Origin of the sequence: Streptomyces sp. NBC_01142 (assembly GCF_026341125.1) — a bacterium.
GTDB lineage: Bacteria > Actinomycetota > Actinomycetes > Streptomycetales > Streptomycetaceae > Streptomyces.
Genome location: NZ_JAPEOR010000001.1, coordinates 167,392 through 620,765 on the forward strand (window position 1 = coordinate 167,392; position 453,374 = coordinate 620,765).

The window sequence follows — 453,374 nt, forward strand, 5'->3', positions numbered from 1 at the left end:
GGACATGAGTCTCGGCCATCCGGCTGCTCTCAGTTCTCGGTCGTGGTGGGCGGTTCCGGGGCGACTGCCTCGCCCTCGCCGACCGCTCTGCTGAATTCGTTGCGTACCCAGTACTGCTGGGCGAACTTCCCGCCCGACCAGCGGTATGTGGTCACTTCCTCGCCGGACGGCTCGGCGATCGAGTTGCCCTTGGCGAACACCTGCTTGGTCACCACCAAGTCGCCCCGGTCGATGGCGGAGTACACCGTCGGCTCCTCGGCCGCGAACACATTCTCGTACTTCTTGTCGATCTCCCGGTACACGTACGTGCCCATGCCGACCGCGTCGCCGCACGTCATCACGTTGAGAACGACGTCGGGCGAGGCGCCGCCGGTGAGGTTTCCGTACGACGTGTCCACGGGGTACGCATCGCGGCCGCACGGCTTCAGATCGGCCTTCACCCGGTCGCTGACCTTCGGGTCGTTCATGAGCAGCTTCATCGCGTCGACCGGGACGGCGTACTTCCCCGTGCCGCGGGAGGGCGGCACGGCCGACGGGGTGGCCTTGACCGCGGAGTCGGCACGAGCCGCGCCCTCGTCCTGCGCGCCCGCGCCACCGGTGGAGCAGCCGACGGCGAACAGGCCGACGGCGGCGAGCCCGGCCAGTGCCGTGCCGCTCACCGCCAGCGACTTCGTGCTGCCTCTGCCTGCTAGGCCGCGCACCGCTCCCGCCCCCGTTCGTCCCGCTCACGCTCACGTCGTACGTCGGCACGCTCCAAGGCGCGGGCGTCCAGATCCCGGCTCTCCAGCTCCTGGCGGAGCCGGGCGAGCGCCCGGTGCAGCGTGCTCTTCACCGTACCGGCCGACATACCGAGCGCGGCGGCGGTCTCCTCAGTGCTCATCTGCTCCCAGTGTCGCAGCACGACGACGCTGCGCTGCTTGGGTGCCAGCACCTTGAGGACATCCATCAGCAGGGCGCGGTCCGCACGCTGCTCGGCGCCGTCCTCGACACTCGCGTCGGGCAGCTGCTCGGTGGGGACCTCGTCGAGCTTGCGGGCGCGCCACCACTCGGTACGCGTATTGATCATCACGCGGCGGAGGTACGCGTCGGCGAGCGACTTGTCCGCTATTCCGTCCCAGCGGCCGTACGTCCGGACCAGAGCGGTCTGCAGTAGATCCTGCGCGTCGATCGGGTCGGGGACGAGACGCCGGGCGCTCCGCAGCAGAGCCTCCTGCCGAGTGCGTACGTACTCTTCGAATTCGAGCACCTCGCCGTGCGCCATTCCAACCGCCTCCGCCCCGTGACAAACACCTTCGTTGCCTTACGAGCCAAGAAGCTACGGAGGTGTTGTCACGGGCCTGTGCGGAGCAGCCGTCGGCGGGCGCACAGCCATCCATCGGTTGTGTAACGGCGGAGGTTTGCGGAGGTTTAAAGGGCCGGTTCAGGTGAGAGGGAGGCGGAACTCGCCGTTACCCAGGGGCTCGACGAGGCCGTCGGCGACCAGTCCGTCCAGCGCCCGCGCCCGCTGCACCGGCTCGTGCCAGACCGCGTCGAGCGCCGACTGCGGCACCGGAGCGAGAGCCTCCCGCAGTACGGCGAGGAGTTTGCCGCGCACCTGACGGTCCGTCCCGGCGTACGTCTGGCCCCGGCGCTGCGGCCCGTCGTAGGCGGGCTTCCCGGCCAGCCGCCAGGCGCAGCGCGCGGAGATCGGGCAGCGCGCGCAGTCCTCGTTCTTCGCGGTGCACACCAGTGCGCCGAGCTCCATGGAGGCCGCCGCCCAGCGGGCCGCGGTCGGCTCGTCCTCGGGAAGCAGCGCGCGGGCGAGCTTGCGTTCGGCGGCGGTCGTCGCGTTCGGCGGGTACTGGATGCCGGTCGCCGCGCGGGCGAAGACCCGGCGGACATTGGTGTCGAGGACCGCATGCCGCTGCCCGTACGCGAAGGAGGCCACCGCCGCCGCCGTGTACTCGCCGATGCCGGGCAGCGAGAGCAACTGCCCATGGTTGCTCGGTACGTCGCCGCCGTGCCGCTCCGTTATCGCCTGGGCAGCCCCGTGCAGCCGCAGCGCGCGTCGCGGATAGCCCAGCCGGCCCCAGGCGCGGACCGCCTCGCCGGGGGCCTCGGCCGCGAGATCGGCCGGGCGCGGCCAGCGGGCCAGCCACTGCTCGTACACCGGCAGCACGCGGCTGACCGGGGTCTGCTGCAGCATGAACTCGCTGACCATCACCCCCCAGGCGCCGGCCTCGGGACGACGCCAGGGCAGATCGCGGGCGTGCTGGTCGAACCATGCGATGACGGGTGTGTGGAGGGACGCCGGATCGGCGGGTACGGCCACCGGGTCGGACGTCGCGGTGATCTCAGCGGTGGTCTCAGTCATGTTGTCAGTCATGGCCCTCCGATCCTGACATGTCCGGGCGGGCGGACGGCGCACCCCGGCCCGCAAGGCCCTGCCCGACGTGTCAGCCGCAGGCTCAGCCGCGGCCCTGCCCCGCGAACCAGACCACCAGGCCCGTACGGCTCGTACGCATCGTGGCGACGAGCGCCCGCGCCGGGCGGACCAGCGCCATGACGAAGAGGACGGTGACCGTGGCGCCCAGCACCAGCCCCGCCATCACGTCGTGCGGGTAGTGGACCCCGACGAAGACCCGGGAGAAGGCCATCAGCACCGCCAGCGGCACGGTCAGCAGTGCGACGCGCGGCCAGGCCAGGGCAAGCGCGACCGCCGCCGCTCCGGCGATCGCCGAGTGGTTGCTGGGGAAGGACCAGTCGCCGGTCGGCGGGCAGGGCACCAGCGATGCGGCGGCGCCCGCCACCGAACGGCACGGACGCTCCTCGTCGACCACCGACTTGAGCAACTCGCTCACGACATAGCCCGCGGCGGTTGCGAGCGGAGCGAGTACGGCGAGGGCTATCGCGCGTGGGTCGCCGCTGCGGGCCCGCCACCACGCGATGACGAAGAGCGCCGCGAAGAGCAGTAGCCCTGCCTCGGTGAAGAGTTCGGCGAGATGGTGAACCCACGCGGGCGTGGTGTGGGCGAAGTCGGTGATGTCGCGGTAGAGACCGCGGGTGATGCTGCTGTCCATGGTCACGGACCGTACCTTTTGCGCGCGGGCGGTCACCCATGGCGATCGATCAGAGGTTCCCCCGACGAAAGTCGGGGGTGCGGGCCGCGCAGTCCGTGATGATGATCGGCAGAACTTGGAAGTCGGGCGGCGGGTGGGACGGGAGTTGCGCCGGATCTCTCGTAGAGTTTGGGCCGTGGGATCTCTGCGCAATCCGATCGGGCCGCTCCCCTCCTCCATCTACTGGCGACGGAGGGCAGTCGCGGCGTCATTGGCCGCGCTGCTCGCGCTGTTGGTCGTATGGGCCGTCAGTTCCGGTGACGGGAACGGCAAGGGAGGCAGCGACGACGGCGCCAACGGCTCGACGCCGGCGCCCTCCATCACCCCCGGCCCTGCGGAGTCGGGGCCCGCGATCAGTGAACAGCCGGGCGGGCGAGACGAGTCGGGCGGATCCGGCGAGAGCGACGGCAGCGGTGGGACCGGCGGATCCGGCAGTACGAACGCCGGCTCCGGCGGCGAGCCGGGCGAGAACGGCGGCAACGGAGCGGGCGGCGCGTCCGGCGGAGGCGCCGGCGGCCAGCAGCTCCCGGCCGGCTCCAGCCTCCCCGACTGTGCTCCGACCGCACTGAAGTTGACCCTGCGGAGCCTCAAAGTCTCGTACGAGCAGGGAGAGAAGCCCACCTTCCAGCTCGTCGTCTCCAACTCGTCGGCGAAGGCCTGCAAGGCGGACTTCGGGCCCAAGGCGGCGGTGCTGACGGTCACCGACGACGAGGACGAGGGGGTCTGGTCCTCCAAGGACTGCCCGCGCAAGCCGGGAAGCCTGCTGCTGAAGGTCCCGGCGGACACGAGCATCACGCACACCGTGGAGTGGGACCGCAAGCGGAGCGCGTCGCAGTGCGCCACTCCGCCCGCGGGGGCCGTCGGGCCCGGCACGTACCTGGTGGAGGCCACGTTCCCGGGGGCGAAGGTGCTTCCGGCCTCGTTCCGCCTCGAGAAGGACTAGCAGCTTCCGTTCGTGCCTGCCCGGTCGGCCGGCCCGGTCAGGAGCGTCTGGCTCGGGAGGTTCTGGAGGCGGAGCCGGTGGAGGTCGACCACTGGCGTGTCAGCGGAGCTACGGTCACGTCGCCACGTCCGCACTGCAGGCGGACGGCAGAGGCAGCGGACCGGGACGACGGGTTGAACGGCTTCCGACGCCGCGTACGGCGCGGGACAGGCGTTTCGGCAGTGATCAGTTTTGCGCACAAGGTTCCGGATCTGCGAACTTCCGTACGAGGCAACCGGTCTGCGCCGCATCTCTTGGGGGTGACCTCGATCACAAGTGCCAGTCAAGGTGAGGCTCCGGACCGGGATTGTTCACAGATGACAGAACGGCGGGGGCGAACCAGGCAAAGGCCTTATTCCGCTTACGGCCGGAGAAAGATGTAGGCCCCCCGTTGGAGCGGGGGGCCTGCCAAGGTGCACTCAGGCCATGAGATGACTCCTTGGTACGGGTCGACTTGGAGCCGATCCGCGGTCCCCATGGTGGCGTGCCACGAGGCGCCTGTGGAGCGATTCGGCGGCCTACGTGCATGTCGTCACGCAAGGCTGAAGAATCGCATCAACCAAACAATACCGCTGAGCTGGCGTTATGCCATCTCTGCGACGGTTCCGCTGGTCAATTCAACCCAGTTGCCTGTCACTCGATCGCGTCCGTAAAGCATGCCAAAACAGACTTTCAGGGTGAACGATCGGACTCACTCGCCGCTGGGACGCAATACCAGATCTCGGTTCTTCATGACGTACCCGCCTGTGCGTGTGTCGCCGATCCGGCCGTTGTTCAGGAGGGTCGTGGCGCCCGTGGCTGTGCTCCGTGAGTGTCGCGTCGATACCCCCGTGGGGCAGACTGGTTACCGCGCGCGTACGCCTTGAGAGACCCCGGTCCCTCATCCGCTACGAGGAGTTGGAGCTCCTCGGCGCTGAGCTGCAGGCCCGCGCGTACACAACTCAATAAGCACTCAGGCCAGTCACACCCTCGTCCCTCTCGGGGACGAGGCGCTGAAGCGAGGGCGTGCCCCGGCGGGCGCCCTCGCTTCAGCATCCACACCCAAAGAGGGCGCACGCCAAGGGCGCCCTCTCCTTAGGAGTTGAGATGGACTCAGGTCGTAAGAGGCGCTGGCGCATTGGCTTCGCTGCTGCCACGGCCAACGCCGCAGGTGCCGGTGCCGGTCTGCTTGCCGCCGCCCTCGGAACGGACCCCGAAGCCTCTGCCTTCATCGGCACGTTCGTCGGTGGCACGGTGGGCGACGGTCTGCTCCAGGCCATCGGAATCCAGAACGACGCCGGTGACGGCCACGACGACGGGCGCGGCGGCGGTGACGGCCACGACGGCGGTGACCGCTACGACGATGGGCGCGGCGCCGGTGACGGTCACGATGACGGCCACGAAGCCAGTGACCGTCGCGACCACGGACGCGGCGCCGGTGACCGTCGTGACCACGGACACGCTGGACGAGGCGCAAGCGCGTACGCACGCTGCAACCGCGGACGTACGGGTGGAGCCCGTCCGGTCGGCAGGCAGCCGGTGCCGCCGTCACCGGTGACGTCCTCGGCACCTCGTCACACCCGGCACCGGCATCTCCACCGAGGTGCTCAGCGTTTCGTCCAGCGGATGCACCGGCGACAGTCCGGTCCGCAGGCCACGGAGGGCCGCTGTGGCGCGTCCTGAGAAGGAGATTCCTGCCAAGACGCCGATGGAGGTGGCGGAGCTCGCCCGCGAACTACGGGCGATCCGTCGCGGCAGCAACTTGACGTACAAGCAGCTGTCCGAGCGCTGCCACTACTCCGCCGCGGCCTTGTCCACGGCGGCCTCCGGGAACGCCGTACCGAAGTGGGACATCGTCGAGGCGTTCGTGCGAGGTTGCGGGTACACCGGCAGCCTCGACACGTGGTCGCGGCTCCACAAGAACGCGTTGGTCCGGGCGGCCGGCGAGGAGTCCCACAAGGCCGCTGCGGCCCGGATCTCCGAAGACGAGCAGGCTGCGGATGCCGAGGATCGAAGCGAGACCACGGGATCCATACGGCTTCCCCGCCCCCGGCGAAGGATCGTGCCCGATCCTGAGGGGGCAATACCGGGCCAGCCGGACGGTTTGCTCGCGCTCGTCCAGCAGTTCATGGAGCACCACCAGCCGGACGAGCTCGAACGGGTCACCAGCCCCACGGTGGACCACATGCACACCGCCCTCGCCTTGTGCACGACACCGGAAGATGTCCTGTCGCTGATGCGTGAGCTCGTCGCGGACAAAGGCCTGACGATAAGCGATCTCGAGAAGCGCAGCGCGACGTTCTACCGGATCTCCGCGGCGACCTTCTCCCATGTCCTCACGGGCAAGGAGCTGCCCACCACCGAGTGGCTGCACATCTTCCTCACCGCGTGCGGACTCGAGGCGGAGCGGACACTGATCTGGCACCACACAGCAACGCGTATCAAGATCGCCAATCTGCGTCACCGCAACACCCCTCCGCCACTGAACCAGCCGGTGAAGGAGAGCCGGTCCCCGTTCTCGGAGCGATGGGAGCGCATGGCTCGGATGTTCCTGGGTGCCGCCGCCATCGCCGCGGTGACCTATTCACTGCTCTCCCGCTGAGCGGAGTCGGCGGCCGGCGCTCAGCCGGAAATGTATGGAGGCCCGGGGCGACAACCCCGGGCCTCCCACCTGTTGGACGCGCCTGTTGGACCTGTTGACGTGCTCGATCTGCCGGTGGAGGACTCGGCCGACGTCGAGGGAGTCGGTGAGGAAGCCGTGCCGCAGCACATGCGGCTTGATGGACGCAGCCTGCGGCAGGCCGGCCTTCGCGGCGCAGCAGCTTCCACACCTCCGGCTCGCGCAGCCGGGCCCGTCCAAGGCGTCCAGGGCGAACCGCACGACCGACCTTCGCCGGATCTCGCCGCCCTTGAGACGCAGCGGGAGGGTGTGGTGGCTTCCCCGGTGATCGAGGCGCTAGACGTACCGCTCGAGTATCGAGGACTCGGCGAGCCGCGAGAGGCCCTCGCGCACGCTGCGGGCCCGCGCCTCGCCCACGCCGTCGACCGTCTGCAGATCGTCGACGCTGGCCGCGAGCAGCTTCTGCAGTCCGCCGAAGTGCTCGACGAGCCGCTCGATGATCGCGCCGGGCAGCCGCGGCACCTTGGCCAGCAGCCGGTATCCGCGCGGCGAGACCGCGGAGTCGAGCGTCTCGGGAGAGCCGCTGTAACCCAACGCCCTTGCCACCGTGGGCAGTTCGAGAAGCTCCGCGTGGGTGAGGTCGTTCAGCTCGGTGAGCGCCTCGTCCACCGTGCGGGAACGCTTCGCCGTCGGCTCGGGGACATAGTCGCGGACGACCAGTTCGCGCTCCGGCTCCACGCCCGCGATCAACTCGTCCAGCTGGAGCGAGAGGAGGCGGCCGTCGGTGCCCAACTCCACCACGTACTCGGCGATTTCGGTGGCGATCCGGCGCACCATCTCCAGGCGCTGCGCCACAGCCGTGACGTCCCGGACCGTGACCAGGTCCTCGATCTCCAGGGCGGAGAGCGTGCCCGCGACCTCGTCGAGGCGGAGCTTGTACCGCTCCAGGGTCGCCAGCGCCTGGTTGGCGCGGGAGAGGATCGCGGCCGACTCCTCCAGGACCCGGCGCTCCCCGTCCACGTACAGCGCGATCAGACGCATCGACTGCGAGACGGAGACGACCGGGAAGCCGCACTGCCGGGAGACCCGGTCCGCGGTGCGGTGGCGGGTGCCGGTCTCCTCGGTCGGGATGGACGCGTCAGGGACCAGCTGCACACCGGCCCGGAGGATCTTGGTGATGTCCTTGTCGAGGATGAGCGCGCCGTCCAGCTTGCACAGCTCGCGCAGCCGGGTGGCGGTGAACTCCACATTCAGTACAAACCCGCCGGTACACATCGATTCGACTGTTCTGTCCATGCCGAGGACGATCAGGCCACCGGTGTTTCCGCGGAGGATCCGTTCCAGGCCGTCGCGCAGGGCCTGGCCGGGCGCGACCGCGCTCAGGGCGGCGCGGATCAGTGCTTCGTTGCCGGAGCCTGCGCCGGACTTTCCGGGTGCTGCTGCCCGGTCGTTGGCTGCCACTGCACTCCTCCGGCTCGTACGGATGGGCGAGACCAGGGCAAAGTCTACCGGCGAGTGTCACCGTCCCGTGGGGCCTGTGCCCGCTCTTTGCCCGAGGGGGCGTCCGAAGCCCTCTGCCGACCGCGCGGAAGCACTCTCAGCGCGTCCCCCATGTCGGCCACTTCCGTGACCTTCATGCCGGGCGGGACCTTCCCGGGATCGGACGGAACGAGGGCGTGCGTGAAGCCCAGCCGGTGCGCCTCGGCCAGTCGGCGCTGGACGCCCGTGACCCGTCTGACCTCGCCTGCGAGACCCACTTCGCCGATCGCGACCAGGTTCTTGGGGAGCGGGGTGTCGCTGGCGGCCGAGGCCAGCGCGAGCGCGATCGCCAGGTCCGCGGCAGGCTCGGAGAGCTTCACGCCGCCGACGGTCGCGCTGTAGATGTCGCGCTTGCCGAGCGCGGTGATCCGGCCGCGCTGCTCGAGGACGGCGAGCATCATCGAGACCCGGGAGGTCTCCAGGCCGGAGGTGGTGCGCCGGGGCGAGGGGATCTGTGAGTCGACGGTCAGCGCCTGTACCTCGGCCACGAGCGGGCGGCGGCCTTCGAGAGTGACCGTCAGACAGGTGCCGGGGACGGCCTCGGCACGGCGGGTGAGGAAGAGGCCCGACGGGTCGGCGAGCCCGGTGATGCCCTCGTCGTGCAGCTCGAAGCAGCCGACCTCGTCCGTCGCGCCGTAGCGGTTCTTCACGCCCCGAACGAGACGCAGGCGCGCATGCCGGTCGCCCTCGAAGGACAGCACGACGTCCACCAGATGCTCGAGCAGACGTGGTCCCGCGATCGCGCCGTCCTTGGTGACATGGCCGACCAGGAGTGTGGACATGCCGCGCTCCTTGGAGGCACGGATCAGCGCGCCCGCGACCTCGCGGACCTGGGCCATGCCACCGGGTGCGCCGTCGATCTCGGGGGAGGCCACGGTCTGTACGGAGTCGAGGATCAGCAGAGACGGCTTGACCGCGTCCAAGTGGCCGAGGACGGCGGACAAATCGGTCTCGGCGGCGAGATAGAGGTGGTCGTGCAGGGCGTTGATGCGGTCGGCTCGCAGCCGGACCTGGCTCGCGGACTCCTCGCCCGTGACGTACAGGGTGCGGTGCTCGTCGCTCGCGGCCTTCGCGGCGACGTCGAGCAGCAGCGTCGACTTGCCGACGCCGGGCTCGCCCGCGAGCAGCACGACGGCGCCGGGCACAAGTCCGCCGCCCAGGACCCGGTCGAGCTCGTCCACCCCGGTGGAGCGGGCGGTCGCCTGCCGGACGTCGACCTGGCCGATGGGGACGGCGGCGGTGGAGACGCGGCCGGCGGCGGTCGTGCGGACAGCGGGCGCGCCGTACTCCTCGACCGTCCCCCAGGCCTGGCATTCGGGGCAGCGGCCGAGCCACTTGGCGGTCGTCCAGCCGCATTCGGTGCAACGGTAGGACGGCCGGTCCTTCGCGGATTTCGTACGGGCAGCAGCCATGCGGAAACCGTAGCCGTAGCCACTGACAACGCGGTCGGCGCACCGTGCTCACCGTGGTCAAGGCCGGTTGACTGCCCGAAGCCGTTGATCGTATCGGGATCCGGTGGACCACTAGGGATGGAATTAACGATTCCTGTCCCCCTTCGGGGGATCTGTTCACCCGTAAGGATTAAAAGCGTTCAAGGGGTACGAACAGGGTGTGCTTCTCCGCCTACGGTCGCGGCGTGACGAGCAGCAGGCTGGAACCACCCACACACACCACCGGCGCACACCGAGCGCACCGGCGCCCGACCCGTACGTCGGAGCAGCGGCCGCCCTCGCGTTATGAGCCGTACCTCGACGGCCTGTTCACCTACTGCCTCTCCGTGCTCTGCGACCACGACTCGGCGACCGAGCTCCTCGGCGAGGTGCTCGCCATCTCCGAGCGCCAGTACGGGCGTTGCCCGTCGGGCGAGGCCGAGCGGAAGGCCTGGCTGTACGCGCTGGCGCGGTGGGCCTGCCTGCGCCGGCTGACCGAGCAGCGGCGCAAGCGGCAGGGGGCGCACACCGGGCGCCCCGCGCAGCCCGCCGTCTCCGAGGAGGCCGCGCCGAGGGTCTCGGAGGAGACCGCCGAGCGCCGTCGCCGCGAACTGGCCCTGCTCGCCTGGCCGGAGGCGGCCGGCACGACCCCCGAACAGCGCGAGGCGCTCGAACTGGCCGTACGGCACGGGCTCGGCGCGTGCGAAGTCGCCGCGGTCCTCGGCACGGAGGCCCTGGCGGCGCGCGAACTGCTGGCCGCCGCGGCCTGCGAGGTGGAGCGCACGCGTGCGGCCCTCGCCGTCGTCGAGACCAGCAACTGCCCGGCCGTCGCCCGGCTCACCGGCGACCACCGGGTGCTGCTGTCCGCCGCGCTTCGCCGGGAGCTCGTCCGGCACGTCGACGACTGCCCGCGCTGCCGCCGCGCCGCCGAGCGCGCCGGGGCGGGCGGGCCGTGGCCGGGGTCGGCCGTCACCCCGGCCGCGCTGCCGCTCGTCGAGGCGCCGCGGGCCGCCGCGTACGTCGCGATGCTGCACGTCCCGCGGGCCCGCGCGGGCGCACCGCGCTTCGGGCCCGGCGGCTTCCCCGTGGACCCGAAGGACCACGCTGCCCGGCGGGACCGGCTGCGGGCCCGTGCGGTGACGACCACGGTCGTGGCCGCGGTCGTCGCGGCTCCGGTGCTCGCGCTGTGGGCGGCGTACCGGGGCGCGCCGCTGACGGGGGAGGGGCGCAAAGGGGCTTCGGTCACCGCAAGCGAGGCGGACACTCCGGCGGGGCTCGAAAGGGAGCCGTACGACCACTACGCGAACGCGGGCAACGCGCGTGCGGAACCGGACCCGAGGTTCGCGGCGGGCAGCCGCTCGGCGGACGTCTCGGTCGAGGTGATCAGCGAGGGCACCTCCGCGCCGCCGCCCCGCCCGGGGCAGCCCGGTCCCGGCCGCCTCACGGTCGAGGCGCAGCCGTGGGGCGACACGACGCGGATCACGCTCTCGGCGTCCGGAGGCTCCCCGGTGACCTGGTCGGCCTGGACGGACGCCCCCTGGCTGTACGTGAGCCACTCGTCGGGCACGCTGAGCCCCGGTGAGTCGGTCACGATCTACGTCTCCGTGGACCATGGCCGGGAGCCGGCGGGGGCGTGGAGCGCGCGGGTGGGGGTGGGCCCGTCGGGAGCGGTGGTGGAAATCGACGGCTTCGGCGCGACGACGCCTCCGCCGACCCCCTCGGACCCGACGTCTACGCCTACACCGACCCCTCCGGACCCGACGCCGACCCCCTCGGACCCGACCCCCTCGGACCCGACGCCGACGCCCTCGGACGCGTCCACACCACCGCCCTCGGCGAGCTGAGGCGCCGGGGAACATCCAGCTTCGCGTCGCCGGGTCCGCCGCTCGGCGAGACCTTCGAGGTGCGAGGCTGCCCCCTCACCCCACGGGCTGGCCCGCCCGGTGTGGCGTTCCGCTGAGGGAGGGGCCGTGCAGGGTCGTCCCCGCAGGGGATTGGCGGCAGGACCTGGCCCACCTCAACGGGGCCCTGTATGCCGCCGACCCCGAGGAGTCGAGCCCGGAGGGGCCCCGGAACCCGCACCACGCAGGACCCCGCGCCACGGGCTGGTCCGCCCCTGTGTGGCGTTCCGCTGGGGAGGGGCCGTGCAGGGTCGTCCCCGCAGGGGATTGGCGGCAAGACCCGGCCCACCTCAACGGGACCCTGTATGCCGCCGACCCCGAGGAGTCGAGCCCGGAGGGGCCCCGGAACCCGCACCAAACAGGACCCCGCACCACAGGCCCGAGCCGCCCGCGCCCGCACCGGACAGGACCCCGCGCCACAGGCCCGAGCCACGCCCGCCCGCCGGAACGTGGAGGGCTCAGGCGCGTGGGGGGTCCGCCGGGTGGGGGGCCACCAGGGGGAGCTGGGACGACAGACGCGCCTCACACAGCTCCACCAGCACGTCGTACGCCTCCTTGCCCATCAGCTCCGTCAGCTCCGGCCCGTACGTCACGTAGACCGGCTCCCCCGCCCCGTGCGCCGACGTCGCCGACGTGCACCACCAGTGCAGGTCGTGGCCTCCGGCACCCCACCCCCGCCGGTCGTACTCGCCGATCGAGATCTGGAGCACCTTCGTGTCGTCGGGCCGCTCGATCCAGTCGTACGTACGCCTCACCGGCAGCTGCCAGCACACGTCCGGCTTCGTCTCCAGCGGCTCCTTGCCTTCCCGCAGCGCCAGAATGTGCAGCGAGCAGCCCGCCCCGCCCTCGAACCCCGGCCGGTTCTGGAAGATGCAGGAGCCGTTCCAGCGGCGCGTCTGGCGTTCGCCGTCGTCGTTGGTCTGCGTCCAGCCCGACTCCGCGCCCACGTCGTGGAACTGCCACAGCTCAGGGGTGAGGCGGGCCACATGTGACGCCACCCGCTTCTCGTCGTCCTTGTCCGAGAAGTGCGCGCCCAGCGTGCAGCAGCCGTCGTCCGCGCGGCCCGCCTCGATGCCCTGGCAGCCGCTTCCGAAGATGCAGTTCCAGCGCGAGGTCAGCCACGTCAGATCGCAGCGGAAGACCTGTTCGTCGTCGGCGGGGTCCGGGAACTCGACCCACGCTCGGGCGAAGTCCAGACCCTTCTCGTCGTGCTTGATCTTCTTGAGGGGCTTGGCTTTGCCCGGCTTCGCCTTTTTCGTCTTTGGCACGAGTCCAGCGTATGCGCGCCGCCGCAGTAGCGTTCCGTCCATGAGACTCGGAGTCCTCGATGTCGGTTCGAACACGGTTCATCTGCTGGTGGTGGATGCCCACCCCGGCGCGCGACCGCTGCCTGCCCATTCCCACAAGGCGGAGCTGCGCCTCGCCGAGTTGCTCGACGGGGGCGGGGCGATCGGCCCCGAGGGCGTCGACCGGCTCATCGCCGTCATCGACGGCGCCCTGCAGGCCGCCGAGGACAAGGGCTGCGAGGAGGTCCTGCCGTTCGCGACCTCCGCGGTACGGGAGGCCAGCAACGCAGACCAGGTCCTGGCCCGGGTCAAGAGCGAGACCGGCATCGATCTGGCTGTACTGACCGGTGCGGAAGAGGCCCGGCTCACCTTCCTGGCCGCCCGCCGCTGGTTCGGCTGGTCCGCCGGGAAGCTGCTGGGCCTGGACATCGGCGGCGGATCTCTGGAGATCGCGTACGGGATCGACGAGGAGCCGGATGCCGCGGTGTCGCTGCCGCTCGGCGCGGGCCGGCTGACCGCGGCCCTGCTCCCCGGCGACCCGCCGGACCCGCAGCACGTGAAGGCGCTGCGCCGCCATGTGCGGGCAGAAATCGCTCGCACGGTGCATGAGTTCAGCCGGTTCGGAAAGCCGGACCACATCGTGGCGACGTCCAAGACCTTCAAGCAGCTGGCTCGGATCGCGGGCGCCGCACGCTCCACCGAGGGGCTGTACGTGCAGCGGGAGCTGAGTCGTAAATCACTGTCGGAGTGGGTGCCCAAACTCGCCGGCATGACGGCCGAGCAGCGCTGCAGCCTCCCCGGGGTCTCCGAGGGACGGGCGCGCCAACTGCTGGCAGGAGCCCTGGTCGCGGAGGCGGCGATGGATCTGTTCGGGGTGGACGAGCTGGAGATCTGCCCCTGGGCGCTGCGCGAGGGCGTCATCCTGCGACGCCTGGACCACCTCCCGGCAGCCCAGGACCCCGCTCCCGCCCGCCTTCCCCATCTCCCCAGCGCCTAGAAGTCCGTCCCCGTCCCCGTCCCTGCCGCCGCCGTCGGTAGCTCGTACCCCGGTGCCGTACCCGGTGCCGCCGTCGGTAGCTCGTACCCCGGTGCCGTACCCAGTGCCGCACCCCGGTGCCGACGCTCCTCGGCGCCGGAGCCGGGGGCGGGCCGGGAGGGGCTCGTCACTTTCGGCACCGGCGGCCTCTTGGGTTCGTGCGGGTGCCCGTACCCTGTCTCCCGTGGCAGAACCAGTGGTGCGCATCCCGGATGCGAAGGTTGTCCTGTCGACGGCATCCGTCTATCCGGAGTCCACGGCGACGGCCTTCGAGATTGCCGCGCGCCTTGGCTACGACGGTGTCGAGGTCATGGTCTGGACCGACCCCGTCAGCCAGGACATCGAGGCCCTGCGCCGTCTCTCCGACTACCACCAGGTGGCGATCCACGCCGTCCACGCGCCCTGTCTGCTGATCACGCAGCGGGTCTGGTCCACCGACCCGTGGGCCAAGCTCCAGCGCGCGCAGGCGGCGGCCGAGAAGCTGGGCGCGTCGACCGTCGTCGTACACCCGCCCTTCCGCTGGCAGCGGCAGTACGCCCGCGACTTCGTCAACGGGATCTGGCGGATGGCGCACGAGACGGACGTCCGGTTCGCTGTCGAGAACATGTACCCGTGGCGCTACCGGGACCGCGAAATGCTCGCGTACGCCCCCGACTGGGACGTCACCAAAGAGGACTACCGGCACTTCACGATCGACCTCTCGCACACCGCGACATCCCGCACCGACACCATGGCCATGGTCGACCGGATGGGCGATCGCCTCGGGCATGTCCATCTCGCCGACGGCAAGGGGTCCGCGAAGGACGAGCACCTGGTCCCGGGGCGCGGCAGCCAGCCCTGTGCCGAGCTCCTCGAGCGCCTCGCCCGTACCGGCTTCGACGGCCATGTCGTCATCGAGGTCAACACCCGGCGCGCGATGTCCGCCGCCGAACGAGAGGCCGACCTCGCCGAGGCGCTCGCCTTCACCCGGCTGCACCTCGCCTCCGCCGCGTCCGGGATCCGCCGATCATGACCGGTACGGCTCCGCGGCGGCGCGGCCGCCCGGCCCGTACGGACTCCGAGAGCGGGCCCGGCGCCCGGGAGCGGATCCTCCAGGCGGCGCGCACGGAGTTCGCGGAGCGCGGCTACGACAAGACGACCGTCCGCGGCATCGCCAGGGCGGCGGACGTCGACCCCGCCCTCGTACACCACTACTTCGGTACGAAGGACGAGGTCTTCGCGGCCGCCATCGAGGTCTCCTTCGAACCGGCCCTGGTCGTCCCCGCGATCCTGGGTCAGGGCACGGACGGCATCGGCGAGCGGCTCGCCCGCTTCTTCATCGGGGTGTGGGAGAACCCGGCGACGCGGGGCCCGCTGCTGGCGATCATCCGTTCCGCGCTCACCCACGAGGCGGCGGCGAAGGTGCTGCGCGGCTTCGTGCTGCGGCGGCTGCTCGAGCGGATCGCGGCGGAGCTGGATGTACCGGACCCGAAGTTCCGGGCGGAGCTGGCGGCCTCGCACATGATCGGCATCGCGATTCTGCGGTATGTGATCAAGGTCGAGCCGTTGGCCTCGGTGGATCCCGAGAAGATCATCGAGATGGTCGCCCCCACGCTCCAGCGGTACCTGACCGCTGCCGACCCGTCCGGCGACTGAGGCGGACCACCCCGGCCACTGTGCGGCGCGGCGCGCAACCGCCGCCCGGGGTCTGAGGCGGACGCCCGGTTTCGGGAGGGGCGGGGCAGAGGGAAGTCCCGCGCAGCGGCCCGCCACCCCGGGCCGCACTGCCCGAAGGGCGAGCATTTCGTCCCGCTATCCGGACAAGCTGTCCAGATCTTGGAGGCAGGCGTACGCTCGAATGCAGTCCTACCCCTATTGAGGAGCGAGCGACGATGCCCGAGCTGAGGTCCCGCACTGTCACCCACGGCCGCAATATGGCGGGCGCCCGCGCCCTTATGCGGGCGTCGGGCGTAGCGAGCGCGGACATCGGCAAGCCGATCATCGCGGTCGCCAACTCCTTCACCGAGTTCGTACCCGGGCACACCCACCTCGCCCCGGTCGGCCGGATCGTCTCCGACGCGATCCTGGCGGCCGGCGCGGTGCCGCGCGAGTTCAACACGATCGCCGTCGACGACGGCATCGCGATGGGCCACGCCGGAATGCTGTACTCGCTGCCCTCCCGCGATCTGATCGCCGACAGCGTCGAGTACATGGTCGAGGCGCACTGCGCGGACGCGCTGATCTGCATCTCGAACTGCGACAAGATCACGCCGGGCATGCTGATGGCCGCACTGCGCCTGAACATCCCGGTCGTCTTCGTCTCCGGCGGCCCGATGGAGGCCGGTCAGGCCACGCTCGTCGACGGCACGGTCCGCAAGCTCGACCTGATCAACGCCATCGTGGACGCGGTCAACGAGGACGTCTCGGACGAGGATGTCCTCCGCATCGAGGAGAACGCCTGCCCGACCTGCGGCTCCTGTTCCGGCATGTTCACCGCCAACTCCATGAACTGCCTGACCGAGGCCATGGGGCTCTCCCTGCCGGGCAACGGTTCCGTGCTCGCCACGCACACCGCCCGCAAGGCGCTGTACGAGGAGGCCGGCCGTACGGTCGTCGAGATCACCAAGCGTTACTACGCGCAGGGCGACGAGAGCGTGCTGCCGCGCAACGTCGCGTCCCGCGCGGCCTTCGACAACGCCATGGCCCTCGACATCGCCATGGGCGGCTCGACGAACACGATCCTGCACCTGCTCGCCGCCGCCCAGGAGGCCGGGCTCGACTACGACCTCAAGGACATCGACGCGGTCTCGCGCCGAGTTCCGTGCCTGGCCAAGGTCGCGCCGAACGTCGCCCCCGGCGGTACGTACTACATGGAGGACGTGCACCGGGCGGGCGGCATCCCGGCCATCCTCGGTGAGCTCTACCGTGCGGGTCTGCTGAACGAGGACGTGCACTCCGTGCATTCCCCGACCCTCGCCGACTGGCTCAAGACGTGGGACGTGCGCGGCGGTTCGCCGTCCGCCGAGGCCGTCGAGATGTGGCACGCGGCGCCGGGATGCGTGCGCTCCGCGACCGCGTTCTCGCAGTCCGAGCGCTGGGCATCCCTCGATGTGGACGCGGCCGGCGGCTGCATCCGCGACCTGGAGCACGCGTACTCCAAGGACGGCGGCCTCGCCGTGCTGAAGGGCAACCTCGCCGTGGACGGCTGTGTCGTGAAGACCGCCGGTGTCGACGAGTCGATCTGGACGTTCGAGGGACCGGCCGTCGTCTGCGAGTCGCAGGACGAGGCCGTGGACAAGATCCTCCGCAAGGAGATCAAGGAGGGCGACGTCGTCGTCATCCGTTACGAGGGCCCGCGCGGCGGCCCCGGCATGCAGGAGATGCTCTACCCGACGTCCTTCCTGAAGGGCCGTGGTCTCGGCAAGGCCTGCGCGCTGGTGACGGACGGCCGCTTCTCCGGCGGTACGTCGGGCCTGTCGATCGGCCACGCCTCACCGGAGGCGGCGTCGGGCGGGACCATTGCGCTCGTCGAGGACGGCGACCGCATCCGTATCGACATCCCGAACCGCTCGATCGAACTCCTCGTCCCCGAGGCCGAGCTGGCGACCCGTCGTGAGGCGCTGGGCGGGGCGTATGCCCCCAAGTCCCGTGAGCGCAAGGTCTCGGCGGCGCTGCGTGCGTACGCGGCGATGGCGACGAGCGCGGACAAGGGTGCGGTGCGGGACGTGTCCCGCCTGGGCTGACGCCCTTATCCGCTCCGGCCTCAATCCGCTCCGGCCTCAATCCGGCCTGACCGGATCCGGCTGACCTGACCACCGGACCGGACCGGACCGGGTCTGACCCGACATCGGTGAGGGAGCCCGTGCCGCCCTGGACGGCACGGGCTCGTCCGGACGACCGATGCTCACTCCCCGTATCCGTACGAATGCGCTACGATTCCCGATCGTCATCCTGTCATGGTCATGATTGGGGAGCGCATGCGTACATCTGTGCAACGGTTCACGGTGATCGCGACGGCGGTCGGGGCGCTCGCGGCACTCGGCGCCACCCCGGCGAACGCCGCCACCCCCGCGAGCCTCTGCGGCTCCGGCTACACCCAGATCGACTCACACGTCCTCCGCAAGAGCGCCACCGTCGAACTCGCCCGCGTCCATCTGCTCTACAACGCGTCCACGAGGTACAACTGCGTGGTCACCACGCATACTTCGGCCACCAGCGGCCAAACCCTCCCGACCGGCGCCTGGATCACCCCGAGCGGCGGCAGTCAGAAGAAGGATCAGGACGACTACTCCTCCTACGCGGGTCCGGTGAAGGTGCAGGCAGCCGGCCGCTGTGTGAAATGGGGCGGCATGATCGAGGCGGGCGTCGGCACCTACGCCTACACCAGCCCGTGGGAGCACTGCGGCTGACGCGGCACCCACTGGATCCCCACAGCCCCACCGCCCCGCCGCTCACCAGTGCGCCGGGTCCTTGGCGTCGAGCGCGAAGACGGAGCCGTCCGGGGCGGTGGCGAAGACCCGGCCGCCGACGGTGACGGGGGCGGGCAGTACGGACGCGAAGGTGTAACGCCCGTCGTCCATACGGGGCTTGGTCTGGCCGAGCAGCGCGCCGTGCACGGCGTCGACGGCCAGCAGCCGCCCGTCCCCGGCCGACACATAGACCGCGTGCCCGTCGGCGGCCGGACGCGAGAGATGGGTCACCGAGGTCTCAAGACGCCAGAGCTGAGCGGGCTTTGCGTCGGCGTCGGCGTCGGCGCCCGTGTCCGGGTCGGTGTCGAGCGCGAGGAGAGAGCCCCCGGAGCCGCTCAGATAGACGGTGCCGCCGACCACCGTCGCCTGGGCCTGGTCGACCGGGGCGGACAGCGGGATACGGCGGGCGGTACCGGCGGCGTTCACCGTGCCGTCGAGCGGGATGCCGAGCCCGATGCCGAGCCGCACGACGGCGTCCGTATAGCCGTCGGCAGTGGCGGAGAGCAGATACAGGGCACCGTCCCCGAAGTGCACCGGACTCAGCGACCCCTTGAGGCGCTTCTCCCAGAGCAGGTCTCCGTTGCCCGGGTCGACCGCGCTGATCAGGGTGGACGTCCCGTCCATGGAGGGCGTGGCGGCGAGCGCGGGGCCGCTCTCCTCGGGGGACGAGACCCACTGGGTGCCGTGTCCGCCGCGCTTGTGGGTCCACCGCTCCTCGCCCGTCGCCGAGTCGACGGCCCGCACCAGCCCGTTGTCCTTCACCAGCAGCACCACACGTCCGGCGTGCCGGACCGTCGAGTACGGCGAGATGTCGAGCTCCCAGCGCACCTCGCCCGACTCCGGCTCGAGCGCCTCGAGCCGGTCCCCGCCGGGCGTCACCACATGCAACAGCCCGCCGGTGAGGACGGGCGCCATGCCCTCGTCGCTCTGGGCAGCACTGTCGGCAGCCTCCGCCGACCACTCGGTTCCTCCGGCAAGCGGGCTCAGGCTGGCGACCTTGATTCCGGGCGCGGTGCAGTAGAGCCCGGGGGCAGCGGCCGTGCAGACCGGGGTCCTGTTCTCGGCGTTCCCGCCGCGCAGGAGGACACTCCAGGGCCGGAAATCCTCTCCCGCGTGCGGGGAGGCGGGCGTGGAGCGGGTGGTGTCGCCGTCCGCCACGGTGCGTACGCCGACGATCCCTGCCGTGGCCAGCACCGCCGACGCTGCGACCGCGGCCGCCCACCGGAGCTTGCTGCTGCGCAGTCGGGTCAGGATCCGTCCCCCGGTCCGGATCCGCGGCTCGCGGGCAGGAGCGGAAGCGGGGGTGGGGGAAGGGGCAGAGGCAGGGGCGGAGTCGGGATGCGGGGCCGTGCTTTCCCCGGGGCCGGGCATCCGTTGTGCGGGTATGTCGGCCTGGGTGTCGTACGACGTCGAGGGCGAGGACGCCCGCAGCGCGATCATCAGCTCGTCCGGCGTCGGCCGGTCCGCCGGGTCCTTCGCGAGGCAGCGCTGGAACAGGGGCACGAGATCCGCCGGCACACCCGCCAAGTCCGGTTCGTTGTGCACCACTTGGTACGCCACGATGTACGGGCTGTCCGAGTCGAAGGGACCGCGTCCGGTCGCCGCGTGCACCAGCACCGCACCCAGCGCGAACACATCGGCGGCCGGCCCGACCTCGCGCGGACGCTGGAACTGCTCGGGCGCCATGAACGGCGGCGTACCGATCAGCTTGCCCGTCTCCGTGCGTAGATCGCTGTCCGAGGGGCGGGAGATGCCGAAGTCGATGACCTTGGGCCCGTCCGACGCCAGCAGCACATTGCTCGGCTTGAGGTCGCGGTGCACCACGCCGGCGCGATGGATGTCGCGCAACGCCTCGGCCAGACCGGCACCGGCCCTGCGCAGCTCTGCCGCGCTCAGCGGACCGTTCCGCTTCACCTTCTCGGCGAGCGTCGGGCCGTCGATGAACAGCGTGGCCATCCAAGGCCGTTCGGCCTCCGGGTCGGCGTCGACGACGGGTGCGGTGAAGGCACCGCTGACCCGGCGGGCGGCGGCGACCTCCTGCCGGAAGCGGGCTCTGAACTCCGGATCCGAGGCGTGCTCGCCATGGACGATCTTGACCGCGAGGCGCAACCCGGAGGCGGACGTGGCCAGATGGACCACGCCCATGCCGCCTGTTCCCAGGCTGGACTCGAGCCGGTACTGCCCGGCGTATTCCGGATGCTCCGCTTCCGGGGACGGCCCGGTGCTGCCCAGCGGTGGCATCGCCCACCCCCGTTGTTTCGTGCGCAAGCGCGACGCACGGAGCCTAGTCGATGATGCGTCCTATACCAGCAGGGCTTGCTAGCCTGCGCGGCGAACAGAACACACACCACAACGGGGGAGAGTTCGATGGCTGTTGACGAAGTACAGAGCGGACCGGACGAGGCGGCGGGCGCGTCCGCCGAGCTCGCCGAGTCTGCCGATTCACTGGGATCGAAGCGCTACTCGGTGGCGCCGGGCGTCCGGCTGAACGTCCGCAGCGGCCCCGGCAGCAACTACCGGCTCATCAAAGTGCTGCCGTACGGAGCCCGGGTGCCGATCAACTGCCAGAAGCCGGGGGAGCGGGTCAGCGGCCCGTACGGCACCTCCGACCTCTGGGACAACATCGCGAACGGCCAGTTCGTCGCCGACGCCTATGTGAACACGGGCAGCGATGGATATGTCACCATCCGCTGCTCCTGACCGGGAACCCTCGCCCCGGGGATAATCGACCCCGTGAGCGAGCAGAGCGAGAACACCCGTACTGAGAGCGCCGGCGGCGGCCCGCAGCCCGAACCCATCCGTTTCTTCGGCACGACCTGGGTCGGCCACGACGGGGGCTACGGGGTGCGCCGCGTCGGCGTCGCGGTCGGCTCGCTCGTAGCCGCCGTCGTCGGCTGCCTGGTCCTGCGCTTCGCCTACCAGGGCCTGGCGGTCGCCGCCGTCGGCGGCTTCGTCAACATGCTGGTCGTCGTCATGTTCGCGATCTGCAGCGCCATCGCCTTCCGTAAGACCTGGGAGAGCTTCACGCGCCGCCCCACGCGCTCCGCCACCGAGGACTCCCTGCGCAGCCTCAAGGCGATCGGCTTCATCGGCTCGCTCCTCGCGTACTTCTTCCGCTCCCTCGCCGAGGCCCCGGGCGAGAAACTGCGCCGGGAGGAGTACGAGACGGCCCGCGGCCAGTACGAGAAGCGCCGCAGCACCCGTACCGGCAACCCCGCCGCCCGCAAGGGAAAGGGCGGCAAGCCCAAGCGCCGGTAGTCGCGCGCGTATGGCCGTGCTCCGGTGCGGTCGCCGTGCGGCGCGGGTTCTTGTGCTGGTGCGGGGTCCTGCCCTGGTGCGGTCGCCGTGCGGCGCGGGTTCTTGTGCTGGTGCGGGGTCCTGCCCTGGTGCGGGTGCGGGTGGCTCGGGCCTGTGGTGCGGGGTCCTGCCTGGTGCGGGTTCCGGGGCCCCTCCGGGCTCGACTCCTCGGGGTCGGCGGCATACAGGGTCCTGTTGAGGTGGGCCGGGTTTTGCCGCCAATCCCCTGCGGGGACGACCCTGCACGGCCCCTCCCCAGCGGAACGGGAAATGGGTGTGGGCCCGCCCGTGGGGTGAGGGGGCAGCCCTCGCACCTCGAAAGTCCCCGCCGAGCCGGACGGCGACGCGAGGCTGCCGCACCCTGACTGGTCGGGGGCTCCGCGGCGAAGCCGCCGGGGTGGGGGGCGCTGGCCCCCGTCTACTCCTCCCCCCGGACTGCGCGAACTAGCTGCGGGAACTGCTGGAGCAGCTTTTGACCGTGACGTCTTCGATGACAGGGCCATAGGCCGTTGGCCCGGAAGTGCTGGCGAACGTCAGCTTCGTGGAAGTTCCGTTGGCCACGAACGTGAACTGCCGGGTTACGTACCCCCCTCGGGGTCCTTGTCGGGGGCTCTCAGGGCTCAGAGGCGACCCCGCGTCGCCGTCGCTCGGCCTTCGAGGTCTCACTGTTGTGGCTCATACGTCCGCCGCCCGCCCCGGGGGGATGCCCTGACGCACCCCCATCTCTTGACGCGGCATCGCCCCCGACGCATTATTCATCGCATGATGAATTCTTCTGGCGTTGCCGTCCTCGCTCGCGGCCTCACCGTCGTACGAGGAGAGCGAACCGTCCTGCGCGACCTCGGCTTCACCGTCTGGCCGGGCAGGATCACCGGCCTCCTGGGCCCGTCCGGCTGCGGCAAGTCGACCCTGATGCGTTCGGTCGTCGGCACCCAGGCCAAGGCCACCGGCACGCTCGACATCCTCGGGAGGCCCGCGGGGGACGCCTCGCTCCGTTCACGTATCGGCTACGTCACCCAGGCCCCGTCCGTCTACGACGACCTGACCGTCCGCCAGAACCTCGACTACTTCGCCTCGGTCCTGCTCCCCGGCCGCCGCCACCGCGACGCCCGCCGCGAATACGTCGCCCGCGCCATCGACGACGTCGACCTCACCTCCCACAGCGACTCCCTCGCCGGCCGGCTCTCCGGCGGCCAGCGCAGCCGTGTCTCACTGGCCGTCGCGCTGCTCGGCGCACCCGAACTGCTCGTCCTCGACGAACCCACCGTCGGCCTCGACCCTGTCCTGCGCCGCGACCTCTGGGATCTGTTCCACCGGCTCGCCGACGACCGTGGCGCGACGATCCTCGTCTCCTCCCACGTCATGGACGAGGCCGAACGCTGCCACCGCCTGCTCCTGATGCGGGACGGCGAGATCCTCGCCGAGGACACCCCCGACGACCTGCGCTCCCGCACCCGCTCCGAGACGGTCGAAGAGGCCTTCCTCCACCTGGTCGACGAGGCCAATGCCCTTCAGGAGAACGTCCGATGAGCACCGCCCGTACCCTCGCCACCGCCACCCGCGTGCTGCGACAACTGCGCCACGACCCGCGCTCCATCGCGCTGATGATCCTCGTGCCGTGCGTGATGCTCTTCCTGCTGCGCTACGTGTTCGACGGCAGCCCGCAGACCTTCGACTCCATCGGAGCCTCGCTGCTCGGCATCTTTCCGCTGATCACCATGTTCCTGGTCGCCTCCATCGCCACCCTGCGCGAACGCACCTCGGGCACCCTCGAGCGGCTGCTCGCCATGCCGCTGGGCAAGGCCGACCTGATCGCCGGCTACGCCCTGGCCTTCGGCCTCGTCGCCGTCGTCCAGTCCCTCCTTGCCACCGGCCTCGCGCTCTGGGTGCTGGGCCTGGATGTCTTCGGCTCGCCCTGGCTGCTCCTGCTCGTCGCACTCCTCGACGCCCTGCTCGGCACGGCACTCGGCCTCTTCGTCTCGGCCTTCGCCGCCTCCGAGTTCCAGGCGGTCCAGTTCATGCCGGCCGTGATCTTTCCGCAGCTGCTGCTCTGTGGTCTGTTCACCCCGCGCGACGAGATGCAGCCCGTCCTCGAAGCGATCTCGAACGTCCTGCCCATGTCCTACGCCGTCGACGCCATGACCGAGGTCCTGCACCACCCGGACGCCACCGGCGACTTCGTCCGCGACATCGTGATCGTCGCGGGATGCGCGATCGTGGTCCTGGCCCTGGGCGCGGCCACGCTGCGCCGCCGTACCGCCTAATTCACGGCGATGGTGTCCCCGATCTTGAGCTGCTTGTAGAGCCACTCGGCATCGTCGGCGGCCACCCCGATCACGCTGCGCGAACGGGGCGCCTCGGAAGCGGTCTCGAAGATGTACGTGGTGGAGCCGCCGGACCCGGAGAGCTCCACCACCCAGCTCCTGTTGACCATGTAGTCCTTCCCGAAACCGAACACCTCCCCCGGCAGCTCGCGCTTCGGGGACTTGGATACGACCGCCATCCGCCCTCCTGCGGTGCCGTCGACGACCACGGGAATCGAGCGGGTCTTCATGCCGTCCAGGCTGACGGTCAGCACTCGCTTGGCGACATCTACGGTGACCAGTGTCGGACTCGGCGTCTTGGCCGAAAGAGAGGGGCCCGGCGGAGACATGGCAGGCGGTCGGCGCACCTCGTCCGCCCCCAGTATCTGCGGCACGCCCACAGCGACGCCGGCGATCAGCGCGACAGCCGCTGCCGTCGCCCCCACCACCCGCCGTCGCCGCCCACGCGCCTCGCCGCGCCGCCGGACCTGCCCGCCGGACATCGACGGCTGCGCCTCACCCTCGGCAGCCAGGACGCGCAGCACAGAGTCGAGTTCATCCCTCGTGGGGTCGACGTCAGACATGGCTGCCCTCCCTCTCCTCGGCGGAGTCGCCGGACTCGGCGGACAACAGCCGGGCGAGCGCGGCCCGCCCCCGCGACAGCCGGGCCTTGACCGTCCCCGCCGGGGCCCCGGTCTCGGCCGCGATCTGCTCGATGGTCAGATCACACAGATGATGCAGGACCACCGCCTGCCGCTGCGCCTCCGGCAACTGCCGCAACGCCGCCACGAGCATCGTGTGTTCCGGCCCCGGACCCGGCGTACGGTCCGCCGGCGGATGGTGCCGCACCAGCTCCAGCCACCGCCGCGCCCGCCGCCAGCGGCTCACCGCGAGCCGCATCGCGACCGTACGGATCCACGCCTCGGGCGCCTCGTCGGCCAGAAACGAGGCACGACGGTCCCAGGCCCGTACGAAGGCCTCCTGCACCACGTCCTGCGCCTCGCCGTGATCGCCTGTCAACGCGTACAGCTGGCCCACCAACCGGGGGAAAGCCATCGCGTAGAAGGCGTCGAATTCCTCCTCCGTCACGAGCCGTAGGACAACGCCCGCGCCTCCGCGGTTCCCCGCGAGACTTTCCGTGTCCCAGGTGCAACCTGCCTCCTCTCCCAGGCGTACAGAAGCCGAACACACACAGCTGACCCATCAGCTGACCCAGGGGGAGGAACCCATGTCCCGACTGCCACGACACGTCAGTGCCGCCGTCCTCGGCCTGATCTGCGCGCTGTCGCTCACCGCCTGCTCGAACACGGGCGTCACACCGGACGCCGCCGCGGCGCCGAAGCGCCCGTCCGCCGACAGCTCCACCCCCACTCCTGCCTCCCCGCGGCCCACGGCCACCCCGCCGTCGGCCGCCACCCTGGCCCATCTGGCCGACGCCTCCGTCAACATCACCGACGGCCAGCAGGTCGGTGTCGGTCTGCCCATATCCGTGACCTTCAAGCGCCCGATACCGAAGGCCGAGCGCGCCGACGTGGAACGCCGGCTGAAGGTCACCGCAAACCCCGGCGTCACCGGAGCCTGGGCCTGGATCAAGGACCGCAACCTCCACGACGGACAACGCGTCGACTTCCGCCCCCAGACCTACTGGAAGCCGGGCACCCGGGTCAGCGTCAAGGCCGGCCCCTCGCTCTCCCGCTCCTTCACCATTGCCCGGTCCCTGGTCGCCACGGTCGACGTCCGCACCCACCGCATGACCGTCGTCAAGGACGGCGCCACCACCCAGACCATCCCGATCACCGCGGGCGCCCCCGGCATGGACACCTGGAACGGCACGATGGTCGTCTCCGACAAGCAACGCCGCGTACGGATGGACTCCCGCACCGTCGGCTATGCCGACGCCTACAACGACTACTACGGCTACGCCGTTCACCTCACCACCTCCGGCACCTATCTCCACGAAAACCCGAAGGCCAACATCCACGCCGGCCGCCGCAACGTCACCCACGGCTGCATCGGCCTTGCCTCCGACGGCACCGCCCGCCGCTTCTACGCGCAGGTCATCCCGGGTGACGTCATCCGGGTCACCAACTCCAAGGACCAGGTCGCCTCCGGCAATGGCTACGGCGACTGGAATCTCTCCTGGTCCGAATGGCGCTCCCGCAGCGCCCTTTAGCGCCGGCAAGGTCCAGGGTCCCGGCACGTCCAGGCAGGTCCCGGCCAAGCCCCGGCAGAACCCCTCGGGACCCGTCGGGACCCGTGCCGTCCGAGGGCGCGGTCGGGAGCCCGGCCCGTACCGCCCCTCGGACGCCCCGGCACAGCCACGCCCCTGGTGCGAGGATGTCCGCACATACCCCCACCGGCGAGGTGAACAGAGCCATGACCCAGACAGTCGCAGTCCTTGGCACGGGCAAGATCGGTGAAGCCCTGCTCAGCGGCATGATCCGCGCCGGCTGGCGCCCTTCCGACCTCCTGGTCACCACCCGCCGCACCGACCGCGCCGATGAGCTCCGCACCCGCTACGGCGTCGAGCCCGTCACCAACGCCGAAGCCGCCAAGCGCGCCGACACCCTCATCCTGGCCGTCAAGCCCCAGGACATGGGCAAGCTCCTCGACGAACTCACCTCGCACCTCACCGCGGACCGTCTCGTCATCAGCGCCGCGGCCGGCATCCCCACCTCCTTCATCGAGGAGCGCCTGGCCGCAGGCGCCCCCGTCGTCCGTGTCATGCCCAACACCCCCGTCCTCGTCGACGAGGGCATGTCCGTGATCTCGGCCGGCAGCCACGCCACCGCCGAACACCTCGCCCATGCCGAAGAGATCTTCGGCGGGGTCGGCAAGACCCTCCGTGTCCCCGAGTCCCAGCAGGACGCGGCCACCGCGCTTTCCGGCTCCGGCCCCGCGTACTTCTACTTCCTGGTCGAGGCGATGACCGATGCCGGCATCCTCCTCGGCCTCCCCCGCGCCCAGGCCCACGACCTGATCGTCCAGGCCGCCATCGGCGCCGCCGTGATGCTCCGCGACAGCGGCGAACACCCTGTCAAGCTCCGCGAAGCCGTCACCTCCCCCGCCGGCACCACCATCAGTGCCATCCGTGAACTCGAGAACCACGGTGTACGGGCCGCCCTCATCGCCGCCATCGAAGCGGCCCGCGACCGCAGCCGCGAACTCGCCTCCGGCAACGGCTGACGCCGGCTCCGCCGCCGTGACGCCCCGGCGGCGGAACACGCTGTCCCCTTCTATGCGGGTTCCTATGCGGGCAGCAGCCCGATGGCCCGATAGGCGGCATCGACCCGCGGCCGAGCCATCCCCCTGGCTCGCTCGGCTCCCTCCCTCAGCACCTCGTCGACGTATCCCGGATCCGCCGCCAGCACGGCGTGCCGTTCCCTGACCGGCCTGAGCAGCTCCACCACCGCCTCGGCCGTGTCCTTCTTCAACGCTCCGTACGACTCATATACACCGGCCAGCTCGTTCGGGTTCCCACCCGCGCAAGCCGCCAGCATTTCGAGCAGATTCGCAATGCCGGGCCTGCCCTCCCGGTCGTACTCGACATCGCGGCCGCTGTCCGTGACAGCCCGCATGATCTTCTTGCGCACGACGTCCGCGTCATCGAGCAGATAGACGATCCCGGCCCCGGACTCGTGGGACTTCCCCATCTTCGAGGCAGGGTCCTGCAGATCCATGACCCGCGCGGCCACCGGCGGATACGTCGCCTTCGGCACGGTGAACGTCTGCCCGTACCGCTGGTTGAAGCGCACGGCCAGGTCCCGGGTCAGTTCCACATGCTGTGTCTGGTCCTCGCCCACCGGCACCTCGTCGGTCCCGTACGCCAGGATGTCCGCCGCCATCAGGACCGGATAGGTCAGCAGCGACACCCGCACACTCTCCCCGGCGGCCCGCGCCTGCCCGCCCTTCTCCTTGTACTGGATCATGCGCCGAAGCTCGCCGTCCGTGGCCGTGCACTCCAGCAGATACGAAAGCCGCGCGTGCTCGTCCACGTGGCTCTGTACGAATAGGGTGCACCGCTGCGGGTCCAGCCCCGCCGCCAGCATCAGCGTCGCGGCCTGCCTACTGAGTCTGCGTACCCGCGCCGGATCGTGCTCCATAGTCAGGGCATGCAGATCGACCACGCTGAACAGCGCATCCGCCTGGTGCTGATCGACCTCGACCCACCGTCGGAGCGCCCCGAGGTAGTTGCCCAGTGTCAGATGCCCTGTCGGCTTGATCCCGCTGAAGATCCGCGTCATCCCGCTCTCCTTCTCCTGTTCGGAGCCGCCGCCTCCAGCGGCCGGACTCCCGGGGGAGAACGCGAACGGCCGCCGAAGCGGCGGCCGTTGAGTGCATGCGTAGGTGCCGGCCGCCGTCAGGCGGCCCACCACTGAAGGGTGCACGTACGCGATGTCATGCATCCGAGACTATGCGGTCGGGCCCCAGGTTGACAGCGGATACCGCCAACCGTAGTGTTCTCCGAGTTGTCCGACGTGAGCACCGACTTCGGCCGGTCCCCGGACAGCCATTCCGCAAGACCCACTAGAAGCGAGCGACATCCTGTGTCGAGCAGCTTTCCGTGCGCTTTTGCGAAATGAGGAATCCGCGTTCGAACGAGCGCAACCCCGATTAGCGTCGGGGGCGAGGATTCCGCTAAAGTCTCACTCGTCGGAACGGCCCAACAGCCGGAAAGACAACTCCCGCTGACTGGGAGTCAGGCCCGAAAGGATCTGATAGAGTCGGAACCGCCGGAAAGGGAAACGCGAAAGCGAAGAACTGGAAAGCGAAACCCCCTTCCGACGGGGAATCGGACACGAAAGAGTCTGATAGAGTCGGAAACGCAAGACCGAAGGGAAGCGCCCGGAGGAAAGCCCGAGAGGGTGAGTACAAAGGAAGCGTCCGTTCCTTGAGAACTCAACAGCGTGCCAAAAGTCAACGCCAGATATGTTGATACCCCGACCTGCTTCGGCAGGTTCGAGGTTCCTTTGAAAGTCCTGCACGCCCATGCGGCGGGCAGGCAATAACACAGCGAGGACGCTGTGAACGATCGGTCATATTCCGACCTGATCGTTCCGCTCTTGTGGTGTTGCCCCGCAGTCTTTAATCGGACGCAGTCGGGAAAGCATTCATGGAGAGTTTGATCCTGGCTCAGGACGAACGCTGGCGGCGTGCTTAACACATGCAAGTCGAACGATGAAGCCCTTCGGGGTGGATTAGTGGCGAACGGGTGAGTAACACGTGGGCAATCTGCCCTTCACTCTGGGACAAGCCCTGGAAACGGGGTCTAATACCGGATAACACCCACTCCTGCATAGGAGAGGGTTAAAAGCTCCGGCGGTGAAGGATGAGCCCGCGGCCTATCAGCTTGTTGGTGGGGTAATGGCCTACCAAGGCGACGACGGGTAGCCGGCCTGAGAGGGCGACCGGCCACACTGGGACTGAGACACGGCCCAGACTCCTACGGGAGGCAGCAGTGGGGAATATTGCACAATGGGCGAAAGCCTGATGCAGCGACGCCGCGTGAGGGATGACGGCCTTCGGGTTGTAAACCTCTTTCAGCAGGGAAGAAGCGAAAGTGACGGTACCTGCAGAAGAAGCGCCGGCTAACTACGTGCCAGCAGCCGCGGTAATACGTAGGGCGCAAGCGTTGTCCGGAATTATTGGGCGTAAAGAGCTCGTAGGCGGCTTGTCACGTCGGATGTGAAAGCCCGGGGCTTAACCCCGGGTCTGCATTCGATACGGGCTAGCTAGAGTGTGGTAGGGGAGATCGGAATTCCTGGTGTAGCGGTGAAATGCGCAGATATCAGGAGGAACACCGGTGGCGAAGGCGGATCTCTGGGCCATTACTGACGCTGAGGAGCGAAAGCGTGGGGAGCGAACAGGATTAGATACCCTGGTAGTCCACGCCGTAAACGTTGGGAACTAGGTGTTGGCGACATTCCACGTCGTCGGTGCCGCAGCTAACGCATTAAGTTCCCCGCCTGGGGAGTACGGCCGCAAGGCTAAAACTCAAAGGAATTGACGGGGGCCCGCACAAGCAGCGGAGCATGTGGCTTAATTCGACGCAACGCGAAGAACCTTACCAAGGCTTGACATATACCGGAAAGCATCAGAGATGGTGCCCCCCTTGTGGTCGGTATACAGGTGGTGCATGGCTGTCGTCAGCTCGTGTCGTGAGATGTTGGGTTAAGTCCCGCAACGAGCGCAACCCTTGTTCTGTGTTGCCAGCATGCCCTTCGGGGTGATGGGGACTCACAGGAGACTGCCGGGGTCAACTCGGAGGAAGGTGGGGACGACGTCAAGTCATCATGCCCCTTATGTCTTGGGCTGCACACGTGCTACAATGGCCGGTACAATGAGCTGCGATGCCGCGAGGCGGAGCGAATCTCAAAAAGCCGGTCTCAGTTCGGATTGGGGTCTGCAACTCGACCCCATGAAGTCGGAGTTGCTAGTAATCGCAGATCAGCATTGCTGCGGTGAATACGTTCCCGGGCCTTGTACACACCGCCCGTCACGTCACGAAAGTCGGTAACACCCGAAGCCGGTGGCCCAACCCCTTGTGGGAGGGAGCTGTCGAAGGTGGGACTGGCGATTGGGACGAAGTCGTAACAAGGTAGCCGTACCGGAAGGTGCGGCTGGATCACCTCCTTTCTAAGGAGCACTTCTAGGCCGGTTTTCCGGTCCAGAGGCCAGTACATCGGCGAATGTCCGGTGCTGGTTGCTCATGGGTGGAACGTTGACTATTCGGCACGATTGGTTCGGGACTGTTAGTACTGCTTCGGCGTGGAACACAGAATCTGGATCGAACGTGCCGGGCGCGCTGTTGGGTATCTGAGGGTACGGACTACGGTCTGGAACCTTCGCGATGCCGGCCCCAGTGAACTCGCCCGTGAGGGTGGGGTGGTGGGTGGCTGGTCGTTGCTTGAGAACTGCACAGTGGACGCGAGCATCTGTGGCCAAGTTTTTAAGGGCGCACGGTGGATGCCTTGGCACCAGGAACCGATGAAGGACGTGGGAGGCCACGATAGTCCCCGGGGAGCCGTCAACCAGGCTTTGATCCGGGGGTTTCCGAATGGGGAAACCCGGCAGTCGTCATGGGCTGTCACCCACTGCTGAACACATAGGCAGTGTGGAGGGAACGAGGGGAAGTGAAACATCTCAGTACCCTCAGGAAGAGAAAACAACCGTGATTCCGGGAGTAGTGGCGAGCGAAACCGGATGAGGCCAAACCGTATGCGTGTGATACCCGGCAGGGGTTGCGCATACGGGGTTGTGGGATCGCACTTCAACAGTCTGCCGGCTGTTGGGCGAGTCAGAAACCGTTGATGTAGGCGAAGGACATGCGAAAGGTCCGGCGTAGAGGGTAAGACCCCCGTAGCTGAAACATCAACGGCTTGCTTGTGCGACACCCAAGTAGCACGGGGCCCGAGAAATCCCGTGTGAATCTGGCGGGACCACCCGTTAAGCCTAAATATTCCCTGGTGACCGATAGCGGATAGTACCGTGAGGGAATGGTGAAAAGTACCGCGGGAGCGGAGTGAAATAGTACCTGAAACCGTGTGCCTACAAGCCGTGGGAGCGTCGCTGTATGTGCTTGCACATACAGTCGTGACTGCGTGCCTTTTGAAGAATGAGCCTGCGAGTTTGCGGTGTGTTGCGAGGTTAACCCGTGTGGGGAAGCCGTAGCGAAAGCGAGTCCGAACAGGGCGATTCAGTAGCGCGCTCAAGACCCGAAGCGGAGTGATCTAGCCATGGGCAGGTTGAAGCGGAGGTAAGACTTCGTGGAGGACCGAACCCACCAGGGTTGAAAACCTGGGGGATGACCTGTGGTTAGGGGTGAAAGGCCAATCAAACTCCGTGATAGCTGGTTCTCCCCGAAATGCATTTAGGTGCAGCGTCGTGTGTTTCTTGCCGGAGGTAGAGCACTGGATAGGCGATGGGCCCTACCGGGTTACTGACCTTAGCCAAACTCCGAATGCCGGTAAGTGAGAGCGCGGCAGTGAGACTGTGGGGGATAAGCTCCATGGTCGAGAGGGAAACAGCCCAGAGCATCGACTAAGGCCCCTAAGCGTACGCTAAGTGGGAAAGGATGTGGAGTCGCAGAGACAACCAGGAGGTTGGCTTAGAAGCAGCCACCCTTGAAAGAGTGCGTAATAGCTCACTGGTCAAGTGATTCCGCGCCGACAATGTAGCGGGGCTCAAGCGTACCGCCGAAGTCGTGTCATTCGTACATATATCCCCAACGGGAGTACGGATGGGTAGGGGAGCGTCGTGTGCCGGGTGAAGCAGCCGCGGAAGCGAGTTGTGGACGGTTCACGAGTGAGAATGCAGGCATGAGTAGCGATACACACGTGAGAAACGTGTGCGCCGATTGACTAAGGGTTCCTGGGTCAAGCTGATCTGCCCAGGGTAAGTCGGGACCTAAGGCGAGGCCGACAGGCGTAGTCGATGGACAACCGGTTGATATTCCGGTACCCGCTTTGAAACGCCCAATATCGAGCCCATTAATGCTAAGGCCGTGAAGCCGCCCTGGAGCCTTCGGGCAAAGGGGAGTGGTGGAGCCGCCGGTCCAAGGTGGTAGTAGGTAAGCGATGGGGTGACGCAGGAAGGTAGTCCAGCCCGGGCGGTGGTTGTCCCGGGGTAAGGGTGTAGGCCGTGTGATAGGCAAATCCGTCACACATTAAGGCTGAGACCTGATGCCGAGCCGATTGTGGTGAAGTGGATGATCCTATGCTGTCGAGAAAAGCCTCTAGCGAGTTTCATGGCGGCCCGTACCCTAAACCGACTCAGGTGGTCAGGTAGAGAATACCGAGGCGTTCGGGTGAACTATGGTTAAGGAACTCGGCAAAATGCCCCCGTAACTTCGGGAGAAGGGGGCCATCACTGGTGAGAGGACTTGCTCCTTGAGCTGGGGGTGGCCGCAGAGACCAGCGAGAAGCGACTGTTTACTAAAAACACAGGTCCGTGCGAAGCCGTAAGGCGATGTATACGGACTGACGCCTGCCCGGTGCTGGAACGTTAAGGGGACCGGTTAGTCACATTTCGGTGTGGCGAAGCTGAGAACTTAAGCGCCAGTAAACGGCGGTGGTAACTATAACCATCCTAAGGTAGCGAAATTCCTTGTCGGGTAAGTTCCGACCTGCACGAATGGCGTAACGACTTCTCGACTGTCTCAACCATAGGCCCGGTGAAATTGCACTACGAGTAAAGATGCTCGTTTCGCGCAGCAGGACGGAAAGACCCCGGGACCTTTACTACAGTTTGATATTGGTGTTCGGTTCGGCTTGTGTAGGATAGGTGGGAGACTGTGAACTCTGGACGCCAGTTCAGGGGGAGTCATCGTTGAAATACCACTCTGGTCGTGCTGGATGTCTAACCTGGGTCCGTGATCCGGATCAGGGACAGTGTCTGATGGGTAGTTTAACTGGGGCGGTTGCCTCCTAAAGAGTAACGGAGGCGCCCAAAGGTTCCCTCAGCCTGGTTGGCAATCAGGTGTTGAGTGTAAGTGCACAAGGGAGCTTGACTGTGAGACCGACGGGTCGAGCAGGGACGAAAGTCGGGACTAGTGATCCGGCGGTGGCTTGTGGAAGCGCCGTCGCTCAACGGATAAAAGGTACCCCGGGGATAACAGGCTGATCTTCCCCAAGAGTCCATATCGACGGGATGGTTTGGCACCTCGATGTCGGCTCGTCGCATCCTGGGGCTGGAGTCGGTCCCAAGGGTTGGGCTGTTCGCCCATTAAAGCGGTACGCGAGCTGGGTTTAGAACGTCGTGAGACAGTTCGGTCCCTATCCGCTGCGCGCGCAGGAGTCTTGAGAAGGGCTGTCCCTAGTACGAGAGGACCGGGACGGACGAACCTCTGGTGTGCCAGTTGTCCTGCCAAGGGCATGGCTGGTTGGCTACGTTCGGAAAGGATAACCGCTGAAAGCATCTAAGCGGGAAGCCTGCTTCGAGATGAGGACTCCCACCTCCTAGAGAGGGTAAGGCTCCCAGTAGACGACTGGGTTGATAGGCCAGATGTGGAAGCCGGGCAACCGGTGAAGCTGACTGGTACTAATAGGCCGAGGGCTTGTCCTCAGTTGCTCGCGTCCACTGTGTCAGTTCTGAAGTAACGACCGTATTTGTAGCTGTTGCTCCGGTCAGAATTTCATAGAGTTTCGGTGGTCATTGCGTTAGGGAAACGCCCGGTTACATTCCGAACCCGGAAGCTAAGCCTTTCAGCGCCGATGGTACTGCAGGGGGGACCCTGTGGGAGAGTAGGACGCCGCCGAACAATCATTGTGGGAAAGCCCCGCACCTTATGGTGCGGGGCTTTTCTGCGTTTAGGATCCAGTCATGCGATATGACCTCGTCATCTTTGACAACGATGGTGTGCTCGTTGACAGCGAGCCTCTCGCCAACACCATCCTGGCGAGCTACCTCACTGAGCTGGGGCACCCCACCTCCTACGAGGAATCCGTTCGTGACTACATGGGCGCCGCAGTGCACCGTGTGCACGATCTTGTGAGGGAGCGGACCGGGCAGGAGCTGCCCGCCGACTTCGACGACACGCTGCATGCTCGTGTCTTTGCCGCCTTTGAGCGGGAGTTGGTCGCCGTCGACGGGGTCACGGAGGTACTGGAGAAGCTGGGCACGGACGGGGTGCCGTACTGCGTCGCGTCGTCCGGGAGTCATGAGCGGATCCGGGTCGGGCACCGGAAGACCGGGCTGGACCGCTGGTTCGCGCACGGCGAGAACGGCGGAGAGGACGGCACGGTCTTCAGCGCGCAGGATGTGGGGCGGGGCAAGCCGGCGCCGGATCTGTTTCTGTACGCCGCGGAGCGGATGGGAGTGGCGCCGGAGCGGTGTGTCGTCGTGGAGGACAGCCCGCTGGGGGTACAGGCCGCCCTGGCCGCCGGGATGGATGTGTACGGGTTCACCGCCATGACGTCGGCCGAGAAGCTGGCAGGTGCCAAGGGGTACTTCGGGGCGATGGCGGAGTTGCCTGCATTGCTCGTGTGATCCGTCTACCCATGGGTAGACGAGCGCCCTACGCTGTCCGGCCATGACAGATGCGCGGATGCGGCACGGGCGGGCCTCCCTGGCGTTGAGCTTCTTCGCGCAAGGGGTGGCCTTCGCTCTGCTCGTGACGCGTATCCCCGCAATCCAGGACCGGTACGGGATATCCGACGGGCTGCTGCCCGTCTTCCTCGCCGCCGTTCCGATCCTTGCCGGTGTGGCGAGTGTGGTCACCGAACGGCTGGTCAGAAGCGTCGCGCCGAGCGTGGTGCTGCGGTGGGCGCAGCCCATGGTGCTGCTGGGGCTCCTCGGTGTCGGTGCCGGTAGTCAGGTATGGCATGTGGCCGTCGCGCTGGGGGTGTTCGGGCTGGCGGTGGGGGCGCTGGACGCGTCCATGAACATGCTCGGGGTCAGCCTTCAGCGGGCGTACGGGCGCAGCATCATGCTCGGCTTCCACGCGGCGTACAGCCTCGGTGGGATCGCCGGTGCGTCGCTCGCCTGGGCCGGGGCGCACTGGGACCTGTCGCTGCTGGTGTCGTACGGGCCGGTGGTGGTCGTGCTGCTGCCGGCGGCGCTCGTCGGGAGCCGGTGGTACGTCGACGGGGAGCGGGAGCGGGAGAGTGCGGGGGCAGCGGGGGCGCATTCGGGAGGGGGTGCGTTCACGGTGCTGCTGCCGCTCTGTCTGGTGATGACGTTCGCGTACATCGGGGATTCGACCGTCTCGAATTGGAGCGCGAAGTATCTCCAGGACGTGGTGGGGAGTTCGGAGGAGCTCGCGACCGTTCCGTACAACGCCTATATGGTCACGACGCTGTTGGGGCGAGCCGTCGGGGATCTCGGGGTGCGGCGCTTCGGGGCGGTGGCGGTCGTGCGGTGCGGGGCGGTGCTCGCGGCGGCCGGGTTCGCAGTGGTGGCCGTGGCGCCGGGGGCGTGGGTGGGAATCCTCGGGTTCACCGTGCTCGGGCTCGGGCTGTGTGTGATCGTGCCGCAGACGTTCGCCGCGGCGGGGAGGCTCAGCCCGGAGGCGAGTGACGCGGCGGTGGCGCGGCTGAACGTCTTCAACTACGTCGGGTTCTTGATCGGTTCCCCGCTGGTGGGGGCGCTCGGCGATGCGTGGAGCTATCGGGGAGCGATGCTTGTGCCGATGGTGTTGGTGCTGGTGACGTTCTGGTACGCCAGATCGTTCGGGCCGGATACCGACCGGTACGGTGGCGGGCATGAGCGGCCGCGAGTTGTTGATGTGGGACGAGGCGGTAACGAAGTATGACTTCGGGGCCGGGCATCCGATGGATCCGGTGCGGCTCGCGCTGACCATGGGGTTGGTGCGGGCCTACGGGCTGGATCGCGCGGTGGATGTGGTGGCCGCGAAGTCGGCCGGGGACTCGACGCTGCGGCTTGTGCACCGCGCGGACTATGTGGCGGCGGTGCGGGCGGCGTCGCGGGATCCCCGGGCGGCGGACCAGTCGTACGGGCTGGGGACGGTGGACGATCCGGCCTTCGCCGGGATGCATGAGGCGTCGGCGCTCATCGCCGGGCAGTCGGTGGGGGCGGCCGAGGCGGTGTGGCGCGGGGGCGCGGCGCATGCGGTGAACTTCGCGGGCGGGCTGCATCATGCGATGCCGGGGAGTGCCTCGGGGTTCTGTATCTACAACGACGCGTCGTTGGCCATTGCGCGACTGCTGGAGCTGGGGGCGGAGCGGGTCGCGTACGTGGATGTGGATGTGCACCACGGGGACGGGGTTCAGGCGGCGTTCTGGGAGGACCCGCGGGTGCTGACCGTGTCGTTGCACGAGCATCCGCGGACGCTGTTTCCTCAGACCGGCTGGCCGGAGGAGACGGGGGCGGCCGGGGCGGGTGAAGGCGGTGCGGTGAATGTCGCGCTGCCGGCGGGGACGGGGGACGAGGGGTGGCTGCGGGCGTTCCATGCGGTGGTGCCTGAGCTTTTGGCGGATTTCCGGCCGCAGGTGCTGGTGACGCAGCACGGGGCGGATACGCATTTCGAGGATCCGTTGGCGCATCTGGCGGTGTCGCTGGATGCGCAGCGGGCGGTGCAGGAGTCTTGTCACTCGTTGGCGCACGAGTACGTGGAGGATGCGCGGTGGGTTGCCCTGGGGGGCGGGGGATACGCGGTCGTCGATGTCGTACCGAGGTCCTGGACGCATCTGGTGGGGATCGCCGCGCATGCGCCGGTGGATCCGGAGTCGGTGATTCCGTCGTCGTGGCGGGATGAGGTGTATGCACGGACGCGGCAGGTGGCGCCGGGGCGGATGACGGATGGACGTACCCCGGGATGGCGGGGTTGGGAGGACGGGTACGACCCGGCGGACCGGCTGGACCAGGCGATTCTGGCTACGCGGAGGGCGGCGTTTCCCCTGCGGGGATTGTTGCCGTAGGGGGTCGCCGGCGCAGGGGGTACGGGGTACCCCGTACCCCGGCGGCCGGCAGCTTCGCGGGTGCTCGGTCCCGGATCTCCGCCCCTGACCCCGGGGCCGGACTGGGCGGCCCCGTCCGTAGTGGGCCCGGCCCGCGGGCATGTATTACGCCAACTGTGGGGGGTATTCAGGCTTTTGGCCCGGAGTCCGCAGCGGTGCGGAAGCATCGGCAGGGTGTTGAGCACCGGAGCGCTGCGTGCGCATCTGTTGGCCGCTCGGTTGGCCGGGCCCGTGGCCACCTCGCGGGAAGAGAGCCTGCGCAGCTATCGGCTCTTCGCCGCCCGGGATCCGCGGGTCACCCTCGGGCTCGATCCCGAGTGGGCCTGGGGGGAGCGGGATCTGATCGCGCTCATGGCCGACAAGTGCGGGGTCTCCGACGATCCCCGGCACGTCGCGGGGCCCGATGTCATCGATCCGGAGCGGACGCTGACGGCGCTTCACGCGTTCGCCGAGCGGCTCGGGGAGGCGGCCGGACGGCGGGCGCCCGTGCTGTTCGGGACCGGGCATCCGCATCGGCTGCTCGGGTTCTACGCGGACCTCGCAGACGCTTTGTCGGCGGCGGGGTGTCTCGTACTCACACCCGCGCAGGGGCGATGTATCGACATAACGACCCGGTTCGGCGTACGCACGCACAACCTCGAGTACGTACGAGGAGTCGCGCTGGTGCGGGAACCCGGCGCACGGGGTGGCGGGAGTGAGACCGGCGCACATACCCACTCGCCCCTGCCGGTTAGGACCGCTTTGGAGGGTCTCGTGGAGGGCGGCGGACCGCTGCCCGAGCTGGTCGTCGGGGACCATGGCTGGGTCTGCGGGGCAGGTCAGCTGGGGATTGAGGCCATCGGCCTGGCGGACACGGATGATCCCGCGCTGTTTGTCGGCGAGGCCGAGGGGCGTGTGTCCGTCGCCGTTCCGCTTGATGACGCGGTGCGGTCCGATTACTACCGACCGCTTACGCGCTATGTACTCAATCGAGCGTGTCTGTCACAGTAGGCGGCCGATCGCTGCTCCTCTTCCCCACTCGCATCACCCGCCCCTAGTCTGGGGAGTGAGCGCACAGCGACGAAGAGTCACCGGAGGGGAAGCCGGTGTGCGTCATGTGCGGAAGGTACAGGTGGGTCATGGCTGCTGGCAGCGAGAGGCCTCTCAACGAGGTCAAGTTTCTTACCGTGGCGGAAGTCGCCTCGGTCATGCGAGTGTCGAAGATGACCGTGTACCGCTTGGTGCACAGCGGTCATCTGCCGGCGATCCGGGTGGGCAGGTCCTTCCGGGTCCCGGAGCAAGCAGTTCACGAGTACCTCCGCGAATCCTTCGTGGGGGTGGAATCCGCGTAACCGGAGCAGGGCGGCTCCCCTCGGATTACGTCCCTCACTCGGCGGCAGGTAGGCTAGGCCGACGTAGGTCGTGTGGGCCCAGACGCCCCGCACCGAGTGAAGAGAAGTGAGCGAGGGTAGTCGTGGGCTCTGTTATCAAGAAGCGGCGTAAGCGGATGGCCAAGAAGAAGCACCGCAAGCTGCTCAAGCGCACCCGCGTTCAGCGTCGTAACAAGAAGTAAGCGACAGCTGTACGTGTCGCCGCGGCCCTCCCACCTGCATGGTGGGAGGGCCGCGGTGCGTTTTCGGGTGGCAATGGAGGGGCCGTGGCATTGACGTGGCAAAAGACCGCCGTGCGGTCATCACAGCGCAACGCCGAACCGCTACGGTGACGGCTAAGACGCAGAAGAGTGGACCTCGGCGGATCTGAAGAGTGGACCACCGGCGGATCTAGGGAAGGCGCTGATCTTGGGGAAGGTCGTGCTCGTCACCGGAGTGGCCCGGCAGCTCGGAGGCCGTCTCGTGCGGCGCATCCAGCGCGATCCCGAGGTGGACCGGGTGATCGGGGTCGATGCGGTGGGGCCCGATCACCATCTGGGCGGAGCGGATTTCGTGCGCGCGGACATCCGCCAGCCCGCCATCGCGCGGGTTCTCGCGGAGCACGCCGTCGACACCGTCGTCCACATGGACGTCACGGGTACGCCGCTGGGCGCCGGCGGCCGTACGACGGTCAAGGAAACCAATGTCATCGGCACCATGCAGCTGCTCGGCGCCTGCCAGAAGTCGCCGACGGTCAAACGGCTGGTGATCAAGTCCAGTACGAGTGTGTACGGCTCCGCGCCCCGCGACCCCGCGGTCTTCACCGAGACCACCCCGCCCAAGTCCCTGCCCAGCGGCGGCTTCGCCAAGGACGCGGTCGAGGTCGAGGGGTATGTGCGCGGATTCGCCCGGCGGCGCCCCGACGTGGCGGTCTGCGTCCTGCGCTTCGCGAACATCCTCGGGCCGTGCGCGGACTCCCCGCTCGCCGAGTTCTTCTCACTGCCCGTCATGCCGACCGTCTTCGGCTACGACCCACGACTGCAGTTCGTCCACGAGGACGACGTCATCGATGTGCTGCGGATCGCCCTGCACGAGCCGCGGCGCGGAACACTCAACAGCGGCACGTTCAATGTCGCGGGCGACGGCGTGCTGCTGCTGTCGCAGTGCTCGCGGCGGCTGGGGCGGCCGACGATGCCGGTGCTGCTGCCGGCGGTCACCTGGGTCGGCTCGGCGCTGCGTACGGTCGGTATCACCGACTTCTCGCCCGAGCAGATCCGGCTGCTCACCCATGGCCGGGTGGTGAGCACCGCGCAGATGCGCGAGACACTGGGCTTTGACCCGAAGTACACGACCGCGGAGGCCTTCGCGGACTTCGCGCGCAGCCGGGGGCCGGGGCTGCTGCCGCCGGAGACCCTGTCGCGGGCGGTGGACCGGGTCGCGGCAGCGTTGCCCTTCGCGGGCAGCGCCGCCACCGGGGGCAGAACGACGGGGCAGACGATGCAGACGACTCAGAGCGACGCCGAATAAGGAGCGCAGCCAACAATGGCGGACGCCAAGGTCATTCCGTTCGACGACGACCGTTCGCGCGGCAGCGCGCAGCGCTCGGTGCGGCGGCGCCCCGCGGGGGGCGGCCGGCGCAAGACCGAGCCCGTGGCGGTGCGCGAGATGCCGGTCAGCCCACTGCCGGGGCAGCAGGGGCAGCCGCAGGACGGGGATGTTCGAGGAGCGGTACGGAACGCCCGGGCGGGCTTCCAGGAGCAGGGGCAGGAGCCGGAGCCGGCGGGCACGGGCGCCTCCTGGGACCGGCGGATCGCGGGCGGGCTGGCGTTTCTGCGACGCCGGGTCACCGGTGACTACGAGGTCGACGAGTTCGGATACGACAAGGAGCTCACCGAACAGGTCCTGATGTCGATGGTCCGGCCGCTGTACGAGAAGTACTTCCGTGTCGAGGTGAAGGGCATCGAGAACATTCCGTCGGACGGCGGGGCGCTCGTGGTGGCCAACCACTCGGGCACGCTTCCGCTGGACGGGCTGATGCTCCAGGTCGCCGTCCACGACAATCACCCGGCCGACCGGCATCTGCGGCTGCTCGCCGCGGACCTGGTCTTCATGCTGCCGGTGGTCAATGAACTGGCCCGCAAGGCCGGGCACACCCTGGCGTGCGCGGAGGACGCGGAGCGGCTGCTGCAGCGCGGCGAGGTCGTCGGTGTGATGCCGGAGGGCTTCAAGGGCATCGGGAAGCCGTTCAGCGAGCGCTACAAGCTCCAGCGCTTCGGGCGTGGCGGCTTTGTGTCGACGGCGCTGCGGGCGGGGGCTCCGATCGTGCCGTGCTCGATCGTCGGGGCGGAGGAGATCTACCCGATGATCGGCAACGCGAAGACTCTCGCGCGGCTGCTCGGGTTCCCGTACTTCCCGATCACGCCGACGTTTCCGTGGCTGGGTCCGCTGGGAGCGGTGCCGCTGCCGACGAAGTGGACGATCCAGTTCGGTGAGCCGATCCCGACGGACGGCTATCCGCCGGAGGCGGCGGAGGACCCGATGCTGATGTTCAACCTGACGGACCAGGTCCGGGAACAGATCCAGCACACGCTGTACAAGTTGCTGGTGCAGCGCAGGTCCGTGTTCTTCTGACCTCCCGAGGTTCTTCTGACCTTCCGAGCTTCAGGCATCCGGTGGGGGCGGGCGTTCCTCTTCAGGAGCGCCCGCCCCCGCCCGTACTGACCTACTTGCCGCCCTCGCCGTCGATGCCCAGGCCCGGCAGGATGCCCGGCAGCAGTGGCGGGATCGTGACGTCCGGCTCCGGTGGTGTGGAGTGCTTGTCGGACGGGGACGGGGAGACGCCGTCCGCCGGAGGGTCGAACAGGCCGCCCGTGTCCCCGCCGAGCAGGCCGTCGTCCGCCGTCGTGCCGGACCCGGACGGGTGCGGCTTGCCGGCCTCGCCCGGGCGGCTGACGCCCGCCCCGGGTGAGGCCGGTGACGTACGGCCGGGGCTCGAAGTCCGGTTGGATTCCTGGGAGGAGCTGGGGCTCTGGGAGCCGCGGCCCTTCTCCGGGGGGCGTGGCAGCAGCGACTCCAGTGGGCCGACCTCTTCCTCTATGGCGGCGAAGACGGAGTTCACCTCGTCGCCGACGTCGGTCAGCTGGACCGGCAGCCGGTCGCGCAGCCCGTTCCACGCGTCGCGGTGCGACCGGGAGAACGAGTTGAGCGCCGCCATCGGGCCGAGGGAGCCGTCCCTCTCGTACGCCGCGCGCAGCAGGCGGTGACCCTCGCTGGCGTCGTGCCCCATGCCGTTGAGCGCGCGGCGGACCTCGCCGAGCGACTCGTGGTCCATGGTGCCTGCCCGGCCGCGCTCCATGAGGCGTCGCGCCTCGCTGAGGCGGGTCGAGGCCTGGCCGAGGTAGAGCTCGCCGCGGTCGGAGTCGTCGTCCGCCATGCCGAGCTTGAAATCCTCCATGCCACGCTTCAGGCCGTACAGCGAGTCACCGGGAAGGGCGTCGGAACTCGCGGCGGCCACTCCGCTGAAAGCTCCCGCGGCCACACCGACGGTGAGTCCGCCGGCCGCGATGCCCTTCGACCAGCGGGAACGTGGTCGCAATTTCCGGAGCGGTGAGGCCCGATGGGCACCGCGGCCGGACGTCCGCTGCTCGGGCACCGTAGGGCTCGCGGACGCACCTCCCTCGGCGAACATCGCTTCCATGGCGGCCACGAGCTGTGCTCGCTGCACCACTTTGACCTCGGGATCCATCTCCGGTTTCGGCAGTTCGCCGAGACCGTTCGCCAGAGCCAACAGCCGTCCGTGCCCGGTCGGTTCTACCGACTCTTCGGGCTGGTCGGCCGCCTGGTCTTCCAAGGCCTGGGCGAAGGCGTTCGCCCGCCGGTGCGCCGAAACGTTCGCGATCACTGGCGGCACCTCCTCTCGTCATGACGATCGACTCCCCTGGGTGTCTGGAGGGTTGCACGCCTTGAGCACATCCACACGATCGAGTGAGTGGCTGTGGGCATGGCGTGACCACAGGGAGCCTGCATCCCGCACAACGAGCGGCGCGGCACTTGGGTTACGCGCGAAAGATGATCGGACCAGTGCGTCATCGAGGCGTCACCGATTGTGAGTTGGGTCGGTCAGCGGGCGTCGTCGGGGAGGAGCCGGGCGAGCGTGCGTACGGCCCGGTACTGGAGGGTCTTGATCGCGCCCTCGTTCTTGCCCATCACCCTGGCCGTCTCGGCGACCGAGAGGCCCTGCAGGAAGCGCAGGGTCACGCACTCCTGCTGCTGGGGGTTGAGCTTGCGGACCGCTTCCAGCAGTGCGGCATTGGAGAGGGACTCCAGGACCGAATCCTCGGGGCTGCGCTCGACCTCGTTGGCGTCGAGCATTTCGCCGGTGGTCACTTCCAGCCGGAATCGACTGGATTTGAAGTGGTCGGCGACCAGGTTGCGGGCGATGGTGACCAGCCAGGCGCCGAAGTCGCGGCCCTGCCAGGTGAAGGTGGAGATGCGGCGCAGGGCGCGCAGGAAGGTCTCGCTGGTGAGGTCCTCCGCCGTCGCCTTTCCGCCCACGCGGTAGTAGATGTAGCGGTAGACAGTGTCGCTGTACTGGTCGTAGAGGCGGCCGAAGGCGTCGGCCTCGCCCGCCTGGGCGCGTTCGACCAGGTCCATCATGCGGGCACTGTCGCTGTCGGCGCTGGGCCGGCGGGCGGTGTTCGAGGCGCCGGAGGCGCCCCGGCTGCCCCGTCTGCCGACGGCCGCACGGCCGTCGGCCAGGGCGTAGCAGGGGGCGGCAGGGCCGCTTACGGCAAGGCGGGGCGTGGCGAATGCGGGGACGGCGTACGCGGTGGGGACGAAGCCGCGCAAGTGGTCGAGGACCGTTGCGCGCAGCGTAGCCAGGCCCGAGGCGTCAACCCCGACGTGTGGGTACACGGGACTCCCAGAGGCAGAGCTTCCATCACGTGCAGTACCGGACCGTTCACCCGTCGTGGGGACTGGCGGAGTCCGTCATGCGTCTGAGGAGAATAACGCTTCGTACAGGCAGTGCTACACCCAGTTGCTCAAATCGTCGTTTCCGTCGCTTCTGTTACACCTACGCGACGGATCAAGTCGCACATCGTGAGCACATGTTGATCGAATTTCGTCGTGATCTGTCTCATCGAGCGGTGCGTTGTGCCCGAGCGGCGGCAACAGGACTGGCCGCTGGTCCCGGCGGGTAAGACCCGGAGATTGCCTGCGGGCCCGGCGGCCGACAGGCGGCCGACGAGCGGCGGGCAGGGACGTGGGTACGGCGGTGAGCGCAGCCGTGGATATGGATGGCCGAGTGCCCGGCCGTGGCGTGGCTGCGCCACCCGCGACCCGAAGGCGGGCGTGGGCGGCGGGCGTGGCGGCCGGGCGCGGTTGCCGTCGGGTCAGCGGCGGCGGCGGTGCAGGGCGACCGCGGCCGCGGTGCCTCCCGCGAGCGCGCCGACACCGGCCGCGGCCGGGATGCCGACCTTGGCGGCCTTGCGGCCCGTGCGGTAGTCGCGCAGCCGCCACTCGAGCTTGCGCGCATGCTTGCGGAGTTTGGTGTCCGGGTTGATGGCGTACGGATGACCCACCAGCGAGAGCATCGGGATGTCGTTGTGCGAGTCGCTGTACGCCGCGCAGCGGGTCAGCTCCAGGCCCTCGGCGGAGGCGAGGGCGCGTACGGCCTCGGCCTTGGCGGGGCCGTGCAGCGGCTCGCCCACGAGCTTGCCGGTGTATACGCCGTCCACGGACTCCGCGACGGTGCCGAGCGCGCCGGTCAGTCCGAGGCGGCGGGCGATGATCGTCGCGGTCTCCACCGGGGCCGCGGTCACCAGCCAGACCTTCTGGCCGGCATCGAGGTGGGCCTGGGCGAGGGCGCGCGTACCGGGCCAGATGCGGTCGGCCATGTACTCGTCGTAGATCTCCTCGCCGATGCTCATGAGCTCGGAGACGCGGTGGCCCTTGACGATGGACAGGGCGCTGTCGCGGGCGTCCTGCATATGTTCCGGATCCTCGATGCCGGCCAGCCGGAACCATGCCTGCTGCCAGGCGAACCGGGCGAGCTCGCGGCGCTGGAAGAACTTCCGCTTGTACAGGCCGCGGCCGAAGTGGAAGATCGCGGCGCCCTGCATCACGGTGTTGTCGAGGTCGAAGAAGGCGGCGGCCCGGTCGTCCCCGGCGACGGGGAAGTCCGGTTCCGGAACCGGGGCAGCGTCGCTCAGCGTGTCGAGCGCCTCGAACTGCTGCGTCGACTTTCGCGCTGCCTCGGCTGCTGCCTCTCCTGCGAGCACGCTCCGTGCAGTGGCGGAGCGCCTACGGGGGGTGAGCCATCCCAGTGCGGCCATGTCGTGAGCATAGCCAGTCTGTTCGGTACTTCCTGACCCCCCGGGATGCGGTGGCGTGAACTCTCCGCGACCGATCTGTTAAACGGGCGATTGGGGACGTACGGGATGTGGGGCCGCCTTCTGCCTGCGCAGGCGGAGAATGGGCGTATGAGTCCTGTGCTGCGGCGTGCGAAGAAGAAGGCCGACGAGCGGGTGGTGACGCTGATCGGCAAGCCCGGGTGTCACCTCTGTGACGACGCGCGGGCCGTGATCGAGGAAGTGTGCACCGAGACCGGTGCGTCCTGGGAGGAGAGGGACATCACTCAGGACGAGGCGCTGCACCGTGCGTACTGGGAGCAGATCCCTGTCGTGCTGGTCGACGGGGAGCAGCACACCTTCTGGCGAGTGGATGCCGGGCGGCTCCGTCGCGCGCTGGGTGCGTGAGCGGAAGGCGGGGCCCTGGGAGTGAAGGGCGTGAACGGACGGACGGAAGGCCTGGCCGGAAGGCGTGGCCGGAAAAGGCCGATACGATTGTGGTCGTTTTGCTGGGCCTTTCCTGCGGCTCCCGCTCTATCAGGACGCGATGAGGACAGGGCACAGTAGGCGGACTCGGGGGCGTGTTCGTGGAGGAGTGTGTACGGTTTTGCCCCCTTTGGATCTTCAACGGACCGAGGCGGTCCCTAGTTCCAAGATCAGGCGATCGGATTGCGTGACCCCGGTCACTTTGCTCGGACAAACCGGACACCATCTTTGTGCACGCGTTCACAAAGACATAGCCTGCACTCGACGGGGCGGTCCTGGAACACACGGCCGCCTGCAGCCTCGCTCATCCCGCAGGAGCACCGTGGCAACTGGCCGAAATCACCGACCGGCGACCCGTAGCCGAGGAATCCCCGAGGCCACCGTCGCCCGACTCCCGTTGTACCTGCGCGCCCTGACCGCGCTGTCCGAGCGGTCCGTACCCACGGTCTCGTCCGAGGAACTGGCAGCCGCCGCCGGAGTCAACTCCGCGAAGCTGCGCAAGGACTTCTCCTACCTCGGCTCCTACGGGACGCGCGGGGTCGGCTACGACGTCGAGTACCTCGTCTACCAGATCTCCCGCGAGCTCGGTCTGACGCAGGACTGGCCCGTGGTCATCGTCGGTATCGGTAACCTCGGCGCCGCGCTCGCCAACTACGGCGGGTTCGCCTCCCGCGGCTTCCGGGTCGCCGCGCTGATCGACGCCGACCCGGCCATGGCCGGGAAGCCGGTCGCCGGCATGCCCGTGCAGCACACCGACGAGCTCGAGAAGATCATCAGCGACAACGGTGTGTCGATCGGTGTCATCTCGACGCCCGCCGGCGCCGCCCAGCAGGTGTGCGAGCGCCTGATCGCGGCCGGAGTCACCTCCATCCTCAACTTCGCCCCCACCGTCCTCTCCGTGCCCGACGGCGTGGATGTGCGCAAGGTCGACCTCTCGATCGAGCTGCAGATCCTCGCCTTCCACGAGCAGCGGAAGGCCGGCGAGGAGGCCGAGGCCGCGGCAGGCCGGAAGGGACCGGACGGGGACATGCCCGCCGTGATGCCGGCATGAGCCTTCTGGTCGTCGGGCTGAGCCACCGCAGCGCGCCCGTGAGCGTGCTGGAGCGGGCCTCGCTGTCCGCTGATACGCAGATCAAGCTGCTCCAGGACACCCTCGCCGCGGAGCCCGCGACCGAGGCCGCGGTGCTGGCCACCTGCAACCGCATCGAGCTGTACGCGGACGTGGACAAGTTCCACGCCGGTGTCGCCGAGCTGTCCACGCTGCTCGCGCAGCACAGCGGGGTGGGGCTCGAGGAGCTCACTCCGTATCTCTATGTGCACTACGAGGACCGCGCCGTCCATCACCTCTTCTCGGTGGCCTGCGGGCTGGACTCCATGGTCGTCGGCGAGGGGCAGATCCTCGGGCAGATCAAGGACGCGCTCGCGCTGGGGCAGGAGCTGCACACCGCGGGGCGGCTGATCAACGACCTCTTCCAGCAGGCGCTGAGGGTCGGCAAGCGCGCGCACAGCGAGACCGGGATCGACCGGGCCGGGCAGTCGCTCGTCACCTTCGGTCTCCAGCAGCTGGCCGACGGCGCGGACGTCGAGGGCTGGGCGGCGGACAAGCGGGTGCTGGTCATCGGCGCCGGCTCCATGTCCTCGCTCGCCGCGACGACGCTCGCGCGCCTGGGTGTACGTGAACTTGTCATCGCCAACCGAACGTTGGAGCGGGCGGAGCGACTGGCCGCGGTGCTCACGGAGCCGGGCGGAGTGACGGCGCGCGCCGTATCGATGGCCGGGGTCGCAGAAGAACTGACACGTGCCGATGTGGCGGTGTCGTGCACCGGGGCGACGGGGCTGGTGCTGACGGCGGAGTCCGTCGCGGCGGCGCTCGCGGAGCACGTGGTGCCGGAGACGTCGCAGTCTCCCGGTGAGAACCTCCGCGCGCCCGAGGGCAGCCTGGTGGCCCGCCTCGCGGCGACCGCGGCGCGCGACGGCCGGGTCACGGACACCCGGCTCGCGGACCCGGCCGGCGGCCGGACCGGTGACCCGTCCGGCACTGTCGACGGGGCGGCGCAGACCGGCGGTCCGTCCGGCTTCGCCGACACGCTCGAGCGACCCGGCGGCCCGTCGGCCGCCGACTCCGACAGGACCGCGGACCAGTCCGGCTTCGCGGGCCCGGCTTCCCGGGGCGCCCAGGCCGGTGAGCCGGCCGACGGGTGCCCCGTCGGGCTGGACGACGCGCCCGTCGCCGACCCGCTCGCGCTGCACGGCGCCTGGGTCGACAACGGCAGCCGGCCCGCCGTCGCCCGTACCGCGGCCGCCGCCGTGACGGTCCGCGATGCGCGTCCCGTGCGGCTCGCGCTGCTCGACCTGGCCATGCCCCGCGACATCGACGGCGGCGTTCACCGGCTCGCCGGCGTACGGCTCGTCGACATCGAGTCGCTCGCCGAGGCCTCCGCCGACGCCCCGATGGCCGCCGATGTGGACCAGGTACGCGGCATCGTCTCCGACGAGGTCGCCGCCTTCGGTGCCGCCCAGCGTGCCGCCCACATCACCCCCACCGTCGTCGCCCTGCGCACCATGGCCGCCGATGTGGTGGCCGGTGAGGTCGCGCGGCTCGAGGGACGCCTCCCCGACCTGGACGACAAGCAGCGCTCCGAGATCACCCAGACCGTGCGCCGCGTCGTCGACAAGCTCCTGCACGCGCCCACCGTGCGGGTCAAGCAGCTGGCCAGCGAGCCCGGTGGCGCCGGGTACGCGGACGCGCTGCGGACACTCTTCGACCTCGACCCGGAGACGGTCGCCTCCGTCAGCCGGGCCGACCTGAATGACGCCGATGTCAAGAACCGAGGGCGAGTATGACCGAGAGGGCACTGAGGCTCGGGACCAGGCGCAGCAAGCTGGCCATGGCCCAGTCCGGGCAAGTGGCTCAGGCGGTGCGCCAGTTGACCGGCCGTGCTGTCGAGCTCGTCGAGATCACCACGTACGGGGACACCTCCCGTGAGCATCTCGCGCAGATCGGCGGCACGGGGGTCTTTGTCACCGCGCTGCGTGACGCCCTGCTGCGGGGTGACATCGACTTCGCCGTTCACTCGCTGAAGGATCTGCCCACCACGCAGCCCGACGACCTGGCGCTGGCGGCCGTGCCGCTGCGCGAGGACCCGCGGGACGCGCTGGTGGCGCGGGACGGGCTGACCTTCGACCGGCTGCCGAACGGCGCCCGGATAGGTACCGGTTCGCCGCGCAGGATGGCGCAGCTGAACGCGTACGCACGCACGCACGGGCTCCAGATAGAGACCGTGCCGATCCGCGGGAACGTCGATACGCGGATCGGATATGTACGCAGCGGGGAGCTGGATGCCGTGGTGCTTGCCGCGGCCGGGCTCAACCGCCTCGGCAGGATCGACGAGGTGACCGACTTCCTGTCGGTGGACTTCGTTCTGCCCGCCCCCGGCCAGGGGGCACTGGCGATCGAGTGTGCCGCGGTCAACGCGGACCTTATCGCCGCACTCGCCGAGCTCGACGACCCGGACACCCGGATCGCCGTGACCGCCGAGCGTTCCCTGCTCGCCGCCCTGGAGGCCGGCTGCTCCGCACCTGTGGGTGCGCTGGCCGACCTGCTGGCCGACGGACAGGTTGTCACTGAGATGCGCCTGCGCGGCGTCGTCGGCACGACCGACGGCTCGACGCTGGTGCAGCTGTCCACCACCGGTCCCGTACCTACGTCGCACGGCGACGCCATCGCGCTCGGTCGCGAACTTGCGTCCGAGCTGCTTGCCAAGGGTGCGGCCGGTCTTATGGGGGAGCGAGCACTTTGAGCCCCACCGCCTCGAACCTTTCGGCCCTTCCGGCATACGGACACGGGCACGTCACCTTCCTCGGCGCCGGTCCCGGCGACCCCGGTCTGCTGACACTGCGCGCCGTCGAGGCGCTCGCGGGCGCCGACGTGCTGATCGCCGAGCCCGATGTGCTCGACGTCGTACGCGGCCATGCGCGAGCGAGCGTAAGCACGCCTGAACTGACGGTTGTTGACGACGCGTCAACGACCGCCGGGATCCCCGTCCTCAGGGATGCGGCCAATCTTGTCATGGAGGCCGCGCGGAGCGGCAAGCGGGTTGTCCGTGCGGTGACCGGTGATCCGGGCATGGACGGAAACGCAGGTCAGGAGATGCTCGCCTGCGCCGCCGAGGGGATTCCCTTCGAGGTCGTGCCGGGTGTCGCCACCGCGGTGGGCGTCCCGGCGTACGCCGGTGTGCCGCTGCGTGACGCGCAGGGCACCGACGTCCGCTTCATCGACGCCCGTACCGCGAGCGAACGGTGCTGGACCGAGGTCGGCACGAGCGACGGCACGGTCGTCGTCTCCGCGACCCTGGAGACCGTTTCCGCGGCGGCGGGCGAGCTGGTGGCCGCGGGCCGCAAGCCGGACACCCCGCTGACCGTCACCGTCGCCGGTACGACGACCCGGCAGCGGACGTGGTCCGCGACCCTGGGGACGATCGCGCAGATCCTGAAGCAGGCGAAGGTGCTGCCCTCTCCGGAGGGTCACCAACCCGTCATAGCCGTGGTCGGTGAGCGCAGCGCCGCCGCTCAGCGCGACCAGCTCGCGTGGTTCGAGTCCAAGCCGCTCTTCGGCTGGAAGGTGCTCGTGCCGCGGACCAAGGAGCAGGCGGCTTCGCTTTCCGACCAACTGCGTTCGTACGGCGCCGTGCCGCACGAGGTCCCGACGATCGCCGTCGAGCCGCCGCGTACGCCCCAGCAGATGGAGCGCGCGGTCAAGGGCCTGGTCACGGGCCGGTACGAGTGGATCGCCTTCACCTCGGTGAACGCGGTCAAGGCCGTGCGGGAGAAGTTCGAGGAGTACGGGCTCGACGCCCGTGCCTTCGCGGGAATCAAGGTCGCGGCGGTGGGCGAGCAGACGGCTGCGGCTCTCGTCGACTTCGGGGTCAAGCCGGACCTGGTGCCCAGTGGTGAGCAGTCCGCGGCGGGCCTCCTCGAGGACTGGCCGCCGTACGACCCGGTCTTCGACCCGATCGACCGTGTCTTCCTGCCGCGTGCGGACATTGCGACGGAGACGCTGGTGGCCGGGCTGATCGAGCTCGGGTGGGAGGTCGACGACGTGACCGCCTACCGGACGGTGCGCGCCTCGCCGCCGCCGGCCGACACCCGTGAGGCGATCAAGGGCGGCGGGTTCGACGCCGTGCTGTTCACCTCGTCGTCGACCGTGCGGAACCTGGTCGGCATCGCGGGCAAGCCGCACAACGTGACCGTGATCGCGTGTATCGGTCCGGCGACGGCGAAGACCGCGGAGGAGCACGGGCTGCGGGTGGATGTGCTGTCGCCCGAGCCGTCGGTGCACAAGCTGGCCGAGGCGCTGGCGGAGTTCGGCGCGCAGCGCCGCGCGGCGGCCGTGGAGGCCGGGGAGCATGTGACGCGGCCGAGCGAGCGTCGGCCTGGCGGGCGGCGTCGTCGCACGACGTAGGTTGCGGGGCGCGTGAGTGTCCTGGGGCGGGTGGGGGTCTTTTCCCTGCCCGCCCCTTCCCGTAACCGGGGGCGTAGTGGCAAGTCCCCAGATCTCGTACGGCCTTCGGTCGTGTCCTCGATCGCCGGACGGGCTGCTTGTGCCGACGCGGTCCGCAAGATGCGGTCTTCGCCGGCGTTTGAGGCGCAGGGTGCGGGTTCGGGTGGCTCGGGCCCGTGGCTCGGGGTCCTGCCTGGTGCGGGCGCGGGTGGCTCGGGCCTGTGGTGCGGGGTCCTGTTTGGTGCGGGTTCCGGGGCCCCTCCGGGCTCGACTCCTCGGGGTCGGCGGCATACAGGGTCCCGTTTTCGTGGGCCGGGTTTTGCCGCCAATCCCCTGCGGGGACGACCCTGCACGGCCCCTCCCCAGCGCAACGCGACACAGGGGCGGGCCCGCCCGTGAGGGGTGAGGCGGGTTCGGGTTCGGAGCACCCTCAGGCGGGCGTAGCGTGGAGCCATGACTGTGTACGGATCCTTTCCCGGCGCGCGGCCCCGGCGGCTGCGGACCACTCCCGCCATGCGGCGCATGGTTGCCGAGACGCGACTGCACCCCGCCGATCTGATCCTTCCCGCGTTCGTGCGCGAGGGAATCAGCGAACCCGTCGCCATCTCCGCGATGCCCGGTGTCGTGCAGCACACCCGCGACACCCTGCGTAAGGCGGCCGTCGAGGCCCGCGAGGCGGGCGTTGCCGGGATCATGCTGTTCGGGGTGCCGGAGGACGCGAAGAAGGATGCGGCCGGGACGGCGGGCACGGACCCCGACGGGATTCTTCAGGTCGCGATCCGCGATGTGAAGGCCGAGGTCGGGGACGAGCTCGTCATCATGTCCGACCTGTGTCTCGACGAGTACACCGACCACGGTCACTGTGGTGTGCTCGACGCGGACGGCCGGGTCGACAACGACGCCACCCTTGAGCGGTACGCGGAGATGGCGCAGGTCCAGGCCGACGCGGGCGTCCATGTGGTCGGCCCCAGCGGCATGATGGACGGCCAGGTCGGTGTCATCCGCGACGCGCTGGACACCATCGGCAAGGAGGACGTGTCGATCCTGGCGTACACGGCCAAGTACTCGTCGGCCTTCTACGGGCCGTTCCGCGAGGCTGTCGGCTCCTCGCTGCGCGGCGACCGCAAGACGTACCAGCAGGACCCGGCCAACCTCCGGGAGTCCCTGCGGGAGTTGGCGCTGGACCTCCAGGAGGGCGCCGACATGGTGATGGTCAAGCCCGCGGGTCCGTATCTGGACGTGCTGGCGAAGGTCGCGGACGCGGTGGATGTGCCGGTCGCGGCGTACCAGATCAGCGGTGAGTACGCGATGGTCGAGGCCGCCGCCGAGAAGGGCTGGATCGACCGGGACAAGGCGATCCTGGAGAGCCTGACCGGGATCAAGCGCGCGGGCGCGAGCATGATCCTGACGTACTGGGCGACCGAGGTCGCCCAGGGCTGCTAGGGGGTGTCGTTTGGTTCTTGCCGGGCTCGCGTGCCCTGGCACGGCACCTCGCTGTGTTGTCGTCAGTCGCCGACGCTCCGCGTGGACTCCCTCCTCCGCCTTGCGCTGCTCCCCCGTAGCCCTCGGGCACGGGAGGTGCCCCCATCACCAGACCCCGCTCACTGATCCAGCCTGATCCAAACGACACCCCCTGCTCTCGAGAAGCGATTCCCGGTTCGCGTCGGGGGCGGGACACGCGACGCGCCGGCCGACACCTGGGGTGTCGGCCGGCGCGATTCGAGCAAGGTGGTGTGGTGCGCGTTCACCCGGCCGTGAGCCGGGGGTGCCGGTTCACAGCCGGGTGAAGCTGCAGGCGGTTCCTACGACGCGTTGAGTACCGTGCCGGTCAGGACTGGGCCCTGCGGCTCGCCCTCGTCGTCGGTGGGCTGGAGGCCCACGTACTCCGTCGGCTCGGCCACCTGGTCACGGACCGTGGGCACGGTCACCTCGGCACTGGTCTTCCCGGCCGGTACCGTCGCCCAGAGGGCGACGGATCCCAGCTGGGACAGGGGGACTTCACCGTCGGGGACCTCCCCGGTCATGTCGAGCAGCCACTGCCGGTCGACATCCGCGGTGGACAGCTCGGGGCGGCCCGCGACGGGCACGACCTGCAGTGTCCTGGCGATCTCCACGTCGGCGGGCGCGGACAGGGACGCCCGCCAGGTCAGGGGCTTCCCCTCGGTCACCGTGCCGGCGACCGGTTTCACGGTGACCTTGGGCATCGGGTCGTCGTTCTCGGCGGTGACCCCGCCGGAGTGCGAGCCGACAACGGTCCCGCGGACCGCCTTCACGAACACGTCGTGGGACACGTCCCAGGCGTATCGCTTGTTGCCCTTCACCTTCACCGGTACGTCGATGGTGCTGCTGCCGGGCCGGACCGTCACCAGCCGGTCCTTGGCCTTGCCGGTGGCCGGGTCCATGACGTACAGCCGCACCGTGCCGCTGCCTTTGCCGGACACGCGGGCGGGCACCCGGTACGTGCGTTCGCCCGCGTTGCCCTCCTTGACCTTCAGGCGGCCGAGGTCGATGCGGGGCAGCGCTGCCTCCCGCACGGCGGGGGTGCCCGGACTCCAGGCCCAGGCGTCCATCAGCCATGCCTGCCCGGAGCGGTTGCGCGGGGTCAGCTCCAGGGAGGCGACCCGGCGCAGGTCGAGGCCGGCGCGGGTGGCGGCGGTGAGCGGTACGCGCACTTCGCGTGCCCAGTAGGAGGAGGTGCGGTCGCTGCCGGGCAGGCCGTCCACCCGGACGCGGCCGAGGTCCGCCCGCTTGCCGGAGGCGTCGGTGACTGCCACGTCGAGCTGTGTGCCGGTGGAGTTCGGCGGCACGAACACGCGCAGCGCGAGGCTCTTGGCACCCTTGACGGAGAGAGGCTTCTCCGGGCGCACCTTCACCGCCGAGCCCGGCGCGGACCAGCGCAGTGCCACGGCGCGGCGGCCGGTCTCGCGTTCCGGCGCCCACTGTGCGAAGTGGGGCGAGGAGCCCCCTGCCTCCCGGTCCAGACAGGCGGCGCGCGGGTCGGGATCGATCGCGGAGCACAGCCGTCCGCCGGTCACCTTCACGGAGCCGTCCGGCAGGAACCCGGCGCCGCGGTTCGCGCCGACCGCGTGGGTCAGTACCCGCGCGGGGTCGGCGGAGGGGGCGCGGCGGCCCGAGCCGTCGAGCAGCTCGCGCACCCGGTCGTCCCCGGCGACGAACAGCCGGGCCGCGGTGGCGATGTAGGTGGCGCCGGCCCGGTGCTGCTGGTCGGCGGTCAGCCGGGTCGCGGTGCCCGGCGAGCACACCGGGTCCGGCTGCTCGGAGTCGTGCCAGAAGTCGTCGTTGGCGGGTGCCTGGGCCTGGCCCGGCGTCCACTCGCTGTTGAAGTAGTTGTGGTTGGCGCCGACCATGTAGACCGCGCTGTGCAGGGCCTTGCCCCGGCTGACGCCGCGGGTGCCGTCGGCGTACACCTGGCCCTGGAGGTCGGAGACGTCGCCGTCGCAACCCGGCAGGATCGTCAGCGACGGCACGTCCGGCACCGGGTTCTGGCCGAAGATCGTCGGTCCGATGAGCACGGTCCCGCGGATGTGCCAGCGCACCTTGCCGCGGTAGCCGTCCTGGCCGGCCGGGGGCGGGGAGAGGCTGTCCATGGCGGCGCGGTTGACGCCCTCGCCACCGCGCGAGTGGCCGACGAGCAGGACGCGGGACAGGTCGGCCCTCGGCGCCTTGCGTACGGCCTCCGGTGCCTTGGCCGGCTTGGCGGCCCAGTCGGCCCACCGCCCCAGGTGTGCCCGCACCAGCGAGGAACGGGCCTGCGCTCCGGCGTCCTCGACGGCCCCGTCCTGGCCGTTGATGCCGTTGGCGGAGATCGACACGGTCACATAGCCCTGGGAGGCCAGCAGCTCCTGGTCGCGCAGATAGCCCCGGTGGCTCGGGATCGGCTTGGAGCCCTTCGTGCAGGGCCAGTTGATGTTCGCCTCTTCGTCGCCCGGGACGTAGCAGGTGGCGTGCCGGCCGTGCAGGAACAGGGCGATCGGACGCTTGCCGGTGGCGCCCTTCGGCGCGACGACGACGCCGCGCATCTCGACGGGCGCCGAGAAGCCGGGCAGGCGGACGGGGTCGAGCGTGTACTCGCCGGTGACCGTACGGTACGTGCCCGGCTTGCCCGGATCGACGGAGCCCGCCGGGAGCTGGGCGGGCGGCTTGGCGGCGGGTGGCACGGAACGCCGGTCGCGGGCGTCGGAGCCTTCCTGGTCCAGGCGCCGGCCGGCCGCCAGCACCTGAAGGTCTGCCAGATCCGCGGTGCGCGCGTTGTCGAGGGGCAGTCGGAAGGTCCGGCCGTCCTCGTCCGGCTCGGGCGCGCCGACCAGCTTGCCGTCGGCGTGGAACTCCACGCGCGCGTCACCCGCCGGCACCTGCCGCGGGGAACGCCACTCCAGCGCGTTCTCCCCGTCGGTGTTCGTGATGCGCCAGCCGGGCGGCAGGCCGTTCTCGTTGTTCGCCGCCGTGGCGGCCGGGACATCAGGTGGCTGCGGCCGGGCCTGCGCCACTGCCGGCGACACCCCCGCCACCGTGAGCGCCGCTATCGCGGTGGCCCATATCCTCCGGGCACGTATCAACGGTCCCCTCCTCAACCCCGCTTGCCGGGCGCCCGGTTCGCCCGGGTGCCCTCTCGATCTCGGAGGACGGGGAGAAGATCCCGCGGGTTGCCTGCGGGGCCGTACGGACATGGGGGAGCTGTGCGGACATGGAGAGGCCGTACGGACATGCGGGGCCGTGCGGACATGGGGAGCCGTGCGGACATGGAGAGGCCGCGGGGCCCGGCGCGTGTGTCCCGGGGCCCGCGGCCCGTTCATGAGCCCGTCAGGGCGATCAGCAGTAGAGGTTCCCGCCCGGGGCGACGCCCAGGATCTGGGTGAACTGCTCGTACTTGGTGACACGGCTCTGGACCTGGCCGGGGTTGCCGCCGTTGCACTCCAGGCTGCCGTTGATGCTGCGGATCGTCTCGCCGAAGCCGCGGCTGTTGACCATGGCGTTGTGCGGGGTCATCGTGCCCGGGCCGGTCTGGGTGTTCCAGTACCAGAGGCCCGTCTTCCAGGCGACCGCGGCGTCGTTCTGCACGAGCCAGGGGTTGTTGAGCAGGTCGATGCCGAGTGCGTCGCCCGCGGCCTTGTAGTTGAAGTTCCAGCTGAGCTGGATCGGGCCGCGGCCGTAGTACGCCGCCTGGCCGGCCGGGCAGCCGTACGGCCGGCTCCAGTCGCAGTAGTGCGGATAGTTGGCCTGATTCTGCTCCACGATGTGGACCAGACCGCCCGTCTCATGGCTCACGTTGGCCAGGAAGGCGGCGGCCTCCTGCTTCTTGATGGTGTCGCTGCCGGTGTTGGCGAACCCCGGGTAGGCGCTCAGCGCGGCCTTCAGGCCGCGGTACGTGTAGAAGGAGTTCCGGCTCGGGAACATCTGGTTGAACTGCGCCTCGCTGACGACGAAGCCGGAGGGGGAGGGGTTGCCGCCGCCGCTGCAGGTGTACGGGTCCCAGTACCAGGTACTGATGATCGGGTCGTACCCCGGGTTGTCGTGCTCGGCTATGTAGTACTTGCCGTCCGTGTATCTGACAACGTTGCCAGTCACGTACGACGTGCCCGCGGACCAGTTGGGGGCGGAGGTGCAGGCGTCCGCCGATGCGGCGGACGCGGAGGGCATGGAGACGGCCGCCACTCCACTTCCGACGAGGATCGCGATCAGCAACGCCATGATGCGCTGTCTCAGCACTCGCTCACTCCTTTGTGCGGCAACGACCTTGCCCGGACGGGGTGTTGCAGTCCGGGCAGGCCGCCGTGGGGGGGTTGTGCCGCACACTCAAGCGCGTTGACGTGATCGAGTCAAGGTATAGACCAATGTGACGTAAAATCAGTCGGGAACTTCCGGCCGGTGCTCAGTCCCACCAGAAGGACCACGACTGCCGGCCCAGCACGTCCCGCGCGGCGTACGCGCGCAGCGTGTCGTGATCGTTCTGGGTGATGCTGTCCGGACAGAACGCGAAGTGCTCGGCCGCGACAGCCTCCGCCTCGGTCATGGTGGTCGGCGGTGATGCCACCGAGAGGACGAGCTGGTCGAAGGAGAGAGCCACCACCCGTATGCCGAAACGGTCCTCCCAGGAGCGCAGTACGGCGCAGAGGCGCGCGACATCGTTCTCGTAGTTGAGCGGGCCGGTCCAGCCGATGGCCGCCGGTATGTCGGCGCTGCGGCGGGCCGGGACGAGAGCCATCCGCGCGCCTCGCATCCAGCTGTCCTCGTCGGCGAGATCCGCGGCCACCTCGGCCGCCCGGACGTCGGGATCGGCCTGCGGGGAGGGGGAGGCGGCCAGGCCGGGCCACTCCGGGCCGAACGGCTCGATCGCGGAGTCCTCGCCCAGTTCCTCCTCGGCGTACTCCTCCCAGAAGTCGGCGAGCACCTCCTCGGCGTCGTGATCACCGGCGTACGACGCCATGTCCGGGCTGAGCTCCCACTCCTCGGGCCAGTGGTCGCGGGAGCCGCCGTGGATCAGTACGGGATGGAGGCCCACGGCCTTCCGGGCAGACAGCAGGCCGGCCCACGCGTCGGGGGACGCGGGCTCGTCGGCGTACCAGAGCAGCGGCTCGTGCCACCGTCCGTCGTGGGTCGCGTCGACCAGTGTGCCGGGCGGGAGTGCGAGCCCGGCCGAGCGGCCCGTGGGATCAACGGTCAGAGCCGGCAGGGGATTCGGAAGCGTAGCCATGGCTTCGACTGTAGGTTCCGCCACTGACAGTGGCCGTACGGGAGCCGGGCCTGAGCAGGTGGATGGAGAGCGCCAGGATCCAGTACATGAGCAGGCTCGCCACGACCGCTGTGGTGCCCCAGCCGATCGCGCTGTAGAAGTCGGCCGGATCGGTTCCGAAGTAGAGGGAGGGCACGAAGGCGAGGTTGACCGCGGCGACGGCGTAGGCGGTGCGGCCCGCCCAGTCGGGGAGAAGCGGCGTGCGCAGGGCGACGAAGCCCGACGCCGTCAGGAAGAGCGTGGTCGTGATCCGGCCGATCGAGCCGTAGAGCAGCGTGTGTCCGGCGGCGAGCGGGCCGTCGGTGGTCGGGTCGACCGGCGTGCCGTGCGCGGCGAAGACCGCACCGGCCTCCATGGAGTTGGAGACCAGCGTGACGACGACGTAGACGAGCCCGGCGGTGAAGGCGAGGCCGGCCACCCAGTCGTGGTCCGGGGCCGCCCGGCGCAGCACGTGGCGGAAGCCGGAAAGGAAGACGAGGAGGAAGGCGCAGACGAAGAGGTTCAGCAGGATGCGGGTCAGCACGTTGGACGCGGGCGGGCTCCCGAGTACGTGAAGTAGAGCGGGATCTCGATCATCGTGAGGGCCGCGGCCAGCAGTCCGGCGAGACCGGTGACACGTTGTACGGACGCCTCGGGCATGGCTTGATTCATGCCCTCGAGGCTAGGAATCGGACACCACCCCGGGACAGCCGTCCAGGCCCCGTCGCGGGGTGTACCCAGCCCCCTGAAACAGTGTGGGGTCAGCCGGATGCCTCAGGCCTCAGCGGGGGGTGCCGACCGCGGCGAAGGCGGCGAAGGACGACCAGGTGGCGGGGGCGAGGGTGAGCATGGGGCCGTCGGGGTTCTTGGAGTCGCGGACGTGGACGGCGGCGGGGTGGGTGGCGACCTCGACGCAGGCGCCGCCCTCGTCGCTGCTGTACGTGGACTTACGCCAGGCGTAGGCGATCTCCAGGCAGGCGCCGCCTTCGCTGCCGCTGTAGCTGGACTTGAACCACTCAAGTGCGGTGCTCATTGCTCTCCTAGCAGCCGGTCCAACAGGCCCTTGGTTTCCTCGGGATTGAGGGCCTGCGTTCGCAGCATTGCATATTTCTGCGCCAGGATGCTGACCTCATTTGGGTCGATGATGAGCTGGCTGCCGCGCTGGGTCTCGGTATACGCGAGATGCTGATGGTCCGGGGTTTCCAGCAGGATGAATGGACCTGCGAGCGCAGCGTGAGTCTGGCGCCCGAGCGGCATGATCTGGAGGGTGATACCCGGGAGATCGGCGCGCGTGCGGAGGTGGCGCAGAGTTTCCGCGTGTACATCGTTGCCGCCGAGGCGGTCCCGCACGGTCGCCTCGGAGATGATGAAGCTGGCGTTCGGTGGGACATCGCGGTGCAGGATCTCCTGGCGGGCCAGGCGTGCGGCGACCTGGGCGTTGATTTCGTCCTCGCTGAGGACGCGGACATTGCTGCGGTAGACCGCACGGGCGTAACTCTCCGTCTGGAGCAGGCCCGGCAGCACTTGGTTCTCGAACCACGACAGCGCGATCGCCTCACGCTCCAGATCCATGTACTGCTCCGCCCACGCCGGGATCAGATCGATCTCCGGCATGTTCTCCACCGCCGTCTCCAGCGCCCCCTTCGTCTCCAGCACCCGGTCCAGTTGCTGCGCGAGATCCGGCTTGAGCGGCCGCCTGCCCTGCTCGATCGACGCGATCGTCTCCTCGTGCAGGCAGACCCGGTCCGCGAGTTCGCGCTGAGTGAGCCCCGCCGCCTCCCGGAACCGGCCCACCAGCGCGCCCACGAGCCTCATCGCCGACGCGTTCTTCCGCTGCCGCTTCCTGGGGTGCATGACTGTCCAACTCCCCACCCTCGTCCGCACGTCACGCGCACACGGCCCGTACGAAATTCTTGTACGGGTGCGCGCACTGCATCACCGTAGTCACACGCAGTGACGCTCGTCTCATGAACAGGACGATGCAACACCCCTTGCTGCGCGAGCGGTTCTACCGTCGGGAGCGCGCATCCGTACCCGCTGCCAGGGAGTTCGTACGCACGGTCGCCGGCGACTGGGAGCTCGGCACGTGTATCGACGACGTATTGCTCTGTGTGAGCGAGCTGGCCACCAACGCGCTCCTGCACGGCGTACCGCCCGGGCGCGGCTACCGGCTCCGGCTGTGGCTGCACGGGGAGGGGCTGCTCCGCGTCGAGGTCCACGACAGCGGCGACGGGCGGCCCTGCGTGCGCGAGCCGGACGGGGAGTCGGGGCGGGGGTTGTTGCTCGTGGCCGCGCTCGCGGACAAGTGGGGGGTCGGGGAGCGGGATCCGGGCAAGATCGTGTGGTGCGAGTTCGCCCTCAGCTCCGCACGGTGAGCAGGTCGGCGAGGCGGGAGAGGCCGTCGGCCGCGTGGCCCTGGTCGACCGCGCGGTCCAGGAGTGCCTGGATCGGCTCGAACAGTTCGCCGCTGATGCCCTGGTCGCGGAACGTGGTCAGGAAGTTGGGGAAGGCGGCCTGGTTCACGGCGAGACTGGAGACATCCGTCAGGTGCTGTCCGGAGTCGATCGCCTTGGCCAGCTCCGGCGCACCCGAGAGCATCGCGCTGATCCAGGGGACCAGGAGCTCGGAGAATTCGGTTGCCGGGATGTTCTCCGTACGCACCAGTGCGAAGGCCTGCAGGACGCCCGTGAACATCCCGTACATGCCGGCCAGCAGCGCCAGGTCCTGCAGGGCGGCCAGGCCCGGGTCGGTGCCGGTCCACCTGGTGGCGCCGAGGGCGGCGAGGGTGGGGCGGTGGGTCTCGTAGGCCTGCTCGTCGCCGCTGTAGAGGACGTACGCGTGCGGGCCCGCGATCATCTGCGGTACGGCCATGATGCCGCCGTCGATGTACTGGGCGCCGTGCTCGGCCGCCCAGGCGGCCAACTCCCGTGCCTGGGCAGGGGTTCCGTTGGTGAGGTTGACCAGCGTCCGGCCCGCGACATCCTCGGTGAGGGTGGCGAGGAGCTCCTCGAAGTTGTCGTTGGTGAGCAGGCAGACGACGACGAGCGGGCTCGCGGCCACGGCGTCGGCGGCGGTGTCGGCGGGGAGTGCTCCCTGGGCGATCAGGGGGCCGGTCTTGGCGGGGGACCTGTTCCAGACGGTGACGGGATGGCCCGCCCCGAGGAAGGCCGCGGCGAGGGCGGTGCCCATCATTCCGAGGCCGAGAACGGATACGGCGGACTGATTCGCGGGCTTGTTCGCGGGCATGACGGGGCTCCTACCGAAGACGGAAAGGGATGCGATGTGCGGGATCGCTTTCGATCCTTGCCGTGAGCGGAAAACGGAACAAGTACCGACTTGTAAGTCGGATACTCACCATTTGGTAAGTGCGGTGGTGATCTGGGCCCGGGCGGCGCACTCTGGAAGAGGTACCGCTGGAGGTGATCCGTCATGCAGACACTCGTCGGATGGCACATCGAGATGGAGTTCCGCGAGGAAGGCGACCGGACCAGGTCGGCCGCCATGGTGAGACTCAGCGACGGCACGGAAATACGCGGGCACGGCAACGCCCAGCGCCACCATTCCGATCCGGAACAGCTGAGAGTCGGCGAGGAGATCTCGGGCGCACGCGCGCTCATGGATATTGCCTCGCAACTGCTGCAGAAGGCTCACACGGAGATCGACGAGGCCTCGGGCAGAACGTCGCACGCGCTGATGTGAGCACCTGGGCACAGAGAGGCGATGCCCCCACCGGGTCCCGGCGGGGGCTCGTCGCACGTCGCAGCCGGGGGGTGTTGTCCGGATCTTGCCGGGCTCGCTGATCCCTCCCTGAGCCCACCTGATCCCCCTGAGCCCACCTGATCCGAACGACGCCCCGCTGGTCGCCGGGCGGATGCCGGATGCCGGATCACGGCCGGACCGGACGGAGATCAGCGGCCCGCGTCAGTCGGACACTGCCCGCAGCGCGCCGGGCAGGCGGCCGGTGAGGCGGTCGAGCGCGGCGGATGTGGCGCCGTCGGCGGGGAGGTGGACGATGAGGCGCTGGTCGTCATCGGCGGGCAGTTCGAGGGTTTCGTACGCCAGGCGCAGCTCGCCCACCTCGGGGTGGACCAGCCGCGCTACGCCGCTGGACGTCGGGAGGCCGGTCAGTGTGTCCACGCGCTCGGCGAAAGCGGGCCCGGCGGTGACGGTCAACTCGTCCGCGAGCACCGCGACATGCCGGTCCGCCCGGAACGGCCCTTGCTTGAGGGCGGCAACTTGTTCGTCCGCGATGCGGTCCCAGTCGGGGTAGGCAGTACGCGCCCGGTCGTCGGTGAACACGAAGCGGGCGAGGTTCGGCGGCCTGCCGTCCAGCAGACCGATGGGTCCCGCCAGCCGCTCGTACGCTGCGGTGCAGGCGAGGATCTCGCTCAGCCGGTTGAGCAGCACAGCGGGGGCGGGCTCAAGACGCTCGAGCAGTGCCCGCACGGTGGGGCGCACCGCGCGGGCCGGCGCCGCGCCGCCCATGCAAGTGAAGCCGCCTTCGGCCGCCTTGGTGAGGCGGTGCAGGTGGATGCGTTCGCCTGCGGTCAGCCGTAGCGCGTCGGCCAGCGCGGAGAGCACCTGCGCGGACGGCCGGCGGTCGCGGCCCTGCTCGAGCCGTGTCACGTACTCCACGCTGACTCCGGCGAGTGTGGACAGCTCGGCCCGGCGCAAGCCCGGCGTACGGCGGCGAGGCCCGGTGGGGAGTCCCACCTCGGCGGGTGTGACGGCTTCACGGCGGATACGCAGGAACATGCCCAGCTCGTTGTCGCTCACGTTGCGAACGTAACAGCCGCGGACGCCGGGATCGTGGCCCTGTCACTACCCGTCTCAGCCCGGCCTTCCTGGTCTCCGCCCCACCCGGCACCTTGAAAGGCGTGACCTCCATGGTCACCTCGTGATGTCGGAGAAGGAGCACAGCCATGCCCAGTGGGACCCTCAACCTCGCGGTGATCATCGGCAGCGTCAGGGAGGGCAGGTTCGGCCCGGTGGTCGCGAACTGGTTCGTCGAGCAGGCTGAACTGCACGGCCGGTTCACCGTGGACCTCATCGATCTTGCCGATACACCCCTGCCGCTCGAGCTGCCGCCCGTGCCGCCGGCGCTCGAGCCCGACATGGTCCGCCCCGCCGAGATGGCGGACCTCACCCGGCGGATCGCTGCGGCCGACGCGATCGTCGTGGTGACGCCGGAGTACAACCGCAGCTTCCCCGCCTCGCTGAAGGCCGCCATCGACTGGCACTACACCGAGTGGCAGACCAAACCGGTCGGTTTCGTCGGCTACAGCGGGGGGAGCGGCGGCATCCTGGCGATGGAGCAGCTGCGCCAGGTCTTCGGCGAGTTGCAGGCCCACACAGTCCGCGACTACGTCGCCTTCCCCCGGTACTACGAGCTCTTCGGCCCCGACGGCATCCTCAAGGATCCCGAAGGCCCCAACGGCGCCGCAGAGGTACTGCTCGACCAGCTCCTCTGGTGGGGCTCCGTCCTCCACGACGCCCGGCGCGACCGGCCGTACAGCACCGCGCGATAGCTAGTAGACGAGCGCGGCGTCCATGGTGCTCTGCCAGTAGCTGACGCCCGCGCTGTCGTCGGTGTACGTGTCGGCGGGGAGAGGGAGCCCGGCCGGTGCGCCGGTCGAGCCGGATCCGCTGCGCGGGGCGAAGTGGACGGTCAGATTCTTCGCCGTACGTCCGTTGCCGCCGCTGCCGTCGGCGCTTGACAGGAGGATGGAGGCGTACGCGGACTGGCCGGGGGCGAGCGTGACGACCGCCTGAGGCCGGCTCTCGTCCATGATCCGGGTGGCGGCCTGGGCGTCGTCGAAGCGGAGGAGCGGGGCGTGGTAGGCGTTGCACGCCTTGGAGCCGGTGTTGGTCACAGTGAGCAGCAGATGGTTGAGGGGGCGCTGCACCTTGCTGACGGTCACCTTGGAGTTCGCACCGGTGCAGGCGGCGGTCACGCTGCCGGGGTCGCCGGGGCCGTCGGTGTCCTTGGCGCCGCTCGCGCCGCCCGAGCCGGTGGACGGCTTGTTCGCGGCGGGTGTCGCGGGCTGCTTGCTCTTGCCGGCCGCGGGGGCCTTTGCACCGTCGGCCGCGGGTGACGGCTGCTGGTCGGCCGGTGCGCTCGTGGCAGGGGCCGACGCGCCCGACTTCTTTCCGTCGTCGTCGGACTGGCAGGCCGTCAGCGAGAGGGTGGCCAGCAGAGCGGTCGCGGCGACGGCGCTGGTGCGGATACGAGTGTGGCGCATGGTGTTCGGTTCTCCCCGTTGGACGTTCTGTGGATCGGATCAGAAGTGGCAGATGAGCGCCGTGACGATCGCGGTGGTGGTGACCAGCACAAGCACGGCCACGGCATCGACGAGCACGGTGCGAAGACGGGTTCGCATGGCTGCTTCCCGGTCGGCTGTGCGGTGTCGTCACAGGTTGCGCGGCGGCGGATTCCGGCCGCAACAGCCCGCGGCCCATTCGGGAAGCTGGAACGCCGACGCGTACTGTGACCTGGGGTGACTCCCCGTCCCTGGAACGGCATTCCGGGACGGGTGACGGCGAATGCGAGGGGGAACACCGAGGTGGCGACGTCGGAGGCCGAGGAGTTCGCGGCCCTGCTCAGGGATCTCAAGGACCGCTCGGGACGCAGCTACGGAGCACTGGCGGGCAAGCTGCATGTCAGTACGTCCACGCTCCACCGGTACTGCAACGGTGACGCCGTTCCTACCGAGTACGCCCCCGTGGAGCGGCTCGCGCGGCTGTGCGCGGCGACTCCGGAGGAGCTCATGGAGCTGCACCGGGGATGGATCCTGGCGGACGAGGCGCGCAGGCGGGGGCGCGCGGCCCCGAAGCCTGCCCCCGAGCCGGCCTCTGAGCCCGCTCCTGAGCCGGTGACCGAGCCCACCTCCGAGCCCACCTCCGAGACGGCCCCTGAGCCGGTGGCCGAGCCCACCTCCGAGCGCACCTCCGAGACGGCCCCCGAGCCGGTGGCCGAGCCCATCGCGGAGCCCGTGGCGGAGGGCGCGCCCGAGATCTTGGCGGCAGAGGGCCCCCGCACCGGCCGCCCCAAGCCGCTGCGCATCGCCCTCGCCGCAGGTGCTGTCGTCGCTCTCGCCGTGCCGGCCGCCTTCGTCGTGAGCCACGCCGCCACCAAGGACCCGGACGACAAGGGGGAGCAGGGTCCCGTCGCCGGGGCCAGTGCCCCACCCGGCACCGCGGCGCCCCGGTCCACGCCGCCGAGCACATCGCCGACCGCCTCGCCGAGCGCCTCCCCGAGCGTCTCGTCGAGCGCGAGCCCGCCGGGCAGGGGCGGGCAGAGCGGGAGCCCTTCGGCGTCACGCTCTCCGGGCCGCGCGGCCGGGCCTGGGGCGGCCGGGGGTGTACCGCTGAGCGTGGGCATCAGTTCGTACAACTGGGAGTCGCCCTGCGGCCAGTACTACCTCCTGGACCGGGAGCCGGGGGCGGCTCCGCCGCCGCCCGCGCCGCAGGACACCCGCGGCTGGGCCCGCGTGCTGGGCGGGGTGGACGGCGGTCATCTGCGGCTCCAGCTGACCGCGACCGGCAGGACCGCGGACTCCGTGGTCCTCAATGCCGTGCACGTACGCGTGGTGGGGCGCAACGCTCCCCTGGCCTGGAAGGTGTACTCGATGGGTGAGGGCTGCGGCAGCGGCCTCACCCCGCAGACCTTCGACATCGACCTGGACGCCGCGCAGCCGCGGGTGAAGCCGGTGGCGGGACAGAACGGCGACCTGGTCGTGCCCGCCAAGGACTTCCCGTACAAGGTCGCCTCGAACGATCCGCAGGTGCTCAACCTCGACGTCCACTCCGAGGGACACGACGTGAGCTGGTATCTGGAGCTGGACTGGAGCACCGGAGACCGGCGCGGGACGGTGCGGGTCGACGACGGAGGGAAGCCGTTCCGTACGAGTGCGATCGAGGGGCGGCCGACGTACAGCTACTGGCCGGACAAGGGCGAGTGGGTCACGGAATGAGCGGCGCAAGGAATGAGCGGCGCAAAGGAGGAACGAAGGCCCCGGCACGGTGATGGTGATGTGCCGGGGCCTTCGTGACGGGGTGTGTCTGACGGTGTGTCTGACGGGGTGTGTCAGAGACGCTCGGGCGTACGGATGCCGAGGAGCGCCATGCCCCGGTGGAGCGTGCGGCCGGTGAGGTCGCACAGGAACAGGCGGTTCTCGACGACCTCCGGGGAGTTGTCGTCGCTCAGTACGTGGCACTGGTCGTAGAACGTGGTCAGGTGCGAGGCCAGCTGGTAGAGGTACCCGGCCAGCTTGTGCGGCTCGTACGAGGTCGCGACCTCGTCCACCGTCTCGGCGAACTGGTCCAGGTGCAGGCCCAGTGCCCGCTCCGCCGGGGCGAGTTCGAGCTCCGGGTGGGCGGCCGGCTTGGCGTCGCCCGCCTTGCGCAGGATCGACTGGATACGTGCGTAGGCGTACTGGAGGTAGACGGACGTGTCGCCGTTGAGCGAGACCATCTGGTCCAGGTCGAACTTGTAGTCCCGCGAGACCGAGGTGGACAGGTCGGCGTACTTCACCGCGCCGATGCCCACCTGGACACCGTTCTCGGTGATCTCCTGCTCGGTCAGGCCGACCTTCTCGGCCTTCGAGCGCACGACGGCCGTCGCCCGCTCCACCGCCTCGTCCAGCAGGTCCACCAGCCGCACCGTCTCGCCCGCACGGGTCTTGAACGGCTTGCCGTCCTTGCCCAGCACCGTGCCGAAGCCGAGCTGGACCGCCTTGACGTCCTCGGTCAGCCAGCCGGCCCGGCGTGCGGTCTCGAAGACCATCTTGAAGTGCAGGGACTGGCGGATGTCGACGACGTACAGGAGGGTGTCGGCCTTCAGGTTCTGCACGCGGTCGCGGATCGCGGAGAGGTCCGTGGCCGCGTACCCGAAGCCGCCGTCGGACTTCTGGACGATCAGCGGGGACGGGTTGCCGTCGGGGCCCTTGACGTCGTCGAAGAAGACGCAGAGCGCGCCGTTGGAGCGCACCGCCACGCCGGACTCCTCCAGGAGGCGGCAGGTCTCCACCAGCATGTGGTTGTAGCCGGACTCGCCGACGATGTCCTCGTCGTGGATCTCGACGTCGAGCTTGTCGAAGACCGAGTAGAAGTAGATCTTCGACTCGTCGACGAACCGCTGCCACAGGGCGACCGTCTCCGGGTCTCCGGCCTGGAGGTCGACGACCCGGCGCCGGGCGCGGGTCTTGAACTCCTCGTCGGAGTCGAAGAGCACCCGGGACGCCTTGTAGACGCGGTTGAGGGAGGACATGGCCTCCTCGCCGGAGACCTCGGACCCGCCCTTGTGGTCCAGCTCGTGCGGGTGCTCGATCAAGTACTGGATGAGCATGCCGAACTGGGTGCCCCAGTCGCCGATGTGGTGGCGGCGAACGACCGTCTCGCCGGAGAACTCCAGGATCTGGACGACCGCGTCGCCGATCACCGAGTTCCGCAGATGGCCGACGTGCATCTCCTTGGCCACGTTCGGCTGGGCGTAGTCGATCACCGTGGTGCCCGGATTGTCCTTGTACGGGACGCCGAGACGGTCGTCGGCGGCGCGGGCCGCCAGCGTCTCGATGATCGACTTGTCGGTGATCGTGATGTTGAGGAAGCCGGGGCCCGAGACCTCGATCTCCTTCAGCACGTCGTTCGCCGGGATCGAGTCGACGACCTTGGCCGCGAGCTCGCGCGGGTTGCTCTTCAGCTTCTTGGCGAGGGCCAGGATGCCGTTGGCCTGGAAGTCGGCCCGGTCGCTTCGTCGCAGCAGCGGGTCGGCGGAGCCGGCCTCCGGCAGAGCTGCCGAGAGGGCGTCCGCGAGGCGCTGCTGCACGGTCGAAGCGAGGGAAGGGACCGAGGCCATGAGCTTCCGTTCCTGTCGAGGGGGGTGAAGGTGGCTGAAGGGCATCCGGAGAAGTGAATGAGTATCCGGATGGCTGTCAAGTATCCCATGGAGAGGCAAGCCGTTTCCCGGGACAATGGGCAACCCCGGGCGGGTCGCTTCCGTCTGGGAGAATGGCCGGTGCCAGCTCAGTGGCGCCAGCTCAGTGGAGAAAAAGGAAGAGGACGTGCCGATCGTGGCTCAGAGCAGCACCGAGACCGACTGGGTCTCCCGTTTCGCGGACGAGGTCATTGCCGAGTCGGAGCGACGTGCGCCTGGCAAACCGGTCGTCGTCGCGTCCGGCCTGTCGCCCTCCGGGCCCATCCACCTGGGCAATCTCCGTGAGGTGATGACCCCGCACCTGGTCGCGGACGAGGTCCGGCGCCGTGGGCACGAAGTCCGCCACGTCATCTCCTGGGACGACTACGACCGGTTCCGGAAGGTTCCGGCCGGGGTCCCGGGCGTGGACGAGTCCTGGGCCGAGCACATCGGCAAGCCGCTCACCTCGGTGCCGGCTCCGGCCGGATCGGCGTACGCGAACTGGGCCGAGCACTTCAAGGCCGCCATGACCGAGGCGCTGGCGGAGATGGGCGTCGAGTACGACGGCATCAGCCAGACCGAGCAGTACACCGCGGGTACGTACCGCGACCAGATCCTGCACGCGATGAAGTGCCGTGGCCAGATCGACGGAATCCTGGACCAGTACCGGACCAAGCAGAAGCCGGGCGGCAAGAAGTCGCAGAAGCCGGTCGACGAGGCCGAGCTGGAGGCCGCGGAGGGCTCCGGCGCGGCGGCCGAGGACGACGGCAGCAGCGGCACCGGGGGCTACTTCCCGTACAAGCCGTACTGCGGTCAGTGCGGGAAGGACCTCACCACCGTCGTCTCGTACGACGACGAGAGCACCGAGCTCGTCTACACCTGCACGGCATGCGGCTTCGGCGAGACCGTGCGGCTGAGCGAGTTCAACCGCGGCAAGCTGGTCTGGAAGGTCGACTGGCCGATGCGCTGGGCGTACGAGGGCGTGATCTTCGAGCCGAGCGGTGTCGACCACTCGTCGCCGGGATCGTCGTTCGTCGTGGGCGGGCAGATCGTGCGCGAGGTGTTCGACGGCGTACAGCCGATCGGCCCGATGTACGCCTTCGTCGGCATCAGCGGCATGGCCAAGATGTCGTCCTCGCGCGGTGGCGTGCCCACGCCGGCCGACGCGCTGAAGATCATGGAGGCGCCGCTGCTGCGCTGGCTGTACGCGCGGCGCCGGCCCAACCAGTCCTTCAAGATCGCCTTCGACCAGGAGATCCAGCGGCTGTACGACGAGTGGGACTCGCTGGAGAAGAAGGTCGCGGACGGGACCGTGCTGCCGGCGGACGCGGCGGCCCACTCGCGGGCGACGCGCACGGCGGCCCGTGAACTGCCGCGCACTCCGCGCCCGTTGGCGTACCGCACGCTCGCGTCGGTCGTCGACATCACGGCCGGGCACGACGAGCAGACGCTGCGGATCCTGAGCGATCTGGACCCGGCGAACCCGCTCACCTCGCTGGACGAGGCGCGCCCGCGGCTGGACCGCGCGGAGAACTGGATCACCACCCAGGTCCCTGCGGAACAGCGCACCCTGGTCCGTGAGGAGCCGGACAAGGAGCTGCTCGGCTCCCTGGACGACCAGGGCAGCGAGTCGCTGCGGCTGCTGCTGGAGGGCCTGGACACGCACTGGTCCCTGGACGGCCTGACGACGCTGGTCTACGGCGTGCCGAAGGTGATGGCGGGCCTGGAGCCGGACGCCAAGCCGACGCCGGAGCTGAAGGTCGCGCAGCGTTCGTTCTTCGCGCTGCTGTACCGCCTGCTGGTGAGCAGGGAGACGGGGCCGCGGCTGCCGACGCTGCTGCTCGCGGTCGGGGCGGACCGGGTGCGGAAGCTGCTGGGCGCGTAGCTGCGCGTACGCGCAGCCACCTTCGCCTGGCTGCCTGGCTGCGTTGCTGCGTTGCTGCGTGAAGGAAGTGGGAGGGCCCTCGTCCGGGATCGGGATCGGACGGGGGCCCTCCGGCGTTGCTGCATCTTTCGGCCTACGGGTGGTTCCGCCCAGGGCAGGACGATCGGGCGCCGGGAGCGGGAGACCGTGGACGTATGAAGGAAATCGTCGCAGTCATCGGCTCGATCGTCGGCATCCAGGGCGTCCTCGGCTTCGTCGGACGAACCTACTCCGACCAGGACTGGGGGCTGCTCCAGATCTGGTTCCACCCGCCCACGCCGCTGTACATCGCCCTCGCCGTCGTCGGCGGCGCGATGGCGCTGTGGGGCGAGGCGGCACGCAAACGGGCGTAGTCCTCGCTGATCCGCAGCGCCCTGTGGCCGGCACTGTTCAGGCAGCGGCCTGCGGCTGCGCCGGCTACGCGATGTGTTCCGCGTCCAGCTCGGTCTGGTAGCGGTAGCGGAAGTCCCGCAGGTAGCCCCTGAGTGAGCTCTCGCTCAGGGGGCCGCCCGTGCGGCCCGTGATGCCGTAGAGGTCCATCAGATAGAGGCCGAACTGGCGGGCGTTCGGGAAGTCGCCGTGCTCGCTCACGTACTTGCGGAAGGCGTTGAAGTACGCCTCCTCGCGGGAGAGATCGTCGGGCAGGCCCGTGGCCGGCAGTTCCTCGGCATCGGGGTCCAGGTGCTCCTCGGCAGGCAGCCCCGCGTCGGGCGCCTGCTCCGGGAACTGGGCCTCCGTGCGGGGGCCGGGGACAGTGCCGCCGAGCGGGCGGGTGCGGCCGGGGCCCGCGGGGACCCGTACCGCAGTGGGCTCCAGGCCCTCCACGTACGTCGGGTTGAAGGCGCTCTCGTAGGCTTCCTGCGGGACGTGCGGTGCCGCGAACCAGGGGCTCTCGTGGCTGCCCGGCCCCTCCTCGTACTGCTCGTACTCCTGGTACTCGTCGTGCTCCTGGGGCCAGTCCTGCGGACCGGGGGCCTGAGCCCGGGGCTCTGCCTGTTCCTGGCCCTGGTTCTGGCCCTGGTTCTGGCCCGGGTTCCCGTTCTGGTCCTGGCGCTCGTGCTGCGCTCGCGGCAGCTCGGGCTGTTGCTGCACCTGCTGCGGTACCTGCTGCTGCACCGGTGACGGCGGCAGCAGCGCCGGTTCGACACCCGCCGCCGCCAGTCCCGCGGGAGCCGTCTCGGCGAGCGGCACGCCGTACTTCGCCAGGCGCAGCGGCATCAGCGACTCCACCGGGGCCTTGCGTCTCCACGCCCGGCCGAAGCGGGCCTGCAGGCGCGCCTGGTAGATCAGCCGGTCCTGCTCCAGCTTGATGACCTGCTCATAGCTGCGCAGCTCCCACAGCTTCATCCGGCGCCACAGCCGGAACGTGGGTATGGGGGAGAGCAGCCAGCGGGTGAGCCGTACCCCCTCCATGTGCTTGTCCGCCGTGATGTCGGCGATCCGGCCCACCGCGTGCCGTGCCGCCTCGACCGAGACGACGAACAGCACGGGGATCACCGCGTGCATACCGACACCCAGCGGGTCCGGCCAGGACGCCGCGCCGTTGAAGGCGATGGTGGCCACGGTGAGCAGCCAGGCGGTCTGGCGCAGCAGCGGGAAGGGGATGCGCATCCACGTCAGGAGCAGGTCGAGCGCGAGCAGAACGCAGATGCCTGCGTCGATGCCGATCGGGAAGACGAGGGAGAACTCGCCGAAGCCCTTCTTCTCCGCGAGCTCGCGCACGGCGGCGTACGAGCCCGCGAAGCCGATCGCGGCGATGACCACCGCGCCTGCGACGACGACCCCGATGAGTATGCGGTGCGTGCGTGTGAGCTGCATCGCGGCCACCCGCGATCCCCTTCCCCGTTTTCGGATTCAGCGGGCACAGCCTGGCACATGTGTCCGGAGTCCGTCCCTCCGGGGAGGGACGGACTCTGTCGGGCTCCGCCAACAGGCCGGGGCCGGGACCTAGTTGTCCGCGGACTTCTCGGTGGACTTCTCGGTGGGCGACTCGGCGGTTTTGTCAGCAGCCTTGTTGGTCGTGGCGATCGAGGCCACCGCTTCCTTGGCGGCCTTCAGCGCGTCCTTCGTCAGGTCCCCGGCGGACGGGCTCTTCGCGCCCGCGTAGCCCGTGCCGTTGTAGGTGAGGGTGATGACGGCGTTCTCCGTACGCGTCACGACCGTCGCGTAGGTGAAGTCCTCGTCGGTCTTCTTCAGGTCGTAGTTGATGACCGTCGCCGACGCGCCGACGCCGGAGGCGGGCGAGGACTTCACGTTCTTGGCGCCGTCGGTGGCCTTCGCCTTGGCAATCTCCTGGGTGTAGCTCTTCTCGGCGCGCTGATCGCCGCTGAGGGCGAGGGTCGCCTCGGAGTCGTACCGGAGGAAGGAGACATCGAGCCAGCGGTACTGCGAGCCCTTCACGCCCTTGTCGTCCAGACCGTTCCAGGAGCAGCTGCCGCGGCTGGTGGAGTCCGTGGACTTGCCGGACGAGCCGGCCTTCGACTCCGGCACGAGGTCCTTGACCGTCTTCTCGGAGATCGACTTGCAGGGGTCGGGCAGGTCGGTGAACTTCGCGGGGGCGACGTTCGGCGACTTCTGCGCCTGGGGAGAGGCGGACGAGCCCGAGGCCTTCTTGCCGTCGGACGTGTTGTCGGAGTCCGACGAGCAGCCGGCGACGACGAGCATCACCGGGACGGCTGCACAGGCGAGAATGCGGGTGAGTCGCGAGGCTGAACGGTGCATGGTTCCTTCAGTCGGTTGTCGTCCGGTCCGGTGGGGTCGGGTCGGTTCGGGTCGGGTTCGGCGAGGCCACGGTACGCGGACACGCCGCGTCCGCGGGTGGGTCTGCGGATCCGTACGTGCGAGGCGCGGGAGCCTGCGAGCCTGCTCAGTCGTCGATCTGCTCGGCCAGTTTGCGGGCCAGACTCTGGGCCTTGTCCTGCAGTTCTTTGCTGTCCGGGACCTCGGTGATGCGGGCGGGCTGCTCGCCGTACTCGATGGTCACGACGACGTTCGATGTGCGGAACACCACGCTGACGGTGCGCTGCTGCGCGGTCGATCCGGACCGGCGGAGGATGTCGTCGAGGAACGCGGCGTCGCCGAGGTCGTCGAGCACGCGCGGTTCCAGGCCGTCGGGGGTCTCGGTGGCCGTGCCCCCCGTGTCCTCCGTGTCCTCGGTGGCCGGGGGCTTGGCGGTGGGGGCGGTGCCGGGGCCTGTGCCCGTGCCTGCGCCCGTGCCTGCGCCCGTGCCGGTCGCGGTCGGGGAGGAGGGGGGCGGGGACTGCTTGCCCCCGCCGCCCGGGGGCACGGTGGCGGCCGGCAGGGAGGAGGCGGCCTGCTTCTTCGTGAAGACCTCCTGCGCCCGGTCGTCGTCGCTCACGACTGTGTCGTACGAGACAACGCGCTCGAAGTCCACCCTGAGCTGGTGGGAGGCGTCCGGGGCGACGGCCTTCCAGCTGCAGCCGCCGCGGCGGTCGGTGTCGTAGGTGACGTCGGCGGTGCCGCGGTACACCTTCTGCTGCTGCTCCTCGGGCAGCTCGGCGGCGCCGGGCAGCAGATCCTTGAGGGTCGAGAGCTCGATGGAGCCGCAGGGCTCGGGGAGGTTGCGGTACTTGCCGGGGGGCGCGGCGGACGTCGTGGCTTGGCCGGGCTTGTCGACGGTGGCGGAGCCCTCGGTGCCGCTGCCGGCGGTGCAGCCGGTGACGAGCGCCGCGAGGAGCGCCGCCAGGCCGGGTACGTACGCCTTTCGTTGCACGGTCCCAGGCTCCCTTCGTGAGGAAAAGCGGTTGCCGCCCGAAGGCGGCCGGTGGACACAATGTGTATCGCACGCGCTGCCGTGGATGCCGGTCCGTTGAGTCTTTTACGGGTTTTGGCTCCGGCTTTTGCGCTATGAGACTCAGCGGGGGAATTGAGGGGTTATGTCGTATGTAGAGGTGCCGGGCGCGAAGGTCCCGATCCGGATGTGGACCGACCCTTCGTCGGTCGAGGATGTCGCCATGCGGCAGCTGCAGAACGTCGCCACCCTGCCGTGGATCAAGGGCCTCGCGGTGATGCCGGACGTCCACTACGGCAAGGGCGCGACGGTCGGCTCGGTGATCGCGATGCATGGTGCGGTCTGCCCGGCGGCGGTCGGGGTCGACATCGGCTGCGGAATGTCCGCCGTGAAGACCTCGCTGACCGCGAACGACCTTCCGGGTGATCTTTCCCGGCTCCGTTCGAAGATCGAGCAGGCGATCCCGGTCGGCCGGGGGATGCACGACGACCCGGTGGACCCGGGCGGGCTGCAGAGCTTCCCGACGGCGGGGTGGGGCGACTTCTGGAGCCGGTTCGACGGGGTGGCCGATGCGGTCAAATTCCGTCAGGAGCGGGCGACGAAGCAGATGGGGTCACTCGGAAGCGGAAACCACTTCATCGAGTTCTGCCTCGACGAGTCGGGCGCGGTCTGGCTGATGCTCCACTCCGGCTCCCGGAACATCGGCAAGGAGCTCGCCGAGCACCACATGGGCGTGGCGCAGAAGCTGTCGCACAACCAGGGACTGGTCGACCGGGATCTGGCTGTGTTCATTGCGGACACCCCGGAGATGACGGCGTACCGGAACGACCTCTTCTGGGCGCAGGAGTACGCGAAGTACAACCGCGCGATCATGATGGGGCTCTTCCAGGACGTGGTCCGCAAGGAGTTCAAGAAGGCCAGGGTCACCTTCGAGTCGGTCATCTCCTGCCACCACAACTACGTGTCGGAGGAGCGGTACGAAGGCATGGACCTGCTGGTCACCCGTAAGGGCGCGATCCGGGCCGGCAGCGGGGACTTCGGGATCATCCCGGGGTCGATGGGCACCGGCTCGTACATTGTGAAGGGGCTGGGGAACGAGAAGTCGTTCAACTCGGCGTCGCACGGCGCGGGCCGGAGGATGAGCCGTAACGCGGCGAAGCGGCGCTTCTCGACGCGGGACCTGGAGGAGCAGACGCGGGGTGTGGAGTGCCGTAAGGACTCCGGCGTCGTGGATGAGATCCCGGGGGCGTACAAGCCGATCGAGAAGGTCATCGACCAGCAGCGGGATCTGGTCGAGGTCGTAGCGAAGCTGAAGCAGGTCGTGTGCGTGAAGGGCTGAAGTCGCCCGCTGTCGAGGGGCCGTGGACCGCGCACAGTGTGCGTCGTCCGCGGCTTCTTTCTTGTGGAGTGGTTCACCGGCAGGGGGTCTTGGGATGGGTACGGACATCAATGGGTTCGTCGAGTTCAGGGCAGGGCGTGCCGACATGGGGGAGCGAGACGTGGTCTGGCGGGCCGCTGTCGACCTGGACCGCCTCAACGACACCCGGAACTATGACGCGTTCGGCTGTCTCTTCGGGGTGCGCAACTTCGCCAACTTCCGGCCGCTGGCCGCCGAGCGTGGCAGGCCCGTCGATGCGTCGGAGGAGGTCCGGGCCGAACTGGACCGGCTCGCCCTGTGGCCGGACCAGTTGTACGGCACCACGTGGATCACCTGGGCGGAGCTGAAGGCGGTCGACTGGGATGAGCCGGCCGAGCGGCCGGACAGCCGCATCCATCAGTACCGGCAGACCCCCGACGGGCGCAGATTTGTCGGGAAAGCCGGCTGGGACGCCCGATTCGCGCAGGCGCTCAACCTGTCACAGCGTCCGTCCGACCCGCGGCCGACCTGGCCCGAGGGGACGGAATGGCTCATCGGCGACACTCTCTACAGGTCCGAGACACTCCGCCGTCGGGACGCGGTCGGGGAGGACGGCGAGTGGAAGCCGGTCTGGGACGCGATGGAAAAGCTCGCCTCGCAGCACGGCGACGATCATGTGCGACTGGTCGTCTGGTTCGACGACTGAATGGGCCCGGGGTTTTTGTTGTGAGCTTGGTGTCAGCCCCTGGTGGCAAAGGGGGCCATCAGTGCGGGCTCGGGGGAGTGGGGGCTCATCCCCGGTTCCATGGGTACGGAGTCGTACATCGTCCGCGGTCTGGGGAACGAGAAGTCGTTCAACTCGGCGTCGCACGGGGCCGACCGGAGGATGACGTGGTGAAACCGTCTTCGCGACACACACCCTCGATCACATCGATCACCCCCTGGCTCCGTTGCCTTGCGGCGCAGTGCCTGGGGCCGTCGTTACTGCTGGGTCCTGGTCCAGTAGTCCGCGAGCATTTCGCGCGGCCAGCTAGGCTCCCGCACCTCTCCTCGCGGTCCCAATTCCTCGAAGTACGGTGCCAGGTCATAGATCGGCGAGCCGTCGATGGCGTCGAGATCTGCGACGTGGAGGTCAAGGCCGTCGACCTTGAGCAAGCGGGGGAAAGACTCGGCCAGTTGGTTCGGTCGGCGGTGGTTGCGGTGCACGAAGGTGCCTGTGGCAGGCCACTTGGGGTTGTTGCGTGGGCTGCGGGCGTGCAGGGCGACGTCGTCGGGTGATGCTTTGTGGAAGTGCCAGACGACGAGGAGGTGTGAGAACTCCTCAAGGCCCTGCACCACTTCGACCGGGTACTCGGGGTTGAGGCGGATGATGGCCGTCTCGCCCCAGTGGTCGTCCGTTGGCTCTGTGTGCCCGCCCACCACGATGCCGATGGGCTTGATCTCCAGCGACTGCGTCATGAGCTTCCCCTCGTCCCGTGGCGTGACGCCGATCAATCTAGAGCAACCGCTACCAGCCTTGGCCTGACGCCGTTTCAAGACGCCCTGCTCGTGCGCCCCCGCCAGCAGGGAAGGGGGCTCAGACCCCCGTAGTAGTCCCGGCCGTCCGCTGCCCCCGCGGCGGATGGCCGGGGCTCTTCCGCGCCCGCGCGGCATACAGACAGCTGAGACCGGACTGCCTCTGCGCCTGGACAGCATGAGGGGGCGTACAAGCCGATCGGGAAGGGCATCGACCAGCAGAAGGACCTGGTGCAGGTGGTGGCGAAGCTCAAGCAGGCCATCTGCGCGAAGGGCTGACTTCCAGCACACCACGTGAACGAGGGGCCCCGGACTCACAGCAGTCCGGGGCCCCTCGTCACCGCATCGCTCATGGATGGGCCGCAGACGGTCAACAGGGCGGCGGTGCAGCGGCGGGGCCGGAGTCGACGACGTTGCGCACGTTGGTGGAGACGCTCACTTGGCGGTCTCTGCGTCGATCTCGGTGATGAGTCCCTCGACGAGCTCCTTGATCTCGTCGCGGATCGGGCGGACGGCTTCGATGCCCTGGCCGGCCGGGTCTTCCAGCGTCCAGTCGAGATAGCGCTTGCCGGGGAAGACGGGGCAGGTGTCGCCGCAGCCCATGGTGATGCAGACGTCCGAGGCCTTGACCGCATCGACGGTGAGAATCTTGGGGGTCTCGGCCGTGATGTCGATGCCGACCTCGCGCATCGCCGCGACGGCGGCGGGGTTGACCTGTTCGGCAGGGGCGGAGCCGGCGGAGCGGACCTCGATCCGGTCGCCAGCCAGGTGGCTGAGCCAGCCGGCGGCCATCTGGGAGCGGCCGGCGTTGTGGACACAAACGAACAGAACAGACGGCTTCTCGGACATCAGGAGGTCTCTCTTGGTCTCGCGACGAATCAGGCACACGTGACATCAGTACCCGGTGGTGTCAGTCACCACTGATGTGAAAGTATCAGTTCATGATGACGTCAGTCGACACTGACCTGATCCGGGTGCTGGCCGACCCGCTCAGGCTTCAGATCGTTACCCTGCTCGCCCGCGAGACGCTCTGCACCACGCACCTGGTCGAGGAGACCGGCGCGCGGCAGACGAACCTCTCCAACCACCTGCGCGTCCTGCGCGAGGCAGGGGTGGTGGACACCGAACCGTGCGGGCGCTTCACGTACTACAAACTCCGCCCGGACGTCATCGCCCACCTCGCAGGCCAGTTCACCGCCCTGGCTGAGTCCGCCCGCAGTGCTGCCGAGAACAAGAGGGCCTGTCCGTGACCCCCACTGAACCGACCACCGCCGCACCTCCGCAGAGCGGCGAGGAGGCCTCGGTCGTGGCCAAACTGTCCACCCTCGACCGGTTTCTCGCCGTGTGGATCGTCCTCGCGATGGGCCTCGGGCTCGGACTCGGTCGACTCGTGCCCGGTCTCAACGACGCTCTGGCGAAGGTGGAGATCGGCGGTATCTCGCTGCCCATCGCGGTCGGTTTGCTGGTCATGATGTATCCGGTTCTGGCGAAGGTCCGCTACGACAAGCTCGACGCCGTCACCGGCGACAAGAAGCTGATGGTGTCGTCGCTGGTCATCAACTGGGTGCTCGGCCCGGCCATCATGTTCGCGCTGGCGTGGATCTTCCTGGCGGATCTGCCCGAGTACCGCACCGGCCTGATCATCGTCGGCCTTGCCCGCTGCATCGCCATGGTCATCATCTGGAACGACCTGGCATGCGGCGACCGTGAAGCCGCTGCTCTGCTGGTTGCGCTCAACTCGGTGTTCCAGGTCATTGCGTTCGGTCTGCTGGGCTGGCTCTACCTCGATCTGCTGCCCGGCTGGCTCGGTCTCGGCGACGGTGAGAAGATCGACATCTCCATGTGGAAGATCGCGCTGAACGTCGTCATCTTCCTAGGCGTCCCGCTGCTGGCAGGCTTCCTGACCCGCCGTTTGGGCGAGAAGAAGATGGGGCGCGAGTCCTACGAGGCGAAGTTCCTGCCGAGGATCGGGCCTTGGGCGCTTTACGGCCTGCTGTTCACGATCGTCATCCTCTTCGCCCTGCAGGGGAAGACGATCACCTCGCAGCCACTGGATGTGGCCCGCATCGCGCTGCCGCTGCTCGTCTACTTCGCTCTCACATGGTTCGGCACCTTCGCCCTCGGCAAGGCCATCGGCCTGAACTACGACCGCACCGCCACACTCGCCTTCACAGCCGCGGGCAACAACTTCGAACTGGCCATCGCGGTCGCGATCGCCACCTTCGGCGTCACCTCGGGCCAAGCGCTTTCTGGTGTCGTCGGACCGTTGATCGAGGTCCCGGTTCTGGTCGCTCTCGTCTATGTCTCTCTGGCCTGGCGCAAGAAGTTCACGGCCCACAGTTGAGTCCATGAACCAATCGCATGCAGGCGGTGGTGCGACCAGGACAGAGCAGCAGCATGTCGCGGCCGGGTTCCGTAGGGCTTCGTGCGGACCGATCTCGCAGGTGCATAAATCTCGCAACCGTGTCGTATCCGGAAAAACGCCACGCGGTCGATGAGGATGTGGCGCTGGTCGTGAATTCCACATGAGTGTGGGCGGTCGACGGCCTCGATGGAAGGTGCGGTGGCTGAGGTGGCGAAAGCTTCGACGGGTGCACAGGACAGCGATACTTCCGTCGAGCTCGGGGGCTACCAGCAGGAGCTGAAACGGACGCTCGGCTCCTTCCAGGTGTTCGCGATCTCGTTCGCTTTCATCTCGGTGGCGGTCGGCATCTTCGCGACGTTCGACGAAGTGCTGCTGACCGCGGGGCCGGTCGGGATCTGGCTCTGGGTGATCGCGGCGGTGGGGCAGACCCTGGTGGCGTTGGTGGTGGCGCAGTTCGCGGCCCGCATCCCGCTGAGTGGCTCCTCCTACCAATGGGCCTCGCGGCTGGCCAACCCGAAGATCGGCTGGGGGTTCGGCTGGCTGGCCTTCTGCTACCTGGCTATCGGCGTGGTGGCGGTCGACAATGCGCTGGCGAGCCAGGCGTTCATGCCACTCTTCGACATCGCGCCGGACGAGGGCACTGCGCGTCTGATCACCCTTGTGGTGCTGTTCATCCAGACCGTGCTCGCCGTGGCGTCCACGCGCATCGTCAGCATGATCAACATGGCGGCGGTGGGGCTCGAACTGGCGCTCGTCGTGGTGGTGGCGATCGCGCTCATCATCGCTGTGGTGGTCACGGGCGACGGTGCAGCCGGCAACCTCACCTCGCGTGGTGTCACCGAGAACGCCCCCGACTACTTCGCTGTCGGCGGCGGGTTGATGCTCGCGATGATCATGGGTCTCGCCACCCTCGTCGGCTTCGACTCCGCGGCGAACCTGGCCGAGGAGGCCAAGGATCCCTTCCGCACCGTTCCGCGCGCGATCGTGGGATCGGTCGTGGCGGCCGGGCTCCTGGGAATGCTGTTTCTGATCACGCTCACCATCGCGATCGACGATGTCCCCCGGATCAGCGCCGACGGGTCACCGGTCGCGGCGATCATGCGTGTTCACCTCGGTTCGGTGATGGAGAGGGTGCTGCTGGTCGCGATCACGATCGCGTTCTTCGGCGCCGGGATCGTGGTGATGGTCGCGTGCGCGCGGCTTGTCTTCGCGATGTCGCGCGACTCGCGCTTCCCTGCCCACCAGCTGATGAGGCGGGTCAACCCGCGTACCCGGACACCGATCCCGGCGACGATCCTGATCTTCGTCCTGGGAGCCGTCCTGATGGTCGCGCTGCCGGGGGCCGCACTGCTGGAGCTGATCACGGCATCGACGATCCTCCCGGCGATCAGCTACGGCTCGACGATCGTCCTCTACCTGGCAGTGCGCGGACGGCTGGATCGCAAGAAGGGCGCGTTCGACCTCGGGCGCTTCGAACTGCCGGTCGCGATCTGCGCGCTGGTGTGGACGCTCATCGCGCTGTTTGTGCTGGTGACGCCCCGGGAGGCGCTCGTCTCCGTGGTGATCGTGGTCGGCTTGCTCCTCGCGGGCGGGCTGTTCTTCCTCGTCATGCTGAAATTCGACCGCCAGGCGCTGGAGACCGAGCCCGGAGACGCGACCCTTTGACCGAAAGGTGACCGACGAAGCCGCAGGGGCGGCGCCGTGGGTGAGTACGGCCATGCAACGCCGACCCGCTCACGACCCCGGCGGAACGCCGGCCGCCGGTGCGTGTTCGCCCTCCCCGCTGTCCGCGAGGAACTCCACCAGTGCCATCACCAGGAGCCAGACCAGTGCGATGCCGACGATGACCCAGGCTGTCGGGTAGCTCCACAGGATGAACGCCAATACGGCCAGGACGACCAGGACCCAGGTGATCCACTTGCGGTGGCGCCGGATGAACGGTCCGACCGGACCGGTGCGCATACCCGCGCGGTCGGCGGTGGAACGGACGGCGCCGATGCCGGAGTGCCACGACTGCCGTACGAACTTCGCCGGGCGGCCGGGACCGCTCAGCCAAGCCGCCAGGGCGATGACCACGCCGAGCGTCACCGTCATGCGGACCGTGGTGCGCAGGTAGCGCGTGAGCGTGTCGTAGACGGACTCGGCCGCGGGCTGCGACACGCTGTCGGGCAGCTCGTTCAGGTACACCACGCGGAAGACGGTCAGGCCCCCGCCGAGCAGCAGCATGGCGAAGGCGAAGGCGAGCGCGGCGACCACGAGAACGCGTCGGCGGTGCGCGGACAGCAGGACGCCGGCGGCGATGAGCACCACGGACAGCACGGGCAGCCAGAACCCGGCGATCTGCAGGATCCGGAAGTACGTCTTGACCTTGCCGATGTTGTCGGCGCGCAGCACCGTGAAGTCGGTGTGCACTTCGGGGATTTTTGCGGCCACCGTCATTCCGTCGTCGACAAGGCGCTGTTTGACCTGGTCGACGACCGGGCCGAGATCGACGGTCACCGAGTCGTTGTTGATCTTCACGGCGCCGCCGCCGCTGCCTGTCAGGGCCTTTTCGACGGCTGCGTGGATCCGGCGGTTGGCCTGGATCCAGATGTTGCTGAAGGTCTCGGAGGCGATGATCTCCTCCGACTTGTCGTGGACGAAGCTGCGGACGGCGTTCTCCAGCGAGTTGCCGAGTTTGCCGAGCACCTTCTCCAGGCGCGGGCGGTCCGCGGGTGCCACGTCCTCCAGCAGGGCCGACAGGTCGATGTGTTCCATCACCGCGTTGGTGACCCGGTTCGCGGCGGCGTTCTGGATGTCGGGGTCGGAGGCGAGCGGGGCGACCGTGTTGACGTAGCGGTCCGTGTTGCCCACCTCGTCCGCCGTCCAGGCGGCGACACCGGCCAGCGGGGCGAGGATGCAGCCGATGACGATGAGCAGCGCGGAGAAGAAGGCCCGCCACCGGTGATGGGGAGCCCGGGCCTTTTTGCCCGTCTCCAGCGCGGCGATGCGTGCCCGTAGCTGCTCCAGCTGGGGGCGTTCGCCGTCGGCGCTCGAAGCTTCGGAACGTTCCCCGCCGGGGCCCGCTGATCCGTCGTCCGGCATGGCGCGACCTCCCGTGTAGCTGTGGGTTCGATGCCAGCAGACCCCGGAGCGCGGCCGTGCGCGAGCGCTCGGCGACCGTAAGGGTGAACAGCAGTGTGGGCGTGTGGGCGCCCAGTGGGACGGCGGCGCGTCAGGGCGGTGCCCGCCGATGCCCTGCCGGACGGCCGTCAGTGCCGTGGCACGGCGGACCGGGTCGGCGAACTCCCGCCCGGCGGCTTCCGTCAGCTCCGCCGCCGCGCGGCGCCCACCACGGCAGGCCGGTCGCACCCGGCTACCAGGCACCGCTCCGCTTCAGCGGCTCGCTCCACAGCGTGACCGTCGACCTGTCGGGCGAACTCATCGTCGACGTGGACAGCGAGATGCGTTTTCGCATGGCCCGTCAGTGAACCTGCGCTTGGAGCTGCGGCGGATCAGGCGGCCTCGGCGGCGACCCGGCCGGTGCGTACGGCGTCGGTGAGGGCCTGGTGGTCGCGTTCGTTCTGGTCGGCGTAGCGTTCGGCGAAGACGGTGAGTGCGCGGTCGAAGGCATCGCCGCGGCCGAGGTAGGCGGCGATCTCGATGCGGTCTCCGGAGCGGGCGTGGGCGCGGGCGAGAGTGGAGCCGCAGAGTTCGCCGAAGACGCGCATGCCCCGGGGGTCCATGAGCTGGGGTTCGGCGATGCCTTTCCAGTCCCGCAACTGGCGGACGTAGAAGTCGCGTTGGCGTCCGTCGATACCGGTGACACGTTCCCAGCCGAGGAAGATGTCGCTTGCGGCCTGCATCAGGCGCTGCCCGGAGACGACCCGTTCCCCCTGGTTGTCGTAGGCGCTCTTCCCCACGTACTCGGCCAGCACCGACCGGTCGGCTTCCTTGGCTTGCAGCAGTAGCGGATCCTGGTCGTCCCTGCCGAGCAGCAGAATGATCCAGCAGCGTGTGCCGACGCTGCCCACTCCGACGACCTTGCGAGCCATGTCGACGATCCGGTACTGCCGGAGCAGGTGGCGGCGGTCGGACGGCAGGGTGCGGCCGTACCGCTCGATCAGCTCGCGGAGCTGTGCCTCCAGCGACTCGCGCTCGACGCCCGGCAGCAGGTCCTGGAGCGGCACGATCAGTGGCGGGTCGGGGGCGATCCTGCGCCGGCCGTCGACCACCCGCGTGAGTTTCTCGAAGGCCTGGAGGCCGTCGCGGGTGCGGGCCTTCGCCATGGCCCGCTGGGTGCGCTGACGGCCCCGCGCGCTCAGCTTCTGGTCCGCCAGGCTCTGCACCATGTCCCTGTCGGCCTGGGTGTACCAGACGGCGAGGTTGCCCAGGCCGGCGAAGCGGCGCATCTCTTCGCGGTACGACCGCACGGTGGCGCGTACGACGGAGGCCCGTTCGCCGTCCGTGTAGCCGTTCTCGCGTCCGGCGATGGCCAGGCTGGCGGCCAGCCTCTTGACGTCCCACTCCCACGGGCCGGGCAGGGTCTCGTCGAAGTCGTTGATGTCGAAGACCAGTTTCCGCTCGGGCGAGGCGAGCAGCCGGAAGTTCAGCAGATGCGCGTCCCCGCACAGCTGCGCGGTCATTCCTGTGCGGGGGGTGTCGGCCAGATCGCCGGCCATGATGGCAGCGGCGCCGCGGTAGAAGCGGAAGGGGGACTCCAGCATCCGGCCGTAGCGGATGGGCACCAGCTCCGGCAACCGGGCGGCCGACTGTGCCCCGATGATGTCCACGGGGTCCGGCCGCATCGCCGAGGGCTCGTACTCCGCGTGAGAGGAGCGCGGCGCACGAGCCCGCGCGGCCCGTCCCCGCGCGGCCCGTTCCTCCGGGGGGCTCCAACTGACCTGGTCGGGCATGACTCCACCTCCTGGACGGAGCGGCCCGCTGGGGCATCTGGCCCCCCTTCCGGGCACTGCTCCCAGCCCTTCCCACCGTTCCACACCCTGCCCCGGAGGGCATGTCGGTCGCCCGCACCCGGCACAGCCGGCTCTTCGATTCCGTCCGGCCGGACGAGATCGTCGTGGCGGCAGTCCGGAAAAGCGATTTTCCGGTGTTCGGGTGAGCTGGATCGACACGGCGGAACGCCCGGTCTTCTTGTCCGACTTCGGTATCCGCGGAGGGGTGCGCAGTTCGTCATACGAGCCGCCGATGGCATATTGAGTAAATCGCTCTTGCAGCGCAAAATACACCCGGTTGCCGCGCACCAGGGTTAATGTCGGAGTCGTTGTGGGGGAGTGACGAAAACACAGTCCCCACCCGCGGTTCCCGCATGGCGCATGGCCGGCACTCACGCGGCTTGGCTGGGAAATTGGGCCTTTTCCCCCGCCTCGGCGGAGTGCGCACAGGGGGGAAACGCGACGCTCCACTATAAGGACCAGCGAATCGAGCTGAAGTACTCCTCCTCGACGCTGGCGGATTTTCTGACGGTGATCAACCAGATCGAGGCCGAGTTCTACCGGCGGTCGAGCGCAGGGCACCCGTCGTACGCCACGCACGGTGACGAACGGACGGGGCAAAGCGTCCATGTATGACGAGTACGGCTCGTACGTTCCAGCGGCTGGACACCCCGACTTGACCGGCCGTGCCGCGTGGGGGGACCCGTATCTCTCCTCCCCCGAGGACTCGCTGGGTGGTTATCAGACGATCGCACCCCTGGCCCCGTCGGCCCTTGACGAGTCGTGGGATCCGGCACTGGAACTGCAGCAACTGCTGCAGACCGCTGAAGGACATGAATTCGGCACCGTCGCTGCCGACCCGGACGACGACACACTCGCACGGTCGAACCGAACCACCGCCCCTGTGGCACCGCCGCCCGTGTATCGCGGCCACCGGCGGCAGGCCCGCGCGCCGAAGGCCGGGGTCACTCTGATGCAGACGACGAGCATCTTTCTTGCCGCGCTGGGCGCTGTCATCGTCTCCATGGTCAGTGTGTTCGGAGGCATGGTTGCCCTGGACCCCCTCCGGCGCATCGCCGCACCGCATATCGCCCAAGGTCTGGTCAGTTGGTGGCCGCTTCTGGTCTACGGACCCTGGTTGGTTGCATCCCTCGCCATCCTGCGCGCTTCCCTCCATCAACGCCGTGTCGTGCACTCCTGGTTCGTCGTACTTGTTTTCTCCACCCTCACCACCCTGTTGTGTGTGGCTCAGGCTCCGCGGACGATCACCGGCACGGCAGCGGCTGCGCTCCCTTCCCTCGCGGCCCTTGCCTGCTTCCAGCAGCTGGTCCGCCAGATCACCTTGACCAGGCCGCCTCGCCAGGCTGCCGCGCGCCACCGCACCGCCTCACCCTCTTCCGCTCGGCGCTCGTCCCACGAGCAGGCAGAGAAGGGGGCGCGCACGCAGAGCTCACCGCTCTCGTCCCCCAGGGTCGTCCCTCAGGAACGAGCACCTCTGAGAAACGCGGGCCCACGCCAGTAGCCCGGCGTGACGCAGTGGCGTCTCTCCATGCGCCGCGCGGGAGCGGTGCCGGAAGATGAGGCGTATCGACGCGTCCGCCCCGGACCGGGAGTGGTCCGGGGCGTTCTGCCGTTCCGTCGTTCCGTCGTTCCGTCGTTCAGCGTTGTGTCGTTGTGTCGCTGTGTTGCGGGTCGGTGGGAGAGGCCGCCGGGGCCTATCGGGTGCGCTGCAGCAGCGCGACCGTCAGGCCGGTCAGGCGCTCGGTCCCGGTCGCCGTGTAGCGCGAGCGCAAGGCCTCGGCCTGGGCGGCGGGCAGCGCCTCCAGCGGATCCCCTTCACTGCCGCCCACCACCAGCCAGATCCGCTGCTCGTCCTTCACACAGGCGGCCGGGTCCTGGCACTCCGACGGCCACAGGTCGTGCCGGTCGGCGGCCGACTCGGCCAGGAAGACATCGCGCGGCTGGAGGTCGTCCGGAAGGTAGAAGCGGACACCTACGTCGAGCATGCGCCAGTAGTCGGGCCCGCGGTCGTAGACCACTGCGTCCCCGGGCCGGTGGAACTTCTGGATGGTCCGTGCCGCGCCCTGGTAGTCGAGGCCTTGCCAGAAGTGCCCGTACGGCTTCCGCAGCACCTGCTGCTCGGGCAGGGTGAGCAGCCCGAGAACCACCAGCGCCGCCGCCACCATCGCCCGGGATCGCACAGCGGTCAGACCGGCGCCGGCCAGTACTGCCCACGCGGGCAGGGTGAACAGCAGGTACCGGTAGAAGAAGTACGAGACGTCTCCGTGCGAGACCGTCCAGAGGGCCAATGGAGGCAGCACCGCCAGCGCAGTGGCGAACAGGGCGGCGTCGCGGCGCTCTCCCCACGCCAGCACGGCCAGCGTCGTCACCGCCCCGGCCACCAGGGCGGAGGCGTACAGCTGCGGCCAGAAGGTGAGCAGGCTCCACATCTCCGGCTGGGGGATCCAGGAGATCTGCCGGGCGGCCTGCTCCCTGCCCAGCAGGACCACCGGGGCAGCGCAGGCCACGCCGGTCAGGGCCGCGAGGCAGAAACGCCACGCGATCAGACGCTCGGACCGGGCCCGCAGGATCACCGCGACCAGATGCCCGGCCAGGGCGGTCAGCGCCACCAGGTGCAGCAGGCCGACGGCTCCCACGCACACGGCGTAGCCGGTCCAGCGCCACCAGCTGGTGGGGCGGTCCATGGCCCGGAGCAGCAACAGGGTGGACAGGGCGACCGCCAGGACCACCAGGGCGTAGGGGCGGGCCTCGTGGCCGTACCGGCTCACCACCGGAATGAGAGCGAAGAGCAGGCCGCCGGCCAGCCCGGCGCGGCGGCCGAACAACCGCTGCCCGATCAGCGCCACACAGGCGGCGGTGCCGGCCATCGCCAGTGCCGAAGGCATGCGTACGGCCGTGGCGGAATCCCCGAAGACCCCCATCCACGCGTGGAGGAACAGGTAGTACGTACCGAGCACCGCGTCCACCCGCTGCACCGCGGCCAACAGCTGGTCGGTACTGCGGGCAGCCATGTCCCAGCTGTTCAGCTCGTCCTCCCACAGCTGGGGACGGCCGATCTGGTACATCGTCAGCGCCAGGGTGGCCAGCGCCGGCCACAGCCATACGCTGCGCAGCACCCCCTTGAAGCCCTGCTGTGCGCCCGGCGCCTGCACCGTGTCGGCGCTCCCGGCGGGTGGCGTCCGGTCCTGGGCCGAAGAAGGGGAGAGAAGTGCCATGTCGAACGCCTAACCTTGTGGCGGCTGCCCGACGCTCAGCGTCTCGGCCGTCTGGGCTCCGGTGGTCGGCTCGGGAATCGCGGCAAGGCGCTGCGCGGCGAATTCACGGTTACTGAGTGTTTGCTTGCGATAGGCGTCGGGCACGTCGGGCATCGCCAGCAGCCGGTCGCACGCCTGGAGGGAGCCGGCGTGGTCGCCGACCCAGTAGGCAGTGATCGAGAACTCGAACAGCAGCCCCCAGCGGTACACCCACGGCTGGATGAACAGAATGTCGTCCGGCTGCTCCTGGTCGAGCCCGGCGCAGAGGATCGCGTGTGCGGAATGATGGCGGCCCATTCTGCGCAGCCGTGACGCCAGTTCGTAACAGGCTTCGAGCCGTCGCGGACGCGACTCCCAGGCGCGTGAGAAGGCGTCCATGGCGGCCGGCCAGTCGTCGTCGGAGCCGGCCTTGAGGATCCCGACCTGCAACAGCGCGTAGTACACCTCTTCGGGCCACCCGCCCATGCGCGCGCGGAGCTCGTAGTAGGTGATCGCCTCGCTCGTTCTGCCCATGTCGCGCATGGTCTGTGCCAGGTAGAAGACCGTGCGCGCATTGGCGGGGTCGCGCTTGTGCTCGGCGCTCAGCAGGCGCGCGTCCCGCTCGAACTTGTCGTGTCGTGAGCCGCCGTCGGCGAAGTCCTGGATGACGAGTGCGTCGAGATTCTCCTGGGCGTGGTGCCCGTCGGAGGTGAGGTACTCGTGGGTGACGCCCTCGTAGCGCCAGGCGATGTCACCCCGGACCAGGCGTTTGATGCGGTACTCGGTCGCGCCCTCGTGCCGCAGCATGTACGACTCGGCGGTCAGATCGGGCAGGGGGTCGTCCCGTCGGATCACATGGTCGGCGTCGAGAAGGAGCAGGTAGTCGGCCTTGCCGTGGGCGTAGCCGATGTTCAGGGAGCGGTTGTGGCCGAAGTTGACCCAGGGCTCTTCGCGAAGCTCGCCCGGGATGCCGTCGAGTGCCGTACGGATCAGCTGCTGAGTGCCGTCGGTCGAGCCGGTGTCGGAGATCACCCAGTAGTCCACCAGGTCACGAACGGACGCGAGACATCGTTCGATGACCTTCGCCTCGTTCTTGACGATCATGCATAGGCAGATTGACGGCTTCACGGCATCACCATTTCCGGTGGTTCGGTCCGGGCGACCTTATGCACCGGGCCCGGCCGCTCAATGACGGCACGCCGACGGCTGATTCAGAGTTCGCTGCTGCGCACGCACCCATTCGGGCATCGCTAGTAGGCCAATCTGTTGATACGTCATTCAGCCCCTCAAGGCGTTGCAGCCGCGATCCGATGTTCCCAAGAGAAGTTCGAACTCGTATCCGGAGCGTCACTCGATCCGGTTGAAGAAGAAGGAGCAGTGAATGAGTCCTGAACACAGGACCAGGTCATCTCTGGGCCCGCTTCCCAGACGACGTGCTTGGCTCACCGGCGGCGCCATAGCCTCGCTCGCTCTCGTGCTTACCGGGATAGCGAGTCCCGGTATTGGCGCGGCGCAGAGCATGCGGGGGCCCTCCGGCGTGAGCGTGGCAGTCCCGTCGGACGGGGATGAGTGCAGGGAGTCGGCGGATCAGGAGGAGGAAGGCCGGCCGCAGGAGGAGGAAGGCTCGTCCCGCGAGGATGGCCGGCCGCAGGAGGAGGAAGGCTCGTCCCGCGAGGAAGGTCGACCGCAGGAGGAGGAAAGCTCGTCCCGCGAGGAAGGTCGACCGCAGGAGGAGGAAAGCTCGTCCCGCGAGGATGGCCGACCGCAGCGCGAGGAAGGCCGGCGTCAGCGGCACGAGGATGGCCTGCTGCAGCGGCACGCGGAAGGTCAGTCGCCGCTCACACGGGCGGACGACGACAAGTGCAAGAAGGTGGGACCCACCGGTCCCACTGGTCCCACGGGTGACACCGGGCCTACGGGTCCCACGGGTGACACCGGTCCGCAGGGCGACACGGGCGATACCGGGCCCACGGGTGACACCGGTCCGCAGGGCGACACGGGCGATACCGGGCCCACGGGTGACACCGGTCCGCAGGGCGACACGGGCGATACCGGGCCTACGGGTGACACCGGTCCCGCGGGTGCTACCGGTGACACCGGGCCTACGGGTGACACCGGTCCGCAGGGCGACACCGGGCCTACGGGTGACACCGGTCCGGCGGGTGCCACGGGTGACACCGGGCCTACGGGTGACACCGGACCTACGGGTCCTACGGGTGACACCGGTCCCGCGGGTGCTACCGGCGACACCGGGCCTACGGGTGACACCGGTCCCACTGGTCCTACGGGTGACACCGGTCCGGCGGGTGCCACGGGTGACACCGGTCCGACCGGGGCCACAGGTGCCACCGGCGCTACGGGTGCCACTGGGCCGTGCATCGACATCGACTCGTACTCTCCCTCGACCTCGGATGAGTACAGCGCCGCACTCATCGGTGGGATTGCGTACGCCGGTGAGTCGACCCCAGGAGGTAACCCCACCTGGACGGACCTCAGCAACGGCGACAACCCGGGTTACCCCGAAAGTGTCTGTGCCGTCGCCATCTCGTCTCAAGGGGAAGACGCGTGGGTCAAGGTGGTGACCACGTTTGGGACCGTGCACCAGACGCACGGTGACCTGGACGGCGGTGGCTTCGTCTGGGATGAAGGCTGGACGGCGCTGTCAACACCGGTTCCGGGTTCCCTGCGAGCGAAGGGCTTCAAGGGCGATATGGCTGCCGGCGGTGTCCGGAACGTTCTCCCGAAGGGCTTGAAGCGCTCCTGACCCTGTCGGGATCGTGACGACGTGTGCTGTGCCCGTTCTTTGTTCTGGGCACAGCACACGTTCGTTTCAGAGCTCGCGGTGGACCTTGGAGTTGGAGGCCTGGGCGCGGGGGCGGACCACCAGCAGGTCGATGTTGACGTGGGGCGGGCGGGTGACCGCCCAGGTGATCGTGTCCGCCACGTCGTCGGCGGTGAGCGGCTCGGCCACGCCCGCGTAGACCTTGGCGGCCTTCTCCTCGTCGCCGCGGAAGCGGGTGGTGGCGAACTCGTCGGTCCTGACCATGCCGGGGGCGACCTCGATCACGCGGACCGGGGTGCCGACGATCTCCAGACGGAGGGTCTCGGCGAGGACGCGGGCGCCGTTCTTGGCGGCGACATAGCCGGCGCCGCCCTCGTAGGTGGCGTGGCCGGCGGTGGAGGAGAGGATCACGACCGTGCCGTCGCCGCTCGCGGTGAGGGCCGGGAGCAGGGCCTGGGTGGCGTGGAGGGTGCCGAGGACGTTGACCTCGTACATCTGGCGCCAGTCGGCGGGGTCACCGGTGGCGACGGGGTCCGCGCCGATTGCGCCGCCTGCGTTGTTCACGAGAACGTCGCAGCGGTCGAGGGACGCGGCGAAGGTGTCGACCGCAGGGCGGTCGGTGACATCGAGGGCGTACGCGGTGGCCCGGCGGCCCGCGGCGGTGAGCTCGGCGGCGAGCGCCTCGACGCGGTCCTTGCGGCGGGCGGTGAGGACGACGTGGTAGCCGGCGGCCGCGAGTTGCCGTGCGGTGGCCGCACCGATGCCGCTGCTGGCTCCGGTGATGACGGCGATGGGGGTGCCGGCGTCGGTCATGTCTCGTTACTCCTCGCGCGTGTGATCGATATGCGGCCAGGATAGGGCGCCGCCGCTGCGGCGAGCGGCGTCAGCGGGCGCGCGGGGCGTACATGATCAGGGCCATGCCCACCAGGCAGACCAGCGCGCCGATCACGTCCCAGCGGTCGGGGCGGTAGCCGTCGGCGACCATGCCCCAGGCGATCGAGCCCGCCACGAAGACTCCGCCGTACGCGGCGAGGATGCGGCCGAACTCGCCTTCCGGCTGGAGCGTGGCGACGAATCCGTACGCGCCGAGGGCGATGACGCCCGCGCCGATCCAGATCCAGCCGCGGTGTTCCCTGAGCCCCTGCCAGACGAGCCAGGCGCCGCCGATCTCGAAGAGCGCGGCGAGGAGAAAGAGGGCGGCGGAACGGGCGACGAGCATGAGGAACAGCGTGTCATGCAGGCAGCGGGGAACGCGCCGGAGCCGAGACGTGCCCGAGCCGAGACGTGCCCGAGCCGAGACGTGCCCGAGCCGAGACGTGCCCGAGCCGAGACGTGCCCGAGCCGAGACGTGCCCGAGCCGAGACGTGCCCGAGCCGAGACGCGCCGGAGCCGAGACGCGCCGGAACTGATGGACAATCAGTAACAATCGCGAAGTATCGGTATCTTCGGACTATGTGTCCGAAGCGTAAGGCGTTGTGGGCGGTGTCCGCCGCGGTGGTCATGGTGGTCGGCCTGGGAGCGAGTGCGGGTGCGGGCGACCGGGCGATCGCGCCGGAGGCGGATGTGGCGCATCACGGCCATGTCTCGCTGGCGAGTGGGCGGCTCGGGGTCCTGCTTGCGAGCGAGAGCCATGGTCCTGCCGATCTCTCGAACGCGACCGTACGGCTGGCGTTCTCGGTGCAGTTGGCCGGTGCTCAGGCGTTGCCGGCCGGGTGCCTGTGGGGCGGGGACCGGGAGGTGCTCTGCTCGACGGGTGTGCTGCGGGCGGGTGGGGCCGGGCGGCGGATCGCGCTCGACCTGAGGGCGGTGGGCCTGCCGGAGGAAGCGGTGGTGAAGATCGACACGCTGTGGAACGGCGGTGCGACCGACCGCAACCCGGAGAACAGCACGCACCGGGTGCTGGCGCCGGACACCGGGGACCCGTACGCCTTCTGAGTGGCTGCCGTTCAGGGGGAGGCCTGTGTCCGGGCGGCTGTCAGAGGGGTGGGCGACACTGGGTGGATGATTGTCGAACGTGCGTACGCCCATCTCTCCTCGTACGACGAGGGCGAGTGGCCCTGGTCGGTGCCGTGCGTCCGGCAGCTCCTCGACGAGGGGCTGCGCTTCACCGCGCCCGTGACCTTCCTCGTCGGAGAGAACGGCTCGGGGAAGTCGACCCTGGTCGAGGCCCTGGCGGAGGGGTTCGGGCTGGACTCGTACGGCGGCTCCCACGACTGGCGGTATGCCTCGCACCGCGGCAAGTCGGTCCTCGGCGAGCGTGTCCGCTTCGACGCGGCGCCCCGGGGGCGCCGGATGGTCACCAGCTGGTCGGCGCGCAAGGGCTTCTTCCTGCGGGCGGAGACTGCGTTGGACGCCCTGGACCGGGAGGGTTTCGCGCCGGATTCGGTCAGCCATGGCGAAGGCTTTCTCGCGGCGTTCCGGGGGAAGTTCATGCAGGCAGGCCTCTATGTGATGGACGAGCCCGAGGCTGCACTCTCCTTCTCCTCCTGCCTGGAACTGATCGGCCATATCGACCAGTTGGTGAAGAAGGGCGGACAGGTCATCTGCGCCACGCACTCCCCGCTGCTGACCGCGCTGCCCGGCGCGGACATCGTCGAGGTCGGTGAGCACGGCATGCGGCGGGTGGAGTGGGGGGAGCTGGGCGTCGTCGACCACTGGCGCCGGTATCTCGCCGATCCGCAGGCCTACCTGCGCCATATCGTCGACTAGCGCCTGCGCGCCTGCGCCGTACAATTTCTGCATGACGCAGAAGAGCACGTCGGGGCGGAACGGGCTGATGGACGAGCTGTCCACCGCGTCGCGCCGCTACATGGCCTCGTACGCCCTCTTCAACCAGGCACTCGCCGACCATCTGCATCTCCATCCCACCGATCTGCAGTGCCTCAACCTTCTGGGGCTGGAGCGAGGGCCCGTCACCACCGGGCGGATCGCCGAACTGACCGGGCTCACCACGGGGTCGGCGACGCGGCTCGTGGACCGGCTGGAGCGGGCGGGGTACATCACGCGCGAGCGCGACACCGAGGACCGGCGGCGGGTGCTGGTAACCCTTGTGCCCGAGCGGATGGCGGAGTTCGGCGCGCTGTGGCAGAAGCTGAACGGCGCGTGGTACGAGATGTTCGACGCGTACAACGACGACGAGATCGCGCTGCTCACGGCCCATATGCGGCGGACCGTGGAGCTCAGCGCCGCGCAGATCGAGCGGCTGCGCGGCGGCAGGCTCTGACACCCCGGCGCTGAAGGCTAGGCGGCGGCGCCGCCGAACTCGCGCAGCGCGTCCTCCACGATCGCCTCCAGGCGGGCGTGGTGCGCGCCCCGCCAGTACACGCGCTCGCACGCCGTGCACTGCGCGAAGACGTCGTACGAGCGCTGCGTGCCCTGCTCCAGATGGTCCTGGACCGAGTCCTTGTCGGCGTCCGACAGCCGGCCGTTGCATGCCGTGCACCGGGTCCATGGCGCGAGTGCCGGGGCGAACCGAGCGAGTACGTCCCGGAGTTGGTCGTCGGGCCGGTCGCTGTAGACGTACGCCCCCGCCCAGATCTCCCGCCGCCGCAGCAGCCCCCGGTCGCGGGAGAGCAGTACGCGCTGCTCCTTCGCCGAGAGCGTGGCCAGTGCCGGGTCGCCGATGTCCTCGTTCTCGTACGCCGCATCGACGCCCAGGAGCCGCAGCCGGCGCGCGAGCGTGCCGAGGTGGACGTCGAGCAGGAAGCGCAGCGGGGCGCCGGGGACCTGCTGCGGCCGCTGGATGCCGCAGACCTCGATGCTCTCGCCCGCGCGCGGGATGTGGGAGACGGTGACCTGGCGGCCGTCGACGAGCAGCCGGCCCGCCTCGGTGAGCGGGATGCCGAGGGACTCGACGACATGGCCGAGCGTCGATGAGCCGTCGGTGACCACGGCCGTACGCCCTTTGCGGCGCTCCGGCGAGACGAAGAGGCGCAGTTCAGGGGCGAGGCTGAAGGAGATTTCCGGTCCGTTCACGCCGCAAGCATGTCACCGGGCGGTGCGCGCCAGCCAGCGGCTTTCGCGGGTGGGTGGGGCGGGGCGGGGGCGAGGGTGGGCACGCGGACACCTGCGATACGGGCTGGGGCGGGGGTCATGCCCGGAAGGCGTCCGCGTTCTCCGCCGCCCATTCGGCGAAGGTGCGGGCCGGGTGGCCGGTCAGTTCCTCGACGGCACGGGTGAGGGGGGTGGGTGAACCGTCCGTGGAGGCCCAGTAGCTGAGCAGCCCGTCGGCGAAGGAGCCCGGTATGTACACGGACATGGACTCCTTCCAGGCTTCCGGGGTCACGGTGTTGAAGGGGATGGGGCGGCCCGCGGCGCGCTCGAGGAACGCGATCTGCTCGGTGAAGGTGAGCGACTCGGGGCCGGTCAGGTGGTAGGTCGCCCCGCGCAGCCGTGGCTGGGTGAGGACCGCGAGCGCGGCCTCCGCGATGTCCTGCTCATGGATCGGATCGCCGTAACTGCCCGGGTAGGGAAGGTCGATCGCGCCCAGGGACGCCTGCGCCCGCCACTGGAACGCGTTGCTCGCGAAGGCGCCCGGCTGCAGGACGGTCGACTCGACGGCGGAGCCCGCCAGCGCCCGCTCGACCGCGAGATGGGAGGCGGCGATCGGGTTGTCGGCGGCGTCGGGGTCCAGGACCGAACTGGAGGAGAGCAGCACGATGTGCTCGACGCCCGCGGCCTCGGCCTGCTCGAGGAAGGCACCGATCTGTGACGGCTCTGCGTAGAGGAAGACGGAAGTGACGGAGGCGAGGGCGGCCGGGAAGTCCGCGGCGTCGTCGAGGGCGCACCGCACGGTGGCCACGCCCGCGGGGAGGCTGAGCTTTTCGGGGGCGGCGGAGGCCGCCCGGACGTCAACTCCCTTCTCGTGCAGGAGCGTGATGAGGGTGGAGCCGACTTTGCCGCGGCTGCCGGTGACGAGGACGGTCATGTGAAAGTTTCCTTCGCTGTGCAGAATCTGTGTGGCGCAGATAAATATCCGCGAAAAGGGCCCGCTGGTCAAGCGGGCCCTTTCCTGCGGTGGTTGTGGCGGTGAGTGGTGGCGGTGAGTGGTGGCGGTGGAACGGCTGGGCGGGACGGGGGCGGGGGACGGTGGAGCGGCTGGGTGGTTACGGCACGACGCGGAAGTGCGTCGTGATCGGGCCGCCCCCCTCGCCCAGCACGTGGAACGCGACGCCCGGCGGGGCCACCTGGTCCGTCAGCGTCTCGCCGCTCTCCCACGGCAGCCGCAGCGTCGAGACCACTCCGGGCGCCACCAGCAGCGGCCGCCCGGCGAAGGTCGTGGCGGTGGGTGTGTGGGCGTGGCCGGTCAGGACGGCCGGGACGTTGGTGCGTCCTGCCAGCACTTCTGCCAGCCGCTCGGCGTTGGTCAGATTGATCGAGTCGAGGTAGGGGTGGTGGATCACCGTCGGCGGGTGGTGGAAGGCGGGCAGCGCCGGGGTGTCGCCGAGCTCGTCGAGCGTGCGCGCCAGCCACTCCAGTGTCTCGTCGTCGAACAGTCCCTCGTCCTTGCCGGGAATCGTCGAGTCGCAGAGCAGCAGGGCGTAACCGCCCGCGTGGTGGAGGCGGTTGATGGCCGGCGCGCTGTCGTCGGCCGGTCCGCCGCCTGCCTCTCCCGCCTCGCCCGACTCTCCTGCCTTGCTCGCCTCGCCCGCCTCTCCCAGGAGCGCCGTGCGGTACGCGGTGCGGTTGTCGTGGTTGCCGGGGCAGGTGAAGAAGGGGGCGTCGAGGCGGGCCAGCAGCTCGGCCGCCTCGGCGTACTCGGCCGGGGCGCCGTGGTCCGCGATGTCGCCGGTGACCAGAACGGCGTCGGGCCGCCGGCTCAGGGAGTTCAGATACGCCACCGTGCGTGCGGCCCGTTCGGTCGCCCGCTCGGTGCCGTCGAGATGCAGATCGCTGATATGGGCAAGCAGCATGGATTCCCCCTCCGTTGCGACTAATGGATAAGTCACTCTATTCCATTAGTCCGACGATGGGGGCTGCGCTACGGTGTCGGTATGAAGATCATCGACCTGGAGCCGGGCGACCCCCGCCTGGTGAACGACCTGCTGCCCGTCCTCATCGAGCTGCGGCCGCATCTGACCGAGGACCTGTTCCGCGAGGTGTACGAGAAGGGATACGGGCAGGGACTCCGCTTCTCCGCCGCCTACACCGCCGAGGGCACATGCGTGGGCGCGGCGGGATGGCGCATCATCGACAACACCAGCCAGATACGCAAGCTGTACGTCGATGACCTGGTGACCGCCGCGCACGCCCGCTCCACCGGCGTGGGGCACCACCTCCTCACGTACCTCGAAGGGATCGCCCGTGAGGCCGGCTGCCGGCATCTGAACCTGGACTCCGGCACCCATCGCACCGACGCCCACCGCTTCTACTTCCGCGAGCGGCTCGCGGTCTTCGCCTTCAACTTCGACAAGCCGCTCAGCTGAACCACCGGCTGGACACCACCGGCTGGACGCCGTCGGCCGGACATGAACCGCCGGGCGGACTGTCAGCCGGACTCTCCGTCGCGCAGGTCCAGTCGCCAGTCGTTGGACCGCACGAGGTTGCCGGGCGGGTACTCGAAGTCGCACTCGCCCCTCAGCTCGAAGCCCGCCTTCCTGCACACCGCGTTCGACGGGCCGTTCTCGGGGTCCGGGAAGGCGTGCAGGTAACGGTGTCTGCGCTCGGCGCGGGCCTGCTCGATGACGGCCCGGGTGCCCGCCGTCGCGACGCCACGCCCCTGGAAACGGGGCAGCACGCTCCACCCCGTCTCGTACACCTCCTCCCCGTTCCAGGTCTTCGCCCAGAAGCCGACGGTTCCGGCGGCTTCCCCGTCCGCAAGCAGGACGATGCGGAACATCCGGCCCCTGCCCGTACGGTCCGCGCTGAGATCGACGTACCGCTGATGCCGCTTGATCAGCTGCTCTTCCGTCTCAGGGCCTCCCAGGTGATCCATCAGCTCCGGTGCGTTCGAGGCGCGGAGCAGGTCGAAGTCGTCAGCGGACCATGGCTCGATCCGTACCGCCGATGCTTTGATCTCCATGTCGTGCACTGTAGAACGCGGATCTGACAACGGGAGTCCGGCAGATGAGCCTCACCGGTGTGTGGGCGATCGGTGCTGTCCCCGACGCCGAAGTCGCCGCGCTGCCCGGCCGGTTCGTCCATCTGGAGGGGGAGTGGACCACGCCCCCCGGCTACGCCGACGATCTGGCCTGGTGGCTGAGCGGCGGGGACCGTGAGCCCTACTTCACGCCCCAACCCACGCCCGCTGCCCTTCGTTTCGCCGCCTTCGCGCGCAGTGGAGGCCCGAGTGCCCCGGCCGTCACCGCAATGAAGGAGGCCGGGATGGACCTCCTTCGCGACGCCGACGGAAGCGGCAGCGAGGGAAGCGGCACCGAAGCAGGAAGTGCGGTCTTCGTCGCCGCGGCGCGCAAGGGCGACCCCGCCGCCGCCCTCTGCTACGGCCTCGGCGCGGAGGGCGCGGCCCGGCTCCCCGGCTGGTTCGGCGACTTCCTGCTGACGGCCGCCGAAGTACGGGCCGTCCTCCCGCACGCCGAGTCGGTGCTCGCCGTCACCGGGCCGCGCCGCAGCGAGATCCTCGCCCGCATGGACGCCTGGATGTCGGCGATGAGCGACGCCCCCGACTTCGACGTGCGCACCCTGCTGGACGGGCCCCTTCGGGTGCTGCGGTTCGCGGCGGCCCACGGCACCGGCGCGGTCGGCGTCACCGAAAACTACTGAGGGGCGGGGCGTGCGTACGCCGTCGGCGGGACGCCCACCGTCGCCGTGAAGTCCCGTACGAGATGGGCCTGATCGCTGTACCCCAACTCCGCGGCAAGCGCTGCCCAGTCCAGCCCGTCCTCCAGCCCGCCCTCCGGGCCTTCCGGCGACTCCGCGCCCCGACCGCCGCCCGACTCGGCGCGCTCCAGCGCCTCATGGATGCGGTAGCGCAGGATGACCCACTTGGGCCCGACCCCCACGTACGCGGCGAAGAGCCGCTGCAGCGAGCGCGCCGACACCCCTTCCGCGGCCGCCAGCTCGGCGACCCGCCGGATCGTACGGTCCCCACGCACCAGGTCGACCAGCTCCATCGCGCGCAACGCCTGGGGGTCCGCCGCCGGCTCCAGGCCCAGCAGGAAAGCGTCCAGCGCGGCGACCCGCGCGTCCTCCGCCTCCGGTCCGACGACCGAGAGGACGGTGTCCGAGTCCGCGCCCGGCAGTACGTCCCCGATCGGCAGCCGCTGCCCCGTCCAGTCGGACACCGGCCGGCCCGGTGCGAACGGCCGGAAGCCGCCGGGGCGGAACTGCACCCCGCACACCCGCCCCCACCCCTCCAGCTTCTGCGTGAAGAGGCTGAGGCCGATGCCCGCGACCTCGGCCCACCCCGGCTCGTCGCCGTACTGCTGGAAGACCACGTTGACCGACGGATGCGGCACCACATGGGAGGCGTACGGCTCCGTCAGGTCCCAGTCGATGAGCCAGTAGTGCTCGAGATACGGACGGAGCACCGGGGCCGGCTCGCGGCGGCGGAAACGCACGCGCGCGAAAAGGTCCTGGGCTTCGACGATGCCTCGGGTGTCACGCCTCGGACCTGCCATGCCCCGGATCCTATGTCGCGTTTGTTCAAGACGCAGGGCCCTTGCTGTGCATACGGTCGGACCATGACGAACACCATCAGTGAACTGCTCGACGCGGCGGCGGCGCGTGCCGTGCCGGTGGTGCGCGGTATCACCGACGAACGGCTGGACGACCCGACCCCCTGCGCCGAGTACGACGTACGAGGCCTGGCGAACCACCTCCTCCAGGTGGTGATCAACTTCCAGGCCATGGCGGCCAAGAAGGACGCCGACTTCTCCGCCGAGCCCGACTACCTCAGTGAGGGTGACTGGCGGGGCCGGTTCGCCGACGAGACCGATGTGCTGGTCAAGGCCTGGGCTGCACCCGGAGCCGAAGAGGGCACCACCGGGTCCATGGGCATGGCCGCCAGGACCCTGGGGGAGATGGTGCTGGGCGATCTCACTGTGCACGCCTGGGACCTGGCCCGCGCCACCGGCCAGGAGTTCACGCCGGACCCGGTCGTGGTCGGCGAGGTCACGGAGTCGTTCGCGGCGCTGGCGCCGATGGCCCGGAAGATGGGGGCGTTCGGCGAGGCCGTCACGCTGCCGGACGAGGAGACGGCCTCGGAGTTCGACCGGCTACTGGCTATGACGGGCCGGAACCCGCACTGGCAGCAGCCGTAGCCCTCCCCGGTCCCGCCGCGCCCGAGCCGCTCCCAGCGGATCCGGTCGATCCCGGCGGGCGCGGCCCTCCCGGTACGCGGTGTCGTCACCGCGCTGCCGCGAGCTCGGGCCGCGCCGTCCAACCCCGGCGGCTCGCCGTGGCCATCGACGCCGACCTGGCCGACCCTGACGCCGTCAAGACGATGACCGACCGGGTCCGTGCGGAGACCGGCCCGATCGACATCCTCGTGAACAACGCCGGAGCCTACCCACGCGTCCCGTGGCAGGACACCGACGAGGCTGCCTGGAACTATTCCCTCGACGTGAACCTCACCGCGCACTACCGCGCATGCCACGCGGTGACCCCCGGCATGGTCGAACGGTGCTGGGGTCGCATCGTGAACATCGGCAGCGTCAACGCCCGCGCCGGCCGGGCCAACCTCGTCGCGTACAGCACCGCGAAGGCCGGACTCCTGGGCCTCACCCGATCCCTCGCCCGCGAACTGGGCCCGTACGGAGTCTGCGTCAACACGGTCCTGCCCGGCGCCATCCAGGTCGAGGCCGAGACCGCGATCCCCGCCCGCCATCGCGCCCGCCCGGAGGACCAGATCAACCGCCAGTGCGTTCCCCGTCGGGGACGGCCCGAAGATGTGGCGGCACTCGTGGCGTTCCTCGTTGGGCCCGCCGCATCGTTCATCACTGGGCAATCCGTCCACGTCGATGGCGGCTGGCTGCTGCACTGAGACCGTCAACAAGCAAGGAGACAAATCCGAATGATCGAACGAGTCCGAGCCGTCCTCGTCACCGAGGACGACACGATGCTGGTCATCCGTCGCACCAAGCCCGGAGTCCCCGTGTACTGGGTGCTGCCCGGTGGCGGAGTTGAAGCCGACGACGAGTCCCGGGAGGCCGCCCTCCACCGGGAGATCTACGAGGAGATCGCAGGGAAGGCCGACATCGTCCGCATCCTGCACACGATGGAGTCCCACGACGAGCGTCAGCTCTTCTATCTCACCCGCATCGCGACCTGGTCCTTCGAAGACCGCACCGGGCCCGAGTTCAGCGCCGAGGGCCGGGGCGAATACGCACTGGAGGAGGTCCCGCTGACCGTGGAAGGGATCGACGGTATCGACCTCAAGCCTGAGGAGATCGCCCACGTTCTCCGAGGCGCCCTCGGTGACGGAACTCTCTCAGGTGTTGCTGCGGCCTGAGCGACGCAACGTGAGCATGGCACCGGGACCAGCGCTGGGTGCGCGGGCCCGGTGGCTTTGCGGTGTCAGGCCCGCGTGGTCAGGCGGGGTGGTGAGCGCGCGGGCGTGTGGGCTGAGGCCGTCGAGGATCTCCTGGGCGTAGGGGGTGTTCGGGTGGGCTTCGAGTTTCTGGAGGGCAGTCCAGTTCTCTGCGAGCTGTTCGAGGGCCTTCTGGGTGCGGTTGATGGTTTCCCCCCTCTGGGCGAGGAACTGCTCGGAGATCTGATGGGCCTGGTGCCAGGTCGCCGAGCAGGTTCGCATCGGCAAGCTCCACATCGACGCCGCCTACCGCACCGTCCGCGCCGGCGTGATCCCTCCCCGTGAGCGCGGGGCGAGGTACCTCCGGGCGGCTCCGGGCGACGGCATGCATGCCCTTCGGCACGCCTATGCGTCTGTGTTCCTGGACGCTGGGGAGAGGATCAAGGCGCTCTCGGAGTACCTGGGCCACTCGGACCCGGGCTTCACGCTGCGTACGTACACGCATCTGCTGCCGTCCAGCGAGAAGCGCACGCGCCCCGCGATCGACGACGCCTTCAGCGAAGCTGAGGCCGAAGTCGAGACCGACGGCGATGGTCGTGCGTCCGACACGCCGGGCACATCAGTGCCTCCGTCGAAACCCGTGTGCCCTCGATGTGCCCTGGCCGCCTGAAGGGCTCTCTCCGGCACTGGCATGGAGGGGGCCCGAAAATCCCATCCATCTGCCAAGAAATCCCAGGTCAGGGCCAGACCAGGCAGTACGGCTGGTGCCCCGCCGCGTGCAGCCGGACCGAGAAGTCCTGCCACTCGTGCAGCAGCTGGTAGACGTTGAACGCGTCCCGCGGACCGCCCCGGTCTGGCACCGTCGACCAGATGAAGGCCGCCGCGCCCACCGACTCCTCGCCGATGCCGCGCAGCGGATCGACCACCGTCATCGGAAGCTTGACCACCGCGTAGTCCGGGTGGAGCACCACCAGCTCCAGTGGCGGCACCTTGTTCAGCGGCATGCCCTGGATGCCGGTCAGCACCATGGCAGCTATGGTCTCCGGCTTGATCTTGGTGAACATTCCGCCCATGCCGAGCTCGTCGCCGCCCAGTTCCTCAGGGCGCATCGAAATCGGCACACGTGCGGCAGTGGCCCCGTCAGGTGCACCGAAGTACTTGTAGGTCACCCCCACCCGGCCGCTCCTGCTTCCCATGGGTACATTCGCAGCCGCCTCGTGCCGCCGGTGCTTCCCTCGCCGGGCAGGCTCAGGACCCAGGTCGTCGGTCCCCTCGCCCAGTCCGCCACCGCGATGCATATCTCCACCCGACCACTCGCAGCCCCCGCCGCGCAACCCGATCATCGTGACAGTGACCTCCCCCACGAACGTGCGGTGAAACACCAGTCCGCAAGAACGTCGGAGCCTCTGACACCATGGATTCCGTGAGCTTTCCCTATGACGCCCCAGTTTCGCAGACGCGAGGGCGCTGACTCCGTTTCGTAATACGAAGAGACAGCGCGCCCCGCTCACCGGTGGCCGAGATCTTCTGTCCCAGCAGCCCCGACCCCGATTCGCAGATCAGGACCAAAGTGTCGTACTCATACGAAGCCCCAGTTTCGCAGACGCTTTTCGACCGAGCGTCCCTCGTGACGCCCGGCGGCGTGAACTCTCCCGTCCGTGCCTTCCGTGCCGTGGGCGGTACGCCCCGGTTCATGGTGTCCGGTACCGGTCCGTACCTCACCGATGCCGACGGGCGCGAGTATGTCGACCTCGTCTGCTCGTGGGGGCCGATGATCCTCGGGCACTCCCACCCGGCCGTCATCGAGGCGGTCCAGGCGGTGGTCGCGCGTGGCACCTCCTTCGGGACGCCGGGCGAGGGCGAGGTCGCCCTCGCCGAGGAGATCGTGGCCCGGATCGAGCCGGTCGAGCAGGTCCGGCTCGTCTCCAGCGGTACGGAAGCGACGATGTCCGCGATCCGCCTGGCCCGCGGTTTCACCGGCCGCGCCAAGGTCGTGAAGTTCGCCGGCTGCTACCACGGGCATGTGGACGCCCTCCTCGCCGCGGCCGGCTCGGGTGTGGCGACCTTCGGGCTGCCGGACACCCCGGGAGTCACCGGCGCGCAGGCCGGCGACACCATCGTCCTGCCGTACAACGACATCGAGGCCGTACAAGCGGCCTTCCGTGCCCACCCCGGTGAGATCGCCTGTGTGATCACCGAGGCGTCGCCGGGCAACATGGGCGTGGTGCCGCCGCTGCCGGGCTTCAACGAGGGCCTCCGGGCGGCCTGCGCGCAGAACGGCGCGCTGTACATCTCCGACGAGGTCATGACCGGCTTCCGTACCTCGAAGTCCGGCTGGTACGGCGTCGACGGCGTCGCACCCGATCTGATGACCTTCGGCAAGGTCATGGGCGGCGGCTTCCCGGCCGCCGCGTTCGGCGGCCGCAGGGACGTCATGGCGCACCTCGCCCCGGCCGGCCCGGTCTACCAGGCGGGCACCCTCTCCGGTAACCCGGTGGCCACCGCCGCGGGCCTCGCGCAGCTGCGGCTGCTCGACGATGCGGCGTACGCGAAGGTCGACGCGGTGTCGCGGGAGATCCGGTCCCTTCTCACGGACGCCCTCGGCAAGGAGGGCGTCGCCCACCGGCTGCAGACGGCGAGCAACATGTTCTCCGTCTTCTTCACGGAGGGGGAGGTGAGGAACTACGAGGACGCGAAGAAGCAGGAGACCTTCCGCTTCAACGCCTTCTTCCACGCGATGCTCGCCCGTGGCGTCTATCTGCCGCCGTCCGCCTTCGAGTCCTGGTTCGTCTCCACGGCCCACGACGAGCGTGCGATCGAGCGGATCGCCGCCGCGCTGCCCGCCGCCGCCCGCGCCGCCGCCGAGGCGAAGGAGGTCTCGGCGTGAGCGAGATCACTGTCGTCCATGTGGTGCGGCACGGCGAGGTCGAGAACCCCGACGGCGTCCTCTACGGCCGCCGTTCCGGCTACCACCTCTCCGAGCTCGGCCGGCAGATGGCCGACCGCGTCGCCGAGCATCTCGCGGACCGGGACATCACCCATGTCGTCTCCTCCCCGCTGGAGCGTGCCCAGGAGACCGCCACACCCATCGCCAAGAACCACAGCCTCACCCTCGACACCGACGAGCGGCTGATCGAGGCGGGCAACGTCTTCGAGGGCAAGACCTTCGGGGTGGGCGACGGTGCGCTGCGCAAGCCGGCCAACTGGAAGCACCTGACCAATCCGTTCCGCCCGTCCTGGGGGGAGCCGTACGTCGATCAGGTCGTACGGATGATGGGTGCGCTGAGCTCCGCGCGGGACGCGGCCCGCGGACACGAGGCCGTCTGCGTCAGCCATCAGCTGCCGATCTGGATCGTGCGGAGCTTTGTGGAGCGGCGCCGCCTCTGGCACGATCCGCGCCGCCGGCAGTGCACGCTCGCGTCCCTGACCACGTTCACGTTCGAGGACGACCGCATCGTCTCCGTCGGCTACAGCGAACCTGCCCGTGATCTTGTTCCGGCCCATCTTCTCGCGGGCGCAAAACCCGTCAAGGGCAAGGCCAAAGCATTCGGGGCGTAGTCGCTCAGAAAATTGGCGCACGTTTTCGGAACCTCCGTCTTCCCATCGGCGTCTCTCTCATTGCCGGTTGAGATGGGCTCTCTGGACCAAGAGAGAGCGCGGATGGGGACGATATGCGCGACATCAGTCGAAGGGGTTTGCTCGGGGCGGGACTTGGGGCCGCGGCGGCGATCGGGATCGCCGGCTGCGGCTCGTCCGACACGGGCAGACCGGCTGGGTCCGGGCCCGGTAAGGCCGGTGAAACGGGCATGGGCGGCAGGGTCCGGCTGATCGGTGACGGTTCCACATCCGATACCGGAAAGCAGCCGCACCAGCCGCCGAAGCCCGTTCCTCTCGAACCGGGCCAGACGCCACCGCAATTCGTGGTCTTTTCCTGGGACGGGGCGGGAGAGGTCGGTAACGGCCTCTTCCCCCGCTTCCTCGAACTCGCGAAGAATCACAATGCGGCAATGACCTTCTTCCTCTCCGGGGTCTATCTGCTCCCCGAGTCCAAGAAGACGCTCTACCGCCCGCCGAACAATGGCATCGGCGCGTCCGACATCGGCTATCTCACCGACGGCCACATCAAGGACACGCTGAAGTACATACGCCAGGCATGGCTCGACGGGCATGAGATAGGCACGCACTTCAACGGTCATTTCTGTGCCGGTTCGGGATCGGTCGGCAACTGGTCGTCCGCGGACTGGCGCAACGAGATTGACCAAGCTGTGTCCTTCGTCACCGAGTGGCGTACGAACAGCGGCTGGAAGGACATCGATCCGCTGCCGTTCGACTACCGCAAGGAACTGGTCGGCGCCCGCACCCCCTGCCTGCTGGGCCAGGACAAGCTGCTGCCCACGGCGAAGAAGCTCGGCTGGCGCTACGACGCGAGCTCGCCCGGCGGCCGCCAGATGTGGCCGGACAAGCGGATGGACATGTGGGATCTGCCGCTCCAGCAGGTGCCGTTTCCGGGGCACTCTTTCGAGGTGCTCTCGATGGACTACAACATCCTCGCCAACCAGTCCCAGAATTCGACCAAGGGCATGCCTTCGCGCTATCCGGGCTGGAAGAAGCAGGCCACCGAGGCCTATCTCGCCGGGTTCAAGCGGGCCTACGACTCCAATCGGGCGCCGTTGTTCATAGGCAACCACTTCGAGCAGTGGAACGGCGGCATCTACATGGATGCCGTCGAGGAATCCCTCAAGGGCATGGCCGGCAAGAAGGACGTACGGCTGGTCTCCTTCCGGCAGTTCTGCGACTGGCTCGACGTCCAGGACCCGCAGGTGCTCGCCAAGCTCCGCACGCTCGAGGTCGGCCAGTCCCCGGCCGGTGGCTGGAACGCATTCCTCAAGGCCGCCTGACAACGGGCGTTACGGGCAGCCAGGGGGGCGCGGAAGATCTTCGGAACGGCCATGCGAAACTTTTCACATGAGCCTTAGCCGTGCCCCCCGCGCCGCCCTGCTGACCGCCGTGGCCGTCGCCGGAGCGCTTACCCTCTCGGCCTGCGGGGACAGTGGAAAGTCCGGTGGTGGCGGCGACACCAACTTCGTCACCGACACCGGCGGCATCTCCAGGGCGGCCAAGGGCGAGCGCACGGCCCCCAACAAGCTCGCCGGCAAGACCCTCGACGGCAAGCAGCTCGACGTCGCCGATCTCAAGGGCAAGGTCGTCGTGATGAACGTCTGGGGTTCGTGGTGCCCGCCCTGCCGTGCCGAGGCCCCGCATTTCGCCAAGGTCGCCGAGGAGACCAAGGCACAGGGTGTGGAGTTCGTCGGGATCAATACCCGCGACGCCAACAAGGGCCCGGCGATCGCCTTCGAGGAGGATTACGGCGTCGGGTATCCGAGCCTGTACGACCCGGCGGGCAAGCTGATCGTCAACGGCTTCCCCAGGGGCAGCCTCAATCCGCAGGCCATTCCCTCCACGATTGTGCTCGACCGTGAGGGGAAGATCGCGGCCCGCTCGCTGAAGGCGCTCGGCAAAAAGGAGCTCCACAAGATCATCGACCCGTTGATCGCGGAGAAGTGATCCTGTGTCCGCACTGCTGACCGGACTCCTCTCGCGAGGTGAGTCCCAGTGACCGAGACGGTTTCCGACGGGGCGCTGATCCTCGCGCTGCCCATCGCCGTACTGGGCGGTCTCGTCTCCTTCTTCTCGCCCTGTGTCCTCCCGCTCGTCCCCGGCTATCTCTCGTACGTCACCGGGGTCAGCGGCACCGACCTGGCCGACGCCCGGCGCGGCCGGATGGCCGTGGGAGCCTCGCTCTTCGTTCTCGGCTTCACGGTCGTCTTCGTCTCCGGCGGCGCGCTCTTCGGCTACTTCGGCTCGACCCTCGCGGGATACCGGGAGATCCTCTCCAAGGTCCTCGGCGTGCTGATGGTTCTGCTGGGCGTGTTCTTCATGGGGCTGATGCCGTGGCTCACCCAGCGTGAATTCCGCATCCACAAGCGGCCGGTGACCGGGCTGATGGGCGCGCCGCTGCTGGGTGCGCTCTTCGGGGTCGGCTGGGTGCCGTGCATCGGTCCGACGCTCTCGGCCGTCCAGCTGCTCGCCGCCGAACAGGCGAGCGCGGGGCGCGGGGTCATACTGACAGTCGCGTACTGCATCGGTCTCGGACTGCCCTTCGTCCTCGCGGCGGTGGCTTTCCGCAAGGCGCTCGGCGCCTTCGGCTGGGTCAAGCGCCACTACGCGTGGGTGATGCGGATCGGCGGCGGCATGATGATCGCGACCGGTCTGCTGCTGCTGACCGGCGTCTGGGACAGCCTGGTGCAGGAGATGCAGGTGTGGACCAACGGCTTCTCGGTGGGGATCTAGTTCGATGAGCAAGACAGAGACAGCGGCCGAGGAGCAGGCGGCCGGGCAGGACCTCGGCGCGGCCGGAGCCCAGCTCTCCACCGCGCCCAGGGAAGAGCTCATCGCCGGGCCCTCCCTCTCCGTGATCGGCTGGGCCCGCTGGTTCTGGCGGCAGCTGACCTCCATGCGGGTCGCGCTGATCCTGCTCTTCCTGCTCTCCCTCGGCGCGATCCCCGGCTCTCTCGTCCCGCAGAACAGCGTGGACGAGCTGAAGGTGCAGGCCTTCAAGGAGACACACAAGGGGCTCACGCCGCTCTACGAGAAGCTGCAGTTCTTCGACGTCTACAGCTCGGTGTGGTTCTCGGCGATCTACATCCTGCTGTTCGTCTCCCTCATCGGCTGCATCGTGCCGCGCTCCTGGCAGTTCGTGGGCCAGCTGCGCAGCCGGCCGCCGGGCGCCCCGGGGCGGCTGACGCGGCTGCCCGCGTACACCACCTGGCGCACCGAGACCGAGCCCGAGCAGGTGCGCGAGGCCGCGCTCGCGATGCTGCGGAAGCGCCGCTTCCGCGGCCACACCGTCGGTGACGCGGTCGCCGCCGAGAAGGGCTATCTGCGCGAGGCCGGCAATCTGTTCTTCCACATCGCGCTGATCGTGATGCTGGTGGCGTTCGCCGCGGGCCAGCTCTTCAAGTCCGAGGGCGGCAAGCTGATCGTCGAGGGCGACGGCTTCTCGAACACCCTCACCCAGTACGACGACTTCAAGTCCGGGTCGCTGTTCAGTACGGACGAGCTCGCACCGTTCACCTTCAACCTGGACGAGTTCACCGGTACGTATGAGAAGAGCGGGCCGCAGCGGGGCACGCCACGCACCTTCGAGGCCGGCGTCACCTGGTCCAAGGGCGGCGGACCCGACCACAAGGCCGTGATCGAGGTGAACAAGCCGCTCGTCATCGACGGCACCAAGATCTATCTGCTCTCGCACGGATACGCCCCCGTCGTCACCGTCCGGGACGGCAAGGGCAAGGTCGTCTTCAACGGCGGGGTGCCGCTGCTGCCGATCGACAACAACATCACCTCGACCGGCGCGCTCAAGGTGATGGACGGCTACCGGGACAAGAACGGCAAAAAGGACCAGCTGGGCTTCCAGGCGTTCTTCGTGCCGACCTTCGCGGGCGCGGGCAACGGCAATATGTTCTCGCAGTTCCCGGGTCTCGAGTTCCCGGTGCTGGCCCTCACCGGCTACCACGGCTCCCTGGGCGTCGACGCGGGTCTGCCGCAGAACGTGTACCAGCTCGACACCCGCAAGATGAAGCAGTTCAAGGACCCCAAGGGCGAGATCCTCAAGCAGCGGCTGCTGCCCGGCGAGAAGCTGACCCTGCCGGACGGCGCGGGCTCCATCACCTTCGAGAAGGAAGTGAAGGAGTGGGCCAGCTTCCAGGTCTCGCAGCAGCCGGGCAACGGCTGGGCACTGGCCGGCGCGATCGCCGCCATCGCCGGCCTGGTCGGCTCGCTGTTCATCCAGCGCCGCCGGATCTGGGTCCGGGCCGTACGCGGCGAGGACGGCATCACCGTCGTCGAGATGGCCGGTCTGGGCCGCAGTGAATCCGCCAAGCTCCCCGAGGAACTGGCCGACCTGGCCGTGACCCTCAATTCAGAGGCGCCGACCGCGCCTGAACCCCCAGAAGTTCCTGCCGAAGGGGCTGAGAAGTGACTCTCGCCGCCGCAACCAACGAAAACCTGGCGCACATCAGCAATGTGCTGATCTATTCGTCGATGGCCGTCTACACGCTGGCCTTCCTCGCCCATATCGCGGAATGGGTCTTCGGCAGCCGCAGCAAGGTGGGCCGTACCGCCGCCGCGCTGACCACCGGCGCCGCCGCGGCCTCCTCGGTGAAAGTCCAGGTGAAGCAGCAGGGCGGTGGCACCGCCGTACTGGACAGGCCCAAGGTGGTCACCCGCTCCGCGGCTGGCGCGCGGGATGTCCCGGACGGGCCCGGCGCGGCCGGCGGCACCGAGAAGGGTGATCTGTACGGACGGATCGCCGTCTCGCTGACCGTCCTCGGCTTCCTGGTCCAGGCGGGCGGCGTCGTCGCCCGCGCGATGTCGGTGCAGCGGGCCCCCTGGGCCAATATGTACGAGTTCTCCATCACTTTCTCCACCGTGGTGGTCGCCGCGTACCTCGGCTTCCTGGTCGCGGGGAAGAACGTCCGCTGGATGGGTCTGCCGCTCGTCGCGACAGTCCTCGCCGACCTGGGTATCGCCACCACCTGGCTGTACACCGAGAGCGACCAGCTCGTTCCGGCGCTGCACTCGTACTGGCTGTGGATCCACGTCTCCACCGCGATCTTCTGCGGCGCGGTCTTCTACCTCGGTGCGGTCGGCACGCTCCTGTATCTCTTCCGCGACAGTTACGAGAGCAAGGTCGCGGGCGGCGGCAAGCCCGGCGCCTTCGCGACCTCGGTCATGGAGCGGCTGCCCGCGGCCGCATCCCTCGACAAGTTCGCGTACCGCATCAACGCCGCGGTCTTCCCGCTGTGGACCTTCACGATCATCGCCGGCGCGATCTGGGCCGGCGATGCCTGGGGCCGCTACTGGGGCTGGGACGCCAAGGAAGTCTGGTCCTTCATCACCTGGGTCGCGTACGCCAGCTATCTGCACGCCCGCGCGACCGCAGGCTGGAAGGGCCGCAAGGCCGCGTATCTGGCACTCATCGCCTTCGGCTGCTTCCTCTTCAACTACTACGGCGTCAACATCTTCGTGAACAGCAAGCACTCCTACGCCGGCGTCTGAGGTAGCGCCCGGACCGCGGCGGAGTGACGCTGGTGCCATGGACGCGATCCCCCACGGCACCAGCGAGACCCGGGACGGCGGCCTCCACCTGCTGCGGTACGAGCTCCACCTGCCGCATCCGGTCGTACGGATCTGGGCCGCCGTCGCCACGCCGGAAGGGCTGCCGACCTGGCTCGCCGCCGCCGACGTCCTCGAACCGAGGGTCGGCGGGGCGGTCGCCCTGCGCTGGCTCAACACCAACGTCGAGGGGCAGCACACGATCACCCAGGGCACCGTCACCGCCTGGGACCCGGAGCGGGTCGCCGAGTACACGGTCGCCGTCCTGGGCCGGATCCGCTTCCATCTGGAGCCGTCGGGCGAGGACGCCACGACGGTCCGCTTCACCCATGAGTTCCGCGGCACGGACGAGCTGCGCCTGGACTGCCTGGCCGGCTGGCACCAGCACTTCGAGCTTCTCGCGGACGCGCTGGACGGGCGGCCGGTGACGGACTGGTCGACCTGGACGGCGGACCGCTGGCGGGAGCTGCGGGACGAGTACGTCAGCCGGCCGTGATCGCGTCGAGCTGCGCCCGCAGATAGGTGTGCGAGTCGATGCCCCGGACCGTGGTGCCCGGGTCGCACTCGTAGAAGTAGACGAGCGAGATCAGCTCCTCGGCCTGTGCGTCCGCCGGCGGCGGCAGCACCCGGTGGCGGCCCGAGCGCCAGCGGTCGCCCGTCCACCGGGCCATCAGATCACCGATGTTGATGGTGAAGGCCTCGGGGTCGTACGGCGCGTCCTGCCAGCCGTCCTCGTCCGTGAACACCTGGAGGCCGCCCCTGCCGGCCTGCCGGTCCAGCACGGTGACCGTGCCGAAGTCGGTGTGCGGGCCGATACGGAACTGGCCGGGCTGCGGCGCCCCGATCCGGTCCCTGCTGGGATACCAGTTCACATTGAAGCCCCAGGTCGGATGCCCGGTGTGCCGGGTGAAGAAGGTCTCCGGCTCGCCCAGGGCGACGGCGAGGAGCTCGAGGATCCGGTCCGACAGGTCCCGCATCCGCGCGAGATACGTCTCCACCGCCGGCCGCAGCGAAGGCACCTCGCCCGGCCAGGTGTTGGGCAGGAACCACTCCGCGTCGACCGCCGGATCGCCCGTCGGGTCCTGGGCCGCGAAGGACAGCGACTCCTTCAGGTCCGGCGGCGTCTCGGTGCCCTCCGCATATCCGTTGGCCTCCGCGCCGGGCCCCAGCCAGCCGCGCTGGCCGACCGGCACGGCGTACGGCTCCTTGGCGGCGGTCGGCAGCAGGAAGAACTCCCTGGCCGCGGAGCGGATGCGACGGCGCAGTTCCGGGTCCACGCCGTGCCCGGTGACCAGCAGGAATCCGGCCGACCGCAGTGCACGGTCGACGGTCTCGGCGATCTCCCTGCGCGTGTGCGGGTCCCCGGAGAACCAGGGCCGCAGATCGATGGTGGGAATCCTGGGCTCAGTCACCGATGTCCTCGTTCCACAGTTCGGGCCGGCGTGCGATGAAGTCACGCATCAGGGCGATGCACTCGGCGCTGTCCAGCACCACGATCTCCACACCGTGTCCGGCCAGCCAGTCGAGCCCGCCGTGGAAGGTCGCCGCCTCGCCGACCACCACCCGGGGGATCCCGAACTGCCGGACCAGACCGCTGCAGTACCAGCAGGGCGCCAGCGTCGTCACCATCGTCGTACCCCGGTACGAACGCTGCCGCCCGGCGGCACGGAACGCCGCGGTCTCCGCGTGCATCGACGGATCGCCGTCCTGGACGCGCCGGTTGTGCCCCCGCCCGAGGACCGTCCCGTCCGGCCCGTACAGCGCGGCCCCGATCGGGATTCCGCCCTCGGCCAGCCCGGCCCGCGCTTCCCCGACGGCTGTCGCCAGCCACCTCTCGTACTCCATGACGCGGAAAGTACCCGCCGCAGGCCGCTTCCGGTACGCGCCCGGCCGTATGTCATCGGTGCTGCCGATGGGCCCATCGGCAGGACGCCCCAGTGGCTCGTGGACCCGACCACCGGCCCGCTCGTAGCGTCGATGCCATGACCACCGACAAGGCCCTGGAAAACCGGGGCGCCCTCGAACTCACTCTCGCCATGGTGCTCTCCGGCACCCTCGGGATCTTCGTCGTCGAGTCCGGCGCGTCGCCCTTCAACGTGGTGTTCTTCCGCTGCCTCTTCGGGGCGACGGCCCTGGGCGCGTACGCCCTCGCACGCGGCTACTTCACCGACCACGGCTTCACTCCGAGGAAGCTCGCCCTCGCCGCGCTCGGCGGTGTGTTCATCGTCTTCAACTGGGCGTTTCTCTTCAAGGCGTACGAAGCCACCTCGATCTCGCTGGCCACCGTCGTCTACCACACACAGCCGTTCTACGTGGTGCTGCTCGGCGCGCTCCTCTTCCGGGAGCGGCTCACCGCATCCAAGCTCGGCTGGCTCGCGGTCGCCTTCGCCGGACTGCTCCTCGTGTCCGGGGTGAGCATCAGCAACCCCGGCTCGCTCGCCGGCCTGGGCTTCGCGCTGCTCGCCGCGCTCTTCTGGGCGATCTCCACCGTGATCACCAAGCGGGTGAGCGGGGTACGGCCCCATCTCGTCGCACTCGTCCAGGTGCTCATCGGCATTCCGCTGCTGCTGCCCTTCGCCGACTTCGCCGCCGCGAGCGGACTGGGCAGCGGCTGGGCCTGGCTGGCCGGGCTCGGCCTGATCCACACCGGTCTGATGTATGTCCTGCTGTACGCCTCGTACCAGAAGCTGCCCACCGCGAAGATCGCCGTGCTCGCCTTCACCTACCCGGCCGTCGCGATGGTCGCCGACTGGGCGGTGTACGGCCATCGGATCAGCCTTGTCCAGGCGCTCGGCGTTCCGCTGATCGTGCTGGCGAGTCTGAAGGTGAACCTCGCCAAGGCGCCCAGGACCGTGGCTCGTTCGGCCGGTTCTACGACTCCTGCTCCCGTACCAGCCGCACCGTCTCGTCGATGAACAGCCGCACATGGCGCGGCAGTCGCTTTCCCTGACGCCACGCCACCTGCGTGTGCAGCCGGAAAGGCGGCTCCCAGGGCAGCCCGACCAGCGCTCCCGACGCCAGCTCCTCGCGCACCGCCATCCGCGGCAGCAGGGCGACGCCGAGCCCGCCGGCCACGCCGCGCTTGGTCGCCTCGATCGTGCCGAACTCCATGAAGGGCGGGGGAGCGCCGTTGCGCTCGCGCAGCTCGCCCTCGAAAAGGTCGCGGTACGGACAGCCCGGCTCCGTACCCACCAGCTGTACGCCCGCCAGATCGACGGTAGCGAGCTTCGCCGCACCGGCCAGCGGGTGCGTCGGCGAGCAGACCAGCACCAGTGGCTCGGCGGTCAGCACCTCGGTCTCCAGGCCCGCGTGCACCGTCTTCTGTTCCATCAGAAAGCCGATGTCGTACAGGCCCTGGCGCAGTGCCTGCCGGGTCTCGTCGCCCAGCGTGGGGCGCAGTGACAGCTGCACCTGCGGATAGCGGTGGTGGAAGAGCTCGAGCAGCGCGGGCAGCCGGTAGGAGGTGAGCGACTCCATGGTGCCGATGTTGATCGTCCCGGCGGGCTCCTCGGTCCCGGTGACCGCGGCCTGCGCCTCGTCCGCGAGTTCGATGATCCGGCGGGCGTACGGCAGCAGCCGCTCGCCCGCCTCGGTCAGCCGGATGCGGCTGCCGAGCCGGTCGAAGAGCTCCGTGCCCAGGGACGACTCCAGGGAGCGGATCTGGCTGGTCACACTCGACTGGGCGTACTGGAGCCCGGCGGCGGCCTGCGTGAAACTGAGGACGGTGGCGACCTTCTCGAAGGTGACCAGCAGACGCAACTCCATCAAGGCTTCGGCGCCTCGGGGTCGTCTCCGTCGTTGTTCTTCCCGGGCTCGTCGTTGTTCTTCTTGGGCTCGTCGCGCAGCGACTTGAGGAACTCGGGGTTGTCGTCGGGCGCGACCCAGCCCCGCGAGCCCGCCGAACCCCGCATGCCCCCGCCGGACACGGCGCGGCGCTGCTTGCCCGCGAACAGCCAGACGATCGGTCCGACGATGGTGAAGAGGAGGATGATCAGCACCCAGACGACCTTGGGCAGGTGCTTGACCTCTTCCTCGGGGGTGTTGAGGCAGTCGATGAAGGCGTAGATCGTCAACGCAAGCATCAGGATGAACGGCAGATACCTGAGCATCGTGGAGCGGGTCCCCCTGGAAGCGGGCGGCGGGGCCGGATGCGGCCCCGGTGACGGGTCCAGGGTAGTGGGTGGCCGATACTGGGGAGCATGGCTTACGACGATCTTCGCTCCCTGCTCCGGGCGCTGGAGCGCGAGGGAGACCTCAAGCGCATCAAGGCCGAGGTCGACCCGTATCTGGAGGTCGGGGAGATCGTCGACCGCGTGAACAAGGCGGGCGGTCCCGCGCTCCTCTTCGAGAATGTCCGCGGTTCGGCGATGCCTCTCGCGATGAACGTCTTCGGTACGGACCGCCGGCTGCTCAAGGCACTCGGACTGAAGTCCTATGCGGAGATCAGCGACAAGATCGGCGGACTGCTCAAGCCGGAGCTGCCGCACGGCTTCGTGGGGGTGCGCGAGGCCTTCGGGAAGCTCGGCACGATGGTCCACGTCCCGCCGAAGAAGGTGAAGGACGCGCCGGTGCAGGAGGTCGTCCTGCACGGCGACGACGTCGATCTGGACCGGCTGCCCGCGCTCTTCACCTGGCCGGAGGACGGCGGCTCCTTCTTCAACCTGGGGCTCACGCACACCAAGCACCCGGAGACCGGCGTACGGAACCTGGGTCTGTACCGCCTCCAGCGCCACGACAAGCGCACCATCGGCATGCACTGGCAGATCCACAAGGACAGCCGCAACCACTACGCCGTGGCCGCCAAGAAGGGGGAGCGGCTGCCGGTCGCGATCGCCTTCGGCTGTCCGCCGGCCGTGACGTACGCCTCCACGGCGCCGCTGCCCGGTGACATCGACGAGTACCTGTTCGCCGGCTTCGTCCAGGGCAAGCGGATCGAGATGGTCGACTGCAAGACGGTCCCGCTCCAGGTGCCGGCCAACGCCGAGGTCGTCATCGAGGGATGGCTGGAGCCCGGCCAGATGCTGCCGGAGGGTCCCTTCGGCGACCACACCGGCTTCTACACCCCGCAGGAGCCCTTCCCTGCCCTGACCATCGACTGCGTCACGATGCGCAGGCGTCCGCTGCTCCAGTCGATCGTGGTGGGCCGCCCGCCGACGGAGGACGGTCCGCTGGGCCGTGCCACCGAGCGGTTCTTCCTCCCCCTGCTCAAGATCATCGTGCCGGACATCGTGGACTACCACCTGCCGGAGTCGGGCGGCTTCCACAACTGCGCGATCGTCTCGATCGACAAGAAGTACCCGAAGCACGCGCAGAAGGTCATGCACGCCATCTGGGGCGCGCACATGATGTCCCTGACGAAGCTGATCGTGGTCGTCGACTCCGACTGCGACGTCCACGATCTGCACGAGGTCTCGTGGCGCGCGCTCGGCAACACCGACTACGCCCGTGACCTCACCGTCGTCGAGGGCCCGGTCGACCACCTCGACCACGCGTCGTACCAGCAGTTCTGGGGCGGCAAGGCGGGCATCGACGCGACGAAGAAGCTCCCCGAGGAGGGGTACGTACGGGACGGCGGCTGGCCGAACATGGTCGAGTCCGACCCGGAGACGGCGGCGAAGGTCGACCGCCGTTGGAAGGAGTACGGCCTGTGAGCAGTGCCGCAGCCGCAGTCCCGCAGCCCGGCAGGACCAAGGCGTTCCTGCGGCTGGTGATGATCGAGCACTCGGTCTTCGCGCTGCCCTTCGCGTACATCGCCTCCCTCACCGCGATGTTCCAGCTGGACCGGAACATCCACTGGGGGCAGCTGTTCCTCGTCACCCTCGCCATGGTCGGGCTGCGTACGTTCGCGATGGCCTGCAACCGCATCATCGACCGCGAGATCGACGCCCGGAATCCGCGGACGGCGGGCCGGGAGCTGGTGACCGGCGCGGTCTCGGTGAAGTCCGCCTGGACCGGCGCCCTGTTCGCCGTCGTCGTCTTCCTGGGCGCGGCCGCCGCGCTGAACCCGCTGTGCCTCGCGCTCGCCCCCATCGCGGTGATCCCGATGGTGGTCTATCCGTACGGCAAGCGCTTCACCAACTTCCCGCACGCCATCCTCGGCCTCGCCCAGGCCATCGGCCCGGTCGGCGCGTGGATCGCGATCACCGGGACATGGTCCTGGGAGGCGGTGATCCTCGGCCTCGCGGTCGGCATCTGGATCGGCGGCTTCGACCTGATCTTCGCCTGCCAGGACGTCCGGGCGGACCGCGCCCATGGCGTGATGTCGGTGCCGGCCCGCTTCGGCATCCCGGCGGCGCTGTACGGGGCGCGCGCCTCCCATGCCCTGACCGCGGTCCTGCTGGTCTGGTACGCCCTGGCCACGGACGCGGGCGGCTTCTTCTGGACGGGACTGCTGATAGTGGTGGCGGCGTTCCTCTACGAGCACACGATCGTGCGGCCGGACGACCTGTCCCGCCTCAACCGCGCGTTCTTCACGGTCAACGGCTTCATCGGGATTGCCCTGTTCGGGTGTGCGCTGCTCGATCTCCTGGTGCGGGGCCTCACGGTGTGAGGGCCGCCCGGTCGGCCCTGCGACGGAACACGAACGCCGCCGCGATGCCCGCGACCAGGCCGAACAGATGGCCCTGCCAGCTGACCGAGGTGTTGGTGGGCGCTATGCCCAGCAGGATCGTGCTGCCCCAGAGCGCGCCGATGACCAGGCCGACGCCGATGTCGAAGGGCTTGCGGTCCACGAAGCCGCGGACCAGCAGGTAGCCGAAGAGCCCGAAGACGACGCCGGACGCGCCCGCGGTGTTGGTGTTCGACGGGGCGACCAGCCAGATGCCCAGTCCGTCCACCACGACGATCAGGGCGATCACGGCCAGGAAGCGGCGGATGCCGCCGAGCGCGGCGAGGAAGCCGAAGATCAGCAGCGGGACGCTGTTCGCCGCGACATGGGCGAAGCCGAAGTGGGAGAACGCCGCCGGCACGATGTCACTCAGCTCGGCGGGATCGCGCGCCACGATCCCGTACGCGTCCAGGGAGTGGCCACTGGCCGCGTCCACCGCTTCCAGCACCCAGAGCAGCGCCACCCAGCCCAGCATCAGCCCCGCTGCCGCCCTGGCGCGGTCCGTCCGGGTCCAAGCGAGATCGGTGTGTGTCATTGCGGCCCCCTGCGCCTGTGCTCCCACCCCCCGGGAACGTCCGGGGCACCTTACCCAGTTCCGGCCACCGGCCGCCGGATAAGGTCACTGTGTGGAGCCAGGAGAAGTGAAGAGCCGTCAGCCGTGGGTGGTGGGAGTGTCCGGCGCGTCCGGGACGCCGTACGCCGCCGCCGTGCTGCGCGGGCTGCTGGCCGCGGGCGAGAGCGTGGACCTGGTGGTCAGCCGTGCCTCGCGGCTGACGTTGCTGGACGAGACGGGCATCGCGTTCCGCGACGCGCACTGGCGCGAGGATCTGCGGGAGTGGCTGGCGCGCGGCGCGGACGGGAAGCCGGGCGTCTTCAGGGCCGATGTCGACGACGTACGGCACTGGGCGGCCGGGGATCTGGCCGCCGGGCCTTCGTCCGGTTCGTATCCGGTCAAGGGGATGCTGATCGTCCCGGCCTCCACGGCGTGTGTGGCCGGGGTGGCGCTGGGGCTCTCGAAGGATCTGCTGCAACGGGCGGCGAGCGTGACGCTCAAGGAGCGGCGCACCTTGGTGGTCGCGGTCCGCGAGACGCCGTTGAACGGGCAGACCCTCAGGCATCTGGTGGCCCTGGACGAGGCGGGCGCCGTGGTGCTGCCCGCTTCCCCGGCGTTCTACGCGGGGGCGACGCACATCCAGGATCTGGTGGACTTCGTCGCGGGACGGGTGCTGGACGCGGCAGGGGTGCCGCACCAGCTGTACCGCCGTTGGAAGGGAGAGCTCGGTGGCTCTCGTGATGACTAGCGTTTCCCGGCGCGAGGCGCGGCACGGGTTGTGTCGTTGATTGCGTGAAAGATTCACAGGGCGTTGAACCTGAGTACCTTAGATTTCACAAGTAAACTTGCGTGATTGCTGAACAATGGAAGGGTCCAAGGCATATGGACGCGGTGGACAGGCAGCTCATCCAGGCCCTCAGAGAGAACGGCAGGGCTTCGTACGCCGAGCTCGGCCGGCTCGTAGGGCTCTCCGGGCCCTCCGTCACCGACCGCATCAACCGCCTCGAGGCGGCAGGCGTCATCACCGGCTACCGCGCCACCGTCGATGCCGCCTCGCTCGGTCTCGGCGTCACGGCTCTGATCGGTATCTCGCTCTCCGACGCCGCTGACCACGAGGACGTGGCACGCCGGCTGAAGGACCTCGCCGAGATCGAGGACTGCTGGTTCATCGCCGGCGACGACTCGTACATGCTCAAGGTGCGGGCCAGCGATGTGGACGGGCTGGAGAAGACGATCCGCCGGCTCTCGGGCACCAGGGGTGTGTCGCGTACCCGAACCACGATCGTGCTCTCCACGAAGTGGGAGAACCGGGTCGGAGACCTGCCCGAAGAGGGCTGACGCGGAGCGTCATCGGGGGTCCCCCCGGCGGTGAAATGCGGGGGAGTACGGTGAGTGAAGTCTGTTTCGAGACATATAGGAGGCGGCCAGGTGACTGCATCTATTGAAGATGTGGGACTCAAGCGCGAGCTGGAGGAGAAGGTCCGGGCGGGGGAGCGCCTGACCCGCGAGGACGGCATCGCCCTCTACGCGTCGGACGACCTGGCGTGGCTCGGCGGCCTCGCGCACGAGGTGCGTACGCGCAAGAACGGCGACGTCGTCCACTTCAACGTCAACCGCCACCTCAACATGACCAATGTGTGCACCGCGTCGTGCGCGTACTGCTCGTTCCAGCGCAAGCCGGGCGAGAAGGACGCGTACACCATGCGCATCGAGGAGGCCGTCCGCCTCGCCAAGGCGATGGAGGGCGAGAACCTCACCGAGCTCCACATCGTCAACGGGCTCCACCCCAACCTGCCGTGGCGCTACTACCCGCGGTCGCTGAGCGAGCTCAAGAAGGCACTCCCGAACGTCTCCCTCAAGGCCTTCACCGCCACCGAGATCCACCACTTCGAGACGATCTCCGGGATGTCGGCCTCCGACATCCTCGACGAGCTGATCGAGGCCGGTCTCGAGTCGCTGACCGGCGGCGGCGCCGAGATCTTCGACTGGGAGGTCCGGCAGCACATCGTCGACCACCGCACCCACTGGGAGGACTGGTCGCGCATCCACCGCCTCGCGCACTCCAAGGGTCTCAAGACCCCGAGCACGATGCTGTACGGACACATCGAGGAGCCCCGCCACCGCGTCGACCACGTCCTGCGGCTGCGTGAACTGCAGGACGAGACCGGCGGCTTCCAGGTCTTCATCCCGCTGCGCTACCAGCACGACTTCGTGGACATGCAGGACGGCAAGGTCCGCAACCGTCTCCAGGCGCGTACGACCATGGCGACCGGCGCCGAGGCCCTGAAGACCTTCGCCGTATCGCGTCTGCTCTTCGACAACGTCCCGCACGTCAAGGTCTTCTGGGTGATGCACGGCGTGCAGACCGCCCAGCTCGCCCTCCAGCACGGCGCGGACGACATGGACGGCTCGGTCGTCGAGTACAAGATCACGCACGACGCGGACAACTACGGCACGCCGAACAAGCTGACCCGCGACGATCTGCTCGACCTGATCCGTGACGCCGGCTTCCGCCCGGTGGAGCGGAACACCCGCTACGAAATCATCCGCGAGTACCCGGGCCCGGACGCCGACCGCCGTGAGTCGCCGCAGCCCATGCGCGTCTGAGGCCGACTGTCTTGGCACTCACCTTCCAGCTGGACCCGCCCGGCGGGCCCGCCCTGCGCGACGGTGTCCTGGCGCTGTGGGCCGAGGTCTCCAACGCGGGCGGTGCCGTCGGGTTCGTACCGCCCGTGACGGCCGAGGACATCCGGCCGGAGTGGCGCCAGCACCTGAGGGCGATGGCCGAAGGCAGGATGCGGCTGTTGGCCGGGTACGACGAGGAGGGCGCGGTCGCGGCCACCGCCTTCCTCGCGTACAACACGCACCGGCTGATGAACCACTGGATCTGGCTCTACACGGTGATGGTGCACCCCAGGCACCAGGGCAAGGGATACGGACGCGAGCTGATGGCCGCGGCCGCCGACGCCGCCCGCGGCCTGGAGGGCATCGAGGCGGTCCGGCTCACCTGCCGCGGGGGCACCGGAGCCGACCGCTTCTACGCCGCCTGCGGCTACAAGGAGGTCGGGCGGGTGCCCGGCGCGATCCGGGTCGCCGACGGTGACGACCGCGACGACATCATGATGCTGCTGCCGCTGTCCGCCTGAACCCGTCCCCCTGTCCCCCTGAACCGGTCCCCTCGAGGGCGTGCTTCACTGGTCGGGCACGACCGTCGTGAGAAGAGAGAAGGCCTGCCGTGTCCGCTGCCAGGACGAGCGCCGCGATCCGGTACACCGCGATGCGCCTCGCCATCTTCGTCGGCTGTCTCGTCGTCGTGGCCGCCCTGGTCCACTTCGGCGTACTGCCCAAGGGACTTGGCGACTCCAACTTCGTCTGGGTCGTCCTGCTCGCTCTCGTCCTGTCCGCGCCGCTCAGCTTTGTGCTGCTGCGCAAGCAGCGTGACGCGATGTCCGAGCAGATCGCCCCCAGGATCGACAAGGCCAAGGCCCGCCTCGAGTCGAACCGCACGCAGGAGGACGGCGCCGTCCAGTAGGCGCCGCGTAACCTTCCTCACATCCCTCTCGTATCCCCGCCACGCCCCGGCAGGAGCAGTCGCTCCCGTGCCGGGGCGTCGGCGTTTCCGGCGTGTCGCGCAGCGTGCCGAGTGTCCGGAACCCAAAGGCGAGCTTTGAGGTTCTCAAAGTTCAAGTGTTAACGTGTTCGACGTGAAGACAGCAGTGCGCCCCCACGAAGCCGTGAGCATCCCGCTCGTGGCGCGCCTGCATGTCGATCTGTGCCGCTGTATGTCCGCGGTCTGTTGCCGCTCGGTCTGACCCGGCATCATGCAGCGGCGCTGCGCACCCGTGCGCAGGGCGCCGCACCCCCGTCCCCCGTATTTCCCCGATACGCCACAGCTGGAGTGTGTCCGTGTCCGCGACCACCGCGTCCGTCACGCCCGGGAAGCCGACAGGCCCCCGTTTCCGTATACCGAAGGTCCCCTTCTGGGCCCAGATCGTCGCCGGTCTGGCGCTCGGCGTCCTGCTCGGCTGGCTGGCCCGCAGCCAGGACATCTCCTGGCTGAAGGACACCCTCGACCAGGTCGGTTCGATCTTCGTCCAGCTGTTGAAGCTGGCCGTCGCGCCGCTCGTCTTCTTCGCGATCCTGGTGTCGATCACCAATCTGCGGAAGGTCAACAACGCCGCCCGGCTGGCCACCCGCACCCTGCTCTGGTTCATGATCACATCGCTGATCGCGGTCGCCATCGGCCTCGCGCTCGGTCTGCTCACCAACCCGGGCGCGGGCACGGGACTGACGCCCAAGGACGGCAAGGCCCCCGAGAACCGGGGTACCTGGATCGACTTCCTCACCGGCATCATCCCGACGGACATCATCACGCCGTTCGCCACGCTCGAGGTCCTCCAGATCGTCTTCATGGCCGTCGTCGCCGGTATCGCCGCACTGGCGCTCGGCGAGAAGGCCAAGCCGATCCTCACGCTCAGCGAGGCCGTGCTGGAGCTGCTGCAGAAGGCCCTGTGGTGGGTCATCCGCCTGGCTCCCCTCGGCACCGTCGGCCTCATCGGCTTCGCCATCGCCGACTACGGCTGGGACCTCATCGGCAAGTACGCGACGTTCACCGCGGATGTCTACATCGGTTGCGCGCTGGTGCTGTTCGGCGTCTACCCGCTGCTGCTGGCGACCGTCGCCAAGGTCAACCCGATCCAGTTCTTCAAGGGCGCCTGGCCGGCCATCCAGCTGGCGTTCGTCTCCCGCTCCTCGGTCGGCACGATGCCGGTCACCCAGAAGGTCACCGAGCGGCTCGGCGTGCCGAAGGACTACACGTCGTTCGCCGTTCCGTTCGGCGCGACGACCAAGATGGACGGCTGCGCCGCGATCTACCCCGCGCTCGCCGCGATCTTCATCGCGCAGATCTTCGACGTACAGCTCGGCATCCAGGACTACCTGCTGATCGCCTTCGTCTCGGTCGTCGGCTCGGCGGCCACCGCGGGCCTGACCGGCGCGACGGTCATGCTGACGCTGACCCTGTCCACGCTGGGCCTCCCGCTGGAGGGCGTGGGCCTGCTGATGGCGATCGACCCGATCCTGGACATGATCCGTACGGCCACGAACGTCGCCGGCCAGGCGCTGGTTCCGGTCATCGTCGCGGCCCGCGAGAAGATCCTCGACCTCGACGCGTACAACGCCGCCTCGGCATCGCCGGTGGACGAGTACGACGCGCGTGAGGCCGAGCAGAAGGTGACCGTCCCGGTCGCCGCGTAGCCGAACCCGCCCCCCGCGGCTCTGCCGCGCGAGCGCCCCCGATCCTGTTCCGGATCGGGGGCGCTCGGCGTTGCCCGCGGTGTACGCCGACTGTACGGGGGGCTCTATCTCGCGCCGGTAGCGTCCGGGCTCGTTGTTTGCAGCCGACCGAAGGAGAGAAACATGAGCAGTCTCGTCAAGAGGCTCGGTGACCAGATGCTCGAGCGTCTTGTCCCCAGCGCCGACGCCACGGCGGACACCAGCTTCTACGACTTCTGCCACTGCAGCTACAAGAAGAAGTACTACCGCCTGTGTCACGTCGTCGGGGGCATGAGCTCCTGCTCCAACTGCACCTATGTGCGGGGAACTTGCTGAGTTCTGCCGCTGCGGCCCCCTTCCCCGTGTCCCCGGGGGAGGGGGCTGTTCCACGCCACTGCCGCGTCCCTCCCGCTCTGCGGGGGGCCGTAGGCTTACCGCCGAATTGTGGTGTGGGGCGGGGAGGAAATCGGACATGGGTGCTGTGAAGGGCGTGAAGGCCAAGCGAATGCCGCGCGCCGTGCGCGAGCGGCAGATGATGGACGCCGCCGTGCAGACCTTCGGCCAGCGCGGTTACCGGGCGGCCTCGATGGATGAGATCGCGGAACTGGCCGGGGTCTCCAAGCCCTTGGTCTATCTGTATCTGAACTCCAAGGAAGAGCTTTTCACCGCGTGCATCCACCGTGAGGCGCAGGCACTGATCGCGGCCGTGCGGGCCGGGGCCGTGCCGGGGCTGCCGGCGGACCGGCAACTGTGGTCGGGCCTCACGGCGTTCTTCGCACACACCGCCGACAACCCGGACGGCTGGGCGGTGCTGCACCGCCAGGCGCGTACCCACGGGGAGCCGTTCGCCGCCGAGGTGGCGGCGATGCGGGAGGAGATAGTGGCGTTCGTGACCGGCCTGATCGGGGCCGCGGCGCGCGAGACCCACCAGGAGCACGAGCTCGCCGACCGGGATGTGGCCGGGCTCGCCCAGGCGCTGGTCGGCGCGGCGGAGTCGATCGCCGGGTGGGCGAACGAGTCTCCGGGCGTCTCGGCGAACGAGGCGGCGGGGACGCTGATGAACTTCGCCTGGACGGGGCTCGGGGACCTCCTGAAGGGTGAGCGCTGGTCTCCCCGCTGAGGTGGCCGCCGTCGCTGCTGCGGAGCGGGAGGGACGTGCGCCGCGATGTGTCCCCGGCGGCGTACGTCACTGAGCCGGGGAGCGGCGCAGGGGGTCTGAACTCCGCCTGGACGCAAGTAGGTTGCCCGGTATCGGCGCATGTGCGGGTACCTTCCTCGGCCGGGTCGCCCAAGCCCCGGCCGGTAACGGTGAGTTGGCCGCTGCCGGGTTCGGCGGCAGGGCGGCCGGTTCGCGGCGGGCGACCCGAGCGGCCCGACGCGGACGGCTGTCTCACCGTCCCCGGCCGCCCGTCCCGAGGGGCTTCCGATGAGCTGTTTCACCGGCAGGGCGTGCGCCGGAACGTGAACCGGGAGTGCCCAGAGCGTGCGCTTCACCACACACGGGTACCCGTCAGCGGGCCCGACTGCCGCACGGTGAGCGTCTGTGGCGCCGGTTCCGAGCAGGGACGATGCCGTTCGGGCCGCCCCGGGCGGTCCGAACGGGGCCGGTGGAGTGTGCGGCGTACAACAGGCGAGTTGGGTCAACGCCGGATAAACTCCTCGTTTGCCGTGCGCGGAATGGGGATTCGCAGCGCATTCGACACGACCTACGGAGAGTGAGAGATGCGTACGTACCTGGCTGGCATCCCATGCGCAAGACCTGTGACGGGTGAACCGCGGGACTCTGTATGACAGTGGCCCCAGAGTCCCCGGCCCTGCTGGAACCGCTGCTCGACGAGACGCTCATACCGGCGCTCTTCACCGCCGCGGGCGCCGCCCCCGAGCGGACCCTCCTCGACATCCTCGACGAGACCGCCCGCCGTCACCCGGATGCACCCGCCGTCCACGACGGCTCCGGGCCGCTCACCTACCACGCGCTCCTCGCCGAGATCGAGATGCTGCGCCTGGAACTCGCCGCCGCCGGGATCGGCGTCGGCGACCGTGTCGGCATCCGCGTCCCGTCCGGAACGGCCGACCTCTATGTGTCGATCCTCGCCGTGCTGGCGACCGGCGCGGCGTATGTGCCCGTCGATGCCGAGGACCCGGACGAGCGGGCCGATCTGGTCTTCACCGAAGCAGAGGTCAGCGCCGTGATCGGCGCCGAGCGGACGATCGTGCCGTGCGGCACCCCCGCGGGTGTCACGGGCCGCAGGCCGGGACCGGACGACGACGCGTGGATCATCTTCACCTCCGGTTCCACCGGCAAGCCCAAGGGCGTCGCCGTCTCCCACCGCAGCGCGGCGGCCTTCGTCGACGCCGAGGCCAGGATCTTCCTGGCGAAGGAACCGCTCGGCCCCGGTGACCGTGTTCTCGCCGGGCTCTCCGTCGCCTTCGACGCCTCCTGCGAGGAGATGTGGCTCGCCTGGCGGCACGGCGCGTGCCTCGTGCCCGCCCCCCGCTCCCTCGTACGCACCGGGCTGGACCTCGGCCCGTGGCTGGTCGAGCAGCGCATCACCGTCGTGTCGACGGTCCCCACCCTTGCCGCCCTGTGGCCCGCCGAGGCGCTGGACGACGTACGGCTGCTGATCTTCGGCGGCGAGGCCTGCCCGCCCGAGCTGGCCGAGCGGATGGCTGTCACGGGCCGTGAGGTCTGGAACACCTACGGCCCCACCGAGGCCACCGTTGTCGCCTGCGCGGCGCAGCTGACCGGCGAGGGGCCGGTACGGATCGGTCTTCCGCTGGACGGCTGGGAGCTCGCCGTCGTGGACGCCCGGGGCGACGTCGTACCCATGGGCGGAACCGGCGAGCTCGTCATCGGCGGCGTCGGCCTCGCCCGCTACCTGGACGCGGACAAGGACGCGGAGAAGTACGCGCCCCTGCCCGCGCTCGGCTGGTCCCGCGCCTACCGCAGCGGCGACCTGGTCTGCGCGGAGGAGGAGGGCCTGCTCTTCGTCGGCCGGGCGGACGAGCAGATCAAGCTCGGCGGCCGGCGCATCGAACTCGGCGAGATCGACGCGGCACTCCAGGCGCTTCCGGGCGTCGCTGGAGCGGCGGCCGCGGTCCGCACGACCGCCGGCGGCCATCAGCTGCTGGTCGGCTATGTGGTTCCGATCGATGCGGGCGCCGCGTCGGCGGGCGCCGGGGTGGCAGGCCGTACGGGCGACCCCTGCGTGGTCCCTGGTGACGTGGGCCCTGCTGCCCGCAGCCTCTCCGATGACACGGCCTCCGGCTCGGTGGCGGTCACCGGCGCCCCTGGCGCAGTCGTCGGCGGAGCGAGCGGGGCGAGCTGCGGGGCGGTGCCCAGTGGCCTGTCCGGTCCCGTGCCCGAGGCGGGCACAGAGGTCGCTTCCGGCGCGGACTCCGGCCCTGCGGCCGACGGTGACCCCGTCACCTCCGCCCCCGCGGACGGCACCGGTTCCGGCACCGGCACCGGTCCCGCCGATTTTGCCGAGCCCTTCCCCTTCCCCTTCGAGGAGCTGCCCTTCGACCAGGCCGACGCCCTCGCGCGGCTGCGCAAGGAACTGCCCGCCGCGCTCGTGCCGCTGCTCGCCGTCGTGGACACCCTGCCGACCCGCACGTCGGGCAAGGTCGACCGGGCCGCCCTGCCGTGGCCGCTGCCCACCCCGGCCGGCGCAGCCACCGGTCGGGCCGGGCTCACCGCCGCCGAGAGCTGGCTGGCCGAGCAGTGGACCGACCTCCTCGGCACGCCGGTGACCAGCCCCGCCGCCGACTTCTTCGGGAGCGGCGGCGGCAGTCTGGCCGCCGCTCAGCTGGTGTCGCGGATCCGGGAGCGGTACGCGACCGGATCGGTCGGCGACATCTACCAGAACCCCACGCTCGGCGCGCTCGCCCGGACGCTGGAGGCGTCCTCGGCGGGCGGGCCCGAGGCCGGGGACATGCGGCCGGTGCCGCGCAGGACCGGAATCGCGCAGATGCTGCTCATGGTACCGCTGTTCGGTGTCGCCGGGCTGCGCTGGGCCGTGGCGGCAGTCGCCGTCAACAACGTCATCGGGCTGCCCTGGGCGCCCGCCGTGTCCTGGTGGTGGGTGGCGCTCGGCTGGCTGATGGTCGTCAGCCCGCCCGGGCGGATCGTCATCGCGGCAGGCGGGGCGCGGCTGCTGCTGCGCGGACTGGAGCCCGGCACGTACTCCCGCGGCGGAGGCGTCCACCTCCGGCTGTGGACGGCGGAACGCCTCGCCGAGATGAGCGGCGCGACCGGGCTCGCCGGTGCCTGGCTCACGTACTACGCACGGGCGCTCGGTGTCCGCATCGGCGAGGACGTCGATCTGCACACGCTGCCACCTGTCACCGGGATGCTCCGGCTCGGCAAGGGCTGCGCGGTGGAGCCCGAGGTGGATGTGTCCGGGCACTGGCTCGACGGCGACCGGCTGCACATCGGTGCCGTACGGATCGGCGCGGGAGCCGTCGTCGGCGCCCGCAGCACGCTCTTTCCCGGCGCGCGGATCGGCAAGCGGGCCGAGATCGCCCCGGGAGCGGGTGTCACCGGAGCCGTACCCGCGGGCGAGCGCTGGGCGGGCGTGCCCGCGGTGCGCAAGGGGAAGGCCAACCGCCGCCTCCCCGAAGGACGCCCCCCGCGGCTGCGCCGCTGGACGGCGGTCTACTCGCTCACCTCGCTGGTTCTCGGGCTGCTGCCCGCACTCGCGGCGCTGCCCGGCCTGCTGGTGATGGGCCTGTTCCTGCGTGGCGGCATCGGCACCGGCTCCGCCCCTGCGGACAGCACCGGCACCGGCACTGGTATCGGCCTCGGCACCGGTGAGGCGCTGACGGCCGCCCTGCTCGCCGTACCGATCGCGACGGTCGTCGCCGTGGTCGCGTACGCGCTGCTGACCCTCGCCGGCGTACGCGCGCTCAGCATCGGCCTGCGCGAGGGCCACTACCCCGTCCACGGCCGGGTCGCCTGGCAGGCGTGGGCCACCGAGCGGCTGATGGACATGGCCCGGGTGTACCTGTTCCCGCTGTACGCGAGCCTGTTCACGCCCGTGTGGCTGCGGGCGCTCGGTATGAAGGTCGGCCGCGGCGTCGAGGCGTCGACCGTGCTGGCGCTGCCCGCGATGACGACGGTCGGCGACGGCGCCTTCCTGGCCGACGACACGATGGTCGCGTCGTACGAGCTCGGCGGCGGCCGGCTGCGGATCGCCGAGGCGCGCGTCGGCAAGTGGGCCTTCCTCGGCAACTCCGGGATGACCGCCGCAGGCCGCTCCGTGCCCAAGCGGGGCCTGGTCGGCGTGCTGTCGTCGACCCCGAAGCGGGCGAAGGCGGGCAGTTCCTGGCTCGGCATGCCGCCGATGAAGCTGCCCAGGGCGGCGGAGGAAGGCGACCGGAGCCGTACCTTCGATCCGCCGAGGCGGCTGAAGTGGGCGCGCGCGGTCGTCGAGGTCTGCCGGATCGTGCCGGTCATGTGCAGCGTGGCCCTGTCGGTGCTCGCGCTCGCGGCCTTCGGGCTGCTGGCCGACCGCCTCGGCATCGCCCTCGCGGTGCTGTGCGGCGGCGGTTTGCTGCTTGCGGGAGGAGTCACGGCCTGCGCCGTCGCGATCGCGGCGAAGTGGCTGCTGGTCGGCCGGTTCCGGGCCGTCGAGCACCCGCTGTGGTCCTCCTTCGTGTGGCGCAACGAGCTCGCGGACACCTTTGTGGAGGTACTCGCCGTGCCGTGGCTGGTCGGCGCTACCACCGGCACCCCGCTGACGAATCTGTGGCTGCGCGGTCTCGGCGCCCGGATCGGCCGCGGTGCCTGGTGCGAGACGTACTGGCTGCCCGAGGCCGACCTCGTCACCATTGGGGACGGCGCGAGCGTCAATCGCGGATGCGTGGTGCAGACCCACCTCTTCCACGACCGGATCATGCGCATGGACAATGTCGTCCTCGGCGCGGGCGCGACGCTCGGTCCGCACGGCATCGCGCTGCCCGGCGCGGTGATCGGCGACCGGGCCGCGGTCGGTCCGGCGTCGCTGGTGATGCGCGGGGAGAGCGTGCCTGCGGGCACCCGCTGGCTGGGCAACCCGATCGAGGCATGGAAGCCGTGAGGCACAAGCACATCAGCAAGGAACGCGAGGACCCACAAGGGTGACGGATTCGTACCTGCCGCAGCTCGGCGACAGCGGCTACCGGACCACGGAGTACGACCTGGAGCTGGACTACCGTCCGTACAGCGGGCGGCTCACCGCGCGCGCCAGGATCAGCGCGGTCGCCGAACGCGAGCTGACCGAGGTCGCCCTGGACCTCGGTCCGTTCCGTATCGGCCGCGTCCTGGTGGACGGCGTACGCCCGGCCCGCTACACACACCGCGCCGACAAACTGCGGGTACGGCCGGCGCGGCGGTTGAGGGCGGGCAGTTCCTTCACCGTCGAGGTGCGCTACACCGGCGTCCCCCGCCCCGTCCGCACCCGGGACTGGGGCGACCTCGGCTGGGAACAGCTGGAGGAGGGTGCCCTGGTGGCCTCCCAGCCGAGCGGTGCCCGGTCCTGGTTCCCGTGCAACGACCGGCCGGACGACAAGGCCGTCTACCGGATGGCGGTGACCACTCCCTCTCCGTACACGGTGGTCGCCAACGGCACTCTCACCTCCCGTACGATCAGCGCCTCCACCACCACCTGGGTGTACGAGCAGCCGGCGCCGATGGCCGCCTATCTCGCGACCGTCCAGATCGGTCTGTACGACCTGGTCGACGTGGAGCACCCCGGGCCGGTGCCCCAGCCGGCCGCCGTGCCCCGGCACCTGCTCACCCGCTTCGGGCGCGACTTCGCCCGGCAGCCGCAGATGATGACCGCCTTCACGGATCTCTTCGGCCCCTACCCCTTCGAGGACTACGGGGTCGTGGTGGTCGACGAGGAACTGGACGTGCCCGTCGAGGCGCAGGGCGTGTCGATCTTCGGTGCCAACCATGTCGACGGGCGGCGCGGCAGTGAGCGGCTCGTCGCGCACGAGCTGGCCCACCAGTGGTTCGGCAACAGCCTGACCGTTGCCGACTGGCGGCACATCTGGCTCAACGAGGGCTTCGCGAAGTACGCCGAGTGGCTGTGGTCCGAGGTGTCCGGCGGGCCGTCGGCGGCCGCTCTCGCGGCCAAGTCCCGGGACCGGCTGTCGGTGATGGCGCAGGACCTGCGGATCGGCGATCCCGGTCTGCGGCGGCTGTTCGACGACCGGGTCTACCAGCGCGGCGCGCTGACTCTGCACGCCCTGCGCACGGTGATCGGGCATGCCGCCTTCGTGGCGGTGCTTCGGGAATGGACGGCGACCTACCGGCATTCCACCGTGACCACCGAGGAGTTCATCGCTCTCGCCCAGCGGCATTCGGCACATCCGCTCGACGGGCTGTTCACGATGTGGCTGTACGACGAGAAGCTCCCCGCCCTGCCGCAGCAGCGCCTCTGAGAACAGGAGGCCCCGTCGCACCCGGGGGGAGGGTGCGACGGGGCCGCGCGTGCCCGGGGGGAGGGGCACGCGAGGGGATACCGTCCCGTGGGGGGATGTCCCTCTGCTGCCCCGGACACGGGAAGACATGCCTGTGGATTTCCGGCCAGTTCGTCAGGCCGGATCCGTACGTCCCTCCCGGCCCGACCGCCATTCGCGTACGACAGCCTCGATGTCGAAGGGCGTGATCCCCAGCAGCGGGCCCGGCGGAGGGCGGCGGATCGCCGCCTCGATCTTCTCGTTGACCTCGGTGAGAATGCGCCGCACCTGGGCCTGTGTCGCGGCCCGGTCGACCGCTTCCCGTGCGTCCTCCGCCTCTTTGCGCAGGGCCAGCGCGGGTGGCAGCACGGAGACGCCCTCGCGGTGCATCTTGCCCTTGATCCACCACAGTTCGTCGTACGGGGCGGTGTCGTCGGGCAGCGGCTTTCCGAAGCCCTCGAGCGAGGAGAAGTCGCCGCGTTCGGCCGCTTCCCGGATCTGCCTGTCCACCCACGACTCGAAACTGACACCAGGGGGCTTGCGTTCGGTCACGGTCTGATCCTCCCGTCTCCTCCTTCCATCGTAGAAGGAGGAGCCCCGGTCCCTTCGGGCTGCCGGCGGCGGAGGCAGGGCGTTCGACGGGGCGGCAGGGCGTTCGGCGGGGCGGCGGGGCGCAAAGGCAGGAGCCCCGTTCCGTACGCGAGGTACGGGACGGGGCTCCTTGGTACTGCTTCAGTCGTACGCGATCATCGACCCGGGCTGACTAGGCCGGGACGACGTTCTCCGCCTGGGGGCCCTTCGGACCCTGAGTGACGTCGAAGGTCACGACCTGGTTCTCCTCGAGGGAGCGGAAGCCGGTCGCGTTGATCGCGGAGTAGTGGACGAAGACATCCGGGCCGCCGCCGTCCTGGGCGATGAAGCCGAAGCCCTTTTCAGCGTTGAACCACTTGACGGTTCCGGTAGCCATAAGCCCTCCTTGGGCCAAAGGGTTGCCCTGCTCCAGAACCTGCAAGAAGTCTGAAAACTACAAAAGCCTGCGGGTTACATGCTCCGCAGGCTCTGTACTGCAAGGGAAACCAAACTGCAACTTGCGTCGAGCCTAGCACGCAGCGTGTGCGCAGCGGTAGAGGGAAAGATCACGTCACCCGGACGTTTGACGAAGCCCTGTTCTACTGACGAATCGCAGCTCGGAAGGGGCGCGGACGCCCCCGGCGGCGGCAGCCGCGCGCCGCAGGTCTAGCCTCGCGATGTGGACAGTCTTGGAGAAAGCACAGCAACCGACCACCGTCGCAGCCGGCCCCGTGTCGGCCACATCCAGTTCCTCAACTGTCTCCCTCTGTACTGGGGACTGGCGCGGACCGGAACTCTCCTCGATCTCGAGTTGACGAAGGACACCCCGGAGAAGCTCAGTGAGCAGTTGGTGCGCGGCGAACTCGACATCGCACCAATCACTCTCGTTGAATTCCTGCGCAATGCCGATCAGCTTGTTGCTTTCCCCGACCTTGCGGTGGGCTGCGACGGACCGGTGATGTCCTGCGTGATCGTCTCCCAGGTACCGCTGGAGCGGCTCGACGGGGCGCGGGTGGCGCTCGGATCCACTTCGCGTACGTCGGTGCGGCTGGCGCAGCTGCTGCTCCTGGAGCGGTACAAGGTGACGCCCGACTACTACACCTGCCCGCCCGACCTCGGCCTGATGATGCAGGAGGCGGACGCGGCGGTGCTCATCGGGGACGCTGCGCTGCGTGCCTCGCTCCACGACGCCCCCCAGCTCGGCCTCCACGTCCACGACCTGGGGCTGATGTGGAAGGAGTGGACCGGTCTGCCCTTCGTCTTCGCCGTATGGGCGGCGCGCAAGGACTATCTGGCGCGTGAGCCCGCCGTCGTACAGAAGGTGCACGAGGCCTTCCTGGCCTCGCGGGACCTCTCGCTGGAGGAGGTCACCAAGGTTGCCGAGCAGGCGGCGCGCTGGGAGACCTTCGACGCGGAGCTGCTCGAGCGCTACTTCACGACGCTCGACTTCCGGTTCGGGGCCGAGCAGCTCGCCGGTGTACGGGAATTCGCTCGGCTGACGGGACCGACGACCGGGTTCCCGGCGGATGTGACGGTCGAGCTGCTCGGCGCGAGCGTCGTCTGACGCCGGCCGCGGGGACCTGGCGGGGTCCTACTCGACGCGAATGGGCGCCTGCATGTGGTCGCTGATCCACTTGATGGTGCCTTCGCCCATGCCCCGGACGTAGCTCTTGGCGTTGTGCTGGCCGTTCTGGATGACCTGGAGACGGGTCTTGACCGGGCCTTTGCCGTACTTCTTCATGAACGACTTCACCTTGTTCAGCCCGGACTCCCTGGTGCCGATCTGGAAGCCCAGATAGATCTCGTTGTCCTTGGTGACCGGCTTGGTGGAGAGCGCCGCGGCCAGCTTCTCCGGGTTGTTGGCCTGCCTCTCCTTCTCGTGGCCGGCCCACAGCGGTGAGTCCGGCACGATGTCCGGGCCGGAGGCGATCACGGCCTTGAACTGGTCCGGGCGCTGGAGCACGGACTTCAGACCGACGAAACCGCCGGAGGAGGAGCCCATGAAGGCCCAGCCGTCACGAGACTTGAAGGTACGGAAATTGGCCTTCACGAAATCGGGGATGTCCTCGGTCATCCACGTGCCCATCCTCGGCCGGCCCGGGATGTCACTGCCGTCGTAGTAGTAGTCGGCGTCCGGGTTGAGTATCGGCATCACCACGACGAAGGGCAGACTCTTGCCCTCCTGCGACCACTTGGTGATGTTGCGCTGCAGCTTGAGGTCGGTGCCCATCCAGTAGTTCTTGGGGTAGCCGATGCCGCCGGGCAGGGCGATCAGTATGGGGAAACCGCTGTTCGCGTACGCCGGGTCGAAGTACTGCTTCGGAGCCCACACCCACACCTTGCCGGTGAAGCCGGACTTCTTGCCCTCCACCGTCGTGACGCCGATCTTGGTGCCGTCGTCGAGGCTGTTCGCGGTGAGGAACGAGGACTTCGGACCGGTCGGCATCACGGACTTCGCCGCCGCTTCGGCGGCCGCCTTCTGCGCAGCCGTGGCCGGTACGCCGTTGCCCACCTGCTGGGGGGCGGGAACCTTGGCGCTGGGACCGTCGAAGGAGACCGGCTCCCCCTCTTCCGAGCAGCCGGCGACGAGCGTGACAGAGCCGATGACGACGGCGGCTATCAGGGCCTTGGGCAGGCGTTTCATGGCGGACTCCGAGGTGTTCTGGAGAGGGGGTTTCGGGCAAGACGAGCGATTTACGCCCTTGGAGATGGTCGAACATCCCGTTCGGTTGGCTGCGGGGCGGCGGGAATCGTCGTGATGCCGCACACGGCGGGCCCTAGGCTGAAGCGCAGCAGATGCAACGCAACGCGGTGCACTGCGGCTCGGCGCAACGCAGGGCGGGGCAGGGCGAGTCGGGCGACGCGAGGCAGGCCGTGGCAATCGGGGGAGTGCAGATGCAGCCGCTGGATCCGGGCGAGCCGCAGACCATCGGGGCCTACCGGCTGCTCGGCAGGCTGGGAGCGGGCGGAATGGGCCGCGTCTATCTCGGGCGCAGCGCAGGCGGCCGTACGGTCGCGGTCAAGGTCGTCCATCCGCACTTCGCCCTCGACGAGGAGTTCCGGGCGCGCTTCCGGCGTGAGGTGCAGGCGGCGCGGCGGGTCGGCGGGGAGTGGACGGCGCCGGTGCTGGACGCCGACCCGGAGGCCCCGGTGCCCTGGGTGGCCACCGGCTATGTGGCCGGTCCCTCGCTGTCCCGGGCGGTCGCCGAGCACGGCCCGCTGCCCACCTCTGCGGTACGGGTGCTGGGCGCGGGACTCGCGGAGGCGCTGGCCGCGGTGCACGGCCTGGAACTGGTGCACCGGGATGTGAAGCCGTCCAACGTGCTGCTCACGCTGGACGGGCCGCGGCTGATCGACTTCGGGATCGCCCGGGCCTGGGGGTCCCCCCGGACGGAGTTTGGGGGAGGCACCGCCTCGCTCACCTCCACCGGTGTCTCGGTCGGCTCGCCCGGCTATATGTCACCCGAGCAGATCCTCGGCAGGAGCATCACGGGCGCGGCGGATGTCTTCTCGCTGGGTGCGGTCCTTGCCTACGCGGCGACGGGTGAGGCGCCGTTCCCGGGTGACTCCTCGGCCGCGCTGCTCTACAAGGTCGTGCACGAGGAGCCCGAGCTGGGCTCCTTGGAGGGCGACTTGCGGGAGCTGGTGGCCGCTTGTCTGGCCAAGAGCCCGGACGCCCGCCCTGCGCCCGGCGAGATCGCGGGCAGGCTGGCCCCGGGTGGGGCGGTCTCGCTGATCGGGACGGGGTGGCTGCCGGGCCCGCTGGTCGAGCAGGTCAGCCGGTCGGCGGTGAGTCTGCTGGACCTGGAGCCCGCGCACGCGGACCCGGCTGCCTCGGGTCCGGTGGCCTTCAGCAGCCCGGCGATCGGGACGTTCGGCCCGCCGGTGGAACCGGCGCTGCACGGCCCGCGTACGCCTGCGCCGGAGCCCGCGCCGTCGGGTGGCTTCTCCTTCTCGGCCGACACGGGCGGCAACGCCCGTCGCGGCAGACGGGTGAGCTGCACCGTGGCGCTGACCGTGGCAGGCGCGCTCGCGGCTGTGACGGTCGGCGGCGGTGTCCTCCTCGACCTGTGGCCGCGCGACGCCGACAGCCGCAAGAGCGGCGACGCCGCGGAGCCGCCCGCCGCGACGGCCTCGACCTCGGCGGAGCCGGTCACGTCGGTACCGAAGGGCTTCATCGGTACCTGGCAGGGCCGGATCACCCAGGACAGCGGTCTGGCCGGCGGCCGGTTCACCGCGGTCATCAGCGAGGGCGAGCGGGGCGATGACGTGGTCCGCACCTCCACGGTCCTCGGCCCGCTCACGTGCAACGGGGTGGGCAGGCTGGTGTCCGCCACCGGGGCCCGGCTGCGCATCGAGGAGCGTACGGACCCGGACCGTCCCTCGACGGCGGATCTGTGCACGAGCGGCACGGCTTCCGTGACGTACACACGCACCGCGGACGGCACACTGCGCTTCCAGTCGGCGGAGGAGGCTGCGGGCAACCCGTACGCGACCTTGAAGAAGGCGGGCAACTGACCGTGGATATACGCGAGTCCACACCGGCGGCCGTTGAGCAGACCGCTCCGCCCCCTCCGGCGAGGACCGGCTGGAACTCCTTGAAGTGGGCGGTCCTGGTGCCTGTGCTGCTCACCCTGGCAGGTGCGGTGGCCCAGTTTCCGTACGGGATCGTGGTGGCTGTCGTCCTCGGTCTGGGGACCGTCGCGGTGGCGGCCGTGCTGCTCGGCGGCATCTGGCACCGGGCCGGGGCGGCCGTGCTCGCGTCGGTGTGCGGCTTCGCGCTGATGCTCTTCGTGGGGCCCGGACTGTACGAGCTCTATATGAAGACGCTCGGCGAGCCCGTTCCCGCGATGGTCGCCAGGATCGAGGAGAAGGAAGACCTGCTGGAGTGCCGGGTCGTCGAGATCGAGGGCAACCACACGGTGCACGAGGTGTCGCAGCAGCAGAACTGCTTCGGCCACATCAGGGCGCTGCAGCCCATCGAACTCCGTAAGGACCCGCTGGGCCTGCTGGACCCGCGCCTGCCGGACGGCCCCGACCAGGAGGGCACCACCCGTCTCACGCTGACGATCAGCGCGGGGCTGTTCCTGGTCACGGGCGGGTCGGTCCTCTACGCGGGACGACGCAGGCGCCCCGCGCGCTGATTCCGGCGCGGCTGCGTGAGGGGCTGCCGGCTCACTCGAGGGGCTCTTTGGAGAGTTCGGGCAGTGTGAAGTCCAGCCAGTGGCGCAGGCGCTCGTGCCTGGCGGCGTAGACAAGCGATCCGAAGAAGGCCGGGAAGCTGAGGATCGCCATCACCCAGAAGGGAAGAATCCATCCCAGCTGCGCCAGGGTGAGGGAGATACCCAGCAACAGGCCCCCGAAGCGGGCAAGGCTCGCCGCGGAGCGGAGGGTGGCAGCGCGCCGGGCGGTGCCGTCGGGACCGAAGTGGAGCAGCGCGGCGAGCAGGACCGCGAGCGCGAGGCCCAGGAAGCCGCCCCAGACCAGGCCGGGGATGAACATCATCGCCGCACCGTCCCGGGGGAGGACGAGCCCGGCGCCGAGCAGCATGGCGGCGAAGCCCCCGATGAAGGCGAACATGATCATTAGTACGGTGGTGAGCTGGCCGCGTACCTGGTCGGACAGGGACGCGCCCCCCGCGCGGACCTTCAGGAACACTCCTCCGGAGCAGATCAGCGCTGTCGGCCAGCCGAGGGTCAGTGCGATCGCGGCTCCGAAGATCCCTCCGCTCTTGCCCCGGCCGCCGTGGGCCGGGAAGAAGCCCTGGATCTTCCAGGCGGCGAGCGCCAACAGGAGTACGACGAGCCAGTACGCGGCAATGAGCGCCCAGCCGGCCCCGACCCTTGCCCGCCGGTAGCGGGCCACCGGAGTCTGGAGAAGACCGGCGGCCGGGATCGTGACCAGCAGCCAGCCGAAGATGAACGCCTCGACACCCCGGTCCTGTTCGGCGATCGCCTCGAACAGCGGGGGCGACGAGGAGAGCCCGAACCATTCGGGCGAGGCGGCCGGCAGCGAGACGAGTACGGTGCCGATGACGCAGGCCGCGCCGCACGCGGTACGCCGGAAGAGCGTTCCGCGCAGGGTGGGTGGCCCGGCGGGCGTGCTGCGCGATACGCGCCGGGTGCGGCCCTCGGGCGGTGTCGCGCCGTACCGGTAGAGGCGCCCCCAGACGAGTGCCGAAATGCTGAGAGCGGCCAGTACGGCCGCGCCGAGGAGCCCCGCCAGTACGCCGGGCACAGTCTTCTCGGAGAAGAGGGGCGGCAGGGCGTCCTCTTCGGCAGGATCGTCGGCCGTGCCCGGCTCGGCGGGTGAACCTGCGGGCCCCGGCGGGGTCTTGGAGACGTACGAGACCAGCCGGTCGAGTCGCTTCGCCAGGGCGAGTTCCGTCGGGTCGTCCGACTCGGCGATCGATGCCGGGACGGCGGAGAGGTGTCCGTCGTCCAGGCGGGCACCGTAGTTGAACAGCTCGATATCGCCCCGGACGGCATCGGCGATCACATAGAGGCCGTCCCGGCCGAGTGAACGGTGCAGCGACTCGGCGAACAGGGCCTGGTCGCCGCCCGACTCGTCGGCGAAGGACATCGGTACGGCGACCACGTACAGCGGCGCGCGCAGCCCTTCGACGCGCCGGAGCAGCGCGGAATGCTCAGCCGCGGTGAGGGGCTCGGTCTCCGGGTCCGTGTAGAGAGGCGAGCGCGCGAGCCCCGCGGCGGAACGCTCGACGCGCGCGGACATGTCGCGTGCCGTCGGTGGTGTGCTGGAGGAACCCGAGGTCTCCCCGAACAGCCAGGACGCGCCCAGGACGATCAGCACGGCGGCAAGGGTGGCGGCGACCACAGCAACGACGACGGAGAGTGCCCTGCTCGGCGCCGGGACGGCGGTGGGGCGGGAGCGTGAGGGCCGGGAGCGGCGGGTGCTCAGTCGGGTACTCATCGGCGGGTCCTGGTGTCGCCGGCGGCAGGGAGCGTGCTGCGCCAGTGCCGTACGTAGGGGATGAGCACAAGAAGCAGCAGCGGTACGGCGCCCAGGACGATCCCGACGGTCAGCGTCTGGTTCTCCCGCTGCTCGTAGGTGGTGTTCATCGCCTCCGGCTCGACGTCGCTGTCGATGCCGTACGTGGCCTCGGCGGCTTCGTAGCGCTCCTTGGCCTTGCCGGAGGTGAGGATCTCGGTGAAGCGCAGGAAGGCGTCCTCGGCGCTCGCGTCGGACGGCAGCTCATAGCTGGTGGCGAACGCCGCGTCCCGCGCGTCCCGTGTCCGGACGTCGACGCCGTAGGCCTGCGCCTCGGACACCGTGTCGTCGTGGAGGAGGACATAGAGGCCGGGTCTGCCGAGGAGTTCGTGGACTGCCTGCAGGAGGGGAGCGTCGCGCTCGTAGTCGACCCGGGGCAGTGCGAGCACAAAGGTCGGCACGCCCGTGCGCTGCGCCGTCCTTGCTATGCCGGGTGCCGCTGAGCGCGGCAGTTCACGGGGCATCTGGTCGGAGACGTAGACGGGGTTCTCGCGCAGACGGTCGGCCAGGTAGCGGGCACCGGCGACGGTCTCCTTGCCGGCAGCGGTAGTTGCAGCGGCAGTGGTGCTGGTAGCGGTGGTGGGGTCGTGGGCGTACGCGGCGGGGGCGGCGGTCATGAGCAGGGCCACCCCGACGGAAACCAGGGCGCTGCGTATCCAACGCCCCACAGCGGACCGTGCGGTGAGGACCGGCGCCGCGAAGGCAGTGAATGCGGGAGCAACGGGCAGAAAGCGGCGGTTCACTGGGCGACTTCCGTTGCGACGAGGGCGGTCCCGAACGAACTGACCGTATCTGTGGGGCGTTTGGTTTCGCCAGGGCGAATCCCCATCCGGCAGGGGGAAGGAGAGGCGTCTCACCTCCGCTGCCGCCTTGGGCGTGCCGCCGCGGGCGACAGCGCGCCTCAGGCTCCCACCCAACCCGTTCGTCCTTCCTGCCGCACGAACATCTACTGTGGCGTGCACACAGCAAACACGCGAGCAAACACCGTATGGGGGAGACTTCGATGGAGCTGCTGGGGCCGGACGATCCGCAGGAGCTGGGGAGTTACCGACTTCTGAGGCTGCTCGGCGCCGGCGGAATGGGCCGGGTGTATCTGGCACGTTCGCCCGGCGGCCGCACGGTGGCGGTCAAGGTGGTCCGCCCCGATCTCGCGGCGGACGAGGGCTTTCGGCAGCGGTTCCGGCACGAGGTCGACATCGCCAGGGCCGTATCCGGCCGCTACACCGCGCCCGTGGTCGACTCCGCCCCCGACGCGGCGATTCCCTGGCTCGCCACCGCGTACGTCCTTGGCCCCGACCTGACCGATGTGGTGGCCTCCCACGGGGCGCTGCCGGAACGCACCGTGCGCGCGCTCGGCGCGGGCCTGGCCGCGGCGCTCCAGGAGATCCACGCGGCCGGGCTGATTCACCGCGACCTCAAGCCCTCCAATGTGCTGCTGGCGGCGGACGGCCCGCGCGTCATCGACTTCGGCATCGCGCGTGCGGTCGACGGAAACCGGATGACCCAGACGGGAGTCGTCGTCGGTTCGCCGGGCTACATGCCGCCCGAGCAGGCACTGGGCCGGGACGTCGGTACCGCGGGCGATGTCTTCTCGCTCGGCGCGGTACTGGCCTTCGCGGCCACCGGACGCAATGTCTTCGGCGAGGCCGCCCCGGCCGCGATGCTCTACCAGGTCGTGCACGAGGAGCCCGACCTCAACGGAACCCCGCGGGGGCTGACAGGCCTGATACGGGCCTGCCTCGCCAAGGACCCGGCCGCGCGGCCCACACCGGCGGAGGTCCTGCAGGCTCTGGCGCCCGCGGGCACCGGCCAACTCCTGTCCGACTGGCTGCCGTCCGCGGTCGCCTCGACGATCGCCACGCACGCGTCGAGCATCCTCGACCTGGAGACCCCGGCACACGGCAGCACCCCGATGCCCGCCCAGGGCTTCGGCCCACCCCCGACAGCCCTGGACACCCCGACGCCGGGCATGCCCCTGCCTGGCACGGCCCGGCTCGGCGCAGCCCCGGCGCCGTCCCGCCGCCGTTTCCTGGGTCTGGCGGCCGGCGGCGTGGCCGGCGTGGCCGTCGCGGGCACAGGAGCGGCCTGGATGCTCACCCGCGACGGAAAGAAGTCACCGAACAGCAAGGGAAAGCCGGGCAATTCGAGCCGAGGGGGCGCGGCCGGCACGGAAAGCTTCCCGACCCCGCCTCCCGGGACGGCGCCCCAGGTGCTGTGGCACAAGTCGGTGTCGGTCGACACCGTCAGCGTGGACCAACGCCTGCTGGTCCACAACAACATGCTGGTGATCAGCGGCGATCCACTGGTGGCGTACGACGTGAAGACAGGACGTCCGCGCTGGACCCGCAAGGGTGTCGCTCCAGCCGGTTCGCCGCTCCTGTTCGCCGCGGGCAAGCTCTTCCTCGTCAGCACGGAGCACGACGGCACCGTCATCGGCCTCGACGTGAAGACGGGGAAAGAGGCCTGGCGCAGTCGCCTGAGCGAAGACCTGACCGTCGAGAGGACCATCGCTGTCGACGACGCAAGGATTTACGTCGTCGCATCCGTCAATGACGGAAAGATCCGGGACAGGCTCACCGCCGTCGCGGCCATCGACCACCGTACGGGCAAGGTGGCATGGCAGGAGCAGCGCGACGCAGGCACCGACGACTACGACGTCGTGGGCACCGTGGCCGGGAATCGTTTCGTCTACACCGACTCGAACTTCAACCTCACGGTGCGCGACACCGCCAAGGGCAAGCAGCTCTGGAGTCAGAAGATCGGCGACGACCTGGCGTGGACCCCCGAGGTTCACGCCGGGCTCGTCCTCGTCCCCGGTGAGACGCTGCGCGCCGTGGACGTGGAAACCGGCAGGCCCAGTTGGACCCTCTCGCCCCGTGGCCGCCGTGGCTTCAAGGAACCCATGGTCGTCGACGGTGTCCTGTACGCAGCGGACTACGACCAGGGCGTCTGGGCCGTCGACCTCAAGCAGGGCAAGAAGATCTGGCTCTGCGAGGAGCCGGGCGCGCGAAGGGCCCCGACGGAGTTCGTACGCGTCGGCGACACCCTCTACGGAGCCTCGTACGACGACGCGGGCGGGGTCTTCGCCCTGGACCTCAGGACGGGCAAGTCCCGCTGGACGTTCAACGACAACACCGGGAACCTGGAGCAGTGGCACATCGCCGCCTCCGGGAAGCGGCTGCTGGCGACACACGGGGGCGAGATCTACTCCCTCCCGGCAGTCTGAGCGCCCTGCTGCCCGCGCCTCACGAGGCTTCGCGGAGCACCGGGGCCGAGGTCAGCAAGGCCCTGGCGTACGCTGGATCGGTCCGTCCACAACCCCGCCGAAAGGGACGCCCCGGTGACCGAGAAGACCGACCTCCAGTCTGTTCTCGACCGTGCTGCCGCAGGTGGGCGGATCACCCCCGAGGAGGCGCTCGACCTCTACCGTTCCGCGCCGCTGCACGCGCTGGGCGAGGCGGCCGACGCCGTACGCAAGCGTCGGTACGCCGGTACGGAGCACATCGCGACGTACATCATCGAGCGCAACATCAACTACACCAATGTGTGCGTCACCGCATGCAAGTTCTGCGCCTTCTACGCCGCGCCCAAGGACACCGCCAAGGGCTGGACGCGTGACCTGGACGACATCCTGCGGCGCTGCGCCGAGACCGTCGAGCTCGGTGGCACGCAGATCATGTTCCAGGGCGGGCACCACCCGGACTACGGCGTCGAGTACTACGAGAAGCACTTCTCCGCCATCAAGCAGGCCTACCCGCAGCTGGTGATCCACTCGCTGGGCGCGTCCGAGGTCGAGCACATGGCCCGGATCTCCAAGGTCTCCGTCGAGGAGGCGATCCAGCGCATTCACGCCGCCGGTCTCGACTCCTTCGCCGGTGCCGGTGCCGAGCTGCTGCCCGAGCGGCCCCGCAAGGCCATCGCGCCGCTCAAGGAGTCGGGTGAGCGCTGGCTGGAGATCATGGAGGCCGCGCACCGGCTGGGCGTCGAGTCGACCTCCACGATGCTCATGGGCACCGGCGAGACCAACGCCGAGCGCATCGAGCACCTGCGGATGATCCGCGACGTGCAGGACCGCACGGGCGGCTTCCGCGCCTTCATCCCGTACACCTACCAGCCCGAGAACAACCACCTCAAGGGCCGTACGCAGGCGACGATCTTCGAGTACCTGCGGATGATCGCGGTCGCCCGGCTCTTCATGGACAACATCGTGCACATCCAGGGCTCCTGGCTCACCGTGGGCAAGGAGGTCGGCCAGCTGTCGCTGCACTACGGCGCCGACGACCTCGGTTCGATCATGCTCGAGGAGAACGTCGTCTCCTCGGCCGGCGCGAAGCACCGCTCGAACCGTATGGAGATCATCGATCTGATCCGCAAGTCGGGCCGCGTCCCGGCGCAGCGGACGACGACGTACGAGCACATCCTCGTGCACGACGACCCGGCCGACGACCCGGTCGACGAGCGCGTCGTCTCGCACTTCTCCTCCACGGCCATCGAGGGCGGTACGGCCCACCCCGAGCTGAAGCTGCTCGCCTCCAACTAGCGCGGTTCGGGGTCGAGTTGCAGACCATTCACGTCGCGGATGACGCCTTCGTGGGCGGCAGTCCGAGGGTTCACGCCGTCGCCGTGGACGCCGGGCTGATCATCGCGATGGGTACGTACGAGGAGATGGCAGCCGCCCGCCCCCGGGCGCGCGTGCGGCGCTGGCCCGGGCTGCTGACCCCCGGACTGCGGCACCCGCAGGCCGCCGCGCTGCTGGAGACGGCATACCACCCGGACCCGCGCGAGGCGGACGAGCTCGGCACCGAGCCGCTCACCGGCGAGGCACTGGCGGTGCTGGAGCTGGACGACGCCCGGTGGGGCGCGAGCGCGCGGCGCGGGCTGCAGCGGATGCTGAGGCACGGCGTGACCGCGGTCTGCGGCCCGTTCACCCGGCCCGCGGTGCGGACCGCGGTCACCCGGTCGGGTCTGCACATACGGGAACCGAGAGGCGGCGCCGAGCGGGAGACGCTCTCGCTGGACCCGTTCACGGGTTTCCCGCTGAACGCCCTGCTCGACGGGCTCCTCACGGTCGGCGGGCCCGCCGACTTCGCGGTCTTCGACGTCCCGGTCGACGACGTCCCGGCGCGGACGCTGCGGCTGCACGGCGCGGGCAGCTGTGTGGCGACGGTGCTCGGCGGCCGGCTGGTGTACCGGCGCGCGTAGGACGCCCCGCCGGTGCGACGGGCGCCCTGTGCACCGCGGCCGGTCGGCACCGGACTCCCCTTCCCGCCCGGCCCGACCCGGCCGCCCTGCGCGAACCCCGACCGAGCCCGAACGAGCCCGACCGGCACAATGGGATCGTGACCCGAGCATCCCTGGACAAGCAGCCGCACGAAGTCGCCTCGATGTTCGACGACGTGGCGGCGAACTACGACCTCACCAACGACGTGCTCTCGCTCGGCCAGGACCGGCGATGGCGCAAGGAGGTCGCGAAGGCGGTGGACGCCCGCCCGGCCCAGAAGGTGCTCGACCTGGCCGCCGGCACCGGCACCTCCTCGGTGCCGTTCACCACCACCGGCGCGTACGTCGTCCCCTGCGACTTCTCGCTCGGCATGCTGCGCGAGGGCAAGAAGCACCGGCCGTGGCTGCCGCTCACCGCCGGCGACGCGACGAAGCTGCCGTTCCGCGACGATGTCTTCGACGCCGTGACGATCTCCTTCGGGCTGCGCAACGTCCAGGACACGAGCGCGGCGCTGCGCGAGCTGTACCGGGTGACCAAGCCGGGCGGGCGGGTCGTGATCTGCGAGTTCTCGCAGCCGACCTGGGCGCCGTTCCGGACCGTCTACACCGAGTACCTGATGCGCGCGCTGCCTCCCGTGGCGCGGGCGGTCTCCTCCAACCCCGACGCGTACGTCTATCTCGCCGAGTCGATCCGCTCCTGGCCCGACCAGCCGGCACTCGCCTCCCTGCTCCAGCAGGCGGGCTGGTCCAAGGTCGCCTGGCGCAACCTGTCCGGCGGAATCGTCGCGCTGCACCGCGGCACCAAGCCCCGGTAGGCCTCCATGGACTACCAGGCGGTCCTGGAACGGATCGCGGAGGACATCGCGCCGCGGATCGGCAACGGCCGCCCCGCCGAGTACATCCCGGCGCTCGCCTCCGTCGACCCGCACCTCTTCGGCATGGCCATCGCCGACCTCGACGGCAAGGTGTACGGAGTCGGGGACTGGCAGCGCCCCTTCTCCACCCAGTCGATCACCAAGGTCTTCACGCTCGCGCTGGCTCTCGCCCAGGGCGGCGACAGCCTCTGGGAGCACGTCGGCCGTGAGCCCTCCGGCAACCCCTTCAACTCGCTGGTGCAGCTGGAGTACGAGAACGGGATTCCGCGCAATCCCTTCATCAACGCGGGCGCGCTCGTCGTCACCGACCGTCTGCAGACCCTGACCGGCGACGCGAGCAGCGAACTCCTGGAATTCCTGCGGCAGGAGAGCGGAAACCCGGAGCTGGCCTTCGACCCCGAGGTCGCCGAGTCCGAGTCCGCCTACGGCAACCGCAACGCCGCCCTGGCCCACTTCATGGCCTCGTACGGCAATATCACCAACCCGGTCCCCACCCTCCTCGACCACTACTTCTGGCAGTGCGCGATCGAGATGAGCTGTGCCGACCTGGCGCTGGCGGCCCGCTTCCTGGCCCGCCACGGGCTGCGCGCCGACGACTCCCGGCTGCTGACCCGCAGCGAGGCCAAGCAGATCAATGCCGTGATGCTCACCTGCGGTACGTACGACGCGGCCGGCGACTTCGCCTACCGGGTCGGACTGCCGGGCAAGAGCGGTGTGGGCGGCGGGATCGTCGCGGTGGTGCCGGGGCGCTGCACGCTGTGCGTCTGGAGCCCGGGGCTGGACCAGCGCGGCAACTCGGTGGCGGGCGTCGCGGCGCTGGACCGTTTCACGACGCTGACCGGGCTCTCGGTGTTCTAGGGGGGGCCGTTCCCGAAGGGCCGGGCGGGGGCCGCGAGTTGACGGGAACCGGCGGGCGGGGAAGATGTGTCCGTTGTTACGGCAACCATCTCCCCGTCCCCGCCTTGTCACCTCGGAGTGCTCCCCATGCCGTCGTACTGCCCGCACTGCGGAAACCCATCCCCGGATGAGGCTCGCTTCTGCATGAAATGCGGGCGCGAGCAGGTCCCCGCGCCAACTGCGCCTCCGGCAGCGGCGGTTCCCGCGGTTCCCGCGGTTCCGGCGGTTCCCGCGGTTCCGGCGGTTCCGGCGGTTCCCGCAGGTGCCCCGCTCGCCTCGCCGCCTCCTCCGCCACCCCCTGGGTACGTCCCCGTGCCCGCTCAGCCCTCGGCCGTCGGGGTGTTTTTCGGCCGGGCGTTCCGTGGCGACTGGTTGACTTCGGCCAAGGCCGCCGTCTGGCCGGCCGGACTGCTGCTCGTCCTCGCGGCCGCGCTCGCCATCCCCTCGTACGGCCAGGACGACGAGGTCGTCGTCGGGTGGAGCGACCGGCTGCGGATCGCGCTCGCGATGCTGCTCCAGGGGTTCGGCGGCGGCTTCGAGGTGAAGGCGGCGGACGGTCCCGCGCAGTTCCCGTCCGACTCGGGTTCAGGTTCTGGTTCTGGTTCCGGATACGGCTCGGGCTCCTCGGGCGGGCTGTACGGCGACGGCAGCGGCAGCGGCTTCCCCGGCACTTCGGGGTCGGGTTCAGGCTCCGGTTCGGGCTCGGGCTACTCCGACTCGGGCACGGACGCGGTGGCGCAGGGTGCCGCCTCGCTCTCCCTCGTGCCGCTGACGGTGACGGTGCTGTTCGTCGTCGCGCTCTACCTGGGTGCGCGGATGCTGCGCACGCGGGGTGCGGGAGTGGACGCCGCCGTACGGATCTCGCTGCTCGTCACGGGCGTGGTGCTGGTCCTCGGCCTGTTCGCCCAGCCCGAGATCGAGGGCCTGGAGATCTCCTCGTCCCCGCTGCTCGCGGCGCTCGGCGCCCTGGCGATCTCGCTCGTGGTGACCGCCGGTGTGCTCCAGCGCGACGACCTCGCCGCCTGGCTGGCGCAGCGTCCGGCCGCCCGGTCGGCGGTGCGCGCCCTGGGAACGGCGGTGCGTGCGCTCGGTGTGGTGGTGGCGCTCTGCTCCGTGGTCGGCTTCATCGTGTTCGCCAACATGGACGACGTGGACGGAACGGGGCTGCTGATGGCCCTGCCGGTCCTGCCCAACATCGGGTTCGCGGTGCTCGGGCTGAGCTGGGGCGTGCCGGTGGAGTTCGCCGTCCAGGGCCGGATGAGCATGATCGGCTCCGGCGCGGAGCGCGGCAGTTTCGGGCTCGGCGAGATCAGCGACGAGTGGGGCGGTGGCGCGGTGGCCGCGGCGCTGGCCCTCGGTGTGGTCTGCGCGCTCACCCTCGGCGTCTGGGCGGCCCGCCGCTCTGCCGACCGCCGTGAACAACTGCTGGCCGCGGCCTTCGCGCTGGGTCTGATCCTGCTGCTCACGGCCGTCAGCGGGATCTCCGGCGAGTTCGCGGGCGGCGCCGAGGCCTGGGGCGGCCGCGGCACCTCGGAGCTCGCGCCGAGCGTCCCGGACGCGGTGCTGTTCGGACTGCTGTGGGTGGGGGCGGCGACGTTCCTGGGCCCGTACGTGCTGCGGATGTCCGGTCGGCAGGCGGCGGTCCCGGCACCGCCGGCGTACGGACCGGTGGGATCGGTGGGACCAGCGGGACCGGTGGGGTATGCAGCCCCGGCCGCGCCGTACGTGGCGGAGTCGGGTCCTGCCCCCGCACCGGCCGCCCCCGTCCCCGCCCCCGTCCCCGCGCCGTACGTCCCGCAGCCCCAAGTCCCCGCCGCTCACGACCCGTACGCGGTGCAGCTCGCCGCCGCACCGGCCGCCGCGGCCGACCCCGCTGCCGCCGACCGCAAGCGCAAGGTCGTCGTGTGGACGGCCACCCTCACCGCCGCGTTTGTGATCGGTGGCGGCGCCACGGCCGGGGTGCTGATGCTGCAGAAGGACAAGAAGACGTCCGACGAGTCGTCGAACAAACCGCCCGCCGCCGCGCAGTCCGACGTCCCCGAGCAGGCCCCCCAGGACTCGCAGGACCCGCAGCCGTCGCCGTCACCCTCCGGCGCGTCGTCCAGCCCCTCCTCGACCCCGTCCGCCGCCCCTTCCTCGACCCCGACGGGCGATGCCACGCTCCCCGCGGGCTTTGTGCTGAAGCAGGACCCCGCCGGGTTCAGTGTCGGCGTGATGGACGGCTGGAACCGCCGGCAGGCGGGCAGCCAGATCTTCTACGAGGCCCCGACCGGCGGCTCGTACCTCCAGATCGGCGTCATCAAGAGCACGCCGATGTCCTCGTACGACAACTTCGTCGGCCTGGAGAAGAAGCACCTGGCGAACACCGAGGCCGACTACCAGCGCCGGCAACTGGTCCAGAACACCTTCCAGGGACGGCCGGGCGCGCTCTGGGAGTTCACGCACATCCCCGAGCCCGACGAGGGCGGGCGGGTGCGGCACGTCATCGACCAGGCGTTCGTCGCCGCCGACGGCACGGAGTACGCGATCCTCGCCGCAGGCCGCGCCGACCTCTGGGACCCGGAGAAGGACGTGGTGTTCTCCACGGCCGTCAAGACCTTCAGGACCGGCTGAAGTCCAGGCGGAAGCAGTACCCCTCCTGCGTGGACTCCGGCGTCGTGAAGGTCTCGGTGAGCTCCATGCCCAGTCGCCGGGTCACGGCGATCGAGCGCTCGTTGCGGGCGTTCACCATCGCCACCACCCGCTCCACCCCCGCCGCCCGTACCCGCTCCAGCGTGGTGCGGGCGGCGGTGGTCGCGTACCCCTTGCCCCACGCGCCCCGCGCCAGCCGCCAGCCGATCTCGATCTCGCCGACCGGTCCGAAGCTCTCGTGCGGCCAGGGCTGCGCGCCGGTGAAGCCGATGACCTCGCCGTCCTCGTCGAGCATGGTCCACAGGCAGAAGCCGCGCTCGGCATCATGCATGCGCTGCCGGGCGGTCAGCTCCTCGTAGACCGAAAGCTCCGCCGATGCCCCGCCGTGGAATTCCATGACGTCCGGGTCGTCGAAGACCCGGTGCCAGGCGAACGCGTCCTCGTCCGTGGGTACGCGCAGCTGGATGACGGGGAGCGGCCTGCTCATGGGGGGAGCCCTTCAGTTTGTGGATCAGTACGCCCCCATAGACTGCACATGTCCTGTGCCCTTCGGTACGCAATATCGAGTCTTCGGGAGAACCCGCCGTGACCGAGCCCCTCTCCGAACACACCGCCGATGTGATCGTCGTCGGGGCAGGCCCGGCCGGCTCCACGACCGCGTACTACCTCGCCAAGGCCGGACTGGACGTCCTGCTCCTGGAGAAGACCGCCTTCCCGCGCGAGAAGGTGTGCGGCGACGGCCTCACGCCCCGCGCCACCAAGCAGCTGGTCGCGATGGGCATCGACATCTCCGAGGAAGCCGGCTGGCTGCGCAACAAGGGCCTGCGGATCATCGGCGGCGGGGTGCGGCTCCAGCTCGACTGGCCGGATCTCGCCTCGTACCCGGACTACGGACTGGTCCGCAAGCGTGACGACTTCGACGAGCAGCTGGCACGGCAGGCGCAGAAGGCGGGCGCGCGGCTGTACGAGCGGTGCAATGTCGGCGCTCCGATCATCGACGACCGTACGGGCCGTATCACCGGCGTCAACGCCAAGGTGGGCGAGGAGAAGACCCCGGTCACCTTCCACGCGCCGCTCGTTGTCGCCGCCGACGGCAACTCCAGCCGGATCTCCCTCGCCATGGGGCTGCACCGGCGCGAGGACCGTCCGATGGGTGTGGCCGTACGGACGTACTTCACCTCGCCCCGCCACGACGATGACTACCTGGAGTCCTGGCTGGAGCTGTGGGACCGCCGCGGCCCCGGCGAGGACCGCCTCCTGCCCGGCTACGGCTGGATCTTCGGCATGGGCGACGGCACCTCCAACGTCGGCCTCGGCGTACTGAACACCTCCGCCTCCTTCAAGGAGCTGGACTGGCGCGAGGTGCTGAAGGCCTGGTGCGCCTCGATGCCCGAGGACTGGGGCTACACCGAGGAGAACATGACGATGCCGATCCGCGGCGCCGCGCTCCCGATGGCCTTCAACCGTCAGCCGCACTACACCAAGGGCCTGCTGCTGGTCGGCGACGCGGGCGGGCTGGTCAACCCGTTCAACGGCGAGGGCATCGCGTACGCCATGGAGTCCGGCCAGATCGCCGCCGACGTGATCGTGCAGGCGAACGCCCGGCAGACACCGGCGCAGCGGGAGCTGGCGCTGCACCGCTACCCGAAGGTCCTCAAGGACACGTACGGCGGTTACTACACGCTCGGCCGCGCCTTTGTGAAGCTCATCGGCAACCCGAAGGTCATGAAGATCGCGACGCAGCGCGGTCTGACCCACCCGCTGCTGATGAAGTTCACGCTGAAGATGCTGGCCAACCTCACCGACCCGACGGGCGGCGACGCGATGGACCGCATCATCAACGGCCTCTCGAAGGTGGCCCCGCGTTCGTGATCATTCAACCGGGATCGCGGAACATCCGCTGAACTGCGGTGCTACAGCCTACGGCGCGAGTCCTTTCGCGCCGTAGGCATGACTCCGCCCGTCGGCTATGGGGCACCGACGGGCGGTGGCGGGCGGGGCTACGAGGCTCGCGTGCGCCAGTAGGTCACCCAGTCATGCGCGAGTCGGCCCATGTGCTTCTTCCAGTCCTGCGGGTCGTTCCGGGCGATCTCGTCCCAGGTGCGGGCGTTCGCCTCGTTGAACGCAGCGACGGATGCGTGCGGGGCTGCTGCCCATGACGGGAACTGTTCGCGTGCCCATGAGTCCGCAGCTTCCGCGGTGTGGCCGGCTTCCATGAGTCGCAGGATGAGCACGGCGGGGTCGATCCATGCCGCACCGCGGGTGGGCCATGCCCATGTGCACGGTGTCGCCCGGCCGCGCGTAGGCCAGCAGCTCGCCGAACTTCGGGCGCTGAAGCGGGTGGAGGCGGCTGGAGGTACCGGACTCCTCCTCGAACGGGATCGGGTCCTCGATCCCGGCCTCGTCCAGGACCAGGTTCTGCCGGGCGGTCGACTGCTGGTCGGTCGAGACCCGCTTGTAGATCAGGTTTGCCATCGGGGCCCTTCCGCGCGGAGAAGTGGACCCTATCTGTCGTCAAACCCTGTCATCAATCACCATCGGATCTGATTGGATTCGAACCGCCCCGGCACCCCGAAATGTCTGGGTTCATTGGACGCCCGCGGTGCCTGTCGTCATTCGATTGCTTGCTGACACCCGGACGTTGCCCGTGATGTGAGCCTGGGGGGATGCATCGGAACGAAAGGCCGGCGCTGACCCTCCGTAGGCCCTGGCGGACGGCTGACGGGGCGTCGGGCGCAAGCGTGGGGCGCGTGTGCACGCCACGGGGCAAGTCCCTGAACATGTGGGTGTGTTGGAATTGATCAGGAACCGAGATGCGCGGTTCGCGGAACCGCCTCTAACCTGCCCGCCATGGACATCACCATTCACACGAGTTCCCTCCCGCACGATGACCCGGATGCGTCGCTCGCCTTCTACCGCGACGTCCTCGGCTTCGAGGTCCGAAGCGATGTCGGGCAGGGCAAGATGCGGTGGATCACGGTCGGCCCGGCAGGTCAGCCTGACACGTCGATTCTTCTGGCACCGCCGGCTGCCGACCCGGGAGTCACCGAAGACGAGCGCCGCACCATCGCGGAGATGATGGCCAAGGGCACCTACGGCTGGATACTGCTGGCCACCCCGGACCTCGATGCAACTTTCGAGAAGGCGCAGGCCGGTGATACCGAGGTCGTCCAGGAGCCGACCGAGCAGCCGTACGGCATTCGCGACTGCGCGTTCCGCGATCCTGCGGGCAACCTGGTCCGCATCCAGGAGCTTTGCTGATCCTGACGAGTATCGGTGCGGCCGTCCGGGGCCGACTGCGTGACCACCTGCAGAAGACGCGGCGTCACATCCGTACAGAGGTTCCTGCTGCGCCAGCCGCCCACCAGGGCTGGTCATCATCACCGAGCGCCTGGGGTAACCGCCTCGGCGGGTACCCCAGGCGCTCGTCGACGTTGATGGAAGATGAGAAAAGGGGAGGGTTCTCATGTGTCAGCCCGAGTGGCGGCGTGCCCGTGTCCAGGCGCAGCGCCTGGCTGATCTTGCGCGGCTGCGCCGCGTCCGCGACCGGATCGACAGGGAGTACGCGCAACCGCTGAACGTGGAGGCGCTCGCCCGCGGTGTGAACATGTCCGCCGGGCACCTCAGCCGTCAATTCAGGGCCGCCTACAGTGAGTCGCCGTACGCGTACCTGATGACGCGTCGCATCGAGCGCGCGACGGCGCTGTTGCGGCGAGGCGACCTCAGCGTCACCGAGGTCTGCTTCGCGGTCGGCTGCGCGTCGCTCGGCACGTTCACCACCCGCTTCACGGAGCTCGTCGGAATGTCACCAGGGGTCTTCCGGCGCCAGGCTGCGGATGCGGCGGCCGACCGTGCCGATGCTGCAGGTACGGCCCGCGATGCGGGGTCGTCGGCGATCAGGGTGGAGGGAATGCCGGCGTGTGTGGCGAAGCAAGTGACAAGACCCGTCAGGAATCGAGAAGTCACGGCCACCGAGCAGCCCCTAGCGTGATGGCCATGGCAATCACCGCATCCAACACGTCCCTCGCATCCGTCACCCTGGAGGTGGCCGACCCCGAGGCCGCCCGCCGCTTCTACAGCGCCTTCGGAGTGGACACGTACATCCGCCTGCGGACGTCCGAGGCGCACTCGACCGGATTCCGTGGTTTCACCCTGGCGCTCACAGTGTCGCAGCCGGCCACCGTCGACAGCTTCGTCGGCGCCGCCCTGGACGCCGGCGCCACGGTGCTGAAGCCCGCCGCGAAGTCACTGTGGGGCTACGGCGGCGTCGTCCAGGCCCCGGACGGGACGATCTGGAAGATCGCCACCTCGGCGAAGAAGGACACCGGCCCGGCCACTCGTGAGATCGACGAGATCGTGCTCCTGCTAGGCGTCGAGGACGTGAAGGCCAGCAAGCAGTTCTACGTCGGCCGCGGCCTGACCGTGGCCAGGAGCTTCGGCGGCAAGTACGCCGAGTTCACCTCCGACGAGTCCGGCTCCATCAAGCTGGCGCTGTACAAGCGCGGCGGGCTGGCCAAGGACCTCGGCGTCCCTGCCGACGGCACCGGCTCGCACCGCGTCGTCCTCGGCAACACCGTCGGCCCCTTCGCCGATCTGGACGGATTCGTCTGGGAGGCTGCCGGGGTGCTCGCCCCGGCGCCGTCCACGCCGTCTCCCCTGTCCTGACCCATGCCCCGCACTCCCGCCCCGAACCGCCTCATCCCCGTACGAAGGAAACCTGCCATGCATGCAGTCGTCCGCCGGGAACTCCGACACGACCTCTGAGCAGTACAAGGGCTTTTCCGCTGAGGAGCGGACCGCGATGAAGGAGCACGCGCAGGAACAGAAGAAGGCGGCGGTGCGGCGCGGTTCGTCCCGGGCGGAGAAGGAGGCGGCAGCGGAGCGGGACGTGCTCGCGAAGATCGCCGAGATGCCGGAAGCGGACCGGGTCCTTGCCGAGCGGATTCACGACATCATCAAGACCGCCGCTCCGGACCTCACGTCGAAGTTCTGGTACGGGATGCCGCCGCCGGTCTCCGCACGCTCTCTCTGTCTCGGCAGGTGAAGAGTTCGCGGTGCGTCGAGGCCGTGCAGGACCTGCAACGGCGGATGCAGCCGTTCGGAGATCACCGACTCGTCGCTGATTTCAGCGAGCGGGCGCGCGATCTGGTCGCCGCTGCCTGACGCAATAGGGCGCCCCGTCGGCAGGGAGCCGGTGAGCGGAGCGCAGCCGTGTCCAGCCGGTCTTACCCAGGTGGCTCCGAAGGCTTGAACGCCTGCCGGTAGTGGGCGGGGGAGACCCCGAGCGTACGGGTGAAGTGGCGGCGCAGATTGGCCGCGCTGCCCAGCCCGCTGCGTTCCCCGATCTGTTCCACGGGCAGCTCGGTGGTCTCCAGCAGCGACTGCGCGCGTGCCAGACGCTGGTTCAGCAGCCACTGGAGCGGTGTGGTGCCGGTCGCGGCCTGCAGCCGGCGGAAGAAGGTGCGCGGGCTCATCCGGGCCCGGCGTGCCATGTCATCGACGGTCAGTGGCCGGTGCAGCTGCTCGGTCGCCCACTGGAGCACGGGCCCCAGGCTGTCGTCGTCGGCCGCGGGCACGGGCAGCTCGATGAACTGGGCCTGTCCGCCGGTGCGATGCGCGGGGACGACGAGCCTGCGGGCCAGCTGGTTGGCGACCTGGGCGCCGAGATCCTGGCGGACCAGATGCAGACAGAGGTCGAGGGCGGCGGTGGCGCCCGCGCTGGTCAGGACGTTCCCCTCGTCGGTGTAGAGCACGGAGTCGTCGACGATCACCTCGGGGTGGCGGGCCGCGAGTTCACGGGTGTGCCCCCAGTGGGCGGTGGCGCGGCGGCCGTCGAGGAGTCCGGCCGCGGCGAGCGCGAAGGCGCCGGTGCACAGGGAGACCATGCGGGCACCCGAGCAGGCGGCCGCGCGCAGGGCGTCGACGAGCTCGGCCGGCACGTCCTTGCCGCCCTCGACGCAGGCGTCCGGCACGGAGGGCACGATCACGGTGTCCGCGCCGACGAGGGCGTCGAGGCCATGATCCGTACGGAGTGAGAAGGCGGGGCCCGCCGAGGGGAGGCCGGTCCCGGACGAGGGCGCACCGGCGGCGGACGAGGGCGTGCCGGTGCCGCAGAGCCTCAGCTCGTACCAGGGGTCGGCGAGGTCCGGGTGCGGGATGCCGAACACCGTGCAGGCGATGGAGAGCTCGTACAGCTCCCACAGGGACAGGCCCGTGTCCTCGGTGACAACGGCCACGGCGACGGTTCCTGGACCCATGCGGAGGAGCGTACGGCAGGAATTTTGCGGAGGTGGGCAGTCCTGCCACTGTCGGCCGTTTCCCTCCCCTGCGAACGTGGATCTTGCACAAGGAACCGCTAAAAATGGGGAGTTAACACATATGAGCCGCGAAACGGTCACAGTCATCGGTCTGGGGCAGATGGGCTCGGCCCTCGCCGGCGCGTTCCTGGCCGCAGGGCACCCGACGACCGTCTGGAACCGCACGCCCGGCAAGGCGGACGCCCTGGCGGCGAAAGGCGCCACGCGCGCCCAGAGCGTCGCCGAGGCCGTCGAGGCCGGCGAGCTCGTGGTCGTCTGCGTCCTGGACTACGCCGCCGTACACGAGCTCCTCGACCCTGCTGCCGCCTCGCTCGACGGCAGGGTCCTGGTGAACCTCACCTCCGGTTCCCCGGAGCAGGCCCGCGAGACGGCCGCCTGGGCCGCCGGACAGGGCGCCCGCTACCTCGACGGCGGCATCATGTCGACGCCGCCCGGCGTCGGGAACCCGGCGAGCATGATTCTCTACAGCGGTTCGTCCGAGGCGCTGGCGACGCACCGGGAGGCTCTGACTGCGCTGGGTGACCCGGTCGACCTGGGCGAGGACGCAGGGCTGGCCTCGCTGTACGACACGGGGCTGCTCGGCCTGATGTGGTCGGTGTTCGGCGGCTGGCTGCACGCCACGGCGCTGGTCGGCGCGGACGGGGTGGCCGCGAGCACGTTCGCGCCGCTCGCGATCCGCTGGCTGACGGCCGTGGCCGGCTTCATGGACACCTACGCGGGGCAGATCGACGCCGGTCACTACCCGGGCGACGACGCCACCATCGACGTACAGCTGGTGGCGGTCGAGCATCTGCTGCACGCGGGCCGGGACCGCGGGATCGACGGCCGGCTGCCCGAGCTGCACCGGGAGTTGATGGCGCGCGCGGTCGCGGACGGTCATGGCGGGGACAGCTACGCCCGCCTGATCGAGGCCTTCCGCAAGGGCTGACCGCAAGGGCTGACCGCAGGGGCTGAGGCGCACACGGCACGTTGCGCGGAAGGGCCGTCGCTCCCGGGCGTGGGAGCGATGGCCCTTCCGTATGCGTCACGCGTCCGCGGGCCGGCGTGCGCCCGCAGGTCGATCAGAGAACGCGGACCGCACCGCTCGCCGGGTAGCCCGACAGGTCCTGGATGACGACGCCCTTGCCCGGGTTGGCGGCGTCGAGGTACTGACCGTCACCGATGTAGACACCGGTGTGGTACGCGGAACCGGCGCCGCCCCAGTAGAGGATGTCACCGACCTGGAGGTTGGAGGTGCCCACCTGGGTGCCGGCCAGCGACTGGTCCTGCGAGACGCGCGGGAGGTCGACGCCGACCGTGCGGAACGCGGCCTGGACGAGGCTGGAGCAGTCCCAGGAGTTGGGCCCGGTGGCGCCCATGACGTAGGCGTCGCCCAGCTGCGCCTTGAGGAAGGCGACGACGCTCGCGGCGGAGCCGGTCGCCGGGGCGGAGCTGGAGGAGTCGGCAGAGCTGTCGGAGCCCGCGCTGTAGCCGGAGAGCGTCGTGCGCTCGGTGTCGCGGGAGGCGCGCTCCTTGGCCTCAGCCTCGGCGCGCTCCTTGGCCTCGGCCTTCTCCTTGGCCTCGGCCTCGCGGACCGCCTCGGCCTTGGCCTTCTTGGCGACCTTCGCGGCCTTGGCGGCCGCGGCGTTCTCCTGGGCCTGCAGCTCGAGGTCGAGCGCGACCTGCTGGGTGGCCTCGGCGGACTGGGCGACGGTGGTGGAGAGACCGGACGTCAGGGTGGGCATCTCAATGGTCTCGGTCACCGGATCGGCTATCGCCGGCCCGGCGGCTCCGGCCACCGCGATGGTGCTGAGGACGCCACCGGCAACTCCGGCCCGCAGCGCGAGCTTCGAAGCGCTGCGGCGGGGCTTCCGGTGGCTGGGTATGTGAGCGGTGTGGGACATGAGGACAACCGCTATCAGGGCCTCACGGTTCCCTTCAAGAAACGTGGCTTGCGCCACAGTTGTGTGCGGAAGCTTTGAATCCGCCTTCTCTGCGCCCTTATTGACGCCGTAACGGGCAAAACGGGCAGCCTTGATCACGGCTGTGGTCACGGACTTTCCGTAAAAGGTCCGAATTGCCTGGCGCTTACCACCCCTTCACACCGATGGCCAAGCCCGCTTTCGCCGACACCGTGAGAGCGTGATGCAGGTCACAGAGTGATCAACGTTCGGCGGCTCGGCGGCTCGTGAATCCATGCACGCGTCCACGCGCATCCGCGCCGTCCCCCCGGCCGGGTGACGAGCGGTCCACTATCACCCGTTGCGGTCCATCGCCAATTTGCCCCTGCGTGCCACTACTTGGTAGGGCATCACGCCCCCGACCAGCGGTAACACCTCCAGATGTCACGTCTGGTGATCGCTCGTGCGCTTCGCGTACAAAGATCACTGCTCATCCGACTTCATGATCGTTCGCCTGGTGGTGGAGATCACAAAGCCGTTGTCGTACCCCGTGTCGCAGATCACAGACCGGCAGGCATAGGATGCGGAGCAGTCGGGCTTGTGAACTGCCTCACATATGCATGATCTTCGCGAGGCGGCGAGGCGCATGCCCGGTGCGGTCCAACGGTCAAGGACGACTGGAAGGAGCGAGGAGGGTGAATGCTTACGCGCCCATCCTTGTGCTCGGCGCCCTCGGGGCAGGGTTTGCGATCTTCTCCGTGGTCATGGCCACGCTTATCGGCCCCAAGCGGTACAACCGGGCAAAACTAGAGGCATACGAGTGCGGGATCGAACCCACTCCCACGCCGGCCGGAGGCGGCCGCTTTCCCATCAAGTACTACCTGACGGCGATGCTCTTCATCGTCTTCGACATCGAGATCGTCTTCCTCTACCCCTGGGCGGTCACCTTCGACGCCCTGGGGCTTTTCGGGCTCGTGGAGATGCTGCTCTTCGTGCTCACCGTCTTCGTCGCCTACGCGTATGTGTGGCGGCGCGGCGGCCTGGAATGGGACTGAGGGCTGAGGAGCACACCAATGGGAATCGAAGAGAAGCTGCCGAGCGGTTTTCTGCTGACCACCGTCGAACAGGCCTCGGGCTGGGTGCGCAAGTCATCCGTCTTCCCGGCCACGTTCGGTCTGGCCTGCTGCGCCATCGAGATGATGACGACCGGCGCCGGCCGTTACGACCTGGCGCGCTTCGGCATGGAGGTCTTCCGCGGCTCGCCGCGCCAGGCCGACCTGATGATCGTCGCCGGGCGGGTCAGCCAGAAGATGGCGCCGGTCCTGCGGCAGGTCTATGACCAGATGCCCAACCCCAAGTGGGTAATTTCCATGGGTGTTTGTGCGTCATCGGGTGGAATGTTCAACAATTATGCGATTGTGCAGGGCGTTGACCACATTGTTCCTGTTGACATCTATTTGCCAGGCTGCCCGCCGCGTCCCGAGATGCTGATGGACGCGATTCTCAAGCTCCACCAGAAGATCCAGACCTCCAAGCTCGGGGTCAATGCGGAGGAAGCGGCCCGCGAGGCGGAGGAGGCGGCCCTCAAGGCGCTCCCCACCATCGAGATGAAGGGGCTGCTCCGGTGAACGAGACCAATGAGCCGAACCCCGACAGGGAAGTGGGCGCGCAGAACCTGCCGGGGCAGCGCGGCGAGCACGGCGAGGAGGTCCGCGTCCAGCTCGGCATGTTCGGCGCCAGCAACGGCGGCGACACCTCGGGGTACGGCGGCCTCGTCCGCTCCGTACGTCTCCCGGGCCCGGCCACCCGCCCCTACGGCGGCTACTTCGACGAGATCGCCGACGAGCTCGAAGGCGCGCTGGAGGAACAGGGACTCGTCCCCGAGAACGCCATCGAGAAGACGGTCGTCGACCGCGGCGAACTCACCTTCCACATCGCGCGCGAGCACCTGCTGACCGTGGCGCAGACCCTGCGGGACGACCCCGCCCTGCGCTTCGAGCTCTGTACGGGCGTCAGCGGCGTCCACTTCCTCGAGGACAAGGGCCGCGAGCTGCACGCCGTCTACCACCTGCGCTCGCTCACCCACGGCCGGCTGCTCCGCCTCGAGGTCTCCGCCCCGGACAGTGACCCGCACGTCCCGTCCCTGGTCGCGGTCTACCCGACCAACGACTGGCACGAGCGCGAGACGTACGACTTCTTCGGGCTCGTCTTCGACGGCCACCCCGCCCTGACCCGGATCATGATGCCGGACGACTGGCAGGGCTTCCCGCAGCGCAAGGACTATCCCCTCGGCGGAATCGCCGTCGAGTACAAGGGCGCCCAGATCCCGGCTCCGGACCAGCGGAGGTCGTACTCGTGAGCACTTCACACTCCCGCCCGTCTCCCGGCCACCACCCCTCGACGAGTCCCTTCGGGACACCGGCCGACGCACGCGAGACCACCGAGGGGACTGTATATACAGTCACCGGCGGCGACTGGGACGAGGTCGTCCAGTCCGCGGCCAAGGCCGACGACGAGCGGATCGTCGTCAACATGGGCCCGCAGCACCCGTCCACGCACGGCGTGCTCCGGCTGATCCTGGAGATCGACGGCGAGACGGTCACCGAGGCCCGCTGCGGCATCGGCTATCTGCACACCGGCATCGAGAAGAACCTCGAGTACCGGACCTGGACGCAGGGCACCACCTTCGTCACGCGCATGGATTACCTCACCTCGTTCTACAACGAGACGGCGTACTGCCTGGGCGTGGAGAAACTGCTCGGTATCACCGACCAGGTCCCGGACCGGGCGTCGATCATCCGCGTGCTGCTGATGGAGCTCAACCGGCTCTCCTCCCATCTGGTGTGCATTGCCACCGGCGGTATGGAGCTCGGCGCCACCACGATCATGATCTACGGGTTCCGGGACCGCGAAATGATCCTGGATCTGTACGAGCTGATCACCGGCCTGCGGATGAACCACGCGTTCATCCGGCCCGGGGGACTCGCCCAGGACCTGCCGCCCGGCGCGGTCGACGCGATGCGCGAGTTCGTCAAGAAGATGAGCAAGAACCTGCCGGAGTACGACAAGCTCGCCACCGGCAATCCCATCTTCAAGGCCCGTATGCAGGACGTCGGCTATCTCGATCTGACCGGCTGCATGGCGCTGGGCGCGACGGGGCCGATCCTGCGCGCCGCGGGCCTCGCCCACGATCTGCGCAAGACCGACCCGTACTGCGGATACGAGAACTACGAGTTCGACGTACCGACCGCCGACAGCTGCGACGCGTACGGCCGCTTCCTGATCCGCCTGGAGGAGATGCGGCAGTCGCTGCGCATCGTCGAGCAGTGCCTGGACCGCCTTGAGCCGGGTCCGGTGATGGTCGCGGACAAGAAGATCGCCTGGCCCGCGCAGCTCGCGCTGGGTCCCGACGGTCTCGGCAACTCCCTCGACCACATCAAGAAGATCATGGGCACCTCCATGGAGGCCCTGATCCACCACTTCAAGCTGGTGACCGAGGGCTTCCGGGTTCCGCCCGGACAGGCGTACGCCGCAGTCGAGTCGCCCAAGGGCGAGCTCGGCGTGCACGTCGTCTCGGACGGGGGCACCCGTCCCTACCGGGTCCACTTCCGCGACCCGTCCTTCACCAATCTGCAGGCCATGGCGGCGATGTGCGAGGGCGGCCAGGTCGCCGACGTCATCGTTGCCGTCGCGTCCATCGACCCCGTGATGGGAGGCGTCGACCGGTGACAGACGTCAGCTTGGGGATGCCGCAGCTCCCCGCCCCCGACTATCCGGCGGACGTACGCGCCCGGCTCGAAGCGGACGCGAGGGAAGTGATCGCCCGCTACCCGGACTCGCGGTCCGCGCTACTGCCTCTGCTGCACCTGGTGCAGTCCGAGGAGGGGCACGTCACCCGTACCGGCATCCGCTTCTGTGCCGAGGTGCTGGGCCTGACGACCGCCGAGGTCACCGCGGTGTCCACCTTCTACTCGATGTACCGGCGCAAGCCGTCGGGCGACTACCAGGTCGGCGTGTGCACCAACACGCTGTGCGCGGTGATGGGCGGCGACGCCATCTTCGAGGAGCTCAAGGAGCACCTCGGCGTCGGCAACAACGAGACGACCGAGGACGGCAAGGTCACCCTCGAGCACATCGAGTGCAACGCGGCCTGCGACTTCGCGCCGGTGGTGATGGTCAACTGGGAGTTCTTCGACAACCAGACGCCCGAGACCGCCAAGCAGCTGGTGAACGACCTGCGGGCGGGCCGGGAAGTCTCGCCCACCCGCGGGGCGCCCCTGTGCACCTACAAGGAGTCCGCCCGCATCCTGGCCGGCTTCCCCGACGAGCGCCCCGGCGCGGTCGAGGCGACCGGCGGCGCGGGTCCCGCCTCGCTGGTGGGCCTGCTGCTCGCCAAGGGCGAGTTGTCGGCCGCCCGGGTGGTCTCCCCGCGCGGCGAGGCCCCGCACGACGCACCGCCCCAGCCCGGTTCCGAGCACGTCAGCTCGCATTCCCACCCGTCGCCCGACCACCACCCCTCAACGAGTCCCTCCGGGACGCCGAATACCACGCAGCAGACATCGGCCTCCGACCCTGCCCACCCGGCCGGACCCGCAGCCGAGGAGGGGGAGTGATGACCGTGTCCACCGAATATGGGGGCCCCTCCCGGCCGGAGGCCGGGGGAGAGATGAGCCCGGAGAAACTGCTCTCGCCGGTCCTGTCCGCCTTCTGGGACGAGTCCGAGTCCTGGACGCTGGAGACCTACCGGCAGCACGAGGGGTACGAGGGACTGCGCAAGGCGCTGGCCATGTCGCCGGACGACCTCATCGCGTACGTCAAGGACTCCGGACTGCGCGGCCGCGGAGGCGCCGGCTTCCCCACCGGAATGAAGTGGCAGTTCATTCCGCAGGGCGACGGCAAGCCGCACTATCTCGTGGTCAACGCCGACGAGTCGGAGCCCGGGACCTGCAAGGACATCCCGCTCCTCTTCGCCAATCCGCACTCCCTCATCGAGGGGATCGTGATCGCCTGTTACGCGATCCGCTCGAACCACGCCTTCATCTATCTGCGCGGTGAAGTCGTCCCCGTACTGCGACGGCTGCACGAAGCCGTACGCGAGGCGTACGCGGCGGGCTTCCTCGGACAGAACATTCTCGGCATCGGACTCGACCTCGAACTCACCGTGCACGCGGGCGCCGGCGCGTACATCTGTGGTGAGGAGACCGCGCTGCTGGACTCCCTGGAGGGCCGTCGCGGTCAGCCCCGGCTGCGTCCCCCCTTCCCCGCGGTCGCCGGTCTGTACGCGTGCCCCACTGTGGTGAACAACGTCGAGTCCATCGCGTCCGTTCCCGCGATCCTCAACAAGGGCAAGGACTGGTTCAGGTCGATGGGCAGCGAGAAGTCCCCGGGCTTCACGCTCTACTCGCTCAGCGGCCATGTCACCAGCCCCGGCCAGTACGAGGCCCCGCTCGGCATTACGCTCCGCCAGCTGCTCGACATGAGCGGCGGAATCCGGGCCGGACACCGCCTCAAGTTCTGGACGCCGGGCGGCTCCTCGACCCCGATGTTCACCGACGAGCACCTCGATGTCCCGCTGGACTACGAGGGTGTGGGCGCGGCCGGTTCGATGCTCGGCACCAAGGCGCTGCAGTGCTTCGACGAGACCACGTGTGTCGTACGGGCGGTGACGCGGTGGACCGAGTTCTACGCCCATGAGTCCTGCGGCAAGTGCACACCCTGCCGCGAAGGCACGTACTGGCTGGTGCAGTTGCTGCGCGACATCGAGGACGGCAAGGGCGTCATGTCCGACCTCGACAAGCTGGGCGACATCGCCGACAACATCAACGGCAAGTCGTTCTGCGCCCTCGGCGACGGTGCCGCCTCGCCGATCTTCTCCTCGCTCAAGTACTTCCGCGAGGAGTACGAGCAGCACATCACCGGCAAGGGCTGCCCCTTCGACCCCGCCAAGTCGACCGTCTGGGCCGACCGGCCCGACCGGCCCGCCACCACGGAGGTGAACGCATGACGGTGACCACTAATGCTCCCTCCGGGGGCGGCGCGGCGGCCGTACCACCGGAAGACCTCGTGTCGCTGACGATCGACGGCATCGAGATCTCCGTCCCCAAGGGGACGCTGGTCATCCGGGCCGCCGAGCTGCTCGGGATCGAGATCCCGCGCTTCTGCGACCACCCCCTCCTCGACCCGGCCGGCGCCTGCCGCCAGTGCATCGTCGAGGTCGAGGGCCAGCGCAAGCCGATGGCCTCCTGCACGATCACCTGCACCGACGGCATGGTCGTCAAGTCGCAGCTCACCTCGCCGGTCGCCGAGAAGGCCCAGCGCGGTGTGATGGAGCTGCTGCTGATCAACCACCCGCTGGACTGCCCGGTCTGCGACAAGGGCGGCGAGTGCCCGCTGCAGAACCAGGCCATGCAGGTCGGCGACCCGGACACCCGCTTCGAGGGCAGGAAGCGCACGTACGAGAAGCCCGTGCCGATCTCCACCCAGGTGCTCCTCGACCGTGAGCGGTGCGTGCTCTGCGCCCGCTGCACCCGCTTCTCCAACCAGGTCGCGGGCGACCCGATGATCGAGCTGATCGAGCGGGGCGCACTCCAGCAGGTCGGCACCGGAGAGGGCGACCCCTTCGAGTCGTACTTCTCCGGGAACACCATCCAGATCTGCCCGGTGGGCGCGCTGACCTCGGCGGCGTACCGCTTCCGCTCCCGCCCCTTCGACCTGGTCTCCTCGCCGAGCGTGTGCGAGCACTGCGCGGGCGGCTGCGCGACGCGTACGGATCATCGGCGCGGCAAGGTCATGCGGCGGCTCGCGGCCGACGACCCCGAGGTCAACGAGGAGTGGATGTGCGACAAGGGGCGCTTCGGCTTCCGTTACGCGCAGAAGCCGGACCGGCTCACGACTCCTCTCGTACGCAATGAGAGCGGCGACCTCGAACCGGCGAGCTGGCCCGAGGCGCTGGAGGCGGCCGCCCGCGGTCTGAGCGCCGCCCGCGGACGGGCCGGTGTCCTGGTGGGCGGCCGGCTCACCGTCGAGGACGCCTATGCGTACTCCAAGTTCGCCCGGATCGCCCTCGACACCAACGACGTCGACTTCCGCGCACGCGTGCACAGCAGCGAGGAGGCCGACTTCCTGGCCGCCCGCGTCGCCGGGCGGGGCCGGGACCTGGACGGCAGCGGGGTCACGTACACCTCACTGGAGAAGGCACCGGCGGTTCTGCTGGCCGGATTCGAGTCCGAGGAGGAGGCCCCCGGCGTCTTCCTGCGGCTGCGCAAGGCCCACCGCAAGCACGGTCAGCGCACCTTCGGGCTGGCCACGCACGCCACCCGCGGTCTGGAGAAGGCGGGCGGCACGCTGCTCCCCGCCGCCCCCGGCACCGAGACCGAATGGCTGGACGCTCTCGCGGCCGGCGTCGGACTGGAAGGGGACGGCGCCGAGGCGTCCGAGGCGCTGCGCGGCGAAGGCGCGGTGATCGTGGTCGGCGAGCGGCTCGCGGCCGTACCCGGCGGACTCACCGCCGCCGTACGCGCCGCCACCGCGACCGGCGCCCAGCTGGTGTGGATCCCGCGCAGGGCCGGTGAGCGCGGCGCCGTCGAGGCGGGCGCGATCCCCTCGCTGCTGCCCGGCGGCCGTCCGGCCACCGACCCGCGGGCCCGTGAGGAGACCGCGGCGGCCTGGCGCGTACGCGAACTCCCGCACCGCTACGGCCGCGACACCGGCCAGATCGTCGAGGCCGCGGCCACCGGCGAACTGGGCGCGCTGCTGGTGGCGGGCGTCGAGATCGCGGACCTGCCCGACCCGGCACGCGCGCGTGAAGCACTGGACGCGGTCGGGTTCCTGGTCAGCCTGGAGCTGCGGCCGAGCGCGGTCACCGAGCGGGCGGACGTGGTCTTCCCGGTCGCGGCCGTCGCGGAGAAGCCGGGCACGTTCCTCAACTGGGAGGGCAGGGCGAGGCTGTTCGAGGCCGCGCTCAAGCCCGAGCAGATGACACGCCGCCTGGCACCGGCCGACGCGCGCGTGCTGCACATGCTCGCGGACGCGATGGACGTCAGCTTCGGGCTGCCGGACCTCAAGTCCGTACGCAAGGAGCTGGACCGGCTCGGCGGCTGGGAAGGCCCACGGGCCACCGAGCCGCTCGAGTCCGCACAGCCTCTGCCCCGCCCGGGCGAGGGCGAGGCGGTCCTCGCCGGCCACCGGCTGCTGCTCGACCAGGGCCTGCTCCAGCAGGGCGACGAGGCGCTGGCGGGCACCCGGCACGCGGCGGTGGCCCGGCTCTCCGCGGCGACGGCGACCGAGACGGGAGTCAAGGACGGCGACGTCCTGGCGGTCACCGGACCGGCCGGCTCGGTCGAACTCCCGCTCCAGGTGAGCGAGATGCCCGACCGGGTGGTGTGGCTGCCGCTGAACTCCGTCGGCGGCGGCGTCACCGCGGACACCGGGGCGCACCCCGGACAGCTCGTCCGCATCGGCCCGGCAGCGGCCGCGACGGACGCACCGGAGGTGCGGTCATGACCGCCGTCTCCGTCCGCTCCGCGGCGGGTGCACGCGACCTGGCGGGCACAGGCCGCGGGCCGCGTTCCGCCGCAGCCGCGTCGCGCGTGCACCTGCGCGTGCCCCGGGCCCATGCCGCCCGGCCGGGCGAAGCTCCGGCCGCTGCCGCCCCTGTCGTTGTTCCGGCCGCGGCCGGAATCGTCGCCCCCGCATCGGAGGTGTGCGCATGATCGAGCTGGCTCATGTCGCCGAGGCCCAGGGGAGCGTCCTCGCGCTCGAGGATCTCTCGATGTTCGGACGCGACCCCTGGTGGCTCGTCGGCATCAAGGCCGTCTTCTGCTTCGCCTTCCTGATGATCACCGTGCTCTTCTCCATCGTGTGGGAGCGCAAGGTCGTCGCCTGGATGCAGCTGCGCATCGGCCCCAACCGGCACGGCCCCTGGGGCATGCTCCAGTCGCTCGCCGACGGCATCAAGCTGATGCTGAAGGAAGACGTGATCGTCAAGCGCGCGGACAAGGTCGTCTATGTCCTCGCGCCGATCATCGCCGCGGTCCCGGCCTTCATGGCGATCGCCGTGATCCCCTTCGGACCGCCCGGCAACGAGGTCTCGATCTTCGGTCAGCGCACCACGATGCAGCTCACCGACCTGCCGATCGCGATGCTGTACGTCCTCGCGATCGCCTCGGTCGGCATCTACGGCATCGTGCTCGCGGGCTGGTCGTCGGGATCGACGTATCCGCTGCTCGGCGGACTCCGCTCCTGCGCGCAGATGATCTCCTACGAGATCGCGATGGGCGCGGCCTTCGCCTCGGTCTTCCTCTACTCCGGGTCGATGTCGACCTCGGCGATCGTGGAGGCGCAGGCGGACCGCTGGTTCATCATCCTGCTGCCGGTCTCGTTCATCATCTACATCATCACGATGGTGGGCGAGACCAACCGCGCCCCCTTCGACATGCCCGAGTCCGAGGGCGACCTGGTCGGCGGCTTCAACACCGAGTACAGCTCGATCAAGTTCGCGATGTTCATGCTGGCCGAGTACGTCAACATGGTCACCGTCTCCGCCGTCTCGGTCACTCTGTTCCTGGGCGGCTGGCGGGCCCCGTACCCGATCTCCACGCTCTGGGAGGGCGCGAACCACGGCTGGTGGCCGATGCTCTGGTTCGTCATCAAGGTCCAGCTGCTGCTGTTCTTCTTCATCTGGCTGCGCGGCACGCTGCCCCGCGTGCGCTACGACCAGCTGATGAAGCTCGGCTGGAAGGTTCTGATCCCGGTATCGGTGGTCTGGCTGATGCTGGTGGCGACCGTACGGGCGCTGCGGAACGAGAACTACGACTTCCAGCAGATCGTGCTGTACGTCGGAGGCGCGATCATCGCGGTGCTGCTGCTCTCCTTCGTCGCCGACATCTTCCGCGGCAAGAAGGAGAAGGAGGCGGAGGCCGCCAAGGGCGCGCCCCCGGCCTTCGACCCGATGGCGGGCGGCTTCCCCGTCCCGCCGCTGCCGGGACAGACCCTGCCACCCGTGCCCCGCCGACGGCCGCGCCGCGAGCGCGAGTTGATTGTCAGTGGCGGCGCGGATACTCCAAGTGACGGAAAGGAGGCTGACGGTGTCTGAGGAATCCGAGAGCACGTTCCAGAACCCTGTCGCCGGCTTCGGCGTGACCTTCAAGGCCATGTTCAAGAAGCGGCTGACCGAGCAGTACCCGGAGCAGCAGAAGGTCACGGCGCCGCGCTTCCACGGCCGGCACCAGCTCAACCGTCATCCCGACGGGCTCGAGAAGTGCATCGGGTGCGAGCTGTGCGCCTGGGCCTGTCCGGCGGACGCGATCTATGTGGAGGGCGCGGAGAACACCGAGGAGGAGCGCTACTCCCCGGGTGAGCGGTACGGCCGCGTCTACCAGATCAACTACGCCCGCTGCATTCTGTGCGGACTGTGCATCGAGGCCTGCCCGACACGGGCGCTGACGATGACGAACGAGTTCGAACTGGCCGACAGCAGCCGGGAGAACCTCATCTACACCAAGGAGCAGCTGCTCGCCGGTCTGGAGGAGGGCATGGTCGAGTCCCCGCACTCGATCTTCCCCGGCACGGACGAGCAGGACTACTACCGGGGGCTGGTCACCGAGGCGGCCCCGGGCACGGTCCAGCAGGTCGCCGTCTCCAAGGGGGAGAAGGGCGAGGAGGTGGACGTATGAACACCCTCGCCGCCTCCACCACGTCCATGGGTGAGGCAGTCCAGTTCTGGGTGCTCGGCACGATCGCGGTCGTCGGGGCGCTCTGCACGATTCTGATGAGGCGGGCCGTGCACAGCGCGCTCTGCCTCGCCGCGACCATGATCATCCTGGCGGTCTTCTACCTCGCCAACGGGGCGTACTTCCTGGGCGTCGTCCAGATCGTCGTCTACACCGGCGCGATCATGATGCTGTTCCTCTTCGTCGTCATGCTGGTCGGCGTGACGGCCGCGGACTCCCTCAAGGAGACGCTGAAGGGGCAGCGCTGGTGGGCCGCGGCCTGCGGGCTCGGCTTCGGGGTGCTGCTCGTCGCCGGAATCGGCCATGCGTCGCTCACCACCTTCAACGGCCTCGGCCGGGCCAACTCCGCGCAGGGCGGCAACGTCGAGGGCCTCGCCCAACTCATCTTCACCAAGTACGTCTTCGCCTTCGAGATCACCGGCGCGCTGCTGATCACGGCGGCGGTCGGCGCGATGGTGCTCACCCACCGGGAGCGCACCGAGCGCGCCAAGACCCAGCGGGAGATGTCCGAGGAGCGCGTACGCGGGAAGCACCTGCCGCCGCTGCCCGCACCCGGTGTCTACGCCCGGCACAACGCAGTGGACATCGCCGGACTGCTGCCGGACGGCACACCGTCCGAGCTCACCGTCATGCACACGCTGCGGGAGCGCGGCCAGATCCGCGATGTGTCGGACGAGGCGATGGCCGACCTCAAGGCGCTCGAGCAGAGCTCCGAGGAGCGGCTCGGCCGTGACCACGAGTCGCACGAAGAGGAGGTCGCCAAGTGAACCCGGTCAACTATCTCTACCTGGCAGCGCTGTTGTTCACCATCGGCGCGGCCGGGGTGCTCATCCGGCGGAACGCGATCGTCGTCTTCATGTGCGTGGAGCTGATGCTCAACGCCTGCAACCTCGCGTTCGTCGCCTTCTCCCGGATGCACGGCAACCTCGACGGACAGGTCATCGCGTTCTTCACGATGGTCGTCGCCGCCGCGGAGGTCGTGGTCGGGCTCGCGATCATCGTGTCGCTGTTCCGTTCCCGCCACTCGGCCTCGGTCGACGACGCCAGCCTGATGAAGCTGTAAGGGGTCGCTGAATCGTGGAGAACCTGATTGCGCTGCTCATCGCGGCGCCTCTGCTCGGAGCGGCGGTCCTGCTGTGCGGCGGCCGACGCCTCGACCGCATCGGCCACTGGCTCGGCACGCTCTTCGCCGCCGCCTCGTTCGTGATCGGCGCGGTGCTCTTCAGCGCCATGCTGGGCTACGACACCGACGCGCGGTCCATGCACCAGTATCTGTTCAGCTGGATCCCCGTCGAGGGCTTCCAGGCGGATGTCGCCTTCCAGCTCGACCAGCTGTCGATGACGTTCGTCCTGCTGATCACCGGTGTGGGCACCCTGATCCACATCTACTCCATCGGGTACATGGAGCACGACGAGCGGCGCCGCCGCTTCTTCGGCTACCTGAACCTCTTCCTCGCGGCGATGCTGCTGCTGGTCCTCGCCGACAACTACCTCCTGCTGTACGTCGGCTGGGAGGGCGTCGGTCTCGCCTCGTACCTGCTCATCGGATTCTGGCAGCACAAGCCCAGCGCGGCGACGGCGGCGAAGAAGGCCTTCCTGGTCAACCGCGTCGGCGACATGGGTCTCTCGATCGCGATCATGCTGATGTTCACCACCTTCGGGACCTTCACCTTCGGTTCTGTGCTGGGCTCCACGGACGAGACGAGCGAGGGCATGCTGACGGCCATCGGCCTGCTGCTGCTGCTCGCCGCCTGCGGCAAGTCCGCACAGGTGCCGCTGCAGTCCTGGCTCGGTGACGCGATGGAGGGCCCGACCCCGGTCTCGGCCCTGATCCACGCGGCGACCATGGTGACCGCCGGCGTCTACCTCATCACCCGGTCCGGAGCGATCTTCAACGGCGCGCCCGACGCGCAGTTGGCGGTCGTGGTGGTCGGCGCGGTGACGCTCCTCTTCGGTGCGATCGTCGGTTGCGCGAAGGACGACATCAAGAAGGCGCTGGCCGGTTCGACGATGTCGCAGATCGGCTACATGATCCTGGCGGCCGGCCTCGGTCCGATCGGCTACGTCTTCGCGATCATGCACCTGGTGACGCACGGCTTCTTCAAGGCCGGGCTCTTCCTCGGCGCGGGCTCCGTGATGCACGGCATGAACGACGAGGTCGACATGCGCAAGTACGGCGGTCTGCGGAAGTACATGCCGGTGACGTTCGTGACCTTCGGGCTCGGCTATCTCGCCATCATCGGCTTCCCGGGTCTGTCCGGCTTCTTCTCCAAGGACAAGATCATCGAGGCCGCGTTCGCCAAGGGCGGCACGGAGGGCTGGATTCTCGGCGCCGTCACGCTGCTGGGCGCGGCCATCACCGCGTACTACATGACGCGCGTGATGATCCTGACGTTCTTCGGCGAGAAGCGCTGGCAGCCGGCCCCCGACCCGGGCACGGCACCGAGTGTGGAACCCGGCATCGAGGTCCACCCCGGCGAGATGCCGCACCCGCACGAGTCGCCGAAGTCGATGACCATTCCGATGGTGCTGCTCGCCTTCGGATCCGTCTTCGCCGGTGGCCTGTTCAGCCTCAACGACGCGTTCGTGAACTGGCTCAAGCCCGTCACGGAGTTCGAGCACGGCCACCCGCCGATCGGCGCGGCCGCCATCACGACCGCCACGGTCGCGGTGATGGTCATCGGCGTGGGCCTGGCCTACGCCCAGTACGGGCGGCGTCCCGTTCCCACGGTCGCCCCGCGAGGGAGTGTGCTCACCCGGGCCGCCCGCCGCGATCTCCTCCAGGACGACTTCAACCATGTGGTCCTGGTCCGCGGCGGCGAGCACCTCACCCGCTCCCTGGTGTACGTCGACCACACCCTGGTCGACGGCGTGGTCAATGGCACGGCCGCCTCGGTCGGCGGACTCTCCAGCCGGCTGCGCAAGCTGCAGAACGGCTACGCCCGCTCGTACGCGGTCTCGATGTTCGGAGGTACGGCGGTGCTGATCGCCGCGACCCTGCTGATGAGGGCGGTGTAACTGTCATGTCCTTCCCGCTCCTTACGGCGACTGCGGCCCTTCCGGCGGTCGGTGCGATCGTCACCGCCGCCGTACCTGCCGCGAGGCGCACCGCCGCCAAGTGGCTGGCGCTGCTCTTCTCGCTCGCCACGCTCGTGCTGGCCGCGGTCGTGCTGGTCCGCTTCGAGCCCGGCGGCGACCGCTACCAGCTCACCGAGTCCCACGCCTGGATCGCGGACTTCGGCGTCCGGTACGAACTGGGTGTGGACGGCATCGGGGTGGCGCTGATGGCGCTGACCGCCCTGCTGATCCCCTTTGTGATCCTCGCGGGCTGGCACGACGCCGACCCCCTGGAGACGAAGAGTTCCCGCTGGCGGCCGACCCAGGGCTTCTTCGCCCTGATCCTGATGGTCGAGGCGATGGTGATCCTCTCCTTCGAGGCCACCGACGTCTTCCTCTTCTACATCCTGTTCGAAGCCATGCTCATCCCGATGTACTTCCTCATCGGCGGCTTCGGGGACCGGGCGGCCCCCTCCCAGTTCGCCGCTACCGCGGCGGGCGGCGGCGACGAGGCGGCGGCGACCCAGCGGTCGTACGCGGCCGTGAAGTTCCTGCTCTACAACCTGGTCGGCGGACTGATCATGCTGGCCGCCGTCATCGGGCTCTATGTCGTCGCGGGGAGCTTCTCGCTCTCCGAGATCGCCGAGGCCCGGGCGAGCGGCCGGCTGGACATGGCGACCAACACCGAGCGGCTGCTCTTCCTCGGGTTCTTCTTCGCCTTCGCGGTGAAGGCGCCGCTGTGGCCGCTGCACACCTGGCTGCCCAACGCCATGGGCGAGGCGACCGCCCCGGTCGCCGTGCTGATCACCGCGGTCGTCGACAAGGTCGGCACGTTCGCGATGCTGCGCTTCTGCCTCCAGCTCTTCCCGGAGGCGAGCAAGTGGGCGACACCCGTGATCCTGGGGCTTGCGCTGATCAGCATTGTGTACGGAGCGCTGCTCGCGGTCGGCCAGCGCGACATCAAGCGGCTGATCGCGTACGCCTCGATCTCGCACTTCGGCTTCATCATCATGGGCATCTTCGCGATGACCAGCCAGGGCCAGTCGGGCGCGACGCTCTACATGATCAACCACGGGATCTCGACGGCCGCGCTGATGCTGGTGGCCGGGTTCCTGATCTCGCGGCGCGGCTCGCGGCTCATCGCGGACTACGGCGGGGTGCAGAAGGTCGCCCCGGTGCTCGCCGGAACCTTCCTGATCGGCGGCCTGGCCACGCTCTCACTGCCGGGTCTCGCGCCCTTTGTCAGCGAATTCCTGGTCCTGGTCGGCACGTTCGCGCGCTACCCGGTGGTCGGGATCATCGCGACCTTCGGCATTGTGCTCGCCGCGCTCTACACCCTCGTCCTCTATCAGCGGACGATGACCGGGCCGGTGAAGACCGAGGTGCGGGGGATGCCGGACCTCAAGCTCCGTGAGCTGGTGGTCATCACCCCGCTGATCGCACTGCTGCTCTTCCTCGGCGTCTACCCCAAGCCGCTGACGGAGATCGTCAACCCGGCCGTGGAGCACACGATGTCCGACGTACAGAAGAAGGACCCCAAGCCAGAGGTGGAGGCGGCCAAGTGAGCGCTACAGCTGTCCACAGCCTGTGGACAACCGCGGCCACGGCGGCATCGGCCGACCCGGTCAACAAGATCCCCGCCCCCCAGATCGAGTACGCCCAGCTGGCACCCGCGCTGATCGTCGTGGGCGCCGCCATCGTGGGTGTCCTGGTGGAGGCCTTCGTCCCGCGCAAGGCCCGCTACCACGTACAGGTGTTCCTGACCGTTGTCGCCCTCGTCGCTGCCTTCGCGGCGGTCGTCGCGCTCGCGGCCGGCGGATACGGCACCACCAAGGCGCATATCGCGGCGATGGGAGCGGTCGCGGTCGACGGTCCCGCGCTGTTCCTGCAGGGCACCATTCTGCTGGCCTCGCTGGTGGCCGTCTTCACCTTCGCCGAGCGCCGGCTCGACCCGGTGGCGCACGGCAACCACATCGACTCCTTCGCCGCGCAGGCCGCGTCCGTGCCCGGCAGTGACAGCGAAAAGGCCGCGGTCAAGGCCGGGTTCACCACTACCGAGGTCTTCCCGCTGGTGCTCTTCGCGATCACCGGCATGCTGGTCTTCCCGGCGGCCAACGATCTGCTGACGCTCTTCGTGGCGCTGGAAGTCTTCTCCCTCCCGCTCTACCTCCTGTGCGCCGTCGCCCGCCGCAAGCGGCTGATGTCGCAGGAGGCCGCGGTGAAGTACTTCCTGCTCGGCGCCTTCTCCTCGGCGTTCCTGCTGTTCGGGATTGCCCTGCTGTACGGGTACGCGGGCTCCATGTCGTACGCGAGGATCGCCGACGTCGTCGACGGCAGCGTCCGCACGATCGACCCGGCACTCGCCGACACCATGGGGAACGACGCGCTGCTGCTGATCGGCGGCGCGATGATCCTGACCGGCCTGCTCTTCAAGGTCGGCGCCGTGCCGTTCCACATGTGGACGCCGGACGTCTACCAGGGCGCGCCGACTCCGGTCACCGGCTTCATGGCCGCGGCCACCAAGGTCGCCGCCTTCGGCGCGCTGCTGCGGCTGCTGTACGTCGTACTGCCGGGGCTGACCTGGGACTGGCGGCCCGTCCTGTGGGGCATCGCCATCGTCACCATGCTGGGCGGTGCGATCGTCGCGATCACCCAGACCGACATCAAGCGGCTCCTCGCGTACTCCTCGATCGCGCACGCCGGTTTCATCCTCGCCGGTGTCATCGCGACGACGCCCGACGGCATCTCGTCCGTCCTCTTCTACCTGGGGGCGTACTCCTTCGTGACGATCGGCGCGTTCGCGGTGGTCACACTGGTGCGGGACGCGGGCGGCGAGGCGACGCACCTGTCCAAGTGGGCGGGGCTCGGGCGGCGTTCACCGTTGGTGGCCGCCGTGTTCGCGGTGTTCCTGCTGGCCTTCGCCGGCATTCCGCTGACCTCCGGCTTCACCGGGAAGTTCGCGGTGTTCAAGGCGGCGGCGGAGAGCGGCGCGGGAACGCTGGTCGTGATCGGTGTGATCTCGTCGGCGATCGCGGCTTTCTTCTACATCCGGGTCATCGTGCTGATGTTCTTCAGCGAGCCGAAGGCGGACGGACCCACGGTCGCCGTGCCGTCGCCGCTGACGATGACGACGATCGGGGTGGGTGTGGCGGTGACGCTGGTGCTCGGTCTGGCGCCGCAGTACTTCCTGGACCTGGCGGGTCAGGCAGGGGTGTTTGTGCGCTAGGGAGTGGCCCGCGTCCTGCGACGCGCACCGTACGCCAACTGCCCGGCACTCCCTCGGAATCCGGGGGAGTGCCGGGCAGTTGTCCGCGTCCCGTCAGCCGATGGGCAGCTTGCCGACGTCCGGGCCCTTGGTGAAGGTGTCCGTCTTCCCGGACGCCCAGGTCACCTTGAGGGTGCTGCCCTCCAGCGAGTCGACCGTCCCGGTGGCGAAGTCCTTGCTGCCGTCCTTGCACTTCAGGCTGAAGGTGACGGGCTCGGCGTCGGTCGCCGCCCTGCCCGTGCAGCTGGTCTTGCCCACGAGCACCACGTCCTGCTTGACGACGGTCAGGATCAGCAGACCCTGGTCGGCATGGAGGGCATCGGTGGTCCAGCCGCCGTCCAGGCTCCCGGGCTTGGTCTTGCCGCCGCCGCTCGGGGGCGGAGTGGTGTCGGCCGGGGCGCTTGTGCTCGGGGCGGGCGTGCTGCTGTCGCCGGCCTTTCCGTCACCGTCGCTGCTGCATCCGCTCGCCAGCAGTACGGCCGCCAGAGCTGCCGTGGTCCAGCTCGCATATCGCGCCGATGTGCGCACCTTCGCTCACTCCATCCACTCCGGGGTACGGGAACACGTCAAGCTAGCACCCGTCCTGGCCGGTGGACGGGTGGTCGGCGGGCAGTTGGGGGCAGTTGCGGGCAGTTGCGGGCAGTTGGGGGTGTGGGGGGTCAGGCGGCACGGGCGGCGTAGGCGCGGACGTCCGCGTCAGGGTCGGTGACCGCGGTGGCGAGCGCGGCGCGTGCGTCCGCAGCATGGCTGTTCGCGGCATGGCTGTTCGCGCCTGCGCCGCCGTCCCTGCCGCTCGCGCGGTTCTCGCCAACCGCTCCGTCCGCTTCGTCCGCTCCGTCCGATCCGTCCGTGTGACGGAGCAGGGCCAGCACGGCCTGCTTGCGGACATCGGCGTTGGCGTCGCCAAGGGTCTTGGCCAGTGCGGGCACAGCGAGTTCGGGGGGTGCCGCGCCCAGGGCCGTGGCCGCGCCCGCGCGGACCTGCCAGGCCGTGTCGGTCAGGGCGGCCAGCGCCCGGGCCGCCGAGGGGGCCGGGCAGCCCGTGGTGGCCAGCGCCGCGAAGGCGGCGGCCCGCACGAGCGGGTCGGGGTCGTGCAGCAGCCGGGTCAGGTGGTGCGGCGCCGCGGCCGTGGCGCCGAATCCCTTCGCCACCGCGACCCGGACCTCGCGCGAGGGGTCCTCGGCGGCCCGGGACAGGGCGTCGACGGCGTCGACGGAGACCAGGGCCCGTACCGCCTCGATCCGCACGCCGATGTCCGGATCCGCGAGCGCCGTGCCGAACAGCCCGGCGCTGCCGAGGCGCAGCGCCCGCAGCACGTCCAGGGCCGCGGCGCGGACCTGGGTGTCGTCGACCGACAGCGCCGCGGCCAGGGGTTCGTACAACTCCGTTTCCGCGGTGAGGACTTCGACAAGTTCCCGCAGGGAGGCGGCGGCGGCCGCCCGAACGACGGCGGCCGGATCCGTCAGGACGGCGGCGAGCGCCGGGCCCGCACCGGGCGGGGCGGTCTCGGTCACGGTGGCGACGGCGGCCGCCCGGACCGCCGGATCCTCGTCGCAGAGGTAGGGACGCAGCTCGGCGAGGGTCGGCTCCTCCTCCGCGAGGGCAAGGAGTTCGAGGATCCGGGGCGAGGGTGCGGAGGCAGCGGCGGCCTCTGTCCCGGCGTGCCTGGTGATACCGGAGCCGGAGGGCGCCAGGTCGCGCGGGCCCGCCGTGGCCACCTGCTCCGCGTGGACCTCGCCCAGGTGGCGGGAGGCGCCGCCGACCGGGGCGTACTCCTCAACGGGGACGAGGTACGGCTGAACGGGACGTGCCGTGAACTCCATGGCCCCCGCGGGGGATTTACGCAGGTCCAGGTGGTGCAGCCAGCCCTCGTCGTCGCGCTGCGGATGATCCGTACGCTCGTGGTAGAGACCCCAGCGGGACTCCGTACGGGCGAGCGAGGAGCGGGCCGCCATCTCCGCGCAGTCGCGGATGAAGCTCACCTCGGCGCAGCGCATCAGCTCGTGCGGTGTCTGTGCGCCCATCTCCGCGATCTCGCCGCGCATCCGCTCGAAGTGATCCACGGCGAGGGAGAGGCGGGCGCCGGACTTGGGCGGGGCAACGTAGTCGTTCACGAATCGGCGCAGCTTGTACTCGACCTGGGGCTGCGGCGGGCCCTCCGGGTTGCGCAGCGGGCGGTAGATCAGCTCGTGGGCGTCGGACAGCTGGGCGGCGGGCAGTTCCCCTTCGTACGCGCGGTACCGGGCCGCGTCCTCGCCGGCCAGATCGCCGAAGACGAACGCGCCGATCATGTAGTTGTGCGGGACGCAGGCCAGGTCGCCGGCGGCGTACAGACCGGGGACGGTGGTGCGGGCGTGGTCGTCGACGCGTACTCCCGAGGCCGAATGGCCGCCGCACAGCCCGATCTCCGAGATGTGCATCTCCACGTCGTGGGTGCGGTAGTCGTGACCGCGATTGGCGTGGAAGGTGCCGCGGGTGGGGCGCTCGGTGGTGTGCAGGATCGATTCGAGGGCGGCGACGGACTCCTCGGGGAGGTGGCTGAGCTTCAGATAGACCGGGCCGCGGTCGGAGGCGAGTTCACCGGCGAACTCGGCCATCATCTGGCCCGACCAGTAGTCGGAGTCGACGAAGCGCTCGCCGTGCCGGTTGACCTGGTAGCCGCCGAAGGGGTTGGCGACGTAGGCGCAGGCCGGGCCGTTGTAGTCCTTGATCAACGGGTTGATCTGGAAGCACTCGATACCGGTGAGCTCGGCGCCTGCGTGGTAGGCCATGGCGTAGCCGTCGCCGGCGTTGGTGGGGTTCTCGTAGGTGCCGTAGAGGTAGCCGGAGGCGGGCAGGCCGAGACGGCCGCAGGCGCCGGTGGCGAGGATGACGGCGCCTGCCCGTACAGAGACGAACTGTCCGGTACGGGTGTTGAAGCCGGCGGCTCCCACCGCGCGGCCCGGGGCACCCCCGTCCCGCCCTTCGGCCGTGAGCACCCGCACCGGCATGACCCGGTTCTCGATCCGGATGCGTTCGCGCATCTCGCGGCGGCGCAGCTGCCGGTAGAGGACCTTCTTGACGTCCTTGCCCTCGGGCATGGGCAGGACGTACGAACCGGAGCGGTGGACCTGGCGGACCGCGTACTCGCCGTGCTCGTCCTTCTCGAACTTCACGCCGTACGACTCGAGGCGCTGCACCATCGCGAAGCCGCGGGTGGCTGTCTGGCGGACGGTGGACTGGTCGACGATGCCGTCGTTGGCACGGGTGATCTCCGCGACGTAGTCGTCGGGTTCGGCGCGGCCGGGGATCACGGCGTTGTTGACGCCGTCCATGCCCATGGCGAGGGCGCCGGAGTGCCGTACGTGCGCCTTCTCCAGGAGGATGACGTTCGCGCCGTGCTCGGCGGCGGTGAGCGCGGCCATGGTGCCGGCGGTGCCGCCACCGATGACCAGGACGTCGCAGGAGAGCTGTTCGGCGTCCGCGAGTGCGGGAATTTCCATGGTGCGGGCCTCTCAGGTGCCGAGGGACGTCAGAACGGTGCGGCGCAGGGCGACGGTCGCGGGGTCGCTGTGCGCGGCGCGCACGCGCGGGTGCGGCACGTCGAGGACACGCCCGGTGCCCAGCAGCGCGAGCCGGTCGCCGAGGAACAGGGCCTCGTCCACGTCATGGGTGACAAAGACGACGGTGGCGCCGGTGCCGGCCAGCACCTCGACGAGCAGCTGCTGCATCCCGGACCGGGTCTGGGCGTCCAGCGCGCCGAACGGCTCGTCCATCAGCACGGCCCGCGGCTCGGCGGCGAGCGCGCGGGCGAGCTGTACGCGCTGCCGCTGCCCGCCGGAGATCCGGTGCGGAAGCTTGCCCCCGTGCCCGCCGAGCCCGACGCGCTCCAGCCACTCCTCGGCCCGGCTGCGGCGCTCGGCGCGCGGAACCCCCTTGATGGCAAGGGGCAGTTCGACATTGCCGCGGACGGTGCGCCAGGGCAGCAGCGCGTCGTCCTGGAAGACCAGCGCCCGCTCGGCCCGGGGCGCGGTGATGGCCTCCCCGTCCTGAGCGACCTCCCCCGCAAGGGCGGGCAGCAGCCCGGCGAGGGTGCGCAGGAGGGTCGACTTGCCGCAGCCGGAGGGCCCGACGACACTCAGGATCTCGCCGGGTACGACATCGAGATCGACCCCCTCGAGCACCACGGCCCCGGCCCGCCCCAGGGATGCGTCGCGCAGGGTGAGGCGTACACCCTTCACCTGCACGGTGGCCGGCGCGACTGCGGTGTCCGGTGGCGTGGTCATGACGTGACTCCTTTTCGTTCGAGCCGGGGTGCGGGGACCGCGCGGGTACGGGCAGGGACACCCGACTCCGTACGCGGGAGCCACCTCGTCAGACGGCGGCCCAGGAGCTCCACCGCCGTCGATGTCAGCCAGCCCAGGACGCCGATCGTCGCCATTCCGACGAAGACGCCCGGGTAGTCCACGACCGTGTAGTCCTGCCAGGTGCGGTAGCCGACCCCGTACTCGCCCGAGATCATCTCTGCCGAGATCACGCAGATCCACGACACGCCGATGCCCACCGAGAGACCGCCGAGGATGCCCGGCAGCGCGCCCGGCAGGACCACCGAGCCCAGGATCCGCCACCGTCCGCCGCCCATCGTGAGGACGGCCTCCTCCCAGACCGGTGTCAGGGCGCGCACCGCGTGGCGGGTGGAGACCATCACCGGGAAGAACGCGGCGGTGAAGGTGATGAAGACGATGCCCTGCTCATTGCTGGGGAAGAGCAGGATCGCCACCGGCACCAGGGCGATCGCCGGGATGGGGCGCAGCACTTCGAGGACCGGGCCCAGCAGATCCGCGGCCAGGCGCGAGCGGGCGATGGCCGTGCCGACCGCGACGCCCAGGACCGCCGCGAGCGCGAAGCCGGTGACGATACGGGCCAGGCTGTCCGTCAGGTCCTGCCAGTACGGGCCGCTGCCGACCCGTTCGCCGAACTCCCGGGCGACGTCCGTCACCGTCGGGAACTGCTCGAAACGCAGCCACAGGTTGATGTCGAGGGAGGTCAGCAGCTGCCAGGCAGCCAGCGCGCCGGCCAGCGAAAGGACCCGCAGGACGGTGCTCATGACGCCCGGGCAAGCGCGTCGGCGTACGAGACCGTACGGGACCCGGGATGCGCCGATACATACGCCGCGGCCGTCGCCCCGGTCACGAACGGCCGCAGTTCCTTGCCGTCCGCCACCCACACCGCCCTGTCGGCGAACCAGAGGGTGCCGGTGGTGGCGTCGGGGACGTACGCGGCACGCGCCTCGTCCCGGTGCGCGGCGAGGTGAGCCAGCAGCTCTGTCGGAGTGGCGAAGGACCGGGTGACGGACTTTCCCTTGACCCACACCTCGCTCGCCGCGGGCGGGGGCGCCGCGGTGAGCGCCTTCGCGTATCGGGCACCGTACGCACGCTTCACGTACCGGTCGTCGATGAAGGCGTCCACATCCACCTCGCCGACGAGCTTCGCCGAGCGCAGCACGGGCACGTCCTTCTTCAGCGCGGCCACCAGCGAGGGCTTGAGCGTGGGGTCGAAGGTGGCGATCCCGTGCGCGCCGTTGTAGAGGTAGACGACCTCGGGCGGCAGTCCGGTGGCCTTCCCCACCGACTCCGCCGCGGCGACCGGGTTCTTCCGCAGATACTCCGTGGCGCGGCCCTGGGCCCGCAGGAAGTCCTCCAGCACCGCGGGCCGCTTGTCCGCGAAGTCCTCGCGGGCGGTGACTCCGTGGAAGGTCGGCAGGTTCAGTTCCGCCCCGTCGTACAGCGCCTTCGCCCGGCCCTGGAAGGCGAGCAGCCCGGGCCATGCAACGAACTGCGAGAGCGCGTCCGCACTGCCCGCCTGGAGGGCAGAAGCACCCACCGCCGGCTGCTGGTTGAGCTTGCGGATGTCCTTCTCCGGGTCGATGTCCGCCTGCTGCAGGGCTCGTACGAGAGTGCCGTCGGCCGCGGAACCGACACTGGTGGAGACCTTCTTCCCGCGCAGACCGGCCAGCGAGTCCAGCTCGGAATCCGGCGCGGTGACGATGGTGTTGAGGCCGCCGCGCAGGTTGTAGCCGGTGACCGAGACCAGCTTGGTCGGCCGGTTCAGCTGCTTGCCGCGGGCCGCGTTGATCAGCAGCGGGAAGTCGCCCATCGAACCGATGTCGATCTTCCCGGCGGTCATCTGCGCGGTGATCGGCGCGCCCGTGGCGTAGTCCTGCCACTTCACCCGGTAGGTGACGCCGTCACGTTCGCCGCGCTTGCGCAGCTCCTGCTCGAAGTAGCCGAGCGAGCGCAGCAGCGTGCCGGCCGTGACGGTGTTGATGGTCTTGGACTGGTAGCCGATGGTCACCGTGACCGTGCCGGAGTCGCCCGCGCTCGCGTCGCCGCCGCAGCCCGCCGCGAGCGGGATCGTCAGCGCGGCGGCGAGGGCTGCGGCAAGTGCCTTGTTTTTCATGGGAGTTCGGGACCTTTCACCGGAGCAGGTAGGGCATGTTGACCGTGACCGCGTCGGTGGGACAGCGAGCCGCGCACGGGCCGCAGTACCAGCACTCGTCCACGTGCATGAACGCCTTGCCGCTGTCCGGGTTGATCGCGAGGGAGTCGAGCGGGCACATGTCGACGCACAGGGTGCAGCCGTCGATGCACTTCGACTCGTCGATGGTCACGGGCACGTCGGCACGCTGGGGGGCCAGAGGCATGGCTGTCTCCAGGAAAGGGGTGCGGGTGAGTTTCAGAGAGAGCGGTGGAGCAGTCCGCTCATGGAGATGCGGTCGCCGCGGAAGCGGATGAACTCCAGGTCCACGGGGCGTCCGTCGGACAGATGGGTGAGCCGTTCGAGCATGAGCACGGCGGCGCCGCGCGGGGCTTCGAGTACGGCGGCGGAGTGCGCGTCGGCATTGACGGCCTCGAGGGTGATCTCGGCCCTGCCCAGCGGCTGCCCTGTGAGGGTTTCGAGCAGCCGGAACACATCGGTGTGCTCCAGGTCGCAGCCGAGCAGACCGGTGCCGATGTCCATCGGGATGTAGGTGAGGTCGAGGGAGAGGGGCAGGCCGTTCAGCCGGCGCAGCCGCTCGATGTAGAGCACATCGGTGTGCTCCGCGAGGCCCAGGCGCCGGGCCACGGGTGCGGGCGCGGTGACGGGGCCGACCGTGCGGACTTCGTTGGTGACGTCGCCGTGTTCGCGCAGGGTCTCGGCGAGGCCCTGCAGCCGGTCGAGGCCGTGTGGGTACTTCTCGCAGACGACGACGGTGCCGACGCCGGGCTGCCGTTCGACGAGGCCTTCCGTACGGAGCAGATCCAGCGCCTGCCGGACGGTGTTGCGGGAGACGCGGTAGTCGTCGCCGATCGTGCCCTCCAGCGGCAGCACGCCGCGGGGGAAGCCGCCGGTACGCACCTGGTGGCGCAGCAGGTCGGCGAGCTGCCGCGCCTGGTCCGCGCGCAGCCGCCGCCGTCGGGCGGCGGCGACCGGCACGGTGTGCTCACGGATACGTTCGGCTGGCATGCGACGGACGATACCGACGCGGTGACGACGATGGTGTTGCCAGAGTGTTGCGCCACTCAAGGCGTGGCGCGCGCCGCTGTGACCTGCACGTTTGTGGAAGCGGTGGAAAGATCTGCCACCCCGGGGGCGTCAGTCGCCGCCACCGCCTCCGCCACCGTCTCCGCCACCTCCGTCGGCGCCTCCGCCGTCCCCGAAGCTGACGCTGGTGCTCGACTGCTTGTCCTGCTGTACGGCGCGGTGCACCGCGTACGGTGCCCACTCCTCCCGTACGAGAACGCCCAGCGCGCCCCGCTCCCGCCAGGACCCGAATCCCGGATGCAGCACCCCGGCGAGATTGATCGCCGAGGTGAAGGCGGCCAGCAGCCGGCTGCGGCGGTCGGGGAATCCGACCTGCACCGACTCGGCGTAACGCCCCAGCGCCCGCGCCGACCAGTCCTCGGCCGCCGCGGGGTACCGGTGGTACGGGAAGAGACCCAGGAAGCGGTGTTTCTCCACCCGCAGCGCACCGCGCCCCACCAGATGGTGCAGGCACAGCTCTTCGACTTCCCGCCCGGTGCGCCTGACCCAGGGCCGGGCACGTACACCGTCGCCGAACCGGCTCTCGCCCGGGGCCGGGAGGCTCGCCAGGATCTGCGCCGACAGCAGGTCCTGCGGCGGCAGTGGATTGACCACCGTCACCCGGCCGCGTGCCTCGACGACCCTGCCCTGGAGCTCCAGCTCGGCAAGGGCGGCACCGGCCAGCCCGTACTGGAGATGGCGCCCGGAGCAGCGCCGACGGCCCGTCACCGGGTCGAGGGCGAGCAGCAACAGTTCCTCGGGCAGGGTGAGTCCGGTCATTACACGGCGCTCGGTACGATCCGGCCCGTCACGTCGCCCAGGCCCACCCGGGTACCGTCCGGGCCCGGCGCCCACGCGGTCATCGTCACCACATCGCCGTCCTCGAGGAACGTCCGCTTGCCCTCCGGCAGTTCGAGGGCGTCCCGGCCGTTCCAGGTGAGCTCCAGCAGCGAGCCGCGTTGGTGGATCTCCGGGCCGCTGACCGTGCCCGAGCCGAACAGGTCGCCCGTGCGGAGCGAGGCGCCGTTGACCGTCATATGAGCCAGCTGCTGGGCGGCCGTCCAGTACATCGTGGCGAACGGCGGCTCGGCGACCACATGGCCGTTGACCGTCACGGTGATCCGTACGTCGAAGCCGCCCGGCTCCTCCTCGTCCGAGTCGTCGAGGTAGGGCAGCAGGTCGAAGTCCCGGGCGGGCGGGGTGGTCCTGGCCGCGTCCAGGGCCTCCAACGGGGTCACCCAGGCCGAGACGGACGTGGCGAAGGACTTGCCGAGGAACGGGCCGAGCGGGACGTACTCCCAGGCCTGGATGTCGCGTGCCGACCAGTCGTTGAGGAGCGACAGCCCGAAGACATGCTCGCGGAAGTCCGCGAGGGCCACCGGGCTGCCCTGCTCGGAGGGGGCACCGACGAGGAAGCCGACCTCCGCCTCGATGTCGAGCTTGACGGACGGGCCGAAGACGGGCGCGGCGTCGGCGGGGGCCTTGCGCTGGCCGGAGGGACGGACCACGTCTGTGCCGGAGACGACGACGGTTCCCGACCTGCCGTGGTAACCGATGGGCAGGTGCTTCCAGTTGGGGGTCAGTGCGTCCCCGTCCGGCCGGAACATCCTGCCGACGTTGGTGGCGTGGTGCTCGCTCGCGTAGAAGTCGACGTAGTCCGCGACGTCGTACGGCAGATGCAGTGCGACCGACTCGAGCGGGTGGAGGAGCGGCTCGATGTCCGGCCGGTGGGCGGGCACGGTGACCCAGGCGGTGAGCGCACGGCGTACGTCGCGCCAGGCGGTGCGGCCCGCCGACAGCAGCGGGTTGAGACTCGGCTGCGCCAGCAGGGCGGCGTAGGGGGAGCCGAGGGCGAGCGCCGCCGCTCCCGCGTCGAGCACATGGTCGCCGATGCGGACGCCGAGCCGACGACGGTCGGGCTCGTCGGCCGTGGTGAAGACGCCGTACGGGAGGTTGTGCGGGCCGAAGGGATCGCCCTCGGCCAGATCGAGCGGGCTCTGCTCGGGCATCGGTGCTTGCCTCGCTTTCCACGGGTGTGAGTGACACGTTACGTTGACGTTGCCCCGCCGCGGCACCCCTGCCTTTCGGCTCCCGTCCGGGTGCCTCCGGTCCCGCGGCCCGGGCGCCTCCGCGCCGCTTCGGCCACCTGGCCCCGGCCGTCCGGCCCCGCCCGGGCCCCTCAGCCCACCATCCTCGGGATGCGCCTCTCCCACGTGCGGTGGAAGACGACCTCGCCGCCGTGCCTGCACACCACCTCGTCGGAGGTGATGAAGTCGGCCGCGTCGCAGGTGATTTCGGAGCGGGTCTCGATCCGTACGTCCCATGCCAGCTCCGGCCGGTGCAGCCGGATCGTCCAGTCGGACCGGGTATGCGCGGAAAGCGGGTCGTCCTCCTGGATCGTGTACGTCTCCAGGGCCTCCTCGGTGAACTCGAGGCCGTCCGGGTGGACACGCTTGCCGTCGCGGTGGGGGGCGGTCTCCAGCCGCCATTCGCCCTTCGCGACGTCCCGGATCACCAGCCGTTCCGGGCGCTGCTCGTCGAGCGTGACGGGGATGCTGACGCCGAGCGGCTCCGCCTGCTCCGGCTCCTCGAAGGTGATCTCGTCCTCGCCGGTGCGGCCGGTGCGGCCGGTGTGTTCGCGTACGGGGAGTTCGAGGCGGGAGCCCGCCGGGTCCAGGGTGAAGCCCGCCGAGCCGGCCTGCGGCCAGATCCACGGCCAGTACGCGGAGGAGACGGCGAGCCGGATGCGGTGGCCCGGCGGGAAGGTGTGGCCGATGCCGTTCAGTTCGAAGGTCACCTCCTCCGTCGCGCCGAGCGGCCAGGCGTCGGCGCGTTTGCGCCCGTGGCGGGCGGACAGGCCGAGGACGCCGCGGGTGACCAGGGTGGAGGAGCCGTCCGGAGCGACGTCGCAGACCCGGGCGACCGCCTGCCCGTACGGCACGTCCATGCGCAGCCGCAGCGTCACCCGGGGGCGGCCCAGGATCTCGATCGGATCGACCGCGACCGGGAAGTCGAAACAGGCCGAGAGGGCGTCCTCGTCGCGCTGGTCCGGCGGCAGGTCCGCGTCGTTCCCGACGGGGGAGCAGCTCCCGGCGTCCAGTCCGGCGTGCTGGGGCGAGTCGACGATCACCGGCGCGCCCAGGAGCGCGTACGGGACGAGGGTGACGTGCGGCGAGGGCCAGGCGGTGTCGCCGACCCAGCGCCCCGGCAGCTCGGCGTAGCAGGTCGCGGGGGGATGCGACTCGCTGATCCAGGAGCGCAGCAGGGGCTCGGCCATGACGTCGCCCGCGCCGGATGTGCTGTCGGATGTGCTGCCGGATGCGGTGTCGGATGTGGCGTGGGATGTGCTGTCGGATGCGGTGACGGGCTTGAGATGGTGGTCCCACCAGCGCAGGGTCTCCTGCAGAAAGCCGATCGTCGGGCCCGGCGACAGCCCCCGGTCCGGGTACTGGTGCGACCAGGGGCCGATCAGCCCCCGCACCCGATCGGGCGGAAGGTGCTCGACGAGCCGCAGCACGGTGTCCCGGTACGGGTCGTGCCAGCCGCCCACCGCCAGCACCGCCGCCTCGATGGCCGCGTACTCCTCGCGGACGCTGCCCTGCTTCCAGTAGTCGTCGCGGAGCTGGTGGCCCAGCCAGGTGGGGATGAAGGGGCCGACGGCCTCCAGCCGCGTCAGCCACATCTCGCGCCATGCCTCGCCGACGAAGAGCGGGTCGGGCGGCCGCGCCGTCCGGGCGAGCAGCGCGGCGGCCCGTGCGTGCAGGCCGGCGGCGAGCACGGCACCGCCCATGTAGTGCCCGTCGTTGTCGTAACGGTCGTCGGTCGAGCAGACGGTGACGACCGCCTTCAGCGGCTCGGGCGCGAGGGCCGCGATCCGGAGCGCGCTGCTGCCGCCCCAGGAGATCCCGAACATGCCGACCCGGCCGGTGCACCAGGACTGCCGGGCCAGCCAATTGACCACCTCGACCCCGTCGGCCGATTCGGTGGCGTCGTACGCGTCGCCCGGCAGGCCCTCGCTGTTGCCGTGTCCGCGGACATCGACCCGTACGGAGGCATAGCCGTGCCCCGCGTACCAGGGGTGACGCTGCCAGTCGCGCGGCGCGGTCCCGTCGCTCAGCCGATCGGGCGCGTATTCGAGGAGGGCCGGTACCGGCTCGTCGGTGAGCGGCCGCCAGATGCGCGCGTACAGCCTCGTGCCGTTCGGAAGAGGGATACGGATGTCCTCGTGGACACTCTCGTACGGGAAATCGGTGCGGATGCGCATGGCGGGACCTCAGTGGCCTCACGGGCCGGGTGCATGGCGCTGTCGCCGGTCTTTTCGGGCTCGGTCACGGTTGTGGGCAAAGGCTCCCATCCTGGTCGTATGAGCTGATCACGAACATACCGGGGGTGGCGGGAAGGCGCCCATGGTGATCGAAACGCGACCGGATACGCTGACTTGAGTGAATCCAGCGACACATCGACAATCCGTGTGATCGTCAGCAGACAGGAGATCCCCTCGTGACCGTCGTCGGGCCGTTCGGGCTGAGCGTGCGGGACCAGGCTCTTGAGGCCGATGTCCAGACCGGATTGGCGGCTGTCGAGGCGGGACTCCTCGATGCCACCAAGAGCGAGGTGCCCTTCATTACGGAGGCGGCACAGCATCTTGTACGCGCCGGGGGCAAGCGCTTCCGGCCGCTGCTGGTAATGCTCGCCTCCCAGTTCGGTGACCCGTATGCGCCGGGTGTCGTGCCCTCGGCCGTGGTTGTCGAGCTCACCCATCTCGCGACGCTGTACCACGACGATGTGATGGACGAGGCCGAGGTGCGGCGCGGCGTGGACAGCGCCAACGCCCGCTGGGGCAACTCCGTCGCCGTGCTGACGGGTGACTTCCTGTTCGCCCGGGCCTCGCACATACTGGCCGACCTCGGTCCGGAGGCCGTACGCATCCAGGCGGAGGCGTTCGAGCGGCTGGTCACCGGTCAGATTCTGGAGACGGCGGGGCCGCGTGACGGCCGTGACCCGGTCGAGCACTACCTCGATGTCATCGGCGGCAAGACGGGCTCGCTGATCGCGGTCTCGGGGCGGTTCGGCGCGATGATGTCGGGCGCGGAGGAGGGTGTCGTGGACATCCTCACCCAGTACGGGGAGCGGCTCGGCGTGGCCTTCCAGCTCGCCGACGACGTCCTCGACATCGCCAGCGACTCGCACGAGTCGGGCAAGACGCCCGGTACGGATCTGCGTGAGGGCATCCCGACGCTGCCGGTGCTGCGGCTGCGCGCGCAGGCGGCGGAGCACGGCCGGCCGGAGGATCTGGCGCTCGTCGAGCTGCTGGACGGGGATCTGACGGACGACGCCCGGCACGCGGAGGCGCTGCGGCTGCTGCGTACGCATCCGGCGCTGGAGCAGGCCAGGCGGGACACCGTGCGGTACGCGCAGGAGGCGCGGGCGATGCTCGCTCCGCTGCCCGAGTGCTATGCGAAGGCCGCCCTGGAGGAGCTCTGCGACGCGGTGGTCCACCGCGCGGGCTGACCTGCCCGAATAGCCCCCTTTTTCGGTGTGATGCAGGTCACATTGTCACGTTGAGTCCCCTCCTGGATCCACTCCGTACTCATGCTCGGAAGCTGACGCATCGGGTGTTGGCATCAGTACGGGGGAGATCGAAATGAAGCGGACCAGGACCATCCTTGTCGGCACGACCGCCGTCGCCACGGCGGCGGGTCTGGCCCTCACCGTCCTGCCGGCCTTCGCCGCCGACGGCAGAGGCTCCGACGCAGGGCACTCGGCGCCGCACGGGGACAACGGCGCGAGCATCTCCGTGCAGAGCGGGGGCGGCTCCGGCCGCGGCGCCTCCCTCTTCGTGGCGAGCCTGAACGGTGCGAACGAGGTGCCGGTGCAGGGCGGACCCGCCGTCGGTGACCACGACGGCGCCGCGCTGGAGTTTGTGAAGGTCGAGGGGGACAAGGTGTCCGTCGCCGTGAAGTGGCGCGGCACCGACAAGCCGACCGCCCTCCACATCCACCAGGGCGCGAAGGGCGCCAACGGCGGCATCAAGGTCGACTTCACCGCCCTGCTCGCCAAGGGCAAGACCAAGGGCAAGACCAAGATCAAGGGCAAGATCAAGGGCAAGAGCAAGGGCTGGACCGGTGCGGTCACCGGGACCGTCAAGGTGAAGGACAAGGCCGTACTGGACGCCTTCAGGACAGATCCGAACGGCTTCTACGCCAATCTGCACACGGCCGCGTTCCCGGGCGGCGCCCTCCGCGGCCAGTTCCACAAGGTGACCGGCTCCTTCGCCTTCGGCGACGCGCTCGGCAACCACCAGTTCTCGGTGGTCAAGGGCAAGCAGATCTACGAGTGCAAGAAGGGCGACGACGGAAAGTTCTCCTTCCAGCAGCGCGATGTGCGGGCCGTCCTCGCGGGGAACATCGCCCACTCCTTCGTCGCCCCCAACTCCGGTACGCCGCAGTGGATCGCCCACGACGGCAGCGCCGTCACCGGCTCGTTGATCAGCAGGACGCCGAACGGGGCGGGGAACATCCCCGAGCTGAACCTGAAGGCCACCCGGTCCGGCGCGAAGCGGGGGCTGTTCGCGCACACCCAGGAGATCTTCCGGCTGAACACCGTGGGCGGCATCGCCCCGGCCGGCAGCTGCGCGCAGGGCGCGGTCGTCGGCGTCCCGTACGGGGCGGATTACGTCTTCATCCAGAAGTAACCGACCGGAGAGTTGTTGACTCGGGGCGCGGCACATCCCCTACTGGTTGGAGGAGGTGCCGCGCCTCGCCGTCATCCCATAGCAGTACGCCAAGTTGCTCCCGCGGTCTGACGCTTCTGTACGCCCCATTTGGTCAGATGAATACACCACCCCTGACCAACCACGGAGGTAGGGCACACCATGGCACCGAACGACAACGCACAGACCACCGAAGAGGCCAAGGACCTCGCGGCGGGCCGCCGTAAGGCCGCCCGCTACGTCGTCCCCCTCGCGGTGGCCGGCGTGGCGGCGGCGACCATCGGGCTCGTCCCGGCGCTCGCTGCTTCCGGTGACCCCGATCTGCCGAAGATCAGCGCGCAGGAACTCATCGAGAAGATGGCCGCGTCGGACACCCAGCAGCTCTCCGGCACGGTGAAGATCAGTACGGATCTCGGCCTCCCGTCCCTGGACGGCCTGGCCGGACTGGGCGGAGGGAGCGGAGGCGGCTCCTTCGGCCCCAAGGGCGAGGAAGGGGACCGGGAGGGCTCTTCCGCCGCCCCCGACGGCAAGCTGATGGGGCTGGTCTCCGGCACGCACACGCTGCGGGTCGCGGCCGACGGCCCCGACAAGCAGAAGGTGTCCATCCTGGAGGACGCCGCCGAGTACAGCATGATCCACAACGGTGACGAGGTCTGGGCGTACGACAGCGCCTCGAACGAGGCCTATCACGCCAAGGAGGACGGGGCGGGGAAGCAGGAGCGCAAGGCTCCCCAGGACATCCCGACCACGCCCAAGGAGCTGGCCGAAGAGGCGCTGAAGGCCGCGGGCGACACCACCTCGGTGACCGTCGGCGGTACGGCGCAGGTGGCCGGCCGCGATGCGTATCAGCTGGTCATCAAGCCCAAGCAGGATGGCTCGACGGTCGGCTCGATCAAGGTCGCGGTGGACTCCGAGACCGGCGTGCCGCTGAAGTTCACGCTCACCCCGAGCAGCGGCGGCAAGGCCGTGATCGACGCGGGCTTCACCAAGGTCGACTTCTCCAGGCCGGCTGCCTCCACCTTCGACTTCACCCCGCCCAAGGGGGCGAAGGTGACCGAGGCCGACGAGCTGGAGCAGCGGGAGAAGGGCGCGAAGCACGAGGAGGAGTTCAAGGGCCTCGAGGACTTCCACGGTCTGAACGTCATCGGTGAGGGCTGGACCTCCATCGCCAAGATCGAGGCCCCGGGCGGCGAAAGCGTCACCCCGCCGAAGGACGGCGACGTCCCGCCGGAGGCCAAGCAGTTCCTGGACTCCTTCGGCGACAAGGTCGAGGGGAAGTTCGGCTCGGGCACGGTCTTCAAGACGCGCCTGGTCAACGCCCTGATGACGGATGACGGCACGGTCTACGTCGGCGCCGTGACCGAGGACGCGCTCGTGAAGGCCGCGAACGAGTCCAAGTAACACCCGGACAGCGCGCGTACCGTCCGCCCCGCCGTACGCTCCGTACGGTGGGGCGGACTGCTGACCTCGGCTGAGCAAACCGGCCGGCATGCCGGCTGAGCGGACTGAGCCAACCGGCTGAGACGACCGGCTGGGCCGATCGACTGAGACGACCGGCTGGGCCGATCGACTGAGCGGACTGAGCCGACCGAGTGAACGGGGAACCTGACATGACAGCCGTCATCGAGACGCGCGGGCTCACCAAGCGTTACCGGGGCGGACAGTTGGCCGTGGAGCGGCTCGACCTCACGGTGCCCGGCGGCAGCGTCTTCGGCTTCCTCGGCCCCAACGGCTCGGGCAAGACCACCACCATCCGGATGCTGATGGGACTCATCGAGCCCACGGCGGGCAGCGCCACGGTCCTCGGCCGGCCGATGCCCCGCTCGGTACGCACCGTGCTGCCGCAGGTGGGCGCGCTGATCGAAGGGCCCGCGCTGTACGGGTTCCTGAGCGGCCGCGACAATCTGCTGCGGTACGACTCCGCCGACCCGAGCGCCGATCCCCGTACCCGCAAGGCGCGCGTCGCCGCCGCGCTGGACCGGGTCGGGCTGACACCGGCCGCGGGCAAGAAGGCCAAGGCGTACTCCCTGGGAATGAAGCAGCGCCTCGGGCTTGCCGCCGCGCTGCTCCAGCCGCGGAAACTGCTGGTGCTCGACGAGCCGACGAACGGCCTCGATCCGCAGGGCATGCGCGAAATCCGTTCGCTGGTACGAGAGCTGGCGGCGGACGGCACCACGGTCTTTCTCTCCTCGCATCTCCTCGACGAGATCGAGCAGGTGTGCACGCACGCCGCGGTGATGGCCCAGGGCCGGCTTCTCATCCAGGGGCCGGTCGCGGATCTCGCGGCCGGCGCGCGTGGCCGGCTGGCCGTCACCACCCCCGATCCGGGGGATGCCGCCCGTGTGCTGAAGGAGCTCGGCATCACCGAACTGAGCGTCGAGGAGGACCGCGTGAGTGGCGAAATGCCCGCCCCGGACATGGAGCTGGCGGACATCAATGCCGCACTGGTTCAGGGCGGCGTACGCGTACGGGGCTTCGGGATCGAGCGCGCCTCGCTCGAGGACGCCTTTGTCGCGCTGACGGGAGAGGGATTCGATGTCGCGAGCTGACGTGGCCGACGGCGTGGCCGACGGCGTGGCCGACAGCGTGGCCGACGGGGTGGCCGATGCTGTGGGCGCTGAGGCCCGCAGGCCAAGCCCCTTGTGGACGCTCGGACTCTTCCGCTCCGAGCTGGCCATCACCTTCCGCCGCTGGCGCACGCTCGCCCTGCTGGGTGTGCTGGCCGCCGTCCCCGTACTGATCGGCATCGCCGTGAAGATCGAGACGAGCGACGGCGGGTCGGTCGGCGGTGGTGGTGGCGGTGGGGGACCCGCCTTCATCACGCAGATCACCAACAACGGTCTCTTCCTGGTCTTCGCCGGGCTCGCCGCGACCCTGCCGGTCTTCCTCCCGATGGCGATCGGTGTCGTCGCGGGCGACGCGATCGCGGGCGAGTCGAACTCCGGCACTCTGCGCTATCTGCTGGTCGCCCCGGCCGGACGCACCCGGCTGCTGCTCGCCAAGTACGCCGCCACCTGCGCCTTCTGCCTGGCCGCGACCCTGGTGGTGGCGGTGTCCGCGCTCGCCGTCGGTGCGCTGTTCTTTCCGCTCGGCGACGTCACGACGATCTCGGGCACCACGATCTCGTTCGGGGAGGGACTCGGGCGGGCCGTGCTCGTCGCGGTGGTCGTCGCGACCTCACTGATCGGCATCGCGGCGCTCGGCCTGTTCGTCTCCACCCTCACCAGCAGCGGCGTCGCGGCGATGGCGACGACCGTCGGCCTGCTGATCACCGTGCAGATCCTGGACACGATTCCGCAGCTGCACGCGATCCAGCCGTACCTCTTCCCGCACTACTGGCTGTCCTTCGCGGATCTGCTGCGGGAGCCGGTCTACTGGGACGAGGTGCTGAAGAACCTCGGTCTGCAGGCGGTGTACGCGGCGGTGTTCGGGTCGGCGGCGTGGGCGCGCTTCACGGCGAAGGACATCACGGCGTAAGCGGGCCGGCGGGCGTATGCCCGGTCGACGGCGTAGGCCTGGTCGACGGCGTATGCGGGGCCGGCGGCGTACGCGGGGCCGACGCGGGCCGACGGAGTGCTCGGGGCCGACGCGGGCCGACGGAGTGCTCGGGGTATGCGGCACCTGCGGCGCGACCGACTCGAGGAAGCGCCGTGACTGCATGCGTGCGCAGGCTGTGCACACGCATGCAGTCTGCGGGGGGTGGCGGTCAGAAGGTGAGTTTCCAGCTGTCGATATAGCCGGTGTCCTGCGCGGCCACGTCCTGGACACGCAGCTTCCAGGCGCCGTTCGCCGTCTCGCTCGACGCGTCCACCGTGTAGGTGGCGACGACGTTGTCGGCCGAGTCGTTGCCGCTGGAGTTCTTCAGCCGGTACGCGCTCCCGTCGGGCGCCACCAGATCGATGACCAGGTCGCCGCGCCAGGTGTGCTTGATGTCGACGCCGGCCTTGAGGGCGGCCGGGGCGTTGCCGGTGCGGCCCGTGACGGTCACGGTGGAGGTGACGGCCGTGCCGTTGTCGGGGACGGAGACGTCGGCGGTGTTCTCGTAGGCGTCACCGGGCGGGACGGTGGGCTCGGTGCCGAGCGTCCAGATCGCGTGGGCGACCGCGTCGCTGTTGCGGTCCAGCGCGGTGTCGTTGATGTTCGACGTGTTGTCGCAGGAGGAGTGGTAGCAGCGGTCGAAGGCCTGACCGGAGGTGCCGCCCCACTTCTGCGCCTGGGCCGCGGACTTCGTCCGGCTGGCGCCGGTGAAGAGCCCGCCGACCGGTATGCCGACGTTCTTGAACGACGCGTGGTCGGAGCGGCCGTCGCCCTCGGTCTCGATCTCGGTGGGGACGTTGAGGCCTGCGTAGAAGTCCTTGAAGGTCTTCTCGATCGCCGGGTCGTCGTCGTAGACGAAGTAGCCGGGGTTGGGCGAGCCGATCATGTCGAAGTTCAGATAGCCGGAGAACTTGGAACGCTCGGCGGAGGGCAGGTTGTTGACGTAGTACTTCGACCCGACCAGACCCAGCTCCTCCGCGCCCCACCAGCCGAAGCGCAGATGCTTGGTGGGGTTGAGCTGCGCGCGGGAGACGGCGAGCGCGGTCTCCAGTACGGCCGCGGAGCCGGAGCCGTTGTCGTTGATCCCGGCGCCCGAGCTGACCGAGTCGAGGTGCGCGCCGGCCATCAGGACCTGGTTGGGGTCACCGCCCGGCCAGTCGGCGATCAGGTTGTAGCCGGTGGCGCCGCTGGAGGTGAACTGCTGTACGGACGTGGTGAATCCGGCGGCGTCCAGCTTGGCCTTCACATAGTCGAGGGAAGCCTTGTAGCCGGCGCGCCCGTGCGCCCGGTTGCCGCCGTTGGCGGAGGCTATCGACTGGAGCTGGGTGAGATGTGCCTTGACGTTGGCGAGCGGTATGTCGGGCGCGGCGAGCGCGGCCGCAGGACCGGCACTGGCCGCGGGCCCGGCGGTCGCGGCGGGTGCGGCGGAGCCGAGCAGCCCGGCCAGGGCGAGCGCGGCGACGGCGACGGTGCGTCTGGGGATGGAGAGAGTCATGTGGGGGCTCCGAATTCCGTACGGGGACAGGACGGAACGTGCGAGACGCCCTGGGATGGCGGGTCCCGGGACGCTGGAGCTTTTGGTGCGCAGTGCGTGCTGAATGTTCAGCGAGAGTCTGACTCACCGTCAAGGGCGGAAACCGGTCAGTCGTGTCCGCATGCCGGACAGGCTCCTCGCGACGCCGGGGCAGGGCGCGCGGCAGGGACGCGAAGGGAGCGCGGCAGGGACGCGAAGGGGGCGCGAAAGGAGCGCGAAGGAGGTGCCAATCAGGCGCGGAACGGGCGCGGAAGGGCAACCGCCGCGCGGCAGTTCGGACACACGCACGGCAAGCGGCTGATCTTCGCCGAGGGGCCGGGCGGGGGGCGGCTCGAACTCGACATGTCCCACCCCATGAATGAGCTGGTAGCCACCCTTCTGACGTTCGCGGCTCAGGTGCCCGCTCCCTCACTGGGGCTGGCTGCGGGGGCTTGCCGCGTCATGCAGTGCTGTCGAGAACGGCCCGGACCTCAGGAACGTCGGCGTACTCCGCCAGCCGGGCCAGCACTACCCGCACCCGTTCTGCTGTTCGCTCACTGGTCACGTCCGCCGACAGCGAGACACCCCGTTCCGCAGTTGCCGCCGCTTCCGCGGCTTCGTTCGCGTCGGCGTAGGCCACAGCAAGGCAAGAAAGGTAGAGCGCCAATTCGCGTGTGTGCGTCGCGTCATACCGGCCAAGCACATCACGCAGCAGGGGAACGGCTCGGAGCGGTCGGCGCAATTCGGTGTATACGCGGGATTCCATGACTTGCAATTCCCCGGCGTCCACCCAATACAGGTAGGCCGGTGACTCGGTCCCCTCGCTGTCCCCGGCCAGTGCCGCGCCCGCCTCCCCGAGGGCACGCATTGCGCGCGCGTGAACAACTGCCCGGAGGTGGCTATCAACGTGCCCGGCATCGTCGCGTTGCGCGACAGCAAGCGACCGGACACCATCGTCACCATGACGGCTGCCGACTGGGCCATGCTCACCGACGCCGTGAAGGCAGGAGAGTTCGACCTGAGCGCCTGAGAGTAGGTCACGTGCCGAAGTGCCCACGCTGCGCCGCTGACTGTCCCACCGACCCGGAGAACGGGTTGCCATGGTGCGCGCGGTGCGGAGCGTTCTTCGGGCTCTCACTGCCTGGCTGCCGGGGGTTGTGGTGGTGGTGCAACGCTGCCACTCGTGCCCCAGTCCGGCCGCGCGGGCACTGAGCGGGACCACCCGCAACTGCCCCGTCCGTGCGTCTCAGCCAGCGCGTGGGCGGGGCCCTTCTCTGCGCTGACCAGGCATGACCCGTAGATTGGTAGTCCGGCGTGTTCGGGTCGGCCATGGTCGTCCACACCCCCATCGGCTCGTTCGCCCGGTGGAAGGACCGTCGCCCCCAGTCCCTCCAGCCGCGTGACCTCCGCGTCCCTGCGGTCCGCGCCGACGTGCAGGTCGAGGTGGATCCGGTTCTTGACCGACTTCCTCTCCGGTACGCGCTGGAACAGCAGCCGGCGCTTGGGGCCCGCGCCGTTGTCGTCGTCGAACGGGTCGTCCGGATGGCGGACGGCGGCGTAATCGGGCCAGAGAGATGCGGCAACCGCAACAAGGTGCGGGCGCACCGCGTCCGCCACCCCGGAACAGAGCGAGAAGGAGAACGCGTCATGACGACAGGCCTGACTCAGGACGCGGGCTGGGAGATCGGTGTCTCCAAGACGCTGCCCCTCCCGGCGTCCGCCGTCTGGGAATTCATCGCGAGCCCCGAGGGTGTCGTGCTCTGGCTCGGTGAGGGTGCTCGACTGCCCACCGTGAAGGGGGAGTCGTACGAGACCCGGGACGGGGTCACCGGCGAGGTGCGCAGTTACCGGCCCGGTGACCGCGTCCGGCTGACGTACGGAACGAGCACCGTGCAGGTCGCGGTCTCGGCCGCCAAGGACAAGAGCGTGCTCCGCTTCCACCAGGAGCATCTGGCCGACGCCGCGGAGCGCGAGCGGCAGCGGGCGCACTGGAAGGCCGTGATGGCCGAGGTCGTGGACGCCCTCGGAGTGGCGTGAGGGTTACTGGGGCCTGAGGGACGGCGTCGCTGGACCTGGCGGCGCATGCGACCTGCGGCATGCGCCCTGCGACCTGCGACCTGCGACCAACGTCACTCCGGAGCGTGGCTGTACGGCGCTTACCTTTGAACGATGGACATTTCGCCGGCCAGTGGGCCGTCCGGCTGCCCGCTGGCCGGGGTGGCCGCCGCCTATATGCCCCGGCTCTCGGAGTTCTCCTTCGAGCCGGGGCTTGTCGCGGCCGTCGACCAGCATGCGGCGGCGGTGCGCGATGCCCTCGTGCCGCGGCCCCGGCAGGCGAAGCCCCGGTTCTGGTCCCGGGGCGGGACCGGTGCCGGTGCCCGTTCCGGTGCCGGATCGAGGGCCGATTCCCCTGCCGGGGTCCTACGGCGTGAGGACCTTGCCGACTACGTGCTCGGCTTCACCGACTGGCTGTCCCAGAGCAACTGGTCGGAGCCGGTCGGCCACGACTTCGCGACGCTGCGGCTCACCGCGGTCTGCTGGCTGATCCGCGAGCACGATCTGCTCGCGCCCTGACATACGCGCCGATGCGCCTTGCCGGTGTGCCTTGCCGACGTGACTGCCGGGGTGCCTTTCGGCGTACCGGCGGAGCGTCACATGGGGTCGATTCCGTTCGAGGAATCAGAAGCCCCGGACCTCCCCGAGGGCCCGTACCACTCCGAGGACCCCGTCCCCGGTGAGGCGGTGGGCCGCTCGGTCGCCGGGGCGCCCGCGGCCGCGTCGGCGCGGCCCCGCTGGTAGGCGCTGATGCTGTCACGTGTGTGTGCCGTCTCCTGTTCGGCGGCTGTGAGCCAGCGCTCCCAGCGCCGGCGCAGGGGAATGATGAGACCGCCGCCGACACCCACGATGAGGATGCCCGCGATCGTGGCGAGGGCGGCGATGAGCACCGGGCCGGTGACGGAGGTCGCGATCTGCGCCTGGCCGAGCGCCGCGATCACGCCGAGCGCGACGATGAACGCCCAGGCCGCGGTGGACACGACCTTGCCGTACGACGTCTCGCCCAGGGCTCCCTGGAGGATGTCGCGGACGGCTCGTGCGATGGCCATCGCGACAACCACGATCACACAGGCGACGATCGCCTTCGGCAGCCAGGCGACGACGCTGTTGATCATGTCGCTGACCGGGTTGGGGCCGAAGACGCCGAAGCCCAGCTGGAGGGCGATCAGCATGATCCCGTAATAGAGGACCTTGACCAGAATTCCGGTCGCGTCGTACTTCGAACCCTTGAGTGCCTTGCCGGCACCGCTGCGTTCGACGAGCTTCTCGAAGCCGGCCCTGCGCAGCAGCCGGTCGGCGATCCGGGCTATCAGCCTGGCCACGAGCCAGCCGATGAGCAGGATGGCCAGGAAGGCGATGAACTTCGGAATGAACCTGGCGACAGCGGACCACGCTTCGGTGATCCCCTGACCGAAGTCGATCGAGAGGGCGAGCGGCTGCGGCATGACGCACTCACTTCCGGCCGCGGGTACGCCTCACCGGGCCCACAGTGACCGCGGCCCGAACGACCGGGGCCTGGACTATCGGTCGTAACACCGGTGGAGTGGTCGCGGCCTGTGCCCAGCCGCTGGAATGAGCCGTTGGAGTGGCATATCGACCCCGTCCGGCTCGACCCCGTCCGGCTCGACCCCGTCCGGCTCGACGCCGGCGGCGAGCGCGGAAGCCGCCGGGCGCACGGCCCGTCGTCAGGCCGTTGTCAGGCCGTCGTCCCCGCTTGAGGAGCGGGAGCGGGAGCGGGAGACGGCGTGGCGGCCTGGGCCTGGGCGGGCTCTGTTTCCGATTCCTGCGAAGGGACCGTCGCGGAGCGGGACGCGGCGGCCAGCCGTGCGGCAGCCGCCTGCGCCTTCGTACGCCGTGCCGTACGCAGCGCGTCCCACGTCAGACAGGTCAGCGCCAGCCACACGAGGGCGAAGCCCGCCCACCGCTCCGGAGGCATCGCCTCGTGGAAGTACAGGACACCCAGCGCGAACTGGGAGACCGGCGCCAGATACTGCAGCAGCCCCAGCGTGGAGAGCGGCACCCGGATCGCCGCCGCGCCGAAGCAGACCAGCGGCGCGGCCGTCACCACACCCGTGGCGGCGAGCAGCGCCGCATGGCCCGTTCCGTGCCCGCCGAAGGTGGCCGCCCCGTCCGCGCCCAGCCACAGCAGAAAGCCGAGCGCCGGCAGGAACTGGATCGCGGTCTCGGCGGCGAGGGACTCCAGACCGCCGATGTTGACCTTCTTCTTGACCAGGCCGTACGTGGCGAAGGAGAAGGCGAGGGTGAGCGAGATCCAGGGCGGCTGTCCGTAGCCGATCGCCAGCACCAGCACCGCGGCGAAGCCGATGCCGACCGCGGCCCACTGCGCCGGGCGCAGCCGCTCCTTCAGCAGGAGCACGCCCATGGCGATGGTGACCAGCGGGTTGATGAAGTAGCCGAGGGACGCCTCCACCACATGGCCGGTGTTGACGGACCAGATGTAGAGGCCCCAGTTGACGGTGATCACCGCCGCGGCGACCGCGATGAGCCCCAGCTTGCGGGGCTGGCGTATCAGCTCACGGACCCAGCCCCAGCGCTTCAGGGCCAGCAGCGCGATACCGACGACGGCCAGTGACCAGACCATCCGGTGGGCGAGGATCTCCATCGCCCCGGACGGCTTCAGGAGTGGCCAGAACAACGGGACCAGGCCCCACATCCCGTAGGCGCCGATCCCGTACAGCAGGCCCGCTCGCTGTTCGCTCTCCGACTTCACTGACTCTCCTGCCCTACGCGCAAATACCTCGTCGAAGGTACGCCGCACAAGGCCCGCCTGTCATGTCCGTATCGCCATACGGTCATGACGGATCATGGTGGGTCAGGCGTCGGCAGCCGTAGGAGTAGTGGCAACGGTGACAGCGGTGGCAGTGGTGGCGAGCGCCGCGGCGACGGAGTCGGCGAGCGGGGTGGTGGGGCGGCCGGTCAGCCTGGCCAGATCGCCCGTCGTGCCGGCCAGCAGTCCCCGCACGACGGCCGCGTCGACGTCGACGAGGATCTCGGCGAACGGCTGCGGCACACCCGCGCCCGTCAGGATGCCCAGGTGGACCTCGGCCGGGACGTTGTTGTACGCGATCGTCCGGCCGGTCTGCCGGGACAGCTCGGCGGCGTACTCCGTAAAGCTCCAGGCGACGTCGCCGCTCAGCTCGTACGCCTTCCCCAGGTGGCCCTCACCGGTCAGCGCGGCGGCCGCGGCGGCGGCGTAGTCGGCGCGGGCGGCCGAGGCGATCCGGCCCTCGCCGGCGCTCGCGACGACGGCGGAGTGCTCGAGGACGGGAGCGAGGTGCTCCGTGTAGTTCTCCGTGTACCAGCCGTTGCGCAGGAAGGTGTACGGCAGCCCGGAGTCGAGGATGACCCGCTCGGTGACCTTGTGCTCGGCGGCCAACGCGAAGTCGGCGTCGGGTCCGCCGAGCACACCCGTGTACGCCAGCTGGGCGACGCCCGCCTCCTTCGCCGCCTCGATCACGGCGGTGTGCTGCGACACGCGTCGGCCGACCTCGCTGCCGGAGATCAGCAGGACACGGTCACCGGCGCGGAAGGCCCCGGCCAGGGTCTCGGGCTCGTTGTAGTCGGCCGTGCGCAGCTCGACGCCGCGGGCCGCGAGGTCTGTGGCCTTCTCCTTGCTGCGGACGACAGCGGCGATCTGTTCGGCCGGGACCGTGGCGAGCAGCTCGTCGATGACGAGACGGCCGAGCGATCCAGTGGCTCCGGTAACGACGATACTCATGGGTGATTTCTCCCGTTCGGGCGGTTCAGTGAGCTCACCCTTCGTCTGGCGCTAACTATCGGAAAGTACCCACTTTGAAGTAAGGTACTGGCATGGCCGTAAGCAGGAATCCCGACGTCGATCACAGCAGTCCCGACGTCAACCGGACGATGTGCCCCTCCCGTCTGATCCTCGAGCACGTCACCAGCCGCTGGGGTGTGCTCGTTCTCGCCGCCCTGCTGGAGCGCTCGTACCGCTTCAGTGAGCTGCGCCGCGAGGTCGGCGGGGTCAGCGAGAAGATGCTCGCCCAGACCCTCCAGACGCTGGAGCGCGACGGTTTTGTGCACCGCGACGCCAAGCCGGTGATCCCGCCGCGCGTCGACTACTCCCTGACCCTGCTCGGCAAAGAGGCCGCCGAGCAGGTGTGGGGACTGGCCCGCTGGACCGAACGGCGGACCGGGGAAGTGCTGGCCGCCCGCGCGGTGTACGACGAAGCCCGGGCCTCCTGAGGGGAGATCCGGGCTTCGGGGCGGGTTGTCGGCGCGTCAGCCGACAACCGTCCAGGTGTCGTTGCCCGCGAGGAGCGCGGCCAGGTCGCCCTTGCCGTTCTGCTCGATCGCGGCGTCCAGCTGGTCGGACATCTGGGCGTCGTAGACCGGCCGCTCCACACTGCGCAGCACCCCGATGGGGGTGTGGTGCAGGGTCTCCGGGTCCGCCAGTCGGGAGAGGGCGAAGGCCGTGGTGGGGCTGGCGCTGTGCGCGTCGTGGACAAGGATCCGGCTCTCGTTCGCGGCCGTCACCGGAACGACCTTCAGGTCACCGGTCGCCGTGTCCCGTACGACGCCCTTCGTGCCGTCCGGCCCGAAGCGGATCGGCTGCCCGTGCTCGAGGCGGATGACCGCGTCCTCCGCCTGCTGCTTGTCCTTGATGGCGTCGAAGGCGCCGTCGTTGAAGATGTTGCAGTTCTGGTAGATCTCCACCAGCGCCGTGCCCTTGTGGTCGGCGGCCTGGCGCAGCACCTCGGTGAGGTGCTTGCGGTCGGAGTCGACGGTGCGGGCCACGAACGACGCCTCGGCGCCGATCGCCAGCGACACCGGGTTGAAGGGCGCGTCCAGCGAACCCATCGGCGTCGACTTGGTGATCTTGCCGACCTCGGAGGTCGGGCTGTACTGGCCCTTGGTGAGACCGTAGATCCGGTTGTTGAAGAGCAGAATCTTCAGATTCACATTGCGGCGCAGTGCGTGGATCAGGTGGTTTCCGCCGATGGAGAGGGCGTCGCCGTCACCGGTGACGACCCAGACGGACAGATCGCGGCGCGAGGAGGCGAGTCCGGTCGCGATGGCGGGCGCGCGGCCGTGGATGGAGTGCATCCCGTAGGTGTTCATGTAGTACGGGAAGCGGGAAGAGCAGCCGATTCCGGAGACGAAGACGATGTTCTCCTTCGCCAGACCGAGCTCGGGCATGAAGCCCTGCACGGCGGCGAGGATCGCGTAGTCACCGCAGCCTGGGCACCAGCGCACTTCCTGATCGGACTTGAAGTCCTTCATGGACTGCTTGGCCTCGGCCTTGGGCACCAGCGAGAGCGCCTCAGTCATTGATGGCCTCCTTGAGAGCCGTGGCCAGCTGCTCGGCCTTGAACGGCATGCCGTTGACCTGTGTGTAGCTGTGCGCGTCGACCAGATATCTCGCCCGGATCAGAGTGGCGAGCTGGCCGAGGTTCATCTCGGGAACCACTACCTTCTCGTAACGCTCCAGAACCTCCCCGAGATTCCTCGGGAACGGGTTGAGGTGGCGCAGATGGGCCTGTGCGACGGGGATTCCGGCGGTGCGCAGACGGCGTACGGCGGCGGTGATCGGGCCGTACGTCGATCCCCAGCCCAGGACCAGGGTTGTCGCGTCGTGCGGATCGTCGACCTCGAGGTCCGGGATCTCGATGCCGTCGATCTTGGCCTGGCGGATCCGGACCATGAAGTCGTGGTTGGCCGGGTCGTAGGAGATGTTGCCGGTGCCGTCCTGCTTCTCGATACCGCCGATGCGGTGTTCGAGACCGGGCGTGCCGGGCACCGCCCAGGGGCGGGCCAGGGTCTGCGGGTCGCGCTTGTAGGGCCAGAAGACCTCGGTGCCGTCGGCCAGCTCATGGTTGGGTCCGGTCGCGAACTGCACGCGCAGATCCGGGAGTTCGTCGATCTCCGGGATGCGCCACGGCTCGGAGCCGTTGGCAAGATAGCCGTCGCTCAGGAGAAAGACGGGGGTGCGGTAGGCGAGCGCGATGCGGGCCGCGTCGATGACGGCGTCGAAGCAGTCGGCGGGCGTACGCGGGGCGACGACCGGGACGGGAGCCTCGCCGTTCCTGCCGTACATGGCCTGGAGCAGGTCGGCCTGTTCGGTCTTGGTCGGCAGCCCTGTGGAGGGGCCGCCGCGCTGGATGGCGACCACCAGCAGCGGCAGCTCGAGGGAGACCGCGAGACCGATCGTCTCCGACTTCAGCGACACACCCGGACCCGAGGTCGTGGTGACGGCGAGCGCGCCGCCGAAGGCCGCTCCGAGAGCCGCGCCGATGGCGGCGATCTCGTCCTCGGCCTGGAAGGTCCGTACGCCGAAGTTCTTGTGCTTGGAGAGCTCGTGCAGGATGTCGGAGGCCGGCGTGATGGGGTACGAGCCCAGATAGAGCGGCAGATCGGCCTGCTTGCTCGCGGCGATCAGCCCGTAGGACAGGGCCAGGTTCCCGGAGATATTGCGGTAGGTGCCGGCGGGGAACGCCTTGCTGGCGGGCGCGACCTCGTAGGAGACGGCGAAGTCCTCGGTCGTCTCGCCGAAGTTCCACCCGGCGCGGAACGCCGCGATGTTCGCCTCGGCGATCTGGGGCTTCTTGGCGAACTTGGTCCGCAGGAAGGTCTCGGTACCCTCGGTCGGCCGGTGGTACATCCAGCTCAGCAGCCCGAGCGCGAACATGTTCTTGGAACGCTCGGCCTCCTTGCGGGAGAGCCCGAACTCCTTGAGCGCCTCGATGGTCAGCGTCGTCAGCGGCACGGGGTGGACGTGATACGCCTCCAGCGAACCGTCCTCCAGCGGGGAGGTGTCGTAGCCCACCTTGGCCATTGCGCGCTTGGCGAACTCGTCGGTGTTGACGATGATCTCGCCGCCGCGCGGCACATCGGCGATATTCGCCTTGAGCGCGGCCGGGTTCATCGCGACCAGTACGGTCGGCGCGTCGCCCGGGGTGAGAATGTCGTGGTCGGCGAAGTGCAGCTGGAAGCTGGAGACGCCGGGGAGGGTTCCGGCAGGCGCCCGGATCTCGGCGGGGAAGTTCGGCAGCGTGGAGAGGTCGTTTCCGAACGACGCGGTCTCCGAGGTGAACCTGTCACCCGTGAGCTGCATACCGTCACCGGAGTCACCCGCGAAGCGGATGATCACCCGGTCCAGTCGGCGGATTTCCTTGTCACCGGCGGGCCTGCGTTGCTCACCGACGAGCGCCTCATCGGGATCATCGGCCTGCTCGGCTGGGCTACTGACCTGGCTGGTCACTGAACTGGACCTCCTTCGAGGCGGCTGCTCGGGCCCGGCCGGCCCACCGGCCGTCCCATTAGCCACCCTACGTCCGTAAAGGTGGCCTTCCTTGGACCGTTCGCATGCCGGACGTCCTTTTGGGACGTCCAGGTGCCCTGGACTGCCATGCTGCGCTCGCCTCCCGGGTCCTTCTGGAAAGACGTTCCCCACTCATTCTTTGGTGCCGGGTCTGCCGTTCACTCAATATCTGACAGAGTGTCAGTCAATCAGGTCTTGAGGTAGGTCAGCACCGCAAGTACACGCCGGTGATCTCCATCGCTGGGGGACAGCCCGAGCTTCAAGAAGATGTTGCTTACATGCTTTTCCACCGCGCCGTCGCTCACCACCAGCTGCCTGGCGACCGCGGAGTTCGTCCGGCCCTCGGCCATCAGCCCCAGGACCTCCCGCTCACGCGGCGTGAGCCCCGCCAGCACGTCCTGCTTACGGCTCCGGCCCAGCAACTGCGCCACCACCTCCGGGTCCAGCGCCGTGCCACCCCGCGCCACTCTGACCACGGCGTCCACGAACTCGCGCACCTCGGCGACCCGGTCCTTGAGGAGATAACCCACCCCGCGGCTGCTGCCCGCGAGCAGCTCGGTGGCGTACTGCTCCTCCACGTACTGCGACAGGACCAGCACCCCGATGCCGGGATGGTCCCGGCGCAGCCGCACCGCCGCCCGTACGCCCTCATCCGTGTGGGTGGGCGGCATCCGTACGTCCGCGACCACCACATCCGGCAGCGCGTCCTGCGCGGCCAGGTCCCCGACCGTCTTGATCAGCGCGTCCGCGTCGCCCACTCCGGCGACGACGTCGTGCCCGCGGTCGGTCAACAGCCGGGTCAGCCCCTCCCGAAGCAGCACTGAATCCTCGGCGATGACGACCCGCACCCTGTCCTCCACAACCCTGAAGCCCCCATGTCGATCTTCTTCCCGCCCCTGCGTCATCAGCATCCCAGCATTCGGACCCGATCGTGCCAAGGCTCGGGGAATAGGCAGGGATTATGCGACCGGGCGGGGGCCGGGCGGCCGGACGGACCTGCGGCGGGGGCAAGCGAGCGGGGTCTCCGGGGGGCGGGCACTCGGCGCCCGGCGCCCGTGGTCCGGCGCCCGTGGTCCGGGGTCCGGGGTCCGGGGTCCGGGGTCCGCGCGAGTGGACCGGCGGGCGTCGGGTGACGGGGTCGGCGGTCGGGCCGCGGCGGGTCGGCGGTCGGGGGCGGTGCGAGCGGTGGTCGGGGCGCGCCGGGTCGGGCGGGCGGGAGCACCGCTCGCCGGACCGTGAGGCGAACCGTCAGCCACGCCAGGGGAGTTCGGCCGTGATCGTCGTCGGCCCGCCGGCCGGCGAGTCCACGGCCAGGATCCCGTCCACCGCGTTCAGCCGCTCCGTCAGGCCCGCGAGGCCGCTGCCCGCCGAGCCTGCGGCGGAGCCGCCGACGGGCGGCGTCGCGCCACCCCGGCCGTCGTCCGTGACCTGCAGCATCAGCCGGTCCTGGGCGCGCCATACATCGACCGTGGCGCGGCTCGCCCGTGCGTGCTTGCTGACGTTCTGGAGCAGCTCGGAGACGGTGAAGTAGGCGATGCCCTCGATGGCGGGCGTCGGCCTGGCCGGCAGGTCCACCTCCACCGTCACCGGGACGGTGCAGCGCGATGCGACGGAGGAGAGGGCGGCGTCGAGGCCGCGGTCGGTGAGGACGGCGGGGTGGATGCCGCGGGCGAGATCGCGCAGCTCCTGCAGCGCCACCTTCACCTCGCCGTGCGCCTCGCCCACCATCCGTGCGGCCGCGGTCGTGTCCAGTGCGTCCCCGCTGAGCTTCTCCTTGGCGAGACCGAGGTCCATGGCGAGGGCGACCAGGCGGGCCTGCGCCCCATCGTGCAGATCGCGCTCGATACGGCGCAGATCCGCGGCCGCCGTGTCGACCACGACGCCCCGGTCCGACTCCAGCTCGACGACGCGGGTGGCGAGCCGGGAGGGCCCGAGGAGCCCGGCGACCATCAGCCGGTCCACGCTCACCAGGCCGCGCATGAGCCACGGGGTGGCGAGCGTGATGACCAGGCCGGCCAGGCTGGTCACGGCGAGCTCGAAGGGATTGTCCAGATAGAAGCGGCGTGTGCCGTCGCCGTACAGCTGCAGGCCGTCCTGGCCGGCGTACACGGGGAAGACCCAGTGGTAGAGGGGGTAGAGCAGCAGCACCCAGCCGGACACCCAGAAGGTCAGCGAGACGCAGAAGGCGAAGACGGCCCACGGGAAGTGCAGCACCGCGTAGAGGAGGTGCCGCCAGGACGCCCCGCTCTTGAGGACCGCGCCGACCCAGGACATCAGTCCGCTCTTCCGGGCGCGCAGGGGCGCGGGGTCGGCCACGTCGAGGCGCAGCAGCCCGCGGGCCCGCGCCCGCTCCAGCGCGCCGAGGCCGCGGCAGCCGACCAGACCGGCGGCCAGGACCGGGATGCCGAGGAAGGTGATCAGCAGCCCCGCGCCGAGCGAGACGGTCGTGACCGCGAAGGTGAAGAACACGATGCTGATCGGGAGGCTCAGCATCAGATAACCGAACTCGCGCCAGGTGCGGCCCTCGAGCGGTACGCGCAGTGCCGGAGGGAGGAAGTGGTTCCGGGGCTCTGCGCGCCCAGTCCCTTCCGGTCGGTAATCCGTGGCCATCGAATGCGTCCGTTCTGCGATGCGGGCTGTCATGACTCAACACTGCTGGGGTGGACGGCCACCCACCATGAGGGCCGTATCCGTCTTGGGCGGGGGTTTTCCCCACCATGGGCGGGCGTGCACGTCAGCGCTTGCCGCGCTCCCGCCACGGCAGCTCCGCCGTGATCGTCGTCGGCCCGCCGGCCGGCGAGTCCAGGACGAAGAGCCCGTCCACCGCGCCCAGCCGCTCAGCCAGCCCGGCCATACCCGTGCCGCCGTCCAGGCTCGCCCCGCCGCGCCCGTCGTCCTGGACCTGGATCAGCAGCCGGTCGCCGGCCCGCCACACATCCACCGAGGCGTTCTTCGCCTGCGCGTGCTTGCTGACGTTCTGGAGCAGCTCGGAGACGGTGAAGTACGCGATGCCCTCGATCGCCTCGGCCGGTCGTTCCGCCAGCTCGACGGTCACCTTCACCGGGGCCGTACAGCGCGATGCGACGGAGGAAAGGGCGGCGTCGAGGCCGCGGTCGGTGAGGACGGCGGGGTGGATGCCGCGGGCGAGATCGCGCAGCTCCTGCAGCGCGAGCTTCACCTCGCCGTGCGCCTCGTCGACCATCGCCGCCGCAGCGGTCGTGTCCAGTGCGTCCCCGCTGAGTTTCTCCTTCGCGAGCCCGAGCCCCATGGCGAGTGCCACGAGCCGTGCCTGCGCCCCGTCGTGCAGATCGCGCTCGATACGGCGCAGATCCGCCGCGGCCGTATCGACGACCACCCCCCGGTCGGACTCCAACTCCGCGATGCGCCGTTCCAGTTCGTTGGAGGGCGAGAGCAGGCCTCGCACCATCGCACGATCGGCGTTGGCCATGCCGCGCGCAATGAAGGGAAGTACCGGCCAGAGCACGAACAGGCTCACCAGCGTGACGCCGAAGGTCAGCACGCCCCAGGGCAGCCGGACGAAGCAGTACAGCACCGTCCGCCACGCGACCGGGTCCTTCAGTCTCATCCACAGCCGGGGGACGAAGCCGTCGGTGCGCCGCGGCCCGTGCAGCGGGCTCGGCTCCTCGATCCGTATGCCGAGCAGCGCACGGGCCCGGGCCCGCTCCCTCCCGCCGAGGCCGCGCGCCCCCGCGAGCCCCAGGGCGAGCAGTGGCAGACCGATCACCGTCACCGTCAGTGCCACGCTGGTGAAAATTGTGAACGCAACGTAAACAAAACCGATCAAGGCCATCGGCAGATTGAGGAGGAGGTGCGCGATCTCCCTCCAGGTGTGGCGGCCGAAGGCGAAGCGCGCAGGTGGCGGCCGGTCGTTGTCGGGGGCGGTGATGCTCGCGGTCATGGCGCCCAGCCTGCCGGGCCGGGTCGTCGCACGCCATGGGGTACATGGGTGGGATGAAGTAGGGATAACCCCACCGGATGCGTGACGCGACTGCTTACGCTCGCTTTAGCAGGGCCTAGACTCCCGTGCGTACGGACAGATCGTCGAACAGGTCGCCAACGACGTCAGGGAGCGAGGGGCGGACGTGCCGGAACCGACCGTGGTCGTGCTCGCGGCGGACTATTTCGAGAGCTATTCGGTCATCGGACTGCTCGCGATGATCGGCGTGCTGTTCGTCGCCGTGGCCTTCGGTGCGGGCCGTCTGCTGCGCCCGGTAGTGCCGACGCCGGAGAAACTGCTGACGTACGAATGCGGAGTGGACCCGGTGGGTGAGGGCTGGGCGCACACCCAGGTCCGCTACTACGTCTACGCCTTTCTGTACGTGATCTTCGCAGTCGACTCGATCTTCCTCTTCCCGTGGGCGACGATCTTCGCCGCCCCCGGATACGGCGCGACGACGCTCGTGGAGATGTTCATCTTCCTCGGCTTCCTGGCCGTGGGACTGCTCTACGCATGGAAGAAGGGCGTCCTGTCATGGACGTGACCCCGGAACTCCTTCCGGAGCCCAAGCGCCTGGGCGCCCTCGCCCGCCTGGCCCCGGAACCCATGAAGGTGGTCCTCAACTGGGGCCGCCGCTACAGCCTCTGGGTCTTCAACTTCGGGCTCGCCTGCTGCGCGATCGAGTTCATCGCGGCGTCGATGGCGCGGCACGACTTCATCCGGCTCGGTGTGATCCCCTTCGCGCCCGGCCCGCGCCAGGCGGACCTGATGGTCGTCTCGGGCACGGTGACGGACAAGATGGCGCCGGCGGTGAAGCGTCTGTACGAGCAGATGCCCGAGCCCAAGTACGTCATCTCCTTCGGCGCCTGCTCCAACTGCGGCGGCCCGTACTGGGACTCGTACTCTGTGACCAAGGGCGTCGACCAGATCATCCCGGTCGACGTGTACGTCCCCGGCTGCCCGCCGCGGCCCGAGGCGCTGCTCCAGGGGATTCTGAAGCTCCAGGAGAAGATCGCGCGGGAGTCGCTCGCCGAGCGGTACGGGACAGGCGGCCCGCGGACCTCCACCGCCGCGCTGCAGAGCGGCCTGGTCACCCCGCCGCCCGCTCCGGCTCCGTCTCCGGCTCCGTCTCCGTCTCCGGGTTCGGCTCAGGCTCCGGGGGAGGGGGAGGGCGACAAGTGACCTCCTACGACAGCCTCCCCGACGCCGTCACCGAGATCTTCGGTGAGGAAGCCACAGCCGAGCACGCCTACGACCTCCTCACGGTCGACGTCCCCGTCGGCTCCTGGATCTCCGCGCTCGAGATCGCCCGCGACAAGCTGGGCTGCACCTACTTCGACTGGCTGAGCGCTGTCGACGAGCCGGGCACGGGCTTCCGCGTCTGCGCCCATGTCGTCGCCCTCGAAGGCCACCGGGTCCGCCGGCTGCTGCTCCGCACCACGGTGCCGCACGAGGCCCCGGTCCTCGCCTCCGCGGTGACGGTCTACGCGGGCGCGGGCTGGCACGAGCGCGAGACGTACGAGATGTTCGGCGTCACCTTCACCGACCACCCGCATCTCGTCCCGCTGCTGCTCCCGGACGGCTTCGAGGGCTACCCGCTACGCAAGGACTTCGTGCTCGCGGCCCGCGTCGTGAAGGCCTGGCCGGGCGCGAAGGAGCCGGGGGAGTCGGAGCACGGCGGCCCCAAGCGGCGCCAGATGCTCCCGCCCGGCGTTCCGGACCCGAACGAATGGGGCCCCCTCAAGGGCCAGCTCCCCCCTGCCCCCGCCCGCCCGGCCAGAGCGGCGCGCACGGCCGGCGCAACCGGCGACCGCCCGCCGCGCCGCGCCCGCAGCGTGTCCGAGGGCTCGGCTTCCCAGGCACCGGAGACGCCGGCTGCCGCACCCGAGGCAGCGGCGCGGCCTCCCCGCCGCTCGCGGAGCGTGTCGGAGGGCTCAGCCTCCCAGCAGCCCGCGGCCGCCCCGGCTCCGGCCGCCCCGGCTCCGGGCGACGCTGCTTCGGAAACGGCCCCGGCTTCGGAAACGGCCCCGGCCCCGGAGACGGCCCCGGCCCCGCCGCGCAGCGCGGACGCTCCCTGGCACCACGCGCGCCCGGCCTTCGAGGACGCGCCCGAGCCCGAGGCCCCCGCCAAGCCCGCCGAGCCTGGAGCCCCCACCGAGCCCGAACCCGCCCCGGCAGAGGCGACCCCGGACTCAGCCACCCCGGCAGAGGCGACCCCGGACTCAGCCACCCCGACCACCGACTCGGTCGAACCCGCTGCCGACTCGGACGAACGCCCCGGAGGAGACGCGTGAACGATCCTGCCGACGTCGCCATCCGGCTGGTTGCCATCTTTGCCGTGTTCCTTGTTCTTCCCCTCGTCATCGGGCAGACCGAGCACAAGGTGATGGCCCATATGCAGGGCCGCCTCGGCCCGATGTACGCGGGCGGTTTCCACGGCTGGGCCCAGCTCGTCGCGGACGGCGTGAAGTTCGCGCAGAAGGAAGACGTGGTCCCGGCGGGCGCCGACCGCCGTATCTTCCAGCTCGCCCCCGCCGTCGCCCTCCTCCCGTACCTCCTCGTACTTGTCGCGATCCCGATCGGCCCGAGTGAGGGCGCGGTCGGCATCGTCGTCGACGCGGGCATCTTCTTCGTGCTCGCCGTGATGGGCGTCGGAGTGCTCGGCTCGCTCATGGCGGGCTGGGCGTCGGCCAACAAGTTCTCCCTCCTGGGCGGTCTGCGCACCGCCGCGCAGCTTCTGGCGTACGAACTGCCGATGCTGCTGACCGCCGCGTCCGTGGCCATGGCGGCCGGCACCGTCTCGCTGCCCGGCATCCTGAACGCCTTCGAGTGGTGGTGGCTGCCCTGGCAGATCGTGGGCGCCCTGGTCTTCTTCGTCGCGGGCCTCGCCGAACTCCAGCGCCCGCCGTTCGACATGCCGGTCGCCGACTCCGAGATCATCTTCGGCGCGTACACCGAGTACACCGGCCTGCGTTTCGCGCTGTTCCTGCTCGCCGAGTACGCGGGCATCGTCGTTCTGTGCGCTCTGACCACCGTCCTCTTCCTGGGCGGCTGGCACGGCCCGTTCGGGGCCGACGGCCTCGGCTGGGTCTGGACCCTGCTCAAGACGGCCGTGCTCGCCTTCGTCGTCATCTGGCTGCGCGTGAGCTATCCGCGGCTGCGCGAGGACCAGCTGCAGAAGCTCGCCTGGACCACGCTCGTCCCGCTCGCCCTCGCCCAGATCGCCCTCACCGGCATCGTGAAGGTGGTGATTCAGTAATGCCTCCGATCCCCGGTTCCGGCCTGGCGAAGGGCCTCGCCGTCACCCTGCGGACGATGACGAAGAAGACCGTCACCGCGCAGTACCCGGACACCCAGCCCGAACTCCCGCCCCGTACCCGCGGTGTGATCGGCCTGTTCGAGGAGAACTGCACGGTCTGTATGCTCTGCGCCCGTGAGTGCCCCGACTGGTGCATCTACATCGACTCCCACAAGGAGACGGTCCCGGCCGCCGTACCCGGCGGCCGTGAGCGCAGCCGCAACGTCCTCGACAGGTTCGCCATCGACTTCGCGCTGTGCATGTACTGCGGTATCTGCATCGAGGTCTGTCCTTTCGACGCGCTGTTCTGGTCCCCGGAGTTCGAGTACGCGGAGACGGACATCCGCGAACTCACCCATGAACGCGACAAGCTCCGGGAGTGGATGTGGACGGTGCCCGCGCCGCCCGCCCTCGACCCGGGCGCCGAGGAGGCGAAGGAGATCGGCGCGGCCCGCAAGTCGGCCGACAAGCTCGCCGCGGCGCAGGCGCAGGCAGCGGCGGACGCCACCACGGCCCCGGCGGACGACGCCACCCCGGCCACCCCCGCTGACGGCGCGACTCCGGCGCGTCCTGCCGACAGCACCACCCCCGCTGACGGCGCCACGCCGCCCGTGGAAGAGGGAGGCCCGGCATGATGCTCGCCGCAGCCGAAACGCACGGCTTCCTCTCCCCGACCGGCGTCGAGATCGCGTTTCTCCTCGTCGGCCTCGCCACCCTCGGCGCGGCCGTCATCACCGTCAGGACCAAGCAGCTGGTGCATGCCGCCCTCTGGCTGGTCGTGGCGCTCGGCGGCCTCGCCGTCGAGTACCTGCTGCTGACGGCCGAGTTCATCGCCTGGGTGCAGGTCCTGATCTACGTCGGTTCCGTGGTGGTCCTCCTTCTCTTCGGGCTGATGCTCACCAGGGCCCCCATCGGCCGCTCCCCGGACGCCGATTCCGGCAACCACTGGGTTGCCCTCGCAGTGGCCGTCGCCGCCGCGGCCGCCCTGGTCTGGGTGGTCGTGGACGCGTTCCGTACGACCTGGATCGACCTGGACGGACCGGCCCAGGGCTCCACCCAGGTGTCCGGTGAGATCCTCTTCCGGCATTGGGTGCTGCCCTTCGAGGCGCTCTCCGTACTGCTGCTCGCCGCCCTCGTCGGCGCGATCGTCCTCTCCCGCAAGGACGCCAAGGACGCCAAGGACGCCAAGGACGCCAAGGCCCCCGAGGGGAAGAGCTGATGCACCTCGCCTATCCCGCCGTGCTCGCCGTCCTCCTCTTCTGCGTCGGGCTGTACGGAGTGCTCGCGCGCCGCAACGCGATCCTGGTCCTGATGTCCGTCGAGCTGATGCTCAACGCCGTCAACCTCAATCTGGTCGCCTTCGACGTCTGGCTGCGCGACACCCTGCACGCCGGCCAGGCGCTCACTCTCTTCACCATCGCCATCTCCGCCGCGGAGATCGGCATCGGGTTGGCGATCGTCCTGATGGTCTACCGCAACCGCGGAACCTCGGACGTCGACAGGCTCCGCGACACCGCCGAGGGCCCCGACGACGCGCCCGACGATCCCGGTGCAACCGCCGCGGCGCAGAAGGCTGAGGCCACCGCGTGACCACCACGACCCTCGCCGTCCTCGTCCCCCTTCTGCCTTTCCTGGGCGCCGCCGCCGGACTGCTGCTCGGCCGCACCGCCCCCGGTTTCGTACGGCCACTGGCCGTGCTGCCGACTCTCGCCGCCACCGCCGTCGCCGTCCTCGTCGCCGTTCGCCAGGGCGGCGGGAAGACGATCGAGGCCTCGACACAGCTGACCCCCACCGGGTCGATCCCCATCGACCTCGCCCTGTACCTCGACGGCTTCGCGGTCCTCGTCGCCGTCCTGGTCGGGTTCGTCGCGTCCTGCGTGCAGATCTACTCGACGGGCTATCTGCGCGACGACCCGCGCTACCCCTCGTACGCGGCCCTCGTCTCCCTCTTCACCTCCGCCATGCTGCTCGTCGTCTACTCCGGCGACCTGATGGTGCTGCTGGTCGGCTGGGAGATCATGGGCATCTGCTCGTACTTCCTGGTCGGGCACTACTGGGAGACGCCCGAGGCGCGCGCCGCCTCCCTCAAGGCCTTCCTGGTCACCAAGCTCGGCGATGTCCCCTTCCTGATCGGTCTGTTCGCGCTCGCCGTCGACGCCGGCACCTTCCGGATCACCGGGATCCTCGGTTCTGTCGCGACGGGCGGCCTCGAGAACCCCACGCTGATCGCCCTGCTGCTCCTCGCGGGTGTGGCGGGCAAGTCGGCGCAGTTCCCGCTGCACACCTGGCTGCCCGACGCGATGGCGGGCCCCACCCCCGTCTCCGCGCTGATCCACGCCGCGACGATGGTCGCCGCCGGTATCTACTTCGTGGCCCGGCTCCTTCCCGTCTTCGCCGAGTCCGCGGCAGCTCTCACCGTCCTCGCCGTGATGGCAGCCGTCACCATGGTCGGCTCGGGGCTCGCCGCCCTCGCCCAGGACGACATCAAGCGCGTTCTCGCCTACTCGACCATCGGCCAACTCGGATATATGTCTGGCGCCCTGGCCGTCGGAGACCGTGGCGCCGCCGTCTTCCACCTCATTTCCCACGGTGCGTTCAAGGCGCTGCTCTTCCTCGCCGCCGGCGTGATCATCCACGCCGCCGGCACCAACTCGCTGGCCGCCATGTCCCGGATGAGCGGCCTCGCGAAGCGCATCCCCGACGCGTACTGGACGATGACCGTCGGCCTGCTCGCGCTCGCCGCGATCCCTCCCTTCGCCGGCTTCTTCTCCAAGGAAGCCGTTCTCGTGGCCGCCGAGCACACCGCCCTCGGTGAATCCGACGTCGCACCCGGGGCCGCCGGCTGGACGGTGCTGGTCGCCGGTCTGCTGACCGCCCTCCTCACCGCCGCGTACGCGACCCGCCTCTGGCTGCGCGCCTTCCGCGGCCGGGGAGCCGAGGCCCCCGATCACGGCAGGGAGCCCCTCGCCATGAACGCCGTGCTCTGGGTGCTCGCCCTCCCCTCACTCGGCTTCGGTCTGACCGTTGCCTACCTCGACGACTGGTTCGACGGCAGCGGCCTCACCCCCACCGTCACCACCGCCGTCCTGGGCACAGGGCTCGCCCTCGTCGGCGGACTGATCACCTACGGCACCTGGCGCGCCCTGCAGTTCCGCGATGTCACGGCCCGCACTCCGATGGGAGCCGTCGCCGCCCACCCGGACGCCGCGCCCTTCGTCACCGAGGCGGAGGCCATCGCCACCCACACCCCCGTCTACGGCGACATCGCGGCAGCCCCCGACCCGGCCGACCCCGGCCGCCTGCTGCTCGGCCCGCTCCACCGTCACGCTGCCGTCGGCTTCCACCTGGACGCCGTCTACTCCGCCCTCTTCGTCCGCCCCGTCCGGGCAGCGGCCGAGCTGGTCCGCTTCCTGGACCGTGAGGTCGTCGACACGTACGTACGCGGTTCCGGCACGGGCACCCGCTGGCTCGGCGCGGCCGTGCGCCGGGCACAGACCGGCAATGTGCAGACCTACCTCAGTGCCCTGCTCGCCGGCTCCGTCGTCCTGGCGATCGCCGCCGTCGTCCTTTCCAACGTCAACGCCGGATCGTGAGCCGTGATCGATATCAGCGCGTCCGTGATGCAGTTCCTTCTCGCGTTCATCGTCGTCGGCCCGCTGGTCGGGGCCGCTGCCGCGCTCCTGCCCGCCCCTCCCGGGCTGCGGGGAACGAACCCGGACCAGGCAGTCCTGCGCCACGGCGTGACCGTCACCGGCGCGATCCTGCTTGCCGCGATCGTGCTGACACTCGGCTTCGACCATGACCAACCGTCGACGATGCAGGCCACCACGGACATCAAGTGGATCCCCGCACTCGACGTACGGATCCATTTCGGCATCGACGGCATTTCTCTCCCCCTTCTGGTCCTGACGGCGCTGCTGACCTTCCTCTGCGCGCTGTACAGCTACTTCAAGATGCCTGCGGGCCCGTCCCCGAAGGCCTTCGTCGCACTGCTGCTCGTCCTCGAGTCCGGCACCCTCGCGACCTTCGCCGTCCTCGACCTGCTGCTCTTCTTCCTGGCATTCGAGATGGTGCTCATCCCGATGTACTTCCTCATCGCCCGCTGGGGCGGCGAGGCGCGGCAGCCCGCCGCCTGGAAGTTCATCCTCTACACGCTGCTTGGCTCGGTCGTCATGCTGCTCGGCCTGCTGCTGATCGGGCTGAAGGCCGGCACATTCGACATGGTGGCACTCGCCACTGACAACGGCCGCGACCTGACCACATCCGTGCAGGTCATCGCCGTTCTCGCGATCGGTCTCGGCCTCGCGGTGAAGACCCCGATGTGGCCGCTGCACAGCTGGCTCCCGGACGCCCACACCGCCGCCCCCACCGTCGGCTCCGTCCTCCTGGCCGGCGTCCTGCTGAAGATGGGTACGTACGGATTCGTCCGTATCGTGCTCCCGATCGCGCCCGACGGCATGCTCACCTTCGCGCCGTACCTCGCCGCCTTCGCCGTGACCGGCATCATCTACGGATCCCTCGCCTGTCTCGCCCTCGCCAAGCAGGGCGCGGGCGGCGACCTGAAGCGGCTGATCGCATACTCCTCCGTCGGCCACATGGGCTTCGTACTCCTCGGCATCGCGACGATGACCCCCACCGGAGTCAACGGCGCGCTCTTCGCCAACATCGCCCACGGCCTCATCACCGGCCTGCTCTTCTTCCTGGTCGGCGCACTCAAGGACCGTTACGGCACCGCGGATCTCGACACCCTGGCGGGGGCCACCGGCGCGGCGCTCTACGGTCGCGCCCCCCGCCTCGGCGGACTCCTCGCCTTCTCCGCCGTCGCCTCCCTCGGTCTGCCCGGACTCGCCGGATTCTGGGGTGAGATGCTCGCGCTGTTCGGTGCCTTCGACCCCGCCGAAGGGCTGAGCCGCCCCGCGTTCCTCACCTTCATGGCGATTGCCGCCTTCGGCACCCTGCTCACCGCCGCGTACCTCCTCGTCGTCGTACGCCGTGTCTGCATGGGTGCGAAGCCCGCGGAGGGGACACCGCGGCTCGCCGACGTCCAGACGTACGAGTTCGCCGCCTGGACCCCGCTCGTCGCTCTCACCGTCGTCGCCGGACTGTGGCCCGCAGTCCTCCTCGGCCTCACCGACCCGGCCGTGCAGAAGCTCCTCGCAGGAGGCAAGTCGTGACTGTGGCAGCCGACAGCGTCACCAGCCTCGTCCAGTCCGTCGACTGGCTCGCGATCGCGCCCCCCACCATCACCGCGGTGATCGCCCTGGTCATCCTGGTCGCCGACCTTTTCGTACCGGAGCACCGCAAGCGGCTTCTGGGCGCGCTCGCGATCGCCGGACTCGTCGCCGCGATCATCACCCTCCTGCCCCTGCGGAAGGGCGACCGCTCGACGTTCTGCCTCACCACCGATGCCACCGCGTGCAGCTACGCCGCAGACCACTTCGCACTGGTCATTCAGTTCCTGGTACTCGGGGGCGCGCTGCTGACCGCTCTGCTCTCGCTGAACGACACACAGAAGAAGCTCCCCGCAGGGGAGTTCTGGTTCCTGCTGCTCTCCTCCGCGGCCGGCGCCGCCCTGCTGCCCGCCTCCCGCGACCTCGCCACCCTCGTGGTCGCTCTCGAGGTGGCGTCGCTGCCCGCGTTCGCTCTCGTCGGCCTCAGGCGCGGCGACCGGCTTTCCAGCGAAGCCGCTCTGAAGTTCTTCCTGTCCTCCGTCACCGCGACCGCCGTGATGCTGCTCGGCGTCAGCTTCGTGTACGCCACGACAGGCACCCTGCATCTCACGCAGATCGCCGCCGAACTCGACAACGTCCCCGGTCAGCTGGACACCCTCGCCAAGGCGGGCGTCGCCCTGACTCTCGTCGGCTTCGCGTTCAAGACGGCCGCGGTCCCCTTCCACTTCTGGGTCCCTGACACCTATGTGGGCGCGCCGCTGCCCGTCGCCGCGTACCTCTCCGTCGTCGGAAAGGCGGTCGGTTTCTCCGGCCTCATCCTGGTGACCGTCATCGCGTTCCCCACGTACGCGGACATCTGGGGTCCCGCCATCGCCGTTCTCGCCGCGCTCACCATGACCGCCGGCAATGTCGCCGCGCTGCGTCAGTCGCCCACGCGCGCGTGGAGCGCGGTACGGCTGCTTGCCTGGTCCTCGGTGGCGCAGGCCGGCTACCTCCTGGTGCCGATCGCCGCAGCCGCGTACTCCAGCGACGACCAGATCGGCGCCACCGTCGCGTACGCCCTGATGTACGCCGTCGTGAACCTGGGGGCCTTCGCGGTGGCGGCGCTCGTCGCCCGTACGAAGCCGCTGAACCGGATCTCCGACTACCGCGGCCTGTACGCCACCCGCCCGCTCACCGCGCTCTCCATGGGCTTCTTCCTGCTCTGTCTGGCAGGCCTGCCGCCCGGCATCATCGGCCTCTTCGCCAAGGTGACCGTCTTCTCCTCGGCCGTCGACGCGGGCCTCGGCTGGCTGGCCGTCATCATGGCCGTCAACGTCGTGATCGCCCTCTTCTACTACCTGCAGTGGACGGCGATCCTCTTCCGTGCCCCGGACGTTGCCCGGGAAGGCACCGAAGAGGCCGAGCAGGTCAGGAAGCGCGCCCCCGCCCCGGTCACCGTGGCCATCGCCCTGACAGCTGTCGCCGGCATCGTCCTGTCCGGCTATCCCCAGCTGGTGCTCCGCTTCGCGGCGGACAGCCTGTTCTGAACGTCACCCGAACGGCCCAGTCCAGGGCCGAGCGCACAAGGGAACTAGCGTCCTTCGCCTGGCGTTGACCAGTACAGAAGGGTCCACTGGAGAGTGGAGCGCCACCACGCAAAGGGTTCCCCTGCCGCACCATTTGGAGGGCGTACCGTGCACCGCCGGCACAACGGGCTGAAGACCGCCGTACTCCTTGGGGGACTGTCCGCCCTCATCCTCGTCATCGGCAGTTTCTTCGGCCGTACGGGCCTGATCGTGGCGCTCCTCGTGGCGCTCGGCACCAATGCGTACGCCTACTGGAACAGCGACAAGCTGGCGCTGCGGGCCATGCGCGCCCGCCCCGTCAGCGAGTTCGAGGCCCCCGCGCTCTACCGGATCGTGCGCGAGCTCTCCACGGCCGCCCGCCAGCCGATGCCCCGGCTGTACATCTCGCCGACCCAGGCGCCCAATGCCTTCGCCACCGGCCGCAATCCGCGCAACGCCGCCGTGTGCTGCACCGAGGGGATCCTGCGGATCCTCAACGAACGCGAGCTGCGCGGTGTCATCGGCCACGAGCTGAGCCATGTCTACAACCGTGACATCCTGATCTCTTCGGTCGCCGGAGCCCTCGCCTCGGTCGTGATGTTCCTGGTGAACTTCGCCTGGCTGATCCCCATAGGCCGCTCCGACGACGACGATGGCCCGGGCATGCTCGGCATGCTGCTGATGATGATCCTGGGCCCGCTGGCCGCCTCCGTGATCCAGCTCGCCGTCAGCCGCTCGCGCGAGTACGAGGCCGACTCCTCGGGCTCCCAGCTCACCGGTGACCCGCTCGCACTCGCAAGCGCCCTGCGCAAACTCGAAGCCGGTACGAAACAGTTGCCACTGCCGCCCGAGCCGCGACTCGAGACCGCGAGCCACATGATGATCGCGAATCCCTTCCCCCCCGGCCAGGGACTCTCCAGAATGTTCTCCACGCACCCGCCCATGGCGGAACGCATCGCCCGACTCGAGCAGATGGCAGGTCACCGCCCGTGAAGACAATCCTGAACGTCATTTGGCTGGTCCTGAGCGGCTTGTGGCTGTTCCTGGCATACCTGCTGGCCGGGGTCATCCTCTGCATCACGATCATCGGTATTCCGTTCGGCCTGGCGGCGTTCCGTATCGGCGTCTACGCCCTGTGGCCCTTCGGCTATACGACCGTCGACCGCCATGACGCCGGAGCGCCCTCCTGCGTAGGAAACGTCCTGTGGCTGGTCCTCGCGGGCTGGTGGCTCGCGCTCGGACACATCGTCACGGGCATCGCGCTGTGCATCACGATCATCGGCATCCCGTTCGGCATCGCCAACTTCAAGCTCATCCCGGTCTCCCTCATGCCGCTGGGCAAGGAGATCGTCCCGACCGACCGTCCATTCGCCGCGAGGTGAGTCTGCCGCCGCGGATACAGATATCCGCCCGCGCGGACGACCCCAACGACCTGGATGCCGCCGAAGAGTTGGAGATCCTGGCCGTCTGCGCGGACGCGGAGGGGTTCTACGTGGATCCGCCGGATCCTGTGCGCGACCACTACGAACTCCGTGGCTGCGCCCCCGAAGGGCGGCTGGCGGCAGCGGCGGCCCAGCCACGGGAGGACGGCTCGTCGCCCGTCGGGCTGCTGATCGTGAACCCCCTCGACGAGAACGGGGTCCGGGGCGATCGTGGCTGGTCCGAGTGGTTCCTCGCGGACGTACGGGTGTTGGGCGTCCGGCCGAGCGCCGAGGATCCCGCCCGGGTCGACATCACCGTCGAGGGGTGCCTGAACAGCTGGGAGTCGGGGGACGAAGACCAGCCGGAGGTTCCGAAGGCGCCGCCACGCTCCCGGGGCTTCCATCTGCTGGACCGGGAAGACGAGTTCTGGGGTCCGTGCAGGGAAGTGGCCCTCGTGGGCAAGAAGCAGCCCGAACCTGACGGCGAACCGCTGCGGCTGCTCGGATGCGCACCGGGCGGGCGGCTTGTCGCAGCGCTCGAAACGGGCGACGAGTTCGATCTGGGCGGTGTCTTTCTGAGTGTGCTGGACCGCGGGGGCCGCACCATCAAGAAGGACTGGTACAACCTGTACGTCGATGCCTGGAAGCCTTCCGCACGGGGACCCGGTCTGGTCGACCTCACCCTGGACGTCTATGCCTTCGACGAGCGGAAAGCCGCAGCCGAGCATGTCCATGCGATCTGGTCCGCAGGACCGCCGGCCGAGCCCAACCGCTGGGCTCCCCTCGACGCGGCCGGGCGCACGGCCTGGATCCCGGTCGCGATGCAGAACGGCGAGGCGTTGCGCACCCCCGACGCACCACCGGGCGGCACGTACCACCTGGACGGGCGCCACATCACCGACCTGCCGGGATTCCTCTGCGCCCTCGGAGAAGCGATGAACGGCCCCGGCGCGTACTTCGGCTGGGACTTGTACACCGTGGCCGATTGCCTCATGGGCGGCTTCGGCGTGAAGGGACCGTTCACCCTGGTCTGGCACGACCACCACGTGGCACGCAGGTGCCTCGGCCTCAGTCCGCTCATGTACCACGAGCAGGAAACCTTCGAAAATCTCCTCGAGCTCTTCGCCGAGCAGAAGATCGAGGTCGTTCTGGCCTGATCGTCCGTGCCGTGGTCCACCATGAACACATGACCGAGACCGAGCAGTTGCCGGGTCGCGCGCGCATATGAGCCGCGGTGGCTCACCGTTCCGCCGCACCCGCACCCGCACCCGCGCTCGCCAGCCCGCGAGATACCCCCAGAACTCCCCGAGCCGCTCCCGCCCGTACCCATATGTCCCGCGGACACCGGGTAGCGGGCGGGCGGACGGGCGAGCCGCGCCGACGACATGGCGTTGCGAATGTTCCCGCCCCGACCGTCGAACCCGGCCCGATCACGACCGCGTCGAAAAGCCCGAGTGCGTGCCGCAGCTCCTGTGTCACGCGCAGCGGCCCAATGATCTCCGCAACCGCGACCGGTCCCCCCTGCGTCCTCCAGGGCAACACCGTACGAAAGGCAGGTTCACGGCATGGGCATCATCAGCTGGATCATCCTCGGACTGCTCGCCGGAGCCATAGCCAAGATCCTGCTCCCCGGCCGCGACCCGGGCGGCCTGATCGGCACCACGCTCATCGGCGTCGCCGGCGCCTTCACCGGCGGCTGGATATCGGCCCGCTACCTGGACCGGCCGATCACCAACGAGTTCTACGACGGGGCCACGTGGGCCGCGGCCATCGGCGGCTCGCTCGTGCTGCTGATCGCCTACCGGATCCTGTTCGGCCACTCACGCTCACGCTGACGGAGCAGGCTCAGAGCCCGGTCTCCCGCAGGGTGATGTTCAGCCGTCCGCCGCTCATCCCCGTCGCCGGGTCGGCCGTCCCCGGGTACACCTTCGGCACCCCGTGGTACGCGAGTCGTGAGGGTCCGCCGAAGACGAAGAGGTCCCCGGACGCCAGCTCCACATCCGCATACGGCTGCCCTCGCGTATCGGTGTTCCCGAACCGGAAGACGCAGCTGTCGCCGATGCTCAGCGACACCACCGGCGCACCGGACCGCTCTTCCCTGTCCTGGTGCATCCCCATCTTCGCCGCGCCGTCGTAGAAGTTGATCAGTGCGGTGTCGGGGGAGTACCCCTGATGTTCTCCGTACGCCTCGACCAGCGCCGAACGACCCAACTCCACCAGCCAGTCCGGGAATTCAGCGACCCGTGCACCGTTCACGTCGTCGGCGGTACGGGTGTACCGATACGGCTGCCAGTGCCATCCGACGCACACGGTCTGTACGGACATCACGCCGCCGCCCGGCAGTACGGTGTGCCGGATCGGCACGGGGCCGCGGGCCCATGCCCGGCAGGCGTCGACCAGTTCCCGCTGCCGTTCCACCGACAGCCACCCCGGCACATGCACCGCCCCCGGGGCGACGACAGCCCGCTCCCTCGGGAACAGCGCCTCCCCGCTCACGACGTACTCACCCCGCACGTACTCACGACCCGTTCACGAGGCCGCCGGCGCGCCCTCGAGACCCAGGAGAAGCTCCTTGCGCTCCAGCCCGCCCGCGTACCCCCGAAGGGCCCCGTCCGCCCCGATGACCCGGTGGCACGGCCGTACGACGAGCAGCGGATTGCGCCCGATTGCGGTGCCCACGGCGCGTACCCCCACCGCCGATGTGCCGACCCGCTCGGCGATCTCCCCGTAGGTCGCCGTCTCTCCGTAAGGGATCTCCTCCAGCGCGTTCCACACCCGCCGTTGGAACTCCGTCCCGCCACCGACGCACTCGATCTCGAAGTGCATCAGCCGGCCCTCGAAGTACGAAGCCAGCTGGCTGCCGATCTCCGCGAAGGCCGCCGGGTCGCGCCGCCAACCGTCCTGGACGACAGCGGCGCCCTTCTGGCCGGGCAGCGAGAGCGAGGCGAGCGCGGTGCCGCCCTTCGCCGTGGCGGACTCCTTGCCGACCAGCAGCAATTCGCCCAGCGGGCTGTCGATGGCCGTGTAGACCGTCATGGCTCGTTCCCTTCCTCGCGGCGCGTCCTGCCCCGTCCTGCCCTGCCCTGTCCTTCTGTCCTGCGCCTACGAGTCTGCGACTCCCGCTTCCCGGACGCTGGCGGAAATCGGACGTCGCGCCCCGTCCCCTGCCGTCACGTCCAGCCGGGCCCACCCAGCCGAACGGGCCGGGGGCGGAGCAGCCGAGCCGCCCCGCCCCCGATGAGCCCGCGCCGCGCCCGGCCGCGCTCAGCGGTAGTTCACGAACTGCAGCGCGAAGTCGAAGTCCTGCCCCTTCAGCAGGGCCTGCACGGCCTGCAGGTCGTCCCGGCTCTTCGAGCTGACCCGCAGCTCTTCGCCCTGGACCTGGGCCTTGACGCCCTTGGGGCCCTCGTCGCGGATGATCTTCGCCACCTTTTTGGCGTTCTCCTGGGAGATGCCTTCCTCGATCGAGGCGAAGATCTTGTATTCCTTGCCGGACAGCTGGGGCTCGCCCGCGTCCAGCGACTTCAGCGAGATCCCGCGCTTGACCAGCTTGGTCTGGAAGACGTCGAGGATTGCGGTGACCCGCTCCTCGGAATTGGCCTGCATCAGAATCTTCTCGCCGGACCAGGCAATCGAAGCTCCGACGTTCTTGAAGTCGTAGCGCTGGGAGATCTCCTTCGCGGCCTGGTTGAGGGCGTTGTCGACCTCCTGCCGCTCGACCTTCGAGACGATGTCGAAACTGGAGTCGGCCATGTCCTGTGGCTCCTTGTATCGGGTGCGTGAGGCGCGGCCGGAAGTCCCCGGACCGCTCGGTCAAGCCTAGCCACCCGCGTCGGCCCGGAGGGCTGATCAATCCAGTGGCGAAGCACCCCCGCGCATCAGGTATCGTTTACGTCGTTGCCAGGGAGCACCACCCACAGCGGTGATCCTCACGGCGATATCCCATGGCGGTGTGCCCGAGTGGCCAATGGGAACGGACTGTAAATCCGTCGGCTCTGCCTACCCAGGTTCGAATCCTGGCGCCGCCACGTGATGAAGATGGCCCCTGATCTGCAGGAAACGCGGATCAGGGGCCATCGTCATGAGAGCAGCCGCCAGGATGGACTGTCGCGCAATGTCTCGTTCTCGCACACTCTCTATCAGTAGTTCTGGACGGGCTGTGGACGGGAATCCACGGAAATCCACGGGAATCCTCGCCCCGAGCAGTACTGGACGCGTGATCACGACGGGGATCCGGCCGGAGGGTTTCGGTGCCGGCTCAGACGAGCTGAGATCTTCGCGTCGGCCGCGTCCTCGCCCCCTTCAGGAATGCGGCGTACACCCGGGGTTGTGGGCCCTGCGGAGGCCTGCGCTTGGCCCGGCATTGAGGGGGCTGTTGCCGTCGCGGGCGGGTCTCACGCCTCCGTTTGTCGGGTTGACCCGTGGTGGTCGCAGCGACGATGGAATATCGCGCGGTACTCCCTCGGACGCTGGCCCGTGTGTCTGGCAAAGATGCCGCTGAACGCCCCAGGGTCGCGATACCCAACGTCGGCGGCGATGCTTGCGACGGTCCTGTCGGTCGTCTCCAGCAGATGTCTGGCTCGACGCACCCGGGCCGTCTGCAGGTACGCGAGTGGCGTCTCGCCGGCCTCGTCGCCGAAGCGACGGAGCATGGTTCTCGTGCTGACGTGGAACTCCTGGGCGAGGGTGGGCAGGTCATAGCGAGCACTGAGGTTCTGGTCCAGCCACCGCTTGACGCCGAGCGAGAACTCCCTGCCCACAGTGGGTATGAGCGCCGAGTCGACATAGGGAGCCTGCGTGGAACGTGCATCATCAACAAGCGCGATACGCGCGGTGCTACGGGCGACGCGGGGGCCGTCGTGCTCGCGGATGAGCTGCAGCGCGAAGTCGTACATGGCGCTGAAGGCCGCTGTGGTCGTCACCCCCCGGTCGGTCACGACCAAGCTCTCCGGGCGAAGGCGCACGTCAGCGTACCGGCGGGCGAACCGATCCGCGAACAACCACGACGTGGTCGCTTCGCGCCCGCCGAGCAGCCCGGCTTCAGCGACCACGAAGGCGCCGACGCAGATCGATACGACAGCGGTCCCCGAGGCCGCCTGCGAGCGAATCGACGCTACTTCCGGTTCCAGTTTCGCGAGTGTCGCGTCGAGATCGAGCGTGGGCGAAAGCTCGAAGCCCGGCACGATCAGGACGTCTACCGGGCGAACCGCCGAGACGTCGAGGACCGAGCCGCCGGACGCGATCACACGCCGCCGGGGCGAGATGACCGACGCCTCGTAGGCCGGCTGAACCGACCCCTGCGCCGCGGCGACGTGAGTAGCCATTGCCAGGAGGTCGGGGACTCCGAACACCTCCGACGCGAAGCAGCCGGGATAGGCCAGCACACCCACTCGCAGCGGACTCATGCGGTCCCTCCGGCGCCATTGAACGGGTGGCGATATTACCGGGATACGTGGCGATGCCACCGCTTCTCAGGAGGTCGGCCGCTCATCATCATCTCGGTCATGACCATCATGCGAGGACAGAGCGACCCCTTGGACGACTTCTCGCGGAGAGCCGTCAGCGTCGAGGACGTCGACAAGACCGTGTACGTTGCCGGGTCAGGACCGGCAGTCATCCTCATGCCCGAGATGCCGGGTATCAGCCCCGACGTCGCGCGGTTCGCGCGGTGGGTGCGTGATGCCGGCTTCTCCGTGTACCTGCCCTCTCTTTTCGGCGTCGACGGTGCCTATCCGCTCGCCGAGGCACGCGAGACCATCGTTCGACGCGCGTGCGTCAGCGCCGAGTTCCGAGCGTTTGCCGGTGGCGGCACCAGCCCCGTCGTCACCTGGCTGCGCGGCCTCGCCCGCCTGGCGCACGCCGAGTGCGGCGGGCCTGGCGTCGGCGCCGTCGGTCTGTGTTTTACCGGCAACTTCGCCTTGACCATGGCTCTCGAACCCGCTGTCATCGCACCAGTGGTCAACCATCCGTCGCTTCCGCTCGACGACCCCGGCGGTCTGGAGATCAGCGACGAAGACGCTGCTGCCGTGGCTGAACGCGTAGCGCGAGACGGATTGAAGGTTCTCGCCTACCGCTTCGACAACGACAGGTGGTGCACCGGCCAGCGGTTCGCGGCTTACCGAGCGCTGCTCGGGGACGCATTCGACGGCCGCGTACTCGAAGCCGATACGGCGAACTCGAACCCTCCGCCCTTCTTCCGTGACGTCGTCGGTTGCGCCCACAGCGTCGTCACGGCACACCTCGTCGACCAGGACGGTCACCCCACCGTGCAGGCCCGGAACGAGATCATCGCCTTCCTGGCCGAGCGGCTCGGGACGCGGCCGGAATGAGATCTAGGCGCTCCGGCACCCGGCGATGCGACGGAGCGCCGCCGCTTCCCGATGCGATCCGGTCGTCGCTGCCGCCGAACAAGATGCCCGCGGCCCTCGGCGCGAGCGCCTGTGCCCTGGACGCCGCCGTGCACGCCTGGGACATCGCCGTCGCCACCGGGCAGCCGTCGCCGCTGACCCCGGAGCTCGCGTCCGATCTCCTCGGCGCGGCCCGGCAGTTCGTCGAACCGCTGCGAGCCTTCGCCTTCGCACCGGTGGTGCCGGCGGAGCCGGGGGACGACGCGGTGGCGGAGCTGCTGAAGTACCTGGGACGGCGGCCGGACTGGGCGGCGTGACGGCCGGCGTAGCGGACAGGACGGCGGGCGCGAGGCGGCAAGCGGCGCGCTCGGACGTGCATCAGAAATCGAAAGAGCGTCACCGGAACCAAGATCTGGACGGGGTATGGATGGCGCGCACTCACGCCGGTGCCGTCCGCCTCTACCCCACAGGTCGGGGGCCGGATGGGGACAACGTGGGGAGCCGACCGTAAATCCGTCGGCTCTGCCTGCCCAGGTTTGAATCCTGGCGCCGCCACGTGATGAGGATGGCCCCTGATCTGCGCAAACGCGGATCGGGGGCCATCGTCGTGCCGGGGTCGGCTGTTCGCCGGGGGGAGCGTGGAGCCCTCTCAGCCGGCCAGCCGGAACGCCAGCTCGATCTCCCACTTGGACGGGTCGGGCTCCACCCGCGGGTCGGTCCTGTACGACTCGATCCGGCAGGCCCAGTGCTCGACACCACCCACCTCGGTCATGTCCCATTCCAGACCCTCCCGCTCCGCCCAGTGCCGCAGCTCGGTGATGACGCCGAACAGCTGGTCGGGGTGGCCGACATGGGTGACCGTCGCATAGCGGCCGGCCGGCAGCACGGCTACGCCGATGTCGCCCTCGGGCTCCGGCGCGGAGACGACCGGCACTCCCGCCTCGACCACCGACTCCCCTTCCATGTCAATGGTGTTGAAGCGGAAGAACGGGGCTCCGGCGAGTTCCGCCCCGTGGCCGGTCAGCCAGCCGATCAGTTCCGGCAGCCGGTCCCCGATCACGCCGAAGGCGTCCATCCGTACGGACCCGCGGACGAATGCGTAAAGCTGCTCCCCGCGCTCCACGACAGCGGGCCGGATCTCAGACATGTATTCCCTCATGGCATCAAGGACTGAGCGGGGACCGGGAATTCATCGGCAGGGCGGATCAGTTCCCGTGGGTCAGTTCCCGGCGACGTCTTTCACCGCGACGGACACCGGCACCGACCCGCTGATCAGCTCGAGCGTCAGCCCGGCCGTTCCCGGCGTCTCCGCGATCTCCGCGAGCACCGCCGCGACATCGTCACGCGGCACGGTCCCGGGCCCGGTGGAGGCCTTCAGCTGTACGAGACCCTTGCCCGCGTCGTTCGTCAGCGTGCCCGGTCGCAGAATCGTCCAGTCGAGTCCGGACAGGGAGCGTACGTATGCGTCCGCGGCGCCCTTCGCCCGCAGATAGACGTCGAACTCGCCGTCGCCCTCGTGGTCCGGGGCGGCGCCCATCGACGACACCACGATGTACCGCCGTACGCCCGTCTGTTCCGCCGCGTCCGCGAAAAGTACCGCGGCGCCCCGGTCCACCGTCTCCTTGCGTGCGGGGCCGCTCCCCGGGCCCGCGCCCGCGGCGAACACCGCGGCGTCGGCGCCCTGGAGTACCGCGGCGACGTCCTCCGCCGAGGCCGACTCCAGGTCCAGGAGCACCGGTTCGGCTCCCGCATCCCGCAGGTCGGCCGCCTGTTCCGGCTTGCGGATGATGCCCGCGACCTCGTGCCCGCGCGCCGAGAGCAGCCGCTCGAGACGGCGTGCGATCTGACCATGTCCTCCAGCGATGACAATGCGCATGTCTACGACGGTACGTCCTGAGCGGATCGCTCGCTCACGGACGGTCCTCGGCGGGCCCTCGTCGACGTCCAGGGCCCGCCCAGGGCCCGCCTGGAGCCCGCCCGGAGCCTGTCCGGGGCCTGTCCGGGGCCTGCGCAGAGCCCGCCCATCTGCGGCTGCTCACGGGCCCGCCCAGCTGCCCGCCCCAGGCCCCGCTCACGGCCCGCCACTCGGGCCGGTGTCCTGCCGCCCCTGTCGCGGCAGTTCGAGAGCGACGGCCGCCGCCGAGTCGCAGTACTCGCGTACCGCGCTCGTCCTGGCCACCACTCGCCCGCGGTGAATGACGATCCGGCTGTACGCGAGCGACAGCACCCCCGCGAGCTGCTCGCCGCGCACGGCCAGCAGCTCCGCCGGGAAGCCGGCCTCCACCCGCACCTCGGGCAGCCCCATCGCCTCCCGTGCGGCTCCGGCCACCGCCCCGTACGCCTCCTGCGCCCGCATCCCGCCCTGCGCGGCCAGCAGATATGCCGCTTCGAGCGGGTCCCCGCGGCCCACGGGATTCGAGACGTCGCGCAGCGCCCCGCTGCCCGCCGTGACCCGTACCCCGGCCGCGCGGAGCAGACGCACCGGCGCATGGCCCCGCTGTTCCACGGCCTCGCACCCGCCCTGCGGCAGACACACCACCGTGACCCCCGCCGCCGCGAGCTGGTCGGCGACGCGCGAGGCCACCTCGCGCGGCAGCTGCGAGAGCCCCGCGCACGGCCCGATCGACACCCCGGGCCGCAGGCCGCCGACCATCGCCGCCAGTCGTGCGAGCCGTGCCGGATCGTCGCCGTGGGTGTGCAGGTCCACCGGACAGCCGTGCTCGGTGGCGACCTTGAGCACCGCCTCCGCGTAGCCGGCCGGATCGGGGTCGGAGTCCGGGCAGCCGCCCACCACTCCGGCGCCCATCTTCACGGCGTCCCGCAGTATCGCCAGGCCGTCCGCCCCCGCGACGCCCGTGAGCAGCCGGGGCACGGCGACGGCTGTCAGATCGGCCAGCCCACGCAGCGAACGCCGCGCCTGGAGCACGGCCTCCAGTGGGCCGAGTCCCTGCACGTCCCCGGTCCGTACGTGGGCGCGTATGGCCGTCGCTCCGTGCCCGAGCTGCAGCAACGCGGCCTCGGTGGCACGCCGCTGGACATCCTCGGTGGCGTACGAGACGGGGCCGGGGGTGTCGGCGGTGAGCGCGGTGTCGCCATGGGCGTGCGGCTCGGCCGGGGCGGGGAGCAGCAGAAAGCCGTTCAGATCCACGCGTGCGGAGTGCGGGGACAGACTGCCCGCGGTGCCGACCGCCTCGATGCGTCCGCCGCTCAGCCGTACGTCGACCGTGCGGCCGTCCGTGAGCCGGGCGCCGCGGAGCAGCAGCGCAGTGGTGTCCGCGGGGGCGCCGTCGGGGGGCTGCGGCTGGCTGTCGGGCATCGCGCTCCTGCATGGGCAGTGGGGCGGTGGGGCTCGGGCGGCGGGCTCGGGCGGCGTGACGGAGGGGGCAGGATCACGCAGCGTGAGCCGAGCCTAGGGGCGCTCCGAGCGAGCTTCGAGGAGGAGCGCAATAGTCGTACCGGTGGGGCCACGAGTGGCGTACGGGACGGGCGGGGCGGAACCCGGGAACAGGGCTCGGCAGGGGGCGGGCAAACGGATTTGGGCGATCGGCAACCGACCGTGTAATGTCTTCATCGCTCGCCCCAATAGCTCAGTCGGTAGAGCGTCTCCATGGTAAGGAGAAGGTCTACGGTTCGATTCCGTATTGGGGCTCTGATGGTGGTGATCCTCGCCTTCGGGCGAGGGGATCCAGCATCGCAGCGGTGTAGCTCAGTCGGTAGAGCAAGCGGCTCATAATCGCTGTGTCACCGGTTCAAGTCCGGTCACCGCTACATACAGTAGCCGATTGTGGGGTCGGTCCTCCGATCGGCTACTCTTTTATGCGTTCATCCGTCCATCCGTCCGTCAAGGAGCACTCACGTGGCTGCCACAGACGTCCGCCCGAAGATCACGCTGGCCTGCGTGGAGTGCAAGGAGCGGAACTACATCACCAAGAAGAACCGGCGCAACAACCCGGACCGTCTTGAGATGAAGAAGCACTGCCCGCGCTGCAACTCACACACGGCGCACCGCGAAACGCGCTGAATCAGGCTCGTATACGAGGCCGTCCCCACTGGGGGCGGCCTCGTGTCGTTTGTAGTGGTCAATCCATCAGGAGGGAGCCAGCCCATGGCGCTCGACCAGTCCTTCGTGGGGCGTAACTATCCGCCCACCGCGCCGTACGAGGTAGGCCGGGAAAAGATCCGCGAGTTCGCCGAAGCGGTGGGTGACGCCAATGCCGCGTACACCGACCCGGAGGCCGCCAAGGCGCTCGGCCACGTCGATGTGATCGCTCCGCCGACTTTCGCCTTCGCGATCACCTTCAAGGCGGCGGAACAGGTTATTCAGGATCCCCAGTTGGGACTGGACTACGACCGCGTGGTGCACGGCGACCAGAAGTTCGCGTACACACGGCCGGTGCGGGCGGGGGACCGGCTGACGGTCACCTCGACCATCGAGGCCATCAAGTCCCTTGCGGGCAACGACATCGTGGACATCCGCGGTGAGGTGCACGACGAGGCCGGCGAGCATGTGGTGACCGCGTGGACCAAGCTGGTTTCGCGCGCCGCCGAGGGGGTGTGAGGGATGACCGCGAAGATCGCATACGACGAGGTCGAGGTCGGCACCGAGCTGCCGGCGCAGAGCTTTCCCGTGACGCGCGCCACACTGGTGCGGTACGCGGGCGCCTCCGGCGATTTCAACCCGATCCACTGGAACGAGAGGTTCGCCACGGAAGTCGGGCTTCCGGACGTGATCGCTCACGGCATGTTCACCATGGCCGAGGCGGTCCGTGTGGTGACGGACTGGGTCGGCGACCCGGGTGCGGTCGTCGAGTACGGAGTCCGCTTCACCAAGCCCGTCATCGTGCCGAACGACGAGAAGGGCGCGCTGATCGAGGTCAGCGGCAAGGTGGCGGTCAAGCTGGACGACAACCGGGTGCGTGTCGATCTGACGGCGATGAGTGCCGGCCAGAAGGTGCTGGGGATGTCCCGCGCGGTGGTCCGGCTCGCCTGACACTCCGCGGCGCGACCGTCCGCGGCACGACCGTACGCGGCCGTCACGCTGTGTGTGGCTCTGTGCAGCGGCGTAAGGGGCGTCCCTCCTGGAGGGGCGCCCCTTGCGCGTTCCCGGATGCGCGTTCCCCGGCTACGCGCTCTCCGGGCTCGTTCCCGTGGTGTCCGGGCTCGTTGCCGTTCCCCGGCGCCTCTTGACGTTGTTAGTGATTGGCCACTAACTTAGTGTCCATGGTCAGAATGAGTGCAGAGGAGCGGCGCGAGAGCGTCATTCGTGCAGCGATCACCGAATTCGCGCGCGGCGGCTACAACGGCACCTCCACCGAGGTCATCGCCCAGCGTGTCGGCGTGTCGCAGCCGTATCTCTTCCGTCTCTTCAAGAACAAGCGGGAGCTGTTCCTGGCGGCGGCGCTCCGCTGCCTGGAGGAGACCCCCAAGGCCTTCGCCGACGCTCTTGAACGACGCCCCGACAGTTCGCCGCTGGAGGCGATGGCCGCCGCGTACATGCGGCTCATCGACGACCGCGACAAGCTGCTGATGCAGATGCAGGTGTATGTCGCGGTGGCCTCCGCCGAGGCGGCGGGGGACCACGAATTCGGTGAGCGGATCAGGGCGGGCTGGGCCGAGATCTGGGACCAGGCGCAGATCGCCTTCGCCGGTGACGTCAAGGCGACGACCGACTTCCTCGGCTGCGGCATGCTGATCAACGTTCTGGTGGCGCTGGGCTTCCCGCAGGACCACCGGGTGTGGTCCGGGCTCGACATGTCGGGCATCGGGGTTCCGCGCTAGTCGCAGCATCCCTCCGCCCCTCGAGGCGGCAGAGTTCTGCCCATGAAAGTTAGTCATCAATTACTAACTCTGGAGAAGCAGTGAACCAGCACACAGCCCGCCGTGGCGGTGCCGCCTGGGCCCTCGTCATCACCAGCGTCGCCGGATTCATGGCGGCCCTCGACAATCTCGTCGTCACCACCGCCCTCCCCTCCATCCGCAAGGATCTCGGCGGTGCTCTGGAAGACCTCGAGTGGACCGTGAGCGCGTACACCCTCACCTTCGCCGTCCTGCTGATGTTCGGTGCGGCCCTCGGCGACCGCTTCGGCCGCCGGAGGCTCTTCATAGTGGGCCTGACGGTCTTCACCGGAGCGTCCGCCGGGGCCGCCCTGGCGTCCGGCATCGACGCCCTGATCGCCGCCCGGGCCGTTCAGGGCGTGGGCGCCGCGATCATGATGCCGCTCACCTTGACCCTGCTCACCGCTGCGGTCCCCGTGGCCCGCCGCGGCGTGGCGCTCGGTATCTTCAGCGCCGTCACCGGCATTGCCATCGCCAGCGGACCGCTCATCGGCGGCAGTCTGACCGAGCACATTTCCTGGCAGTGGATCTTCTGGCTGAACGTCCCGATCGGCCTGGCCCTGCTGCCGCTGGCCCGGCTGCGCCTGGCTGAGTCGTACGCCCCGAACGCCCGGCTCGACATCCCCGGCACCCTGCTCGTCAGCGGTGGCCTTTTCGGCATCGTCTACGCCCTGGTCAACGGCCAGGCCGACGGCTGGACCAGCACTCCGATCCTGGCCGGCCTGATCGTGGGGACCGTGCTCCTGATCACCTTCGTACGCCATGGGTTCACCAACAAGAACCCCATGCTCCCCATGCGTCTCTTCCGTGACCGTGCCTTCTTCGGGATCAATATCGCGAGCCTGCTGATGTTCCTGGGGATGTTCGGCTCGATCTTCCTGCTCAGCCAGTTCCTGCAGGTGGTCGTCGGCTACTCGCCCACCGAGGCGGGCCTGCGGATGCTCCCCTGGACCGGTATGCCGCTGATCGTCGCTCCCCTTGCCGGCTACCTCTCCGACCGGATCGGCGGCCGCCCGGTCGTCACGGCGGGCCTCGTCCTCCAGGCAGTCGGCCTCGCCTGGTACGCCGCGATCCTGGAGCCCGGTGTCTCCTACGCCGCCCAGCTGCCCGCCCTGATCCTCAGCGGCATCGGTATGGCGCTGTACTTCGCCCCGGCCGCCAGTGTGGTCATGTCCAGCGTCCGCCCCGCCGAGCAGGGCATAGCCTCCGGCGCCAACAACGCGCTCCGGGAGGTCGGCGGAGCCCTCGGCATCGCGGTACTGGGCGCGGTCTTCGCCGCCCGGGGCGGCTACGAGTCGGGCGACACCTTCACCGACGGCACCGTCCCCGCCCTCTGGATCGGCGCGGCAGCAGTGGCCCTCGCGGCACTCACCGCCCTGCTCATCCCGGGTCGCAGCAAGCAGCAGGGAGAGCCGGCGGGGGATTCCCCGGCCGGGGAGCGCGAGCTCACGGCCGTCTGAACGGCACCCTTTCTCCTCGAAAGCAGTTCGCAGGAGCGGTTCGCAGGAACGGTTCGCAGGTGAAGCTCGCAAAAACCGCCGCGGGGCAGGAGCCGCTCGGCGGCGCCCGGGCGGAAGCCGCGCGCGGAAGCCGTCCGCAAGAAACTGCTCCTGCCGACGGCCCCGGGAACGGCCCCGCCCTGACCGGCGGGGCCGTTCTCGTACCCTTGTCCCCGTGCAGGAACTCCACGACACTCCCCTCGCCCCCCTGACCACCTTCCGCCTCGGCGGCCCCGCGACGCGCCTCGTCACGGCCACGACCGACGACGAGGTGATCGCCGCCGTGCGTGCGGCGGATGCCGCAGGTACCCCGCTGCTGATCATCGGCGGCGGCAGCAACCTGGTCATCGGGGACAAGGGCTTCGACGGCACCGCGCTGCGTATCGCCACCCGCGGCTTCCGCCTCGACGGCACGGAGCTCGAGCTGGCCGCGGGCGAGGTCTGGTCGGACGCCGTCGCCCGCACGGTCGAGGCCGGTCTGGCGGGCGTGGAGTGCCTCGCCGGCATCCCCGGCTCGGCCGGCGCGACCCCGATCCAGAACGTCGGCGCGTACGGCCAGGAGGTCTCCAGCACCATCACCGAGGTTGTCGCCTACGACCGCGCCACCTGCGAGACGGTCACCCTCTCCAACGCCGAGTGCGACTTCTCGTACCGCCACAGCCGCTTCAAGCAGCACCCCGACCGCTTCGTCGTGCTGCGCGTCCGCTTCGCACTCGAGGACGCCGGCGGCCTCTCGGCCCCGGTCAAGTACCCGGAGACGGCTCGCGCCCTCGGCTGCCTGGCCGGCGACCGGGTGGAGATCTCGGCCGCCCGCAGGGTCGTTCTCGAACTGCGTGCGCGCAAGGGCATGGTGCTGGACCCCGAGGACCACGACACCTGGTCCGCCGGGTCCTTCTTCACCAACCCGATCCTGACGCAGGAGGCGTACGACACCTTCCTCGCCCGGGTCCACGACCGCCTCGGTCCGCAGACCGAGCCGCCCGCCTTCCCGGCGGGCGACGGTCGCACCAAGACCTCGGCGGCCTGGCTGATCGACAAGGCCGGCTTCACCAAGGGATACGGCTCCGGCCCGGCCCGAATCTCCACCAAGCACACGCTCGCGCTCACCAACCGCGGCGAGGCCACCACCGAGGATCTGCTGGCCCTCGCCCGGGAAGTCGTGGCCGGCGTGCGCGAGGCCTTCGGCGTGACGCTGGTCAACGAGCCGGTGACGGTCGGCGTCAGCCTCTGAGGGCACGGGAGTGCGCGCCTCGGGACGCGGGCGCCACTGCCTGTGTGCCGGCGCCACTCCCCGGTACACCGGCGCCGCTCCCTCAGTACGCCACTCCGACCGCCTGCTTCAGCGTCGCCGGGTCGTCGATCATCGCCAGCATTGCGTGCGCCACGTCCGCCCGCCCTATCTTCGACCCGCCGCGCGGGTTCGCGCCGACGGCTCTGCGGTAGACACCCGTCACCGGCACGTCGACCAGCCTCGGCGGCCGTACCGAGGTCCAGTCGGCCGCGCTGCTCCGAAGATCGTTCTCCATGATCCGCAGGTCGTCGTAGTGCTTGCGCAGGATCCGTGAGATCAGTGGCGTCCCGACGTATCGCAGGAAGAAGGTCTCGTTCTCCGGCACCGGGCCGACGGGTGCCGCGCTCACCGCGAGGAAGCGGCGCACGCCCTCCGCGTCCAGCGCACGCAGGATCACCCGCGTGAGGCCCGACGCGACGCCCACCTGCTTCGTGGTGCGCGGCCCGATCCCCGAGAGCACCGCGTCCCGGCCCGCCACGGCCGGTCGCAGCGCCTCCGGGTCGTCCAGCGCCGCCGTGCAGACCTCCAGGCCTCCGCCCGTTACCGTCAGCCGCGCCGGATCGCGAACCACCGCCGTGACCTGGTGCCCTGCCGCCAGTCCCTGCCGGACGATCTCCTGTCCGATACCGCCGGTCGCTCCGAAGACCGTGAGTCTCATTGGCCGCATCTCCAAGGTGGGTAAGTATTCACTCACCCTTAGGGTGAGCGGACACTCACCCGCTCGTCAAGCCTGGCTGGAGACTCATGCAGCAGAAGCCGACCCGCGTGCGCATCCTCGACGCCGCGCATGAGCTCATGCTCACCATCGGCCTCGCCCGTGCCACCACGAAGGAGATCGCCAGGGCGGCCGGCTGCTCGGAGGCGGCGCTGTACAAGTACTTCACGAGCAAGGAGGAGCTCTTTGTGGCCGTGCTGATGGAGCGGCTGCCCCGGCTCAACCCGGTGCTGGACAGGCTCGTCGCGCATCCCGCCGAGCGGAGTGTCGAGGAGAACCTCACCGAGATCGCCCGCGAGGCCGCGCTCTTCTACGCCCAGAGCTTCCCGATCGCGGCCTCGCTCTACGCCGAACCCAGGCTCAAGCAGCGCCACGATGCCGCCATGCGCGAGCTGGGCAGAGGCCCGCACATGCCCATCCGGGGCCTCGACGCCTATCTGCGCGCCGAGCAGGACGCCGGCCGCATCCGGGCCGGTGCCGACACCTACGCGGCCGCCTCGCTGCTGCTGGGTGCCTGCGCCCAGCGGGCCTTCGCGTACGACATGACGGCGGACGGAATGCCTCCGCAGCCGCTCGACGCGTTCGTACGGGGAATCGTCCGCACGATCCTGCACGGAATCTCCGTGGCGACAGGTCCACGCTGAACATCACGCTGAGCCCGGGGGAGCACCCCCGAAAGGGAATGGCGGCAAGCCCCCAGCAGCCCCGCCCGCACCAGCCCGCATCAGCCGTCTCCAGCCGTCTCGGCCGTCCCGGGCAGCGCCGCAAGCCGGTCCACGGCACCCCGCTCACCGTGCGGACCGCCGAGCAGCGCACCGACAGGCACGCCGCCGACGGGGAGAAGCGCCGCGCGCGCATCAGGCCGCCGGGGCAGCCAGCCAGTCGTCGATCCCGGCCAGCAGTTTGATCCGCACGTTCTCGGGCGCCGCCGACCCGCGCACCGACTGGCGGGCCAGTTCCGCCAGTTCCGCGTCCGTGAAGTCGTGATGCCTGCGCGCCAGCTCGTACTGCGCCGCCAGCCGCGACCCGAAGAGAAGCGGGTCGTCCGCCCCCAGTGCCATCGGCACGCCCGCGTCGTACAGCGTCCGCAGTGGTACGTGCTCCGGCTTCTCGTACACGCCCAGCGCCACATTCGACGAGGGGCACACCTCGCACGTCACCCCGCGCTCGGCCAGCTTCCGCAGCAGGCGCGCGTCCTCCGCGGCCCGTACGCCGTGGCCGATCCGGGAGGCGCGCAGATCGTCCAGACAGTCCCGTACGGACGCGGGGCCGGTCAGCTCGCCGCCGTGGGGCGCCGCCAGCAGGCCGCCTTCCCTGGCGATCGCGAAGGCGCGGTCGAAGTCACGTGCCATGCCACGGCGTTCGTCGTTGGAGAGGCCGAAGCCGACGACCCCCCGGTCCGCGTACCGCACGGCGAGCCGGGCCAGGGTGCGGGCGTCCAGCGGGTGCTTCATACGGTTCGCCGCGACCAGTACCCGTATTCCGAGCCCGGTGTCCCGCGCGGCGCGGTCGACCGCGTCCAGGATGATCTCCAGCGCCGGGATCAGCCCGCCCAGCATGGGGGCGTACGACGTGGGGTCGACCTGGATCTCCAGCCAGCCCGAGCCGTCCCGCACATCCTCCTCGGCGGCCTCGTGCACCAGCCGCTGGATGTCCTCGGGGGAGCGCAGACAGGACCGCGCGATGTCGTAGAGCCGCTGGAAACGGAACCAGCCGCGCTCGTCGGTCGCCCGTAGCTTGGGCGGTTCGCCGCTGGTCAGCGCGTCGGGCAGATGTACGCCGTACTTGTCGGCGAGCTCGAGCAGGGTGGTGGGCCGCATCGACCCGGTGAAGTGCAGATGCAGATGGGCCTTCGGCAGCAGGCTGAGATCTCGGACGTGCTCCATTGCAGGATCCTGCCGCACCCGCCCGCCGTACGGCAGCCCCTTTCCCCGATCGGGTCCTTGCCCGAACGAAGAAACGGGAACCGGGAACGGGTTAACAGGAACGGCAACGGGCCCCCGGCCGGAGCAGGGAGCCCGTTGTCAGGCAACTCACATCGAGCAGACTCAGTCGCGGGCCTCGGCCAGCAGCTTCTGCAGCCGCGACACACCCTCGACCAGGTCCTCGTCGCCCAGTGCGTACGACAGCCGCAGATAGCCCGGCGTACCGAAGGCCTCGCCCGGCACGACGGCCACCTCGGCCTCCTCCAGGATCAGCGCCGCCAGCTCCACCGAAGTGGCCGGACGCTTGCCGCGGATCTCCTTGCCCAGCAGCGCCTTCACCGAGGGGTACGCGTAGAACGCGCCCTCCGGCTCCGGGCACAGCACGCCGTCGATCTCGTTGAGCATCCGCACGATCGTCTGGCGGCGGCGGTCGAAGGCGGTACGCATTTCGGCGACCGCGTCCAGGTTCCCGGACACCGCGGCCAGCGCCGCGATCTGCGCGACGTTGGAGACGTTCGACGTGGCGTGCGACTGGAGGTTGGTCGCGGCCTTCACCACATCCTTCGGGCCGACGATCCACCCCACACGCCAGCCGGTCATCGCATAGGTCTTGGCCACACCGTTGACCACGATGCACTTGTCACGCAGCTCGGGGACGAGGGCCGGCAGCGAGGTGAACTTCGCGTCGCCGTAGACGAGGTGCTCGTAGATCTCGTCGGTCAGCACCCACAGCCCGTGCTCGAGGGCCCAGCGGCCGATCGCCTCGGCGTCCGCCTCGCTGTACACCGCACCCGTCGGGTTCGAGGGGGAGACGAAGAGGACGACCTTCGTACGCTCCGTGCGCGCCGCCTCCAGCTGCTCCACGGAGACGCGGTAGCCGGTGGTCTCGTCGGCGACGACCTCGACCGGGACACCGCCCGCGAGCCGGATCGACTCGGGGTAGGTCGTCCAGTACGGCGCCGGGACGATGACCTCGTCGCCCGGATCGAGGATCGCGGCGAACGCCTCGTAGATCGCCTGCTTGCCGCCGTTGGTCACCAGGATCTGGGAGGTCTCGACCTCGTACCCGGAGTCGCGCAGCGTCTTGGCGGCGATGGCGGCCTTGAGCTCGGGGAGCCCGCCGGCCGGGGTGTAGCGGTGGTACTTCGGGTTGCGGCAGGCCTCGATCGCGGCCTCCACGATGTAGTCGGGAGTCGGGAAGTCCGGCTCACCCGCGCCGAAGCCGATCACCGGACGCCCGGCGGCCTTGAGGGCTTTGGCCTTGGCGTCGACGGCGAGGGTCGCGGACTCGGAGATCGCGCCGATGCGGGCGGAGACCCGGCGCTCGGTGGGAGAGGTTGCAGCGCTCATACGGCCCATCGTCCCAGACGGCATCGGACACCGGCACACAGGTTTCGAAGGGCGGACAAGAACGGTCATGAGCGGTCCGCGGGGCTTTCTGTTCGACGTTGGGCCCCTGACCACGTACACTCACTCGTCGTTGGCCCTCACCAGCCACGTCCACCCCGCACACTCCGTGCACCCGGGCGGATGCGGTAGGTTGGGGAACCACAAAGGGTCGTAGCTCAATTGGTAGAGCACTGGTCTCCAAAACCAGCGGTTGGGGGTTCAAGTCCCTCCGGCCCTGCTACACAATCCTTCGCCAGGATGTGTGCGCATGTACGTAGTTCATTGCATCGCCGTGCGGCTCCACCGGGCGCGGCACGGCCGACCCGGAATCAGGTGAGAGATCGTGACGGACGCCGTGGGCTCCATCGACATGCCTGATGCCGATGACGAGGCGCCGGACTCGAAGAAGAAGTCCCGCAAGGGCGGCAAGCGTGGAAAGAAGGGCCCCCTGGGCCGTCTCACGCTCTTCTACCGGCAGATTGTCGCCGAGCTGCGCAAGGTGGTTTGGCCCACTCGCAGCCAGCTGACCACGTACACCACCGTGGTGATTGTCTTCGTTGTCATCATGATCGGCCTTGTGACCGTGGTTGACTATGGCTTCCAGGAAGCAGTCAAGTACGTCTTCGGCTGATCCGCGGAGGGCGCCTGACCGGGCGCCCCTTTCGCATGTTCCACCCCATCTGTATCCAGGAAGAAGCAGCCACCGTGTCTGACCCGAACCTGAACGAGGCCGTTGAGCCCGGCGAGAGCGTCGAGTCCGTTGAGGACGAGCTCGACATCGTTGAGGCGGCGGACGCTGTGGAGCCGGACCAGGCGGAAGCTGCCGACGCCGCCGCGGGCCGGCCGGCCGAAGAGGCCGCGATGCACGTCGAGGGCGAGGCGACCGCGGTCGCCGAGGTCATCGAGGACGAGGCCGACACGGCCGACCTCGAGGAGGCCGAAGAGGCCGCCGACGACGAGATCGAGCAGGCCGAAGAGATCGAGCAGGCCGAAGAGGCCGCCGAGATCGAGCTGGACGACGACCAGTCGGCCGAGCCCGAGGCCCCGGCCGACCCGGTCGCCGCCCTCCGTGACGAGCTCCGCGGTCTGCCCGGCGAGTGGTACGTCATCCACACGTACGCCGGCTACGAGAAGCGCGTGAAGGCCAACCTGGAGCAGCGCGCCGTCTCGCTGAACGTCGAGGACTTCATCTACCAGGCCGAAGTGCCCGAGGAAGAGATCGTCCAGATCAAGAACGGCGAGCGCAAGAACGTCCGCCAGAACAAGCTCCCCGGCTACGTCCTGGTCCGTATGGACCTGACGAACGAGTCCTGGGGCGTCGTCCGCAACACCCCCGGCGTCACCGGCTTCGTGGGCAACGCCTACGACCCGTACCCGCTGACTCTGGACGAGATCGTCAAGATGCTCGCCCCGGAGGCCGAGGAGAAGGCCGCCCGCGAGGCCGCCGAGGCCGAGGGCAAGCCGGCTCCGGCCCGCAAGGTCGAGGTCCAGGTGCTGGACTTCGAGGTCGGCGACTCGGTCACCGTCACCGACGGCCCGTTCGCGACGCTGCAGGCCACGATCAACGAGATCAACGCCGACTCGAAGAAGGTCAAGGGCCTCGTCGAGATCTTCGGCCGCGAGACCCCGGTCGAGCTCAGCTTCGACCAGATCCAGAAGAACTAGTTCGCTCTGGAACATACGCCTCCGAACAGGTCAGAACGGCTCTCGCAGCCGCTCTGACCTGCTCGGTTTTTGGCCGCGCAGCTATACCCGTTATCGTTGTGCGGTATGCCTCCATCCGGATGACTGGATGGAGTGCTGAAAACTCTCACTAGGACCCGGAGAGAGCAATGCCTCCCAAGAAGAAGAAGGTCACGGGGCTTATCAAGCTCCAGATCCAGGCCGGCGCGGCCAACCCGGCTCCGCCGGTCGGCCCCGCGCTGGGCCAGCACGGCGTCAACATCATGGAGTTCTGCAAGGCCTACAACGCCGCGACCGAGTCGCAGCGTGGCATGGTCGTGCCGGTGGAGATCACGGTCTACGACGACCGTTCCTTCACCTTCATCACCAAGACTCCGCCGGCCGCCAAGCTGATCCTCAAGGCCGCGGGTGTGGACAAGGGCTCCGGCGAGCCGCACAAGACCAAGGTTGCCAAGCTCACCGGCGCCCAGGTCCGCGAGATCGCCACGGTCAAGATGCCCGACCTGAACGCCAACGACCTGGACGCCGCGTCGAAGATCATCGCCGGTACCGCCCGTTCGATGGGCATCACGGTCGAGGGCTGATCAGCCCCCAGTGACCTCAGTGGTAGGACCAAGCGCTGGTCCGCACCACGACTCCACACCTGAAACCACACAGGAGCAGAAGTGAAGCGCAGCAAGTCTCTCCGCGCTGCGGACGCCAAGATCGACGCGGGCAAGCTGTACGCCCCGCTCGAGGCCGTTCGTGTCGCCAAGGACACCACGTCCACCAAGTTCGACGGCACCGTCGAGGTTGCCATGCGTCTGGGCGTCGACCCGCGCAAGGCCGACCAGATGGTCCGTGGCACCGTCAACCTTCCGCACGGCACCGGCAAGACCGCCCGGGTCCTGGTCTTCGCGACCGGTGACCGTGCTGCGGCCGCGGAAGCCGCGGGCGCCGACATCGTCGGCTCCGACGAACTGATCGACGAGGTTGCGAAGGGCCGTCTGGACTTCGACGCCGTCGTCGCCACCCCGGACCTCATGGGCAAGGTCGGCCGCCTCGGCCGCGTCCTCGGCCCGCGTGGTCTGATGCCGAACCCGAAGACCGGCACCGTCACCCCCGATGTCGTCAAGGCTGTGAACGACATCAAGGGCGGCAAGATCGAGTTCCGCGTCGACAAGCACTCGAACCTGCACTTCATCATCGGCAAGGTCTCCTTCGACGAGACGAAGCTGGTCGAGAACTACGCCGCGGCGCTGGAGGAGATCCTCCGTCTGAAGCCGTCCGCCGCGAAGGGCCGCTACATCAAGAAGGCGACCCTGACCACGACGATGGGCCCCGGCATCCCGCTGGACTCCAACCGCACCCGCAACCTCCTCGTCGAGGAGGACCCGGCCGCCGTCTGAATCTGACGGCAGTCGCGGGTCTCGCGTACTGAAGCCGGCCCCCGCACCTCTCACGAGGCGCGGGGGCCGGCTTTTTTCACTGCCGCGCTGTCGTACGTGTGCGCTACGGTTCAAGAGTTCGCAATAAAACAAGGGGTGGGGCATGACCATGTCGGCATGGAGGCGCGTGGGCGTCTCGCTGACGGCTGTGGCCGTCGTAGCAGGGATCGCAGGCTGTCAGGGCGGCAACGGGGAGAAGAAGGCCGCGGCGGCGCCGGAGAAGCCCAGGACGCAGTCGCGGGATGCGGTGACGCAGGTCCTCACGGCGGCGTACAAGAAGACCGAGGCCGCGAAGTCGGCCAAGGTCCGCATGACGATGAAGATGCCGGCCACCATGCAGGGCGGCGGCGATATGGAGATGTCCGGAGTCATGGGGTGGGACCCCACGATGATGGACATGACCATGAAGGGCTCCGCCTTCGAGACCGGCCCCGGTGCCCCGGAGCAGATCCGCATGGTGTGGCTCAACGACGTCATGTACATGGACATGGGCGCCAAGATGTCCAAGGAGATGGACGGCAAGCGCTGGATGAAGCTCGACCTTGGTGCCGCGGCCGAGATGTCGGGGGACAAGGCGCTGCAGAAGCAGATGACCGGTGGCCTGGAGAGCATGAACCAGGACCCGGCCCAGCAGCTCGCGCTGCTCCTCGAGTCGCCGAACCTCAAGCACGTCGGCGCGGAGAAGATCGACGGAGCCGAGGCCCAGCACTACAGCGGCACGCTCACGCTCGAGGAGATGGTGGCCGCGAACAAGTCGTTCAAGACGCTCGGCGAGAAGCAGCGCAAGGACCTCATCGCCAACATGAAGAAGTCCGGCATCAAGGGGTACGACACCGAGGTCTGGGTCAACGAGGACAACTACCCGGTGAAGATGGACGTCGCGTTCGACAGCCCCGAGGGCAAGGTCGAGATGACCGCGAACTACTCCGACTACGGCGCCAAGGCCTCGGTGAAGACTCCGCCGGCGGGCGAGACCTTCGACATGATGGAGATGCTCAAGGAGCTCAGCAAGGGTCTGGAAACGGCCGGCAAGGCCTGACGAGATCCCCTGGACGGCCCGATTTGCCTGACCGGTGCCGTTCACGTACTCTTCCCCAGAAGCCAAAGACCGCTGGTCGTTGCCGTGCGCTCGCAAGAGGGTGCGGCGGCCGAAGGATCCGCTAGCTGCGGACGACCCGCGCAGGTGACTGTGGAAAGTTCCCGGACTTGTTCCGGTTGAGCTACGCCCCGTGCGCCTGCGCCGGGGCGTTTCGTTTTGCCCAGCCCCTTCTGAGCGGTCCTCATCACCCGGAAGGAGGCCGACGCTCTATGGCAAGGCCCGACAAGGCTGCCGCGGTAGCCGAGCTCACGGACCAGTTCCGCAGCTCGAACGCCGCCGTGCTGACCGAGTACCGGGGTCTCACCGTGGCGCAGCTCAAGACGCTGCGTCGTTCGCTCGGTGAGAACGCCCAGTACGCCGTGGTGAAGAACACGCTGACCAAGATTGCGGCCAACGAGGCCGGGATCACTTCGCTGGACGACCAGTTCACTGGTCCGACGGCGGTTGCCTTCATCACCGGTGACCCGGTGGAGTCGGCGAAGGGTCTTCGTGACTTCGCCAAGGAGAACCCGAACCTCATCATCAAGGGTGGTGTCCTTGACGGTAAGGCACTGACCGCCGATGAGATCAAGAAGCTTGCGGACCTCGAGTCCCGCGAGGTTCTGCTCGCCAAGCTGGCGGGCGCCATGAAGGGCAAGCAGTCGCAGGCTGCCGCGCTCTTCCAGGCGCTTCCCTCGAAGTTCGTCCGCACCGCGGAGGCGCTTCGTGCCAAGAAGGCCGAGCAGGGCGGTGCCGAGTAATTCGGCTCGCGCATTGACCGACGCCGCCTGAGGCGCTGGTCGCAGCGGGCCGTACGCCCGCCGACATATACATCCGGCACCAGCCGAATTAGTGGAAGGACCGCCATCATGGCGAAGCTCACCCAGGACGACCTGCTCGCGCAGTTCGAAGAGATGACCCTCATCGAGCTCTCCGAGTTCGTGAAGGCGTTCGAGGAGAAGTTCGACGTCACCGCCGCCGCGCCCGTCGCCGCCGTTGCCGGTGCCGTCGCCGGTGCCCCGGCCGAGGCCGAGGCCGAGCAGGACGAGTTCGACGTCATCCTCACGGGTGCCGGCGAGAAGAAGATCCAGGTCATCAAGGTCGTGCGTGAGCTGACCTCGCTGGGTCTGAAGGAGGCCAAGGACCTCGTCGACGGCGCTCCGAAGCCGGTTCTCGAGAAGGTTGCCAAGGAGGCCGCTGAGAAGGCCGCCGAGTCCCTCAAGGGCGCTGGCGCGTCTGTCGAGGTCAAGTGACTTTCTGAGTCTCTGCGACGCGCCGTCAGGCGCATAGCGCAACGGCCGGTTCCGTAAGGGGCCGCCGGGACACAGCGAAGGGCGATCACCCATACGGGTGGTCGCCCTTCGGCGTTCCCGTGGCGGCTGCCTTGCTCTTCCGCTTCCGGCGGGTATCGTGATCATCGCCGTGCGCCTCGCGGTGTCCCAGCAGCCCCGTTTGGGCTGGGGGGCCTTGACGAACCGCACGCAGCGCGCAATTCTCAGGACGCGTCGTCACAACGATCCGGAACCGAGGCATGGATCGACGACCGAACGGGCAGTATCGATGTGCGTCACACGGCGCGAGGGCTTGCCGCGGAGTTGAGAACAACGAGGGTCTCGAAAACCCGCACTGGACATCAGTGTGCCAAGTGGCTACACTGACCCTTTGCGCTGCCTGTTAACTGCCCCCTGCCCGTCACCAGGGGCATCCCCACGCAAGAGCATCGTTGATCGAATCATCCCTGAACTGGGATTTCTATCTCCGTGCCCAGCGTGGGACCGGTACGCGCGTAGTGAGTCCGAGCCCTCGGAAGGACCCCCTCTTGGCCGCCTCGCGCAACGCCTCGACCGCGAATACGAACAACGGCGCCAGCACTGCCCCGCTGCGCATCTCCTTTGCAAAGATCAAGGAGCCCCTCGAGGTTCCGAACCTCCTCGCGCTGCAGACCGAGAGCTTTGACTGGCTGCTCGGGAACGCCGCATGGAAGGCTCGAGTCGAGGCGGCTCTCGAGAACGGACAGGACGTCCCCACCAAGTCCGGTCTGGAAGAGATCTTCGAGGAGATCTCTCCGATCGAGGACTTTTCCGGGTCGATGTCGCTGACCTTCCGCGACCACCGCTTCGAGCCTCCGAAGAACTCCATCGACGAGTGCAAGGAGCGCGACTTCACGTTCGCTGCCCCGCTGTTCGTCACGGCCGAGTTCACCAACAACGAGACCGGCGAGATCAAGTCCCAGACGGTCTTCATGGGCGACTTCCCGCTCATGACCAACAAGGGCACCTTCGTCATCAACGGCACCGAGCGTGTCGTGGTGTCGCAGCTGGTCCGCTCGCCGGGTGTCTACTTCGACTCCAACATCGACAAGACGTCCGACAAGGACATCTTCACGGCCAAGATCATCCCCTCCCGGGGTGCCTGGCTCGAGATGGAGATCGACAAGCGCGACATGGTCGGTGTCCGCATCGACCGCAAGCGCAAGCAGTCCGTCACCGTCCTGCTCAAGGCTCTCGGTTGGACCACCGAGCAGATCCTCGAGGAGTTCGGCGAGTACGAGTCGATGCGCGCCACCCTGGAGAAGGACCACACCCAGGGCCAGGACGACGCGCTGCTCGACATCTACCGCAAGCTGCGCCCGGGCGAGCCCCCGACGCGTGAGGCTGCTCAGACGCTGCTCGAGAACCTCTACTTCAACCCCAAGCGTTACGACCTCGCCAAGGTCGGCCGCTACAAGGTGAACAAGAAGCTCGGCGCGGACGAGCCGCTGGACGCCGGCGTGCTCACCACCGACGACGTCATCGCGACCATCAAGTACCTGGTCAAGCTGCACGCCGGTGAGACCGAGACGGTCGGCGAGAGCGGCACCCAGATCGTCGTCGAGACCGACGACATCGACCACTTCGGCAACCGTCGTCTGCGTAACGTCGGCGAGCTCATCCAGAACCAGGTCCGTACGGGTCTGGCTCGTATGGAGCGCGTCGTGCGTGAGCGCATGACGACTCAGGACGTCGAGGCGATCACGCCGCAGACCCTGATCAACATCCGGCCGGTCGTCGCCTCCATCAAGGAGTTCTTCGGCACCAGCCAGCTGTCGCAGTTCATGGACCAGAACAACCCGCTGTCGGGGCTCACCCACAAGCGCCGTCTGTCGGCGCTCGGCCCGGGTGGTCTCTCGCGTGAGCGGGCCGGCTTCGAGGTCCGTGACGTGCACCCGTCCCACTACGGCCGCATGTGCCCGATCGAGACCCCTGAAGGCCCGAACATCGGCCTGATCGGCTCGCTCGCCTCGTACGGCCGCGTCAACGCGTTCGGCTTCGTCGAGACGCCGTACCGCAAGGTCGTCGACGACCAGGTGACCGACGATGTCGACTACCTGACTGCCGACGAGGAGGACCGCTTCGTCATCGCGCAGGCCAACGCTGCGCTCACCGACGACATGCGGTTCGCCGAGAACCGCGTGCTGGTCCGCCGCCGTGGTGGCGAGGTCGACTACGTGCCCGGCTCGGACGTGGACTACATGGATGTCTCGCCGCGCCAGATGGTGTCGGTCGCGACCGCCATGATCCCGTTCCTCGAGCACGACGACGCCAACCGTGCCCTCATGGGCGCGAACATGATGCGTCAGGCCGTGCCGCTGATCACGTCCGAGGCGCCGCTCGTCGGCACCGGCATGGAGTACCGCTGCGCGGTCGACGCCGGTGACGTCATCAAGGCGGAGAAGGAGGGTGTGGTCCAGGAGGTCTCCGCGGACTACATCACCGTCGCCAACGACGACGGTACGTACACCACGTACCGCATCGCCAAGTTCTCCCGCTCCAACCAGGGCACCTCGGTCAACCAGAAGGTTGTCGTGGACGAGGGCGCCCGTGTCGTCGAGGGCCAGGTCCTCGCCGACGGTCCGGCCACCCAGCAGGGTGAGATGGCGCTCGGCAAGAACCTGCTGGTCGCCTTCATGCCGTGGGAGGGTCACAACTACGAGGACGCGATCATCCTGTCGCAGCGCCTCGTGCAGGACGACGTCCTCTCCTCGATCCACATCGAGGAGCACGAGGTCGACGCCCGTGACACCAAGCTCGGCCCGGAGGAGATCACCCGGGACATCCCGAACGTCTCCGAGGAGGTCCTCGCGGACCTCGACGAGCGCGGCATCATCCGTATCGGTGCCGAGGTCGTCGCCGGCGACATCCTGGTCGGCAAGGTCACGCCCAAGGGCGAGACCGAGCTGACCCCTGAGGAGCGGCTGCTCCGCGCGATCTTCGGTGAGAAGGCGCGTGAGGTCCGTGACACCTCGCTGAAGGTCCCGCACGGCGAGATCGGCAAGGTCATCGGCGTACGCGTCTTCGACCGCGAGGAGGGCGACGAGCTGCCGCCGGGCGTGAACCAGCTGGTTCGTGTCTACGTTGCGCAGAAGCGCAAGATCACCGATGGTGACAAGCTCGCCGGCCGTCACGGCAACAAGGGCGTCATCTCGAAGATCCTGCCGATCGAGGACATGCCGTTCATGGAGGACGGCACCCCGGTCGACATCATCCTCAACCCGCTGGGTGTCCCGTCCCGAATGAATCCGGGACAGGTTCTCGAGATCCACCTCGGCTGGCTCGCCAGCCAGGGCTGGAAGGTCGAGGGCAGCGAGGAGTGGATGGAGCGGCTGAAGACCATCGGCGCCGACGAGGTCGCGCCCGGTACCAACGTCGCCACCCCGGTCTTCGACGGTGCCCGCGAGGACGAGATCTCCGGACTCTTCGAGTCCACGATCCCCAACCGCGACGGCGACCGGATGGTGCAGCCGTCCGGCAAGGCCAACCTGTTCGACGGCCGCTCCGGCGAGCCGTTCCCTGACCCGGTCTCGGTCGGGTACATGTACATCCTCAAGCTCCACCACCTGGTCGACGACAAGCTCCACGCTCGTTCGACCGGCCCGTACTCGATGATCACCCAGCAGCCGCTGGGTGGTAAGGCCCAGTTCGGTGGCCAGCGATTCGGTGAGATGGAGGTGTGGGCGCTGGAGGCTTATGGCGCCGCGTACGCCCTCCAGGAGCTGCTGACCATCAAGTCCGACGACGTCACCGGCCGCGTGAAGGTCTACGAGGCCATCGTCAAGGGCGAGAACATCCCCGAGCCCGGCATTCCCGAGTCCTTCAAGGTGCTCATCAAGGAGATGCAGTCGCTCTGCCTCAACGTGGAGGTGCTCTCGTCGGACGGCATGTCCATCGAGATGCGTGACACGGATGAGGACGTCTTCCGCGCTGCGGAAGAGCTCGGTATCGACCTGTCCCGGCGAGAGCCGAGCAGCGTCGAAGAGGTCTGACGGGTCTGGCCGGGACCTCCTCGTGAGGTCCCGGCCCTGCCCCGGACCCGTACAGACCATGATTTAGCGCCCGATATCTCGCTTTACGGCGAGGGGCACGACCCCCTGAGAGGGATTGACGCATAGTGCTCGACGTCAACTTCTTCGACGAGCTGCGGATCGGCCTTGCGACCGCGGACGACATCCGACAGTGGTCCCACGGCGAAGTGAAGAAGCCGGAGACCATCAACTACCGCACGCTCAAGCCCGAGAAGGACGGACTCTTCTGCGAGAAGATCTTCGGTCCGACCCGGGACTGGGAGTGCTACTGCGGTAAGTACAAGCGTGTCCGCTTCAAGGGCATCATCTGTGAGCGCTGTGGCGTCGAGGTCACCCGCGCCAAGGTGCGCCGTGAGCGGATGGGCCACATTGAGCTGGCCGCGCCTGTCACCCACATCTGGTACTTCAAGGGCGTCCCCTCGCGCCTTGGCTACCTGCTCGACCTCGCGCCGAAGGACCTCGAGAAGGTCATCTACTTCGCCGCGTACATGATCACGTTCGTGGACGAGGAGCGCCGGACGCGCGACCTGCCCTCGCTGGAGGCCCACGTCTCCGTCGAGCGCCAGCAGGTCGAGAACCGCCGTGACGCCGACCTCGAGGCCCGCGCCAAGAAGCTCGAGACCGACCTGGCCGAGCTCGAGGCCGAGGGTGCCAAGGCCGATGTGCGCCGCAAGGTGCGCGAAGGCGCCGAGCGTGAGATGAAGCAGCTGCGCGACCGTGCGCAGCGCGAGATCGACCGCCTCGACGAGGTGTGGAGCCGCTTCAAGAACCTCAAGGTCCAGGACCTCGAGGGCGACGAGCTGCTCTACCGCGAGCTGCGTGACCGCTTCGGCACGTACTTCGACGGCTCGATGGGTGCCGCGGCGCTGCAGAAGCGCCTGGAGTCCTTCGACCTCGAGGAGGAGGCCGAGCGTCTCCGCGAGATCATCCGTACCGGCAAGGGCCAGAAGAAGACCCGTGCGCTCAAGCGCCTCAAGGTCGTCTCCGCGTTCCTGCAGACCAGCAACAGCCCCAAGGGCATGGTGCTCGACTGCGTGCCGGTCATCCCGCCGGACCTGCGTCCGATGGTGCAGCTGGACGGTGGCCGCTTCGCGACCTCCGACCTGAACGACCTGTACCGCCGTGTGATCAACCGCAACAACCGTCTCAAGCGTCTCCTTGACCTCGGTGCCCCCGAGATCATCGTGAACAACGAGAAGCGGATGCTGCAGGAGGCCGTCGACGCGCTGTTCGACAACGGCCGCCGTGGTCGCCCGGTGACCGGTCCCGGTAACCGCCCGCTCAAGTCCCTCAGCGACATGCTGAAGGGCAAGCAGGGCCGATTCCGTCAGAACCTTCTCGGTAAGCGTGTGGACTACTCCGCGCGTTCCGTGATCGTCGTCGGCCCGCAGCTGAAGCTGCACCAGTGCGGTCTGCCCAAGGCCATGGCGCTGGAGCTCTTCAAGCCGTTCGTGATGAAGCGCCTGGTCGACCTGAACCACGCGCAGAACATCAAGTCGGCCAAGCGCATGGTCGAGCGCGGCCGCACGGTCGTGTACGACGTGCTCGAAGAGGTCATCGCCGAGCACCCGGTGCTGCTGAACCGTGCACCGACGCTGCACCGCCTCGGCATCCAGGCCTTCGAGCCGCAGCTGGTCGAGGGCAAGGCCATCCAGATCCACCCGCTCGTCTGCACCGCGTTCAACGCGGACTTCGACGGTGACCAGATGGCCGTGCACCTGCCGCTCTCCGCGGAGGCGCAGGCCGAGGCCCGCATCCTGATGCTGTCCTCGAACAACATCCTGAAGCCGGCCGACGGCCGTCCGGTCACCATGCCGACCCAGGACATGGTGCTGGGCCTGTTCTTCCTCACGACCGACGAGGAAGAGCGCAAGGTCATCGGTGAGGGCCGGTCCTTCGGCTCCACGGCCGAGGCGATCATGGCGTTCGACGCCCGCGAGCTCTCGCTCCAGGCGAAGGTCGACATCCGCTTCCCGGTGGGCACCATCCCGCCGCGCGGCTGGACCCCGCCGGTCGGCGAAGAGGGCGCTGCATCCATCAGCGACTCCGTCGCGGGGGAGTGGCAGCAGGGCGACAGCTTCCGGCTGCGTACGACTCTGGGCCGCGCGCTCTTCAACGAGCTGCTGCCCGAGGACTACCCGTTCGTCGACTACTCGGTGGGCAAGAAGCAGCTCTCCGAGATCGTCAACGACCTCGCCGAGCGCTACCCCAAGGTCATCGTGGCGGCGACGCTCGACAACCTGAAGGCGGCCGGCTTCTTCTGGGCGACCCGTTCCGGTGTCACCGTGGCCATCTCCGACGTCGTGGTCCCCGAGGCCAAGAAGGCGATCGTCAAGGGCTACGAGGAGCAGGACGAGAAGGTCCAGAAGCAGTACGAGCGCGGTCTGATCACCAAGGACGAGCGCACGCAGGAGCTCATCGCGATCTGGACCAAGGCGACCAATGAGGTTGCCGAGGCGATGAACGCGAACTTCCCCAAGACGAACCCCATCTTCATGATGGTTGACTCGGGTGCCCGAGGAAACATGATGCAGATGCGTCAGATCGCCGGTATGCGTGGTCTGGTGTCCAACGCCAAGAACGAGACGATTCCGCGTCCCATCAAGGCGTCGTTCCGTGAGGGTCTGTCCGTGCTGGAGTACTTCATCTCCACGCACGGTGCCCGTAAGGGTCTGGCGGACACCGCCCTGCGTACCGCCGACTCGGGTTACCTGACCCGTCGTCTGGTGGACGTCTCGCAGGACGTCATCATCCGCGAGGAGGACTGTGGCACCGACCGCGGTCTGAAGCTGCGGATCGCCGAGCGCGGCGCCGACGGTGTGCTGCGCAAGGCTGAGGACGTCGAGACGTCCGTGTACGCCCGCATGCTCGCCGAGGACGTCGTCGTCGACGGCAAGGTCATCGCGCCGGCCAATGTCGACCTGGGCGATGTGCTCATCGACGCGGTCGTCGCCGCGGGCGTCCAGGAGGTCAAGACCCGCTCGGTCCTGACCTGTGAGTCCGCGGTCGGCACGTGTGCGTACTGCTACGGCCGTTCGCTCGCCACCGGCAAGCTGGTGGACATCGGTGAGGCGGTCGGCATCATCGCCGCCCAGTCCATCGGTGAGCCCGGTACCCAGCTGACGATGCGTACCTTCCACACCGGTGGTGTGGCCGGTGACGACATCACCCAGGGTCTGCCCCGTGTCGTCGAGCTCTTCGAGGCTCGTACGCCCAAGGGTGTCGCCCCGATCTCGGAGGCGGCAGGCCGCGTCCGTATCGAGGAGACCGAGAAGACCAAGAAGCTCGTTGTCACCCCCGACGACGGCGCCGAGGAGACGGCCTTCCCGATCTCCAAGCGTGCCCGTCTGCTGGTGGGCGAGGGCGACCACGTCGAGGTGGGCCAGAAGCTCACCGTGGGTGCCACCAACCCGCACGACGTGCTGCGGATCCTCGGTCAGCGCGCGGTCCAGGTCCACCTGGTCGGCGAGGTCCAGAAGGTCTACAACTCGCAGGGTGTGTCGATCCACGACAAGCACATCGAGATCATCATCCGGCAGATGCTGCGCCGTGTGACGATCATCGAGTCCGGCGACGCGGAGCTGCTGCCGGGCGAGCTCGTCGAGCGCTCGAAGTTCGAGACCGAGAACCGTCGTGTGGTCACGGAAGGCGGCCACCCGGCCTCCGGCCGTCCGCAGCTGATGGGTATCACCAAGGCCTCGCTCGCCACCGAGTCGTGGCTGTCGGCGGCGTCCTTCCAGGAGACGACCAGGGTTCTGACCGACGCGGCGATCAACGCCAAGTCGGACTCCCTGATCGGCCTCAAGGAGAACGTCATCATCGGTAAGCTCATCCCGGCCGGTACGGGTCTGTCCCGCTACCGCAACATCCGGGTGGAGCCCACCGAGGAGGCCAAGGCCGCGATGTACTCGGCCGTCGGCTACGACGACATCGACTACTCGCCGTTCGGCACCGGCTCCGGCCAGGCCGTTCCGCTGGAGGACTACGACTACGGTCCGTACAACCAGTAAGGCGTAGAGCCCCTGGACCCCCTGGTGTTTTCTGCCGGGGGGCTGGGGGGCCGGGGTTGTCCCCGGGACAGCACAGGTCAGGGCGGCCATCCCTCGCGGGATGGCCGCCCTGTGCCGTATGTTGCAGGCCGGTGTGTCCTGCGCGTGTGCATTTGTTTTGACCGGAGCCGATGCGGTAGGTACGCTCTGTCCTTGTGCCTGGGGTGTGCCTGGGCTCGTGTGCGTGTCCTCAACCGCATGTCGAGCCTGTTGGCGGCCGCCGTAATCTGCGCTCTTCCCGCCTTCCGGTGGGGGCCTGCAGTATTCGACACACCCGACCGCGTGGGTCGGCGACGTTCCAGGTTAGTTTCACATACGGCACACAGAAACCGGAGAAGTAGTGCCTACGATCCAGCAGCTGGTCCGGAAGGGCCGGCAAGACAAGGTCGAGAAGAACAAGACGCCCGCCCTCGAGGGTTCCCCTCAGCGTCGCGGCGTCTGCACGCGTGTGTTCACGACCACCCCGAAGAAGCCGAACTCGGCGCTGCGGAAGGTCGCGCGTGTGCGTCTGACCTCCGGCATCGAGGTCACGGCCTACATTCCGGGTGAGGGACACAACCTGCAGGAGCACTCCATCGTGCTCGTGCGTGGTGGCCGTGTGAAGGACCTGCCGGGTGTTCGCTACAAGATCATCCGCGGTTCCCTTGACACCCAGGGTGTCAAGAACCGCAAGCAGGCCCGCAGCCGCTACGGCGCCAAGAAGGAGAAGTAAGAATGCCTCGTAAGGGCCCCGCCCCGAAGCGCCCGGTCATCATCGACCCGGTCTACGGTTCTCCTCTTGTCACGTCGCTGATCAACAAGATCCTGCTCAACGGCAAGCGTTCCACTGCCGAGCGGATCGTCTACGGCGCCATGGAAGGCCTCCGCGAGAAGACCGGTGCAGACCCGGTCATCACGCTGAAGCGCGCCCTCGAGAACGTCAAGCCGACTCTCGAGGTCAAGTCCCGCCGTGTTGGTGGCGCCACCTACCAGGTGCCGATCGAGGTCAAGCCCGGTCGCGCCGCCACCCTCGCGCTCCGCTGGGTCGTGGGTTACTCCCGCGCCCGCCGCGAGAAGACCATGACCGAGCGCCTCATGAACGAACTGCTCGACGCCTCCAACGGCCTCGGCGCTGCGGTCAAGAAGCGTGAGGACACGCACAAGATGGCCGAGTCCAACAAGGCCTTCGCGCACTACCGCTGGTAGTCGCTACCCACATCGAGACCGAGAGAAGATTGAGCCTTATGGCCACCACTTCGCTTGACCTGGCCAAGGTCCGCAACATTGGGATCATGGCCCACATCGACGCGGGCAAGACGACGACCACCGAGCGCATCCTGTTTTACACCGGTGTGAGCTACAAGATCGGTGAGGTCCACGACGGCGCTGCCACGATGGACTGGATGGAGCAGGAGCAGGAGCGCGGCATCACGATCACGTCCGCCGCGACGACCTGTCACTGGCCGCTCGAGGACGTCGATCACACCATCAACATCATCGACACCCCGGGTCACGTCGACTTCACGGTCGAGGTGGAGCGTTCGCTCCGCGTGCTCGACGGTGCCGTCACGGTGTTCGACGGTGTCGCCGGCGTTGAGCCGCAGTCCGAGACTGTGTGGCGTCAGGCGGACCGCTACGGCGTTCCGCGTATCTGCTTCGTCAACAAGCTCGACCGCACCGGTGCCGAGTTCCACCGCTGTGTCGACATGATCGTGGACCGCCTCGGCGCGACCCCGATCGTGATGCAGCTGCCGATCGGTGCCGAGGCGAACTTCGAGGGCGTCATCGACCTCGTTCGTATGAAGGCTCTTGTCTGGTCCGCCGAGGCCACCAAGGGCGAGATGTACGACGTCGTCGACATCCCCGCCACGCACACCGAGGCGGCCGACGAGTGGCGCGGCAAGCTCCTCGAGGCTGTCTCCGAGAACGACGACGAGATGATGGAGCTGTACCTCGAGGGCCAGGAGCCCACCGAGGAGCAGCTGTACGCCGCCATCCGTCGTATCACCATCGCGTCCGGCAAGGGCGGCGGCACCACCGTCACCCCCGTCTTCTGCGGTACCGCGTTCAAGAACAAGGGCGTTCAGCCCCTGCTCGACGCGGTTGTGCGCTACCTCCCCTCCCCCCTGGACGTCGAAGGCATTGAGGGCCACGACGTCAAGGACGCGGAGAAGGTCGTCATGCGCCGCCCGTCCGAGGACGAGCCGCTGGCTGCTCTGGCCTTCAAGATCGCGAGCGACCCGCACCTGGGCAAGCTCACCTTCATCCGGGTTTACTCGGGTCGCCTGGAGTCCGGCACCGCTGTGCTGAACCCCACCAAGGGCAAGAAGGAGCGCATCGGCAAGATCTACCGTATGCACGCGAACAAGCGTGAGGAGATCGCCTCGGTGGGCGCCGGCGACATCGTCGCCGTCATGGGCCTGAAGCAGACCACCACCGGTGAGACGCTGTGCGACGAGAAGAACCCGGTGATCCTGGAGTCCATGGACTTCCCGGCGCCGGTCATTCAGGTCGCGATCGAGCCCAAGTCCAAGGGTGACCAGGAGAAGCTGGGTGTTGCCATCCAGCGTCTCGCGGAGGAGGACCCCTCCTTCCAGGTTCACTCCGACGAGGAGACCGGCCAGACCATCATCGGTGGTATGGGCGAGCTTCACCTCGAGGTGCTGGTCGACCGCATGCGGCGCGAGTTCCGCGTCGAGGCGAACGTCGGCAAGCCCCAGGTCGCGTACCGCGAGACGATCCGCAAGACCGTCGAGCGTATCGACTACACGCACAAGAAGCAGACCGGTGGTACCGGTCAGTTCGCGAAGGTGCAGATCGCGCTGGAGCCCATCGAGGGCGGCGACGCGACCTACGAGTTCGTGAACAAGGTCACGGGTGGCCGTATCCCCCGTGAGTACATCCCGTCGGTTGACGCGGGTGCGCAGGAGGCCATGCAGTTCGGCATCCTGGCCGGCTACGAGATGGTGGGCGTCCGCGTCACCCTTCTCGATGGTGGCTACCACGAGGTCGACTCCTCCGAGCTGGCATTCAAGATCGCCGGTTCGCAGGCGTTCAAGGAGGGTGCCCGCAAGGCGTCCCCCGTGCTGCTCGAGCCGATGATGGCCGTCGAGGTGACCACGCCCGAGGACTACATGGGCGATGTCATCGGCGACCTCAACTCCCGCCGTGGCCAGATCCAGGCCATGGAGGAGCGCAGCGGTGCTCGCGTCGTGAAGGGCCTCGTGCCCCTCTCGGAGATGTTCGGCTACGTCGGAGACCTCCGCAGCAAGACCTCGGGTCGCGCAAGCTACTCGATGCAGTTCGACTCCTACGCCGAGGTTCCGCGGAACGTCGCCGAGGAGATCATCGCGAAGGCCAAGGGCGAGTAACTCTCCCGAGTTCACGCTTTAGGCTTGTCACCGGAGCCTGCTGGGGCATTCCCTCCGATTCAGGGAGGGAATGGCCCGGGCCCCGGCATCCCAGCAAAGATCACCTGGCGCCGATGAAGCAAGGCGTACAGAACCACTCCACAGGAGGACCCAGTGGCGAAGGCGAAGTTCGAGCGGACTAAGCCGCACGTCAACATCGGCACCATCGGTCACATTGACCACGGTAAGACGACCCTCACGGCCGCCATTACCAAGGTGCTGCATGACGCGTACCCGGACCTGAACGAGGCTTCGGCCTTCGACCAGATCGACAAGGCTCCTGAGGAGCGCCAGCGCGGTATCACCATCTCCATCGCGCACGTCGAGTACCAGACGGAGTCGCGTCACTACGCGCACGTCGACTGCCCGGGTCACGCGGACTACATCAAGAACATGATCACGGGTGCGGCGCAGATGGACGGCGCCATCCTCGTGGTTGCCGCCACCGACGGCCCGATGCCGCAGACCAAGGAGCACGTGCTCCTGGCCCGCCAGGTCGGCGTTCCCTACATCGTTGTCGCGCTGAACAAGGCCGACATGGTGGACGACGAGGAGATCCTGGAGCTCGTCGAGCTCGAGGTTCGTGAGCTCCTCTCCGAGTACGAGTTCCCGGGCGACGACCTGCCGGTCGTCAAGGTCTCGGCGCTCAAGGCGCTCGAGGGCGACGCCGAGTGGGGCAAGACCGTTCTCGACCTGATGAAGGCCGTCGACGAGTCCATCCCGCAGCCCGAGCGTGACGTCGACAAGCCGTTCCTGATGCCGATCGAGGACGTCTTCACGATCACCGGTCGTGGCACCGTCGTCACCGGTCGTATCGAGCGTGGTGTCCTGAAGGTCAACGAGACCGTCGACATCGTCGGTATCAAGACCGAGAAGACCACCACCACGGTCACCGGCATCGAGATGTTCCGCAAGCTGCTCGACGAGGGCCAGGCCGGTGAGAACGTCGGTCTGCTCCTCCGTGGCATCAAGCGCGAGGACGTCGAGCGCGGCCAGGTCATCATCAAGCCGGGTTCGGTTACGCCGCACACCAGCTTCGAGGCCCAGGCCTACATCCTGTCGAAGGACGAGGGTGGCCGTCACACCCCGTTCTTCAACAACTACCGCCCGCAGTTCTACTTCCGTACCACGGACGTGACCGGCGTGGTGACCCTCCCCGAGGGCACCGAGATGGTCATGCCGGGCGACAACACCACCATGACCGTCGAGCTGATCCAGCCCGTCGCCATGGAGGAGGGCCTCAAGTTCGCCATCCGTGAGGGTGGCCGGACCGTCGGCGCCGGCCAGGTCACCAAGATCAACAAGTAATTGCTGATCTGACCTGGTAGCTCCCTGAGCTGCGAAAGGGGCCCGTACGACTTCGGTCGTACGGGCCCTTTGCGTGTGCTGGGGCCTCCGCTGCTGCTCGGGCGGATTGCTGCGCCGTGGACTGGGCGACGGCGGCCTTTCGCGACCGGCTGGAGGTCGTGGTCACGGGTGACGTGGAGCCCAGCGGTATGGGGGTACGGATGCGCAGGGGGAAGCGGTTCGCGTTGGGTGGCAGGGTGTGACGGCGGAGCCGGCGGCCCGGCCCGGCCCGCTCAGGGGGCCACGGGCAGAGGCGGCTGTTCGGCCGCCGGTCCCAGGTACGTGTACTCGGTGGACCGTGCGATGCCCACGGAATCCAGGCGTTGACGGAAGCGGACCCGGAAGTGGACGTTGTCCCCGAGGCCAGGACGCATGCGCAGCAGTTCCTCAGGCACCTCGAAGTGGACGTCGTAGGCCGGCGCGTTCTTGGCCGTGCCCGTCTTGACCTTCACCCAGCCGCTTTCGCGCAGCTCGGTGATGCGGCCGGAGATGGTGATCACCTGGTCGCGGTTTCTCGTCTCGCGGAGCCGTTCGACATGGCGCCTGCCCCGTTCGGTCAGCCGGGCGCGGCGCATTCCGCCGTCGGCGGCGTACCAGGTCATGCCCAGGTCGAGCCGGTACTTGCTCAGGGCGCGGGCCAGCGCTTCCACCGCGTCGAAGAGCCGCGCCCATTCCTGGATGTCCTGTCCGACTCCAGGGCAGTGAGCAGCCTGGTGAGCGTGTGCATGCCCGTGCTTGCGGCGGACGTGGCGGGTGCGTCCAGGGTGTGCTCTTCCGAGGAGGCGGCGGGGATCACGGGGCGGGCATGGGCTACGGTGCTGCCCGCCGAGATGCCGGTGAGTTCCAGCTGCACCGGGGTGCCCGCTGCGGCGGAGACCGCGTTCTCCACGGGGTTGAGCAGGGCGTCGCCCCACTGGAAGCGGAGAGCGCCCCCTTCGGTGTCCGGGCCGGTCAGGCGGAGCAGAAGCTCTTCGTCGAGGCGGGCGTCCGGCTCGTACACGCGGACCGCCGCGAGGCGGCTCGCCCGGTGCTCGGCCTCGATCTCCTCCTCGTCCCGCTCCTCGGTGCCCATGTCGTCGAGGAGCCGCGCAGCGGCGGTCTCAGCGGCTGCGGGGTCCTCCGCCAGGAGCGCGCGCCTGCGCTCGCGCCAGCTGTCGCCGGTCATCACAGTCGCACCTCCAGGCAGCACGTGAAGTCCTGTCGGATACGGGAGGGCGTTGTCCTGGAGGAGGTTGCGGCGGAGAGCTCGGGAGTGACGGATGGCGGGCACGGCGCGGCAGGCGCGGCCGGTCCGCCCCTGTGGTCTGCTCCTGACTGAAGCCGTCATCGGTCCCCTCGGAGTGCTGTGCGGGCCATCCTGCCGGTACGGCATCCCAGCCCCCACGGGTTCTCGTGGTTCGGCCCGCCGCCGCTGCGCCCGCCCGGCACGTGCCCGGTTGCGGGACCCGGAAGGAGCGGTCGCAGTCCTCGCACGTCTGGAGCGGGTGCCGGACGGCCGGTGGTGCGGCGGGGACGCGGAACGTGGCGGGGCCGTCGCGCTGGGATACGCGTCCCGGCGGGGGTCGGCGTCTGCCTGCGGTTGTGTCGCGCCGAGCGTAGAACGGGCGACGGCTCCCGGGTCCAGCGAGGTCGGTGATGTTCACTCGCGTGAGTGAGGATGGGCCCCGGGCGGGAGGAGTGGGGCTTGGTCGGGTTCCGGCGCAAGGGCGAGTTCGGCCCACACGGTCTTGCGGGGGAGGGGCCCCGGGATGACACCCCACCGGTCGGACAGGGACTCGACCAGCAGCAGTCCCCGCCCCGACTCGTCGTCGGGGCAGGGCTGTTGGGGAAAGGTGCCCGGCAGATGGTCGTGGCGGGTGTCGGTCACCTCGATGCGCAGTACGCGGCCGTCCTCCGTCGTGGTGAGCGCCAGCCGGAAGTCCCGGCCCGGCACCCGGCCGTGCAGGGCCGCATTGGCGGCGAGTTCGGCGACGACGTGTTCCGCCCGCTCGGTCACCCCGCACGCGACGTCCCACTCGCGCAGCTGTGTGGCGGCGAGCAGCCGGGCGAGGCGCGCGCCGCGCCGGGTGGGGGAGAGCAGCACGGTGAAGCGAGGCGTGGTGGCACCGAGTTGGGTGGTTTTCTGGTTCAGGCCGCCCAGCGTGGCGGGGGCGCGCCTACGCTGACCAGTGACGACTCGGTTGCGTACGGTGACTGTCCAGGGCTTGTCCGGCGCTGTCGGATCTGTCCGGAGGGGGCCGCACGGGTACGGGCGTCGTCTCAGGTGCGGAGGGTTCGGCGGTATGTCGGAGGTGCGTGCGGGTGCGGATGACGGTGGAAACGGACGGTACAGAGCCCGAGGGCGAGACGGACGAGCCCGGTTGGGAGGTCGACCCCGAGGACGAGTCGGGGGCGGCGGTCGTCGCGACGGTGGGGCGGCAGCTCAAGCTTCGGCGCGAGGCGGCCGGGATGCGGGCGGGCGAGTTCGGGGTGGCGATCGGGTACGGGGAGGACCTGGTCTACAAGGTCGAGGCGGGCAAGCGGATTCCGCGCCAGGAGTACCTGGACAGGGCGGACGAGGTGCTGGGGGCGGGTGGGCTGATCGCCGCGATGAAGCAGGACGTGGCGGAGGTCCGGTACCCGAAGAGGGTGCGGGAGCTTGCGCGGTTGGAGGCGCAGGCTGTCGAGCTTGCGCTGTACAGCACCCACAGCGTCCACGGCCTTTTGCAGACAGAGGAGTACGCGCGGGCGTTGTTCGGGATGCGTCGGCCCGCGTATTCACAGGATGAGGTGGAACGGGCGGTGGCCGCGCGCATGGCGAGGCAGTCGATCTTTGAGCGATCGCCTGCCCCAGAACTCAGCTTTGTCCAGGAAGAGGTGACGCTCCAGCGTCCTCTCGGAGGGAAGATGGTGCTACGGGGGTAGCTCGAACGTCTGCTTGAAGCTGGGCAGTTGCGCAACGTCGAGATCCAGGTGATGCCACTCGACCGTGAGGAGCATGCTGGAGTGGACGGTGGGATCGAGGTGCTGAAGTTCAAGGATGGGTCTGCGGTCGGACGCTCTGAAGGGGCGTTCAACGGCCGTCCGGTGTCCGATCCGAAGCAGCTCCGGATCCTTGAGCTGCGGTATGGCATCATCCGGGCCCAGGCTCTCACGCCACGAGAGTCGCTGGCCTTCATCGAGCAAGCGCTGGGAGAGACATGATCCGCAAGGGATCTGCTGGGGACGCTTCCGAGTTGGAGTGGTTCAAGAGCAGCTACAGCAGTGGCAGCGAAGGTGACTCCTGCGTCGAGATTTCGCGTACCCCCCGCACGGTGCACGTCCGTGACTCCAAGAACATCGGGGGCCCTCAGCTTGCGCTCACGATGGATGCCTGGGCGGATTTCGTGACGTACGCGACGGAGCGCTGACCTCAACTGCTCGCGCCCCGCCCCCGGTTGATGCCGAGTGCGGGGCGAGTTGCTTTGAGCAGTCAGAACAGGGCGTCGGGCTGGGAGAACAGCCGTCCTCGAAGTCTTCGCCGGCTGTCGAGTGCGCACCGGCGTTCCCGGCTCGGTCACGTGCAACTGCCGTCCTGCATGACCAGGCCCGCCTCGGCGGTCTTGCTTGAGACCCACGTCGTCCGCGATCAGCAGATTGGTGCGCGGCATCGGCAGAGCGCGCACCGCCGGGTCCAGCTGGTAGTCCTGGATCTCCACGCCGGAGCGGAACGGGGCCTGGAGCGCGGTCCTGTCGGCGCCCACCTGGCTCGCGCATGAGTATCAGCGAAGGCCGCATCTCTGATGCGGGCCTTCGCGTTGTCGCTGCCGCTGTAGGCGCCCGGTCGCCGGTGCGTCAGCCGGCGGTACTTGCCTCGGGCGCCCAGATCCAGGGGTGCGCGTCCGCCCCCAGGCCCACGACGGTGGCGCCCGAGCGGCCCAGGTGCAGGGCGGGAGTGTCCAGTGCCAGTGGGCCGGACGTACGGGTCAACAGCCGCCCCCCGAGGCGTAGTTGTACCTGCCCGCGGAGATCCCTGCCGAGAAGTACGGCTCCGTTCGGGGCAGTGGCCGCGCTCACCGGGCCGTAGCCGTCGAAACGTACGGCGGGCAGCCGCCCACCGTCGGGGCGGACGGCCGTCAGCCGGTGGGACGCCGTCCCGCGGCCGTCGTCCGGCGTCTCCTGCTTCCAGGCCCGCTCCACGCGGTACAGCAGCTGTATGCGGCCGTCCTTGCCGGCCAGCGCGGCGGGGGAGTCCACGGCGACCGGCAGCTGCCCGGCGGGCCGGTGCGTCAGCGGCTGCCCGGGCGCGTCCTGCGTCCAGTGGTGCACGCTCGCGTGGCCCGCGCCGAAGACATGGATGCGTCCGGCGCCGTCCACCACGGTGGTCAGGCCGTCCTGGATCTCGCTGCCTGCGAGGTCCTGCCAGCCGTCCCAGTGGCCTTCCGTGTCACGGACCCGGGTGCTGATGCCCTTGTCCGCGTTGCGTACGAACAGATGCACCCGGCCGTCGGGGGCCGTCACCGCCACCGGAACGCCGATCCGCCGCCCGCGGTCGTCGGTCCGCTCCGGATTGCCCAGCCCCTGCCAGGCGAGGAAGGGGCCGCCGGCGGAGCGCTGCTCCAGCAGCACGATCTCGCGGGTGTTGGCCGCGCCGTGCCCGCTGAGGGCGGAGAAGCGCAGCCCGAACAGCAGCTGCCGGCCGTCCGCCAGGGTTGCCGCGCCGAGCGCGGGCGCCAGCGGACCGCCGCCCAGGTCGTCCGGGTTGCCCCACCGGCCGCTGTCGCGCTCGGTCTCGCGCCACCGCACCGCGCGCAGCCCCAGGACTCCGTACGCGGCCAGCCTGCCGTCCGGCTCGGCGGCCACCGCAGGGCGGGCGCCCGGGTAGCGGTAGTGGGTGGAGCGGACCCAGCCCTTCTTGTTCTTCAGGGGCCGCTTGCCGCCGACGTTGTAGTCGCCGCAGCCTGCCGCGTTGCCGCACTCCCACGCGGCGTCGCCGCCGTACGGGACCAGATGCGCGGCCTTCCGCTTCAGCACGCTCTCCGGCAGGTTCTTCGGCCAGTGGCGGTTGTAGTAGCCGCGGAAGGACGTGGCGACGAAGGCGGGCACCTGGCCGCCCTCCTGGGTGGCCTCGGCCACCCAGCTCACCATGGCGGCCCAGCTGAAGCAGGCCACGGCGGTGTGGTCGGCGTGGTCCGAGTAGCCGCGCTGCTCGCTGTCGTTCTTACGGGTGGTTTCGTCGCTGTACTGGATGTCCGGGTCGGGGTCCAGGGTGTGCACGGCCGTGGGCCGGTAGCGGTCCATCAGCCCGACCAGTACGTCGACGAGCTGGTCGTAGTCGTACGAACCGGCCTTGCGTACGGGGGAGTCGTCGGCGACGACGGTGCGCAGACCGAGCGCCCGGTCCTTCCACAGACTGGGCAGGCCCATCCGGCCGCCCCGCGCGGTGTGCATGGCCAGATTGAGGAAGATCAGCTCGACCCGGCGGGCCCCGTTGGCGAGGGTGTTGATCTCGGCCCGCTGGTCGCCGCGCAGGGTGGCGACGCCCTTCTGCCAGTCGGTGAACCTGGGCAGGCCGAGCAGCGCCGCGTAAGCCTGGCGCAGCCCCTGATGGCGGGCGGAGGAGTACGCGGTCTTGTCGGCCACCGGCGTGGGCTGCCCGGGCACCTTGTTGAGGCCGTTGGCCTCCCCCGCGGTGACATACACACAGACCAGCGGTACCCCGGAGTCGAGCATCCGCTGGGTGTCGGGGTTCATGAAGTACAGATCGTCGTCCGGGTGGGCCAGGATCTGCATCAGCTGTGCGCGCCGCGAGGTGGCTATGGGCATCCCGGGCGCGGGGTCGGCCATGGGCCCGGCTCGCCTCGGGGCGGGCACCGAGCAGGAGGTGAGTGCCGCGGCCGTGGCGACGGCTGCCGTGGCAGTGACCACAGTCCGTCGGCTCGGGCCGGTGGAACGCGCCGCAGGCTGCCCCGGGGCATGCGCGATATTCATCTGTCGTGCTCCGTCCGCTCCGCTCGCAGCGGGCAGACAGGCCCCCCGTGCTGCGTACCGTTGAACTCCCCTGAACTCCCCACTGGGCGGACGGGCTGGTCAGAGCCGTTCCGCGATCAACAAGACGGGTTTTCGACGTGCCGGGTTGCCCCCGGCGCCATGCTTTGTTCATGGAGCGGGGGCGCTCGGCAGAGGGTCATTCACGGGCGGCAGAGGGTCGGCGGAGCGTCAGTTCAGGGTCGGGAGCTCACCGCACTCCTCGTGTGTGAGGGTCGTGTCGGGCAGGCCCCTGAGCCATCGTCCGGCGATCTCGTCGAGCCGGGCCCGGCCGGGCGGGGCGGGGCCGAGGCCGATGGCGTAACGGGTGGATGCCCGGGCGGTGGTGAACGGGCGGGGCCAGGCATGGGCGTCCGTCGCGCCCGCCTCCTCCAAGGCGGTGAGGAGTGCCCTCATCCGGCCGCGTACCCGGCCCTCGTCGGCATCCGGACCCAGGGTCAGGACCGCCCAGGCCGCGTGGCGGCGATGCAGGGGCGGCGGGGAGAGCAGTTCCGGCCGGGGATCGGTGCCCTGGGCCGCCGCGCTCTCCACGATCTCCCAGGCCCGGAACAACTCCTGGGCCAGCAGGTCCCGTCCACCGGCGGAGACCTGTTCGGTGCAGGGCCGCACCGGCTCGGTCGGGGTCATGACCGTGACCGGCAGATGCGGGCCCGGGCCGCCTACCGGGATGCGCCAGTCCCAGGCCGCCCAGGTGGCGAAGAAGTGCCGCAGCAGGTCGCCGGGCGGCAGCTCCCCGGCCTCGCGGGCGGTACGGGCCGCCAGTACGGACCAGGCCAGGCCCGGCAGGCCGCCGAACGGGGCCGAGTCCAGCCCGCGTGCCTTCGCCCAGGCCTTGACCTCCCTGGCGAGCCGGGCGAACGCATCCCGGTGCTCGCCGGCCGCGGTGAGCACCGCGTCCGCGTCGCTCACCGCGCTGAGCGCGATCGCCGACGCCTCGCCCAACTCGATGCGGCGGGCGACCGCGTCGGAGGGGGCCATCGAGCCCGTGGCGACGACGGCAAGGTCCACGTTCAGCCCGTCGACGCAGAGCCGCAGCCCGGGCACCCTCGCGCCGATCACTTCCCGTACCCCGGTCGCCTCCGGCAGCGCCGCCGTCACCCGGGCCCGTACCGCGGCCGGGTCGGCGTCGCCGGGCAGCGCGGCCACCAGGTCCAGATCCGCGCCGGGCAGAGCGCAGCCCATGCGCCGTGAGCCGACGACGTACACGACTCCGTCGGCCAGTGCCTCCGAGACGCGGTCCGCGGTGCGGGTGTCCGCGGTACGGGTGTCCGCGGTACGGGTGTGCGTGGTGCGGGTGTCCGCGATGCGGGACGCGTCCTCCGCGGCCGGTGCACCCGACCGCCGCTCCTCGCGAAGCCACCGCACCTCGCCCGTCCCCAGGGCGACCGTCGCCCGTACCCGCATCGGCTCGCCGCCCCTGCGGGACAGCAGGGCCAGTTCCCCGACCTGAGCGGTCAAGGCGGCACCGAGCCGGTCGGCGCACTCCGCGGTGAGCGCATGCGGGTCCCGGGTCCTGCCCAGGCTCAGATGCGGGGTGAAGCCCTCGCGGTGGCCCCGGCAGCGCGGGAACCGCTGTTCCAGCGCCCGCCGCAGCTCCGCCCACGGTTCCTCGCCCGCCGCGGCCGGGTCGAGCCATACGGTGGCGTCCTCCCGGTGCCCGAAGCTGTGCACGCCCTCCAGCCGCGCGGTGAACGGACCAATCGTGGCTGCCGCCACGGCCAGCAGCGGGGCCGCCTGCTCGAAGTCGCACTCGGGTACGAAACCGAAGAGCAGGTTGACGTGCGGCGGCCAGCGGCGGATCTGCGGGTCATGGTCCCGGCGGATGTCCTGGAGCGGCGGCCAGAGCTCCTGCGGCGGGATCCACGCCACCGCCGTACGGGCCGTCGGCCGTACGTCGAGAACTCCCACAGGCCCCTCACCGTCCAGGCTCAGGTCCGCCTCGACGCCGTAGTGGTCGGAGATGTACAGGCCGTCCGGAGTCGGCGTATCCCCTCGCAGGACAGCCCCGTCCACCCGCAGCCCCGGCGCGCGCAGCAGCACCCGGTCCAGCCGGGACACCCGGCCGGACAGCGAGGAGACCGCGGCCAGCGGGTTGACGCCCGGGTCGAAGGTCGGCGTCCGGTCGCCAGGACCGTGCACCTCGCTCCACGCGTCCCGCATTCCGAGCGTCGTCTCCGGCGCGTCCCCGCCGTCGTTGAAGTCGCCGAGCAGGACCACATCGCCCTCGACGCCCGCCAACCCCTCGGCGAGCTCCACCAGTTCGGTCTCCCGCCGGGCCGGCCCGTTCTCGGAGTGGTCACTGCTCAGGTGGGTCGCCGCGACCACGACCGGCCCGGCCACGGTCTCCACGACGACGGCGGTGACGGCCTTGTGCGGGCCCAGGACGTGCGTGCCCGCCTCCCGTACCGGCAGTCGGCTGAGCACCAGCAGCCCGCAGTCGTCGACATCGCGCCCGGACGGGTCGGTGCCCAGCGTGTAGCTGTCGCGCACCCATGGCGCGTCCAGCAGCATGGCGAGCAGCTCCGACTCGACCTCCTGGAGGGCGATGACGTCCGCGTCGGCGTCGCGGAGGGCCGCCAGCAGCAGAGGCCTTCGCCGGGCGGTGTCGATACGGTCGCTGTCGTAGCGGTCCCAGAGGGTGTTCCAGCTCAGTACGCGCAGACCCGCCGAGGCCGGCCCGCCCCGGGGCTCCGCCGCGGCCGCCCAGCCGCCCTGCTCCGCGTCCCAGGCGTACGGCGCCCTCGCGGTGAAGAACGGCGCCCGCAGCCGCCGCGGGTCCCGTACCCGTCCGGCGTCCGTCGCGTCGATCCGGTCCACACCCGTGGAGCGGTCCCAGACCAGCTCGCCGTCCGCCTCGAAGAACAGCACCCGGTGCCACGGGATCTCGCCGCCGGGCACGAAGGCGGACAGCGGCATCCGCTTGGGCGCGGCGCCCCGCTGGATGATCCCCACCACGAACCGGGCCGGGTCGAAGCGCGAGTCCCAGCGCACCCGGTGGTAGATCTCCTCGCTGGTACGCATCTACGCCTCCTCCTCGACGGTCCCGGCCGCGCCGACGTACCACGTGCGGTGCGCCTGGCCGGGATACGGCGGGACGAACCGGTGGAGCTGCGTGGTGAGCACCTCCGGCGGCACCGGCTGCGCCCGGTGGGCGTTGCGCCGGGCCAGTTCGTCCTCGTCGACCAGCACCACCGCGTGGGTGATCAGCGCGTCGCGCCGGCGGGCGACCGCGTGCACCAGGGAACGCTGGTGCGCATTGAGCGATGTGGCGTCCCACACCACGGTCCCACCCGCGGCCAGCGCGCTGTCCAGCCGGTCCAGTCCCGTCCGCAGTACGTCCCTGTTGGCCCTCTGGTCCGCACGTGAGCCGCGTGCCTCGCGCAGATCGTCGAGGGACACGTACGCATCGGTCCCGGGCAGGGCCCGGGCGAAGGTGCTCTTGCCGCTGCCCGAAGGACCGACCATGTGGATCAGCTTCGGAAACTCCCCGGACCGCCACCGCCAGGTCGCGGCAACAGCCTCCTCGGCGGTCGTGATCCGCCCGCGCGCGTACGCCTCGCGGGCCTCCGCCCGGCACCGGTCGGCCGCGGCGGGCTCCAGCGCGGCGAACGCCTCCCGCAGCGACGCCAGTGGTGATTCCAGCGGTGCCTCGCCCAGCAGTCCGGCGTCCTCGGCGTGCAGGGCCGACCAGTCCACCTGCTCACGCGCCCCGGCGTCGGGAGCGACCGCTGCGGCGACGGCGTGCAGCACCCCCAGGTCCACGGCGTACGACATCCGCACCAGCCCGGTCCGGCGCTCCTCGTCGGGATACGGCCGGTGCAGCCCGCCGTGCAGCCCCACCAGGTCGGCGACCTGCCGCGCCAGTGGCATGCCCAGCGGGGCCGCCAGCCGTGCCGCCAGCCACGCCCGCCGACTGTTGTGCAGCAGCGCGGCCAGCACGCCCGCGAGTCGCGCGTCCCCGGAGCGGCCCAGTACATCGAGCCGTGCGGACGCCTCGGCGACGACCGCCTCGTCCGCCGGCTCGTTCGCTGTCTCGTCGGCCGTGCGCAGCCCCACCGCGGCCGACAGGGCCGCCACATCCGGCACCGCCCCCGACCGCACCGCCCACAGCGCGGCGGCCGGGCCGAGACCGTTCTCCACGACGGTGGTGTGCATCCAGTGCGTGCTGGTCTGTACGTGCCCGGTCCGCACCCACTTGGCCACCCGACGCCCGAACTCCCCCTGCCCGAAGCCGTCGACCGTCCGTACGACGTACCCCTCCTGCCGCGCGGTGTCGAGCTTCAGCGCGCGCAGGGCCCGCTCGTCGAAGGTGCCGCGCCAGAGGATGGGCGGCGCGGGAATCCCGAGTCCCCGCAGACAGGGAACGGTCCGGTCCCAGTCCAGGCACCGGCCGTCGCCGTCCCAGACCGAGAAGCCGTAGAACCAGCTCTCCAGCGCTTCGTACGCGATCGAGTGCCGCGCGTACATGTTCTCCCCGCACACCCGCCAGCCGGCGGGCACGCCGTGACCGACCCGCCCCTGCAGGGCTTTGACCCAGGCCCGTGACGGATGGTGCGCGGAGTCCAGCGAGCGGGCGTGCAGCCCGTCGGCGTAGAGCGTCGTGTTCTCCCCGTCGAGCTTCTCGGTGACGACGACTTCGCGGCCGAGGAACCCGGACAGATCCGCGATCCGTACGTCGTCCGAGGCCGCACCCGGCGACCAGGGCAGATGCGGTGTCCGCGGATAGTGCGTGCGCATGGTGAATCAGCCCCCGGCGACGATGATGTGCCCGGTCAGAGTAGGAGCGCGGGGGAGCGGTGATCGAACGAATAAACCGGAAGTGGCCGTGTCCGGCGGACTCCTGGAAGGCCGGGGGAATCGCCATGCTGCCGGTCCGGCTGTGTGGGAGGTGCCCCTCGGGGGTACAGTGCCAGGCTTCGATTGGCCCTGGGCATGCCCCGTATGGCAGACTGTCGGGGTTGCTCGGTTGAGTGCCGATGCTGCGCGCCTCCCGTCGGGAGGACCGGAAGCGAGTCCCACAGTACTCGTCGCCCTATCTGCCGTAAGGCAGCACTGGGGCGGACGTACGGGAATCTTTCGGGAAGCGTCAGCGGGGTGCAGACCAGGCACCCGGTGGGTGTTTTCCCCCGGCTCGCGGTCTTTGGCCCGCACCCCTTGGTTGGGAAATCCTTCGGGAGATCTTCGTAGAGGGAATGCGACACGCCCGACCGCGTGGGTCGGAGAGAACGGTGCTTTCAAGAAGCACAGCCTTCCGGGTTCCAGAGCGTTTCGAGAGACAGGACTACTAGTAGCCATGGCGGGACAGAAGATCCGCATCCGGCTCAAGGCCTACGACCACGAGGTCATCGACAGCTCGGCGAAGAAGATCGTCGAGACGGTGACCCGCACTGGTGCGTCGGTCGCAGGCCCGGTGCCGCTGCCCACTGAGAAGAACGTGTACTGCGTCATCAAGTCGCCGCACAAGTACAAGGACTCGCGCGAGCACTTCGAGATGCGCACGCACAAGCGCCTGATCGACATCCTCGACCCGACGCCCAAGACCGTTGACTCGCTGATGCGCCTGGACCTTCCGGCCGGCGTTGACATCGAGATCAAGCTCTGAGAGGCGCGGAGAAGATGGCAAAGCAGATCAAGGGCGTCCTGGGCGAGAAGCTCGGCATGACCCAGGTCTGGGACGAGAACAACCGTGTCGTCCCGGTGACCGTCGTCAAGGCCGGGCCCTGCGTCGTTACCCAGGTCCGTAAGAACGACATCGACGGCTACGAGTCGGTCCAGATCGCCTTCGGCGAGATTGACCCGCGCAAGGTGAACAAGCCCCTCAAGGGTCACTTCGCCAAGGCCGACGTGACCCCGCGCCGCCACCTGGTGGAGCTCCGTACCTCCGACGCCAGCGAGTACACGCTCGGCCAGGAGATCACTGCCGAGGTGTTCGAGTCCGGCGTCAAGGTTGACGTCACGGGCAAGAGCAAGGGCAAGGGCTTCGCCGGTGTCATGAAGCGTCACAACTTCAAGGGCCTCGGCGCCGGTCACGGTACCCAGCGCAAGCACCGCTCGCCCGGTTCCATCGGTGGCTGCGCCACCCCTGGGCGTGTCTTCAAGGGCATGCGCATGGCGGGCCGCATGGGTAATGAGCGGGTCACCACCCAGAACCTGACCATCCACGCGGTTGACGCGGAGAAGGGCCTGCTGCTCATCAAGGGCGCGGTTCCTGGTCCGAACGGCGGCCTCGTCCTCGTCCGCACTGCGGCCAAGGGGGTCTGAGGACTATGAGCACCATTGACATTCTGTCGCCCTCCGGCGACAAGTCCGGGACCCTCGAGCTCCCGGCCGAGATCTTCGACGCCAAGGTCAGCATCCCGCTGATCCACCAGGTCGTCGTCGCGCAGCTGGCCGCCGCCCGTCAGGGCACGCACAAGGTCAAGCGCCGTGGCGAGGTCCGTGGTGGCGGCAAGAAGCCCTACCGCCAGAAGGGCACCGGCCGCGCCCGTCAGGGTTCGACCCGTGCGCCGCAGTTCGCCGGCGGTGGCGTCGTACACGGCCCCACGCCGCGTGACTACTCGCAGCGGACCCCGAAGAAGATGAAGGCCGCCGCCCTGCGCGGTGCCCTCACCGACCGGGCCCGTAACTCCCGTATCCACGTCGTCACCGGCGTGGTCGAGGGCGCGGTGTCCACGAAGACCGCGAAGACCCTGCTGGGCAAGATCAGTGAGCGCAAGCACGTGCTCCTGATTGTCGAGCGGGCCGACGAGGCCGCGTGGCTGTCCGCCCGCAACCTGCCCCAGGTGCACCTCCTGGAGCCGGGCCAGCTGAACACGTACGACGTGCTCGTCTCCGACGACGTGGTCTTCACCAAGGCCGCCTTCGAGTCCTTCGTGTCTGGCGCGCCTACTGGCCGGAACGATGAGACCGAAGGGAGCGACGCCTGATGTCCGAGGCGACCGTAACCAGCAAGACCTTCACGGACCCGCGCGACGTTCTCGTCAAGCCCGTGGTCTCCGAGAAGAGCTACGCCCTGCTCGACGAGAACAAGTACACGTTCATCGTCGCGCCCGGCTCCAACAAGACCCAGATCAAGCAGGCCGTCGAGGCGGTCTTCTCGGTCAAGGTCACCGGGGTCAACACGATCAACCGTCAGGGCAAGCGCAAGCGCACCCGCACCGGTTTCGGCAAGCGCGCTGACACCAAGCGCGCCATCGTGACCCTTGCCGAGGGCGACCGTATCGACATCTTCGGCGGCCCGACCTCCTGACGGAGGTCGAGTCGTCCGGAATCGGACGAGGACTGAGAAATGGGTATCCGCAAGTACAAGCCGACGACCCCGGGCCGTCGTGGCTCCAGCGTCGCCGACTTTGTCGAGATCACGCGGTCCACGCCGGAGAAGTCGCTGGTCCGCCCCCTGCACAGCAAGGGCGGCCGTAACAACACCGGTCGTGTGACCGTCCGTCACCAGGGCGGTGGCCACAAGCGCGCCTACCGCGTGATCGACTTCCGTCGTCACGACAAGGACGGCGTGCCGGCCAAGGTCGCTCACATCGAGTACGACCCGAACCGCACCGCGCGCATCGCGCTCCTGCACTACGCAGACGGCGAGAAGCGCTACATCATCGCGCCCAAGGGCCTGACGCAGGGCGACCGTGTCGAGAACGGCCCGGCCGCCGACATCAAGCCCGGCAACAACCTGGCGCTGCGCAACATCCCGGTCGGTACGACCATCCACGCCATCGAGCTGCGGCCCGGCGGCGGCGCGAAGTTCGCCCGTTCCGCGGGTGCCTCCGTGCAGCTGCTGGCGAAGGAGGGCACGATGGCCCACCTTCGTATGCCGTCCGGCGAGATCCGGCTGGTCGACGCCCGCTGCCGCGCCACCATCGGCGAGGTCGGCAACGCCGAGCAGTCGAACATCAACTGGGGCAAGGCCGGCCGTCTGCGCTGGAAGGGCGTTCGCCCGACCGTCCGCGGTGTCGCGATGAACCCGGTTGACCACCCGCACGGTGGTGGTGAGGGCAAGACCTCCGGTGGTCGCCACCCGGTCAGCCCGTGGGGTCAGAAGGAGGGTCGTACTCGCTCGCCGAAGAAGGCATCGAGCAAGTACATCGTCCGCCGCCGCAAGACGAACAAGAAGCGCTAGGAGCGGGTTTAGATGCCGCGCAGTCTCAAGAAGGGGCCCTTCGTCGACGACCACCTCATCAAGAAGGTGGACGTCCAGAACGAAGCAGGCACCAAGAACGTCATCAAGACCTGGTCCCGTCGCTCGATGATCGTCCCGGCCATGCTCGGCCACACGATCGCGGTGCACAACGGCAAGATCCACGTCCCGGTGTTCGTCACCGAGTCGATGGTCGGCCACAAGCTCGGCGAGTTCTCGCCGACTCGCACCTTCCGCGGCCACGTCAAGGACGACCGGAAGTCGAAGCGCCGCTAACGCGGGGTGACTGACTATGACTTACACCGAAGGGACAACCATGGAAGCCAGGGCCCAGGCGCGGTACATCCGCGTCACGCCCATGAAGGCCCGCCGAGTGGTGGACCTCATCCGTGGCATGGATGCCACGGAGGCTCAGGCGGTCCTGCGTTTCGCCCCGCAGGCCGCGAGCGTGCCGGTTGGCAAGGTGCTTGACAGCGCCATTGCCAATGCTGCACACAACTACGACCACACCGACGCCTCTTCGCTGGTCATCAGCGAGGCGTACGTGGACGAGGGTCCGACCCTGAAGCGGTTCCGTCCGCGTGCTCAGGGCCGTGCCTACCGGATCCGTAAGCGGACCAGCCACATCACCGTGGTCGTCAGCAGCAAGGAAGGAACCCGGTAATGGGCCAGAAGGTTAACCCGCATGGGTTCCGGCTCGGCATCACCACGGACTTCAAGTCCCGCTGGTACGCCGACAAGCTGTACAAGGACTACGTCAAGGAAGACGTTGCCATTCGTCGCATGATGACGAAGGGCATGGAGCGTGCCGGTATCTCGAAGGTTGAGATCGAGCGCACCCGCGACCGCGTCCGCGTTGACATCCACACCGCCCGCCCGGGCATCGTCATCGGCCGCCGTGGCGCCGAGGCCGACCGCATCCGTGGCGAGCTGGAGAAGCTGACCGGCAAGCAGGTCCAGCTGAACATCCTCGAGGTCAAGAACCCCGAGGTGGACGCTCAGCTGGTGGCCCAGGCCGTCGCCGAGCAGCTCTCCTCCCGCGTCTCCTTCCGTCGCGCCATGCGTAAGAGCATGCAGGGCACGATGAAGGCCGGCGCCAAGGGCATCAAGATCCAGTGCGGTGGCCGCCTCGGCGGCGCCGAGATGTCCCGCTCGGAGTTCTACCGCGAGGGCCGCGTGCCCCTGCACACGCTCCGTGCGAACGTCGACTACGGCTTCTTCGAGGCCAAGACGACCTTCGGCCGTATCGGTGTGAAGGTCTGGATCTACAAGGGCGACGTCAAGAACATCGCCGAGGTCCGCGCCGAGAACGCTGCGGCCCGTGCGGGTAACCGCCCGGCCCGTGGTGGCGCCGGCGACCGTCCGGCCGGTGGCCGTGGCGGTCGTGGTGGCGAGCGGGGCGGCCGCGGTGGTCGCAAGCCGCAGCAGTCTGCGCCGGCAGCCGAGGCCTCCAAGGCCGAGGCTCCCGCCGCTGCCGCTGCTCCGGCTGCTGAGAGCACCGGAACGGAGGCCTGACCGAAATGCTGATCCCCCGTAGGGTCAAGCACCGCAAGCAGCACCACCCGAAGCGCAGCGGTATGTCCAAGGGTGGTACGCAGGTTGCGTTCGGCGAGTACGGCATTCAGGCCCTCACTCCGGCGTACGTGACCAACCGCCAGATCGAGGCGGCTCGTATCGCGATGACCCGCCACATCAAGCGTGGCGGCAAGGTCTGGATCAACATTTACCCGGACCGCCCGCTCACGAAGAAGCCTGCCGAGACCCGCATGGGTTCCGGTAAGGGTTCCCCCGAGTGGTGGATCGCGAACGTCAAGCCCGGTCGGGTGATGTTCGAGCTGTCCTACCCGAACGAGAAGATTGCGCGTGAGGCGCTTACCCGCGCTGCTCACAAGCTTCCGATGAAGTGCCGGATCGTTCGGCGCGAGGCAGGTGAGTCGTGATGTCGGCCGGTACCAAGGCGTCCGAGCTGCGTGAGCTGGGCAACGAGGAGCTTGTTGGCAAGCTTCGCGAGGCCAAGGAAGAGCTGTTCAATCTCCGCTTCCAGGCGGCGACTGGTCAGCTCGAGAACCACGGTCGGCTCAAGGCCGTCCGCAAGGACATCGCGCGGATCTACACCCTGATGCGTGAGCGCGAGCTGGGCATCGAGACGGTGGAGAGCGCCTGATGAGCGAGAGCAACGTGACTGAGAAGAAGACCGACCGCGGATTCCGCAAGACCCGTGAGGGTCTGGTCGTCAGCGACAAGATGGACAAGACCGTCGTCGTCGCTGTCGAGGACCGCGTCAAGCACGCGCTGTACGGCAAGGTCATCCGCCGTACGAACAAGCTCAAGGCGCACGACGAGCAGAACGCTGCCGGCGTCGGCGACCGCGTCCTCATCATGGAGACGCGTCCGCTGTCGGCGAGCAAGCGCTGGCGCATCGTCGAGATCCTCGAGAAGGCCAAGTAATTACCTGAGGGGTTTCCCTCAGGTCGGTTCCGCCAGGCTCGGTGGGGACTGCGCTGTGAGATTCAGAAGCAGCCAGTCCCCGCCGGGAACCGGCAGACAATCAGGAGATAGACGTGATCCAGCAGGAGTCGCGACTGCGTGTCGCCGACAACACTGGTGCCAAGGAAGTCCTTTGCATCCGTGTTCTCGGTGGCTCGGGTCGCCGCTACGCGGGCATCGGTGACGTCATTGTCGCCACCGTCAAGGACGCGATCCCCGGCGGCAACGTGAAGAAGGGTGACGTCGTCAAGGCGGTCATCGTTCGCACCGTCAAGGAGCGTCGTCGTCAGGACGGCTCGTACATCCGCTTCGACGAGAACGCCGCCGTCATTCTGAAGAACGACGGCGACCCTCGTGGCACCCGTATCTTCGGCCCGGTGGGCCGTGAGCTGCGCGAGAAGAAGTTCATGAAGATCATCTCGCTCGCGCCGGAGGTGCTGTAAGCATGAAGATCAAGAAGGGCGACCTGGTTCAGGTCATCACCGGCAAGGACAAGGGCAAGCAGGGCAAGGTCATTCAGGCCTTCCCCCGCGAGGACCGCGTCCTGGTCGAGGGTGTCAACCGGGTCAAGAAGCACACCAAGGCCGGACAGACCGCTCGTGGTTCGCAGACCGGCGGCATCGTGACCACCGAAGCCCCTGTCCACGTCAGCAACGTTCAGCTGGTTGTGGAGAAGGACGGCAACAAGGTCGTCACCCGCGTCGGCTACCGCTTTGACGACGAGGGCAACAAGATCCGCGTTGCCAAGCGGACCGGTGAGGACATCTGATGACTGCCACCACCAACGCGCCGCGTCTGAAGCTGCGCTACCGCGAGGAGATCACCGGCAAGCTGCGTGAGGAGTTCTCCTACGAGAACGTCATGCAGATCCCCGGTCTCGTCAAGATCGTGGTCAACATGGGTGTGGGCGACGCCGCCCGCGACTCCAAGCTGATCGACGGCGCGATTCGCGACCTCACCACGATCACCGGCCAGAAGCCGGCCGTCACCAAGGCCCGGAAGTCCATCGCGCAGTTCAAGCTGCGTGAGGGTCAGCCGATCGGCTGCCACGTCACCCTCCGTGGTGACCGCATGTGGGAGTTCCTGGACCGTACGCTGTCGCTCGCGCTGCCGCGTATCCGTGACTTCCGTGGTCTGTCGCCGAAGCAGTTCGACGGCCGTGGTAACTACACCTTCGGTCTCACGGAGCAGGTCATGTTCCACGAGATCGACCAGGACAAGATCGACCGGGTCCGGGGCATGGACATCACCGTGGTCACCACGGCGACCAACGACGACGAGGGTCGTGCCCTCCTTCGTCACCTCGGCTTCCCGTTCAAGGAGAACTGACCGTGGCGAAGAAGGCTCTGATCGCTAAGGCCGCCCGCAAGCCGAAGTTCGGTGTGCGCGCGTACACCCGCTGCCAGCGCTGCGGCCGGCCCCACTCCGTCTACCGCAAGTTCGGCCTGTGCCGCGTGTGCCTTCGTGAGATGGCTCACCGTGGCGAGCTGCCGGGCGTGACCAAGAGCTCCTGGTAATTCCCGTACGCCCAAAGGGCAGTACGAGCATTACCGGAAGCTCTCGGTAAGTATCTGGTCGGCGGGAGCCCTCCTCCACATGCCGTAGGCTTGTGGGGTTGGGCGCCCGTCGCCCTGACCGACTTACTACGCCGTAGGTCCCCGCACCGCACCCGTCCCGCCACTGAGTGGGGAGAGGGATGGCGCATACAGGAAACCCCGGCGAGAGAGGCCGAAGGCCAATTCATGACCATGACTGATCCGATCGCGGACATGCTGACTCGTCTGCGTAACGCGAACTCGGCGTACCACGACACCGTGGCTATGCCGCACAGCAAGATCAAGTCGCACATCGCGGAGATCCTCCAGCAGGAGGGCTTCATCACCGGCTGGAAGGTCGAGGACGCCGAGGTCGGCAAGAGCCTCGTTCTCGAGCTGAAGTTCGGCCCGAACCGTGAGCGCTCCATTGCGGGCATCAAGCGGATCTCGAAGCCGGGTCTGCGTGTGTACGCGAAGTCCACCAACCTGCCGAGGGTCCTTGGCGGCCTGGGCGTGGCGATCATCTCCACGTCCCACGGTCTTCTGACCGGCCAGCAGGCAGGCAAGAAGGGCGTAGGTGGGGAAGTCCTCGCCTACGTCTGGTAGTCGGGAACGGAGGAAAAGCTAATGTCGCGAATCGGCAAGCTCCCCATCCAGGTTCCCGCCGGTGTGGACGTCACCATCGATGGCCGTACGGTCGCGGTGAAGGGCCCCAAGGGTGCCCTCTCCCACACCGTCGCCGCGCCGATCGAGATCGTTAAGGGTGAGGACGGCGTTCTGAACGTCACCCGCCCGAACGACGAGCGTCAGAACAAGGCTCTGCACGGCCTGTCCCGCACGCTGGTGGCGAACATGATCACCGGCGTGACCCAGGGTTACGTCAAGGCGCTCGAGATCAGCGGTGTCGGTTACCGCGTCGCCGCGAAGGGCTCCAACCTGGAGTTCCAGCTCGGTTACAGCCACTCGATCCTGGTGGAGGCGCCCGAGGGCATCTCCTTCAAGGTCGAGTCGCCGACCAAGTTCTCGGTCGAGGGCATCGACAAGCAGAAGGTCGGCGAGGTCGCCGCGAACATCCGCAAGCTGCGTAAGCCCGACCCGTACAAGGCCAAGGGCGTCAAGTACGCGGGCGAGGTCATCCGCCGCAAGGTCGGAAAGGCGGGTAAGTAAGCCATGGCATACGGTGTAAAGATCGCCAAGGGCGACGCGTACAAGCGCGCTGCCATCAAGCGCCGCCACATCCGCGTCCGCAAGCACGTCTCCGGCACGCCGGAGCGTCCGCGCCTGGTCGTGACGCGCTCCAACCGCAACATCGTTGCGCAGGTCATCGACGACATCGCGGGCCACACGCTCGCGTCGGCGTCGACCCTGGACGCTTCGATCCGCGGTGGCGAGGGCGACAAGAGCGCCCAGGCCCAGCAGGTCGGCGCGCTGGTGGCCGAGCGTGCGAAGGCTGCCGGCGTCGAGGCTGTCGTGTTCGACCGTGGTGGCAACAGGTACGCCGGGCGCATTGCCGCTCTGGCTGACGCCGCCCGCGAAGCCGGGCTGAAGTTCTAAGCCCCGGTTCCGGGACTAACGGACGTAACAGAGAGAGGTAAATCCAATGGCTGGACCCCAGCGCCGCGGAAGCGGTGCCGGTGGCGGCGAGCGGCGGGACCGGAAGGGTCGCGACGGTGGCCCTGCCGCCGAAAAGACCGCATACGTTGAGCGCGTTGTCGCGATCAACCGCGTCGCCAAGGTTGTCAAGGGTGGTCGCCGCTTCAGCTTCACCGCGCTGGTCGTGGTGGGCGACGGTGACGGCACCGTAGGTGTCGGATACGGCAAGGCCAAGGAAGTTCCCGCGGCCATCGCCAAGGGCGTGGAAGAGGCCAAGAAGAACTTCTTCAAGGTTCCGCGCATCCAGGGCACCATTCCTCACCCGATCACGGGCGAGCGTGCCGCGGGCGTCGTGCTGCTGAAGCCGGCTGCTCCCGGTACCGGTGTTATCGCCGGTGGCCCGGTGCGCGCCGTTCTGGAGTGCGCCGGCGTTCACGACATCCTGTCGAAGTCGCTCGGCTCTTCCAACGCGATCAACATCGTGCACGCGACCGTGGCGGCCCTCAAGGGCCTGCAGCGTCCCGAGGAGATCGCGGCTCGCCGTGGTCTGCCCCTCGAGGACGTCGCCCCCGCGGCTCTGCTTCGTGCACGTGCGGGAGCGGGTGCGTAATGGCCCGTCTCAAGATCACGCAGACGAAGTCGTACATCGGTAGCAAGCAGAACCACCGCGACACCCTTCGTTCGCTCGGGCTGAAGCGCCTGCACGACGTGGTTGTCAAGGAGGACCGCCCCGAGTTCCGCGGAATGGTGCACACCGTCCGCCACCTCGTGACGGTTGAGGAGGTCGACTGACATGGCGGAGCAGAACCCGCTGAAGGTCCACAACCTCCGTCCTGCCCCGGGCGCCAAGACTGCCAAGACCCGTGTGGGTCGTGGTGAGGCGTCCAAGGGTAAGACCGCAGGTCGTGGTACCAAGGGCACCAAGGCCCGTTACCAGGTTCCGGAGCGCTTCGAGGGTGGGCAGATGCCCCTCCACATGCGTCTCCCGAAGCTCAAGGGCTTCAAGAACCCGTTCCGCACCGAGTACCAGGTCGTGAACCTGGACAAGCTCGGCGCTCTCTACCCCGAGGGTGGAGAGGTCACTGTCGCCGATCTGGTCGACAAGGGCGCGGTTCGCAAGAACAGCCTCGTCAAGGTCCTGGGCCAGGGCGAGATCTCCGTGGCGCTGCAGGTGACGGTTGACGCCGTCTCCGGCTCCGCCAAGGAGAAGATTGCCGCTGCCGGCGGCACCGTCACCGAGCTCGTCTGAGACGAGTTCAGTGGCTGAAAGCTGAAAACCGACCGGGGATGCCTCCCAAAAGGGGCATCCCCGGTTGGTCGTTCCTAGGGGGGCACTGTCGCCGGTAAGGTGGCGTGCACTGTTGCTGTAAACACAGGGGGTTTTGCCCCTTGGCCGTGTGGTCCGCCCGACCGGGACCGTGCGGGATTGCTGATTCGTATTCGTCGATCCTCAATACCGTCACCTCTGACGCAGTAGCGCGGGGGTCGCAGGAGGCACCGTGCTCACCGCGTTCGCCCGGGCGTTCAAGACGCCCGACCTGCGCAAGAAGCTGCTCTTCACACTCGCCATCATCGTGCTGTACCGACTGGGGTCGCACATCCCGGTCCCGGGCGTGAGTTACCAGAACGTACAGATCTGTGTAGAAGCGGCCCAGAAGGGCAACAACGGACTGTTCGGCCTGGTGAACATGTTCAGCGGCGGGGCGCTGCTGCAGATCACCATCTTTGCGCTCGGCATCATGCCGTACATCACGGCGAGCATCATCCTGCAGCTGCTGACCGTGGTCATTCCGCGGCTGGAGGCCCTCAAGAAGGAGGGCCAGTCCGGCACTGCGAAGATCACGCAGTACACGCGTTACCTGACCGTGGCGCTTGCCGTGCTGCAGGGCACCGGCCTGGTGGCCACGGCCCGCAGTGGTGCGCTCTTCAGCGGCTGCCGGGTGTCCACGCAGATCGTGCCCGACCGGTCGATCTTCACCACCGTCGTCATGGTCGTCACCATGACCGCGGGTACGGCGGCGGTCATGTGGCTCGGTGAGCTCATCACCGACCGCGGTATCGGCAACGGCATGTCGATCCTGATGTTCATCTCGATCGCGGCCGGCTTCCCGGGCGCCCTGTGGGCCATCAAGGAGAGCGGCAAGCTCGCCGGAGGCTGGATCGAGTTCAGCACGGTCATCCTGATCGGCTTCGTGATGGTCGGGCTCGTGGTCTTCGTCGAACAGGCCCAGCGCCGGATCCCGGTGCAGTACGCGAAGCGCATGATCGGCCGGAAGTCGTACGGCGGAACGTCCACATATATCCCGCTCAAGGTGAACCAGGCGGGTGTGATTCCCGTCATCTTCGCCTCGTCGCTGCTCTACATCCCGCTGCTGGTCGTTCAGTTCGGCGGCGGTAATTCAGCGTGGGCCACCTGGATCCAGCAGCACATGGTGGACGGTAAGCCGCCGCACACCGTCGTTTACTTCCTTCTGATCGTGTTCTTCGCCTTCTTCTATGTGGCGATTACGTTCAACCCCCAGGAAGTCGCCGACAACATGAAGAAGTATGGTGGCTTCATCCCGGGGATCCGGGCCGGTCGACCCACCGCCGAGTACCTGAGCTACGTGCTCAACAGGATCACTTGGCCGGGCTCGCTGTACTTGGGTCTGATCGCTCTTGTGCCGACGATGGCGTTGGCAGGCTTCGGCGGCGCGAACCAGAACTTCCCGTTCGGCGGGACGAGCATCCTGATCATCGTGGGTGTGGGTCTGGAAACCGTGAAGCAGATCGAGAGCCAGCTCCAGCAGCGCAATTACGAAGGGTTCCTCCGCTGATGCGAATCGTCCTCGTCGGACCGCCCGGTGCCGGCAAGGGAACGCAGGCTGCGTACCTTGCCAAGAACCTGTCGATCCCGCACATCTCCACGGGCGACCTCTTCCGCGCCAACATCTCCCAGGGCACGGAGCTCGGGAAGCAGGCCAAGGCGTATATGGACGCCGGCAACCTCGTACCCGACGAGATCACCATCGCGATGGCCAAGGACCGCATGTCCCAGCCGGACGCCCAGAACGGCTTCCTGCTGGACGGCTTCCCGCGCAATGTCTCGCAGGCCCAGGCACTCGACGAGATGCTGAATTCCGAGGGCATGAAGCTGGACGCCGTGCTCGACCTGGAGGTCGAGGAGGACGAGGTCGTCAAGCGGATCGCCGGCCGCCGGATCTGCCGCAACGACAGTGCGCACGTCTTCCACGTGACGTACAACCCGCCGAAGACGGAGGGTGTCTGCGACGCGTGCGGCGGCGAGCTGTACCAGCGCGACGACGACACCGAGGAGACCGTGCGCAGGCGGCTCGAGGTCTACCACACGCAGACCGAGCCGATCATCGACTACTACAAGGCCCAGGGCCTGGTGGTCACCATCTCCGCGCTGGGCAAGGTCACCGAGGTGACGCAGCGGGCGATGGAGGCACTGCAGGTGGACCGGGCCGCACAGGCCTGAGTCGCAGCAGTACGCAGCAGAGCAGTACGTACGAGTACGGCCGCGGTGTCCTAGGGGCGCCGCGGCCGTATTGTTGAGTAGCCCTTTGTCGAGTCGACCCAGAAAGGCGCCAGCCGCAATGGTGCAGATCAAGACCCCCGAGCAGATCGCGAAGATGCGTGAGGCGGGACTGGTCGTCGCCGCCATTCACGCGGCGACCCGTGAGGCAGCGGTGCCCGGCGCCACCACGAAGGATCTGGACGAGGTCGCCCGCAAGGTGATCGCCGACCACGGTGCGAAGTCGAACTTCCTGGGGTACGGCGGGTTCCCCGCGACGATCTGCACCTCGGTCAACGAGGTGGTCGTCCATGGCATCCCGGACGACAAGACCGTCCTCAAGGACGGCGACATCATCTCCATCGACGCCGGTGCGATCATCGACGGCTGGCACGGCGACGCCGCGTACACCGCCTTCGTCGGCACCGGTCACTCGCCGCAGCTGGTCGAGCTCTCCCGGGTCACCGAGGAGTCGATGTGGGCCGGTATCGCCGCGATGAAGAACGGCAACCGGCTCATCGACGTCTCCCGCGCCATCGAGACGTACATCCGCCGCCAGCCGCGTCCGGTCTCCGGCAAGTACGGGATCATCGAGGAGTACGGCGGCCACGGCATCGGCACCGAGATGCACATGGATCCGCATCTGCTGAACTACGTCTCCAAGAAGCGCGGCCGCGGCCCGAAGCTGGTCCCCGGCTTCTGCCTGGCGATCGAGCCGATGGTCTCGCTGGGCACTCCGCACACCGAGGTGCTGCAGGACGACTGGACGGTCATCACCACGGACGGCACCTGGTCCTCCCACTGGGAGCACTCGGTCGCGGTGACCGAGGAGGGGCCGCTGGTGCTGACCGCACCGGACGGCGGCAGGGCGAAGCTCGCGGAGCTGGGCATCACCGCGGCGCCGGACCCCCTGGCATGATGATCTACGTTGTAGGGCAAACTTCCCCGATTCGTCTTTCCGGGTGCCCTGACGTAGACTGACTCGTCGGCTCTCGTGCACCCGCATGTCTTCATGCGCGCACGGAGCTGATCAAGGTAGCCGATTCGAAAGGCGAAGCGTGGCCAAGAAGCAAGGTGCCATCGAAATCGAGGGCACCGTGATCGAGTCTCTCCCGAACGCCATGTTCAAGGTGGAGCTCCAGAACGGTCACAAGGTCCTCGCGCACATCAGCGGCAAGATGCGGATGCACTACATCCGTATCCTCCCGGATGACCGGGTCGTGGTGGAGCTCTCTCCGTACGACCTGACGCGTGGCCGGATCGTCTACCGATACAAGTAGATCTTGCCCGCACCACGCTTCGGCGCGGTGGGTGGCACTGACCCGGAGAACCTGACATCCCATGAAGGTCAAGCCGAGCGTCAAGAAGATCTGCGACAAGTGCAAGGTGATCCGCCGTCACGGTCGGGTCATGGTCATCTGCGACAACCTGCGCCACAAGCAGCGCCAGGGCTGAAGCACGACCTGCACCTCGCAGTACTTCGCGCGACGCACGTAATACGTACATACGCAGCACCCGACGCCCAGTGATGGGCTCGACACCCCCGGCGGAGGCCGGGGACCCGGAAGCACGCCTCGGTACCCCGTTGGGGGAGGCGGCCCGGGAGCGGTCCTGCGGAAGACCTCCGAAATCAACAGGAGCCATGAATGGCACGCCTTTCCGGCGTTGACCTCCCGCGCGAAAAGCGCGTTGAGATCGCCCTCACCTACGTCTTTGGCATCGGGCGCACCCGGTCCAAGGAGGCCCTCGCCGCCACCGGTGTCAACCCCAACACCCGCGTTCGTGACCTGGCCGAAGAAGACCTGGTCAAGCTCCGCGAGTACGTGGACGCCAACCTCAAGACCGAGGGTGACCTCCGTCGCGAGATCCAGGCCGACATCCGCCGCAAGGTCGAGATCGGCTGCTACCAGGGTCTGCGCCACCGCCGTGGCCTCCCGGTCCACGGCCAGCGCACCAGCACGAACGCTCGTACCCGCAAGGGCCCGCGTCGCGCGATCGCCGGCAAGAAGAAGCCGGGCAAGAAGTAGTCCTCAGCAGGACGCATTGCGGTCTTTCGGGGGGCGACTCCCGGATCCCCGCACATCAAGCGGTCTTCGCTGTAGGACCGACCACCTCCCGTAGGAGATATAGATGCCCCCCAAGGGTCGTCAGGGCGCTGCCAAGAAGGTGCGCCGCAAGGAAAAGAAGAACGTCGCTCACGGGCACGCCCACATCAAGAGCACGTTCAACAACACGATCGTCTCGATCACCGACCCCTCGGGCAACGTGATCTCCTGGGCCTCCGCCGGCCACGTCGGCTTCAAGGGCTCGCGCAAGTCCACCCCCTTCGCCGCGCAGATGGCCGCCGAGTCGGCCGCCCGCCGCGCGCAGGAGCACGGCATGCGCAAGGTCGACGTCTTCGTCAAGGGTCCCGGCTCCGGCCGTGAGACCGCGATCCGCTCCCTCCAGGCCACGGGCCTCGAGGTCGGTTCGATCCAGGACGTCACCCCCACCCCGCACAACGGCTGCCGCCCCCCGAAGCGGAGGCGCGTCTGACCCCAGATGCTTGACGCATCTGTGGTTTCGGCCGCTTTTTCGGCTTGAAGGTTCGGGCGGTACGGCTCTTCGGGGGCGTGCCGCCCGTACCCTTGCGGTACCAGCAGTACATCAGGACATCAAATAGTGGGTGTCCATGACTGAAGGATTCACAACATGCTGATCGCTCAGCGCCCCTCGCTGACCGAAGAGGTCGTCGACGAGTACCGCTCCCGGTTCGTGATCGAGCCCCTGGAGCCGGGCTTCGGCTACACCCTCGGCAACTCCCTGCGTCGTACGCTCCTCTCCTCGATCCCGGGTGCGGCTGTCACGTCCATCCGTATCGACGGTGTCCTGCACGAGTTCACCACCGTGCCGGGCGTCAAGGAGGACGTCACCGACCTCATCCTGAACATCAAGCAGCTGGTCGTCTCCTCGGAGCACGACGAGCCGGTCGTGATGTACCTGCGCAAGCAGGGTCCCGGCCTGGTCACCGCTGCTGACATCGCCCCGCCGGCCGGCGTCGAGGTCCACAACCCGGACCTCGTTCTCGCGACGCTGAACGGCAAGGGCAAGCTGGAGATGGAGCTGACCGTCGAGCGCGGTCGCGGCTACGTCTCCGCCGTGCAGAACAAGCAGGTGGGCCAGGAGATCGGCCGTATTCCGGTCGACTCCATCTACTCGCCGGTGCTCAAGGTCACGTACAAGGTCGAGGCGACCCGTGTCGAGCAGCGCACCGACTTCGACAAGCTGATCGTCGATGTCGAGACCAAGCAGGCCATGCGTCCGCGTGACGCCATGGCGTCGGCCGGTAAGACCCTGGTCGAGCTGTTCGGTCTGGCGCGCGAGCTCAACATCGACGCCGAGGGCATCGACATGGGTCCGTCCCCGACGGACGCCGCGCTCGCTGCCGACCTGGCGCTGCCGATCGAGGAGCTCGAGCTCACCGTTCGTTCGTACAACTGCCTCAAGCGCGAGGGCATCCACTCCGTGGGTGAGCTCGTGGCGCGTTCCGAGGCGGACCTGCTCGACATCCGCAACTTCGGTGCGAAGTCGATCGACGAGGTCAAGGCGAAGCTGGCCGGCATGGGCCTGGCCCTCAAGGACAGCCCGCCCGGATTCGACCCGACCGCCGCTGCGGACGCCTTCGGCGCGGACGACGACGCGGACGCCGGCTTCGTGGAGACCGAGCAGTACTGATCGCCTTACGGCAGGGGTGCCCGGGATCTTCCGGGTGCCCCGCGCCGGGGCTGAGGCTCTGTCCTCAAAACGCCGGACGGACGGTAAGCCGCCGTCCGCGCGTGCACCTGACTTCCGTGGGGCGGCCGCCTCGCGGGAACTGACACCGGTACCTGATACGGCCGGTGCAGCACACAAGGAGAAACACCATGCCGCGTCCCGCAAAGGGTGCCCGTCTGGGCGGCAGCGCCGCGCACGAGAAGCTGCTTCTGGCGAACCTCGCCAAGTCGCTGTTCGAGCACGGCCGCATCACCACGACCGAGGCCAAGGCCCGCCGCCTGCGTCCGGTCGCCGAGCGCCTGATCACCAAGGCGAAGAAGGGCGACATCCACAACCGTCGCCTGGTGCTGCAGTCGATCACGGACAAGGGCGTTGTCCACACGCTCTTCACCGAGATCGCTCCCCGCTACGCCGAGCGCCCGGGTGGCTACACCCGTATCACCAAGATCGGCAACCGTCGTGGCGACAACGCCCCGATGGCTGTGATCGAGCTGGTCGAGGGTGAGATCGCGAAGAAGGCGACCGTCGACGAGGCCGAGGCCGCTACCAAGCGCGCGGTCAAGGAAGACGCCCTCAAGAAGGACGAGCCCAAGGGCGAGTCCGAGGACGCCGCTCCGGCGGCCGACGAGTCCAAGGACGCCTGAGCGTTCTGAGGCTGACGGACGGGCCCGTATCCCTTCGGGGGTGCGGGCCCGTTCCGCTTTGAGAGGATCAGCGCGTGAGCGATGAGGTGGAGCCCGGGTGCGTCCGGGTGCGGCTGGATCTGTCGTACGACGGCAAGGACTTCTCCGGGTGGGCGAAGCAGCCCAGCGGCCGGCGCACGGTCCAGGGTGAGATCGAGGACGCGCTGCGTACGGTGACGCGGTCCTCGCGGACGTACGAGCTGACCGTCGCGGGGCGTACCGATGCCGGTGTGCACGCGCGCGGGCAGGTGGCGCACGTCGATCTGCCGCAGGACGTATGGGCCGAGCACCGGGACAAGCTGCTGCGGCGGCTTGCCGGGCGGCTCTCCCACGATGTGCGGGTGTGGCGGGTCGCCGAGGCGCCCGCCGGGTTCAACGCGCGCTTCTCGGCGGTCTGGCGGCGGTACGCGTACCGGGTGACCGACAACCCCGGGGGCGTGGATCCGCTGCTGCGCGGTCATGTGCTGTGGCACGACTGGGCGTTGGACGTCGACGCCATGAACGCCGCGGCCGCCGGGCTGGTCGGGGAGCACGACTTCGCGGCGTACTGCAAGAAGCGCGAGGGCGCCACGACCATCCGTACGCTGCAGAAGCTTCAGTGGGAGCGGGACGCGAGCGGGGTCATCACGGCGACCGTGCGGGCAGACGCCTTCTGCCACAACATGGTGCGCTCGCTGGTCGGCGCCCTGCTGTTCGTCGGTGACGGGCACCGGCCGGTGGAGTGGCCGGCGAAGGTGCTGGCCGCGGGGGTACGGGACTCGGCCGTCCATGTGGTGCGGCCGCACGGCCTGACGCTGGAGGAAGTCGGCTACCCCGCCGACGAGTTGCTGGCCGCCCGGAGCCGGGAGGCCCGCAATATGCGCACCCTGCCCGTCCTGCCCGGGTCTGCCGCCGACGGGAGCGGTGGCTGCTGCTGAGGCAGAGGGCCACCGTCCCCCCGCGCGGGCGGATCAGGCGCGCCCGGCGCCCTGTGCGTCGCACAGCCGGATCGGCGGTACCGGGCTGCGGTGTGCCCTCGGTCCGCCCGGATCAGCCCGCGGCGGGAGCGGTGGCCGCCGCCGAGGCCTGGGCCTCGCCGCGGCGCACGATCTGACGGAAGGTGAACTCCGCCAGGTCGTCGCCCGTCTGGAAGGCCTTGGCGTCGCTCTTGGTGACGGACTTGGCCTTGGTGTAGCCGGTGGCGGTGAAGTAGGCGTACCGGCCGTAGGAGTTGGACACGAAGCGGCAGACCGGGCCGCCCTTGCAGAAGGCGGGGACGCCCGAGCCGGCGAGCGGGGTGATGTTGCCGTCGGCCTGCTGCTGGGCCTTCTTCGCCTCCGCCTCGGTACCGAAGACCGCGACACCGATGGTGACCGCGATGCCGTCCTTGCTGTACGTGGCACGGAAGACCTGGTCGCAGCCGTTGGCGTCGAGGACCGAGCCGAGGGCGCCCTGGGTGGCGGCGGCGCAGTTGCCGGTGCGGGCCGTGGCGTGCTTGGCGTAGACGCGGTCGCCCATCGTCAGCTTCTTGCCGGGGAAGAGGGTGTCGGCGCTCAGCGGCGCCGTGTCCTTCTTCTCGTTGGAGATGAAGTCCTTCGGGTTGGGCGGGGGCAGGGGTGCCACCGAGGAGAAGGACGGATCGGGCTGGGTGGTGTCCTTGGGCAGGTCGGTGGGCGCGGGCAGTTCGCTCGCGTTCTTGTCCGAGGCCCGGTTGCTGTCGTCACTGTTGGAGGAGACGATCGCGGTCGCCACGATGCCGGCGATGGCGGCGGTGGCGAGCGCTCCGCCGCCGACCAGCAGCCACCTCCTGCGACGGGCGCGGGCGGCGGAGGCGTCCGCGAGCGCGGCCCAGTCCGGTGCGGCGCCGCTGCCGGAGCTGCCGTATCCGCCGGATCCGAGTCCGTACGGATCCGGTGCGGCCGGCCCGGATCCGTACGGGTCCTGGCTCTGTCCTCGGTACGGGTCCTGGTTCTGTCCACCGGGGCCCCACTGAGGTCCCCCTTGCCCAAAGCTCATGCCGCGCATCCTAAACCTGTTAGGCGGAGGCGGTAACGGCAGCGAGAATCGGAGCATGGGACATCTTGAGGCCGCGCATCTGGAGTACTACCTACCGGACGGACGGGTGCTCCTCGGCGATGCCTCGTTCCGGGTGGGTGAGGGCGCGGTGGTCGCCCTGGTAGGGGCGAACGGCGCCGGGAAGACAACGCTGCTGCGGCTGATGGCCGGGGAACTTCAGCCGCACGGCGGGACGGTGACGGTCAGTGGCGGGCTGGGTGTGATGCAGCAGTTCGTCGGGTCGGTGCGGGACGAGCGTACGGTCCGGGACCTGCTGGTGTCGGTCGCCCAGCCCCGGATCAGGGAAGCGGCCGCCGCGGTGGACGCCGCCGAGCACGGGATCCTGACGGTCGACGACGAGGCCGCCCAGATGCGGTACGCGCAGGCGCTGAGCGACTGGGCGGAGGCGCGGGGGTACGAGGCCGAGACCGTCTGGGACATGTGCACGACGGCGGCGCTGGGTGTCCCGTACGAGAAGGCGCAGTGGCGCGAGCTGAAGACGCTCAGCGGGGGCGAGCAGAAGCGGCTGGTGCTGGAGGCGCTGCTGCGGGGCCCCGACGAGGTGCTGCTGCTCGACGAGCCGGACAACTATCTGGACGTGCCGGGCAAGCGGTGGCTCGAGGAGCGGCTGAAGGAGACCCGTAAGACGGTCCTCTTCGTCTCCCACGACCGGGAGCTGCTGGCGCGGACGGCCGAGCGGATCGTGAGTGTGGAGCCCAGTCCGGCGGGGTCGGACGTATGGGTGCACGGAGGCGGCTTCGGTACCTACCACGCGGCGCGCAAGGAACGCTTCGCGCGGTTCGAGGAGCTGAAGCGGCGCTGGGACGAGGAGCACGCCCGTCTCAGGGCCCTGGTGCTGCGGCTGCGGCAGCAGGCGGCGAGCAGCCCCGACATGGCGTCGCGGTACCGGGCGATGCAGACCCGCTTCAAGAAGTTCGAGGAGGCGGGGCCGCCGCCGGAGCCGCCGCGCGAGCAGGAGATCCGGATGCGGCTGCGGGGCGGCCGGACCGGGGTGCGGGCGCTGACCTGCGCGGGGCTCGAGCTGACCGGTCTGATGAAGCCGTTCGACCTGGAGATCTTCTACGGGGAGCGGGTCGCGGTGCTCGGGTCGAACGGGTCCGGCAAGTCGCACTTCCTGCGGCTGATGGCGGGGGACGGGTCGGTGGCGCACACGGGGGAGTGGAAGCTGGGCGCGCGGGTGGTGCCCGGGCACTTCGCGCAGACCCACGCGCATCCCGAGCTGCTGGGGCGCACACTGGTCGACATCCTGTGGACGGAGCACGCGAAGGACCGGGGCGGCGCGATGAGTGTGCTGCGGCGGTACGAGCTGGAGCGGCAGGGGGACCAGCCCTTCGAGAAGCTGTCGGGCGGACAGCAGGCGCGGTTCCAGATTCTGCTGCTGGAGCTCGAGGGGACGACGGCACTGCTGCTCGACGAGCCGACCGACAACCTGGACCTGGAGAGCGCGGAGGCGCTGCAGGACGGGCTGGAGGCGTACGAGGGCACGGTGCTGGCGGTCACGCACGACAGGTGGTTCGCCCGGTCCTTCGACCGGTATCTGGTGTTCGGCTCGGACGGTGTGGTGCGGGAGACGGCGGAGCCGGTGTGGGACGAGCGGAGGGTGGAGCGCGCCCGCTAGGGCGGGCGCGTTTTGACCCATACGGGGCTGCGCGGGTAGTCTCGTCGATTGTTATGCGTATTGGCTTCGTCGTTCTCACGCGAAGGGCCCTTACGTAGGTTCCCTGGAGCAGTTTCCAGTGGCTCGCATACGGGCTTCGTCCCCGGCATTGTGAGCCCCAGCTGCATGATCGCTTCAGAGGATTTCGTGTGTCTGGAACCCATCCACCGAAGAAGCGAAGGCTACGACCGTGCGTACGTACAGCCCCAAGCCCGGCGATGTCACGCGCCAGTGGCACATCATCGACGCGCAGGACATCGTCCTGGGCCGTCTGGCGACTACGGCAGCGAACCTCCTCCGGGGCAAGCACAAGCCGATCTACGCCCCCCACATGGACATGGGCGACTTCGTCATCATCGTCAACGCCGAGAAGGTTCACCTTTCCGGCAACAAGAAGACCCAGAAGATGGCGTACCGCCACTCCGGCTACCCGGGTGGTCTCCGCTCGGTCCGCTACGACGAGCTTCTCGCCAAGAGCCCGGAGAAGGCTGTGGAGAAGGCCATCAAGGGCATGATCCCCAAGAACACCCTGGGCCGTCAGATGCTCTCGAAGCTGAAGATCTACGCGGGCGCCGAGCACCCGCACGCTGCTCAGCAGCCGGTCCCGTTCGAGATCACCCAGGTCGCGCAGTAGTTCCGGCCACCCCCTAAGACGTACAGAAAGATCTGAGGAGAATCGTGGCCGAGACCACTGCAGAGACGACCGCCGACGACGTGGCGGGCACCGAGGCCGAAGAGACCTTCGCCGAGGTGACCACCTTCGAGTCGGAGGTTCCCGTCGAGGGTGAGTACACCAGCGAGTCGCTGGCCTCCCGCTTCGGCGACCCGCAGCCCGCGGCCGGCCTTGGCCGTCGCAAGAACGCCATCGCCCGCGTCCGGATCGTTCCGGGCACCGGCAAGTGGAAGATCAACGGTCGCACCCTTGAGGAGTACTTCCCCAACAAGGTGCACCAGCAGGAAGTCAACGAGCCCTTCAAGGTGCTCGAGCTCGACAACCGCTACGACGTCATCGCCCGCATCTCGGGTGGCGGCGTCTCGGGTCAGGCCGGTGCCCTGCGCCTCGGCGTGGCCCGCGCCCTGAACGAGGCGGACGTGGACAACAACCGCGCCCCGCTGAAGAAGGCCGGCTTCCTCTCCCGCGACGACCGTGCGGTCGAGCGCAAGAAGGCCGGTCTCAAGAAGGCCCGCAAGGCCCCGCAGTACAGCAAGCGCTAAATCGCACGCTGGCCTGTACGGCTTTTCGTTCGCCCCGGCGGCACTCAGTGCCGCCGGGGCGTTCGTTTATGGACCACCTCGGGCGTATAACGGGCCTGGACGCCCAGAGGCCTGGATTTTCGGAGCATTCTCGGAGGACAGCTGTGGGACGACTCTTCGGCACGGACGGTGTGCGCGGTGTCGCCAATGCGGACCTGACGGCGGAGCTTGCGCTCGGTCTCTCGGTCGCAGCGGCGCATGTGCTCGGCGAGGCCGGCACATTCGCGGGCCATCGGCCGACGGCGGTGGTCGGACGTGACCCCCGCGCATCCGGGGAGTTCCTGGAGGCCGCCGTCGTGGCGGGCCTCGCGAGCGCGGGCGTGGACGTGCTGCGCGTCGGCGTGCTGCCCACCCCCGCGGTGGCGTACCTCACCGGCGCGCTGGGCGCCGACCTCGGTGTGATGCTCTCCGCGAGCCACAACGCCATGCCGGACAACGGCATCAAATTCTTCGCGCGCGGCGGGCACAAGCTGGCGGACGAGCTCGAGGACCGCATCGAGACCGTGTACGAGCAGCACCGGACCGGTGAGCCGTGGGAGCGGCCGACCGGCGCGGGTGTGGGCCGGGTGACCGACTACGACGAGGGCTCCGACAAGTACGTCGCGCACCTCATCGCCGTACTGCCGAACCGGCTCGACGGGCTGAAGGTCGTCCTCGACGAGGCGCACGGTGCGGCCTCCCGGGTCTCGCCCGAGGCCTTTGCGCAGGCCGGTGCGGACGTCGTCACCATCGGCGCCGAGCCGGACGGGCTCAACATCAACGACGGCTGCGGGTCCACCCACCTGGACCTGCTGAAGGCCGCCGTCCTCGAGCACGGCGCCGACCTCGGTATCGCGCACGACGGCGACGCCGACCGCTGCCTCGCCGTGGACGGCGCGGGCAACGAGGTCGACGGCGACCAGATCCTCGCCGTGCTGGCGCTCGCCATGCGGGAAGCCGGGACACTGCGCGGGGACACCGTTGTCGCCACCGTCATGTCCAACCTCGGCTTCAAGCTGGCGATGGAGCGCGAGGGCGTGCACATGGTGCAGACCGCCGTCGGCGACCGGTACGTCCTGGAGTCGATGAAGGCCGAGGGGTACGCGCTGGGCGGCGAGCAGTCCGGGCACGTGATCGTGCTCGACCACGCGACGACCGGCGACGGCACCCTCACCGGCCTGATGCTGGCGGCCCGTGTCGCCGCGACCGGCCGCTCGCTCGCCGAGCTGACCGGGGTGATGGAGCGGCTGCCGCAGGTGCTCATCAATGTGCGGGACGTGGACAAGTCCCGGGTGCAGACCTCCGCGGAGCTGGCCACCGCCGTCGCCGAGGCGGAGCGCGAGCTGGGCGCCACCGGCCGCGTACTGCTGCGTTCTTCGGGTACGGAGCCGCTGGTACGGGTCATGGTCGAGGCCGCCGACATCGAGCAGGCCCGCTCGGTGGCCGGGCGGCTGGCCGACGTGGTGAAGTCCGCGCTCGGCTGACCCCGGAAGTGATCAGGACGCCGCTCGGCCCCCACGGGGGCCGGGCGGCGTTTTCGCGTACGGGAGCGAGGCGTGGCGCGAGGTCTAGCGCGAGGTCCGGCGCGACGTCTTCACACGTTCCCGGTGCTTCGCCCACAGGTACTTCTGCGTCACCAGGGTCAGCGTGCCCGCCAGCACGATGCCCAGCAGGTTCAGCAGCAGCTGCTCAGCCGAGCCCCACGCCTGCTGGTACTCCTGGTAGCTGAACGCCACCGCCGCGTTCGCCGCCGCCGGGACCGTGGTGACCGAGATCGCGACCCCCACCAGCGGCCCCGACCTCGCCGACGTCAGCGAGAGCATGCCGGCCGTGCCCGCCAGGACCGCCACGACGAACGAGAACCAGTCCGGGCGGTAGATGAAACCGGTGTTGGGGCGCTCCGCCTCCAGCATCGCCTGCTCGAAGAGGCCCACCAGGTTCATGAAGTAACTGAAGGCCACCGTCACCAGCATGGCCACGGCGAAGCCCGCGATCAGTGCCACGAACGAGCGCCACGCCAGCCGCGGGGCGCGCTGCACCAGTGCCGTACAGACGCCGGCCAGCGGGCCGAACTCCGGGCCCACCGCCATCGCGCCCACGATCAGGATCGCGTTGTCGAGCACCACACCGCAGGCCGCGATCATCGTTGCCAGCGCCAGGAACGCGAGGTAGGTGACCGAGAGCGTCGACTCCTCGTGGGTCGCGTCCTCCAGGTGCTCCCAGAGCACCGCGTCCACGCCCTCGCCCGGAGCCTGTTCCTCCGCCTGGTCGGCGTGCCGGGACAGCGACAGCTCGATGTTCTCGACGGCGATCGAGCCGGACTCGTCGATGCCGAGCGAGCGCAGGCCGCCGATCAGCTCGTCTCCGGCCTCGCGCGCCACATCGCACATCACCAGGTCGCCCCGGGGATCGAGGGCCGCGCCGGGGAAGACCGCCAGGTGCGCCGTGCCCACGGTCTTCTCGACGAGCTGGACCACCTCGGCGGTGCGGTCGGCCGGGATGATCAGACGCAGATGCAGCACGCCGGCGGCTCCTTGGAGTCCTCGGGGCGGACGCAGCCCTCGGAGTTCGGTCCTCAGAGCTTGCGCAGGGACAGGCGCTGGACCTTGTGGTCGGGGCCCTTGCGCAGCACCAGCGTGGCACGGCCGCGCGTGGGTGCCACATTCTCCAGAAGATTGGGCTTGTTGATCGTGCGCCACATCGTACGGGCGTAGTCCAGAGCCTCCTCCTCGGAGACCTGGGTGTACTTCGTGAAGTACGAGAAGGGGTTCTGGAAGGCGGTCTCGCGCAGCTTGCGGAAGCGGTTGAGGTACCAGGTCTCGATGTCCTCGGGCCGTGCGTCCACATACACACTGAAGTCGAAGTAGTCGGCGAGGCCCACGCGGGTGCGGCCGTCCTGGCCGGGGAGGGCCGGCTGGAGAACGTTCAGGCCCTCGACGATCAGGATGTCGGGACGGCGGACCGTGAGGCGCTCGCCCGGCACGATGTCGTAGATCAAGTGGGAGTAGACGGGTGCGGTGACCTCGTCCTTGCCGGCCTTGATGTCGGCGACGAAGCGGGTCAGGGCCCGGCGGTCGTACGACTCGGGGAAGCCCTTGCGCGACGTCAGGCCGCGGGACTGCAGCTCCTTCATCGGGAGCAGGAAGCCGTCGGTGGTGACCAGCTCGACGCGCGGGTGCTCGGGCCAGCGGGCCAGCATGGCCTGCAGGACACGGGCGACGGTGGATTTGCCGACCGCGACGGAGCCGGCGACTCCTATGACGAAGGGGGTGCCGCGCTGCTCGCCATGGCCGTTCCCGGCGTCGCCGAGGAAGGTGTTGAGCGCCCCCCGCAGCCCGGCCGTGGCCTGTACGTACAGATTGAGCAGGCGGGAGAGCGGGAGGTAGACGTCCCGTACCTCGTCCAGGTCGATGACGTCGCCGAGGCCGCGCAGCCGTTCGACCTCCTCGGCGGTGAGGGGGAGCGGCGTTTTGTCGCGCAGGGCGCTCCACTCCGCGCGGGTCAGGTCGACGTAGGGAGTCGACGCGTCGGCCCGGCGGTGGGCGCTTCGTGGCGGCGAAGAGATCACGTACACATTGTCGGGGGTGGGCGGCGCTTGTGGGTGGTGTGCTCGGTCACGCGCAGCGGCCGTAGGCTGCCGACATGTGCGGAATCGTGGGTTACGTCGGCGGACAGTCGGCGCTTGATGTGGTCATCGCGGGCCTCAAGCGGCTCGAGTACCGGGGCTACGACTCGGCCGGAGTCGCGGTACTCGCCGACGGCGGGCTGGCCGCGTCCAAGAAGGCGGGCAAGCTCGTCAACCTGGAGAAGGAGCTGGTGGACCGGCCGCTGCCGACCGGGTCCACCGGCATCGGGCACACCCGGTGGGCCACGCACGGCGGGCCGACCGACGCCAATGCCCATCCTCATCTGGACAACGCGGGGCGCGTCGCCGTCGTGCACAACGGCATCATCGAGAACTTCGCGGCGCTGCGGGCCGAATTGACCGAGCGCGGTCACGATCTGGAGTCGGAGACCGACACGGAGGTCGTGGCGCATCTGCTCGCCGAGTCGTTCTCCTCGTGCGGCGACCTGGCGGAGTCGATGCGGCAGGTGTGCCGACAGCTGGACGGCGCCTTCACGCTGGTCGCGGTGCACGCGGACGAGCCGGATGTGGTGGTGGGCGCGCGGCGCAACTCCCCGCTGGTGGTCGGCGTCGGCGACGGCGAGTCCTTCCTCGCCTCGGACGTGGCGGCGTTCATCGCCCACACCCGGTCGGCCATCGAGCTGGGGCAGGACCAGGTCGTGGAGCTGCGCCGGGACGGTGTGACGGTCACCGACTTCGACGGGGCGCCCGCCGAGGTGCGGTCGTACCACGTGGACTGGGACGCCTCGGCCGCCGAGAAGGGTGGCTACGACTACTTCATGCTCAAGGAGATCGCGGAGCAGCCGAAGGCGGTCGCCGACACTCTGCTGGGCCGCATCGACGCGGAGGGGTCGCTGAGGCTGGACGAGGTGCGGATCCCGGTGTCCGTGCTGCGGGAGGCGAACAAGGTCGTCATCGTGGCGTGCGGGACGGCCTTCCACGCGGGGCTGATCGCCAAGTACGCCATCGAGCACTGGACCCGTATCCCGTGCGAGGTGGAACTGGCCAGTGAGTTCCGCTACCGGGACCCGATCCTGGACCAGCAGACGCTGGTGATCGCCATCTCGCAGTCCGGCGAGACGATGGACACGCTGATGGCGTTGCGGCACGCGCGCGAGCAGGGCGCGAGGGTGCTCGCCATCTGCAACACCAATGGGTCCACGATTCCGCGTGAGTCGGACGCCGTGCTGTACACGCACGCCGGGCCCGAGGTCGCGGTCGCGTCGACCAAGGCCTTTCTGACGCAGTTGGTGGCCTGCTATCTGGTGGCTCTGTATCTGGGGCAGGTGCGCGGCACCAAGTGGGGCGACGAGATCCAGGCCGTCATCCGGGACCTGGCGCGGATCTCGGACGAGGTCGAGCAGGTCCTGGAGACCATGGAGCCGGTGCGGGAGCTGGCCCGCTCGCTCGCCGACAAGAACACGGTGCTGTTCCTGGGCCGGCACGTGGGCTACCCGGTGGCGCTGGAGGGCGCGCTCAAGCTCAAGGAGCTGGCGTACATGCACGCGGAGGGCTTCGCGGCGGGTGAGCTCAAGCACGGGCCGATCGCGCTGATCGAGGAGGATCTGCCGGTGGTCGTCGTCGTGCCGTCGCCGCGCGGGCGGTCCGTACTGCACGACAAGATCGTCTCCAATATCCAGGAGATCCGGGCGCGGGGAGCGCGGACGATCGTGATCGCGGAGGAGGGGGACGAGTCGGTGGTGCCGTACGCGGATCACCTGATCCGGATTCCGGCGACGCCGGTGCTGCTGCAGCCGCTGGTCGCGACCGTGCCGCTGCAGGTCTTCGCGTGCGAGCTGGCGACGGCGCGCGGCAACGAGGTCGACCAGCCGCGGAACCTGGCGAAGTCGGTGACGGTGGAGTGAACGCGGCGAACGCAAGCCGGACCATGAGCGCAGGGGGCACTGTCGGATGATCATCGGGGTGGGGATCGACGTCGCGGAGATCGAGCGGTTCGCCGCGTCGATACGGCGTACGCCGGGGTTGGCCGATCGGCTTTTTCTGGAGCGGGAGTTGCTGCTGCCGAGCGGGGAGCGGCGGGGGTACGCCTCCCTCGCCGCGCGGTTCGCCGCGAAGGAAGCGGTGGCCAAGGCGCTGGGCGCGCCGAGCGGGCTGCTCTGGACCGACGCCGAGGTGTACGTCGAGGGCAGCGGGCAGCCCCGGCTGCGGGTGCACGGGACGGTGGCGGCACGGGCGGCGGTGCTCGGGGTGCGGTCGTGGCACGTCTCGCTGAGTCATGACGCGGGGGTCGCGTCGGCGGTGGTGATCGCGGAGGGGTAGGCCCGGGGTCACGGCCCTGGCCGTCCTTCGATGTCCGGCGCTGAAGGTGGGTCAGCCCACGAGGCCGGGGTCCGGCCCCGGCCGTGCGTCAAGGTCCGTTCCCGGCCGCGCGTCGGGGTTCGGCCCTGAAGGTGCGTCAACCCGGTGTCCGCGCAGCCGATTTGGGCTGCGCGGGGCGGGGACGGGCGAGGGCGCGCCCGGTGCGGCAGACTCGGGGGCATGCGTACTGCGTACAGCGTGGAGACCGTCAGGAACGCGGAGGCCGAGCTGATGGCGCGGCTGCCGGAGGGCGCGCTCATGCAGCGCGCGGCCGCCGGACTGGCCGCGGCCTGTGCCGCACTGCTCGGCCGGGTGTACGGAGCGAGAGTCGTCCTGCTCGTCGGGAGCGGTGACAACGGCGGCGACGCGCTGTACGCGGGGGCCCGCCTCGCGCGGCGCGGCGCCGGGGTGTCCGCAGTGCTCCTGGGTTCGCGCGCTCACGAGGGCGGGCTCGCGGCGCTGCTCGGCGCCGGCGGGCAGGTCGCGGACGACCCGTTCGAGGTGCTCGCCGCCGCGGACCTGGTCATGGACGGCGTCACCGGGATCGGCGGGCGCGGCGGGCTGCGGCCCGACGCGGTGCCGGTGGTGCGTGCCGCGCGCGGGTCCAACGCCGTCGTCGTCGCCGTCGACCTGCCCAGCGGGGTCGAGGCGGACACCGGGGAGGTGCGGGGCGAGGCCCTGCACGCGGATGCGACGGTGACGTTCGGTACGTACAAACCGGGGCTGCTGATCGACCCGGCACGGGAGTACGCGGGGACGGTACGGCTCGTCGGTATCGGTCTGGAGGACCATCTGCCGTCCGTACCCGATCTCGAGGCCCTCCAGCACGCCGACGTGGCACGGATGCTGCCGGTGCCGGCCGCGGAGAGCGACAAGTACCGGCGGGGCGTCGTCGGCGTCGTCGCCGGGTCCGCGCGCTATCCGGGCGCGGCGGTGCTGGCGGTGGCGGGCGGGCTGCGCGGCGGTGCCGGCGCGGTGCGGTACGTCGGCCCCGCGGCCGAAGCGGTGATCGCCCGCTTCCCGGAGGCCCTGGTGCACAGCGGGCCGCCGTCGAAGGCGGGCCGGGTCCAGGCGTGGGTGGCCGGCCCGGGGCTGGGTGACGAGGCCGATGCGGTACGGGACGTGCTGGCCTCCGACGTGCCGGTGCTGATCGACGCGGACGGGCTGCGGCTGCTGGACGTGGCGACGGTACGGGGCCGTGACGCGCCGACGCTGCTCACCCCGCACGCCGGGGAGGCGGCGGCGCTGCTCGGTGTATCGCGCGAGGAGGTGGAGTCCGCGCGGCTCGCGTCCGTACGGGAACTGGCGTCGCGCTACGGAGCCACGGTGCTGCTCAAGGGTTCGACGACCCTGGTCGCCGCGCCGGACGGGGGCCGCTCCCCGGTCCGGGTCAATCCGATGGGCACCCCCTGGCTGGCCACGGCGGGCAGCGGCGACGTGCTCTCGGGCCTCGCGGGCTCCCTGCTGGCGTCGGGTCTCGACGCCCGGGACGCGGGGTCGGCGGCGGCCTATCTGCACGGCCTGGCGGCCCGCCACGCGGCGGCGGAGGGCATGCCGATCACGGCGTACGAGGTGGCCGCGGCGCTGCCGTCGGCGTGGCGCGACGTCCAGGAGTGACACGCGGGCGGGGGCGGCCGGGCCGGGCTGCCCGTCCGCGCCGGGGGAGAGCGCTCGGCCCGGTGGGATCACGAGGGCCCGTTGGCCGCGGGTCCGGCTGCTTCGGGCCTCGCGCACGCCGCTGCGGCCTTGGCCTCGCCCCGCGGCCCGGTGACGTGCCGCGTGCCGGGTCTGTGACCCGGCCGGTCCACCCCTGTCCGCCCGGTGACGTGCCGGGCCACCGGCCGGTCCCGCGCGCGGCCAGGCAGGTGCGTGCGCCCGGTGGTTGCCGTGTTCGGCGTTCCCCCGGCCGGCGCAATCCGTCACCCCGCCCGGCTGCGCCCGCCCGTCCTCGGCCCGCCCACCCGGGCTCGGGGAACCCGGGCCTCCTTGTACGAGCGTTGTCGTACGGCTCTGAGACACTGGGCGCGATGAGTCAGACGCTGCCGCTCCGAGCCCGTGCCGAGATCGACCTCGCGGCCCTGCGCGCCAATGTGCGTGCCCTGCGTGCCCGCGCTCCTCGGGCTGCCCTGATGGCCGTCGTGAAGTCGAACGCGTACGGCCACGGCATGGTGCCCTGCGCCAGGGCCGCCCGCGAAGCCGGCGCCACCTGGCTCGGGACGGCCACGCCGCAAGAGGCGCTCGCGCTGCGCGCCGCCGGGATCCAGGGGCGGATCATGTGCTGGCTGTGGACGCCCGGCGGGCCCTGGCGCGAGGGCATCGAGGCCGGTCTCGACATGTCCGTGAGCGCCATGTGGGCCCTCGAGGAGGTCACCGCCGCCGCCCGGGAGGCCGGGCGCCCCGCCCGTATCCAGCTCAAGGCCGACACCGGCCTCGGGCGTAACGGCTGTCAGCCCGCCGACTGGGCCGAGCTGGTCGGCGCCGCGCGCGCCGCCGAGGCCGAGGGCACCGTGAAGGTCACCGGCCTCTGGTCGCACTTCGCCTGTGCCGACGAGCCCGGCCACCCCTCGATCGCCGCGCAGCTCGACGTCTTCCGCGACGTGGTGACGTACGCCGAGAAGGCGGGCATCGTGCCCGAGGTCCGGCACATGGCGAACTCTCCGGCGACGCTGACACTCCCGGAAGCGCACTTCGATCTCGTACGGACCGGCATCGCGATCTACGGCATCTCGCCCAGCCCCGAGCTCGGCACCCACGAGGAGCTGGGCCTCCGTCCCGTCATGACGCTCTCCGCCTCCGTCGCCCTGGTCAAGCAGGTCCCGGCGGGGCACGGCGTCAGTTACGGACATCACTACGTCACCTCGCAGGAGACCACGCTCGGCCTCATCCCCCTCGGGTACGCGGACGGCATCCCGCGCCATGCCTCGGACCGTGGCCCGGTCCTGGTCGGCGACGCGCGGCGCCGGGTCGCGGGCCGGGTGGCGATGGACCAGTTCGTGGTGGACCTCGGCGGTGACAAGGTCGCGGAGGGCACCGAAGCGGTGCTGTTCGGACCGGGCGACCGGGGCGAGCCGACCGCGGAGGACTGGGCCCAGGCCGCGGGCACCATTGCATACGAGATCGTCACCCGCATCGGAACGAGGGTTCCGCGCGTCTATCTCCACGAGGACCCCGACGAGTAGGAGTGGCACGGTGAGCGAGACCAGCACGGGGGACGCAGTGGCAGCCGCCGCGGCGGCAGCCACTGCGGGCAACTGGCGTCGGGCGGGCATCGCCGGCGCCGCGATAGGCGTGATCGCGGCCGGTGCGGCCGCGGGCGTCGCGGTCGAACGGCTCACGGTCGGCCGCGGCATGCGCAAGAAGGCGCGGCTCGCGCTGGACGCATCGGGGCCGTACGGCGCACTGCGCGGCACTCCCGGCAAGGTGCTCGCCGACGACGGCACGCACATCTACTACGAGACCGACGAGGTCGACCCGGACGCCGGGGCCCCGCGCCGCCGCCGGCTCTTCGGCCGCAAGACCCCCGCGCCGGTCACGGTCGTCTTCAGCCACGGCTACTGCCTGAGCCAGGACTCCTGGCACTTCCAGCGCGCCGCCCTGCGCGGTCTGGTGCGCACGGTGCACTGGGACCAGCGCAGCCACGGCCGCTCGGCCAGGGGCGCCTCGCAGTCGGGCCCGGACGCCGTGCCGGTCTCCATCGACCAGCTGGGCCGCGACCTCAAGGCAGTGATCGACGCGGCCGCGCCGGACGGCCCGCTGGTGCTCGTCGGCCACTCCATGGGCGGCATGACGATGATGGCGCTCGCCGACCAGTTCCCCGAGCTGGTACGGGAACGGATCGTCGGGGTCGCCTTCGTCGGCACCTCGTGCGGAAAGCTCGGCGAGGTCAACTACGGGCTGCCGGTCGCGGGGGTGAACGCCCTGCGGCGTGTGCTGCCCGGCGTGCTCAGGGCGCTCGGCTCCCAGGCCGAGCTGGTCGAGCGGGGCCGCCGGGCCACCGCCGACCTGTTCGCGGGCATGATCAAGCGGTATTCGTTCTCGTCCAAGGACGTGGACCCGGCGGTGGCACGGTTCGCGGAGCGGCTCATCGAGTCGACCCCGATCGATGTGGTCGCCGAGTTCTACCCGGCCTTCGCCGAGCACGACAAGGCCGAGGCGCTCGCCGTCTTCCTCGAGGTCCCGGCGCTGGTCCTGGCCGGGGACAAGGACCTCGTCACGCCGAGTTCGCACAGCGAGGCGATCGCGGACATACTCCCCGACTCGGAACTGGTGATCGTGCCGGACGGCGGACATCTGGTGATGCTGGAGCACCCCGAGGTCGTCACGGACCGGCTGGCCGACCTGCTGGCCCGGGTCGGCGCGGTCCCGGCAGCGGCTAACGTTGGCCCGTATGGAAGCACCGCACAGCCCGGCGGCTGAGAGCACCGCCCGCACGGCCGGCACGGCCAGCACCGCCCGTCTTGCCGTGGAGTCCCCCGAGCAGATGCAGGAGCTGGGCCGTCGGCTCGCGAAACTGCTGCGTCCCGGCGATCTGGTGATGCTCACCGGCGAGCTGGGCGCGGGCAAGACGACGCTGACCCGCGGCCTGGGGGAGGGCCTGGGGGTCCGCGGCGCCGTCACCTCCCCGACCTTCGTCATCGCCCGCGTCCACCCCTCGCTGACCGGCGGCCCCGCCCTGGTCCATGTGGACGCGTACCGGCTGGGCGGCGGGCTCGACGAGATGGAGGACCTCGACCTCGATGTCTCGCTGCCGGAGTCGGTGGTGGTCGTGGAGTGGGGCGACGGCAAGGTCGAGGATCTGTCGGACGATCGGCTGCATGTGCTGATCCACCGGGTGGTCGGGGACACGGACGACGACCGCCGCGAGGTCACCCTGACCGGATTCGGCGCGCGCTGGTCCGCGGTGGACCTCACGGCGGCGGAGGCCTGACCGGCCCGGTCCGGGGCCTGGGTGCCGCGCCTGACCGTCTCTCGTGTGTACATTCCGACAAGACGTCGGGAAAATGTTGCGTCGGCCGTGCCACGCATGGTCACATGGTACGGAGACCTGGTTAGGTCTACCTAACCACGCCTGCCCCCGGAGCCCAGGAGGCGTCCATGTCGGCATCCGAGCGCGAAACGCACCCACGGCAGCCGTCGCTGCCTCAGCAGTCGGTCCTGTCGATGCGTGATCTGCTCGCGTCGTGCGCGGCGGCCAGCGCGGTCTCGACTCCGCCTCGCGAGAAACGGCTCGACCGTCTCGACGAAGAGCAGGAGCCTGCCGCGCGGCGCGACGCCGCGTAACCCTTGCGGGCCCGCAGCGGGCAGTAATCCGTTCGGGCAGTGTTCCGGCCGGCGCTACGGGATCCCGGGCAGTGTTCCGGCCGGCGTTGCGGGGTCCCGGACAGCGTCCGGTCCGCGCTACGGGATCCCGGGCAGCGCTTCGGTCCGCGCTACGGGATGACGACAACCTTCGAGTCGACCGTCGCGAACGTCCACACCGCGTTGCCGTCCGCCCGCTTCATCCGTACGCCGCCGGTCTTCCGCTCCGGGTCCGGGCTCGCCATCGACCCGTCCACCGCCGCGCTGAAGCCGACCGACACCTCGTCGATCGTCGTGAACCGCACCACGTGCTCGACCTGCACCCCGTCCGATCCGGCCACGCTCCTGGACCGCGAGGTCACCTTGTACGTACCGGGCCGCGGGGTCACCGTCGACGGCATGACCTCGAAGGTCCGCTTCAGCTTCCCCTTCGCACCCACCAGCCACACGCGCCGCTCGGACAGCGAGTACACGACGCGCACACCCGCGCCCGAGTCCGCGGGCACCACCTGCGGGTTCTTGGACTTGTGCAGGGGGTCGCCGGAGGCCTGCGCGGAGGGGACCGCCTGCGGAGTCCTTGGCTTGCCGAGCTGGTCGGAGTCGCTCGTCTGCGCCTGGTAGGCGAGGAAGCCGACAACGGCCAGAGCGGCCGCCGTGAGCCCGGCCACCAGTCCCGAGCTGCTCCGTGACACCGTGCGCCCCACCTTTCGTACGTACGTATCCGTGGTGACGGTAGCAGCAGGCGTACGGTCCGACAGGGCGCCGTGGCTGGGGCGCCGGAGCCGTAGGCTGTTTGCGTGCTCTTGCTCGCCGTTGATACCGCCACGCCCGCCGTCACCGCCGCCCTCCACGACGGCCGCTCCGTCGTCGCCGAGTCCTCTCGCGTCGACGCACGCCGCCACGGGGAACTGCTGCTGCCCGCCGTCGACCGCGTTCTCGCCGAGGCCGGGGTGAAACTCGACGCCGTCACCGCTGTGGTGGTCGGGGTCGGCCCCGGCCCGTACACCGGACTGCGCGTCGGCCTGGTCACGGCCTCGACCTTCGGCTCGGCGCTGGGGGTGCCGGTGCACGGCCTGTGCACGCTGGACGGGCTCGCGTACGCCTCCGGTCTGGAGGAGCCCTTCGTGGTCGCGACGGACGCGCGCCGCAAGGAGGTCTACTGGGCGCGGTACGACTCCTTCCGTACGCGGGTGAGCGAGCCCGCCGTAGACCGGCCCGCCGATATCGCGGAGCAGGTCGCGGGCCTGCCCGCCGTCGGGGCCGGTGCGCTGCTCTACCCCGGGACGTTCCCGGACGCCCGCGAGCCCGAGCACGTCTCGGCCGGGGCGCTGGCGGCGCTGGCCGTCGAGAAGCTGGCCGCGGGGGAGGACTTCCTGCCGCCGCTGCCGCTGTATCTGCGCCGGCCCGACGCCCAGGTGCCCAAGAACTACAAGGTGGTCACCCCCAAGTGACCGTGTCAGCGACTGCGGTGCTGCGCGAGATGCGCTGGTGGGACCTGGAGCCGGTGCTCGCGATCGAGCAGGTGCTGTTCCCCGAGGACGCCTGGTCGGCCGGGATGTTCTGGTCCGAGCTCGCCCATGCGCGCGGCCCGCGGGCCACCCGCCGCTATGTGGTGGCCGAGGACGGCGGGCCCGGCGGGGAGATCGTCGGGTACGCGGGCCTTGCGGCGGCCGGCGGCCTCGGAGACGTACAGACCATCGCTGTCGCCCGCAGCCAGTGGGGCACGGGACTGGGGTCCCGGCTGCTGACCGACCTGCTCCAGCACGCCACCGCCTTCGAGTGCGACGAGGTGCTCCTCGAAGTGCGCGTGGACAACACCAGGGCCCAGAAGCTGTACGAGCGCTTCGGCTTCGAGCCCATCGGATTCCGCCGCGGCTACTACCAGCCGGGCAATATCGACGCCCTCGTCATGCGGCTTCACGTACAAGGAACAGAGACTCACTGATGGCTGACGAACCGCTCGTACTCGGCATCGAGACCTCCTGCGACGAGACCGGCGTCGGCATCGTCCGCGGTACGACCCTGCTCGCCGACGCGATCGCGTCCAGTGTGGACGCGCACGCCCGCTTCGGCGGTGTGGTCCCCGAGATCGCCTCGCGCGCGCACCTGGAGGCGATGGTGCCGACCATCGAGCGCGCCCTGAAGGAGGCGGGCGTCTCGGCGCGCGACCTGGACGGCATCGCGGTGACGGCAGGCCCCGGTCTGGCCGGTGCGCTGCTGGTCGGTGTCTCGGCGGCGAAGGCGTACGCGTACGCGCTGAACAAGCCGCTGTACGGGGTCAACCACCTCGCCTCGCACATCTGCGTCGACCAGTTGGAGCACGGGAAGCTGCCCGAGCCGACGATGGCGCTGCTCGTCTCCGGCGGTCACTCGTCGCTGCTGCTCGCGCCCGACATCACGTCGGACGTACGGCCGATGGGCGCGACGATCGACGACGCGGCCGGCGAGGCCTTCGACAAGATCGCGCGGGTGCTCGACCTCGGCTTCCCCGGCGGACCGGTGATCGACCGGCTGGCGAAGGAGGGCGATCCGTCGGCGATCGCGTTCCCGCGCGGACTGAGCGGATCACGGGACGCGGCGTACGACTTCTCCTTCTCCGGGCTCAAGACCTCGGTGGCGCGCTGGATCGAGGCGAAGCGGGCCGCGGGCGAGGAGGTGCCGGTACGGGATGTGGCGGCATCCTTCCAGGAGGCGGTCGTCGATGTGCTGACCCGCAAGGCGGTGCGCGCCTGCAAGGACCAGGGCGTGGACCATCTCATGATCGGCGGGGGAGTGGCGGCCAACTCCCGGCTGCGGGCGCTCGCCCTGGAGCGGTGCGAGCGTGCGGGAATCCGGCTGCGAGTGCCGCGGCCGGGGCTGTGCACGGACAACGGCGCGATGGTCGCGGCGCTGGGCGCGGAGATGGTGGCCCGCAACCGGCCGGCCTCGGACTGGGAGCTGTCCGCGGACTCCTCGCTGCCGGTGACGGACCCGCATGTGCCGGGCGCTGTCCCTTCGCACGACCATGTGCACGAGATCAGCAAGGACAATCTCTACTCATGACCGTCGTCGCGCTGATGTGGGAGGCCCGCGCTGTGCAGGGCCGGGGCGCGGAGCTGCTGGAATGGGCCCGCGCCCAGGAACTGGCGCGCGATCCGCTGCGCCGGGAGACCTTCCGCGCCGCCGGGGACCGGGTCCTGGTCATCACGTGGTGGGAAGCGCCCGGCGCGCGCGCCGAACTGCCCGAACTCCCCGAACCGGCCGCCGATCTGATCACCCGGGCGGTGCACCGCTGGCGCTTCGAGTCACTCGACGAACAGCGCCAGGAGCCGCGCCTCTAGGAGGGCCGCGCAGGCCCGCGCGGCAGGGGCGATACGTTCACGAGCGCCAGGACTGCCGTGTCGGGTCGCCCGATCGGATGACGGTTCGGCAATTCCGCTCGGTAGGCTGGCGGAAGGCACAGAATCCGGTCCGTGGGAGAACATATGACTGCCAGCGCCTCCGAGCAGCCGCTGATTCCGCAGCCTCCGACGACCGTCGCCGCACTGCGTCAGGCGGTCGCCCAGATCGCTCCGGCTGCCCTGCCCGCGTTCACTCGGGAGTTGGATCAGGCCGCCGATCAGGCCCGACTGGGCTCGGACCTCGCGCCGCTGCAGCGCTTCACCGCGCACTGGTCGGTGTACGTGCAGATCCAGCGTCAGCCGCGCCTGGCGGCCAGGTTCGCCGCACTGGAGGGACAGGCCACGACAGCGGACGCACAAGAGGCCCGGCGGGCTGCCGCCGAGATCGGCCGCATTCTCGACGAAGCCCGGGCCGCGGTGGCGCAGGGCATGCGGTGAGCGATCGCTGGCGCTGGGAGTACGACCCGGACTACGCACATGTGGCAGGAGGGCTTCCGGGCACCGTTGTATCGGAAGTCGAGCGGCTTGCCGGGCAGCTTGTGGAACTCGCCGGAGTGGGCGTCGATGTCACGGAGTTTGGTGAAGGGCCGAGGCCGGGAGGCTTGCGGCGGATGGACGCGGCAGGCGGCTGGTTCTACTTTCTCGCCGCACCGCGGGCGCAGCTGATCGTCGTCGTGAGAATCATCCCGCCGTTCGAAAGCCTGTGACGGATCCGTCTCCGGAACGGACAGGACAGGACGGGGCCGTACCGGTGGCCGCGGCGAAAGAATCTCAGAAGAATCCTGGTGACGATGTCGATCCGGCCGTCTCCCGTTCGACGCAGGGGTGAGAGGCGGGGAACGGCCCCGCTCTCCCGACCCGAGGAGTCACCATGCCGCGCTTCCTGTCGATGGTCCGTGTGAACGAGAACGAGCTCGCCGGGGAGGAATTCCCCGAGGACTTCGGCGAGCGCATGGGCAAGCTGCTGGAGGAGATCACCAAGGCCGGGGTCATGCTGGACACGGCGGGGCTCACCCCGACCTCCGACGGCACCCGCGTGACCTGGTCCGACGGCAAGCTGTCCTACACCGACGGGCCCTTCACCGAGAGCAAGGAAGTCATCGGCGGCTACGCCATCATGCAGTGCAAGGACAAGGCCGAGGCCCTCGAATGGGCCAAGCGCTTCCTGGAGATCCACCCGAAGCAGTGGTCGGTCACCTGCGAGGTCCGCGAGATCGCCGAGGGCTGACCGGGCCGCGCTTGCCCTGCCCCCGAGCGGCTGCTCTGATGGGTGGCCGTGAGGGCAAGTGCGACCGAAACGGTCGAAGCGGTATTCAGGATCGAGTCCGCGCGGATCATCGCCGGTGTCACACGCATCGTGAGGGACGTGGGCATCGCCGAGGAGCTCGCGCAGGACGCTCTGGTCGCCGCGCTGGAGCAGTGGCCGGAGTCAGGTGTCCCGGACAAGCCGGGCGCCTGGCTCATGGCCACCGCCAAGCACCGCGCCATCGATCTCGTACGCCGCAAGGAGACGTACGCCCGCAAGCTGGCCGAGGTCGGGCGCGCCCTGGAGGACGTGGAGCCGCCGCCCGAGCCGCCGGGCCCCGACGACATCGACGACGACCTGCTGCGGCTGATCTTCACCGCCTGTCATACCGTGCTGTCGACGGACGCGCGGATCGCGCTCACGCTCAAGCTCCTCGGCGGCCTGACCACCGAGGAGATCGCCCGCGCGTTCCTCGTCTCGGAGCCGACGGTCGCCCAGCGCATCGTCCGCGCGAAGCGGTCCCTGGCCAGGGCGGGCGTCCCTTTCGAGGTCCCGTACGGCGCCGACCGCGCCGAGCGGCTGGATTCCGTACTCGAAGTGATCTACCTCGTCTTCAACGAGGGGTACTCGGCCACCGCCGGCGACGACCTCGTACGCCCGGCGCTCTGCGAGGACGCGCTGAGGCTCGCCCGGGTGCTTGCCGGGCTGATGCCCGGCGAGCCGGAAGTCCATGGCCTGGCAGCGCTGTTGGAGTTCCAGGCCTCACGCATCACGGCGCGTACGGGCCCCGCGGGCGAGCCGGTACTGCTCGCCGACCAGAACCGCTCCAAGTGGAACAGGATGCTGATCCGCCGCGGCGTCGAGGCGCTGCACCGGGCGGGCAACGGACCGTACGCCCTCCAGGCCGCGATCGCCGCCTGTCACACCCAGGCGGCGAGGTACGAGGACACGGACTGGGTGACGATCGCCGCGCTGTACGGCCAGTTGGTGAGGCTCATGCCGTCCCCGGTCGTGGAGTTGAACCGGGCGGTCGCGGTCTCGATGGCGGAAGGCCCGGCGGCGGGTCTGGAGGTGGTGGACGCGCTGGCGGACGAGCCCGCGCTGAAGGAGTACCACCTGCTGCCGAGCGTGCGAGGCGACCTGCTGGCCCGGCTGGGGCGGATGTCGGAAGCTCGGGCGGAGTTCGAGAGGGCGGCGTCGCTGACGCGCAATGAAAGGGAGCGTGAGCTGCTGCGGGAGCGCGCTCATCACTCGATCTGATGAGCTGTAGGGACTACGGGGACGGTGTCGCCGATTCCCCGTAGCGTCCGGGTGTCGCTTGTGCCGCAGTGGCGCCCGCGCCCACACTGAAGGAGGAGGTGCTTCATGATGACCGCTCTCGCATACGAGGTGGCCCCGGTGGTGGACGACAAACCCGCATCCGAACCGGTGTCCGACCTGGACGAGGTCCTGTGGCAGGCATGGAAAGCCATGGATCTCCCCGAGGGCTACCGGGCCGAGATCATCGAGGGGTCCATCGAGGTGTCGCCTACGGGTCGCCGTCGTCATACCGTGCTCATTGGCCGTCTCCGCCGGGCGCTCGACGCCCACCTGGCGGGCAGCGGTTACGCACCCCACCAGGACGGCAACGTCATTTACCGCCAGAAGTCCTGGATTCCTGATCTCTTCGTCGCCCCCCTGGACCTCGACGAGATCCCGGACGAGGAGGGCCTCGGGGTGGACGCCGCGGGAGTCAAGATGGTGGTCGAGGTCACCTCGCCGGGCCATCGGAACCTCCAGCGCGACCGCGCCCGTAAGCGCCGTGAGTACGCTCGTGCCGGAATCCCGGTGTACGTGATCGTCGACGACTTCGACGACGAGGGAGCAGTTCTCGTCCTGACCTCCCCCAACCCCAAGAAGGCCACGTATACCGACGAGCATCGCGTCCCCTACGGCACCGATGCGGTGATCCCCGAGGGCCCGGCCAAGGGTTTCGCCCTTGGCAAGGCGATCACTGTCGCTTGAGTTCGAGTGGGCCGCGTCCCTGACCCGCAACGCACGGGAGAGGGAGTTGCTCCTGGAAAGGGCCTCACGCTCCGTGTCCGAGTCCTAGCCTGAAATGCATGACCGAACAGCAGCTCAAGCAGACGCCTTCTGCGTGGCGGCACTGTGGCCATCAGGTCCAGATGTGGCGGCAGGAGGCAGGGGGAACGTGCCTGGCTTTGGGGGAGGCCGCCGGGTATGCGGAGGGAACGGTCCGCGCGATGGAGGTCGGGCGCCGTAGACCGACGCTGAGACTGCTGACGGTGGCGGACGATCTGTACGGCGCGCGGGGGAAGTTGAAGGCGCTGGAGTCGTTCCTGGTGCCGGACCCGTTCCCGGCGCGAACGGTGGAATTCATGGACCGCGAGGCCAACGCCATCGCGGTCCAGTGGTACGAGCCGCTGCTGATCCCTGGACTGCTTCAGACAGAGTCGTACGCGCGCGCCCTGCTCAACGCCCACTATCCGCCGCTGGACGAGGAGACGGTCGAGCGGCGTGTCGCCGCCCGTGTGGAGCGTGGGCTGATTCTGTCGCGCCGACCGACCGCCTACTTCGGCTTCATCATCGAGGAGATGGCGCTGCGGCGACCGGTCGGTGGCCCGGGGGTCATGAAGGCGCAAAGCAAACGTCTTCTGGAGGCAGGGAAGTTGCGCAATGTGGATATCCAGGTGGTGCCGACCAGCCGCGGAGCGCACCCGGGGAACAACGGCCCGATGGTGCTTCTCGAATCGCCGGACCACGAGCACCATGTCTACGAGGAGGGCCAGTCGGTCAGCCATCTGACCGCCGATCTCGAAACCGTCAGCAAACTGACGCAGCGGCTTGGCATGATCCGGACGGAGGCGCTCAGCCCGTCGGAGTCGGCTGAGTTCATCACGATGGAGGCTGACGCATGGTGAACACCGAACGGGTCTGGTTCAAGTCGAGCTACAGCGGCACCGAGGGCGGCGCGTGCGTGGAAGTCGCCCTCGCCTGGCGCAAGTCCACCTACAGCGACAATGAGGGCGGCAACTGCGTCGAGGTCTCCACCTGCCCCGACACCGTCCACGTCCGGGACTCGAAGCTCAAGTCGAGCCCGGAACTCGCCCTCCCCGCCCGCGCCTGGGCGGAATTCGTCGCGCACGTCGGGGCTTGAGCCTCGGGGTTCGGGATTCGAGCCCCTTTCACCAAGGATTGGGTGGGGGGATTGTTCCCACCCACCCACATGACCCTGGAGACCGAGGAGCTCAAGGAGTTCGCCGACTGAGGAGGCGATAGCCTCGCACGTATGTCCCGTCGCAACCCGCTCCCGCCCCCTCCGCCGCCTGTCGAGATGCGCGCCTGGCCTGACCGTGAGGCGCTGCTCGCCGACCGGGCCAGGGCGATGGGCGAGTTGAGCAGGCTGAGCATCGGGGTGCCGCACCTGGTGCTGCTGTGGCTGACGGTAGCGGGCTTCGCGGTGGGGTGGGGGCTGGTCGGTGCTGCCCTGAAAATCTTCGAGGACGCCATTGACCCGCTGAGCTATGTGGGCGGCGCGCTCGTCGCGTGTATGGGTGCCGCCTGCATGATCCCGACCGGCTTCGTGATCGTTATCGGCATCCGCCGTGACATGCGGGTGAGTGAACGACTGCGCCAGTGGTCGTCCTTGGACCGTGACGCGGTGGGCGATGCCCGCCTGCGGTCACCCGGCCTGAGTCTGTGCTGGTTCGTACCGTCGTTCCTGCTGTGCGCGCTGGGGCTGTGGATGTGCTTCGCGATCCCGGCGACGGCGCAGCCCGGCCGGGAGACGTACTCCGACGTTGCCTTGGCGATGGGGCTGGGCTTCATCATCTGGCTGACGGGCCTGCTCGGCGTCGCGAAGGCGGTGAGCCACTACCGGTGGGCGGTGCGGCTGGTGCCGAGGCTTCCGGCCGGCGCAGAGGTGCTGGACGGGGCGCATCGCTGATCGGGGACGAAGTCAGTCGATGTCCTGACCGTCGATCAGCCAGCTCGTTCCGGTGCGGGTGTGCTCGACTGCCAGATGTACGTACCAGATCTCGTCGCTCGTCAGTGTCCAGGTAAGGCACGTGAGCCCATCGACATACTCGGAGACGGCGCCGGCGGGACAGTCGTCGGGTAGCTCTGCCATCCTTCGGAGCAAACGCCAGACCGCTATGCGCCCGAGGGCGGTCGACTCTGAGGTGTAGGCGCCCTGTCCCCCCAGCACGCCCAGCAGCGTCGGATAGGCAACCGGGAAGGTCACGGGAACTGCCTGGGACGGCCGCTCGTGAATCGGGAGGCAGTGGAAGTGGCGGGAGGCAGCCTGAGCAGCTGTGCATCGCAGTGGCCCGGCGACCGCAGCGTACGAAGGGTTGTCCACTGCCCCGGGCAGCCCGGGTTCCGGCGCGGTCCAGGCGATGTCAGGGGCGTCGGTGTCGGGAAGCGGAAGAGGGATTCGATCCGTCACAGCATGTGTCGGGATGCCGGTGAGCCCACCTGCCGAACCATGGCGGTTGTAGGACTTCGGTGAAATTTGCGGGTTCCAGAACGCTGCTTCCCATGATTCGAGAGCGAAAGGGATGTCGCCGAGCAACTCGGTGCCGAGTTCTGCGGCTGAGTTTGTGAGATCTTCACCGCGCATCACCCGGGCATGAGCGACAAGGTGCCGAAGCTCCGGATCAGTGAGACAAGGGCCCACCTGCCCCCAGGTCCAATGCTGCGCCAGGACCTCCCACAACAGGGAGGAGCGCTGCGACGATTGACGTTCCGTCAGGCGGGCGGCCTCCGCGGCGTACGGCGCAGGCGCTTCGACGATGAAGACACTGGCCACCGTGCCTCGCGCGCGCTCCAGATCCCTTCGCTCCGCTGGGTCGGTACTGCCGGCGAGGGCAACGTCGGCTTCCTCATGGAGCCGCAGCAACTCGTCCCAGTCACCGGCGTCGGCAAGTTGGTCGGACCGCCGGAAGCTGTCCTTCGGGTCGAACACGGTGGTGGCTCCTCATGTGGATTCCCAGTTGCCCATAGCAAGGAGAGCAGCCGGTGTCACACGTGAATTGTAGGATTGGAAGTCTTCGCCTACGAGCTGGATCGATCAGCACGATGAGGTGGTGGCTGCCCTCGGACGCGTCGTTTCCGCCGCCGCCGATGGGCGCGATCGATCGCCCGGGGAGCGGCTTCCTGGGACGTTCAGCGTGAGCGCAGTCGTAGGGCCAGTTCCGCGAGCCAGGCACTGGGCGGGTACGGCTGCGGTGGGTCGACCTCCATGCCCAGTTCGGCGACAGCGATCGCGTAGTCGGACTCGTCGAGCGGCAGCGTGACCAAGTCGTGGACCTCGCCGGTCAGCTGAGCGATGAGACCAGCGTCAGTGTTGTCCAGGTAGTCCTGCGCGGCGGCGTCGTGGTCCTCGAACTCGTCCGGCATGTTCTGGGAGAACCAGCCGCCGAGGAACTGGGCGAGCTCGGGAAAGCGAGCGTGCCACTCCCAGTGCGTCTGTGGGGTGGCCGGGGGCGGGGCCTGGCCGGTGTCCACACTCTCCCTGAGCCGGTCCGCGAGGCGGACCAGCCAGGCCTGGATCTCGGAGTCCGGCAGGCCGACATCGGGAACGGGGTAGAACTCGCCGAGACGCAGCCGGAGCCGGCCGGGCGGATTGTCCGCGTACGCACGCAGCTGTTCCTCGGCGATCGGGATGGCCCAAGGCCGGGTGCGCCAGGTGTGCCGGAGATAGGCGGTCAGGGGCTCGTCGTCGTCGGCGGTGCGGCCTAGGTAGGCGCGGATGACGTGATCCAGCTCGCCGTACTTGCGGTCGTGTTCGCGCGGCTTCAAAGACACGAGGTGCTGCCTCTAGAGGTAGATCGGGAAGGTGGCGTGGACGGTGAAGCCGTGCGGGCTGCTCGTGTCCCGCTTGAGGATCACGCGTGCGGCGCGCACGTCGATCGGTTCACGACCCGCGAGGACCATCGACTGGAGCAGTACGCGGCCGACCGGCTCGGGGCGGGTTGGCCAGGCGGCCTCGATGGTGAGGCGCTGCCGGGTCGATTGGGCGAGCCACCGGTGGACGGCTTGTTCGTTGGCGGTCACGACCTCCTGGGTGGCCCATTGGGCGGTCTCCCTGTCAGGGTAGGTGGCCGCACGGATCAGCATTCTTCCTCCTGCTTGGAAGGGTGTCGGATTCGAGGCAGGCGGAACTGCATCGTTGAGTGATCGCCGTATCCCGCTTGATCTGGACCGGGAGTCACCGAAGAGAGTTCGGGTGAACTCCACCCTCTCGTTACGGCGTTGGGTAGGAAGTGTAGACAACGAACGGCGGATCCAGGTTTCCGTCATACTTCAGCAGCGTTTTCACCCTTGTGGCGTCATTGACAGTCGCATTGTTGCCGTTTGCCAAGTAGTCGGCCTTGGTGACGGTTCGACCGGTAACCTCCCCACTGCTCTGGTTGGGGCGGGGCCATTCAATGGGAAGTCTCTGGTCCCGTGGGTTCGAGGATGGCTGACGCGCCAACCATGCCTGAATTTCAGTACTGTTGCGATCGATGTTCCGTTGGGTGTAGCGCTGGGCGCTGGCAGGATCAGTAAACGTCGATGAGGAGCCTGGGAAGGGCTGGCCGTTGGGCCTCAGATCGTCGCGGAATCTCTGCAGAAGTTGTTCATCGGTTTTTGCGGTGTGTTTGTCAATGGCGTGACTGTTGCCGATTCCCTCCTGACCGGCCAGGTCGATCCTGTATATGCCGTTATTTTTGTCGTTGGGGTTGGTCCATTGGTGTTCCTGCTTGAACTCGTTGAGGGATCTCTTGCCGAACACCATGGCGCGGGCCTCGCCGGCGTGGAATGTCGGTGCGCTGAGGTACGCCTCTTCAAGCGGCGTCATGAGTCCTTCTAGTCGGCTTTCGAGGCCGCTTAGCTTTCCTTCGTATTTTGTGACGGCGGCGTTCAGTGCGGCGGTATCAATGTTTAGGGTGATGCCCAGGCCGAGCTCCTTCCCCATGTTGAAAAGGCTCTTCCCGAGCTTCTTCAAATCGTCTACACCCACGCCGTCGCTTATGCGTGGGAGTGCTTCGAAAACCGCCTTCCGGTAAGTTCGCGCAATTTCCTGTACCGCTTCCGCGGCGGCCTCGGCGAATTCTCGCATGATCTTGCTGATCTTCTGGGTGGTATCCCAAAGGACAGACATTACAGGGTGGCTGCCGCCCGGGCCGCCGATGCTGTCATCGTGGCCCCACTCGTATCCTGCGGTTGACTTGCCCCAAGGCGAGGTGCCCCATATGGCACTGGCGAAGGTGCGCATAGCTCCTTGCCATTCGCCATTGCTCCTGTCGGTGATACTGCCTGCGGCCCCGGTGAGTTCACCGTCGATCTGCGTAACAGAAAACCCGGGCTGCAGCCAAGCAAGTGCGATCTTGTCGATTTGTAGATAATCGGGTAGCGGGAGGATGTCGCCTACTTTTCCCCATCGATAGACCTTGTCCAACGCCTCGCGAAGAATATCCATGGCGAAATCTGGAACGCCTTCAAGAACCCAGGAGAACGGGTTGTCCGAGGCGTCATCCATGTCACCCCACTTCAGGTTGGTGATTCGTTGGTAATAGGGTTCCTTTTCGATCACGTTGGGCCGGGGGTAGATGGTGGGCTTTTTAGTCCCTGAGGGATGGCTGGCGGCCTCGGCCTTGGAGTAGTGGTTGGCGGTTTCGATGAAGCCGACTGAGGCACCGCCGACGCTTGCGACGGCCGTCGCCCAAACGTCCAAGAACTTGTTGCCTACTTCTACATATGCACTTGAGAATTTTTCCGCCGCCGTGCCGTAGCCGCCGCAGTCCATGTACATCATGAGTTCGAGATCGAAGTCCCAGGCGGCCTTGTGCAGACGACCCTGCTGCATGGCCATGATGCCTGAGACCCGTTTGAGATCCGACGGCTTGACGTCGAATCCGCCATTCTGTGCAGAAGGCGCCGGCGGAGTGGACATCAGGCAGCCCCCCAGCCTCGAAGCACGGCCCTATGGGCCTCGGTGTAATTCGCATGGCCTATGGTGACGACCTCATGCAGCCAGGCCTGGGCTGCCTCCAGGTCCTGCATCTGCTTGTCCCACTGGTCGAGCTCCTCGACGAACGCGTCGCGGGCGTCGCCCTTCCATGTGAGGACGACCTTCTCGGTGCGGTTGTAGAGCGTTTCGAGTCGCAGGTTGAGCTGCTTGAGGATGTCCTCCAGCTCGCTCGCCGCTTCGCGCAGAGTTGTGAAGCTGACGCCTATGTAGTCGTCGGCCATGTGTGGTCCCCGTGTGTGAGTCGGTTTCTCAGACGTCGAGTATTCGGCTGGCTGGTGTGAAAGAGGCGGTCCCTTCCGAGAGTTCGGCCGCCTCGCGGGCGGCGTCCACCTGGCTCTCGGCCTGGCGTAGCTGCCGCAGCGTGTCCAGCTCCTGCTGGGTGAAGCCGTCCCGGCTCATTCGCATGGCTGCTTCGAGAACTTTGAGGATCTCTCGGATCCGTACCGCATCCTCCGCCGCACCCTGGTGAAGCGCCCGGTAGCCCTTGGCCGCGTCGCCCTTCCAGCCCGCTTCGATACCGTCGACGATCGCGTCCATCCGCCGCACCTGGTTGTCCAGGTGGCGCTGCATCTCGTCGAGGTCTCCGGCGAGGTTGGTCAGATCATCGCCGGAGACGTCGAGATCGACTCTTTCGACCATGGTTCCCCCTCCATGCAGTCGCTGATCACCCTCCGGACTCTAACCTCGCTGTTTCGCTTCGGGTGGTTGAGGCGGTCTGATCGCGGCGGACCGGTGATTTCGTTTGCTTGTCGTCGGGTGGGCATGGCTGGGCCCCGGCGCTCGGGCCGGGTGCTCCAGGGTTCCTCGGGTCGTGGGTGGGCAGGGATGGTGCCGAGGTTCAGGTGGACGGCCGTGGCAGGGCCGTGAGGCGGGCGAATGCGCTGCTCAGTTCGTGCCGCCAGGGCCAGGTTGCGGAGATTCGCAGGTTAAAGCGGCGTCCGCCGCGGGTGATGCGGGCGGCGACGTGCAGCAGCCGGTAGCGGAGCTTCTTGGGTTCGGCGGTAGCCAGTTCGCTGTCCAGCAGGAGGACGCGCGTCCAGGCCAGCAGGTCGATTGCCGCGAGGCTGAGTTCGAGCCAGGCGGTGTTGATGGTGAAGTGGCGTGAGGGGAAGCGGCCGAAGCCTGTGGTCTTGCCCGTTCGGATGTGGTCCTCGACGGTGGCGTGCCCGCGGTGGCGGACTTCGAGGAACTGGGCGGAGCCGCCGGTGAACGGTGTGTCGGTGAGGAACACCTGATGCCGCAGGCCCTCGTCCTGGTCGAACAGCGAGAGCTGGGCGCCGGGGTGTGGACGTTCCCGTCGGACGATGATGCGGGTGCCGGGCGGGTAGCCGTTCAGGTCGACCATGCCGGTCAGTTCGGCGACCTCGGCCCCGGCACGCAGGGTTCCGTCCTGGTCCAGGGCGGGATGCCAGACCTGCCCGGGCAGGGCCCGGACCGCGCGGCGGACCGGCTCGGTGACCGCGTATCCGACCGAGAAGAAGGTACGGATTCCTCGTGTCCGCAGGTTCCGGACGTGAGTGAGGAAGGCTTTCGCTCCTCCGGCGCTGTCGGTGCGGATCAGGATGTCGATGCCGTGCCGGTGAGCGTCGGGGATCTGTGCGAGGGCCTGATCGAGGACTGTGATGTGATCGGCGGCGGTGTTGGCGCCGGCGTTGCCGGGCCGCAGCAGCCCGGACATGGCCTCACCGGTATTCGCCAGGAAACACAGCAGCGGGTGGTAGCCGAAGCCGCCTTTGTAGGTGGGCGCGGCCTCCTCCTTCTGGGAGTGGCACGTGATCAGCGTGGCGTCGATGTCCAGGACGAGACCGGGCAGTTCCTGCCCTGCGGCCCGGGTCGTGGGTATGCCGGTTCCGGTCTCGGCGGCCTGCAGCCAGGCCACTTCCCGGGCCTGGGCCCTTGCCGATCGCAGCGCAGCGAGTACGTTCTCGTCCGTGTCGGCGAGCAGCCGCCAGGCCGTGGGTGTCGAGGCGACCGGACCGAACACCTCTGCCTGGTCCCTGAGCACGGCCAGGTCGGCGATGGCTTCGCCGCCATCGGCAAGAGTCACCGCAAGGTCGGTCGCGACCCGGCCCGGATCGTGCCCGGTTGCGCGGGGACGAAGAGGCCGCAGCGCGGTGGAGTACGCGGTCGTCAGACCGGTGGCATCAGCGAGATCGGCGAGCAGACGTGCCCCGGCATGCCCGACCACCCCCGCTCCGTCAGCCGACACATGGAGCTTGGGACGCGAACCGATACCCTGCACGCAGAAAGTGCCTTCCGCCTGGACCGACAGAACCCCTCGACAAGGTTCATCGTCCCAGCCCAGAAGGCACTTTCGCGTTACCGCCCGTGATCCGGACACAGGTCCAAGTGAAACGCGCAGGCTAACAACACCCGCCGACAGCATGGCTGTTCAAAGCCGAGGCCCCGTGAGGTTAGTTACAGGGGGCGACCGATCAGCATCGTCGGGGCGCCCCGCCACGCGGGTCAGGAAGACCGTGGCCGCGTTCGAGCCGTGGGGCTTCACCTTGCGGCGGACCTCCTTCGGTTTCACCGCGCTGCCGCGCTTCTTCACCGTCAGGTTACCGATCTCGCGTTCGCGCAGAAGTGCCCTCAACCTCTTTATGTTGAAGGGGAGTTCGTCGGTGATCTCGTAGGGCGTTGCATACGGCACCGGGCGCCTTTCGTTCGAGGTGATGTACGCGATCGTCTCGTCTAGCAGGCCGCCTGCCACGATCTCCGCGACCTCCGCCACGAGGTGGGCCCGGATGATCACGCTGTCCGGCGCAGCCCGGCCGGGAGACGTACGCGGACGTCGCCTTGGTGATGGGGCTGGGCTTCATCATCTGGCTGACAGGTCTGCTCGGCGTCGCGAAGGCGGTGAGCCACTACCGGTGGGCGGTGCGGCTGGTCTCGGGCTCCCCGCCCGCCCTCCGGCTCGCGGGCGGCGCGCAGCGCTGACCCCGGCGCGTGGTTCAGGCATGGTGGCTCCTCATGTGCGCGTGTCCCAGGTCGATGATGACGTTCAACGCGGCGGTCGTCGCGGTCTCGTCGTGCGCCTGGAACGCCTTGCTGAAGTGCTCGGACCCCGCACAGAGAGCGAGGACCTCCAGGGCCTGGGCGATGAGGGGGACGAGTTCCTCGTCGCAGAACGGGTGCTCTGCGTCGATGCGAGCCTGGAAGGCCGCCTCGAACGAGTCGTACTCGTCGTCGTAGGCCCAGGTGTCGAGACTCCGGAGCAACGGGAACCGCGCCTCGGCCTCCCACTTGGCCAGCGAGACCTCGTCGTAGCCGGGAGGGTGATCGCGGTCCGCGACGCGCAGCAGCATGGCGAGATCCGTCATGAACCTGGGAACGCTCCTGCCGCCTGCGGCGGTGGTCCATGCCTCGCGGGCGTGCTGCGGCAGCCGTCGAAGAACGCGTCGGTGAACGTCACCGCCATGTAGTCGAGCTGCGAGGCGAGGGTCTGAAAGGCCCTCCGCCAGGGGGCGTCCCAGTGCTCGGTCCGCAGAACGCGCTTGAGGCGCAGGACCTGCCACTCCAGCGGATCGTCATCACGGGCGGCCAGGCTCACCAGTTGGAAGAGCGGTCCGCCGGTGAATATGCCCTCGGGGTGCAACGCCATGCTCATTCGCTCTCGTTCGGGGGCGACCGCCGCGACCGCCGGGGCATCGCTCAGATGGGATTGAACGACCAGAAGATCCCGACCTCCGCGTCGGAAACCACGACGAGCCCGTAGTCGGCGGTGTACCGCGTGAGGGCCGACCAGCACGAAACCTTGCAGCCGAGGTCGGGTGCCGGTGTCGTTTCTACATCGTCCGCGTTCGTGTAGCACTCGAATTGCTGCCCGTATCGGGCCAGCAGGGTGTGTGCGTCGGCGATCAGGCTCTCCGCCCGGTCGGGAAAGCCCGGCGCCGACCGCAGATCGCACCAGTCGTCCGTCATCGCCGCGAGAAGTACCGGTGCGGTGTCGCAAGTGATCTGGGTCAGCGACTCGTTCAGCAGCTCCGTGCTGGGTGCGTCGAAGGGGAAGGCAGGGCCGTGCCGTGCGATCTCGTCCGCGTTGTCCCTGTCCCGGTCCAGCACCGACCAGCCCCGAGGGTCGATGAAGTCCCGGTTCATCACGGCCACGGCATCGAGCAGCCAATCCGGGTGCACGCGCGGGCCCGTGGCCACGAGGGAGTACGTGTCCTCGAACAGCCGGAGTGCTGCGGATTCCCACGCAGCACGGGCAGTGTTCCCCGTCACCGCTGACGGAGTCGCTGGGCCGGCTCGGTGAGCCATGCGCCGGGTCCGTACGGCGCGGGCGGGTCGACCTCCATGCCCAGTTCCTTCAGGGCGAGGGCGTAGTCCGGCTCCTCCAGCGGGAGCGTGAGCAAGAGCAGCAGAGCCTCCTGCAACTCGGCGGCCTGCGCGGACATTTCCCGGTGGCATCCGTTCGGATGCTCGCTCGCGGCTCCGGCCCGCACGAGGAGTCTGGAGATCGCTCCGTTGTTGAACACGGCTCCGGTGTGTGTGATCACTCTGTGCATGCTAGGGCGCCTCCGGCATGGAGGTCAGCACGATGAACGGGGGAGGTCGGTGCGGTCTCCGATGTAACTGCCTCTCACGCCCGGATAGTTGCACCCGCAAGCTGGAACGGTGGGACGGCTTACGCCGGACGTCCGATCAGCATCGTCGGCGCCCCCGCCACCCGCGTCAGGAACACCGTCGCGGCGTTCCGCCCCTGCGGCTTCACCTTGCGCCGCAGCTCCTCCGGCTCCACCGCCGAGCCGCGCTTCTTCACCGTCAGGACGCCGACCTCGCGCTCCCGCAGCAGGGCCTTCAGCTTCTTGAGGTTGAAGGGGAGCTCGTCGGTGATCTCGTAGGCGGTGGCGTACGGCGTCGGCCGCAGCTCGTCCGCCGTGATGTACGCGATCGTGTCGTCGATCAGCCCGCCGGACAGCTCCTCGGCGACCTCGGCGACCAGATGGGCGCGGATCACCGCGCCATCGGGTTCGTACAGGAAGCGGCCGACGGTGCGGACCGCCGGGTCGGGCAGGCCGCGGCCGGTCAGTGAGCGTGGGCCCGGCAGCAGGGTCGCGGTGATCGTGCCCGGCGTCGTACCGAACCAGAGCACCGCCTCCTTCACGTCGCCGCCGTCCGAGATCCACTCCGCCCCGGCTTCCTCCGGGACAGCCTCGTGCGGGATGCCGGGGGCGATCTTGAGGGCGGCGTGGGGGCGGGTGCGGGCCGCGCCGATCGCCCAGGAGAGGGGCGGGGAGTACGCCTCCGGGTCGAAGATCCGCCCCCGGCCGCCGCGCCGCGCCGGGTCCACGAACACCGCGTCGTACGCGGCCGTGTCGGTCTCCGTGACATCCGCGCACCGGACCTCGATGAGGTCCGCGAGGCCGAGCGCTTCCGCGTTTGCACGTGCGACTTCGGCCGTCAGTGGGTCCCGGTCCACCGCGAGGACCGAGATACCCGCCCGGGCGAGCGCGATCGCATCGCCGCCGATGCCGCTGCACAGGTCGGCCACGCTGCGTACGCCCAGGGCGGCGAAGCGCCCCGCGCGGTATGCGGCGACCGAGGAGCGGGTCGCCTGCTCGACGCCGTTGGGGGTGAAGAACATCCGCCCGGCGTCCTCGGCGCCGAACTTCGGCACCGCGCGCTGCCGCAGCCGCGCCTGTCCGAGAGCTGCGGAGACCAGTTCCGCCGGGTGGTCGCGGCGCAGCCGGGTGGCTACGGCCAGTTCCTGGGCGGGGTCGTAGTCGCGCAGCTCGGCGAGCAGTGCCCGGCCCTCGCCGGTGCGGAGTGCGGAGAAGGAGCCGAGGGCGTCGAGGTCGTTCACCGGCCCATTGTGGGCCAGGCGGGGGATGGTGCGCCTCCGGTCGCGGTGTCGGCCCGGAGCCGGGGCTCCGCGCTGACAGGATGCGGCGCCATGCAGCTAGTCAGACAAAACGTAAAGAATCCCGCATACCGGGGTCGTGCGATCCTGGCCGCGCTCGTCGTCGCTGCCCTCGGCTCCAGCTGTGCGGCCGGTTCCTCGGACGGTTCTGCCGGCGCGAAGCCCGCACCCGGTCAGCAGGCGCAGAAGCAGGCGCAGAAGCAGGCGCCGGAGGGTCCGTCCGGCGCGCTCTCCGGGTATGTGAAGAAGGTCAAGCGCGCGCAGAAGGCACGCGCCGTCGCCGCCAGGAAGTGGGGCCTGGCGAAGACGCCGCTCGCCGCGCCCATGCCGCCCGCCGTCAAACCCGAGATCACCACCCGCAAGGGGTTCGAGATCGAGGACGCGGAGGACCTGCCGCCCGTCTTCACCACCGTGCCGGTCAAGGAAAAAGTCGTCTTCCTGACCATCGACGACGGCGCGGAGAAGGACCCCGACCTGCTGCGGATGATGTCCGATCTGCAGCTCCCGTACAGCGCCTTCCTCAGCGATTACGTGATCAACGACAACTACGGCTACTTCGAGGAGATGCAGGACCGCGGGGTCTCCCTGCACAACCACACCCTCAACCACCGCTACCTGCCCGGCCTTTCGTACAAGGCGCAGAAGCGGGAGATCTGCGGTCAGCAGGACAAGATCGAGCGGCGGTACGGGAAGCGGCCCCCGCTCTTCCGTCCGCCGTACGGCAACTACAACGAGGACACCCTGCGCGCTGCCCGGTCGTGCGGCGTCAAGGCCGTGCCCCTGTGGGCCGCCGAGGCGTTCCCTGATCACATGGAGTGGCGCGAGTGGGACCGGGATCTGCATCCCGGCGACATCATCCTCACTCACTTCCGTGGCAAGGGGGACTGGGAGGGCTCGATGCCCGACATGATCCGCCGGGTCATGAAGACGGTCACCGGCAAGGGCTACGCGGTGGCAAGGCTGGAGGACTACGTATGAGGCGAGCGCACCGGCTGCCGGCCGGAATGCCGGCAGCCGGTGCGCTTCTGGGGCAGGACACGCCCGCTTCTGGGGCAGGACACGCCCGCGCCGTCGTACGGAACCAAGTCGCCCGGACCCCCGTTGTCCGTATCGAGATCGAACCGACGCCACGGCACTTATTGGCACTCCGCTTGACCGAGTGCTAATCGCGGTCATAGTCTCAGGTCTGGCACTCCCCACTGGAGAGTGCCAACACAGCGACGGGCAGGTCCGGCACCCGCGACGACGGATCCACCTGGTCGCCACCTCAGACAGTTAACCCCGTGAGATCTCCGAAGGGGGAGGTCGGATCGTGACGACCGCCAGCTCCAAGGTTGCCATCAAGCCGCTCGAGGACCGCATTGTGGTCCAGCCGCTCGACGCCGAGCAGACCACGGCCTCTGGCCTGGTCATCCCGGACACTGCGAAGGAGAAGCCCCAGGAGGGCGTCGTCCTTGCGGTGGGCCCGGGTCGCTTCGAGAACGGCGAGCGGCTTCCGCTCGACGTGAACGTCGGCGATGTCGTGCTGTACAGCAAGTACGGCGGCACCGAAGTCAAGTACAACGGCGAGGAGTACCTCGTCCTCTCGGCTCGCGACGTTCTCGCGATCGTCGAGAAGTAGGTCGGGGTCTGGGGGTCGCCCCCCAGAAGTCTCCGCACCCCAGTTTGCATTGATGATCTGCGCCCCTGGCCCCCGCGACATATGTAGCCGGGTGCCCAGGGGCGCAGTTCGTTTGAGAGGACAGAGAAGCTCCCATGGCGAAGATTCTGAAGTTCGACGAGGACGCCCGTCGCGCCCTTGAGCGCGGCGTCAACAAGCTTGCCGACACGGTGAAGGTGACGATCGGCCCCCGCGGCCGCAATGTCGTCATCGACAAGAAGTTCGGCGCCCCCACCATCACCAACGACGGTGTCACCATCGCCCGCGAGGTCGAGCTCGACGACCCGTACGAGAACCTGGGCGCCCAGCTCGTGAAGGAGGTGGCGACCAAGACCAACGACATCGCGGGTGACGGCACCACCACCGCCACCGTGCTGGCCCAGGCGCTGGTCCGCGAGGGCCTGCGCAACGTTGCCGCGGGCGCGTCCCCGGCCTCCCTGAAGAAGGGCATCGACGCCGCGGTCAAGGCCGTGTCCGACGAGCTCCTCGCGACCGCCCGCCCGATCGAGGACAAGGCCGACATCGCCGCCGTCGCTGCGCTCTCCGCGCAGGACCAGCAGGTCGGTCAGCTCATCGCCGAGGCCATGGACAAGGTCGGCAAGGACGGTGTCATCACCGTCGAGGAGTCCAACGCCTTCGGCCTGGAGCTCGACTTCACCGAGGGCATGGCCTTCGACAAGGGCTACCTGTCCCCGTACATGGTGACCGACCAGGAGCGTATGGAGGCCGTCCTCGACGACCCGTACATCCTGATCCACCAGGGCAAGATCGGCTCCATCCAGGACCTGCTGCCGCTGCTGGAGAAGGTCATCCAGGCGGGTGGCTCCAAGCCGCTGCTGATCATCGCCGAGGACGTCGAGGGCGAGGCCCTGTCGACCCTGGTCGTGAACAAGATCCGCGGCACCTTCAACGCGGTGGCTGTCAAGGCCCCCGGCTTCGGCGACCGCCGCAAGGCGATGCTCGGTGACATGGCCGCCCTCACCGGCGCCACCGTCATCGCCGAGGAGGTCGGCCTCAAGCTCGACCAGGCCGGCCTGGACGTGCTGGGTACCGCCCGCCGCGTGACCGTCTCCAAGGACGACACCGTCATCGTCGACGGTGGCGGCAACCACGAGGACGTCGTCGGCCGCATCAACCAGATCAAGGCCGAGATCGAGTCCACGGACTCCGACTGGGACCGCGAGAAGCTCCAGGAGCGCCTCGCGAAGCTGGCCGGCGGCGTGTGCGTGATCAAGGTCGGCGCCGCCACCGAGGTGGAGCTGAAGGAGAAGAAGCACCGTCTGGAGGACGCCATCTCCGCGACCCGCGCCGCGGTCGAGGAGGGCATCGTCTCCGGTGGTGGCTCCGCGCTCGTCCACGCCGCCAAGGTGCTCGAGGGCAACCTCGACAAGGTGGGCGACGAGGCCACCGGTGTCGCGGTCGTCCGCCGCGCCGTCGTCGAGCCGCTGCGCTGGATCGCCGAGAACGCCGGCCTCGAGGGCTACGTCATCACCGCCAAGGTGGCGGAGCTGGACAAGGGCCAGGGCTTCAACGCCGCGACCGGCGAGTACGGCGACCTGGTGAAGGCCGGCGTCATCGACCCGGTCAAGGTCACGCGCTCCGCGCTGGAGAACGCCGCGTCCATCGCCTCCCTGCTGCTCACGACCGAGACCCTGGTCGTCGAGAAGCCGGCGGAGGAAGAGGCCGAGGCGGGTCACGGCCACGGCCACTCCCACTGACGCTCAGCGGCTCACGCTGCGCAGTCGCTCGGCCGCGGCGCAGTCGCGCCGCGGCCGGCAGAGGAAGGCCCCTGTTCCCGCTCGTGCGAGCGACGGGAACGGGGGCCTTCCTGTTTGCCGGACGGGTACGGCTCGATGGCTACGGCCGGACGGGTACAGCTCGATGGCTACGGCTTGACGGCTGTGGCTCGATGGCTGGTCAGAGCGCGCCGAGCTGCCGCATCAGGCGCATGGCGTCGTAGTGCCACCAGCCTTCCTGGATCATTCCGTCATGGAACCGGAAGATCGTGTTACCGGTCATGGTGCACACCTTGCCCGTCGGCGGGATGCCCATGAAGTCGCCCTGGTGTGTGCCGGTCCAGGTCCACCGCGTCGCCACGTTGTCCCCCTGGGCAATCTGGTCGTCGAGGTTGAACGTGAAGTCGAAGGCGGCGCGCCACCGGGTGAGGTCCTGCCGGATGATGTCGGACCCGATCACGGTCTCCTCTTCCTTCAGGATGTCGTGGTCCCGGTAGTCGGCCGCGAACACCTCGTCGATGGCGTCGAGGTTGCCTCCGACGGCGAGCTCGTGGAAGAACCGGCGGGCGGTTGCCGTGTTCAGCTGTTCGTCCCGGACGATGTCGAGGTCGGTGAACGACGGCATTCCGTCGCAGAGCGCCACCATCTCCTGGAAGATCCGGTCGGTTTCCGGCAGATGAGAGTTCTTCATCGCCTCTTCGTACGACCCGAATTCGACGATCTCGACGTAGTGGGACCCGTCGGAGCGGTCCTTGCCGATGACGCTGTGGGTGGCCGTCCGCTTGCCCTGAGTCTGCTCGACCCACTTGTCCATGAGCTGGTTCATACCGTCGAATCGCTCGGTCTTGTAGTCGATTATCTGTACGAATTTCATGGCGCCTCCCGGCTTGGGTGGGATGCGTCCATTTTAGTGATGAATGAGGCTATTGCCTGATTCAGGCCGAGTGGTTCTGGGCCGCCGGAAGCACCGGGTCCGCAAAGGGCAGACCGGCCGCGAACCGCTCCACCTCGTCCAGCGCCCGGTCGGCCATCCGGTGCAGCTCGCTGCCGAGAGAGCCCGCCACATGCGGGGTGAGCAGGACGTTCGGCAGCTCGTACAACGGCGAGCCAGGGGGCGGGAGTTCGGGGTCGGTCACATCCAGTACGGCGTCGAGGCGCCCGGAGACGACCTCCGGAAGCAGCGCCTCCTCGTCGACGAGGGAGCCGCGTGCGGTGTTGATCAGGGTCGCCCCGTCCGGCATGAGCGCGAGCCGGCGCGCATCGATCATGTGGCGGGTGGCCGGGAGCTGGGGGGCGTGGACGGTGACGATGTCGCTGCGGGCGCAGAGTACGTCCAGCGGGACGGACTCGACGCCCAGACCTGCGGCCTCTGCCGCGTCCACATACGGGTCGTACAGCAGAACCCGCAGGTCGAACGGGCGCAGCAGCTCGATCACGCGGCGGCCGATGCGGGAGGCGCCGACGACTCCGACCGTACGGCCGTAGTTGCCCACGCCGTCGAGCTCCTGGCGCGGGTCGAGGTGGGCGCGCAGCTCCCCGTACCGCTGCGCCGAGCGCAGCACGCGCTTGCCCGCGAAGAGGATCGCGGCGAGCGTGTACTCGGCGACGGGCAGGGCGTTGGCCGCGGCGGCCGAGGTCACCGCGATGCCGCGCTCCCAGCAGGCCTCGGTGATGTGGTGCTTGACGGACCCGGCGGCGTGGACGACCGCGCGCAGGCGGGGGGCCGACGCGAGGACCTCGGCGGTGAGCGGGGTCGTGCCCCAGCAGGTCAGCAGCACCTCGGCTTCGGCAAGTGCGGCCGCCGCAGGGGGTGCTGGGGCGGTCAGGTCGTGGGCGATCAGCTGCGGATCGGTGCGGGCGAGGGCGGCGAGGCGGTCGCGGTGGCGGTCGGCGAGCAGACGCTCGGCGATGCCCGGGCCCATCGCCAGCAGCAGCGCCGGGCGATTGTCAGTGGCGTGGTGCATGGTGGAACTCGAGCTCCTCGGGAATCACTTGAGGTCACAGGACGCGGCGGGCGGGGCGTTGCCGGAGGGGGTCTTCTCGTACTTCACCCGGATGCAGGACCCAGGCCCCCGTTCTCACCCAGGCCCCCGTCCTCACCCAGGCCGCCGTTCTCACCCGGCCCCCGTCCTGAACCCGGCCCACGTCACCGTCACCGGCCGCACTCCCTCGACCGAGGTCACCTGGCCGGACAGCACCCGCGGCACCCCGGCCTCTACTGCGGACCGTACTTCCGGCCTGTTTTGGACGTGACCCCGCCCAGCAGCCCGCGCGGCGCCAGCTTCACCACACCCATCAGCACCTTGTACCGCGGGTCCGGGACGGAGAGCGACTTCCCCCGGGCCAGGTCCGCCAGCGCCGCCGCCACCAGCTTGTCCGCGTCGAGCCACATCCACCCGGGGATGTTCTCCGTACCCATGCCCGCCCGCTCATGGAACTCGGTGCGTACGAAGCCGGGGCACAGCGCCATCAGCCGCACCCCCGAACCCGTCAGATCCCGCGCGGCGCCCTGCGTGAACTGCACGACCCACGCCTTGGAAGCGCCGTACGTGCCGCGCGGCACGAACGCCGCGACCGACGCCACGTTCACCACCCCGCCCCGCCCGCGCTCCCGCATCGACTCCGTCGCCGCCGACGTCAGCCGCAGCACCGCCTCGCAGTGCACCTTCAGCATCGTCAGCTCGTCGGCCATGGACACTTCCAGGAAGCGCCCCCTGTTCCCGAACCCGGCATTGTTGACCAGCAGATCCACCGGGTTCTTGCGGTCACCGAGCCGCTTTTCGACCGACCTGATCCCGTCGTCCTGCGACAGGTCCGCGGTCAGTACCTCCGCCTCGATGGCGTGCCGGTCGTGCAGCTCGGTGGCCTGTTCCTGCAGCCGCTTGGTGTCACGGGCCACCAGTACCAGGTTGTGTCCCTCGGCGGCGAGCCGCCGCGCGAACGCGGCGCCGATGCCCGCGGTCGCTCCCGTAATCAGTGCAGTCGTCATAGGCGGCACGTTAGTGCCCCGTGTGTGCGTGCGGGGTACGCACCTTGCCCGGTTTCCCGCCCTTCTCGACGACCACGAACTGCCCCATCATCCCCTGGTCCTCGTGGTACAGCAGATGACAGTGGTACATATACGGAGTGTCCGGGTCCGCCGGCCCGTCGAAGCGCATCGCCAGCTTGACGGTCTTGTTTCCGGGTACGAAGACCGTGTCCTTCGCACCCCGCAGCTCGGCCGGCGGTTCCTTCCCGTCCACCTCGAGCACCCGGAACTGCACGTCGTGCACATGGAAGTTGTGCGGCACGCCGTCCTCGTTGCGTACGGTCCAGGTCTCGGCCGTCCCCCTGGTGACGGTCTCGTCGATCCGGTCCATGGCCATCGGCTTCCCGTTGATACTGAACATCCGCAGTCCGAAGAACCGCCCGCGCACCGAGTCGGACCCGTCCGGCACCTCCAGCTCACCCAGAGTGCCGGGGAGTTCGGGGGAGGCCCGCAGGGTCTTCTTCGCCCGCAGCTCCAGCACGTCGAAGGTGTCGTCGCCGCCGGCGAACCGCGTCTGCCAGAAGTCCCCGTAGTTGTCCTGCGGGAAGGTGCGCAGCGTGGTCCGCTCGCCCGGCTTCATCCGCACCACGATCTCGGCCCGCTCGCCCGGCGACAGCTGGAGGCGGTTCATCCGGGCCGCCTTCTCCAGCAGCCCGCCGTCCGTCCCGATCAGGGAGAAATCCCGGTCGTCGGAGAAGCCGAAGTCATAGACGCGCGCGGTGGAGGCATTGAGCAGCCGCAGCCGTACGAGCTCGTCCCCGACCTCCTTGTACGGGTCGAGGGTGCCATTGACCATCGTCCGGTCCCCGAGGAAGCCGGTGTCCTGCATCATCTTGCGCCCGTGGTCGAACTTCGCCCCGTCGAAGCGCACGTCCTGGACGATGACCGGCAGATCGTCGACGCCGTACGTCTTCGGCAGCGCGAGGCTGCCGGACTTCTTGTCGTCGAGGAGAAACATTCCGGCCAGCCCCCGCTGCACATGCCTGTCCGTCCTGCCGTGCGGATGCGGGTGGTACCAGAGGGTCGCGGCCGGCTGATTCACGGTCCAGTGGGGGGTCCAGGTCGCGCCGGGGGCGACCATCTGGTGCGGACCGCCGTCCATCTTCGCGGGCAGGTGCATCCCGTGCCAGTGCACGGTGGACTCCTCGCCCAGCGTGTTCTTGATCTTCACCTGGACCTTCTCGCCGCGCGCGGCGCGCAGCGTCGGCCCCAGGTAGTCACCGTGGGCCGCACCCCCCGGGGGACGGCTCCCGGACCCCTCGAAGTACCAGGTCGGTGTCTTCTTCCCGGCCCTGAACTCCTTCTCCCCGGCCCGCATCGTCAGATCGAAGACCCGGGTCCCGTCGCTCTTCACCGTCGATTTCGCCAGCGGCGGCACCGCCAGCTCGTTGCCGAAGCCGGTCGATCCGACGGTGGACACCTTGGCGTCGGTGTACAGCCACAGGAACCCGCCGCCGAACGCGAGGCCGATGACAACGGCAACCGTCGTGAGGATGACGAGGACGCGCTTGAGGCGAGACATGAATCCAGCGTCCCGGCGGGCACTCGAGCCGACATCGGGGACGGCCCCCCAACGTTCCCCGAATCAACTCCCGGGTCGTCTCGGGGATTTCCCTTACACGGGCTTCAGGCCCCGCGCGTCACGGGGGTGCCGTCGCCGTGCTTGGCGACGTATTCGCGCGCCTTCCTGAGCTGCCCGGGGTGAAGGGCGTCGCCCGCCGCGAGCAGCCTCGGCAGCAGCGTCCGGTCGGTGGTCCCGGCCCGGAACTGCAGCTCGACCGTGACGTCGTGGTCCGGCCGGTGCACGATCTCGATCGCGTCGCCCGCCCTGATCTCGCCGGGTTCGATGACGCGCAGATACGCACCGGGGGCGCCGCGCTGCGTAAAGCGCCTGACCCAGCCCCGCTCACCCAGCCAGCCCGCGAACGTACGGCACGGAACGCGGCCGCTCGTCACCTCGAGCACCAGCTCGGGGCCGATCCGCCAGCGCTCGCCGATCTTCGCGCCATTGACGTCGAGCCCCAGCGTGGTGAGGTTCTCGCCGAAGGCGCCGGGGGCGATCGGCCGCCCCAACTCCTGCTCCCAGTAGTCCAGATCCTCGCGGGCGAAGGCGTACACGGCCTGGTCGGTCCCGCCGTGATGGCGCAGATCGCAGACCGTGTCCCCGGCCACACCACCAGCCCCCTGGCCCTTGGGGCCGGGATCCACCACTCGTACGGCCCCCTCGGCCGGCCGCTTGTCGATCCCGGTCCTGCCACTGGGGGCGTCGGTGTAGTCGACGGACTTCGGCCGTCCCACATTCACGGTCAGAAGCTTCATGGCGAGAACGCTAACCCGCCCGAGCTCAAACGATCCAGTCAATATCTCGACCAACCTCCAAGCTTCCCTTATATTCGGAGGGTGATCGAAGCCCGTCATCTCCGAGTCCTGCGCGCCGTGGCCGCCACCGGCTCGTTCTCCGCGGCCGCACGCGAGCTGGGCTGCACACAGCCCGCCGTCAGCCAGCAGATGAAGGCGCTCGAGACATCCGCGGGCACCCCGCTGCTGATCCGTACAGGCCGTGAGATGCGATTGACCCAAGCGGGTGAAGCTCTCGTACGGCACGCCGCGGGAATCCTCGCCGGACTCACCGCCGCCGAGGAGGAAATCGCGGCCATCGCCGGTCTGCGGGCCGGGCGGGTCCGGCTGGTCTCGTTCCCCAGTGGCAGCTCCACGCTCGTACCCACCGCGCTCGCCGCCCTGCGCGCCGCCCATCCCGGTACCAGGGTCTCGCTCGTCGAGGCGGAGCCGCCGCGCTCGGTGGAGATGCTGCGCGAGGGGGACTGCGATGTGGCGCTCGCCTTCCGCTACGGCGCGAGCGGCGCGGAGTGGGACGACCTGGTCGTACGCCCCCTGCTCACCGACCGTCTCGTGGGCCTGGTGCCGGAGGGGCACCGCCTCGCCGCAGCGGGCACCGTCGCCATCGGCGATCTCGCCGACGAGTCCTGGATCGCCGGCTGTCCGCGCTGCCGCCGCCAGCTCGTCGAGGTCTGCGAGGAAGCAGGCTTCGTCCCGCGCATCGACTTCGCCACGGACGACTACCCGGCGGTGATCGGCCTGGTCGGCGCGGGTCTGGGTGTGGCGGTGCTGCCCGAACTGGCGCTGGAGTCGGTGCGGCCCAAGGGTGCGCGCACGGTGTCCGTGGAGCCTGCCGTCCACCGGGAGATCGTTGCGCTCACGCTCCCGGACCTGGCCCAGGTCCCCGCGGTCGCCGCCACGCTGGACCAGCTGACCCTGGCCGCACCGCGCTGACCTGCCGGGCGCCGACCCTGCCGGGCCCCGCTGACCTGCCGCTCTGCTTGGCCGTCGACCTGCTGTGACACCTGCACGGCCCCGGCCCGGGACGAGGTTGTGCAGGAACGTTTCTTCGGAAGTTCCGGGCGGCGGGTGTCAGCCCCGCACCACGCCCCCCGCGCTCGTCGCCGGAATCAGCCGATGGCGCGCCCGCCCCATGAGCTCCTCGCGCTCGTCCTCTGTCAGTCCGCCCCACACGCCGTACGGCTCCCGCACCGCCAGCGCGTGCGCCGCGCACTCCGCGCGGACCGGGCACCTCATGCAGACCTCTTTCGCCGAGTTCTCGCGCGCACTCCGCGCTGCGCCCCGCTCCCCCTCGGGGTGGAAGAAGAGCGAGCTGTCGACCCCACGGCACGCCGCGAGGAGCTGCCAGTCCCACAGATCGGCGTTGGGTCCGGGAAGGCGGGAGAAATCTGCCATAGCGCATGTCCCCTTGAAACCGTGCTGAGTGGATACAGGACAAGTCGAAACGGGCGGGCTGTGAGCCGGAGGAGGCACCCGCGCCGTGCCAACGACCGTACATCTACTGTGTAAGTAGATGTAAATATGACTCATTGCGAATCTAGCCACAGACACCAGCAAAAGGGAAGAAAAGCCGCTAAATGGGGCATGGCTCCCAGGCGGAGGGTGGATGACCTGCGGCGCTCTCCTCTGTGTGCGTCCCCTCACATAGAGTGCTGAAGGCGGCCGTCCGACCCGTAACTCTTTCGAGTGACCGTCGTTGAGAGTGCGGAGGCGGTTGAAAGAACAAGCGCTCGGGCACATGTCCGAGAGCGTCAACCGCACAGGTGACGAAAAGTACCCAGCCTGGAGGCTCAAGGTGACGCGCATCAGCTGCGGAGGGCGGTCATGACATCCGTCCTCGTCTGCGACGACTCCCCGCTTGCCCGAGAGGCGCTCCGCCGCGCGGTTGCGACCGTGCCCGGCGTCGAGCGCGTGACGACCGCGGCCAACGGCGAGGAAGTCCTCCGCCGCTGGGGCGCCGACCGCTCGGACTTGATTCTGATGGACGTACGCATGCCCGGTCTGGGTGGCGTGGAGACGGTCCGCCGACTGCTCTCCGCCGACCCCGGCGCGCGGATCATCATGCTGACCGTCGCCGAGGACCTGGACGGTGTCGCACTCGCGGTCGCCGCCGGCGCCCGCGGCTATCTGCACAAGGACGCCTCACGCGCCGAACTGCGCGCGACGGTCACACAGGCGCTCGCCGATCCGACGTGGCGGCTCGCCCCGCGGCGGCTCCGTTCAGCGGAGATGGGCGCCGCGCCCACGCTTACCGCGCGTGAGATCCAGGTGCTCGAGGGCATGAGTCACGGCCGGTCGAACGCGGAGATCGGGCGGGAGCTCTTCCTCTCCGAGGACACGGTGAAGACGCACGCCAGGCGGCTTTTCAAGAAGCTGGGCGCCTCGGACCGGGCGCACGCAGTGGCGCTCGGATTCCGCTGGGGCCTGGTCCGCTAGGTCCGGGCAAATGGGTCCCCGCGGGGGTAGGGCCGACCCCGTCCGCCACCGGGTGGACGGGGAGCCGGACAGCCGCGGGCATCCGTTTCCCGCGCGATGCCGCATCCTTGAGGTGTGGAGTTCCTTGGGGACGAGTCGGTCAAGCGGGAGGGGAGGGCGTACGAGATGAGTTCCGGCGCACCTGCTCATAACGCTTCGGTGCACAACATTGGACGCAGTGCCACGGATTCTCGGCCGCCGAGGCACCATGGACCGATGCGCGACGACGAGACCACGGTGATCGGTGCACTCGTTCACCGTGCCGTCGATGGCGACGAGCAGGCGACGCACGACCTGCTCGCGCATGTCCATCCGCTCGCGCTGCGCTTCTGCCGCAGTCGGCTCAGCCGACTGCCGGGCGACGCGCGACACTTCGTGGAGGACCTCGCGCAGGAGGTCTGCGTGGCGGTACTGATGGCGCTGCCGCGGTACAAGGACACCGGAAGACCGTTCGAGGCCTTCGTCTTCGCCATCGCGTCGCACAAGGTCGCGGACCTGCAGCGGGCAGCCATGCGGCATCCGGGATCGACGGCCGTGCCGTCCGACGAGATGCCGGAACGGCCGGACGACTCGCTCGGTCCCGAGGAGCGCGCACTGCTCAGCGATGACGCCGAGTGGGCCAAGCGGCTGCTCGCCAACCTCCCGGACAACCAGCGCGAGCTGCTGGTGCTGCGGGTCGCGGTGGGTCTGACCGCCGAGGAGACCGGGCAGATGCTGGGAATGTCCCCGGGTGCGGTGCGGGTCGCACAGCACCGGGCGCTCAGCAGGCTCCGCGCGCTGGCCGAACAGTGATCAGTCACACGTTCTGACCGGTCGCACGTTCTGCCAGGTCGCACGTTCTGGCCGGTCGGGCTGTGGCGGCCGGTGGGGCTGTGACCGGCCGAGAATTTCGGCCGGTCGAGGGGTGAGTCGTACGGTGTGTTGCGTACGTATGAACACACAAAGCTGCTCGGTGATCTTGATCGTGGAATGAGACGGCTGTGAAGGCCGTTAGCATGGACATCCGCACCGATCAAGGCCATTTGGGGAAGGTGTCATGACCAACGTCGACGGAGTGCCCGATAAATTCGCGACACTCGGGCTGACCTACGACGATGTGCTGCTGCTGCCGGGCTCGTCGGACATGGCGCCCGACCAGATCGACACCTCCTCGTACATCTCGAAGAACGTACGGGTGAACATCCCGCTGCTGTCCGCGGCGATGGACAAGGTCACCGAGGCGCGCATGGCCATCGCCATGGCACGTCAGGGTGGTGCCGGTGTCCTGCACCGCAATCTCTCCATCGCCGACCAGGCCAACCAGGTCGATCTGGTCAAGCGCTCCGAGTCCGGCATGGTCACCGACCCGATCACGGTGAACCCGGACGCGACGCTTGCCGAAGCCGACCGGCTGTGCGCGAAGTTCCGCATCAGCGGTGTCCCGGTGACCGACCGCGGCGGCAAGCTGCTCGGCATCGTCACCAACCGCGACATGGCCTTCGAGTCGGACCGTACGCGCCAGGTGCGCGAGGTCATGACCCCGATGCCCCTGGTCACCGGCAAGGTCGGGATCTCGGGTGTGGACGCCATGGAGCTGCTGCGCCGCCACAAGATCGAGAAGCTTCCGCTGGTCGACGAGGCCGGTGTGCTCAAGGGCCTCATCACGGTCAAGGACTTCGTCAAGGCCGAGAAGTACCCCATGGCCGCCAAGGACAAGGAAGGCCGGCTGCTGGTCGGCGCGGCCGTCGGTGTCGCGGGCGACGCCTATGAGCGAGCCCAGGCGCTGATCGAGGCGGGCGTCGACTTCATCGTCGTCGACACCGCCCACGGCCACTCCCGGCTCGTCGGCGACATGGTCGCCAAGATCAAGTCGAACGCCGCGGGCGTCGACGTCATCGGCGGCAACATCGCCACGCGTGACGGCGCCCAGTCGCTGATCGACGCCGGTGTCGACGGCATCAAGGTCGGTGTCGGACCGGGCTCCATCTGTACGACGCGTGTGGTCGCCGGTATCGGCGTACCGCAGGTCACCGCGATCTACGAGGCCTCGCTCGCCGCCAAGGCGGCCGGCGTCCCGGTGATCGGCGACGGCGGCCTGCAGTACTCCGGAGACATCGCGAAGGCACTGGTCGCGGGCGCGGACACGGTGATGCTCGGCTCGCTGCTCGCGGGCTGCGAGGAGTCGCCGGGCGAGCTGCTCTTCATCAACGGCAAGCAGTTCAAGTCGTACCGCGGCATGGGTTCGCTGGGCGCGATGCAGACCCGTGGCGAGCAGCGGTCCTTCTCCAAGGACCGCTACTTCCAGGAGGGCGTCGCCTCCGACGAGAAGCTGGTGCCCGAGGGCATCGAGGGCCAGGTGCCCTACCGCGGCCCGCTCTCCGCGGTCGTGCACCAACTGACCGGCGGTCTGCGGCAGTCGATGTTCTACGTCGGCGGCCGGACGGTGCCGGAGCTGCAAAACCGCGGCCGCTTCGTCCGGATCACCTCGGCGGGCCTCAAGGAGAGCCACCCGCACGACATCCAGATGACGGTCGAAGCGCCGAACTACACCAGGCGCTGACTCGTATGTGCTGACAGGCATGCGGTGAGGGGCGGACCCGGGGATTCCGGGGCCGCCCCTCCCGTGTGTGTCGGGGATACTGGGACGGCAGACGTAGAGGGAAAGGCCACACATCGTGACTGAGATCGAGATCGGGCGCGGCAAGCGCGGCCGCCGGGCGTACGCGTTCGATGACATCGCCGTCGTACCGAGCCGGCGCACCCGCGACCCGAAGGAGGTCTCGATCGCCTGGCAGATCGACGCCTACCGCTTCGAGCTGCCGTTCCTGGCCGCTCCGATGGACTCGGTGGTCTCTCCGCAGACCGCCATCCGCATCGGTGAGCTGGGCGGACTGGGCGTACTGAACCTCGAGGGTCTGTGGACCCGGTACGAGGACCCGCAGCCACTGCTGGACGAGATCGCCGCGCTGGACGAGGCGGCCGCGACCCGTCGTCTGCAGGAGATCTACGCAGCTCCGATCAAGGAGGAGCTGATCGGGCAGCGCATCAAGGAGGTGCGCGACTCGGGTGTGGTGACGGCCGCCGCGCTCTCCCCGCAGCGCACCGCCGAGTTCTCGAAGGCCGTCGTGGACGCGGGCGTCGACATCTTCGTCATCCGCGGGACGACCGTCTCCGCCGAGCATGTCTCGGGCGCCGCCGAGCCGCTGAACCTGAAGCAGTTCATCTACGAGCTCGACGTCCCGGTCATCGTGGGCGGCTGCGCCACCTACACGGCCGCGCTGCACCTGATGCGCACCGGCGCGGCAGGCGTGCTGGTCGGCTTCGGCGGCGGAGCCGCGCACACCACGCGCAACGTGCTGGGCATCCAGGTCCCGATGGCGACCGCCGTCGCCGATGTGGCCGCGGCCCGCCGCGACTACATGGACGAATCCGGCGGCCGGTACGTCCACGTCATCGCGGACGGCGGCGTGGGCTGGTCCGGCGACCTGCCGAAGGCGATCGCGTGCGGCGCGGACGCGGTGATGATCGGCTCCCCGCTTGCCCGCGCGACGGACGCGCCGGGCAAGGGGCACCACTGGGGCATGGAGGCGGTCCACGAGGACGTGCCGCGCGGCAAGCTGGTGGATCTGGGCATCGTGGGCACGACCGAGGAGGTCCTCTCCGGTCCCTCGCACAGCCCCGACGGTTCGATGAACTTCTTCGGCGCGCTGCGCCGGGCGATGGCGACGACGGGCTACAGCGAGCTCAAGGAGTTCCAGCGCGTCGAGGTGACGGTGGCGGACTCGCGGCACCGCCGCTGACCACGCGTACGCAGGAGGGGCCCCGCACCGGGTGTGCGGGGCCCCTCCTGCGTACGGGGCTGTCTACTCGGCGGCCTTCTTCGCGCCGGAGAAGGCGGCAAAGCCCGCCAGCGCGAAGTACAGGAACGTCATGAAGCTCTTGGTCTTGTCCCAGGTGTCGGTCACCATGCTGAAGTCGTCCATCAGGACGTCCGTCACGGAGGTCTTCCAGACGTCGGCGGCGACCATCGCGATACCGAGCAGCTGGCCGAGGTAGACGGCGACCAGTGCGCAGATGACGCTCACGACGGGCAGGGCGGGGTTGCGTCCGCCGACCTTGCCCGTGGCGAAGCCGATGAGGAAGCCCACGCCGATGGCCGCCCACCCGATCTCGCGCTCGAGGGCGCCGGATATGCCGCCGTACGCACCGCCGGCGACGAGCGCGACGACCACGGCGGTCACCAGGCCCAGCCCGACGTTGTCCCGGACGGGCGCGGGCGGTGGAACCGGGGCGTACGGAACACCGGCGAAGGGATTGCCGGACGGTGGAGGCACGGGCTGGCTCATTGTCTGATTCCCCCTGGAACGCGAGCGTCGCACGAGCGTGCGAGCGGAGGCCCCGGAGACTAGCAGCCGGGCGGGACAGCGCGGCAGCACGTTATGGAGCCGATGCACCGCCTCGGAGACGTACGCCGCGATCAGGGGCGGTGCGCCGCGGTCAGAGGCGGTGCGCCGCGCCGATCGGAGTGGCTCCCCGTGTGTCGAGCAGGAGTTGCGCCTTGACCGCCAGGCCCTGGAGGTCGTACGTGCGGTGGTGCTGGAGCAGCACGGTCAGATCCGCGCTGGCGGCGGCCTCGTACAGGGAGTCCGCACGGGGGACCGGCAGGTCGCGTACGCGCCAGTCCGGGACGTACGGATCGTGGTAGCTGACGGCCGCGCCCAGGTCCATCAGGCGGCGGGCGATCTCGTGGGCGGGGGAGCTCTCCAGGTCGGCGAGGTCCGGTTTGTAGGTGATGCCGAGGAGCAGCACGCGGGCGCCGCGTGCCGATTTCCCGTGCTCGTTGAGGAGCGTGGCGCAGCGCTGGATCACGTACTGCGGCATCCGGGTGTTGATCTCCTGGGCGAGGCCGACCATCCGCAGCGGGCGGCCCGGGGTGCGGCCGCTGTGCGGGAGGCAGCTGGGGTCCATGGGGACACCGTGGCCGCCGACGCCGGGGCCGGGGCGGAAGGCCTGGAAGCCGAAGGGCTTTGTCTCGGCGCAGCGGATGACGTCCCAGAGGTCGACGCCGAGGTCGTGACAGAGCACTGCCATCTCGTTGACCAGGGCGATGTTGACATGGCGGAAGTTGGTCTCGAGGACCTTGACGGTCTCGGCCTCGCGCGTGCCGCGTGCCCGGACCACTTTGTCGGTGAGGCGGCCGTAGAAGGCGGCGGCCGATTCGGTGCAGGCGGGGGTGAGGCCACCGATGACCTTGGGGGTGTTGGCGTAGCCGTGGGTGCGGTTGCCCGGGTCCACGCGGCTGGGGGAGTAGGCGAGATGGAAATCCCGCCCGGCCCGCAGACCCGATCCTTCCTCGAGGATCGGGCGGAGCACGTTCTCGGTGGTGCCGGGCTGGACGGCCGATTCGAGCAGCACGGTGGTGTGCGGGCGCAGCCGGGCCGCCAGTGCCCGGGCGGCATCGGTGACCGCCGTGAGGTCGAGCGTGCCGTCCACGCCGAGCGGGGTGGGGGCGCAGATGGCGGCGGTGCGTACCCGGCCGAGCTCGGCCGGGTCGGTGATGGTTCTGAAGCCCCCCGAGAGCATGCGGCGGATGTCGGCTGGGGTGCGTCCCGCCGCCGGTTCGGTGAGCTGGTGCGGGTCGGTGTCGTAGCCGATGGTCTCGATGCCGGCGGCCACGGCGGCCTGGGCGAGGGGCAGGCCGAGATTGCCGAGTCCGATGACGGCGAGATCTGCGGGCATGGCGGTGGCCGTCCTTTCCCATAGCCGGAGGGGACAGAGAGCGCAAGCCCTGTGGGCAGAACGAGCACGCGCAATGTCAGACTAGGCGTAAATATGACCGATATGCCGCATTGCAAGCGTGTGGCTGTCCGAGTGTTATCCACAGGCGGTGGCTGAAGTCGCCGAGTGCGGACAGAATCGACGTTGTGAGCCCGACCGCAGGGGACACACGGGGGCGACGGGAGGCAACAGTGAGGACAGCGACACTGGGACCCGCGGAGCGCGCCGAGGCGCTCGCGGGGATGGCCGAGCGTGAACTGGACGTGCTGGTGGTCGGCGCGGGCGTGGTCGGAGCCGGGACCGCGCTGGATGCCGCGACGAGAGGGCTTTCGACCGGGCTTGTCGAGGCGCGCGACTGGGCTTCGGGTACCTCGAGCCGGTCGAGCAAGCTGATCCACGGCGGGCTGCGCTATCTGGAGATGCTGGACTTCGCGCTGGTGCGTGAGGCACTGAAGGAGCGGGGGCTGCTGCTGGAGCGGCTGGCCCCGCATCTGGTGAAGCCGGTGCCGTTCCTGTACCCGCTGCAGCACAAGGGCTGGGAGCGGCTGTACGCAGGAGCGGGCGTCGCGTTGTACGACGCGATGTCGCTCTCGTCCGGGCACGGGCGCGGTCTGCCCGCCCACCGGCATCTGTCGAAGCGGCAAGCCCTGCGGGTCGCGCCCGCGCTGAAGAGGGACGCCCTGGTCGGGGCCCTGCAGTACTACGACGCCCAGATGGACGACGCCCGCTATGTGGCCACCCTGGTGCGGACGGCCGCGAGCTATGGCGCACAGGTCGCCAGCCGGGCCCGGGTGATCGCCTTTCTGCGGGAGGGCGAGCGGGTGGTCGGCGCACGGGTCCAGGACGTGGACGCCGGCGGGGAGTACGAGATCAGGGCGCGCCAGATCGTGAACGCCACGGGGGTGTGGACGGACGACACCCAGGCGCTGATCGGGGAGCGCGGGCAGTTCCATGTGCGCGCCTCCAAGGGCATCCATCTGGTGGTGCCCAAGGACCGGATCCACTCCACGACCGGGCTGATCCTGAGGACCGAGAAGTCGGTGCTGTTCGTCATTCCTTGGGGCCGGCACTGGATCGTGGGCACGACCGACACCGACTGGGACCTCGACAAGGCGCATCCGGCCGCGTCCAGCGCGGACATCGACTATCTGCTGGAGCACGTCAATTCGGTGCTGGCGGTGCCGCTCACCCGGGACGATGTGGAGGGGGTGTACGCGGGGCTGCGGCCGCTGCTCGCCGGGGAGTCGGACGCGACCAGCAAACTCTCGCGCGAGCACACGGTCGCCCATCCGGTGCCCGGTCTGGTCGTCGTCGCGGGCGGCAAGTACACGACGTACCGCGTGATGGCGAAGGACGCGGTGGACGAGGCGGTGCACGCGCTCGACCAGCGGGTTGCCGCGTGTGTCACGGAGGACATACCGCTGCTCGGGGCCGAGGGGTACCGGGCCCTGTGGAACTCACGGGCCAGGATCGCTGCACGGACGGGTCTTCATGTGGTGCGCGTGGAGCATCTGTTGAACCGGTACGGCTCGATGGCCGAGGAACTGCTGGCGCTCATCGCCGCCGACCCGAAGCTCGGTGAGCCCCTTGGGGGTGCGGAAGACTATCTGCGGGCCGAGATCGTCTACGCGGCCTCGCACGAAGGGGCGCGGCACCTCGACGACGTGCTGACCCGGCGGACGCGGATCTCGATCGAGACGTTCGACCGCGGGACGCGCTGTGCGCGTGAGTGCGCGGAGCTCATGGCACCCGTGCTGGGCTGGGAGAAGGAGCGCATCGAGAAGGAGGTCGAGCACTACGAGAAGCGGGTGGAGGCGGAGCGCGAGTCGCAACGGCAACCGGACGATCTGACGGCGGACGCGGCGCGGCTGGGGGCGCCGGACATCGTGCCCATCTGAGCCCATGCCTGGCCCTTCCGAGCTGGTTGAACCTGTTGAACGCGTTGAACCCGCTGATCCTGTCCGATCCTGGGCGGGGGTGGCGAGGGTGGCGGGCCCGATCCCCGGAGTGGGTGGAAATCGGCCTTTGAGAAGGCTGGTTCCGTGTGGTTGACCGGGTGAGGGTGTGTGGTAGGGCTGGTTGGGCAGGGCCCCGACCAGCGGAGCGGTGAGCTTTACGTCGAGTAGTGGCATTGTGGGTGGTCCCACCCTTCCGGCCCCGTCCTGACCGTCGGCGGACCCGGGAGAAACGCCGGTCCTGGAGTAGGGGACAATGGGGGCTCTGCCAGGGCGGGTTACCGCATCGCGCGGGAAGCGGCAGGCGCGGGCGAAGATCAGGGATCGCAGAGGGGACGCATGTCGAAGGCGGAGCAGTCACGGAAGCCCCAGCCGGACACGGCCGAGGAGCCCCAGCGGGACGCCGAACAGGATTCCGGGACGGAGCCTCAAAAGGAGTCCCAGGAGCCGGAGAAGAAGCCCGGAACGGAAGCCGTTCGGGAGCCGACGTCCGAGCCCAAGGCCGGTTCCGAGAAGGTGTCCGAGGCTGGGTCGACGTCCGAGCCCAAGGCCGGTTCCGAGAAGGTGTCCGAGGCTGGGTCGACGTCCGAGCCCAAGGCCGGTTCCGCGGGTGCCGGTTCAGGGCCCGGGGCCGGTTCCACGAAGGAAGCGGGCAAGGCTGCGGGTAAGGTTCCGCGCCAGGCGTCCGGGCGCGACTCCGGCGCGGGCTCTGCCAGTGGGGCCGAACGCGGCGCCGGGCAGAAGGCCGAGCCCAAGGCCGGGTCCCAGGCGGCGGGCTCCAGGGCGGCCGCGTCCGGGTCCGGGAAGGAGCCCGGCAAGGAGCCCGGCAAGGGTTCCGAGCGCGACTCCGGTGCGGGTTCCGCGCGCAAGGGCGAACAGGCCTCCGGGCAGGCAGCCGGGCGCGTCTTCGGGCGTGAGGCCGAAGGACGGCTTCTCGCCGGGCGGTACCGGCTTGGCGGGGTGCTCGGCCGTGGAGGCATGGGCACGGTCTGGCGGGCGGTCGACGAGACCCTCAGCCGCACCGTCGCCGTGAAGGAACTCCGCTTCCCCACCAGCATCGACGAGGAAGAGAAGCGCCGGCTCATCACGCGTACGCTGCGCGAGGCCAAGGCGATCGCCCGGATCCGCAACAACAGCGCGGTGACGGTGTACGACGTGGTCGACGAGGACGACCGGCCGTGGATCGTCATGGAGCTCGTCGAGGGCAAGTCCCTGGCCGAAGCCGTGCGCGAGGACGGCACGCTGACGCCGCGACGGGCCGCCGAGGTCGGGCTCGCGATTCTCGACGTACTGCGCTCCGCGCACCGCGAGGGCATCCTGCACCGCGATGTGAAGCCGTCCAACGTGCTCATCGCCGAGGACGGGCGCGTGGTGCTCACCGACTTCGGCATCGCGCAGGTCGAGGGCGACCCGTCGATCACCTCCACCGGCATGCTCGTCGGCGCGCCCTCGTACATCTCGCCCGAGCGCGCCCGCGGCCACAAGCCCGGGCCGGCCGCCGACCTGTGGTCGCTGGGCGGGCTGTTGTACGCGAGCGTCGAGGGCTGCCCGCCGTACGACAAGGGCTCCGCGATCGCGACGCTGACCGCCGTGATGACCGAGCCGCTCGACCCGCCGAAGAACGCGGGCCCGCTGCTCGAGGAGGTCATCTACGGCCTCCTCGTCAAGGACCCCGACCAGAGGCTCGACGACGCAGGGGCGCGGGCGCTGCTCACCAAGGTGCTCAATGCGCCGGAAGCGCGGCCCGTCGAGCCCGCGCCGCCACTCGATGCCACCCGGGCCATAGCGCTGCCGCCGGCTCCCCCGGCGCCGCCGCAGGACAAGCCGAAGGATCCGGCGGCCGACCGGGTACGCGGTGCGCTGCGCTCCGTACGGAACGCGGCTGTCGCCGCGAAGCCGGAACCGAAGCCGCGGCCCACGCCGCAGACGTCCACCGCGCGGTCCGCGCCGGCGCGGGCACCGCTCACCGATGTGGTGCCCCGCCGCACCCTGGTGATCATCGCGGTCGTCGTCGCGCTGTCCGTGCTCGCCACCGTGCTCTACCTGGTAATGGGTGGCGGCGACGACAAGGGCGGTCAGGGCAAGCAGAGCAAGACCAAGGGCGACAAGTCCGTTTCGGCCGGGACTGCCGGGAACGCCGGCGGTGACGGCAAGGACACGGACGCCGGCAAGGACACGGGCAAGGACGAGTCCGCCAACGACGACCCCAAGGACGGTCAGGCCAGCACGGGCGGCGAGACCGACGGGAAGCCGTCCGGAGAGGGCAAGACCGACGACCCCGCGGGCGGCGACGCGCTGCCCGAGGGATACACAATGGTCTCCAACGACCAGTTCCACTTCACGATGGCGATGCCCAAGGGCTTCAAGCTCGCCGGCATCGCGGGCCAGAACTCGGGAGGGATCTTCAACGCCACTGGCGGATTCCCGCGCGTCCAGGTCGACTTCAACGCAAGTCCCAAGGACGACGCAGCTTCCGCCTGGGCAGCCGCGGTGTCGGGGACCCGCGCCGCCAGCAGCGGCTACAAGCACCTGGGGATCGACAAGGTCGAGTACAACGGCTATCCGACCGTCGCCGACTGGCAGTTCGAGCGCAATCACGGCGGCGAGCGGGTGCGGGTCCTCAACAGGGGCTTCAAGGTGGATGCCACGCACGGCTACTCGATCATGATCTCGTGCAGGGTGGGCGAGTGGGAGAGCGCGGAGTGCAAGACGCTGCGCGATACGGCGTTCGCCACGTTCAGGCCCAAGGACTGAGCAAGGACACGTATCGTGAGAGTTCGCGGACGGTACGCAGCCGCAAGGGGCCGCTGAATGACCGGAATTGACGCTTTGGTGCGGTCTCCGGGGCCGTCCCGGGGATGACAGCGCGCTTGTGGGGAGGCGTCGTGGACGACTATGCGGGAAGGGTGCTCGCCGACCGCTACCGCCTGCCGTTGCCGCCCTCCGACGAGTACGAACTGGTCGAGACCCGTGCATTCGACACGTACAGCGGGCAGGAAGTCCTGGTGCGGCAGGTGCCGTTACCGGAAGTCGTGGACGCGGAGGTCGTCGACACGGACGGGTCGGCCGGAGCGGCGGCGCCCAGGGGGACCCAAGGGAATCCGGGTACTCAGGGGCGTACGACGCGGCGGCCCGCGGATCCGGCGGTGCGGCGGGCGGTCGAGGCCGCGCAGGCTGCCGCACAGATCCCCGACCACCCGCGTCTCGACCAGGTCTTCGACGTGTTCGCCGAGGGCGGCTCGCTCTGGATAGTGAGTGAACGTGTCGCGGCACGCCCGCTGGCGGCGCTCCTCGCGGAGAAGGTGCTCAGCCCGTACCGGGCGGCAGAAATCGCCTCCGATGTCCTCACCGCGCTGCGCGTGCTCCATGCGCACGGCTGGACCCACCGGAACATCACCGTCCGTACGGTGCTCGTCTGCGACGACGGGCGGGTGGTCCTGACCGGCCTGGCGTCGGGCGCGGCCGAGGAGGCGCTGTGCGGGTACGCCCCGGTGCCGGAGGCCGACTACGAAGCGCCGGACCATGAAGCGCCCGGCCATGAAGTGGTCGACCATGAAGAGGTCGATGACGACGACTCCGCGTACGACGACTCCGCGTACGGCGAGTCCGCGTACGGCGAGTCCGCGTACGGCGAGTCCGCGTACGACGAGTCCGCGTACGACGAGTCTGCGTACGACGAGTTCGGCGACCGCGATCACCAGGTGGGTACGGTGCCGGCGGCGAGGGCCGCGCTCGAGACCACCCACTCGACGGAGGTGGAGGTCGCACTGCCCGGCAGCGGGGGCGGAAGCGGCAGCGGGGGCGGCGTGCCGGATGTCCGTGCTGCCAGAGCGGGCGCCATCGCCGCGTACCGCGCGGGCGCCCGGGCCGCCGCGCGCGTCAATGAGGACCAGGGCCAGGGGGGCGCGTCCGGCACCGCCGGGGGCGGCCCCGTGCAGGGCGGCTTCGACCCGGACTGGTGGTCCAGGCCGGCGACCGAGCGGCACGCGGGCTTCGATGTGCACGCGGCCGAGGACGACGACGAGGACGCGGAGGAGGACGAGTTCGGCGACGGCGCTTCGGGCGGCTGGCGTCCGGGCGGCACCGCCCGGCTGGCGGGAACGTGGCACGACGCCCCGCTGCCGGGCCGCGACGGCCCCGGTCCTGTACCGGCGGGCGGCAACACGGATCCGTACGGCGGCGAACTGCCGTACGGGTACCGGCGGGCGGCTCCGGACGATGCGTACGGCGGAAGGCCCACAGGGCCCACAGGGCCGGCGGGGCCGGCCCGACCGACCAGGCCGGCGAGTACCGCGCGGCCCGCGCTTCCGGCCCCGGCCCCGGCCCCGGCCGCGTCCGCGGGACCGGGCTCCGGCCCCGGTGCTCGGTCCTCCGGTGGCGGGAGCGGCAGTTGGGAGCGCGGCGCCGGGGGCGGGGAAGCCCTGCGGGCCGACGCTCAGCGCCGGCCCACCGTGGCCGAGGCCAGTGCCCCCACCGGGCGGTGGGACGAACTTGTCGCGAGCGGCAGCACGCCCGAGTTCCGCGGCCCCGCCACACCGCTGGCCGCCGAGCGCGCCCGGCAGGCCCGGATCGCGGTCGTCGGCGCCGTCACCGAGCGGTGGGCGCCCGAGCAGGCCGGGCCCGTGCACGAGAACTGGCAGCTGGCAGCCCCGGTGGGACCGGCAACCGATCTGTGGGCGCTGGGCGCGCTGCTGTACCGGTCCGTGCAGGGCCACGCCCCGTACCCCGAGGAGAGCGCCGCCGAGCTCGTCCAGCTCGTCTGTGCCGAGCCGCCCGCCTTCGCCGAGGAGTGCGGGCCGCTGCGCCCGGTCGTCGAGTCGCTGCTGCGCCAGGACCCCACGGAGCGCCCGGACTTCGAGGAGCTGCGCGGCTGGCTGCGTTCGCTCGTACGGTCCGCGCCCGAGCCCGAGGCCGGTATGGACGTCGTGCCGCTGCCGTCGAGTGCCGTCGACGGCACGCGGCTGCCTGTCGTACGTCGCCGGGGCGAGCTGGTGCGTCGCAAGCGCCGCGGCGGTTCGGCCGAGGTGGTCCACGGCCGCCACCGCCACAAGAAGACCAAGGGCACGCGGGAGCGGCGCGGGAGTACGAAGCGCGCACCGAGGGCGCTCGGGCGCACCCTCCTGCTGCTGATACTGCTCCTCCTGGTGGCCGCCGTGGCGTACGCCGTGCTGTTCATGCCGAAGTCCGAGCAGCGGCAGCAGGAGCAGCCGCAGGGCAAGGGCGGCACTCGTCCGTCGGCGGCCGGTCCGAGCCCGGACCGTACGGCTCCCCAGTCGCCGGATTCCCCGAAGACGACCCCCGACCCCACCCGCAGCCCGTCCGAGCAGGAGCCCCAGACCTCGGCCCCGGCCAAGAACCTGCCCCACGGCTATGCGCTGCGTACGGACCCCGAAGGCTTCCAGATCGCCGTCGACAAGACCTGGCAGCGCCGCCCGATCAATGATGTCGGCCAAGTCCGCTATGCCGACGGAGACTTCACGCTGATCGTTGTCCCCGGCCGCGACAGCGTGACAGCGAACGGCGACGACCCGCTGGTCTATCAGCGTGACAAGGAGCGCGAGCTTCAGCCGTTCCGGGACTCCTCCTGGGCCGGCGCGACCGGGCTGCGCCGCGTCGAGATCGGTCAGCAGGTCATGGCGGAGGGGCAGTTCACCTGGCAGGACAGCAACGGCCGTGAGGTGTACGTACGCAATCTCGCCCTGATCGTCAAAGGCAGCTATCACGTCATCCAGGTGATCGGCCCCGAGGACCAGCGCGACAAGGTGGCGGAGATCTACCAGCAGGCCACGACCACTTACCGCGCCGCCCGCTGAACGACGGGCGGGACGGGGCGGCGTCAGACGGCCCCCCGGACGACGATCGGGTGCCGTGCCGTGCCGTGCCGGACGACGATCGAACGACGTGTCGGACGACGACCGCACGACATGTCGGACGGCGAGCGGACGACGTGCCGCACGACTGCTGAACGTCCCTCTGATCCACCCTCCGTAGCACCAGTTGAGACGAAATCCGCCCGAAACCCCCACAGTGTCACCGAGCGTGGCCGTTCGGACACTCCGCACGCATCACAGTGCGGTCACTTGAGGCATCCGAGGTTCCTTGCCCGTACTTCCTCTCCGTAACCTGTGATCCCAAGGAACGGGGCGGGGAGCGAACGTGGAAAACTCTCAGAGCACGGGCGCGGGTCTTCTGCTTGCCGGGCGCTACCGGTTGAGCGAGACCATCGGCAGCGGTGGCATGGGCAAGGTCTGGCGCGCACACGATGAGGTGCTGCACAGAGTTGTCGCGGTCAAGGAGCTGACGGCGGGCCGGTACGCATCAGAGGCGGACCGGATCGTCCTGCATGCCCGCACCCAGAAGGAGGCCCGGGCCGCCGCCCGGATCAGCCACCCCGGTGTCGTCACCGTCCATGATGTGCTCGAGCATGACGCCCGCCCCTGGATCGTCATGCAGTACGTCGACGGCCCCTCCCTCGCCGACGCCGCCAAGGAGTCGGGGCGGATCGAGGCCCGTGAGGCCGCCCGGGTCGGTCTGCATGTCCTCGGCGCACTGCGCGCCGCGCACGCCGCGGGTGTGCTGCACCGGGACGTCAAGCCTGCCAACGTACTGCTCGCCCGCGACGGCCGGGTGCTGATCACCGATTTCGGGATCGCCGCCATCGAGGGCGACTCGACGATCACCAGGACCGGCGAAATCGTGGGGTCCATCGACTACTTGGCGCCCGAGCGGGTGCGCGGCGCCGACCCGGGGCCCGCCTCCGACCTGTGGTCGCTCGGGGCAACGCTCTACACGGCGGTGGAGGGGCAGTCGCCGTTCCGTCGTACGTCGCCTCTCTCCACCATGCAGGCCGTCGTCGGGGAGGAGCCGCCGCCTCCCGGCAGGGCGGGTCTGCTCGCGCCCGTGATCATGGCGCTGCTGCGCAAGGATCCGGCCGACCGGCCGTCGGCCGTCGAGGCCGAGCGGATGCTGACGGAGGCGGTGGAGGGGCGGGAGCCGGCGGTGCCGCAGGAGCAGTCGCCGACCCGGCGGCTGCCGAGCGAACCCTCGCCGGGTGAACGGGTGCCGAACCAGCGGTCGACGCAGCGGATGACCCGGCGGAACGTTCCGCCTGCAACATCCCGTACGGCCGCCCATCCGGCCGCGCCGGGGCCCGACGCGACCGTGCCGGACCCTCTCCCCGGCGCGGCGCCCGCGGGGGCGTCGGTATCCGCGTCCGGTCGCGGCACACGCCTGCGCAGGGCTGCCATCGTTGTCGTCCTCGCGGCGGTGGTCGGCGTGGGCGCGGGCCTCGCCGCCATGAAGTACGGCGGCGGCACCGAAGGCGGGGAGCGGACGGGCACGCAGGCGACGCAGCCCGGCAGCAACTCCACCGGACGGCCCGGCTGGCACCGCGTCAAGGATCCGGAAGGCTTCAGCCTCCTGGTGCCGGACGGCTGGACGCGCCAGTTGGACGGCGACCAGATCGACTACACGCCCGACAGCGGTCGCCATCGCATCAGGATCAGCAGCGATACCTCACCCGACTTCGAGAACCCCTATATGCACATGCTGGACATGGAGAAGCGGCTGGGCACGCGACTGCCCGACTATCTGAGGGTGAAGCTGGGCCCCAATCACTTCCGAGACCAGCCGCAGTCTGCGCTGTGGGAGTTCACCTGGACGGAGAAGCAGAACCACCCCGGCAAGCGGCGGGCGATCGACCAGATGTATTTCGAGGACGACGGTACGGAGTACGCGCTCTACATGTCGGGACCCGCTGAGGACTGGGCGAAGACCCGGGAGCAGTTCGACATCGTGGTGCAGAGCTGGCGGCCTCCGGCATGATGAACCCCGTCTGAATCAACCGGGGCCGGACCGGGGAGCCGGCCGGGATCGCACCGGGGTTCGGCCGGGAGTCGAGGGGGAGTTGCGTGTCCGAGGAAACGCGCCTGATCGTGGGCCGCTACCGGCTCCTGGACCGGTTGGGCCGCGGGGGCATGGGCACCGTGTGGCGCGCGGACGACGAACTGCTGGGCCGTCGTGTCGCCGTCAAGGAGCTTCATGTCGACGAGGGCGGCATCGGACGCTCCGCGTCCCCGTACACCTCTGCCGCCGCACCGCTGCGCGAGGCCCGTGCCGTTGCCCGGGTCAAGCACCCGCACGTCATCGTCGTCCATGACGTGGTGGTGGACGACGGACTTCCGTACATCGTCATGGAGCTGGTCGACGGCGGCTCGCTCGCCGACCGGATCGCGCGCGGCGGGCCCGTCGATGTGGCCGAGGCCGCGCGGATCGGGCTCGCGCTGCTGGGCGCGCTGCGGGCCGCCCACGGGCTCGGGGTGCTGCACCGGGACCTGAAGCCCGCCAACGTACTGCTCGAGGAGTCCACCGGGCGCGTGGTCCTCACCGACTTCGGCATCGCGTACCTCGCCGGGTCCACGACGATCACGGAGTCGGGGTCGTTCGTCGGGTCCCCGGAGTACACCGCGCCGGAGCGGATGCAGGGCGTCACGGCCGGTCCCGAGTCGGATCTGTGGTCGCTCGGGGTGCTGCTGTGCGCGGTTGTCAGCGGCGAGTCCCCCTTCCGTCGTGACTCGTTGGGCGGCATTCTGCACGCGGTCGTCGAGGACGAGATCCGGCCGCCCGCCCAGGTCGCGCCCCTGTTGCCGGTCGTGCTGGGGCTGCTGGAGCGGGACCCGGCGCGTCGGCTCGGCGCGGCGCAGGCGGAAGAGCTGCTGCGTACGTACGTCACGACGGGTTCCGTACCGGCGGCGGTCGCGGGGCACTACTCGCCCACCCAGCAGGACGTGCCCCGCACGCCCGTGCTTCCCGTTGCGGTACCGCCCACGCCCACGCCTGCGCCCACGCCCACACCGCCCACCCCGACCCCCACACCCAGCCCCGCGCCCGCGTCCCGCCGCCGTGCGCCCCTGCTGGCCGCCGCCGCGCTTGTCGCCGCGCTGGCCGGCGCGGGAGCGGTCACCGCGGTCGTGATGCAGGGCGGCGGCGACGGGGACGCGGGCAGGAGTACGGATGCCGTGCCGAGCCGGAGCGTCGAGGGCCGTACGCCTGAGGTACGCACGGACCAGTCGCCCGCCCCGGCCACGACGCCCACCCCCAGGGTCTCCGTGACCGTGCCGGAGGGCTATCGCGCGGTGACCGACCCCGGCGGTTTCGCGCTCGCCGTCCCCGACGGCTTCGCCCGCTCCCACGACGACAAACGGGTCTACTACATGCCGCCGGACAAGGGCATCAGGATCGGCATCCGCGTCCAGGACCGGGCCCCTGACGGCCCGCTCGGTGCGATGCGGGGCTCGGACGTCCAAGGCCCCGACACCAACCCCGGCTACCGCGACGGCAAGGTCACGGCGACCACGCACAACGGGCTGCCCGCCGCGCTCTGGGAGTTCACCTGGAACGGCTTCTCCCGGGCGGAGGGCCCGCGGCGCACCTTGGACATCTGCTGGGACGAGGGCGGGCGGATGTACGACGTGTGGGTCTCGGCCCCGGTCGGCCGACTGGACGAGGCGCGACGGCACTTCGACACCGTGCTCGACTCCTTCACCGCCGCCGGCTGACGCGCGCCGGCTGACACGCGCCGGTTGACACGCGCCGGTTGACGCGCCGGGGACGGGTGTCACCGTCACGGGTCTGCATCCGCTCCCTTGCCGAGGTGGCATCCACCACCACACTTGGCGGCCAGGATGTGAGCGAGCGCCACACCGTGTTCGTCGAGATGCCCGACGGCGGCAGGGAAGAGGCCGAGGGGCAGGATCTTTTCAAGGGTGTCCAGGAGCGGCTGAAGCTCGGCAAAGCGGAGACGAGCCCCTGATCAGGGCTTATGCGCCAGTGATCGCTGGCGCGATGGTGAGGGGCTGGTGAAAAGCTGTTACCGACGGGTACCCAAAGTTCCGGATGCGGCATACTCTCGCCCCCATGACGGACTCGCAGGCCCCCGCAGCCGCCCCCGCCGCCCTCGGCACCAACCCGACGGCCGCCGCCCCGGCCGGTGCGCGCACCGCCGCCGACGTGGTGACCCCCGAGGTGGTCGCCCAGCTCACCCGAGGCGTGGTCGGCTCCGGGCGTACCGCGAACCACACCCCCTTCACCGGGGAGAAGCTGGCGGACCTGCCCGAGTCGACACCCGAGGACGTGGCGACCGCCTTCGAGCGCGCCCGCGCCGCCCAGCCGCTCTGGGCCGCCACCCCGGCCCGTGCCCGCGCCGCCGTCCTCCTGCGCTTCCACGACCTGGTCCTGGAGCGCCAGGCCGAGGTCCTCGACCTCATCCAGCTGGAGACCGGCAAGGCCCGTCTGCACGCGCACGAAGAGGTCCAGGCGGTCGCCGTCGCCGCCCGCCACTACGGCCGCAAGGCCCCCTCCTACCTCAGGGCGAAGCGGCACACCGGCGTCGTACCGACCCTCACCAAGGTCACCGAACTGCGCCAGCCGCGCGGTGTCATCGGCCAGATCGCGCCCTGGAACTACCCCCTCGAACTCTCCGTCGGCGACGCACTGCCCGCCTTTGTCTCCGGCAACGCCGTGGTGATGAAGCCCGACACCGAGACCGCGCTCACGGCGCTGTGGGCCCGCGACCTGCTCATCGAGGCCGGACTCCCCGCCGAGGTCTTCCAGGTCGTCATCGGTGAGGGCCCGGTCGTGGGCCCCGAGGTCGTCAAGCACGCGGACTATGTCTCCTTCACCGGCTCCACCCGCACCGGCCGCGAGGTCGCCCAGGGCGCGGCGGCCCGCCTGATCGGCGTGTCCCTCGAACTCGGCGGCAAGAACGCCATGCTGGTGCTGCACGACGCCGACGTGGAGAAGGCCGCCGCCGGTGCGGTCCGGGCCTGCTTCTCCTCCGCCGGTCAGCTCTGCATCTCCATCGAGCGGCTGTATGTCCACGATTCGATCGCCGACGACTTCGTCGAGCGGTTCGCGGCCCGGACGAAGGCGATGCGCCTCGGCAACTCCCTGGCTTACGGCGCCGACATGGGCTCACTGGTGGGCGATCGCCAGCTGGAGACCGTCACCCGCCATGTCGAGGAGGCCGTCGCCAAGGGCGCCACGCTCGTCGCGGGCGGCGTCGCGCGCCCCGACATCGGCCCGCTCTTCTACGAGCCCACGATCCTCGACGGCGTCGAGGCGCCGATGGCCGTGTGCACCGAGGAGACCTTCGGCCCGGTCGTCTCCCTCTACCGCTTCACGGACGAGGACAAGGTCGTCGAGCAGGCCAACGCCACCCCGTACGGCCTGAACTCCAGCGTCTGGACCAAGGACGGCAAGCGTGGCCATGCGGTCGCGGCGAAGCTGCGCACCGGCACGGTCAACATCAATGAGGGGTACGCACCGGCGTACGGCAGTGTCCAGTCCCCGATGGGCGGCATGAAGGACTCCGGCCTCAGCCGGCGCCACGGCTCCGAGGGCATCCTCAAGTACACCGAGGCCCAGACGGTCGCCCAGCAGCGGCTGATCCCGCTGGCCCCGTCCTTCGGTATGGACGACGAGAAGTACGCGGCGTTCATGAGCCGCAGCCTGAAGGCGATGAAGGCCCTGCGCCTGCGCTAGTTGACACGTTTCGCACCGAGGAGAGCCATGCCCGAGGTACCCCCTGCCCAGAATCAGGCTGCCCAGGACCAGGTTGCCCAGAGCCGGGCGGCCCAGAGTCAGGATGAATCCGCCCACGACTACGACTACGACTACGACGTCATCGTCGTCGGCTCGGGCTTCGGTGGCTCGGTCTCCGCGCTGCGGCTGACCGAGAAGGGCTACCGGGTCGGTGTCCTGGAGGCGGGCCGCCGCTTCACGCGCGACACCCTCCCCAAGAACTCCTGGGACATCAAGAACTACCTCTGGGCCCCGGCGCTCGGCCTCTTCGGCATCCAGCGCGTGCATCTGCTGGCCAAGGTGATGGTGCTGGCCGGAGCGGGTGTCGGCGGCGGCTCCCTCAACTACGCCAACACCCTGTACGTACCGCCCACTCCGTTCTTCGAGGACCGTCAGTGGGCGTCCATCACCGACTGGAAGTCGGAGCTGGCGCCGTACTACGACCAGGCCAGGCGGATGCTGGGCGTACGGCTCAACCCGACGACCACCCCCTCCGACGTGCATCTGAAGGCGACGGCGCAGGCGATGGGCGTCGGCGACAGTTTCCATATGGCGCCGGTCGGTGTCTTCTTCGGGGACGGCAGGGACGCCGTCGGCGAGGACGGAGTCGGCACGGCGAAGGCCAGGCCGGGAGCCACGGTGGACGACCCGTACTTCGGTGGCGTGGGCCCGTCCCGCAAGGCGTGCACCGAGTGCGGGGAGTGCATGACGGGCTGCCGTCACGGCGCGAAGAACACCCTCAACGAGAACTATCTCTACCTCGCCGAGAAGGCCGGCGCGGTCATCCACCCCATGACGACGGTCTCCGCGATCAGCGAGGACCCGCAGGGCGGCTACCACGTCACCACTGTGCCGACCGATGCGCGCAAGAAGGGCCCGAGGAAGGTGCTGCGGGCCCGGAAGGTCGTCGTCGCGGCGGGGACGTACGGCACCCAGACCCTGCTGCACACCATGAAGGACCGCGGTCTGCTGCCGCGTATCTCGTCCCGGCTGGGCGAGCTGACCCGTACGAACTCCGAGGCGGTGGTGGGTGCGCAGACCAGCGAACGCCGCTACCGCAAGCGGCACGGAGGGACGAAGGCCGACTTCACCCGGGGTGTCGCCATCACGTCCTCGATCCACCCGAACGACAACACCCACATCGAGCCCGTCCGCTACGGCAAGGGCTCCAACGCGATGGGCGCGATGTCCATCCTCCAGGTGCCGTACGGGAGCCGCAGGGTGCTGGGCTGGCTCGGCCATGCGGCCAGGCACCCGCTGATGCTGGCCCGGTCGTTGTCCAACCGCCGCTGGTCGGAGCGGACGATCATCGGGCTGGTCATGCAGTCGCTGGACAACTCCCTGACCACGTACCGCAAGCCGGGCGGCATCGGCAAGGGACTGCTGCACGCCCGACAGGGGCACGGCAGCCCCAACCCGATGCAGATCGCCGAGGCGACACAGGCGGCGACTCTGCTGGCACAGGAGATCAACGGCTTCGCGGGCAGCAATGTCGGCGAGCTCATCGGTACGCCGCTGACCGCGCACTTCCTGGGCGGCTGCGCGATCGGCGCCTCGGCCCAGGACGGCGTGATCGACCCGTACCACCGGCTGTACGGCCACCCCGGCATCTCGGTTGTCGACGGCGCGGCGGTCTCGGCGAACCTCGGCGTGAACCCGTCCCTGACGATCACGGCGCAGGCGGAGCGGGCGATGTCGTTCTGGCCCAACAAGGGCGAGGAGGACCCGCGTCCGCAGCAGGGAGCGGCGTACGAACGTCTCGCGGCGGTCGAGCCGAAGTCCCCGGCGGTCCCGGCGGAGGCGTTCGGCGCGCTGAAGCTGCCGTTCCTGGGCATCCCGGCGGTCCCCCCGAAGGAGTAGGACCGGCTCCGGACACACGAAGGCCGCTGCACCCCCCTCCGAGTGCAGCGGCCTTCTGGCGTGTGAGGCCTTGTGGAGCTGTGTGTTACGCGGTGGCGTCGCTGCTGCGGCGACGCTTCATCGCGAAGACGACACCGGCACCGGCGACCACGGCGATACCGCCGGCGATGCCGATGGTCGGGACCATGGAGTCGGAACCGGTCTCGGCGAGGTTGCCGGTGACCGGAAGGTCCTTCAGGCCACCCTGCGGGCCGGGCTTGTTGACGCCCTTGCCCGGCTTGCCCTTCGCGTCGTCGACCTTGCCGGGCTTGCTGCCCGCCGCGAGGATCTCGAACTCGAAGATGTTCGTCTCGCCGAACTCGCAGTTGCCCTTGCCGTCGACGTGCACGCCTGCCGTGAAGGCGGCGCCGTAGCCGGCCGGGGCCTTGCCGTCGACCTTCAGACGCAGCTTGGCGTCGGCGTACTCACCGGGCTCGAGCTTCTCGGTGTTGCCGAAGTAGCCGTCCTCGACGTCGATGGGCTCCCACGCGCCATCGACCTGCCACTCAAGGGTGAGGAAGTCGGAGGTGTCCTCGAACTCCTCGCCGTCGACCGAGATGGCGGCCACGTAGGTCTCGACCGACTGCATGACCTTCTTGGACTTGTTGGTCACGCGGTAGGTGAAGTCGACCCAGCCGGAGCCGGCGACAACCTTCGAGGGCAGTCCGCGGAGCTCGGAAACGACCTTCGTGCTGTCCGAGTAGGTCTCGCACTCGGCGGGCTCGTCGGAGGGCGAGGTGGACGGCGCCGGCGTGGTGGCCGAGTTGCTCGGCGACGGCGACGTGGTGGCCGTCGCGGACGGCGACGGGGAGACGGTGGCCGTCTCGGAGGGCGACGGGGACGTGGTGGCCGTCTCCGTCGGGGCCGCGGGCGAGGTGCTGGCGCCCGGCTCCGGCGCTGTCGGCGTGGCGGTGACCTCGCTGCTGGGCGTCGGGGTTTCCGTCGCGTACGCGGCCGGAGCCGACAGGAACGCGGCGGGGGCTATGACGGCGGTCGCGGCAGCGACAGCCATGGCGCGGCGAAGCTTCATGAAAGACCTCAACGAAGTCTGGGTACCGCTCGCGCGGTACGGAGTCTGGGTGGGCCTTCCGAGGTGGGGGTACACGGGTGAGGCCGTTGTTTCGCATTGCATGACCTGTGACCCGTGGGAATGGTTGTACCGGACCTCACAGAATCCTTATGTGGCGTACGTCACGGCCGGGCTGGAGGAGCAGCCGATCGTGTGGCACGGCCCCGAGCGAGGCATGTGAGGGTCTGCGCGAACTGAGGGCGTGAGCCCCAGAGCGACACAGAGCAACACGGAGCAACACAGAGCAAGGGCCCCGCGGGTGCGTGACGCGCGGGGCCCTTGGCGGTCAGCACCGACGTCAGGGCAGCGCCGGTGCCGAGGCGCGGCGCTGGGGGGTAGCGCCGCGTGGGGGAGGTCGCCGACCCGGCGCACATGGGGCGCACAAGTGGTATCGACCTTTGGCAATGTGGTTGCGCAGAAGCGGGACTGGCCTTGTCCCGCATCGTGCTGGACGGGCTGCGGCCTGCGCAACCGTTCGGACCGGATGCGGTCGGCCCCGGGCGTCCCCGGAAGCCGACCGCTCTTGGGGTGACCGGGCTGCTGTCCCCTGCCGACCGGTCACGGGCGCTGGAGGCGAGGTCCCACGACGTACCTGCGTACGTCACACGCCCCAGCGGAGCCCACGCGTGGTTTCCTTCGAGGCCCGCCCCTGGCTGGCACGGACATCGGGACCAACGAACCCCCGCGGCCCGCGGTCACGCGCCGTACGGGTGAGGATGTGCCCGAACTCAGATACGGCCCCGGCACAGCTCCAGCAGCGTCATCGCGAGTGTCGTTCCCGGCTTGCCCAGCGCGTCCCTGTAGTGGCTGAGCACCTCCATCTCGCGCGTCAGGTTCACCCGGCGGCCGCCGGAGGAGATCCGGGCGTCCTGGATGACGGCCGACACCGCCGTGCGTTCCTGGATGAGGCCGATGATGCGGTCGTCGAGCGCGTCGATCCGCTCGCGGGCGCCGCTGATCACATCGGCGGCCGTTTCGGTGCGGGCGCCGCCCGCAGCGGCAGCTGCTGACGTCTGCGTCTCGGTGGTGACGGTGGTGGTGACGGTCATGTCCGTAGCTCCTTGCAGGGGGGTGGCCCCCGGAGCGGCAAGGCCCGGAAATGACAGAACGCCCCGGGCCTTGTCGGCCCGGGGCGCCTGGGAAGTTGCTTGTCAGTGGCTCAAGCAGCACGACCATGGCAGCCGGACGGGCCGGTGCCATAGGTAAAGACGAAGGTCAGGTGCTTGTGCATGGGCACAGTATGGACCAGCCGGTGTGGCCGGAGCCAAAGCGGGTTCGGATGGTGAGACGAAAAGCGGCCCCGGCGCGCCGGTAGAATCGACAGAACAAGCTCCCGCTCTCATCACCGCCGGAAGGCCGCCCCGTGCCAGCAGCACCCTCCGCCGCCCCCGACAGCAGCCCGGACGTCGTCCTCGTTGTCGACTTCGGCGCGCAGTACGCCCAGCTCATCGCCCGCCGCGTCCGCGAGGCCCGGGTCTACAGCGAGATCGTCCCGTCCACGATGCCCGTGGCCGAGATGCTGGCCAGGAATCCCAAGGCGATCATCCTCTCCGGCGGCCCCTCCTCCGTGTACGCGGAGAACGCACCGCGCCTCGACCGTGCGATCTTCGAGGCCGGGGTCCCCGTCTTCGGTATGTGCTACGGCTTCCAGCTGATGGCGACGACCCTCGGCGGGACCGTCGACAACACGGGTGCACGGGAGTACGGCCGTACTCCGCTGCATGTCTCCAAGGTCGGCTCCACGCTCTTCGAGGGCACCCCGGCCGAGCAGCCCGTGTGGATGTCCCACGGCGACGCCTGCTCCGCCGCTCCCGAGGGCTTCACCGTCACCGCGTCCACGGACGTCGTGCCGGTCGCGGCCTTCGAGAACGACGAGAAGAAGCTGTACGGCGTCCAGCACCACCCCGAGGTGATGCACTCCACGTACGGCCAGCAGGTCCTGGAGCACTTCCTCTACCGGGGCGCCGGCATCGAGCCGACCTGGACCACGACCAATGTCGTCGAGGAGCAGGTCGCGCTGATCCGCGAGCAGGTCGGCACCAAGCGCGCCATCTGCGGTCTGTCGGGCGGCGTGGACTCCGCCGTCGCGGCCGCCCTCGTCCAGAAGGCCATCGGCTCCCAGCTGACCTGCGTGTACGTCGACCACGGTCTGATGCGCAAGGGCGAGACCGAGCAGGTCGAGAAGGACTTCGTCGCCGCGACCGGCGTCCAGCTGAAGGTCGTCGACGCCGCCGACCGCTTCCTGAACGCCCTCGCCGGGGTCTCCGACCCCGAGGAGAAGCGGAAGATCATCGGACGCGAGTTCATCCGGGTCTTCGAGCAGGCGCAGGCCGAGATCGTGGCGGAGGCCGCGTCCGGCGAGGACGTCGCCTTCCTCGTACAGGGCACGCTCTACCCCGACGTGGTCGAGTCCGGTGGCGGTACCGGCACCGCCAACATCAAGTCCCACCACAATGTGGGCGGCCTGCCCGAGGACCTCGAGTTCGAGCTCGTCGAGCCGTTGCGGAAGCTGTTCAAGGACGAGGTCCGGATGGTCGGCCAGGAGCTGGGTCTGCCGGACGAGATCGTCCAGCGCCAGCCCTTCCCGGGCCCGGGCCTCGGTATCCGTATCGTCGGCGAGGTCACCAAGGACCGCCTCGACCTGCTGCGCGAGGCGGACGTGATCGCTCGCGAGGAGCTCACGGCGGCCGGCCTGGACCGTGACATCTGGCAGTGCCCGGTCGTGCTGCTCGCGGACGTGCGCAGCGTCGGCGTGCAGGGCGACGGCCGCACCTACGGCCACCCGATCGTGCTCCGTCCGGTCTCCTCGGAGGACGCGATGACGGCCGACTGGACGCGGATGCCGTACGACGTGCTGGCCAAGATCTCGACCCGGATCACCAACGAGGTCGCTGACGTCAACCGCGTGGTTCTCGATGTGACGTCCAAGCCGCCGGGCACCATCGAGTGGGAGTGACCTCCCGCCCGACTCCGGACACCGGCGCCGCCGCTCACCCCGTGTGAGCGGCGGCGCCGCCGTATCCAGGGGCCGTATCCGAGGTATCCGAGGTATGCAGGGGCCGGCGGCTAGGGCTGCTCCAGCGTGAAGTCGTCGAAGTGGAAGCCCGGCGCGACGATGCACGTCACCAGGACCGGTTCGTCGCCCGCGGGTTCCGCCGACTGCCAGGCATCCGCGGGGACCAGGAGCTGTGGCTGCTCGCCGGATTCCACGGCCGGGCCCAGGGTGAGTGTCTCGGTCGCGGAGGGGCTCTCGCCCGTGCCGCCCAGGTGCAGATGCAGCGGGCCGCCGCGGTGCCAGAGCCAGAGTTCGTCGGAGCGTACGCGGTGCCAGCGCGACTTCTCGCCCGGGTGGAGCAGGAAGTAGATGCCGGTTGCATACGCGCGCGGGCCGCTGTAGCCGGGCGGGGCCGTGGAGCCCTTCGTCTTCCAGGTCTCCCTGAACCAGCCGCCCTCGATATGCGGTTCGAGGCCGAGGAGCGGGATCAGCGGGGACGTCGGTTCCGGTGTGGGCGTCATGGGCGTCATGGGTGCATTCTCGTGGAAGCCGTGCGCGAGGCGAGTGACGTCTCTGGCCAGTTGCGGTACCCGGAGGTAGCTTCCGTGCCATGACCGATACACCCGAGCCCCTCCCCGTCGAGCAGCTGCAGTTCGCGATGCCGCCGGTGCACGACTCCGTGGTGGACGAGCGGGCATACCGCAAGGAGCGGCTCGCCGGGGCGCTGCGCCTCTTCGGGCGTTTCGGGTTCGAGGACGGGGTGTCCGGTCACATCACCGCCCGGGACCCGGAGTTCACCGACTGCTTCTGGGTGAACCCCTTCGGCGTACCTTTCGCGCATGTCACGGCCGGCGGTCTGGTCCTCGTCAACGGCGACGGACAGGTCGTCGTCGGGCGATATCACGTCAACCAGGCGGCGTTCGCCGTCCACGCCCAGGTGCACGCTGCCCGGCCCGATGTCGTCGCCGTCGCGCACACCCACTCCGTGCACGGGCGGGCGCTGTCCGCCCTCGGCGAGCTGATCGAGCCGATCACCCAGGAAGCCTGCGGCTTCTACGAGGACCATGCGCTGGTCGACCGCTACACCGGCGTGATCGTCGACGAGGCGGAGGGGCGGCGGATCGCGGGCGCCCTCGGCGCGTACAAGGCCGTCATCCTGCGCAACCACGGGCTGCTCACAGTCGGCGACTCGGTCGACGCGGCAGCCTGGTGGTTCATCGCCATGGAACGCTGCGCCCACGTGCAGCTCACGGCCCGGGCAGCGGGCAAGCCCGTGCTGATCGCGCACAAGGAGGCGGTGGCCACCCGTGAGCAGCTCGGCAGCGACCTGGTCGCGTGGATCACCTACCAGCCCCTGTGGCGGCAGATCAGCCGGGCGGAACCCGACCTCCTGAAGTAGACGGCAGTCAATCCGGCGGTGGCAGAATCACCCCCTCTGGCCGCCGGCACCCCGGCGCGCGCCCCGTTCGTACGGCACAATTCCCATGCATCACAAGGAAGTTCACTCGGTGCGGGGCGGGGAAGGTGGCGTTCGGTCGTGGCGGTGCAAGAGGCCAGACAGTGCGATGAATGCACGCACGGGGCGCGCGAAGGGCATCGGCGCGCCGTGGCCGCGTTCCTTACCAAGCGGGACGAGCTGGCTGCCGGTCAGGGGTTACCGGCGGCCGTCGCGCACTCGCCGGGTGCCTCGCGCCAGTGGGTGTCCGACGAGCTGACCCAGTCGGCACGCACCGTCGCCGACCGCAGCCGCGAGGCGGGCGACTCCTGGCTCCACGTGGTCTGGTGGCGTTCGCTGCTGGTGGTCTGGGCGGGCGTGCTGGCCCTGGTGCTCGGCCAGACGGTCACCGCCATCGGCAGCGGATGGACCGGCGCACGTACGGCGGGGCTGCTCGCCGCGCTGGTGATGGGCGGTCTGCTGACCGCCTGCGCCCGGCTCCACCGGGCGCGCGGCGGCCTCCTCGCACCGCTGATCGGCGACGACAACCGCCTCTCCACCTCGCGCGCCGTCGCCACCGCATGGGTGCTGCTCGTCGCCTTCGCCGTACTGGTCCTGACCTTCCAGCTGGCGTGGGCCTCCGCCGCCGAACGGCACGCGCTGACCGACGGCCTCGGCCTCGGCGGTGGCGCGGGAACGCTGTCCGTCCTCGCGCTCGTCTGCGCCGTCGCTGTCCTCGTACGCCGTGTGGTCGCCGTACGCGTGCTGGGCCAGCGGCTGCAGAAGCTGCGGGCCGACCGCCCGCGCCTTGCGGACCTGCTCTGTGACGACGGCGGGCGCGGCAGCTTTGCGGATGTGCAGTACGCCCTGTTCAGCGTCGTCGCGATGGTCTTCGCGCTGATACGGCTCGCCGGTCGGCCCGGGCAGCTGCCCGATCTGCCGTGGGGACTCGCGCTGCTGGTCGCGGTCTCGGCGGCGACGTACTGCGCCGGGAAGTACGCGGAGGGCGGCCGGCCCGTCGTGCTGTCGGTCGTCCGGGTCCGCGAGGCCGGTGACCTGGACGGACCCATCCGTATGGGTGACGACATCGAGATCCGTGGCGTCGGCTTCGTCCCGCCGGGCGCCGCCGACGCCGACCGCCTCGCCCGGATGGTCGTGCGCATCGGAGTGGTTCACGTTCATGTCCCGCTGATCCCGGTGCCGGGCGGCTTCGCCAACCCGACGGACACCGTGCTCACCGTGCCCGTCCCGGTGGATGTCGAGCCCGGGCCGGTGGACATCCAGGTGGTGACGGCCGCGGGCGTGGAGAGCAACTGCTGTCTCATCGAGGTGACGGACTGACCGGGGTGACGGGCCGACTCGACAGCTCACGGACCGACTTTCAGGACTGACGCAGGGGTCCTCCTGCGCCTCTCGTGTCACAGAGTGCGCCGCAAGCCTGGTGAGCGGCGCGCCGCAGTCGTACGTATGGTCAGTTGACGGGTCGACCGAAGGCGGGACCAGCGATGACACACACGTACAGGACGACATCGAACTACGGCACGGTCGACGGCGGGCGTGGCGGCTGGAAGGAGCGGGCGAATTCCTACGCCCTGCTGCCGCTGCGGATCTTCCTCGGCGTGACCTTCATCTACGCGGGCATGGACAAGCTCATGGACAGCCAGTTCATGGCGGCCAGTGGACCCGGTTCCGTCGGCGACCTGATGCGCGGCGTGCGCGACAGCTCCGCCGTACCCGCCCTGGTGGACCTGGCGCTCAAGAACCCCGAGGGATTCGGCCACGCGATCGCCCTCGGTGAGCTCGCCGTCGGCATAGGCATCCTGGTGGGCCTGCTCGCCCGGCTCGCCGCGTTCGGCGGAGCCCTCATCTCGCTGAGCCTGTGGCTGACCGTGAGCTGGCAGACGGAGCCGTACTACTACGGCAACGACCTCATCTACCTGATGGCCTGGCTGCCGCTGCTGCTCGCCGGCGCCTCGGTGTTCTCCCTCGACGCGCTCCTCGCGGAACGGCGGCGCCGGAGGCGGTAGTGCGCCCAGGTCACCGCGCCGGCCAGGAACAGACCGCCGAAGACGACGGGGAACACCACGAACCACGGTGTCTGCCAGGAACCGGCCGCGTCACCCGCGTAGAGCAGTGTCGCCGTCAGAACGGCGAGGGCCGCGATCAGCTTGGGCGGGCGGAAGCCGTGCCGGAATTCACGACGCGGAGGATGAGGATTACGACGCCGGAGGTCGGGGCGCGGAAGGTCCGGGCGTCGCAGGTCCGGGCGCGGAAGGTCGGGACCGGGGAAGTCAGGACGCGGCACGGGTCACCTCCACCTGTCCGATGCCCACTTCGAGATGCAGCTCCAGTGTGCCGGACGGCTTTGCGCCGGCCGGAGGGGGCAGGGTCCGTTGCCGGTCCTGCTCGGGGGAGACGTCGATGTCGTTCGCCGCGTCGTCCGGGAGGCTGATGTCGCCGAGACCCGCCTCCGCGTGCAGCACCACCGGGGCCTCCTTCGGTACGACGACCTTGAGCTGACCGGCCCCCAGTTCCACCGTCGTCCTCACCTTCTCCCCCTTGGGGACGGTGAGGGAGGAGAGATCGAGGGTCGCGATGCCGGACCCGTGTGCGTACCGCGGCTGGACGGCAGCGACCGAGGCCGGCTTCCAGTTGGTCCGCTGCCACTGGGTGCTGATGTCCTTCGGTACTGCCGCCGCCCCCGCCAGCAGCACCGCCGTGATCATCGTCATCATGACCGTCCCGAAGCCCGTGCGGCCCAGGAACGAGCTGACCAGCAGTCCGAGTCCGAACACCCCCAGCGCACCGACCAGACCGATCTGCAGGCTCGTGCCCATGGGATGGCCGTCCCAGCTGAGCACGGTGCCGAGCCCGCCCGCGAGCAGCGCGAGAAGAAAGACGGTGCCGCCGATTCCGCGCGGCCCCCGCACCTGCGGGGGAGCGGTGTACGTACGGCGCGGGCGCGGGGACGCCTCCTCGGCCGTCGCCCCCTCGGGGCCCCACAGATATCCGGTGGGCACCGGCCCCGTCGTTCCGTCCTTGATGATCGGGTCGCGCCACCACGAAGGGCTGTCGGGGACGGGCGGCGCCTTCGTCTCGGGCGGGGCCTCGGCCACCGCGTGTGCCGTCGCCGGATCGAGCGGGGCGCCGTCGGGCGCGACGACACGGCGGCGCTGTGACCACACGGCGGCCCCGGCGACGGCGAGCGAGAGCAGTGCGGCGAAGGAGAGGGTCCCGCCGTTGCTCATCATGGTCAGGAAGAGTCCGCAGCCGATGAGGGCGAGGAGTACGGCGGTCAGCGACGCGCCCTCGACCCTTCCCGAGAGCAGTCGGCGGGCCTCGTTCTCCTCCTCGTCCTCGGCCGGGATCAGCAGCCAGGCGAAGCCGTAGAAGATCAGGCCGACGCCGCCGGTCACCGAGAGCACGCCGATGACGATCCGGAAGATCACCGGGTCGACGTCGCAGTACCGGCCGAGCCCGCCGCAGACCCCGGCCACGACTTTCTGGCGGGGCGTACGGCGCAGCTGCTGCACCTCGGGGTGCACGTCCGGCGGCGCGTCGGGCTGCGCGTCGGCCGGCGGGCTGGTCGGCTGTGTCATGCCTCCATGGTGACGGGCGCCGGGCCGCTGTGGCACCGTCGCCGACCCTGGCCGTTCCCTGATATCCCGGTGCCGGCCGTCACCCGGGCTTTCAGGGTCGGTTTAAGGGACGACCCTGATACCGCGGCCCGGCCCCACATGTGACGATCGGGGCATGCCAGTCGCCGCGCCCCGATCCGCCGGACCCTCCCGCGCCTCCGTGCCCGAGGAGCAGCCGCTGCGCAAGCTGTACCGCAGCGCCGACGGCCGGATGCTCGGCGGTGTCGCGCGCGGTCTCGCCGGACATCTGGGACTGCCCGTCATCTGGGTACGTCTCGTCTTCCTCGGCCTCTTCATGGCCGACGGCCTCGGCGTGCTGGTGTACGCCGTCTTCTGGATCGTCGTACCGCTCGGCATCGGCGGCAGGACCAGCGAGCCGCGCTCGGTCTTCGAGACGACGCCCGACGGCCGGCGCCGGTTGCGCAAGCCCGACAAGGGACAGCTCTTCGCGGTGCTCGCGCTGCTCTTCGGCGCCACCATCTTCATCGGCAATGTCGACACGGGCGGCAACACCAACTACGTCTGGCCGATGCTGCTGATCGGCGCCGGTGTGGTGCTGGTGTGGCGGCAGACGGACAACGCCCGCCGCGCCCGATGGAGCGAGGTCGGCCGCCGCCGCAGGCTGCTCCAGCTGGGGCGCGCCGTGGCGGGCGTGGCGTTGGTCGGCATGGGCCTGACCGTGTTCATGGTGGTACGCGGCTCGGCCGCCCAGCTCGGCAACGTACTGACCGCCGCGGTCGCCGTCATCGCCGGTGTCGCCCTGCTCGCCGGACCGTGGCTGGTACGGATGACGCAGGACCTCTCCGAGGAACGGACGATGCGCATCCGGGCCCAGGAGCGTGCCGAAGTCGCGGCGCACGTCCACGACTCCGTACTGCACACCCTCACCCTGATCCAGCGGAACGCCGACGACGTGGGCGAGGTGCGCCGGCTGGCCCGCGCCCAGGAGCGTGAACTGCGGAACTGGCTCTACAAGCCCGAGGGCACGGGCAAGGACGAGGACGAGGAGCCGGACACGCTCGCGGAGGCGGTGAAGAAGTCCGCCGCCGAGGTCGAGGACAAGCACGGCGTCCCGCTGGAGGTCGTGGTCGTCGGCGACTGCCCGCTCGACGAGAAACTGACCGCGCAGATGCAAGCCGCACGCGAGGCGATGGTCAATGCCGCCAAGTACGGTGGCGAGGGCGGGGCGGTCCAGGTCTACGCGGAGGTCGAGGGACGCACGGTTTTCGTGTCCGTACGGGACAGGGGGCCCGGGTTCGATCCGGACTCGGTGCCACAGGACCGCATGGGCGTAAGAGAATCGATCATCGGCCGGATGCAGCGCCACGGCGGGACGGCGCGGCTGCGTTCCGTGCCGGGCGGAGGCACCGAGGTCGAGCTGGAGATGGAGCGGTCCGAGTGACCGCGGCGCGAGAACGCTTTGCTGCCACACTTGTTGCCGTACTTGTTGCCACAGCTTTGCCGAGCACACCGAGCACACCGAGAACGAGGGGCAGACGATGACCGAGGCTGCTGCAGAGACCACCGAGCGGCGCGTACGGGTTGTGCTCGTCGACGACCACCGGATGTTCCGCACCGGAGTGCAGGCCGAGATCGGCCAGACCGACCGCACCGGCGTCGAAGTGGTCGGCGAGGCCGCCGACGTCGACCAGGCGGTCACCGTGATCACGGCGACCCGTCCCGAGGTCGTCCTGCTGGATGTGCACCTGCCCGGCGGCGGCGGGGTGGAGGTACTGCGCCGCTGCGCCACGCTGATGGCGGCGGCCGAGAACCCCGTCCGTTTCCTGGCGCTGTCCGTCTCGGACGCGGCGGAGGACGTGATCGGCGTGATCCGGGGCGGCGCCCGGGGCTATGTCACCAAGACGATCACCGGCACGGACCTGGTCGACTCGATCTTCCGGGTCCAGGAGGGCGACGCGGTCTTCTCGCCGCGGCTGGCGGGCTTCGTACTCGACGCGTTCGCCTCGACGGACGCGCCGCCGGTGGACGAGGACCTGGACCGGCTCACGCAGCGCGAGCGGGAGGTCCTGAGGCTGATCGCGCGGGGTTACGCGTACAAGGAGATCGCCAAGCAGCTCTTCATCTCGGTGAAGACCGTCGAGTCGCATGTCTCGGCGGTGCTGCGCAAGCTGCAGCTCTCCAACCGCCATGAGCTGACGCGGTGGGCGACGGCTCGTCGTCTGGTCTAGGGCAACCGCTTGTCGTGTGGTCCGGACGTCGGAGACAGGAAGCCGGACACGAAACCGGACGGGGCGCCGGACGGGGAGCCGGATCGGGAGCGCCTCTCAGACGGGGCGGGTCGCGCCGGCGAACGGCATCTGGTCGATCGGGGCGATGCGGACGGGCGCGCCGGGACGCGGTGCGTGGATCATGTTGCCGCCGCCGATGTAGAGGCCGACATGCGTGACACCCGAGTAGAAGAACACCAGGTCCCCCGGGGCGAGCTGAGAGCGGGAGACGCGCCCGCCCGCGCTGATCTGGGTGTACGTCGTGCGGGGCAGCGACACTCCGGCGGAGCGCCAGGCGGCCTGGGTGAGGCCTGAGCAGTCGTACGAACTCGGTCCGGTCGCGCCCCAGACGTAGGGCTTGCCGAGCGCTCCGTAGGCGTACGCAATGGCTTGCTCGGCACGGGCGTTGGGGGCCCTGAGGGAGCCGCGGAGGGTGGCGGAGCGGCTGGCGCGTACGTCGTAGGGGGCTTCGGTGCCGCCTTGAGAGGAGTCGTACGCGGTGCGCTGCTCGGCGGTCATCCGGGCCAGCAGACGCTCGGCGCCCGCGAGCTTCTCCTGGACGGTGGACTTGTGCCTGGCCAGCTCGCTCTGCCGGACCGTGAGGTCGTTCATCCGCTCGTCGGCCTCGGCCCTCAACTGCGCGATGTCCACCAGCTGCTGGCGCACTCCGGCGACGGCGGCCGCCTGCCGCTCGCCGACCCGGTCGGCGAGCGCGGCCCGCTCCAGGTACTCGTCGGGGTCCGAGGTGAGTGCGATCTGCACACCGGGGTCGATGCTCCCGGCGCGGTACTGGGCCGTGGCGATCGAACCGAGGGCGTTCCGTGAGGTGTTGAGCCGCTCGGTTCTGCGGGCGGCCTCGTCGCGCAGTGAGTTCAGAGATGTGCGTAAGCCGGCGGTCTGCTCCTTGACCCCGTTGTACTTCTCGGTGGCGGCCTCCGCCTCCTGGTACAGCTTGTCGACCTTGGCCTTGATCTGGGCGGGGGTGAGACCGGGGTCGGCGTAACCGGTGCCTTCGAATCCGGTGGCGGTCGCCGCGCCGGCGAGCGCGAGGGTGGCGGCGGTACGGGCGGCAGGCCCGGTGAGCGGATGCTGCTTGCGTTTCCGGTGCGCTGCCACGAGGGCGTCCACGTCCTTCCGTCTTCCCCGCGTACCCGTGTCCGGGTCCGGCGACGGACCGCACAGGGGAGCGGCCCGCCGCCGGATCTCTCGGCGGTGGCGACCGACTGCCGCCCGGAAGCTCGACGGCGGTGGGGAGAGTCGGCCACCTGAGGGAGGACGCTAAACCTGGGGGTCACGGGGCTGCGGTGCAAGGATCGCTATTGCCCAAAGGTGGACACGCGGATGCGCTTTGTGAGAGCCGGTCCCGTGGCCCCGGACCGCATACCCGCGCCTTCCCGCACCGCTGTGACCGATGCGGCGAATGAGGCAGCCCTGCCCGGAGAGCGGTGGTATGGGGAGGGCTAGGCTCCGCCCCATGGACGTACTCATCAATGTCTTCGTCGCCCTGCACATCATCGGCATCGCGTCACTCCTCGGCGGCTTCCTGACGCAGATGAAGGCGATGGGGGCGGGAACTGCGCGGTTCACGCCCGCGATGCTGCACGGCGCGCTGACCATGCTGATCACGGGCGTGGCACTGGTGGGACTGAACCAGGCCGACGACCAGGCGGTGAACAACCTCAAGATCGGCATCAAGCTGGCGGTCCTGGTGGTGATTCTGGGCCTGGTGTACGTCAAGCGGGACGAGGAGAAGGTGGAGAAGGCGCTCTTCGGGGCGGTGGGCGGGCTGACGATCGCCAACATCTTCATCGCGACGCTCTGGACCTGATGCCGGCGCGGGGTCCCGGTGCTCCGTCGGTCGTGGACTGCGCGTCGACGACAGGGAGTACGACGTCGACCGGAGCCGCAGCCGACCGGGTACGGCCGAACCGGGGTACGGCCGAACCGGGGTACGGCCGACAGGGGTACGGCCGACAGGGGTACGGCCGAACCGAGGTACGGCCGAACCGGGCGGGATGTGGTCGGCGCCGAGTGCGGAGCGCAGCTCCTGACCCTGCTTGTCCTGACCTTGCTTGTTTGTCCTGACCTCGCTTACGACCGCGTCGCGGTTCCGCACCCTTCGTCCGCGGCCTCCATCCGCTCGGCCATCGACGTGCTGCGGTCGTAGGGGTCGACCTCGGGGCCGCCACCCGCCCCGGTGGCCGGCTCTTCGGCGGCGAACTCCGGGGTGAGGTAGCCGGTGACGGTGTCGCAGCCGCCGTTGGTCGTGTCGACCTTGTACGAGACGAGGGAGAAGGTTCCCGGCTCGGTGATCACCTTCGCGGGATCGTCCCAGTTCAGCACCACCTCGCGCCGCACGATCGTGCGCGCGACCTCGTCGCTGCTCGTCGCCGCCCGCGCGACTGGGTACACGTAAGTGACATCGGCGGTCACTTGGAGGGCACCGCGCTCGCCCTCCCGGTACGTGATCCGGCCTCGGGTCTTGACGACGTCCCCGACGAGGCGCGTGTGCGCCTTGTCGAAGCGGCTGAAGAGCAGCAGCGGGTCGTTCTTCCTGCTCGGTGCGCGGAACGCGATCGACAGAAAGTCCTGGACGTCCTGCTGATGCGGGTTGATCAGCGCGATCGCCTTGCCGGGGTGCTCGCCCCGCAGCACCCCCGGATCCAGGCTGGCCGCGGCGAGGAAGTCCCGGCTCCGACGGAGAGCCCCTTCCACCTGCGCCGTGCTCATCCACCCGGTCGCTCTGGCCGCGGGCACCGTGATCCCGGCCGTGCCGCTCACCCAGCGCGCCGCGGGCGACCCCTTGAACGGTTCGTCGAGCGTGGGCCGTCGGGCAGGCTCCATGGGGGGCGGTTGGTCCGGGCGTTCCGATTCCGCGGCGAGCGGCCCCCCGGCCTCGCCGCCACCGCCGAACCATCCGATCACCCGCCCCGGATCCAGCGCCACGACCAGCAGGGCGAGTGAGACCAGCAGCCCGACCGCGTACCAGCCTTTCTTCCGCCTCGGCCGGGGCGGCGCGTACGTGCGCCATGCCTCTGGCCTCGTGGGCTCCTCGCGCAGCCGCCGCGCCACGACTCGGGCCCGCGCCGACGGCTCCTTGGGCGCGTCAGGCTTGCCGTCCGCCGACTCCCGGAGGAACCGCTCCCACTCCTCGTCAGACACGGACGAACCGCTCTGCTCCCCACCCGCGTTCACACTGAACTCCTCACATCGACCACCGAAATGGCCCCTCCCCAGGGTCATCGACCGCATGATCGCACAGCGGCTCCTGGGCCGGCCGCCCAGCTCAGGAACTCTTTGCCCACTCGTCGCGGCAGGTGAGTGAGTGGGATGAAAGACGGGTGAAGCCCCCGGCAGATGGGTTCTCGGCCAAGAGAACCGTCTCCACCAGAGGCTTCGCGCGGTCGTTCACCCGTCCGGCCGGGACGTGTCCAGCTCTGCTCGCCGCTTCCTGTCCCGCCCCGCGGTCGGCCTCAGGCCGGGCGCACGCTGCCGTAGATCGGCATGTAGTAGATCGATTCCTCGCGGACGTTCGTGCCCGGCTTGGGCGCGTGGATCATCTTGCCGTCGCCGATGTATATCCCGACGTGGCTGATGTCGTCGTAGAAGAAGACCAGGTCCCCGGGAAGCAGATCCTTCGTGGCGACCCGCTTGCCGACCTCCACCTGGTCCCAGGTGGTACGCGGCAGGTCCACGCCCGCCTCCTTCCAGGCGCCCTGGGTCAGACCCGAGCAGTCGTACGAACTCGGGCCGGTCGCGCCCCAGACGTACGGCTTGCCGATCTGGGCGCGGGCGAAGGAGAGGACCTTGGCAGCCTTGGCCGCGTACGTACTGTCCTCGGTGGAGCCCGAACCTGCTCCCGTGCCGGTGCCGGTGCCGGTGCCGGTTCCCGTGTCCGTACCGCCGCCCTGGTTCTGCTCGCGCTCCGTCTCCTGGCGTCGGCGCTCGGCCTCGGCCTCCTCTTTGGCCTTCGCCTCGGCCTTGCGGCGGGCCGCTTCCTCCTTCTTGCGCTCGATCTCCGCGAACCGCGCCTTCTCCTCGGCGGTCAGCTTCGACAGCAGCGTGCGCGCCTCGGCCAGCTTGGTCTGGACGTCCTGCTTGCTGGTGCGCAGGGCCTTCTGGGAGGCCGTGAGCGACTCAAGGCTCTTGGTCGCCTCCGTGCGCTGCTCGGCTGCCGCGGCCCGTTCGGTCTCGTAGTCGGCGATGACGCTGCGCTGACGGTCGGTCATCCGGTCCATCAGCTGTGTCTGGTCGAAGTACGACTCCGGGCTGTCCGCGAACAGCAGCGCGGCGGTCGGGGTGACCGCACCCGTCCGGTACTGCGCGGACGCGTAGTTGCCGAGCGCGCGACGGGACTCGTTGAGCTTTTCCGTGCGCTTCGCGGCGTCGTCGAGCATCCCCTCGACCTCGCGCCGCTTCTCGGCGGTGGCCTCTTGCGCCTTGTTGTACCTCTGCGTCTCGGAGCCGGCCTGCCGGTACAGGTCGTCGACCTTCTTCTGTACCTCTTCTACGGATGGCTTGGGCTCGGCGGGCGCGGCGTCGGCGCTCTGCGTCGACAGCAGGGTGACGGAGGCAAGAGCTGCCGTCGTGAACCCGACGGCGGGGGAATTGCTGCGTAGTCCGGCCATTCCGGTACGGGTACGCGACTTGCGATGCGACGCCAAGGCCGACATCTCCTTCTTCCGTGGACCGCCTACCGGGTTAGCTGTCGGGTTCGGGCGGAACGGAAGGTCGCCCTACGGACCGAGTGGGGCACGGTCCGATTCACCCCGGTTGTGCATAGTGGGTCCCCGGTTCCGAACTTCCCTACAGGAAGCCCGAATTCGGCGCAGATGGCCCGATTGGCGTGGTTCGCCATGGGGGTACGGGTCCACCTGATCGAGCACGCTAGCCAATTCGTGTGCCTGCTGTGAAGGTTGATGGTCGATATGCCTGATACATTTTCGTGACCTTTTTCGTGACCGTGTTTCAGGGACACGTTCGCGGGCATGATTTGGATCTTCACGATCGAGGTCGGATCCGGTCTGATCGAGGCTGGGCGGCGCGCCGGTGGCGCCCTGAGCTGCTCGGGGCCGCTCAGGCCGCTCTGATGTGCGGATGACCTGCGGGCGCTTGCGTATCCGCCCGGGCGCGGAGCGTGATCAGGGTCCATGGGGCGAGTGGCGGTGACGGGATCGGTGCACGGGATCGGTGGCCCGATCGGTGGCGGGACTGGCGGCGTATCCCGATGCGGCCGCAGGCTGTCAGTGCGGCGGCCTAGACTCGTAAAGCGATGAGCAGCCTCTTTGACGACAGCTTCCTGGCGGACCTCCAGCCCACGGCTGACGAGCACCCGCCGCCGCCCGAGGAATCGACTCCGGAGCAGATTCCGGACGACCTCTTCCAGGGCACGTTCGACGTGCCCCCGGCCCGGGACCCGTACCACCGTGACGGCGCCCCGCGCACCGTCGTGGATCCCGTCGCCCTGCTCGAGGGGCTGAACGAGCAGCAGCGCGCCGCCGTCGTGCACACCGGGTCGCCGCTGCTCATCGTGGCCGGGGCCGGGTCCGGCAAGACCCGTGTCCTGACCCACCGGATCGCGCATCTGCTGGGGACCCGCAGTGTCCACCCCGGCCAGATACTGGCGATCACCTTCACCAACAAGGCCGCCGGCGAGATGAAGGAGCGCGTCGAGCAGCTGGTCGGCCCGCGCGCCAACGCCATGTGGGTGATGACCTTCCACAGTGCGTGCGTCCGCATTCTGCGCCGGGAGTCCAAGAGGCTCGGCTTCACCTCGTCGTTCTCGATCTACGACGCCGCCGACTCCAAGCGGCTCATGGCCCTGGTCTGCCGCGACCTGGACCTCGACCCCAAGAAGTTCCCTCCGAAGTCCTTCAGCGCGAAGATCTCCAATCTCAAGAACGAGCTGGTCGACGAGGAGACCTTCGCCGACCAGGCGGTCGACGGCTTCGAGAAGACGCTCGCCGAGGCGTACCGCATGTACCAGGCACGGCTGCGCGAGGCCAATGCCCTGGACTTCGACGACATCATCATGACCACCGTCCACCTGCTCCAGGCCTTCCCGGACGTCGCCGAGCACTACCGGCGCCGCTTCCGCCACGTCCTGGTGGACGAGTACCAGGACACCAACCACGCTCAGTACACACTCGTGCGCGAGCTGGTGGGCCCCCATGGCGGCGAGGGCGACGACCCGGCCGAGCTCTGCGTCGTCGGTGACGCCGACCAGTCGATCTACGCCTTCCGCGGCGCGACCATCCGCAACATCCTCCAGTTCGAGGAGGACTACCCGGACGCGACGACGATCCTGCTGGAGCAGAACTACCGCTCGACGCAGACGATCCTCTCCGCCGCCAACGCCGTCATCGAGCGGAACGAAAGCCGCCGTCCCAAGAACCTGTGGACGAACGCCGGCGCGGGTGCGCAGATCACCGGCTATGTGGCGGACACCGAGCACGATGAGGCCCAGTTCGTCGCCGACGAGATCGACCGGCTGACGGACGCGGGCGACGCGAAGGCCGGCGACGTCGCCATCTTCTACCGTACGAATGCCCAGTCCCGTGTCTTCGAAGAGATCTTCATCCGGGTCGGGCTGCCGTACAAGGTCGTCGGCGGAGTGCGCTTCTACGAGCGCAAGGAGGTCCGGGACGTCCTCGCGTATCTGCGTGTCCTCGCGAACCCCGAGGACACGGTTCCACTGCGCCGGATCCTCAATGTCCCCAAGCGCGGCATCGGCGACCGCGCGGAGGCGATGATCGACGCGCTCTCGCTGCGCGAGAAGATCACCTTCCCGCAGGCGCTGCGACGCGTGGACGAGGCGTACGGCATGGCGGCCCGCTCCGCGAACGCCGTGAAGCGCTTCAACGTGCTGATGGAGGAGCTGCGCACGATCGTCGACTCGGGCGCCGGCCCCGCGGTGGTGCTGGAAGCCGTACTCGAACGGACCGGCTATCTCGCCGAGCTGCAGGCCTCGACCGACCCGCAGGACGAGACCCGCATCGAGAACCTTCAGGAACTGGCCGCTGTGGCACTCGAGTTCGAGCAGGAGCGCGGCGAGGAGGAGGGGACGGGGACACTCGCCGAATTCCTCGAGAAGGTGGCGCTGGTCGCCGACTCCGACCAGATCCCGGACGAGGACGAGGACGGCTCGGGTGTCATCACGCTGATGACGCTGCACACCGCCAAGGGCCTCGAGTTCCCCGTGGTGTTCCTGACGGGCATGGAGGACGGCGTCTTCCCGCACATGCGCGCGCTCGGCCAGTCGAAGGAGCTCGAGGAGGAGCGGCGGCTGGCGTACGTCGGCATTACGCGTGCCCGCGAGCGCCTGTATCTGACCCGCTCGTCGATGCGGAGTGCGTGGGGCCAGCCCTCGTACAACCCGCCGTCGCGGTTCCTTGAGGAGATCCCGGGCCACCACCTGGAGTGGAAGCGGACGGGGCCGATGGCCGCGCCCGCGGGGCCCACGTCGGGCATCTCGTCGTCGCTGTCGTCCTCGCGCGCGCGGTCGGGCGGGGCGGGCGGCGGTGCGTCGGGCTTCGCCACGCGGCGCGCGAGCGACAAGCCGGTGATCTCGCTGGTGGTCGGAGACCGGGTCACGCACGACCAGTTCGGCCTGGGGACCGTGGTGGAGGTGACGGGGTCGGGCGCGGACGGGCAGGCGACGATCGACTTCGGGGACACCAAGCCGAAGCGCCTGCTGCTGCGGTACGCGCCGGTCGAGAAGCTCTGAGGTTCGGTTCCTGCGCCCGGGCCCGTTCCGCCGGGCCGGGCGCGGGCCGGATCGAGGTCTGCTGCGTCGGGTCGGCGTAGGGGCGGCCCGCTGTGTCGGGGTCGGCCGAGGGGGCTGCTGTGTCGGGGTCGGCCGAGGGGGCCGCTGCGTCGGATCGGCCGAGGGGGCCGCTACGTCGGGTTGAGGCCGTGGCTGCGAAGCCAGGGGAGCGGGTCGATCGCCGAGCCGCCGCCGGGTCGTACCTCGAAGTGGAGGTGCGGTCCGGTGGAGTTACCGGAATTGCCGGAGTACGCGATGACGTCGCCGGCCTTGACCGAACCGGAGCGGATCTTGGTGCTGCTGAGGTGGCAGTACCAGGTCTCGGTGCCGTCGGCGGCGGTCACGATGGCCATGTTGCCGTAGGCGCTGTTCCACTGCGTACGGACGGTGCCGTCGGTCGCCGCCATGACCTCGGTGCCGTACGACACGGGGAAGTCGATGCCGGTGTGGACGGACATCCAGTTGACGCCGGCCTGGCCGTAGTACGCGCTGAGGCCGTCCTGCTTCACCGGCAGCATGAACTTGGGGCGAAGTGCCTCGCGGCGCTCGGCCTCTTCCTCGCGCTTCTTCTTCTCCGCCGCCTGGCGCGCCTTCAGATCGATGCGCTCCTGGGTGCGGGAGGCGCGGTCGCCGAAGTCGCGGGCGTCGGCGCTGAGGTTGGCGAGCTGGGTGTCCATCTTGTTGTTCGCCGCGACCGGCTTGACGGAGGCCGGATCGGCGGCCGCCAGGCTGGTCGTCTCGTCCTTGGTCTCGCCGCCAGTGGCGCCGAGACCACCGACGGAGGCGGCGGCGATGCCGGCGACGCCCATCACGCAGGCCGAGGGCACGGCGACGGTGAGGAGGGCCGAGCGCTTGGCTGGGGTACGGCGTCGGCCGCGGCTTCCGCCGGAACGGCGGACCGGCCGGGGAGTGACAGGGACGGCGGCGGTGAGGAGCTCCACCTCGGGGCCCGAATCGGCCTCGGGTTCCGGTTCGGATTCCGGTTCGTGCTCCGCCGCGCTCTCGTACTCGAACTCGTACTCGTTCTGGCACTCGTTCTGGTACTCGAACTCGGGCTGAGGATCTGCCTGAAGGTCCGTGCCCTGGAACTCCGCCGCGCTCTCGTACCCGGCGTCGGCCACGAACTCGGTGCTGAACTCGGTGGTGAAGTCGGTTGCCGCGGACTCGGGAGAGGGGATGAACTCCTGCTCCGGCGTGAACTGGTGCGGTACGACGGCTTCGTTGTACGCGGACTGGTAGCCGCTCTCCGCGCCCGAGTTCCAGGCGGTGGCGTCATACGCGCCGGTCTCGAAGGTGGGCGCCGCCCACTGTCCGGTCGTGTCGTACGCGAACGTTGCCGCGGCCGTCTCGTACTGGCCCGTCTGCGTCGTCTGGTTCCAGGCGTCGGCGTCCCACTGGCCAGTGGTGTCGTACTGCGGCTGTTGTGCCTGCTGAGTCGACTGTTCCTGCTGCGCGGCGTAGACGTCGGAGCCGGAGCCGGCGGTCTGGTGGGAACCGGTGCCCCACTGGCTCGCGTCGTACTGACCGCTGTGGCCCGCTTCGTAACTGCCCGGAAGGGCACCGAAGAGCGGGTCGGTGTCGAAGCTGCCAGTGGAGTACCCGTCGTATCCGACGTACCCGGCGTGGGCGTGCTGGTCGTTCACCAACTTCTCTCTCGCCTCGGCAGCAGGACCTGGGGTCTGGGGCCCCGGAAATACGAAGGGAGGGGTCCCAGAGGAAAGCAGTGGCCGCGACTGTACCCGGCGGTATGCGACGGCGACAATCTTCGGTTGGTTTTACGCAATCAGGAAACGGGCATTCGGCGGTCTTTCGGCGGACTGCGGGCACAGCCTTGGCCGTACGTTCGAAATATGTTCGACGGGCCGGGTGGGTGGAGCAACGGATCAGGCGACGGAGACGACTCCCGAGGCGCCTGCTGCCGACTCGCTCGACTCGAGCGCCTGCCGGATCCCGGCTGCGACGGCAGGGTGTACGGGAAGGGCCAGATGTCCGATTCCGCTCACGCGCACGTTCTGTGCGACGAGATCGGGGTGGTCGATGCAGGCCGTCTCGATCGGGATCATCAGCTGGTCGAGATCGCTCCAGAAACTCACGAACCGGGTGCGGCACCCGGGGGCGGGCCTGCGCAGCTCCTCGATCACGGCGGAGCCCGGGCGCATCTGGCGCACGATGGGGTGCGCGCTGGCGAGCGGGGCGACCGTGGTGCCGGAGTGCGGGGTGCCGAGGGTGACCAGGGTGCGCACCCGCTGATCGCCGCCGAGTCGCTGTACGTAATAGCGCGCGATCAGGCCGCCGAGGCTGTGCCCGACGATGTCGACCTCTCGGTGGCCCGTACGCGTACAGATCTCCTCGATGTGCCTGCCGAGCAGCTCGGCGGCGGTACGGATGTCGCACGTGAGGGGGGAGTAGTTCAGGCACTCGAGGTGGCGCCAGCCGTGCCGGGCGAGGGAGCGGCGGAGCAGTACGAAGACGGAGCGGTTGTCGACGAAGCCGTGTAGCAGTACGACGGGAGGGTGGGCCGGGCTGCCGGTCGGCAGGGTGGTGGTGTCGGCAGGCACGGCCTCGTGGAGCGGGGACGCGCGGCGCTCCGGACTCGGACTCGGACTCGGACTCGGGTTGAGGCTCGGGTTCGGGTTCGGTTGCGGGCGGCCGGGGCCGCGGCGCTCGGAGGCGAGGCCGGAAGGGTAGAGAAGCAGGTGCCCGGCGAGAATTGCCAGCTCGAGGGCGGTGGCCCGCAGCAGCACGGCGGAGAGTCTCAGGTCTCGGGCAGGGCGCAGGCACTGTGGAATGAAGGGAAGAACCTTCATGGCCGACCTCCGAACGGCACCGCGGAGACGGCTCCGTCCCCCGTGCCCTCATGGGTGCCACTCAGGCCGTGGCCAGCCCTGCGCCCGATTCCGGGCCAATGCGGGCGGTGCCGCACCACCGTGCCGCGCGGCTGACGGCACGGTGGTACGACCACCTGTAGCGGCTCCCTTGCGACGGACCACACCGCGGCTTGTCTGCCGCCCGGTGCGGGTACGACGCATAGCGAACATGTCCCACGTGTGATTTCCCCCTCGCTATCCACCGTGAAACGGCGGGTTGCGGGATGCTGGAGATAACGTTCGTTCACTCGCCCCGGATCTGATGGATGCGGGGACCCGTGCCCATGGCGGCGCAGTCGGTAGGTGGAGGCAGTGATGGGTGTGACTGGTCCGATCCGCGTGGTGGTGGCCAAGCCGGGTCTCGACGGCCACGATCGCGGGGCCAAGGTGATCGCGCGGGCGCTGCGCGACGCGGGCATGGAGGTCATTTACACCGGGCTCCACCAGACTCCCGAGCAGATCGTGGACACGGCGATCCAGGAGGACGCCGACGCGATCGGCCTCTCGATCCTCTCCGGCGCGCACAACACGCTCTTCGCGAAGGTGATCGAGCTGCTCAAGGAGCGCGACGCGGACGACATCAAGGTCTTCGGCGGCGGCATCATCCCGGAGGCGGACATCGCTCCGCTGAAGGAGAAGGGTGTCGCGGAGATCTTCACCCCGGGCGCGACGACGGTCTCGATCGTCGAGTGGGTCAACGCGAACGTCCGCCAGCCCGCGGGAGCGTAGCCCCGCCTCGAGCCGGGGGAGCCGAGCGCCCTGAGAAGCCGCCACCGGGACGCCCCGTGGTGAGGTCGGCGGGCTTCCCTGCCTCCGCCCTGCGCGGGCAGTCGGCACCACCCCGGCCTTGTGCGGCGGCCCGCATGTTCGGGACCGCCGCCGCTGATCTCGCCCGGAGCAACCCGCCACGGACCCGGCGGGCACAAGCATCACGCCGCTGCACGCACGGCACGGTGACCGTGCGCCCGCGCTTGTCCGCTGCGCGGTGAGGGGGCGTTGTGGTCGGCTGCCCCGGCGCCGTTTGCGCGGCCTACGGCGCGCCCGGGGGCCGTGCCCGGGAGCCGGGCTCAGCCGGTTTCGCCCGGAGCCATCAGTGCTGGAGTCATCAGTGGCGGACTCCGCCGGCACAACCGTCCCGTCCCGCCCCGCCCGGTACGGCGCGTGCTGGGTGCCCGTGCCCCGCGCTTCTTTCCGGATGCCCCCCGCCCGCTGCGCGGCCCACGGCGTGAGGCCAGGGGCCCTGGCGTGAGGCCGGGACCGTCCCTGCCGGGTTCGCGGGCTGTCCACAGGGCCCGCGGCGTGCAAGCCGGCGCCCGGGGGCTGGGGCGTCAGCCCCCCGCTTCGGGGAGGGGCGGGACGGGGGAAGCACCCCCCAGCTCCACCCGCATCGCCGCCCGCAGCCTCAGCGTCGACACCAACCGCTGAAACGCCTCGGACCAGTAACCCCCCGCCCCCGGTGACGCCCCCTCCGTTTCGTCCGGTGTTGCCGTGAGGATCTCCAGGCGGCCGGCCTCGCTCGGGTCCAGGCAGCGTTCCGCCAGGCCCATCACACCGCTGAAGCTCCACGGGTAACTCCCCGCGTCCCGCGCGATGTCGAGCGCGTCGACCACCGCCCGGCCGAGCGGCTCCGCCCACGGCACCGCGCAGACCCCGAGCAGCTGGAACGCCTCCGACAGCCCGTGAGCCGCGATGAACTCCGCGACCCAGTCGGCCCGTTCGTCGTCCGGCAACGTGGCCAGCAGCTTTGCCCGCTCGGCCAGCGAGGTCGTACCGGGTCCGGTCGCCGGCGGGATGCCGGGCGCGCCGAGCAGGGCGCGGGACCACTCCGCGTCCCGCTGCCGCACTGCCGCCCGGCACCACGCCGCGTGCAGCTCGTCCCCCCAGTCGTCCACGACGGGCAGGCCGACGATTTCCTCGGCCGTACGCCCACCGAGCCGCCGCGGCCAGATGGACAGCGGGGTTGCCTCCACCAACTGGCCGAGCCACCAGGATCGTTCGCCGCGCCCGCCCGGCGGGCTCGGCACCACTCCGTCGCGCTGCATGTCCGCATCGCATTCGTGCGGCGCCTCCACGGCTATCGCCGCTTTCCCGCTGTCGGTGCCGTCGCGGTCGCCGCTGCGGTCCAGTCCGACGCACGACGCCGCCCGCGCCGCCATCCGCCCGGCGAGCGCTGAGTGCGGCAGCGCGGAGAGCAGCTCGGCCGCCGTGGCGCGGACATTACGGCTGCGGTCGGACAGCGCCTGCTCCAGGAACGGCTCGTCCGCGTCGGACAGTCCGGCCCGCAGTGAGTCGAGGAACATCAACCGGTCCTCGGCCCGCTCCGTGGCCCAGCTCGCGGCCAGCAGCGCGAGTGCAGCGCCCGCATCCTGCGCCCGTACGGCCGCCAGCAGCGCGACCCGTTCCGCGAACAGCCCCTCCTCCCACAGGCGCCGGACAGCTTCCGCGTCGCCCACGTCCGGCAGCAGGGAGCCGCCGGACGCGCCGCGCAGCGCGTATTTCCACTCCGGGTTGAGCCGGGCCAGCCACAGCCCGCGGGGTCCGGCGAAGGCGAGGGCCTGCGGCCGCAGATCGGTACGGGCCCGGGCGGCGTCCAGCAGGGCGGGCAGTACGGACGGCGGTGCCTGGTAACCGCGTTCGTTGGCCGCGGCCAGCCACTGGGGGAGCAGCTCGGTCAGATCGGGTGCCGCACTCCGCCGGCCGCCGGTGTTCGACGGTGCGGACCGGTCGGCCAGCAGCTGGCCGAGCCGGCGCCTGGCGGCGGCCGGCAGCCGGGGGCGGGCATCGTGCGGCGCGGGCTCCGGCCGGTCGGCGGCCGGCGCGGGCAGCAGTCCTGCCCTGCGCCGTACGGTGTGCAGCGCCGCGGCGTCCAGCAGAGCGGCCGGCGCGTCCTTGCCCGGGGGCACGAGGTCGGTCGGCGGTGTGCGGCGGTCGGTGCCGAGAAGCGCCGAGGTGACGAGCTCTTCCCAGGGCGAGGTGCTGGTGGTGCTGGTCATGACGTCCTCCGTACGTTCAGATGAGCGGGACCGTCTCGGACGCGTCCTCCGGCCAGGCCGCGAGCGGGGTGAAGCCCTGGTGGCCGCACTCGCCGAAGACGGTGACCGGGCGGCCGCCCGAGAGCGCCGCGAGCCTCCACAGCCCCGGGCGGGAGAGTGCGGCGGGGGCGATGGGCAGCGCGGACTTGCCGTCCGCATCGGCCAGTTGCCAGCCGTCACCGGCCGGGACGGGTATGACGCCGCTGAGCGTCACCGGCCAGGAGTCCAGCCAGGGGTCGTCCCGCAAGGCCTGTCCGTATGCCTCCACGGCAGCCTCGGGCGGTCCCCCCGGCGGCGGCGCCCCGATCGGAACGGGGGCGCCGAACTGCCCACCCAGGTCCGCCCGCAGTTGCCCCGCGCCCGCGTACGGAGTGAGCTCGGCGTCGATCATCAGCCCCACCGGCAGCGCCAGTTGCGGTGAACGGCCCGCCACCCCGAACGCCAGCAGCAGTGCCGTGCGCCCGGATTCCCGCCCGTACAGCCAGATTCGGCGGGTGGTGATCTTGCCGTCGGAGGAGTCGTACTGGGCCAGGATCAGCCAGTGGTCCCGGATCGGCGCGCCCTCGGCGGGCTGGGTGAGGCCGACCCTGGTGCGGACCGTCGCGGCCAGCGGCTCCGGCAGCCGGTCGATCCCGAGCCACGCCGAGTCCAGCAGATGGATCAGCGCGCACTCCTCCAGCAGCCGCACCGGCCAGCCGGGCCCGGAGCCCGGTATCGCCCCCAGTTCCCGTACCCGGCCCGCCAGTCCCGGCGCCTGGGCGTCGACCATGCGGGCCGCGGTCTCCTCCCACAGCCCGTACCCCGCCTGCTCGGCCGCCGCCAGGCCGCCGCGCAACAGATCCGCCAGCCGCTGCTCCAGCTCCGTGGCCCCGGCGGTGATCCGCCCCGCCCGGCGCTCGGCCCGGCGCCGGGCCGCCTCCGGGTCGGCGGTCTTCGCGGACGCTCCCGCGTCGCCCTGTTCCTTGTCCGTGGCGCGCTTCCTGCGCCCCTCCAGCCACTCCTCGGCCCAGTCCGGCGTGGCGGAGTCCTGCAGGGCCTCCTCGTCCGTCGCCCAGAGCAGCAGCAGCCCCAGCGCGTGCTTGCACGGGAACTTCCGGCTCGGGCAACTGCACTTGTAGGCCGGGCCCGTAGTGTCGATGACGGTTTGGTACGGCTTGCTGCCCGAGCCCTTGCACAGGCCCCACACGGCCCCCGAGCCGCTGCTGCCCGCGCCGGACCACGGCCCGGCCGCACCCAGTTTGTTTCCCGCTCTGCGTGACGCATCGTCAGGAGCCAAGGCCAGCACCTGTTCCGACGTCCAGCGCACCCCCTGCTGATTCATGGTGAGGACGCTACGGGGCACCACTGACAATCAGCTCTGACGCGTAAATAGCAGCAGGTCAGGGTGGGTGTGGGCAGGACTGGGTGCCCGGTGGCCGTGGAGGGCTGCCGGGTGTTCGGGGCTGTCGGTCAGGCTGCGTTCTCCCTCGGGTTGAGGGTGACGGTGTAGCCGAGCTGGTTGAGCTGGGTGATGGCTCGGCGGGTGGCGCGTTCGGGGTCGCGTTGGGTGAAGTAGGTGCCGCCGAGTTCCTGGTAGGCGACGTTGTCGGTGAGCATGTGCCAGATCGCGGTGATGATCGAGTGCTCGACGGCGACCAGTGCCCGGAGCGGGCCGCGGCGGGCGGTCAGCCGCTTGTAACGGGCCTGCAGGTAGGTGTCCTTGGTTCTCACAGCGCCGAATGCCGCGAGGCCGAGGGCGCCTTTGAGATAGGGGTTGCCGGGCCGGACCTTCGTGTTCTTGGTACGGCCGGCGGACTCGTGGTGGCCGGGGCAGACCCCGGCCCAGGACGCGAGGTGTTTGGCGGAGGCGAACCGGGTCATGTCCCCGCCGGTCTCCGCGATGATCACTTCGGCGGTGGCCTGGTTGATGCCGGGGATGGTGTCGAGGAGGTCGAGGGCGCCACGAAAGGGGCCATCGCCTCCTCGATGCGTCCGGTGAGCTGGTCGATCATCGTGGTGAGCTGGTCGTACTGATCCAGATACAGTCGGGCCAGGAACGCGTGGTGCTCGCGGAACCGTCCGGTCAGGGCCTCGGTGAGTTCGGGGATCTTGTTGCGGAGCTTGCGTTTGGCCAGGTCCGCGAGGACCCGCGGGTCGGCTTCGCCGCGGATGAGGGCTTCGAGCATGGCCCGGCCGGAGACGCCCATGATGTCGGAGGCGACCGCGGAGAGTTTGATGCCGGTGTCCTCCAGGAGTTTCTCCAGCCGCTGGACCACACGGCCGCGTTCACGGGTGGCGGTGGTCCGGGCCCGGGTCAGGTCGCGCAGTTCGCGGACCGGCTCGGGCGGCACGAAGGAGGGCCTGACCAGGCCGTGGGCGCCGAGCTGGGCCAGCCAGGCCGCGTCCGAGACGTCCGTCTTGCGGCCGGGTAGGTTCTTGACCTGCCGCGCGTTGACCAGGACCACGTCCAGGCCCTCGGTCAGCACGTAGTAGAAGGGCTTCCAGTAGTCACTGGTCGCCTCGATCACTACCAGCGTCACCTGTGCGGCGAGCAGATGGTCCCGCAGATCCAGGACCGCGTTCGTCGTTGATCCCCACGTCGTGGTCTCGGTCGTGAAGGACCCCCGCCGCTTCGTACTCGGGGTGCGGACGCAGACCTTGGCGTCCTTCTTGCTGATGTCGAGGCCGGCGCAGCGTTCGTGCAGTACGTCCACGGCCTTGCTCCCTCCCTGGCGGACGGACCCGTCGTACGCCGTTCCGGGAGGACCAGGGTGGATCAGGAATTCTGACGCACGTGCTTCGCAGCAACACTCCACGGTTCCCGTGGACGGTCCCCAGCACCACGCTGACCTGCGAGCTCACCGGCATCACAGAGGCATCGGTTTCGGCCGGAACGAACCGCTCCAGCATCCCGGACCGGCATCAGCCCACGTCAGGGCAGACAGAAGCACCTCCGGCGCACGCCACGGCATTTACCACGCCCCCGGCGCGCACCGAAGGTGCGCTGGATCGCTGACCTGCGCTTTCGAGCCCCCGCGACAACTCCGCTCCATCCGCGCCGCCGTCTGCGCCGTTGCCGTCACCGGCCTCACGCTCGGCCTCTCCTCCTGCTCCGAGGCCGTCGACACCGTCGACAAGGCCACGAACGAGACGTACGAGGTCACGTACGAGGTCACCTGCAAGATCACGTACAAGGGCAAGGTCATCAAGGAGGAGAAGGGCCAGGGCCTGGTCACCGCCGCCGGCTGCATCGCCGTCTCCCCGATCGTGGAGTAACTCCCCGCGAAGCCTGGCTATTTAGGCTCTGACCTGCGGCAACGGTCGATTGTCAGTGGCATGGTGCACGGTGGATCCCACATCGGGTCGAACGATCTGGAGGGGGATCCATGACCGTGTCCGAAACCGCCACAGCGAGCACCGCGGCCACCGCAACCACCGCAGTCACCGGCGCCGACACCGAGGCCCTGCGGCCGCACGCCGAGGACGCTTTCGCCGACGAGCTCAAGGCGCTTGCCGCGGCCGACGACCGGCCGCGGCCTGTCAGATGGCAGCTGTCGCCCTGGGCCGTCGCCACCTATCTGCTCGGCGGCACCCTGCCCGACGGGACGGTGATCACGCCCAAGTACGTGGGGCCGCGCCGGATCGTCGAGGTCGCCGTCACCACACTCGCCACCGATCGGGCGCTGCTGCTCCTCGGTGTGCCGGGCACCGCCAAGACCTGGGTCTCCGAGCATCTCGCCGCGGCCGTCAGCGGTGACTCCACCCTGCTCGTGCAGGGCACCGCGGGCACGCCCGAGGAGGCCATCCGCTACGGCTGGAACTACGCCCAGTTGCTCGCCCATGGCCCCAGCCGCGACGCGCTGGTGCCCAGTCCTGTCATGCGCGCCATGTCCGAGGGAATGACGGCGCGGGTCGAGGAACTCACCCGTATCCCGGCCGACGTACAGGACTCACTGATCACGATCCTGTCCGAGAAGACGCTGCCCGTCCCGGAGCTGGGGCAGGAGGTGCAGGCCGTCCGCGGCTTCAATCTCATCGCCACCGCCAACGACCGTGACCGCGGGGTCAACGACCTCTCCAGCGCGCTGCGCCGCCGCTTCAACACGGTCGTACTGCCGCTGCCGGCCACGCCGGAGGCCGAGGTCGACATCGTGTCGCGGCGCGTCGACCAGATCGGGCGCTCGCTCGATCTGCCGGCCGTACCGGAGGGCCTCGAGGAGATTCGCCGTGTGGTCACCGTCTTCCGGGAGCTGCGGGACGGTATCTCGACCGACGGCCGCACCAAGCTCAAGTCGCCCTCGGGGACGCTCTCCACGGCCGAGGCGATCTCCGTCGTCACGGGCGGCCTCGCCCTCGCCGCGCACTTCGGTGACGGCGTGCTGCGCTCCGGCGATGTCGCGGCCGGGATTCTCGGCGCCGTCGTCCGCGACCCGGCGGCGGACCGTGTGATCTGGCAGGAGTACCTGGAAACGGTGGTCCGCGAGCGGGACGGCTGGAAGGACTTCTACCGCGCCTGCCGCGAGGTGAGCGCATGACCGGCCCCCTGCTGCTCGGTGTCCGCCACCACGGGCCGGGCTCGGCGCGGGCGGTGCGGGCCGCGCTGGAGGCGGCGTCGCCCCCGGCCGTGCTGATCGAGGGACCGCCGGAAGGGGACGCGCTGATCGCGCTCGCCGCGGACGAGCAGATGCGCCCGCCGGTCGCGCTGCTCGCCCACGCGGTGGACGACCCGAGCCGGGCGGCGTTCTGGCCGCTGGCCGAGTTCTCCCCGGAGTGGGTCGCCATCCGCTGGGCGCTCGGCCGCGGAGTCCCGGTGCGGTTCATCGACCTGCCGGCGGCGCATTCGCTGGCGCAGACCGCGCAGGCCGCGCACAAGGAGACGGTGGGCGCGCCGGGGCTGCCGCGAGACCCGCTGGGAGAAGCGCCGGATTCGCCCGCCCGGGGCGGTGGTTCGGGAGAGGGCGAGGGCAGCGAGGACGAAGCGGCAGGGGCAGCCGGGCACGGCGGGGGCGAGGGGAAGCCCGACGTGGGCGGGTTGCGGATCGATCCCATCGCCGTGCTTGCCGAAGCCGCCGGGTACGACGACCCCGAGCGGTGGTGGGAGGACGTCGTCGAGCATCGCGGCGCGGGGGACGACGCTGCGGATCCGTGTGCTCCGTTCGCGGCGCTCGGGGAGGCCATGGCCGCGCTGCGCGAGACGTACGGACACGGCGGGCACGACCGCGATCTCATCCGCGAAGCCCATATGCGGCTTCAACTGCGCGCAGCGAGCAAGGAGTTCGGGGACGGCGTCGCAGTCGTCTGCGGCGCGTGGCATGTGCCCGCGCTCGAGGAGAGGACCACCGTCGCCGCCGACAAGGCCCTCCTCAAAGGCCTGCCCAAGGTCAAGACCGAGATGACCTGGGTGCCCTGGACGCATCGCAGGCTCGCCCGGCACAGCGGTTACGGCGCGGGCATCGACTCTCCCGGCTGGTACGGGCATCTCTTCGGCGCGACCGACCGCCCCGTCGAGCGCTGGATGACCAAGGTCGCGGGTCTCCTGCGGGACGAGGACCGGATGGTCTCGTCCGCGCATGTCATCGAGGCCGTCCGCCTCGCCGAGACCCTCGCCGCCATGCGCGGCCGGCCCCTCGCCGGACTGACCGAGACGACCGACGCCATACGGGCCGTGATGTGCGAGGGCTCCGATGTGCCGCTCGATCTCATCCGGGACCGGCTCGTCGTCGGGGACGTGCTCGGCGAGGTGCCGGACGCCGCGCCCGCCGTGCCCCTCCAGCGCGATCTGACCCGGCTCCAGCGCAGTCTGCGGCTCAAGCCCGAAGCGCTGGAGCGCGAGTTGGAGCTCGACCTGCGCAAGGAGAGCGACGCGGCCAAGAGCCGGCTGCTGCACCGGCTGCGGCTGCTCTCGATCGGCTGGGGCGAACCCGTCACGGGGCGGGGGAGCACCGGTACGTTCCGCGAGAGCTGGCGACTGCGCTGGGAGCCGGAGCTTTTCGTCCGGGTCGCGGAGGCCGGGGTGTGGGGCACCACCGTGCTCTCCGCCGCCACGGCGAAGGCCGAGTCGAACGCCCTCTCCGTGAACGCCCTCGCCGAGGTGACCGCGCTCGCCGAGCAGTGCCTGCTGGCCGAACTGCCTGACGCGCTGCCCGTGGTGATGAGGGCCCTCGCCGACCGGGCCGCGCTCGACGCGGACGTCGGCCATCTCGCCCAGGCGCTGCCCGCCCTCGCCCGCTCCCTGCGGTACGGGGATGTGCGGTCCACGGACACGGCCGCGCTCGGGGAGGTCGCGGCCGGGCTCGCCGAACGCATCTGCGTCGGACTGCCGCCCGCGTGCACGGGACTCGACGCGGACGGCGCGGCCGAGATGCGGGGCCATCTGGACGGGGTGCACACCGCGATCGGGCTGCTGCCGAAAGCCCGGGAGCTGGGTCAGCGTTGGGGCTCGGTGCTGCTCCGGCTCGCGGACCGGGACACCGTGCCCGGGGTGATACGCGGCCGGGCCGCCCGGCTGCTGCTGGACGACGGGCGGCTCGAGGAGGACGAGGCCGCGCGGCTGATGGGACTCGCGCTCTCTCCCGGTACACCGCCCGCCGAGGCGGCGGCCTGGATCGAGGGGTTCGTCGGCGGCGCGTCCGGAGGGGGAATGCTCCTGGTCCACGACGAGCGCCTGCTCGGGCTCGTCGACGCCTGGCTCACCGGCGTGCCCCCGGACGCCTTCACGGACGTACTGCCGCTGCTGCGCCGCACGTTCTCCGCCTACGAGCCGGGTGTGCGGCGCACGCTGGGTGAGTTGGTCCGGCGAGGACCCGCCACCCCGTCCGGCCATGCGGCGCACGCCGAGTCCACGATGCCCGGCTTCGGCGCCGGCCTCGACGGGCCGCGGGCGGACGCGGTGCTGCCGGTGCTGCAGCTGCTGCTCGGAATCGACGACAACGACCTTGCGGGGGTGGCCCGATGACAGCGACCGAGTACGACGAGCGGCTGCGGCGGTGGCGACTGGTGCTCGGGGGCGAGGCCGCCGAGGGGACCGGCTGCGCGCTCTCCGGGACGGACGCGGCGATGGACGGAGCCCTGTCCGCCCTCTACGACACCGGCAAGAGCGGAACCGAGGGCCGTCGCGGCGGCAACCGCTCGGCCGGGCTCGGGGCGTCCGTGCCGTCCGTCGCGCGCTGGCTCGGCGACATCCGTACGTACTTCCCCAGCTCCGTCGTCCAGGTCATGCAGCGTGACGCGATCGAACGTCTCGGCCTCTCGACCCTGCTGCTCGAGCCGGAGATGCTGGAGGCCGTGGAGGCGGACGTCCATCTCGTCGGCACCCTGCTCTCGCTGAACAAGGCGATGCCGGAGACGACCAAGGAGACGGCCAGGGCTGTCGTACGCAAGGTCGTCGACGACCTCGAGAAGCGGCTCGCCACCCGTACCAGGTCCACCCTCACCGGGGCGCTCGACCGGTCGGCGAAGATAAACCGGCCGCGCCACCGCGACATCGACTGGGACCGCACGATCCGGGCCAACCTCAAGAACTACCTTCCCGAGTTCAACACCGTCGTGCCCGAGCGGCTCATCGGATACGGCAGGGCGTCCCAGTCGGTGAAGAAGGATGTGGTGCTCTGCATCGACCAGTCGGGGTCGATGGCGGCGTCCGTCGTCTACGCCTCCGTCTTCGGCGCGGTCCTGGCGTCGATGCGTTCCATCGCCACCCGCCTCGTCGTCTTCGACACCGCCGTCGTCGACCTGACCGACCAGCTCGACGACCCGGTCGACGTTCTTTTCGGCACCCAGCTCGGCGGCGGCACCGACATCAACAGGGCGCTCGCCTACTGCCAGTCGCAGATCACCCGTCCTGCCGACACCGTCGTCGTGCTGATCAGCGATCTGTACGAAGGCGGCATACGGGACGAGATGCTGAAGCGGGTCGCGGCGATGAAGGCATCGGGCGTGCAGTTCGTGGCGCTGCTGGCGCTCTCCGACGAGGGGACGCCGGCGTACGACCGCGAGCATGCGGCGGCTCTCGCGGCGCTGGGCGCACCGGCCTTCGCCTGCACGCCGGACCTCTTCCCGGACGTCATGGCAGCGGCAATCGAGAAGCGGCCCCTGCCCATACCGGACATGGCCACCCATCAGTAACGTAGGACTTGCGTCCCCCCGGGAGGCTCGTGCGAGCATCGTCCCGATCCCCGCGGAAGGTCCGCTTCCGCCAACCGGGAAGGTCTCTCCCACCGTGACTGCCGCAGCTGCTCGTTCCGCTGCCGTTCTGTGCGCTCTGCGCCGGGCGGCTGCCGGGCGTCGCGTGCTGCAGGCGTTGCTGTTTCTCGGGGGTCTGCTGACGCTCGGCCTTCTCTGCGGCGGTCAGGCCCACGCGGCGGAGTCGCCGGTACGTGTGCCCGCGGTCTCGCACGGTGTCGACGTGACCGGCACGCCTCCGTCGGACCACTTGCCGAACCGCTCCGCCCCGGTGGAGGAACTGCGCCGCGTGGCAACGGATTCCGTGGAGTCGGTGGGCTCCGTGGATTCGGTACGCACGGCGACGCAATTGGTGACGCGACCGGTTGCGCGATCGGTGACGGTGACGACATCGGCAACGGCGTCCGTGAAGGCGTCCGTGACGAAGGCGATCACCGATCCGGTCACGGACATCGTCCTGAATGTCACCCGGCCGCTGACCGAGCCGCTGGCCGAGTCGCTGGCCAAGACCGTTCCGGCACCGCTGACGCCGCAGGCCGGTGGCGACGCGGCACAAGCCCGTACGCCGAAGCTCCCCGCGGACCTGTCCGTGGACGACTCCGGTGCGGCCTCCGCGGCCACAGGCCGGCCGACGGCCGTCAGCCCGGGCAAGAGCTCCGACCGGGACGGCCTCGGGCCGGCGTTCCCCCCGACGGACAGCCGCGGCTTTTCCCACCGGGTGCCCGGCTACGGGGGTTCGTACGACCGGGAGCGGCTCGACGCACGATACGAGCGGCCCGTACCCGCCCCGGCGCCCAGCGCGCCCTGCAACTCCGCGCACGGCGCGGTGCAGCAGTCCGGCGAGACGCACACACCACGCAAGAAAGACCAGCACGCCGCGACGCTCGCGGACGGCTCGCCGTTCGCGCTCGCGTCCGGCGCCGGCTGCGTGTCGGCCCAGGCGCCGACCCGCGAAAGGCCCCGCGAAATCCTCGAATTCCCCGGCTAGGGCAGTCCTTTCCCCGCTCAAGACCTGCCACGCGGGGGTGGGTCAGGTCTGCCCGCCAACCGGATAGTTCCGGACAGCCGAACGCATTCGAAGGATTGACACAAGCATGCACAAGAACATTCGCCGTTCCATAGCCGTCGCCGCCACGGCCACCGGTATGTGGGCCCTCGGGACCGCCGCGGCCAGCGCCGACGAGCTGCCCGTCTCCGTACCGCTGTCGACTCCCGACCAGGCGGCCGATGCGGTCGAGGACGTCAAGGGCGTCGACCTCGGCGCTGTCACGGACCTCGGTGTGGTCAAGGAGCTCGGTGGCGCCGTCCACGGCGTCCAGGGCGTCACGTCCGACGTGCAGGGCAAGGCCGCCGGTACGGCCGACCGGGCCAAGGGTGCCGCGCACGGCGCCACGCAGAACGTCGACGCCGTTCAGGGCGTCCAGGGCGTTCAGGGTGCCCAGAATGTCCAGGGCCTCGGCGCTTTCCAGGCCGTGGAGCAGAACGACGTGCGGGCCGTTGCCGACCAGGCCCGTCAGTACGCCGAGGGCAAGCTGGCGGCGTACGACGTGGCGGCCGGCGTCTCCGACGTGGCCGACACCCAGGGCGAGATCGACTACCTCTTCGGCCCGCTCTCCGCTTTCGCGCCCGAGCTCGAGCAGGCGCCCGGCCACGCGCAGGCCGGCATTCAGGACGGGGTCACCACCGCCACTCCGGTCGTCGACGCCGCCGCGCAGGACGTCCTGCCGCCCGTCGCCGGCCGTGCTGTCGACGGTGTGCTCCCGGTCGCCGGTCAGGCGGTCGGCGACGTCGGCGGCCTCGCCCAGGGCGTGGTCGGCGATGTGACGCCGTTCGCGGGCGGTGTCGTGTCCGAGGTCCAGCCGTTCGCCGGTGGTGTCGTCTCCGAGGTGCAGCCGTTCGTCGGCGGCGTCGGCGGCGCGGTCCAGCCGCTCGTCGAGACCGTCGTCGACCACGTCCAGCCGGTCGTCCACGGCGTCGGCGGCAGCGCCGGCACCCTCGCGCAGGGCGTCGTCGGCGATGTGACGCCGTTCGCCGGTGGTGTCGTCTCCGAGGTCCAGCCGTTCGCGCAGGATCTGTCGGGCACGGTCACGGCGACCCCGCTCGCCGGTAACGCCGTCATCGGCGCCCAGGGCGCGGCCACCTCGGTCACCCCGGGCTACGCGTCGCACCTGACGCAGGGAATCGCGGGTATCTGACGCGGGAATCTCACACAGGGCATCCGACTGGCGGGTCCGATGCTGCACGGGCGGTCCTCATTGGGGTGGGGACCGCCCGGTTCCGTTTGTGGCCCGTCCGGCCCTGCTCCGGCCCGGCCTCGGGCTCGGCCTCCGGCCCCTTCTCCCGCCCCGCTCCGGCTCGGAGTCCGGTGCGATCCGGCACCCCCACCGAGACAGTCTGTGACCGTTATCACCGCCCAGGTGTGATCTGCGATTTAGGGACCTACGTTTCTCGGGGATAACCTGCGAGACGGACATGCCGCGTCCACGGTCACCGTGTACGCCTCCCTTGTGACAGCGCAGTCACGTTGCCCTTCGCGGCACGCCCACGCAGACATAAACCGCGGATCACTAACTGCGACGATGAGAAGCAAAGGGACGGACGCGCGTGGACCTGTTCGAGTACCAGGCGAGGGACCTCTTCGCCAAGCACGGTGTACCGGTGCTGGCCGGTGAAGTCATCGAAACGCCTGAGGCGGCGCGCGAGGCCACTGAACGCCTTGGCGGCAAGTCGGTCGTCAAGGCGCAGGTGAAGGTCGGCGGCCGCGGCAAGGCCGGTGGCGTGAAGCTGGCCGCCACCCCGGACGAGGCCGTCGCCCGCGCGACGGACATTCTCGGCATGGACATCAAGGGCCACACGGTCCACAAGGTGATGATCGCCGAGACCGCTCCCGAGATCGCCGAGGAGTACTACGTTTCGTACCTCCTCGACCGCACCAACCGGACCTTCCTGGCCATGGCGTCGGTCCAGGGCGGCATGGACATCGAGGAGGTCGCGGAGAAGACCCCCGAGGCCCTCGCGAAGGTCCCGGTCAACGCCGTTGACGGCGTGACCATCGAGAAGGCCCGCGAGATCGTCGCGCAGGCGAAGTTCCCGGCCGAGGTCGCCGAGCAGGTCGCCGAGGTCCTGGTGACGCTGTGGGACACCTTCGTGGCCGAGGACGCGCTCCTCGTCGAGGTCAACCCGCTCGCCAAGGTTGCCGACGGCCGCATCATCGCGCTGGACGGCAAGGTGTCTCTCGACGAGAACGCCGACTTCCGTCAGCCCGAGCACGAGGCCCTCGAGGACAAGGCCGCAGCCAACCCGCTCGAGGCTGCCGCCAAGGCCAAGAACCTCAACTACGTCAAGCTCGACGGCGAGGTCGGCATCATCGGCAACGGCGCGGGTCTGGTCATGTCGACCCTCGACGTCGTCGCGTACGCCGGTGAGAACCACGGCAACGTCAAGCCCGCCAACTTCCTCGACATCGGTGGCGGCGCCTCCGCCGAGGTCATGGCGAACGGCCTCGAGATCATCCTCGGCGACCCGGACGTCAAGTCCGTCTTCGTCAACGTCTTCGGTGGCATCACCGCGTGTGACGAGGTCGCCAACGGCATCGTCCAGGCTCTGGCGCTGCTCAAGTCCAAGGGCGAGGACGTCACCAAGCCGCTGGTCGTGCGTCTCGACGGCAACAACGCGGAGCTGGGTCGCAAGATCCTTTCCGACGCGAACCACCCGCTTGTGCAGCGCGTGGACACCATGGACGGCGCGGCCGACAAGGCCGCCGAGCTCGCCGCGGCTGCGAAGTAAGGGACGAGGACTCCACAACCATGGCTATCTTCCTCACCAAGGACAGCAAGGTCATCGTCCAGGGCATGACCGGTGCCACGGGCATGAAGCACACCAAGCTCATGCTGGCTGACGGCACGAACATCGTCGGTGGCGTGAACCCGCGCAAGGCCGGTACGTCCGTCGACATCGACGGCACCGAGGTCCCGGTCTTCGGTTCCGTCAAGGAAGCGATGGAGAAGACGGGCGCCGACGTGTCCGTCCTCTTCGTGCCGCCGGCCTTCGCCAAGGCCGCCGTCGTCGAGGCGATCGACGCCGAGATCGGTCTCGCCGTCGTGATCACCGAGGGCATCGCCGTCCACGACTCGGCCGCCTTCTGGGCGTACGCCGGCGCGAAGGGCAACAAGACCCGGATCATCGGTCCGAACTGCCCCGGTCTGATCACCCCCGGCCAGTCCAACGCGGGCATCATCCCGGGCGACATCACCAAGCCCGGCCGTATCGGTCTCGTGTCCAAGTCCGGCACGCTGACCTACCAGATGATGTACGAGCTCCGTGACATCGGCTTCTCCTCGGCCGTCGGCATCGGTGGCGACCCGGTCATCGGCACGACGCACATCGACGCCCTCGCGGCGTTCGAGGCCGACCCCGAGACCGACCTGATCGTGATGATCGGCGAGATCGGCGGCGACGCCGAGGAGCGTGCGGCGGACTTCATCGCCAAGAACGTGACCAAGCCGGTCGTCGGCTACGTCGCGGGCTTCACCGCGCCCGAGGGCAAGACCATGGGCCACGCCGGCGCCATCGTCTCGGGCTCTTCCGGCACCGCGCAGGCGAAGAAGGAGGCCCTCGAGGCCGCGGGCGTCAAGGTCGGCAAGACGCCGACCGAGACGGCCAAGCTGGCGCGCGAGATCCTCGCAGGCTGACCTTCGGCAGCACGCGCGTACGCGTACGAGTGGGCCCGCACCTCTTCGTGAGGTGCGGGCCCACTCGCGTGTCCGGGCCGAGAGCCGAGAGCCGAGAGCCGAGGGCGGTGGGCTGAGGGTCAGCGAATCTGCGGGACCAGGCGCTCGGGGCCGTGTACCGGCTCGGAGAGGAGCTTCGTGCGCAGCTTGCTGTCCTGCGGGGTCAGCCGCAGCGGGCCGGGCTGCGCCGGTACGCCGGCGACCTGCTCGCCCGGCGGCGGCTGCGGTCGGTACCGCGTCGGCGCGGTGGCCGCGGTGAAAACCGTGGCGCCGATGATCAGCGCGGTGACGGCGATGGTGGTCCGCGTCCAGAACCGGGCACGGCGCTCGCTGCCGGTCCGTACGGTGCGGGCGGGCGTCAGATGCGAGACCGGCTGGGAGCTCGCGAGCGCCATGAGCCGGTCGTGCAGCACCTCCGTCTCGCTCAGTTCCGGCAGCCGCTCGGTGATGGCGGCCCGCGCATGGAGCACCCGGTTCGCGGTGGCCGGGGTGCTCGCCTCGGTCTCGGCCGCCGTTTCGGGCAGGTCCAGGCCGAGGCCGTCGTAGAGCAGCAGCGTGCGGCGGTACGAAGGGGGCAGCTCGAGCAGCGCGTCGAGCAGCGCACGGCGATGCGGCTCCATGGCAGATTCGTCGGTCTGCTGGTGGACGCGCCGCAGCCGGTGCCAGGGGGACACGGCGTACTCGTACGCGGCGGCTCGCACCCAGCCCACGGGGTCGCGGTCGACGGCGACCTCGGGCCAGTTCTGCCAGGCGAGGTGGAAGGCGCGCTCGACCGACTCCTCGGAGAGCCGACGCAGGCCGGTGAGCACGAAGGTCTGGCGTACGAGAGCGGGGGCGGCGTACGAGTACAGCGCGTCGAACGCCTCTTCGGCGGTGAGCGCGGCGGGCGGTTCCGTGGTCGCCGTGGTCTCTGTGGTCTGTGCCGTCTCCGTGGCCTCCGCCGACTTGTGGCTCCGCTGCGCACGGGTCTTGCGGGACGGTGGGGCGGTCGTTCCGGAGTGCGGAGAGGCCGGGGCCGGGCCGATGCTGACGGTGGTCATCGCCCGGACCATCTTGGCGGGCACGGCCGAGGTGACCGCCGCGGACGGCTTGGCCGCTCGTTTGACGGCGGGCATGGGCCGGGTGTTCGCGCCGCCGGACTCCTTGGTACGGGAGGTACGGGACAGGGGTGCGGGCTTGGTGTGGGCCGGGGGGTCGGCCGACGGTGCGGACGCAGGTGCGGGTTCGGGGCCGGGTTCGGGGCCGGGCGCAGGTCCTGGCGCGGGTGTGCGTGCGGGTTCCGGTTCGGCGGAGGCCTCACAGGGCGGTTCTTCCTCGCCGGCGGACGATTGCCCGAGTTCCGCCGCGATGTCGGCCAGCAGCTTCGCGTACGCCTCGCGCTTGCGCCCCCGCGGGCTGGTGCGGCCGGCCTCCCATGACCTGACCGTCGCCCGCGTGACGCCGATCGCCGTCGCGACCTGCTCCTCGCTGAGTGGCTTCGCCTCGCGCAGCCGACGCCGCTCCTTGGGGGAGGGAAGGGGGATGCCGGAAGCGGAGTGTGTCGTGCTCTGCGTCATGAGGGGCTCCTGGCAGCACTGCACTCGGCAGAAAAGTACATAACCGTATATTGAGCGACACAGCGGCTATTCGCCTGTTACGCGATTAAAGAGCGTGTCGTTGGCAGCATGGCGCCGTGACCCAATTGACCGATCACAGCCCCTCGACGTCGCAGGCCCCGGTAGCCGTGCAAGGGTGCCGTCCTGCCACGTCGGCCACCTTCGTCGTGCGCGGTGCGATCGCGGCGGGGCTCGGGCTCGGTGCGGTCGCCGTCCTGGTGATGGTGATGTGGATCAGCTCCCCGTCCCCGGACAACGGTCCGAGCGGGGCGCTGCACGTCGCCGCCGGGCTGTGGCTGCTGGCGCACGGCACGGAGCTCGTACGGGCCGACACGCTCTCCGGGAGCCCGGCGCCGATGGGGGTCGTACCGCTGCTGTTCGTCGTGCTGCCCGCCGTGCTGGTGCACCGGGCGGCGGCGCGCGATGCGCGCGAACCCGACGAAGGGCAGCCCAGACTGTCGGTGCGGGCCGCCGTGTGCGCCGTCACCACCGGATATCTGCTGGTCGGTGGGTGTGTCGTGTTCTATGCCGCGGGTGGTCCGCTCGCGGCGAACCCTCTCAGCGCGCTGTTCCACCTGCCGGTGACGACCGGTGCCGCGGCGGCGGCCGGGGTGTGGACGGCGAGCGGCCGGCCGCTCGGGCCGCTGCCGGCCCGGCTGCCCGAGCGGCTACGGGTGGAGCTCGCCCGCACCCGGGTGGCCGTGGCGCTGCGGTCGGCCGTCGCGGCGGCGCTCGCGCTGCTCGGTGGGGGCGCGCTGCTGGTGGTGGTGTCGCTGGTGTGGCACGCGGAGGCGGCGCAGGAATCGCTCGTGCACCTCTCGGACGGGTGGTCGGGCCGGTTCGCGGTGCTGCTGCTGGCGCTTGCGCTGCTGCCGAACGCGGTGGTGTGGGGCACGGCGTACGGACTCGGTCCCGGGTTCGCGCTCGGCACGGGGTCGACGGCGACGCCGCTGGCCCTGACCGGGACCCCGGCGCTGCCGCACTTCCCGCTGCTCGCCGCGGTCCCGGCGGAGGGGGACGGGACGCCGCTGAACTGGGCGGTGGTGGTGCCTGTGGCCGCGGCGGCGATGATCGCGTGGTTCACGGCACGGACGGCGGCGCCGAAGCACGGAGCGCGGGAAGAGGCGTGGGACCCGCGCGAGACGGCGCTCACGGCGCTTCTGGGAGCGGTGGGCTGTGCGCTCCTGACGACGCTCCTGGCGGCCGTGGCGGGTGGCCCGCTCGGGACCGGGGACCTGGCGGCGTTCGGTCCGGTGTGGTGGCTGACGGGGCCGGCGGCGCTGGTGTGGTCGGCGGGACTGGGGGTGCCGGGGGCGCTCGGGGTGCGGGCATGGCGGCTGCGGACATGGCGACTGCCTGCGTGCCGGCTGCGGGCGTGGCGACTGCCGGGGTGGCGGCTGTGGACATGGCGGCTGCCGGCGTGGCGCCTCCCGGCGTGGCGGCTGTCGGGGCGCCGGGACGATGGCGTGGCTTCCGCGCCCGATCCCGTGGACCCGGATCCTGGCCCGGCCCTGGCCCCGACCCCGGACGGAGATCCGGACTTCGAGGCGTACGACTTCCTGCCGGCCGGCTCGTGGAGCGAGAGGGGTGCGTGGGGCGCGCGGGGCGCACGGGAGGCACGGGAGGCGCGGCGGGCGGCGCTCAAGGAGGCGTCGGGTGGCTTGATGGCGGCGTTTCCGCCGGCATCTCCGCGGGCGTTTCCGCCGGCGTCTCCCAGGGCCGAGGCGCCCGCGGCGGCGGGCCCGGAGAAGCCTGCGTACCCAGCGGCCCCGGAAGGCGCGGCGGAGCCCCCGGCACCGCCCCTTCCAGGAACTGGGGGCGGCCTCCCGGACACCCTCCCCGGGGAAGAGAAACGCGCGGACTGAACGCCCCCACCTCCATGGCGGCAGAGCTTCGCGCCGCCGGGCCCCGCGGACCGGGGCGCTACTCCTTGACGCCGATCACTCCGCGGAGCGGGTCCGGGAGCAGCTCGTTGCAGGACAGCTGGCCTGTCTTCGTCAGGGCGTCGTTCACGCACGTGTAGTAGTCGCGGTAGACGAGCTGCGCCGTGAACGACCCTGCCACGATCACCAGCGCGATGCTCGCCATCACCAGTCCGGTCACCGCCGCGGTGATCTGCGGCTTGCCCGAGGACGGAGGTGTCGTGGGCATCGGAGGGGGTGTGGCGGATGTCACATTGGCGGCCGGGCGGCGCTGGGGCTTGGCGCGCAGGGAGCTGATGCTCCAGTACAGCGCCAGCGCGCCCAGCAGCAGGGCGACCTCCGGGAAGTCGAACAGCGCGAAGAAGAACGCCCACATGCCGGAGAGCAGTGCGTACCGGGCGCGGCGCTGGGCCGGGTCCGTCGGGTCCCACTTCAGGCCGCCGCCGGAGCCGCCGTCAGGACCCTTCTGACCGCCGCCGCCGTTCTGGCCGTTCTGGCCGTTCTGGCCGCCGGGGCGGCCGCCGAAGCCGCCGCCCGAGGAGCGTCCCGGCTGTCGGCTGCTCCACTGGCTGCCCCAGCCGGAGCGGTCGCCGGAGGAGCCCGAGGGGTCGGAGGAACCTGAGGAGGACGACGAGGAGTCGTCGGAGGAGCCGTCGTTCGCCGGGCGGCGCGGGTGCCAGGGCTGGTCGGGCCTGCCCTCCGGGGGCGGCGCGAAGGGGTTGTTGTCGTCCGTGGACTGGCGTTCCCGCGGCAACAGGAGGTCCGTACGGTGGCGTCGGTCCGGCATTTGGTGAACGTCTTCCCCTCAGACCCAGCACATGTGGGGTCTTGTGTCGTCGTGCCCGTCGGGGGACGGGTCCTGTCCCCAGACGCTACCTCCCGGCCACGCCCCCGTCCCGTGGGGGCCGTTCTGTGTGCCGGTATCGTTGCTGACGGTCGGCTCCTTCGTAGAGTTCCCCGTATTGAGGGGCGCGATTCGTTCGTACGACCACACAAAGCCGCACAGCAACGCGAGAAAGAGACCCGCCGTGGCCTCCCCGCCCCCCTCCGCCCGAACCGCCCGCCTTGTGGTGCTGGTCTCCGGCTCCGGTACGAATCTCCAGGCCCTGCTCGATGCGATCGCCGCCGACCCGCACGGCTTCGGCGCCGAGATCGTGGCCGTCGGGGCCGACCGGGACGGGATCGCCGGTCTGGAGCGTGCCGAGCGCGCCGGACTCCCCACCTTCGTGTGCAGGGTGAAGGACTACGCGACCCGCGAGGCGTGGGACGCGGCACTCACCGAGGCGACGGCCGTGTACGCACCGGATCTGGTGGTCTCGGCCGGCTTCATGAAGATCGTGGGGAAGGAATTCCTCGCACGGTTCGGCGGGCGTTTCGTCAACACGCACCCCGCCCTGCTGCCCAGCTTTCCCGGGGCCCACGGTGTACGCGACGCGCTCGCGTACGGCGCGAAGGTCACCGGCTGCACCGTCCACTTCGTCGACGACGGCGTCGACACCGGGCCGATCATCGCGCAGGGCGTGATCGAGGTCCGGGACGAGGACGACGAAGCCGCTCTGCACGAGCGCATCAAGGAAATCGAGCGACAGCTGCTCGTCGATGTCGTGGGGCGTCTGGCCCGTAACGGCTACCGCATTGAGGGACGAAAGGTAGTTATCCCGTGACCGCCGAATCCATGAAGCGGCCCATCCGGCGCGCGCTGGTCAGCGTCTACGACAAGACGGGTCTCGAGGAGCTCGCCCGCGGCCTCCACGAGGCGGGCGTCGAGCTCGTCTCGACCGGCTCGACCGCCGCGAAGATCGCCGCGGCCGGGGTGCCGGTCACCAAGGTCGAGGAGCTGACGGGCTTCCCCGAGTGCCTGGACGGCCGGGTCAAGACGCTGCACCCCCGCGTGCACGCGGGAATCCTCGCCGACCTGCGGCTCGAGGATCACCAGCGGCAGCTCGCCGAGCTGGGCGTGGAGCCGTTCGGCCTGGTGGTCGTGAACCTGTATCCGTTCAAGGAGACGGTCCAGTCGGGGGCCACCCCCGACGAGTGCGTCGAGCAGATCGACATCGGCGGCCCCTCGATGGTCCGCGCCGCCGCCAAGAACCACCCCTCGGTGGCCGTGGTGACCAGCCCGAAGCGGTACGCCGACGTGCTGGCAGCGGTCAAGGGGGGCGGCTTCGATCTGACCGCCCGCAAGCGGCTGGCCGCGGAAGCGTTCCAGCACACCGCCGCGTACGACGTGGCGGTGGCGAGCTGGTTCACCAACGTGTACGCCGCCGACGAGGACGCGGACCTGCCCGAGTTCCTCGGCAAGACCTGGGAGCGCAAGTCCTCCCTCCGCTACGGCGAGAACCCGCACCAGGGCGCGGCCCTGTACACCGACGGTCTGCGGGGCGGTCTCGCCAACGCCGAGCAGCTGCACGGCAAGGAGATGTCCTTCAACAACTACGTGGACACCGAGGCCGCCCGCCGCGCCTCCTTCGACCACGACGAGCCGTGCGTCGCGATCATCAAGCACGCCAACCCGTGCGGCATCGCGATCGGCGCGGACGTCGCCGAGGCGCACCGCAAGGCGCACGCCTGCGACCCGCTGTCCGCGTTCGGCGGCGTCATCGCCGTCAACCGCCCCGTCTCCAAGGAGATGGCCGAGCAGGTCGCGGAGATCTTCACCGAGGTCATCGCCGCACCCGACTACGAGGACGGCGCGGTCGAGATCCTCGCCCGCAAGAAGAACATCCGGGTCCTGAAGGTCGAGGGCTTCCCGGTCGCGATGATCGACGACATCAAGCCGGTCTCCGGTGGCGCGGTCGTCCAGCACCCCGATGTCTTCCAGGCCGAGGGCGACGACCCGGCGGACTGGACGCTCGCGACCGGCGAGGCGCTGTCGGCCGACGAGCTGAAGGAGCTCGCCTTCGCCTGGCGCGCCTGTCGCGCGGTCAAGTCCAACGCGATCCTGCTCGCCAAGGGCGGCGCGTCCGTGGGCGTCGGCATGGGCCAGGTCAACCGCGTCGACTCCGCGAAGCTCGCGGTGGAGCGCGCAGGCGCGGAGCGCGCCCAGGGCTCGTACGCCGCGTCGGACGCGTTCTTCCCCTTCCCGGACGGCCTGGAGATCCTGGTTGCCGCGGGCATCAAGGCCGTGGTGCAGCCGGGCGGTTCGGTCCGTGACGAGCTGGTCGTCGAGGCCGCGAAGAAGGCGGGCGTGACCATGTACTTCACCGGGACGCGGCACTTCTTCCACTGAGCGGTGCCGGCCGGCGCCGGCGACGTACCGTCCTGAACGCAAGGGGCGTTCCCCGGAGCTCACCTCCGGGGAACGCCCCTTGCGCTGTTGAGCACGGGCCTTGAGGACTCCTCGGCCGAGGGGTGGCCGTTGTTCCCGCTCGGCGGGCCCGTCGTGGAGGGGGCGGCTGCTCGTTCCGGCAGTGGCCTGGGTGTGCGGTGCAGTTGCGCGAGGGTACGTGCAAGGCGGGTGCGGCAGGGGCCCAAAATCGACGCGAATGTGCCGGTAGAACGGCCGAAGGCCGTAAACCAGCCGGTCGGCGGGTTTACGGCCTTCGATTTTGCAACGCAGAGTGCAGAGCGCTGCGTTCGGTCACATGCCTCAGTGGCGCGGGCGGCCGAACCAGGCACCGCCGTCGGCCTTGCCGACGAAGACGGTGATGAGGATGGCGAGCACGGTGTGCACCAGGCCGACGATGACGAACGGGTAGATGCCCAGAACCGCCGTGATGATGCCGAAGACCATCGCGGTGACGCGGATGCCGTTGCCGCCGCTGCTGAACTTCGCGCCGAGCACGATCGCGAGCACACCCCAGGCCAGGATGACGAAGGCGACGGCCCACACCGCGCCCACCGACCAGTCGGCGACCTGCTGGAACTGGACGTCGTCCTTGAGCGCCGGGTCGTCCTTGGCCTTGCTGACACCGAAGGCGGCCAGGGCGGCGAAGATCGCGCCGATCACCTGGAAGCCACCGATGATGAACAGCATCACGCGGGCAGCCTTCACACCGCCCGGCATCTCGGTCGGGCCGCCCGGGAAGCCGCTGCCGTCGTACGGCTGGACCGGCGGGGCCTGCGGGTAGCCGTATCCGGGCTGCTGGCCCTGGGGCTGGCCCTGGGGGTAGCCGTAGCCCGGCTGGCCCTGCTGCTGGCCGTAAGGGTTGTTCGGGTCGCCGAAGCTCATGGCGGGTTTCCTCCGTTGGAAAGTGCGGGGACAACGCGGTCCGAGCGGAGGAACATCACAAAACAGCGGTTTGCCCCCCGGCACTGCCCGCGGCACTGCGCGGCTCATCGTCGTATTACCGCCGACTTTTTGTCCAGTCGGATGCGTATGTGTTGTGCAAGTGCAACCTCTTGTTCCACGCGGTGACCCGGCGCGGTGGTCCCGAATTGGAACCGGGGAGGGTCCATCCGCGAGGATGGGTGCATGACTGCCCAGATTCTCGATGGCAAGGCCACCGCAGCCGCGATCAAGTCCGATCTGACCGTCCGCGTGGCGGCTCTCAAGGAGCGAGGCATCACCCCCGGTCTCGGGACCCTGCTCGTCGGGGACGACCCGGGCAGCCGCTGGTACGTCAACGGCAAGCACCGTGACTGTGCGCAGGTCGGCATTGCCTCGATCCAGCGCGAACTGCCGGACACCGCCACACAGGAGGAGATCGAGGCGGTCGTACGTGAGCTCAACGACAACCCCGAGTGCACGGGCTACATCGTCCAACTCCCGCTTCCCAAGGGAATCGACACCAACCGTGTCCTGGAGCTGATGGATCCGGCCAAGGACGCGGACGGCCTGCACCCGATGAGCCTCGGACGGCTGGTGCTGAACGAGACGGGGCCGCTGCCCTGCACTCCGTACGGCATCGTCCAGCTGCTCCGGCACCACGGCGTGGAGATCAACGGCGCGCATGTCGTGGTCGTAGGCCGCGGCATCACCATCGGTCGGCCGATGCCGCTGGTGCTGACCCGCAAGTCCGAGAACGCGACGGTGACGCAGTGCCACACGGGTACCCGTGATCTGTCGGCGCAGCTGAAGCAGGCGGACATCATCGTCGCGGCGGCCGGTGTGCCGCACCTGGTCAAGCCCGAGGACGTGAAGCCCGGCGCAGCCGTTCTCGACGTCGGCGTCAGCCGTGACGAGAACGGAAAGATCGTCGGAGATGTGCACCCCGGGGTCGCCGAGGTGGCCGGCTGGGTCGCCCCGAACCCGGGCGGCGTCGGCCCGATGACCCGTGCGCAGCTGCTGGTCAACGTCGTCGAGGCGGCCGAGCGCGCCGCTTCGGCTGCGACCGCGGGCTGACCGGGACCCGGACCGGGGAAGAGCGGAAGGGCGTGCCCATGGGCGTGCAGGAGAAGGACGGGGCCACGGGCGACGGCCTGCCGGAGGCAGCCGCCGCGGGGGCCCGTGAGGCCGGGAGCGGCACTGAATCCGGTCCCGGGGGCGAGGTCGCGCCGGAGCGGGGTACGGCCGTGCCGGAGACGGCCGTGGACGACGCCGAGCGGGACGATGCCGAGCGGGACGACGCCGAGCGGAGCGGTACGGAACCGGTCGGCACCGAGCCTGCCGCGGCCGACGCGGCCGACGGGGCCGACGCGGCCGACGGGGCCGACGCGGCCGACGGGGCCGACGGGGCCGACGCGGCCGATGTGGTCGTGGGCCCCGACGGAGAGGTCGAGGCCAAGGGCGTGGTCAGCGCGCCGGGACCGGAAGGGGAACCCGCCCGCACCACTCGGCGCTTCCCCTCCGTCACGCGCGACACCGCCCGCCCCGAGGGCGGTGGGCGGGCCGCATCCGGGGACGCGTCCGCTCCCGCACGGCAGTGGCCGCTGCTCCTCGTGCTCGCGCTGACCGGGAGCGGTCTGCTGATCGTCGGTATCGACGGCTTCGCCGACGCCTTCCGGGTGGGCACCATCCTCATCGGCGTGGCTCTGATCACCGGCGCCGTACTCCGCCGCGTCCTGCCCTCCGTCGGCATGCTCGCGGTACGCTCGCGCTTCACCGACATGGTCACGTTCTGCGTGCTGGGCACCCTGATCGTGCTGCTCGCTCTCATGACGCAGCCGAAGCCCTGGCTGGACGTCCCGTTCCTCGAGGATGCCGTCCACTTCACCGTCCGATAACCGCACGGATTATCCCGACGTCGAGTATCTTGACGACGAGATAAATCGACGAGTCTGAGCATCTCCGAGGCATCAAGGACATCGCCGACCCAGCCGAAGCGCGAGAAGGACGTTCCTCCTCATGGTCAAGATCAAGGTAGCCAACCCCGTCGTCGAGCTCGACGGCGACGAGATGACCCGCATCATCTGGTCCTTCATCAAGGACAAGCTGATCCTTCCGTACCTCGATGTCGAGCTGAAGTACTTCGACCTGGGCATCGAGCACCGCGACGCCACCAGCGACCAGGTGACCATCGACGCCGCCAACGCCATCAGGGAGCACGGCGTCGGCGTGAAGTGCGCGACGATCACGCCGGACGAGGCGCGGGTCGAGGAGTTCAACCTCAAGGCGATGTACCGCTCGCCGAACGGCACCATCCGCAACATCCTCGGCGGCGTGATCTTCCGTGAGCCGATCATCATGGAGAACGTGCCGCGCCTGGTCCCGGGCTGGACCAAGCCGATCGTCGTCGGCCGTCACGCCTTCGGCGACCAGTATCGCGCCACCGAACTGAAGGTCCCGGGCCCGGGCACCCTCACCATGACCTTCACCCCGAAGGACGGCTCCGAACCGGTCGAGCTCGAGGTCCACGAGTTCCCGGGCGCCGGTGTCGCGCTGTCGATGTACAACCACGACGAGTCAATCCGCGACTTCGCGCGCGCCTCGTTCCGGTACGGCCTGGCCCGTGAGTACCCGGTCTACATGTCCACGAAGAACACGATCCTCAAGAAGTACGACGGCCGCTTCAAGGACATCTTCCAGGAGATCTTCGACGCCGAGTTCAGGACGGCCTTCGACGCCAAGGGCCTCACTTACGAGCACCGCCTGATCGACGACATGGTTGCCTCGGCGCTGAAGTGGGAGGGCGGCTACGTCTGGGCGTGCAAGAACTACGACGGCGACGTCCAGTCCGACATCGTCGCCCAGGGCTTCGGCTCGCTCGGCCTGATGACCTCGGTCCTGATGTCCCCGGACGGCAAGACCATCGAGGCCGAGGCGGCGCACGGCACGGTCACCCGCCACTACCGCCAACACCAGCAGGGCAAGGCGACCTCGACCAACCCGATCGCCTCGATCTTCGCCTGGACCCGTGGTCTCGCCCACCGAGGCAAGCTGGACGGCACCCCCGAGGTCACCAGGTTCGCCGAGACGCTCGAGCAGGTCTGCGTCGAGACCGTCGAGAGCGGCCGGATGACCAAGGATCTGGCGCTGCTGATCTCGAAGGACGCCCCGTGGCTGACCACGGAGCAGTTCCTGGACGTGCTGGACGCCAACCTGCAGAAGAAGATGGCCTCGGCCTGATCTTCCGTACGACCGTACGACGCGGATACGAGCCTGCACACGACAGCGCCCGTCCTCTCCCCCGAGGGAGGACGGGCGCTGTCGTGTTTCAAGAGTCATGGACGCGCCAATCGCGTTCAAGGGGCGCCAGTTGCCTGTGGCACGGAAGTGACGATTCCGCCACGGTGTGATCGTTGAGCTACGGATGGGAGACTGAGGCGGCATCCGGGTCCCGGAGCGCACACGGGGGCGCGCCGACTCTCCCGAATGCTCCCGTGTACGCCGAAATCAGGAACTGACATCCTGACCCTGCGCATCCCACTGGGTAGTCCGGAACGCGGACGCCCGAGGGGGCACCGCAGGGGGGCACCACAGCGCGGGGCACATCACGCACGTTCGGGGAGAAGGGGGGAAGCAATGCCTCGTTGGAAGGAACTACCGGAGGGGCTCGACCCGCAGGTCCGCGAGTTCGCCAGCCAACTGCGTCGGCTCGTCGACCGCAGCGGGCTGAGCATCGCCGCGGTGGCGGACCGTACCGGCTACAGCAAGACATCGTGGGAGCGGTATCTGAACGGGCGGCTGCTCGCGCCCAAGGGCGCGATCGTCGCACTGGCCGACGTGACCGGTACGAACACGGTTCATCTGACCACCATGTGGGAGCTCGCGGAGCGCGCCTGGAGCCGCTCCGAGATGCGCCACGACATGACGATGGAAGCGATACGTATCTCCCAGGCGCGGGCGGCGCTCGGGGAGTTCGGTCCTGCGCAGGCAGGCGCGACGAGCAGCCGCGCGGGCGGCGGCGGCCGGACTGCCGCGCCCGCGGGGCCTCCTGCGCAGCGGGGCTCGGACCGGCTCGCCCCGGACCCGCTCGGTCCCGACCCGCTCGGCCAGGACCCGCTCGGCCCTGGCCGGGTCGGCTCCGCGGCCGGTGGCGCCGGTGCCGGTGCCGGTGGCCGTGCCGGTTCCGCGGAGCGTGCGCCGTACGAGCCGCCACGGGGCGGTCCCGGCCGCCAGGGCTCCTCGGCCACGCCGCCCGGCGCCCCGGGATCCCGCGGTCAGGGAGGCGGAAAGCGCAAGGTCACCCTGTTCCTGGCCGGTGTCACCGGCGCGCTGCTGGTGATAGCCGCGGCCGTGCTGCTGACCGATCTGGGCGGGGACGGCGAGAAGAAGCCCGCCACGAAGGCGCCCTCCGCCACGCCGACCACCAGCAGCCCGCAGCTGCCGGCCGGCGTCAAGTGCAGCGGTGCCGACTGCACGGGCCAGGACCCGGAAACCATGGGCTGCGGCGGAGAGTTCGCCAAGACCGTCTCCACCGCGACGGTCGGCAAGGCCGTGGTCGAAGTCCGGTACAGCAAGACCTGTGGGGCGGCCTGGGCCCGTCTCACCCAGGCGGCACCCGGCGACACGGTGCAGATCTCGGTGGGCGGCAAGGGCGCGCAGAACGGCCTGGTGAACGTGGACAAGGACGCGTACACCCCCATGACCGCGGCGTCGGCACCGGCCGACGCCAAGGCCTGCGCCACGCTCAAGGCGGGTGGGAAGGGCTGCACCACGCCGCAGTGAGCCGCGCAACAAGGGGGCGCGGGGCGGCGGGGTTCCGGGTCGGATAGCCTGACCGCTGGATATCTCTTCACGTCAAGATTCAGTTCGGGACGGGGCAGGGGTATCCAGCACCAGGGGCAGGGACCCCCACCGCCAGCTGTCTTACGGAGATCGCCATGACCCGCACTCCCGTGAATGTCACCGTGACCGGCGCGGCCGGCCAGATCGGCTACGCGCTGCTCTTCCGCATCGCCTCCGGCCACCTTCTCGGCGCGGATGTGCCGGTCACGCTTCGTCTCCTCGAGATCCCACAGGGCCTGAAGGCCGCCGAGGGCACCGCGATGGAGCTCGAGGACTGCGCCTTCCCGCTGCTGAGCGGCATTGAGATCACGGACGACCCGAACGTCGCCTTCGACGGCGCCAACGTGGCCCTGCTGGTCGGCGCCCGTCCGCGGACGAAGGGCATGGAGCGCGGCGACCTCCTCTCGGCCAACGGCGGCATCTTCAAGCCGCAGGGCAAGGCCATCAACGACAACGCCGCGGACGACATCAAGGTCCTCGTCGTCGGCAACCCGGCCAACACCAACGCGCTCATCGCGCAGGCCGCGGCCCCGGACGTACCGGCGGAGCGCTTCACCGCGATGACCCGCCTGGACCACAACCGCGCGATCTCGCAGCTGGCGAAGAAGACCGGCGCCCCGGTCTCCGAGATCCGCCGCCTCACCATCTGGGGCAACCACTCCGCGACCCAGTACCCGGACATCTTCCACGCGGAGATCGCCGGCAAGAACGCCGCGGAGGTCGTGAACGACGAGCAGTGGCTCGCCGAGACCTTCATCCCGACCGTCGCCAAGCGCGGCGCCGCGATCATCGAGGCCCGTGGCGCTTCCTCGGCCGCTTCGGCCGCGAACGCCGCCATCGACCACGTCCACACCTGGGTCAACGGCACCGCCGAGGGCAACTGGACCTCCATGGGCATCCCGTCGGACGGTTCGTACGGCGTTCCGGAGGGCCTGATCTCCTCCTTCCCCGTCACCGCGAAGGACGGCAAGTACGAGATCGTCCAGGGCCTGGACATCAACGACTTCTCGCGTGCGCGCATCGACGCTTCGGTGAAGGAGCTCGAGGAGGAGCGCGCCGCGGTCCGCGAGCTCGGCCTCATCTGAGTCGTACGCCTCTGTACTCAACCGCCCCCGGCAGCCGACTGGCAGCCGGGGGCGGTTTTGCTCTCCGCCTGCCCGAGGCTGTACGCCGACCGGCAACGTGCCCGGGTCTGCCCGGCGTTGACGTTCCCTTGCGGGGAGTGGGGGGACGGTCAGGTGTTCGATGTCGCAGGATGGGTCACATGCATCCGATCGCTGCGGCTTCCGAGCCTGTGTCCGAGTCTGTGCAACTCGCCACGGAGACCGGACAGAACTTCGCGACCGCCGGGATGATCGTCCTCCTCGGCCTGATCGTGCTGGTCGTCCTGTGCGTGTACCTGTTCTCGACCGCCATCGCCCGCGGCAGGCTGCGCCCTTCGGCGCCGGCCGGGAGGTTCCGGGACGCGGCGGTGCTGTGCGCGACGGTGGCGCTCGCGCTGTATGTGTACGGGGTCGTGTGCTATCTGCGGCTGGAGAGCGCGTACCACACGTGCATGCTCGAGCGGTACGGGTCGCCCGGCGCGGCCGGGACCCCGTCGTTCGAGACGAATGACGACAGCCTGCTGCCCGTGAGCTCGACGTGCACCTGGTCGGACGGCTACACGCTCGACTTCGTACCCGCCTTCGTGAATCCGGCGATCGCGCTTCTGCTGGTCGCGGCGCTGGCCTCGGCGGCCGTCGCCTGCCGGGCGGTCCTCCGTGAGCGGAACCCGTCCCGGAGGGGTTGAGCCGGCCGAGGTGACATCACGCACCTGACCCTGTGAGGTCGATCTTTCTTCGGGAACCAGTTGTAGATCCACTCGCGTATGTAGTACTTCTTATACATGAGCGAGCAAGTGCACAACAGGCTGGCGATGGTGCGGGCCGAGCGCAAGGTCTCTCGGCAGGAGCTTGCCGAGGCGGTAGGCGCTCACTACCAGACCATCGGGTACATCGAGCGGGGGCAGTACAACCCGAGCCTCGATCTGGCCCTGCGCATCGCCGAGTTCTTCGAGCTGTCGGTGGAGGCGCTGTTCTCCCTCCGGCCGTTCCGCCCGCTCACGGACGAGATCTACGGGAAGAAGAAGTGATGGCCACGACCGCGACGCGCCTCGACCGGCGTATGTACGCCCTGATGAACAACCCTGCGGCAAAGCCTCTCCATGCCACGGCCGCGCGCAGGCGCTTCGCGGTCGGTGCGCATATCGCGCTGACCGCGGCCCAGCTGGGGCTGCTGCTGACGGCGTACCTCGGCGAGCAGAGGTGGCCCGCCTTCGCCGTACTGGCACTGCTGCTGCCCTGGTGCCTGGCGACCGGCGCGATCAACGCCGCCACCCGCGGCCTGCTGGAGCTGAGCAGCCGGGTGCTGGACGAGCGTCAGCTGGCGGAGCGGGACCGGGTGCGCGCCCTGGCGCAACGGGTGACCACCGTGCTGCTCGCCGTCGGTGCCCTTGCCGCCGCGGCGATCGGCTGGTTCGGCGACACAGAGGGTGGCGGCGCAGGGGGTGATGTGCGGATCGGCGCGCTGGTCGCTCTCGTGCTGGCCGGTGTGCTGGTCGTGCACTGGCTGATGCCGCTGTGGGTGGCAGGGCTGATGGTGCGAAGCGAGCCCGCGGACGAGGACGGGGACGAGTGACCATGTTCGGACTGGTGAAGAAGGAGACCGTGGTGCTGGTGCTGCGTGACTCCGACGAGTTGGCCGAGGCGCTGCGTGTCGCGCTCGCCGACGCCACGGACGAGGACAGGCCGGGCCTTGAGCGGGCGGCCGCCCTGGTGGCCGAGCGGAGTGCGGCCGACGACGCCGAGCTGCGCGGGCGCTGGGTGCGCGCGCAGCTCGCGGACGCCGGCTGGGAAGGGCCTGTGGACTCGGTCGAGGCGATCAAGGCGCTGCGCACGGCCGAACCGGGTCTCCGTCTGGCCCAGGCGGTCACGTTGGCCAAGGAGGCGTCAGTGGCACATAAGTGACCCACGACACTTTCGACCGTCGAACACGCATGCTTTCCGCCCTTCGGGGCAGGGGACCCGTCCGCTGGTTATTGCCGGCGGAAATATAACGGGAAACGGAAGGCTAAACGCGACGTGTCGGCACAAAAGACCATCCACGTGGGCGGAGAGTGGCGCGCAGCCGCCTCCGCCACCACGCGCGAGATCATCGACCCCGCTGACGCGACCGTGTTCGCCGTCGTCGCGGAGGGCGGGCGCGAGGACACCGACGCCGCGATAGCCGCCGCGCGCACGGCATTCGGCGCGGGTGCGGGTCAGTGGCCGCGCACCCCTGTCGCCGAGCGCGCCGCGCTGCTGCGCCGCGTCGCCGATCTGCTCCAGCGGGACCGTGAGGAGATCGGGCTGCTGGAGAGCCGGGACGCAGGCAAGACCCTCGAGGAAGGGCGCGTCGACGTCGACTGCGTGAGCGATGCCTTCCGTTACTTCGCCGACCTCGTCATGAACGAGAGCGGCGGAAGAGTGGTGGATGCCGGTTCGCCGGACATCCACAGCGTGGTGGTGCATGAGCCCGTCGGAGTCTGTGCGCTGATCACGCCTTGGAACTATCCACTCCTGCAGGCGAGTTGGAAGATTGCCCCGGCCCTGGCCGCGGGCAATACTTTTGTGATCAAGCCGAGCGAGATCACCCCGCTGACCACGGTCGCGCTCATCGAACTGCTCATCGAGGCCGGGCTGCCGGCCGGTGTCGCGAATATCGTGACCGGCGCCGGAGACCCGGTCGGGGCCCGGATGGCCGAGCACCCCGATGTGGACCTGGTGTCCTTCACCGGCGGACTGGCCAGCGGTACGAAGGTGATGCGCGCCGCCGCCGACAGCGTCAAGAAGGTCGCCCTCGAACTCGGCGGCAAGAACCCCAACGTCGTCTTCGCGGATGCGTGCGAGACGGAGGAAGGCTTCGACACCGCCGTGGATCAGGCGCTCAACGCCGCCTTCATCCACAGCGGTCAGGTCTGCTCCGCCGGGTCGCGGCTCATCATCGAGGAGTCGCTGCGCGAGCGCTTCGTCGCCGAACTCGCCCGCCGGGCCGAGAAGATCCGCCTCGGGCGCGGCACGGACGACGGTGTGGAGTGCGGCCCGCTCGTTTCCGTACAGCAGCTGGCGAAGACCGAGGCGTACGTCGCCTCCGCGCTGGACGAGGGCGCGGTGCTGCGCGCGGGGGGCAAGAGGCCCGAGGGCAAGGGCGAGGGGTACTTCTACCGGCCCACCGTCCTCGACCAGTGCCACCGCGAGATGCGCGTCGTACGGGAAGAGGTCTTCGGCCCGGTCCTGACCGTCGAGACCTTCCGTACGGAGGACGAGGCCGTCGCCCTCGCCAACGACACCGAGTACGGGCTGGCCGGCGCGGTGTGGACCGCCGACGCGGGCCGGGCGCGGCGCGTCGCCGGGCGGCTGCGGCACGGGACCGTCTGGATCAACGACTTCCACCCGTATCTGCCGCAGGCCGAGTGGGGCGGATTCGGGAAGAGCGGCATCGGGCGCGAGCTGGGTCCCGCCGGTCTCGACGAGTACCGCGAGGCCAAGCACATCTATCAGAACCTCGCCCCGCGCCCCGTGCGCTGGTTCGCGGGCTGAGGCAGGAGAACCAGAACATGACCACGTACGACTACGTCGTCGTCGGGGGCGGCACCGCCGGATCGGTGATCGCCTCCCGCCTCACCGAGAACCCGGACATCACCGTCGCCGTCATCGAGGGCGGGCCGAGCGATGTCGACCGGCCCGAAGTGCTCACCCTGCGCCGCTGGATGGGACTGCTCGGCGGGGAGCTCGACTACGACTACCCGACCACCGAGCAGCCTCGCGGCAACTCCCACATCCGGCACAGCCGCGCCCGGGTGCTCGGCGGCTGTTCCTCCCACAACACCCTGATCGCCTTCCGCCCGCTGCCGTCCGACTGGGACGAGTGGGCGGCGGCCGGCGCCGAGGGCTGGGACGCCGCGGCCATGGACCCGTACTTCGACCGGCTGCGGAACAACATCGTGCCCGTCGACGAGGCGGACCGTAACGCCATCGCCCGCGACTTCGTCGACGCCGCCCAGGCCGCGCTGAACGTCCCGCGCGTCGAGGGCTTCAACAAGAAGCCCTTCCACGAGGGCGTCGGCTTCTTCGACCTCGCGTACCACCCGGAGAACAACAAGCGGTCCTCCGCCTCGGTCGCGTATCTGCACCCGTTCCTGGACCGCCCGAACCTCCATATCGCGCTGGAGACCTGGGCGTACAAGCTGGAACTGGACGGCACCCGGGCGACGGGCGTACGCGTCCGTACCAAGGACGGCGAGGAGCAGCTCGTCGAGGCGCGGCACGAAGTGCTGGTCTGCGCGGGCGCGGTGGACACCCCGCGGCTGCTGCTGCACTCCGGCATCGGGCCACGTGCCGACCTGGAGAAGCTCGGCATCCCCGTCGTACACGATCTGCCGGGCGTCGGGGAGAACCTCCTCGACCACCCGGAGTCGGTGATCGTCTGGGAGACGCACGGTCCGATCCCCGAGAACTCGGCGATGGACAGCGACGCCGGTCTGTTCGTGCGGCGCGATCCCGAGTCCGCCGGGCCGGACCTGATGTTCCACTTCTACCAAATACCGTTCACGGACAATCCGGAGCGGCTCGGCTACGAGCGGCCGGCGCACGGCGTGTCGATGACGCCGAACATCCCCAAGCCGCGCAGCCGCGGCCGCCTGTATCTGACCAGCGCGGATCCGGATGTCAAGCCTGCGCTGGACTTCCGTTACTTCACGGACGAGGACGACTACGACGGCCGTACGCTCGTCGACGGCATCAGGCTCGCCCGCGAGATCGCGCGTGCGGAGCCGCTGGCCGGCTGGCTGAAGCGGGAGGTCTGCCCGGGGCCGGAGGTCACCTCGGACGAGGAGATCGGCGAGTACGCGCGCAAGGTGGCGCACACGGTGTACCACCCGGCCGGTACCTGCCGCATGGGTGCTTCCGCAGATGAGGGAGCCGTGGTGGCACCGGACTTGAAGATCCGGGGGCTGGACGGTATCCGCATTGCCGACGCGTCCGTCTTCCCGACGATGCCTGCCGTGAACCCGATGCTCGGGGTCCTGATGGTCGGAGAGAAGTGCGCGGAGCTGCTGTCCGCGGCTTCCGAGGAGAGGGGCGAAACCCGATGAAGTCCGAGTCCAAGTCCAAGACCGAGATCCAGACCGAGTCCAAGACCGAGTCCGCGGCCCAGGCCGAGTCCCCTGCCGGGACGTCGGAGGCGACGGCCGCCGAGAGCGCGGCCGCGTCCGTGGACCTGGCCATGACCAAGGCGGGCGCCGACGCCGACGCCGGCCCGGACGTGGACGCCGACGGGCCGCCCGTCTTCTCCGTACGCAACCTGTGGAAGGTCTTCGGCCCCAAGGCCGCCCGCGTCCCCGGTGACGCCGCACTCGGCGCCCTCACCCCGGCCGAGCTGCGCGCGCGCACCGGTTGCACCGCCGCCGTACGCGATGTCTCCTTCGACGTCCGCAAGGGCGAGGTCTTCGTCGTCATGGGCCTCTCCGGCTCCGGCAAGTCGACGCTCGTCCGTACCCTGACCCGGCTGATCGAGCCGACGTCCGGTTCGATCGCCATCGACGGCGAGGACGTGCTCTCCATGGACACGGCGCGGCTGCGCGAACTGCGCCGTCACCGCGCGTCCATGGTCTTCCAGCACTTCGGTCTGCTGCCGCACCGCTCGGTGATCGACAACGTCGCCTACGGCCTCGAGATCCAGGGCATGGGCAGGTCCGCGCGCCGCGCCCGGGCCGCGGAGGTCGTCGCCAAGGTCGGCCTCGAAGGTCTGGAGCACCGCCGCCCGGGCCAGCTGTCCGGCGGTCAACAGCAGCGTGTGGGGCTTGCGCGTGCGCTCGCCGTGGATCCGCAGGTGCTGCTCTTCGACGAGCCGTTCAGCGCGCTCGACCCGCTGATCCGCCGCGACATGCAGGAGGAGGTCATCCGGCTGCACCGCGAGGAGGGCCGCACGATGGTCTTCATCACCCACGACCTGAGCGAGGCACTGAAGCTGGGCGACCGTATCGCGCTGATGCGGGACGGCCGGATCGTGCAGCTGGGCACGCCGGAGGAGATCGTGGGCGCGCCCGCCGACGACTACGTACGGGACTTCGTCCGCGATGTGCCGCGCGAGCAGGTCATGACCGTGCGTACGGCCATGCGGCCCGCGGGCGCCGGCGAGGCCGAGTCGGGCCCCGCGCTCGCCCCCGACGCGACGGTCTTCGCGGCGATCGAGGCCGTCGCCCGCAGCGGCGAGACGGCCCGCGTCGTCGAGAACGGCCGGTGCCTGGGCGTCGTCGACCACGTCGGCCTGCTCGGGGTCGTGGCCGGCCTCGACCGCAAGGAAGTGGTGGCGTGATGCGCGTACGGCACGAAGACCGGCCGGTGAACGGTCGCGGCACGGAGCCGGGCGCCGCGCGCGTCAGGCAACAGGGCGTGGTCGGCGACCGCGCCCAGGGGGTGCGCCGATGACCGCCACCGTCACCGCCGTCCCGCCCGAGAAGACCACGCCCACGCCCGCACCCACGCCCCCGGGCACCCTCCGCACCCTCCTGCGTCATCGCGTCAAGGGCAGGCTCCTGCTGCTCGGCGTCGCCGCGCTGGTGCTCATACCTCTCGGCGTCGCCCTGTGGGGAAGCGGAAGCTGGCCCGCCGAGCTCACCGTCGATGTCTCCGGGCCTCTCGACGACGCCAACCAGTGGGTCATCGACAACCGCGAGACCCACCCCCTCTTCCTCTACTTCCTCCTCCACCTCTCCAACACCGCCACCGACTCGGTCGACGCCGTCTACCGGCTCCTGGACGCCATGGGCTGGCTGGGCGTGCTGGCCGCCGGTGTGCTGTTCGCCTGGCGGGCGGCCGGGCTCGGCCGGCGCGGAGTCAAGGTCGCGTTGACGGCGTTCGGCGCGTTCGCCGTGTGCGGGCTGCTCGGGATGTGGGACGCCACGCTGCTCACCATCGCGCTGATGGTCGTCGCGGTCGCTCTCGCCGCCCTGATCGGGGTGCTCATCGGCCTTGTCGCCGGACTGTCCGACCGGGTCGACCGGGCGTTGCGGCCGCTGCTCGACACCATGCAGGTGCTGCCCGCTTTCGCGTATCTGCTGCCGTTCGTGCTGGTCTTCGGCACCGGTACGCCCGCGGCGCTCTTCTGCACGGTCATCTACGCCGCCCCGCCCATGGCCCGCCTCACCGCGCTGGGTCTGCGCGGCGCGGACCCCGCCGTGCTCGAAGCCTCCGCCTCGCTCGGTGCGAGCGGCTGGCAGCGGCTGCGCACCGCGCGTCTGCCGCTCGCCCGCAAGCAGATGCTCCTCGGCCTCAACCAGACGATCATGATGGCGCTCTCCATGGTCGTCATCGCCGCGCTCGTCGGGGCCGGCGGCCTCGGCGAAGAGGTCTACTCGGCGCTTTCCACCGTCGACGTCGGCAAGGCGCTCGCCGCGGGCATCCCGATCGTGCTGATCGCGGTCTGGCTGGACCGTACGACCGCCGCGGCGGGCGACCGTATCGGCCAGAGCACGCCGGGCGGCGGGCTGCTGCACGGCCGGTCGGCCTGGGTTCTGGTGTTCGCGGGCGTCATCGCCGCGGAGCTGGGGCGGCTGGCGATCGGCAAGGCCTGGCCCGAGGCCTGGACGTACGACATCTCCACGCCGGTCAACAAGGCCCAGGACTGGATCACCGAGAACCTCGCCTCCGGGATCCCGGTCCTCGGCGGCACCGAGGTCTGGTCGGAGAACTTCACGCTCTGGATCCTCAACCCCCTGCGCGACGGCCTGATCTGGCTGCCCTGGTGGTCGGTCCTGCTGCTGGTGGCGGCCATCGCCTGGCTGGTCGGCACCTGGGGTACGGCGCTGACCGCCACGCTCGCGATGGCGGCGATCGGGGTGCTCGGGGTCTGGGGCAAGTCCCTGGACACACTCTCCCAGGTGCTCGCGGCCCTCGTCCTCACGCTGGTACTCGGTGTGCTGGCAGGTGTTCTGTGCGCCAGGGCCGGACGTCTTGAACGCTGGCTGCGGCCCCTGCTGGACGCGATGCAGACGATGCCGCAGTTCGTGTATCTCATCCCGGTGGTCGCGCTGTTCGGTGTCACCCGCGCCTCGGCCATCATCGCGGCCGTCGTGTACGCGCTGCCCGCCGTGGTGCGCATCACCACCCAGGGCCTGCGCGCGGTCGACCCGGCCGCGCTGGAGGCCTCCCGCTCACTGGGTGCCTCGACCCGGCAGCAACTCCTCCAGGTCCAGCTGCCCCTGGCCCGCCCGGCGCTCCAGCTTGCCGTCAACCAGGGCGTCGTCCTGGTGCTGGCCGTGGTCGTCGTCGGCGGCCTGGTCGGCGGCGGGGCACTCGGCTACGACGTCGTGAAGGGCCTTTCCCGGGGCGAGATGGGCGTCGGGATGACGGCAGGAGTCGCAATCGTCTGTCTCGGTCTCGTACTGGACCGCATCACGCAGCCCGCCACCCGCAAGACCGACTGAACCGTTTCTCTCATTCACAGGAGCACCATGCGCACCCTCCGTATTGCCACCGCAGTCGTCAGTGCCGTCGGCGTCCTCACCCTCAGCGCGTGCGGCGCTGCCGACACCGGCAAGAAGAAGGAGGTCGGCGGCGCCAAGAGCGTGACGCTGACCGTTCCCTCCTGGGTCGGCGCCCAGGCCAACACCGCCGTCGCCGCCCACATCCTGGAGAAGGAACTCGGCTACAAGGTCAACACCAAGCAGATGGGTGAGGTCCTCGCCTGGGACGCGCTCTCCAAGGGCGACATAGACGCGATCATGGAGGACTGGGGCCACCCCAAGGAGGAGAAGCAGTACGTCGAGACGAAGAAGACCGTCGTCAACGGCGGCGACCTCGGCGTCACCGGGCACATCGGCTGGTTCGTACCGAAGTACTTCGCGGACGAGCACCCCGACGTCACGGACTACAAGAACCTCAACAAGTACGCCAAGGAGTTCAAGACCGCGGAGAGCGGCGACAAGGGCGAGATCCTCGAGGGTTCGCCCGACTACGTCACCAACGACGACGCGATCATCAAGAACCTGAAGCTGGACCTGAAGACCAACTACTCGGGCTCCGAGGCCGCGCAGATCACCGCGATCAAGAAGTACGCCAAGGAGAAGAAGCCCTTCCTGACGTACTGGTGGACCCCGCAGTGGCTGAACGCCCAGGTCGACATGGTCGAGGTCAAGCTGCCGGCGTACAAGGAGGGGTGTGACGCGGACCCGAAGAAGGTCTCCTGCGCCTACCCGAACACTCCGCTGCAGAAGTTCCTCAACGCGGACTTCGCGAAGAACGGCGGCGAGGCCGCCGAGTTCCTGAAGAACTTCAAGTGGACGACCGAGCAGCAGAACGAGGTCGCCCTGATGATCGCCGGCGAGAAGATGTCGCCGGAGGCGGCCGCGGAGAAGTGGGTCAAGGCGAACGAGTCGACGTGGAAGGCGTGGCTCCCGAAGAAGTAGCACCGCAGAGGCCCTCAGCTCCCTCGCTCCCTTGAGGACTCTCGGTACTCGCACTGCGTGACGCGGACGGCATCGGCGATGCCGTCCGCGTCACGCTGTCCCCGGGAGAGTGCTCCCCGGGGGAGAGGTTCGCGGTACCGGGGCAGGGCATGCAGGGGGCCGGCCTTCCTGGACCGGCGTTCGGCGCCGTGGCACCTGTGTGCCCGCTCAGTGCTTGAACTGGCCGGGCGTGTAGTGGCCGGGGGCCGTACGGGCGGACACGCCGAGGCGGTTCCACGCGTTGATGACCGTGATCGCCGAGATCAGCTGCGCCAGCTCGGTCTCGTCGAAGTGCTTGGCGACCCTGTCGTACACCTCGTCCGGTACGAAGCCGTCGGTCAGGACGGTGACCGCCTCCGTCAGCTCGATCGCCGCGATCTCCTTCGGGGTGTAGAAGTGCTGCGACTCCTCCCAGGCGCTGAGCTGGATGATCCGCTCCACCGACTCGCCGGCCGCGAGCGCGTCCTTGGTGTGCATGTCGAGGCAGAAGGCGCAGTGGTTGATCTGTGAGGCGCGGATCTTGACCAGCTCGAGCAGCACCGGGTCGATGCCCTGCCGGGAGGCCACCTCCAGCTTGTACATCGCCTTGTAGACCTCGGGGGCGAGCTGCGCGATCGGGAGGCGGGGGGCGCGCTCGGGGGCGTAGTCGGCCGCAGGGTTCGTGTGGTGTTCGATCTTCGTCATGGGTACGACCGTACGGCGGGGGTGGCGCGGAGATATGGTCCACTTCCATGACGGAAGAATGGGCCACTTTCGGTGCCGACCTGCATCTGGAGCTGCGTGGCTCCGGGTTGCGGTCGGGCCTGATGGAGGCGTTGCGGGAGGCCGCGCGCACCGGGCGGCTGGCCCCCGGGACACGGCTGCCCTCCTCACGCTCGCTCGCCGCCGACCTGGGGATCGCCCGCAACACGGTCGCCGACGCGTACGCCGAGCTGGTCGCCGAGGGGTGGCTCACCGCCCAGCAGGGTTCGGGCACCAGGGTGGCCCGGCGGGCCGCGCCGAGGAAGCCGGCGGCGGGCGCCGTCAGGGCCCGGCCGGCCGCCCGCCGCCCTGCCTACAGCCTGCATGCCGGCACCCCCGACCTCGCCTCCTTCCCCCGTGCCGAGTGGCTGAAGGCGGCCCGCCGGGCGCTGACCGTCGCGCCCCACGACGCCTTCGGGTACGGCGACCCGTGCGGGCGCATCGAGCTGCGGACCGTGCTGGCCGACTATCTGGCACGGGCGCGCGGGGTGCACGCGGCCCCCGAGCGGATCGTGATCTGCTCCGGCTTTGTGCAGGGGCTGATGCTGATGGCCAAGGTGCTGAGGAGGCGGCGGGTACGCGAGGTGGCCGTCGAGTCGTACGGCCTCGATTTCCACTGGAACCTGCTCGCCGAGGCGGGGATGCGGATTCCCGCGCTGCCTCTCGACGAACTGGGCTCCCGTACGCAGGATCTGGGGGAGCCGGGGGCGTTGCGCGGGGCGGGGGCGGTGCTGATGACGCCCGCGCACCAGTTCCCGATGGGGGTTCCGCTCCACCCCGACCGGCGCGCGGCCGCCGTGGACTGGGCGCGCCGGACGGGCGGGCTGATCCTGGAGGACGACTACGACGGGGAGTTCCGCTACGACCGCCAGCCCGTGGGCGCGCTCCAGGGTCTCGACCCCGAGCGGGTGGTCTATCTGGGGACGGCGAGCAAGTCGCTGGCACCCGGGCTGCGGATCGCGTGGATGGTGCTGCCCGAGGAGCTGGTGGCGGAGGTGCTCGAGGCGAAAGGAGCCGCGAACTGGACGTCGGGGGTGATGGACCAGCTGACGCTCGCGGAGTTCATCTCCTCCGGCGCGTACGACCGCCATGTACGGGGGATGCGGCTGCGCTACCGCAGAAGGCGCGACCAGCTGGTCGGGGCGCTGGCGGAGCGCGCCCCGGACATCCGGGTCAGTGGTATCGCGGCCGGGCTGCACGCCGTGCTCGAACTCCCGCCGGGCACCGAGCGTTCCGTGATCCAGGCGGCGGCCTGGCAGGGGCTGGCGGTGGAGGGGGTCTCCCGGTTCCGGCACAAGGACGCGCCGTCGGGGAGGGATGCGCTGGTGGTGGGGTACGCGACGCCGCCGGACAGCAGCTGGGCGGGGGCGCTGGACGCGCTGTGCCGGGCGCTGCCGTGAGAGGGCGGGCCGGCGTGCTCATTCCCTGACAGCAGTCTCCCCTTCGGCCGGCAGGCCCTCGGCGGGTGGCTCGCCGAACCGCGCCAGTGCCAGCGCGCCCGCCACCGCCACCGCGAACCCCACCACGGCCAGCCATGCCATGCCCTCGCGAGTGCTGTCGCCCAGCCACACCACGCCCACCAGCGCCGGGCCGATCGTCTCGCCCAGCACCAGGCCCGCCGTGGCCGTCGTCACCGAGCCACGCTGCAGGGCGGAGGTCAGCAGCAGGAACGCCGCGCCGCCGCCGAGCAGCAGCGCATACAGCGCCGGGTTGGTGAGGACGGCAGGGAAGGAGACCGTGTCGATCAGCCGGACCGAGACCTCCACCACGCCGAAGCCGAACCCCGCACCGAGGCCGAGCACCAGGGCGCGCGGCTTGTCGGGGAGGCGGCCCGCGACCGCGCCCACGAGGAGTACGGCGAGCGCGACGCCGAGCATGGCCCAGCGCAGTGCGGAGGAACCGGGCCGGTCGCCCTCCGCGCCCGAGGCGAGCCCCAGCATCGCCAGACCCGCGCAGACCACACCCACCGCGCTCCATTCGATCGCGCTCAGGCGGACGTGGAGGAGGCGGGAGGCGACCACGGCCGTGACCGCGAGGCTGGCGGCGAGTGCCGCCCCGACCGCGTAGATGGGGAGGGAGCGCAGCGCGACGATCTGGAGGGCGAAACCGAGGCCGTCCAGGGCAAGTCCGGCGATATAGCGCCACTGGCGCAGCGCCCGCAGCAGCAGGGCCGGGTCGACACCCGAGCCGGTGCCGGGTTCCGTGGCGCGGGCGGCGATGGCTTGGAGGACGGAGGCCGTGCCGTAGCAGACCGCGGAACCGAACGCACAGATCATCCCAATGAGCACAAAGCGACTGTAGATGAGGAGGGTTGGTGGACCGGGCTTACCCGGGCGCGGGGCGGCCATCTAGTGTGTGCGGCGATCCACTGGCTTGATACTGGCTTGATTCGAACGGGGGAGACCGGCACATGGCGCGACGCAGGCTGAGGTCCAGCACGGTGGTGCTCGGCGGCATGGGAGTGCTCGCGGCGACGATCACCTCGTGCGGCTCGGACCCCGACAGGCGGTGCGTCGATCCGATCACCCGGGAAGAGCTGCCCAGCTACGAGTGCGAGGACAGCAGCGGCTCGGGAAGCTCCGGTTCCGGCAGCTCCGGCAACGGCGGCTCGTACTACTACGGCGGCCGGGTCAGCGACGGCAAGGCAGAGGGCGGCAGCTTCGACAAGACCGCGGTCGACCGCGGCGGCTTCGGCTGCTCCGGCTCCGGCGGCGGCTGAGCCGACGAGACGTACCGAGGCGAAGCATGAAGCGTCACACCATCGAACCCCGGCCCGGCTGGCAGGAGATCGTCGAGGAGCAGGGCTGTGTCTACCCACTCACCCGCTACCCGGACGACTCACTGCGCCCCTACTGGGACGAGAGCGCGTACTACGAGTTCTCGCTGCCCGAGGTCGAGGTACTGGAAGAAGTCGTCGAGGAACTGCACACCATGTGCCTGGCCGCGGCCGAGCACATCGTGGCGCACGACCGCTTCGCCGACCTCGGCATCACCGACCCCCGCCTCGCCTCGCTGATCGCCGAGTCCTGGCGGCGCCGGGCCGAACTCCCCTCCGTCTACGGCCGGTTCGATCTGCGCTACGACGGCACGGGCCCGGCCAAGATGCTGGAGTACAACGCCGACACCCCCACCTCCCTGGTGGAGGCCGCCAGCCCGCAGTGGTTCTGGATGGAGGACCGCTTCCCCGGCGCCGACCAGTGGAACTCCCTCCATGAACGCCTCGTCGACGCCTGGAAGCGGCAGGCGCCGCTGCTGCCCCCCGGGGCCCTGTACTTCGTCCACTCCGACGGCGACGAGCTGGGCGAGGACCTGATGACGGTCGCGTATCTGCGCGAGACCGCCGAGCAGGCCGGCCTCGCCACCGAGGCGCTCTCCGTCGAACAGATCGGCTGGGACCGGCTGTCCGGGCGCTTCGTCGACGACCGGCTGCGCTTCATACGCGGCTGCTTCAAGCTCTATCCGTGGGAGTGGCTGGTCACCGACCGCTTCGGGCCCCATGTTCTCGACACCCTCGACAACGGCGGCGGCACCGGCACCACCTGCTGGATAGAGCCCGCCTGGAAGATGCTGCTCTCCAACAAGGCGCTGCTGGCGATCCTCTGGGAGCTCTACCCGGGGCACCCGAATCTCCTCGCCGCCTACCTCGACGGCCCGCGCGAACTCGCCACGGAGCGGGGGTACGTGGCCAAGCCGCTCCTCGGCCGCGAGGGCGCCGGCGTCACCATCCACGAGGCGGGCAGTCCGCCCGTGGTACGCGAAGAGCCGTGCTGCTACCAGGAGCTGGCCGCGCTCCCGGACTTCGACGGCAATCGCGTGGTGCTCGGCGCATGGGTCGTCGAGGACGAGGCGGCAGGGCTCGGCATCCGGGAATCGGCGGGGCTGGTCACGGACGAGTACGCCCGCTTCCTGCCCCACGTCATCCTCTGAACCGCGCCGGCCCCCGGCCACGCAGCCTGGACTATGCGCCCAGTACGGCCCTGAGCTGGTCCAGGCCCCAGTCCAGATCCTCCTTGCTGATCACCAGCGGCGGGGCGATCCGGATCGTGGAACCGTGGGTGTCCTTGACCAGGACCCTGCGGTCCATCAGCTTCTCGGAGATCTCCCGGCCGGTGCCGTGGCTCGGCACGATGTCGATGCCGGCCCACAGCCCGCGGCCGCGCACCGCCTCCACCGCGCCACCGCCGGTCAGCAGGCCCAGCTCGTGGTGGAGGTGCTCACCCAGCTCCGTGGCGCGCTGTTGGTACTCGCCGGTGCGCAGCATCGCGATCACCTCCAGGGCCACCGCGCAGGCCAGTGGATTGCCGCCGAAGGTCGAGCCGTGCTCACCGGGCCGGTACACGCCGAGCACCTCGGCGGAGGAGACCACCGCCGACACCGGTACGACGCCGCCGCCCAGCGCCTTGCCCAGCACATACATGTCCGGCACGACATCCTCGTGCTCACAGGCGAAGGTCCGGCCGGTCCGCCCGAGGCCGGACTGGATCTCGTCCGCGACGAAGAGCACGTTCCGCTCGCGGGTCAGCCGCCGTACGCCCGCGAGATAGCCGGCCGGCGGCACGAGCACCCCGGCCTCGCCCTGGATCGGCTCCAGCAGCACGGCCACGGTGTTCTCGGTCAGCGCCGCGTCCAGCGCGGTCAGGTCCCCGTACGGAACGATCTCGAAGCCCGGGGTGTAGGGGCCGAAGTCCGCCCGCGCCTCGGGGTCGGTCGAGAAGCTGATCACCGTGGTCGTACGGCCGTGGAAGTTGTTGCCCGCGACGATGATCTTCGCCATGTTGTCCGGGACGCCCTTGACCCGGTAACCCCATTTCCTGGCGGTCTTCACAGCGGTCTCCACCGCCTCCGCCCCGGTGTTCATCGGCAGCACCATCTCCATGCCGCACAACTCGGCGAGCTGTGTGCAGAAGTCGGCGAACCGGTCGTGATGGAAGGCGCGGGAGGTGAGCGTGACTCTCTCCAGCTGCGCCTTTGCGGCGTCGAGCAGCCGACGGTTTCCGTGACCGAAGTTGAGCGCCGAGTACCCGGCGAGCATGTCGAGGTAGCGGCGCCCCTCGACATCGGTCATCCAGGCGCCGTCCGCCGTGGCGACGACGACCGGTAGTGGGTGGTAGTTGTGCGCGCTGTGCGCCTCCGCAGAGGCGATGGCACTCTCCGATGTAGACACGGGGTCTCCGTCCAGTAGGACAAGCCGTCCGGCGTGGGGCGGGGTGGTGCCCCCGTTTCTATCGTCGCTCGCATGGTGGACGAAGAAACCTTGCTGTGCGGCGTGGCTATTAAAGTTGGAGGTACGCACGGCGACTGGCGTACGCGGAGAAACCGCGGGGGAGCCGTGCGCGGCCCACCGCACGAGGGTGCCGCCCGCCTGGGCACCCCGCCGGGACACATCCCGTGTGGGTGCCGCCGGCTCCCTGCCCTGGGCAGGGGGGATTCCCGCGTAGCACTCCTGGGACCACGACCGAGCAACGGACCGCCCCGGAGGACACCATGACCCTTCCCCTGACGCATCCCGCACTCTCCGCAGCCGACCCCGAGCTGGCAGCCCTCGTCGGCGCCGAGGAGCGGCTCCAGGCCGAGACGCTGCGGCTCATCCCCAGCGAGAACTACGTCTCCCACGCCGTGCTGGAAGCCTCCGGCACGGTGCTGCAGAACAAGTACAGCGAGGGCTACGCCGGCCGCCGCTACTACGAGGGCCAGCAGAACATCGACCAGGTCGAACTGCTCGCCATCGCCCGCGCCAAGGCCCTGTTCGGCGTCGAGCACGCCAATGTCCAGCCCTACTCCGGCTCTCCGGCCAACCTCGCCGTCTATCTCGCCTTCGCCGAGCCCGGCGACACCGTGATGGGCATGGCCCTGCCGATGGGCGGCCACCTCACCCATGGCTGGGGCGTCTCCGCCACCGGCAAGTGGTTCCGCGGCGTCCAGTACGGCGTACGCCAGGACACGGGGCTCATCGACTTCGACGAGGTGCGCGAACTCGCCCTCAAGGAGCGCCCGAAGGTCATCTTCTGCGGTGGCACCGCGCTGCCCCGCACCATCGACTTCGCTGCCTTCGCCGAGATCGCCCGCGAGTCCGGCGCCGTCCTGGTCGCCGATGTCGCGCATATCGCGGGCCTGATCGCGGGCGGCGCCCATCCTTCCCCTGTGCCGCACGCCGATGTGATCTCCACGACCACCCACAAGACCCTGCGCGGGCCGCGTGGCGCGATGCTGATGTGCCGCGACGAGCACGCCAAGGCCATCGACAAGGCGGTCTTCCCCGGCCTCCAGGGCGGCCCGCACAACCAGACCACCGCCGCCATCGCGGTCGCCCTCCACGAGGCGGCCCAGCCTTCCTTCCGTACCTATGCGCAGTCGGTCGTGGCCAACGCCAAGGCGCTCGCCGAGGAACTGCTCGCCCGCGGCTTCGCCCTGGTCTCCGGCGGCACCGACAACCACCTGATCCTGATGGACCTCACCCCCAAGGAGGTGCCGGGCAAGGTGGCGGCCAAGGCGCTCGACCGGGCCGGAATCGTCGTCAACTACAACACCGTCCCGTACGACCCGAGGAAGCCCTTCGACCCCTCCGGCGTCCGCATCGGCACCCCCTCCCTCACCTCGCGCGGTCTCGGCACCGAGCACATGGCCGCCGTCGCGGAGTGGATCGACCGGGGTGTGACCGCGGCCGGCTCGGGCGACGAGAACGCGCTGGCCGTCATCCGGTCCGAGGTCGCCGAGCTGATGGCCGCCCACCCGGCGCCCGGTCTGCCCCTCTAGGTATCGAGCAACTGCTGACGAGGCCCGGTCTCCGGCGTGCCGCCACCCCGCCCGAACGGCGGGCGCGGCAGCCGTGAGGCCAGTGGCCGCAGCACCAGAGCCAGCACCGCCCCGGCGGCCAGCCCCGGTATCGCCCACCACCAGTCGGTGGAGCCGTCAGTGGCGGTGGCGGTGGCCGTGGCGGCAGCAGGGTCTGTGGCAGGCGGCGCGGCAGACTGTTCCTCCGGCGCGCCGGCCTCGCCCGGGTTCTGGCTCTGGTCCTCGCCCTGCTCCCAGGCGGGCGGGGGCTGTGCACCGCCGCCCTCGCTCGATGTCCTGCCCAGCAGGCCCAGTTTCTTGACGAGCAGGAACAGGTCCTTCGGGTGGCCCGCCTTGTGCCAGGTGCCCTGCTGCGTCTCCATGTCCGTCGACGTATGGATCCAGACCACCTCGGGCCGCTTGCTCAGATACACCTGGTCCAGACGCCAGGGCTGAACATCGTGGACCAGCCAGGTCACATTGATCTGCCGGGTCCCGACCTCCATGTGGAGCCCCGGCGGCCGCTGCCCCTGCTCCCTTTCCGGCGAGGTCACCAGCAGGTTCGACAGCTCTGCGTAATCCTCGTCGGAGTAGTAGAGCGAGGCCGTCTCACTGCTCGCCGGAGAGGTGAGCAGCACGCTGGTCGGCCCTCCGGCCATCGCGCTCGGGGCGAGGAGCCAGGTCAGTGCGAGCACCGTTGCCAGCGCCGCAAGTCGTCGTAGCAGTCGCATACTTCCCCCAGCCGACGCTCGGTGCGGTCCGTCCGCACCGCGTCCGCATCACCTCTGGTACACCGCCCGCCCGCTTCGGGTTCCCGTTCGGGGAGAAGCAATCCGACGGCAGTCCGCCGAGACGATTCAGGACGTGGAATCCGCGATCTCCCGGGCCCGTCGCATCGACGTCACGCCCTCGAGCCGCAGCGTCGTCCGCTCGTCCGCGGTCGTCCACAGCAGCGTCGGGCCCGCTGTCCGTTCGCCCTGTTCCCATCCCGCACCACGGGCGTCGGTCATCCTGAACCGCAGCAGATGCGGCTCGGCGAACCACAGGCCCGTCCCGTTGGTCAGCTCCAGCCACTGGGGCATGAGCCGCGCCTCCTTGGCGAAACCGAGGTCCAGTTCCGCCGGGAACTCGTCCAGCCGAATCGTCCGGCCCCGCTCGCTCCAGCACAGACTGATCACCGACCGGCCCCCGGTCCCCTCGGTCAAGGAGACCGCTTCCGGCTCGCCGAGCCCGTCCGGCACGCGCGGGCGGAAGCCGCCGCGCCGCTCCGCCTCCGCCAGGGGCACCGGGGCGTGGCACCACGGCACCGTCCCCCCCGGCCGTGGCGGAGCCGAAGGGTCGTACCGGACCTCGACCCCACCGAAACCGAACCAGTCCGCCACTGCCGCCCGCACGGGGGGCGTGAGCACGAGAACCACCAGGACCCCGGACAGGGCGACCGACAGCGCCCGCCACCGCCTGCGCATCCACCCCAGCGCCCGCCGTCCCCGTCCCCGCCCGAGCCCGGGCCCGAGTCCGGACCTGGGCCCGGGAACAACGGGAGCAGTAGGAGCAGTGGGACCGGTCCGCGGCGCGGCGGCCGGCGGTGCACCTGGCGCGGCACCGAGCGCCGACTCGGTGAGGAGCTGCGCCAGCACCCGCTCGGCCATCGTTTCGCCGTCGACATCCGGGACCCTCATTCCGCGCCCGAGCTCCCGCAACTCCTTCCGCAACTCCTCGCGCTGGTCCTCCTCGCGCAACTCCTCGCGTTGGTCCTCCCGCACTGCCTCGTGCTCTTCCACATGCTCTTCCTCGTCACTCACACCCCTCACCTCCCTTCCCGGAAGGAGCCGCCCCAGCTTCCCCAGCGCGCGGTTCAGCCGGGACTTCACCGTGCCGCGCGGCCAGCCCAGCGCCTCGGCCGTCTCCGCCTCGTCCATCTCCAGCAGGTAGCGGTAGGTGACAACCTGTCGCTGCTCCTCGCTCAGCTTGTCCAGCGCCGCCAGCAGCAGTGCCCGCCGCTCCTCCGCCACGGCCGCCACCGCCGGGTCGGCCGACTCCGGTATCAGCGGCTCGGAGCCGAGCAGCAGGGCCTCCCGCCCCGCGAGCGCCCGCAGCCGCACCGCCGAGCGCACTGTGTTCCTCGTCTCATTGACCACGATCCGCAGCAGCCACGGCCGGAAGGCCGCACCGTCCCGGAACCGGTCCAGTGACTGGTACGCCTTGAGAAACGCGCACTGCACCACGTCCTCCGCGTCCGCCCCCGCCCCGAACGCCACAGCCGCTCTCAGTGCGACATTCGTGTGGGCGCGCACCAGCTCCGCGTACGCCTCTGCCTCTCCGGCGCGCACCTGTGCGATCACCGCAGCCTCGTCTACGACGATGCGGCCCCCCTCCAGGGTCCCCTCCCGCGTCCTCACACCTTTCATACACCGGCGGCCGGAGATCGGTTCCACACCTGAGAGAATGATGAACATGGCCTCAGACCGACCCCGCGCGCTCTCCGGTATCCAGCCCACCGCAGGCTCGTTCCACCTCGGGAACTACCTCGGTGCCATCCGTCAGTACGTGGCGCTCCAAGAGACTCACGACGCGTTCTACATGGTCGTCGACCTGCATGCGATCACCGTGCCGCAGGATCCCGCGGAGCTGCGGGCGAACACCCGGCTCGCCGTCGCCCAGCTGCTCGCCGCCGGCCTCGACCCCGAGCGCTGCACCCTCTTCGTTCAGAGCCATGTCCCCGAGCACGCCCAGCTCGGCTGGATCATGAACTGCCTCACCGGTTTCGGGGAGGCCTCCCGGATGACGCAGTTCAAGGACAAGTCCGCCAAGCAGGGTGCCGACCGCGCCACCGTCGGACTCTTCACGTATCCGATCCTGCAGGTCGCGGACATCCTGCTCTACCAGGCCAACGCGGTCCCGGTCGGTGAGGACCAGCGCCAGCACATCGAGCTCACCCGTGACCTTGCCGAGCGCTTCAACACCCGCTTCGGCCACACCTTCACCATCCCGGCGCCGCACATCGTCAGGGAGGTCGCGAAGATCTACGACCTCCAGGACCCGGCGATCAAGATGAGCAAGTCGGCGTCGACGCCCAAGGGCCTGATCAATCTGCTCGACGAGCCCAAGGTGACCGCCAAGAAGGTCAAGAGCGCCGTCACGGACACGGACACCGTGATCCGCTTCGACCCCGTCAAGAAGCCGGGCGTCTCCAATCTCCTCACCATCCACTCCACCCTCACCGGCAAGACGATCGCCGAGCTCGAGGCGGAGTACGAGGGCAAGATGTACGGGGCGCTGAAGACCGACCTCGCCGAGATCATGACCGATTTCGTCACCCCGTTCCGCTCCCGTACGCAGGAATATCTGGACGACCCCGAGACGCTGGACTCGATCCTGGCCAAGGGCGCGGAGAAGGCCCGTGCCGTCGCCGCCGAGACGCTGGCCGCGGCCTTCGACAAGGTGGGCTTCCTTCCCGCCAAGCACTGAGACCGGGCCGAGTCCGAGCAGAGTCCAGGGACTCTGGCCACAGGGACGGTGCAGCCGCCACACTGGCGGCTGCACACCCGCTCCACCGACGACCGACCCGACGACCGACCGAGACTGAGGAGAACGACGTGGGGACCGTAACGCTCGGCGTTTCGATCGCGGTCCCGGAGCCCTACGGCAGCCTGCTCCAGGAGCGGCGCGCGGGCTTCGGGGATCCCGCCGCGCACGGCATCCCCACGCACGTCACACTCCTGCCGCCCACTGAGGTCGACGCCGACACGCTGCCCGCGGTCGAGGCCCATCTCGCCACCGTCGCCGTGGCCGGCCGGCCGTTCCGGATGCGGCTGTCCGGTACGGGAACGTTCCGCCCGCTCTCGCCCGTCGTCTTCGTCCAGGTCGTCGAGGGCGCGGCCGCCTGCTCCTGGCTGCAGAAGCGGGTGCGGGACGCGTCCGGGCCGCTGGTGCGCGAGCTGCAGTTCCCGTACCACCCGCATGTCACGGTGGCGCACGGCATCGCCGAGGAGGCGATGGACCGGGCGTACGAGGAGCTGTCCGAGTACGAGGCGGCGTGGACCTGCGCCTCCTTCTCGCTGTACGAACAGGGCGCTGACGGAGTCTGGCGCAAGCTGAGCTCGTACGCGTTCGGCGGCGGAGGGGCCCCGGCCGTTCCCGCCCAGGGATCTCCGGTCGACGAGCCCGCCGCCACCCTCTGACCCGCCACCCCGGCCCGTAGTGCCACCCGGCCCGTCGTGGCCGCCCCGGCCCGCCGCGGCCACTGCGGCCCCCGGCCGACGAGGCCGCCGTGGGCGTCAGACGGGCAGCCTGCGCAGGACCGGCCGTGGCACGTGCCGCAGCGCCGACATCACCACGCGCAGTGCCCCCGGTACCCACACCGTCTCCGACCTGCGCCGCAGCCCCAGCTCGATGGCCACGGCGACCGCATCCGGAGTGGTCGCGAGCGGTGCCGGAGCCAGTCCCGCCGTCATTTTCGTCCGTACGAATCCGGGGCGTACGACCATCACCTGCACCCCTGTCCCGTGCAGCGCGTCCCCCAGCCCCTGCGCGAAGACGTCCAGACCCGCCTTGCTCGAGCCGTAGATGAAGTCGGCCCGGCGGGCCCGCTCGCCCGCGACCGAGGAGAGCACCACCAGCGAACCGTGTCCCTGGGCCTGCAGGGCGCCCGCGCACACCAGGCCGGCCGAGACCGCGCCCGTGTAGTTGGTCTGCGCGACCCGGACGGCTGCCAGCGGCTCGGCCTCGTCGTGCGCCTGGTCGCCGAGGACACCGAAGGCGAGCAGCACCATGTCGATCTCGCCCTCCGCGAAGACCTTGCCGAGCACCTCCTCGTGAGCGCCGGGGTCCAGAGCGTCGAAGGCGACGGTGCGGACGTCCGTGCCCGGCGTGCCCAGGGTGCGCAGGCCGTCGGCCGCGACGTCGAGCGCGGCGGACGGACGTCCTGCGAGCCAGACCGTACGGGTGCCACGGGCGATGAGCCGGCGGGCGGTGGCGAGGCCGATCTCCGACGTACCGCCGAGGACGAGCAGGGACTGAGGAGTGCCGAAGGTGTCCTTCATCGTTCAGTTCTCCTAGAGAGAGTCGGGTCCGAACCGGCCCGCAGTAGACATGAACGTGACCGTATCGCCACCTATGAGCCCTTTGTTCTGTGCATCACCGGACTCGCCGAAATGGGTGATTGACCGAGTGTCAGCGGGGGCCCGGACGCTCGGACTTCGTGTGGGGGGTACGCGTACGACATGGACTGGCTGATCAAGCTCCCCGTCATCGGCCCCCTCGTGGCCCGACTGATGCGCACCCACGCCTGGCGTTCGTACGAAACTCTCGACCGGGTGCACTGGGCGCGCCTCGCCGCCGCGATCACCTTTCTCAGCTTCCTCGCGCTCTTCCCGCTGATCACCGTCGTCGCGGCGGTCGGCGTCGCGCTGCTCGACAAGGAGCAGCTGAGCCAGCTCGAGGACAAGATCACCGAACAGGTGCCGGGGATCTCCGACCAGCTCGACGTCGACTCCCTGGTCGCCAACGCGGGCACGGTCGGGCTCGTCGCGGGTGCGTTGCTGCTGGTCACGGGCATCAGCTGGATCGGTGCGATCAGGGACTGCCTGCGTGCCGTCTGGGAACTGGACGACGAGGACGAGGGCAACCCCCTTCTGCGCAAGCTCAAGGACGGGGGCGTACTGCTGGGCCTCGGCGTGGCCGTGCTGGCCTCGCTCGCCGCCTCCGGGCTGGGCTCCACCGCCGTCGGATGGAGCGCGGACCGGCTCGGCTTCGACGAAGGCGGAGCCAGCGGCGTACTGGTACAGATCGCGGCGCTCGCGGTCGCCGTACTCGCCGACTTCCTGGTCCTGCTCTACCTCCTGACGCTGCTGCCCGGAGTGCAGCCGCCGCGCCGCCGTCTCATCGTGGCGGCACTGATCGGCGCGGTCGGCTTTGAACTGCTCAAACTGCTGCTCGGCGGCTATATGAGGGATGTCGCGTCCAAGAGCATGTACGGAGCCTTCGGTGTACCGATTGCCCTGCTGCTGTGGATCAACTTCACCGCGAAGCTGCTGCTGCTCTGCGCCGCCTGGACGGCGACGCAGAGCAGGGAGACGGCCGACGAGGAGACGGCCGAGGAGAAGACGGACGAGAAGAAGACGGCCGAGGAGAAGGCGGCAGGCGAGGAGACGACTAGCGGCGGCGCAGCGGCCAGCGGCGGTTGACCAGGAAGACTCCGGCCGCCAGCATCACCAGCACCCCGCCGGTGATGGCGAGCGCGGTGGCGACACCGCCGGAGCTCTCCTGCTCGGCGGCTGTCTTCGCCGGGGCGCCCTTGCCGTTCTTGGCCGCCTCAGCGCCGCCGGAGGCACCGGCGCCGGCACCCGCACCGGTCTGCGCGGACTTCGGCGCGACCAGCTCGCCGACCGGCTTGACCTTCCCGGCCGCCGTGAAGCCCCAGTCGAGCAGCCGGGCGGCTTCCTTGTAGACGGCCTGGCTCTCGTCGGACTCCGGGTTCATGACGGTGACGAGCAGCACCTTGCCGTTGCGCTCGGCGACACCGGTGAAGGTCGCGCCCGCGTGGGTGGTGTTGCCGTTCTTGACGCCCGCGATGCCCTTGTACGGGTCGATGCCGTTGGCACCGGTGAGCAGGCGGTTGGTGTTCTGGATCGCGAACGTGCCGCGTTCCTCGCCCTCCTCCTGCTCGCCGGGGAAGTCCGCGCTCACCGTCGAGCAGTACTCCCGGAAGTCCTTCTTCTGCATGCCGCTTCGGGCGATGAGAGTGAGGTCGTACGCGGAGGAGACCTGGCCGTCGGCGTCGTAACCGTCGGGCGAGACGACCTGGGTGTCGAGTGCCTGCAGGTCCTCGGCGTGCGCCTGCATGTCCTGGACGGTCTTGGCGACGCTGCCGTTCATCGAGGACAGGACATGCACGGCATCGTTGCCGGAGCGGAGGAAGACGCCGAGCCACAGGTCGTGGACGGTGTAGGTGTGGTCCTCCTTGATCCCGACCAGGCTGCTGCCCTCGCCGACATCGGCAAGGTCGGTGTCCGCCACCTTGTGGACTGTGTTCTTCGGCAGCTTGGGGAGCAGTGTGTCCGCGAAGAGCATCTTGAGGGTCGAGGCCGGGGGCAGCCGCCAGTGGGCGTTGTGCGAGGCGAGCACGTCGCCGCTCTCGGCGTCCGCGACGATCCAGGAGCGGCCGCTCACGCTCTTGGGCAGGACGGGCGCGTCGGGGCCGAGGCTGACCTGGGTGCCCGGCTTGCCGAGTTGGGCGCCGCCGACCGTGGACATGGAGGCCGGGGGGTTCGGATGCTTTCTCTTGTCTGCCTTGTCGTCACTGTTGTCGGCCGAGGCGGGCGCGGCGATGAGAACGGGCAGCAACGCGGCGGCTACGACCGTCAACGCGGTCTTGTTCAGAGCAGACACGGACGAGAACGTACATGGCACTGCGGAAGATATGGACATCGGCTCGATGACCCGCCGGGAGCGACGCCGGGACAGCCCACCCCGGGCAACCCGACCGGAGGACGCCCGCGATACTGGTTCCATGAAGCTCAGCCGCCCCGTCTCCTGGTTCCTGCTCGCGTTCGGGGTATGGAGCTGGGTCATCTGGGTCACTTTCGTCAAGAACCTGTGGAAGGACGGCAGCGGGCTCGCGTTCGACGACGCGGGTGACCCGACCGGATACTTCTGGGTCCATCTGCTGCTCGCCATTACGTCCCTGCTTCTGGGGACGGTCATCGGCGTGATCGGGTTGCGTGGCGTACGCGCATTGCGCCGAGAAGCGCACCGGGAACAGCCGAGAAGCGCACAGGAATAGGGGAACGCGCCGTGCTGGTGGTCGTCCTGCTCGTGATGGTCGTGGTCTTCGCCCTGCTCGGCGGGGTCCATTGGTACGTGTGGCGGCGGCTGGTCCGCGACACGACCGAGCGGGGCAGTGTGGTCCGCCGCGTGGGCACGGTCGCTGTGTGCGTGCTGCCCGTGCTGTCCGTGGGGGCGCTGGTTTCGGGGCGCTCCGGGTTTCCCTTCCGGCTTCAGCAGGCGCTGGCGTGGCCCGGGTTTCTGTGGCTGGCGGTGCTGCTGTATCTCACGCTGGCGCTGGTGGTGGGCGAGGCGCTGCGGCCGCTGCTGCAGCGGGTGCTGGAGCGGCGGGCAACCGGGCGGCGGGCAACCGGGCGGCAGGCTGCCCCCCACGCCCCCCAAGCCTCCGAGTCGTCGCACGGCCCGGTGCGGGTGAGCCTCACCACGGCGGAGACGCTTCCCACGGGAGGGGATGCCTCGGCTCCGGGCGACGGTGCGGTGGTGTCTGTGGGCGGGGACGCGGTGCCGGCCGCCGAGGCCGGGGTGCCGGGCTCCGCGGGCGCGAGCCACACCCTCGCCGGGCGCGGCACAACCGGACCTTCGGCCGGCACAACCGGACCCGGACGCGGTGCCGGTGCGGGTGCCGTCACGGGAGGCAGCCCCGAAGCCCCCGAACCCGTAGGAGGCGGGGTCTCCCTCGCGGACGCCCAACCCGATCACGAGCCCGAATCCGTCGAGCGCACGGAATCCGTCGAGCGCACGGAACTCGCCGACTCCGCCGTCTCCGTTGATTCCGCCGACTCCGCTGATTCTGCCGCGCACAGCGGTCTCTCACGGCGGATGTTCGTCTCTCGTATCGTCGGCGGAGGCGCGGCAGCCGTCGCGCTCGGGACCGTCGGATACGGGACGTACGGCGTGCTCCGCGGCCCACGCGTCAAGCGAGTCACCGTGCCGCTCGCCAAACTCCCGCGCGCCGCCCACGGGTTCCGTATCGCCGTCGTCAGCGACATCCATCTCGGGCCGGTCCTGGGCCGCGCCCACACCCTGCGGATCGTCGACGCCATCAACGCCACCACGCCCGATCTGATCGCCGTCGTCGGTGACCTCGTCGACGGGAGCGTGGCCGACCTCGGGTCCGCCGCCGAGCCGCTCGCGCAGTTGCGGGCACGGCACGGGGCCTTCTTCGTCACCGGCAACCACGAGTACTTCTCGGGTGCCGACGCGTGGGTCGACCATGTCCGTGAGCTCGGGCTCAGACCGCTGGAGAACGACCGCGTCGAGATCGGCGGTTTCGACCTCGCTGGCGTCAACGACATCGCCGGCGAGAGCGAGGGCGAAGGCCCCGACTTCGTGAAGGCGCTCGGCGACCGGGACCGGACCCGTGCCTCGGTGCTCCTCGCGCACCAGCCCGTGGTCATCCATGACGCCGTCGACCACGCTGTCGACCTCCAGCTGTCCGGGCACACCCACGGTGGTCAGCTCTGGCCGGGGAACTACCTGGCGGAGCTCGCCAACCCGACCGTGGCCGGGCTCGAACGGTACGGAGACACCCAGCTGTACGTGACCCGGGGAGCGGGCGCATGGGGACCGCCCGTGCGGGTGGGGGCCTCGTCCGACATCACCGTCGTACAGCTCGCCTCCCGCCAGGCGTAGCCAGAACTCGCGACCCCGTCTCCCGCCGGGCGCAGCCAGAACGGACGGCCCGTCTGCCGCCGGTCCCGGCCAGGGCTTACGGCCCGATGGTCCGGGCGTCGGCCGGGAGCGCGACCATGACCACGAGCCCCTCGCCCGGCGCCGTCCGGACCGTCACCCGGCCGCCGTGCGAGGCGACCACCGCCTGCACGATGGCCATGCCGAGCCCACTGCCCACGGGCCTGGCACCGCCCGGGCCGTCCGTCTCGCCACTCGCTGTCTCGACGCTCTCCGTCCCGCCCACCGCACGGAAGAAGCGGTCGAAGATACGGTCGGCGTCCTCCGGGGACATCCCGGGCCCCTCGTCCTCGACCCGCAGCCACACCGTCCCGCCACCGCCACCGCCTCTGTCACCGCCTCCGCCCCTGCCACCGCCTTCGTCGTTCCCGCGGGCCAGCTCCACCCGCACCCGTGCCTCGGCCGGGGTGTGGGCGCGGACATTGGCGAGGAGATTGCCGACGACCTGCCGCAGCCCCGACTCGTCGCCCTGGACGATCATCGAGCCGTCCGCCCGGACGGCGAGCGGTCGCTGCGGCTGCTGCGCGCGCAGATCGTCGGCCGCGTCCCGTACCAGACGGCTCAAGTCGACGGGGGACATGCGCAGTTGAGGCTGCTGGTCGAGGCGGGCCAGGGTGAGCAGTTCGTCGACGAGCCGCCCCATCCGGTCCGCCTCGGCGTTCATCCGGGCCAGCGCCCTGGTCCGTTCCGCGGGCTCGCGCAGCATCCCCTTGTCGTACAGCTGGAGATAGCCGCGGATCGCGGACAGCGGCGTACGCAGCTCGTGCGACGCGTCCGCGACGAACCGCCGTAGCTGGGCCGCGCTGTGCTCGCGGGTCTCGAAGGCGGACTCGACCTGGTGGAGCATGGAGTTGAGGGCGACCCGCAGCTGTTCGATCTCGGTGACGCGGTCGCGGCCGGCCGGCACCCGGCGGGTCAGATCGCCCTCCGCTATGGAGGAGGCCGTCTCCACCATGTCCTCCAGCGGACGCAGCCGGTGCTGCGCGCCGAGCATGGTGAGCAGCGCGAGCAGCGCCAGCAGGACGGTGCCGAAGGCGAGATCGAATCTGAGGGCCTTCTTCACCCCGTCGCGCACGGCCTCGGTGTTGGTCGCCATCAGGATGTACGTTCCGTCGCCGAGACGCGCACCGGTGGTGCGGTACGGATCGCCGCCCAGGCTCAGCTCGGCCATCTCGTCGGAGCGGGTGAGGGCGGCCGGGTCGTCCACGGCGGCGGCGAGGCCGCGCTGCCGCTCGGTGGGCGCGACTCCGGCGAAGGAGATCGGCGAACCCTTCGCGTCGAGGGCCACCAGGATCGTCTCTGGGGGCGGCAGCGTACTCGCCCCCGTCTTGTCCGGCTCGAACTGCTCGCGCAGCGCGCCGATCGCGCTCAGCGAATCGATCTGCTTCCGGGTGAGCCCGGCGCCCTGCAGGGCGTTGCGGGAGGCGATCAGCTCGGAGTCCACGCTGTCGAGCAGATAGTGCCGCATGCCCATCAGGCTGACCACGGTGGCCGCGACGATGCCCAGGGCGAGCAGCGCCAGATTCACCAGGGTGAGCCGGGCACGCAGGGAGTGCATTCCGCGGGGCCGGCGCTTTGTGCGGGCCGTGGAAGGCCTCATGCGAGTCCGTATCCGACACCCCGCCGTGTGGTGATCAGCGATGGCCCCAGGGGATCGAGCTTGCGCCGCAGGTAGCTGATGTATGTCTCGACGACGGTCGACTCGGCCTGATGCTCGTACTGCCAGACGTGGCGCAGCAGTTGCTCCTTGGACACGATGCGCCCGCCGTTGCGTACGAGGAAGCGCAGCAGCGCGTACTCGGTGGGGGTGAGCAGCACCGAGCGGCCCGCGCGCCGCGCCACGTACGTCGCATCGTCCAGCTCCAGATCCCCGTACCGCAGCGGCGGCCGCACCGGCAGCACGTCGGTGGCTCTGGTGCGGCGCAGTACGGCCCGGATACGCGCCACGACCTCGTCGACATTGAACGGCTTGGTGAGGTAGTCGTCGCCGAAGCCCAGCGCTCCCACGATCTCGGCGGGGGCGTCGCGTGCGGTGACGAAGACGACGGCCGTCTCGGGGTACGCGGCGCGCAGTTCACGCCCCAGCACCCGCCCGTCGCCGTCCGGGAGCATCACATCGAGGAGCGCCACATCGGGGCGCGTCTGCTCTGCCAGTCGCTGCGCCTGCCGTACGCCTGTGGCCGTCATCACCTCAAAACGGTGATAGCGCAGGGCGATGGCGAGGACGTCGGCGATGCTCGGCTCGTCCTCGACGATCAGCACGGTCGCTCCCTCATGGCTCATGCCCTCAGTATCGGCCGGTCCGCCGTTCGGGGGACCGGTCCCTGTCTTGGAGTTCCTTGAGAGTCGTGGCCGCGCCACGCCACGGGCAGCCTCCGGCGCCGATTCTGGGAGCGGACCGAGGGGGACCCGACGAACCGGCGAAACCGATGAAGGGGCAGGAATCGTGGCGGCTTTGGCACGGTGGCGCTATCGGCACCGGCTGGTGGTCCTGGTGTTGTGGGTGGGGGCGCTCTTCGGCCTGGGAGCCGCCGGCAGCACGGCAGGCACCAACTACTCGAACGTGTTCAGTCTTCCGAACACCGACTCCACACGGGCGTACGACGTGATGGCGGACGCCTTCCCGGAGCAATCGGGCGACACCGACACAGTGGTGTGGCGGGTCTCCGAGGGTTCCGCGCGCGATGCGGCGGTGCGCGAACGGCTGGAGCCCGTGCTCAAGGAGATCGCGGGCATGAAGGGTGTCGGCGAGGTCGCGAGCCCGTACTCCGCGGCAGGCGCGGCACAGATCAGCAAGGACGGGCGGATCGCCTACGCCCGGGTCACCTTCGTCGAGCAGGCCAACGCCGTGCCGAAGAAGCTGGTCGAGGACGTCGTCGAGACCGCGCAGTCCGCGGAGCGTAGGGGTACCTCCCAGGCCGAAGGCAGCGGCGGAGGACTACAGATAGAACTCGGCGGACAGGCGATCACCCGCGTCCAGGAGCCGCCGACCGGCACGGCCGAGCTCGTCGGCATCGCGGCCGCGGCGGTCGTGCTCTTCCTCGCCTTCGGCTCGTTCTTCTCGATGCTGCTGCCGATTGTCGTGGCGGTCTTCGGCGTCGGCACCGGAATGCTGTCGACCATGCTGCTGAGCCATGTGACAGATGTGCCCGAAGTGGCGCCGCTGCTGGGCTCCTTGATCGGCCTCGGCGTCGGCATCGACTATGCGCTGTTCATCGTCACACGGCACCGCAAGGGCATTCTGCGGGGCGCCGCGCCCGAGGACGCGGCGATCACCGCGCTGAACACCTCCGGGCGTGCGGTGCTGTTCGCGGGCGGCACGGTGTGCATCGCCCTCGCCGGCATGCTCGTGATGAACATGCGCTTCCTCGACGGCGTGGTGATCGCGACCTCGCTGACGGTCGTCCTGAGCGTGCTGGCCGCGATCACCTTGCTGCCCGCGCTCCTCGGACTGCTCGGGCCGCGGGTGCTCAGTCGGCGGCAGCGTCGTCGGCTGGCCGCCGACGGCCCGGAGCCGACGGAGTCGAGCGGCGCCGCCGCCCGCTTGTCGGCGTACGTACAGAAGCGGCCGAAGTCGACCGCGCTGGTCGCGGTCGTGGTGATGGCGGCGCTCGCGATCCCGGTGCTGTCGCTGCGGCTCGGCGCGACCGACCAGGGCAACCACCGGGAGGACACCACCACCCGGCAGGCGTACGACCTGCTCGCCGAGGGCTTCGGGCCCGGCTTCAACGGGCCGCTGCAACTGGTCGCGCGGGACGCGGAACCGGCCGCTGTCGCGAAGCTGGTCGAGGTGGTGCGGGCGACGGAGGGAGTGGCCCAGGCCGTCGCGCTGCCCTCGCCACCGGACTCCGGCGTCGCGGTGATCCAGGTCGTCCCGGCGACGTCACCGCAGTCCGAGGAGACGGACCGGCTGATCGACCGGCTGCGCGACGAGGTGATCCCGCAGTCGGGCGAGCAGGTTCATGTCGGCGGAGTCACCGCGATCTTCAAGGACTTCGCGGCGGTGACGGGCGACCGGCTGCCGTACTTCATCGGGACGATCATCGCGCTGGGCTTCCTGCTGCTGCTGATCGCGTTCCGCTCGCTGGTCGTCCCGCTGACCGCCGCCCTGATGAACCTGATCGCGGCCGGGGCCTCCTTCGGCGTACTGGTCGCGATCTTCCAGTGGGGCTGGGGAGCGGAGGCGCTGGGCGTCGGCAAGGAGGGCCCGATCACTGCCTTCCTGCCGGTGATCATGCTGTCGCTGCTCTTCGGGCTCTCCATGGACTACCAGGTCTTCCTGGTCAGCCGGATGCACGAGGAATGGGTGCATACGAAGGACAACGCGCGGGCGGTGCGGGTCGGCCTCGCCGAGACCAGCCGGGTCATCAACTGCGCGGCGCTCATCATGATCTGTGTCTTCAGCGCGTTCGTGCTGAGCGGCGACATGGAAGGCGCGATGGCGGGCATCGGGCTGGCGGCGGCAGTGGCGCTGGATGCGTTCATTCTGCTTACGGCTCTGGTGCCGGCGGCGATGCATCTGCTGGGGCGGTCCAACTGGTGGTTGCCGGCGGGGCTGGAGAAGCGGCTGCCGCATCTGGCGGTGGAGCCGCGGGAGGACGTGCCCGCGTCTGTGGTTCCCGGGCCGTCCGCCGGGCCGTCCGCCGGGCGGTCCCTCGGGTCGTCCGTCGTCCATGGCTTCGTCCGTACGGAGTCGGGCGAGCCGGTAGGGGACGTTGTCCTCACCCTCGCCTCGTCCGGGGGCCGTCAGGTCGACCGGGTGGAGTCGCTGGCCGACGGCTCGTACGTTCTGTCCGCTCCGGCCGGGGGCGCGTATCTGCTGGCGGCGACGTCGGGGCTCCGCGAGCCATGGGTCCGCAACATCACGGTCGGCGGCGACCCGCTGGTCCACGACGTGGTCCTGTCGGATTCCGCCGTGCACCAGCCATAGCTCAGGTCAGGGCTTCTTGCGGGCGGCGACAGTCTCCGCCATCCCGGGCAGGAAGTCCGTGAACAGCTCATGGACTTCGCGTACGAGCGGCCGCAGCACCCGGAACCGCGAGAGTGCGACCCCGCGCGTGGTGAGCCGGGCGCCGCGTTCGGCGAGGCGCCTGCTGCGCTCCCGGCCTTCCGAACGGTCGAAGACCCAGTACAGGACGAGTCCCATCTGGGACAGCCACATCAACTCGGGGAGGATGTCGGCAAGCTCGTCGGCGACCTTGGCTTTCGAGCCGGCCAGTACTTCCCGGTGGACGGCGATGGCCGCCTCGCGGGCGTGTTCCGACTCGGGGGAGAAGGGGCTGAGCGGGCTCTCCGGGTCGGCCGCGTTCTTGAAGAACTGGGCCGCGAACTCGTGGTACGGCGCGGCAATGTCCAGCCAGGCTCTCAGCACCCCGGCGAGCCGGGCCTCCAGGTCGGTCTCCCGGTCCAGGACCGGCCGGACCGCTGCCTGGTGTTCGGCGGCGATCCGGTCGTAGAAGCCCTGGACCAGGTGTTCCTTGGAGCTGTAGTAGTAGTACGCGTTCCCTACGGAGACCCCGGCCTCCTTGGCGATGGCCCGCATGGTCGTCTTGTCGTAACCGCGCTCCTGAAAGAGCCGGAGCGCGGTCTCGAGGATGAGCGTGCGGGTCTGCTCGCTCTTGGGGGCCTTCACTTCTGTCACGGTGTCCGAGCCTAACCGGGGACGGAGCACTGGTCGTCGCAGGGCGTACCGACGGCCCCTCCTGGCTCCGCGCCCGTCACCGCGCCCGCGTCTGTCCCCGTCACCGCGCCCGTCCCCGTCCCCGTCCGCGCGCCCGCCCCGGTCGCCTCGCGGTACTTGGCCGCCGCGAGCATCGTGACGCGTACGAAGGGCGCGCCGGCCGGAGTGGCGAGCCAGTGGGCCTTGGGCCGGTGCTCGGCCAGGGCCCAGAGGCAGACGATCCAGGCGGCCTGCCCGGTGAAGATCTGGCCCTTGTCGCCGATGACGGTGATCTCCCGCATGGTCCGGGTGTGGTCGAGGCGCGGGTACCTGCGCCGCGCCTCGGCCGACCCGGCGGGCACCATGTCCAGCGGTACGAGCTGCCGCTGCCGCAGCAGCCAGCTCCGCAGGTGGACGCAGAGGGAGCACTCGGCGTCGTACAGGACGGTCAGTCTGCGAACCGGGGTACCCATCGTGCTCACGCCCCGGCGGGACCGGCGGCGGGTGCGGTCCACGGGCCCTGACCTGCCTGGCCCGTCCAGCCCTGCGGCGACACCGGCGGCACCTGCTCGCGCTCCATGACACCGCGCCGGCGGATCTTGTTGAGCACCCAGACGTTGCCGAGGTGCATCACGCCGAGGACGAGCAGGACGACACCGATCTTCACCGAGAGGGCCTCGAAGAGCCCGCGGGCGTTCTCGACGGCTTCCGCCGCCTTGAGGTAGAGCGCCACGAATCCGAGGTTGACCAGATAGAAGCCGACCACCAGAAGGTGGTTGACGGCGTCGGCGAGCTTGTCGTCCCCGTTCAGCACGCTGGCGATGAAGATGCGCCCGTTGCGGCTGAGCGTGCGAGCGACCCAGATGGTGAGTCCGACGCTGATCAGCAGGTAGACGGCGTACGCGACAACAGTGAGGTCCATGCCCCACCCTCCTTGAACGTGTTCAAAAGGCTGGCAGGAATGAACCTGAACCTCTTTTTGAACATGTTCAAGCCGGATCGAAAACTGCCGGGCGCCGGGTCGGCCGACGGGCTAGGGTCTGCCGGGTGACGCTCTCCCATGACATGGCCGGTGACGGTCCCGCCGTCGTACTTCTGCACTCCTCGGTCTGCGACCGGCGGATGTGGGACCCGCAGTGGCAGGCCCTGGTGGACGCCGGATACCGGGTGATGCGCTGCGACTTCCGGGGGCACGGGCAGACACCCGCGGACGCGGGCGAGTACAGCGACGCCGAGGACGTACTGGAACTGCTGGACGAACTCGGCATCGAACGGGCGGCCCTGGTCGCCTCCTCCTTCGGCGGTCGCGTCGCGCTGGAGGCCGCGGCCCGCAGGCCGGACCGCGTGACGGCGCTGGCGCTGCTCTGCGCGGGCATGCCGGGTCATGAACCGAGCCCGGAACTGCGGACTTTCGGCGCGCGCGAGGATGCGTTCTTCGATGCCGGGGACCTGTCCGCCGCGGTCGAGCTCAACCTGGACACCTGGCTGGGACCGCACGCTGACGAGCGGGTCCGCGAGCAGGTCCGGGTGATGCAGCGCCATGCGTTCGAGATCCAACTGGCGGCGGACCAGGCGGCGGAAGCGGCTGCGGACGAGGCGGCCAATGCGTCCGAGGTGTCCGAGGTGTCCGAGGCGGCGGCGACAGCGGCGGTGTACGAAGCCTCCGAGGCTGCGGTGGCAGCGGCTGCGGAGGCGTCAGAGTCGCCCGCCGAGGAGCCGGAGTCCTCCGCGGCCGCGTCCGCTCCGCAGCCCGGCCTCGGTAAAATCGAGGCGCCCTGTCTCGCCGTCGGCGGCGCGCACGACGTCGCCGACTTCCGCCGGATCGCCGCCCGGCTGCCGCAGCTTCTCCCCGACGCCCGTCACATCGAACTCGACTGGGCCGGGCATCTGCCCTCCCTGGAACGTCCCGAGGAGACCACCGCACTGCTCCTCGGCTTCCTCGCCGAGCATCTCGGCGGCCGCGCCGCCCCGCGTGGCCAGGACGTGCTCGCGCCCTACGCGTCCCGGCGTATCTGAGCGGTGATCGTGCGGTCGGTGATCTGCGCGTCGTCGGCCAGCAGGAACGCCTTCGACATGATCACCGACAGCAGTCCGCCGTCCTCCTCGAAGGGCAGAAAGACCCGCTCCCCGCTCCCGGCCGCCGTCGAACGGTCCACCACGATGCAGAGATACGCGTCGTTGGGCTCCATCAGGATGTTGCCCGAGCCGAGATGGATCTTGTACGCGCGGAGCTCACCGCGGACCCGCAGGAAGCGGTCCGTGAGCTCCACGCGGTCCGCGATCCGGGTCCGCGGCAGCAGCCGGGCCAGCGACTCCCTCCGTATCCGCGCCGGTTCGGTGAGCTCGCCGAACGCCCACTCCTTCCAGTACCCGTCGTACGCGCGGTCCGCCCCGCGGTCCGTCCACTGCGGATCCGCCCCGATCGAGGCCACCCCCACGAACAGGTCGACGTCCCGCATCGCCTCCGTCAGCACCGGCTGCGGTACGTCGACGAGGCCGGCCCGCTCCCACGGCCCGCGTGCCCCGCGCCGTCGCTCGAAGCGCACCTGGTCCGTGGAGCACAGGGATGCCGTCCCGCGGTCCACCCCGGGCTGGTCCACCAGCTCGACATAGAACCTGGCCCGCCAGAACTCGCCCTCGGACGTCGGGACATCACCTGCCCGGGGCAGCTCCCGCACCATCTCCGCGGAGTACCCGTCGCTGAAGTACCCCAGGTGGTTGCCCAGCCAGCCGCGCTCCACCATCAGGGCCTTCGCCTGGTTGTAGCGCAGGATGTGCCCGGCGAAGCGGTTGGAGTAGCTTCCGGTCTCCTCCTCGGCCGGGGTGAGCGGATAGACCTCCCGGAAGGCCTGCTTGAACGGCTGCCGCAGCTCGCGCCCGGCGAGCTCCTCGCGCCACGCCGCGATCTCCTCGGCGTCCGCGCGCACCGGATGCCAGAGCCGCAGCAGCGCTCCGTCGGTCACCGGGAGGGCCGTGCCGTCCGCCCCGGCCAGCGCCCAGCCGCCCGCCATACGCTCCGGCAGCCCCGCGGTCCACCGGCCACCGCCGTCGCGGCTCATTTCCCAGATCAGCGTGCGGGCCAGGGAGCCGGTCACCGCAGGGTCGATGTAGTACTGCTCCCAGTCCTCGGTCGCCCAGCGGGTGCCCGCCATCAGATGGTCCTCGAGCCGCATGCGCTCGACCGGCATCAGGGCGCGCAGTTGCTTCAAGGCGCCGCGGATCTCGGACAGTTGTGTGCCGAATTCGTCCCGGACCGCCTTCGGTGCGGACTTCAGGACCCGGCCCTGCGGGCCACGGAAGGAGAGCGCGGCCGCTCCCGACGCGGTGACCGAGAGGACCGCCGTGTAGTCCCCGAGCGCCTCTTCGCGCAGACCGCGCGGATCGAGGCCCACGGACGGCACGGTCCGCTCCCGGAGCATCGACGGGGTGAGCCCGCTGCGCTCGGCCACGGCCTGCAGGGAGGCGGCGATGCCCTTGACCACCGTGCGGTTACGGATCGTGCGCTGGAGCCGGCCGAGCCGGTCGACGGCCTGCTCGCCCTGCGCGCCGCCGAAGTCGCCGAGCACCGCGACCGCGGTGGTGGCCATCCTGACGCTGCGGCAGTAGCCGCCGGAACCCCCCCAGCCCGTACCGGCGTTGAGTGCCACCTCGCCCACGACCGGTACCACCCAGTCCGCCTCCAGGCCCGCGGCGGCCCACAGCAGCCCGCGCACCAGCCGGGTGCTGCCCTCGGCGGCGATCCCCGGCCACGCGTCGCCGGCCCACTGGGGCGCGGCGACCGGGTGCTCCGGCTGCGCGGCCATCCCCTCCAGCAGCGCCCGCACCGTCTCTGCCCCGCCCTCGGTGCGGTCCAGCAGCGCCGACGCCTCCTTGCGCCATCGCTTGGTGGCGCGCACCTTGTCCTGCCTCATGCAGTGCCACAGGAGTGCGTCGATGCCGGGAGCGGCGAGCAGCGTCGGGTGCGCGGCCCGCATCGCCGGTCCGTAGTCGTCGTGCGCGTCGAGCAGCTCGCCCGACAGCCCGGTGGTTTCGGGTCCGGTCCCGGCAAGCTCGTCGAGCCATTCGCGCAGCCACTCGGGGCGGTCCTCCGCCGACGGCAGCCATCTGCGCAGTGCCCGGACATGTCCGCGGTCGTACTCCCCGGCCGTGCGGGCAGCCGTCAACGCGAGCCGCACCAGCGGTACGTACTTGCGCAGCAGGGTGGTCAGGTCGACCTGTGCGTCGGCGCCGACGAGCCGCCCCAGCAGCTCGGCGGCCTGCGGTGCGGTCCATTCGAGCCGCTGTTCCGCCAGCCGGCCGAGCGCGTCCAGGGTGACGTCGTCGTCGCCGCTCCGGCACAGCCAGTCGTGGAACCACAGCGCGGCCCGACGCTGCTCGGGCTCGTCGAGCGACTCCAGCAGCTCCCGCACCGGCGGCCCCTCGCCCGTGCGCTCCCGCCACCCCGCCTCGTAGAGCCTGGCCTCCAGGCCGTCCGTCATCGCCGTCATCGTGCCGGTCCCCTCCCCGCGCTCAACCCCTCACGAAGGTACGGCCCGCCACTGACATCGGGGTCGGCGGCCCCGAACCGGCGCACTCCCGGCACCGCGGCCGTGCCCAGGCAGGCCGCACCCACCACCACCGCGGCGACCGCGAGCGGCACCGCGGTGCCCCAGGCCGCGGCGGCCAGCGGCGCCAGCGCGTACCCGAGCGGCATCGCGCCGAGCGAGAGCAGCCAGTCGTACGACGTCACGCGGGCCAGCGCACCCGCCGGGATCGCCGTCTGGACCGCGGTGCCCCAGACCGGGGAGAGGAAGCCGAGGCCCGCCTGGGCGATCCCGTACGCCGCGATCGTCAGCGGAGCGGGCGCCGCGACGGCCAGCAGCCCGAGCGGCAGCGCATAGGTCGCAAGCCCCAGATTGGCCACGAGTACCGGCCGTTTCGGGCGGACCCGCCCGGCCACCAGCGAGCCGAGCAGCAGCCCGACCGCGCCCGTCTGGAGCAGAGCGACCCAGGCGCCCTGCCCGCCCATCTGCCGTACGGCAATGGCGGGTCCGAGGGTCATCAGCACGGCGGCCGCGCCGTTCCAGGCGGCGTGGCCGACGAGGCTGGTCCAGTACCAGTCGCGCGAGCGGACCTCGACCCAGCCCTCCTTGAGGTCGGCGAGCAGGGAACGGCGCGGAATGGGAACGTGCCGCACGCGAATCGCCACCAGCAGCAGGGCGCTCACCGCGAAGCTCGCCCCGTCGAGGACGAAGGCCCAGCCGGCCCCGACGGTGTAGATCAGCAGGCCGGCCAGTGCGGGTCCGCCGAGCCGGGCGGCGCTCTGCACGACCCCCATCAGGGCGTTGGCCTTTCGCAGCCCCTCCTTTCCCTCCACCGTGCCGGTGATCAGCGGCATGACGGTCGGCATCGCGAACGCCCCCGCTGCCCCGCCGACCGCCTCCGCGGCGGCAATGTGCCACAACCGCGGCTCGCCGCCGAGGAGTTCGATGCCCACCAGGATCTGGGTGAGGCACCGTACGACATCGGTGGCGAGCGCGACCGTCCGGGCGTTGAACCGGTCCCCGACGACGCCGCCGAGCGGCAGCAGCAGGAGTTTGGGCACCATCGCGCAGCCCAGTACGAGCGCGAGAGCACCGGTCGAACCGGTGGCCTGGTACACGGCGAGGGCGAGGGCGGCGGGGATCGCCGCGTCGCCGAGGAGGGAGAGTGTGCGTCCGAGGAAGAGCAGCCTGAAGGAGCGCGTACGCAAGGGGTGCGGCATGCCCGGCAATATACTTCGGTGGCGAACTATTCGGCAACGAAATATATCGGCCGGGCGGGCATAGGGACGGAAGGGCCCCGCGTACCATCGCCGCCATGGAGCACCGCGACTGGACCGACGGGCATGTGGCGCGCTGGAAGCCCGTCCTGCCCGACCTCGACCCCGAGATCGAGGGCGCTGTCACCCGCATGGGCAAGCTCTCCGTCCATCTGCGCCGGGTCCGTGAGCAGTCTCTGGCCGACTTCGACCTGGAGCGCCACGAGTTCGACACGCTCCACAAGCTCGCCGGCCGCGGCGGCAAGGCGGCTCCCTCCGAACTCGCCGCCGACCTCGACCTGGCCCCCGCCTCGGTCACCGGCCGCCTGGACGCACTCGAGCGCCGCGGCCTCGTCCGCCGTACGCCCTCCACCTCGGACCGCCGCCGCGTCGACGTCGAACTCACCGCGTCGGGCCGGAAGACCTGGCTGGGCGCCATGGACGTCCTCGGCCACGAGGAGTACCGCCTGCTCGGAGCGCTCGACAAGGACGAGCGCCGTCAGCTGAACGACATGCTGCGCCGCATCATGCTGGTCGCGGAGGCGGCGTCCGACGGATCCGCGGAGTGCCCGTCACCGACATCACCAGCGAGTACAGACTCGTCGCCGCCGTGATGAACAGCCGGTTGTTCTTGGGGCCGCCGAAGGCGATGTTGGAGACCGGCTCGGGGACCTCGATGCGGCCGATCAGGGTCCCGTCCGGGTCGTAGCAGTGCACTCCGCCGTTCATGGCGGCCACCCACAGCCGGCCCTCGTCGTCGAACCGGATGTTGTCGAAGCGGCTGATGCCGTCCGTCGCCTCGGCGAAGACCTTGCCGTCCGAGAGGGTGCCCCTCTCGCGTACGTCGAAGACGCGGATCTGGCCGGCGCGGGTGTCGGAGACGTACAACTGCTGCTCGTCGAGGGAGAAGGCCAGACCGTTCGGGCCGCCGAAGCCGTCGGCGACCAGGCGGACTTCGCCCGTCGCCGGGTCCACGCGGTAGACGTTGCAGGCGCCGATCTCACTCTCGGCACGGAAGCCCTCGTAGTCGCTGGTGATGCCGAAGTCGGGGTCGGAGAACCAGATCGAACCGTCGGACCGTACGGCCGCGTCGTTCGGGCTGTTGAGGCGCTTGCCCTCGAAGCGGTCGGCGAGGACGGTGAGCGTGCCGTCGGGTTCGGTGCGCGTCACGCGGCGGTTGCCCTGTTCGCAGCTGATCAGCCGGCCCTCGCGGTCGAGCGTGTTGCCGTTGCTGTGGCCGGCCGGAGTGCGGAAGAGGCCGACCGCGCCGGTCGCCTCGTCCCAGCGCAGCATCCGGTCGTTGGGGATGTCGCTCCAGATCAACTGGTGCCAGGCGGGCAGGTAGAGCGGGCCCTCGGCCCAGCGGCAGTCGCCGTGGAGCTGCTCCAGCCGTTCGTCGCCGTTGGCGCAGCGTCCGGTGCGGAAGCGTTCGTCCAGGATCTCGTATATCGATGAGCGAGTGGTGTGAGACATCGTTTAGCCCTTCGGCTTGATGACTGAACAACCTTCTGTCGTTTATGCGTATCGCAGTATGAGGTATGGTTGCAAGCGTGGATGACATTGATCGTGAGCTCGTGGCCCTGCTCCAGCAGGACGCCACCCAGGCGTACGCCGCGCTGGGCAAGGCCGTAGGTCTCTCGGCCGGCGCCGCGCACGAGCGGGTACGGAAACTGCGGGAGCGCGGCATCATCCGCCGTACGACGGTGGAGGTGGACCCGGCGGCGCTCGGGCGGGGGGTGCTCGCCTTCGTCATGGTCGAGTCGTCGGCCTGGATGGGGGAGTCGGGCGCCGCGTTCGCCGCGATCCCCGAGATCCAGGAGGCACACATCATCGCGGGCAGCGCATCCGTGCTGGTGAAGGTGCGCACCGCGACCACCGAGCAACTCCAGGACGTGCTGCGGCGGTTGTACGCCATCGAGGGCGTCAGCGGAACTCAGGCCACCGTCTCGCTGGAGACCTTCTTCGAACGGTCCGTCTCTCCACGCTCCGACTGACCGGCCGCGCCGGCCGGAGGGCATCCCCGATTGTCAGTGGTGGCTTCTACAGTCATTCGGCATGGGAATGGTGACCTTCGTCGACGAGACGACATCGGGGGAACGCCGCGACGCCGTGGGCCTGGAGATCGCGGAGGAGCGCCTCGCGCTGCGCGAGTTGATACGGCGCAGGGCGTGCGAGGAGGTCGTGGACGGCGGGGACACCGGCCGGGCGTACGAGCGCGCGATCGAGGCGTTCGGACGCAACGGCTTCCTGGTGCTGGTCGGAGACCGGCAGATCGTCGAGCTGGACGAGGAGCTCGAGCTCGGCAGCGCCACGGAGGTCACCTTCCTCAGGCTCGTTCCGCTGGTGGGTGGCTGACGTGGCGGCCGGCGCGGACGGCGAAGGCGAAGGGCGGAGTTGGGGAGTTCCCCAGGGGAGAGTCCGGCGCCCGGTGATCATCGCGACCATCCGGGGCCACCCTGACCCACCCCCGAACACCCCATGCGTGCCTACATGCTGGCGAGCGACCGCGCGTAGTTGATCTGTCCCATGACCTGCTGGAACGACTCAGGACCCCGGGCCGGGACCATCGTCGAGTGATGCTTGCCGCCGCTGGTCACCGTGATCTGGATGAAGCCCGTGGTCGTCTTCTCCTTCATCAGCAGGAAGAGCAGACCCAGCAGGCAGAAGACGAAGAAGACGATCGCCAGCACGATGGCATGCGTCGGAATCTTCTCCTCGGTACGCGACATGTCGGTCGCGTTCCACACCGAACCCCTCAGCGGGAGCGTCCCGGCGGGCGTCACAACGGAATCGCCCATGACGGTGATGTCACCGATCGACACCAGCGGCGCACCACCCATCGGAGCGGGCGCCCCCATCGGAAGGGGGGCGGCGCCCGGCTGCTGCGGGTAGCCGTAGCCCTGCGCGGGGCTGGGATAGCCGTACGTCGGGACCCCCTCGGGCTGGGTCGGCGTCGGGCCCCACTTGTACTCTCCGTCCGCGTACGGATTCGGCTCGCTCATGTTTCTCGTCCCCGCTTTCGTGCTGTGTCGAGTCAGACGGGCCGATCCTGCCAGGAATCGCCGTGCACGGCGAAGTCCGAACGGCGAAGGGCCCCGCATCCCTCGAACGGGATGCGGGGCCCTTCGTACCGCGCCAAGAAGCCAACAGCGCCCGGAAATCAGAAGCGACGTGTGATCAGCGCGCGCTTGACCTCCTGGATCGCCTTGGTGACCTCGATACCGCGCGGGCAGGCGTCCGTGCAGTTGAACGTGGTGCGGCAACGCCACACACCGTCCTTGTCGTTGAGGATCTCCAGTCGCTGCTCCCCGGCCTCGTCACGCGAGTCGAAGATGAAGCGGTGCGCGTTGACGATCGCCGCCGGCCCGAAGTACTGGCCGTCGTTCCAGAACACCGGGCACGAGGACGTGCACGCGGCGCACAGGATGCACTTGGTCGTGTCGTCGAAGCGCTCGCGGTCCTCGGCGCTCTGCAGCCGCTCACGCGTCGGCTCGTTGCCGTTCGTGATGAGGAAGGGCATCACATCGCGGTACGCCTGGAAGAACGGCTCCATGTCCACGACCAGGTCCTTGAGGACCGCGAGTCCCTTTATGGGCTCGACCGTGATCGGCTTCTCCGGGTTGATGTCCTTGATCAGCGTCTTGCAGGCGAGCCTGTTCTTGCCGTTGATCCGCATCGCGTCGGAGCCGCAGATGCCGTGCGCGCAGGAGCGCCGGAAGGTGAGCGAGCCGTCGACGTCCCACTTGATCTTGTGGAGAGCGTCGAGCACACGCTCCTTCGGGTCGATCTCGATCTGGAAGTCCTGCCACTGGGCCTCGTCGGAGACCTCGGGGTTGAAGCGGCGGATCCGGAAGGTGACCGTGATGTACGGCGAAACGGCGGAGTCGGCCTCGACCTTGTCCAGTACGGGGGTAGCCATCAGTACTTACGCTCCATCGGCTGGTAGCGGGTCTGGACGACCGGCTTGTAGTCGAGACGGATCGACTCGGAGCCGTCGTCGCCCACCTCGCGGTACGCCATGGTGTGGCGCATGAAGTTGACGTCGTCGCGGTTGGGGTAGTCCTCGCGGTAGTGACCGCCGCGGGACTCCTTGCGCGCCAGGGCGGAAGTCGCCATGACCTCGGCCAGGTCGAGCAGGTTGCCCAGCTCGATGGCCTCCAGCAGGTCCGTGTTGAACCGCTTGCCCTTGTCCTGGACGGACACGTTCTTGTAGCGCGCGCGCAGCTCGGCGATCTTCTCGACCGCCGTCTTGATCGTCTGCTCGGTGCGGAACACCATCACATTGGCGTCCATGCACTCCTGCAGCTCCAGACGCAGCGTGGCGACCCGCTCGTTGCCGGTGGAGTTGCGCAGCCGCTCGACCTGTTCCTCGACCAGCGAGGCCGGGTTCTCGGGAAGCTCGACGAAGTCGTGCTTGGCGGAGTACTCCGCGGCGGCGATGCCCGAGCGCTTGCCGAAGACGTTGATGTCGAGCAGCGAGTTGGTACCCAGACGGTTGGCGCCGTGCACCGAGACGCAGGCCACCTCGCCGGCGGCGTACAGGCCCGGAACGACGGTGGTGTTGTCCGCCAGGACCTCACCCTCGACGTTCGTGGGGATGCCGCCCATGGCGTAGTGCGCGGTCGGCTGGATCGGGATCGGGTCCGTGTAGGGCTCGATACCGAGGTAGGTGCGCGCGAACTCGGTGATGTCCGGGAGCTTGGCGTCCAGCTGCTCCGGCGGCAGGTGTGTCAGGTCCAGATAGACGTGGTCGCCCTCGGGGCCGCACCCGCGTCCTTCCCGGATCTCGGTGTAGATCGAGCGGGAAACCACGTCGCGCGAGGCGAGGTCCTTCATGACGGGCGCGTACTTCTCCATGAAGCGCTCTCCGTCCTTGTTACGGAGGATGCCGCCCTCACCACGGGCGCCCTCCGTCAGCAGGATGCCCATGCGCCAGATGCCCGTCGGGTGGAACTGGAAGAACTCCATGTCCTCCAGCGGCAGCCCGCGCCGGTAGCAGGCAGCCTGCCCGTCACCGGTCAGCGTGTGCGCGTTGGAGGTCACCTTGAAGAACTTGCCGGTGCCGCCGGAGGCGTAGATGACGGCCTTCGCCTGGAAGATGTGGATCTCGCCGGTGGCCAGCTCGTACGCGACCACACCCGCCGACCTCTTGACGCCGTCGACCTCGGTGATCAGCTGGTCGAGGACGTAGAACTCGTTGAAGAACTCCACACCCTCCTTGACGCAGTTCTGGTACAGCGTCTGGAGGATCATGTGGCCGGTGCGGTCCGCGGCGTAGCAGGACCGGCGGACCGGCGCCTCGCCGTGGTTGCGCGAGTGGCCGCCGAAGCGGCGCTGGTCGATGGTGCCGTTCGGGGTGCGGTTGAACGGCAGGCCCATCTTCTCGAGGTCGAGGACCGCGTCGATGGCCTCCTTCGCCAGGATCTCGGCGGCGTCCTGGTCGACCAGGTAGTCACCGCCCTTGACCGTGTCGAAGGTGTGCCACTCCCAGTTGTCCTCTTCCACGTTGGCGAGCGCGGCGGCCATGCCGCCCTGCGCGGCGCCCGTGTGGGAGCGGGTCGGGTAGAGCTTGGTCAGCACGGCGGTGCGGCTGCGCTTGGTCGACTCGATGGCCGCGCGCATGCCGGCGCCGCCGGCGCCGACGATGACGGTGTCGTACTTGTGGATCTTCATTGGTCTCGTCAGCCCCGGCTTTAGCGGATGTTCGGGTCGAAGGTGAAGATCACCAGCGTGCCCAGAAGGATGGTGAACACCGTGGCGGTGTACAGCAGGCCCTTGAGCCACAGGCGCGTGTTGGCGCGCTCCGCGTAGTCGTTGATGACGGTACGGAGGCCATTGGCGCCGTGCAGCATGGCGAGCCACAGCATCAGCAGGTCCCAGGTCTGCCAGAACGGGGACGCCCAGCGGCCGGCCACGAAGGCGAAGCCGATCTTGGAGACGCCGCCGTCGAGCACCAGCTGGATCAGCAGGTGGCCGATGACCAGGACGACCAGGACGACGCCGGACAGGCGCATGAAGAGCCATGCGGCCATCTCGAAGTTGCCGCGGGTCGACTTCGGAGTCTTCTTGGTGCGCTTGCGCGGCGCCTCGATGACAGGAGCCGGATTGTCGGTGTCGAATCGGCGCACAGACTCGACGCCCTCGACCTTGCCGATCGCGGAGGTGGTGTCAGCGGACATTTCTGGCCTCAGCTCCCGAAGACTTCACGGACGGCGTGGCCGAGCACCGGGTACAGGGCACCCACCATCAGCACGAACCAGATGGCCATGACGGTCCAGAGCATCTGCTTCTGGAAGCGCGGGCCCTTGGACCAGAAGTCCACAGCAATGACACGCAGGCCGTTGAGCGCGTGGAAAAGAATGGCGGCCACCAGGCCGTATTCGAGCAGCGCAACGATCGGCGTCTTGTACGTGGCAACGACATCGTCATACGCCTCGGGCGAGACGCGGACGAGAGCGGTGTCCAGCACGTGTACGAACAGGAAGAAGAAGATGAGGACGCCGGTGACTCGATGAGCCACCCAGGACCACATTCCTTCCCGGCCGCGGTACAGCGTTCCAGCCGGCACGGAAGAACCCTCCGGGAGCGGGGATTGGGGCCTGCCGGCTTGGGGGGTCGGTCTGGCCCGGCCGGGTACGGTCCACCGGCCCTGGCCATCGTAGCGACGAGTTGTCGGTTCGTTCGCCCGGGGTGCACAGGTGTGATCAAACAGGCAATCAAACAGCCTCGTACGGGCTATCGGGAAGCCCCCGCGGCGTCTGTTTCCGGATGGTTGGCCACTACATGTGCGAGTCGGGAGCGGGCGAGCCCGCGCAACTCCTCGGCCGAGACTGCCCGCTCCTCGTCCGGCTCATGGGCGAGTCGGGTGCGGATGCCGGCCAGTACCTGGTCGAGGTACTCCTCGGGGCGGTAGCCGTCCAGGCAGATCACGAAGGCATGGCCGAAGCGGCTCTCGTACGCGGCGTGGGCGGCGGACAGGGCGGTCTGTGCGGCCTGGGGCGCGCCGGGGTGCAGGCCGGAGGAGGACTCGTCGGCGAGTGCCTCGGAGAGATCGGCGGGGGAGAGGTCGTAGCCGGCTTCGTCGGACGCGGCGAGCAGTGCGTCCAGATCGGGGTACGGGCGGTGGGCGCCCATGCGCTGGGCCCAGCGGCGGCTGCCGCAGCAGGCGAGCAGGACGGCTTCGGCGAAGTCGTCGGGTGCGGTGTTGAAGTGTGCGAGGCCGGGCGCGCCGCGGCGCTGGGCCGGCAGCGGGGCGGACGGCGGGGCAGGCGGCGGGGACGGTATGCCCGAGGGGGTGAGGCCGCGGGGCGCAGTGTGGTGGAGTGTCGGCGGTCGCTTCGGGAGGCCGGCGTGGGATTCGCTGGACAGCGTGGGGCTCCTCGAAAAGGACAGCGGGACGGTTGGGAAGCGAGAGATGGATGAGTCACAACGCTATCGACGGGTGGCGTGAGCTGTCCGACAGATGCGTGATTTTCACCCGGACGGGAGAGTTTCGGCTCATGTGATGGACGATGGAGGGGGGTCCTTCGCCATAGTTTCACCACATACAGGAGGTTCTGAACCGATGTGGCACTCTCGAAGTGCGCAGGTCACCGGCATGATCGTTTCTGCCACGGTGGCCTTCTCACTGACCTTGGCCGGCTGCTCCGCCGGTGACAGCCCGGCGGCCGCCGGCGGTGGAGTGCAGGAGAACGCGAAGACCCCCACGCCCCCACCCGCCCCCTCCTCGCCCTCACCCTCACGGGTGTACCCACTGTCGAGGGCGCCCGCCACCATCCCCTTCGTACGTACGCACGAGGCGGCCCGCGGACCGGGCTGGATCCCGGGGCGCGACAGTGCGGTCGTCGTCCCCAAGGGCAGCGAGGCGCTCGCCGACGAGGGCCGCCTCATAGCCCGTGAGCTGAAGCTCGGCTACCGGGGCGCGGTCCCCGCCCGTGCCGGCGATGTCGAGCTGGCCCTCGCGTCGACACGGCAGGGCGAGCCCGAGTCGTACACCGTCACCACCCGGGACCGCCGGGTCAGGATCAGCGGCGGGGACGAGGCCGGGGTCTTCTACGGCACGCGGACGCTGAAGCAGGCGGTGCGGTCCGGGGGTGCGATGCCGGAGGGTGTCGTACGGGACGAGCCGGACCGGCCCCAGCGCGGACTGATGCTCGACATTGCGCGCAAGCACTTCACCGCGGGGTGGATAGAGGACCGGCTGCGCGAGATGGCCGACCTCAAGCTCAACCAGCTGGGCCTGCACTTCTCCGACGACCAGGGGTTCCGTATCGCCTCGGACTCGCACCCCGAGGTCGTCTCGCGCCAGCACCTGACCAAGGACGAGGTCCGCCGGATCGTGGCGCTCGCGGGCCGGCTGCACATCGCGGTCGTCCCGGAGATCGACTCGCCCGGCCACCTGGGCGCGGTGATCGCAGCGCATCCTCAGCTCCAGCTCCGTAACGCGGCCGGCGCGCCCACGCGCGGGGCGATCGACATCGCGCAGCCCGAGTCGGCGCGGATCGTGGACGATCTGCTGCGCGAGTACGCGGATCTGTTCACCGACCCCCGGATCCCGCAGGCGTACTGGCATCTCGGCGGCGACGAGTACCAGGCGCTGGTCGTGCAGAACCCGGAGGCGTCCTACCCGGCGCTGGCCGCCGCGGCCCGCCAGAAGTACGGCCCCCGGGCGAGGGTCCAGGATCTGGCGACGGGCTGGGTGAACGACCGCGCGGCGGTGGTGCGCCCCCAGGGCAAGAAGCTCAAGGCCTGGAACGACGGCTTCTTCCGGGGCGGCGTGGTCGCCGCGGACAAGGATCTCGAGGTCGAGTACTGGACGGGCAAGGAGTTCGGGGCACGGCAGCCGGAGGAGTATCTGCGCGAGGGCAGGAAGCTGGTCAACGTCAACGACGAGTACCTCTATTACGTCCTCGGTGAGCCGAACGAATTCCGATACCCCACCGGCCGTCGGATCTACCAGGAGTGGACCCCCCTGGTGGTGCGCGGTAGCAAGCCGGTGGCCGAGCGCTACTCGGAGCTGATCCTGGGCGGCCGCTTCGCTGTCTGGTGCGACCTGGCGAACTCCCAGACCCAGGACCAGATCGCGCGTGGCATCAGGCTGCCGCTGCGGGCGACGTCCCAGAAACTGTGGGACCCGCGGACCCCGGCCCGGGACTGGCAGAGCTTCGTGGAGCTGTCGAGAACGCTCGGCTGAGCCGAGGCCGGACGGGTTCGAAGCCGCGGATTCCCAACAGGGGTCTCCACAGGCCGAGTTCATGTGCGCAGAATGTAACGAGCCGTGGCGCAATGGTGTGCGAGTGGCATGCGGGGGGCACTTCGGGCCAGGTTCGGTCAGGCTGGTGTCACCGGCAGGGGGGAGCGGGACATGGGGTTCTCGGGTTACTACGTGGTGGGCAGGAGCGAGCGGCCGCTCGCCGAACAGGACGCGCTGGTGGGCGTACGGGTGAACCTGGCCCTGTATCAGCAGCGGCCGGACGGCTGGCAGATCTGGCAGCACCCCAGCGAGCCCGATATCGGGGACATGGGTGCGCTCGCCCGGTCGATGGGGTCGCCGGTGCTCTTCGGGTTTGTGATGGACAGTGCCTGCGTCGCGGTGGAGGCCGCGGCTCCACAGAGCGGATCCTGGTACGCGTGCCTGGCCAGGGAGACGATGGCCGGCTATCTGGACGCCAACGGCATGGTGGTCGACGACCTCTTCCTGCCGGCCGAGGACGCGGCGCAGCGGGCCACGGAGTGGGCGGCGGAGGCGGGCACGACACCGGCGGCCGGGCTGCTGAGGGAAGTACTTTGCGCCAATCGGCCCACGCCCCTTGCTGAGGAACTATTCTTCCGATTCCTTGGGGGGCTGGGAATTCCGGGCCTGCCGGAGTGACGCATTTGAGCCATGAGGCGCAGTAAGAGGAAGTACTGCGTCCGCGATGGGAGGCGTCCAATGGCGTCGAAGAGCCTGACGGAACTGATCGCTCAGGCGGATCAGCGGGGCCTGGCCGCGAGCGGACTCGCGTGTCTGGACCGCTGCCTGCCGCTGCTCGCGTCCGAGGCGGACGCCCTGCGTCCGCTGTGGGCGGGGCTGGTGGACGGCGAGGAGGACTGGTCGGGAAGGCTCGCGGCGGCCAGGGAGGCCATGGAGGGCGCGGACGCCGCGGACGAAGCGGCCGTTCTCGTACGGCAGATGCTGGGCGCCGCACCCTCCGAATGGGAGGTGGCCCCGCTGCGGCAGTGGGCCGACGAGTGCTCCGTGGCCGCGCTCGAACTCCACCACCGCTTCGACGGCGGCACCGGCGCAGACGCGGCGGAGCTGCTCAAGCGCTGCCGCGAGAGCGAGCCGGACTGCGCCGGTCCGCTGGTCACCGGTGAACTCCGCCGGCAGATCCAGATCCTGGAGATCCTGGCGGAGGCGGACGTGCAGAGCGGTGGTCTGCGTGCCGCGCTGGATGTGTCGACCGAGGGGCAGCGGGTGCTGCGTGCGGCCCTCTCGCGCCGCGCGCGCGTCAAGAAGTGACGTGCGGGCGCTGAGTGCCGACGCGCGGGGCGGGCACTCGGGCTCGGGCGGGCACTCGGGCTCGGGTGTGCACTCGCGCTCGGGGTGGGCTCCGCACCCTGGGCTCCGCACCCTGGCCGAGGATGGGTTCTGTGGGTGAGTTCTGCGGGTGGAAGGACGACCGGGGCCGCCACCCCCCACAGGAGAGGCCCCGGTCGTCGTTCGCCGGGGCCGCAGTGCCGCCCCGTACCTCTTTCAGCGCCGTGCGTGCGTTTTCTGTCACACCCCGCAGTGGCGGCAAGTTGTTGCAGGTTGTACGAGGCAATGGACGTGACCCCCAAGAAGGACGTAGCGTGCTGATTCGCGCAGGGCGGCGCGGCAGTGGTGACCAGCTGCGATTCGGAACAGGTTGAGGTAGTGCTGGGGGACGACGCGGAGCTGACCGCCGCGGTGCTCGCGGCACAGGACGGGGACGAAAGTGCCTTCCGTACTGTGTACCGCGCTGTGCACCCGCGGCTGCTCGGCTATGTACGCACTCTTGTCGGCGAGCCGGAGGCCGAGGACGTCACATCCGAGGCCTGGCTGCAGATAGCCCGCGACCTCGACCGGTTCAGCGGCGACGCGGATCGTTTCCGGGGCTGGGCCGCACGGATAGCACGCAATCGTGCCCTCGACCACATACGGATGCGCGGCCGCCGGCCCGCCGTCGGCGGGGACGAGAGCGAACTGACCGGCAGGCCCGCCGAGTCGGACACCGCTGACGAGGCCATGGAGTCCCTGTCCACCGGCAGCACCATGGCCCTCATCGCGCAGTTGCCGCAGGACCAGGCAGAGGCCGTCGTACTGCGTGTCGTGGTCGGCCTCGACGCCAAGAGCGCGGCCAAGACGCTGGGCAAGCGGCCCGGTGCCGTACGGACCGCGGCCCACCGTGGACTGAAGCGGCTGGCCGAGCTGCTGGGTACCGAAGGCGCGTACGGTGCGTACGGCGCGGACGACGCGGCGGCCCTGTCGGAGGGCCTGTCGGAGGGCCTGGACGATGCCGGCCCGGACGATGTGTGCACGGACGCAAACCCCACGGATCGCGGGCCGGATCTCGGTGCCGTACCGCCGCAGCGCGGCCCCAGGCCGGGCGCGACGGCTCCCGCCGGTGTGACGCATTCACGCCTGCGGACGCAGAAGGACATGTGATGGCCGACGAGCGGTACGAGTGGCTCGACAAGGAAGCGGCGGAGCGACTGCTGCGCGGTGAACCTGTCGAGGCCGCTGACGAACACGCCCGTCGCCAGGCCGCGCAGCTCTCCCGCGCACTGCACCGCGCGGGCCGGGCCAGGTTCGAGGACGACGGCGAGATGCCCGGCGAGGCCGCCGCGATGGCCGCCTTCCGCAAGGCCAGGGCGGACAGCGCCGCACCCGCGGGCGACGCCCTCGGAACGGTACGCCTGGCCGGCCGCCCCGTACGCACCCTGCGCTTCGGCCGTCCGGTGCGCTTCGGTATCGCCGCGGCGGTGGCAGGCTGCGCGATCGGCAGCGTGGCGGTCGCCGCGGGTACGGGCGTACTGCCCACCCCCTTCGGCGGCGGCGGCAATCCGCTGCCCGCGTCGTCCGTCTCGGCGGCGGCGACCCCGGGGCCGCTCGTCTCCGAGCCGCCCACCGACGGGGGAGCGCTCACTCCCCCGCAGACGCCGGGCGAAACCGCTGCGCCGCCGGTGACGCCGCCGACGAGCGAGGAGACCGGGACCGAGCCGGGCGGGGAGAGCGGCAGTACGACCGGAGAGCCGAGCGACGACCCGGGCTCGCACGAAGGCGGCTCCGACGGGAGCTCCCGCGAGCGGAACCGCGACCTGTTCCGCAAGACGGTCGACGCCTGTCGTGACTACCGCAGTGGCCGTATCGCCCCGGAGCGCAAGCAGCGGCTGGAAGCGGTGGCCAAGGGACCCGAGCGGGTGGAACGGTTCTGTGACCGGCTGCTGCGCGGTGGCTCCCAGGGCAGTGGCGCAAGCGGAAGCGACGGCGACGGCAGCGGCGGCCGCGACGAGAACAACGACGACGAGGGCGGCGGCGGAGAGGACGACGGCCGCTCCGACTCCGACGGCGGCGGGGCGGGCGGGTCGGCCATGCCGCCCGTGTCCTGGCTGCCGGCGCTCGGCGCGCCCGCTGCCGACCGGGGCGAGAGCGTTCCCGGCGCTTCCCCCAGCAGTCCAGTGCGCCTGTCTTGACCTGCGTTTTCTCAACACTGCCGATCAGGTGTGACGTTTTTTGAGCCGGTGACGCAGTAGAGAGTGAGCCGACTGGTCATCGGCTGCGCCAGAGCCGGGGTTCCCCCCGTACCTACGGCTCGGCGCACATGGCGCGGGCGGGACACGTTCCCCCGGTCCCGCCCGCGCCGCTCTCTCCTTCGATCCCCTCGGCCACGTCGATGGTTGCGATCACCAGTAGATGTTGCGATCACCAGTAGATGACGACCTTGTCGCCGTTGCCGACCTGCGCGAAGAGCGAGGCGATCTTCCCCTCGTCGCGGACATTGACGCAGCCGTGCGAGGCGCCGTTGTAGCCCCGGGCCGCGAAGTCCGAGGAGTAGTGCACCGCCTGGCCGCCGCTGAAGAACATCGCGTACGGCATGGCCGTCTTGTAGATCGTCGAGACATGGTGCCGGGACTTCCAGCCCACGTGGAACGTGCCCTCGCGGGTCGGGGTGTACTGCGATCCGAAACGCACATCCATCGTCGACAGGACCTTGCCGTCGATCATCCACGAGAGCGTGCGGGTGGTCTTGCTGATGCACAGCACCCGGCCCGTCATGCAGCGCGGGTCCGCCTTGCCCGACGGCTTGTTGACGGTCGTGCCGTTCAGCTCGTCGCGCGTCGGCTCCGTCGTCATACCGAGCAGCTTCTGCCAGGTCACGGTGTCCGTCGCGCCCGTCGTCGGCAGGCCGCGCTTGCCCTGGAAGCCCTTGACGGCGGCGGTCGTCACGGGGCCGTACGTGCCGCTCGGAGCGCCGTCGAACCAGCCGATCTGCGCCAGCCTGGCCTGCAGCTCGCGTACCTGACCGCCCTTCGAACCGCTCTCCATCACGATGGTGGGCGCAGGAGCCGGTGCAGGAGTTTCGGCGGACGTGCCGGGCGTCGGCTTCCCGGCCGGCTTCCGGGACGGCGTGGCCGCATCGGACGGGGACGGCGTGGCCGCGCCCCCCGCGGGCGAGGCGGTGCCCGGTTTGGCGTCGGTCTTCTTCGGGGGGCCGGTCACCGCCTGCGCGGTACAGCCGGCCGTCACGGCCAGCACGGCCGCCGCTGTGAGTGATCTGCGTATGGCGGAATTCCGAAGCATCTTCGCCCCCCTGAATCTTCTGTGTCCCTAGGGACAGATTCCCGCTCTGCCCGGTTGCGCAATCCCGCGCATTATGAGGAACAAGCGAGCAAAGGGCTGTGAGCAAGGTCCCAGTGAGCGGGACTCCACCCGCCTGGCGGCCGCCGATACAGTCCCTCGCGAGGTTTGTTACCAGTCAGTAGATCTAGTGGGAGGCACACACTCATGGCGCGCGAGTCCGAGTCGGGACTGCCCATCGAACCGGTCTACGGACCGGGTGCTCTGGAGGGCTGGGATCCGGCCGACAAGCTGGGCGAACCCGGCGCGTACCCCTTCACCCGCGGTGTCTACCCGACGATGTACACCGGCCGCCCCTGGACCATGCGCCAGTACGCGGGCTTCGGCACCGCCGTCGAGTCCAACGCCCGCTACAAGCAGCTCATCGCCAACGGCACGATGGGCCTGTCGGTCGCCTTCGACCTGCCGACCCAGATGGGTCACGATTCGGACGCGGAGATCGCGAGCGGCGAGGTCGGCAAGGTCGGCGTCGCCATCGACTCGGTCGACGACATGAGGGTGCTGTTCGACGGGATCCCGCTGGACAAGGTCTCCACCTCGATGACGATCAACGCCCCGGCCGCGCTGCTGCTGCTGATGTACCAGCTGGTCGGCGAGGAGCAGGGCGTCCCGGCGGACAGGCTCACCGGCACCATTCAGAACGATGTGCTCAAGGAGTACATCGCCCGCGGCACGTACATCTTCCCGCCCAAGCCCTCGCTGCGGCTGATCGCCGACATCTTCAAGTACTGCCGGGCCGAGATCCCGAAGTGGAACACCATCTCGATCTCCGGCTACCACATGGCGGAGGCCGGGGCCTCGCCGGCGCAGGAGATCGCCTTCACCCTCGCCGACGGCATCGAGTACGTCCGTACCGCCGTCGCCGCGGGCATGGATGTCGACGACTTCGCTCCGCGGCTGTCCTTCTTCTTCGTCTCGCGCACGACGCTCCTCGAAGAGGTCGCGAAGTTCCGCGCCGCGCGACGCATCTGGGCCCGGGTGATGCGCGACGAGTTCGGGGCGAGGAACCCCAAGTCGCTGATGCTGCGCTTCCACACGCAGACGGCCGGGGTGCAGCTGACCGCCCAGCAGCCCGAGGTGAACCTGGTACGCGTGGCCGTGCAGGGGCTGGCGGCGGTCCTCGGCGGTACTCAGTCGCTGCACACCAACTCCTTCGACGAGGCGATCGCGCTGCCGACCGACAAGTCGGCCCGGCTCGCCCTGCGCACGCAGCAGGTCCTGGCGTACGAGACCGACGTCACCGCCACCGTCGACCCGTTCGCCGGTTCGTACGTCGTCGAGAAGATGACGGACGACGTGGAGGCGGCGGCGCTGGCGCTGATGGAGCGGGTCGAGGATCTGGGCGGCGCGGTCAACGCGATCGAGCACGGCTTCCAGAAGGGGGAGATCGAGCGGAGCGCGTACCGCATCGCGCAGGAGACCGACAGCGGCGAGCGCGTCGTGGTCGGCGTCAACCGCTACACGCTGGACGCGGAGGAGCCGTACGAGCCGCTGCGCGTCGACCCGGCGATCGAGGCGCAGCAGGCCGAGCGGCTGGCGAGACTGCGGGCAGACCGGGACCAGGTGGCGGTCGACGCGGCGCTCGCCGCGCTGCGGGAGGCCGCGGAAAGCACGGACAACGTGCTCTATCCAATGAAGGACGCGCTGAAGGCGCGGGCGACGGTCGGCGAGGTGTGTGACGCGCTGCGGGGGGTGTGGGGGACCTACGTGCCGAGCGACGTGTTCTGAGCCGCCGACTCGGCCTGGCCCGGCTCAGCCTGGCCCGGGTCGGCCCGGCCTGGTTCCGCCTGGCCTGGTTCCGCCTGGCCTGGTTCGACCCGGCTCGGCTCGGTTCGCCCCGGCTCGTTGCCGCGTGGCCCGGCTGCAAGCCCGGCCCCGGCCGGCCCCGAGCCCGGGCCGGCTCGTTGCGGCTGTCGGCGGGTCGTGACGCGGTTCGTCGGAATCTTTCCTTCCGCGATGCGAAACGCCACGGCGGAGTGTCGTACCTCTGTGCGACACTCCGCATCATGCTGGGCGTTACCGATCTTCCGACCTATCTCGCAGGCCTTGTCCTGATCATTCTGCTGCCGGGGCCGAACTCGCTGTACGTGCTCTCTGTCGCCGCCCGCCGAGGCGTGCGCACGGGCTATACCGCAGCCGCCGGTGTGTGGTGCGGCGACACAGTGCTGATGGTGCTCTCCGCCGCGGGCGTCGCCTCGCTGCTCCAGGCCAACGCGCTGCTCTTCGGGATCGTGAAGTTCGCGGGCGCCGGGTATCTGACCTGGCTGGCGATCGGGATGCTGCGCGCGGCGTGGTCGCTGTGGCGCAGCCGCAAGGAGCTGACGGGCGAACAGGCCGCTGCCCCGGCCGACGGGTCCGGCGCCGAGCGG

At 69.6% G+C, this 453,374-nt stretch carries 423 protein-coding genes, 4 tRNA genes, 3 rRNA genes, 14 pseudogenes and 2 riboswitches (2 of these 446 only partly in view); of the genes and pseudogenes, 283 read left to right on the forward strand and 161 right to left on the reverse strand.

The genetic code is table 11. The features are described 5' to 3' along the window. The 5 genes from cseB to OG883_RS00890 all read right to left on the reverse strand — a co-directional run. Positions 1 to 19 carry the 5' end (the start) of a two-component system response regulator CseB gene (gene cseB / locus OG883_RS00870; protein ID WP_266533529.1) on the reverse strand. 683 nt of this gene lie to the left of the window's left edge, so 19 of the gene's 702 nt are visible here — the first part of the coding sequence; it begins with the start codon at positions 17 to 19; its stop codon lies beyond the left edge, outside the window. 10 nt (positions 20 to 29) lie between these two features. Further along, on the reverse strand, positions 30 to 659 hold the full coding sequence (locus OG883_RS00875; RefSeq protein WP_323180858.1) for a hypothetical protein: 630 nt from the start codon (positions 657 to 659) through the stop codon (positions 30 to 32). Positions 660 to 688: 29 nt separating this feature from the next. Continuing rightward, on the reverse strand, positions 689 to 1,261 hold the full coding sequence (locus OG883_RS00880; RefSeq protein WP_266533535.1) for a SigE family RNA polymerase sigma factor: 573 nt from the start codon (positions 1,259 to 1,261) through the stop codon (positions 689 to 691). Between the two features lie 159 nt (positions 1,262 to 1,420). Then, positions 1,421 to 2,353 (reverse strand): A/G-specific adenine glycosylase, encoded by a 933-nt coding sequence (locus OG883_RS00885; RefSeq protein WP_266533538.1) that lies wholly within the window; start codon positions 2,351 to 2,353, stop codon positions 1,421 to 1,423. Positions 2,354 to 2,447: 94 nt separating this feature from the next. Beyond that, positions 2,448 to 3,059 carry a phosphatase PAP2 family protein gene (locus OG883_RS00890; RefSeq protein ID WP_266533540.1) on the reverse strand — a complete coding sequence of 204 codons (612 nt, stop codon included), beginning with the start codon at positions 3,057 to 3,059 and terminating at the stop codon, positions 2,448 to 2,450. A gap of 175 nt (positions 3,060 to 3,234) precedes the next feature. Between OG883_RS00890 and OG883_RS00895 the strand changes: the two genes are divergently transcribed. After that, positions 3,235 to 4,041 carry a hypothetical protein gene (locus OG883_RS00895; RefSeq protein WP_266533542.1) on the forward strand — a complete coding sequence of 269 codons (807 nt, stop codon included), beginning with the start codon at positions 3,235 to 3,237 and terminating at the stop codon, positions 4,039 to 4,041. A 1,131-nt stretch (positions 4,042 to 5,172) separates the two neighbouring features. Here OG883_RS00895 and OG883_RS00900 read toward each other — a convergent pair. Continuing rightward, the gene (locus OG883_RS00900) at positions 5,173 to 5,514 is read right to left on the reverse strand and encodes a hypothetical protein (RefSeq protein WP_266533545.1); all 342 of its coding nucleotides are present in this window, start codon (positions 5,512 to 5,514) and stop codon (positions 5,173 to 5,175) included. 214 nt (positions 5,515 to 5,728) lie between these two features. Between OG883_RS00900 and OG883_RS00905 the strand changes: the two genes are divergently transcribed. Next, entirely contained in the window at positions 5,729 to 6,661 is a 933-nt protein-coding gene (locus OG883_RS00905; protein ID WP_266533547.1) for a helix-turn-helix domain-containing protein, read from the forward strand. A gap of 354 nt (positions 6,662 to 7,015) precedes the next feature. Here OG883_RS00905 and disA read toward each other — a convergent pair whose 3' ends face one another. Then, positions 7,016 to 8,140, reverse strand: coding sequence for a DNA integrity scanning diadenylate cyclase DisA (disA, locus tag OG883_RS00910; protein ID WP_266533549.1), 1,125 nt, complete (start codon positions 8,138 to 8,140; stop codon positions 7,016 to 7,018). Between the two features lie 44 nt (positions 8,141 to 8,184). Then, positions 8,185 to 9,630 (reverse strand): DNA repair protein RadA, encoded by a 1,446-nt coding sequence (radA, locus tag OG883_RS00915; RefSeq protein WP_266533552.1) that lies wholly within the window; start codon positions 9,628 to 9,630, stop codon positions 8,185 to 8,187. A gap of 224 nt (positions 9,631 to 9,854) precedes the next feature. Between radA and OG883_RS00920 the strand changes: the two genes are divergently transcribed. Beyond that, on the forward strand, positions 9,855 to 11,492 hold the full coding sequence (locus tag OG883_RS00920; RefSeq protein ID WP_266533561.1) for a hypothetical protein: 1,638 nt from the start codon (positions 9,855 to 9,857) through the stop codon (positions 11,490 to 11,492). A 515-nt stretch (positions 11,493 to 12,007) separates the two neighbouring features. Here the strand turns inward: OG883_RS00920 and OG883_RS00925 are convergent. After that, the gene (locus OG883_RS00925; RefSeq protein WP_266533563.1) at positions 12,008 to 12,817 is read right to left on the reverse strand and encodes a hypothetical protein; all 810 of its coding nucleotides are present in this window, start codon (positions 12,815 to 12,817) and stop codon (positions 12,008 to 12,010) included. A 40-nt stretch (positions 12,818 to 12,857) separates the two neighbouring features. Between OG883_RS00925 and OG883_RS00930 the strand changes: the two genes are divergently transcribed. From OG883_RS00930 to OG883_RS00950, 5 genes are all read left to right on the forward strand, one after another. Next, entirely contained in the window at positions 12,858 to 13,832 is a 975-nt protein-coding gene (locus OG883_RS00930) for a Ppx/GppA phosphatase family protein (RefSeq protein WP_266533565.1), read from the forward strand. A 223-nt stretch (positions 13,833 to 14,055) separates the two neighbouring features. Continuing rightward, positions 14,056 to 14,883, forward strand: a complete 828-nt coding sequence (locus OG883_RS00935; RefSeq protein ID WP_266533568.1) for a sugar phosphate isomerase/epimerase — start codon at positions 14,056 to 14,058, stop codon at positions 14,881 to 14,883. Continuing rightward, on the forward strand, positions 14,880 to 15,506 hold the full coding sequence (locus OG883_RS00940) for a TetR family transcriptional regulator (RefSeq protein WP_266533570.1): 627 nt from the start codon (positions 14,880 to 14,882) through the stop codon (positions 15,504 to 15,506). The genes OG883_RS00935 and OG883_RS00940 overlap by 4 nt, the downstream gene beginning before the upstream one ends. Positions 15,507 to 15,742: 236 nt before the next feature. Further along, on the forward strand, positions 15,743 to 17,593 hold the full coding sequence (gene ilvD, locus OG883_RS00945) for a dihydroxy-acid dehydratase (protein ID WP_266533573.1): 1,851 nt from the start codon (positions 15,743 to 15,745) through the stop codon (positions 17,591 to 17,593). A 234-nt stretch (positions 17,594 to 17,827) separates the two neighbouring features. Then, positions 17,828 to 18,259, forward strand: coding sequence for an acetyltransferase (locus OG883_RS00950; protein ID WP_266533576.1), 432 nt, complete (start codon positions 17,828 to 17,830; stop codon positions 18,257 to 18,259). 42 nt (positions 18,260 to 18,301) lie between these two features. On the opposite strand, the gene OG883_RS00955 is transcribed toward OG883_RS00950, so the two are convergent. Beyond that, on the reverse strand, positions 18,302 to 20,560 hold the full coding sequence (locus OG883_RS00955; protein WP_266541138.1) for a PQQ-binding-like beta-propeller repeat protein: 2,259 nt from the start codon (positions 20,558 to 20,560) through the stop codon (positions 18,302 to 18,304). Positions 20,561 to 20,686: 126 nt separating this feature from the next. Here OG883_RS00955 and OG883_RS00960 point away from each other — a divergent pair, with 126 nt between their 5' ends. From OG883_RS00960 to OG883_RS00975, 4 genes are all read left to right on the forward strand, one after another. Beyond that, positions 20,687 to 21,019, forward strand: a complete 333-nt coding sequence (locus OG883_RS00960; RefSeq protein WP_266533579.1) for a peptidase — start codon at positions 20,687 to 20,689, stop codon at positions 21,017 to 21,019. A gap of 33 nt (positions 21,020 to 21,052) precedes the next feature. Continuing rightward, positions 21,053 to 21,577 (forward strand): hypothetical protein, encoded by a 525-nt coding sequence (locus OG883_RS00965; protein WP_266533582.1) that lies wholly within the window; start codon positions 21,053 to 21,055, stop codon positions 21,575 to 21,577. Between the two features lie 801 nt (positions 21,578 to 22,378). After that, complete coding sequence (locus tag OG883_RS00970) at positions 22,379 to 23,146, forward strand: ABC transporter ATP-binding protein (RefSeq protein ID WP_266533584.1); 768 nt, start codon at positions 22,379 to 22,381, stop codon at positions 23,144 to 23,146. Next, a complete protein-coding gene (locus tag OG883_RS00975) occupies positions 23,143 to 23,880 on the forward strand; it encodes an ABC transporter permease (protein ID WP_266533587.1) in 738 nt (245 codons plus the stop codon). Before OG883_RS00970 ends, OG883_RS00975 begins: the two co-directional genes overlap by 4 nt. Here the strand turns inward: OG883_RS00975 and OG883_RS00980 are convergent. Together OG883_RS00980 and OG883_RS00985 are read right to left on the reverse strand one after the other, a co-directional pair. Continuing rightward, the gene (locus tag OG883_RS00980) at positions 23,877 to 24,503 is read right to left on the reverse strand and encodes a L,D-transpeptidase (RefSeq protein ID WP_266533589.1); all 627 of its coding nucleotides are present in this window, start codon (positions 24,501 to 24,503) and stop codon (positions 23,877 to 23,879) included. The genes OG883_RS00975 and OG883_RS00980 overlap by 4 nt on opposite strands. Beyond that, positions 24,496 to 25,008, reverse strand: a complete 513-nt coding sequence (locus tag OG883_RS00985; protein ID WP_266533592.1) for a SigE family RNA polymerase sigma factor — start codon at positions 25,006 to 25,008, stop codon at positions 24,496 to 24,498. Before OG883_RS00985 ends, OG883_RS00980 begins: the two co-directional genes overlap by 8 nt. 139 nt (positions 25,009 to 25,147) lie before the next feature. On the opposite strand from OG883_RS00985, the gene OG883_RS00990 reads away from it, so the two are divergent. Next, positions 25,148 to 26,092 (forward strand): L,D-transpeptidase, encoded by a 945-nt coding sequence (locus OG883_RS00990; protein WP_266533594.1) that lies wholly within the window; start codon positions 25,148 to 25,150, stop codon positions 26,090 to 26,092. 203 nt (positions 26,093 to 26,295) lie between these two features. Then, a complete protein-coding gene (proC, locus tag OG883_RS00995) occupies positions 26,296 to 27,105 on the forward strand; it encodes a pyrroline-5-carboxylate reductase (RefSeq protein ID WP_266533597.1) in 810 nt (269 codons plus the stop codon). 62 nt (positions 27,106 to 27,167) lie between these two features. Here the strand turns inward: proC and trpS (OG883_RS01000) are convergent, their stop codons facing one another. Next, positions 27,168 to 28,163 (reverse strand): tryptophan--tRNA ligase, encoded by a 996-nt coding sequence (gene trpS, locus OG883_RS01000; RefSeq protein WP_266533599.1) that lies wholly within the window; start codon positions 28,161 to 28,163, stop codon positions 27,168 to 27,170. Positions 28,164 to 29,029: 866 nt separating this feature from the next. On the opposite strand from trpS (OG883_RS01000), the gene OG883_RS01005 reads away from it, so the two are divergent. The 11 genes from OG883_RS01005 (at position 29,030) to OG883_RS01055 (ending at position 41,314) form a co-directional block, all read left to right on the forward strand. Beyond that, positions 29,030 to 30,555, forward strand: a 16S ribosomal RNA gene (locus OG883_RS01005). A gap of 303 nt (positions 30,556 to 30,858) precedes the next feature. Continuing rightward, a 23S ribosomal RNA gene (locus OG883_RS01010) occupies positions 30,859 to 33,981 on the forward strand. 79 nt (positions 33,982 to 34,060) lie between these two features. Beyond that, positions 34,061 to 34,177 (forward strand): 5S ribosomal RNA (gene rrf / locus OG883_RS01015). Together the 16S, 23S and 5S rRNA genes form the textbook arrangement of a ribosomal RNA operon. Before the next feature lie 62 nt (positions 34,178 to 34,239). Next, the gene (locus OG883_RS01020; RefSeq protein ID WP_266533601.1) at positions 34,240 to 34,905 is read left to right on the forward strand and encodes an HAD family phosphatase; all 666 of its coding nucleotides are present in this window, start codon (positions 34,240 to 34,242) and stop codon (positions 34,903 to 34,905) included. Positions 34,906 to 34,948: 43 nt separating this feature from the next. Then, the gene (locus tag OG883_RS01025; protein ID WP_266533604.1) at positions 34,949 to 36,169 is read left to right on the forward strand and encodes an MFS transporter; all 1,221 of its coding nucleotides are present in this window, start codon (positions 34,949 to 34,951) and stop codon (positions 36,167 to 36,169) included. Further along, complete coding sequence (locus OG883_RS01030; RefSeq protein WP_266533607.1) at positions 36,120 to 37,295, forward strand: acetoin utilization protein AcuC; 1,176 nt, start codon at positions 36,120 to 36,122, stop codon at positions 37,293 to 37,295. The genes OG883_RS01025 and OG883_RS01030 overlap by 50 nt, the downstream gene beginning before the upstream one ends. 213 nt (positions 37,296 to 37,508) lie before the next feature. Next, complete coding sequence (locus OG883_RS01035; RefSeq protein WP_266533610.1) at positions 37,509 to 38,324, forward strand: phosphatase; 816 nt, start codon at positions 37,509 to 37,511, stop codon at positions 38,322 to 38,324. 128 nt (positions 38,325 to 38,452) lie between these two features. After that, positions 38,453 to 38,665, forward strand: a complete 213-nt coding sequence (locus OG883_RS01040; protein WP_014046653.1) for a helix-turn-helix domain-containing protein — start codon at positions 38,453 to 38,455, stop codon at positions 38,663 to 38,665. 122 nt (positions 38,666 to 38,787) lie between these two features. Beyond that, positions 38,788 to 38,886, forward strand: coding sequence for an AURKAIP1/COX24 domain-containing protein (locus OG883_RS01045; RefSeq protein ID WP_003948845.1), 99 nt, complete (start codon positions 38,788 to 38,790; stop codon positions 38,884 to 38,886). Between the two features lie 226 nt (positions 38,887 to 39,112). Then, positions 39,113 to 40,210 (forward strand): NAD-dependent epimerase/dehydratase family protein, encoded by a 1,098-nt coding sequence (locus OG883_RS01050; RefSeq protein WP_266533612.1) that lies wholly within the window; start codon positions 39,113 to 39,115, stop codon positions 40,208 to 40,210. Positions 40,211 to 40,225: 15 nt separating this feature from the next. Further along, positions 40,226 to 41,314 carry a lysophospholipid acyltransferase family protein gene (locus tag OG883_RS01055; protein ID WP_266533614.1) on the forward strand — a complete coding sequence of 363 codons (1,089 nt, stop codon included), beginning with the start codon at positions 40,226 to 40,228 and terminating at the stop codon, positions 41,312 to 41,314. 91 nt (positions 41,315 to 41,405) lie between these two features. Here the strand turns inward: OG883_RS01055 and OG883_RS01060 are convergent, their stop codons facing one another. The 3 genes from OG883_RS01060 to OG883_RS01070 form a co-directional block, all read right to left on the reverse strand. Further along, positions 41,406 to 42,584 carry a DUF5667 domain-containing protein gene (locus OG883_RS01060; RefSeq protein ID WP_266533617.1) on the reverse strand — a complete coding sequence of 393 codons (1,179 nt, stop codon included), beginning with the start codon at positions 42,582 to 42,584 and terminating at the stop codon, positions 41,406 to 41,408. Between the two features lie 218 nt (positions 42,585 to 42,802). After that, the gene (locus tag OG883_RS01065; RefSeq protein ID WP_266533620.1) at positions 42,803 to 43,597 is read right to left on the reverse strand and encodes an ECF subfamily RNA polymerase sigma factor, BldN family; all 795 of its coding nucleotides are present in this window, start codon (positions 43,595 to 43,597) and stop codon (positions 42,803 to 42,805) included. A gap of 479 nt (positions 43,598 to 44,076) precedes the next feature. Further along, positions 44,077 to 45,018, reverse strand: coding sequence for an HAD family phosphatase (locus tag OG883_RS01070; RefSeq protein WP_266533623.1), 942 nt, complete (start codon positions 45,016 to 45,018; stop codon positions 44,077 to 44,079). A 147-nt stretch (positions 45,019 to 45,165) separates the two neighbouring features. On the opposite strand from OG883_RS01070, the gene OG883_RS01075 reads away from it, so the two are divergent. The 6 genes from OG883_RS01075 to hemB all read left to right on the forward strand — a co-directional run bounded on the left by OG883_RS01075 (position 45,166) and on the right by hemB (position 52,462). Then, complete coding sequence (locus tag OG883_RS01075; RefSeq protein WP_266533626.1) at positions 45,166 to 45,441, forward strand: glutaredoxin family protein; 276 nt, start codon at positions 45,166 to 45,168, stop codon at positions 45,439 to 45,441. A 400-nt stretch (positions 45,442 to 45,841) separates the two neighbouring features. Further along, a complete protein-coding gene (locus OG883_RS01080; protein WP_266533629.1) occupies positions 45,842 to 46,570 on the forward strand; it encodes a redox-sensing transcriptional repressor Rex in 729 nt (242 codons plus the stop codon). Next, positions 46,567 to 48,363 carry a glutamyl-tRNA reductase gene (locus OG883_RS01085; protein WP_266533632.1) on the forward strand — a complete coding sequence of 599 codons (1,797 nt, stop codon included), beginning with the start codon at positions 46,567 to 46,569 and terminating at the stop codon, positions 48,361 to 48,363. Before OG883_RS01080 ends, OG883_RS01085 begins: the two co-directional genes overlap by 4 nt. Beyond that, on the forward strand, positions 48,360 to 49,319 hold the full coding sequence (gene hemC, locus OG883_RS01090) for a hydroxymethylbilane synthase (RefSeq protein ID WP_266533634.1): 960 nt from the start codon (positions 48,360 to 48,362) through the stop codon (positions 49,317 to 49,319). Before OG883_RS01085 ends, hemC begins: the two co-directional genes overlap by 4 nt. Next, the gene (locus tag OG883_RS01095) at positions 49,316 to 50,980 is read left to right on the forward strand and encodes a bifunctional uroporphyrinogen-III C-methyltransferase/uroporphyrinogen-III synthase (protein ID WP_266533636.1); all 1,665 of its coding nucleotides are present in this window, start codon (positions 49,316 to 49,318) and stop codon (positions 50,978 to 50,980) included. The genes hemC and OG883_RS01095 overlap by 4 nt, the downstream gene beginning before the upstream one ends. Positions 50,981 to 51,472: 492 nt before the next feature. Continuing rightward, positions 51,473 to 52,462: a porphobilinogen synthase gene (gene hemB / locus OG883_RS01100; RefSeq protein WP_266533638.1), complete on the forward strand. Its 990-nt coding sequence runs from the start codon at positions 51,473 to 51,475 to the stop codon at positions 52,460 to 52,462. A 359-nt stretch (positions 52,463 to 52,821) separates the two neighbouring features. On the opposite strand, the gene OG883_RS01105 is transcribed toward hemB, so the two are convergent. From OG883_RS01105 to OG883_RS01130, 7 genes are all read right to left on the reverse strand, one after another. Next, positions 52,822 to 55,596 (reverse strand): S9 family peptidase, encoded by a 2,775-nt coding sequence (locus OG883_RS01105; protein WP_266533641.1) that lies wholly within the window; start codon positions 55,594 to 55,596, stop codon positions 52,822 to 52,824. 253 nt (positions 55,597 to 55,849) lie between these two features. Next, on the reverse strand, positions 55,850 to 56,746 hold the full coding sequence (locus OG883_RS01110) for a glycoside hydrolase family 19 protein (protein WP_266533644.1): 897 nt from the start codon (positions 56,744 to 56,746) through the stop codon (positions 55,850 to 55,852). A 163-nt stretch (positions 56,747 to 56,909) separates the two neighbouring features. After that, positions 56,910 to 57,731 (reverse strand): DUF4253 domain-containing protein, encoded by an 822-nt coding sequence (locus OG883_RS01115; RefSeq protein ID WP_266533647.1) that lies wholly within the window; start codon positions 57,729 to 57,731, stop codon positions 56,910 to 56,912. After that, entirely contained in the window at positions 57,691 to 58,293 is a 603-nt protein-coding gene (locus tag OG883_RS01120) for a hypothetical protein (RefSeq protein ID WP_323180859.1), read from the reverse strand. Before OG883_RS01120 ends, OG883_RS01115 begins: the two co-directional genes overlap by 41 nt. Further along, entirely contained in the window at positions 58,287 to 58,421 is a 135-nt protein-coding gene (locus tag OG883_RS46725; protein ID WP_323180860.1) for a hypothetical protein, read from the reverse strand. The genes OG883_RS01120 and OG883_RS46725 overlap by 7 nt, the downstream gene beginning before the upstream one ends. 109 nt (positions 58,422 to 58,530) lie before the next feature. Continuing rightward, positions 58,531 to 58,782 carry a DUF397 domain-containing protein gene (locus OG883_RS01125; RefSeq protein WP_266533649.1) on the reverse strand — a complete coding sequence of 84 codons (252 nt, stop codon included), beginning with the start codon at positions 58,780 to 58,782 and terminating at the stop codon, positions 58,531 to 58,533. After that, entirely contained in the window at positions 58,779 to 59,564 is a 786-nt protein-coding gene (locus tag OG883_RS01130; RefSeq protein WP_323180861.1) for a helix-turn-helix transcriptional regulator, read from the reverse strand. Before OG883_RS01130 ends, OG883_RS01125 begins: the two co-directional genes overlap by 4 nt. A 152-nt stretch (positions 59,565 to 59,716) precedes the next feature. Here OG883_RS01130 and OG883_RS01135 point away from each other — a divergent pair, with 152 nt between their 5' ends. Further along, positions 59,717 to 60,124 carry an ATP-binding protein gene (locus tag OG883_RS01135; protein ID WP_266533653.1) on the forward strand — a complete coding sequence of 136 codons (408 nt, stop codon included), beginning with the start codon at positions 59,717 to 59,719 and terminating at the stop codon, positions 60,122 to 60,124. Here the strand turns inward: OG883_RS01135 and OG883_RS01140 are convergent. After that, positions 60,108 to 60,995, reverse strand: coding sequence for an NAD(P)-dependent oxidoreductase (locus OG883_RS01140; protein WP_266533656.1), 888 nt, complete (start codon positions 60,993 to 60,995; stop codon positions 60,108 to 60,110). The two genes, OG883_RS01135 and OG883_RS01140, sit on opposite strands and share 17 nt — an antisense overlap. A gap of 183 nt (positions 60,996 to 61,178) precedes the next feature. On the opposite strand from OG883_RS01140, the gene OG883_RS01145 reads away from it, so the two are divergent. Beyond that, on the forward strand, positions 61,179 to 61,448 hold the full coding sequence (locus OG883_RS01145) for a DUF1876 domain-containing protein (RefSeq protein WP_266533659.1): 270 nt from the start codon (positions 61,179 to 61,181) through the stop codon (positions 61,446 to 61,448). Positions 61,449 to 61,670: 222 nt separating this feature from the next. On the opposite strand, the gene OG883_RS01150 is transcribed toward OG883_RS01145, so the two are convergent. Beyond that, entirely contained in the window at positions 61,671 to 62,525 is an 855-nt protein-coding gene (locus OG883_RS01150) for a helix-turn-helix domain-containing protein (RefSeq protein WP_266533661.1), read from the reverse strand. Positions 62,526 to 62,671: 146 nt separating this feature from the next. Between OG883_RS01150 and OG883_RS01155 the strand changes: the two genes are divergently transcribed. Then, a complete protein-coding gene (locus OG883_RS01155; protein WP_266533663.1) occupies positions 62,672 to 63,277 on the forward strand; it encodes an NADPH-dependent FMN reductase in 606 nt (201 codons plus the stop codon). Here the strand turns inward: OG883_RS01155 and OG883_RS01160 are convergent, their stop codons facing one another. Further along, positions 63,278 to 63,991 (reverse strand): DUF4232 domain-containing protein, encoded by a 714-nt coding sequence (locus tag OG883_RS01160; protein ID WP_266533664.1) that lies wholly within the window; start codon positions 63,989 to 63,991, stop codon positions 63,278 to 63,280. It abuts the gene before it with no gap. Between the two features lie 321 nt (positions 63,992 to 64,312). Between OG883_RS01160 and OG883_RS01165 the strand changes: the two genes are divergently transcribed. Beyond that, positions 64,313 to 65,722, forward strand: coding sequence for a helix-turn-helix domain-containing protein (locus OG883_RS01165; protein WP_266541139.1), 1,410 nt, complete (start codon positions 64,313 to 64,315; stop codon positions 65,720 to 65,722). A 113-nt stretch (positions 65,723 to 65,835) separates the two neighbouring features. Here OG883_RS01165 and argS read toward each other — a convergent pair whose 3' ends face one another. Then, positions 65,836 to 67,605: an arginine--tRNA ligase gene (gene argS, locus OG883_RS01170; RefSeq protein WP_266533667.1), complete on the reverse strand. Its 1,770-nt coding sequence runs from the start codon at positions 67,603 to 67,605 to the stop codon at positions 65,836 to 65,838. 205 nt (positions 67,606 to 67,810) lie between these two features. Here argS and lysS point away from each other — a divergent pair, with 205 nt between their 5' ends. Both lysS and OG883_RS01180 read left to right on the forward strand, forming a co-directional pair. Next, positions 67,811 to 69,547, forward strand: coding sequence for a lysine--tRNA ligase (gene lysS, locus OG883_RS01175; protein WP_266533670.1), 1,737 nt, complete (start codon positions 67,811 to 67,813; stop codon positions 69,545 to 69,547). A 194-nt stretch (positions 69,548 to 69,741) separates the two neighbouring features. Continuing rightward, positions 69,742 to 69,939 (forward strand): hypothetical protein, encoded by a 198-nt coding sequence (locus OG883_RS01180; RefSeq protein WP_266533672.1) that lies wholly within the window; start codon positions 69,742 to 69,744, stop codon positions 69,937 to 69,939. A gap of 64 nt (positions 69,940 to 70,003) precedes the next feature. Here the strand turns inward: OG883_RS01180 and OG883_RS01185 are convergent, their stop codons facing one another. From OG883_RS01185 to OG883_RS01195, 3 genes are all read right to left on the reverse strand, one after another. After that, the gene (locus tag OG883_RS01185) at positions 70,004 to 71,413 is read right to left on the reverse strand and encodes a DUF2637 domain-containing protein (protein ID WP_266533675.1); all 1,410 of its coding nucleotides are present in this window, start codon (positions 71,411 to 71,413) and stop codon (positions 70,004 to 70,006) included. Between the two features lie 120 nt (positions 71,414 to 71,533). Further along, positions 71,534 to 72,307 carry a DUF3558 domain-containing protein gene (locus tag OG883_RS01190; protein WP_266533676.1) on the reverse strand — a complete coding sequence of 258 codons (774 nt, stop codon included), beginning with the start codon at positions 72,305 to 72,307 and terminating at the stop codon, positions 71,534 to 71,536. A gap of 145 nt (positions 72,308 to 72,452) precedes the next feature. Then, positions 72,453 to 73,319, reverse strand: a complete 867-nt coding sequence (locus OG883_RS01195) for a DUF3558 domain-containing protein (RefSeq protein ID WP_266533679.1) — start codon at positions 73,317 to 73,319, stop codon at positions 72,453 to 72,455. 163 nt (positions 73,320 to 73,482) lie between these two features. Here OG883_RS01195 and OG883_RS01200 point away from each other — a divergent pair, with 163 nt between their 5' ends. The 3 genes and pseudogenes from OG883_RS01200 to OG883_RS01210 all read left to right on the forward strand — a co-directional run. Further along, entirely contained in the window at positions 73,483 to 74,676 is a 1,194-nt protein-coding gene (locus OG883_RS01200; RefSeq protein WP_266533682.1) for an RtcB family protein, read from the forward strand. 94 nt (positions 74,677 to 74,770) lie between these two features. Beyond that, entirely contained in the window at positions 74,771 to 75,400 is a 630-nt protein-coding gene (locus OG883_RS01205) for a hypothetical protein (protein ID WP_266533684.1), read from the forward strand. Positions 75,401 to 75,448: 48 nt separating this feature from the next. Further along, positions 75,449 to 75,586: pseudogene (locus OG883_RS01210) on the forward strand (RtcB family protein); the annotation flags it as partial. A gap of 89 nt (positions 75,587 to 75,675) precedes the next feature. On the opposite strand, the gene OG883_RS01215 reads toward OG883_RS01210, so the two are convergent. Continuing rightward, entirely contained in the window at positions 75,676 to 76,152 is a 477-nt protein-coding gene (locus tag OG883_RS01215) for an SAM-dependent methyltransferase (protein ID WP_266533687.1), read from the reverse strand. A gap of 492 nt (positions 76,153 to 76,644) precedes the next feature. Beyond that, on the reverse strand, positions 76,645 to 77,058 hold the full coding sequence (locus tag OG883_RS01225; RefSeq protein WP_266533690.1) for an arsenate reductase ArsC: 414 nt from the start codon (positions 77,056 to 77,058) through the stop codon (positions 76,645 to 76,647). Positions 77,059 to 77,150: 92 nt separating this feature from the next. Between OG883_RS01225 and OG883_RS01230 the strand changes: the two genes are divergently transcribed. From OG883_RS01230 to OG883_RS01240, 3 genes are all read left to right on the forward strand, one after another. After that, positions 77,151 to 77,459, forward strand: a complete 309-nt coding sequence (locus OG883_RS01230) for a helix-turn-helix transcriptional regulator (protein ID WP_266533693.1) — start codon at positions 77,151 to 77,153, stop codon at positions 77,457 to 77,459. Further along, the gene (gene arsB, locus OG883_RS01235) at positions 77,450 to 78,553 is read left to right on the forward strand and encodes an ACR3 family arsenite efflux transporter (RefSeq protein WP_323180917.1); all 1,104 of its coding nucleotides are present in this window, start codon (positions 77,450 to 77,452) and stop codon (positions 78,551 to 78,553) included. The genes OG883_RS01230 and arsB overlap by 10 nt, the downstream gene beginning before the upstream one ends. Before the next feature lie 207 nt (positions 78,554 to 78,760). Next, positions 78,761 to 80,239, forward strand: coding sequence for an APC family permease (locus OG883_RS01240; protein WP_266533696.1), 1,479 nt, complete (start codon positions 78,761 to 78,763; stop codon positions 80,237 to 80,239). Positions 80,240 to 80,308: 69 nt separating this feature from the next. Here the strand turns inward: OG883_RS01240 and OG883_RS01245 are convergent, their stop codons facing one another. Together OG883_RS01245 and OG883_RS01250 are read right to left on the reverse strand one after the other, a co-directional pair. Next, positions 80,309 to 81,658: a hypothetical protein gene (locus OG883_RS01245; RefSeq protein WP_266533698.1), complete on the reverse strand. Its 1,350-nt coding sequence runs from the start codon at positions 81,656 to 81,658 to the stop codon at positions 80,309 to 80,311. A gap of 410 nt (positions 81,659 to 82,068) precedes the next feature. After that, positions 82,069 to 83,469 (reverse strand): DUF2252 domain-containing protein, encoded by a 1,401-nt coding sequence (locus OG883_RS01250; protein WP_266533701.1) that lies wholly within the window; start codon positions 83,467 to 83,469, stop codon positions 82,069 to 82,071. 715 nt (positions 83,470 to 84,184) lie between these two features. On the opposite strand from OG883_RS01250, the gene OG883_RS01255 reads away from it, so the two are divergent. Then, positions 84,185 to 85,030 carry a DUF2637 domain-containing protein gene (locus OG883_RS01255; RefSeq protein ID WP_266533703.1) on the forward strand — a complete coding sequence of 282 codons (846 nt, stop codon included), beginning with the start codon at positions 84,185 to 84,187 and terminating at the stop codon, positions 85,028 to 85,030. Between the two features lie 193 nt (positions 85,031 to 85,223). On the opposite strand, the gene OG883_RS01260 is transcribed toward OG883_RS01255, so the two are convergent. From OG883_RS01260 to OG883_RS01275, 4 genes are all read right to left on the reverse strand, one after another. Next, the gene (locus OG883_RS01260) at positions 85,224 to 86,744 is read right to left on the reverse strand and encodes a glycosyltransferase family 39 protein (protein WP_266533706.1); all 1,521 of its coding nucleotides are present in this window, start codon (positions 86,742 to 86,744) and stop codon (positions 85,224 to 85,226) included. Between the two features lie 9 nt (positions 86,745 to 86,753). Next, the gene (locus OG883_RS01265; protein ID WP_266533709.1) at positions 86,754 to 87,866 is read right to left on the reverse strand and encodes a glycosyltransferase; all 1,113 of its coding nucleotides are present in this window, start codon (positions 87,864 to 87,866) and stop codon (positions 86,754 to 86,756) included. Between the two features lie 1,726 nt (positions 87,867 to 89,592). Further along, the gene (locus OG883_RS01270; RefSeq protein ID WP_266533712.1) at positions 89,593 to 90,357 is read right to left on the reverse strand and encodes an SDR family NAD(P)-dependent oxidoreductase; all 765 of its coding nucleotides are present in this window, start codon (positions 90,355 to 90,357) and stop codon (positions 89,593 to 89,595) included. A 70-nt stretch (positions 90,358 to 90,427) separates the two neighbouring features. Beyond that, positions 90,428 to 90,763 (reverse strand): YnfA family protein, encoded by a 336-nt coding sequence (locus OG883_RS01275; RefSeq protein WP_266533715.1) that lies wholly within the window; start codon positions 90,761 to 90,763, stop codon positions 90,428 to 90,430. A 233-nt stretch (positions 90,764 to 90,996) separates the two neighbouring features. On the opposite strand from OG883_RS01275, the gene OG883_RS01280 reads away from it, so the two are divergent. The 3 genes from OG883_RS01280 to OG883_RS01290 all read left to right on the forward strand — a co-directional run bounded on the left by OG883_RS01280 (position 90,997) and on the right by OG883_RS01290 (position 92,767). Then, entirely contained in the window at positions 90,997 to 91,479 is a 483-nt protein-coding gene (locus tag OG883_RS01280) for a hypothetical protein (RefSeq protein ID WP_266533718.1), read from the forward strand. Between the two features lie 66 nt (positions 91,480 to 91,545). After that, the gene (locus OG883_RS01285) at positions 91,546 to 92,253 is read left to right on the forward strand and encodes an AAA family ATPase (RefSeq protein ID WP_266533721.1); all 708 of its coding nucleotides are present in this window, start codon (positions 91,546 to 91,548) and stop codon (positions 92,251 to 92,253) included. A 31-nt stretch (positions 92,254 to 92,284) separates the two neighbouring features. After that, complete coding sequence (locus tag OG883_RS01290; RefSeq protein WP_266533724.1) at positions 92,285 to 92,767, forward strand: MarR family winged helix-turn-helix transcriptional regulator; 483 nt, start codon at positions 92,285 to 92,287, stop codon at positions 92,765 to 92,767. A gap of 17 nt (positions 92,768 to 92,784) precedes the next feature. On the opposite strand, the gene OG883_RS01295 is transcribed toward OG883_RS01290, so the two are convergent. The 3 genes from OG883_RS01295 to OG883_RS01305 form a co-directional block, all read right to left on the reverse strand. Next, the gene (locus tag OG883_RS01295; RefSeq protein WP_266533727.1) at positions 92,785 to 93,519 is read right to left on the reverse strand and encodes a Mut7-C RNAse domain-containing protein; all 735 of its coding nucleotides are present in this window, start codon (positions 93,517 to 93,519) and stop codon (positions 92,785 to 92,787) included. Positions 93,520 to 93,634: 115 nt separating this feature from the next. Beyond that, positions 93,635 to 94,471, reverse strand: coding sequence for an NAD(P)H-binding protein (locus tag OG883_RS01300; RefSeq protein ID WP_266533730.1), 837 nt, complete (start codon positions 94,469 to 94,471; stop codon positions 93,635 to 93,637). A 178-nt stretch (positions 94,472 to 94,649) separates the two neighbouring features. Beyond that, positions 94,650 to 95,456 (reverse strand): metallophosphoesterase, encoded by an 807-nt coding sequence (locus tag OG883_RS01305; RefSeq protein WP_266533733.1) that lies wholly within the window; start codon positions 95,454 to 95,456, stop codon positions 94,650 to 94,652. Positions 95,457 to 95,537: 81 nt separating this feature from the next. Here OG883_RS01305 and OG883_RS01310 point away from each other — a divergent pair, with 81 nt between their 5' ends. Beyond that, positions 95,538 to 95,969 carry a GNAT family N-acetyltransferase gene (locus tag OG883_RS01310; RefSeq protein ID WP_266533736.1) on the forward strand — a complete coding sequence of 144 codons (432 nt, stop codon included), beginning with the start codon at positions 95,538 to 95,540 and terminating at the stop codon, positions 95,967 to 95,969. Between the two features lie 62 nt (positions 95,970 to 96,031). On the opposite strand, the gene OG883_RS01315 is transcribed toward OG883_RS01310, so the two are convergent. Further along, the gene (locus OG883_RS01315) at positions 96,032 to 96,565 is read right to left on the reverse strand and encodes a GNAT family N-acetyltransferase (RefSeq protein WP_266533739.1); all 534 of its coding nucleotides are present in this window, start codon (positions 96,563 to 96,565) and stop codon (positions 96,032 to 96,034) included. A gap of 44 nt (positions 96,566 to 96,609) precedes the next feature. On the opposite strand from OG883_RS01315, the gene OG883_RS01320 reads away from it, so the two are divergent. Next, positions 96,610 to 97,263: a hypothetical protein gene (locus OG883_RS01320; RefSeq protein ID WP_266533741.1), complete on the forward strand. Its 654-nt coding sequence runs from the start codon at positions 96,610 to 96,612 to the stop codon at positions 97,261 to 97,263. Here OG883_RS01320 and OG883_RS01325 read toward each other — a convergent pair. Further along, positions 97,257 to 98,120, reverse strand: coding sequence for a helix-turn-helix domain-containing protein (locus tag OG883_RS01325; RefSeq protein WP_266533743.1), 864 nt, complete (start codon positions 98,118 to 98,120; stop codon positions 97,257 to 97,259). The two genes, OG883_RS01320 and OG883_RS01325, sit on opposite strands and share 7 nt — an antisense overlap. A gap of 63 nt (positions 98,121 to 98,183) precedes the next feature. Here OG883_RS01325 and OG883_RS01330 point away from each other — a divergent pair, with 63 nt between their 5' ends. From OG883_RS01330 to OG883_RS01340, 3 genes are all read left to right on the forward strand, one after another. Beyond that, positions 98,184 to 98,762 carry a TIGR03086 family metal-binding protein gene (locus OG883_RS01330; protein WP_266533746.1) on the forward strand — a complete coding sequence of 193 codons (579 nt, stop codon included), beginning with the start codon at positions 98,184 to 98,186 and terminating at the stop codon, positions 98,760 to 98,762. Positions 98,763 to 98,899: 137 nt separating this feature from the next. Continuing rightward, a complete protein-coding gene (locus OG883_RS01335; RefSeq protein ID WP_323180862.1) occupies positions 98,900 to 99,484 on the forward strand; it encodes an SDR family oxidoreductase in 585 nt (194 codons plus the stop codon). A 30-nt stretch (positions 99,485 to 99,514) separates the two neighbouring features. Continuing rightward, on the forward strand, positions 99,515 to 99,952 hold the full coding sequence (locus tag OG883_RS01340; protein WP_266533748.1) for an NUDIX domain-containing protein: 438 nt from the start codon (positions 99,515 to 99,517) through the stop codon (positions 99,950 to 99,952). Here OG883_RS01340 and OG883_RS01345 read toward each other — a convergent pair. After that, complete coding sequence (locus OG883_RS01345) at positions 99,932 to 100,252, reverse strand: hypothetical protein (RefSeq protein ID WP_266533751.1); 321 nt, start codon at positions 100,250 to 100,252, stop codon at positions 99,932 to 99,934. The two genes, OG883_RS01340 and OG883_RS01345, sit on opposite strands and share 21 nt — an antisense overlap. 40 nt (positions 100,253 to 100,292) lie before the next feature. Here OG883_RS01345 and OG883_RS01350 point away from each other — a divergent pair. After that, a pseudogene (locus OG883_RS01350) lies at positions 100,293 to 100,640 on the forward strand (tyrosine-type recombinase/integrase); the annotation flags it as partial. Positions 100,641 to 100,707: 67 nt separating this feature from the next. Here OG883_RS01350 and OG883_RS01355 read toward each other — a convergent pair. Further along, on the reverse strand, positions 100,708 to 101,268 hold the full coding sequence (locus tag OG883_RS01355) for a hypothetical protein (protein WP_266541145.1): 561 nt from the start codon (positions 101,266 to 101,268) through the stop codon (positions 100,708 to 100,710). 272 nt (positions 101,269 to 101,540) lie between these two features. On the opposite strand from OG883_RS01355, the gene hemL reads away from it, so the two are divergent. The 8 genes from hemL (at position 101,541) to OG883_RS01395 (ending at position 109,643) form a co-directional block, all read left to right on the forward strand. Beyond that, complete coding sequence (gene hemL / locus OG883_RS01360) at positions 101,541 to 102,857, forward strand: glutamate-1-semialdehyde 2,1-aminomutase (protein ID WP_266533754.1); 1,317 nt, start codon at positions 101,541 to 101,543, stop codon at positions 102,855 to 102,857. Continuing rightward, positions 102,854 to 103,528: a histidine phosphatase family protein gene (locus tag OG883_RS01365; RefSeq protein WP_266533757.1), complete on the forward strand. Its 675-nt coding sequence runs from the start codon at positions 102,854 to 102,856 to the stop codon at positions 103,526 to 103,528. Before hemL ends, OG883_RS01365 begins: the two co-directional genes overlap by 4 nt. A 113-nt stretch (positions 103,529 to 103,641) precedes the next feature. Then, on the forward strand, positions 103,642 to 104,868 hold the full coding sequence (locus tag OG883_RS01370) for a hypothetical protein (RefSeq protein WP_266533759.1): 1,227 nt from the start codon (positions 103,642 to 103,644) through the stop codon (positions 104,866 to 104,868). A gap of 67 nt (positions 104,869 to 104,935) precedes the next feature. Then, a complete protein-coding gene (locus tag OG883_RS01375; RefSeq protein ID WP_266533762.1) occupies positions 104,936 to 105,535 on the forward strand; it encodes a TlpA disulfide reductase family protein in 600 nt (199 codons plus the stop codon). Between the two features lie 48 nt (positions 105,536 to 105,583). Next, complete coding sequence (locus tag OG883_RS01380) at positions 105,584 to 106,321, forward strand: cytochrome c biogenesis CcdA family protein (protein ID WP_266533767.1); 738 nt, start codon at positions 105,584 to 105,586, stop codon at positions 106,319 to 106,321. A gap of 4 nt (positions 106,322 to 106,325) precedes the next feature. Next, positions 106,326 to 108,011, forward strand: coding sequence for a cytochrome c biogenesis protein ResB (locus OG883_RS01385; RefSeq protein ID WP_266533769.1), 1,686 nt, complete (start codon positions 106,326 to 106,328; stop codon positions 108,009 to 108,011). After that, positions 108,008 to 109,090: a c-type cytochrome biogenesis protein CcsB gene (gene ccsB / locus OG883_RS01390; RefSeq protein WP_266533772.1), complete on the forward strand. Its 1,083-nt coding sequence runs from the start codon at positions 108,008 to 108,010 to the stop codon at positions 109,088 to 109,090. Before OG883_RS01385 ends, ccsB begins: the two co-directional genes overlap by 4 nt. Positions 109,091 to 109,127: 37 nt before the next feature. Beyond that, a complete protein-coding gene (locus tag OG883_RS01395; RefSeq protein ID WP_266533782.1) occupies positions 109,128 to 109,643 on the forward strand; it encodes an SRPBCC domain-containing protein in 516 nt (171 codons plus the stop codon). On the opposite strand, the gene OG883_RS01400 is transcribed toward OG883_RS01395, so the two are convergent. Together OG883_RS01400 and OG883_RS01405 are read right to left on the reverse strand one after the other, a co-directional pair. Beyond that, on the reverse strand, positions 109,630 to 110,559 hold the full coding sequence (locus OG883_RS01400) for an isopenicillin N synthase family oxygenase (protein WP_266533784.1): 930 nt from the start codon (positions 110,557 to 110,559) through the stop codon (positions 109,630 to 109,632). The two genes, OG883_RS01395 and OG883_RS01400, sit on opposite strands and share 14 nt — an antisense overlap. Further along, positions 110,552 to 110,992 (reverse strand): nucleoside deaminase, encoded by a 441-nt coding sequence (locus tag OG883_RS01405; RefSeq protein ID WP_266533787.1) that lies wholly within the window; start codon positions 110,990 to 110,992, stop codon positions 110,552 to 110,554. Before OG883_RS01405 ends, OG883_RS01400 begins: the two co-directional genes overlap by 8 nt. A gap of 137 nt (positions 110,993 to 111,129) precedes the next feature. Here OG883_RS01405 and OG883_RS01410 point away from each other — a divergent pair, with 137 nt between their 5' ends. Continuing rightward, positions 111,130 to 112,062, forward strand: a complete 933-nt coding sequence (locus tag OG883_RS01410) for a DMT family transporter (RefSeq protein WP_266533789.1) — start codon at positions 111,130 to 111,132, stop codon at positions 112,060 to 112,062. Here the strand turns inward: OG883_RS01410 and OG883_RS01415 are convergent. Continuing rightward, positions 112,019 to 112,912 carry a LysR family transcriptional regulator gene (locus OG883_RS01415; protein ID WP_266533791.1) on the reverse strand — a complete coding sequence of 298 codons (894 nt, stop codon included), beginning with the start codon at positions 112,910 to 112,912 and terminating at the stop codon, positions 112,019 to 112,021. The genes OG883_RS01410 and OG883_RS01415 overlap by 44 nt on opposite strands. After that, complete coding sequence (locus tag OG883_RS01420) at positions 112,912 to 113,256, reverse strand: PLD nuclease N-terminal domain-containing protein (protein WP_266533793.1); 345 nt, start codon at positions 113,254 to 113,256, stop codon at positions 112,912 to 112,914. The genes OG883_RS01415 and OG883_RS01420 overlap by 1 nt, the downstream gene beginning before the upstream one ends. A gap of 90 nt (positions 113,257 to 113,346) precedes the next feature. On the opposite strand from OG883_RS01420, the gene OG883_RS01425 reads away from it, so the two are divergent. Both OG883_RS01425 and mqnP read left to right on the forward strand, forming a co-directional pair. Then, complete coding sequence (locus OG883_RS01425) at positions 113,347 to 114,798, forward strand: menaquinone biosynthesis decarboxylase (protein ID WP_266533795.1); 1,452 nt, start codon at positions 113,347 to 113,349, stop codon at positions 114,796 to 114,798. Next, positions 114,795 to 115,697: a menaquinone biosynthesis prenyltransferase MqnP gene (mqnP, locus tag OG883_RS01430; protein ID WP_266533796.1), complete on the forward strand. Its 903-nt coding sequence runs from the start codon at positions 114,795 to 114,797 to the stop codon at positions 115,695 to 115,697. The genes OG883_RS01425 and mqnP overlap by 4 nt, the downstream gene beginning before the upstream one ends. Here the strand turns inward: mqnP and OG883_RS01435 are convergent. After that, positions 115,687 to 116,289, reverse strand: a complete 603-nt coding sequence (locus OG883_RS01435) for a rhomboid family intramembrane serine protease (RefSeq protein WP_266533799.1) — start codon at positions 116,287 to 116,289, stop codon at positions 115,687 to 115,689. The two genes, mqnP and OG883_RS01435, sit on opposite strands and share 11 nt — an antisense overlap. Positions 116,290 to 116,380: 91 nt before the next feature. Here OG883_RS01435 and OG883_RS01440 point away from each other — a divergent pair, with 91 nt between their 5' ends. The 10 genes from OG883_RS01440 to OG883_RS01485 all read left to right on the forward strand — a co-directional run bounded on the left by OG883_RS01440 (position 116,381) and on the right by OG883_RS01485 (position 129,009). Then, on the forward strand, positions 116,381 to 117,055 hold the full coding sequence (locus OG883_RS01440; RefSeq protein WP_266533802.1) for a UbiX family flavin prenyltransferase: 675 nt from the start codon (positions 116,381 to 116,383) through the stop codon (positions 117,053 to 117,055). Positions 117,056 to 117,189: 134 nt separating this feature from the next. After that, positions 117,190 to 117,645, forward strand: a complete 456-nt coding sequence (locus OG883_RS01445; protein ID WP_266533804.1) for an Lrp/AsnC family transcriptional regulator — start codon at positions 117,190 to 117,192, stop codon at positions 117,643 to 117,645. Between the two features lie 102 nt (positions 117,646 to 117,747). Further along, entirely contained in the window at positions 117,748 to 118,914 is a 1,167-nt protein-coding gene (mqnE, locus tag OG883_RS01450) for an aminofutalosine synthase MqnE (RefSeq protein WP_266541147.1), read from the forward strand. Between the two features lie 11 nt (positions 118,915 to 118,925). Next, positions 118,926 to 119,453 carry a GNAT family N-acetyltransferase gene (locus tag OG883_RS01455; protein ID WP_266533806.1) on the forward strand — a complete coding sequence of 176 codons (528 nt, stop codon included), beginning with the start codon at positions 118,926 to 118,928 and terminating at the stop codon, positions 119,451 to 119,453. 89 nt (positions 119,454 to 119,542) lie between these two features. Further along, positions 119,543 to 119,839, forward strand: coding sequence for a DUF4229 domain-containing protein (locus OG883_RS01460; protein WP_266533808.1), 297 nt, complete (start codon positions 119,543 to 119,545; stop codon positions 119,837 to 119,839). A 374-nt stretch (positions 119,840 to 120,213) separates the two neighbouring features. Further along, complete coding sequence (locus tag OG883_RS01465; RefSeq protein ID WP_266533810.1) at positions 120,214 to 121,563, forward strand: dicarboxylate/amino acid:cation symporter; 1,350 nt, start codon at positions 120,214 to 120,216, stop codon at positions 121,561 to 121,563. Positions 121,564 to 121,725: 162 nt separating this feature from the next. Next, positions 121,726 to 121,917, forward strand: coding sequence for a hypothetical protein (locus OG883_RS01470; protein WP_266533813.1), 192 nt, complete (start codon positions 121,726 to 121,728; stop codon positions 121,915 to 121,917). 136 nt (positions 121,918 to 122,053) lie between these two features. Then, entirely contained in the window at positions 122,054 to 122,701 is a 648-nt protein-coding gene (locus tag OG883_RS01475) for a TetR/AcrR family transcriptional regulator (protein ID WP_266533816.1), read from the forward strand. Between the two features lie 667 nt (positions 122,702 to 123,368). Next, a complete protein-coding gene (locus OG883_RS01480; RefSeq protein WP_266533819.1) occupies positions 123,369 to 127,661 on the forward strand; it encodes a Pls/PosA family non-ribosomal peptide synthetase in 4,293 nt (1,430 codons plus the stop codon). A 40-nt stretch (positions 127,662 to 127,701) separates the two neighbouring features. After that, positions 127,702 to 129,009 carry a M1 family metallopeptidase gene (locus OG883_RS01485; protein WP_266533821.1) on the forward strand — a complete coding sequence of 436 codons (1,308 nt, stop codon included), beginning with the start codon at positions 127,702 to 127,704 and terminating at the stop codon, positions 129,007 to 129,009. 153 nt (positions 129,010 to 129,162) lie between these two features. Here OG883_RS01485 and OG883_RS01490 read toward each other — a convergent pair whose 3' ends face one another. Continuing rightward, a complete protein-coding gene (locus tag OG883_RS01490; RefSeq protein ID WP_266533823.1) occupies positions 129,163 to 129,579 on the reverse strand; it encodes a DUF1992 domain-containing protein in 417 nt (138 codons plus the stop codon). Positions 129,580 to 129,790: 211 nt separating this feature from the next. After that, positions 129,791 to 129,994 carry a cold-shock protein gene (locus OG883_RS01495; RefSeq protein ID WP_266533826.1) on the reverse strand — a complete coding sequence of 68 codons (204 nt, stop codon included), beginning with the start codon at positions 129,992 to 129,994 and terminating at the stop codon, positions 129,791 to 129,793. 282 nt (positions 129,995 to 130,276) lie between these two features. Here OG883_RS01495 and OG883_RS01500 point away from each other — a divergent pair, with 282 nt between their 5' ends. Further along, on the forward strand, positions 130,277 to 131,161 hold the full coding sequence (locus OG883_RS01500) for a menaquinone biosynthetic enzyme MqnA/MqnD family protein (RefSeq protein ID WP_266533828.1): 885 nt from the start codon (positions 130,277 to 130,279) through the stop codon (positions 131,159 to 131,161). 27 nt (positions 131,162 to 131,188) lie between these two features. Here the strand turns inward: OG883_RS01500 and OG883_RS01505 are convergent, their stop codons facing one another. Next, positions 131,189 to 132,241: an esterase family protein gene (locus OG883_RS01505; protein WP_266533831.1), complete on the reverse strand. Its 1,053-nt coding sequence runs from the start codon at positions 132,239 to 132,241 to the stop codon at positions 131,189 to 131,191. A 251-nt stretch (positions 132,242 to 132,492) separates the two neighbouring features. On the opposite strand from OG883_RS01505, the gene OG883_RS01510 reads away from it, so the two are divergent. Both OG883_RS01510 and OG883_RS01515 read left to right on the forward strand, forming a co-directional pair. After that, entirely contained in the window at positions 132,493 to 134,115 is a 1,623-nt protein-coding gene (locus tag OG883_RS01510; RefSeq protein WP_266541153.1) for a serine/threonine-protein kinase, read from the forward strand. 2 nt (positions 134,116 to 134,117) lie between these two features. Further along, positions 134,118 to 134,741 carry a hypothetical protein gene (locus OG883_RS01515; protein WP_266533834.1) on the forward strand — a complete coding sequence of 208 codons (624 nt, stop codon included), beginning with the start codon at positions 134,118 to 134,120 and terminating at the stop codon, positions 134,739 to 134,741. 31 nt (positions 134,742 to 134,772) lie between these two features. Here OG883_RS01515 and OG883_RS01520 read toward each other — a convergent pair whose 3' ends face one another. Both OG883_RS01520 and OG883_RS01525 read right to left on the reverse strand, forming a co-directional pair. Then, positions 134,773 to 136,530, reverse strand: coding sequence for a hypothetical protein (locus tag OG883_RS01520; protein ID WP_266533837.1), 1,758 nt, complete (start codon positions 136,528 to 136,530; stop codon positions 134,773 to 134,775). Beyond that, positions 136,527 to 137,225, reverse strand: a complete 699-nt coding sequence (locus OG883_RS01525; protein ID WP_266533839.1) for a hypothetical protein — start codon at positions 137,223 to 137,225, stop codon at positions 136,527 to 136,529. The genes OG883_RS01520 and OG883_RS01525 overlap by 4 nt, the downstream gene beginning before the upstream one ends. 371 nt (positions 137,226 to 137,596) lie before the next feature. Here OG883_RS01525 and OG883_RS01530 point away from each other — a divergent pair, with 371 nt between their 5' ends. From OG883_RS01530 to OG883_RS01560, 7 genes and pseudogenes are all read left to right on the forward strand, one after another. Beyond that, positions 137,597 to 139,834, forward strand: a complete 2,238-nt coding sequence (locus OG883_RS01530) for a serine/threonine-protein kinase (protein WP_266533842.1) — start codon at positions 137,597 to 137,599, stop codon at positions 139,832 to 139,834. A 114-nt stretch (positions 139,835 to 139,948) separates the two neighbouring features. Further along, on the forward strand, positions 139,949 to 141,148 hold the full coding sequence (gene mqnC, locus OG883_RS01535) for a cyclic dehypoxanthinyl futalosine synthase (protein ID WP_266533845.1): 1,200 nt from the start codon (positions 139,949 to 139,951) through the stop codon (positions 141,146 to 141,148). A 107-nt stretch (positions 141,149 to 141,255) separates the two neighbouring features. Then, entirely contained in the window at positions 141,256 to 141,810 is a 555-nt protein-coding gene (locus OG883_RS01540) for a hypothetical protein (protein ID WP_266541154.1), read from the forward strand. Between the two features lie 137 nt (positions 141,811 to 141,947). Continuing rightward, positions 141,948 to 142,643 (forward strand): demethylmenaquinone methyltransferase, encoded by a 696-nt coding sequence (locus tag OG883_RS01545; protein WP_266533847.1) that lies wholly within the window; start codon positions 141,948 to 141,950, stop codon positions 142,641 to 142,643. Between the two features lie 6 nt (positions 142,644 to 142,649). Continuing rightward, a complete protein-coding gene (locus OG883_RS01550; protein ID WP_266533849.1) occupies positions 142,650 to 143,561 on the forward strand; it encodes a glutaminase in 912 nt (303 codons plus the stop codon). Positions 143,562 to 143,687: 126 nt separating this feature from the next. Next, positions 143,688 to 143,756 (forward strand): annotated as a pseudogene (locus tag OG883_RS01555) (zinc-ribbon domain-containing protein); the annotation flags it as partial. A 216-nt stretch (positions 143,757 to 143,972) separates the two neighbouring features. Continuing rightward, positions 143,973 to 146,213, forward strand: a complete 2,241-nt coding sequence (locus OG883_RS01560) for a hypothetical protein (RefSeq protein WP_266541673.1) — start codon at positions 143,973 to 143,975, stop codon at positions 146,211 to 146,213. Here OG883_RS01560 and OG883_RS01565 read toward each other — a convergent pair. Further along, on the reverse strand, positions 146,200 to 146,718 hold the full coding sequence (locus OG883_RS01565; RefSeq protein ID WP_266533852.1) for a GNAT family N-acetyltransferase: 519 nt from the start codon (positions 146,716 to 146,718) through the stop codon (positions 146,200 to 146,202). The genes OG883_RS01560 and OG883_RS01565 overlap by 14 nt on opposite strands. 98 nt (positions 146,719 to 146,816) lie before the next feature. On the opposite strand from OG883_RS01565, the gene OG883_RS01570 reads away from it, so the two are divergent. Next, positions 146,817 to 148,103, forward strand: a complete 1,287-nt coding sequence (locus OG883_RS01570; protein ID WP_266533854.1) for a geranylgeranyl reductase family protein — start codon at positions 146,817 to 146,819, stop codon at positions 148,101 to 148,103. A 128-nt stretch (positions 148,104 to 148,231) separates the two neighbouring features. Here OG883_RS01570 and OG883_RS01575 read toward each other — a convergent pair whose 3' ends face one another. Together OG883_RS01575 and OG883_RS01580 are read right to left on the reverse strand one after the other, a co-directional pair. Further along, positions 148,232 to 148,447 carry a hypothetical protein gene (locus OG883_RS01575; protein WP_266541676.1) on the reverse strand — a complete coding sequence of 72 codons (216 nt, stop codon included), beginning with the start codon at positions 148,445 to 148,447 and terminating at the stop codon, positions 148,232 to 148,234. 73 nt (positions 148,448 to 148,520) lie between these two features. Further along, a pseudogene (locus OG883_RS01580) lies at positions 148,521 to 148,706 on the reverse strand (recombinase family protein); the annotation flags it as partial. A 375-nt stretch (positions 148,707 to 149,081) separates the two neighbouring features. Between OG883_RS01580 and OG883_RS01585 the strand changes: the two are divergent. From OG883_RS01585 to OG883_RS01605, 5 genes and pseudogenes are all read left to right on the forward strand, one after another. Further along, entirely contained in the window at positions 149,082 to 149,492 is a 411-nt protein-coding gene (locus OG883_RS01585) for a VOC family protein (protein ID WP_266533863.1), read from the forward strand. 205 nt (positions 149,493 to 149,697) lie between these two features. Beyond that, positions 149,698 to 150,222 carry a helix-turn-helix transcriptional regulator gene (locus OG883_RS01590; RefSeq protein WP_266533866.1) on the forward strand — a complete coding sequence of 175 codons (525 nt, stop codon included), beginning with the start codon at positions 149,698 to 149,700 and terminating at the stop codon, positions 150,220 to 150,222. A gap of 5 nt (positions 150,223 to 150,227) precedes the next feature. After that, positions 150,228 to 150,896 (forward strand): glyoxalase, encoded by a 669-nt coding sequence (locus tag OG883_RS01595; RefSeq protein ID WP_266533869.1) that lies wholly within the window; start codon positions 150,228 to 150,230, stop codon positions 150,894 to 150,896. Between the two features lie 61 nt (positions 150,897 to 150,957). Further along, positions 150,958 to 151,236 (forward strand): annotated as a pseudogene (locus OG883_RS01600) (hypothetical protein); the annotation flags it as partial. Beyond that, positions 151,236 to 151,394 (forward strand): annotated as a pseudogene (locus OG883_RS01605) (transcriptional regulator); the annotation flags it as partial. The pseudogenes OG883_RS01600 and OG883_RS01605, both read left to right, overlap by 1 nt. A gap of 62 nt (positions 151,395 to 151,456) precedes the next feature. Here OG883_RS01605 and OG883_RS01610 read toward each other — a convergent pair. Further along, the gene (locus OG883_RS01610) at positions 151,457 to 152,488 is read right to left on the reverse strand and encodes a helix-turn-helix domain-containing protein (protein WP_266533872.1); all 1,032 of its coding nucleotides are present in this window, start codon (positions 152,486 to 152,488) and stop codon (positions 151,457 to 151,459) included. Here OG883_RS01610 and OG883_RS01615 point away from each other — a divergent pair. Continuing rightward, positions 152,487 to 153,476 (forward strand): NAD(P)-dependent oxidoreductase, encoded by a 990-nt coding sequence (locus OG883_RS01615; RefSeq protein WP_266533875.1) that lies wholly within the window; start codon positions 152,487 to 152,489, stop codon positions 153,474 to 153,476. The two genes, OG883_RS01610 and OG883_RS01615, sit on opposite strands and share 2 nt — an antisense overlap. A gap of 133 nt (positions 153,477 to 153,609) precedes the next feature. On the opposite strand, the gene OG883_RS01620 is transcribed toward OG883_RS01615, so the two are convergent. Further along, the gene (locus OG883_RS01620; protein ID WP_266533878.1) at positions 153,610 to 154,431 is read right to left on the reverse strand and encodes a C40 family peptidase; all 822 of its coding nucleotides are present in this window, start codon (positions 154,429 to 154,431) and stop codon (positions 153,610 to 153,612) included. A gap of 692 nt (positions 154,432 to 155,123) precedes the next feature. Here OG883_RS01620 and OG883_RS01625 point away from each other — a divergent pair. The 15 genes from OG883_RS01625 to nuoN are packed head-to-tail and all read left to right on the forward strand — an operon-like array spanning position 155,124 to position 171,441. Then, a complete protein-coding gene (locus OG883_RS01625; protein WP_030494815.1) occupies positions 155,124 to 155,483 on the forward strand; it encodes an NADH-quinone oxidoreductase subunit A in 360 nt (119 codons plus the stop codon). Between the two features lie 18 nt (positions 155,484 to 155,501). After that, positions 155,502 to 156,056, forward strand: coding sequence for an NADH-quinone oxidoreductase subunit B family protein (locus tag OG883_RS01630; protein WP_266533888.1), 555 nt, complete (start codon positions 155,502 to 155,504; stop codon positions 156,054 to 156,056). After that, positions 156,053 to 156,787 (forward strand): NADH-quinone oxidoreductase subunit C, encoded by a 735-nt coding sequence (locus OG883_RS01635; protein ID WP_266533891.1) that lies wholly within the window; start codon positions 156,053 to 156,055, stop codon positions 156,785 to 156,787. The genes OG883_RS01630 and OG883_RS01635 overlap by 4 nt, the downstream gene beginning before the upstream one ends. Beyond that, entirely contained in the window at positions 156,784 to 158,157 is a 1,374-nt protein-coding gene (locus OG883_RS01640; RefSeq protein WP_266533894.1) for an NADH-quinone oxidoreductase subunit D, read from the forward strand. The genes OG883_RS01635 and OG883_RS01640 overlap by 4 nt, the downstream gene beginning before the upstream one ends. 17 nt (positions 158,158 to 158,174) lie before the next feature. Next, positions 158,175 to 159,041 (forward strand): NADH-quinone oxidoreductase subunit NuoE, encoded by an 867-nt coding sequence (nuoE, locus tag OG883_RS01645; RefSeq protein WP_266541155.1) that lies wholly within the window; start codon positions 158,175 to 158,177, stop codon positions 159,039 to 159,041. Next, positions 159,041 to 160,432 (forward strand): NADH-quinone oxidoreductase subunit NuoF, encoded by a 1,392-nt coding sequence (gene nuoF / locus OG883_RS01650; protein WP_266533897.1) that lies wholly within the window; start codon positions 159,041 to 159,043, stop codon positions 160,430 to 160,432. The genes nuoE and nuoF overlap by 1 nt, the downstream gene beginning before the upstream one ends. Then, a complete protein-coding gene (locus OG883_RS01655) occupies positions 160,429 to 162,930 on the forward strand; it encodes an NADH-quinone oxidoreductase subunit G (RefSeq protein ID WP_266533900.1) in 2,502 nt (833 codons plus the stop codon). The genes nuoF and OG883_RS01655 overlap by 4 nt, the downstream gene beginning before the upstream one ends. Next, positions 162,927 to 163,139: a hypothetical protein gene (locus OG883_RS01660; protein WP_266533903.1), complete on the forward strand. Its 213-nt coding sequence runs from the start codon at positions 162,927 to 162,929 to the stop codon at positions 163,137 to 163,139. The genes OG883_RS01655 and OG883_RS01660 overlap by 4 nt, the downstream gene beginning before the upstream one ends. After that, on the forward strand, positions 163,136 to 164,521 hold the full coding sequence (nuoH, locus tag OG883_RS01665) for an NADH-quinone oxidoreductase subunit NuoH (protein ID WP_266533906.1): 1,386 nt from the start codon (positions 163,136 to 163,138) through the stop codon (positions 164,519 to 164,521). Before OG883_RS01660 ends, nuoH begins: the two co-directional genes overlap by 4 nt. Next, complete coding sequence (nuoI, locus tag OG883_RS01670) at positions 164,514 to 165,101, forward strand: NADH-quinone oxidoreductase subunit NuoI (RefSeq protein WP_266533908.1); 588 nt, start codon at positions 164,514 to 164,516, stop codon at positions 165,099 to 165,101. Before nuoH ends, nuoI begins: the two co-directional genes overlap by 8 nt. Continuing rightward, positions 165,098 to 165,925 carry an NADH-quinone oxidoreductase subunit J gene (locus tag OG883_RS01675; protein ID WP_266533910.1) on the forward strand — a complete coding sequence of 276 codons (828 nt, stop codon included), beginning with the start codon at positions 165,098 to 165,100 and terminating at the stop codon, positions 165,923 to 165,925. Before nuoI ends, OG883_RS01675 begins: the two co-directional genes overlap by 4 nt. After that, complete coding sequence (gene nuoK / locus OG883_RS01680; protein WP_005313772.1) at positions 165,922 to 166,221, forward strand: NADH-quinone oxidoreductase subunit NuoK; 300 nt, start codon at positions 165,922 to 165,924, stop codon at positions 166,219 to 166,221. The genes OG883_RS01675 and nuoK (OG883_RS01680) overlap by 4 nt, the downstream gene beginning before the upstream one ends. Positions 166,222 to 166,235: 14 nt before the next feature. Continuing rightward, positions 166,236 to 168,176 (forward strand): NADH-quinone oxidoreductase subunit L, encoded by a 1,941-nt coding sequence (nuoL, locus tag OG883_RS01685; RefSeq protein WP_266533912.1) that lies wholly within the window; start codon positions 166,236 to 166,238, stop codon positions 168,174 to 168,176. 5 nt (positions 168,177 to 168,181) lie between these two features. Next, positions 168,182 to 169,780: an NADH-quinone oxidoreductase subunit M gene (locus tag OG883_RS01690; protein ID WP_266533914.1), complete on the forward strand. Its 1,599-nt coding sequence runs from the start codon at positions 168,182 to 168,184 to the stop codon at positions 169,778 to 169,780. Continuing rightward, positions 169,777 to 171,441, forward strand: coding sequence for an NADH-quinone oxidoreductase subunit NuoN (gene nuoN / locus OG883_RS01695; RefSeq protein WP_266533917.1), 1,665 nt, complete (start codon positions 169,777 to 169,779; stop codon positions 171,439 to 171,441). Before OG883_RS01690 ends, nuoN begins: the two co-directional genes overlap by 4 nt. 93 nt (positions 171,442 to 171,534) lie before the next feature. Here the strand turns inward: nuoN and OG883_RS01700 are convergent, their stop codons facing one another. The 10 genes from OG883_RS01700 to OG883_RS01745 all read right to left on the reverse strand — a co-directional run bounded on the left by OG883_RS01700 (position 171,535) and on the right by OG883_RS01745 (position 183,286). After that, complete coding sequence (locus OG883_RS01700) at positions 171,535 to 172,008, reverse strand: hypothetical protein (protein WP_266533920.1); 474 nt, start codon at positions 172,006 to 172,008, stop codon at positions 171,535 to 171,537. Positions 172,009 to 172,139: 131 nt separating this feature from the next. Further along, on the reverse strand, positions 172,140 to 174,962 hold the full coding sequence (locus OG883_RS01705; RefSeq protein ID WP_266533923.1) for a fumarate reductase/succinate dehydrogenase flavoprotein subunit: 2,823 nt from the start codon (positions 174,960 to 174,962) through the stop codon (positions 172,140 to 172,142). Between the two features lie 12 nt (positions 174,963 to 174,974). Continuing rightward, positions 174,975 to 175,745 (reverse strand): ABC transporter ATP-binding protein, encoded by a 771-nt coding sequence (locus OG883_RS01710; RefSeq protein ID WP_266533925.1) that lies wholly within the window; start codon positions 175,743 to 175,745, stop codon positions 174,975 to 174,977. Then, positions 175,742 to 176,566: an ABC transporter permease gene (locus OG883_RS01715; RefSeq protein WP_266533928.1), complete on the reverse strand. Its 825-nt coding sequence runs from the start codon at positions 176,564 to 176,566 to the stop codon at positions 175,742 to 175,744. The genes OG883_RS01710 and OG883_RS01715 overlap by 4 nt, the downstream gene beginning before the upstream one ends. Then, complete coding sequence (locus OG883_RS01720; RefSeq protein WP_266533931.1) at positions 176,563 to 177,918, reverse strand: ABC transporter substrate-binding protein; 1,356 nt, start codon at positions 177,916 to 177,918, stop codon at positions 176,563 to 176,565. Before OG883_RS01720 ends, OG883_RS01715 begins: the two co-directional genes overlap by 4 nt. Before the next feature lie 16 nt (positions 177,919 to 177,934). Further along, positions 177,935 to 178,162, reverse strand: a complete 228-nt coding sequence (locus tag OG883_RS01725; protein ID WP_266533934.1) for a ferredoxin family protein — start codon at positions 178,160 to 178,162, stop codon at positions 177,935 to 177,937. Between the two features lie 32 nt (positions 178,163 to 178,194). Beyond that, the gene (locus tag OG883_RS01730; protein ID WP_266533937.1) at positions 178,195 to 178,965 is read right to left on the reverse strand and encodes a GntR family transcriptional regulator; all 771 of its coding nucleotides are present in this window, start codon (positions 178,963 to 178,965) and stop codon (positions 178,195 to 178,197) included. Positions 178,966 to 179,094: 129 nt separating this feature from the next. Next, positions 179,095 to 179,802, reverse strand: a complete 708-nt coding sequence (locus OG883_RS01735) for a GPP34 family phosphoprotein (protein ID WP_266533939.1) — start codon at positions 179,800 to 179,802, stop codon at positions 179,095 to 179,097. Then, positions 179,802 to 181,031, reverse strand: a complete 1,230-nt coding sequence (fahA, locus tag OG883_RS01740; protein WP_266533942.1) for a fumarylacetoacetase — start codon at positions 181,029 to 181,031, stop codon at positions 179,802 to 179,804. The genes OG883_RS01735 and fahA overlap by 1 nt, the downstream gene beginning before the upstream one ends. 170 nt (positions 181,032 to 181,201) lie before the next feature. Beyond that, entirely contained in the window at positions 181,202 to 183,286 is a 2,085-nt protein-coding gene (locus OG883_RS01745) for a CocE/NonD family hydrolase (protein ID WP_266533944.1), read from the reverse strand. 236 nt (positions 183,287 to 183,522) lie between these two features. Between OG883_RS01745 and OG883_RS01750 the strand changes: the two genes are divergently transcribed. The 5 genes from OG883_RS01750 to OG883_RS01770 all read left to right on the forward strand — a co-directional run bounded on the left by OG883_RS01750 (position 183,523) and on the right by OG883_RS01770 (position 189,211). Next, entirely contained in the window at positions 183,523 to 184,533 is a 1,011-nt protein-coding gene (locus OG883_RS01750) for a polyprenyl synthetase family protein (protein WP_266533946.1), read from the forward strand. A 133-nt stretch (positions 184,534 to 184,666) separates the two neighbouring features. Continuing rightward, positions 184,667 to 185,716 (forward strand): CHRD domain-containing protein, encoded by a 1,050-nt coding sequence (locus OG883_RS01755; protein ID WP_266533949.1) that lies wholly within the window; start codon positions 184,667 to 184,669, stop codon positions 185,714 to 185,716. 180 nt (positions 185,717 to 185,896) lie between these two features. Continuing rightward, the gene (locus OG883_RS01760) at positions 185,897 to 187,135 is read left to right on the forward strand and encodes a sigma-E factor regulatory protein RseB domain-containing protein (RefSeq protein WP_266533952.1); all 1,239 of its coding nucleotides are present in this window, start codon (positions 185,897 to 185,899) and stop codon (positions 187,133 to 187,135) included. 209 nt (positions 187,136 to 187,344) lie between these two features. Next, complete coding sequence (locus OG883_RS01765; protein WP_266533955.1) at positions 187,345 to 188,283, forward strand: ABC transporter ATP-binding protein; 939 nt, start codon at positions 187,345 to 187,347, stop codon at positions 188,281 to 188,283. Further along, on the forward strand, positions 188,270 to 189,211 hold the full coding sequence (locus OG883_RS01770) for an ABC transporter permease (protein ID WP_266533958.1): 942 nt from the start codon (positions 188,270 to 188,272) through the stop codon (positions 189,209 to 189,211). The genes OG883_RS01765 and OG883_RS01770 overlap by 14 nt, the downstream gene beginning before the upstream one ends. A 229-nt stretch (positions 189,212 to 189,440) precedes the next feature. Here the strand turns inward: OG883_RS01770 and OG883_RS01775 are convergent, their stop codons facing one another. Further along, on the reverse strand, positions 189,441 to 190,766 hold the full coding sequence (locus tag OG883_RS01775; RefSeq protein ID WP_266533960.1) for a M28 family metallopeptidase: 1,326 nt from the start codon (positions 190,764 to 190,766) through the stop codon (positions 189,441 to 189,443). Between the two features lie 478 nt (positions 190,767 to 191,244). After that, the gene (locus tag OG883_RS01780) at positions 191,245 to 191,652 is read right to left on the reverse strand and encodes a hypothetical protein (RefSeq protein ID WP_323180863.1); all 408 of its coding nucleotides are present in this window, start codon (positions 191,650 to 191,652) and stop codon (positions 191,245 to 191,247) included. Between the two features lie 9 nt (positions 191,653 to 191,661). Between OG883_RS01780 and OG883_RS01785 the strand changes: the two genes are divergently transcribed. After that, positions 191,662 to 191,814, forward strand: coding sequence for a DUF397 domain-containing protein (locus tag OG883_RS01785; protein ID WP_266533963.1), 153 nt, complete (start codon positions 191,662 to 191,664; stop codon positions 191,812 to 191,814). 289 nt (positions 191,815 to 192,103) lie between these two features. Here the strand turns inward: OG883_RS01785 and OG883_RS01790 are convergent. Then, positions 192,104 to 192,353: pseudogene (locus OG883_RS01790) on the reverse strand (VOC family protein); the annotation flags it as partial. Between the two features lie 78 nt (positions 192,354 to 192,431). Here OG883_RS01790 and OG883_RS01795 point away from each other — a divergent pair. Together OG883_RS01795 and OG883_RS01800 are read left to right on the forward strand one after the other, a co-directional pair. Beyond that, complete coding sequence (locus OG883_RS01795) at positions 192,432 to 192,821, forward strand: SRPBCC domain-containing protein (protein WP_266533966.1); 390 nt, start codon at positions 192,432 to 192,434, stop codon at positions 192,819 to 192,821. Positions 192,822 to 192,953: 132 nt separating this feature from the next. Further along, the gene (locus OG883_RS01800) at positions 192,954 to 193,358 is read left to right on the forward strand and encodes a DUF6401 family natural product biosynthesis protein (protein ID WP_266533969.1); all 405 of its coding nucleotides are present in this window, start codon (positions 192,954 to 192,956) and stop codon (positions 193,356 to 193,358) included. Between the two features lie 77 nt (positions 193,359 to 193,435). Here the strand turns inward: OG883_RS01800 and OG883_RS01805 are convergent, their stop codons facing one another. The 3 genes from OG883_RS01805 to OG883_RS01815 all read right to left on the reverse strand — a co-directional run bounded on the left by OG883_RS01805 (position 193,436) and on the right by OG883_RS01815 (position 196,578). After that, positions 193,436 to 194,284 (reverse strand): hypothetical protein, encoded by an 849-nt coding sequence (locus tag OG883_RS01805; protein WP_266533972.1) that lies wholly within the window; start codon positions 194,282 to 194,284, stop codon positions 193,436 to 193,438. A gap of 251 nt (positions 194,285 to 194,535) precedes the next feature. Beyond that, a complete protein-coding gene (rarD, locus tag OG883_RS01810) occupies positions 194,536 to 195,570 on the reverse strand; it encodes an EamA family transporter RarD (RefSeq protein ID WP_266533974.1) in 1,035 nt (344 codons plus the stop codon). 102 nt (positions 195,571 to 195,672) lie between these two features. Then, positions 195,673 to 196,578, reverse strand: coding sequence for an SDR family oxidoreductase (locus tag OG883_RS01815; protein ID WP_266533976.1), 906 nt, complete (start codon positions 196,576 to 196,578; stop codon positions 195,673 to 195,675). A gap of 92 nt (positions 196,579 to 196,670) precedes the next feature. Here OG883_RS01815 and OG883_RS01820 point away from each other — a divergent pair, with 92 nt between their 5' ends. Then, entirely contained in the window at positions 196,671 to 197,066 is a 396-nt protein-coding gene (locus tag OG883_RS01820; protein WP_266533978.1) for a helix-turn-helix domain-containing protein, read from the forward strand. A 36-nt stretch (positions 197,067 to 197,102) separates the two neighbouring features. Here the strand turns inward: OG883_RS01820 and OG883_RS01825 are convergent, their stop codons facing one another. The 5 genes from OG883_RS01825 to OG883_RS01845 form a co-directional block, all read right to left on the reverse strand. Beyond that, a complete protein-coding gene (locus tag OG883_RS01825) occupies positions 197,103 to 198,152 on the reverse strand; it encodes a 2-oxoacid:ferredoxin oxidoreductase subunit beta (RefSeq protein ID WP_266533981.1) in 1,050 nt (349 codons plus the stop codon). Then, a complete protein-coding gene (locus tag OG883_RS01830; RefSeq protein ID WP_266533984.1) occupies positions 198,145 to 200,082 on the reverse strand; it encodes a 2-oxoacid:acceptor oxidoreductase subunit alpha in 1,938 nt (645 codons plus the stop codon). Before OG883_RS01830 ends, OG883_RS01825 begins: the two co-directional genes overlap by 8 nt. Before the next feature lie 248 nt (positions 200,083 to 200,330). Beyond that, on the reverse strand, positions 200,331 to 200,990 hold the full coding sequence (locus tag OG883_RS01835; RefSeq protein ID WP_323180865.1) for a response regulator transcription factor: 660 nt from the start codon (positions 200,988 to 200,990) through the stop codon (positions 200,331 to 200,333). Between the two features lie 400 nt (positions 200,991 to 201,390). Further along, complete coding sequence (locus OG883_RS01840) at positions 201,391 to 202,752, reverse strand: sensor histidine kinase (RefSeq protein ID WP_266541157.1); 1,362 nt, start codon at positions 202,750 to 202,752, stop codon at positions 201,391 to 201,393. A 124-nt stretch (positions 202,753 to 202,876) separates the two neighbouring features. After that, the gene (locus tag OG883_RS01845) at positions 202,877 to 204,061 is read right to left on the reverse strand and encodes a sensor domain-containing protein (protein ID WP_266533990.1); all 1,185 of its coding nucleotides are present in this window, start codon (positions 204,059 to 204,061) and stop codon (positions 202,877 to 202,879) included. 184 nt (positions 204,062 to 204,245) lie between these two features. Between OG883_RS01845 and OG883_RS01850 the strand changes: the two genes are divergently transcribed. The 13 genes from OG883_RS01850 (at position 204,246) to OG883_RS01910 (ending at position 216,694) form a co-directional block, all read left to right on the forward strand. After that, on the forward strand, positions 204,246 to 204,644 hold the full coding sequence (locus OG883_RS01850) for an NADH-quinone oxidoreductase subunit A (protein ID WP_266533992.1): 399 nt from the start codon (positions 204,246 to 204,248) through the stop codon (positions 204,642 to 204,644). After that, positions 204,635 to 205,282, forward strand: coding sequence for an NADH-quinone oxidoreductase subunit B (locus tag OG883_RS01855; protein ID WP_266533994.1), 648 nt, complete (start codon positions 204,635 to 204,637; stop codon positions 205,280 to 205,282). The genes OG883_RS01850 and OG883_RS01855 overlap by 10 nt, the downstream gene beginning before the upstream one ends. Then, complete coding sequence (locus OG883_RS01860) at positions 205,279 to 206,394, forward strand: NADH-quinone oxidoreductase subunit C (protein ID WP_266533997.1); 1,116 nt, start codon at positions 205,279 to 205,281, stop codon at positions 206,392 to 206,394. The genes OG883_RS01855 and OG883_RS01860 overlap by 4 nt, the downstream gene beginning before the upstream one ends. After that, positions 206,391 to 207,359, forward strand: coding sequence for a complex I subunit 1 family protein (locus OG883_RS01865; protein ID WP_266534002.1), 969 nt, complete (start codon positions 206,391 to 206,393; stop codon positions 207,357 to 207,359). The genes OG883_RS01860 and OG883_RS01865 overlap by 4 nt, the downstream gene beginning before the upstream one ends. After that, on the forward strand, positions 207,359 to 208,033 hold the full coding sequence (locus OG883_RS01870; RefSeq protein WP_266534005.1) for an NADH-quinone oxidoreductase subunit I: 675 nt from the start codon (positions 207,359 to 207,361) through the stop codon (positions 208,031 to 208,033). The genes OG883_RS01865 and OG883_RS01870 overlap by 1 nt, the downstream gene beginning before the upstream one ends. Then, complete coding sequence (locus tag OG883_RS01875; protein WP_266534007.1) at positions 208,030 to 208,617, forward strand: NADH-quinone oxidoreductase subunit J; 588 nt, start codon at positions 208,030 to 208,032, stop codon at positions 208,615 to 208,617. Before OG883_RS01870 ends, OG883_RS01875 begins: the two co-directional genes overlap by 4 nt. After that, entirely contained in the window at positions 208,617 to 208,988 is a 372-nt protein-coding gene (nuoK, locus tag OG883_RS01880) for an NADH-quinone oxidoreductase subunit NuoK (protein ID WP_266534010.1), read from the forward strand. Before OG883_RS01875 ends, nuoK (OG883_RS01880) begins: the two co-directional genes overlap by 1 nt. Beyond that, positions 208,985 to 210,991, forward strand: a complete 2,007-nt coding sequence (locus tag OG883_RS01885; protein ID WP_266534012.1) for an NADH-quinone oxidoreductase subunit L — start codon at positions 208,985 to 208,987, stop codon at positions 210,989 to 210,991. The genes nuoK (OG883_RS01880) and OG883_RS01885 overlap by 4 nt, the downstream gene beginning before the upstream one ends. Before the next feature lie 3 nt (positions 210,992 to 210,994). Then, on the forward strand, positions 210,995 to 212,572 hold the full coding sequence (locus tag OG883_RS01890; RefSeq protein ID WP_266534015.1) for an NADH-quinone oxidoreductase subunit M: 1,578 nt from the start codon (positions 210,995 to 210,997) through the stop codon (positions 212,570 to 212,572). Next, the gene (locus tag OG883_RS01895; RefSeq protein WP_266534017.1) at positions 212,569 to 214,098 is read left to right on the forward strand and encodes an NADH-quinone oxidoreductase subunit N; all 1,530 of its coding nucleotides are present in this window, start codon (positions 212,569 to 212,571) and stop codon (positions 214,096 to 214,098) included. Before OG883_RS01890 ends, OG883_RS01895 begins: the two co-directional genes overlap by 4 nt. Positions 214,099 to 214,245: 147 nt before the next feature. Continuing rightward, complete coding sequence (htpX, locus tag OG883_RS01900) at positions 214,246 to 215,109, forward strand: zinc metalloprotease HtpX (protein ID WP_266534020.1); 864 nt, start codon at positions 214,246 to 214,248, stop codon at positions 215,107 to 215,109. Beyond that, positions 215,106 to 215,498 carry a YccF domain-containing protein gene (locus OG883_RS01905; RefSeq protein WP_266534022.1) on the forward strand — a complete coding sequence of 131 codons (393 nt, stop codon included), beginning with the start codon at positions 215,106 to 215,108 and terminating at the stop codon, positions 215,496 to 215,498. The genes htpX and OG883_RS01905 overlap by 4 nt, the downstream gene beginning before the upstream one ends. Next, positions 215,495 to 216,694: a barstar family protein gene (locus OG883_RS01910; protein ID WP_266534025.1), complete on the forward strand. Its 1,200-nt coding sequence runs from the start codon at positions 215,495 to 215,497 to the stop codon at positions 216,692 to 216,694. Before OG883_RS01905 ends, OG883_RS01910 begins: the two co-directional genes overlap by 4 nt. A gap of 120 nt (positions 216,695 to 216,814) precedes the next feature. On the opposite strand, the pseudogene OG883_RS01915 reads toward OG883_RS01910, so the two are convergent. Then, positions 216,815 to 217,016, reverse strand: a pseudogene (locus tag OG883_RS01915) (amino acid permease); the annotation flags it as partial. A gap of 86 nt (positions 217,017 to 217,102) precedes the next feature. On the opposite strand from OG883_RS01915, the gene OG883_RS01920 reads away from it, so the two are divergent. Beyond that, complete coding sequence (locus OG883_RS01920; protein WP_266534028.1) at positions 217,103 to 217,372, forward strand: GlsB/YeaQ/YmgE family stress response membrane protein; 270 nt, start codon at positions 217,103 to 217,105, stop codon at positions 217,370 to 217,372. 10 nt (positions 217,373 to 217,382) lie between these two features. Here OG883_RS01920 and OG883_RS01925 read toward each other — a convergent pair whose 3' ends face one another. The 3 genes from OG883_RS01925 to OG883_RS01935 all read right to left on the reverse strand — a co-directional run bounded on the left by OG883_RS01925 (position 217,383) and on the right by OG883_RS01935 (position 219,290). Next, positions 217,383 to 218,033, reverse strand: a complete 651-nt coding sequence (locus tag OG883_RS01925; protein WP_266534031.1) for an alpha-ketoglutarate-dependent dioxygenase AlkB — start codon at positions 218,031 to 218,033, stop codon at positions 217,383 to 217,385. A gap of 33 nt (positions 218,034 to 218,066) precedes the next feature. Then, positions 218,067 to 218,573: a methylated-DNA--[protein]-cysteine S-methyltransferase gene (locus tag OG883_RS01930; RefSeq protein ID WP_266534034.1), complete on the reverse strand. Its 507-nt coding sequence runs from the start codon at positions 218,571 to 218,573 to the stop codon at positions 218,067 to 218,069. A 228-nt stretch (positions 218,574 to 218,801) separates the two neighbouring features. Then, the gene (locus tag OG883_RS01935) at positions 218,802 to 219,290 is read right to left on the reverse strand and encodes a YajQ family cyclic di-GMP-binding protein (protein ID WP_266534037.1); all 489 of its coding nucleotides are present in this window, start codon (positions 219,288 to 219,290) and stop codon (positions 218,802 to 218,804) included. 193 nt (positions 219,291 to 219,483) lie between these two features. On the opposite strand from OG883_RS01935, the gene OG883_RS01940 reads away from it, so the two are divergent. Beyond that, a tRNA-Tyr gene (locus OG883_RS01940) sits at positions 219,484 to 219,565 on the forward strand. 366 nt (positions 219,566 to 219,931) lie between these two features. Here the strand turns inward: OG883_RS01940 and OG883_RS01945 are convergent. After that, positions 219,932 to 220,942, reverse strand: coding sequence for a GlxA family transcriptional regulator (locus OG883_RS01945; protein WP_266534040.1), 1,011 nt, complete (start codon positions 220,940 to 220,942; stop codon positions 219,932 to 219,934). Positions 220,943 to 221,050: 108 nt separating this feature from the next. Here OG883_RS01945 and OG883_RS01950 point away from each other — a divergent pair, with 108 nt between their 5' ends. Continuing rightward, positions 221,051 to 221,866, forward strand: coding sequence for a dienelactone hydrolase family protein (locus OG883_RS01950; protein ID WP_266541159.1), 816 nt, complete (start codon positions 221,051 to 221,053; stop codon positions 221,864 to 221,866). Continuing rightward, positions 221,863 to 222,201, forward strand: coding sequence for a hypothetical protein (locus OG883_RS01955; RefSeq protein WP_266534043.1), 339 nt, complete (start codon positions 221,863 to 221,865; stop codon positions 222,199 to 222,201). Before OG883_RS01950 ends, OG883_RS01955 begins: the two co-directional genes overlap by 4 nt. A gap of 332 nt (positions 222,202 to 222,533) precedes the next feature. On the opposite strand, the gene OG883_RS01960 is transcribed toward OG883_RS01955, so the two are convergent. The 3 genes from OG883_RS01960 to OG883_RS01970 all read right to left on the reverse strand — a co-directional run bounded on the left by OG883_RS01960 (position 222,534) and on the right by OG883_RS01970 (position 225,200). Continuing rightward, positions 222,534 to 223,031, reverse strand: coding sequence for a GyrI-like domain-containing protein (locus OG883_RS01960; RefSeq protein WP_266534046.1), 498 nt, complete (start codon positions 223,029 to 223,031; stop codon positions 222,534 to 222,536). Between the two features lie 72 nt (positions 223,032 to 223,103). Beyond that, positions 223,104 to 223,760, reverse strand: coding sequence for an SDR family oxidoreductase (locus OG883_RS01965; protein WP_266534049.1), 657 nt, complete (start codon positions 223,758 to 223,760; stop codon positions 223,104 to 223,106). 195 nt (positions 223,761 to 223,955) lie between these two features. Continuing rightward, a complete protein-coding gene (locus OG883_RS01970; RefSeq protein WP_266534052.1) occupies positions 223,956 to 225,200 on the reverse strand; it encodes an amidohydrolase family protein in 1,245 nt (414 codons plus the stop codon). 260 nt (positions 225,201 to 225,460) lie between these two features. Here OG883_RS01970 and OG883_RS01975 point away from each other — a divergent pair. From OG883_RS01975 to OG883_RS02010, 8 genes and pseudogenes are all read left to right on the forward strand, one after another. Continuing rightward, a tRNA-Thr gene (locus tag OG883_RS01975) sits at positions 225,461 to 225,533 on the forward strand. Between the two features lie 46 nt (positions 225,534 to 225,579). Beyond that, positions 225,580 to 225,652: transfer RNA gene (locus OG883_RS01980), tRNA-Met, on the forward strand. Between the two features lie 88 nt (positions 225,653 to 225,740). Continuing rightward, complete coding sequence (gene rpmG, locus OG883_RS01985) at positions 225,741 to 225,905, forward strand: 50S ribosomal protein L33 (RefSeq protein ID WP_003956487.1); 165 nt, start codon at positions 225,741 to 225,743, stop codon at positions 225,903 to 225,905. 84 nt (positions 225,906 to 225,989) lie between these two features. Beyond that, positions 225,990 to 226,442 (forward strand): MaoC family dehydratase N-terminal domain-containing protein, encoded by a 453-nt coding sequence (locus OG883_RS01990; protein ID WP_266534055.1) that lies wholly within the window; start codon positions 225,990 to 225,992, stop codon positions 226,440 to 226,442. Between the two features lie 3 nt (positions 226,443 to 226,445). Then, positions 226,446 to 226,874 carry a MaoC family dehydratase gene (locus OG883_RS01995; RefSeq protein ID WP_266534058.1) on the forward strand — a complete coding sequence of 143 codons (429 nt, stop codon included), beginning with the start codon at positions 226,446 to 226,448 and terminating at the stop codon, positions 226,872 to 226,874. Between the two features lie 230 nt (positions 226,875 to 227,104). Continuing rightward, complete coding sequence (locus OG883_RS02000) at positions 227,105 to 227,662, forward strand: TetR/AcrR family transcriptional regulator (protein ID WP_266534060.1); 558 nt, start codon at positions 227,105 to 227,107, stop codon at positions 227,660 to 227,662. Between the two features lie 80 nt (positions 227,663 to 227,742). After that, positions 227,743 to 229,179 carry an MFS transporter gene (locus OG883_RS02005; RefSeq protein ID WP_266534062.1) on the forward strand — a complete coding sequence of 479 codons (1,437 nt, stop codon included), beginning with the start codon at positions 227,743 to 227,745 and terminating at the stop codon, positions 229,177 to 229,179. 196 nt (positions 229,180 to 229,375) lie between these two features. After that, a pseudogene (locus OG883_RS02010) lies at positions 229,376 to 230,449 on the forward strand (UDP-N-acetylmuramate dehydrogenase); the annotation flags it as partial. Between the two features lie 82 nt (positions 230,450 to 230,531). On the opposite strand, the gene OG883_RS02015 reads toward OG883_RS02010, so the two are convergent. Next, positions 230,532 to 231,167, reverse strand: a complete 636-nt coding sequence (locus OG883_RS02015) for an NAD(P)-dependent oxidoreductase (RefSeq protein ID WP_266534065.1) — start codon at positions 231,165 to 231,167, stop codon at positions 230,532 to 230,534. A gap of 86 nt (positions 231,168 to 231,253) precedes the next feature. Here OG883_RS02015 and OG883_RS02020 point away from each other — a divergent pair, with 86 nt between their 5' ends. After that, positions 231,254 to 231,868, forward strand: a complete 615-nt coding sequence (locus OG883_RS02020; protein ID WP_266534068.1) for a TetR/AcrR family transcriptional regulator — start codon at positions 231,254 to 231,256, stop codon at positions 231,866 to 231,868. Positions 231,869 to 232,081: 213 nt separating this feature from the next. Here the strand turns inward: OG883_RS02020 and OG883_RS02025 are convergent, their stop codons facing one another. Next, the gene (locus OG883_RS02025; protein WP_266534071.1) at positions 232,082 to 233,110 is read right to left on the reverse strand and encodes an adenosine deaminase; all 1,029 of its coding nucleotides are present in this window, start codon (positions 233,108 to 233,110) and stop codon (positions 232,082 to 232,084) included. Positions 233,111 to 233,272: 162 nt separating this feature from the next. Then, positions 233,273 to 234,499 (reverse strand): pyridoxal phosphate-dependent aminotransferase, encoded by a 1,227-nt coding sequence (locus OG883_RS02030; protein WP_266534074.1) that lies wholly within the window; start codon positions 234,497 to 234,499, stop codon positions 233,273 to 233,275. Between the two features lie 204 nt (positions 234,500 to 234,703). On the opposite strand from OG883_RS02030, the gene OG883_RS02035 reads away from it, so the two are divergent. The 14 genes from OG883_RS02035 (at position 234,704) to tuf (ending at position 252,813) form a co-directional block, all read left to right on the forward strand. Further along, positions 234,704 to 234,776 (forward strand) — tRNA-Trp (locus tag OG883_RS02035). A 105-nt stretch (positions 234,777 to 234,881) separates the two neighbouring features. Beyond that, complete coding sequence (gene secE / locus OG883_RS02040; RefSeq protein ID WP_266534076.1) at positions 234,882 to 235,169, forward strand: preprotein translocase subunit SecE; 288 nt, start codon at positions 234,882 to 234,884, stop codon at positions 235,167 to 235,169. Between the two features lie 74 nt (positions 235,170 to 235,243). Next, on the forward strand, positions 235,244 to 236,203 hold the full coding sequence (nusG, locus tag OG883_RS02045; RefSeq protein WP_266534078.1) for a transcription termination/antitermination protein NusG: 960 nt from the start codon (positions 235,244 to 235,246) through the stop codon (positions 236,201 to 236,203). A 167-nt stretch (positions 236,204 to 236,370) separates the two neighbouring features. After that, a complete protein-coding gene (rplK, locus tag OG883_RS02050) occupies positions 236,371 to 236,805 on the forward strand; it encodes a 50S ribosomal protein L11 (RefSeq protein ID WP_266534080.1) in 435 nt (144 codons plus the stop codon). Between the two features lie 81 nt (positions 236,806 to 236,886). Beyond that, on the forward strand, positions 236,887 to 237,609 hold the full coding sequence (gene rplA / locus OG883_RS02055; protein WP_266534082.1) for a 50S ribosomal protein L1: 723 nt from the start codon (positions 236,887 to 236,889) through the stop codon (positions 237,607 to 237,609). Between the two features lie 142 nt (positions 237,610 to 237,751). Further along, complete coding sequence (locus OG883_RS02060) at positions 237,752 to 238,687, forward strand: hypothetical protein (protein WP_266534085.1); 936 nt, start codon at positions 237,752 to 237,754, stop codon at positions 238,685 to 238,687. Between the two features lie 269 nt (positions 238,688 to 238,956). Further along, complete coding sequence (gene rplJ / locus OG883_RS02065) at positions 238,957 to 239,487, forward strand: 50S ribosomal protein L10 (RefSeq protein WP_266534088.1); 531 nt, start codon at positions 238,957 to 238,959, stop codon at positions 239,485 to 239,487. 108 nt (positions 239,488 to 239,595) lie between these two features. Continuing rightward, positions 239,596 to 239,979: a 50S ribosomal protein L7/L12 gene (gene rplL / locus OG883_RS02070; protein WP_266534091.1), complete on the forward strand. Its 384-nt coding sequence runs from the start codon at positions 239,596 to 239,598 to the stop codon at positions 239,977 to 239,979. A gap of 566 nt (positions 239,980 to 240,545) precedes the next feature. Then, positions 240,546 to 244,028 carry a DNA-directed RNA polymerase subunit beta gene (gene rpoB, locus OG883_RS02075; protein WP_266534094.1) on the forward strand — a complete coding sequence of 1,161 codons (3,483 nt, stop codon included), beginning with the start codon at positions 240,546 to 240,548 and terminating at the stop codon, positions 244,026 to 244,028. A 125-nt stretch (positions 244,029 to 244,153) separates the two neighbouring features. Beyond that, a complete protein-coding gene (locus tag OG883_RS02080) occupies positions 244,154 to 248,077 on the forward strand; it encodes a DNA-directed RNA polymerase subunit beta' (protein WP_266534097.1) in 3,924 nt (1,307 codons plus the stop codon). Positions 248,078 to 248,456: 379 nt separating this feature from the next. After that, complete coding sequence (gene rpsL / locus OG883_RS02085; RefSeq protein WP_003948652.1) at positions 248,457 to 248,828, forward strand: 30S ribosomal protein S12; 372 nt, start codon at positions 248,457 to 248,459, stop codon at positions 248,826 to 248,828. Between the two features lie 2 nt (positions 248,829 to 248,830). Further along, positions 248,831 to 249,301, forward strand: coding sequence for a 30S ribosomal protein S7 (gene rpsG / locus OG883_RS02090; protein ID WP_266534099.1), 471 nt, complete (start codon positions 248,831 to 248,833; stop codon positions 249,299 to 249,301). Positions 249,302 to 249,339: 38 nt separating this feature from the next. After that, on the forward strand, positions 249,340 to 251,466 hold the full coding sequence (gene fusA, locus OG883_RS02095; RefSeq protein ID WP_266534102.1) for an elongation factor G: 2,127 nt from the start codon (positions 249,340 to 249,342) through the stop codon (positions 251,464 to 251,466). A 153-nt stretch (positions 251,467 to 251,619) separates the two neighbouring features. Beyond that, on the forward strand, positions 251,620 to 252,813 hold the full coding sequence (tuf, locus tag OG883_RS02100; protein WP_266534105.1) for an elongation factor Tu: 1,194 nt from the start codon (positions 251,620 to 251,622) through the stop codon (positions 252,811 to 252,813). Between the two features lie 272 nt (positions 252,814 to 253,085). Here the strand turns inward: tuf and OG883_RS02105 are convergent, their stop codons facing one another. The 3 genes from OG883_RS02105 to OG883_RS02115 all read right to left on the reverse strand — a co-directional run bounded on the left by OG883_RS02105 (position 253,086) and on the right by OG883_RS02115 (position 254,983). Next, complete coding sequence (locus OG883_RS02105) at positions 253,086 to 253,502, reverse strand: hypothetical protein (RefSeq protein ID WP_266534108.1); 417 nt, start codon at positions 253,500 to 253,502, stop codon at positions 253,086 to 253,088. Next, positions 253,478 to 254,017, reverse strand: a complete 540-nt coding sequence (locus OG883_RS02110) for a hypothetical protein (protein WP_266534111.1) — start codon at positions 254,015 to 254,017, stop codon at positions 253,478 to 253,480. The genes OG883_RS02105 and OG883_RS02110 overlap by 25 nt, the downstream gene beginning before the upstream one ends. A gap of 474 nt (positions 254,018 to 254,491) precedes the next feature. Further along, a complete protein-coding gene (locus OG883_RS02115; protein ID WP_266541161.1) occupies positions 254,492 to 254,983 on the reverse strand; it encodes an ATP-binding protein in 492 nt (163 codons plus the stop codon). A gap of 176 nt (positions 254,984 to 255,159) precedes the next feature. Here OG883_RS02115 and OG883_RS02120 point away from each other — a divergent pair. Both OG883_RS02120 and OG883_RS02125 read left to right on the forward strand, forming a co-directional pair. Then, positions 255,160 to 256,035: pseudogene (locus OG883_RS02120) on the forward strand (helix-turn-helix domain-containing protein). Next, complete coding sequence (locus OG883_RS02125) at positions 256,032 to 256,241, forward strand: DUF397 domain-containing protein (protein WP_266534114.1); 210 nt, start codon at positions 256,032 to 256,034, stop codon at positions 256,239 to 256,241. Before OG883_RS02120 ends, OG883_RS02125 begins: the two are co-directional and overlap by 4 nt. 424 nt (positions 256,242 to 256,665) lie before the next feature. Here the strand turns inward: OG883_RS02125 and OG883_RS02130 are convergent, their stop codons facing one another. The 3 genes from OG883_RS02130 to OG883_RS02140 form a co-directional block, all read right to left on the reverse strand. Further along, the gene (locus OG883_RS02130; RefSeq protein ID WP_266534117.1) at positions 256,666 to 258,801 is read right to left on the reverse strand and encodes a PIG-L family deacetylase; all 2,136 of its coding nucleotides are present in this window, start codon (positions 258,799 to 258,801) and stop codon (positions 256,666 to 256,668) included. Positions 258,802 to 259,029: 228 nt separating this feature from the next. Then, positions 259,030 to 261,879 carry a poly(A) polymerase gene (locus tag OG883_RS02135; protein WP_266534120.1) on the reverse strand — a complete coding sequence of 950 codons (2,850 nt, stop codon included), beginning with the start codon at positions 261,877 to 261,879 and terminating at the stop codon, positions 259,030 to 259,032. Beyond that, on the reverse strand, positions 261,880 to 263,595 hold the full coding sequence (locus OG883_RS02140; protein WP_266534123.1) for an RNA ligase family protein: 1,716 nt from the start codon (positions 263,593 to 263,595) through the stop codon (positions 261,880 to 261,882). Between the two features lie 556 nt (positions 263,596 to 264,151). Between OG883_RS02140 and rpsJ the strand changes: the two genes are divergently transcribed. From rpsJ to truA, 31 genes are all read left to right on the forward strand, one after another. Beyond that, positions 264,152 to 264,460: a 30S ribosomal protein S10 gene (gene rpsJ / locus OG883_RS02145; RefSeq protein WP_003948644.1), complete on the forward strand. Its 309-nt coding sequence runs from the start codon at positions 264,152 to 264,154 to the stop codon at positions 264,458 to 264,460. 14 nt (positions 264,461 to 264,474) lie between these two features. Beyond that, the gene (gene rplC, locus OG883_RS02150) at positions 264,475 to 265,119 is read left to right on the forward strand and encodes a 50S ribosomal protein L3 (protein ID WP_266534126.1); all 645 of its coding nucleotides are present in this window, start codon (positions 264,475 to 264,477) and stop codon (positions 265,117 to 265,119) included. Between the two features lie 5 nt (positions 265,120 to 265,124). Then, positions 265,125 to 265,784 carry a 50S ribosomal protein L4 gene (gene rplD / locus OG883_RS02155; RefSeq protein ID WP_266534129.1) on the forward strand — a complete coding sequence of 220 codons (660 nt, stop codon included), beginning with the start codon at positions 265,125 to 265,127 and terminating at the stop codon, positions 265,782 to 265,784. Beyond that, on the forward strand, positions 265,784 to 266,107 hold the full coding sequence (gene rplW / locus OG883_RS02160; RefSeq protein ID WP_148838706.1) for a 50S ribosomal protein L23: 324 nt from the start codon (positions 265,784 to 265,786) through the stop codon (positions 266,105 to 266,107). Before rplD ends, rplW begins: the two co-directional genes overlap by 1 nt. Before the next feature lie 39 nt (positions 266,108 to 266,146). Then, on the forward strand, positions 266,147 to 266,983 hold the full coding sequence (gene rplB / locus OG883_RS02165; RefSeq protein ID WP_108151510.1) for a 50S ribosomal protein L2: 837 nt from the start codon (positions 266,147 to 266,149) through the stop codon (positions 266,981 to 266,983). 12 nt (positions 266,984 to 266,995) lie between these two features. Next, positions 266,996 to 267,277, forward strand: coding sequence for a 30S ribosomal protein S19 (gene rpsS / locus OG883_RS02170; protein ID WP_030351437.1), 282 nt, complete (start codon positions 266,996 to 266,998; stop codon positions 267,275 to 267,277). Between the two features lie 40 nt (positions 267,278 to 267,317). Further along, on the forward strand, positions 267,318 to 267,665 hold the full coding sequence (gene rplV / locus OG883_RS02175; protein ID WP_004571827.1) for a 50S ribosomal protein L22: 348 nt from the start codon (positions 267,318 to 267,320) through the stop codon (positions 267,663 to 267,665). Beyond that, positions 267,665 to 268,516, forward strand: coding sequence for a 30S ribosomal protein S3 (rpsC, locus tag OG883_RS02180; RefSeq protein WP_266534135.1), 852 nt, complete (start codon positions 267,665 to 267,667; stop codon positions 268,514 to 268,516). The genes rplV and rpsC overlap by 1 nt, the downstream gene beginning before the upstream one ends. Before the next feature lie 5 nt (positions 268,517 to 268,521). Next, positions 268,522 to 268,941, forward strand: coding sequence for a 50S ribosomal protein L16 (rplP, locus tag OG883_RS02185; protein WP_014047785.1), 420 nt, complete (start codon positions 268,522 to 268,524; stop codon positions 268,939 to 268,941). Further along, positions 268,941 to 269,165, forward strand: coding sequence for a 50S ribosomal protein L29 (rpmC, locus tag OG883_RS02190; RefSeq protein ID WP_071273166.1), 225 nt, complete (start codon positions 268,941 to 268,943; stop codon positions 269,163 to 269,165). Before rplP ends, rpmC begins: the two co-directional genes overlap by 1 nt. Then, positions 269,165 to 269,449, forward strand: coding sequence for a 30S ribosomal protein S17 (rpsQ, locus tag OG883_RS02195; protein ID WP_266534143.1), 285 nt, complete (start codon positions 269,165 to 269,167; stop codon positions 269,447 to 269,449). Before rpmC ends, rpsQ begins: the two co-directional genes overlap by 1 nt. Positions 269,450 to 269,562: 113 nt before the next feature. Beyond that, a complete protein-coding gene (gene rplN / locus OG883_RS02200; protein WP_266534146.1) occupies positions 269,563 to 269,931 on the forward strand; it encodes a 50S ribosomal protein L14 in 369 nt (122 codons plus the stop codon). A gap of 2 nt (positions 269,932 to 269,933) precedes the next feature. Further along, the gene (rplX, locus tag OG883_RS02205; protein ID WP_108151516.1) at positions 269,934 to 270,257 is read left to right on the forward strand and encodes a 50S ribosomal protein L24; all 324 of its coding nucleotides are present in this window, start codon (positions 269,934 to 269,936) and stop codon (positions 270,255 to 270,257) included. Continuing rightward, complete coding sequence (gene rplE, locus OG883_RS02210; RefSeq protein WP_266534150.1) at positions 270,257 to 270,817, forward strand: 50S ribosomal protein L5; 561 nt, start codon at positions 270,257 to 270,259, stop codon at positions 270,815 to 270,817. Before rplX ends, rplE begins: the two co-directional genes overlap by 1 nt. A 2-nt stretch (positions 270,818 to 270,819) precedes the next feature. After that, a complete protein-coding gene (locus OG883_RS02215) occupies positions 270,820 to 271,005 on the forward strand; it encodes a type Z 30S ribosomal protein S14 (protein ID WP_003956452.1) in 186 nt (61 codons plus the stop codon). Between the two features lie 225 nt (positions 271,006 to 271,230). Further along, positions 271,231 to 271,629, forward strand: coding sequence for a 30S ribosomal protein S8 (gene rpsH / locus OG883_RS02220; RefSeq protein ID WP_266534153.1), 399 nt, complete (start codon positions 271,231 to 271,233; stop codon positions 271,627 to 271,629). Between the two features lie 21 nt (positions 271,630 to 271,650). Further along, a complete protein-coding gene (rplF, locus tag OG883_RS02225; RefSeq protein WP_266534157.1) occupies positions 271,651 to 272,190 on the forward strand; it encodes a 50S ribosomal protein L6 in 540 nt (179 codons plus the stop codon). Positions 272,191 to 272,193: 3 nt separating this feature from the next. Continuing rightward, positions 272,194 to 272,577: a 50S ribosomal protein L18 gene (gene rplR / locus OG883_RS02230; RefSeq protein WP_266534160.1), complete on the forward strand. Its 384-nt coding sequence runs from the start codon at positions 272,194 to 272,196 to the stop codon at positions 272,575 to 272,577. A gap of 46 nt (positions 272,578 to 272,623) precedes the next feature. Further along, on the forward strand, positions 272,624 to 273,226 hold the full coding sequence (gene rpsE, locus OG883_RS02235; protein ID WP_266534163.1) for a 30S ribosomal protein S5: 603 nt from the start codon (positions 272,624 to 272,626) through the stop codon (positions 273,224 to 273,226). Further along, positions 273,226 to 273,408, forward strand: coding sequence for a 50S ribosomal protein L30 (rpmD, locus tag OG883_RS02240; RefSeq protein ID WP_018550611.1), 183 nt, complete (start codon positions 273,226 to 273,228; stop codon positions 273,406 to 273,408). Before rpsE ends, rpmD begins: the two co-directional genes overlap by 1 nt. A 1-nt stretch (position 273,409) precedes the next feature. Continuing rightward, positions 273,410 to 273,865, forward strand: coding sequence for a 50S ribosomal protein L15 (gene rplO, locus OG883_RS02245; RefSeq protein ID WP_266534166.1), 456 nt, complete (start codon positions 273,410 to 273,412; stop codon positions 273,863 to 273,865). A 250-nt stretch (positions 273,866 to 274,115) separates the two neighbouring features. After that, the gene (gene secY / locus OG883_RS02250; RefSeq protein ID WP_266534169.1) at positions 274,116 to 275,432 is read left to right on the forward strand and encodes a preprotein translocase subunit SecY; all 1,317 of its coding nucleotides are present in this window, start codon (positions 274,116 to 274,118) and stop codon (positions 275,430 to 275,432) included. Further along, positions 275,432 to 276,097 carry an adenylate kinase gene (locus OG883_RS02255; protein WP_266534172.1) on the forward strand — a complete coding sequence of 222 codons (666 nt, stop codon included), beginning with the start codon at positions 275,432 to 275,434 and terminating at the stop codon, positions 276,095 to 276,097. The genes secY and OG883_RS02255 overlap by 1 nt, the downstream gene beginning before the upstream one ends. A 118-nt stretch (positions 276,098 to 276,215) precedes the next feature. Beyond that, positions 276,216 to 277,052, forward strand: a complete 837-nt coding sequence (gene map, locus OG883_RS02260) for a type I methionyl aminopeptidase (RefSeq protein ID WP_266534183.1) — start codon at positions 276,216 to 276,218, stop codon at positions 277,050 to 277,052. Positions 277,053 to 277,191: 139 nt separating this feature from the next. Beyond that, positions 277,192 to 277,413 carry a translation initiation factor IF-1 gene (gene infA / locus OG883_RS02265; protein ID WP_003956442.1) on the forward strand — a complete coding sequence of 74 codons (222 nt, stop codon included), beginning with the start codon at positions 277,192 to 277,194 and terminating at the stop codon, positions 277,411 to 277,413. Positions 277,414 to 277,474: 61 nt separating this feature from the next. Next, the gene (rpmJ, locus tag OG883_RS02270; protein ID WP_003956441.1) at positions 277,475 to 277,588 is read left to right on the forward strand and encodes a 50S ribosomal protein L36; all 114 of its coding nucleotides are present in this window, start codon (positions 277,475 to 277,477) and stop codon (positions 277,586 to 277,588) included. Between the two features lie 191 nt (positions 277,589 to 277,779). Beyond that, positions 277,780 to 278,160: a 30S ribosomal protein S13 gene (rpsM, locus tag OG883_RS02275; protein ID WP_266534185.1), complete on the forward strand. Its 381-nt coding sequence runs from the start codon at positions 277,780 to 277,782 to the stop codon at positions 278,158 to 278,160. 103 nt (positions 278,161 to 278,263) lie between these two features. After that, a complete protein-coding gene (gene rpsK / locus OG883_RS02280; RefSeq protein ID WP_003956432.1) occupies positions 278,264 to 278,668 on the forward strand; it encodes a 30S ribosomal protein S11 in 405 nt (134 codons plus the stop codon). A 156-nt stretch (positions 278,669 to 278,824) separates the two neighbouring features. Then, complete coding sequence (locus OG883_RS02285) at positions 278,825 to 279,847, forward strand: DNA-directed RNA polymerase subunit alpha (protein WP_003956430.1); 1,023 nt, start codon at positions 278,825 to 278,827, stop codon at positions 279,845 to 279,847. A gap of 188 nt (positions 279,848 to 280,035) precedes the next feature. Further along, complete coding sequence (gene rplQ, locus OG883_RS02290) at positions 280,036 to 280,530, forward strand: 50S ribosomal protein L17 (RefSeq protein WP_266534186.1); 495 nt, start codon at positions 280,036 to 280,038, stop codon at positions 280,528 to 280,530. A gap of 74 nt (positions 280,531 to 280,604) precedes the next feature. Further along, positions 280,605 to 281,486: a tRNA pseudouridine(38-40) synthase TruA gene (gene truA, locus OG883_RS02295; RefSeq protein ID WP_266534189.1), complete on the forward strand. Its 882-nt coding sequence runs from the start codon at positions 280,605 to 280,607 to the stop codon at positions 281,484 to 281,486. A gap of 112 nt (positions 281,487 to 281,598) precedes the next feature. On the opposite strand, the gene OG883_RS02300 is transcribed toward truA, so the two are convergent. Then, positions 281,599 to 282,564 carry a hypothetical protein gene (locus OG883_RS02300; protein WP_266534191.1) on the reverse strand — a complete coding sequence of 322 codons (966 nt, stop codon included), beginning with the start codon at positions 282,562 to 282,564 and terminating at the stop codon, positions 281,599 to 281,601. A gap of 55 nt (positions 282,565 to 282,619) precedes the next feature. Between OG883_RS02300 and OG883_RS02305 the strand changes: the two genes are divergently transcribed. The 4 genes from OG883_RS02305 (at position 282,620) to glmM (ending at position 286,998) form a co-directional block, all read left to right on the forward strand. After that, positions 282,620 to 284,242 (forward strand): ATP-binding cassette domain-containing protein, encoded by a 1,623-nt coding sequence (locus OG883_RS02305; protein ID WP_266534193.1) that lies wholly within the window; start codon positions 282,620 to 282,622, stop codon positions 284,240 to 284,242. 229 nt (positions 284,243 to 284,471) lie between these two features. Continuing rightward, on the forward strand, positions 284,472 to 284,915 hold the full coding sequence (rplM, locus tag OG883_RS02310; RefSeq protein WP_266534195.1) for a 50S ribosomal protein L13: 444 nt from the start codon (positions 284,472 to 284,474) through the stop codon (positions 284,913 to 284,915). An 80-nt stretch (positions 284,916 to 284,995) separates the two neighbouring features. Further along, on the forward strand, positions 284,996 to 285,496 hold the full coding sequence (rpsI, locus tag OG883_RS02315) for a 30S ribosomal protein S9 (RefSeq protein ID WP_266541163.1): 501 nt from the start codon (positions 284,996 to 284,998) through the stop codon (positions 285,494 to 285,496). 143 nt (positions 285,497 to 285,639) lie between these two features. Beyond that, entirely contained in the window at positions 285,640 to 286,998 is a 1,359-nt protein-coding gene (glmM, locus tag OG883_RS02320; RefSeq protein WP_266534198.1) for a phosphoglucosamine mutase, read from the forward strand. Between the two features lie 84 nt (positions 286,999 to 287,082). Here the strand turns inward: glmM and OG883_RS02325 are convergent, their stop codons facing one another. Further along, positions 287,083 to 288,036 (reverse strand): DUF389 domain-containing protein, encoded by a 954-nt coding sequence (locus OG883_RS02325; protein WP_266534202.1) that lies wholly within the window; start codon positions 288,034 to 288,036, stop codon positions 287,083 to 287,085. 53 nt (positions 288,037 to 288,089) lie between these two features. Continuing rightward, a complete protein-coding gene (gene coaA / locus OG883_RS02330) occupies positions 288,090 to 289,082 on the reverse strand; it encodes a type I pantothenate kinase (protein ID WP_266534205.1) in 993 nt (330 codons plus the stop codon). 74 nt (positions 289,083 to 289,156) lie between these two features. Between coaA and glmS the strand changes: the two genes are divergently transcribed. From glmS to OG883_RS02365, 7 genes are all read left to right on the forward strand, one after another. Continuing rightward, positions 289,157 to 291,004 carry a glutamine--fructose-6-phosphate transaminase (isomerizing) gene (gene glmS, locus OG883_RS02335; protein ID WP_266534208.1) on the forward strand — a complete coding sequence of 616 codons (1,848 nt, stop codon included), beginning with the start codon at positions 289,157 to 289,159 and terminating at the stop codon, positions 291,002 to 291,004. A gap of 46 nt (positions 291,005 to 291,050) precedes the next feature. Beyond that, positions 291,051 to 291,419, forward strand: a complete 369-nt coding sequence (locus OG883_RS02340) for a holo-ACP synthase (RefSeq protein ID WP_266534211.1) — start codon at positions 291,051 to 291,053, stop codon at positions 291,417 to 291,419. A gap of 219 nt (positions 291,420 to 291,638) precedes the next feature. Beyond that, entirely contained in the window at positions 291,639 to 293,075 is a 1,437-nt protein-coding gene (locus OG883_RS02345) for an NAD(P)H-hydrate dehydratase (protein WP_266534214.1), read from the forward strand. A 410-nt stretch (positions 293,076 to 293,485) separates the two neighbouring features. After that, the gene (gene alr, locus OG883_RS02350) at positions 293,486 to 294,637 is read left to right on the forward strand and encodes an alanine racemase (RefSeq protein WP_266534217.1); all 1,152 of its coding nucleotides are present in this window, start codon (positions 293,486 to 293,488) and stop codon (positions 294,635 to 294,637) included. A 10-nt stretch (positions 294,638 to 294,647) separates the two neighbouring features. After that, complete coding sequence (locus OG883_RS02355; RefSeq protein ID WP_266534220.1) at positions 294,648 to 295,874, forward strand: alpha/beta fold hydrolase; 1,227 nt, start codon at positions 294,648 to 294,650, stop codon at positions 295,872 to 295,874. Then, positions 295,846 to 296,385 carry a tRNA (adenosine(37)-N6)-threonylcarbamoyltransferase complex ATPase subunit type 1 TsaE gene (tsaE, locus tag OG883_RS02360; RefSeq protein ID WP_266534223.1) on the forward strand — a complete coding sequence of 180 codons (540 nt, stop codon included), beginning with the start codon at positions 295,846 to 295,848 and terminating at the stop codon, positions 296,383 to 296,385. The genes OG883_RS02355 and tsaE overlap by 29 nt, the downstream gene beginning before the upstream one ends. Before the next feature lie 167 nt (positions 296,386 to 296,552). Beyond that, entirely contained in the window at positions 296,553 to 296,738 is a 186-nt protein-coding gene (locus tag OG883_RS02365; RefSeq protein ID WP_266534225.1) for a hypothetical protein, read from the forward strand. Between the two features lie 149 nt (positions 296,739 to 296,887). On the opposite strand, the gene OG883_RS02370 is transcribed toward OG883_RS02365, so the two are convergent. After that, positions 296,888 to 297,448 (reverse strand): L,D-transpeptidase, encoded by a 561-nt coding sequence (locus tag OG883_RS02370; protein WP_266534228.1) that lies wholly within the window; start codon positions 297,446 to 297,448, stop codon positions 296,888 to 296,890. A gap of 105 nt (positions 297,449 to 297,553) precedes the next feature. Here OG883_RS02370 and tsaB point away from each other — a divergent pair, with 105 nt between their 5' ends. The 12 genes from tsaB (at position 297,554) to OG883_RS02430 (ending at position 305,328) form a co-directional block, all read left to right on the forward strand. Beyond that, positions 297,554 to 298,207 (forward strand): tRNA (adenosine(37)-N6)-threonylcarbamoyltransferase complex dimerization subunit type 1 TsaB, encoded by a 654-nt coding sequence (tsaB, locus tag OG883_RS02375; RefSeq protein ID WP_266534231.1) that lies wholly within the window; start codon positions 297,554 to 297,556, stop codon positions 298,205 to 298,207. A 29-nt stretch (positions 298,208 to 298,236) separates the two neighbouring features. Next, entirely contained in the window at positions 298,237 to 298,701 is a 465-nt protein-coding gene (gene rimI / locus OG883_RS02380; RefSeq protein ID WP_266541165.1) for a ribosomal protein S18-alanine N-acetyltransferase, read from the forward strand. Further along, positions 298,701 to 299,798 (forward strand): tRNA (adenosine(37)-N6)-threonylcarbamoyltransferase complex transferase subunit TsaD, encoded by a 1,098-nt coding sequence (gene tsaD / locus OG883_RS02385; protein ID WP_266534234.1) that lies wholly within the window; start codon positions 298,701 to 298,703, stop codon positions 299,796 to 299,798. The genes rimI and tsaD overlap by 1 nt, the downstream gene beginning before the upstream one ends. Beyond that, entirely contained in the window at positions 299,795 to 300,076 is a 282-nt protein-coding gene (locus tag OG883_RS02390; protein ID WP_266534237.1) for a hypothetical protein, read from the forward strand. The genes tsaD and OG883_RS02390 overlap by 4 nt, the downstream gene beginning before the upstream one ends. A 144-nt stretch (positions 300,077 to 300,220) precedes the next feature. Further along, positions 300,221 to 300,574, forward strand: coding sequence for a hypothetical protein (locus tag OG883_RS02395; protein WP_266534240.1), 354 nt, complete (start codon positions 300,221 to 300,223; stop codon positions 300,572 to 300,574). Then, the gene (locus tag OG883_RS02400) at positions 300,571 to 300,843 is read left to right on the forward strand and encodes a hypothetical protein (RefSeq protein WP_266534244.1); all 273 of its coding nucleotides are present in this window, start codon (positions 300,571 to 300,573) and stop codon (positions 300,841 to 300,843) included. Before OG883_RS02395 ends, OG883_RS02400 begins: the two co-directional genes overlap by 4 nt. A 164-nt stretch (positions 300,844 to 301,007) precedes the next feature. Beyond that, the gene (locus tag OG883_RS02405) at positions 301,008 to 301,364 is read left to right on the forward strand and encodes a YciI family protein (protein ID WP_266534247.1); all 357 of its coding nucleotides are present in this window, start codon (positions 301,008 to 301,010) and stop codon (positions 301,362 to 301,364) included. 48 nt (positions 301,365 to 301,412) lie between these two features. Next, positions 301,413 to 302,642 carry an RNA polymerase sigma factor gene (locus OG883_RS02410; protein ID WP_266534250.1) on the forward strand — a complete coding sequence of 410 codons (1,230 nt, stop codon included), beginning with the start codon at positions 301,413 to 301,415 and terminating at the stop codon, positions 302,640 to 302,642. A gap of 105 nt (positions 302,643 to 302,747) precedes the next feature. After that, entirely contained in the window at positions 302,748 to 303,386 is a 639-nt protein-coding gene (locus OG883_RS02415) for a Uma2 family endonuclease (protein WP_323180867.1), read from the forward strand. 98 nt (positions 303,387 to 303,484) lie between these two features. Continuing rightward, positions 303,485 to 304,303: a DUF5753 domain-containing protein gene (locus OG883_RS02420; protein WP_266534252.1), complete on the forward strand. Its 819-nt coding sequence runs from the start codon at positions 303,485 to 303,487 to the stop codon at positions 304,301 to 304,303. Further along, a complete protein-coding gene (locus OG883_RS02425) occupies positions 304,297 to 304,539 on the forward strand; it encodes a DUF397 domain-containing protein (RefSeq protein WP_266534255.1) in 243 nt (80 codons plus the stop codon). Before OG883_RS02420 ends, OG883_RS02425 begins: the two co-directional genes overlap by 7 nt. Before the next feature lie 132 nt (positions 304,540 to 304,671). Continuing rightward, positions 304,672 to 305,328, forward strand: coding sequence for a hypothetical protein (locus tag OG883_RS02430; protein ID WP_266534258.1), 657 nt, complete (start codon positions 304,672 to 304,674; stop codon positions 305,326 to 305,328). Between the two features lie 12 nt (positions 305,329 to 305,340). Here OG883_RS02430 and OG883_RS02435 read toward each other — a convergent pair whose 3' ends face one another. The 8 genes and pseudogenes from OG883_RS02435 to OG883_RS02470 all read right to left on the reverse strand — a co-directional run. Beyond that, entirely contained in the window at positions 305,341 to 306,348 is a 1,008-nt protein-coding gene (locus tag OG883_RS02435; protein WP_266534260.1) for a hypothetical protein, read from the reverse strand. A gap of 200 nt (positions 306,349 to 306,548) precedes the next feature. Next, a complete protein-coding gene (locus OG883_RS02440) occupies positions 306,549 to 307,190 on the reverse strand; it encodes a contact-dependent growth inhibition system immunity protein (protein ID WP_266534263.1) in 642 nt (213 codons plus the stop codon). A gap of 12 nt (positions 307,191 to 307,202) precedes the next feature. Then, positions 307,203 to 307,502 (reverse strand): RNase A-like domain-containing protein, encoded by a 300-nt coding sequence (locus OG883_RS02445; protein WP_266534266.1) that lies wholly within the window; start codon positions 307,500 to 307,502, stop codon positions 307,203 to 307,205. 127 nt (positions 307,503 to 307,629) lie between these two features. Beyond that, positions 307,630 to 309,321, reverse strand: a complete 1,692-nt coding sequence (locus tag OG883_RS02450) for an RNase A-like domain-containing protein (protein WP_266534269.1) — start codon at positions 309,319 to 309,321, stop codon at positions 307,630 to 307,632. Continuing rightward, positions 309,321 to 309,620 carry a WXG100 family type VII secretion target gene (locus tag OG883_RS02455; RefSeq protein ID WP_266534272.1) on the reverse strand — a complete coding sequence of 100 codons (300 nt, stop codon included), beginning with the start codon at positions 309,618 to 309,620 and terminating at the stop codon, positions 309,321 to 309,323. The genes OG883_RS02450 and OG883_RS02455 overlap by 1 nt, the downstream gene beginning before the upstream one ends. A gap of 28 nt (positions 309,621 to 309,648) precedes the next feature. Continuing rightward, positions 309,649 to 310,038 carry a WXG100 family type VII secretion target gene (locus OG883_RS02460; RefSeq protein ID WP_266534275.1) on the reverse strand — a complete coding sequence of 130 codons (390 nt, stop codon included), beginning with the start codon at positions 310,036 to 310,038 and terminating at the stop codon, positions 309,649 to 309,651. Positions 310,039 to 310,237: 199 nt separating this feature from the next. Further along, positions 310,238 to 311,671 (reverse strand): IS1380 family transposase, encoded by a 1,434-nt coding sequence (locus OG883_RS02465; protein WP_266541169.1) that lies wholly within the window; start codon positions 311,669 to 311,671, stop codon positions 310,238 to 310,240. Positions 311,672 to 311,817: 146 nt separating this feature from the next. Next, positions 311,818 to 312,163: pseudogene (locus OG883_RS02470) on the reverse strand (SAM-dependent methyltransferase); the annotation flags it as partial. Between the two features lie 35 nt (positions 312,164 to 312,198). Between OG883_RS02470 and OG883_RS02475 the strand changes: the two are divergent. After that, positions 312,199 to 312,339, forward strand: a complete 141-nt coding sequence (locus OG883_RS02475) for a hypothetical protein (RefSeq protein WP_266534277.1) — start codon at positions 312,199 to 312,201, stop codon at positions 312,337 to 312,339. Positions 312,340 to 312,353: 14 nt separating this feature from the next. On the opposite strand, the gene OG883_RS02480 is transcribed toward OG883_RS02475, so the two are convergent. The 5 genes from OG883_RS02480 to OG883_RS02500 all read right to left on the reverse strand — a co-directional run bounded on the left by OG883_RS02480 (position 312,354) and on the right by OG883_RS02500 (position 315,208). After that, entirely contained in the window at positions 312,354 to 312,722 is a 369-nt protein-coding gene (locus tag OG883_RS02480) for a hypothetical protein (protein ID WP_266534280.1), read from the reverse strand. Then, positions 312,719 to 313,009 carry a hypothetical protein gene (locus tag OG883_RS02485; RefSeq protein WP_266534281.1) on the reverse strand — a complete coding sequence of 97 codons (291 nt, stop codon included), beginning with the start codon at positions 313,007 to 313,009 and terminating at the stop codon, positions 312,719 to 312,721. Before OG883_RS02485 ends, OG883_RS02480 begins: the two co-directional genes overlap by 4 nt. A 44-nt stretch (positions 313,010 to 313,053) precedes the next feature. After that, positions 313,054 to 313,626, reverse strand: coding sequence for a hypothetical protein (locus OG883_RS02490; protein ID WP_266534283.1), 573 nt, complete (start codon positions 313,624 to 313,626; stop codon positions 313,054 to 313,056). Beyond that, entirely contained in the window at positions 313,623 to 313,901 is a 279-nt protein-coding gene (locus OG883_RS02495) for a hypothetical protein (RefSeq protein ID WP_266541679.1), read from the reverse strand. The genes OG883_RS02490 and OG883_RS02495 overlap by 4 nt, the downstream gene beginning before the upstream one ends. Positions 313,902 to 314,029: 128 nt before the next feature. Then, a complete protein-coding gene (locus tag OG883_RS02500) occupies positions 314,030 to 315,208 on the reverse strand; it encodes a methyltransferase domain-containing protein (RefSeq protein ID WP_323180868.1) in 1,179 nt (392 codons plus the stop codon). Between the two features lie 90 nt (positions 315,209 to 315,298). Between OG883_RS02500 and OG883_RS02505 the strand changes: the two genes are divergently transcribed. From OG883_RS02505 to groL, 3 genes are all read left to right on the forward strand, one after another. Next, on the forward strand, positions 315,299 to 316,243 hold the full coding sequence (locus tag OG883_RS02505; RefSeq protein ID WP_266534285.1) for a polysaccharide deacetylase family protein: 945 nt from the start codon (positions 315,299 to 315,301) through the stop codon (positions 316,241 to 316,243). Between the two features lie 334 nt (positions 316,244 to 316,577). Then, positions 316,578 to 316,886 (forward strand): co-chaperone GroES, encoded by a 309-nt coding sequence (gene groES / locus OG883_RS02510; RefSeq protein WP_266534288.1) that lies wholly within the window; start codon positions 316,578 to 316,580, stop codon positions 316,884 to 316,886. Positions 316,887 to 317,020: 134 nt separating this feature from the next. After that, positions 317,021 to 318,643, forward strand: a complete 1,623-nt coding sequence (groL, locus tag OG883_RS02515; protein WP_266534290.1) for a chaperonin GroEL — start codon at positions 317,021 to 317,023, stop codon at positions 318,641 to 318,643. Positions 318,644 to 318,842: 199 nt separating this feature from the next. On the opposite strand, the gene OG883_RS02520 is transcribed toward groL, so the two are convergent. The 5 genes from OG883_RS02520 to OG883_RS02540 form a co-directional block, all read right to left on the reverse strand. Then, a complete protein-coding gene (locus OG883_RS02520) occupies positions 318,843 to 319,535 on the reverse strand; it encodes an ester cyclase (RefSeq protein WP_266534293.1) in 693 nt (230 codons plus the stop codon). A gap of 61 nt (positions 319,536 to 319,596) precedes the next feature. Beyond that, positions 319,597 to 320,625, reverse strand: a complete 1,029-nt coding sequence (locus OG883_RS02525) for a hydroxyacid dehydrogenase (RefSeq protein ID WP_266534296.1) — start codon at positions 320,623 to 320,625, stop codon at positions 319,597 to 319,599. Positions 320,626 to 320,876: 251 nt separating this feature from the next. Then, positions 320,877 to 321,650, reverse strand: a complete 774-nt coding sequence (locus OG883_RS02530) for an SDR family oxidoreductase (protein WP_266534298.1) — start codon at positions 321,648 to 321,650, stop codon at positions 320,877 to 320,879. Positions 321,651 to 321,660: 10 nt separating this feature from the next. Next, positions 321,661 to 323,211, reverse strand: coding sequence for a multicopper oxidase family protein (locus OG883_RS02535; RefSeq protein WP_266534300.1), 1,551 nt, complete (start codon positions 323,209 to 323,211; stop codon positions 321,661 to 321,663). A gap of 104 nt (positions 323,212 to 323,315) precedes the next feature. Further along, positions 323,316 to 324,008 (reverse strand): MOSC domain-containing protein, encoded by a 693-nt coding sequence (locus OG883_RS02540; RefSeq protein WP_266534303.1) that lies wholly within the window; start codon positions 324,006 to 324,008, stop codon positions 323,316 to 323,318. 81 nt (positions 324,009 to 324,089) lie between these two features. Between OG883_RS02540 and OG883_RS02545 the strand changes: the two genes are divergently transcribed. Continuing rightward, on the forward strand, positions 324,090 to 324,980 hold the full coding sequence (locus tag OG883_RS02545) for a LysR family transcriptional regulator (protein WP_266534306.1): 891 nt from the start codon (positions 324,090 to 324,092) through the stop codon (positions 324,978 to 324,980). Positions 324,981 to 325,118: 138 nt separating this feature from the next. On the opposite strand, the gene OG883_RS02550 is transcribed toward OG883_RS02545, so the two are convergent. After that, positions 325,119 to 325,442, reverse strand: coding sequence for a WhiB family transcriptional regulator (locus OG883_RS02550; protein WP_266534309.1), 324 nt, complete (start codon positions 325,440 to 325,442; stop codon positions 325,119 to 325,121). A 429-nt stretch (positions 325,443 to 325,871) separates the two neighbouring features. Between OG883_RS02550 and OG883_RS02555 the strand changes: the two genes are divergently transcribed. The 4 genes from OG883_RS02555 (at position 325,872) to OG883_RS02570 (ending at position 330,301) form a co-directional block, all read left to right on the forward strand. Beyond that, positions 325,872 to 326,483 carry a response regulator transcription factor gene (locus OG883_RS02555; RefSeq protein ID WP_003948568.1) on the forward strand — a complete coding sequence of 204 codons (612 nt, stop codon included), beginning with the start codon at positions 325,872 to 325,874 and terminating at the stop codon, positions 326,481 to 326,483. 255 nt (positions 326,484 to 326,738) lie between these two features. After that, a complete protein-coding gene (locus OG883_RS02560) occupies positions 326,739 to 327,314 on the forward strand; it encodes a sigma-70 family RNA polymerase sigma factor (protein WP_266534311.1) in 576 nt (191 codons plus the stop codon). 244 nt (positions 327,315 to 327,558) lie between these two features. Further along, positions 327,559 to 329,061 carry an IMP dehydrogenase gene (gene guaB, locus OG883_RS02565; RefSeq protein WP_266534314.1) on the forward strand — a complete coding sequence of 501 codons (1,503 nt, stop codon included), beginning with the start codon at positions 327,559 to 327,561 and terminating at the stop codon, positions 329,059 to 329,061. A gap of 115 nt (positions 329,062 to 329,176) precedes the next feature. Further along, positions 329,177 to 330,301: a GuaB3 family IMP dehydrogenase-related protein gene (locus tag OG883_RS02570; RefSeq protein WP_266534317.1), complete on the forward strand. Its 1,125-nt coding sequence runs from the start codon at positions 329,177 to 329,179 to the stop codon at positions 330,299 to 330,301. A gap of 63 nt (positions 330,302 to 330,364) precedes the next feature. On the opposite strand, the gene OG883_RS02575 is transcribed toward OG883_RS02570, so the two are convergent. Together OG883_RS02575 and OG883_RS02580 are read right to left on the reverse strand one after the other, a co-directional pair. Next, positions 330,365 to 330,847 carry a hypothetical protein gene (locus OG883_RS02575; RefSeq protein ID WP_266534320.1) on the reverse strand — a complete coding sequence of 161 codons (483 nt, stop codon included), beginning with the start codon at positions 330,845 to 330,847 and terminating at the stop codon, positions 330,365 to 330,367. A 151-nt stretch (positions 330,848 to 330,998) separates the two neighbouring features. After that, the gene (locus OG883_RS02580; protein ID WP_266534323.1) at positions 330,999 to 332,240 is read right to left on the reverse strand and encodes a nucleotide sugar dehydrogenase; all 1,242 of its coding nucleotides are present in this window, start codon (positions 332,238 to 332,240) and stop codon (positions 330,999 to 331,001) included. A gap of 230 nt (positions 332,241 to 332,470) precedes the next feature. Here OG883_RS02580 and OG883_RS02585 point away from each other — a divergent pair, with 230 nt between their 5' ends. The 8 genes from OG883_RS02585 (at position 332,471) to OG883_RS02620 (ending at position 347,674) form a co-directional block, all read left to right on the forward strand. Continuing rightward, a complete protein-coding gene (locus OG883_RS02585) occupies positions 332,471 to 334,177 on the forward strand; it encodes a glycerol-3-phosphate dehydrogenase/oxidase (RefSeq protein WP_266534326.1) in 1,707 nt (568 codons plus the stop codon). Positions 334,178 to 334,573: 396 nt separating this feature from the next. Then, positions 334,574 to 336,988 (forward strand): serine/threonine-protein kinase, encoded by a 2,415-nt coding sequence (locus tag OG883_RS02590; protein WP_266534329.1) that lies wholly within the window; start codon positions 334,574 to 334,576, stop codon positions 336,986 to 336,988. 131 nt (positions 336,989 to 337,119) lie between these two features. Then, positions 337,120 to 340,047, forward strand: a complete 2,928-nt coding sequence (locus OG883_RS02595; protein ID WP_266534332.1) for a serine/threonine protein kinase — start codon at positions 337,120 to 337,122, stop codon at positions 340,045 to 340,047. A 343-nt stretch (positions 340,048 to 340,390) separates the two neighbouring features. Next, on the forward strand, positions 340,391 to 342,058 hold the full coding sequence (locus OG883_RS02600) for a serine/threonine-protein kinase (RefSeq protein ID WP_266534335.1): 1,668 nt from the start codon (positions 340,391 to 340,393) through the stop codon (positions 342,056 to 342,058). An 86-nt stretch (positions 342,059 to 342,144) separates the two neighbouring features. After that, complete coding sequence (locus OG883_RS02605) at positions 342,145 to 343,791, forward strand: serine/threonine-protein kinase (RefSeq protein ID WP_266534338.1); 1,647 nt, start codon at positions 342,145 to 342,147, stop codon at positions 343,789 to 343,791. A gap of 95 nt (positions 343,792 to 343,886) precedes the next feature. Further along, positions 343,887 to 344,045, forward strand: coding sequence for a hypothetical protein (locus tag OG883_RS02610; RefSeq protein ID WP_266534340.1), 159 nt, complete (start codon positions 343,887 to 343,889; stop codon positions 344,043 to 344,045). 104 nt (positions 344,046 to 344,149) lie between these two features. After that, positions 344,150 to 345,775 (forward strand): succinic semialdehyde dehydrogenase, encoded by a 1,626-nt coding sequence (locus OG883_RS02615; protein ID WP_266534343.1) that lies wholly within the window; start codon positions 344,150 to 344,152, stop codon positions 345,773 to 345,775. A 27-nt stretch (positions 345,776 to 345,802) separates the two neighbouring features. Further along, on the forward strand, positions 345,803 to 347,674 hold the full coding sequence (locus OG883_RS02620) for a GMC oxidoreductase (protein WP_266534346.1): 1,872 nt from the start codon (positions 345,803 to 345,805) through the stop codon (positions 347,672 to 347,674). Positions 347,675 to 347,759: 85 nt separating this feature from the next. Here the strand turns inward: OG883_RS02620 and OG883_RS02625 are convergent, their stop codons facing one another. After that, on the reverse strand, positions 347,760 to 348,743 hold the full coding sequence (locus tag OG883_RS02625; protein ID WP_266534349.1) for an LAETG motif-containing sortase-dependent surface protein: 984 nt from the start codon (positions 348,741 to 348,743) through the stop codon (positions 347,760 to 347,762). A gap of 767 nt (positions 348,744 to 349,510) precedes the next feature. Further along, positions 349,511 to 349,831, reverse strand: a complete 321-nt coding sequence (locus OG883_RS02630) for a chorismate mutase (RefSeq protein WP_266534354.1) — start codon at positions 349,829 to 349,831, stop codon at positions 349,511 to 349,513. Positions 349,832 to 350,098: 267 nt separating this feature from the next. Here OG883_RS02630 and guaA point away from each other — a divergent pair. Next, a pseudogene (gene guaA / locus OG883_RS02635) lies at positions 350,099 to 351,738 on the forward strand (glutamine-hydrolyzing GMP synthase). A 110-nt stretch (positions 351,739 to 351,848) separates the two neighbouring features. Here guaA and OG883_RS02640 read toward each other — a convergent pair. Beyond that, the gene (locus tag OG883_RS02640; RefSeq protein ID WP_266534362.1) at positions 351,849 to 352,307 is read right to left on the reverse strand and encodes a cupin domain-containing protein; all 459 of its coding nucleotides are present in this window, start codon (positions 352,305 to 352,307) and stop codon (positions 351,849 to 351,851) included. 80 nt (positions 352,308 to 352,387) lie between these two features. Between OG883_RS02640 and OG883_RS02645 the strand changes: the two genes are divergently transcribed. The 3 genes from OG883_RS02645 (at position 352,388) to OG883_RS02655 (ending at position 355,239) form a co-directional block, all read left to right on the forward strand. Beyond that, positions 352,388 to 353,176, forward strand: a complete 789-nt coding sequence (locus OG883_RS02645) for a class II aldolase/adducin family protein (protein ID WP_266534365.1) — start codon at positions 352,388 to 352,390, stop codon at positions 353,174 to 353,176. A gap of 138 nt (positions 353,177 to 353,314) precedes the next feature. Then, positions 353,315 to 354,553, forward strand: coding sequence for a hypothetical protein (locus OG883_RS02650; protein ID WP_266534368.1), 1,239 nt, complete (start codon positions 353,315 to 353,317; stop codon positions 354,551 to 354,553). Positions 354,554 to 354,717: 164 nt separating this feature from the next. Continuing rightward, positions 354,718 to 355,239 (forward strand): DoxX family protein, encoded by a 522-nt coding sequence (locus tag OG883_RS02655; RefSeq protein ID WP_266534371.1) that lies wholly within the window; start codon positions 354,718 to 354,720, stop codon positions 355,237 to 355,239. 264 nt (positions 355,240 to 355,503) lie between these two features. Here OG883_RS02655 and OG883_RS02665 read toward each other — a convergent pair whose 3' ends face one another. Beyond that, entirely contained in the window at positions 355,504 to 356,811 is a 1,308-nt protein-coding gene (locus tag OG883_RS02665; protein WP_266534374.1) for a PspC domain-containing protein, read from the reverse strand. A gap of 154 nt (positions 356,812 to 356,965) precedes the next feature. Between OG883_RS02665 and OG883_RS02670 the strand changes: the two genes are divergently transcribed. Together OG883_RS02670 and OG883_RS02675 are read left to right on the forward strand one after the other, a co-directional pair. Further along, a complete protein-coding gene (locus OG883_RS02670; RefSeq protein WP_266534377.1) occupies positions 356,966 to 358,252 on the forward strand; it encodes an ATP-binding protein in 1,287 nt (428 codons plus the stop codon). Positions 358,253 to 358,349: 97 nt separating this feature from the next. Beyond that, a complete protein-coding gene (locus OG883_RS02675) occupies positions 358,350 to 359,039 on the forward strand; it encodes a response regulator transcription factor (RefSeq protein ID WP_266534380.1) in 690 nt (229 codons plus the stop codon). 96 nt (positions 359,040 to 359,135) lie between these two features. On the opposite strand, the gene OG883_RS02680 is transcribed toward OG883_RS02675, so the two are convergent. Further along, positions 359,136 to 360,194 (reverse strand): C40 family peptidase, encoded by a 1,059-nt coding sequence (locus OG883_RS02680; protein ID WP_266534383.1) that lies wholly within the window; start codon positions 360,192 to 360,194, stop codon positions 359,136 to 359,138. Positions 360,195 to 360,552: 358 nt separating this feature from the next. Here OG883_RS02680 and OG883_RS02685 point away from each other — a divergent pair, with 358 nt between their 5' ends. Beyond that, on the forward strand, positions 360,553 to 360,906 hold the full coding sequence (locus tag OG883_RS02685; RefSeq protein ID WP_266534386.1) for a hypothetical protein: 354 nt from the start codon (positions 360,553 to 360,555) through the stop codon (positions 360,904 to 360,906). Between the two features lie 263 nt (positions 360,907 to 361,169). On the opposite strand, the gene OG883_RS02690 is transcribed toward OG883_RS02685, so the two are convergent. After that, positions 361,170 to 362,273: a hypothetical protein gene (locus tag OG883_RS02690; RefSeq protein WP_266534389.1), complete on the reverse strand. Its 1,104-nt coding sequence runs from the start codon at positions 362,271 to 362,273 to the stop codon at positions 361,170 to 361,172. Positions 362,274 to 362,551: 278 nt separating this feature from the next. Then, positions 362,552 to 363,751, reverse strand: coding sequence for a C40 family peptidase (locus OG883_RS02695; protein WP_266534393.1), 1,200 nt, complete (start codon positions 363,749 to 363,751; stop codon positions 362,552 to 362,554). A 2-nt stretch (positions 363,752 to 363,753) separates the two neighbouring features. Beyond that, positions 363,754 to 363,917: riboswitch (cyclic di-AMP (ydaO/yuaA leader) on the reverse strand. A 433-nt stretch (positions 363,918 to 364,350) separates the two neighbouring features. Here OG883_RS02695 and pcrA point away from each other — a divergent pair. Further along, complete coding sequence (gene pcrA, locus OG883_RS02700) at positions 364,351 to 366,804, forward strand: DNA helicase PcrA (protein ID WP_266534395.1); 2,454 nt, start codon at positions 364,351 to 364,353, stop codon at positions 366,802 to 366,804. Positions 366,805 to 366,974: 170 nt separating this feature from the next. Here the strand turns inward: pcrA and OG883_RS02705 are convergent, their stop codons facing one another. Both OG883_RS02705 and OG883_RS02710 read right to left on the reverse strand, forming a co-directional pair. Next, on the reverse strand, positions 366,975 to 368,486 hold the full coding sequence (locus OG883_RS02705; protein ID WP_266534398.1) for a M23 family metallopeptidase: 1,512 nt from the start codon (positions 368,484 to 368,486) through the stop codon (positions 366,975 to 366,977). Positions 368,487 to 368,726: 240 nt separating this feature from the next. Then, positions 368,727 to 369,650, reverse strand: a complete 924-nt coding sequence (locus OG883_RS02710) for an alpha/beta fold hydrolase (RefSeq protein WP_266534401.1) — start codon at positions 369,648 to 369,650, stop codon at positions 368,727 to 368,729. Between the two features lie 375 nt (positions 369,651 to 370,025). On the opposite strand from OG883_RS02710, the gene OG883_RS02715 reads away from it, so the two are divergent. After that, positions 370,026 to 370,439 (forward strand): cobalamin B12-binding domain-containing protein, encoded by a 414-nt coding sequence (locus tag OG883_RS02715; protein ID WP_266534404.1) that lies wholly within the window; start codon positions 370,026 to 370,028, stop codon positions 370,437 to 370,439. 599 nt (positions 370,440 to 371,038) lie between these two features. Here the strand turns inward: OG883_RS02715 and OG883_RS02720 are convergent. The 3 genes and pseudogenes from OG883_RS02720 to OG883_RS02730 all read right to left on the reverse strand — a co-directional run bounded on the left by OG883_RS02720 (position 371,039) and on the right by OG883_RS02730 (position 375,435). Beyond that, positions 371,039 to 372,703: a DUF5691 domain-containing protein gene (locus OG883_RS02720; protein ID WP_266534412.1), complete on the reverse strand. Its 1,665-nt coding sequence runs from the start codon at positions 372,701 to 372,703 to the stop codon at positions 371,039 to 371,041. Between the two features lie 16 nt (positions 372,704 to 372,719). Then, positions 372,720 to 374,063: an SWIM zinc finger family protein gene (locus OG883_RS02725; RefSeq protein ID WP_266534415.1), complete on the reverse strand. Its 1,344-nt coding sequence runs from the start codon at positions 374,061 to 374,063 to the stop codon at positions 372,720 to 372,722. A 128-nt stretch (positions 374,064 to 374,191) separates the two neighbouring features. Continuing rightward, a pseudogene (locus OG883_RS02730) lies at positions 374,192 to 375,435 on the reverse strand (IS110 family transposase). A 298-nt stretch (positions 375,436 to 375,733) separates the two neighbouring features. Here OG883_RS02730 and OG883_RS02735 point away from each other — a divergent pair. The 4 genes from OG883_RS02735 (at position 375,734) to OG883_RS02750 (ending at position 380,845) form a co-directional block, all read left to right on the forward strand. Continuing rightward, positions 375,734 to 375,997 (forward strand): hypothetical protein, encoded by a 264-nt coding sequence (locus tag OG883_RS02735; protein WP_266541174.1) that lies wholly within the window; start codon positions 375,734 to 375,736, stop codon positions 375,995 to 375,997. A 110-nt stretch (positions 375,998 to 376,107) separates the two neighbouring features. Continuing rightward, positions 376,108 to 377,256: an AAA family ATPase gene (locus OG883_RS02740; RefSeq protein ID WP_266534418.1), complete on the forward strand. Its 1,149-nt coding sequence runs from the start codon at positions 376,108 to 376,110 to the stop codon at positions 377,254 to 377,256. Next, a complete protein-coding gene (locus tag OG883_RS02745) occupies positions 377,253 to 379,676 on the forward strand; it encodes a DUF5682 family protein (RefSeq protein WP_266534421.1) in 2,424 nt (807 codons plus the stop codon). The genes OG883_RS02740 and OG883_RS02745 overlap by 4 nt, the downstream gene beginning before the upstream one ends. Next, a complete protein-coding gene (locus OG883_RS02750) occupies positions 379,673 to 380,845 on the forward strand; it encodes a VWA domain-containing protein (RefSeq protein WP_266534424.1) in 1,173 nt (390 codons plus the stop codon). The genes OG883_RS02745 and OG883_RS02750 overlap by 4 nt, the downstream gene beginning before the upstream one ends. Positions 380,846 to 381,067: 222 nt before the next feature. Here OG883_RS02750 and OG883_RS02755 read toward each other — a convergent pair whose 3' ends face one another. Next, positions 381,068 to 381,349 carry a hypothetical protein gene (locus tag OG883_RS02755; RefSeq protein WP_266534427.1) on the reverse strand — a complete coding sequence of 94 codons (282 nt, stop codon included), beginning with the start codon at positions 381,347 to 381,349 and terminating at the stop codon, positions 381,068 to 381,070. On the opposite strand from OG883_RS02755, the gene OG883_RS02760 reads away from it, so the two are divergent. The 4 genes from OG883_RS02760 (at position 381,321) to sucD (ending at position 385,593) form a co-directional block, all read left to right on the forward strand. After that, on the forward strand, positions 381,321 to 381,890 hold the full coding sequence (locus tag OG883_RS02760) for a hypothetical protein (protein ID WP_266534429.1): 570 nt from the start codon (positions 381,321 to 381,323) through the stop codon (positions 381,888 to 381,890). The two genes, OG883_RS02755 and OG883_RS02760, sit on opposite strands and share 29 nt — an antisense overlap. A gap of 106 nt (positions 381,891 to 381,996) precedes the next feature. Continuing rightward, the gene (locus OG883_RS02765; RefSeq protein WP_266534432.1) at positions 381,997 to 383,097 is read left to right on the forward strand and encodes a hypothetical protein; all 1,101 of its coding nucleotides are present in this window, start codon (positions 381,997 to 381,999) and stop codon (positions 383,095 to 383,097) included. Positions 383,098 to 383,506: 409 nt separating this feature from the next. Further along, positions 383,507 to 384,688: an ADP-forming succinate--CoA ligase subunit beta gene (sucC, locus tag OG883_RS02770; RefSeq protein WP_266534435.1), complete on the forward strand. Its 1,182-nt coding sequence runs from the start codon at positions 383,507 to 383,509 to the stop codon at positions 384,686 to 384,688. A gap of 20 nt (positions 384,689 to 384,708) precedes the next feature. Continuing rightward, complete coding sequence (gene sucD, locus OG883_RS02775; protein ID WP_266534438.1) at positions 384,709 to 385,593, forward strand: succinate--CoA ligase subunit alpha; 885 nt, start codon at positions 384,709 to 384,711, stop codon at positions 385,591 to 385,593. 119 nt (positions 385,594 to 385,712) lie between these two features. On the opposite strand, the gene OG883_RS02780 is transcribed toward sucD, so the two are convergent. Beyond that, positions 385,713 to 387,188, reverse strand: coding sequence for a sigma factor-like helix-turn-helix DNA-binding protein (locus OG883_RS02780; RefSeq protein WP_266534441.1), 1,476 nt, complete (start codon positions 387,186 to 387,188; stop codon positions 385,713 to 385,715). 116 nt (positions 387,189 to 387,304) lie between these two features. Between OG883_RS02780 and OG883_RS02785 the strand changes: the two genes are divergently transcribed. Further along, the gene (locus OG883_RS02785; protein ID WP_266534443.1) at positions 387,305 to 389,092 is read left to right on the forward strand and encodes a DUF6350 family protein; all 1,788 of its coding nucleotides are present in this window, start codon (positions 387,305 to 387,307) and stop codon (positions 389,090 to 389,092) included. Positions 389,093 to 389,150: 58 nt separating this feature from the next. On the opposite strand, the gene OG883_RS02790 is transcribed toward OG883_RS02785, so the two are convergent. After that, positions 389,151 to 389,936 (reverse strand): hypothetical protein, encoded by a 786-nt coding sequence (locus tag OG883_RS02790; protein ID WP_266534446.1) that lies wholly within the window; start codon positions 389,934 to 389,936, stop codon positions 389,151 to 389,153. A 241-nt stretch (positions 389,937 to 390,177) separates the two neighbouring features. On the opposite strand from OG883_RS02790, the gene purN reads away from it, so the two are divergent. Further along, positions 390,178 to 390,813, forward strand: a complete 636-nt coding sequence (purN, locus tag OG883_RS02795; RefSeq protein WP_266534449.1) for a phosphoribosylglycinamide formyltransferase — start codon at positions 390,178 to 390,180, stop codon at positions 390,811 to 390,813. Continuing rightward, on the forward strand, positions 390,810 to 392,378 hold the full coding sequence (gene purH / locus OG883_RS02800) for a bifunctional phosphoribosylaminoimidazolecarboxamide formyltransferase/IMP cyclohydrolase (RefSeq protein WP_266534451.1): 1,569 nt from the start codon (positions 390,810 to 390,812) through the stop codon (positions 392,376 to 392,378). Before purN ends, purH begins: the two co-directional genes overlap by 4 nt. 360 nt (positions 392,379 to 392,738) lie before the next feature. Here the strand turns inward: purH and OG883_RS02805 are convergent, their stop codons facing one another. Continuing rightward, positions 392,739 to 393,320 carry a hypothetical protein gene (locus OG883_RS02805; protein WP_266534454.1) on the reverse strand — a complete coding sequence of 194 codons (582 nt, stop codon included), beginning with the start codon at positions 393,318 to 393,320 and terminating at the stop codon, positions 392,739 to 392,741. 243 nt (positions 393,321 to 393,563) lie between these two features. Between OG883_RS02805 and OG883_RS02810 the strand changes: the two genes are divergently transcribed. The 14 genes from OG883_RS02810 to OG883_RS02875 all read left to right on the forward strand — a co-directional run bounded on the left by OG883_RS02810 (position 393,564) and on the right by OG883_RS02875 (position 408,681). Next, positions 393,564 to 394,433: a bifunctional methylenetetrahydrofolate dehydrogenase/methenyltetrahydrofolate cyclohydrolase gene (locus OG883_RS02810; protein ID WP_266534459.1), complete on the forward strand. Its 870-nt coding sequence runs from the start codon at positions 393,564 to 393,566 to the stop codon at positions 394,431 to 394,433. 38 nt (positions 394,434 to 394,471) lie between these two features. After that, complete coding sequence (locus tag OG883_RS02815; RefSeq protein WP_266534462.1) at positions 394,472 to 395,254, forward strand: DUF3017 domain-containing protein; 783 nt, start codon at positions 394,472 to 394,474, stop codon at positions 395,252 to 395,254. A gap of 121 nt (positions 395,255 to 395,375) precedes the next feature. Then, entirely contained in the window at positions 395,376 to 396,596 is a 1,221-nt protein-coding gene (locus tag OG883_RS02820) for an NADP-dependent isocitrate dehydrogenase (protein WP_266534465.1), read from the forward strand. Between the two features lie 396 nt (positions 396,597 to 396,992). Further along, positions 396,993 to 398,138 carry an XRE family transcriptional regulator gene (locus OG883_RS02825; RefSeq protein WP_266534467.1) on the forward strand — a complete coding sequence of 382 codons (1,146 nt, stop codon included), beginning with the start codon at positions 396,993 to 396,995 and terminating at the stop codon, positions 398,136 to 398,138. A 155-nt stretch (positions 398,139 to 398,293) separates the two neighbouring features. After that, on the forward strand, positions 398,294 to 399,283 hold the full coding sequence (locus OG883_RS02830; RefSeq protein ID WP_266534469.1) for a malate dehydrogenase: 990 nt from the start codon (positions 398,294 to 398,296) through the stop codon (positions 399,281 to 399,283). A gap of 179 nt (positions 399,284 to 399,462) precedes the next feature. Beyond that, the gene (locus OG883_RS02835) at positions 399,463 to 399,987 is read left to right on the forward strand and encodes a hypothetical protein (RefSeq protein ID WP_266534472.1); all 525 of its coding nucleotides are present in this window, start codon (positions 399,463 to 399,465) and stop codon (positions 399,985 to 399,987) included. A gap of 96 nt (positions 399,988 to 400,083) precedes the next feature. Continuing rightward, positions 400,084 to 400,329 carry a helix-turn-helix transcriptional regulator gene (locus tag OG883_RS02840; protein ID WP_266534475.1) on the forward strand — a complete coding sequence of 82 codons (246 nt, stop codon included), beginning with the start codon at positions 400,084 to 400,086 and terminating at the stop codon, positions 400,327 to 400,329. After that, positions 400,329 to 400,874 (forward strand): hypothetical protein, encoded by a 546-nt coding sequence (locus OG883_RS02845; protein ID WP_266534478.1) that lies wholly within the window; start codon positions 400,329 to 400,331, stop codon positions 400,872 to 400,874. Before OG883_RS02840 ends, OG883_RS02845 begins: the two co-directional genes overlap by 1 nt. A 2-nt stretch (positions 400,875 to 400,876) precedes the next feature. Next, positions 400,877 to 401,203 (forward strand): hypothetical protein, encoded by a 327-nt coding sequence (locus OG883_RS02850; RefSeq protein ID WP_266541176.1) that lies wholly within the window; start codon positions 400,877 to 400,879, stop codon positions 401,201 to 401,203. A gap of 114 nt (positions 401,204 to 401,317) precedes the next feature. Beyond that, a complete protein-coding gene (locus tag OG883_RS02855) occupies positions 401,318 to 402,814 on the forward strand; it encodes an aldehyde dehydrogenase family protein (RefSeq protein ID WP_266534483.1) in 1,497 nt (498 codons plus the stop codon). Positions 402,815 to 402,831: 17 nt separating this feature from the next. Further along, positions 402,832 to 404,367: a GMC family oxidoreductase gene (locus tag OG883_RS02860; protein WP_266534486.1), complete on the forward strand. Its 1,536-nt coding sequence runs from the start codon at positions 402,832 to 402,834 to the stop codon at positions 404,365 to 404,367. 131 nt (positions 404,368 to 404,498) lie between these two features. After that, on the forward strand, positions 404,499 to 405,590 hold the full coding sequence (locus tag OG883_RS02865; protein WP_266541178.1) for a glycine betaine/L-proline ABC transporter ATP-binding protein: 1,092 nt from the start codon (positions 404,499 to 404,501) through the stop codon (positions 405,588 to 405,590). A gap of 109 nt (positions 405,591 to 405,699) precedes the next feature. Further along, positions 405,700 to 407,700 carry a proline/glycine betaine ABC transporter permease gene (locus OG883_RS02870; RefSeq protein WP_266534489.1) on the forward strand — a complete coding sequence of 667 codons (2,001 nt, stop codon included), beginning with the start codon at positions 405,700 to 405,702 and terminating at the stop codon, positions 407,698 to 407,700. A 27-nt stretch (positions 407,701 to 407,727) separates the two neighbouring features. Then, positions 407,728 to 408,681 carry an ABC transporter substrate-binding protein gene (locus tag OG883_RS02875; RefSeq protein WP_266534492.1) on the forward strand — a complete coding sequence of 318 codons (954 nt, stop codon included), beginning with the start codon at positions 407,728 to 407,730 and terminating at the stop codon, positions 408,679 to 408,681. A gap of 207 nt (positions 408,682 to 408,888) precedes the next feature. Here OG883_RS02875 and OG883_RS02880 read toward each other — a convergent pair whose 3' ends face one another. Further along, the gene (locus OG883_RS02880; RefSeq protein ID WP_266534495.1) at positions 408,889 to 409,404 is read right to left on the reverse strand and encodes a carboxymuconolactone decarboxylase family protein; all 516 of its coding nucleotides are present in this window, start codon (positions 409,402 to 409,404) and stop codon (positions 408,889 to 408,891) included. Positions 409,405 to 409,451: 47 nt separating this feature from the next. Between OG883_RS02880 and OG883_RS02885 the strand changes: the two genes are divergently transcribed. Continuing rightward, entirely contained in the window at positions 409,452 to 410,861 is a 1,410-nt protein-coding gene (locus OG883_RS02885; RefSeq protein WP_266534498.1) for a PLP-dependent aminotransferase family protein, read from the forward strand. Positions 410,862 to 410,879: 18 nt separating this feature from the next. Here OG883_RS02885 and OG883_RS02890 read toward each other — a convergent pair whose 3' ends face one another. After that, entirely contained in the window at positions 410,880 to 411,737 is an 858-nt protein-coding gene (locus OG883_RS02890; RefSeq protein WP_266541180.1) for a hypothetical protein, read from the reverse strand. Positions 411,738 to 411,871: 134 nt separating this feature from the next. On the opposite strand from OG883_RS02890, the gene OG883_RS02895 reads away from it, so the two are divergent. After that, on the forward strand, positions 411,872 to 412,180 hold the full coding sequence (locus OG883_RS02895) for a hypothetical protein (protein WP_266534501.1): 309 nt from the start codon (positions 411,872 to 411,874) through the stop codon (positions 412,178 to 412,180). Between the two features lie 26 nt (positions 412,181 to 412,206). After that, positions 412,207 to 413,388 carry a glutathionylspermidine synthase family protein gene (locus tag OG883_RS02900; RefSeq protein WP_266534508.1) on the forward strand — a complete coding sequence of 394 codons (1,182 nt, stop codon included), beginning with the start codon at positions 412,207 to 412,209 and terminating at the stop codon, positions 413,386 to 413,388. 31 nt (positions 413,389 to 413,419) lie between these two features. On the opposite strand, the gene rocD is transcribed toward OG883_RS02900, so the two are convergent. Then, entirely contained in the window at positions 413,420 to 414,625 is a 1,206-nt protein-coding gene (gene rocD, locus OG883_RS02905) for an ornithine--oxo-acid transaminase (RefSeq protein WP_266534514.1), read from the reverse strand. 120 nt (positions 414,626 to 414,745) lie between these two features. After that, positions 414,746 to 414,836, forward strand: a riboswitch (ZMP/ZTP riboswitch). Positions 414,837 to 414,945: 109 nt separating this feature from the next. Between rocD and glyA the strand changes: the two genes are divergently transcribed. After that, positions 414,946 to 416,214 (forward strand): serine hydroxymethyltransferase, encoded by a 1,269-nt coding sequence (gene glyA, locus OG883_RS02910; RefSeq protein ID WP_266534517.1) that lies wholly within the window; start codon positions 414,946 to 414,948, stop codon positions 416,212 to 416,214. Here glyA and OG883_RS02915 read toward each other — a convergent pair. Beyond that, positions 416,211 to 416,963 carry a hypothetical protein gene (locus OG883_RS02915; RefSeq protein WP_266534520.1) on the reverse strand — a complete coding sequence of 251 codons (753 nt, stop codon included), beginning with the start codon at positions 416,961 to 416,963 and terminating at the stop codon, positions 416,211 to 416,213. The genes glyA and OG883_RS02915 overlap by 4 nt on opposite strands. Before the next feature lie 1,089 nt (positions 416,964 to 418,052). Next, positions 418,053 to 418,640, reverse strand: a pseudogene (locus OG883_RS02925) (RNA polymerase sigma factor); the annotation flags it as partial. A 46-nt stretch (positions 418,641 to 418,686) separates the two neighbouring features. Between OG883_RS02925 and trpS (OG883_RS02930) the strand changes: the two are divergent. Beyond that, positions 418,687 to 419,700, forward strand: a complete 1,014-nt coding sequence (gene trpS, locus OG883_RS02930; RefSeq protein ID WP_266534523.1) for a tryptophan--tRNA ligase — start codon at positions 418,687 to 418,689, stop codon at positions 419,698 to 419,700. 128 nt (positions 419,701 to 419,828) lie between these two features. Then, on the forward strand, positions 419,829 to 420,413 hold the full coding sequence (locus tag OG883_RS02935; RefSeq protein ID WP_266534526.1) for a 2'-5' RNA ligase family protein: 585 nt from the start codon (positions 419,829 to 419,831) through the stop codon (positions 420,411 to 420,413). A 96-nt stretch (positions 420,414 to 420,509) separates the two neighbouring features. Here the strand turns inward: OG883_RS02935 and OG883_RS02940 are convergent, their stop codons facing one another. Then, a complete protein-coding gene (locus tag OG883_RS02940; RefSeq protein ID WP_266534529.1) occupies positions 420,510 to 421,274 on the reverse strand; it encodes a decaprenylphospho-beta-D-erythro-pentofuranosid-2-ulose 2-reductase in 765 nt (254 codons plus the stop codon). A gap of 180 nt (positions 421,275 to 421,454) precedes the next feature. Between OG883_RS02940 and OG883_RS02945 the strand changes: the two genes are divergently transcribed. Further along, on the forward strand, positions 421,455 to 422,417 hold the full coding sequence (locus OG883_RS02945; protein WP_266534532.1) for a YihY/virulence factor BrkB family protein: 963 nt from the start codon (positions 421,455 to 421,457) through the stop codon (positions 422,415 to 422,417). Here the strand turns inward: OG883_RS02945 and OG883_RS02950 are convergent. Beyond that, positions 422,386 to 423,621, reverse strand: coding sequence for a D-alanyl-D-alanine carboxypeptidase (locus OG883_RS02950; RefSeq protein WP_323180869.1), 1,236 nt, complete (start codon positions 423,619 to 423,621; stop codon positions 422,386 to 422,388). The two genes, OG883_RS02945 and OG883_RS02950, sit on opposite strands and share 32 nt — an antisense overlap. Positions 423,622 to 423,742: 121 nt before the next feature. Between OG883_RS02950 and OG883_RS02955 the strand changes: the two genes are divergently transcribed. Continuing rightward, complete coding sequence (locus tag OG883_RS02955) at positions 423,743 to 424,015, forward strand: SCO4848 family membrane protein (RefSeq protein WP_266534537.1); 273 nt, start codon at positions 423,743 to 423,745, stop codon at positions 424,013 to 424,015. 11 nt (positions 424,016 to 424,026) lie between these two features. Beyond that, positions 424,027 to 425,649: a metallophosphoesterase gene (locus OG883_RS02960; protein ID WP_266534540.1), complete on the forward strand. Its 1,623-nt coding sequence runs from the start codon at positions 424,027 to 424,029 to the stop codon at positions 425,647 to 425,649. Positions 425,650 to 425,725: 76 nt separating this feature from the next. Here OG883_RS02960 and OG883_RS02965 read toward each other — a convergent pair whose 3' ends face one another. Continuing rightward, positions 425,726 to 427,264 carry a cell wall metabolism sensor histidine kinase WalK gene (locus OG883_RS02965; protein ID WP_266534543.1) on the reverse strand — a complete coding sequence of 513 codons (1,539 nt, stop codon included), beginning with the start codon at positions 427,262 to 427,264 and terminating at the stop codon, positions 425,726 to 425,728. 38 nt (positions 427,265 to 427,302) lie between these two features. Beyond that, complete coding sequence (locus tag OG883_RS02970) at positions 427,303 to 427,989, reverse strand: response regulator transcription factor (protein ID WP_266534545.1); 687 nt, start codon at positions 427,987 to 427,989, stop codon at positions 427,303 to 427,305. A gap of 172 nt (positions 427,990 to 428,161) precedes the next feature. On the opposite strand from OG883_RS02970, the gene OG883_RS02975 reads away from it, so the two are divergent. Then, positions 428,162 to 430,636 (forward strand): MMPL family transporter, encoded by a 2,475-nt coding sequence (locus OG883_RS02975; RefSeq protein WP_266541184.1) that lies wholly within the window; start codon positions 428,162 to 428,164, stop codon positions 430,634 to 430,636. 6 nt (positions 430,637 to 430,642) lie between these two features. Here OG883_RS02975 and OG883_RS02980 read toward each other — a convergent pair whose 3' ends face one another. The 3 genes from OG883_RS02980 to OG883_RS02990 are packed head-to-tail and all read right to left on the reverse strand — an operon-like array spanning position 430,643 to position 432,287. Continuing rightward, on the reverse strand, positions 430,643 to 431,347 hold the full coding sequence (locus OG883_RS02980; RefSeq protein ID WP_266534547.1) for a TetR/AcrR family transcriptional regulator: 705 nt from the start codon (positions 431,345 to 431,347) through the stop codon (positions 430,643 to 430,645). An 11-nt stretch (positions 431,348 to 431,358) separates the two neighbouring features. Then, positions 431,359 to 431,838 (reverse strand): thiol-disulfide oxidoreductase DCC family protein, encoded by a 480-nt coding sequence (locus tag OG883_RS02985; protein ID WP_266534550.1) that lies wholly within the window; start codon positions 431,836 to 431,838, stop codon positions 431,359 to 431,361. Between the two features lie 5 nt (positions 431,839 to 431,843). Further along, positions 431,844 to 432,287, reverse strand: a complete 444-nt coding sequence (locus OG883_RS02990) for a hypothetical protein (RefSeq protein ID WP_266534553.1) — start codon at positions 432,285 to 432,287, stop codon at positions 431,844 to 431,846. Between the two features lie 125 nt (positions 432,288 to 432,412). On the opposite strand from OG883_RS02990, the gene OG883_RS02995 reads away from it, so the two are divergent. After that, positions 432,413 to 433,381: an alpha/beta fold hydrolase gene (locus tag OG883_RS02995; protein WP_266534556.1), complete on the forward strand. Its 969-nt coding sequence runs from the start codon at positions 432,413 to 432,415 to the stop codon at positions 433,379 to 433,381. Here the strand turns inward: OG883_RS02995 and OG883_RS03000 are convergent. Continuing rightward, on the reverse strand, positions 433,360 to 435,843 hold the full coding sequence (locus tag OG883_RS03000) for a DUF4132 domain-containing protein (protein ID WP_266534559.1): 2,484 nt from the start codon (positions 435,841 to 435,843) through the stop codon (positions 433,360 to 433,362). The genes OG883_RS02995 and OG883_RS03000 overlap by 22 nt on opposite strands. A 5-nt stretch (positions 435,844 to 435,848) precedes the next feature. Then, on the reverse strand, positions 435,849 to 437,108 hold the full coding sequence (locus OG883_RS03005) for an MFS transporter (protein WP_266534562.1): 1,260 nt from the start codon (positions 437,106 to 437,108) through the stop codon (positions 435,849 to 435,851). Between the two features lie 95 nt (positions 437,109 to 437,203). Between OG883_RS03005 and OG883_RS03010 the strand changes: the two genes are divergently transcribed. Then, a complete protein-coding gene (locus OG883_RS03010; protein WP_266534565.1) occupies positions 437,204 to 437,758 on the forward strand; it encodes a MarR family winged helix-turn-helix transcriptional regulator in 555 nt (184 codons plus the stop codon). Here the strand turns inward: OG883_RS03010 and OG883_RS03015 are convergent. After that, a complete protein-coding gene (locus OG883_RS03015; protein WP_266534568.1) occupies positions 437,670 to 438,617 on the reverse strand; it encodes an SMP-30/gluconolactonase/LRE family protein in 948 nt (315 codons plus the stop codon). The two genes, OG883_RS03010 and OG883_RS03015, sit on opposite strands and share 89 nt — an antisense overlap. A gap of 77 nt (positions 438,618 to 438,694) precedes the next feature. Between OG883_RS03015 and OG883_RS03020 the strand changes: the two genes are divergently transcribed. Both OG883_RS03020 and OG883_RS03025 read left to right on the forward strand, forming a co-directional pair. Then, positions 438,695 to 439,138, forward strand: coding sequence for an Lrp/AsnC family transcriptional regulator (locus OG883_RS03020; RefSeq protein WP_266534571.1), 444 nt, complete (start codon positions 438,695 to 438,697; stop codon positions 439,136 to 439,138). A 61-nt stretch (positions 439,139 to 439,199) separates the two neighbouring features. Next, positions 439,200 to 439,499: a hypothetical protein gene (locus OG883_RS03025; RefSeq protein ID WP_266534574.1), complete on the forward strand. Its 300-nt coding sequence runs from the start codon at positions 439,200 to 439,202 to the stop codon at positions 439,497 to 439,499. Positions 439,500 to 439,630: 131 nt separating this feature from the next. Here OG883_RS03025 and OG883_RS03030 read toward each other — a convergent pair whose 3' ends face one another. The 6 genes from OG883_RS03030 to OG883_RS03055 all read right to left on the reverse strand — a co-directional run bounded on the left by OG883_RS03030 (position 439,631) and on the right by OG883_RS03055 (position 444,392). Continuing rightward, positions 439,631 to 440,146 (reverse strand): hypothetical protein, encoded by a 516-nt coding sequence (locus OG883_RS03030; RefSeq protein WP_266534576.1) that lies wholly within the window; start codon positions 440,144 to 440,146, stop codon positions 439,631 to 439,633. Between the two features lie 158 nt (positions 440,147 to 440,304). Then, a complete protein-coding gene (locus OG883_RS03035) occupies positions 440,305 to 441,063 on the reverse strand; it encodes a succinate dehydrogenase iron-sulfur subunit (protein WP_266534578.1) in 759 nt (252 codons plus the stop codon). After that, entirely contained in the window at positions 441,063 to 442,817 is a 1,755-nt protein-coding gene (sdhA, locus tag OG883_RS03040) for a succinate dehydrogenase flavoprotein subunit (RefSeq protein WP_266534580.1), read from the reverse strand. The genes OG883_RS03035 and sdhA overlap by 1 nt, the downstream gene beginning before the upstream one ends. A gap of 20 nt (positions 442,818 to 442,837) precedes the next feature. After that, positions 442,838 to 443,323 (reverse strand): succinate dehydrogenase hydrophobic membrane anchor subunit, encoded by a 486-nt coding sequence (locus OG883_RS03045; RefSeq protein ID WP_266534582.1) that lies wholly within the window; start codon positions 443,321 to 443,323, stop codon positions 442,838 to 442,840. A gap of 8 nt (positions 443,324 to 443,331) precedes the next feature. Next, positions 443,332 to 443,712 (reverse strand): succinate dehydrogenase, cytochrome b556 subunit, encoded by a 381-nt coding sequence (gene sdhC, locus OG883_RS03050; protein ID WP_266534585.1) that lies wholly within the window; start codon positions 443,710 to 443,712, stop codon positions 443,332 to 443,334. Between the two features lie 167 nt (positions 443,713 to 443,879). Then, on the reverse strand, positions 443,880 to 444,392 hold the full coding sequence (locus OG883_RS03055) for a 2-oxo-4-hydroxy-4-carboxy-5-ureidoimidazoline decarboxylase (RefSeq protein ID WP_266541186.1): 513 nt from the start codon (positions 444,390 to 444,392) through the stop codon (positions 443,880 to 443,882). Between the two features lie 316 nt (positions 444,393 to 444,708). Between OG883_RS03055 and OG883_RS03060 the strand changes: the two genes are divergently transcribed. The 5 genes from OG883_RS03060 to OG883_RS03080 all read left to right on the forward strand — a co-directional run bounded on the left by OG883_RS03060 (position 444,709) and on the right by OG883_RS03080 (position 449,840). Then, positions 444,709 to 446,337, forward strand: a complete 1,629-nt coding sequence (locus tag OG883_RS03060; protein ID WP_266534588.1) for a glycoside hydrolase family 20 protein — start codon at positions 444,709 to 444,711, stop codon at positions 446,335 to 446,337. A gap of 171 nt (positions 446,338 to 446,508) precedes the next feature. After that, on the forward strand, positions 446,509 to 447,015 hold the full coding sequence (locus tag OG883_RS03065) for a hypothetical protein (protein WP_266534590.1): 507 nt from the start codon (positions 446,509 to 446,511) through the stop codon (positions 447,013 to 447,015). Positions 447,016 to 447,075: 60 nt separating this feature from the next. Then, the gene (locus tag OG883_RS03070; RefSeq protein WP_266534593.1) at positions 447,076 to 447,645 is read left to right on the forward strand and encodes a hypothetical protein; all 570 of its coding nucleotides are present in this window, start codon (positions 447,076 to 447,078) and stop codon (positions 447,643 to 447,645) included. Between the two features lie 396 nt (positions 447,646 to 448,041). Beyond that, complete coding sequence (locus OG883_RS03075) at positions 448,042 to 448,812, forward strand: RNA polymerase sigma factor (protein WP_266534596.1); 771 nt, start codon at positions 448,042 to 448,044, stop codon at positions 448,810 to 448,812. Then, positions 448,812 to 449,840 carry a hypothetical protein gene (locus OG883_RS03080; protein WP_266534598.1) on the forward strand — a complete coding sequence of 343 codons (1,029 nt, stop codon included), beginning with the start codon at positions 448,812 to 448,814 and terminating at the stop codon, positions 449,838 to 449,840. The genes OG883_RS03075 and OG883_RS03080 overlap by 1 nt, the downstream gene beginning before the upstream one ends. Positions 449,841 to 450,069: 229 nt before the next feature. Here OG883_RS03080 and OG883_RS03085 read toward each other — a convergent pair whose 3' ends face one another. Beyond that, the gene (locus OG883_RS03085) at positions 450,070 to 450,948 is read right to left on the reverse strand and encodes a L,D-transpeptidase family protein (protein WP_266534600.1); all 879 of its coding nucleotides are present in this window, start codon (positions 450,946 to 450,948) and stop codon (positions 450,070 to 450,072) included. A 204-nt stretch (positions 450,949 to 451,152) separates the two neighbouring features. On the opposite strand from OG883_RS03085, the gene OG883_RS03090 reads away from it, so the two are divergent. Continuing rightward, entirely contained in the window at positions 451,153 to 452,733 is a 1,581-nt protein-coding gene (locus OG883_RS03090) for a methylmalonyl-CoA mutase (protein WP_266534603.1), read from the forward strand. Positions 452,734 to 453,011: 278 nt separating this feature from the next. Next, positions 453,012 to 453,374 carry the 5' portion of a leucine efflux protein LeuE gene (gene leuE, locus OG883_RS03095; RefSeq protein ID WP_266534605.1) on the forward strand. 294 nt of this gene lie beyond the right edge of the window, so 363 of the gene's 657 nt are visible here — the first part of the coding sequence; the start codon lies at positions 453,012 to 453,014; the stop codon falls past the right edge of the window.

Bases quoted from the DNA above. Each gene is read 5' to 3' on its own strand.
- OG883_RS03035 (WP_266534578.1), bottom strand. From the start codon at position 441,063: ATGGCTACCCCCGTACTGGACAAGGTCGAGGCCGACTCCGCCGTTTCG.
- OG883_RS00940 (WP_266533570.1), top strand. From the start codon at position 14,880: ATGACCGGTACGGCTCCGCGGCGGCGCGGCCGCCCGGCCCGTACGGAC.
- OG883_RS02415 (WP_323180867.1), top strand. From the start codon at position 302,748: ATGATGACCGCTCTCGCATACGAGGTGGCCCCGGTGGTGGACGACAAA.
- tsaE (WP_266534223.1), top strand. From the start codon at position 295,846: ATGGAAGCACCGCACAGCCCGGCGGCTGAGAGCACCGCCCGCACGGCC.
- OG883_RS01815 (WP_266533976.1), bottom strand. From the start codon at position 196,578: ATGAGTATCGTCGTTACCGGAGCCACTGGATCGCTCGGCCGTCTCGTC.
- OG883_RS01040 (WP_014046653.1), top strand. From the start codon at position 38,453: ATGGCTGCTGGCAGCGAGAGGCCTCTCAACGAGGTCAAGTTTCTTACC.
- OG883_RS01540 (WP_266541154.1), top strand. From the start codon at position 141,256: ATGGGTACGTACGAGGAGATGGCAGCCGCCCGCCCCCGGGCGCGCGTG.
- OG883_RS02000 (WP_266534060.1), top strand. From the start codon at position 227,105: ATGGTCAGAATGAGTGCAGAGGAGCGGCGCGAGAGCGTCATTCGTGCA.
- OG883_RS02365 (WP_266534225.1), top strand. From the start codon at position 296,553: ATGTCGGCATCCGAGCGCGAAACGCACCCACGGCAGCCGTCGCTGCCT.
- OG883_RS02830 (WP_266534469.1), top strand. From the start codon at position 398,294: ATGACCCGCACTCCCGTGAATGTCACCGTGACCGGCGCGGCCGGCCAG.
- OG883_RS01290 (WP_266533724.1), top strand. From the start codon at position 92,285: ATGACGCAGAAGAGCACGTCGGGGCGGAACGGGCTGATGGACGAGCTG.
- OG883_RS01705 (WP_266533923.1), bottom strand. From the start codon at position 174,962: ATGGAAATTCCCGCACTCGCGGACGCCGAACAGCTCTCCTGCGACGTC.
- OG883_RS01970 (WP_266534052.1), bottom strand. From the start codon at position 225,200: ATGCCCGACAGCCAGCCGCAGCCCCCCGACGGCGCCCCCGCGGACACC.
- OG883_RS01070 (WP_266533623.1), bottom strand. From the start codon at position 45,018: ATGGCCGCACTGGGATGGCTCACCCCCCGTAGGCGCTCCGCCACTGCA.
- OG883_RS00975 (WP_266533587.1), top strand. From the start codon at position 23,143: ATGAGCACCGCCCGTACCCTCGCCACCGCCACCCGCGTGCTGCGACAA.
- OG883_RS02860 (WP_266534486.1), top strand. From the start codon at position 402,832: ATGACCACGTACGACTACGTCGTCGTCGGGGGCGGCACCGCCGGATCG.
- rpmC (WP_071273166.1), top strand. From the start codon at position 268,941: ATGTCGGCCGGTACCAAGGCGTCCGAGCTGCGTGAGCTGGGCAACGAG.
- OG883_RS00970 (WP_266533584.1), top strand. From the start codon at position 22,379: ATGATGAATTCTTCTGGCGTTGCCGTCCTCGCTCGCGGCCTCACCGTC.
- OG883_RS02725 (WP_266534415.1), bottom strand. From the start codon at position 374,063: ATGAATCAGCAGGGGGTGCGCTGGACGTCGGAACAGGTGCTGGCCTTG.
- OG883_RS02140 (WP_266534123.1), bottom strand. From the start codon at position 263,595: ATGCGCACGCACTATCCGCGGACACCGCATCTGCCCTGGTCGCCGGGT.
- OG883_RS01735 (WP_266533939.1), bottom strand. From the start codon at position 179,802: ATGACCGGACTCACCCTGCCCGAGGAACTGTTGCTGCTCGCCCTCGAC.
- rpsS (WP_030351437.1), top strand. From the start codon at position 266,996: ATGCCGCGCAGTCTCAAGAAGGGGCCCTTCGTCGACGACCACCTCATC.
- OG883_RS02525 (WP_266534296.1), bottom strand. From the start codon at position 320,625: ATGCACCACGCCACTGACAATCGCCCGGCGCTGCTGCTGGCGATGGGC.
- OG883_RS02425 (WP_266534255.1), top strand. From the start codon at position 304,297: ATGGTGAACACCGAACGGGTCTGGTTCAAGTCGAGCTACAGCGGCACC.
- OG883_RS00960 (WP_266533579.1), top strand. From the start codon at position 20,687: ATGGCTGTTGACGAAGTACAGAGCGGACCGGACGAGGCGGCGGGCGCG.
- nuoH (WP_266533906.1), top strand. From the start codon at position 163,136: ATGATCGAGCTGGCTCATGTCGCCGAGGCCCAGGGGAGCGTCCTCGCG.
- tsaD (WP_266534234.1), top strand. From the start codon at position 298,701: ATGGCTGACGAACCGCTCGTACTCGGCATCGAGACCTCCTGCGACGAG.
- OG883_RS01845 (WP_266533990.1), bottom strand. From the start codon at position 204,061: ATGACCGCGAGCATCACCGCCCCCGACAACGACCGGCCGCCACCTGCG.
- proC (WP_266533597.1), top strand. From the start codon at position 26,296: ATGACCCAGACAGTCGCAGTCCTTGGCACGGGCAAGATCGGTGAAGCC.
- OG883_RS02780 (WP_266534441.1), bottom strand. From the start codon at position 387,188: ATGACGCAGAGCACGACACACTCCGCTTCCGGCATCCCCCTTCCCTCC.
- OG883_RS02285 (WP_003956430.1), top strand. From the start codon at position 278,825: ATGCTGATCGCTCAGCGCCCCTCGCTGACCGAAGAGGTCGTCGACGAG.
- OG883_RS02720 (WP_266534412.1), bottom strand. From the start codon at position 372,703: ATGACCAGCACCACCAGCACCTCGCCCTGGGAAGAGCTCGTCACCTCG.
- OG883_RS02135 (WP_266534120.1), bottom strand. From the start codon at position 261,879: ATGCGTACCAGCGAGGAGATCTACCACCGGGTGCGCTGGGACTCGCGC.
- OG883_RS01395 (WP_266533782.1), top strand. From the start codon at position 109,128: ATGGACGCGATCCCCCACGGCACCAGCGAGACCCGGGACGGCGGCCTC.
- OG883_RS02655 (WP_266534371.1), top strand. From the start codon at position 354,718: ATGACACACACGTACAGGACGACATCGAACTACGGCACGGTCGACGGC.
- OG883_RS02560 (WP_266534311.1), top strand. From the start codon at position 326,739: ATGCGCGACGACGAGACCACGGTGATCGGTGCACTCGTTCACCGTGCC.
- OG883_RS01030 (WP_266533607.1), top strand. From the start codon at position 36,120: ATGAGCGGCCGCGAGTTGTTGATGTGGGACGAGGCGGTAACGAAGTAT.
- OG883_RS02060 (WP_266534085.1), top strand. From the start codon at position 237,752: ATGACCATGTCGGCATGGAGGCGCGTGGGCGTCTCGCTGACGGCTGTG.
- OG883_RS02750 (WP_266534424.1), top strand. From the start codon at position 379,673: ATGACAGCGACCGAGTACGACGAGCGGCTGCGGCGGTGGCGACTGGTG.
- OG883_RS01155 (WP_266533663.1), top strand. From the start codon at position 62,672: ATGCCCAGTGGGACCCTCAACCTCGCGGTGATCATCGGCAGCGTCAGG.
- OG883_RS01260 (WP_266533706.1), bottom strand. From the start codon at position 86,744: ATGGCACTTCTCTCCCCTTCTTCGGCCCAGGACCGGACGCCACCCGCC.
- OG883_RS03000 (WP_266534559.1), bottom strand. From the start codon at position 435,843: ATGACGGACGGCCTGGAGGCCAGGCTCTACGAGGCGGGGTGGCGGGAG.
- rpmD (WP_018550611.1), top strand. From the start codon at position 273,226: ATGGCCCGTCTCAAGATCACGCAGACGAAGTCGTACATCGGTAGCAAG.
- rplL (WP_266534091.1), top strand. From the start codon at position 239,596: ATGGCGAAGCTCACCCAGGACGACCTGCTCGCGCAGTTCGAAGAGATG.
- OG883_RS01715 (WP_266533928.1), bottom strand. From the start codon at position 176,566: ATGAGCACCGTCCTGCGGGTCCTTTCGCTGGCCGGCGCGCTGGCTGCC.
- OG883_RS01730 (WP_266533937.1), bottom strand. From the start codon at position 178,965: ATGCCAGCCGAACGTATCCGTGAGCACACCGTGCCGGTCGCCGCCGCC.
- OG883_RS02885 (WP_266534498.1), top strand. From the start codon at position 409,452: ATGACGGAAGAATGGGCCACTTTCGGTGCCGACCTGCATCTGGAGCTG.
- OG883_RS00890 (WP_266533540.1), bottom strand. From the start codon at position 3,059: ATGGACAGCAGCATCACCCGCGGTCTCTACCGCGACATCACCGACTTC.
- radA (WP_266533552.1), bottom strand. From the start codon at position 9,630: ATGGCTGCTGCCCGTACGAAATCCGCGAAGGACCGGCCGTCCTACCGT.
- OG883_RS01965 (WP_266534049.1), bottom strand. From the start codon at position 223,760: ATGCGCATTGTCATCGCTGGAGGACATGGTCAGATCGCACGCCGTCTC.
- OG883_RS01250 (WP_266533701.1), bottom strand. From the start codon at position 83,469: ATGCCCGACCAGGTCAGTTGGAGCCCCCCGGAGGAACGGGCCGCGCGG.
- OG883_RS01270 (WP_266533712.1), bottom strand. From the start codon at position 90,357: ATGACCGACGCCGGCACCCCCATCGCCGTCATCACCGGAGCCAGCAGC.
- OG883_RS02630 (WP_266534354.1), bottom strand. From the start codon at position 349,831: ATGACCGTCACCACCACCGTCACCACCGAGACGCAGACGTCAGCAGCT.
- OG883_RS01565 (WP_266533852.1), bottom strand. From the start codon at position 146,718: ATGAGCAGGCCGCTCCCCGTCATCCAGCTGCGCGTACCCACGGACGAG.
- OG883_RS01945 (WP_266534040.1), bottom strand. From the start codon at position 220,942: ATGAGTCCGCTGCGAGTGGGTGTGCTGGCCTATCCCGGCTGCTTCGCG.
- OG883_RS01240 (WP_266533696.1), top strand. From the start codon at position 78,761: ATGGAAGGTGCGGTGGCTGAGGTGGCGAAAGCTTCGACGGGTGCACAG.
- rpsE (WP_266534163.1), top strand. From the start codon at position 272,624: ATGGCTGGACCCCAGCGCCGCGGAAGCGGTGCCGGTGGCGGCGAGCGG.
- OG883_RS03015 (WP_266534568.1), bottom strand. From the start codon at position 438,617: ATGTCTCACACCACTCGCTCATCGATATACGAGATCCTGGACGAACGC.
- OG883_RS02430 (WP_266534258.1), top strand. From the start codon at position 304,672: ATGTCCCGTCGCAACCCGCTCCCGCCCCCTCCGCCGCCTGTCGAGATG.
- OG883_RS01085 (WP_266533632.1), top strand. From the start codon at position 46,567: ATGAGCCTTCTGGTCGTCGGGCTGAGCCACCGCAGCGCGCCCGTGAGC.
- OG883_RS01245 (WP_266533698.1), bottom strand. From the start codon at position 81,658: ATGCCGGACGACGGATCAGCGGGCCCCGGCGGGGAACGTTCCGAAGCT.
- OG883_RS02865 (WP_266541178.1), top strand. From the start codon at position 404,499: ATGACCAAGGCGGGCGCCGACGCCGACGCCGGCCCGGACGTGGACGCC.
- OG883_RS01340 (WP_266533748.1), top strand. From the start codon at position 99,515: ATGATCGAACGAGTCCGAGCCGTCCTCGTCACCGAGGACGACACGATG.
- OG883_RS02345 (WP_266534214.1), top strand. From the start codon at position 291,639: ATGCGTACTGCGTACAGCGTGGAGACCGTCAGGAACGCGGAGGCCGAG.
- OG883_RS02890 (WP_266541180.1), bottom strand. From the start codon at position 411,737: ATGATCTGTGCGTTCGGTTCCGCGGTCTGCTACGGCACGGCCTCCGTC.
- OG883_RS46725 (WP_323180860.1), bottom strand. From the start codon at position 58,421: ATGAATCAAGCCATGCCCGAGGCGTCCGTACAACGTGTCACCGGTCTC.
- OG883_RS01805 (WP_266533972.1), bottom strand. From the start codon at position 194,284: ATGCCGCAGCCGCTCGCCCTCTCGATCGACTTCGGTCAGGGGATCACC.
- OG883_RS01330 (WP_266533746.1), top strand. From the start codon at position 98,184: ATGACGAACACCATCAGTGAACTGCTCGACGCGGCGGCGGCGCGTGCC.
- OG883_RS01630 (WP_266533888.1), top strand. From the start codon at position 155,502: ATGGGAATCGAAGAGAAGCTGCCGAGCGGTTTTCTGCTGACCACCGTC.
- OG883_RS01710 (WP_266533925.1), bottom strand. From the start codon at position 175,745: ATGACCACGCCACCGGACACCGCAGTCGCGCCGGCCACCGTGCAGGTG.
- OG883_RS02915 (WP_266534520.1), bottom strand. From the start codon at position 416,963: ATGCGACTGCTACGACGACTTGCGGCGCTGGCAACGGTGCTCGCACTG.
- OG883_RS01610 (WP_266533872.1), bottom strand. From the start codon at position 152,488: ATGGGTCCAGGAACCGTCGCCGTGGCCGTTGTCACCGAGGACACGGGC.
- OG883_RS02665 (WP_266534374.1), bottom strand. From the start codon at position 356,811: ATGACACAGCCGACCAGCCCGCCGGCCGACGCGCAGCCCGACGCGCCG.
- OG883_RS01480 (WP_266533819.1), top strand. From the start codon at position 123,369: ATGACAGTGGCCCCAGAGTCCCCGGCCCTGCTGGAACCGCTGCTCGAC.
- OG883_RS02580 (WP_266534323.1), bottom strand. From the start codon at position 332,240: ATGCCCGCAGATCTCGCCGTCATCGGACTCGGCAATCTCGGCCTGCCC.
- OG883_RS01825 (WP_266533981.1), bottom strand. From the start codon at position 198,152: ATGACTGAGGCGCTCTCGCTGGTGCCCAAGGCCGAGGCCAAGCAGTCC.
- OG883_RS00980 (WP_266533589.1), bottom strand. From the start codon at position 24,503: ATGTCTGACGTCGACCCCACGAGGGATGAACTCGACTCTGTGCTGCGC.
- OG883_RS01225 (WP_266533690.1), bottom strand. From the start codon at position 77,058: ATGTCCGAGAAGCCGTCTGTTCTGTTCGTTTGTGTCCACAACGCCGGC.
- OG883_RS01415 (WP_266533791.1), bottom strand. From the start codon at position 112,912: ATGGAGTTGCGTCTGCTGGTCACCTTCGAGAAGGTCGCCACCGTCCTC.
- trpS (WP_266533599.1), bottom strand. From the start codon at position 28,163: ATGACGCGGATCTTCAGCGGGATCAAGCCGACAGGGCATCTGACACTG.
- OG883_RS01655 (WP_266533900.1), top strand. From the start codon at position 160,429: ATGACGGTGACCACTAATGCTCCCTCCGGGGGCGGCGCGGCGGCCGTA.
- OG883_RS02130 (WP_266534117.1), bottom strand. From the start codon at position 258,801: ATGAATATCGCGCATGCCCCGGGGCAGCCTGCGGCGCGTTCCACCGGC.
- OG883_RS01275 (WP_266533715.1), bottom strand. From the start codon at position 90,763: ATGCTCGTCGCCCGTTCCGCCGCCCTCTTTCTCCTCGCCGCGCTCTTC.
- OG883_RS00930 (WP_266533565.1), top strand. From the start codon at position 12,858: ATGAGACTCGGAGTCCTCGATGTCGGTTCGAACACGGTTCATCTGCTG.
- OG883_RS01770 (WP_266533958.1), top strand. From the start codon at position 188,270: ATGTCGCGAGCTGACGTGGCCGACGGCGTGGCCGACGGCGTGGCCGAC.
- OG883_RS02810 (WP_266534459.1), top strand. From the start codon at position 393,564: ATGACTGCCCAGATTCTCGATGGCAAGGCCACCGCAGCCGCGATCAAG.
- OG883_RS01140 (WP_266533656.1), bottom strand. From the start codon at position 60,995: ATGCCCGCGAACAAGCCCGCGAATCAGTCCGCCGTATCCGTTCTCGGC.
- OG883_RS02485 (WP_266534281.1), bottom strand. From the start codon at position 313,009: ATGAGCATGGCGTTGCACCCCGAGGGCATATTCACCGGCGGACCGCTC.
- OG883_RS02645 (WP_266534365.1), top strand. From the start codon at position 352,388: ATGACCGATACACCCGAGCCCCTCCCCGTCGAGCAGCTGCAGTTCGCG.
- OG883_RS01820 (WP_266533978.1), top strand. From the start codon at position 196,671: ATGGCCGTAAGCAGGAATCCCGACGTCGATCACAGCAGTCCCGACGTC.
- OG883_RS02110 (WP_266534111.1), bottom strand. From the start codon at position 254,017: ATGACCGGCGACAGCTGGCGCGAGCGCAGGCGCGCGCTCCTGGCGGAG.
- OG883_RS01055 (WP_266533614.1), top strand. From the start codon at position 40,226: ATGGCGGACGCCAAGGTCATTCCGTTCGACGACGACCGTTCGCGCGGC.
- OG883_RS01550 (WP_266533849.1), top strand. From the start codon at position 142,650: ATGGACTACCAGGCGGTCCTGGAACGGATCGCGGAGGACATCGCGCCG.
- OG883_RS02625 (WP_266534349.1), bottom strand. From the start codon at position 348,743: ATGAAGCTTCGCCGCGCCATGGCTGTCGCTGCCGCGACCGCCGTCATA.
- OG883_RS02840 (WP_266534475.1), top strand. From the start codon at position 400,084: ATGAGCGAGCAAGTGCACAACAGGCTGGCGATGGTGCGGGCCGAGCGC.
- OG883_RS01615 (WP_266533875.1), top strand. From the start codon at position 152,487: ATGCGGAGGAGCGTACGGCAGGAATTTTGCGGAGGTGGGCAGTCCTGC.
- OG883_RS03005 (WP_266534562.1), bottom strand. From the start codon at position 437,108: ATGCCGCACCCCTTGCGTACGCGCTCCTTCAGGCTGCTCTTCCTCGGA.
- OG883_RS01990 (WP_266534055.1), top strand. From the start codon at position 225,990: ATGGCGCTCGACCAGTCCTTCGTGGGGCGTAACTATCCGCCCACCGCG.
- OG883_RS01590 (WP_266533866.1), top strand. From the start codon at position 149,698: ATGTGTCAGCCCGAGTGGCGGCGTGCCCGTGTCCAGGCGCAGCGCCTG.
- OG883_RS02850 (WP_266541176.1), top strand. From the start codon at position 400,877: ATGTTCGGACTGGTGAAGAAGGAGACCGTGGTGCTGGTGCTGCGTGAC.
- OG883_RS02875 (WP_266534492.1), top strand. From the start codon at position 407,728: ATGCGCACCCTCCGTATTGCCACCGCAGTCGTCAGTGCCGTCGGCGTC.
- OG883_RS02820 (WP_266534465.1), top strand. From the start codon at position 395,376: ATGGTCAAGATCAAGGTAGCCAACCCCGTCGTCGAGCTCGACGGCGAC.
- OG883_RS02745 (WP_266534421.1), top strand. From the start codon at position 377,253: ATGACCGGCCCCCTGCTGCTCGGTGTCCGCCACCACGGGCCGGGCTCG.
- rplC (WP_266534126.1), top strand. From the start codon at position 264,475: ATGGCAAAGCAGATCAAGGGCGTCCTGGGCGAGAAGCTCGGCATGACC.
- OG883_RS01375 (WP_266533762.1), top strand. From the start codon at position 104,936: ATGAGCCTTAGCCGTGCCCCCCGCGCCGCCCTGCTGACCGCCGTGGCC.
- OG883_RS01960 (WP_266534046.1), bottom strand. From the start codon at position 223,031: ATGTCTGAGATCCGGCCCGCTGTCGTGGAGCGCGGGGAGCAGCTTTAC.
- OG883_RS01320 (WP_266533741.1), top strand. From the start codon at position 96,610: ATGAGCCTCACCGGTGTGTGGGCGATCGGTGCTGTCCCCGACGCCGAA.
- OG883_RS01310 (WP_266533736.1), top strand. From the start codon at position 95,538: ATGAAGATCATCGACCTGGAGCCGGGCGACCCCCGCCTGGTGAACGAC.
- OG883_RS01215 (WP_266533687.1), bottom strand. From the start codon at position 76,152: ATGACGCAGTCGCTGGAGATCAAGCCCATCGGCATCGTGGTGGGCGGG.
- OG883_RS01620 (WP_266533878.1), bottom strand. From the start codon at position 154,431: ATGTCCCACACCGCTCACATACCCAGCCACCGGAAGCCCCGCCGCAGC.
- OG883_RS03010 (WP_266534565.1), top strand. From the start codon at position 437,204: ATGGAGCACCGCGACTGGACCGACGGGCATGTGGCGCGCTGGAAGCCC.
- OG883_RS00990 (WP_266533594.1), top strand. From the start codon at position 25,148: ATGTCCCGACTGCCACGACACGTCAGTGCCGCCGTCCTCGGCCTGATC.
- OG883_RS02390 (WP_266534237.1), top strand. From the start codon at position 299,795: ATGACCGTCGTCGCGCTGATGTGGGAGGCCCGCGCTGTGCAGGGCCGG.
- fusA (WP_266534102.1), top strand. From the start codon at position 249,340: ATGGCCACCACTTCGCTTGACCTGGCCAAGGTCCGCAACATTGGGATC.
- trpS (WP_266534523.1), top strand. From the start codon at position 418,687: ATGGCCTCAGACCGACCCCGCGCGCTCTCCGGTATCCAGCCCACCGCA.
- OG883_RS02870 (WP_266534489.1), top strand. From the start codon at position 405,700: ATGACCGCCACCGTCACCGCCGTCCCGCCCGAGAAGACCACGCCCACG.
- OG883_RS01410 (WP_266533789.1), top strand. From the start codon at position 111,130: ATGACCACCGACAAGGCCCTGGAAAACCGGGGCGCCCTCGAACTCACT.
- OG883_RS02025 (WP_266534071.1), bottom strand. From the start codon at position 233,110: ATGGAGCACGTCCGAGATCTCAGCCTGCTGCCGAAGGCCCATCTGCAT.
- OG883_RS01285 (WP_266533721.1), top strand. From the start codon at position 91,546: ATGATTGTCGAACGTGCGTACGCCCATCTCTCCTCGTACGACGAGGGC.
- OG883_RS01180 (WP_266533672.1), top strand. From the start codon at position 69,742: ATGAAGGAAATCGTCGCAGTCATCGGCTCGATCGTCGGCATCCAGGGC.
- rplE (WP_266534150.1), top strand. From the start codon at position 270,257: ATGACTGCCACCACCAACGCGCCGCGTCTGAAGCTGCGCTACCGCGAG.
- rpsH (WP_266534153.1), top strand. From the start codon at position 271,231: ATGACCATGACTGATCCGATCGCGGACATGCTGACTCGTCTGCGTAAC.
- OG883_RS02550 (WP_266534309.1), bottom strand. From the start codon at position 325,442: ATGGCAGATTTCTCCCGCCTTCCCGGACCCAACGCCGATCTGTGGGAC.
- OG883_RS01775 (WP_266533960.1), bottom strand. From the start codon at position 190,766: ATGACTCTCTCCATCCCCAGACGCACCGTCGCCGTCGCCGCGCTCGCC.
- OG883_RS00885 (WP_266533538.1), bottom strand. From the start codon at position 2,353: ATGACTGAGACCACCGCTGAGATCACCGCGACGTCCGACCCGGTGGCC.
- OG883_RS01745 (WP_266533944.1), bottom strand. From the start codon at position 183,286: ATGCGCATCCGCACCGATTTCCCGTACGAGAGTGTCCACGAGGACATC.
- OG883_RS02965 (WP_266534543.1), bottom strand. From the start codon at position 427,264: ATGCACTCCCTGCGTGCCCGGCTCACCCTGGTGAATCTGGCGCTGCTC.
- OG883_RS02255 (WP_266534172.1), top strand. From the start codon at position 275,432: ATGCGAATCGTCCTCGTCGGACCGCCCGGTGCCGGCAAGGGAACGCAG.
- OG883_RS01765 (WP_266533955.1), top strand. From the start codon at position 187,345: ATGACAGCCGTCATCGAGACGCGCGGGCTCACCAAGCGTTACCGGGGC.
- OG883_RS00955 (WP_266541138.1), bottom strand. From the start codon at position 20,560: ATGCCACCGCTGGGCAGCACCGGGCCGTCCCCGGAAGCGGAGCATCCG.
- OG883_RS03030 (WP_266534576.1), bottom strand. From the start codon at position 440,146: ATGAGCGAGCCGAATCCGTACGCGGACGGAGAGTACAAGTGGGGCCCG.
- OG883_RS01995 (WP_266534058.1), top strand. From the start codon at position 226,446: ATGACCGCGAAGATCGCATACGACGAGGTCGAGGTCGGCACCGAGCTG.
- OG883_RS02555 (WP_003948568.1), top strand. From the start codon at position 325,872: ATGACATCCGTCCTCGTCTGCGACGACTCCCCGCTTGCCCGAGAGGCG.
- OG883_RS02675 (WP_266534380.1), top strand. From the start codon at position 358,350: ATGACCGAGGCTGCTGCAGAGACCACCGAGCGGCGCGTACGGGTTGTG.
- alr (WP_266534217.1), top strand. From the start codon at position 293,486: ATGAGTCAGACGCTGCCGCTCCGAGCCCGTGCCGAGATCGACCTCGCG.
- OG883_RS02895 (WP_266534501.1), top strand. From the start codon at position 411,872: ATGGCGCGACGCAGGCTGAGGTCCAGCACGGTGGTGCTCGGCGGCATG.
- OG883_RS02530 (WP_266534298.1), bottom strand. From the start codon at position 321,650: ATGACGACTGCACTGATTACGGGAGCGACCGCGGGCATCGGCGCCGCG.
- OG883_RS02880 (WP_266534495.1), bottom strand. From the start codon at position 409,404: ATGACGAAGATCGAACACCACACGAACCCTGCGGCCGACTACGCCCCC.
- OG883_RS02460 (WP_266534275.1), bottom strand. From the start codon at position 310,038: ATGGTCGAAAGAGTCGATCTCGACGTCTCCGGCGATGATCTGACCAAC.
- map (WP_266534183.1), top strand. From the start codon at position 276,216: ATGGTGCAGATCAAGACCCCCGAGCAGATCGCGAAGATGCGTGAGGCG.
- OG883_RS01950 (WP_266541159.1), top strand. From the start codon at position 221,051: ATGCGAGGACAGAGCGACCCCTTGGACGACTTCTCGCGGAGAGCCGTC.
- glyA (WP_266534517.1), top strand. From the start codon at position 414,946: ATGACCCTTCCCCTGACGCATCCCGCACTCTCCGCAGCCGACCCCGAG.
- rplK (WP_266534080.1), top strand. From the start codon at position 236,371: ATGCCTCCCAAGAAGAAGAAGGTCACGGGGCTTATCAAGCTCCAGATC.
- rplD (WP_266534129.1), top strand. From the start codon at position 265,125: ATGAGCACCATTGACATTCTGTCGCCCTCCGGCGACAAGTCCGGGACC.
- rpsG (WP_266534099.1), top strand. From the start codon at position 248,831: ATGCCTCGTAAGGGCCCCGCCCCGAAGCGCCCGGTCATCATCGACCCG.
- OG883_RS01955 (WP_266534043.1), top strand. From the start codon at position 221,863: ATGAGATCTAGGCGCTCCGGCACCCGGCGATGCGACGGAGCGCCGCCG.
- rpsC (WP_266534135.1), top strand. From the start codon at position 267,665: ATGGGCCAGAAGGTTAACCCGCATGGGTTCCGGCTCGGCATCACCACG.
- OG883_RS01760 (WP_266533952.1), top strand. From the start codon at position 185,897: ATGGCACCGAACGACAACGCACAGACCACCGAAGAGGCCAAGGACCTC.
- OG883_RS01135 (WP_266533653.1), top strand. From the start codon at position 59,717: ATGAACAGGACGATGCAACACCCCTTGCTGCGCGAGCGGTTCTACCGT.
- sucD (WP_266534438.1), top strand. From the start codon at position 384,709: ATGGCTATCTTCCTCACCAAGGACAGCAAGGTCATCGTCCAGGGCATG.
- OG883_RS02715 (WP_266534404.1), top strand. From the start codon at position 370,026: ATGGGTGTGACTGGTCCGATCCGCGTGGTGGTGGCCAAGCCGGGTCTC.
- pcrA (WP_266534395.1), top strand. From the start codon at position 364,351: ATGAGCAGCCTCTTTGACGACAGCTTCCTGGCGGACCTCCAGCCCACG.
- OG883_RS01475 (WP_266533816.1), top strand. From the start codon at position 122,054: ATGGGTGCTGTGAAGGGCGTGAAGGCCAAGCGAATGCCGCGCGCCGTG.
- OG883_RS02710 (WP_266534401.1), bottom strand. From the start codon at position 369,650: ATGAAGGTTCTTCCCTTCATTCCACAGTGCCTGCGCCCTGCCCGAGAC.
- OG883_RS01525 (WP_266533839.1), bottom strand. From the start codon at position 137,225: ATGACCGCCGCCCCCGCCGCGTACGCCCACGACCCCACCACCGCTACC.
- nuoK (WP_266534010.1), top strand. From the start codon at position 208,617: ATGCACCTCGCCTATCCCGCCGTGCTCGCCGTCCTCCTCTTCTGCGTC.
- OG883_RS02520 (WP_266534293.1), bottom strand. From the start codon at position 319,535: ATGAAATTCGTACAGATAATCGACTACAAGACCGAGCGATTCGACGGT.
- OG883_RS01020 (WP_266533601.1), top strand. From the start codon at position 34,240: ATGCGATATGACCTCGTCATCTTTGACAACGATGGTGTGCTCGTTGAC.
- ilvD (WP_266533573.1), top strand. From the start codon at position 15,743: ATGCCCGAGCTGAGGTCCCGCACTGTCACCCACGGCCGCAATATGGCG.
- rpsK (WP_003956432.1), top strand. From the start codon at position 278,264: ATGCCCCCCAAGGGTCGTCAGGGCGCTGCCAAGAAGGTGCGCCGCAAG.
- OG883_RS02540 (WP_266534303.1), bottom strand. From the start codon at position 324,008: ATGAAGCTTCTGACCGTGAATGTGGGACGGCCGAAGTCCGTCGACTAC.
- guaB (WP_266534314.1), top strand. From the start codon at position 327,559: ATGACCAACGTCGACGGAGTGCCCGATAAATTCGCGACACTCGGGCTG.
- OG883_RS01855 (WP_266533994.1), top strand. From the start codon at position 204,635: ATGGACGTGACCCCGGAACTCCTTCCGGAGCCCAAGCGCCTGGGCGCC.
- OG883_RS01200 (WP_266533682.1), top strand. From the start codon at position 73,483: ATGTCGTATGTAGAGGTGCCGGGCGCGAAGGTCCCGATCCGGATGTGG.
- OG883_RS01230 (WP_266533693.1), top strand. From the start codon at position 77,151: ATGATGACGTCAGTCGACACTGACCTGATCCGGGTGCTGGCCGACCCG.
- OG883_RS01780 (WP_323180863.1), bottom strand. From the start codon at position 191,652: ATGCGTGCCCTCGGGGAGGCGGGCGCGGCACTGGCCGGGGACAGCGAG.
- OG883_RS02805 (WP_266534454.1), bottom strand. From the start codon at position 393,320: ATGAGCTTCGGCGACCCGAACAACCCTTACGGCCAGCAGCAGGGCCAG.
- OG883_RS01800 (WP_266533969.1), top strand. From the start codon at position 192,954: ATGGACATTTCGCCGGCCAGTGGGCCGTCCGGCTGCCCGCTGGCCGGG.
- rplO (WP_266534166.1), top strand. From the start codon at position 273,410: ATGGCGGAGCAGAACCCGCTGAAGGTCCACAACCTCCGTCCTGCCCCG.
- OG883_RS02405 (WP_266534247.1), top strand. From the start codon at position 301,008: ATGCCGCGCTTCCTGTCGATGGTCCGTGTGAACGAGAACGAGCTCGCC.
- OG883_RS01025 (WP_266533604.1), top strand. From the start codon at position 34,949: ATGACAGATGCGCGGATGCGGCACGGGCGGGCCTCCCTGGCGTTGAGC.
- OG883_RS03090 (WP_266534603.1), top strand. From the start codon at position 451,153: ATGGCGCGCGAGTCCGAGTCGGGACTGCCCATCGAACCGGTCTACGGA.
- OG883_RS01315 (WP_266533739.1), bottom strand. From the start codon at position 96,565: ATGGAGATCAAAGCATCGGCGGTACGGATCGAGCCATGGTCCGCTGAC.
- OG883_RS01470 (WP_266533813.1), top strand. From the start codon at position 121,726: ATGAGCAGTCTCGTCAAGAGGCTCGGTGACCAGATGCTCGAGCGTCTT.
- OG883_RS01505 (WP_266533831.1), bottom strand. From the start codon at position 132,241: ATGAAACGCCTGCCCAAGGCCCTGATAGCCGCCGTCGTCATCGGCTCT.
- OG883_RS02455 (WP_266534272.1), bottom strand. From the start codon at position 309,620: ATGGCCGACGACTACATAGGCGTCAGCTTCACAACTCTGCGCGAAGCG.
- OG883_RS01325 (WP_266533743.1), bottom strand. From the start codon at position 98,120: ATGGCAGGTCCGAGGCGTGACACCCGAGGCATCGTCGAAGCCCAGGAC.
- OG883_RS02620 (WP_266534346.1), top strand. From the start codon at position 345,803: ATGCCCGAGGTACCCCCTGCCCAGAATCAGGCTGCCCAGGACCAGGTT.
- OG883_RS03045 (WP_266534582.1), bottom strand. From the start codon at position 443,323: ATGTCCGCTGACACCACCTCCGCGATCGGCAAGGTCGAGGGCGTCGAG.
- OG883_RS02505 (WP_266534285.1), top strand. From the start codon at position 315,299: ATGCAGCTAGTCAGACAAAACGTAAAGAATCCCGCATACCGGGGTCGT.
- OG883_RS02125 (WP_266534114.1), top strand. From the start codon at position 256,032: ATGATCCGCAAGGGATCTGCTGGGGACGCTTCCGAGTTGGAGTGGTTC.
- rpsJ (WP_003948644.1), top strand. From the start codon at position 264,152: ATGGCGGGACAGAAGATCCGCATCCGGCTCAAGGCCTACGACCACGAG.
- OG883_RS01160 (WP_266533664.1), bottom strand. From the start codon at position 63,991: ATGCGCCACACTCGTATCCGCACCAGCGCCGTCGCCGCGACCGCTCTG.
- OG883_RS01405 (WP_266533787.1), bottom strand. From the start codon at position 110,992: ATGGAGTACGAGAGGTGGCTGGCGACAGCCGTCGGGGAAGCGCGGGCC.
- OG883_RS01305 (WP_266533733.1), bottom strand. From the start codon at position 95,456: ATGCTGCTTGCCCATATCAGCGATCTGCATCTCGACGGCACCGAGCGG.
- OG883_RS02030 (WP_266534074.1), bottom strand. From the start codon at position 234,499: ATGAGCGCTGCAACCTCTCCCACCGAGCGCCGGGTCTCCGCCCGCATC.
- OG883_RS02845 (WP_266534478.1), top strand. From the start codon at position 400,329: ATGGCCACGACCGCGACGCGCCTCGACCGGCGTATGTACGCCCTGATG.
- OG883_RS02395 (WP_266534240.1), top strand. From the start codon at position 300,221: ATGACTGCCAGCGCCTCCGAGCAGCCGCTGATTCCGCAGCCTCCGACG.
- OG883_RS02985 (WP_266534550.1), bottom strand. From the start codon at position 431,838: ATGGGTACCCCGGTTCGCAGACTGACCGTCCTGTACGACGCCGAGTGC.
- OG883_RS01870 (WP_266534005.1), top strand. From the start codon at position 207,359: ATGCCTCCGATCCCCGGTTCCGGCCTGGCGAAGGGCCTCGCCGTCACC.
- groL (WP_266534290.1), top strand. From the start codon at position 317,021: ATGGCGAAGATTCTGAAGTTCGACGAGGACGCCCGTCGCGCCCTTGAG.
- OG883_RS01520 (WP_266533837.1), bottom strand. From the start codon at position 136,530: ATGAGTACCCGACTGAGCACCCGCCGCTCCCGGCCCTCACGCTCCCGC.
- OG883_RS03025 (WP_266534574.1), top strand. From the start codon at position 439,200: ATGGGAATGGTGACCTTCGTCGACGAGACGACATCGGGGGAACGCCGC.
- OG883_RS01205 (WP_266533684.1), top strand. From the start codon at position 74,771: ATGGGTACGGACATCAATGGGTTCGTCGAGTTCAGGGCAGGGCGTGCC.
- OG883_RS02015 (WP_266534065.1), bottom strand. From the start codon at position 231,167: ATGAGACTCACGGTCTTCGGAGCGACCGGCGGTATCGGACAGGAGATC.
- OG883_RS01355 (WP_266541145.1), bottom strand. From the start codon at position 101,268: ATGCATCGCGGTGGCGGACTGGGCGAGGGGACCGACGACCTGGGTCCT.
- argS (WP_266533667.1), bottom strand. From the start codon at position 67,605: ATGGCCTCGGTCCCTTCCCTCGCTTCGACCGTGCAGCAGCGCCTCGCG.
- OG883_RS02300 (WP_266534191.1), bottom strand. From the start codon at position 282,564: ATGAGCTTTGGGCAAGGGGGACCTCAGTGGGGCCCCGGTGGACAGAAC.
- OG883_RS01280 (WP_266533718.1), top strand. From the start codon at position 90,997: ATGTGTCCGAAGCGTAAGGCGTTGTGGGCGGTGTCCGCCGCGGTGGTC.
- OG883_RS01840 (WP_266541157.1), bottom strand. From the start codon at position 202,752: ATGGCCACGGATTACCGACCGGAAGGGACTGGGCGCGCAGAGCCCCGG.
- OG883_RS01130 (WP_323180861.1), bottom strand. From the start codon at position 59,564: ATGAGGCTCGTGGGCGCGCTGGTGGGCCGGTTCCGGGAGGCGGCGGGG.
- OG883_RS02445 (WP_266534266.1), bottom strand. From the start codon at position 307,502: ATGCTGATCCGTGCGGCCACCTACCCTGACAGGGAGACCGCCCAATGG.
- nuoF (WP_266533897.1), top strand. From the start codon at position 159,041: ATGACCGTGTCCACCGAATATGGGGGCCCCTCCCGGCCGGAGGCCGGG.
- OG883_RS01445 (WP_266533804.1), top strand. From the start codon at position 117,190: ATGGACGCGGTGGACAGGCAGCTCATCCAGGCCCTCAGAGAGAACGGC.
- OG883_RS01690 (WP_266533914.1), top strand. From the start codon at position 168,182: ATGTCCTTCCCGCTCCTTACGGCGACTGCGGCCCTTCCGGCGGTCGGT.
- fahA (WP_266533942.1), bottom strand. From the start codon at position 181,031: ATGCCCGAGCAGAGCCCGCTCGATCTGGCCGAGGGCGATCCCTTCGGC.
- rplX (WP_108151516.1), top strand. From the start codon at position 269,934: ATGAAGATCAAGAAGGGCGACCTGGTTCAGGTCATCACCGGCAAGGAC.
- OG883_RS01265 (WP_266533709.1), bottom strand. From the start codon at position 87,866: ATGATCGTCAAGAACGAGGCGAAGGTCATCGAACGATGTCTCGCGTCC.
- rplW (WP_148838706.1), top strand. From the start codon at position 265,784: ATGTCCGAGGCGACCGTAACCAGCAAGACCTTCACGGACCCGCGCGAC.
- OG883_RS01125 (WP_266533649.1), bottom strand. From the start codon at position 58,782: ATGAGCACCGCACTTGAGTGGTTCAAGTCCAGCTACAGCGGCAGCGAA.
- OG883_RS01660 (WP_266533903.1), top strand. From the start codon at position 162,927: ATGACCGCCGTCTCCGTCCGCTCCGCGGCGGGTGCACGCGACCTGGCG.
- OG883_RS00950 (WP_266533576.1), top strand. From the start codon at position 17,828: ATGCGTACATCTGTGCAACGGTTCACGGTGATCGCGACGGCGGTCGGG.
- OG883_RS01875 (WP_266534007.1), top strand. From the start codon at position 208,030: ATGATGCTCGCCGCAGCCGAAACGCACGGCTTCCTCTCCCCGACCGGC.
- OG883_RS02955 (WP_266534537.1), top strand. From the start codon at position 423,743: ATGAAGCTCAGCCGCCCCGTCTCCTGGTTCCTGCTCGCGTTCGGGGTA.
- OG883_RS02685 (WP_266534386.1), top strand. From the start codon at position 360,553: ATGGACGTACTCATCAATGTCTTCGTCGCCCTGCACATCATCGGCATC.
- OG883_RS01725 (WP_266533934.1), bottom strand. From the start codon at position 178,162: ATGCCTCTGGCCCCCCAGCGTGCCGACGTGCCCGTGACCATCGACGAG.
- hemC (WP_266533634.1), top strand. From the start codon at position 48,360: ATGACCGAGAGGGCACTGAGGCTCGGGACCAGGCGCAGCAAGCTGGCC.
- rpsQ (WP_266534143.1), top strand. From the start codon at position 269,165: ATGAGCGAGAGCAACGTGACTGAGAAGAAGACCGACCGCGGATTCCGC.
- OG883_RS02480 (WP_266534280.1), bottom strand. From the start codon at position 312,722: ATGACGGATCTCGCCATGCTGCTGCGCGTCGCGGACCGCGATCACCCT.
- OG883_RS02990 (WP_266534553.1), bottom strand. From the start codon at position 432,287: ATGGACCTCACTGTTGTCGCGTACGCCGTCTACCTGCTGATCAGCGTC.
- OG883_RS02020 (WP_266534068.1), top strand. From the start codon at position 231,254: ATGCAGCAGAAGCCGACCCGCGTGCGCATCCTCGACGCCGCGCATGAG.
- OG883_RS01190 (WP_266533676.1), bottom strand. From the start codon at position 72,307: ATGCACCGTTCAGCCTCGCGACTCACCCGCATTCTCGCCTGTGCAGCC.
- OG883_RS02305 (WP_266534193.1), top strand. From the start codon at position 282,620: ATGGGACATCTTGAGGCCGCGCATCTGGAGTACTACCTACCGGACGGA.
- OG883_RS02900 (WP_266534508.1), top strand. From the start codon at position 412,207: ATGAAGCGTCACACCATCGAACCCCGGCCCGGCTGGCAGGAGATCGTC.
- OG883_RS01510 (WP_266541153.1), top strand. From the start codon at position 132,493: ATGCAGCCGCTGGATCCGGGCGAGCCGCAGACCATCGGGGCCTACCGG.
- OG883_RS02420 (WP_266534252.1), top strand. From the start codon at position 303,485: ATGACCGAACAGCAGCTCAAGCAGACGCCTTCTGCGTGGCGGCACTGT.
- rpmJ (WP_003956441.1), top strand. From the start codon at position 277,475: ATGAAGGTCAAGCCGAGCGTCAAGAAGATCTGCGACAAGTGCAAGGTG.
- OG883_RS01935 (WP_266534037.1), bottom strand. From the start codon at position 219,290: ATGGCCGACTCCAGTTTCGACATCGTCTCGAAGGTCGAGCGGCAGGAG.
- OG883_RS01420 (WP_266533793.1), bottom strand. From the start codon at position 113,256: ATGCTCAGGTATCTGCCGTTCATCCTGATGCTTGCGTTGACGATCTAC.
- OG883_RS02940 (WP_266534529.1), bottom strand. From the start codon at position 421,274: ATGAAGGACACCTTCGGCACTCCTCAGTCCCTGCTCGTCCTCGGCGGT.
- OG883_RS03065 (WP_266534590.1), top strand. From the start codon at position 446,509: ATGGGGTTCTCGGGTTACTACGTGGTGGGCAGGAGCGAGCGGCCGCTC.
- OG883_RS01300 (WP_266533730.1), bottom strand. From the start codon at position 94,471: ATGACCGTCCTCGTCACCGGCAGCCGCGGCAAAGTCGGCTCCACCCTC.
- OG883_RS01435 (WP_266533799.1), bottom strand. From the start codon at position 116,289: ATGACACACACCGATCTCGCTTGGACCCGGACGGACCGCGCCAGGGCG.
- OG883_RS02835 (WP_266534472.1), top strand. From the start codon at position 399,463: ATGCATCCGATCGCTGCGGCTTCCGAGCCTGTGTCCGAGTCTGTGCAA.
- OG883_RS02740 (WP_266534418.1), top strand. From the start codon at position 376,108: ATGACCGTGTCCGAAACCGCCACAGCGAGCACCGCGGCCACCGCAACC.
- OG883_RS01075 (WP_266533626.1), top strand. From the start codon at position 45,166: ATGAGTCCTGTGCTGCGGCGTGCGAAGAAGAAGGCCGACGAGCGGGTG.
- sdhA (WP_266534580.1), bottom strand. From the start codon at position 442,817: ATGAAGATCCACAAGTACGACACCGTCATCGTCGGCGCCGGCGGCGCC.
- rpsM (WP_266534185.1), top strand. From the start codon at position 277,780: ATGGCACGCCTTTCCGGCGTTGACCTCCCGCGCGAAAAGCGCGTTGAG.
- OG883_RS03070 (WP_266534593.1), top strand. From the start codon at position 447,076: ATGGCGTCGAAGAGCCTGACGGAACTGATCGCTCAGGCGGATCAGCGG.
- OG883_RS02695 (WP_266534393.1), bottom strand. From the start codon at position 363,751: ATGTCGGCCTTGGCGTCGCATCGCAAGTCGCGTACCCGTACCGGAATG.
- OG883_RS02790 (WP_266534446.1), bottom strand. From the start codon at position 389,936: ATGCCGGACCGACGCCACCGTACGGACCTCCTGTTGCCGCGGGAACGC.
- rplQ (WP_266534186.1), top strand. From the start codon at position 280,036: ATGCCGCGTCCCGCAAAGGGTGCCCGTCTGGGCGGCAGCGCCGCGCAC.
- OG883_RS02615 (WP_266534343.1), top strand. From the start codon at position 344,150: ATGACGGACTCGCAGGCCCCCGCAGCCGCCCCCGCCGCCCTCGGCACC.
- OG883_RS01585 (WP_266533863.1), top strand. From the start codon at position 149,082: ATGGACATCACCATTCACACGAGTTCCCTCCCGCACGATGACCCGGAT.
- OG883_RS01720 (WP_266533931.1), bottom strand. From the start codon at position 177,918: ATGAAAAACAAGGCACTTGCCGCAGCCCTCGCCGCCGCGCTGACGATC.
- OG883_RS01575 (WP_266541676.1), bottom strand. From the start codon at position 148,447: ATGGAAGCCGGCCACACCGCGGAAGCTGCGGACTCATGGGCACGCGAA.
- OG883_RS02640 (WP_266534362.1), bottom strand. From the start codon at position 352,307: ATGACGCCCATGACGCCCACACCGGAACCGACGTCCCCGCTGATCCCG.
- rplJ (WP_266534088.1), top strand. From the start codon at position 238,957: ATGGCAAGGCCCGACAAGGCTGCCGCGGTAGCCGAGCTCACGGACCAG.
- OG883_RS02970 (WP_266534545.1), bottom strand. From the start codon at position 427,989: ATGAGCCATGAGGGAGCGACCGTGCTGATCGTCGAGGACGAGCCGAGC.
- OG883_RS01425 (WP_266533795.1), top strand. From the start codon at position 113,347: ATGGCTTACGACGATCTTCGCTCCCTGCTCCGGGCGCTGGAGCGCGAG.
- OG883_RS02340 (WP_266534211.1), top strand. From the start codon at position 291,051: ATGATCATCGGGGTGGGGATCGACGTCGCGGAGATCGAGCGGTTCGCC.
- OG883_RS02450 (WP_266534269.1), bottom strand. From the start codon at position 309,321: ATGTCCACTCCGCCGGCGCCTTCTGCACAGAATGGCGGATTCGACGTC.
- rplP (WP_014047785.1), top strand. From the start codon at position 268,522: ATGCTGATCCCCCGTAGGGTCAAGCACCGCAAGCAGCACCACCCGAAG.
- OG883_RS01755 (WP_266533949.1), top strand. From the start codon at position 184,667: ATGAAGCGGACCAGGACCATCCTTGTCGGCACGACCGCCGTCGCCACG.
- OG883_RS01495 (WP_266533826.1), bottom strand. From the start codon at position 129,994: ATGGCTACCGGAACCGTCAAGTGGTTCAACGCTGAAAAGGGCTTCGGC.
- OG883_RS01145 (WP_266533659.1), top strand. From the start codon at position 61,179: ATGCAGACACTCGTCGGATGGCACATCGAGATGGAGTTCCGCGAGGAA.
- OG883_RS02590 (WP_266534329.1), top strand. From the start codon at position 334,574: ATGTCGAAGGCGGAGCAGTCACGGAAGCCCCAGCCGGACACGGCCGAG.
- hemB (WP_266533638.1), top strand. From the start codon at position 51,473: ATGACTGTGTACGGATCCTTTCCCGGCGCGCGGCCCCGGCGGCTGCGG.
- OG883_RS03060 (WP_266534588.1), top strand. From the start codon at position 444,709: ATGTGGCACTCTCGAAGTGCGCAGGTCACCGGCATGATCGTTTCTGCC.
- OG883_RS01930 (WP_266534034.1), bottom strand. From the start codon at position 218,573: ATGACGGTCTACACGGCCATCGACAGCCCGCTGGGCGAATTGCTGCTG.
- OG883_RS02945 (WP_266534532.1), top strand. From the start codon at position 421,455: ATGGACTGGCTGATCAAGCTCCCCGTCATCGGCCCCCTCGTGGCCCGA.
- rplB (WP_108151510.1), top strand. From the start codon at position 266,147: ATGGGTATCCGCAAGTACAAGCCGACGACCCCGGGCCGTCGTGGCTCC.
- OG883_RS02825 (WP_266534467.1), top strand. From the start codon at position 396,993: ATGCCTCGTTGGAAGGAACTACCGGAGGGGCTCGACCCGCAGGTCCGC.
- OG883_RS03080 (WP_266534598.1), top strand. From the start codon at position 448,812: ATGGCCGACGAGCGGTACGAGTGGCTCGACAAGGAAGCGGCGGAGCGA.
- OG883_RS01595 (WP_266533869.1), top strand. From the start codon at position 150,228: ATGGCAATCACCGCATCCAACACGTCCCTCGCATCCGTCACCCTGGAG.
- OG883_RS02670 (WP_266534377.1), top strand. From the start codon at position 356,966: ATGCCAGTCGCCGCGCCCCGATCCGCCGGACCCTCCCGCGCCTCCGTG.
- OG883_RS01795 (WP_266533966.1), top strand. From the start codon at position 192,432: ATGACGACAGGCCTGACTCAGGACGCGGGCTGGGAGATCGGTGTCTCC.
- rplR (WP_266534160.1), top strand. From the start codon at position 272,194: ATGGCATACGGTGTAAAGATCGCCAAGGGCGACGCGTACAAGCGCGCT.
- rplV (WP_004571827.1), top strand. From the start codon at position 267,318: ATGGAAGCCAGGGCCCAGGCGCGGTACATCCGCGTCACGCCCATGAAG.
- OG883_RS01530 (WP_266533842.1), top strand. From the start codon at position 137,597: ATGGGGGAGACTTCGATGGAGCTGCTGGGGCCGGACGATCCGCAGGAG.
- OG883_RS01115 (WP_266533647.1), bottom strand. From the start codon at position 57,731: ATGGCTACGCTTCCGAATCCCCTGCCGGCTCTGACCGTTGATCCCACG.
- OG883_RS01345 (WP_266533751.1), bottom strand. From the start codon at position 100,252: ATGCGAACCTGCTCGGCGACCTGGCACCAGGCCCATCAGATCTCCGAG.
- OG883_RS03085 (WP_266534600.1), bottom strand. From the start codon at position 450,948: ATGCTTCGGAATTCCGCCATACGCAGATCACTCACAGCGGCGGCCGTG.
- OG883_RS02765 (WP_266534432.1), top strand. From the start codon at position 381,997: ATGCACAAGAACATTCGCCGTTCCATAGCCGTCGCCGCCACGGCCACC.
- OG883_RS01385 (WP_266533769.1), top strand. From the start codon at position 106,326: ATGAGCAAGACAGAGACAGCGGCCGAGGAGCAGGCGGCCGGGCAGGAC.
- OG883_RS02575 (WP_266534320.1), bottom strand. From the start codon at position 330,847: ATGAGCCAGCCCGTGCCTCCACCGTCCGGCAATCCCTTCGCCGGTGTT.
- glmS (WP_266534208.1), top strand. From the start codon at position 289,157: ATGTGCGGAATCGTGGGTTACGTCGGCGGACAGTCGGCGCTTGATGTG.
- nuoE (WP_266541155.1), top strand. From the start codon at position 158,175: ATGCCGCAGCTCCCCGCCCCCGACTATCCGGCGGACGTACGCGCCCGG.
- OG883_RS01675 (WP_266533910.1), top strand. From the start codon at position 165,098: ATGAACACCCTCGCCGCCTCCACCACGTCCATGGGTGAGGCAGTCCAG.
- OG883_RS01920 (WP_266534028.1), top strand. From the start codon at position 217,103: ATGGGCATCATCAGCTGGATCATCCTCGGACTGCTCGCCGGAGCCATA.
- OG883_RS00880 (WP_266533535.1), bottom strand. From the start codon at position 1,261: ATGGCGCACGGCGAGGTGCTCGAATTCGAAGAGTACGTACGCACTCGG.
- OG883_RS01370 (WP_266533759.1), top strand. From the start codon at position 103,642: ATGCGCGACATCAGTCGAAGGGGTTTGCTCGGGGCGGGACTTGGGGCC.
- rimI (WP_266541165.1), top strand. From the start codon at position 298,237: ATGCGCTGGTGGGACCTGGAGCCGGTGCTCGCGATCGAGCAGGTGCTG.
- OG883_RS02535 (WP_266534300.1), bottom strand. From the start codon at position 323,211: ATGTCTCGCCTCAAGCGCGTCCTCGTCATCCTCACGACGGTTGCCGTT.
- OG883_RS02815 (WP_266534462.1), top strand. From the start codon at position 394,472: ATGGGCGTGCAGGAGAAGGACGGGGCCACGGGCGACGGCCTGCCGGAG.
- rplF (WP_266534157.1), top strand. From the start codon at position 271,651: ATGTCGCGAATCGGCAAGCTCCCCATCCAGGTTCCCGCCGGTGTGGAC.